The organism is Pseudomonas sp. 5C2, from assembly GCF_034314155.1.
Lineage (GTDB): Bacteria > Pseudomonadota > Gammaproteobacteria > Pseudomonadales > Pseudomonadaceae > Aquipseudomonas.
This window is the reverse complement of the sequence record NZ_JAVIWH010000002.1, coordinates 1-461,373: the sequence shown is the minus strand read 5'-3', so window position 1 is coordinate 461,373 and position 461,373 is coordinate 1. Positions and strand designations below refer to the sequence as shown.

The 461,373-nt window shown below is 57.1% G+C and carries 423 protein-coding genes, 9 tRNA genes, 6 pseudogenes and 1 riboswitch (1 of these 439 only partly in view); of the genes and pseudogenes, 152 read left to right on the top strand and 286 right to left on the bottom strand.

The window, feature by feature from the left end; genetic code table 11:
• The 59 genes from RGU44_RS02775 to RGU44_RS02485 all read right to left on the bottom strand — a co-directional run.
• Positions 1 to 830, bottom strand: partial view of a chemotaxis protein CheA gene (locus tag RGU44_RS02775; protein ID WP_322215491.1) — the beginning only. Its footprint begins 1,387 nt before the window's first position; only the first 830 of its 2,217 coding nucleotides appear in the window; it begins with the start codon at positions 828 to 830; its stop codon lies beyond the left edge, outside the window.
• A gap of 33 nt (positions 831 to 863) precedes the next feature.
• Entirely contained in the window at positions 864 to 1,652 is a 789-nt protein-coding gene (locus RGU44_RS02770; protein ID WP_322179986.1) for a protein phosphatase CheZ, read from the bottom strand.
• A 19-nt stretch (positions 1,653 to 1,671) separates the two neighbouring features.
• Positions 1,672 to 2,046 (bottom strand): chemotaxis response regulator CheY, encoded by a 375-nt coding sequence (locus RGU44_RS02765; protein WP_322179988.1) that lies wholly within the window; start codon positions 2,044 to 2,046, stop codon positions 1,672 to 1,674.
• A 263-nt stretch (positions 2,047 to 2,309) separates the two neighbouring features.
• Positions 2,310 to 3,050, bottom strand: a complete 741-nt coding sequence (fliA, locus tag RGU44_RS02760) for an RNA polymerase sigma factor FliA (RefSeq protein WP_322179990.1) — start codon at positions 3,048 to 3,050, stop codon at positions 2,310 to 2,312.
• Positions 3,047 to 3,880 carry a flagellar synthesis regulator FleN gene (fleN, locus tag RGU44_RS02755; protein ID WP_322179992.1) on the bottom strand — a complete coding sequence of 278 codons (834 nt, stop codon included), beginning with the start codon at positions 3,878 to 3,880 and terminating at the stop codon, positions 3,047 to 3,049. Before fleN ends, fliA begins: the two co-directional genes overlap by 4 nt.
• Before the next feature lie 111 nt (positions 3,881 to 3,991).
• Complete coding sequence (gene flhF, locus RGU44_RS02750) at positions 3,992 to 5,314, bottom strand: flagellar biosynthesis protein FlhF (protein ID WP_322179994.1); 1,323 nt, start codon at positions 5,312 to 5,314, stop codon at positions 3,992 to 3,994.
• Positions 5,315 to 5,325: 11 nt separating this feature from the next.
• Positions 5,326 to 7,455: a flagellar biosynthesis protein FlhA gene (gene flhA / locus RGU44_RS02745; protein WP_322179996.1), complete on the bottom strand. Its 2,130-nt coding sequence runs from the start codon at positions 7,453 to 7,455 to the stop codon at positions 5,326 to 5,328.
• 112 nt (positions 7,456 to 7,567) lie between these two features.
• On the bottom strand, positions 7,568 to 8,704 hold the full coding sequence (flhB, locus tag RGU44_RS02740) for a flagellar biosynthesis protein FlhB (RefSeq protein WP_322179998.1): 1,137 nt from the start codon (positions 8,702 to 8,704) through the stop codon (positions 7,568 to 7,570).
• A gap of 1 nt (position 8,705) precedes the next feature.
• Positions 8,706 to 9,491, bottom strand: coding sequence for a flagellar biosynthetic protein FliR (fliR, locus tag RGU44_RS02735; RefSeq protein WP_322215488.1), 786 nt, complete (start codon positions 9,489 to 9,491; stop codon positions 8,706 to 8,708).
• Between the two features lie 4 nt (positions 9,492 to 9,495).
• Positions 9,496 to 9,765: a flagellar biosynthesis protein FliQ gene (gene fliQ, locus RGU44_RS02730; protein WP_219060453.1), complete on the bottom strand. Its 270-nt coding sequence runs from the start codon at positions 9,763 to 9,765 to the stop codon at positions 9,496 to 9,498.
• 19 nt (positions 9,766 to 9,784) lie between these two features.
• Positions 9,785 to 10,543: a flagellar type III secretion system pore protein FliP gene (gene fliP / locus RGU44_RS02725; RefSeq protein WP_322180000.1), complete on the bottom strand. Its 759-nt coding sequence runs from the start codon at positions 10,541 to 10,543 to the stop codon at positions 9,785 to 9,787.
• The gene (gene fliO / locus RGU44_RS02720; RefSeq protein WP_322180002.1) at positions 10,543 to 10,986 is read right to left on the bottom strand and encodes a flagellar biosynthetic protein FliO; all 444 of its coding nucleotides are present in this window, start codon (positions 10,984 to 10,986) and stop codon (positions 10,543 to 10,545) included. Before fliO ends, fliP begins: the two co-directional genes overlap by 1 nt.
• A complete protein-coding gene (gene fliN, locus RGU44_RS02715) occupies positions 10,987 to 11,451 on the bottom strand; it encodes a flagellar motor switch protein FliN (RefSeq protein ID WP_322180004.1) in 465 nt (154 codons plus the stop codon).
• Between the two features lie 63 nt (positions 11,452 to 11,514).
• A complete protein-coding gene (gene fliM / locus RGU44_RS02710; RefSeq protein WP_322180006.1) occupies positions 11,515 to 12,483 on the bottom strand; it encodes a flagellar motor switch protein FliM in 969 nt (322 codons plus the stop codon).
• 9 nt (positions 12,484 to 12,492) lie between these two features.
• Positions 12,493 to 12,987, bottom strand: coding sequence for a flagellar basal body-associated protein FliL (gene fliL, locus RGU44_RS02705; RefSeq protein WP_219060448.1), 495 nt, complete (start codon positions 12,985 to 12,987; stop codon positions 12,493 to 12,495).
• A 210-nt stretch (positions 12,988 to 13,197) separates the two neighbouring features.
• Complete coding sequence (locus tag RGU44_RS02700; RefSeq protein WP_322215485.1) at positions 13,198 to 14,607, bottom strand: flagellar hook-length control protein FliK; 1,410 nt, start codon at positions 14,605 to 14,607, stop codon at positions 13,198 to 13,200.
• Between the two features lie 65 nt (positions 14,608 to 14,672).
• The gene (locus RGU44_RS02695) at positions 14,673 to 14,987 is read right to left on the bottom strand and encodes an Hpt domain-containing protein (RefSeq protein ID WP_407074674.1); all 315 of its coding nucleotides are present in this window, start codon (positions 14,985 to 14,987) and stop codon (positions 14,673 to 14,675) included.
• Between the two features lie 81 nt (positions 14,988 to 15,068).
• Positions 15,069 to 16,775: a fused response regulator/phosphatase gene (locus RGU44_RS02690; protein WP_322180014.1), complete on the bottom strand. Its 1,707-nt coding sequence runs from the start codon at positions 16,773 to 16,775 to the stop codon at positions 15,069 to 15,071.
• Positions 16,776 to 16,778: 3 nt separating this feature from the next.
• Positions 16,779 to 17,084, bottom strand: a complete 306-nt coding sequence (locus RGU44_RS02685; RefSeq protein ID WP_322180016.1) for an STAS domain-containing protein — start codon at positions 17,082 to 17,084, stop codon at positions 16,779 to 16,781.
• Between the two features lie 91 nt (positions 17,085 to 17,175).
• On the bottom strand, positions 17,176 to 17,625 hold the full coding sequence (gene fliJ / locus RGU44_RS02680) for a flagellar export protein FliJ (protein ID WP_322180018.1): 450 nt from the start codon (positions 17,623 to 17,625) through the stop codon (positions 17,176 to 17,178).
• Positions 17,626 to 17,631: 6 nt separating this feature from the next.
• Positions 17,632 to 18,990, bottom strand: a complete 1,359-nt coding sequence (fliI, locus tag RGU44_RS02675) for a flagellar protein export ATPase FliI (protein WP_322182752.1) — start codon at positions 18,988 to 18,990, stop codon at positions 17,632 to 17,634.
• Entirely contained in the window at positions 18,980 to 19,816 is an 837-nt protein-coding gene (gene fliH, locus RGU44_RS02670; RefSeq protein WP_322215483.1) for a flagellar assembly protein FliH, read from the bottom strand. Before fliH ends, fliI begins: the two co-directional genes overlap by 11 nt.
• 10 nt (positions 19,817 to 19,826) lie before the next feature.
• A complete protein-coding gene (gene fliG, locus RGU44_RS02665; protein ID WP_322180023.1) occupies positions 19,827 to 20,846 on the bottom strand; it encodes a flagellar motor switch protein FliG in 1,020 nt (339 codons plus the stop codon).
• Positions 20,839 to 22,623 (bottom strand): flagellar basal-body MS-ring/collar protein FliF, encoded by a 1,785-nt coding sequence (gene fliF, locus RGU44_RS02660; protein ID WP_322215481.1) that lies wholly within the window; start codon positions 22,621 to 22,623, stop codon positions 20,839 to 20,841. The genes fliG and fliF overlap by 8 nt, the downstream gene beginning before the upstream one ends.
• Positions 22,624 to 22,637: 14 nt before the next feature.
• Positions 22,638 to 22,964: a flagellar hook-basal body complex protein FliE gene (gene fliE / locus RGU44_RS02655; RefSeq protein WP_322180027.1), complete on the bottom strand. Its 327-nt coding sequence runs from the start codon at positions 22,962 to 22,964 to the stop codon at positions 22,638 to 22,640.
• 188 nt (positions 22,965 to 23,152) lie between these two features.
• Complete coding sequence (locus tag RGU44_RS02650) at positions 23,153 to 24,598, bottom strand: sigma-54 dependent transcriptional regulator (protein ID WP_322215477.1); 1,446 nt, start codon at positions 24,596 to 24,598, stop codon at positions 23,153 to 23,155.
• The gene (locus tag RGU44_RS02645) at positions 24,598 to 25,794 is read right to left on the bottom strand and encodes a sensor histidine kinase (protein WP_322180032.1); all 1,197 of its coding nucleotides are present in this window, start codon (positions 25,792 to 25,794) and stop codon (positions 24,598 to 24,600) included. Before RGU44_RS02645 ends, RGU44_RS02650 begins: the two co-directional genes overlap by 1 nt.
• Before the next feature lie 139 nt (positions 25,795 to 25,933).
• On the bottom strand, positions 25,934 to 27,409 hold the full coding sequence (gene fleQ / locus RGU44_RS02640; protein ID WP_322180034.1) for a transcriptional regulator FleQ: 1,476 nt from the start codon (positions 27,407 to 27,409) through the stop codon (positions 25,934 to 25,936).
• 172 nt (positions 27,410 to 27,581) lie between these two features.
• Positions 27,582 to 27,878, bottom strand: coding sequence for a flagellar protein FliT (gene fliT / locus RGU44_RS02635; protein WP_322180036.1), 297 nt, complete (start codon positions 27,876 to 27,878; stop codon positions 27,582 to 27,584).
• Positions 27,879 to 27,901: 23 nt separating this feature from the next.
• The gene (fliS, locus tag RGU44_RS02630) at positions 27,902 to 28,285 is read right to left on the bottom strand and encodes a flagellar export chaperone FliS (protein ID WP_322180038.1); all 384 of its coding nucleotides are present in this window, start codon (positions 28,283 to 28,285) and stop codon (positions 27,902 to 27,904) included.
• A gap of 128 nt (positions 28,286 to 28,413) precedes the next feature.
• Complete coding sequence (fliD, locus tag RGU44_RS02625; RefSeq protein WP_322215474.1) at positions 28,414 to 29,829, bottom strand: flagellar filament capping protein FliD; 1,416 nt, start codon at positions 29,827 to 29,829, stop codon at positions 28,414 to 28,416.
• An 81-nt stretch (positions 29,830 to 29,910) separates the two neighbouring features.
• Positions 29,911 to 30,261, bottom strand: a complete 351-nt coding sequence (locus tag RGU44_RS02620) for a flagellar protein FlaG (protein ID WP_322180042.1) — start codon at positions 30,259 to 30,261, stop codon at positions 29,911 to 29,913.
• Positions 30,262 to 30,334: 73 nt separating this feature from the next.
• Positions 30,335 to 31,183 (bottom strand): flagellin domain-containing protein, encoded by an 849-nt coding sequence (locus RGU44_RS02615; RefSeq protein ID WP_322180044.1) that lies wholly within the window; start codon positions 31,181 to 31,183, stop codon positions 30,335 to 30,337.
• 288 nt (positions 31,184 to 31,471) lie between these two features.
• Complete coding sequence (locus RGU44_RS02610) at positions 31,472 to 32,629, bottom strand: flagellin (protein ID WP_322215471.1); 1,158 nt, start codon at positions 32,627 to 32,629, stop codon at positions 31,472 to 31,474.
• Between the two features lie 388 nt (positions 32,630 to 33,017).
• Positions 33,018 to 33,278: a hypothetical protein gene (locus RGU44_RS02605; RefSeq protein ID WP_322180048.1), complete on the bottom strand. Its 261-nt coding sequence runs from the start codon at positions 33,276 to 33,278 to the stop codon at positions 33,018 to 33,020.
• A complete protein-coding gene (locus RGU44_RS02600; protein WP_322215469.1) occupies positions 33,275 to 34,567 on the bottom strand; it encodes a motility associated factor glycosyltransferase family protein in 1,293 nt (430 codons plus the stop codon). Before RGU44_RS02600 ends, RGU44_RS02605 begins: the two co-directional genes overlap by 4 nt.
• Before the next feature lie 81 nt (positions 34,568 to 34,648).
• Positions 34,649 to 35,575 (bottom strand): ketoacyl-ACP synthase III, encoded by a 927-nt coding sequence (locus tag RGU44_RS02595; protein ID WP_322215466.1) that lies wholly within the window; start codon positions 35,573 to 35,575, stop codon positions 34,649 to 34,651.
• A 228-nt stretch (positions 35,576 to 35,803) separates the two neighbouring features.
• Complete coding sequence (gene pseI, locus RGU44_RS02590) at positions 35,804 to 36,856, bottom strand: pseudaminic acid synthase (protein ID WP_322180054.1); 1,053 nt, start codon at positions 36,854 to 36,856, stop codon at positions 35,804 to 35,806.
• Positions 36,849 to 38,357, bottom strand: coding sequence for a UDP-2,4-diacetamido-2,4,6-trideoxy-beta-L-altropyranose hydrolase (gene pseG / locus RGU44_RS02585; RefSeq protein WP_322215463.1), 1,509 nt, complete (start codon positions 38,355 to 38,357; stop codon positions 36,849 to 36,851). The genes pseI and pseG overlap by 8 nt, the downstream gene beginning before the upstream one ends.
• Positions 38,354 to 39,064 carry a pseudaminic acid cytidylyltransferase gene (gene pseF, locus RGU44_RS02580; RefSeq protein ID WP_322180059.1) on the bottom strand — a complete coding sequence of 237 codons (711 nt, stop codon included), beginning with the start codon at positions 39,062 to 39,064 and terminating at the stop codon, positions 38,354 to 38,356. Before pseF ends, pseG begins: the two co-directional genes overlap by 4 nt.
• Positions 39,061 to 39,681 carry a pseudaminic acid biosynthesis-associated methylase gene (locus tag RGU44_RS02575; RefSeq protein ID WP_322215461.1) on the bottom strand — a complete coding sequence of 207 codons (621 nt, stop codon included), beginning with the start codon at positions 39,679 to 39,681 and terminating at the stop codon, positions 39,061 to 39,063. The genes pseF and RGU44_RS02575 overlap by 4 nt, the downstream gene beginning before the upstream one ends.
• Positions 39,682 to 39,718: 37 nt before the next feature.
• Positions 39,719 to 40,888, bottom strand: a complete 1,170-nt coding sequence (pseC, locus tag RGU44_RS02570; RefSeq protein ID WP_322215458.1) for a UDP-4-amino-4,6-dideoxy-N-acetyl-beta-L-altrosamine transaminase — start codon at positions 40,886 to 40,888, stop codon at positions 39,719 to 39,721.
• Positions 40,885 to 41,886 carry a UDP-N-acetylglucosamine 4,6-dehydratase (inverting) gene (gene pseB, locus RGU44_RS02565; RefSeq protein ID WP_322180066.1) on the bottom strand — a complete coding sequence of 334 codons (1,002 nt, stop codon included), beginning with the start codon at positions 41,884 to 41,886 and terminating at the stop codon, positions 40,885 to 40,887. The genes pseC and pseB overlap by 4 nt, the downstream gene beginning before the upstream one ends.
• Before the next feature lie 29 nt (positions 41,887 to 41,915).
• Positions 41,916 to 44,846: a TIGR00180 family glycosyltransferase gene (locus tag RGU44_RS02560; protein ID WP_322215456.1), complete on the bottom strand. Its 2,931-nt coding sequence runs from the start codon at positions 44,844 to 44,846 to the stop codon at positions 41,916 to 41,918.
• A 55-nt stretch (positions 44,847 to 44,901) separates the two neighbouring features.
• Complete coding sequence (locus tag RGU44_RS02555) at positions 44,902 to 45,630, bottom strand: cephalosporin hydroxylase family protein (protein WP_322180070.1); 729 nt, start codon at positions 45,628 to 45,630, stop codon at positions 44,902 to 44,904.
• A gap of 29 nt (positions 45,631 to 45,659) precedes the next feature.
• Positions 45,660 to 46,325, bottom strand: a complete 666-nt coding sequence (locus RGU44_RS02550; RefSeq protein ID WP_322215454.1) for an acetyltransferase — start codon at positions 46,323 to 46,325, stop codon at positions 45,660 to 45,662.
• Complete coding sequence (locus RGU44_RS02545; RefSeq protein WP_322215452.1) at positions 46,322 to 47,449, bottom strand: DegT/DnrJ/EryC1/StrS family aminotransferase; 1,128 nt, start codon at positions 47,447 to 47,449, stop codon at positions 46,322 to 46,324. Before RGU44_RS02545 ends, RGU44_RS02550 begins: the two co-directional genes overlap by 4 nt.
• Entirely contained in the window at positions 47,446 to 48,672 is a 1,227-nt protein-coding gene (locus RGU44_RS02540) for a class I SAM-dependent methyltransferase (RefSeq protein ID WP_322180076.1), read from the bottom strand. Before RGU44_RS02540 ends, RGU44_RS02545 begins: the two co-directional genes overlap by 4 nt.
• On the bottom strand, positions 48,669 to 49,229 hold the full coding sequence (locus tag RGU44_RS02535) for a dTDP-4-dehydrorhamnose 3,5-epimerase (protein WP_322180078.1): 561 nt from the start codon (positions 49,227 to 49,229) through the stop codon (positions 48,669 to 48,671). The genes RGU44_RS02540 and RGU44_RS02535 overlap by 4 nt, the downstream gene beginning before the upstream one ends.
• A complete protein-coding gene (rfbG, locus tag RGU44_RS02530; protein ID WP_322180081.1) occupies positions 49,226 to 50,308 on the bottom strand; it encodes a CDP-glucose 4,6-dehydratase in 1,083 nt (360 codons plus the stop codon). The genes RGU44_RS02535 and rfbG overlap by 4 nt, the downstream gene beginning before the upstream one ends.
• Positions 50,290 to 51,063, bottom strand: a complete 774-nt coding sequence (gene rfbF / locus RGU44_RS02525) for a glucose-1-phosphate cytidylyltransferase (RefSeq protein ID WP_322180083.1) — start codon at positions 51,061 to 51,063, stop codon at positions 50,290 to 50,292. The genes rfbG and rfbF overlap by 19 nt, the downstream gene beginning before the upstream one ends.
• A gap of 214 nt (positions 51,064 to 51,277) precedes the next feature.
• Entirely contained in the window at positions 51,278 to 54,865 is a 3,588-nt protein-coding gene (locus tag RGU44_RS02520) for a glycosyltransferase (RefSeq protein WP_322215449.1), read from the bottom strand.
• Between the two features lie 116 nt (positions 54,866 to 54,981).
• Complete coding sequence (locus RGU44_RS02515; protein WP_322215447.1) at positions 54,982 to 56,574, bottom strand: flagellar hook-associated protein 3; 1,593 nt, start codon at positions 56,572 to 56,574, stop codon at positions 54,982 to 54,984.
• 13 nt (positions 56,575 to 56,587) lie between these two features.
• A complete protein-coding gene (flgK, locus tag RGU44_RS02510) occupies positions 56,588 to 58,630 on the bottom strand; it encodes a flagellar hook-associated protein FlgK (RefSeq protein ID WP_322215444.1) in 2,043 nt (680 codons plus the stop codon).
• 10 nt (positions 58,631 to 58,640) lie between these two features.
• Positions 58,641 to 59,936: a flagellar assembly peptidoglycan hydrolase FlgJ gene (gene flgJ / locus RGU44_RS02505; protein WP_322215442.1), complete on the bottom strand. Its 1,296-nt coding sequence runs from the start codon at positions 59,934 to 59,936 to the stop codon at positions 58,641 to 58,643.
• 10 nt (positions 59,937 to 59,946) lie between these two features.
• Positions 59,947 to 61,056 (bottom strand): flagellar basal body P-ring protein FlgI, encoded by a 1,110-nt coding sequence (locus RGU44_RS02500; RefSeq protein ID WP_219060415.1) that lies wholly within the window; start codon positions 61,054 to 61,056, stop codon positions 59,947 to 59,949.
• 13 nt (positions 61,057 to 61,069) lie between these two features.
• On the bottom strand, positions 61,070 to 61,783 hold the full coding sequence (gene flgH, locus RGU44_RS02495) for a flagellar basal body L-ring protein FlgH (RefSeq protein ID WP_322180094.1): 714 nt from the start codon (positions 61,781 to 61,783) through the stop codon (positions 61,070 to 61,072).
• Between the two features lie 93 nt (positions 61,784 to 61,876).
• Entirely contained in the window at positions 61,877 to 62,665 is a 789-nt protein-coding gene (gene flgG, locus RGU44_RS02490) for a flagellar basal-body rod protein FlgG (protein ID WP_219060413.1), read from the bottom strand.
• 46 nt (positions 62,666 to 62,711) lie between these two features.
• On the bottom strand, positions 62,712 to 63,452 hold the full coding sequence (locus RGU44_RS02485) for a flagellar basal body rod protein FlgF (protein ID WP_322180096.1): 741 nt from the start codon (positions 63,450 to 63,452) through the stop codon (positions 62,712 to 62,714).
• A 293-nt stretch (positions 63,453 to 63,745) separates the two neighbouring features.
• Here RGU44_RS02485 and RGU44_RS02480 point away from each other — a divergent pair, with 293 nt between their 5' ends.
• Positions 63,746 to 63,955, top strand: coding sequence for a hypothetical protein (locus RGU44_RS02480; RefSeq protein WP_322180098.1), 210 nt, complete (start codon positions 63,746 to 63,748; stop codon positions 63,953 to 63,955).
• A 39-nt stretch (positions 63,956 to 63,994) separates the two neighbouring features.
• Here RGU44_RS02480 and RGU44_RS02475 read toward each other — a convergent pair.
• From RGU44_RS02475 to RGU44_RS02445, 7 genes and pseudogenes are all read right to left on the bottom strand, one after another.
• Positions 63,995 to 65,805, bottom strand: a pseudogene (locus tag RGU44_RS02475) (flagellar hook-basal body complex protein).
• Positions 65,806 to 66,134: 329 nt separating this feature from the next.
• Positions 66,135 to 67,454 carry a flagellar hook protein FlgE gene (gene flgE, locus RGU44_RS02470; protein WP_322180100.1) on the bottom strand — a complete coding sequence of 440 codons (1,320 nt, stop codon included), beginning with the start codon at positions 67,452 to 67,454 and terminating at the stop codon, positions 66,135 to 66,137.
• Positions 67,455 to 67,482: 28 nt separating this feature from the next.
• On the bottom strand, positions 67,483 to 68,181 hold the full coding sequence (locus RGU44_RS02465) for a flagellar hook assembly protein FlgD (protein WP_322215440.1): 699 nt from the start codon (positions 68,179 to 68,181) through the stop codon (positions 67,483 to 67,485).
• A gap of 15 nt (positions 68,182 to 68,196) precedes the next feature.
• Positions 68,197 to 68,640 (bottom strand): flagellar basal body rod protein FlgC, encoded by a 444-nt coding sequence (gene flgC / locus RGU44_RS02460; RefSeq protein WP_322180104.1) that lies wholly within the window; start codon positions 68,638 to 68,640, stop codon positions 68,197 to 68,199.
• A gap of 3 nt (positions 68,641 to 68,643) precedes the next feature.
• The gene (gene flgB, locus RGU44_RS02455) at positions 68,644 to 69,051 is read right to left on the bottom strand and encodes a flagellar basal body rod protein FlgB (protein WP_322180106.1); all 408 of its coding nucleotides are present in this window, start codon (positions 69,049 to 69,051) and stop codon (positions 68,644 to 68,646) included.
• A 266-nt stretch (positions 69,052 to 69,317) separates the two neighbouring features.
• On the bottom strand, positions 69,318 to 70,145 hold the full coding sequence (gene cheR / locus RGU44_RS02450) for a protein-glutamate O-methyltransferase CheR (RefSeq protein WP_322180108.1): 828 nt from the start codon (positions 70,143 to 70,145) through the stop codon (positions 69,318 to 69,320).
• A gap of 54 nt (positions 70,146 to 70,199) precedes the next feature.
• Positions 70,200 to 71,129, bottom strand: coding sequence for a chemotaxis protein CheV (locus RGU44_RS02445; RefSeq protein ID WP_322180110.1), 930 nt, complete (start codon positions 71,127 to 71,129; stop codon positions 70,200 to 70,202).
• Between the two features lie 79 nt (positions 71,130 to 71,208).
• Here RGU44_RS02445 and flgA point away from each other — a divergent pair, with 79 nt between their 5' ends.
• From flgA to RGU44_RS02425, 4 genes are all read left to right on the top strand, one after another.
• On the top strand, positions 71,209 to 71,970 hold the full coding sequence (gene flgA, locus RGU44_RS02440; protein ID WP_322182756.1) for a flagellar basal body P-ring formation chaperone FlgA: 762 nt from the start codon (positions 71,209 to 71,211) through the stop codon (positions 71,968 to 71,970).
• A 142-nt stretch (positions 71,971 to 72,112) separates the two neighbouring features.
• Entirely contained in the window at positions 72,113 to 72,436 is a 324-nt protein-coding gene (flgM, locus tag RGU44_RS02435; RefSeq protein ID WP_322180112.1) for a flagellar biosynthesis anti-sigma factor FlgM, read from the top strand.
• Between the two features lie 49 nt (positions 72,437 to 72,485).
• Entirely contained in the window at positions 72,486 to 72,953 is a 468-nt protein-coding gene (locus RGU44_RS02430; protein ID WP_322180114.1) for a flagellar protein FlgN, read from the top strand.
• 84 nt (positions 72,954 to 73,037) lie between these two features.
• Entirely contained in the window at positions 73,038 to 73,787 is a 750-nt protein-coding gene (locus tag RGU44_RS02425) for a flagellar brake protein (RefSeq protein ID WP_322180116.1), read from the top strand.
• Positions 73,788 to 73,895: 108 nt separating this feature from the next.
• Here RGU44_RS02425 and RGU44_RS02420 read toward each other — a convergent pair whose 3' ends face one another.
• The 5 genes and pseudogenes from RGU44_RS02420 to RGU44_RS02395 all read right to left on the bottom strand — a co-directional run bounded on the left by RGU44_RS02420 (position 73,896) and on the right by RGU44_RS02395 (position 78,809).
• Complete coding sequence (locus tag RGU44_RS02420) at positions 73,896 to 75,254, bottom strand: MFS transporter (RefSeq protein WP_322180118.1); 1,359 nt, start codon at positions 75,252 to 75,254, stop codon at positions 73,896 to 73,898.
• Between the two features lie 81 nt (positions 75,255 to 75,335).
• Positions 75,336 to 75,991, bottom strand: a pseudogene (locus tag RGU44_RS24865) (hypothetical protein).
• A 244-nt stretch (positions 75,992 to 76,235) separates the two neighbouring features.
• On the bottom strand, positions 76,236 to 77,147 hold the full coding sequence (locus RGU44_RS02405) for a class I SAM-dependent methyltransferase (protein ID WP_322180122.1): 912 nt from the start codon (positions 77,145 to 77,147) through the stop codon (positions 76,236 to 76,238).
• A gap of 76 nt (positions 77,148 to 77,223) precedes the next feature.
• A complete protein-coding gene (locus RGU44_RS02400; RefSeq protein ID WP_322180124.1) occupies positions 77,224 to 77,946 on the bottom strand; it encodes a TylF/MycF/NovP-related O-methyltransferase in 723 nt (240 codons plus the stop codon).
• On the bottom strand, positions 77,943 to 78,809 hold the full coding sequence (locus RGU44_RS02395) for a hypothetical protein (protein WP_322215435.1): 867 nt from the start codon (positions 78,807 to 78,809) through the stop codon (positions 77,943 to 77,945). Before RGU44_RS02395 ends, RGU44_RS02400 begins: the two co-directional genes overlap by 4 nt.
• Positions 78,810 to 79,442: 633 nt before the next feature.
• On the opposite strand from RGU44_RS02395, the gene RGU44_RS02390 reads away from it, so the two are divergent.
• The 11 genes and pseudogenes from RGU44_RS02390 to RGU44_RS02340 all read left to right on the top strand — a co-directional run.
• On the top strand, positions 79,443 to 80,474 hold the full coding sequence (locus RGU44_RS02390) for a glycosyltransferase (protein WP_322180129.1): 1,032 nt from the start codon (positions 79,443 to 79,445) through the stop codon (positions 80,472 to 80,474).
• Positions 80,474 to 81,598, top strand: coding sequence for an FAD-dependent oxidoreductase (locus RGU44_RS02385; RefSeq protein WP_322180131.1), 1,125 nt, complete (start codon positions 80,474 to 80,476; stop codon positions 81,596 to 81,598). The genes RGU44_RS02390 and RGU44_RS02385 overlap by 1 nt, the downstream gene beginning before the upstream one ends.
• Positions 81,582 to 83,072: a hypothetical protein gene (locus RGU44_RS02380; RefSeq protein WP_322215433.1), complete on the top strand. Its 1,491-nt coding sequence runs from the start codon at positions 81,582 to 81,584 to the stop codon at positions 83,070 to 83,072. The genes RGU44_RS02385 and RGU44_RS02380 overlap by 17 nt, the downstream gene beginning before the upstream one ends.
• The gene (locus RGU44_RS02375; RefSeq protein ID WP_322215431.1) at positions 83,065 to 83,868 is read left to right on the top strand and encodes a pyridine nucleotide transhydrogenase; all 804 of its coding nucleotides are present in this window, start codon (positions 83,065 to 83,067) and stop codon (positions 83,866 to 83,868) included. The genes RGU44_RS02380 and RGU44_RS02375 overlap by 8 nt, the downstream gene beginning before the upstream one ends.
• Positions 83,865 to 84,701 carry a sugar phosphate isomerase/epimerase family protein gene (locus RGU44_RS02370; protein ID WP_322180137.1) on the top strand — a complete coding sequence of 279 codons (837 nt, stop codon included), beginning with the start codon at positions 83,865 to 83,867 and terminating at the stop codon, positions 84,699 to 84,701. The genes RGU44_RS02375 and RGU44_RS02370 overlap by 4 nt, the downstream gene beginning before the upstream one ends.
• A complete protein-coding gene (locus RGU44_RS02365) occupies positions 84,698 to 85,054 on the top strand; it encodes an EamA family transporter (RefSeq protein WP_322180139.1) in 357 nt (118 codons plus the stop codon). The genes RGU44_RS02370 and RGU44_RS02365 overlap by 4 nt, the downstream gene beginning before the upstream one ends.
• A 14-nt stretch (positions 85,055 to 85,068) precedes the next feature.
• Positions 85,069 to 85,875: a glycosyltransferase family 2 protein gene (locus tag RGU44_RS02360; protein ID WP_322215429.1), complete on the top strand. Its 807-nt coding sequence runs from the start codon at positions 85,069 to 85,071 to the stop codon at positions 85,873 to 85,875.
• A 176-nt stretch (positions 85,876 to 86,051) separates the two neighbouring features.
• The gene (locus tag RGU44_RS02355) at positions 86,052 to 87,119 is read left to right on the top strand and encodes a diguanylate cyclase (protein WP_322180143.1); all 1,068 of its coding nucleotides are present in this window, start codon (positions 86,052 to 86,054) and stop codon (positions 87,117 to 87,119) included.
• 170 nt (positions 87,120 to 87,289) lie between these two features.
• A complete protein-coding gene (locus RGU44_RS02350; protein WP_322180145.1) occupies positions 87,290 to 87,643 on the top strand; it encodes a hypothetical protein in 354 nt (117 codons plus the stop codon).
• A gap of 116 nt (positions 87,644 to 87,759) precedes the next feature.
• A complete protein-coding gene (locus RGU44_RS02345; protein WP_322215426.1) occupies positions 87,760 to 88,089 on the top strand; it encodes a DUF6388 family protein in 330 nt (109 codons plus the stop codon).
• A gap of 79 nt (positions 88,090 to 88,168) precedes the next feature.
• Positions 88,169 to 88,288, top strand: a pseudogene (locus RGU44_RS02340) (methyl-accepting chemotaxis protein); the annotation flags it as partial.
• 46 nt (positions 88,289 to 88,334) lie between these two features.
• Here RGU44_RS02340 and RGU44_RS02335 read toward each other — a convergent pair.
• Together RGU44_RS02335 and RGU44_RS02330 are read right to left on the bottom strand one after the other, a co-directional pair.
• Positions 88,335 to 89,831 (bottom strand): succinate CoA transferase, encoded by a 1,497-nt coding sequence (locus tag RGU44_RS02335; protein ID WP_322215424.1) that lies wholly within the window; start codon positions 89,829 to 89,831, stop codon positions 88,335 to 88,337.
• A 231-nt stretch (positions 89,832 to 90,062) separates the two neighbouring features.
• Positions 90,063 to 91,841, bottom strand: a complete 1,779-nt coding sequence (locus RGU44_RS02330) for an acyl-CoA dehydrogenase (protein ID WP_322180151.1) — start codon at positions 91,839 to 91,841, stop codon at positions 90,063 to 90,065.
• 606 nt (positions 91,842 to 92,447) lie between these two features.
• Here RGU44_RS02330 and RGU44_RS02325 point away from each other — a divergent pair.
• From RGU44_RS02325 to RGU44_RS02305, 5 genes are all read left to right on the top strand, one after another.
• Positions 92,448 to 93,467, top strand: a complete 1,020-nt coding sequence (locus tag RGU44_RS02325; RefSeq protein ID WP_322180154.1) for an AraC family transcriptional regulator — start codon at positions 92,448 to 92,450, stop codon at positions 93,465 to 93,467.
• A 199-nt stretch (positions 93,468 to 93,666) separates the two neighbouring features.
• Positions 93,667 to 94,344, top strand: coding sequence for a GntR family transcriptional regulator (locus tag RGU44_RS02320; RefSeq protein ID WP_322180156.1), 678 nt, complete (start codon positions 93,667 to 93,669; stop codon positions 94,342 to 94,344).
• A gap of 84 nt (positions 94,345 to 94,428) precedes the next feature.
• Complete coding sequence (locus RGU44_RS02315; protein ID WP_322180158.1) at positions 94,429 to 95,163, top strand: SDR family oxidoreductase; 735 nt, start codon at positions 94,429 to 94,431, stop codon at positions 95,161 to 95,163.
• The gene (locus RGU44_RS02310; protein ID WP_322215422.1) at positions 95,156 to 96,220 is read left to right on the top strand and encodes a phosphotransferase; all 1,065 of its coding nucleotides are present in this window, start codon (positions 95,156 to 95,158) and stop codon (positions 96,218 to 96,220) included. The genes RGU44_RS02315 and RGU44_RS02310 overlap by 8 nt, the downstream gene beginning before the upstream one ends.
• Complete coding sequence (locus RGU44_RS02305; RefSeq protein ID WP_322180162.1) at positions 96,217 to 97,482, top strand: aspartate aminotransferase family protein; 1,266 nt, start codon at positions 96,217 to 96,219, stop codon at positions 97,480 to 97,482. Before RGU44_RS02310 ends, RGU44_RS02305 begins: the two co-directional genes overlap by 4 nt.
• 253 nt (positions 97,483 to 97,735) lie before the next feature.
• On the opposite strand, the gene RGU44_RS02300 is transcribed toward RGU44_RS02305, so the two are convergent.
• A tRNA-Arg gene (locus RGU44_RS02300) sits at positions 97,736 to 97,812 on the bottom strand.
• 324 nt (positions 97,813 to 98,136) lie between these two features.
• Here RGU44_RS02300 and RGU44_RS02295 point away from each other — a divergent pair.
• From RGU44_RS02295 to RGU44_RS02285, 3 genes are all read left to right on the top strand, one after another.
• A complete protein-coding gene (locus tag RGU44_RS02295; RefSeq protein WP_322180164.1) occupies positions 98,137 to 98,379 on the top strand; it encodes a hypothetical protein in 243 nt (80 codons plus the stop codon).
• A gap of 41 nt (positions 98,380 to 98,420) precedes the next feature.
• The gene (locus RGU44_RS02290; RefSeq protein WP_219060380.1) at positions 98,421 to 98,606 is read left to right on the top strand and encodes a PA3371 family protein; all 186 of its coding nucleotides are present in this window, start codon (positions 98,421 to 98,423) and stop codon (positions 98,604 to 98,606) included.
• Positions 98,607 to 99,061: 455 nt separating this feature from the next.
• Complete coding sequence (locus tag RGU44_RS02285) at positions 99,062 to 99,391, top strand: Arc family DNA-binding protein (RefSeq protein ID WP_322180166.1); 330 nt, start codon at positions 99,062 to 99,064, stop codon at positions 99,389 to 99,391.
• Positions 99,392 to 99,521: 130 nt separating this feature from the next.
• On the opposite strand, the gene mgtE is transcribed toward RGU44_RS02285, so the two are convergent.
• The gene (mgtE, locus tag RGU44_RS02280; RefSeq protein WP_322215420.1) at positions 99,522 to 100,964 is read right to left on the bottom strand and encodes a magnesium transporter; all 1,443 of its coding nucleotides are present in this window, start codon (positions 100,962 to 100,964) and stop codon (positions 99,522 to 99,524) included.
• A gap of 309 nt (positions 100,965 to 101,273) precedes the next feature.
• On the opposite strand from mgtE, the gene RGU44_RS02275 reads away from it, so the two are divergent.
• Positions 101,274 to 101,801, top strand: coding sequence for a cell envelope protein SmpA (locus RGU44_RS02275; RefSeq protein WP_407074657.1), 528 nt, complete (start codon positions 101,274 to 101,276; stop codon positions 101,799 to 101,801).
• Between the two features lie 19 nt (positions 101,802 to 101,820).
• On the opposite strand, the gene RGU44_RS02270 is transcribed toward RGU44_RS02275, so the two are convergent.
• The 7 genes from RGU44_RS02270 to ltaE all read right to left on the bottom strand — a co-directional run bounded on the left by RGU44_RS02270 (position 101,821) and on the right by ltaE (position 107,781).
• Positions 101,821 to 101,897: transfer RNA gene (locus tag RGU44_RS02270), tRNA-Arg, on the bottom strand.
• A gap of 73 nt (positions 101,898 to 101,970) precedes the next feature.
• Positions 101,971 to 102,047 (bottom strand) — tRNA-Arg (locus tag RGU44_RS02265).
• A gap of 107 nt (positions 102,048 to 102,154) precedes the next feature.
• Positions 102,155 to 102,245: transfer RNA gene (locus RGU44_RS02260), tRNA-Ser, on the bottom strand.
• Between the two features lie 62 nt (positions 102,246 to 102,307).
• On the bottom strand, positions 102,308 to 102,496 hold the full coding sequence (gene csrA / locus RGU44_RS02255; RefSeq protein WP_020290522.1) for a carbon storage regulator CsrA: 189 nt from the start codon (positions 102,494 to 102,496) through the stop codon (positions 102,308 to 102,310).
• 183 nt (positions 102,497 to 102,679) lie between these two features.
• Entirely contained in the window at positions 102,680 to 103,915 is a 1,236-nt protein-coding gene (locus RGU44_RS02250; RefSeq protein WP_322180171.1) for an aspartate kinase, read from the bottom strand.
• 96 nt (positions 103,916 to 104,011) lie between these two features.
• Positions 104,012 to 106,630 carry an alanine--tRNA ligase gene (gene alaS, locus RGU44_RS02245; RefSeq protein ID WP_322215417.1) on the bottom strand — a complete coding sequence of 873 codons (2,619 nt, stop codon included), beginning with the start codon at positions 106,628 to 106,630 and terminating at the stop codon, positions 104,012 to 104,014.
• Between the two features lie 146 nt (positions 106,631 to 106,776).
• Entirely contained in the window at positions 106,777 to 107,781 is a 1,005-nt protein-coding gene (ltaE, locus tag RGU44_RS02240) for a low-specificity L-threonine aldolase (RefSeq protein ID WP_322215414.1), read from the bottom strand.
• Positions 107,782 to 107,997: 216 nt separating this feature from the next.
• Positions 107,998 to 108,167, top strand: a riboswitch (FMN riboswitch).
• A 130-nt stretch (positions 108,168 to 108,297) separates the two neighbouring features.
• Here ltaE and RGU44_RS02235 point away from each other — a divergent pair.
• Positions 108,298 to 108,810, top strand: coding sequence for a 6,7-dimethyl-8-ribityllumazine synthase (locus RGU44_RS02235; protein ID WP_322215412.1), 513 nt, complete (start codon positions 108,298 to 108,300; stop codon positions 108,808 to 108,810).
• A gap of 93 nt (positions 108,811 to 108,903) precedes the next feature.
• Here RGU44_RS02235 and astE read toward each other — a convergent pair whose 3' ends face one another.
• From astE to acs, 14 genes are all read right to left on the bottom strand, one after another.
• Entirely contained in the window at positions 108,904 to 109,914 is a 1,011-nt protein-coding gene (gene astE, locus RGU44_RS02230; protein WP_322180180.1) for a succinylglutamate desuccinylase, read from the bottom strand.
• Between the two features lie 33 nt (positions 109,915 to 109,947).
• Positions 109,948 to 110,235, bottom strand: coding sequence for a topoisomerase II (locus tag RGU44_RS02225; RefSeq protein ID WP_219064507.1), 288 nt, complete (start codon positions 110,233 to 110,235; stop codon positions 109,948 to 109,950).
• Between the two features lie 56 nt (positions 110,236 to 110,291).
• Positions 110,292 to 111,638 (bottom strand): N-succinylarginine dihydrolase, encoded by a 1,347-nt coding sequence (gene astB / locus RGU44_RS02220; protein ID WP_322215410.1) that lies wholly within the window; start codon positions 111,636 to 111,638, stop codon positions 110,292 to 110,294.
• A 230-nt stretch (positions 111,639 to 111,868) separates the two neighbouring features.
• Positions 111,869 to 113,338, bottom strand: a complete 1,470-nt coding sequence (gene astD / locus RGU44_RS02215) for a succinylglutamate-semialdehyde dehydrogenase (RefSeq protein ID WP_322182760.1) — start codon at positions 113,336 to 113,338, stop codon at positions 111,869 to 111,871.
• Positions 113,335 to 114,360, bottom strand: a complete 1,026-nt coding sequence (astA, locus tag RGU44_RS02210) for an arginine N-succinyltransferase (protein WP_322180184.1) — start codon at positions 114,358 to 114,360, stop codon at positions 113,335 to 113,337. Before astA ends, astD begins: the two co-directional genes overlap by 4 nt.
• Positions 114,361 to 114,440: 80 nt before the next feature.
• Positions 114,441 to 115,457: an arginine/ornithine succinyltransferase subunit alpha gene (aruF, locus tag RGU44_RS02205; protein ID WP_322180187.1), complete on the bottom strand. Its 1,017-nt coding sequence runs from the start codon at positions 115,455 to 115,457 to the stop codon at positions 114,441 to 114,443.
• Between the two features lie 152 nt (positions 115,458 to 115,609).
• Positions 115,610 to 116,830, bottom strand: coding sequence for an aspartate aminotransferase family protein (locus tag RGU44_RS02200; protein WP_322180190.1), 1,221 nt, complete (start codon positions 116,828 to 116,830; stop codon positions 115,610 to 115,612).
• A 279-nt stretch (positions 116,831 to 117,109) separates the two neighbouring features.
• Complete coding sequence (gene argR / locus RGU44_RS02195) at positions 117,110 to 118,090, bottom strand: transcriptional regulator ArgR (RefSeq protein ID WP_322180192.1); 981 nt, start codon at positions 118,088 to 118,090, stop codon at positions 117,110 to 117,112.
• A gap of 140 nt (positions 118,091 to 118,230) precedes the next feature.
• Positions 118,231 to 118,995, bottom strand: a complete 765-nt coding sequence (locus RGU44_RS02190; RefSeq protein WP_322180194.1) for an ABC transporter ATP-binding protein — start codon at positions 118,993 to 118,995, stop codon at positions 118,231 to 118,233.
• A gap of 26 nt (positions 118,996 to 119,021) precedes the next feature.
• On the bottom strand, positions 119,022 to 120,134 hold the full coding sequence (locus tag RGU44_RS02185; RefSeq protein ID WP_322215407.1) for a succinylglutamate desuccinylase/aspartoacylase family protein: 1,113 nt from the start codon (positions 120,132 to 120,134) through the stop codon (positions 119,022 to 119,024).
• Positions 120,135 to 120,137: 3 nt separating this feature from the next.
• Complete coding sequence (locus tag RGU44_RS02180) at positions 120,138 to 120,836, bottom strand: ABC transporter permease (protein ID WP_322180199.1); 699 nt, start codon at positions 120,834 to 120,836, stop codon at positions 120,138 to 120,140.
• Complete coding sequence (locus tag RGU44_RS02175) at positions 120,833 to 121,522, bottom strand: ABC transporter permease (protein ID WP_322180201.1); 690 nt, start codon at positions 121,520 to 121,522, stop codon at positions 120,833 to 120,835. Before RGU44_RS02175 ends, RGU44_RS02180 begins: the two co-directional genes overlap by 4 nt.
• A 96-nt stretch (positions 121,523 to 121,618) precedes the next feature.
• A complete protein-coding gene (locus RGU44_RS02170; RefSeq protein ID WP_322180203.1) occupies positions 121,619 to 122,395 on the bottom strand; it encodes an ABC transporter substrate-binding protein in 777 nt (258 codons plus the stop codon).
• 620 nt (positions 122,396 to 123,015) lie between these two features.
• Positions 123,016 to 124,971, bottom strand: coding sequence for an acetate--CoA ligase (gene acs, locus RGU44_RS02165; RefSeq protein ID WP_322180205.1), 1,956 nt, complete (start codon positions 124,969 to 124,971; stop codon positions 123,016 to 123,018).
• A gap of 407 nt (positions 124,972 to 125,378) precedes the next feature.
• On the opposite strand from acs, the gene RGU44_RS02160 reads away from it, so the two are divergent.
• Positions 125,379 to 125,645 (top strand): DUF2790 domain-containing protein, encoded by a 267-nt coding sequence (locus RGU44_RS02160; RefSeq protein ID WP_322180207.1) that lies wholly within the window; start codon positions 125,379 to 125,381, stop codon positions 125,643 to 125,645.
• A gap of 236 nt (positions 125,646 to 125,881) precedes the next feature.
• On the opposite strand, the gene RGU44_RS02155 is transcribed toward RGU44_RS02160, so the two are convergent.
• The gene (locus RGU44_RS02155) at positions 125,882 to 127,432 is read right to left on the bottom strand and encodes a sigma-54-dependent transcriptional regulator (RefSeq protein ID WP_322215405.1); all 1,551 of its coding nucleotides are present in this window, start codon (positions 127,430 to 127,432) and stop codon (positions 125,882 to 125,884) included.
• 267 nt (positions 127,433 to 127,699) lie between these two features.
• On the opposite strand from RGU44_RS02155, the gene phhA reads away from it, so the two are divergent.
• The 6 genes from phhA to RGU44_RS02125 all read left to right on the top strand — a co-directional run bounded on the left by phhA (position 127,700) and on the right by RGU44_RS02125 (position 132,108).
• Positions 127,700 to 128,491 carry a phenylalanine 4-monooxygenase gene (phhA, locus tag RGU44_RS02150; protein ID WP_322180211.1) on the top strand — a complete coding sequence of 264 codons (792 nt, stop codon included), beginning with the start codon at positions 127,700 to 127,702 and terminating at the stop codon, positions 128,489 to 128,491.
• Positions 128,492 to 128,505: 14 nt separating this feature from the next.
• Entirely contained in the window at positions 128,506 to 128,862 is a 357-nt protein-coding gene (locus RGU44_RS02145; RefSeq protein ID WP_219064522.1) for a 4a-hydroxytetrahydrobiopterin dehydratase, read from the top strand.
• The gene (locus RGU44_RS02140) at positions 128,862 to 130,052 is read left to right on the top strand and encodes an amino acid aminotransferase (RefSeq protein ID WP_322215403.1); all 1,191 of its coding nucleotides are present in this window, start codon (positions 128,862 to 128,864) and stop codon (positions 130,050 to 130,052) included. The genes RGU44_RS02145 and RGU44_RS02140 overlap by 1 nt, the downstream gene beginning before the upstream one ends.
• Positions 130,053 to 130,157: 105 nt before the next feature.
• Complete coding sequence (locus tag RGU44_RS02135; protein ID WP_322180217.1) at positions 130,158 to 130,415, top strand: hypothetical protein; 258 nt, start codon at positions 130,158 to 130,160, stop codon at positions 130,413 to 130,415.
• Between the two features lie 146 nt (positions 130,416 to 130,561).
• On the top strand, positions 130,562 to 130,750 hold the full coding sequence (locus RGU44_RS02130; protein ID WP_322215401.1) for a hypothetical protein: 189 nt from the start codon (positions 130,562 to 130,564) through the stop codon (positions 130,748 to 130,750).
• A gap of 149 nt (positions 130,751 to 130,899) precedes the next feature.
• Positions 130,900 to 132,108: an MFS transporter gene (locus tag RGU44_RS02125; RefSeq protein WP_322180220.1), complete on the top strand. Its 1,209-nt coding sequence runs from the start codon at positions 130,900 to 130,902 to the stop codon at positions 132,106 to 132,108.
• Here RGU44_RS02125 and arfB read toward each other — a convergent pair.
• The 7 genes from arfB to RGU44_RS02090 all read right to left on the bottom strand — a co-directional run bounded on the left by arfB (position 132,105) and on the right by RGU44_RS02090 (position 139,132).
• Positions 132,105 to 132,572, bottom strand: a complete 468-nt coding sequence (arfB, locus tag RGU44_RS02120; RefSeq protein ID WP_322215399.1) for an alternative ribosome rescue aminoacyl-tRNA hydrolase ArfB — start codon at positions 132,570 to 132,572, stop codon at positions 132,105 to 132,107. The genes RGU44_RS02125 and arfB overlap by 4 nt on opposite strands.
• 7 nt (positions 132,573 to 132,579) lie before the next feature.
• A complete protein-coding gene (locus tag RGU44_RS02115) occupies positions 132,580 to 133,989 on the bottom strand; it encodes an amino acid permease (protein WP_322180224.1) in 1,410 nt (469 codons plus the stop codon).
• 270 nt (positions 133,990 to 134,259) lie between these two features.
• On the bottom strand, positions 134,260 to 135,669 hold the full coding sequence (rluB, locus tag RGU44_RS02110) for a 23S rRNA pseudouridine(2605) synthase RluB (protein WP_322180226.1): 1,410 nt from the start codon (positions 135,667 to 135,669) through the stop codon (positions 134,260 to 134,262).
• Between the two features lie 291 nt (positions 135,670 to 135,960).
• Entirely contained in the window at positions 135,961 to 136,734 is a 774-nt protein-coding gene (scpB, locus tag RGU44_RS02105; RefSeq protein WP_322215396.1) for an SMC-Scp complex subunit ScpB, read from the bottom strand.
• A 75-nt stretch (positions 136,735 to 136,809) separates the two neighbouring features.
• The gene (locus RGU44_RS02100) at positions 136,810 to 137,508 is read right to left on the bottom strand and encodes a ScpA family protein (protein ID WP_322217730.1); all 699 of its coding nucleotides are present in this window, start codon (positions 137,506 to 137,508) and stop codon (positions 136,810 to 136,812) included.
• Positions 137,509 to 137,628: 120 nt separating this feature from the next.
• Complete coding sequence (locus RGU44_RS02095; RefSeq protein WP_322180230.1) at positions 137,629 to 138,258, bottom strand: L-threonylcarbamoyladenylate synthase; 630 nt, start codon at positions 138,256 to 138,258, stop codon at positions 137,629 to 137,631.
• Between the two features lie 13 nt (positions 138,259 to 138,271).
• Positions 138,272 to 139,132 carry a PHP domain-containing protein gene (locus RGU44_RS02090; RefSeq protein WP_322180232.1) on the bottom strand — a complete coding sequence of 287 codons (861 nt, stop codon included), beginning with the start codon at positions 139,130 to 139,132 and terminating at the stop codon, positions 138,272 to 138,274.
• A 66-nt stretch (positions 139,133 to 139,198) separates the two neighbouring features.
• Between RGU44_RS02090 and RGU44_RS02085 the strand changes: the two genes are divergently transcribed.
• The 9 genes and pseudogenes from RGU44_RS02085 to RGU44_RS02045 all read left to right on the top strand — a co-directional run bounded on the left by RGU44_RS02085 (position 139,199) and on the right by RGU44_RS02045 (position 146,980).
• Positions 139,199 to 139,795, top strand: a complete 597-nt coding sequence (locus RGU44_RS02085; RefSeq protein ID WP_322180234.1) for a septation protein A — start codon at positions 139,199 to 139,201, stop codon at positions 139,793 to 139,795.
• A gap of 2 nt (positions 139,796 to 139,797) precedes the next feature.
• Complete coding sequence (locus RGU44_RS02080; RefSeq protein WP_219064536.1) at positions 139,798 to 140,097, top strand: YciI family protein; 300 nt, start codon at positions 139,798 to 139,800, stop codon at positions 140,095 to 140,097.
• 124 nt (positions 140,098 to 140,221) lie between these two features.
• Positions 140,222 to 140,635: a translation initiation factor 2 gene (locus tag RGU44_RS02075; RefSeq protein WP_322215394.1), complete on the top strand. Its 414-nt coding sequence runs from the start codon at positions 140,222 to 140,224 to the stop codon at positions 140,633 to 140,635.
• 7 nt (positions 140,636 to 140,642) lie between these two features.
• Entirely contained in the window at positions 140,643 to 141,320 is a 678-nt protein-coding gene (locus RGU44_RS02070; protein WP_219064538.1) for a response regulator transcription factor, read from the top strand.
• A gap of 132 nt (positions 141,321 to 141,452) precedes the next feature.
• Entirely contained in the window at positions 141,453 to 141,872 is a 420-nt protein-coding gene (locus tag RGU44_RS02065; protein WP_219064539.1) for an LTXXQ domain protein, read from the top strand.
• Between the two features lie 69 nt (positions 141,873 to 141,941).
• Positions 141,942 to 143,279, top strand: a complete 1,338-nt coding sequence (locus RGU44_RS02060) for a HAMP domain-containing sensor histidine kinase (protein ID WP_322215392.1) — start codon at positions 141,942 to 141,944, stop codon at positions 143,277 to 143,279.
• A gap of 364 nt (positions 143,280 to 143,643) precedes the next feature.
• A pseudogene (locus tag RGU44_RS02055) lies at positions 143,644 to 143,874 on the top strand (DUF3304 domain-containing protein); the annotation flags it as partial.
• Positions 143,859 to 144,413 (top strand): DUF3304 domain-containing protein, encoded by a 555-nt coding sequence (locus RGU44_RS02050; protein ID WP_322215390.1) that lies wholly within the window; start codon positions 143,859 to 143,861, stop codon positions 144,411 to 144,413. The pseudogene RGU44_RS02055 and the gene RGU44_RS02050, both read left to right, overlap by 16 nt.
• Positions 144,398 to 146,980 (top strand): DUF2235 domain-containing protein, encoded by a 2,583-nt coding sequence (locus RGU44_RS02045; protein WP_322215388.1) that lies wholly within the window; start codon positions 144,398 to 144,400, stop codon positions 146,978 to 146,980. Before RGU44_RS02050 ends, RGU44_RS02045 begins: the two co-directional genes overlap by 16 nt.
• 64 nt (positions 146,981 to 147,044) lie before the next feature.
• Here the strand turns inward: RGU44_RS02045 and RGU44_RS02040 are convergent, their stop codons facing one another.
• Complete coding sequence (locus RGU44_RS02040) at positions 147,045 to 147,605, bottom strand: nitroreductase family protein (protein ID WP_219064195.1); 561 nt, start codon at positions 147,603 to 147,605, stop codon at positions 147,045 to 147,047.
• Between the two features lie 178 nt (positions 147,606 to 147,783).
• On the opposite strand from RGU44_RS02040, the gene RGU44_RS02035 reads away from it, so the two are divergent.
• Positions 147,784 to 149,226 (top strand): TrkH family potassium uptake protein, encoded by a 1,443-nt coding sequence (locus RGU44_RS02035; RefSeq protein WP_322215386.1) that lies wholly within the window; start codon positions 147,784 to 147,786, stop codon positions 149,224 to 149,226.
• Positions 149,227 to 149,228: 2 nt separating this feature from the next.
• On the opposite strand, the gene RGU44_RS02030 is transcribed toward RGU44_RS02035, so the two are convergent.
• On the bottom strand, positions 149,229 to 150,230 hold the full coding sequence (locus RGU44_RS02030) for an AraC family transcriptional regulator (RefSeq protein ID WP_322180256.1): 1,002 nt from the start codon (positions 150,228 to 150,230) through the stop codon (positions 149,229 to 149,231).
• Between the two features lie 134 nt (positions 150,231 to 150,364).
• Here RGU44_RS02030 and RGU44_RS02025 point away from each other — a divergent pair, with 134 nt between their 5' ends.
• Together RGU44_RS02025 and RGU44_RS02020 are read left to right on the top strand one after the other, a co-directional pair.
• On the top strand, positions 150,365 to 150,676 hold the full coding sequence (locus RGU44_RS02025; protein WP_322215384.1) for a DUF962 domain-containing protein: 312 nt from the start codon (positions 150,365 to 150,367) through the stop codon (positions 150,674 to 150,676).
• A 124-nt stretch (positions 150,677 to 150,800) separates the two neighbouring features.
• The gene (locus RGU44_RS02020) at positions 150,801 to 151,394 is read left to right on the top strand and encodes an HD domain-containing protein (protein WP_322180260.1); all 594 of its coding nucleotides are present in this window, start codon (positions 150,801 to 150,803) and stop codon (positions 151,392 to 151,394) included.
• A 14-nt stretch (positions 151,395 to 151,408) separates the two neighbouring features.
• Here the strand turns inward: RGU44_RS02020 and RGU44_RS02015 are convergent, their stop codons facing one another.
• Complete coding sequence (locus tag RGU44_RS02015; protein WP_322215382.1) at positions 151,409 to 152,254, bottom strand: UDP-2,3-diacylglucosamine diphosphatase; 846 nt, start codon at positions 152,252 to 152,254, stop codon at positions 151,409 to 151,411.
• Between the two features lie 175 nt (positions 152,255 to 152,429).
• Here RGU44_RS02015 and RGU44_RS02010 point away from each other — a divergent pair, with 175 nt between their 5' ends.
• Entirely contained in the window at positions 152,430 to 153,320 is an 891-nt protein-coding gene (locus RGU44_RS02010; RefSeq protein WP_322180264.1) for a DMT family transporter, read from the top strand.
• A 4-nt stretch (positions 153,321 to 153,324) separates the two neighbouring features.
• On the opposite strand, the gene RGU44_RS02005 is transcribed toward RGU44_RS02010, so the two are convergent.
• The 4 genes from RGU44_RS02005 to recQ form a co-directional block, all read right to left on the bottom strand.
• A complete protein-coding gene (locus tag RGU44_RS02005; RefSeq protein ID WP_322215379.1) occupies positions 153,325 to 153,615 on the bottom strand; it encodes a SelT/SelW/SelH family protein in 291 nt (96 codons plus the stop codon).
• An 85-nt stretch (positions 153,616 to 153,700) separates the two neighbouring features.
• Entirely contained in the window at positions 153,701 to 155,854 is a 2,154-nt protein-coding gene (locus RGU44_RS02000; protein WP_322215376.1) for a FimV/HubP family polar landmark protein, read from the bottom strand.
• 152 nt (positions 155,855 to 156,006) lie between these two features.
• Positions 156,007 to 156,441: a MarR family transcriptional regulator gene (locus RGU44_RS01995; protein ID WP_322180270.1), complete on the bottom strand. Its 435-nt coding sequence runs from the start codon at positions 156,439 to 156,441 to the stop codon at positions 156,007 to 156,009.
• A 120-nt stretch (positions 156,442 to 156,561) separates the two neighbouring features.
• Complete coding sequence (recQ, locus tag RGU44_RS01990) at positions 156,562 to 158,691, bottom strand: DNA helicase RecQ (RefSeq protein ID WP_322180272.1); 2,130 nt, start codon at positions 158,689 to 158,691, stop codon at positions 156,562 to 156,564.
• A gap of 222 nt (positions 158,692 to 158,913) precedes the next feature.
• On the opposite strand from recQ, the gene RGU44_RS01985 reads away from it, so the two are divergent.
• A complete protein-coding gene (locus tag RGU44_RS01985) occupies positions 158,914 to 159,501 on the top strand; it encodes a YecA family protein (protein ID WP_219064205.1) in 588 nt (195 codons plus the stop codon).
• A gap of 214 nt (positions 159,502 to 159,715) precedes the next feature.
• Here RGU44_RS01985 and RGU44_RS01980 read toward each other — a convergent pair whose 3' ends face one another.
• Both RGU44_RS01980 and pap read right to left on the bottom strand, forming a co-directional pair.
• The gene (locus RGU44_RS01980) at positions 159,716 to 160,900 is read right to left on the bottom strand and encodes a thiolase family protein (protein ID WP_322215373.1); all 1,185 of its coding nucleotides are present in this window, start codon (positions 160,898 to 160,900) and stop codon (positions 159,716 to 159,718) included.
• A 103-nt stretch (positions 160,901 to 161,003) separates the two neighbouring features.
• A complete protein-coding gene (gene pap / locus RGU44_RS01975) occupies positions 161,004 to 162,503 on the bottom strand; it encodes a polyphosphate:AMP phosphotransferase (protein ID WP_322180277.1) in 1,500 nt (499 codons plus the stop codon).
• Positions 162,504 to 162,685: 182 nt separating this feature from the next.
• Between pap and mnmC the strand changes: the two genes are divergently transcribed.
• On the top strand, positions 162,686 to 164,665 hold the full coding sequence (gene mnmC / locus RGU44_RS01970) for a bifunctional tRNA (5-methylaminomethyl-2-thiouridine)(34)-methyltransferase MnmD/FAD-dependent 5-carboxymethylaminomethyl-2-thiouridine(34) oxidoreductase MnmC (protein WP_322215370.1): 1,980 nt from the start codon (positions 162,686 to 162,688) through the stop codon (positions 164,663 to 164,665).
• A 106-nt stretch (positions 164,666 to 164,771) separates the two neighbouring features.
• On the opposite strand, the gene aceK is transcribed toward mnmC, so the two are convergent.
• Positions 164,772 to 166,505 (bottom strand): bifunctional isocitrate dehydrogenase kinase/phosphatase, encoded by a 1,734-nt coding sequence (aceK, locus tag RGU44_RS01965; RefSeq protein WP_322215367.1) that lies wholly within the window; start codon positions 166,503 to 166,505, stop codon positions 164,772 to 164,774.
• Positions 166,506 to 166,645: 140 nt separating this feature from the next.
• Here aceK and RGU44_RS01960 point away from each other — a divergent pair, with 140 nt between their 5' ends.
• The gene (locus RGU44_RS01960; protein WP_322215365.1) at positions 166,646 to 167,554 is read left to right on the top strand and encodes a DMT family transporter; all 909 of its coding nucleotides are present in this window, start codon (positions 166,646 to 166,648) and stop codon (positions 167,552 to 167,554) included.
• Between the two features lie 44 nt (positions 167,555 to 167,598).
• Here the strand turns inward: RGU44_RS01960 and RGU44_RS01955 are convergent, their stop codons facing one another.
• Together RGU44_RS01955 and cysK are read right to left on the bottom strand one after the other, a co-directional pair.
• Positions 167,599 to 168,537: an aspartyl/asparaginyl beta-hydroxylase domain-containing protein gene (locus RGU44_RS01955; RefSeq protein WP_322215362.1), complete on the bottom strand. Its 939-nt coding sequence runs from the start codon at positions 168,535 to 168,537 to the stop codon at positions 167,599 to 167,601.
• 192 nt (positions 168,538 to 168,729) lie between these two features.
• Positions 168,730 to 169,704 carry a cysteine synthase A gene (cysK, locus tag RGU44_RS01950; RefSeq protein WP_322180288.1) on the bottom strand — a complete coding sequence of 325 codons (975 nt, stop codon included), beginning with the start codon at positions 169,702 to 169,704 and terminating at the stop codon, positions 168,730 to 168,732.
• Positions 169,705 to 169,829: 125 nt separating this feature from the next.
• On the opposite strand from cysK, the gene RGU44_RS01945 reads away from it, so the two are divergent.
• The 3 genes from RGU44_RS01945 (at position 169,830) to RGU44_RS01935 (ending at position 173,148) form a co-directional block, all read left to right on the top strand.
• Positions 169,830 to 170,900, top strand: coding sequence for a DUF748 domain-containing protein (locus tag RGU44_RS01945; protein ID WP_322180290.1), 1,071 nt, complete (start codon positions 169,830 to 169,832; stop codon positions 170,898 to 170,900).
• A gap of 202 nt (positions 170,901 to 171,102) precedes the next feature.
• The gene (locus tag RGU44_RS01940) at positions 171,103 to 171,948 is read left to right on the top strand and encodes an AAA family ATPase (protein ID WP_219064215.1); all 846 of its coding nucleotides are present in this window, start codon (positions 171,103 to 171,105) and stop codon (positions 171,946 to 171,948) included.
• Between the two features lie 21 nt (positions 171,949 to 171,969).
• Positions 171,970 to 173,148, top strand: a complete 1,179-nt coding sequence (locus tag RGU44_RS01935; RefSeq protein WP_322180293.1) for a VWA domain-containing protein — start codon at positions 171,970 to 171,972, stop codon at positions 173,146 to 173,148.
• Between the two features lie 46 nt (positions 173,149 to 173,194).
• Here RGU44_RS01935 and RGU44_RS01930 read toward each other — a convergent pair whose 3' ends face one another.
• The 6 genes from RGU44_RS01930 to RGU44_RS01905 all read right to left on the bottom strand — a co-directional run bounded on the left by RGU44_RS01930 (position 173,195) and on the right by RGU44_RS01905 (position 177,630).
• Complete coding sequence (locus tag RGU44_RS01930) at positions 173,195 to 174,115, bottom strand: biotin-dependent carboxyltransferase family protein (protein ID WP_322215359.1); 921 nt, start codon at positions 174,113 to 174,115, stop codon at positions 173,195 to 173,197.
• Positions 174,112 to 174,816 (bottom strand): 5-oxoprolinase subunit PxpB, encoded by a 705-nt coding sequence (pxpB, locus tag RGU44_RS01925; RefSeq protein WP_322180297.1) that lies wholly within the window; start codon positions 174,814 to 174,816, stop codon positions 174,112 to 174,114. The genes RGU44_RS01930 and pxpB overlap by 4 nt, the downstream gene beginning before the upstream one ends.
• Complete coding sequence (locus tag RGU44_RS01920) at positions 174,813 to 175,565, bottom strand: 5-oxoprolinase subunit PxpA (RefSeq protein ID WP_322215356.1); 753 nt, start codon at positions 175,563 to 175,565, stop codon at positions 174,813 to 174,815. Before RGU44_RS01920 ends, pxpB begins: the two co-directional genes overlap by 4 nt.
• A gap of 174 nt (positions 175,566 to 175,739) precedes the next feature.
• Positions 175,740 to 176,264 (bottom strand): DUF2937 family protein, encoded by a 525-nt coding sequence (locus RGU44_RS01915; protein WP_322180301.1) that lies wholly within the window; start codon positions 176,262 to 176,264, stop codon positions 175,740 to 175,742.
• Positions 176,265 to 176,277: 13 nt separating this feature from the next.
• Positions 176,278 to 177,051 carry a class II glutamine amidotransferase gene (locus RGU44_RS01910; protein WP_322215353.1) on the bottom strand — a complete coding sequence of 258 codons (774 nt, stop codon included), beginning with the start codon at positions 177,049 to 177,051 and terminating at the stop codon, positions 176,278 to 176,280.
• Positions 177,052 to 177,135: 84 nt separating this feature from the next.
• Positions 177,136 to 177,630, bottom strand: a complete 495-nt coding sequence (locus RGU44_RS01905) for an MFS transporter (protein ID WP_322215351.1) — start codon at positions 177,628 to 177,630, stop codon at positions 177,136 to 177,138.
• Between the two features lie 153 nt (positions 177,631 to 177,783).
• Here RGU44_RS01905 and RGU44_RS01900 point away from each other — a divergent pair, with 153 nt between their 5' ends.
• Both RGU44_RS01900 and RGU44_RS01895 read left to right on the top strand, forming a co-directional pair.
• Positions 177,784 to 179,859, top strand: a complete 2,076-nt coding sequence (locus tag RGU44_RS01900) for a S9 family peptidase (RefSeq protein ID WP_322180307.1) — start codon at positions 177,784 to 177,786, stop codon at positions 179,857 to 179,859.
• A 78-nt stretch (positions 179,860 to 179,937) separates the two neighbouring features.
• The gene (locus tag RGU44_RS01895; protein ID WP_322180308.1) at positions 179,938 to 180,411 is read left to right on the top strand and encodes a cyclic nucleotide-binding domain-containing protein; all 474 of its coding nucleotides are present in this window, start codon (positions 179,938 to 179,940) and stop codon (positions 180,409 to 180,411) included.
• Positions 180,412 to 180,414: 3 nt separating this feature from the next.
• Here RGU44_RS01895 and RGU44_RS01890 read toward each other — a convergent pair whose 3' ends face one another.
• On the bottom strand, positions 180,415 to 180,723 hold the full coding sequence (locus tag RGU44_RS01890; RefSeq protein WP_322215349.1) for a hypothetical protein: 309 nt from the start codon (positions 180,721 to 180,723) through the stop codon (positions 180,415 to 180,417).
• Between the two features lie 97 nt (positions 180,724 to 180,820).
• On the opposite strand from RGU44_RS01890, the gene RGU44_RS01885 reads away from it, so the two are divergent.
• From RGU44_RS01885 to RGU44_RS01870, 4 genes are all read left to right on the top strand, one after another.
• Positions 180,821 to 181,507: a spermidine synthase gene (locus RGU44_RS01885; protein WP_219064226.1), complete on the top strand. Its 687-nt coding sequence runs from the start codon at positions 180,821 to 180,823 to the stop codon at positions 181,505 to 181,507.
• A gap of 58 nt (positions 181,508 to 181,565) precedes the next feature.
• Positions 181,566 to 181,940 carry a YajD family HNH nuclease gene (locus tag RGU44_RS01880; RefSeq protein WP_219064227.1) on the top strand — a complete coding sequence of 125 codons (375 nt, stop codon included), beginning with the start codon at positions 181,566 to 181,568 and terminating at the stop codon, positions 181,938 to 181,940.
• Positions 181,941 to 182,029: 89 nt separating this feature from the next.
• Positions 182,030 to 182,497, top strand: a complete 468-nt coding sequence (locus RGU44_RS01875) for an RNA methyltransferase (protein WP_219064228.1) — start codon at positions 182,030 to 182,032, stop codon at positions 182,495 to 182,497.
• A 99-nt stretch (positions 182,498 to 182,596) separates the two neighbouring features.
• A complete protein-coding gene (locus RGU44_RS01870) occupies positions 182,597 to 182,974 on the top strand; it encodes a DUF2892 domain-containing protein (RefSeq protein WP_322215347.1) in 378 nt (125 codons plus the stop codon).
• Positions 182,975 to 183,079: 105 nt separating this feature from the next.
• Here RGU44_RS01870 and RGU44_RS01865 read toward each other — a convergent pair whose 3' ends face one another.
• Positions 183,080 to 184,297: a hypothetical protein gene (locus RGU44_RS01865; protein ID WP_322182764.1), complete on the bottom strand. Its 1,218-nt coding sequence runs from the start codon at positions 184,295 to 184,297 to the stop codon at positions 183,080 to 183,082.
• A gap of 80 nt (positions 184,298 to 184,377) precedes the next feature.
• Positions 184,378 to 184,827 carry a YcgN family cysteine cluster protein gene (locus RGU44_RS01860; protein ID WP_219064230.1) on the bottom strand — a complete coding sequence of 150 codons (450 nt, stop codon included), beginning with the start codon at positions 184,825 to 184,827 and terminating at the stop codon, positions 184,378 to 184,380.
• A gap of 239 nt (positions 184,828 to 185,066) precedes the next feature.
• Between RGU44_RS01860 and RGU44_RS01855 the strand changes: the two genes are divergently transcribed.
• Positions 185,067 to 185,660 (top strand): nitroreductase family protein, encoded by a 594-nt coding sequence (locus RGU44_RS01855; RefSeq protein WP_322180315.1) that lies wholly within the window; start codon positions 185,067 to 185,069, stop codon positions 185,658 to 185,660.
• 70 nt (positions 185,661 to 185,730) lie between these two features.
• Here RGU44_RS01855 and RGU44_RS01850 read toward each other — a convergent pair whose 3' ends face one another.
• The 6 genes from RGU44_RS01850 to RGU44_RS01825 form a co-directional block, all read right to left on the bottom strand.
• Positions 185,731 to 186,663 (bottom strand): D-2-hydroxyacid dehydrogenase, encoded by a 933-nt coding sequence (locus RGU44_RS01850; protein ID WP_322180317.1) that lies wholly within the window; start codon positions 186,661 to 186,663, stop codon positions 185,731 to 185,733.
• A gap of 112 nt (positions 186,664 to 186,775) precedes the next feature.
• Positions 186,776 to 187,069 carry a YcgL domain-containing protein gene (locus tag RGU44_RS01845; protein WP_219064233.1) on the bottom strand — a complete coding sequence of 98 codons (294 nt, stop codon included), beginning with the start codon at positions 187,067 to 187,069 and terminating at the stop codon, positions 186,776 to 186,778.
• On the bottom strand, positions 187,066 to 188,199 hold the full coding sequence (gene rnd / locus RGU44_RS01840) for a ribonuclease D (RefSeq protein WP_322180320.1): 1,134 nt from the start codon (positions 188,197 to 188,199) through the stop codon (positions 187,066 to 187,068). The genes RGU44_RS01845 and rnd overlap by 4 nt, the downstream gene beginning before the upstream one ends.
• Positions 188,200 to 188,328: 129 nt before the next feature.
• Positions 188,329 to 189,021 (bottom strand): class I SAM-dependent methyltransferase, encoded by a 693-nt coding sequence (locus RGU44_RS01835; RefSeq protein WP_322180322.1) that lies wholly within the window; start codon positions 189,019 to 189,021, stop codon positions 188,329 to 188,331.
• Positions 189,022 to 189,094: 73 nt separating this feature from the next.
• Entirely contained in the window at positions 189,095 to 190,744 is a 1,650-nt protein-coding gene (locus tag RGU44_RS01830) for a phosphoethanolamine--lipid A transferase (RefSeq protein WP_322182766.1), read from the bottom strand.
• A 207-nt stretch (positions 190,745 to 190,951) separates the two neighbouring features.
• Positions 190,952 to 192,319, bottom strand: coding sequence for a glutamine synthetase family protein (locus RGU44_RS01825; protein ID WP_322215344.1), 1,368 nt, complete (start codon positions 192,317 to 192,319; stop codon positions 190,952 to 190,954).
• Between the two features lie 522 nt (positions 192,320 to 192,841).
• On the opposite strand from RGU44_RS01825, the gene RGU44_RS01820 reads away from it, so the two are divergent.
• Entirely contained in the window at positions 192,842 to 193,183 is a 342-nt protein-coding gene (locus RGU44_RS01820) for an FKBP-type peptidyl-prolyl cis-trans isomerase (protein ID WP_322180326.1), read from the top strand.
• A 487-nt stretch (positions 193,184 to 193,670) separates the two neighbouring features.
• A complete protein-coding gene (locus tag RGU44_RS01815) occupies positions 193,671 to 194,963 on the top strand; it encodes a putative porin (RefSeq protein ID WP_322180328.1) in 1,293 nt (430 codons plus the stop codon).
• Positions 194,964 to 195,124: 161 nt separating this feature from the next.
• On the opposite strand, the gene RGU44_RS01810 is transcribed toward RGU44_RS01815, so the two are convergent.
• Positions 195,125 to 196,747, bottom strand: a complete 1,623-nt coding sequence (locus RGU44_RS01810) for a GMC family oxidoreductase (protein WP_322180330.1) — start codon at positions 196,745 to 196,747, stop codon at positions 195,125 to 195,127.
• A 128-nt stretch (positions 196,748 to 196,875) separates the two neighbouring features.
• Entirely contained in the window at positions 196,876 to 198,564 is a 1,689-nt protein-coding gene (locus tag RGU44_RS01805) for an NAD-dependent malic enzyme (RefSeq protein WP_322180331.1), read from the bottom strand.
• A gap of 503 nt (positions 198,565 to 199,067) precedes the next feature.
• On the opposite strand from RGU44_RS01805, the gene RGU44_RS01800 reads away from it, so the two are divergent.
• Entirely contained in the window at positions 199,068 to 199,349 is a 282-nt protein-coding gene (locus RGU44_RS01800) for a hypothetical protein (protein WP_219064245.1), read from the top strand.
• A gap of 230 nt (positions 199,350 to 199,579) precedes the next feature.
• A complete protein-coding gene (locus RGU44_RS01795; RefSeq protein WP_322215342.1) occupies positions 199,580 to 199,828 on the top strand; it encodes a hypothetical protein in 249 nt (82 codons plus the stop codon).
• Between the two features lie 57 nt (positions 199,829 to 199,885).
• On the opposite strand, the gene RGU44_RS01790 is transcribed toward RGU44_RS01795, so the two are convergent.
• Complete coding sequence (locus RGU44_RS01790) at positions 199,886 to 200,131, bottom strand: hypothetical protein (RefSeq protein ID WP_322180335.1); 246 nt, start codon at positions 200,129 to 200,131, stop codon at positions 199,886 to 199,888.
• A gap of 751 nt (positions 200,132 to 200,882) precedes the next feature.
• On the opposite strand from RGU44_RS01790, the gene RGU44_RS01785 reads away from it, so the two are divergent.
• Positions 200,883 to 201,755, top strand: coding sequence for an undecaprenyl-diphosphate phosphatase (locus RGU44_RS01785; protein ID WP_322180337.1), 873 nt, complete (start codon positions 200,883 to 200,885; stop codon positions 201,753 to 201,755).
• A gap of 152 nt (positions 201,756 to 201,907) precedes the next feature.
• Here RGU44_RS01785 and RGU44_RS01780 read toward each other — a convergent pair.
• The 5 genes from RGU44_RS01780 to dapA all read right to left on the bottom strand — a co-directional run bounded on the left by RGU44_RS01780 (position 201,908) and on the right by dapA (position 205,621).
• Positions 201,908 to 201,997, bottom strand: a tRNA-Ser gene (locus tag RGU44_RS01780).
• Positions 201,998 to 202,090: 93 nt separating this feature from the next.
• Entirely contained in the window at positions 202,091 to 202,801 is a 711-nt protein-coding gene (purC, locus tag RGU44_RS01775) for a phosphoribosylaminoimidazolesuccinocarboxamide synthase (protein ID WP_219064249.1), read from the bottom strand.
• Positions 202,802 to 202,850: 49 nt separating this feature from the next.
• Positions 202,851 to 203,609, bottom strand: coding sequence for an MBL fold metallo-hydrolase (locus tag RGU44_RS01770; protein ID WP_322180339.1), 759 nt, complete (start codon positions 203,607 to 203,609; stop codon positions 202,851 to 202,853).
• Entirely contained in the window at positions 203,610 to 204,725 is a 1,116-nt protein-coding gene (gene bamC, locus RGU44_RS01765; protein WP_322215340.1) for an outer membrane protein assembly factor BamC, read from the bottom strand.
• 17 nt (positions 204,726 to 204,742) lie between these two features.
• Positions 204,743 to 205,621 (bottom strand): 4-hydroxy-tetrahydrodipicolinate synthase, encoded by an 879-nt coding sequence (gene dapA / locus RGU44_RS01760; RefSeq protein ID WP_322180343.1) that lies wholly within the window; start codon positions 205,619 to 205,621, stop codon positions 204,743 to 204,745.
• Between the two features lie 326 nt (positions 205,622 to 205,947).
• Between dapA and RGU44_RS01755 the strand changes: the two genes are divergently transcribed.
• Entirely contained in the window at positions 205,948 to 206,511 is a 564-nt protein-coding gene (locus RGU44_RS01755; RefSeq protein WP_322180345.1) for a glycine cleavage system protein R, read from the top strand.
• A 10-nt stretch (positions 206,512 to 206,521) separates the two neighbouring features.
• Positions 206,522 to 206,995, top strand: a complete 474-nt coding sequence (locus RGU44_RS01750; RefSeq protein WP_322180347.1) for a peroxiredoxin — start codon at positions 206,522 to 206,524, stop codon at positions 206,993 to 206,995.
• Positions 206,996 to 207,062: 67 nt separating this feature from the next.
• Here the strand turns inward: RGU44_RS01750 and RGU44_RS01745 are convergent, their stop codons facing one another.
• Together RGU44_RS01745 and RGU44_RS01740 are read right to left on the bottom strand one after the other, a co-directional pair.
• Positions 207,063 to 208,133, bottom strand: a complete 1,071-nt coding sequence (locus tag RGU44_RS01745; RefSeq protein ID WP_322215338.1) for an AI-2E family transporter — start codon at positions 208,131 to 208,133, stop codon at positions 207,063 to 207,065.
• A 66-nt stretch (positions 208,134 to 208,199) separates the two neighbouring features.
• Positions 208,200 to 208,451 carry a sulfurtransferase TusA family protein gene (locus tag RGU44_RS01740; RefSeq protein WP_322180351.1) on the bottom strand — a complete coding sequence of 84 codons (252 nt, stop codon included), beginning with the start codon at positions 208,449 to 208,451 and terminating at the stop codon, positions 208,200 to 208,202.
• Positions 208,452 to 208,604: 153 nt separating this feature from the next.
• Between RGU44_RS01740 and RGU44_RS01735 the strand changes: the two genes are divergently transcribed.
• On the top strand, positions 208,605 to 210,038 hold the full coding sequence (locus RGU44_RS01735) for a M48 family metalloprotease (RefSeq protein WP_322180353.1): 1,434 nt from the start codon (positions 208,605 to 208,607) through the stop codon (positions 210,036 to 210,038).
• A gap of 80 nt (positions 210,039 to 210,118) precedes the next feature.
• Here the strand turns inward: RGU44_RS01735 and nadA are convergent, their stop codons facing one another.
• The 17 genes from nadA to RGU44_RS01650 all read right to left on the bottom strand — a co-directional run bounded on the left by nadA (position 210,119) and on the right by RGU44_RS01650 (position 224,178).
• Positions 210,119 to 211,177 carry a quinolinate synthase NadA gene (nadA, locus tag RGU44_RS01730; RefSeq protein WP_322215334.1) on the bottom strand — a complete coding sequence of 353 codons (1,059 nt, stop codon included), beginning with the start codon at positions 211,175 to 211,177 and terminating at the stop codon, positions 210,119 to 210,121.
• Between the two features lie 126 nt (positions 211,178 to 211,303).
• A tRNA-Lys gene (locus RGU44_RS01725) sits at positions 211,304 to 211,379 on the bottom strand.
• Between the two features lie 58 nt (positions 211,380 to 211,437).
• Positions 211,438 to 212,112, bottom strand: a complete 675-nt coding sequence (gene queC / locus RGU44_RS01720) for a 7-cyano-7-deazaguanine synthase QueC (RefSeq protein WP_322217727.1) — start codon at positions 212,110 to 212,112, stop codon at positions 211,438 to 211,440.
• A gap of 16 nt (positions 212,113 to 212,128) precedes the next feature.
• Positions 212,129 to 212,776, bottom strand: coding sequence for a 7-carboxy-7-deazaguanine synthase QueE (queE, locus tag RGU44_RS01715; protein WP_322180359.1), 648 nt, complete (start codon positions 212,774 to 212,776; stop codon positions 212,129 to 212,131).
• 190 nt (positions 212,777 to 212,966) lie between these two features.
• The gene (gene ybgF / locus RGU44_RS01710; protein ID WP_322215332.1) at positions 212,967 to 213,794 is read right to left on the bottom strand and encodes a tol-pal system protein YbgF; all 828 of its coding nucleotides are present in this window, start codon (positions 213,792 to 213,794) and stop codon (positions 212,967 to 212,969) included.
• A gap of 6 nt (positions 213,795 to 213,800) precedes the next feature.
• Entirely contained in the window at positions 213,801 to 214,301 is a 501-nt protein-coding gene (gene pal / locus RGU44_RS01705; protein ID WP_322180361.1) for a peptidoglycan-associated lipoprotein Pal, read from the bottom strand.
• Between the two features lie 52 nt (positions 214,302 to 214,353).
• Positions 214,354 to 215,604: a Tol-Pal system beta propeller repeat protein TolB gene (gene tolB / locus RGU44_RS01700; RefSeq protein ID WP_322180362.1), complete on the bottom strand. Its 1,251-nt coding sequence runs from the start codon at positions 215,602 to 215,604 to the stop codon at positions 214,354 to 214,356.
• A 47-nt stretch (positions 215,605 to 215,651) separates the two neighbouring features.
• Positions 215,652 to 216,743, bottom strand: coding sequence for a cell envelope integrity protein TolA (tolA, locus tag RGU44_RS01695; RefSeq protein ID WP_322215330.1), 1,092 nt, complete (start codon positions 216,741 to 216,743; stop codon positions 215,652 to 215,654).
• A complete protein-coding gene (gene tolR, locus RGU44_RS01690; protein ID WP_219064274.1) occupies positions 216,743 to 217,198 on the bottom strand; it encodes a protein TolR in 456 nt (151 codons plus the stop codon). The genes tolA and tolR overlap by 1 nt, the downstream gene beginning before the upstream one ends.
• A 23-nt stretch (positions 217,199 to 217,221) precedes the next feature.
• Positions 217,222 to 217,917 (bottom strand): protein TolQ, encoded by a 696-nt coding sequence (tolQ, locus tag RGU44_RS01685; protein ID WP_219064264.1) that lies wholly within the window; start codon positions 217,915 to 217,917, stop codon positions 217,222 to 217,224.
• Positions 217,907 to 218,374 carry a tol-pal system-associated acyl-CoA thioesterase gene (gene ybgC, locus RGU44_RS01680; RefSeq protein WP_322180381.1) on the bottom strand — a complete coding sequence of 156 codons (468 nt, stop codon included), beginning with the start codon at positions 218,372 to 218,374 and terminating at the stop codon, positions 217,907 to 217,909. The genes tolQ and ybgC overlap by 11 nt, the downstream gene beginning before the upstream one ends.
• Before the next feature lie 140 nt (positions 218,375 to 218,514).
• Positions 218,515 to 219,570, bottom strand: coding sequence for a Holliday junction branch migration DNA helicase RuvB (gene ruvB, locus RGU44_RS01675; protein ID WP_322180382.1), 1,056 nt, complete (start codon positions 219,568 to 219,570; stop codon positions 218,515 to 218,517).
• Positions 219,571 to 220,179 carry a Holliday junction branch migration protein RuvA gene (ruvA, locus tag RGU44_RS01670; RefSeq protein ID WP_322180383.1) on the bottom strand — a complete coding sequence of 203 codons (609 nt, stop codon included), beginning with the start codon at positions 220,177 to 220,179 and terminating at the stop codon, positions 219,571 to 219,573.
• Between the two features lie 115 nt (positions 220,180 to 220,294).
• Positions 220,295 to 220,819, bottom strand: a complete 525-nt coding sequence (gene ruvC, locus RGU44_RS01665; protein WP_219064268.1) for a crossover junction endodeoxyribonuclease RuvC — start codon at positions 220,817 to 220,819, stop codon at positions 220,295 to 220,297.
• A 128-nt stretch (positions 220,820 to 220,947) separates the two neighbouring features.
• A complete protein-coding gene (locus RGU44_RS01660) occupies positions 220,948 to 221,694 on the bottom strand; it encodes a YebC/PmpR family DNA-binding transcriptional regulator (protein ID WP_322180385.1) in 747 nt (248 codons plus the stop codon).
• 123 nt (positions 221,695 to 221,817) lie between these two features.
• The gene (aspS, locus tag RGU44_RS01655; RefSeq protein ID WP_322180387.1) at positions 221,818 to 223,593 is read right to left on the bottom strand and encodes an aspartate--tRNA ligase; all 1,776 of its coding nucleotides are present in this window, start codon (positions 223,591 to 223,593) and stop codon (positions 221,818 to 221,820) included.
• Positions 223,594 to 223,830: 237 nt separating this feature from the next.
• Positions 223,831 to 224,178, bottom strand: coding sequence for a ribbon-helix-helix domain-containing protein (locus RGU44_RS01650; protein ID WP_322180389.1), 348 nt, complete (start codon positions 224,176 to 224,178; stop codon positions 223,831 to 223,833).
• A 1,156-nt stretch (positions 224,179 to 225,334) separates the two neighbouring features.
• Between RGU44_RS01650 and RGU44_RS01645 the strand changes: the two genes are divergently transcribed.
• Positions 225,335 to 225,940 (top strand): cold-shock protein, encoded by a 606-nt coding sequence (locus RGU44_RS01645; protein WP_219061295.1) that lies wholly within the window; start codon positions 225,335 to 225,337, stop codon positions 225,938 to 225,940.
• A 74-nt stretch (positions 225,941 to 226,014) separates the two neighbouring features.
• Here RGU44_RS01645 and RGU44_RS01640 read toward each other — a convergent pair whose 3' ends face one another.
• Together RGU44_RS01640 and RGU44_RS01635 are read right to left on the bottom strand one after the other, a co-directional pair.
• The gene (locus RGU44_RS01640; RefSeq protein WP_219061294.1) at positions 226,015 to 226,221 is read right to left on the bottom strand and encodes a SlyX family protein; all 207 of its coding nucleotides are present in this window, start codon (positions 226,219 to 226,221) and stop codon (positions 226,015 to 226,017) included.
• Complete coding sequence (locus RGU44_RS01635) at positions 226,218 to 226,649, bottom strand: HIT domain-containing protein (protein ID WP_322182771.1); 432 nt, start codon at positions 226,647 to 226,649, stop codon at positions 226,218 to 226,220. The genes RGU44_RS01640 and RGU44_RS01635 overlap by 4 nt, the downstream gene beginning before the upstream one ends.
• A gap of 990 nt (positions 226,650 to 227,639) precedes the next feature.
• On the opposite strand from RGU44_RS01635, the gene RGU44_RS01630 reads away from it, so the two are divergent.
• From RGU44_RS01630 to RGU44_RS01620, 3 genes are all read left to right on the top strand, one after another.
• Positions 227,640 to 228,980: an OprD family porin gene (locus tag RGU44_RS01630; RefSeq protein WP_322180393.1), complete on the top strand. Its 1,341-nt coding sequence runs from the start codon at positions 227,640 to 227,642 to the stop codon at positions 228,978 to 228,980.
• A 187-nt stretch (positions 228,981 to 229,167) separates the two neighbouring features.
• On the top strand, positions 229,168 to 230,883 hold the full coding sequence (locus RGU44_RS01625; RefSeq protein WP_322180395.1) for a proline--tRNA ligase: 1,716 nt from the start codon (positions 229,168 to 229,170) through the stop codon (positions 230,881 to 230,883).
• A gap of 87 nt (positions 230,884 to 230,970) precedes the next feature.
• The gene (locus tag RGU44_RS01620; RefSeq protein ID WP_322180397.1) at positions 230,971 to 231,927 is read left to right on the top strand and encodes a hypothetical protein; all 957 of its coding nucleotides are present in this window, start codon (positions 230,971 to 230,973) and stop codon (positions 231,925 to 231,927) included.
• Here the strand turns inward: RGU44_RS01620 and dinB are convergent.
• Complete coding sequence (gene dinB / locus RGU44_RS01615) at positions 231,924 to 232,985, bottom strand: DNA polymerase IV (protein WP_322180400.1); 1,062 nt, start codon at positions 232,983 to 232,985, stop codon at positions 231,924 to 231,926. The genes RGU44_RS01620 and dinB overlap by 4 nt on opposite strands.
• Before the next feature lie 249 nt (positions 232,986 to 233,234).
• Between dinB and RGU44_RS01610 the strand changes: the two genes are divergently transcribed.
• The 4 genes and pseudogenes from RGU44_RS01610 to RGU44_RS01595 all read left to right on the top strand — a co-directional run bounded on the left by RGU44_RS01610 (position 233,235) and on the right by RGU44_RS01595 (position 237,829).
• Positions 233,235 to 233,311: transfer RNA gene (locus RGU44_RS01610), tRNA-Met, on the top strand.
• Positions 233,312 to 233,564: 253 nt separating this feature from the next.
• A tRNA-Met gene (locus RGU44_RS01605) sits at positions 233,565 to 233,641 on the top strand.
• Between the two features lie 257 nt (positions 233,642 to 233,898).
• Positions 233,899 to 236,540: pseudogene (mprF, locus tag RGU44_RS01600) on the top strand (bifunctional lysylphosphatidylglycerol flippase/synthetase MprF).
• Complete coding sequence (locus tag RGU44_RS01595) at positions 236,540 to 237,829, top strand: virulence factor family protein (protein WP_322180404.1); 1,290 nt, start codon at positions 236,540 to 236,542, stop codon at positions 237,827 to 237,829. Before mprF ends, RGU44_RS01595 begins: the two are co-directional and overlap by 1 nt.
• Positions 237,830 to 237,920: 91 nt before the next feature.
• Here RGU44_RS01595 and RGU44_RS01590 read toward each other — a convergent pair whose 3' ends face one another.
• On the bottom strand, positions 237,921 to 239,819 hold the full coding sequence (locus RGU44_RS01590) for a potassium transporter Kup (protein ID WP_322180406.1): 1,899 nt from the start codon (positions 239,817 to 239,819) through the stop codon (positions 237,921 to 237,923).
• Positions 239,820 to 240,088: 269 nt separating this feature from the next.
• On the opposite strand from RGU44_RS01590, the gene rimO reads away from it, so the two are divergent.
• The 5 genes from rimO (at position 240,089) to RGU44_RS01565 (ending at position 248,308) form a co-directional block, all read left to right on the top strand.
• Complete coding sequence (rimO, locus tag RGU44_RS01585; RefSeq protein ID WP_322180408.1) at positions 240,089 to 241,426, top strand: 30S ribosomal protein S12 methylthiotransferase RimO; 1,338 nt, start codon at positions 240,089 to 240,091, stop codon at positions 241,424 to 241,426.
• Positions 241,427 to 241,584: 158 nt separating this feature from the next.
• Positions 241,585 to 242,457 (top strand): DUF4123 domain-containing protein, encoded by an 873-nt coding sequence (locus tag RGU44_RS01580; RefSeq protein WP_322180410.1) that lies wholly within the window; start codon positions 241,585 to 241,587, stop codon positions 242,455 to 242,457.
• Complete coding sequence (locus RGU44_RS01575; RefSeq protein WP_322215327.1) at positions 242,454 to 245,990, top strand: toxin VasX; 3,537 nt, start codon at positions 242,454 to 242,456, stop codon at positions 245,988 to 245,990. The genes RGU44_RS01580 and RGU44_RS01575 overlap by 4 nt, the downstream gene beginning before the upstream one ends.
• Before the next feature lie 334 nt (positions 245,991 to 246,324).
• Entirely contained in the window at positions 246,325 to 247,179 is an 855-nt protein-coding gene (locus tag RGU44_RS01570) for a hypothetical protein (protein ID WP_322215325.1), read from the top strand.
• Between the two features lie 337 nt (positions 247,180 to 247,516).
• Positions 247,517 to 248,308, top strand: coding sequence for a hypothetical protein (locus RGU44_RS01565; protein WP_322215323.1), 792 nt, complete (start codon positions 247,517 to 247,519; stop codon positions 248,306 to 248,308).
• A gap of 36 nt (positions 248,309 to 248,344) precedes the next feature.
• On the opposite strand, the gene RGU44_RS01560 is transcribed toward RGU44_RS01565, so the two are convergent.
• Complete coding sequence (locus RGU44_RS01560) at positions 248,345 to 250,417, bottom strand: type VI secretion system Vgr family protein (protein WP_322215321.1); 2,073 nt, start codon at positions 250,415 to 250,417, stop codon at positions 248,345 to 248,347.
• A 299-nt stretch (positions 250,418 to 250,716) separates the two neighbouring features.
• On the opposite strand from RGU44_RS01560, the pseudogene RGU44_RS01555 reads away from it, so the two are divergent.
• Positions 250,717 to 251,173, top strand: a pseudogene (locus tag RGU44_RS01555) (GNAT family N-acetyltransferase).
• A 28-nt stretch (positions 251,174 to 251,201) separates the two neighbouring features.
• Here RGU44_RS01555 and RGU44_RS01550 read toward each other — a convergent pair.
• Positions 251,202 to 252,197 (bottom strand): alpha/beta hydrolase, encoded by a 996-nt coding sequence (locus RGU44_RS01550; protein WP_322215318.1) that lies wholly within the window; start codon positions 252,195 to 252,197, stop codon positions 251,202 to 251,204.
• Between the two features lie 194 nt (positions 252,198 to 252,391).
• Between RGU44_RS01550 and RGU44_RS01545 the strand changes: the two genes are divergently transcribed.
• The 3 genes from RGU44_RS01545 (at position 252,392) to tsaA (ending at position 254,399) form a co-directional block, all read left to right on the top strand.
• Positions 252,392 to 253,102: an rRNA pseudouridine synthase gene (locus RGU44_RS01545; protein ID WP_322215316.1), complete on the top strand. Its 711-nt coding sequence runs from the start codon at positions 252,392 to 252,394 to the stop codon at positions 253,100 to 253,102.
• Positions 253,103 to 253,182: 80 nt separating this feature from the next.
• Positions 253,183 to 253,647, top strand: coding sequence for a DUF1456 family protein (locus RGU44_RS01540; protein ID WP_322215314.1), 465 nt, complete (start codon positions 253,183 to 253,185; stop codon positions 253,645 to 253,647).
• A 53-nt stretch (positions 253,648 to 253,700) separates the two neighbouring features.
• Positions 253,701 to 254,399: a tRNA (N6-threonylcarbamoyladenosine(37)-N6)-methyltransferase TrmO gene (gene tsaA / locus RGU44_RS01535; RefSeq protein WP_322215312.1), complete on the top strand. Its 699-nt coding sequence runs from the start codon at positions 253,701 to 253,703 to the stop codon at positions 254,397 to 254,399.
• A 74-nt stretch (positions 254,400 to 254,473) separates the two neighbouring features.
• Here tsaA and fpr read toward each other — a convergent pair whose 3' ends face one another.
• On the bottom strand, positions 254,474 to 255,253 hold the full coding sequence (fpr, locus tag RGU44_RS01530) for a ferredoxin-NADP reductase (protein ID WP_219061275.1): 780 nt from the start codon (positions 255,251 to 255,253) through the stop codon (positions 254,474 to 254,476).
• A 121-nt stretch (positions 255,254 to 255,374) separates the two neighbouring features.
• On the opposite strand from fpr, the gene RGU44_RS01525 reads away from it, so the two are divergent.
• On the top strand, positions 255,375 to 256,301 hold the full coding sequence (locus RGU44_RS01525) for a LysR family transcriptional regulator (RefSeq protein ID WP_322180426.1): 927 nt from the start codon (positions 255,375 to 255,377) through the stop codon (positions 256,299 to 256,301).
• 23 nt (positions 256,302 to 256,324) lie between these two features.
• On the opposite strand, the gene RGU44_RS01520 is transcribed toward RGU44_RS01525, so the two are convergent.
• Both RGU44_RS01520 and erdR read right to left on the bottom strand, forming a co-directional pair.
• Positions 256,325 to 256,690 (bottom strand): diacylglycerol kinase, encoded by a 366-nt coding sequence (locus tag RGU44_RS01520; protein WP_322180428.1) that lies wholly within the window; start codon positions 256,688 to 256,690, stop codon positions 256,325 to 256,327.
• An 84-nt stretch (positions 256,691 to 256,774) separates the two neighbouring features.
• Positions 256,775 to 257,422 carry a response regulator transcription factor ErdR gene (gene erdR / locus RGU44_RS01515; protein ID WP_219061272.1) on the bottom strand — a complete coding sequence of 216 codons (648 nt, stop codon included), beginning with the start codon at positions 257,420 to 257,422 and terminating at the stop codon, positions 256,775 to 256,777.
• Between the two features lie 223 nt (positions 257,423 to 257,645).
• Here erdR and RGU44_RS01510 point away from each other — a divergent pair, with 223 nt between their 5' ends.
• Entirely contained in the window at positions 257,646 to 258,542 is an 897-nt protein-coding gene (locus RGU44_RS01510) for a DMT family transporter (RefSeq protein ID WP_322215310.1), read from the top strand.
• Here the strand turns inward: RGU44_RS01510 and RGU44_RS01505 are convergent.
• Complete coding sequence (locus tag RGU44_RS01505) at positions 258,537 to 259,247, bottom strand: tRNA-uridine aminocarboxypropyltransferase (RefSeq protein WP_322180433.1); 711 nt, start codon at positions 259,245 to 259,247, stop codon at positions 258,537 to 258,539. The two genes, RGU44_RS01510 and RGU44_RS01505, sit on opposite strands and share 6 nt — an antisense overlap.
• Positions 259,248 to 259,501: 254 nt before the next feature.
• Here RGU44_RS01505 and RGU44_RS01500 point away from each other — a divergent pair, with 254 nt between their 5' ends.
• Both RGU44_RS01500 and RGU44_RS01495 read left to right on the top strand, forming a co-directional pair.
• Positions 259,502 to 259,912, top strand: a complete 411-nt coding sequence (locus RGU44_RS01500; RefSeq protein ID WP_322180435.1) for a quorum-sensing-regulated virulence factor family protein — start codon at positions 259,502 to 259,504, stop codon at positions 259,910 to 259,912.
• A 300-nt stretch (positions 259,913 to 260,212) separates the two neighbouring features.
• Entirely contained in the window at positions 260,213 to 261,331 is a 1,119-nt protein-coding gene (locus RGU44_RS01495) for an LOG family protein (RefSeq protein WP_322180437.1), read from the top strand.
• Positions 261,332 to 261,373: 42 nt separating this feature from the next.
• Here the strand turns inward: RGU44_RS01495 and recX are convergent, their stop codons facing one another.
• From recX to RGU44_RS01480, 3 genes are all read right to left on the bottom strand, one after another.
• Positions 261,374 to 261,841, bottom strand: coding sequence for a recombination regulator RecX (recX, locus tag RGU44_RS01490; RefSeq protein WP_322180439.1), 468 nt, complete (start codon positions 261,839 to 261,841; stop codon positions 261,374 to 261,376).
• Positions 261,842 to 261,849: 8 nt separating this feature from the next.
• On the bottom strand, positions 261,850 to 262,941 hold the full coding sequence (recA, locus tag RGU44_RS01485; RefSeq protein ID WP_322180441.1) for a recombinase RecA: 1,092 nt from the start codon (positions 262,939 to 262,941) through the stop codon (positions 261,850 to 261,852).
• An 85-nt stretch (positions 262,942 to 263,026) separates the two neighbouring features.
• Positions 263,027 to 263,527: a CinA family protein gene (locus RGU44_RS01480; protein ID WP_322180443.1), complete on the bottom strand. Its 501-nt coding sequence runs from the start codon at positions 263,525 to 263,527 to the stop codon at positions 263,027 to 263,029.
• A 501-nt stretch (positions 263,528 to 264,028) separates the two neighbouring features.
• On the opposite strand from RGU44_RS01480, the gene mutS reads away from it, so the two are divergent.
• Positions 264,029 to 266,596 carry a DNA mismatch repair protein MutS gene (mutS, locus tag RGU44_RS01475; RefSeq protein ID WP_322182773.1) on the top strand — a complete coding sequence of 856 codons (2,568 nt, stop codon included), beginning with the start codon at positions 264,029 to 264,031 and terminating at the stop codon, positions 266,594 to 266,596.
• Between the two features lie 237 nt (positions 266,597 to 266,833).
• Complete coding sequence (fdxA, locus tag RGU44_RS01470; protein ID WP_322180445.1) at positions 266,834 to 267,157, top strand: ferredoxin FdxA; 324 nt, start codon at positions 266,834 to 266,836, stop codon at positions 267,155 to 267,157.
• Positions 267,158 to 267,751: 594 nt separating this feature from the next.
• Here the strand turns inward: fdxA and rpoS are convergent.
• The 8 genes from rpoS to RGU44_RS01430 all read right to left on the bottom strand — a co-directional run bounded on the left by rpoS (position 267,752) and on the right by RGU44_RS01430 (position 274,856).
• Positions 267,752 to 268,756 carry an RNA polymerase sigma factor RpoS gene (gene rpoS, locus RGU44_RS01465; protein ID WP_219061263.1) on the bottom strand — a complete coding sequence of 335 codons (1,005 nt, stop codon included), beginning with the start codon at positions 268,754 to 268,756 and terminating at the stop codon, positions 267,752 to 267,754.
• A 106-nt stretch (positions 268,757 to 268,862) separates the two neighbouring features.
• Entirely contained in the window at positions 268,863 to 269,708 is an 846-nt protein-coding gene (locus tag RGU44_RS01460; protein ID WP_322180448.1) for a peptidoglycan DD-metalloendopeptidase family protein, read from the bottom strand.
• A 186-nt stretch (positions 269,709 to 269,894) separates the two neighbouring features.
• Complete coding sequence (locus RGU44_RS01455; protein WP_322182776.1) at positions 269,895 to 270,530, bottom strand: protein-L-isoaspartate(D-aspartate) O-methyltransferase; 636 nt, start codon at positions 270,528 to 270,530, stop codon at positions 269,895 to 269,897.
• A 41-nt stretch (positions 270,531 to 270,571) separates the two neighbouring features.
• The gene (gene surE, locus RGU44_RS01450; RefSeq protein WP_322215306.1) at positions 270,572 to 271,321 is read right to left on the bottom strand and encodes a 5'/3'-nucleotidase SurE; all 750 of its coding nucleotides are present in this window, start codon (positions 271,319 to 271,321) and stop codon (positions 270,572 to 270,574) included.
• On the bottom strand, positions 271,309 to 272,367 hold the full coding sequence (gene truD / locus RGU44_RS01445; RefSeq protein WP_322180453.1) for a tRNA pseudouridine(13) synthase TruD: 1,059 nt from the start codon (positions 272,365 to 272,367) through the stop codon (positions 271,309 to 271,311). The genes surE and truD overlap by 13 nt, the downstream gene beginning before the upstream one ends.
• Complete coding sequence (ispF, locus tag RGU44_RS01440; protein ID WP_219061259.1) at positions 272,364 to 272,837, bottom strand: 2-C-methyl-D-erythritol 2,4-cyclodiphosphate synthase; 474 nt, start codon at positions 272,835 to 272,837, stop codon at positions 272,364 to 272,366. The genes truD and ispF overlap by 4 nt, the downstream gene beginning before the upstream one ends.
• Before the next feature lie 52 nt (positions 272,838 to 272,889).
• Complete coding sequence (gene fghA, locus RGU44_RS01435; RefSeq protein WP_322215303.1) at positions 272,890 to 273,735, bottom strand: S-formylglutathione hydrolase; 846 nt, start codon at positions 273,733 to 273,735, stop codon at positions 272,890 to 272,892.
• Positions 273,736 to 273,743: 8 nt separating this feature from the next.
• The gene (locus RGU44_RS01430) at positions 273,744 to 274,856 is read right to left on the bottom strand and encodes an S-(hydroxymethyl)glutathione dehydrogenase/class III alcohol dehydrogenase (protein WP_322215301.1); all 1,113 of its coding nucleotides are present in this window, start codon (positions 274,854 to 274,856) and stop codon (positions 273,744 to 273,746) included.
• 105 nt (positions 274,857 to 274,961) lie between these two features.
• Here RGU44_RS01430 and RGU44_RS01425 point away from each other — a divergent pair, with 105 nt between their 5' ends.
• On the top strand, positions 274,962 to 275,858 hold the full coding sequence (locus RGU44_RS01425) for a LysR substrate-binding domain-containing protein (RefSeq protein WP_322180458.1): 897 nt from the start codon (positions 274,962 to 274,964) through the stop codon (positions 275,856 to 275,858).
• 16 nt (positions 275,859 to 275,874) lie between these two features.
• On the opposite strand, the gene ispD is transcribed toward RGU44_RS01425, so the two are convergent.
• From ispD to rpsB, 23 genes are all read right to left on the bottom strand, one after another.
• Entirely contained in the window at positions 275,875 to 276,582 is a 708-nt protein-coding gene (ispD, locus tag RGU44_RS01420; protein ID WP_322180460.1) for a 2-C-methyl-D-erythritol 4-phosphate cytidylyltransferase, read from the bottom strand.
• Positions 276,579 to 276,857, bottom strand: a complete 279-nt coding sequence (gene ftsB / locus RGU44_RS01415; RefSeq protein ID WP_219061254.1) for a cell division protein FtsB — start codon at positions 276,855 to 276,857, stop codon at positions 276,579 to 276,581. Before ftsB ends, ispD begins: the two co-directional genes overlap by 4 nt.
• A gap of 165 nt (positions 276,858 to 277,022) precedes the next feature.
• Positions 277,023 to 278,312: a phosphopyruvate hydratase gene (eno, locus tag RGU44_RS01410; protein WP_322180463.1), complete on the bottom strand. Its 1,290-nt coding sequence runs from the start codon at positions 278,310 to 278,312 to the stop codon at positions 277,023 to 277,025.
• A 153-nt stretch (positions 278,313 to 278,465) separates the two neighbouring features.
• Entirely contained in the window at positions 278,466 to 279,311 is an 846-nt protein-coding gene (gene kdsA, locus RGU44_RS01405; protein WP_322180465.1) for a 3-deoxy-8-phosphooctulonate synthase, read from the bottom strand.
• A gap of 5 nt (positions 279,312 to 279,316) precedes the next feature.
• The gene (locus RGU44_RS01400) at positions 279,317 to 280,948 is read right to left on the bottom strand and encodes a CTP synthase (protein WP_322180467.1); all 1,632 of its coding nucleotides are present in this window, start codon (positions 280,946 to 280,948) and stop codon (positions 279,317 to 279,319) included.
• A 268-nt stretch (positions 280,949 to 281,216) separates the two neighbouring features.
• Positions 281,217 to 282,554 (bottom strand): tRNA lysidine(34) synthetase TilS, encoded by a 1,338-nt coding sequence (gene tilS, locus RGU44_RS01395; RefSeq protein WP_322215299.1) that lies wholly within the window; start codon positions 282,552 to 282,554, stop codon positions 281,217 to 281,219.
• An 81-nt stretch (positions 282,555 to 282,635) separates the two neighbouring features.
• The gene (locus tag RGU44_RS01390) at positions 282,636 to 283,583 is read right to left on the bottom strand and encodes an acetyl-CoA carboxylase carboxyltransferase subunit alpha (protein ID WP_322180471.1); all 948 of its coding nucleotides are present in this window, start codon (positions 283,581 to 283,583) and stop codon (positions 282,636 to 282,638) included.
• Positions 283,584 to 283,719: 136 nt separating this feature from the next.
• Entirely contained in the window at positions 283,720 to 287,241 is a 3,522-nt protein-coding gene (gene dnaE, locus RGU44_RS01385) for a DNA polymerase III subunit alpha (protein WP_322180473.1), read from the bottom strand.
• A 99-nt stretch (positions 287,242 to 287,340) separates the two neighbouring features.
• Positions 287,341 to 287,949, bottom strand: a complete 609-nt coding sequence (gene rnhB, locus RGU44_RS01380; protein ID WP_219061247.1) for a ribonuclease HII — start codon at positions 287,947 to 287,949, stop codon at positions 287,341 to 287,343.
• Between the two features lie 11 nt (positions 287,950 to 287,960).
• Entirely contained in the window at positions 287,961 to 289,100 is a 1,140-nt protein-coding gene (gene lpxB, locus RGU44_RS01375; protein ID WP_322215296.1) for a lipid-A-disaccharide synthase, read from the bottom strand.
• Complete coding sequence (lpxA, locus tag RGU44_RS01370) at positions 289,100 to 289,876, bottom strand: acyl-ACP--UDP-N-acetylglucosamine O-acyltransferase (RefSeq protein ID WP_219061245.1); 777 nt, start codon at positions 289,874 to 289,876, stop codon at positions 289,100 to 289,102. The genes lpxB and lpxA overlap by 1 nt, the downstream gene beginning before the upstream one ends.
• Positions 289,873 to 290,313 carry a 3-hydroxyacyl-ACP dehydratase FabZ gene (gene fabZ / locus RGU44_RS01365; RefSeq protein WP_322215294.1) on the bottom strand — a complete coding sequence of 147 codons (441 nt, stop codon included), beginning with the start codon at positions 290,311 to 290,313 and terminating at the stop codon, positions 289,873 to 289,875. The genes lpxA and fabZ overlap by 4 nt, the downstream gene beginning before the upstream one ends.
• Positions 290,314 to 290,426: 113 nt before the next feature.
• The gene (gene lpxD / locus RGU44_RS01360) at positions 290,427 to 291,482 is read right to left on the bottom strand and encodes a UDP-3-O-(3-hydroxymyristoyl)glucosamine N-acyltransferase (protein ID WP_322215292.1); all 1,056 of its coding nucleotides are present in this window, start codon (positions 291,480 to 291,482) and stop codon (positions 290,427 to 290,429) included.
• Between the two features lie 2 nt (positions 291,483 to 291,484).
• Positions 291,485 to 291,988: an OmpH family outer membrane protein gene (locus RGU44_RS01355; RefSeq protein ID WP_322180482.1), complete on the bottom strand. Its 504-nt coding sequence runs from the start codon at positions 291,986 to 291,988 to the stop codon at positions 291,485 to 291,487.
• Positions 291,989 to 292,033: 45 nt separating this feature from the next.
• Positions 292,034 to 294,406, bottom strand: a complete 2,373-nt coding sequence (gene bamA / locus RGU44_RS01350; protein ID WP_322180484.1) for an outer membrane protein assembly factor BamA — start codon at positions 294,404 to 294,406, stop codon at positions 292,034 to 292,036.
• Positions 294,407 to 294,480: 74 nt separating this feature from the next.
• Complete coding sequence (rseP, locus tag RGU44_RS01345) at positions 294,481 to 295,833, bottom strand: sigma E protease regulator RseP (RefSeq protein WP_322215288.1); 1,353 nt, start codon at positions 295,831 to 295,833, stop codon at positions 294,481 to 294,483.
• A 92-nt stretch (positions 295,834 to 295,925) separates the two neighbouring features.
• Positions 295,926 to 297,116, bottom strand: coding sequence for a 1-deoxy-D-xylulose-5-phosphate reductoisomerase (gene ispC / locus RGU44_RS01340; protein WP_322180488.1), 1,191 nt, complete (start codon positions 297,114 to 297,116; stop codon positions 295,926 to 295,928).
• Positions 297,113 to 297,928 carry a phosphatidate cytidylyltransferase gene (locus tag RGU44_RS01335; protein WP_322180490.1) on the bottom strand — a complete coding sequence of 272 codons (816 nt, stop codon included), beginning with the start codon at positions 297,926 to 297,928 and terminating at the stop codon, positions 297,113 to 297,115. Before RGU44_RS01335 ends, ispC begins: the two co-directional genes overlap by 4 nt.
• Positions 297,928 to 298,683 carry a polyprenyl diphosphate synthase gene (gene uppS, locus RGU44_RS01330; RefSeq protein WP_322180491.1) on the bottom strand — a complete coding sequence of 252 codons (756 nt, stop codon included), beginning with the start codon at positions 298,681 to 298,683 and terminating at the stop codon, positions 297,928 to 297,930. The genes RGU44_RS01335 and uppS overlap by 1 nt, the downstream gene beginning before the upstream one ends.
• Positions 298,684 to 298,698: 15 nt before the next feature.
• The gene (gene frr / locus RGU44_RS01325; RefSeq protein WP_322180492.1) at positions 298,699 to 299,256 is read right to left on the bottom strand and encodes a ribosome recycling factor; all 558 of its coding nucleotides are present in this window, start codon (positions 299,254 to 299,256) and stop codon (positions 298,699 to 298,701) included.
• Positions 299,253 to 299,996, bottom strand: a complete 744-nt coding sequence (pyrH, locus tag RGU44_RS01320; RefSeq protein WP_322180494.1) for a UMP kinase — start codon at positions 299,994 to 299,996, stop codon at positions 299,253 to 299,255. The genes frr and pyrH overlap by 4 nt, the downstream gene beginning before the upstream one ends.
• A 203-nt stretch (positions 299,997 to 300,199) precedes the next feature.
• Positions 300,200 to 301,069, bottom strand: coding sequence for a translation elongation factor Ts (gene tsf / locus RGU44_RS01315; RefSeq protein WP_322180496.1), 870 nt, complete (start codon positions 301,067 to 301,069; stop codon positions 300,200 to 300,202).
• Between the two features lie 185 nt (positions 301,070 to 301,254).
• Positions 301,255 to 301,998, bottom strand: a complete 744-nt coding sequence (gene rpsB, locus RGU44_RS01310) for a 30S ribosomal protein S2 (RefSeq protein WP_219061233.1) — start codon at positions 301,996 to 301,998, stop codon at positions 301,255 to 301,257.
• Between the two features lie 320 nt (positions 301,999 to 302,318).
• On the opposite strand from rpsB, the gene map reads away from it, so the two are divergent.
• The 4 genes from map to RGU44_RS01290 all read left to right on the top strand — a co-directional run bounded on the left by map (position 302,319) and on the right by RGU44_RS01290 (position 308,013).
• Complete coding sequence (map, locus tag RGU44_RS01305; protein ID WP_322180498.1) at positions 302,319 to 303,116, top strand: type I methionyl aminopeptidase; 798 nt, start codon at positions 302,319 to 302,321, stop codon at positions 303,114 to 303,116.
• Positions 303,117 to 303,163: 47 nt separating this feature from the next.
• Positions 303,164 to 305,863, top strand: a complete 2,700-nt coding sequence (locus tag RGU44_RS01300; RefSeq protein WP_322180500.1) for a [protein-PII] uridylyltransferase — start codon at positions 303,164 to 303,166, stop codon at positions 305,861 to 305,863.
• Positions 305,864 to 305,951: 88 nt separating this feature from the next.
• Positions 305,952 to 307,145 carry a succinyldiaminopimelate transaminase gene (gene dapC / locus RGU44_RS01295; protein WP_322180502.1) on the top strand — a complete coding sequence of 398 codons (1,194 nt, stop codon included), beginning with the start codon at positions 305,952 to 305,954 and terminating at the stop codon, positions 307,143 to 307,145.
• A 118-nt stretch (positions 307,146 to 307,263) separates the two neighbouring features.
• Complete coding sequence (locus RGU44_RS01290; RefSeq protein WP_322180504.1) at positions 307,264 to 308,013, top strand: M12 family metallopeptidase; 750 nt, start codon at positions 307,264 to 307,266, stop codon at positions 308,011 to 308,013.
• An 8-nt stretch (positions 308,014 to 308,021) separates the two neighbouring features.
• Here the strand turns inward: RGU44_RS01290 and RGU44_RS01285 are convergent, their stop codons facing one another.
• Positions 308,022 to 309,668 (bottom strand): Na+/H+ antiporter, encoded by a 1,647-nt coding sequence (locus RGU44_RS01285; protein ID WP_322180507.1) that lies wholly within the window; start codon positions 309,666 to 309,668, stop codon positions 308,022 to 308,024.
• Between the two features lie 738 nt (positions 309,669 to 310,406).
• Between RGU44_RS01285 and arnB the strand changes: the two genes are divergently transcribed.
• The 9 genes from arnB to RGU44_RS01240 all read left to right on the top strand — a co-directional run bounded on the left by arnB (position 310,407) and on the right by RGU44_RS01240 (position 320,941).
• Positions 310,407 to 311,555, top strand: coding sequence for a UDP-4-amino-4-deoxy-L-arabinose aminotransferase (arnB, locus tag RGU44_RS01280; RefSeq protein ID WP_322180509.1), 1,149 nt, complete (start codon positions 310,407 to 310,409; stop codon positions 311,553 to 311,555).
• On the top strand, positions 311,552 to 312,568 hold the full coding sequence (arnC, locus tag RGU44_RS01275; RefSeq protein ID WP_322178223.1) for an undecaprenyl-phosphate 4-deoxy-4-formamido-L-arabinose transferase: 1,017 nt from the start codon (positions 311,552 to 311,554) through the stop codon (positions 312,566 to 312,568). The genes arnB and arnC overlap by 4 nt, the downstream gene beginning before the upstream one ends.
• Positions 312,565 to 314,556 (top strand): bifunctional UDP-4-amino-4-deoxy-L-arabinose formyltransferase/UDP-glucuronic acid oxidase ArnA, encoded by a 1,992-nt coding sequence (gene arnA / locus RGU44_RS01270; protein ID WP_322215284.1) that lies wholly within the window; start codon positions 312,565 to 312,567, stop codon positions 314,554 to 314,556. Before arnC ends, arnA begins: the two co-directional genes overlap by 4 nt.
• A complete protein-coding gene (gene arnD, locus RGU44_RS01265) occupies positions 314,556 to 315,440 on the top strand; it encodes a 4-deoxy-4-formamido-L-arabinose-phosphoundecaprenol deformylase (RefSeq protein ID WP_322178221.1) in 885 nt (294 codons plus the stop codon). Before arnA ends, arnD begins: the two co-directional genes overlap by 1 nt.
• Positions 315,437 to 317,083 (top strand): lipid IV(A) 4-amino-4-deoxy-L-arabinosyltransferase, encoded by a 1,647-nt coding sequence (arnT, locus tag RGU44_RS01260; RefSeq protein ID WP_322178220.1) that lies wholly within the window; start codon positions 315,437 to 315,439, stop codon positions 317,081 to 317,083. Before arnD ends, arnT begins: the two co-directional genes overlap by 4 nt.
• Positions 317,080 to 317,424 (top strand): 4-amino-4-deoxy-L-arabinose-phosphoundecaprenol flippase subunit ArnE, encoded by a 345-nt coding sequence (gene arnE / locus RGU44_RS01255; RefSeq protein WP_322178219.1) that lies wholly within the window; start codon positions 317,080 to 317,082, stop codon positions 317,422 to 317,424. The genes arnT and arnE overlap by 4 nt, the downstream gene beginning before the upstream one ends.
• Positions 317,421 to 317,834 carry a 4-amino-4-deoxy-L-arabinose-phosphoundecaprenol flippase subunit ArnF gene (arnF, locus tag RGU44_RS01250; protein WP_322178218.1) on the top strand — a complete coding sequence of 138 codons (414 nt, stop codon included), beginning with the start codon at positions 317,421 to 317,423 and terminating at the stop codon, positions 317,832 to 317,834. The genes arnE and arnF overlap by 4 nt, the downstream gene beginning before the upstream one ends.
• Entirely contained in the window at positions 317,831 to 319,207 is a 1,377-nt protein-coding gene (locus tag RGU44_RS01245; RefSeq protein ID WP_322215282.1) for a UDP-glucose/GDP-mannose dehydrogenase family protein, read from the top strand. The genes arnF and RGU44_RS01245 overlap by 4 nt, the downstream gene beginning before the upstream one ends.
• Before the next feature lie 156 nt (positions 319,208 to 319,363).
• Complete coding sequence (locus RGU44_RS01240; RefSeq protein WP_322215278.1) at positions 319,364 to 320,941, top strand: ArnT family glycosyltransferase; 1,578 nt, start codon at positions 319,364 to 319,366, stop codon at positions 320,939 to 320,941.
• Between the two features lie 39 nt (positions 320,942 to 320,980).
• Here the strand turns inward: RGU44_RS01240 and RGU44_RS01235 are convergent, their stop codons facing one another.
• Positions 320,981 to 322,444 (bottom strand): ArnT family glycosyltransferase, encoded by a 1,464-nt coding sequence (locus tag RGU44_RS01235; RefSeq protein WP_322215276.1) that lies wholly within the window; start codon positions 322,442 to 322,444, stop codon positions 320,981 to 320,983.
• Positions 322,445 to 322,681: 237 nt separating this feature from the next.
• On the opposite strand from RGU44_RS01235, the gene RGU44_RS01230 reads away from it, so the two are divergent.
• From RGU44_RS01230 to RGU44_RS01215, 4 genes are all read left to right on the top strand, one after another.
• A complete protein-coding gene (locus RGU44_RS01230; RefSeq protein WP_322215274.1) occupies positions 322,682 to 323,053 on the top strand; it encodes an ArsC family reductase in 372 nt (123 codons plus the stop codon).
• Between the two features lie 60 nt (positions 323,054 to 323,113).
• Entirely contained in the window at positions 323,114 to 324,148 is a 1,035-nt protein-coding gene (gene dapD / locus RGU44_RS01225; protein ID WP_322178213.1) for a 2,3,4,5-tetrahydropyridine-2,6-dicarboxylate N-succinyltransferase, read from the top strand.
• Between the two features lie 66 nt (positions 324,149 to 324,214).
• On the top strand, positions 324,215 to 325,420 hold the full coding sequence (locus RGU44_RS01220) for a cysteine desulfurase (protein WP_322215271.1): 1,206 nt from the start codon (positions 324,215 to 324,217) through the stop codon (positions 325,418 to 325,420).
• Complete coding sequence (locus tag RGU44_RS01215; RefSeq protein ID WP_322178211.1) at positions 325,417 to 325,830, top strand: SufE family protein; 414 nt, start codon at positions 325,417 to 325,419, stop codon at positions 325,828 to 325,830. The genes RGU44_RS01220 and RGU44_RS01215 overlap by 4 nt, the downstream gene beginning before the upstream one ends.
• On the opposite strand, the gene tcdA is transcribed toward RGU44_RS01215, so the two are convergent.
• Positions 325,806 to 326,636, bottom strand: a complete 831-nt coding sequence (tcdA, locus tag RGU44_RS01210; protein ID WP_322178210.1) for a tRNA cyclic N6-threonylcarbamoyladenosine(37) synthase TcdA — start codon at positions 326,634 to 326,636, stop codon at positions 325,806 to 325,808. The genes RGU44_RS01215 and tcdA overlap by 25 nt on opposite strands.
• 299 nt (positions 326,637 to 326,935) lie before the next feature.
• On the opposite strand from tcdA, the gene RGU44_RS01205 reads away from it, so the two are divergent.
• From RGU44_RS01205 to RGU44_RS01190, 4 genes are all read left to right on the top strand, one after another.
• Positions 326,936 to 329,524 (top strand): glycosyltransferase, encoded by a 2,589-nt coding sequence (locus tag RGU44_RS01205; protein ID WP_322178209.1) that lies wholly within the window; start codon positions 326,936 to 326,938, stop codon positions 329,522 to 329,524.
• Positions 329,525 to 329,624: 100 nt separating this feature from the next.
• A complete protein-coding gene (gene dapE, locus RGU44_RS01200) occupies positions 329,625 to 330,776 on the top strand; it encodes a succinyl-diaminopimelate desuccinylase (protein WP_322178208.1) in 1,152 nt (383 codons plus the stop codon).
• The gene (locus RGU44_RS01195) at positions 330,776 to 331,585 is read left to right on the top strand and encodes a putative RNA methyltransferase (RefSeq protein ID WP_322183061.1); all 810 of its coding nucleotides are present in this window, start codon (positions 330,776 to 330,778) and stop codon (positions 331,583 to 331,585) included. The genes dapE and RGU44_RS01195 overlap by 1 nt, the downstream gene beginning before the upstream one ends.
• A 96-nt stretch (positions 331,586 to 331,681) precedes the next feature.
• Positions 331,682 to 332,059 (top strand): hypothetical protein, encoded by a 378-nt coding sequence (locus tag RGU44_RS01190; RefSeq protein WP_322215270.1) that lies wholly within the window; start codon positions 331,682 to 331,684, stop codon positions 332,057 to 332,059.
• A gap of 140 nt (positions 332,060 to 332,199) precedes the next feature.
• Here the strand turns inward: RGU44_RS01190 and RGU44_RS01185 are convergent, their stop codons facing one another.
• A complete protein-coding gene (locus RGU44_RS01185; protein ID WP_322215268.1) occupies positions 332,200 to 332,409 on the bottom strand; it encodes a cold shock domain-containing protein in 210 nt (69 codons plus the stop codon).
• 165 nt (positions 332,410 to 332,574) lie between these two features.
• Between RGU44_RS01185 and plsB the strand changes: the two genes are divergently transcribed.
• From plsB to RGU44_RS01170, 3 genes are all read left to right on the top strand, one after another.
• A complete protein-coding gene (plsB, locus tag RGU44_RS01180) occupies positions 332,575 to 335,067 on the top strand; it encodes a glycerol-3-phosphate 1-O-acyltransferase PlsB (protein ID WP_322215264.1) in 2,493 nt (830 codons plus the stop codon).
• Between the two features lie 62 nt (positions 335,068 to 335,129).
• Complete coding sequence (locus RGU44_RS01175; protein ID WP_322178204.1) at positions 335,130 to 335,528, top strand: YbaY family lipoprotein; 399 nt, start codon at positions 335,130 to 335,132, stop codon at positions 335,526 to 335,528.
• Between the two features lie 70 nt (positions 335,529 to 335,598).
• The gene (locus RGU44_RS01170; RefSeq protein ID WP_322178203.1) at positions 335,599 to 336,288 is read left to right on the top strand and encodes a DUF4197 domain-containing protein; all 690 of its coding nucleotides are present in this window, start codon (positions 335,599 to 335,601) and stop codon (positions 336,286 to 336,288) included.
• On the opposite strand, the gene RGU44_RS01165 is transcribed toward RGU44_RS01170, so the two are convergent.
• Entirely contained in the window at positions 336,289 to 339,363 is a 3,075-nt protein-coding gene (locus RGU44_RS01165) for an efflux RND transporter permease subunit (protein ID WP_322178202.1), read from the bottom strand.
• A gap of 6 nt (positions 339,364 to 339,369) precedes the next feature.
• Positions 339,370 to 340,470: an efflux RND transporter periplasmic adaptor subunit gene (locus tag RGU44_RS01160; RefSeq protein ID WP_322215262.1), complete on the bottom strand. Its 1,101-nt coding sequence runs from the start codon at positions 340,468 to 340,470 to the stop codon at positions 339,370 to 339,372.
• A gap of 92 nt (positions 340,471 to 340,562) precedes the next feature.
• On the opposite strand from RGU44_RS01160, the gene RGU44_RS01155 reads away from it, so the two are divergent.
• Complete coding sequence (locus RGU44_RS01155) at positions 340,563 to 341,213, top strand: TetR/AcrR family transcriptional regulator (protein ID WP_322178200.1); 651 nt, start codon at positions 340,563 to 340,565, stop codon at positions 341,211 to 341,213.
• A gap of 57 nt (positions 341,214 to 341,270) precedes the next feature.
• On the opposite strand, the gene RGU44_RS01150 is transcribed toward RGU44_RS01155, so the two are convergent.
• Positions 341,271 to 342,053 carry a class I SAM-dependent methyltransferase gene (locus RGU44_RS01150; RefSeq protein WP_322178199.1) on the bottom strand — a complete coding sequence of 261 codons (783 nt, stop codon included), beginning with the start codon at positions 342,051 to 342,053 and terminating at the stop codon, positions 341,271 to 341,273.
• Between the two features lie 98 nt (positions 342,054 to 342,151).
• Here RGU44_RS01150 and RGU44_RS01145 point away from each other — a divergent pair, with 98 nt between their 5' ends.
• Positions 342,152 to 342,772 (top strand): energy transducer TonB, encoded by a 621-nt coding sequence (locus RGU44_RS01145; protein ID WP_322215259.1) that lies wholly within the window; start codon positions 342,152 to 342,154, stop codon positions 342,770 to 342,772.
• Positions 342,773 to 342,787: 15 nt separating this feature from the next.
• On the opposite strand, the gene RGU44_RS01140 is transcribed toward RGU44_RS01145, so the two are convergent.
• The 6 genes from RGU44_RS01140 to ppc form a co-directional block, all read right to left on the bottom strand.
• Positions 342,788 to 343,618: an isocitrate lyase/phosphoenolpyruvate mutase family protein gene (locus RGU44_RS01140; protein WP_322178197.1), complete on the bottom strand. Its 831-nt coding sequence runs from the start codon at positions 343,616 to 343,618 to the stop codon at positions 342,788 to 342,790.
• A gap of 47 nt (positions 343,619 to 343,665) precedes the next feature.
• Positions 343,666 to 344,535, bottom strand: a complete 870-nt coding sequence (locus tag RGU44_RS01135) for a DUF72 domain-containing protein (protein ID WP_322178196.1) — start codon at positions 344,533 to 344,535, stop codon at positions 343,666 to 343,668.
• Positions 344,532 to 344,834, bottom strand: a complete 303-nt coding sequence (locus RGU44_RS01130) for a hypothetical protein (RefSeq protein ID WP_219061199.1) — start codon at positions 344,832 to 344,834, stop codon at positions 344,532 to 344,534. Before RGU44_RS01130 ends, RGU44_RS01135 begins: the two co-directional genes overlap by 4 nt.
• A gap of 151 nt (positions 344,835 to 344,985) precedes the next feature.
• The gene (gene tsaB / locus RGU44_RS01125) at positions 344,986 to 345,666 is read right to left on the bottom strand and encodes a tRNA (adenosine(37)-N6)-threonylcarbamoyltransferase complex dimerization subunit type 1 TsaB (RefSeq protein ID WP_322215257.1); all 681 of its coding nucleotides are present in this window, start codon (positions 345,664 to 345,666) and stop codon (positions 344,986 to 344,988) included.
• Positions 345,667 to 345,752: 86 nt separating this feature from the next.
• A complete protein-coding gene (adk, locus tag RGU44_RS01120) occupies positions 345,753 to 346,400 on the bottom strand; it encodes an adenylate kinase (RefSeq protein ID WP_322178194.1) in 648 nt (215 codons plus the stop codon).
• 285 nt (positions 346,401 to 346,685) lie between these two features.
• On the bottom strand, positions 346,686 to 349,322 hold the full coding sequence (ppc, locus tag RGU44_RS01115; protein ID WP_322215255.1) for a phosphoenolpyruvate carboxylase: 2,637 nt from the start codon (positions 349,320 to 349,322) through the stop codon (positions 346,686 to 346,688).
• 249 nt (positions 349,323 to 349,571) lie between these two features.
• Here ppc and RGU44_RS01110 point away from each other — a divergent pair, with 249 nt between their 5' ends.
• The 3 genes from RGU44_RS01110 (at position 349,572) to RGU44_RS01100 (ending at position 351,470) form a co-directional block, all read left to right on the top strand.
• Positions 349,572 to 349,916 carry a pilin assembly protein gene (locus RGU44_RS01110; protein WP_322178192.1) on the top strand — a complete coding sequence of 115 codons (345 nt, stop codon included), beginning with the start codon at positions 349,572 to 349,574 and terminating at the stop codon, positions 349,914 to 349,916.
• A gap of 284 nt (positions 349,917 to 350,200) precedes the next feature.
• A complete protein-coding gene (locus tag RGU44_RS01105) occupies positions 350,201 to 350,614 on the top strand; it encodes a DUF4398 domain-containing protein (RefSeq protein WP_322215252.1) in 414 nt (137 codons plus the stop codon).
• A gap of 70 nt (positions 350,615 to 350,684) precedes the next feature.
• Positions 350,685 to 351,470: an OmpA family protein gene (locus RGU44_RS01100; RefSeq protein ID WP_322215249.1), complete on the top strand. Its 786-nt coding sequence runs from the start codon at positions 350,685 to 350,687 to the stop codon at positions 351,468 to 351,470.
• A 116-nt stretch (positions 351,471 to 351,586) separates the two neighbouring features.
• On the opposite strand, the gene RGU44_RS01095 is transcribed toward RGU44_RS01100, so the two are convergent.
• From RGU44_RS01095 to RGU44_RS01025, 15 genes are all read right to left on the bottom strand, one after another.
• Positions 351,587 to 351,916, bottom strand: coding sequence for a hypothetical protein (locus tag RGU44_RS01095; protein WP_322178189.1), 330 nt, complete (start codon positions 351,914 to 351,916; stop codon positions 351,587 to 351,589).
• Complete coding sequence (locus RGU44_RS01090) at positions 351,913 to 352,848, bottom strand: alpha/beta hydrolase (RefSeq protein WP_322178188.1); 936 nt, start codon at positions 352,846 to 352,848, stop codon at positions 351,913 to 351,915. The genes RGU44_RS01095 and RGU44_RS01090 overlap by 4 nt, the downstream gene beginning before the upstream one ends.
• Before the next feature lie 44 nt (positions 352,849 to 352,892).
• On the bottom strand, positions 352,893 to 354,170 hold the full coding sequence (locus RGU44_RS01085; protein WP_322178187.1) for a flavohemoglobin expression-modulating QEGLA motif protein: 1,278 nt from the start codon (positions 354,168 to 354,170) through the stop codon (positions 352,893 to 352,895).
• Positions 354,171 to 354,202: 32 nt separating this feature from the next.
• Positions 354,203 to 354,748: a hypothetical protein gene (locus RGU44_RS01080; protein WP_322178186.1), complete on the bottom strand. Its 546-nt coding sequence runs from the start codon at positions 354,746 to 354,748 to the stop codon at positions 354,203 to 354,205.
• A 25-nt stretch (positions 354,749 to 354,773) separates the two neighbouring features.
• Positions 354,774 to 355,505: a TetR family transcriptional regulator gene (locus RGU44_RS01075; RefSeq protein WP_322215248.1), complete on the bottom strand. Its 732-nt coding sequence runs from the start codon at positions 355,503 to 355,505 to the stop codon at positions 354,774 to 354,776.
• A 184-nt stretch (positions 355,506 to 355,689) separates the two neighbouring features.
• The gene (gene lysS / locus RGU44_RS01070) at positions 355,690 to 357,192 is read right to left on the bottom strand and encodes a lysine--tRNA ligase (protein ID WP_219061188.1); all 1,503 of its coding nucleotides are present in this window, start codon (positions 357,190 to 357,192) and stop codon (positions 355,690 to 355,692) included.
• An 84-nt stretch (positions 357,193 to 357,276) separates the two neighbouring features.
• Positions 357,277 to 358,372 (bottom strand): peptide chain release factor 2 gene (gene prfB / locus RGU44_RS01065; RefSeq protein WP_322178184.1). Its coding sequence is split into 2 segments (ribosomal slippage): positions 357,277 to 358,299 and positions 358,301 to 358,372, totalling 1,095 coding nucleotides; the frame shifts between segments, so codons are not numbered across the junction.
• 133 nt (positions 358,373 to 358,505) lie between these two features.
• Complete coding sequence (locus tag RGU44_RS01060; RefSeq protein ID WP_322215247.1) at positions 358,506 to 359,519, bottom strand: PleD family two-component system response regulator; 1,014 nt, start codon at positions 359,517 to 359,519, stop codon at positions 358,506 to 358,508.
• A 48-nt stretch (positions 359,520 to 359,567) separates the two neighbouring features.
• Positions 359,568 to 360,575, bottom strand: a complete 1,008-nt coding sequence (locus tag RGU44_RS01055; RefSeq protein ID WP_322178182.1) for a chemotaxis response regulator protein-glutamate methylesterase — start codon at positions 360,573 to 360,575, stop codon at positions 359,568 to 359,570.
• Positions 360,572 to 362,920 carry a hybrid sensor histidine kinase/response regulator gene (locus tag RGU44_RS01050; protein WP_322215246.1) on the bottom strand — a complete coding sequence of 783 codons (2,349 nt, stop codon included), beginning with the start codon at positions 362,918 to 362,920 and terminating at the stop codon, positions 360,572 to 360,574. Before RGU44_RS01050 ends, RGU44_RS01055 begins: the two co-directional genes overlap by 4 nt.
• On the bottom strand, positions 362,917 to 363,606 hold the full coding sequence (locus tag RGU44_RS01045) for a chemotaxis protein CheW (RefSeq protein ID WP_322215245.1): 690 nt from the start codon (positions 363,604 to 363,606) through the stop codon (positions 362,917 to 362,919). Before RGU44_RS01045 ends, RGU44_RS01050 begins: the two co-directional genes overlap by 4 nt.
• Entirely contained in the window at positions 363,603 to 364,904 is a 1,302-nt protein-coding gene (locus tag RGU44_RS01040; RefSeq protein WP_322215243.1) for a protein-glutamate O-methyltransferase CheR, read from the bottom strand. Before RGU44_RS01040 ends, RGU44_RS01045 begins: the two co-directional genes overlap by 4 nt.
• Positions 364,901 to 365,437 (bottom strand): chemotaxis protein CheW, encoded by a 537-nt coding sequence (locus RGU44_RS01035; protein ID WP_322215241.1) that lies wholly within the window; start codon positions 365,435 to 365,437, stop codon positions 364,901 to 364,903. Before RGU44_RS01035 ends, RGU44_RS01040 begins: the two co-directional genes overlap by 4 nt.
• A 9-nt stretch (positions 365,438 to 365,446) precedes the next feature.
• A complete protein-coding gene (locus RGU44_RS01030) occupies positions 365,447 to 367,069 on the bottom strand; it encodes a methyl-accepting chemotaxis protein (RefSeq protein WP_322215239.1) in 1,623 nt (540 codons plus the stop codon).
• Positions 367,070 to 367,209: 140 nt separating this feature from the next.
• Complete coding sequence (locus RGU44_RS01025; protein WP_322215236.1) at positions 367,210 to 367,959, bottom strand: tellurite resistance TerB family protein; 750 nt, start codon at positions 367,957 to 367,959, stop codon at positions 367,210 to 367,212.
• A 196-nt stretch (positions 367,960 to 368,155) separates the two neighbouring features.
• Between RGU44_RS01025 and RGU44_RS01020 the strand changes: the two genes are divergently transcribed.
• The 8 genes from RGU44_RS01020 to RGU44_RS00985 all read left to right on the top strand — a co-directional run bounded on the left by RGU44_RS01020 (position 368,156) and on the right by RGU44_RS00985 (position 378,062).
• Positions 368,156 to 369,070: a LysR family transcriptional regulator gene (locus RGU44_RS01020; protein ID WP_322178175.1), complete on the top strand. Its 915-nt coding sequence runs from the start codon at positions 368,156 to 368,158 to the stop codon at positions 369,068 to 369,070.
• Between the two features lie 135 nt (positions 369,071 to 369,205).
• Positions 369,206 to 370,669: a gamma-aminobutyraldehyde dehydrogenase gene (locus tag RGU44_RS01015; RefSeq protein ID WP_322217724.1), complete on the top strand. Its 1,464-nt coding sequence runs from the start codon at positions 369,206 to 369,208 to the stop codon at positions 370,667 to 370,669.
• Between the two features lie 118 nt (positions 370,670 to 370,787).
• Positions 370,788 to 371,939: a putative ABC transporter substrate-binding protein YdcS gene (gene ydcS / locus RGU44_RS01010; RefSeq protein ID WP_322178173.1), complete on the top strand. Its 1,152-nt coding sequence runs from the start codon at positions 370,788 to 370,790 to the stop codon at positions 371,937 to 371,939.
• 143 nt (positions 371,940 to 372,082) lie between these two features.
• The gene (locus RGU44_RS01005) at positions 372,083 to 373,123 is read left to right on the top strand and encodes an ABC transporter ATP-binding protein (RefSeq protein ID WP_322178172.1); all 1,041 of its coding nucleotides are present in this window, start codon (positions 372,083 to 372,085) and stop codon (positions 373,121 to 373,123) included.
• Positions 373,124 to 373,125: 2 nt separating this feature from the next.
• The gene (locus RGU44_RS01000; RefSeq protein WP_322178171.1) at positions 373,126 to 374,076 is read left to right on the top strand and encodes an ABC transporter permease; all 951 of its coding nucleotides are present in this window, start codon (positions 373,126 to 373,128) and stop codon (positions 374,074 to 374,076) included.
• 7 nt (positions 374,077 to 374,083) lie between these two features.
• Entirely contained in the window at positions 374,084 to 374,893 is an 810-nt protein-coding gene (locus RGU44_RS00995) for an ABC transporter permease (RefSeq protein ID WP_374028615.1), read from the top strand.
• Between the two features lie 118 nt (positions 374,894 to 375,011).
• On the top strand, positions 375,012 to 376,436 hold the full coding sequence (locus tag RGU44_RS00990) for a gamma-aminobutyraldehyde dehydrogenase (protein ID WP_322215234.1): 1,425 nt from the start codon (positions 375,012 to 375,014) through the stop codon (positions 376,434 to 376,436).
• Between the two features lie 147 nt (positions 376,437 to 376,583).
• Positions 376,584 to 378,062: an APC family permease gene (locus tag RGU44_RS00985; protein ID WP_322178169.1), complete on the top strand. Its 1,479-nt coding sequence runs from the start codon at positions 376,584 to 376,586 to the stop codon at positions 378,060 to 378,062.
• A gap of 95 nt (positions 378,063 to 378,157) precedes the next feature.
• On the opposite strand, the gene RGU44_RS00980 is transcribed toward RGU44_RS00985, so the two are convergent.
• The 3 genes from RGU44_RS00980 to RGU44_RS00970 form a co-directional block, all read right to left on the bottom strand.
• Positions 378,158 to 379,264 (bottom strand): NADH:flavin oxidoreductase/NADH oxidase, encoded by a 1,107-nt coding sequence (locus RGU44_RS00980; RefSeq protein ID WP_322215232.1) that lies wholly within the window; start codon positions 379,262 to 379,264, stop codon positions 378,158 to 378,160.
• Positions 379,265 to 379,376: 112 nt separating this feature from the next.
• Positions 379,377 to 381,092, bottom strand: a complete 1,716-nt coding sequence (recJ, locus tag RGU44_RS00975) for a single-stranded-DNA-specific exonuclease RecJ (protein WP_322178167.1) — start codon at positions 381,090 to 381,092, stop codon at positions 379,377 to 379,379.
• A gap of 60 nt (positions 381,093 to 381,152) precedes the next feature.
• Positions 381,153 to 381,695, bottom strand: coding sequence for a YaeQ family protein (locus RGU44_RS00970; RefSeq protein WP_322215230.1), 543 nt, complete (start codon positions 381,693 to 381,695; stop codon positions 381,153 to 381,155).
• Between the two features lie 190 nt (positions 381,696 to 381,885).
• Between RGU44_RS00970 and RGU44_RS00965 the strand changes: the two genes are divergently transcribed.
• Both RGU44_RS00965 and RGU44_RS00960 read left to right on the top strand, forming a co-directional pair.
• The gene (locus tag RGU44_RS00965) at positions 381,886 to 383,085 is read left to right on the top strand and encodes a CaiB/BaiF CoA-transferase family protein (RefSeq protein WP_322215229.1); all 1,200 of its coding nucleotides are present in this window, start codon (positions 381,886 to 381,888) and stop codon (positions 383,083 to 383,085) included.
• A gap of 42 nt (positions 383,086 to 383,127) precedes the next feature.
• Positions 383,128 to 384,012 carry a TIGR02285 family protein gene (locus RGU44_RS00960; RefSeq protein WP_407074669.1) on the top strand — a complete coding sequence of 295 codons (885 nt, stop codon included), beginning with the start codon at positions 383,128 to 383,130 and terminating at the stop codon, positions 384,010 to 384,012.
• A gap of 185 nt (positions 384,013 to 384,197) precedes the next feature.
• On the opposite strand, the gene RGU44_RS00955 is transcribed toward RGU44_RS00960, so the two are convergent.
• The gene (locus RGU44_RS00955; RefSeq protein WP_322178163.1) at positions 384,198 to 384,491 is read right to left on the bottom strand and encodes a DUF3509 domain-containing protein; all 294 of its coding nucleotides are present in this window, start codon (positions 384,489 to 384,491) and stop codon (positions 384,198 to 384,200) included.
• 265 nt (positions 384,492 to 384,756) lie between these two features.
• On the opposite strand from RGU44_RS00955, the gene RGU44_RS00950 reads away from it, so the two are divergent.
• On the top strand, positions 384,757 to 385,419 hold the full coding sequence (locus RGU44_RS00950; protein ID WP_322178162.1) for a response regulator transcription factor: 663 nt from the start codon (positions 384,757 to 384,759) through the stop codon (positions 385,417 to 385,419).
• Here RGU44_RS00950 and RGU44_RS00945 read toward each other — a convergent pair.
• From RGU44_RS00945 to ffh, 11 genes are all read right to left on the bottom strand, one after another.
• A complete protein-coding gene (locus RGU44_RS00945; RefSeq protein ID WP_322183059.1) occupies positions 385,384 to 386,643 on the bottom strand; it encodes an EAL domain-containing response regulator in 1,260 nt (419 codons plus the stop codon). The two genes, RGU44_RS00950 and RGU44_RS00945, sit on opposite strands and share 36 nt — an antisense overlap.
• Positions 386,644 to 386,729: 86 nt before the next feature.
• A complete protein-coding gene (locus RGU44_RS00940) occupies positions 386,730 to 390,314 on the bottom strand; it encodes a transporter substrate-binding domain-containing protein (protein WP_416194612.1) in 3,585 nt (1,194 codons plus the stop codon).
• A gap of 128 nt (positions 390,315 to 390,442) precedes the next feature.
• Positions 390,443 to 391,867, bottom strand: coding sequence for a threonine synthase (thrC, locus tag RGU44_RS00935; protein ID WP_322178161.1), 1,425 nt, complete (start codon positions 391,865 to 391,867; stop codon positions 390,443 to 390,445).
• A gap of 46 nt (positions 391,868 to 391,913) precedes the next feature.
• The gene (locus tag RGU44_RS00930) at positions 391,914 to 393,218 is read right to left on the bottom strand and encodes a homoserine dehydrogenase (RefSeq protein ID WP_322178160.1); all 1,305 of its coding nucleotides are present in this window, start codon (positions 393,216 to 393,218) and stop codon (positions 391,914 to 391,916) included.
• A gap of 139 nt (positions 393,219 to 393,357) precedes the next feature.
• A complete protein-coding gene (locus RGU44_RS00925; protein WP_322183055.1) occupies positions 393,358 to 394,098 on the bottom strand; it encodes a DsbC family protein in 741 nt (246 codons plus the stop codon).
• A 166-nt stretch (positions 394,099 to 394,264) separates the two neighbouring features.
• On the bottom strand, positions 394,265 to 395,161 hold the full coding sequence (xerD, locus tag RGU44_RS00920; protein ID WP_322178159.1) for a site-specific tyrosine recombinase XerD: 897 nt from the start codon (positions 395,159 to 395,161) through the stop codon (positions 394,265 to 394,267).
• Between the two features lie 144 nt (positions 395,162 to 395,305).
• On the bottom strand, positions 395,306 to 395,656 hold the full coding sequence (gene rplS / locus RGU44_RS00915) for a 50S ribosomal protein L19 (RefSeq protein ID WP_296248607.1): 351 nt from the start codon (positions 395,654 to 395,656) through the stop codon (positions 395,306 to 395,308).
• Between the two features lie 43 nt (positions 395,657 to 395,699).
• Complete coding sequence (gene trmD, locus RGU44_RS00910; protein WP_322178158.1) at positions 395,700 to 396,452, bottom strand: tRNA (guanosine(37)-N1)-methyltransferase TrmD; 753 nt, start codon at positions 396,450 to 396,452, stop codon at positions 395,700 to 395,702.
• Between the two features lie 5 nt (positions 396,453 to 396,457).
• Positions 396,458 to 396,994 (bottom strand): ribosome maturation factor RimM, encoded by a 537-nt coding sequence (gene rimM / locus RGU44_RS00905; RefSeq protein ID WP_219061159.1) that lies wholly within the window; start codon positions 396,992 to 396,994, stop codon positions 396,458 to 396,460.
• 5 nt (positions 396,995 to 396,999) lie between these two features.
• On the bottom strand, positions 397,000 to 397,251 hold the full coding sequence (rpsP, locus tag RGU44_RS00900; protein ID WP_219061317.1) for a 30S ribosomal protein S16: 252 nt from the start codon (positions 397,249 to 397,251) through the stop codon (positions 397,000 to 397,002).
• Between the two features lie 250 nt (positions 397,252 to 397,501).
• Positions 397,502 to 398,878 (bottom strand): signal recognition particle protein, encoded by a 1,377-nt coding sequence (gene ffh, locus RGU44_RS00895; RefSeq protein WP_322178157.1) that lies wholly within the window; start codon positions 398,876 to 398,878, stop codon positions 397,502 to 397,504.
• 234 nt (positions 398,879 to 399,112) lie between these two features.
• Here ffh and RGU44_RS00890 point away from each other — a divergent pair, with 234 nt between their 5' ends.
• From RGU44_RS00890 to RGU44_RS00880, 3 genes are all read left to right on the top strand, one after another.
• Positions 399,113 to 399,925 carry a cytochrome C assembly family protein gene (locus RGU44_RS00890; RefSeq protein WP_322178156.1) on the top strand — a complete coding sequence of 271 codons (813 nt, stop codon included), beginning with the start codon at positions 399,113 to 399,115 and terminating at the stop codon, positions 399,923 to 399,925.
• Positions 399,926 to 399,937: 12 nt separating this feature from the next.
• The gene (locus RGU44_RS00885; protein ID WP_322215227.1) at positions 399,938 to 401,185 is read left to right on the top strand and encodes an HlyC/CorC family transporter; all 1,248 of its coding nucleotides are present in this window, start codon (positions 399,938 to 399,940) and stop codon (positions 401,183 to 401,185) included.
• Positions 401,186 to 401,288: 103 nt separating this feature from the next.
• Positions 401,289 to 402,608, top strand: a complete 1,320-nt coding sequence (locus tag RGU44_RS00880; protein WP_322215225.1) for an MFS transporter — start codon at positions 401,289 to 401,291, stop codon at positions 402,606 to 402,608.
• A gap of 48 nt (positions 402,609 to 402,656) precedes the next feature.
• On the opposite strand, the gene purT is transcribed toward RGU44_RS00880, so the two are convergent.
• The 4 genes from purT to RGU44_RS00860 form a co-directional block, all read right to left on the bottom strand.
• The gene (gene purT, locus RGU44_RS00875; protein WP_322178153.1) at positions 402,657 to 403,838 is read right to left on the bottom strand and encodes a formate-dependent phosphoribosylglycinamide formyltransferase; all 1,182 of its coding nucleotides are present in this window, start codon (positions 403,836 to 403,838) and stop codon (positions 402,657 to 402,659) included.
• Between the two features lie 131 nt (positions 403,839 to 403,969).
• Positions 403,970 to 404,185, bottom strand: coding sequence for a DUF1289 domain-containing protein (locus tag RGU44_RS00870; RefSeq protein WP_322183053.1), 216 nt, complete (start codon positions 404,183 to 404,185; stop codon positions 403,970 to 403,972).
• Complete coding sequence (locus RGU44_RS00865; RefSeq protein ID WP_322178152.1) at positions 404,182 to 404,706, bottom strand: gamma carbonic anhydrase family protein; 525 nt, start codon at positions 404,704 to 404,706, stop codon at positions 404,182 to 404,184. The genes RGU44_RS00870 and RGU44_RS00865 overlap by 4 nt, the downstream gene beginning before the upstream one ends.
• A 37-nt stretch (positions 404,707 to 404,743) precedes the next feature.
• Positions 404,744 to 405,343, bottom strand: coding sequence for a CoA pyrophosphatase (locus RGU44_RS00860; RefSeq protein WP_322178151.1), 600 nt, complete (start codon positions 405,341 to 405,343; stop codon positions 404,744 to 404,746).
• 169 nt (positions 405,344 to 405,512) lie between these two features.
• On the opposite strand from RGU44_RS00860, the gene RGU44_RS00855 reads away from it, so the two are divergent.
• Both RGU44_RS00855 and RGU44_RS00850 read left to right on the top strand, forming a co-directional pair.
• The gene (locus RGU44_RS00855) at positions 405,513 to 406,064 is read left to right on the top strand and encodes an NUDIX hydrolase (RefSeq protein ID WP_322178150.1); all 552 of its coding nucleotides are present in this window, start codon (positions 405,513 to 405,515) and stop codon (positions 406,062 to 406,064) included.
• A 58-nt stretch (positions 406,065 to 406,122) separates the two neighbouring features.
• The gene (locus tag RGU44_RS00850) at positions 406,123 to 406,686 is read left to right on the top strand and encodes a L,D-transpeptidase family protein (protein ID WP_322178149.1); all 564 of its coding nucleotides are present in this window, start codon (positions 406,123 to 406,125) and stop codon (positions 406,684 to 406,686) included.
• 152 nt (positions 406,687 to 406,838) lie between these two features.
• Here RGU44_RS00850 and RGU44_RS00845 read toward each other — a convergent pair whose 3' ends face one another.
• Positions 406,839 to 407,150 carry a YqfO family protein gene (locus RGU44_RS00845; protein WP_322183052.1) on the bottom strand — a complete coding sequence of 104 codons (312 nt, stop codon included), beginning with the start codon at positions 407,148 to 407,150 and terminating at the stop codon, positions 406,839 to 406,841.
• Positions 407,151 to 407,167: 17 nt separating this feature from the next.
• Positions 407,168 to 411,064: a phosphoribosylformylglycinamidine synthase gene (gene purL / locus RGU44_RS00840; RefSeq protein ID WP_322215224.1), complete on the bottom strand. Its 3,897-nt coding sequence runs from the start codon at positions 411,062 to 411,064 to the stop codon at positions 407,168 to 407,170.
• Between the two features lie 190 nt (positions 411,065 to 411,254).
• On the opposite strand from purL, the gene mltF reads away from it, so the two are divergent.
• On the top strand, positions 411,255 to 412,715 hold the full coding sequence (mltF, locus tag RGU44_RS00835; protein ID WP_322178147.1) for a membrane-bound lytic murein transglycosylase MltF: 1,461 nt from the start codon (positions 411,255 to 411,257) through the stop codon (positions 412,713 to 412,715).
• Between the two features lie 31 nt (positions 412,716 to 412,746).
• Here mltF and tadA read toward each other — a convergent pair whose 3' ends face one another.
• The 6 genes from tadA to RGU44_RS00805 form a co-directional block, all read right to left on the bottom strand.
• Positions 412,747 to 413,229, bottom strand: coding sequence for a tRNA adenosine(34) deaminase TadA (gene tadA, locus RGU44_RS00830; RefSeq protein ID WP_322215223.1), 483 nt, complete (start codon positions 413,227 to 413,229; stop codon positions 412,747 to 412,749).
• On the bottom strand, positions 413,229 to 414,602 hold the full coding sequence (locus tag RGU44_RS00825; RefSeq protein WP_322215221.1) for a multicopper oxidase family protein: 1,374 nt from the start codon (positions 414,600 to 414,602) through the stop codon (positions 413,229 to 413,231). The genes tadA and RGU44_RS00825 overlap by 1 nt, the downstream gene beginning before the upstream one ends.
• 174 nt (positions 414,603 to 414,776) lie before the next feature.
• Positions 414,777 to 416,354 carry a glutamine-hydrolyzing GMP synthase gene (gene guaA, locus RGU44_RS00820; protein ID WP_322178144.1) on the bottom strand — a complete coding sequence of 526 codons (1,578 nt, stop codon included), beginning with the start codon at positions 416,352 to 416,354 and terminating at the stop codon, positions 414,777 to 414,779.
• Positions 416,355 to 416,435: 81 nt separating this feature from the next.
• Positions 416,436 to 417,905, bottom strand: a complete 1,470-nt coding sequence (gene guaB, locus RGU44_RS00815; protein ID WP_219061145.1) for an IMP dehydrogenase — start codon at positions 417,903 to 417,905, stop codon at positions 416,436 to 416,438.
• An 84-nt stretch (positions 417,906 to 417,989) separates the two neighbouring features.
• Complete coding sequence (locus tag RGU44_RS00810; protein WP_322178143.1) at positions 417,990 to 418,547, bottom strand: sugar ABC transporter ATPase; 558 nt, start codon at positions 418,545 to 418,547, stop codon at positions 417,990 to 417,992.
• 68 nt (positions 418,548 to 418,615) lie between these two features.
• Positions 418,616 to 419,395 carry a sulfite exporter TauE/SafE family protein gene (locus RGU44_RS00805; RefSeq protein WP_322215220.1) on the bottom strand — a complete coding sequence of 260 codons (780 nt, stop codon included), beginning with the start codon at positions 419,393 to 419,395 and terminating at the stop codon, positions 418,616 to 418,618.
• Between the two features lie 114 nt (positions 419,396 to 419,509).
• Here RGU44_RS00805 and xseA point away from each other — a divergent pair, with 114 nt between their 5' ends.
• The 3 genes from xseA to leuA all read left to right on the top strand — a co-directional run bounded on the left by xseA (position 419,510) and on the right by leuA (position 423,714).
• Positions 419,510 to 420,889, top strand: coding sequence for an exodeoxyribonuclease VII large subunit (gene xseA, locus RGU44_RS00800; RefSeq protein WP_322217719.1), 1,380 nt, complete (start codon positions 419,510 to 419,512; stop codon positions 420,887 to 420,889).
• 7 nt (positions 420,890 to 420,896) lie between these two features.
• Entirely contained in the window at positions 420,897 to 421,739 is an 843-nt protein-coding gene (locus RGU44_RS00795) for a peptidoglycan DD-metalloendopeptidase family protein (protein WP_322178141.1), read from the top strand.
• Between the two features lie 304 nt (positions 421,740 to 422,043).
• On the top strand, positions 422,044 to 423,714 hold the full coding sequence (gene leuA, locus RGU44_RS00790; protein WP_322178140.1) for a 2-isopropylmalate synthase: 1,671 nt from the start codon (positions 422,044 to 422,046) through the stop codon (positions 423,712 to 423,714).
• A 261-nt stretch (positions 423,715 to 423,975) separates the two neighbouring features.
• Here leuA and RGU44_RS00785 read toward each other — a convergent pair whose 3' ends face one another.
• The 21 genes from RGU44_RS00785 to trmJ all read right to left on the bottom strand — a co-directional run bounded on the left by RGU44_RS00785 (position 423,976) and on the right by trmJ (position 442,641).
• Entirely contained in the window at positions 423,976 to 424,767 is a 792-nt protein-coding gene (locus RGU44_RS00785; protein WP_322215219.1) for an amidohydrolase, read from the bottom strand.
• The gene (locus tag RGU44_RS00780; protein ID WP_322178138.1) at positions 424,755 to 425,903 is read right to left on the bottom strand and encodes a pyridoxal phosphate-dependent aminotransferase; all 1,149 of its coding nucleotides are present in this window, start codon (positions 425,901 to 425,903) and stop codon (positions 424,755 to 424,757) included. Before RGU44_RS00780 ends, RGU44_RS00785 begins: the two co-directional genes overlap by 13 nt.
• A 120-nt stretch (positions 425,904 to 426,023) precedes the next feature.
• Positions 426,024 to 427,487 carry a ribosome biogenesis GTPase Der gene (der, locus tag RGU44_RS00775; protein ID WP_219061138.1) on the bottom strand — a complete coding sequence of 488 codons (1,464 nt, stop codon included), beginning with the start codon at positions 427,485 to 427,487 and terminating at the stop codon, positions 426,024 to 426,026.
• Between the two features lie 159 nt (positions 427,488 to 427,646).
• The gene (gene bamB, locus RGU44_RS00770; protein ID WP_322178137.1) at positions 427,647 to 428,798 is read right to left on the bottom strand and encodes an outer membrane protein assembly factor BamB; all 1,152 of its coding nucleotides are present in this window, start codon (positions 428,796 to 428,798) and stop codon (positions 427,647 to 427,649) included.
• Complete coding sequence (locus tag RGU44_RS00765) at positions 428,791 to 429,432, bottom strand: tetratricopeptide repeat protein (protein WP_322215218.1); 642 nt, start codon at positions 429,430 to 429,432, stop codon at positions 428,791 to 428,793. Before RGU44_RS00765 ends, bamB begins: the two co-directional genes overlap by 8 nt.
• A 39-nt stretch (positions 429,433 to 429,471) precedes the next feature.
• The gene (gene hisS, locus RGU44_RS00760; protein WP_322215216.1) at positions 429,472 to 430,761 is read right to left on the bottom strand and encodes a histidine--tRNA ligase; all 1,290 of its coding nucleotides are present in this window, start codon (positions 430,759 to 430,761) and stop codon (positions 429,472 to 429,474) included.
• Positions 430,762 to 430,793: 32 nt separating this feature from the next.
• Positions 430,794 to 431,903: a flavodoxin-dependent (E)-4-hydroxy-3-methylbut-2-enyl-diphosphate synthase gene (gene ispG / locus RGU44_RS00755; RefSeq protein ID WP_219061135.1), complete on the bottom strand. Its 1,110-nt coding sequence runs from the start codon at positions 431,901 to 431,903 to the stop codon at positions 430,794 to 430,796.
• A 3-nt stretch (positions 431,904 to 431,906) separates the two neighbouring features.
• The gene (locus tag RGU44_RS00750) at positions 431,907 to 432,902 is read right to left on the bottom strand and encodes a RodZ family helix-turn-helix domain-containing protein (protein ID WP_322215214.1); all 996 of its coding nucleotides are present in this window, start codon (positions 432,900 to 432,902) and stop codon (positions 431,907 to 431,909) included.
• Positions 432,902 to 433,660: a type IV pilus biogenesis/stability protein PilW gene (gene pilW / locus RGU44_RS00745; protein ID WP_322178134.1), complete on the bottom strand. Its 759-nt coding sequence runs from the start codon at positions 433,658 to 433,660 to the stop codon at positions 432,902 to 432,904. Before pilW ends, RGU44_RS00750 begins: the two co-directional genes overlap by 1 nt.
• Before the next feature lie 14 nt (positions 433,661 to 433,674).
• Positions 433,675 to 434,823 (bottom strand): 23S rRNA (adenine(2503)-C(2))-methyltransferase RlmN, encoded by a 1,149-nt coding sequence (gene rlmN / locus RGU44_RS00740; protein WP_322178133.1) that lies wholly within the window; start codon positions 434,821 to 434,823, stop codon positions 433,675 to 433,677.
• Between the two features lie 23 nt (positions 434,824 to 434,846).
• Complete coding sequence (gene ndk / locus RGU44_RS00735; RefSeq protein ID WP_219061131.1) at positions 434,847 to 435,278, bottom strand: nucleoside-diphosphate kinase; 432 nt, start codon at positions 435,276 to 435,278, stop codon at positions 434,847 to 434,849.
• An 88-nt stretch (positions 435,279 to 435,366) separates the two neighbouring features.
• Positions 435,367 to 435,567, bottom strand: a complete 201-nt coding sequence (gene iscX / locus RGU44_RS00730) for a Fe-S cluster assembly protein IscX (protein WP_219061130.1) — start codon at positions 435,565 to 435,567, stop codon at positions 435,367 to 435,369.
• A 14-nt stretch (positions 435,568 to 435,581) separates the two neighbouring features.
• Entirely contained in the window at positions 435,582 to 435,923 is a 342-nt protein-coding gene (gene fdx, locus RGU44_RS00725; protein WP_219061129.1) for an ISC system 2Fe-2S type ferredoxin, read from the bottom strand.
• 3 nt (positions 435,924 to 435,926) lie between these two features.
• Entirely contained in the window at positions 435,927 to 437,789 is a 1,863-nt protein-coding gene (gene hscA / locus RGU44_RS00720) for a Fe-S protein assembly chaperone HscA (RefSeq protein WP_322215212.1), read from the bottom strand.
• 42 nt (positions 437,790 to 437,831) lie between these two features.
• On the bottom strand, positions 437,832 to 438,353 hold the full coding sequence (gene hscB / locus RGU44_RS00715) for a co-chaperone HscB (protein ID WP_322178131.1): 522 nt from the start codon (positions 438,351 to 438,353) through the stop codon (positions 437,832 to 437,834).
• A gap of 8 nt (positions 438,354 to 438,361) precedes the next feature.
• Entirely contained in the window at positions 438,362 to 438,685 is a 324-nt protein-coding gene (iscA, locus tag RGU44_RS00710; protein ID WP_322178130.1) for an iron-sulfur cluster assembly protein IscA, read from the bottom strand.
• A 44-nt stretch (positions 438,686 to 438,729) separates the two neighbouring features.
• A complete protein-coding gene (gene iscU, locus RGU44_RS00705; protein ID WP_219061125.1) occupies positions 438,730 to 439,116 on the bottom strand; it encodes a Fe-S cluster assembly scaffold IscU in 387 nt (128 codons plus the stop codon).
• A 47-nt stretch (positions 439,117 to 439,163) separates the two neighbouring features.
• Complete coding sequence (locus RGU44_RS00700; RefSeq protein ID WP_322215210.1) at positions 439,164 to 440,378, bottom strand: IscS subfamily cysteine desulfurase; 1,215 nt, start codon at positions 440,376 to 440,378, stop codon at positions 439,164 to 439,166.
• Between the two features lie 44 nt (positions 440,379 to 440,422).
• Positions 440,423 to 440,914 carry a Fe-S cluster assembly transcriptional regulator IscR gene (gene iscR / locus RGU44_RS00695; protein WP_322178128.1) on the bottom strand — a complete coding sequence of 164 codons (492 nt, stop codon included), beginning with the start codon at positions 440,912 to 440,914 and terminating at the stop codon, positions 440,423 to 440,425.
• Positions 440,915 to 441,091: 177 nt separating this feature from the next.
• The gene (gene cysE, locus RGU44_RS00690) at positions 441,092 to 441,868 is read right to left on the bottom strand and encodes a serine O-acetyltransferase (protein ID WP_322215208.1); all 777 of its coding nucleotides are present in this window, start codon (positions 441,866 to 441,868) and stop codon (positions 441,092 to 441,094) included.
• A complete protein-coding gene (gene trmJ / locus RGU44_RS00685; protein ID WP_322178126.1) occupies positions 441,868 to 442,641 on the bottom strand; it encodes a tRNA (cytosine(32)/uridine(32)-2'-O)-methyltransferase TrmJ in 774 nt (257 codons plus the stop codon). Before trmJ ends, cysE begins: the two co-directional genes overlap by 1 nt.
• A 143-nt stretch (positions 442,642 to 442,784) precedes the next feature.
• Here trmJ and suhB point away from each other — a divergent pair, with 143 nt between their 5' ends.
• Positions 442,785 to 443,600, top strand: coding sequence for an inositol-phosphate phosphatase (gene suhB / locus RGU44_RS00680; protein WP_322178125.1), 816 nt, complete (start codon positions 442,785 to 442,787; stop codon positions 443,598 to 443,600).
• Positions 443,601 to 443,707: 107 nt separating this feature from the next.
• On the opposite strand, the gene RGU44_RS00675 is transcribed toward suhB, so the two are convergent.
• From RGU44_RS00675 to queA, 6 genes are all read right to left on the bottom strand, one after another.
• The gene (locus RGU44_RS00675) at positions 443,708 to 444,250 is read right to left on the bottom strand and encodes a glycine zipper 2TM domain-containing protein (RefSeq protein WP_219061119.1); all 543 of its coding nucleotides are present in this window, start codon (positions 444,248 to 444,250) and stop codon (positions 443,708 to 443,710) included.
• A gap of 121 nt (positions 444,251 to 444,371) precedes the next feature.
• Positions 444,372 to 445,283 carry a protein translocase subunit SecF gene (gene secF, locus RGU44_RS00670; RefSeq protein ID WP_322178124.1) on the bottom strand — a complete coding sequence of 304 codons (912 nt, stop codon included), beginning with the start codon at positions 445,281 to 445,283 and terminating at the stop codon, positions 444,372 to 444,374.
• Positions 445,284 to 445,292: 9 nt separating this feature from the next.
• Positions 445,293 to 447,161 (bottom strand): protein translocase subunit SecD, encoded by a 1,869-nt coding sequence (gene secD, locus RGU44_RS00665; RefSeq protein WP_322178123.1) that lies wholly within the window; start codon positions 447,159 to 447,161, stop codon positions 445,293 to 445,295.
• Between the two features lie 63 nt (positions 447,162 to 447,224).
• Positions 447,225 to 447,560, bottom strand: coding sequence for a preprotein translocase subunit YajC (gene yajC / locus RGU44_RS00660; protein WP_219061116.1), 336 nt, complete (start codon positions 447,558 to 447,560; stop codon positions 447,225 to 447,227).
• A gap of 53 nt (positions 447,561 to 447,613) precedes the next feature.
• The gene (tgt, locus tag RGU44_RS00655; RefSeq protein WP_219061312.1) at positions 447,614 to 448,729 is read right to left on the bottom strand and encodes a tRNA guanosine(34) transglycosylase Tgt; all 1,116 of its coding nucleotides are present in this window, start codon (positions 448,727 to 448,729) and stop codon (positions 447,614 to 447,616) included.
• Positions 448,730 to 448,743: 14 nt separating this feature from the next.
• Positions 448,744 to 449,808, bottom strand: a complete 1,065-nt coding sequence (queA, locus tag RGU44_RS00650; RefSeq protein WP_322215206.1) for a tRNA preQ1(34) S-adenosylmethionine ribosyltransferase-isomerase QueA — start codon at positions 449,806 to 449,808, stop codon at positions 448,744 to 448,746.
• Between the two features lie 108 nt (positions 449,809 to 449,916).
• On the opposite strand from queA, the gene RGU44_RS00645 reads away from it, so the two are divergent.
• The 11 genes from RGU44_RS00645 (at position 449,917) to RGU44_RS00595 (ending at position 459,004) form a co-directional block, all read left to right on the top strand.
• Positions 449,917 to 450,001 (top strand) — tRNA-Leu (locus RGU44_RS00645).
• 164 nt (positions 450,002 to 450,165) lie between these two features.
• Positions 450,166 to 451,407 (top strand): tyrosine-type recombinase/integrase, encoded by a 1,242-nt coding sequence (locus RGU44_RS00640; protein WP_322215205.1) that lies wholly within the window; start codon positions 450,166 to 450,168, stop codon positions 451,405 to 451,407.
• A gap of 283 nt (positions 451,408 to 451,690) precedes the next feature.
• Positions 451,691 to 452,536: a hypothetical protein gene (locus tag RGU44_RS00635; RefSeq protein WP_322215203.1), complete on the top strand. Its 846-nt coding sequence runs from the start codon at positions 451,691 to 451,693 to the stop codon at positions 452,534 to 452,536.
• Between the two features lie 92 nt (positions 452,537 to 452,628).
• Positions 452,629 to 452,910: a helix-turn-helix transcriptional regulator gene (locus tag RGU44_RS00630; RefSeq protein WP_322215202.1), complete on the top strand. Its 282-nt coding sequence runs from the start codon at positions 452,629 to 452,631 to the stop codon at positions 452,908 to 452,910.
• Positions 452,907 to 453,512 (top strand): hypothetical protein, encoded by a 606-nt coding sequence (locus RGU44_RS00625; protein WP_322215201.1) that lies wholly within the window; start codon positions 452,907 to 452,909, stop codon positions 453,510 to 453,512. The genes RGU44_RS00630 and RGU44_RS00625 overlap by 4 nt, the downstream gene beginning before the upstream one ends.
• Complete coding sequence (locus RGU44_RS00620) at positions 453,509 to 453,850, top strand: hypothetical protein (protein WP_322215200.1); 342 nt, start codon at positions 453,509 to 453,511, stop codon at positions 453,848 to 453,850. The genes RGU44_RS00625 and RGU44_RS00620 overlap by 4 nt, the downstream gene beginning before the upstream one ends.
• Before the next feature lie 529 nt (positions 453,851 to 454,379).
• Entirely contained in the window at positions 454,380 to 454,661 is a 282-nt protein-coding gene (locus tag RGU44_RS00615; protein ID WP_322215199.1) for a hypothetical protein, read from the top strand.
• Positions 454,658 to 454,939: a DUF3077 domain-containing protein gene (locus RGU44_RS00610; protein WP_322215198.1), complete on the top strand. Its 282-nt coding sequence runs from the start codon at positions 454,658 to 454,660 to the stop codon at positions 454,937 to 454,939. The genes RGU44_RS00615 and RGU44_RS00610 overlap by 4 nt, the downstream gene beginning before the upstream one ends.
• The gene (locus RGU44_RS00605) at positions 454,936 to 457,824 is read left to right on the top strand and encodes a DUF927 domain-containing protein (RefSeq protein WP_322215196.1); all 2,889 of its coding nucleotides are present in this window, start codon (positions 454,936 to 454,938) and stop codon (positions 457,822 to 457,824) included. The genes RGU44_RS00610 and RGU44_RS00605 overlap by 4 nt, the downstream gene beginning before the upstream one ends.
• A gap of 87 nt (positions 457,825 to 457,911) precedes the next feature.
• Positions 457,912 to 458,754 (top strand): chromosome segregation protein SMC, encoded by an 843-nt coding sequence (locus tag RGU44_RS00600; RefSeq protein WP_322215195.1) that lies wholly within the window; start codon positions 457,912 to 457,914, stop codon positions 458,752 to 458,754.
• Between the two features lie 64 nt (positions 458,755 to 458,818).
• Positions 458,819 to 459,004, top strand: a complete 186-nt coding sequence (locus RGU44_RS00595) for a hypothetical protein (protein ID WP_322215193.1) — start codon at positions 458,819 to 458,821, stop codon at positions 459,002 to 459,004.
• A gap of 379 nt (positions 459,005 to 459,383) precedes the next feature.
• On the opposite strand, the gene RGU44_RS00590 is transcribed toward RGU44_RS00595, so the two are convergent.
• Positions 459,384 to 460,205: a HEPN domain-containing protein gene (locus RGU44_RS00590; protein WP_322215191.1), complete on the bottom strand. Its 822-nt coding sequence runs from the start codon at positions 460,203 to 460,205 to the stop codon at positions 459,384 to 459,386.
• Positions 460,205 to 460,795 carry a hypothetical protein gene (locus tag RGU44_RS00585; RefSeq protein ID WP_322215190.1) on the bottom strand — a complete coding sequence of 197 codons (591 nt, stop codon included), beginning with the start codon at positions 460,793 to 460,795 and terminating at the stop codon, positions 460,205 to 460,207. The genes RGU44_RS00590 and RGU44_RS00585 overlap by 1 nt, the downstream gene beginning before the upstream one ends.
• Positions 460,796 to 461,373 lie beyond the last annotated feature (578 nt).

Here is a 461,373-nt window from a genome sequence, read left to right as displayed (position 1 = left end):
GCAGCACTGACAGGCGCCTTGGCGACGGCCACTGGAGCCAGTACCCCAGACTCCAGAGCATCGGCTACGAACGAGCCTTTTCCGTGCAACTGATCGAGCAGTGCTTCGAACTCGTCGTCGGTGATCTCATTGCTCGCTGACGCGGTCGCCACAGGCGCAGCCTGAACAGGCACGGCATCGGCGGCGAACTGGCCTTTCCCGTGCAACTGATCGAGCAGCGATTCAAATTCAGCATCACTGATCTCGTCGCTGGCATTGGGGTCAATAGCAGGCATCGCAACTACTGCTGCGGGGGCCGCAGCTGAAGCGGCCGCTTGCGCCTTGACGGCGTTGAGCGAATCGAGCAACTGCTCGAATTCGTTATCGGTGATGTCGCCTGCGGCCTCAGCAGGTGGCTCTTCGACGCTGGCGGGCGCTGCCGCAGCGATCTCATCGGCAGACGCTGGCGCTGCCAAACGTGCTAATGCAGCCAGCAATTCGGGCGTGGCCGGGGTCACGGTAGTGCGCTCACGCACTTCAGTGAACATACCGTTGACCGCATCCAATGCTTCAAGGACCACGTCCATCAACTCCGAGTCGACGCGACGCTCACCCTTGCGCAGGATGTCGAAGACGTTCTCGGCGATGTGGCAGCACTCCACCAGCTCATGGAGCTGGAGGAAGCCGGCGCCCCCTTTTACAGTGTGAAAACCGCGAAAAATTGCATTAAGCAAGTCCGCATCATCAGGTCGGCTTTCCAGCTCGACCAGCTGCTCGGACAATAGCTCGAGAATCTCGCCGGCCTCTACCAGAAAATCCTGAAGGATTTCTTCATCGGCGCCGAAGCTCATTGGGGTGCTCCCTAAAATTAACCATCAACCGACCTAGAAGCCCAGGCTGGATAGCAGATCGTCAACATCATCCTGTCCGGACACAACGTCATCACGCTTATCGGCATGAATCTGCGGACCTTCACCCTGAGACAGATGTTTTTCTTGTTCTTTTTCTACGCGTATCGATTGATGGTCATGTTCGATCCCGGCAAAACGATCGACCTGACTGGCCATCAGTACCAGTTTGAGCAGGTTGCTTTCGACTTCCGTGACCAACTGGGTCACGCGCTTGATGACCTGACCGGTAAGGTCCTGATAATCCTGAGCCAGCAAAATATCGTTGAGGTGGCCCGACACTTCCCGGGTTTCCTTTTCGCTGCGCGTCAAAAAACCATCGACACGCCGAGCCAGCTCACGAAATTCTTCGGCGCCGATTTCGCGACGCATGAAGCGTCCCCAATCGACACTCAAAGCAGCAGCCTCAGTGCCAAGCCCACCCACCAGCGGTGTACTGAGCTCCACCAGATCCATCGTGCGGTTGGCCGCTGCCTCGGTCAGCCTGACCACATAGGACAGCCGCTCGGTAGCATCATTGATCTGCGAGACTTCCTCGGCTTGCGGCGTGTTCGGGTCAATCTGAAAATTGACGATGGCACTGTGCAGTTCGCGAGTAAGTTTGCCGACTTCCTGATACAGGCCGCTGTCGCGGGCCTTATTAAGCTCATTGATCAGTTGCGCAGCGTCTCCGAACCGGCCCTTTTCAAGGCTATCGACCAACTCGTGTGCGTGTTTTTTCAGGGTCGACTCAAAGTCGCCCGATGACGAATCTGTGTGCTCCATAGAGCCCTCGCGGCAAACATCAGCTATTGACGCGCTCGAAGATCTTTTCGATCTTTTCTTTCAGCACTTGAGCCGTGAAGGGCTTGACCACGTAACCGTTCACACCGGCCTGAGCAGCTTCGATGATCTGATCACGCTTGGCTTCAGCCGTTACCATCAACACCGGTAGATGCTTGAGGCGTTCATCTGCACGCACATGGCGTAACAGATCGATGCCGGACATGCCAGGCATGTTCCAGTCAGTCACCAAAAAATCGAAGCTCCCGCTTTGCAGCATCGGCAGCGCGGTAACCCCGTCATCCGCCTCAGCCGTATTGGTAAACCCCAAGTCACGCAACAGGTTTTTTATGATCCGCCGCATCGTTGAGAAGTCATCAACGATGAGGATTTTCATGTTCTTGTTCAATTCGACCTCCAAGCAGTCTTTAACGCATTCAGCACCTGAATACGCTGTTCAATCAAAAACCGGCGCAGCACACAACGGCTGCACGAAAACGACGACGAGCTTGGTAAATCAACAGGTCGGGAAACGGGCACAGCAGGTCTTACAGGACCCTGGCTGACCGGCTCCTGCCTAGTCCTATTTTCTTCGCACGCAACGCTTTGCACAGCCAGCCTGCAGATAGCGCGAAACCACCAAGGGCCACGCACTGCCTGTCAACGCGCTCGCCATTCCCCCAAACGCCCTCGCAAACGAGCTGCGCACTGGCTGTGTAACTGGCTGACCCGCGACTCGCTGACCCCCAATACCTCACCAATTTCCTTAAGGTTCAGCTCCTCGTCGTAGTACAGCGCCAATACCAGTCGCTCGCGCTCTGGCAAATTGGCTATCGCATCTGCTAACGCAGCCTGGAAGCGTTCATCTTCCAGATCGCGCGACGGCTCAAGGTGAGCGCTTGCGCCATCCTCGTGCAGCCCTTCATGTTCGCCGTCCTGCAACAGATCGTCGAAACTGAATAGCCGACTGCCCAAGGTGTCATTCAAAATCCCGTAATAATCATCGAGACTCAATTGGAGTTCGGCCGCAACCTCGTGATCTTTAGCGTCACGACCGGTTTTAGCTTCAATTGCCCGAATTGCGTCACTGACCATGCGTGTATTGCGATGCACAGAACGCGGGGCCCAATCACCCTTGCGCACCTCATCGAGCATGGCGCCACGAATACGAATCCCGGCATAGGTCTCGAAACTCGCACCCTTGGTGGCGTCGTATTTAGTCGAGACTTCCAACAAACCAATCATGCCAGCCTGGATCAGGTCTTCGACCTGCACACTGGCTGGCAACCGCGCCAGCAGGTGATAAGCAATGCGTTTAACCAGCGGCGCATAACGCTCGATCAGCTCGTACTGGGAGTCTTTTGACACCTTGCTGTACATGCGATAGCCGCTGGCTGTCATAGCACCGGTCCTGCACTCGCTGGATGTACGAGCCGCTCAACGAAAAATTCCAGATGCCCGCGCGGGTTGGCCGGCAACGGCCAAGTGTCAACTTTCTGTGCGATAGCTTTGAACGCCAGGGAGCACTTGGAACGCGGGAACGCTTCATATACGGCGCGCTGCTTCTGCACGGCTTTACGTACACATTCGTCATAAGGCACGGCGCCGACGTATTGTAGGGCGACATCCAGGAAGCGGTCAGTGACCTTGGTCAACTTGGCGAACAGATTGCGGCCTTCCTGAGGGCTTTGTGCCATGTTGGCAAGCACCCGGAAGCGGTTCATCCCGTAATCGCGGTTGAGCAGTTTGATCAGCGCGTAAGCATCGGTGATCGAGGTCGGCTCATCACACACCACCAGCAATACTTCCTGGGCCGCGCGCACGAAGCTGACGACCGATTCACCGATGCCCGCAGCCGTGTCGATCACCAGTACATCGAGGTTATCGCCGATGTCGCTGAAGGCCTGGATCAGACCGGCATGTTGTGCTGCCGTCAGGTGAACCATGCTTTGGGTGCCGGACGCAGCCGGCACGATACGAATCCCGCCCGGCCCCTGAAGCAGCACATCGCGAAGCTCGCAGCGTCCTTCGATAACGTCGGCGAGGGTGCGTTTGGGGGTCAAGCCGAGTAACACATCGACATTAGCCAGACCCAGGTCGGCATCCAGCAGCATGACGCGCCGACCGAGCTCAGCCAGAGCCAGTGATAAGTTCACTGACACGTTGGTCTTGCCGACGCCACCTTTGCCACCGGTCACCGCGATAACCTGTACGGGATGCATGCTGCCCATGTTATTTCTTTACCTTGTGTTGCTTAGACCGAGGCCACATTACTGACTGCAAGTTCGTTGAGAGAACAAAGCAAGGCAGACCATGATGTAGGTACATTCCAGTGTCTTGCTTTACCCAACCCTTTTGTTCGGGCTGTGATAAAGATCCGCGAACATATCCGCCATAGCTTCCTCGCTCGGCTCTTCCTGCATTTGCACACTGACCGCTCGACTCACCAATTGGTGCCGGCGCGGCAAGTGCAAATCATCCGGTATCCGTGGCCCATCCGTCAGATAGGCCACCGGTAATTCATGACTGATTGCCAGGCTTAACACTTCACCCAAGCTGGCGGTTTCATCCAGTTTGGTGAGAATGCAGCCGGCTAGACCGCAACGTTTGTAGCTGTGGTATGCCGCGGTCAGAACCTGTTTCTGGCTGGTTGTTGCCAGCACCAGATAATTACGCGCCTTGATACCACGACCTGCGAGGCTTTCCAGTTGCAGGCGCAGTGCTGGATCGCTTGCCTGCAGGCCGGCGGTGTCGATCAAGACCACGCGCTTGCGTACCAATGGCTCCAACGCCTGACCAAGCGACTGGCCCGGGTCGATATGAGTGACCGGCACATTGAGAATACGGCCCAGGGTTTTCAGCTGTTCCTGGGCGCCAATCCGATAGCTATCCATGCTCACCAGTGCAATATTTTGTGGACCATATTTCAAGACATACCGTGCTGCCAGTTTCGCCAGCGTCGTGGTCTTGCCCATCCCTGCCGGACCGACCATGGCGATCACGCCGCCCTCCTCCAGAGGTTCGACGTCGGGCGTCACGATCATCCGCGCCAAGTGGGCCAGTAACATGCGCCACGCCTGACGGGGTTCTTCAATATCGGTGATCATCGCCAACAGGTCCCGCGACAACGGACCCGACAGACCAATGCGTTGCAGGCGACGCCACAGGTTGGCTTGCTGCGGACGGCTGCCTTGCAGTTGATTCCAGGCCAACGAACCGAGTTGCACTTCGAGCAGTTCGCGCAGACCGTTCAACTCAAAACGCATGGACTCATAAGCATGCTGCCCAGCGACGGGCTCAACGGCAGTGGCCGGAGCGGCTGGACGCGGCGGCTCGCTGAAGGTCGGCTCAATGTGCGAGTCGCCAGCGGTCAACGGCAGGCCGGAATAAAGCTGGCGATTGATCGATGAATCGCTATCGCCACGGGTGCCGAGCTCAGCCTGAGCAGAGACGATGCGAGATTGGGTTTTGCGCAGTTCGTCTTCGAGTTCAATGTTCGGCACACGCGGTGCCAGCGCGGAAAGTTTGTAATCCAGGGCAGCAGTCAGCTCTACACCACCGGCAATCCGCCGGTTGCCAATGATGGCGGCATCAGCGCCCAATTCATCACGGACCAATTTCATGGCTTGACGCATGTCGGCGGCGAAAAAACGCTTAACTTGCATGACTCACTACCTCAGCCGTTGGGCCCGACAGTCGCGACGATTGTGACTTGCTTATTGTCAGGAATTTCCTGATACGCCAGAACATGCATGTTCGGTACAGCCAACCGTCCAAATCGTGACAGCATGGCGCGAACCGGGCCTGCGACTAACAAAATCACTGGCTGCCCCTGCATTTCCTGGCGCTGAGCAGCATCAATCAACGAACGCTGGAGCTTTTCAGCCATGCTCGGCTCGAGAAGAACGCCCTCTTCCTGACCCTGACCAGCCTTCTGAAGACTATTTAGCAATATTTGTTCCAATCTTGGCTCAAGGGTAATGACAGGCAGCTCCGGCTCAGCCCCTACAATGCTTTGGACGATAGCGCGACACAGTCCGACGCGCACCGCTGCGACCAGCGCGGCAGTATCTTGACTCCGAGGTGCAGCGTTAGCGATGGCTTCGGCAATGCTGCGGATATCCCTGACAGGGACGTGTTCAGCCAGCAACGCCTGCAACACCTTGAGCAATGCCGAGAGCGAAAGAACACCTGGTACCAGCTCTTCGGCCAGTTTGGGCGAGCTTTTGGCCAATAACTGCATCAATTGCTGCACTTCTTCATGGCCAATCAGCTCATGAGAATGCTTGTACAGAATCTGATTGAGGTGAGTCGCCACCACTGTGCTGGCATCCACCACGGTGTAACCGAGCGATTGCGCCTGACTGCGCAGGCTGACTTCGATCCACACTGCCTCCAGACCGAACGCTGGGTCCTTGGCGGTGATCCCGTTGAGCGTACCAAAGACCTGACCCGGATTGATCGCCAGTTCGCGATCAGGGTAAATCTCGGCCTCAGCCAGGGTGACGCCCATCAGTGTCAGACGATAGGCGCTGGGCGCCAGATCAAGGTTGTCGCGGATATGCACGGTCGGCATCAAAAAGCCCAACTCTTGGGAAAGCTTTTTACGCACGCCCTTGATCCGTGCCAGGAGCTGACCGCCTTGATTGCGATCCACCAACGGAATCAAGCGGTAGCCTACTTCCAGGCCGATCATGTCGATGGCTGTGACATCATCCCAACCCAGTTCTTTCGAGTCCTGAGCTCGCGTTGGCGAAGGCAAGAGATCCTGCTGGCGCTGGACCTCTTGCAACGCATTGACCTTGACCATGCTCTGCTTTTTCCAAAGCAGATAAGCAACTCCAGCGGCCACCAGCCCCAGACTGATAAAGGACAAGTGGGGCATGCCCGGCACTAACCCCATGACTATCATCAAGCCCGCGGCCACCGCCAGCGCCTTGGGCGAGGCGAACATCTGCCGATTGATCTGTTTGCCCATCTCTTCCGAGCCGGACGCACGGGTCACCATGATTGCCGCGGCGGTGGACAGCAGCAGTGATGGCAATTGCGCCACCAAACCGTCACCAATGGTCAACAGCGCGTAAACCTTGCCGGCATCGGCAAAGGACATGTTGTGCTGGAAAATACCGACAGCCACGCCGCCAATCAGGTTGATGAACAAAATCAGCAGCCCGGCAATCGCATCGCCGCGCACGAATTTACTGGCGCCGTCCATCGAACCGTAGAACTCGGCTTCCTGGGCGACTTCCAGTCGACGATGTTTTGCCTGGGGCTGATCGATCAGGCCTGCGTTGAGGTCTGCGTCGATAGCCATCTGCTTGCCGGGCATCGCGTCGAGGGTAAAGCGGGCACTTACTTCGGAAATCCGCCCGGCACCCTTGGTCACAACAACAAAGTTGATGATCATCAAAATCGCGAAAACTACGATACCCACCACGTAATTACCGCCGATCACCACCTCACCAAAGGCCTGGATCACCTTACCGGCGGCAGCGTGACCGTCTTGACCGTGAAGCATGACCACCCGGGTCGACGCCACGTTCAGCGCCAGCCGCAACAACGTGGCAACCAGCAAAATGGTGGGGAATACAGAGAAGTCCAGTGGCCGCAGGGCGTACACGCAAACCAGCAGGACGACGATCGACAGCGCGATGTTGAACGTGAAAAACACATCGAGCAGGAATGGCGGCATCGGCAACATCATCATTGCCAACATGACCAACAGCAGCAACGGTACACCCAGCTGCCCACGACCCAGGCCCAGCAGGTTGCTGCGTGCAGCGTTGATTAATTGAGAGCGATCCACCAATTCTTTTCCTGCCTGCTAAATCAAACTTTTGACGCCATCAAGCGACGTAGCAAGGTCAGTGCAAGAAGCTTTCCAACTATGGGTTTGTTGCGCAAACTTGTACGCAGGCTCATGAATCACGTCGCAAATCGCCTGGGATAGGCATATCGCCCAATGGGTCCGGGCGCTTGCCCTTGCCTGCGCGATGCTGGCGGATTTGATAGACGTATGCCAATACCTGCGCTACTGCGAGGTACAGGCCAGCAGGAATTTCCTGATCCAGATCGGTGGAGTAATAAATCGAACGCGCCAAAGCCGGTGATTCAAGGAGGAGTATGTTGTGCTCGGCGCCGATTTCCCGAATCTTCAACGCCAGAAAATCACTGCCCTTGGCCAGCAACATCGGCGCCCCACCTTGCTCTGGATCATATTTGAGCGCCACGGCAAAGTGCGTCGGGTTGGTGATGATCACGTCGGCATCAGGGATCTTCGCCATCATTCGTCGCTGTGACATTTCACGCTGCAACTGACGAATCCGCTGTTTGACCTCTGGCCGCCCATCACTGTCTCGGTGCTCGTCACGCACCTCCTGCTTCGTCATCAACAGCTTTTTATGGCTTTCCCAGAGCTGAAACGGTACATCCACCGCAGCGATAATGATCAACCCACACGCCATCCATAACGCACTCCAGCCCACCACCTGCACACTGTGGACGATCGCCAACTCCAATGGCTCATGGGCGATGGAGACCAGATCCCCCCGGTCCTTGGACAGCACCACCAACGCCACCATCAGGATGATGAAAAACTTGGCAAACGCTTTGACCAGCTCGACCAATGCCTGAACGGAAAACATGCGCTTGATCCCGGAAAGCGGATTCATTCGACTGAACTTGGGCACCATCGTGTCAGTAGAAAACAGCCAGCCTCCCAGCGAGATGGGGCCGATGAGCGCCGCCAGAACCATGATCAGCATCAGCGGCTGGATGGCAACCAGCGCCGCTTTGCCGGCGTTGAGAAAATACAGGCCCATATAATGGTCATCCATGATCACTTCACGCGAAAGCGTGAAATTGACCCGCATCAACCCGAGCATCATTTCCGCCAGCTGGCCACCAAACGCCAGCAATCCGCCTGCACCCGCCATCATGATGACCAGTGTATTCAGTTCTTTGGAGCGGGCCGTCTCACCCTTGTCACGCGATTCCTTGAGCCGTTTGGACGTGGGGTCTTCTGTTTTGTCCTGGCCATTCTCGTTCTCAGCCATCTCAGCGGGCCCTGACCAGACTGCGTAGCAACTGCAAGGCTTCCACCGCCAGCGGTTGATACTGATTGAGAATATCGCCGAGAGTGATCCACAGAATCACCATGCCCAGCACCAACGTAAGCGGAAAGCCAATTGAGAAGATATTCAACTGCGGCGCAGCACGCGTCATGACCCCAAATGCAACGTTCACCACCAGCAACGCAGTAACGGCCGGCAAGACCAGCAGCAAGCCGGCACCCAATACCCAGCCCATACGACCAACCAGTTCCCAAATGTGCGTGAGATCCAGCCCACTGCCGACAGGCAACGTGGTAAAGCTCTCCACCAGTACTTCGAAGACCACCAAATGGCCATTCATAGCCAGAAACAGCAAGGTCACCAGCATGGTAAAAAACTGCCCGACCACCGCCACTGATACACCGTTGGTCGGGTCAACCATCGACGCGAAGCTCATGCCCATTTGCGTCGCAACAATCTGCCCGGCGATAACGAACGCCTGAAAAAACAATTGCAGGGACAAGCCCAGCATTGCACCGATGATGATCTGCTCACCAATCAGCAGTAGCGCGCTCAGATCCAGCGCATGGACCTCGGGAATCGGCGGCAGACCGGGGGCAATCACGACGGTAATCGCCACCGAGAAATACAGACGCACACGCTTTGGCACCAGCGTCGTGCCAAAGACCGGCATGGTCATCAGGACCGCCGCGACCCGGAACAACGGCAGCATGAAACTCGCTACCCACGTCCCGATCTGCGCGTCAGTCAGGGCAAGCACGGAGGGCACGTTGCTAACCGATCAACTGCGGAATACTGCCGTACAGCGACAGGATGTACTCCATGAACACCCGAACCAGCCAGGGCCCCACGACGATCAGGGTGATCAGCATCACCAATAGACGAGGCAGAAAGCTCAACGTCTGCTCGTTAATCTGCGTCGCAGCCTGAAACATGGCGACCAACAACCCCACGATCAGACTGGGCACCACCAGTATGGCGACCATCATCGTGGTCAACCATAACGCCTCGCGAAACAGGTCGACAGCGACTTCAGGCGTCATTGCGCACGCTCCCCGTCAGTCATGGCGAGACCCCGCCAAAGCTGCTCGCCAGGGTGCCGATGATCAGGGCCCAACCGTCCACCAGTACAAACAGCATGATCTTGAACGGCAGAGAGATAATCAGCGGCGACAGCATCATCATGCCCATCGCCATCAATACACTGGCAACCACCAGGTCGATAATCAGGAACGGGATGAAGATCATGAACCCGATCTGGAACGCGGTTTTAAGTTCCGAGGTCACGAATGCCGGAACCAGGATCGTCAGCGGCGCCTGATCAGGACTGGAAATATCGGTGCGTTTGGAGAGTCGCATGAACAAATCCAGATCGCTCTGTCGAGTCTGCGCCAGCATAAAGTCCTTGATGGGCACCTCAGCCTTGAGCACTGCGTCCTGCGCGGTAAGTTTTTCACTCAGATAGGGCTGCAATGCATCCTGGTTCACCCGGTCAAACACGGGCGCCATAATGAACATCGTCAAGAACAGCGCCATGCCGGTGAGTATCTGGTTCGACGGCGTCTGCTGCAAACCCAGGGCCTGACGCAAAATCGAAAAAACGATGATGATCCGGGTAAAGCTGGTCATCAGCATGACGAATGCAGGGATGAAACTCAGCGCCGTCATGATCAACAGGATCTGCAGGCTGACCGAATATTCCTGTTGACCGTTGGCACCGCTGGACAATGTGATCGCAGGTATCGACAGTGGATCAGCCGCGAATACCAAGGGCGCCGCCAGCACCAGCAGCAACGTCAAGATTATGCGCAACGCACCCATTACTTCTTATCCTTATAATCCTTGCCCAGCAGCTCCATCAGACGCTGGGCAAACTCCGGTGTTGCCTGCGAAGCGGCGGGCACTTGTAGCGGCTCTTTGAGCACATGCAAGGGCGTGATGCGTCCCGGCGTAATCCCGAGCAAAATCTGCTCGCTACCCACTTGCACCAGCACCAGCCGGTCTCGCGGACCCAGTGCGCGCGAACCCAGCAGCTCGATGAGTTGGCCGTTGCGCGGGCCGGCACCCTGCGCTCGGCGTAGCAGCCAGGCCAACCCGAAGATCAGGCCAATCACCAGCAACAGACCCAATACCAATTGCATCAATTGACCGCCCACCCCACCGCCCAGCGCACTGCTGACTTGCGGCGCAGCAGCCTGCACGGCAGGCTCCGCAGCCATCGCGCTTAAAGGCAAGACGAGCATCACACCGAGGAGCCTATTCATTCAACGCAACTTCTTGATGCGTTCACTTGGGCTGATAACGTCAGTCAGACGAATGCCGAACTTTTCGTTGACCACAACCACTTCACCGTGAGCAATCAGCGTGCCGTTGACCAGCACGTCCAGCGGTTCTCCAGCCAACCGGTCGAGTTCGATCACCGAACCCTGGTTAAGCTGTAACAGGTTGCGAATATTGATATCAGTACTGCCCACTTCCATGGAAATCGATACCGGAATATCCAGAATCACATCCAGGTTTGGACCCTCCAGGGTCACGGCCGCATTGTTCTTCGGCACGCTGCCAAACTCTTCCATTTGCAAGCGACTGGCAGAGGAGTTACCGGTATCGGCTGAAAGCAGAGCGTCGATGTCATCCTGGCTGGCATCGCCAGATTCACCCAGCGCGGCTGCCCATTCATCGGCCAATGCCTGATCTTCAGCAGACGTTATTTCGTTTTCATCAGCCATCAGTTGTCCTCGGCGGGCATTGATTCGTTAACACATCACATTTATTCACGCTGACGGCAAAGGTCAGCGACGTTCAATTGGTTCGATAACTTGCAGCGCCAGATGCCCCTTGTGGGAGCCCAGCTTGACCTTGAACGACGGCACGCCATTGGCACGCATGATCAGCTCTTCAGGCAATTCCACTGGAATCACGTCACCCGGCTGCATGTGCAGAATGTCGCGCAGGCGCAATTGACGGCGAGCGACGACGGCACTCAGTGGCACAGCGACATCCAGCAGGTCCTCGCGCAAGGCTTTGCTCCAACGCTCATCCTGGTCATCCAGGTCGGACTGGAAACCGGCATCGAGCATTTCGCGTACCGGCTCAATCATCGAGTAAGGCATGGTCACGTGCAGGTCGCCGCCACCGCCGTCGAGCTCGATATGGAACGTCGAGACTACAACCGCTTCGCTGGGGCCGACGATGTTGGCCATGGCCGGGTTCACTTCAGAGTTGATGTACTCGAAGCTCACTTCCATGATCGCCTGCCAGGCTTCTTTCAAATCGATGAATGCTTGCTCGAGCACCATGCGCACCACGCGCAATTCGGTTGGCGTGAACTCACGACCCTCGATCTTGGCGTGCCGCCCGTCACCACCGAAAAAGTTGTCCACCAGCTTGAACACCAGCTTGGCGTCCAGAATGAACAACGCAGTGCCGCGCAACGGCTTCATCTTGACCAGATTGAGACTGGTCGGTACGTACAGTGAGTGCACGTACTCACCAAATTTCATGACCTGCACACCGCCCACCGCCACATCCGCAGAACGGCGCAACATGTTGAACATACTGATACGGGTATACCGGGCGAAACGCTCGTTGATCATCTCCAGGGTCGGCATCCGCCCTCGGACGATGCGATCCTGACTGGTCAGGTCATAACTTTTGACGCTGCCGGGTTCGGCAACGCTTTCGGTCTGGACCAGACCATCGTCGACACCGTGCAACAGGGCATCGATCTCATCCTGGGACAGCAGGTCTTGCACGGCCATGTCGTGGTCCTACTGCAATACGAAGTTAGTAAAAAGCAATTGTTCAACCACCACCTTGCCAACCTCTTTCTGCGCCACTTCCTGAACGCTGGCGGTGGCCTTCTGACGCAGCATTTCCTGACCGATTGGCGTTGCCAAAGAGTCGAAAGTCTGCCCAGAGAAGAGCATGACCAGGTTGTTGCGGATAACCGGCATATGAACTTTCAGCGCATCCAGATCACCCTGATTACGTGCCAGCAGGGTGATACTGACCTGCATATAACGCTGACGACCGTTCTGGTTGAAATTGACCACAAAGGCCGGTGTCATAGGCTCGAAAATCGCAGGAGCCTTGACGTTGCTGGCCGCTACGGCTGGCTCAGGTTTACTTTGGGACGAGTGCAAAAAGAACCAAGTGGCGCCAACCGACAAGCCGATCGCAAGCAACAATGCCACGACGATAATGATAATGAGCTTGAGTTTGCCTTTCGCTGCGGGGTCTTTTACTGCTTCGGTCTTCGCCATGCCAATAATCCGTCACTATTCGGGGGTTCACCAATGCGTGACAGAGGCAGAGCAAGTGTTATGCCAGATGTGTGACCGGATCGGCGGAGGGGGTTTATTCTGTAGGCGCGATCTCACTCACGAAGGGCTTGAGGCGGCGTGTCGGGCACACCGCCATCACGGCTGAACGCACGGTCGCAAGCCCGCGCCTACCAATAGCGTGTTACAGCATCAAGCGTAGTAATCCACTTCGCTGGAGCCGATGATTTGCATAGGCTGACTGGCAGCCTGCACCACATCATGAATGGACCCGTCATCGAGGCCATTGACTGGATCAGTGCCACCACTCCTCGCGCCGCCACTTCGCTGCCCCTGGCTAGCCTGCTGCTGGTCCTGCCCCTGCCCATTCCAGCCACGGGACTGGTCAGACACATTGACGTCAACCTGGCCCAGTCCCTGCTGAGTAAACGAATCGCGCAGCTTGGACATCTGCGCCTCCAGCGCATCGCGCACACCGACATGGGCACTCATGAACGTAACCTGGGTTTGCTGGTCAGGTGCCATGTTGACGCGGATATTCAGGCGACCCAGCTCCGCCGGCTCCAGCTGAATATCTGCTGACTTCAAGTTCTGACTCGACATATACATGACGCGATCCACGACCCCCTCACTCCAACCGCTCTGATGCATGGCCAATGGCTGGGCCAACGACAAAGGCGAAGCTGCTTCCGCCGCCTTGGGCTGTACTGCCTGACTCAGGGCGGCTAGGCGATTGGCAAAATCATCGACCCGAGTGTCACTGGCCGGAGCTTTGACATTGCTCAAACCGTCTTCAATAAGACCTTTAAAAGCCTTATCGCCCCCCTCAGTACCTGCGCCACCCGCGGACGGTTGATCCGTGATGACCGTCAAGTTATTGGCAATGGCCTGCAAGGGGTCCGCATCGGCTTGAGCGGGAGATGCTTTCGCGACACTCGGAGCAGAGGTAGACGCGGTGGGCACTGACACTGAGCCTGACGCCTTGGCGCTCTGCTCCAGCGCCATTTGCACGGCAGGCAACCCTGCCAGAGGGTCAGTCGCAGGGTCGAAACCAGCACCAGTGCCAGTGCCAACAGGAACAGGAACAGCCGACTGCTGCGTGGCTACCGCTGCACTCACGGCTACCGGCACGACCTGAGGTTCAACGGCCGGAGCGACCGGCACCACAGACTCGGCAGCCGGCTGGACGACCAGCGCCTGCAAGGCCGCCGGATCCAGGGTCGGATCAACGGGGGCAACGTCGCTTAGCGCCGGGTCGGTCGTCTTATCCTTCGGCATATCCTTACCCGTAGCATCCGCTTTTCCGCTGACGCTATCGGCAGGCAAGGATTTGCCGCTATCGGCAACCGCCGAGGTGGAAGCGGCAGATTTATCGCTCACCGCTTGCTTGCCGTTACCTGCATCGGGCTTGTCGTGGACCGCTTTTGTACGGGTGTCATTGCTCACAACAGGCTTGGGCTGGGCATGTTTGGCAAACACTCGAGCAAAGCTGGAAGTGTCTTCCTTGCCCGTCTCAGCAGGTTTTGCCGCACTACTGGCGACAGCTGGCTGGGATTTGGCTACGGCGGCAGCCTGGAGAAGCGGGTGAGTGGCAAGGGGCATGTCAGTCTCCGTACGGGCACAATTGCCAAGTCACCAAGCAAGGGACGGGCCAGCTTCGGCTTATCTCAGCCTTGACCGATAAAACGCTGACGTTCAACGCTGAACAAACGCCGGACCGTGATGAATTCAACGTCGATTTTCCTGAGCAACTCATCGACTCCGGTCAGCTCATTGCACTGAGCACGCTCTTCGAGCTGCTGGCACAGCTCAGCCAACCGAGTAGCCCCCATGTTGCCACTGCTGCCCTTGAGACTATGAGCAGCCATGCCCAGCGCCGGCAAACCAGATGCCTGCGCAGCAAGGGCATGGTGCAACTGCACCAGGCGCTGTTCGGAGTCTTTAAGAAACGTGTCGAGCAAGATGGGGTATTCGGCCTCCATCACTTCTTGCAAGCCGCCCAGCACACGGTAATCCAAATGAGTCACTGACACTTGTTCGCTCCTTGATCAAGAATCATTGGATTATGCCAGAGCCCCCCAGGAAAATTCCACGCACGCGGTACGTCCGTCCTGCGACCAATAGGAATGCTCACTCAATTCACGTATCAAGTTGAGGCCTCGCCCTGATAACTCATGAGTCTGCGCCGACAGCGCCAGAACACGATCGACGTCGAATCCAGCACCACTGTCTTCAACGCGTATCGTCAAATGACCACCCTGCCCGCGCGGCACAATCTGCAAATGCAGGCGCACATAACCCTCTTCAAGACTCGCCAAGTGCTCATTGCGCTCCCGGTAGTACTGGGCAAAACCAAGAGCATCGCGCTTTAGTTCCGAGTCGAGACCCAGCACGCCATGCTCCAGGGCGTTGGTGTACAGCTCGGAGAGCACGCTGTACAACGGCCCGCTCAGACTGCGCAGACCATGCACCTCCATCAGCAGCTGCAACAAGTAAGGCAAAGGATTGAAACGCTTGAGCGTCGTGGCGCGATACTCGAAGCTCGCCGACCAGTCCAGCGGGCTGGACTCACCACTGTCCGAATATGTCACCGACGGAGACCCCAGCAGGGCCGGGGCGATCAGGCTGATTTCGACCATGCTTACATCATCCCGCGCCTGCCCTCGAAAGCCGTCCAGGGCACGCTGAATCTCATTGATCAGTTCGTCCGGCTGGCGATTGGCGGCGAACACCGCCTGTAATCGCTCGACACCAAACAATTGATCATCGTTGTCACTGGTGTCGAGTACGCCGTCGGACAACAGGAAAATCCGGTCACCCAAGGCCAGCGGGTGCACTTCGGTCTTGTAATCGAAGCGAGCCGGGTCGAGCACACCCAATGGCAAATGCCGCGACACCAGCGGCGTTCGCTCCCCACTGGCAACGTGATGCAGATAACCATCAGGCAGACCACCGTTCCACACTTCCACTTGCTGCAAGCTGAAGTTCACGCTCAGCAAAGTCGCGCAGCAAAACATGTCCACGGGCAAAATGCGTTTGAGCTTCGCATTCATTTCCCGCAAGGTTTGGGTCAGGCCGTACCCCTTGGCGGTCATGCCGTAAAACACTTCAGCCAAGGGCATCGCCCCTACAGCCGCAGGCAAACCATGGCCGGTAAAGTCACCCAATAAAACGTGCATGTTGCCGGCAGGCGTGTACGCAGCCAACAATAGATCGCCGTTGAATAAGGCATAGGGCGATTGCAGGTAGCGAATGTTCGGCGCACTCAGGCAGCCGGAATGCGCCACCTGATCAAATACTGCTTTGGCTACCCGCTGTTCATTAAGCAAATAGCCATGATGCCTGGCGATTTGGTCACGTTGTTCCAAGACCGTTTCCTGCAACCGTCGCAAGCGCTCCATGGCATTGATCTTCGCGGTGAGGATCGCCTCGCTGTAGGGCTTGGCGAGAAAATCGTCGCCCCCTGCGTCAAGGCATCGAACCAACGCCTCGCTTTCGCTCAGAGAGGTGAGAAAAATGATGGGCACCAGCGCTTCGCCTGCCACCTGTTTGATTCGGCGCGCGGCCTCAAAACCGTCCATCACCGGCATCAAAGCATCCATCAGCACCAACTGCGGACGCTCTTTTTCAAACAACGCCAACGCTTCCAGGCCATTGCTGGCGCTGAGCACTGTATGGCCCTGGCGACGGACGATGGTCGTGAGTAGCAAGCGATCACTGGCATTGTCGTCAGCAATAAGCACGCACAGGCTTTCGGGCAGGGTTAGCACACGTCAGCCGATCTGAAACAGTTTTGAGAAATTGGAGATGGTCAGGATGGTGTTCACGTCGGCGTTGCAGTTGATCAGATGGATCTTCGCATCGTCACCGCCGGCATGGTCACGCAGCAGTAACAGCATGCCAAGCGCGGAACTGTCCAGATAACTCGTGCCCTTTAGATCGACAACGAAGCGCCGAGGAGTGCCGGCAGCGTTCTCGTAGGCACCGCGAAAATCTTGATGCGCGGCGAAATCAAAACGCCCTTCGATGAAAATGGTCAGTTCTTGCCCGTCGTGGGAGAGCTCGGTGTTTACGGACATTGGAGGCTTCCTTGGGTTAACACAGACACGGTGTGAAAGATTTAGCATTCTGCTGCGCCAACAGCAACCCGAATGAATTCAATTACCTGCATTAAAATTGATCGTGGCGGGGTAAGCGCTGGGAAAGTTCGTCGAGAAGCTTTTGTTCGCGCTTGTCTTCAAGCTGCCGCGCTTCATCAATGTAGCGCTGAACCAGCTTGCGCAGACCCTCGACCCGCGCATAACACTGCTGCCAGGCACCCCGAGCCTTGTCGAGATTTTCCTGATGCCAGGCAAGGCTCTTCTGTTGCTGGGCCACAGCAGTTTCCAGCTGATTGAGAAAGCTTTGATAATTTATCAGCCACTGCCCCGACACCCCGCGACCGCCTTTGTCGATCCACTGCAACTGATACTCATGGCGAAAACGCTCGAGTTCGGCCAGCTTGGTCTCAGCCAGACTGACCTGTCCCTGGAAGTGCCCCAGGCGCTGAGCCGCTGCGCGCTCTGCCTTTTCGGCCATGTCCACCACCGGCGCCAGGCGTACCGCTCGACTTGAGGCCATGGCTTATCAGCCGCCTGCTGCGGGATTGAACACTGCGGCGAGGCGCGCCTTACTCTCCTGCAGGCTCTCGTTGTCATTGAGCCCTTGGCGCAGGTAGCGCACCAATGTCGGCTGCAAGGCGATCGCCATGTCGGTTTCCCGATCACCACCGGCCACGTAAGCACCAACGCTGATCAAGTCGCGACTCTGCTGGTAGCGCGACCACAATTGTTTGAAATGCTGAGCCTGCCCCATGTGTTCAGGACTGACCACCGAAGGCATGACCCGACTGATGGACGCTTCGATATCGATAGCCGGGTAATGTCCCTCTTCGGCCAGACGCCGGGACAACACGATATGCCCATCGAGCACACCCCGCGCGGCATCGGCAATCGGGTCCTGCTGATCGTCGCCTTCAGAAAGCACGGTATAGAACGCAGTAATCGAGCCGCCCCCGGCCTCGGCGTTACCGGCGCGCTCCACCAGCTTGGGCAACTTGGCAAACACTGACGGTGGATACCCCTTGGTGGCGGGCGGCTCGCCAATGGCCAAAGCGATTTCCCGCTGAGCCTGAGCAAATCGAGTCAACGAATCCATGAGCAACAGGACGTTTTTACCCTTGTCGCGAAAGTATTCGGCAATGCGCGTGCAATACATGGCCGCCCGCATCCGCATCAAGGGCGCATCATCGGCGGGTGAAGCCACCACCACCGAGCGTTTCAGCCCCTCTTCGCCGAGGATATGCTCGATGAATTCCTTGACCTCTCGCCCCCGTTCGCCGATCAGGCCAACCACGATAATGTCGGCTTCGGTGAAGCGCGTCATCATCCCGAGCAGCACGCTCTTGCCCACACCGGTACCGGCGAACAGACCGAGACGCTGACCACGGCCAACGGTCAATAGCCCATTGATACTGCGAATACCCACATCCAGAGGCTGGCTGATCGGATTGCGCTTGAGCGGGTTGATCGTCGGGCCATCCATTGGCACCCAGTCTTCGGCTTTCATTCCACCTTTGCCATCGAGCGCGCGTCCGGCGCCATCGAGGACCCGACCCAGCATTCCCATACCCATCGGCAAGCGACCGGTATCGGCCAGCGGCACAACCCGAGCACCCGGTGCGATACCGGCAACACTGCCCACCGGCATCAGGAATATCTTGGACCCGGAAAACCCCATCACCTCGGCTTCGACTTGCATCGGGTGATAGCTATCATCGTTGATCACCAGACACCGACTGCCCATCGCAGCCCGCAAGCCTTCGGCTTCCAGGGTCAAACCGACCATACGCAACAAACGACCTTCCACCACCGGCTGGCCTGCCAGCTCGATGGCGTCGACGTAGGAACCCAGACGCTTGCCGAAGCTGGTCCGGTCAAGGCGCATCGGGGCCTGCTTTTTCAGGAGAGGCGTCATCTGCGTCATCTGCAATGACCGGGGCGTCGACGACTGTACCCAGATCGAGGCTCATGTCCGCAGGCGCAGGGTGCAGAGCCTGATCGTGCAACTGATCGAACATTTTCGCCAATGCTTGAGAAATTCGAGTTTCGATGGTCGCATCGATTCGACTGTGCTCGGTTTCGACCCGGCAACCACCCGCCTGAAGGGTATCGTCTTCGACGATGCGCCAGGTTTCTTCATGGCGTTCACGCAGGGCTTTGACCTGAGCGAAGTCCTGAGGGTTGATGAAGATGCGTACATTCTGCGCGCCCATAGGCAACAACTTCAAAGCGTCACGCAATACCTGACCGATACGACTAGAGTCAGTGGTCAACTCGCGCTGAATGACTTGCCGGGTAATGTGCCCTACCAGTTCGATCAGCGATTTTTCAATCTGCGTGTCCTGCTCGGCGATAGGCTCGAACAGATGGACCATCAATTGCTCAAGGCTCGCAAGCTTGGCGCTCAAGGCTACGTCAGCCTCTTGCCGGACCTTGAGCTGAGTGCTGTGAAAACCCTCTTTCTCACCCGTGGCAAAACCTTCGTTGTAGGCTTCCTGACGAATGCCTTCCAGCTCTTCAAGGGTCAGCGGCTGGACTTCGTCCAGAGGTACTTCTTCCATCTCCGCCGGCTCGACCTCAACCGGTTCAGGCTCTGGCTCTAACAGCGCTTCACTGTGCGGGTCGAAACTAGGCAACGACCAGACATCAAAGCCGCCGACATCCTTGGCCCGGATCAGATCACTGGGCGGCTCTTTGTTGGAGCTAAACATGTAGTGATCCTCAGATCATCTCTTCGCCGCCCTTGCCACCGAGAACGATTTCTCCGGCTTCGGCCATACGGCGAGCAATAGTGAGGATTTCTTTCTGCGCGGTTTCCACATCGCTGACGCGCACCGGGCCTTTGGCCTCGAGATCGTCGCGCAACAATTCGGCAGCACGTTTGGACATGTTCTTGAAGATTTTCTCCTTGATTGCTTCGTCGGAGCCTTTAAGCGCCAACACCAGCACATCAGAAGACACTTCGCGCAGCAACGCCTGGATACCCCGGTCGTCGACATCGGAAAGGTTGTTGAAAACGAACATGAGGTCTTCGATCTGACCGGACAGGTCCCCGTCGACTTCGCGGATCGAGTCCATCAACTGGCCTTCGATGGAGCTGTCGAGGAAGTTCATGATATCGGCCGCACGCTTGATGCCGCCCAAGGTGGTGCGCGCTGTATTGGAGTTGCCGGAGAACTGCTTTTCCAGAATCTGGTTCAGCTCTTTCAATGCCGCCGGCTGCACGGTGTTGAGCGAGGAGACACGCAGAATGATATCCAGACGTACCTTGTGATCGAAATGACCGAGCACTTCGCCAGCCTGATCCGGGTCCAGATAAGCCACAACGATGGCCTGAATTTGCGGGTGCTCATAGCGGATCACGTCAGCAACCGCACGAGGCTCCATCCATTTCAGGCTGTCCAGACCACTGGTATTGCCCCCCAGCAAGATCCGGTCGATGAGGCCGTTGGCCTTGTCTTCGCCCAAGGCCTGGGTCAGCATTTTGCGGATATAACCGTCGGAGCCGACGCCGAGACTGGTCTGGTCGCCGACGATCTCGACGAACTCACTCATCACCTGCTCGACTTCCTCACGGTGCACATTGCGCATTTGCGCCATGGCGACACCGACCCGCTGAACCTCTTTAGGCCCCATGTGCCGAAGCACCTGAGCGGCATCGGTTTCACCGAGGGAGAGCAAGAGAATTGCAGCCTTGTCGACCTTGGTCATCTTGGCGGTAAGCGCTCGATTGTCACTCATCTGCGTTAATCCACTCTTTCACGACCTGAGCCACACGACCTGGGTCTTCAGCCACCAGGCTCTTGATTGCATTCAACTGTGCGTCATAACCCTCGCTCGGGCTAGGCAGCAAAATACTTTGCGGACCGCCAAGGCTGACGCGGTCATTGGACAGTTCACCACCCAGACCACCCATGCCACCGAGCTCGGCATCGCCGTCGACGCCAACCAGCTGCCGGTTCTTGCCACTGGTGATGTTGTTGAGTACCGGCCGCAGAACACCAAATACCAGTACCAGGATGAACAACACACCCAGCACTTGTTTGACGATGTCCCAGAACCACGGATGGGAATAGAACGGAATATCAGGGATCACTTCGCCACGATCGGTGGAGAATGGCACGTTTACCACACTGACGCTGTCGCCGCGACTGGCGTTGAAACCAACAGCGTCCTGCACCAGCCGGGTAAAGCGCGCCAATTCGTCGGCATTCCATGGCGTAAGGCTGGTCTCGCCTGTCTTGGGATCGACTTTGACCCGATCATCCACGACCACCGCCACAGACAAGCGATTCACCCGACCCTGCTGCTGCTTGGTGTGACTGATGGAACGGTCCAGCTCAAAGTTCTTGGTCGACTGCTTACGCTTGTCCGCTGGATAAGGTGCCAGCATCGGCTGACCGGTCGCTGGGTCCATGATCTGCTGACCATTTGCGTCGAGCAGCGGTTGACCTGGCTGTATGGAACCTGAGGCAGCTGCACCCGCGCCCGCCTGCTGAGGCGCACTGGCTGGACCGGGCGGCTGATTACTCAACGCACCCGGAACGCCCTGCGGACCGCCACCGGAGGAACGCTGTTCGTCGACCGACTGCTCGCTGCGCAACGCAGGTTGATCGGGGTTGAAGCTTTCCGCTGTCGACTCAACGGCGCTGAAGTCCACATCGGCCGAGACTTCGGCCTTGTAGCGATCATTGCCCAGAATCGGTTGCAGGATGTTCTGTACACGCTGAGTGAGCATGTTTTCCATACGGCGACTGTAGTCAAACTGCTTGCCAGCCATGGTCAATTCGGAGTTTTCACTCTGATCGGACAACAGCGTGCCCTTCTGGTCGACCACGGTAATCTGCGACTTGCTCAGTTCGGGAACAGCCGTTGCCACCAGGTTGATAATCGCCATGACCTGACCCGGCTCCAATGAGCGGCCAGCGTACAATTCGATCAGTACCGAAGCGCTCGGTTTACGCTCGTCACGCACGAACACCGAACTTTTCGGGATCGCCAGATGCACACGTGCACCCTTGACGTTATTGAGGCTGGAGATGGTCCGGGCAAGCTCGCCTTCAAGCCCGCGACGATAGCGCGTGGCTTCTATGAACTGGCTGGTACCCAGGCCCTGGTCCTTGTCGAGAATTTCGAAGCCGATGTTGCCGTCGCCTGGCGCTACACCCGCGCCCGCCAATTTGATCCGCGCACGCTGCAAATCATCAGCCTTGACCAGCAACGCGCCAGAATTTGGTTCGACGGTATAAGGGATGTCCGCGGCCGCCAACGTATCCATGACCTGTTTGGCGTCCATACCGGCCAGACTGCCGTACAGCGGCCGATAATCAGGCTGCTGGGACCAGAGCACCACGGCAAAACCAATAGCAACACTCGCTGCCAGACCGACCATAAGGCCAACCTGACGCAACATGGTCATCTCGGAGAGATTTTCCAGAAAGGACAAACCAAACAGCTGCGGCTTACCTTGAGGGGCACCCGATTTGGCCGGAACGTTATCGGTGACTGCTTCAGCCATGACTCAATACGTCCTTAAACCGGCATCTGCATGATGTCTTGATACGCTTGAACCAGTTTATTGCGGACCTGGGTCAACGCCTGGAACGAAACGCTCGCTTTTTGCGAGGAGATCATCACGTCAGTGAGGTCCACACCGCTTTTGCCGATTTCAAACGCATTCGACAATTGATTAGAGGCCTGCTGGGTATCGTTGACCTTGTTGACGGCCTGGCCAAGCATATCGGCAAAGCTGCTGGCGCCGATTTCCGGGGTGCTTATTGCTTTTGGCGTAGCCATGGCGTCCATTTGCATGGAGCGCATGTCCAACATCAAGCGATTAAATTCAACACCTTGGCTCATGACGTCTCTCTCACTAAAGGCCGCAGATTTTTGACACTCGTTAAGCGGCTACACATGGCAAAGCAACAACAGTGCCAGCCAGGTGATGGCCTTTAGCCGCAACTTGCATTCAAATGGTATGAAGTCTCCAGGAACACGCGCCAGCCTGCGAATAGTTTGATGCGGTGCGCCTTATACACCACACGGCATCAAGTAGCGAATAGAGACGCTTCAACATCCATCCCCGCATCGCGCATCTGCGCCAGCTTGTAACGCAAGGTCCGGGGGCTGATACCCAAGCGTTCCGCCGCTTCTTTGCGACGGCCGCGCTCAGCGCGTAGGGTGTCGATGATTATCTGAAACTCACGACGCCGCAAGTCATCACCCAAGGCCCCGGCGGACTCTCCGACCTGATTATGTGATGCCGCACCATCGGCTGAAGGCACTGACACTGAAGGCATCGGTGTTGAAGCAACAACCTGCGGCTGCGTCGGAACACCTAACGCCGGCACTGGCGAAGCCGCTACCGGGCCAGACAAACAGAAGTCCTGTGCCTGAATCACCCCTCCCTGCTGCAGGATCAATGCCCGCTGAATCGCGTTATCCAGCTCGCGAACATTGCCTGGCCATGGGTAGCCGATCAGACAGGCTTGCGCGTCCGCCGACAATCGTACGGCGGCATGCTTCATTTTATTGACGTGTTTGGACAGCAACCGTTCGGCCAGCGGCAGAATATCGGCAGTTCGCTCACGCAGTGGTCGCCAAGCCAACGGAAACACCGAAATCCGGTAATAAAGATCTTCGCGAAAACGTCCTGCAGCTACTTCTGCGGCCAGATCGCGGTTGGTGGTTGCCAGCACACGAATATCCAAGATGATGGGTTTACGCCCACCCACACGCTCCACTTCCCTTTCCTGAAGCACGCGCAGCAATTTGGCTTGCAGACCGAGGGGCATTTCAGAAATCTCATCCAGCAGAATGGTGCCGCCATCTGCCTGCTCAAACTTGCCCGCCTGCGCCGCGATGGCGCCGGTGAACGATCCTTTCTCATGACCGAACAACGTCGCTTCAAGCATGTTGTCCGGGATCGCCGCGCAATTGATCGCAATAAACGGCTTGTTAGCCCGAGTAGACTGCTGGTGAATAAAACGCGCCAACACTTCCTTGCCCGTACCGGACTCACCGGAAATCAGCACCGTCGAATCACTCCTGGCCACTCGACCGGCCAAATCCAGCAATTGTGCGCTGGCCGGCTCGAAGGCTACCGGCCCCTCACTGTCAGCAGGTCCGGGACGACCCAGTGCGTGCCGCGCTACCAACTCCATAAATGCTTTGGGCTCGAAAGGCTTGACCAGATAATCCGCCGCGCCCTGACGCATCGCATCTACCGCACGCTCGACCGCGCCGTGCGCAGTCATCAACAGTACAGGTAATTGCGCATAACGGCTGCGCAACACGCTCAACAATTGATGACCATCCATGCCCGGCATGTTGACGTCACTCACCACCAGACCGAAGGACTCTTCAGCCACGGCCTCAAGCGCCTCTTCAGCCGAACCGACGGCACGGAAGTCGTGCCCGGCCAACATCAAGGTCTCACCCAGCGCCTCGCGCAGTGAAGGATCATCCTCGACCAGCAACACCTTGATCGCCATCAGTTCACTCCCGCGTCACAAGCTTCCGGAATCAAAGGCAGAGTGACAATCGCGCACGTGCCGCGACCCGGACGAGAACGAAATTGCAGCTGCCCCTGGTGTGCACGGGTGACTGCGCCGACCACCGCCAACCCCAACCCGGTGCCGGTGGACTTGGTGGTAAAGAAAGGCTCGCCGATGCGCGCCAGTGCCGAGGCGTCGATCCCGCTGCCGTTGTCACTGATGCATAAGCGCAGCGTGTTATCGCGACTGTAGAGATGGATTTTCAAGCGCGTTTTTCCAGCGCTGGCCTGCACCGCGTTTTCAATCAAATTAAGCAGCGCCCCCACCAGCGTGTCTCTATTGCACAGCAACGCGCCTTCGCGACTGTCGCACTGCCAACGTACCGATAGACCCTGCACGTGGGTTTGCGCCGCCGCCTGCAAGGCCTGAAACAACAGATCGGGCGCAATACGATCGGTCATCGGCAACTCGCCACGTGCGAAGACCAGCATGTCGCGCACCTGATGTTCGAGCTCGTGCAAACGCTCTTTCAAGCGTCCGGCAAAACGTTGCTGAGTCGCCACCGGCAGCTCCTGCTCAGCCAAATGGCTGGCATAGATCAAGGCTGCGGACAGCGGCGTACGAATCTGATGAGCCAGCGAGGTGACCATTCTCCCCAGGGAGGATAGACGCTCGTGACGGGCTAGCTGCCCCTGCAGATGACGGGTTTCGGTCAAGTCGTTAAGCAGCACTAGCTGACCCGGCTCCGCGTCCAGTGAACGCGTTGCGATGGACAGACGTCGTCCATCCTTGAGAGACACTTCGTGACCATCATCTTCGCGCGGCGCGAAACACCGACTGATCACTTGTCGCCAAAGCATGCCCAGCAGTGGCTCACCTAACAGGTCGCATGCTGCAGGGTTGGCCTCACGCACCACGCCCTGACCGTCCATGACAATGACGCCGCCGGGCAACAGCATGAGCAAGTTTTGCAGGCGATTAGCCAGACGCTCTTTTTCCGCCAATTCCTGCATTCGCTGAGCACTGACGACCGCCAACTCCCCCTTGAGCTCCGTCACCCGCGCTTCGAGCAAGCTGTAGGAGTCACTCAACTGACTCGACATCTGATCGAACCGCGAGAACGCCTGCTCAAGCCCCGTCCGGCTTTCCGGCTCGAGGGACGGCTGCGCTTCGTAAGAAAGGGCAGAAGACATCTGGGCAGCCTGGGGCATAGTGGTCTCTCGCATGGCGAACCGTCATTAAACGGTATGTAGCAAGAGATATAGCAATACCCGTGCCGAAAAAAAACCCCTGACTTATCAGGGGTTTGATTATTCGAGAAGAGAAGAAGCGTCAATCCTCCGCCTGTTCTTCCCCATCACGACGGCTCATGCCGTATTTACGCATTTTTTCCACCAGGGTTGTACGACGAATACGCAGACGCTCAGCCGCGCGCGCCACAATGCCGCCTGCATCGTCCAATGCCTGCTGAATCAGGCCCTGCTCCAACCCTCCCAGATAGTCCTTGAGGTCAAGACCTTCAGGTGGCAACAAGGCGCCGGAAGCGAAGTTGGGCGTATGTCCATTAATAGCGACCCGCTCTTCCAGGTCAGTGCGAAAGCTATCAACCAGTTGCTCGTCTTCATCGTCAACGTAACGGAATTTTTTCGGCAACTCGATGACGCCGATCACCCCGTAGGGATGCATGATCGCCATGCGCTCGACCAGATTGGCCAGTTCGCGAACATTGCCCGGCCAGGCGTGACGACAAAGCGACATGATGGCCGCCGAGTTGAAACGGATCGAGCCACGTTTTTCGTGCTCCATGCGCGAAATCAATTCGTTCATCAGCAACGGAATGTCTTCGACACGCTCGCGCAGCGGGGCCATCTCGATCGGGAATACATTCAAACGGTAATACAGGTCTTCACGGAACGTACCGATCTCGATCATGTGCTCGAGATTCTTGTGCGTCGCTGCAATGATTCGCACATCGACGCTCTGGGTTTTGTTGCTGCCGACCCGCTCGAAGGTGCGCTCCTGCAGCACACGCAACAGCTTGACCTGCATAGGCAGCGGCATGTCGCCGATTTCGTCGAGGAACAAGGTGCCGCCATTGGCCAGCTCAAAGCGCCCGGCACGACTGGTGATCGCCCCGGTAAACGCGCCCTTCTCATGACCGAACAGTTCGCTTTCCAGCAACTCGGCAGGTATGGCTCCACAGTTGACAGGTACGAACGGCGCATCACGACGCTTGGAGTGATAGTGCAGATTGCGCGCAACCACTTCCTTGCCAGTACCGGACTCACCGAGGATCAGCACACTGGCATCGGTGTCGGCAACCTGCTGCATCATTTGCCGAACATGCTGAATCGCGCGACTGGTACCCACCAGACTGCGAAACAGGTTCGGCTCACGATGACGACCACGCTCACGGGCATGATCGTACATTTCACGATAAACCTGAGCACGGTGCAGGGAATCGAGCAGTTTGCTGTAGCTGGGCGGCATTTCCAGAGACGAGAGCACACGACGGCGCAAGTCCTCTGGCAGGTCAGTGGAAGAAAATTCTCCCATTAACATGACGGGAAGGAACTCATCCCAGGCGGCGATGGTCTTAAGCAGTCCTTGAAGAGTACCTGGAGCGCTCACTTCGCCCACCAGCACGCAAAGCACTTCTCGGGTAGAGGTCAGAGAACCGACGACCTGCTGCCAATCAAGGCTTGAGCAGGACAAATTTTCTTCGCCAAGAAAATTTAAAATGACCGCCATATCCCGGCGGCGCAGGCTATCGTCATCAATCAGCAAAATCTTGATTTCACGCCACATGCAATAGCAACTTCCCTAGTCAAACTCAATGCCCATGAAATGGGGGCAAGCTTGGCGTCTACGACCCATTTGGCGATTTAGACGTCAGAAAATAGTAAACCGCACTAGTTAAGTCAAAAATCCGCGCACAGTCAAATTTATGGCGAATTTCTTTTTTTCGATCAACTGAGTGTCAACCGAACAGATGGTAAACCTTTGCCGCGTTTTTCGCTTGCCGGATCTGCGTCATCTCGTCGACTATTGCTTGGCGCTCATCAGTAGCGACCTCAATCAGCTGTCGATACACCCCTAACAGGCGTTCAAGATTGCTTCTCACTTCGGTTTCGTTTAGCGGAGCCTCGCTGATCACATCGTCAACACAAGCGCGGCAAGCTAGATCCAGCTGCCCAATAGCTTCCCAGTCACGCTCAGCCAATGCACCGACCAACGCTTCACGGGTTTCTTCGATACGCTGCAATACAGCACTCATGGTGATCTCCTCGAAACAGCAGGCTATAGGGTCGCGATGCCATCCCAGCCATCCTTGACCGTACGCAGCAAATCGCTGACTTCGTCGAGGATTTTCGGGTCGCTCTTGATGTTGGCTTCCGCCAGACGCTTCATCATGTAAACGTAGAGATTGTCTAGATTCCCCAGAGCAGCTGCCGATTTCTCCAGGTCAAGACCTTCGCGCAGACCACCCACGATGCCAATGGCCTTGCCGATCAGGATGCCCTTGTTAGGAATGTCCTTACGCTCCATCGCACCCCTGGCTTGAGCAATGCGGTCCAGACCGCCTTCCATCAGCATTTGCACGAGGCGGTGGGGACTGGCTTCGGAAGTCTGGGCTTGCGCACCAATCTTCTGATACTGCCGAAGAGCTAACATCGGATTCATGTTCTACCTCATCAAAACTCAAGAGTTCGTATACCCAAGGTATCGACACAACGTCACAAAACTTTAGGCCAGATGCCAAAAGCCCGACTGCGTTAAACGCAGCCGGGCTTTCGGTGCCGAGACAGTAATTAGCCCGTCTTCGATGCGCTCAACGAAGTGAAGTATGACGTGATACTGGTCGAAGTCGCCTTCATCTGCCCCACCAAAAGGTCCATCGCGTTGTATTTGGCTGTCAACGCGGCGGTCATATTGGTCACCCGCAGATCCAGTGCGGCCTGCTGGGTGGTGAGGGCATTCTTCTGCGTGGTCAAACTGCTCGAACGCGTATCAAGAATACCACCCGTCTGAGTATAAGGCGTAAGGACCGCACCCATCCGCGCCAGCAATCCGTTGGTACTCGTGGTACCGCTGAACAACTGCTGAACCTGCCCGCCCAGACTCTTGCTGGTCATCGCTGTCGTGAACTTGGTGCTATCAAAGGTCAGCGTACCGGCCTTCTGGTCCGTCTGGATACCCAACTGTGAAAGCACCGACAACTGACTGCCAGGACCAGGCGTAACCAATTGGTCACGCAAAGACGCCAGCAATGTCCTTGGCAGAGAATCACCGGTCATAGCAGCCGCTACCGTGAGATTACCCTTGCTGTCTGCGGTGGCCTTAGTCAAGGAGGTAATGGTCTTGACCACTGTGTTGTAGGCATCAACAAAGGTCTGCAACGAGGTTTTCAAGCCATCGGTATTGGTTGCAACCGTCACCGTCGAGCTGCCAGCGGCAACCAATGTCATGCTCAAACCACTGATTGCCTTGCTCACCGTGTTGGACGAGCTCTTGACCGCCAGCCCATCAATGGTGAGATTTGCATCCAATGCCTGACTGCCTATATAGCCAGCACTACCAGGAGTTGCTGAATTGAGCGCAGTATTCGCGGGTATAACCAACCCCGCAACGCTACTGGTGGTGGTGATATCCGAGCCAGCACCGGTGGTTGTAGAACCAAATACCAGACGCGAGGCCCCCGTGCTGTCCGTCACGATGTTGGCGCTGACGCCACTGGTGGCTGTCTGGGTGTTGACCAAATCACGAACCGACTGCAGCGTCGAGTTCGCCGGGATAGTGAAGCTGGTCGCAGTGGTATTTTGAGTGATAGTCAAGTTACCACTCGGAATAGCACTGGTAGCCCCTCCAGAGAAAGAGGCAGTCGCAACTTTGGAGCTGGTGGCCAGATTCTGAACAACAATATTGTAACTGCCATTGACCGCCGTATTGTCCGAGGTCGCACCAAGGGTTGCCGGGGTAGACGAAGTCGCCGCAAAACCCGAAAAAGCCGGGTTTGTGGCGCTGCCAAGATTGGTCAACGCCGTCTGATAGGCAGTCAGAGCGCTTTTCAGCGAACCCACTCCAGAAATCTTGGACGTCGCGAGGGTCGTCTGACTGTTGATCTGCGTCTGCTTGGCCGACTTGTCGGCATTGACCAATGCGGTGACGATAGAACCGATATCAAGGCCAGAGCCAAGGCCTGTACTGGGGACAATTGGACTTGCCATGTGCATCTCCTTTCAGTTTTTCGTCGGTCTTTTGACCACTACAACGAATAAAAGAACATACAGACACTATTCATGCCAGCATCAAGCTTTTGCGTTGAACAACACGCTGCTTGCATTACTTAAGTTATCTGCCAATTTCAGCGCCTCCTCCGAGGGAATCTGCCTGACCACCTCACCCGTTTCACTGGCGATTACTTTTACCACAACCTTGCCGGACGTTTCGTCAATCGAAAACTCCAGATTGCGCTTGACCGATTGAACGAATTTTTCAATCTCCTGCACTGCCGCTTTCAACTTTTTCGAATCAGAGTCTTTACTCGCGGTCACTTCTGCCACGCTATCGACCAGAGGCGTCCCAGCCGACTTATTAGCAGCACCGCTCAGCGGTGTCACCGCCGGGTAAGACAAGTTCAGCTTGACGCTCATATCCATGTCCATCACCTCCTAAAGTAAAAAAGCGGGAGAGCACGACACGCGCACCCTCCCGCCAAAACTCATTCCAAAATTACTGAAGCAGTTTCAGTACAGCGGAAGGCAGCTGGTTGGCCTGAGCCAAAACAGCGGTCGAAGCTTGTTGCAGGGTTTGGCTCTTGGTCAACTGAGCAGTTTCAGCAGCGAAGTCGGTATCTTGTACGCGACCTTGTGCAGCCGTGACGTTTTCAGTGATGTTCTGCAAGTTGGAAATGGTGCTGGTCAGACGGTTCTGCGAAGCACCCAGGTTTGCGCGAGTTGCGCCGATTTGAGCGATGGCAGCATCAATTGCAGTGATTGCGTTATCGATGTTGGTACCAACAGTGGCGCTGGTACCGGTCAGCGCAACAGTAGCGCTGGCTACGGAAAGGCTGGCGGCGTCGAACTTGCTGCTCAGAACCAGGTCGATGTGGTTAGCAGTACCGGTGTTGGAACCCACTTGCAGGGTCATGGTACCGGCAGAACCGTCGAGCAGGTTCTTGCCGTTCAAGTTGGTGCTGGCAGAGATACGAGTCAGTTCGTCAGACATCTGAGCGAATTCTGAGTTAGTTGCGGTCTGGTCAGCGGTACCGTTGGTGCCGTTACGTGCCTGAACAGCCAGTTCACGCATACGTTGCAGAATGTTGGTAGATTCTTGCAGCGCGCCTTCAGCAGTCTGAGCCATCGAGATACCGTCGTTGGCGTTTTTCACTGCCACGGTCTGACCACGAATCTGGCTGCTCATACGGGTAGCAATCTGCAGGCCGGCAGCGTCGTCTTTAGCGCTGTTGATTTTCAGGCCGGAAGACAGGCGAGTCATGGATTGAGAAAGAGAACTCGCTGCGTTGTTCAAGTTTTTCTGAACAGCCAGGGATGTAACGTTGGTGTTTACGCCTAAAGTCATGATGAGTTCCTCAATGGTTGGGTACTGCGGCTTCCGGCCCTGGCAACCGCCGGGTGTGGCCTAGAGAACCTTCGTAATAGTTATCGTCGAGATAGCAAGGAGCTTGAGGGCTTTTTAAAAAAATATTGCCACTACTCTGACATCCCTACAGCTGTCGGGGGCTGCAGAGCATCTCACTCACTCTATTCAACGACCTACAACCTCACACCACCCCGACATCTCCAACCGTTTTGAGGCCTGGCATCCTTGACCGGATACCAGGATTCGACATGCGCCCGAAGGCATTCTTTATTGCAGAAGTTTAAGAACTGCGGCCGGTAGCTGGTTGGCTTGAGCCAAGACGGCCGTCGACGCTTGTTGCAGCGTTTGCTGCTTGGTCAGCTCGGCTGTTTCCGAGGCGAAATCGACGTCTTCGATTTGGCCGCGCGCAGCCGTGGTGTTCTTTACCATGTTGTTGAGGTTGGAAATGGTGCTGGCGAAGCGGTTTTGCTTGGCGCCCAGATTGGAACGAGCGGCATCAATGGTTTCCAGAGCCTTGTCGATGGATACAATAGTTGCCTCGATGTTGTCGGCAATGGCTTGATCGTTGAGCGGTTTGCTCTTTTTATCCAGTTCGGTTGCGTCCTTTAAAACTGTCGTCGCACCATCGGCTTCCGTTTTTGCGGTAGCCACAACGGCTTGTTGAGCCGTGTAGGCAGCAGGATCAGTAACCGCATCAATCGCACCCAGCGCAGCTTCAGCAGCAGCCAGTGCTGTATTTTTCTGTAGAGCATCATCGGTCATCTTTTCCGTCACATTGACAGGCAATAGATTTCGACTTCCGCTCCCATCAATCGCAAGCGCCGTGTACTCGCCCTTCACAACCGCTACGGAGCCGGTTGTCTTATCGTCGCCCGGTACAGCCGCAGCGCTTTTAGCCGCTACAAACAACGATTCGGCAGAGAAATCGTCCGAGAGCGACAGGCTGATCTCCTCGGTTCTCCCTACGTTGGCGCCCACATGAAACGTCATCGTCCCGGCGCTGCCATCCAGCAGCTTCAAACCACCACCAAACGTGGTGCTCTTCGAAAGACGGGTCAGTTCTTGAACCGACTGATTGAATTCGGAATTGAGTGCATCCCGCTCCTTTTGACTGTTGTCGCCGTTTTTTGATTGAATCGCCAGTTCTCGCATCCGCTGCAGGTTGTTGGTCGATTCCTGCAATGCCCCCTCCGCAGTTTGCGCAATGGAAATTGCATTGCCCGCATTTCTGGCCGCAACCGTCATCCCTTTAATCTGGGTCGTCAGGCGACTCGCGATTTGCATGCCGGCGGCATCGTCCTTGGCGCTGTTAATCCTTAAGCCTGAAGACAAACGCGCCATTGATGTGCTGACGGCATCGGAAGAGCGGTTCAGATTTCGCTGAACCGACAACGAAGCGACATTGGTATTTACGGTTAAAGTCATCGTGAAATTCCTCACAAAAAAAAGATTGCTGGCTTCCAAAAACGGGCTGCATCCGGCACGCCCTGAAAACCTACAAAATGTTTATCGGAAAAATTACAAGTGGCTTTAACTGGCTTTTTAAGACTGTTTGGGAATTACAACTATTAAATACCAGACATTTGTAGGGTATTTTGGTTATAAGCGTGGATTTTTAAAGGTTTAATTTTTTACGGATTTTTTTGCAAAAAAAGATGAAAAAAAAATCGAAAAGCCTCCTCCTCACACATTTTCCGAGCGGGGATAAGAGAAAAATTCGTGACGTATCTAGAACGGGGTCGTGACGGGGAGTCGAGAAAGGAACACATCCATGCAGAAGCGTCGGCGGGGCAACCTGAACGCGCTCGAACTACTATTCGCGCTCGAGTAACGCCACCAACTCATACTCTAGATAGTCAGCCAACCCCAACCAGTCCAGCCCTTCCTGGCAGGCCAGCATCGGCGGCAGTAGCTGCAACCATTGTTGTTGCGCTGCTGGCGAGCCCCGACTTAACAGACTCTGCGCGTGATCGAACACATCGACCATAGTCAAGGCCGCCTCGACATTACGCCCAAGACGAAACAGCCCGGCACACTGCCGACAGTCGATGACACACTGTGCACGGGGGCTCATTGCACAAACTCCAGGTTAAAGGCCGTACCGGCGATCATCGCACCTGCCCGACTACTGTTAAGAAAGCGCACCTCTGGATGCCCGGCAATGTAACGTTCCAGCTCGCCCAGATAGCGACGAAAATTGAGCTGCGTCTTGACTCGTTGTCCATGACCATCAAGCACCCAGTGCCTGGCGAGGTTAACGCCAGGCCCTAGATCACCGTCATTCCAGCCCGCGTGGGTCTTGTTCATCGGGAAAGCAAAATCAGCGCCGAACAAGGTGATTCTCGCTGCGCCCATTTTCACCGCCAAGTCTACCGCCGGATGAAGCACGCTGCCGCCGACGTACAACTGCGCTTTGGCAATTTGCTGGCGCAGCGCGGCATAGATCGGGCTGGCGGAATAGCCGGCATAGCGCAGGCCCTTCCAGGCCACGAGCACCTGCGGATCACTCATTGGCATATACACCAAGGGGATACTGTCGGAGTCCGACGGCGGCAAGTGCCGAGCCGTGATCCCCTTATCGATGCTCACCACCAAGTCCGGTTTGATGCCGTGCTCAATTAACGGCCGGTAAGCCGTATCGACACTGATAAACAGAGGCCGCTGCACCTGCTCACGAATAGCCAGAAGCTTTTCGAAGTGCTGCTCCAGGCTCGGCCCCGTACCAATCACATAGACTTCCTGCCCCGCCTGCGAGCCGAACAGCTCAGCGATATCACGGTCACTGCGCAACAGCTCGAGGCTGTCCTGCAAGCGCTGGAGAATCTGCGGAGATTGCGGATCGAACTCGCGATTATTGAAGCTCAGGTGCACTTCGCTGACCAGTCGATCACGAATCCTGGCATTAAACTCATCCGCTAATTCCAACTCGGACGGCAGCGCAAAGAACGGTAACTGGATCTCGCGGCAATCGGCGGCATAACTCAGTTCGACCCGTGGATCACTGAGCCAGGGCGTTTGGTCAAGGAGGCTGAGGACCAAAGCAAACAACCCACCGTTGAGAATGTGCACCTGCAACCGTCGTAGCTCGGGATTTTCCAGCAAGACCTGCTGCAAATCGCCCAGCCCCGTACCGTACACATGCAGCATCGGACTCTCAGGTGGCAGAGTGGCGGCTTGCAGGCGGGCTTCAGCAGTGCGGTCATGGCGACTGGTCAACTGAATGCCGGCAATCCTCAGGGTTGAACCCAACCCTTCCACCAGTTCGACCTGCAATGATTCGCTATCTTCGGCCAACAACCGGGAGAACACCTCCGGCCAGCGCGCCTGTAGCACCTCGGCATTTTGCTGAAAGCTCTCGCTCATGCTGCCTCACTCAAAACGTGCGCAAAAAAATAGCGCTCAAGGTTAACTCACCTGAAGCGCTATTTTTAGAAGCTTATGCAATCACGAGCGATGAATGATCGCCGAGCCCCAGGACAAGCCAACACCAAAGCCACTCAACGCAACCCGATTCCAATCGCTGTCGAGCACGTGTTTTTCCAGCAACAAAGGAATGCTCGAAGAAACGGTATTACCGGTTTCCAGCATGTCCTTGAGAAACTTCTCCGGATCACCTTCAAAACGCCGGGCTACAGCATCGACAATCGCAGCACTGCCCTGGTGAATACAGAAGGCGTCGATATCGTCCGAATGCAAGCCAGACTCATCCAGCAACTCGTGCAGGTGCGCGGGCACTTTGAGCAGCGCGAAGTTGAAGACCTGACGGCCATTCATGAAAAACACGCCGCTACTGACCTTCAGGTGCGGTGCGCCAGAACCGTCAGTGCCAAATTTGGCCTTGCCCAGCTGCCAGTCAGCCCCCTCGCCCATCCACGTGGCTGTCGCAGCATCGCCAAACAGCATCGTGGTATTGCGATCTTCGGGGTCGACAATTTTCGAGTACGGGTCGCAGGTCACCAGCAGGCCGTTCTTCAGCCCTGCGGCGTCCATGAAGCCCTTGAGCGCATACAGGCCGTAGACGTAGCCCGAGCACCCAAGGGAGATATCGAACGCGGCCACATGGGTCGACAAGCCGAGCTTGTCCTGAACGATGGCGGAGGTGTGGGGCAAGGCCTCTTCGTCGCCGTTCTGGGTGACGACGATCAGCACGTCGATGGATTCGCGCTTGAGGTCGGGATTCTTGGCGAACAAGGCATTGACGGCCTCGACGCACAGGTCAGACGTTTCTTGCCCGGCGTCTTTGCGCGGCAGGAAAGCAGAACCGATCTTGCCCAGAATGAACTCTTCATCCTTGGCGAACTTAGCACCTTGTGCGTAGTTATCGACGCCGGCTACGGGCACGTAACTCGCTATGCTTTTTATGCCAATCATTATGGCTTCCCAATAATAAACAGCTGAATATCACCGTTCTCTGCAATCGAGAGCGCTGGCCAACAGAGATTTCCTGTCGTCCACAAGGAGCGACAGCGAAGGGAATAAGTGGCTATCGCCAGGCCAATAAAGAGCCAAGCGCCATCATTCCCTATTAATACAATACAGTGAAGATGCGCGTTATGACTCGCAGGTCACGCTATTTTGCCGAATCAGCCACAGAAGCTGTTATTCGACCAATGACCAGTCCAGGGGTGTACCCCGTTTCAAGGCCTGTCCCGCACGTCGCCCGATGAGCGCATCGCGGTGTTTTGGGGCCAATCCAAAGCCCGGACGGATTGCTCTCAGGTTGTCAGCACTGAAGACTTCACCGGCGACCATATCCTGAGTCACATACAGTGATCGACGATAGACCAGTGACGCGCGCTCGGCCTCTGTGACGCCATAATGCACGTGCCCCATGGCCTGCCAGGCACGTTCGGTTTCAATGACCAGGCTAGCCATTTCAGCCGGTTCCAGGGAAAAGCTCGCATCTACCCCGCCAGCGGCTCGATCCAGAGTGAAATGTTTTTCGATCACTGTCGCCCCGAGCGCTACGGCTGCCACGGAAACGCCAACGCCCATGGAATGATCGGACAATCCTACCTCGCAACCAAACAAATCGCGCAAATGCGGGATGGTGCGCACATGGCTGTTTTCTGGCGAGGCCGGGTAAGTACTGGTGCACTTGAGCAACACCAAGTCCTTGCACCCGGCAGCACGAGCAGCGCGAACCGTCTCGTCCAGTTCGGCGATGCTCGCCATGCCGGTCGAGATAATCAACGGCTTGCCGGTCGACGCGACCCGGCGAATCAACGGTAAATCGGTATTTTCGAAACTGGCGATTTTGTAAGCCGGCACATCCAGGCTTTCAAGAAAATCCACCGAACTGTCATCGAATGGCGTCGAAAATGCCAGCATCCCCAGCGCTTTGGCCCGGGCAAAAATCGGCGCGTGCCACTCCCAGGGTGTGTGGGCTTTCTCGTACAACGCGTAGAGGGACGACCCCGCCCACAGACTATTGGGGTCCTTGATAAAAAACTCGCCGTGCTCAAGGTCCAGGGTCATGGTATCGGCGGTGTAGGTTTGCAGTTTCAAGGCGTGAGCACCGGCCTTGGCCGCCGCCTCGACAATCTGTAGCGCGACCTCAAGCGACTGGTTATGGTTGCCGCTCATTTCGGCGATGATGAACGGCGCGGTATCGGCACCAATCGAACGCGAGCCTATCTTGAAACTAGTCATTGGCATGATCCTTTAAAACGCGCTCGAAACGGCAGGCACTCTGCTGGTAGCCCGCATCGCGAAACAGGTTGATCGACGCCTGGTTGGCCGGCAGCACCTGAGCATCGATCACTCGTAGTTGCGGCCAGTGACGCGTGATGAATCGCTCCCCTCCGGCCAGTAGCGCCCTGCCCCAGCCCAGACCGAATCGCCCTTCGAACAGGTAAATCGATACTTCAGCCCTTGTATCCAGCCTGTCATAGCGCAGCACGCCCACCGGGCCGTCGACCGTTTCTGCAACCAACAGCAGGCGTTGGTCATTCACGAGGGTGGCAGCCAACCAGGTCAGATGACCGGCCCAATCAATGGCGTGCGATTCCACCGACCAGCGCCGGACCTCTTCAGCGTTGCGCCCATCGAACAGCAGACGTGCGTCGTCTATCGTCGCCGGGCGCAATTGCAGCACCTCACCGGCCAGGGCCGCTGCCACACGGCGTGCGCCACAGCCATCGACCAGCTGGCGAGAGCGCTTGGCAAAACTCCGACGCAACCCCTGATTGGCCAACAACACACTGATCGATTGACGCAATGACTCAACAGAAACCTGGTCACGCGGCCCCAGGTACAGGTGCGCACCGACTTCAGCCAAACGTTCAGCGTTGGCCTGTTGATTGGCCGCCACCGCGATACAGATCGTTGGCAGTCCCAAGGCGGCACGCTCCCAACTGGTGCCGCCGCCCGCGCCGACAAACAGATCGGCATGCGCCATCAGCTCAGCGAACTGGTCCGTGTGGGTTTGCAATCGCCAGGTGGAACGCCCTGAGGCCAGTGCCTGCATCCGCGTCCACTCGGGGTTACCGGTGCCCGCGATAAAGTCGACTTCCAACCCGTCTAGTTCACTCAACGCCAACATCGCCTTCCAGGTTTCCCCGGCGGCATCGAAGCCGCCGAAATTCACCAGAACCCGACGCGCCAGGGCCTGAATCGGCACCGGGTCGCGCTTGAACTCATCCCGAATCATGGCAAAACGTGGGCCGAACAACGTTCGGCACTCGGGTCCCACCCACGGTGCATAAGCGCTCGGCGTGCCGCTGAAGTTCTGGTCGAGCAACAGATCAACAGCGTGACGGCGGTTGGCCAGATCATCGATTGCTGCGATCCGTGGTGCCCATTGTCGGGCGGCGGTCTGCCAATGATGATCGAGGCCATAGTGATCGACGATGATCCAGTCGAACGCATCCTCTACCGTCAGCAACTGCTGCAGTGCCGCAATGTCCGCCTGCCAAGGCAACGCAGCTTCGATGTCTTGCCCTGCATTGGCTTGCTCAGCGTACGTCGCAGGTAACCCATAAGCGCGCCATCCCTGAGTCGCGAGATGCTCGAGCAAATGCCCAGGCAATAAGCGACAGGCAAAAGCCACGTCATGTCCGCCGTCGCGCAATACCTTGGCCAAGGTCAGGCACCGCGCAATATGGCCGCTGCCTATAGCGTGCGAGGCATCCGCCCGGATCAGCACTCTCACGACTCCAGCTCTCCACCCGCCAGCAACGCTGCGTAGAGGTACTCGGCGCGGGTCCAGTCCTCTTCGCTGTCGATATCCTGGACCAGATGCCGGGGCAAGATCACCGGCAAACTCTGATCCGAAAACAATACATCACCCCGCAACCATGCCTCGGTGCGCCCCCAATAGAACTGTCCGGCGTCCTGATAGGCCACGGGCAGGTCCTGGGATCGGGTTTCCCGGTACTGCGGATACAGCGGTTGCAGGGCGCCCTGCTCATTCAGACTCAGCGCACGCTGCACGGCAAAGCCAAAACCGCACACGGAAAAGGCAAAGGATTTCCCCGGGTTCTGCTCGAGAGCCGTCAAGCCTTCGCGCAGGTAGCGCCCTTGCAGCAAAGGTGCTGTGGCATAGATACAACAAGCGTAATCGAAGCAGTGCCCCTGCTCCTGCAGTGTCGCCAGCCCATGCATGATCACCGCCGCCGTACCGGTGAAGTCATCGGCCAGTTGCGCCGGGCGCATGAAGGGTACCCATGCACCGTGGGCCCTGGCGATCGCAGCGATTTCTTCATCGTCGGTACTGACCACAACCTGATCGAACAGGCCGCTCCGTAGCGCAGCCAGAATCGACCAGACAATCATCGGCTGGCCGTTGAACAGCTTGAGATTCTTGCGCGGGATCCGTTTACTGCCACCCCGCGCCGGGATGATTGCTACCGCTGTCACAGGCGCTTTTCCAATAGAAACCAGTTGATATCGTCGGTCGGGAACTGCGGATCGCGGTGATAGCTGAACCCATAGTCGAGCAGGTGCAGATCACTGTAGCGATCGAGCATTTCCCCGGCAAAATCACGCTTGAACAACTTGCCGTTGTTACCGCGATAGGACACCTCTACCGGCACCGGGTTGTAGTACTCGCAAATCAGGATATAGCGTTGACTCAGTTGGTACAGCTGAGCGTAAGCCGCAGGCAGCAGTTCAGGCGCGAGGTGAATCAGTACGCCTTTGCTCAGGGTCAACTGGAAAGTCCGATCATGTGGATAGTCGAACAACGAACCATGCCAGACGTCCGCAACCCCCAGCGCTTGCGCATAGGCCTGAGCCTGAGCATTGATCTCGACCCCCTGAAGCACACATGTTGGCAATAGCTGATGCAAAGCTTGCAGGTTATTGCCCGTGTTGGTGCCCAACTCCAACAGACTCTCTAGCCGTGAGGTTCGCGCCAGCGCTTTGGCAAACAACGCCAGGTTGGCTGCGATCAGCGGCTGCCCCTGATTGCGTCCCGCGTATTGGTCACCGAACTCGCCCCGCCAGAACTGCTCTTGCTCACTTAATTCACGCATGCACTACTCTCATCAACGGATCGCGGCAAGAAGGCACTTAGCCAAGCAGGCTACGCAACTGCTCGATCACATAGTCTTGTTGCTCGTCTGTCAGGTCCGGGAACAGCGGCAAGGTGACCGCCTCGTCGAAATAACGCTCGGCCTCTGGATAATCGCCATCTGTGAATCCTGACTCGCGGTAGTAAGGCTGTAGATGCACCGGAATATAGTGCAGGTTCACACCGATCCCTGCAGCTCTCAAAGCATCGAAAAGGTCTCGTTGGCTAAGTTTTACTTGATCAAACCGCACACGCACCACATACAGATGCCAAGCCGATTCGGCGCCTGCCTGTGCAGTGGGTAACACCAACGGAAGTTCAGCCAACAGTCGCTCATAACGCGCGGCCAATTGGCGCCGCCTCGCGATAAAACCGTCGAGCCTGGCCAACTGCGAAAGGCCCAATGCAGCGTGCAGGTCGGTCATTCGATAATTGAAGCCCAACTCCAGTTGCTGGTAGTACCAAAGCCCTTGGCTGGGTACCGACATCTGCGACGGATCGCTGGTAATGCCATGGCTGCGCAACCGACGCAAACGTTCGGCAAGCTCTGGCCGATTGGTCAGGACCATACCGCCTTCACCCGAGGTAATAATTTTCACTGGATGAAAACTGAAGACCGTCATCGTTGCATACGCGCCACAACCCACTGGGCGTCCGTCATAGGACGCCCCGACCGCGTGCGCCGCGTCTTCGATCAAGGTGAATGCGTAACGTTCAGCGAGCCCGGCAATGGCTTGCATGTCGCAGCTCTGACCAGAGAATGCCACCGCCACCACCACCTTCGGCAGTTTTCCGACGCGCTCGGCGGCTTCGAGTTTTTGCGCCAGCAAGTCGGCGTCGAGGTTCCAGGTATGCGGATCGATGTCAACGAAGTCCACATCGGCGCCGCAGTAGCGTCCGCAGTTGGCGGAGGCAACGAAAGTATTAGGCGTGGTCCACAGCCGATCACCGGGGCCCAATCCTGCCGCCAGACAGGCGATATGCAACGCTGCCGTGGCATTGCACACCGCAACCGCGAAATCCGCCTGACAGCGCTCAGCCATTGCCGATTCAAAGCGCTCGATGGTTGGGCCCTGGGTCAGCCACGGGGACTTGAGAACCTCAACCACCGCGTCGATATCCGCCTGGTCGATGCTCTGTCGCCCGTATGGAATCGAGTATGGAATCATGAATGCAGCTCAGCGTGCAGATCCGCGATCTGACCCACGCTCAAAAACTCTGGATTGGTATCGGAACGATACTCAAAGGTTTCGTCTACTTGAGCACCACACTCACCGAGGCCATTGACGGCATAGTCGACGTCGACGTTGGTAAACCGGATCGAGGGCTGGATGGTGTAGTGATCGGAGAACTCCAGGGTCATTCGCGCATCGTCGAGCGGCACCATCAACTCATGGAGTTTTTCACCGGGACGAATCCCGACATTTTTGTGCGGTAGATGCTCGGCCATGCCCACGGCCAGATCGATAATCCGGATCGACGGAATCTTCGGCACAAACACCTCGCCGCCGTGCATGCGCGCAAAGCTGTCGAGCACGAACTGCACACCATGATCCAGGGTGATCCAGAACCGCGTCATGCGCACGTCAGTGATCGGCAACTCCCGCGCACCGTCGCTAATCAATTTACTGAAGAACGGCACTACCGAACCTCGAGAACCCGCCACATTGCCATACCGCACCACAGCGAAACGCGTTGGCTGGTCACCGGCAATGTTATTCGCCGCAACGAACAACTTGTCCGACAGCAGCTTGGTTGCGCCATACAAGTTGATCGGGCTGGCCGCCTTGTCGGTGGACAAGGCGATAACCTTTTTCACCCCATTGTCGATGGCCGCAGCAATAATATTTTCCGCGCCGTTGACGTTGGTGCGGATGCATTCGGTCGGGTTGTACTCGGCGGCCGGCACCTGCTTCAAGGCTGCCGCATGCACCACATAATCGATCCCGCGCATGGCCAGACGCAGCCGCTCGGCATCGCGCACATCCCCCAGAAAATAACGCATACACGGCGCGTTGAACGTCTGTTGCATCTCGTATTGCTTGAGCTCGTCGCGGGAGAACACCACGACACGCTTGGGCTGATACTGCTCAAGCAAACGGCGGATAAAGTTGCGACCGAACGAGCCGGTGCCACCCGAGATAAAAATTGATTTGCCGTTAAACATGCCGTGAGTCCTTTTCCTGTCGACCAGACTTAAGCAAGCAACTGCGCCCAGTTCACACTGGTCGGGCTGCCAAGGGTAAAGCCCTTGCCGGTCAAAGCGAGGTTCTTGTTGTACGCCAAATCGTGCTGGAACGGTCCTGCCCACTTGTCGCGCAGAGCCTCAAGGGCGACTGGCAACGTTGGCAGGGTGCCTGGGTGAATTACTTGCACCTGCGGCGTCCAGACCGTCAGGTAGCCGGCCTGGGCGATTTTCAAGCACAGATCGACATCACTGAAGGCCTCGGAGAAGCGCTCTTCGTCCAGACCGCCAACGGTTTCATACAGTTCTTTACGGACCATCAGGCACGCAGCGGAGACCGCCGAGTAGTTTTGCTCAAGCACCAGACGATGCAAATAACCATTGGCTTTCACAGGTTCGCCGACAAACGCCGAGCCGGCCGCGTCATGCATGCCAAGAATAAGCCCGGCCTGAGTCACATTACCCTCACGATCAACCAGCTTTGGCCCTACCACGCCGACTTCCGGACGCTGCGCCTGATTGAGCAACGTCTCGATCCAGTTCGGGTTGACCACCTCGCTGTCGACCGCCAGCAAGATCAGGTATTCACCCTGCGCCTGCTGACAGGCTGCATTGTAAAGCGCGGACGTACTGAGGCTTTGCTTGGATCGCAACACCCGCACCTTGCCGGTTTTTTGCTCCTGGGCGTCAAGCCAGGCCGAGACCGCCGAGGATTGACTGTGGTTGTCGGCGATCAGCACTTCATAGCGCAGGTAGCGTGTTCTTTGCAGGACGCTGTCCAGACAACGTTCCAGCAGTGGGAGGTTGTCCTGACTCGGCACGATGATCGACACCAGCGGACGCTCAGTGTGGCGATAATCAATCTGCCAGGTACCGGGCGTCGCCGAACTGATTTGCGCCTTATAACCACGGTTCGCAAGATGCCGAATCAACGCCAGGCGCTCATGGGGATTTTCCTCTAGAACCGGCGCCTGGCAGATGAGTAACGGCTCATCCAGATGAGCCAGCCAGGCCATACCGCCTTGCTCAATCATCCGCAGCAGCAAATCAAATTCAAGTGCCTTACTGAAGTCCGCTGAGTAACCACCCGCTTCCACCAGTACATCGCGACGGATCAGCCAGTGTCGTGCCATCAGCGTCGGCAGGCTTTGCAACAAGTCGAGGTTGAAGCCTGGGCGGAACACATCGATCAGTGCGCCGTTGGGCTGTCGGTGAATTTCATCCGCAGCCACCGCGCGGCATTCGGGGGCCGCCAGCAGTTCCAGGCTGGCGCGCAACAAACCGCTGGCAGTGAACTGGTCTCCTGCCTCAGCCAGAAGCATCCAGTCGCAGGACGATTGGCGAGCCACTTGATTCAGCTTGTCTATGTAGTTGCCTGCGGTGACCTTGACAAAGTGCAGGACGTTTTGCGCAGTGGTAGCAGACTGCGGCTCACCGGTGGTGAACACCACAATCTTGAATTTTTTGCAGTATCCCTCTAACAGACTGTCGAGGGTAACTTGCAGTTTTTCGACGTTATTATCGAGGTCCAGTAACAAAATACCGAACTGCGGACCTCCTTCATGGACCGCCAGATGCCCTGTAATCGACTCCAGTTCTTCGGCATTCGGACGTCGCGCTTCCAACCACTTGAGCAAGCGACCCGAGAGCATATTGTCGAATGTTTGACGGTAGTCAGAAGGCGATACTGCATCCAGGCGCTGAGCCCAGTCGAGCATCAGTTGGGCCTCATCCTGCTCACCAATATTTTCAAGCTGTTGCGCCAGCTGCTTGACCACTCGCATATTGAACGGATTGCAGTCCTGCGCCTGCCACAGACGATCGACAATGCTCTCGGCGATATCATTGTTGTGAGGTCGCAGCAAATCTTCTTGCCGAGTCCATACGCCTTCAAGCGCCTGAAGCTGTACACGGCCAGCCGGCATGGCGTGGAGCAAAAACTCGAACCGGGTCAACTGATCGAAAAACGCCTGGTTGTAGAACGGCATTTCCACATATTGCTTGGGCCCGAAACGTCGCACCGGCTCCGCATGAGCGGCTGTCCATGTGGACTCGAAAATCAGCTCGGCCGCCAACGCATTGCCCGTACGCAAACTGGCGGTCATCGCCGCAAAACTCTCGAGCGCAAACTGCTTCGCCTGCTCATGGTCGAGGTCTTTGATGCCCGTGGGCAGCGATGCTAGGAATTCAGCAAACGCCTCGCGCTCGGCCACTGATTTGGAGTCGGTATAACAGAGTGAGGTATACACCTCAGTGTTATGGTCGGAATGAATGTAATTGATCTCACGCACAACATACGGAATCGGCAGAATCCGCGCCTTGGCGCGTGCCAGCATGTAGTACACGTGGCCGACTTCCTGCCACTGAAAGATAGTGCCTTCCGGCATGACGGCATACCAGTCGCGCAACAGTGCAGTGCGGTGAACGGCATAGAAAGGCGGGATGTACTGGCCCATGTAGTCAAGCACACGGTCCTGAGCGCGTTCGGACGAGTAGTCTTCACAGACCTTTTTGTCACGTCGGTAATAGCTCACGCTATTGGCCAGGGTCAGGTACATCAGGCAATAGCCGTGACACATCCCATAGTCCTGGTTCGCCTCCAGAAACGCTACCGAATCGCAGAGCGCGTCATGCACGATGAAATCATCGTCCGCAGCGAACACCATGTAAGGCGTGGTCACTTGCTCGACGCCGTAGGCCAGTTTGGTCTGAATCCCCCAGTAGCCGAACTGTGGAAGACGCCGATAGTCGACCGACGCTAAATGCCCTGCTATCCCCTCGGATGGCTGGATTGACGAGTCCAGTACCAGAATCTTGCAAGGCAGCGAGCTGTAAAACTGCACAGCTCTGCGCAAAAAGGCCGGCCGGTTGTGGGTAATCAGCACCACTGTCAGCAGCTCACTCAGAGGTAACGCGTGTTCAGAACCATACTTGCCTTGCATAACTTTCCCCACACCCGGCGAATCGCAAAAAAATACTCAACGATGATGTTGCGGCTTAACCAACCCGTCGCAGATAACCATCCGGCGCGACGGTGATCAGCAATTTGCTGTGGATCGCGGAATCGATCTCGAAATCGCGATTTTCTTTCAAATAAGCCCAGACTGCAGTTTTCGGGTTATCGCCTTTGCCCCACGGACGATCTGGAAAGGCGTCTTCGGGCATATCTTCGACCACAGTGTCCATGACCACGCAATAGCTGCCGACCGAAACCAGCGGCGCGTATAGACGCAGTTCCTCAAGAACATGTTCGTGGGTGTGGTTGGAGTCGAGCACTACCAAGACTTTCTTACCGGCGATGCGCGCCCGCACTTGATCGACAATCGTCGGATCGATACTAGACCCCTGGATCATATGAATCCGATGGCTCATCGGATGCGCTTCAATCGCCTCACGGTTGTGCTGGCGGATATCGATATCGACACCCACCACTTCACCGTGTCCGATCAATTCAAGCATCGATGCATAAAACACCAGGGAGCCGCCGTGGGCGATTCCGGTTTCAATAATTACATCAGGCCGCTGCGACCAAATGATTTCCTGCATGGCGATCATATCCTGGGGAAATTGAATGATCGGCCGCCCCATCCAGCTGAAGTTGTAGGTGTACTTGTGTTTTGCCGTCGTACCTACCCAGCCCAGAGAAGTGGCTTGAAGCTCTTTGTCCTGCTCCAGTCCTTCGATATTTTGTTTTACTTCTTCACGAAACAACTCATGAGGATTCATAGGAAACTCTCCGAAAAATAGGGGCGGCTTTACTTGAAAACCCGGCCATCCTGATAGGAAACAGCATTCGACCTGATGATTCTGGCGGGATTACCCACCACCACTGCATAGTCAGGAACGTCTTGGGTGACGACCGCCCCGGCGCCAATAGTGACCCAACGACCAATGCGCAAACGGGGCAAAATGGTCGCATTGATACCGATGAAGGCACCGTCTCCGATCTCGACACAGCCGGCGATACAGACCCCAGGCGCCATGAACACTGAATGACCAATCCGGCCTTCATGCCCAATCACGCTTCCTGCACTGATACTGGTGTTGTCACCCAACGCGACGTCGGCCTGCATGATCACGCCCTCCTGCAGATAACAGCCAACGCCCATTCGGACCATCATCAGATCAATGCCAGGATGCACAAAGTTACCCAATGTTCCGCCGGCCTCGACGATCTGGCAGGTTGTCTCGTAGCGAAGCTCGGTAGAGCCGGTAATCAGGTTGACGAACAGGGTGTCCGACCCCTTCAGATCGGCCACACGATCAGTACCACCAACCACTGGAACACCAAAAAAATCAGCGCCCTGTTTGGCCGGATTATTGTCCAGAAACAAAAACTCGACGTTCGGGTTCGCGCGCTGCACCGAACGAATCATGCGTACGGCCTCAGGATTCGCCGCACCCAACAAGTAAATATTCACAGCAGCCCCAGCCCCCTGCTTGCGCAGACAGCGCGAACCACCGCAATGACCCGCTGCTGATCCGAGTCAGTCATATCGTGATAGCTCGGCAGATTGATCGCACGCTCCGACAGTGAAAAAGCCACCGGCGTATCGACATCCATCGCGCTGAACATCGGCAGCGACGACAATGGCCAGAAGAACACTCGCGCGTCGATATCAGCGGTTCTGAAAGCCTCGATCAAGGTGTCGCGAGTAATCCCGGTGCTCTCTTCAAACACCAACGTCGGCATCCAGTAGCCGTTGCGTGAGTGATCCGGCTGCGGGTTCATTGAAATACCCGGAATCTCCAGCAGAGCACTGGCGTAGTTGGCGAATATGGCGCGCTTGCGCTCAATCAGATCGTTGACCCGTTCAATCTGAGCACAGCCGATGGCGGCCTGCAGGTTGCTCATCTTGTATTTAAATCCAATGAAATCTGGCCAGAACTGACGCGTACTGCCGTTCACCCGACCATGATTGGACAAGGTCAGAACCCGCTCGTACACGGATCTGTCCGACGTCACAAACATACCGCCTTCACCGGTGGTGAGGGTCTTGGTGCCGTGAAAGGAGAACGCCCCAAAAGTCCCCAGCGAACCGGCAGGCTTGGCGCGCCACTGGGAACCGATAGCTTCGGCGGCATCTTCGATCACTGCAATGCCGAACTCGCGGCCGATCGCCAGTAACGCGTCCATGTCGCACAGATTGCCGTAGAGATGCACCGCGACAATGGCTTTGGTACGAGGGGTGATGGCTTGCCGGACTTTTTCCGGATCCAGGCACCAACTGTCCGGCGATACGTCGACAAACACTGGGGTAGCGCCAAGGTAGGTAATCGGCGCCGCAGAAGCGATCCAGTTGGTGTTGCCCAGAATCACTTCATCGCCCGACCCGATCTCGAGTGCCGCCATCCCCATGTGCAAGGCACCGGTGCAGCTTGAAGTTGCTATGGCGTAAGGCACGCCCATATGCTCGGCAAAGGCCTTCTCGAAACGGGTGATGTATTCATAGCAGCGCTCGCCCCAACCGTTCTGTACTGCATCCAGTACATAGGATGCTTCCAGCTCACCCACACTCGGTTTGGTGTAATGAATTCTGCTCATCGGTAGCTCAACTCCGGAACCGCAACGACAAAACGACCACCCCACGTGCTAACGCAGGCGTACTGCTGAGTGATTTCATCCAGCAGATTCCATGGCAACACCAATACGTAATCCGGTTTTTCTTTCTCGATATGATCGGGAGAGACCACAGGAATGCGACTGCCCGGCAAGAACTTGCCCTGCTTATGCGGGTTGGCATCCGCGACCCAGGCCAGCAGATCAGGTTTGACCCCGGCATAGTTGAGCAAGGTATTGCCTTTGGCAGCGGCACCATAGCCGACCACGCGCTTGCCTTCGGCTTTGGCCTGCAACAGGAAGCGCAGCAGTTCATGCTTGATGCGTTCGGCGGCCGGAGCCAGCGTTGCGTAGAACCCGGGGGTTTTCACCCCGGCGATCAGCTCGACATCCAGCACATGCTGCACGGCCGGTTGCAGCGCACGGCGCACGCCATCAGCGCGCTGGACGAAGACCCGCAGCGAGCCGCCATGGGTCGGCAGTTCGCTGACATCGAAGACTTCCAGGCCATTGCGTTCGCACAAACGCTGCACGGCCGTCAGCGACAGATAAGAATAATGCTCGTGGTAGAGGGTATCGAACTGAGCCCCCGCCATCAGCGTCAGCAGGTGCGGGAACTCGAAGGTTGCGACACCGGTGGACTTCAACAACGTAGCAAAGCCGCTCAGGAAGTCATTGATGTCCGGGACATGCGCCAACACATTGTTGGCCGCCATCAGGTCCGCCGCCCAGCCCTCTTCAAGCAAATGCAAGGCGGTCTCTCGACCAAAGAACAGCTCGCGAATCTCCAGCCCCTTTTCCCGCGCTGCCTGAGCCGTGCTGTGGGTCGGCTCGACGCCGAGGCAGGCGATGCCGCGTTTGGCCACGTATTGCAGCAGGTAACCGTCGTTGGCGGCGATTTCCACCACCCGACTGTCAGTCGTCAGGCCAAAGCGCTCGACCATCTCCGCGACATAGCGCTCGGCATGAGCCAGCCAGGTGCTGGAATAGGAACTGAAGTAGGCATAGTCGGCGTCGAACAGGCTGTCGGCGCGGGTGTAGTCCTCGGTCTGGACCAGCCAGCACTCCTGACACACCTGCACCTTCAACGGCACCCATTGCTCGGACTGCTCCAGTTGCTCGGCCCGCAAGTACGCATTGGAGGGCGGCGACGTGCCGAGATCAATCAGCGACAAGGTCAATGGGGTGCCGCAACCTCGGCAGTTCATAGACGCACTCCAACGAACTGAGGATCGAGCAAGGGATGCGAGGCATCCCGTGCTGACAGATTTTTGACAACCAACGGCCAGGCTATCGCCAGCCGGGGGTCTAGTACTGAAAGACCGCCCTCGTGATCCGGGGCATAGTCGGCACTGTGCAGATAGAGCAGCTCGGCATCGTCGGTCAGGGTCTGAAAACCATGGGCAAAACCTGCCGGAATCAGCAGGCTACGACCATCCCCTGCGCACAAATGCTCGGCATGCCAGTTCAGGAACGTCTCGGAATCCGGCCGCAGATCCACCGCTACATCCCAGACTTCGCCCCGCAGGCAGGTAATCAGTTTGGCTTCCGGCTGTTCGGCTTTTTGATAATGCAGGCCGCGCACACTGCCCCGCTCGCGGGTGCAAGAATGGTTGATTTGACGAATATGAAACGACTGACCGAAGGCACTCAAACCACCTTCACAGAACAGCCGGGCGAAGTGCCCACGCTGATCCTCATGGCGCTTGTGCTGCACGTTGAACAGTCCGGTCAACGGTAGCGGGGTTAACAAAAACTCACTCACAACTGCCCCCGATACAGGTTCAGCTGAGCGAGCGTTACTTCACGCATGTCCTCGCCATTCTTCCAGGCCAAGTGCCAATCCAGCGTCTGCTCCAGGCATTGCTGCAATGACCAGCGCGGCTGCCACGCCAACAACTGACGGGCGCGGCTGCTGTCCAGACGTAACAAGCCGGCCTCGTGAAAATCGCTTGGTTCAATACGCAGCCCCGGCGCTTGCGGCCAGCGCTTGGCAAGCAGCTCAACCACCTCGCCGACACTGCACATATCGCTTTCACCGGGTCCGAAGTTCCATGCACCGGAGAACTGCGGGCCTTGTTCGTACAGGCCAGCGGCCAATTGCAGGTAGCCCGCCAATGGCTCCAGCGCATGCTGCCAGGGGCGAACAGCCTGTGGATAGCGCAGAGTCACCGGTTCACCAGCCGACCAGGCCTTGAGCACATCAGGGATCAAACGCTCGGGAGCGAAATCGCCACCACCGAGTACGTTACCGGCGCGCGCCGTGGCCAGTGCCAAACCGTGTTCGGCATAACGTTCGGCCGGAAAGAATGAGGCCACATACGATTGTGCGAGCAACTCGCAGCAGGCCTTGCTGCTGCTGTAGGGATCATGTCCGCCGAGGGGCTCGTTTTCACGATACGGCCACAGCCATTCCTGGTTGGCGTAGACCTTGTCGGTCGTCACCAGTACGCAAGCACGCACCCCACCGATCTGGCGAATCGCTTCCAGCAGGTTGAGGGTGCCCATGACATTGCTTGAATAGGTGCCAAGCGGGTCGCGATAGCCTTCACGCACCAGCGGTTGCGCCGCAAGATGCAGGACAATCTCGGGCTGGACCTCTGCGATCAGTTCAAGTAAGGCGCCGAGATCGCGCAAGTCACCGCGCTGATCATTGATGCCTTCAGTGACCCGAGCCAGTTCGAACAAGCTCGGCTCGGTCGAAGGATCAAGGGCAAAACCACTGACCTCGGCACCGAGGCTTTTCAACCACAGCGTCAACCAACTGCCCTTGAAACCGGTGTGACCCGTCAGCAGAACCCGCTTGCCGCGCCAGAATTCCAGATTCAGTCCCATTGCTTCCATGGGGCCTCCCCACTTTGCCACAGACTTTCAAGATAATTCTTGTCGCGCAGGGTATCCATCGGGTGCCAGAAACCATCGTGCTGGAACGCCGTCAATTGCCCTCGCTCGGCCAGACCGATCAAGGGCTCTGATTCCCAGACCGTCTCATCGCTGTTAATCAGGGATAAAACCTTGGGCGACAACACAAAGAAGCCGCCATTGATCCAACCACCGTCGCCACGGGGTTTTTCGGTGAACCCGCTGACCAGATTGCCCTCGCGCTCCAGCGCGCCATAACGACCCGGCGGCTGCACTGCCGTGACGGTGGCCAATTTGCCGTGGGAAAGATGGAAGTCCACCAGTTCGCCAATATTCAGATCGGAAACACCATCGCCATAGGTGAAGCAGAACGCCTCTTCATTTTCCACGTAACGGCTGGCCCGCAGCAAACGGCCGCCGGTCATGGTGTCCTCACCGGTGTCGATCAGTGTCACCCGCCAGGGTTCGCTATAGTTCTGATGAACGTCCATGCGGTTGTTACACATGTCGAAGGTAACGTCGGAAGTATGCAGGAAGTAGTTGGCGAAAAAGTCCTTGATCGCGTAGCCCTTGTAGCCGAGACAGATCACGAAGTCGTGAATTCCGTGAGCGGAATACTGCTTCATGATGTGCCAGAGAATTGGCTTGCCGCCGATCTCAATCATCGGTTTGGGCTTCAGGTGCGACTCTTCGCTAATGCGCGTGCCCAGGCCACCCGCCAAAATAACTGCCTTCATCTTGTCCCCTTTTATTCGTCACAGGGCTCAGCCAAGCTTTTACGGGCTTTGCAGGCCTTCTGTATAAAACCTTCAACGCCGCTCATGGCTCTTCTGGCAACGCCGGAAATGCATGTTTTATGACGATATACGGGGGACCTGCAGGAAACGCGCCAGCTCGGATTGCCCGAGCTGGCAGTTTACTGACTCAAAACAGCACTTAAATCCCTGGAGTTTAATCCGCCAACCAACCATTTTCCCAATACCGCAAGTTGTCCCCGCGCAGCATGTAATCGCGCAGTACCGTCTCACGCAGCTCATCACCCATACGGTAGCTGGCATCAGGGTCGGCCAGGTGCATGCGAATGGCCTGCAGCCATTCCTCTGTGCTGTTGCCGATGACCCGAGTACACGGCAGGTAACCTCGATAGGCGGCGGTGTCGGTGCACACCACCGGATAACCGCAAGCGCCATACTCCAGCAAGCGCAGGTTGCTTTTGCAGTCGTTGAAAATATGGAATTCCAGAGGCGCCAGGGCCAGGTCCAGATTCAGGCTGGCCAGCTTGGCCGGGTAGACACGCATATCGATCACCCCATGGAATTCGTGCAGATAAGGCCGCAACGCTTCCGGGCACATACCGAAAAACACCCAATCCACTTCATTGGCCAGCTCGCGAACAACCTCGGCAATGATCTCCAGATCCCCCGAGTGACTGGTGCCACCCCCCCAGCCTACCCGAGGTTTTTTTGACGTCCGGCGCTGGCTGGACAACCCGGCCCACAAATCCGGCGCCAGCATATTCGGCACGACCCGAATGTCGTGGTGCATGTCCGACAGGGCATTGGCCAGAGGCTGGGTCGAGACCACGACCCGATCACACAGGCCGATACCGCGCCGAACCAGACGCTCCATATCCGCACCGCCAGGCATATTACGAATGTGCGAATTTTTATGCGGAACGCTGATGACATAGTCATCCAGTTCGAAAATACGTAGCGCACGGGAGTAAGTTTTAAGGCTGATGATTTCGCTGATCGGCCCTTCGCTGTAGCGCCCTTGCAAAATGATAACGTCAGGCGACTGGCGTTCTACCTCTACGATTGATGGCATGTCATAGCTGATCCGCCCGACCGCCCTGCCCGCCGCCTGCAACTCGATAAGTGGCTGGGTCACACGATAATGCCCAATTGCCGAAGCATTGATTGGCAAGGCAAGGACATTGGGTAACTGGCGATTGGAAAAAGGGTTCCACCCCGTATTCAAACCGGGCTCCAGGCTAAAGCTTGAATTATTGAGGGCCAGGTTCGGGTTATACGCCGGATCCTTGGCAATAATCGGTAGCCAGCGCAGGTAGAACTTCTCCTGTTCCTTGGCCCGTCGCTCCTCGATAGTGACATCCCCCGCCGCAACAGGACGCGCGCCCAACGCCAGCTGGGCATGGGGCGTCCAAACGACTAAATAGTCCTTTTGGCGCACCCGCAAGCACAGATCCACCGCACTGAAAGTTTGCGCGAAGCTCACCTCATCCAGCCCGCCCACGGCGTCGAATACCTGCTTACGCACCATCAGACAATCGCCATCGACAGCGCTCAAATCGTGAGCGACTTGCAAGCGTTGCATGTAGCCAGCAGCATGCAGGGGCTCCCCGAAGAACGGGACCCCGGCCGGACCTTGAAGGCCGAGAATCAGACCCGCATGCACCACACAGCCATCAGGATTGAATAGCTTGGCACCCACCACCCCGACTTCCGGACGCTGCGCATGGTTGAGCAAAGCATCCAGCCAGTCCGCATTAGTGATCACCGCATAAGGGCTGAGCATCAGCAGGTATTCACCGCGTGCCTGCTGCGCTGCAAAGTTACGGATCGCCGCTACGTTGGCCTCCAGCGGATAGTCCAAGACACGCAACCTGTCGCTGCCCAACTGCGCCATGCTAGCCAGCCAGGCGCGGGCCTCGGCACCGTCACTGGCATTATCAACGATCAACAGCTCATATTCGCTGTAGGCCGTTTTTTCCAGCAGACTTTCCACACAGCGCTGCAGCACCGCCAGCTGATCCTTGCTAGAGATGATAATCGACACCAGCGGCCGTCTGGCGTGAAGGTAATCGACCCGATTGAGCAATGGCAGACTGCCGGGCCGAACTTCGTGAGCAATGCCCATACGCTGCAGATGCGCCGCCAGCACCAGAGGGTTTTGCTCGACCACTTCAGGCAAAGACAGCCACTGGGAAAGGGCGAACGGCGATTCCAGCATAATTTCGGCGATATGCTCTATGGCCTGAGGACCGTCATTCTCAATCAGACGCCAGAGCAGATCGTGTACACCAAGTTCGCCATAGAGCGGATTGAAGCCACCCAACTCGAGAAAGCGCTGGCGCTGGAAGGCTAAATTCCGCCCCACGTAGGGGTAGCTGCGCAGCAAGTCCAGGTTGAAATCAGGTTTGAACACCGGCTCGGCTGACTCGCCCTCACGCAAGGCACCCTCGTCGCTATAGACGCACAGCGCGCCTGGGGACATGGCAATGCGTTCGGCCAGCACCAGCAACGCCGGCTCTACCAGACGATCCCCGGCACGCAGCAAATAGAACCAGTGCGCGCCTTCGAGTTGCGGCAGGAGCTCATTGAGTTGCTGCTGCCAGTTGTCCTGCAGTGGCAAACTGAAGACCCGTTCATCAAGCGAGGCCTCAGTACGAGCGCTGGACAACACCAACACCAGCTCCGGAGGATAGAGCTGCCCGGCAAGGCTCTCCAGGGTGACATCAAGGCCGGCACTGCTGGCCTGCTCATCGATAACAACCGCAACAATTTTCGGCTGCTGCGGCCAGGCGGCAAGGGTGTCCGGCAGTAATTTGCGCTGTGGTTCAGAAAGCGTACGGCACACCAGCCATTGCGCGTAAAGCTCGGCAAAGCTCTCGCTGGCGACGCCCACCTTCCACGACAAGGTGGATTGTTTGCTGCCCAACATCCGGTTCAGCGCCAATTCTTCCCAGTCTCGCGACAAGTCGCCCGCTTGCTTCAACGGCACATAACGAACCCAACCCTTGGCCGGTGCTGGCTCACCGCTACGCGCCTCAAGCATTTGTACCAGCCACTGCATTTCGGTCGCAGCCGCATCTCTCATCGGCTGCTGCCGACTCAGACGGCCCGGGTATAGGCGCTCGACACTCAAAATCAGGTTCAGCGAAACCATGTTTCCGCGACGCAACAGGCAAATGTACAACGCGAAATCGAGCATAGCGGCAAAACCATGGCCGGACTGAGTCAAGGCCGGCAAAAACTCCAAAACATCAAGACGACGCAGAAGGGCACTGCTGAAGCCACCCAGAAAGTTGAGGGGGAATGTCTCGAAAATCGACAGTAAATCCTCCCCCTTGAACAACCCATCGGTGGGCGCCAGCGGTGAGTTCTCCAGGCGTGGAGGCAGTTGAATATCGTCGGCATCCCAGAACAACCGCTGGGCCAACACCAAGTTGACATCCGCGTGTTCGATGAACACTTGCGCCTGACGTTCAATGCTCGCTGGAAACAGCTGATCATCGTCACACAGAAACTTGATGAACTCGCCGCGCGCCTCTCCCAGGCCAGCCTGTAGGTTGCCGACAAACCCCAAATGCTGCGGATTTCGCACGTAGCGCAAAGAGACGGTAGGGCTTCCCTCCAATGACTCGACGATACCCTCGATCTCATCACCGCAGCTGTCGTCACAGACAATGATTTCCAGGTTGCCGTAGCTTTGGTTCAAAGCGCTGACTAATGCTTTTTTAAAAAAACGCGGGTTGAAAGCAGGGATGACAATACTGACGAGAGGAACTGGATTCACGGCGCAGACTCACGAGCGGCGGGCGCCCACTCAGTCGAGTGAGCCCCATGAACCGCTAAAGAACGGTTATCGCTCGGTGGTTGTAGCGACGGATTCGCTACCTTCCGGGCAGACGTTTAAATTTTGCTGAACAGGTTCAATTGGGAGACCTGGGTAAAGACCAATTGCAAAGCCTGCAACATGGTTTTCTGCATCGTCAGACGGGCGATAGCGTCTACCGGGTCGGAAGCAGTGATCGCCGACTGATTCGTGGAATTGGATGCCTGCAGGCTGTCATTCGTGACGCCTTGACTAGTCGCCGCGTTTTGACGCGCGCCACCGGAGCTAATCGCCGTACTTATCTGCTCGGTGCCACTGGTCAGGTTGCCCAACGCAGAATCCAGTGCACCGCTCAATTTCTGCATGGCAGCCGGGTTGCCGTCGGCTGGCGTGTTCAGCGCAGTAATCACTGACGTCAGCGTGTTCAGAATATTCTGAGTCTGATGGGTATTGGCCTGGACCACGAATTGATCGCCTGCCGCTGGCGTGCCACTCAGCGTGAAGTTGACGCCGGACGCATTTGCAGTAGAGCCGCTCAAACTACCGCTGGAAACCGGCGTACTGCTGGCGGTAATGGGTGATGCATAGAGATCATAGTTAGTAGCGCTGCTGAACTTGAGAATCGCCCCGCCCGCTGGAAAACTGTTGTTATACGCAGTCATGTCCGAGGCTGTAGTACCCACTGATGCAGCAGTAATTGTTGCGGCAGAAGGATTACCAGCGCTACGCGACGTACTGATACTGCTCGGCGTAGAAGCCAACTGGAAGCTGTGCCCCGCAACAGCAGCATCTGCGGTGGCGGTGGTTGCCCGTTCAGCATCCGTCAGGTTGATGTTCAAATTCAAATTGACGCCGCGAAAACTGACAGTCTGATCCGAAGCATTGGCCGAACTGAATGCACCCGCCTGACTGGCTTCAGTCGTCACATCATTGCCTGCTCCATCAATGATTTTCAGCTGCGAGCTACTGAGAAACGACACGGTGTAGGGCTGACCACCCACAAACTTGGAATTGTAGGTTGTATTGGACCCCACAATGCCACCCGACAAAGCAACCTTGCCATCGTTCACAGCAGGCGACGTCAGACTGCTCGACGTGCGCGTGGTATTGATCGCCTGCTCGAAAGCATCCCAGCCCGTGGTATTGCTCGCCATAGAGAGCCCGTCGCCGATGGCCAGGTTTACCGAGGTCTGATCACCGCTATAGCTGTAGGTACCGTCACTGTTCAACGCATACGGTGGCGTCGTGGACTTGGAGCCGGAGAATAAATACTGGCCGTTGGCGTCCTGACTGCCCATCAACCCCACTATCTGAGCCTTGAGCTGAGTCAGTTCAGCAGCGTTGGCTTTACGGTCGGCATCTGTAAACGTCCCGTTACCCGCCTTGATCACCAATTCCTTGGCAGTCTGCAACGCATCAGTGATGCTGCTCAGCGCCGTTTCGGCCTGGGTCATATTGGAATTTACGGTGCTAATGTTGGTCTTGTACTGGTCGAGCATCGAGCTTTGCTGCGCGAGCTGAAGCACACGTGCCGCACCGACAGGATCATCGCCAGCGGTATTGAGCTTGACCTGACTGGAAACCTCATTACCGGTCGTGATCACGTTGTTGTAAGTACGCTGGTAGTTCGTAGCGCTGGCTTCGTAAAACTGGGCAGTGGAAATACGCATGGATTACGACTCCTTAAAGACTGTTGATCAGCGTGCTGAAAATGGTCTGCGCAGCTTTGATAATCTGCGAAGAGGCGGTGTAGTACTGCTGATACTTGACCAGGTTGGCAGCCTCCTCATCAAGGTTCACCCCAGAAACTCCATCTCGTGCGCTTTTGGCCTGAGTCAGGATTGCCGTGGTCGCAGAGCTATCGCTTTTGGCCTGACTGGCTTGCGCCCCCACATTCTCAATGAGCTTGCCATAGGCCCCGGACAGGCTCATTCCGTTATTGGCTGAAGAAACATCCACCGTCTGCTTGGTCTGCAACGCTAACGCTGCCAGGGCGTTGCGGTTATCCGCAGAACCAGCACCTGTAAGGCTGATGCTATAAGCATCGTTCGAGCTCGGCGAGCCCGCCACTGTCATCTCGAATTTGTAGGCCTGAGCTGCGCCGGAGGAATCGGTATACCCCACTGACAAACTCAGCGTATTACTCTGTCCAGGCACGATGGAGCCAGTAACGGCAGTGCCCGAGGCATCAAGCACCGGCTGCCCCTTGGCGTCGAGTAACCGATAGCTTTGAGCGCCGCCGCTGACTGCCCCGAAAACCAGTTTGACCGGCGTCGAATCCTTCAAGGCCGTGCGCAGGTCCGAGCTGGTGGTTGAATTGTAGATATCCAGACTGGTTGTCAGCACGGGCTGGGTGATCGTGCCTGAACCCATATTGCTGGCGCTGGCTGTCGCGGTCAGCGGCGCAGCAGCGGCAATGGTCTTGGCATCACTCATCACGGTCGCGATACCTGCCGCCGCATTACGAGTCGGGGTGAGTTTGAAGCTATCACCCGCGCTCACGCCACCGCCATTGAGCGACAGCGAAAAGCCGTCGATGACCGGAGGCGGAGTAGTGCTGAGGTCATAGGACCCCACACTTGAACCATCAGGCAGGCGCTTGACGTTGTAGCCGGTGCTGCTGGTGAAGGTGACTTGGTAGTCGTTCGCCGTCAGTTTGCCAGTATTGGCAATGGTCACGTCGAGGTTGCCCGACCCGGCGCTGTTGCCTGACGAGGCAAGGCTGCGCTGATTGATCTGATCAGCACCATTGATGCTGTTGAACAGATTGGAACCAAACTCGCCGTTGCTGTCGATACCCTGGTTCAGCTGACTGTTGACCTGGTCTGAAACGACCAACGCCACACGCCCCAACTCGTTGGCCGCCGGTGTCAGCACATCGCTACGGTAACGCAGCAGACCACCGATGGTGCCGCCGGTCACGACCGACGTCACATCAGAACTGGTCTGTGAGTAGTTCACTTTCAACGTGTATTGCGTAGCGTCGCTCGTGCCGGGCCCTGCAGACAAGGTATTGGCGGTCGTGCCACTGACCAGCGACTGGCCAGTACCGATGTACACATCGTAACTGCCGTTATTACTCACCACTTTCGCGCCAACCAGCACGTTCAGCTGACGTACTGACTCGTTGCGAGCATCAAGCAGACTATTGGGTGTTGCCCCGCTGGCTGAGGCCTGAGTGATCTGCTGGTTCAAGTGCGCAATCGACGACGAAAGCGTATTGACCTGACCCGCCAGACTGGTCAGCTGGCTATTGATCGATGAGTTTTGTGCGGCCAATTGCGTAGAAATCGAATTGAACCGGGCACTGAGCGCGGTGGCTGTAGTTAAAAACTGTGCTCGTGCACTGGAGTCGGTTGCGGTCGTCGAGACGCCCTGCAACTGAGTGAAAAAAGTGGACAGCACGGTCGAGATCCCGGTGCTACTGTCAGACAGCAACGTATCAGTCGAACTGGCCTGCCCCAGGAAAGCCGTAGCGTCTGAGTTGAGCGCGGTACTGGATTGCAACTGGCTGTCGAGGTAACTGTTGTAGATGCGGCGCACATCGGACAGCGTCGTCCCGGTACCGATAAAACCAACACCGACGTTCTGCGAGGCCGAAGCAACGGTCATCGTCTGCTGACGAGAATAACCTGCGGTATCGACGTTGGCAGTGTTGTTACCGATCGTGTTGATCGCCGCACTACTAGCAGTCAGCCCTGAGAGCCCAATTGAAATCAGTGACATGATTCAAGCCTTATAAAGTCGTGGAAGAGCTCACTACCGCGTAGTTTTGGTAGCTCTTCATCTGCTTGGCAATTTGCGAAATCTTGCTGGCGTAGTCCGGGTCCGTGGCGTAACCGGCCTTTTGCAGCTCTTTCACAAACTGTTCCGGGTTATCGGCAGACTTCAGCACACCTTGATAGCGATTGTTGCTCTGCAGCAGGGTGACCAAGTCATGGAAGCTGTCGGAGTAGGAGTCGTAAGAACGGAAGTCCGCCGTCTCCTTGACCATCTTCCCATCACGAAACTCACTGGTGATGGCCCGCGCTTCCGGGCCCTGCCAGTTACCTTGCGCTTTGATGCCAAACAGGTTGTGACTGCTGCTGCCGTCCTGCTGACGCATGACCGATTTGCCCCAACCGGTTTCCAGGGCCGCCTGAGCCACCAACACAGTTGGGTCGACACCAATGCGAGCAGCAGCATCCTTGGCCAGCGGCAACATGGTCGCAACAAAGTCGTCAGCGTTACTGAACGCTTTACCCCCCGGCGCCAGCGGTGGCTGAGCTATTGTGCGACCCTGCGCGCGGGCCGCCAGGGAAAGGTTCGGGTCCTGAGTCCAATCGCCGTTCCCGGCGAATGTAGCGCTGTCGCCAGCAGCACCCGGTGCCGTAATTCGATTTTTCACACTGCTTTCGCTTGCAGCCGTGGTGGCCGGGACAATGCCAGCGAGTAAACGGTCAGCAAGCTTGCTTGGCAACGACAGTCGGCGCTGGTTGAGCTTTGCCATATCATTGCGCTCGACACCGCTGACCGAAGCAGCAGCGGCAGTCGCCGCATGCGACCGATCCACCGCAACCGACCGCGTGGCCCACAGCGGTCGCTGAGCGATATTGGTCGCCAAGGCGGTACTGTTCTGATCCGACCCCGTCGAAGCCGGGCTCCTGTTGAGCGACGTAGTAGCTGTCAGATTGCCAGCCGCAGGTTCAGAGGGATGAGCGCCCTTGGTTTTAGACAGCTGTCGCATCAACACATCCTGCAAGCCGATACCGCGACCCTGCTTGGACAAGCTCACTGACAACTGCTGGTCATACATGTCCTGGTAATGCCGAGTAGCCGCCGTATTCATCGGGTTGTCCTTGGCCATCACCTCGTTGGCAGAGCGCATGGACTTGAGCATCTGACTGACGAACAGCGACTCGAACTCCTGGGCAACCTTTTTCAGGTTCGTGTCGCTATTCTTGTCCCCCGTTTTCAGGGCGTTCAGACGATTCAGGTCGGTATAAGCGCCTGAGTCGCTAGCCGACGACACTCCGCTTTTCGGCATGTCCATACTCAGCTCCTCAGATGACGATCAGGTCGGCTTGCAGCGCGCCGGCCTGCTTCAGGGCTTCGAGAATCGCCATCAAGTCACCTGGCGCTGCGCCGACCTGATTGACCGCTCGCACGATCTCATCCAGCGTGGTGCCTGGGCCGAACTTGAACATCGGGTGCAGCTCTTGCGCCGCGTTGATCCGCGAACGCGGGACCACAGCCGTTTGCCCGCCAGACAACGCACCCGGCTGGCTGACAATCGGGTCTTCGGTGATAGTCACGGTCAGGCTGCCGTGAGTCACGGCTGCCGGTGAAACCTTGACGTTCTGGCCAATCACGATGGTGCCAGTACGCGAGTTGATGATGACCTTGGCCGCCGCCTGACCCGGATCAATCTCCAGGTTCTCGAGAATCGACAAGTAGTCGACCCGCTGACTCGGATCCAGTGGCGCAGTCACCCGCACCGATCCACCATCCAGCGCTTTAGCCACGCCAGGGCCGAGCATGTCGTTGATTTTGTCGACTACGCGCTTGGCAGTAGTGAAGTCGGATCGGTTGAGGTTCAAGGTCAGGCTGTTGCCCTGGTTGAATCCACTCGGCACCGAACGCTCGACTGAAGCACCACCCGGAATACGCCCGGACGAAGGAACATTGACCGTAATCTTCGAGCCGTCGCGGCCCTCGGCGTCGAAACCGCCGACCACCAAATTGCCTTGGGCGATAGCGTAGACGTTGCCATCGATACCTTTCATGGGGGTCATCAACAGGCTGCCGCCGCGCAAGCTTTTCGAGTTACCGATGGACGATACGGTGATGTCGACCATCTGACCTGGCTTGGCGAATGGCGGCAGATCAGCATATATCGCCACTGCTGCGACGTTTTTCAGCTGTACGGTGCCCGAGCCACTCGGCACCTTGATACCGAACTGGGCCAGCATGTTGTTGAACGTCTGCAGCGTGAACGGGGTCTGCGTGGTCTGGTCGCCGGTACCGTTGAGACCGACCACCAGGCCGTAGCCAATCAATTGGTTGGTCCGAACGCCGGAAATGCTGGCAATGTCCTTCAAACGCTCGGCATGAACACCGAGTGTCGTGGATAACAGCAGTACCGCAGCCATCAGTTGCTTGAACGTATGCATGTCTATCCCGCGATCAGAAAGGGAACAACGGGCTGAGGAAGAACCGATCGAACCACCCCGGTTGACTGGTATCGGCGAACGAACCGGTACCCGAATATGTAATGCGTGCATCGGCCACTCGAGTCGACGACACCGTGTTATCGGTGGCGATATCGTCAGCACGAATCAAGCCAGCGATGCGCACCAGTTCATCGCCCGTGTTAAGGGTCAACCATTTCTCGCCGCGAACCGCGAGGATACCGTTGGGCAGGACGTCAGCCACCGTCACCGTCACCGAACCGGTCAGGCTATTGCTTTGGGCTGCCTTGCCATCACCCTTGGTGGTGCGTGCGCCGTTATAGCCAGCGTTGATGCTCAGATCGCCGCTGCCCATCGGGTTATTGGTGGTCATCCCGCCACCGAACAACGACGTCAGACCAATGCTGTTAGTGCTGTTTTTGGTCAGACCGGAACTGGCCGCCTTGCTCGCTGCAGTTTTCTCGGAAAGCGTGATGGTGATGATGTCGCCGACCCGATAAGCCTTGCGATCGTCATACAGGTTTTGCTCAAACCCAGCCTGATAAATCGAACCGTTGTTCGCGGCAGCAGCCAGCGGCGTGCGCGGCAACACCGGCGCGTAATAAGGGTCATTGGGCTTGGCCACGGGCGCGACGCAGCCCGCCAGAAGAGCGATTCCGCAGAGCGAAGCGATCAGCGCGGAAAGCCGCAGAACAAGAAGCCGTTTCATGACACTTAAAACCTCGCGGTGTAGCAGGTGCCGACCGGGCACCCCGTCCAATTGATCAGGTGTATCGACAGGTCGAACAGGCCTATCAGAGCCTTACAGATTTTGCGTCACGTACTGCAGCATCTGGTCAGCGGTGGAGATCACTTTGGAGTTCATCTCGTAAGCGCGCTGAGTGGTGATCATGTTGACCATTTCCTCGACGGTGCTCACGTTGGAGGCTTCCAGGGTGTTCTGCTGTGTCGTACCAAAACCGTTCAGCCCCGGCGTACCCACCTGTGGAGCGCCGCTTGAAGCCGTTTCCAGGAACAGGTTGCTACCCACTGATTGCAGACCTGACGGGTTGACGAAGTCAGCGGTTTGCAAGTTACCAATCACCTGGGAGGTGGCATTGGCGCCTGCCAGGGTCACAGACACCGTGCCGTCCTGGCCCACGGTGAACGTCTGGGCCTGGGCCGGGACGACAATCGCTGGCTCCAGGGCGTAACCATTGGCGGTCACGATCTGGCCGTTGCTGTTCAGGTGGAACGTACCATCACGGCTGTAGGCCACCGTGCCATCGGGCTGCATGATCTGGAAAAAGCCGCGACCATTAACTGCCAGATCGAGCGGCTGATCAGTCGTTTGCAGGCTACCAGCCGAAAAGTTTTTCTGCGTCCCGACAATACGCACACCGGTACCCAACTGCAGACCAGATGGCAGTTCGCTGTCCTGGGTCGACTGAGCGCCTGGTTGACGTTTGATCTGATAGAGCAAGTCCTGGAACTCGGCACGATCACGCTTGAAACCTGTGGTCGATACGTTCGCCAGGTTGTTGGAGATCGTCGTCAGGTTTATGTCCTGAGCGGCCAGACCGGTCTTGCTTACATAAAGTGCCGGAAGCATTCTTTCTCTCCTCGAGCGCCTGATTATCGGCGCAAGCTGTCAATGTTTAGCTAATCTGCAAGACCCGAGCCATCGACTCGTCGTTTGTTTCAGCGGTCTTCATCATTTTGATGTGTAATTCAAATTGACGGGACAGCGTCAGCACCGATGTCATTTCCTCAACGGCATTGACGTTGCTCGCTTGCAGAAATCCCGACTCGACCTGGACGGTGCCGTCAGCACCGGCAGCCTTGCCGTCCTTGGTGTGGATCAGGCCATCGGCACCTTTCTCCATGTTTTTCATGTCAGGCTTAACCAGTTTGATTCGGTCCACCTGCGCCATCACCTTTGGACCTTCACCCATTGAACGAACGCTGATGGTGCCATCGGCACCGACCTCAATTTGTTGCTGGGGTGGCACGGCAATCGGCCCACCATTGCCCATGACCGGCAAACCATTGCCAGCCCGCAAAATACCAAGAGCATCGACATTCAGACTGGCGGAGCGCGTGTAAGCCTCACCACCGTCTGCGGTCTGTACAGCGATCCAGCCATCCCCTTTCACGGCAACATCCAGATCCCGCCCCGTGTCGACCATGGCACCGCCCGAAAAATCAGTCCCCGGACGCTCACTCATGGCATAGGCACGCGAAGGCATGACCTCCCCAAACACGGGGATTGAGCGCGCCTGTTCAAGGTCACGCTGAAAACCGTTGGTCGAGACGTTCGCCAGGTTGTTCGCATGAGCCTTCTGTGCGATAGCGTTCTCGGACGCACCGCTCATTGCCACGTAAAGCAACTTGTCCACAGTCTTTCCTCCCCTGACAGACGTTTGCCGCCTGTAGCTGTTTTAAAAACGTTGTAGCAATATTCGAACCAACTAATCTTTCACCACACAACATCTTGATTTTCCAGCGTTAACGGAGGAAAACTCGAAAACAGAGAGCGCCGCTCGGGCATACGCGGCGGCGGACTGCCGCATTTGGCCAAATGATGGGGATATTGCCGTCAGAAAACCCTCACCGAGGGAGAAAACAACAAAAGCGGGATAAAAAATGTGTTCGTCGCGATACCATTTGATTGGTACCCAACGAGGTTTATATGCCCCTTCAAACCCGCTTGATTCTTTTACTTGTGACCAGCCTGATCCTCATCCCGATCCAGGCCCAAGCCGCCACCGCGCCCTGGTACAAATGGCAAGGCGCGACACGGATTATTTGCAAGCAGTGGGTCAATCCCAAATCGGCATTCAAGCTGATTGGCGGCCCCTACAGAGATGCGAGTTGCCGATATCCAGGACGCCCTGGCTAAAGGCACCAAGGGACACCGCGCTAGCAGACATGCCTGGAATCATGTCGCCTGAATCAGCGTTTGCATCAGCGTCGCTTCTGTAGACAAGGCTTTTGAATTGGCCTGATAGGCAACCTGCGCCTGGATCAGTTCCACAAGCTCGTTGGTCAATTCGACGTTGGAGCCCTCAAGCGCACCCGAGACAATGCTGCCCAACGTACCGGCTTTTGGCGCATCGAGATTAGCAATGCCTGAGGCGTTCGTTTCCCGCCAGTGGGTGTGACTGTCCGGCTGCAAACCTTGCTCATTGGCAAAGCTGGCGAGCGTGACCTGGCCGATTTTCTTATGCAGCCCGTTCGTGAAGCCCGCACTCAGAACGCCATTCATATCGATGCTGATGTTGTTGATATTGCCTGCAGCATGCCCGTCCTGCTGAGCTGAAACGCGCGCAGACTCTGCGTTATGCTGGCTGAGTCTGTTCAAGTCAATGGCAATGCCACCCGAACTGCTCCGGGCACCGTTGGATACCCATTTTTCGTTACGGGTTCCCCCATCAATCACCTTGGCAGGCACCCACCCCTCAAGGGTCAATGTCCGGTTTGCCACCGCAAGACCTTGACTGCCGGTCATTGACTGAACCGACCCGTAGGAATCGAAGATTATCTGTGCCGAGACTGGATCGGCTTTCTCCGGGTTCGCCGGGTTTCGACCGTTGACGAGAACATGCATTTTCCAGCTGTTCGTATCATCCTTGACGAAGTATTGAGTCATCTCATGCTTGTTACCCAGGCTGTCGTAAACCGAGGTCGCAAACGACTTGTTAAACGTCGTGACATCGTTAGGGTCGAACATTGGAACACGCCGCGCCATCACGACGTCGCCCTCGTCAATTCCATTGATTGCACCGTCGTCTAACGAAAGCACAATCGATCCGTCGTTAGAGGCTGGACTGGCAGCCCAAATACCATTGAGTTGCTGAGCGGGCTTCCAGCCGTTCAGGGTGAACTCTGTGTCGGATGTTTTTTTGATATGCTCACCCTCGCCCGCCGATGACAGGCTGCCATCCGGTTTTTTTGTAATCATACCTTCAGCGGTGTGGTCGCTGTGTGATCCACCGGATTACGCCCATCTATTAGCGTGTACATAGCCCATTGATCCGCATCGGTTTTAACGAAGTATTGCTTAAGTTCATGCTCCACTGGAGGAATGGCTGGCTGGGCCTGAATAAGCACTGTCTCATTCCCCTGCGCATCCTTGACCCTGACCTCCGCAACCGCGTCTACCCCTTTATCCTTAACCATTCTGCTGATCACTTTCGAATAGGTACCTGGATCATCCGGATTAAAAATCGGAAGTGCCGAGAGTGCGGATTGAGATGAGTCCAGGTTCATTGTTTCGAGAACTTCAGTGGTGGCCTTGGGCACCATATTAGAGGTATCGATCTTCAGGTCGGTCCGCCCCCCATTAACGGCATCACCTTTAGCGTTTACACCATAGCCTTGCAAGCGGTTGCCTTCGTTATCAACGATATAATCGTTCTTGTCCATTTTGAACGCGCCAGCGCGGGTATAGCTCAGCGCTCCGTTATCGCTTACCACGAAAAAGCCTTTACCCTGTATACGCATGTCCAGAACCCCGCCCGAACTGGCATCAACACCACCCTGACTGAAATTTTGCGAGACATTAGCCAGACGAACACCGTCACCGACTGCGTTGTGACCATTACCCAGTTGCGCGCTCAAATACAGTGCCGCAAATTCCGCACGGGATGATTTGAAACCATGAGTCCCAACGTTAGCGATGTTGTTGCCGGCGACCTCAAGTCTTTTATGGGCAGCGTGCAGCCCACTCACGGAAACATTGAATGACATAAACACTCCTGTGCCGTATTGAACGACGCTCTCGTTAATGCATTTTTTCGCAGTAAAACTTTGCAATACTTAAACTTCAGTACCACCCGTTTCTTTCTGCGTTTTTATTCTCGCATTATCGAAAGTAGGAATTTTCTACATATGCAGTAGGAATCAGCTATAACTTTTACTTCTTAACCTTGGCGCAACTATCTACTTGAATCGCGCTCAAGGCGTGACGGCAAACTTCTATATCTTCTGGATAACCAATGACAGAAATACCAAATCGCGCCCAACAAAAAGCCCCTTCAAGAAGGGGCTTCGTTCGACACTGCATCACTGCATATTTATCACGCCATCTGGATGATGGTCTGCATGATGGTGCTTTGAGTCGAAATGGTTTTCGCGTTTGCCTGATAGTTGCTTTGCGCCTTGATCAAGTCGACCAATTCACTGGTCAGATTGACGTTAGAGTCTTCCAGCGCTTCACCCGTGAGACTGCCAAGTGTGCCTGACTCCGGCACTCCCGTGACCGGAACCCCAGACGCATAGGTTTCACGCCAGCTAGTACCGCCTGCCGGAGACAAACCCTGAACGTTGGCGAAGTTGGTCAACGACACTTGTCCAATGACCTTGGACTGACCGTTGGTGTAGGTGGCGAACAGGTTGCCGGTAGGGTCTACCGACATGGCCGACAACTGACCGGTTGCATAGCCGTCCTGAGTCTTGGTGATCGCGCCCGAGACCGAGTTGGTCTGAGTGGTCGCGAGCATGTCCAGCTTGACACCGCCAGTCTTGGCCGAAGCGCCGTTGCCTGCCCAGACGCCTGTGGTACCCACTTGCGCAGCCGGCACCCAGTTGTTCAGGGTAAAAGTGCCGTCAGCATTGACAGCCAGGTTACCCGTTGTAGCCAGCGCAGTAGTATCCAGCGAGCCGTCAGATTTGAAGGTCAGGTTCATCGAGTCAGCCACTACCGGCGTGGTCGCCGGGCTCGATGCATTGCGACCGTCGACCAGCGTGTACATCGTCCAGGCATTGGTACCCGTCTTGGCGAAGTACTGACTCATGGAGTGCTCGTTGCCCTGACTGTCGTAGAGCGGCGTACTGAACGTGTTGGTGTAGCTGTTCACGTCATTTGGGTCGAACGGCGTGACAGTCGGAAGTTTCGATGAAGAATTCAGATTGGACGCAATGGTGACGGTACCTGTCGGGCTAGGTGCCAGATTCGACGAGTCGATTTTAAGATCGGTCAATACACCGTTCACGACATTGCCTGCCGCATTAACACCGTAGCCCTGCAGCTTGTTGCCGGAAGCGTCGACGACATTACCACTCTTGTCCGGGTAGAACGCACCGGCACGGGTATAGAGTTTTTCGCCGTGATTGCTGACCATGAAGAAGCCGTTGCCGTTAATAGCCAAATCAAGGCTGCGGCCGGTGCCGGTGGTCAAAGTACCTTGCGTGAATTGCTGGGACACGGCGGCCGTGGTGACACCGCTACCCGCAGTGGTACCACCGGAAGTACCGCGAATCGAAGCAGCGTACTGGTCCTGGAACTCGGTACGGGACGATTTAAAACCCGTGGTCGCAACGTTGGCAATGTTGTTGCCGGTAACGTCGAGACTTTTGTTTGCCGCATAGAGCCCACTGAGGCCGATATTGAATGACATGCTCAACTCCTTTGCCGTCTAGTCGGCTCTATATTCCGATTGTTTGCACTTTGGACAAACCAACACTGCTGCCGCCTGCCAGGTTGAGCGTCATTTCCGCACCACTGACACCCATCGTCACACTGTTGACGGTGGCTGGCAGATAGGTGCTCAAGGCAGTAGCCGTACCATTGGCAGTACCTGTGGCGACGACGCTGTAAGTACCTGACGCCGCAGTCGTGCCATCGCTGTTCTGACCGTTCCAGGTAAAGCTGGTAGTACCCGCCGCCTGCGCACCAAGATCGATGGTGTCGACCAGGTTCCCACTCGCGTCGGAGATTTTGACCGTGGTCGACGAGTTCGACGCCGGGACGACCACTGAACCGGTCAGGCCCTTCGTGGTATCGACCACTGCCGAACCGCTGCTGACGATCACCGAACGCCCAACCAGAGAGGACGCCTGCAAGGCTTGGGACGACTGATAAGTACTGGCAATCGTATCAACCGTACTGCTCAGGTTCTGCATGCTCTCAAGGCTGCTGAACTGAGCCAACTGAGAAACGAACTGCGTGTTGTCCTGCGGACTGAGAGGGTCTTGGTTCTTCATCTGCGTAACCAGCAGTTGCAGGAATGCATCTTTGCCCAGTGAGGCAGTCCCCGTTTTGCTGGTGGTGCCTGTGTTGCTTGAGCTTGCCGTTTTCTGAAGCTGATCCAGAACCGACTGACCGACGCTGCTAGTAGTTGTCATCGACTGCGCCTCTTATCACTGACCCAGGGTCAGGACCTTCTGCATCATGGTTTTGGCGGTATTCATAATGTCCGCATTGGTCTGAAACGAGCGGCTGGCCGAGATCATGTCGGCCATCTCCGAAACAACATTGACGTTGGGGTAGTAGACATAACCGTTCTTGTCAGCCGACGGATGCGTTGGCTCATAACGTGCCTCGAGGTTGCTCGGATCTTCGATGATCCCGCTGACCTGAACACCCTGACCCGCTTCGTCCTGACTGCCGAACAGCGAACCACTGTCGCCGCTGCCCTGCCCCTGAAGCACGGTCGCAAACACGGGGTGACGGGTGCGGTAGGTTTGATCCATGCTCGACGAGACTGTTTCGGCGTTGGCAATGTTACTGGCCACGGTGTTCAGGCGCGTGGTCTGAGCACTCATGCCACTGCCGGCAATGTTAAAAACACTTGCAAGGGACATGAATTACTCTCCACGAAGGGCTGACACCAGCCCTTTGAATTTGCTGTTGAGCAGGGTGAAACTGGCCTGGAAGCCTACGGCGTTCTGTGCGTAGCTGGCCTGTTCAACCTGCGTATCGACGGTATTCTGGTCAAGCGAAGGTTGGCTAGGTGTGCGATACAGCAGCGCGCCGTCGCCACCGCTCAGACCCTCGGCGTCGATGTGCCGACTGTTGGTCGTTTTAAGGCCAAACGCGCCATTCTTGGTTTTATCGCTTTGCGCTGCGAGCACGGCCGAGAACTCAAGATCTCGCGCCTTATAGTTCGGCGTGTCGGCGTTGGCGATGTTGTTGGCCAAGACCTCTGCACGCTGAGCGCGAAAGCCAAGGGCTTGCTCATGGATGCCTAGCGCTTTATCGAAGCTGATGCTCATGTCGGGAAACCTTTAGCGGCTGACCTGAATTTCGTATCAGTCACAAAGCAATCAGCGTGCCAGCTTCGCCAGCGCCATAAATCAAGGGTTTGCGAGCTATCCTGGGGCGGCAACGACAGAAAAGCGGCAAGGCATTTCCGCTATAAAGGGATAAAGCGGCAAGCACAGCGCCGTTTTCTTGCCATTGCCGCTTCCTCCCAGAAGAGCCGCAACGGTTTAGCTGATGTAAAAAAAGAGACCCTAAGGTCTCTTTTTTAGCGCAGCGATCACTTCGCCTGGTAAATGATCCCAGGACTGCACTGAACCATCTGATAATGCTCAGGCAAACCATTCAGCGCTTCCGATGCCCCGAGAAACAGGTAGCCACCGGGCTTAAGCGTACTGTGGATACGCAACAGAATGTCCTTCTTCACCTCCGCCGAGAAATAGATCAGCACGTTGCGGCAAAAAACGATGTCGAATTTCCCCAGGCTTGCATAACTGTCGAGCAGGTTGAAAGAGCGAAACTCGACCCGGCTCTTGATGGGCGCCTTGATTGCCCAACGCCCCGCTTCTTTGGGATCGAAAAAACGCTGCAGACGCTCTTGGGATAGCCCTCGACCCAACGCCAGACTGTCGTATTCGCCCGTCTTGCAGTTGTTCAACATCAACCCCGAAAGATCGGTAGCGATGATCTGCACGCCCTGTTTTAGCTGACCGAGGTTGCTACGCTCGAACTCGTCGATCGTCATCGATAACGAGTACGGTTCCTGGCCTGAAGAACACGCCGCCGACCAGATACGCAGGCGCTGGTTCGGGCTGGCCTTGATCGCCTCTGGAAGCACTTTGTTCTTCATGACTTCGAACGGATAGGTGTCGCGAAACCAGAGCGTTTCGTTGGTGGTCATTGCATCCACGACCTGCTCGCGCAGACCACTGCGAGGCTGAGCCTGGATTCGCTGAATCAACTCCCCCAGCGACTTGATGCCTTGCTGGTCCATGAGTTTGTTGAGACGGCTTGAGACCAGATACTGTTTATTCTCTCCGAGCAAAATGCCACAGGCTTTTTCCAGGAAGACCCGGAACTGTTCGAAATCCAAATTACCTGTAGACAAAGAAACCGCCTCTTACAATCTTGCGTCCAGCCAAAGGGCGGCGCCCTTTGGCGATTATTTCACCGCGTTGATCCGATCAACTACCCGAGCGGCAAGCTCATCAGGCCGGAACTTGGCAAGAAAATCATCGGCACCGACTTTCTTGACCATCGCCTGGTTGAACACTCCCGACAAGGAAGTATGCAGGATGATGTGTATTTTTTGCATGCGCGGATCGTTGCGGATTGCCGAAGTCAAGGTATACCCATCCATCTCGGGCATTTCGATGTCTGAAATCATCATCAAAAATTCCTCTTCAGGCTTCTTGCCCTCTTCGACCATGCGTAGCAGGTAATCCAGCGCCTGACGACCGTCATTCAAGGCTACCACCTCGACCCCGACTGTCTGCAGACAGCGTGTCACCTGCTTACGCGCAACCGACGAATCGTCGACGGTCAGCACTCGAAGGGTCAGCGCTTTGGCCTGTGTTTCTTCATCGACAACACCGACCGAAATACTTTCCGAAGTCGGCGCTACTTCCGCGAGGATTTTCTCCACATCAATGATTTCGACCAACTGGTTATCGACTCGGGTCACTGCGGTCAGATAATGATCGCGTCCCGTTCCCTTGGGCGGCGGATGGATCTCCTCCCAGTTCATGTTGACGATGCGCTCCACCGAATGCACCAGAAAACCCTGAATTTTGGTGTTGTACTCGGTAATGATAACGAAGGTGTCATTCACACCCCGCTCCAATGCCTTCGCGCCTGTTGCCATCCCCAGATCGATGATCGGAATGGTCGCCCCACGAATATTTGCAACGCCACGCACCACTGGGTTGGACTTGGGCATCACGGTCAGTTTAGGGCATTGCAGCACCTCCCTGACCTTGAACACATTAATCCCGTAGAGCTGCTGGCCGTTGAGACGGAACAACAACAACTCAAGACGGTTCTGCCCCACCAGCTGCGTGCGCTGGTTCACCGAATCCATTACTCCAGCCATGCCCTTACTCCTGAATCAAAGCTTCGAACCCATAATTGCCAAAATGACTAAGCGGCACGGGCCTTGCTTTTTAACTGTTATGAATGCAAAAACGACATTTTCCCGACGCATGGCATCTGGCTACGGCAGCTTACGCTGCACTGTGGCCGTTTTGTGGCTTTTTAGTGGCGGCCAATTCGCACAGAGCGAGCCTTTGAGCCTTTCTGATCAACTTATCGGCGTGACCCAAGGGTTTCTTGAATTCTCCATAGAGGATTATCTGGCAACGACCCAAACCGAAGGCCGCTACCAAATTCAGGTCAACCAGCTCGATCCGCGCATGACACTGACACAGTGCGACAAGGAATTGACAGCGAGCCTCGAAAGTCCTGCTCAGCCTCTAGGACGTGTGACCGTCAAGGTTCGTTGCGAAGGATCATTACCCTGGACGGTATACGTACCGGCCCAGGTACATTTATTTCGTCAAGTCGTGATCGTCAAACGCCCGCTCAAGCGTGGCGGCATCATAGGCGAAGACGACGTATCCCTGAGCGAGCGCGATATCAGCCAGATGCCTCAGGGATATATCACGTCGCTTGACGAGGCGATCGGGCAGAAAATGACCCGACAAATGGTCAATGGGCAGATCATTACCCCGCTGCAGATGGAACAGGCAGAAGTGATACGCAAGGGCGATCAAGTTGTGATCATTGCCAAGAGCGGTACACTGCTGGTCCGCATGCCTGGCGAGGCATTGTCCGATGGAGGCTTGGGTGAACAGATCAGGGTACGGAACCTGAACTCGAAACGGGTGATCAAAGCGCGTGTAACAGCACCTGGGCAAGTTGAAGTGACCTTGTGATCGCTGGCGGGATGGCGCGGAGTTTCCTAAACTGACAGTCTGTGTCAGTGAGCGTTTTTATCGACTTCAATAACGCACCTAAAGTTTTCTTGTGTTTGGCCGAAAACATGGCAAGCGTCCAAACACCTAGAGGTTCTCAACCATGGTCATCGACTTTAGTCGTTTAAACAGCTCCCCCTCCGTGTCGACGAGTTCGCGTACCGGCAATGTCAAGGAGACCGGCAATGCCGCAACCTCCGCCAGCGCGAAAGCCACCACCGAAGCGGTCACCACGTCGAGTGGGGAAGCCGTGCATCTTAGTAACGAGGCTCAACAGTTGCAGACTATTAGCGACAAGCTGCGCGGTCAGCCCGTTGTCAACAGTGCCCGTGTGGCCGAGTTGAAACAGGCCGTTGCCGATGGCAGCTATACGGTCGACAGCGGTCGCGTAGCCAGCAAGCTGCTTAATTTCGAAGCCCAGCGCTAGCCGAAGGCCTGCGCCAGGGCTTTTGGACGCCTAAAACCCAGAGCATGCAATGCACGATACGACTCTATTGCAACTGATTACCGACGATATTGCACCGGCCCAACAGCTGTTGGAACTATTGCAAGCCGAATCCTTGGCGCTGCATGGTCGGGATATGTTCTTACTCGAAAATATTCTTGCGCAGAAACAGTCGCTGGTAATCATGCTTGAGCAGCATGGCCGCAAACGCAGCCAGATTCTTGCCAGCCTGAATCTGAGGCCCGATCGCCAAGGCCTTGAGGAACTGGCGAGTCATTCATCGATCGGTGAAGAGTTGCTCAGCCAAGGTGACGTACTCAGCGCCCTGATGAGCGACTGTCGGGCCAGCAACGAGCTCAATGGTCACTCGATCAAGCTTCAGCAGGCCTCCACGGCCCATCAGATGAGAATTATTACCGGCGGTGAAACGCCAATGTTATATGACAGCCGTGGGTCGACATCCAGCGTCCATAAGCCACGCCCGCTGAGCCAAGCGTAATTTTACTGTATCAAGGCACCCAACATGCTGGCAAAATGCCCCTCGATTACGTGCTGTCGTATTTTGCCTGGAGATGGATGAACCGTGTTCAATGCCTTAAGCGCGGAAGATGATCCGCAGCCACCAAAGGTACTCACCACACCTTTGGAAATTGCCGCAAATCTGCGGTTACTGCTAGACAGCCATGACCCCCTGATCATTACCTTTCATGAGCGCAGTCAGCGCTTTCAAAGCTACCTGATCGAGGTCAATCGCGACGGCAATGGGATTGCCCTCGACGAAATGATCCCTCGCGACGGCGAGCGTTTCTTGACCAGCGGCGAACCGTTTCGCATCGAAGGCTTTCATGACGGTGTTCGGATTGCGTGGGAATGCGAAGAGACGCTGACCATTGACGATCATGACGGTCATCGCTGCTATCGTGGCTCCATGCCGACAGAAGTGGTTTATCACCAGCGCCGCAACGCCTTTCGCGCAGCACTGAAATTGGCTCAACTGGTCAACGTTGAAATCAATGGCGACAAAATCAAGTCGGCGCTGAACGGCAAGCTCCTGGATATCTCTGCCACGGGCTGCAAATTGCGGTTTGAAGGTGATATTTCCGAGCAACTGCAACTGGGCCAAGTGTACGAACGCTTTGTTGCAGGCCTGCCTTTTGGCAACATGAGCACGCCTGTCGAGTTGCGTTACCTGCATTTCGAAGAAAGAATCAACATCACGTTCGCCGGTGTGCGCTTCCACAACATGAGCGGCCTGGTACAGCGCCAGGTTGAGCGATTCGTTTACCAGCTGCAGCGAGAAGCGCGGCGCTTCGATAAAGACGACGACTTCTGATCAGTATTTGCAGTATCAGCGATTGCGGTGAATAACCGCCGCAATCGCGCTATCCGAATACCGCTTCTCCCCCCGCAGCTCAATCACTCAATTGCGCAATCTCCGCTATCAAACAGGCTTGTCAGCGCTCTCTTCTGTAGAAGCCGTCGACTGCGATTCCGCTTGCCGCTCGCCTTCGGTTTCAGCCCCTTCTTGCGGTTCGACTGCTGTCTGCATCTGCTCCTGAACCACCTGTTCATCGACACGTGGGTCCAACGCGACCACCAACGGTGAGCTGGACATGCTGTCCGGCATCGCAACGTGTTGCAACGGCGCGTCCTCGACCTGGTGCAGATTGGTCACCGCCTTAGGCCGGATGCGCCAGACCAGAATCACGGCAGCAAAACAGACGAAAGCGTAGAGCATGTTGCTGCCGAACATCTTCATCAGTACGCCCGCAGCCAACGGGCCGATGCTGGCACCAATACCGTAGGTCATCAGCAACATGGCGGTCAGCGACACACGGCGCTCACCTTCAACGTGGTCATTGGAAAAGGCCACGGCCAACGGATAAAGACAAAACTGCATCAAAGATGCGAAGAAGCCGACCCCGAACAACACTTCCACAGGCACCTGCGGCATGACCGCCAAGGGAAAAGCCAACAAGGCCAGCGCGCCGGCAAAAATCCGAATCAACAAGGCACGGTCATAGCGATCCGATAAGGCGCCGAGCGGCCATTGCACTAACAGCCCCGCAAGAATGCAGCTACCCATGAACAAACCCACCGCCTCGGTAGACAAACCCTGCTGGGAGGCATACAGCGGCGCCAGACCATAGAACGAGCCGATGATCAGCCCTGCCCCCAATACGGTGCTCAACGATTGCGGCACCCGCTTAAGGAAAAAACGGGGTTCCAGCGGCGCCGGGTGCATGGGCGCCGGGTGAATACTGCGGGTCATCGCCACCGGCACAAGGCAAAGGGCAAAGCACAGCGCGACCAGCATCAGCAACTCGGGGCCCAAAGACGGGTGAATAACCAGAATCAGCTGACCCAGCACCAAGCCAAGGTAAGACGCGATCATGTAACCGCTAAACACAATGCCGCGTTGCTTGGCGTGTGCCTGCTCGTTCAGCCAGCTTTCGATGACCATGTACTGACACATCATCCCCAGGCCCACGATGACCCGCAGGAACAGCCACGCAGGCAACCAGTCGACCAGACCGTGCCCCAACACCGCAGCACCAACAATACCTGCGCACGTGGCGTAGGCGCGAATGTGCCCGACCCTGCTAATCAGCCGGTGACCGATCTTGCCGCCCAGTACCAGACCGAAGTAGTTGGCCGCCATTAAAGCGCCGACCCACAGACTATCGACTTGGTCGGCCGCCAGGCGCAAAGCAAGATAGGTACTTAACAGACCCGAGCCGATGAGCATCATCAGCGAGGCAAAATAAAGCGCTCGAAAGGACTTCCAGATTTGACGCATCGACGTTCCAGGCTTTCCACATAAAAGAAGAAGAGCAAAAGAATGGAGTCATCCAGACGGAAGAGTCCAAAACCAACGTTTCTAAGCCTGAGCAGCCAGCACGCGCCTTTCCCAGGGAGTAATTTCATCAAAAAAAGCTGGTCAGTTCCATACTCTTCGAAGCGATGTAGCCTTCGATGAACTCTTTACCAAACAGCTCCTTCGCCAATTGGCTACGCCTCAGACGCTCCAGAGCGGCATGCAAGGTACACGGCAATGACAATTCATCCGGCACTTGAATCTCACCCTGAATCGGCGCCGGTGGCTCCAACTCATGTTCAATACCATAAAGACCGGTGGCAAGGCTCGCGGCGATGGCAAGATAAGGGTTGGCGTCCGCACCAGGCAGCCGATTCTCCACCCTTCTGGCGACCGGCGCACTCGCCGGAATACGCAAGCCAGCAGCGCGGTTGTCGTAAGACCAGCAGGCATTATTGGGCGATGATCGCCTTGAGCTAACCACGCATCGAGAGACGAAAACCCTCCCCCGCCAGCTCATCCGCATCGCAAATTGTCAGCGCACGCGGGTGCTCACTTCAGGGCAAACGGTGAATCTGGGTCGGATCGGCAATCAGCGCCAGATCGCCGTCATCGCTACCGTAGAATCGCGCCGGCGGATAGCCGCCTATGATGCATTGCAACAACACGCCACGCGCAAGCTGCAAACGCCGCCCTTCGAGGAAACCCTCAGCGGTCATCACCCTGCCACGTGACACACCTTTCAAATCCGGCGTTACGCACTCAATCTCATCAATGCCCGTCAATCGCTCCGCAAGGGAACGGTGGTCATTAATTGTCATGATTCTAAATCCTTTATTGTTGTACAAGCCGTCCACCGGCAACCTGTACAAAATACGCATCACCCGTTCAAAATTTCAAGCGCGACGACAAAAATCCTTTTCCCATCAAAATCGTTAGAAACCGCAGCGCGTGCAGACGCAATCAGAGCACCGTATTGACGTACGGCGCTTTGGTCAGCGACAGGAAGTCTTTCCTGTAACCCTCGTTTTCCGGATCCAACGTCAGGGCCTGACGCAAAAACTCGATGCCCTCATGGGTGTAACCCAACTCGCAGCTTAGAAGCGAAGCCAGATAGAGCTTTTCCGAATCAAAAAAATTGAAGGACAACGAAACCTTGATCGCGCGGAGTGCATCGGCCAGTTTGCCTTCATTCACCAACTGATTAAATGACTCACTGAAGGCTGCGCCGTCTTGCCACACCGCACCGATAAGTCCGTCGAACTTTCTCAGCACAACCGTGTGCCCGTTACCGACCTTCGAGTCTGTCTCCTCGACACATTCGATGAGCCAGCTTCCTAATTCATTCCTGTTCAGGAAATTGATCGCCCGAATCATGCTCTGCAAGGAAAAAACCTGGTAATGCCCTCGCCAGTTCTCCTTTGGCATGATCGCCATGTCGAGCCCCTTCTCGTAGTCATCGACCATCTGCTCGACCGTTATCAATGGCCTCGTTGAGTCGTAAAGGGTTGCCGTACGCTTAGGAAAAATGCAGAAAAAAACACCGCCGTTCTTTAAAACCCGCGAGGACTCTATATAAGCCGCAAAGACGTTAGGAACATGCTCAATGACATGAGAACTGATGAGGTAGTCAAAGGTCCCATCACCAGCGGCTATCGACTGAAAATCGCCCAATAGATCAACGCTCTCCACTTCGCCGGATGTACGCATCTGCTCGTGATGATAGGCATTGAAATCGTCCATATCCTGAGGATACAAAAACAACCTGCCATCGCAGGGAGCCACCTTCAGGCAGTCTGGCAGATCGAAAGGGTTATGTGATGCTGCCCCCAACTCGACGCCAGTGCCTACACAGTATTGGGTGGCTAACGCCATGGTTCGTAGTTTCATCATGCCCCTATAACGTACAGAATCACCGATGACGCGAGTTCACTCGCAGTGTTGACGCCGGTCAGACGCGGAAATAACCTACCGTCGAATCGAACGGCAAGCGCTTGAGTTCAATTTTGTTCAGGTCCACGCACTCACGCAACGCGCTGGTTTCACCAGGGAAGTTGCGGTATGCAACTTCATCCAGAACGACGATCGCGCCTTTAGGCATGTAAGGCAAAAAGGTTTGCAGCGCGACTTTGGTCGACGAATAGAGATCGGTATCAAGAATCAGCATCGCCACCACCAGATCCGGGCGTGTTTTGACGAAAGCGGGCACGGTGTCAAGGATGTCACCTTTGACAATCTCGCAACGCGGAATCCGATTGACCGGACGCACCAGATCGTTGGCATCGATCATGTCCTGAATCAGGGTCTCGTCAGTATCCGAGAACATAGCATCGTTGATATCAGTGGGATCTTCTTTAGCGTCGATACCGGTGAAGCCAGAGAACGTATCGAAGCCGATGATCGAGCGGTTGATCGCATAAGGTTCGAGAATCATCGACAACTGCATGTACAGCATCAAGGAATTACCCTTGTAGACACCGCATTCGATAATGGCGCCGGGCACATCCTGAACCATTTTGAACAACTCGATGCGTGACAACGCTGCCGTGACCGTAATCCGATCTGCAAACACGAATGGCGCATCAGCGACGTATTTGGCGTCAACACGGTTGAGTACGCCCGCGCGTTTTTCGTTGTACTCGGTTTCAGCTGCGGTAAGGCGACGCTTGGTCATTGGTTGGTTCCTTGGAAATGCGAAAAGTCGCTGACATGGAAAAAATCTTTATACCCGGCTTCTGTGTCTGCGACTCCGCTGTCGACGTTGACAGCACCACGCTGACCAAGAAGATCAGCGATGTGCACCAGGCGAAAATCAATGCTGAAACGGGTCTGTTCAGTATAGTTAGGCACCGTGCCGTGCAGGTGCGATCCCGAAAAAGTCAGAATCTCGCCAGCATTGGCGGCAATCCGGATTTCCGAAGCCGTTGAAATATCTTCAAGCGGAACGGGGTGAACGCGTAACTCTTCAATCACGTTTTCCTGAGCCAAAGGACGCTGCACGTTGATCCAGTCAGACAGACTCCAGTCCGCAGAGGAGTTTTTCACCGGCACTGAAAAATAGGCTGGATTGATCATCATCGTCTGGTCCGGTTGAATCGTGTAAACCGGCATCCAGGTATTGATCTGACAGTCGACACTGCCATACCACTTATCACGATGCGGTTTGTAGGCATAACTGACGCCAGCATGCAGATAGTCATAGTGAGGGACGACCCGAATTCGCGGAACGTCAAAAAGAAACTCACCAGGGTTTGCACCAATTTCCAGGACGAAATTGCGGATCATTTCTTTAACTTCAATACAGTTAGTGAACTGGCCCTTGAGCTTCGTCACCAACCCGATGAACTCTTGCACCGGCATCATCGTGTGCAACGCTTGGTGACGGGTCTCGCCGTCGAACGCCGCAGTGATACTTTCCCGGGCAAACGCGCAGAGGTCCTTAGGAGCATTCAGATCAGTATTCAGGAAAATATCGCCTGCATAGATCGCGTTCCTGAAATCATTCTTCTTCTGAAGCTGGTTGATATACAAATTCACGGTTTCCGCTCCTGAATCCTGGACTGACCTGATTATCGGCAGGTCGGGCCCAAACTGAAGGGACATTATGCGGGTTTGGCTGCGGCCCCGGACAGAGAGCCCGGAGGTAAAACTGGCAAAATGTATACACAAAAAACCGTCAGTCGCGGCTCAGCGAGAGGGTAATTGTGCCATTGCCGCCTACCCACCGCCACGCGAGCCTGGTTTCAACATTTCAAGCCTTTTTTCAGCGTTCGCCTAGCGAAGTGCCGGTCTCTGGTCTAGCCTGCCTCAGTAGCATAACGCCATGAAAAAGTGCAGCGCTCACGCGTTGGTACCTTTTTGTTTTCTGGATTGGACAACATCTAGCAAGCAGTCAGGGGTACTTTTTTATGACTATTTTGACCTTCCGGCCCCCCTTCATATTAAGCACTTCATCTCGACAATCTCCTGCTGTGCTTCGACTCATTCCAGACATCTGGCATAACCTTCGTCTGCCGTCAGCCCTTGCGGTAACTCTAACTTTCAAGACTGGCCAATGTGCCGGCATAGAGAGTGCCCCGCCCAACGACATTGATTCGATCCCGTTTAAGTGCTGCGTACGTCGTTTCAAGCAGCGCTCAAGGGTTCTTGACGTTTTAAAGGGGATTTAAAATGGCATTTTTCCCCTGTTTTTTGTCGGTGGTTTTCGTTGTCCGCAACGAGTCTGAGCGCATTGAAAGCATTCTGTTTGAGGCAACCTCGGTGATTGCCTCCATCGTCAGTGATTATGAGTTGATCATTGTTGACAATGCGTCGAACGATGACAGCATTTCCGTCATGAAGCGCCTGACGGGCGAAGATGGATTTGCCAATCTGCAGGTCTATGCACTGACCAAGGAGGTGGATGTCGACACCGCTTCATGGGTCGGGCTGGAGAATGCACTGGGTGACTTTGTAGCCGTCATTGATCCGATGATAGACGACATCAATTTTTTACCGCAAATGCTCAAAAAAGCCATTGGCGGCGCTGATGTGGTTTTTGTCAGTAACGAGCAAAAGCCTGTGCAAAGCCTTGCCTATCGGGTTGCTTTTGCCGTATTCCACATGCTCTACCACTGGTTCAATGGCATCCATCTCGCCAAAGAAGCGCCGCAGTACCGCATCCTTAGCAAAAGAGTGATCAACTTCATTCTTCAGCATCCCAAGCCAGCGATGACCTATCGCCATCTGCCCGCTACGGGTGGGTTTGCGCGCGCACACCTCAGCTACAGCTATAGCGCGTCACCCACATTCCAGCGCCGCAAACGTCTGGGAGACAGTATCGACCGTGGCATACGCCTGCTGGTGTCGACCACGCGCGCGCCGATGCGCCTTGTGACAGCACTCTCCTTGTTTGGCGCTATCGTCAACCTTATTTACTGCGGCTATGTGGTCGGCATCGGTTTTTTTAAAACCGACGTCGCGCCTGGCTGGATCAGCCTTTCGCTGCAACAGTCGGGCATGTTCTTTCTGATATCACTCGTGCTTCTGGTGCTCGGCGAATACATCCTGAACATGGCCAGCTTCTCGAATGAAGGTCCGCTCTACCATGTGGCCCAAGAGTTCACCAGCGCTCGCATGACGCGACTCGACAAACTGAATATCGAAGAGGTGTCGTCACCCCCCGCCAATACGACAAACTTGGCCCGGGGGGAAATGTCCTGATGCCAAGTGTCGACCCTAACTACGATGCGGTTATTATTGGCGGTGGGTTTTATGGCTCGGCCATCGCGGTCTACCTAGCGAAGCAGCGAGGCCTCAAGCGCATCATGCTGATAGAGCGTGAGCCCGCGCTAATGATGCGCGCCTCGTATAACAATCAGGCCCGCGTGCACAATGGCTATCACTACCCTCGCTGTTTCACGACAGCGTATCGCAGCCGGATAAACCTGCCCAAGTTCGTACGCGACTGGCCCGAAGCGGTAACACAGGATTTCACCAAACTCTACGCCATTGCCCGCCACAACTCGAAGGTCACGGCAAAACAGTTTGAGCGATTTTGCCGTGACATTGGAGCCAAGGTTCAGCCGGCAGCCCCTGCGTTGCGAGCCTTGTTTGAACCACGCCTCATTGAAAATGTGTTCCTGGTCGAAGAGTACGCTTTCAACTCCACCAAACTGGCACGTTGGGCTGAACGCGAGCTAGCAGAGTGCGGTGTGCAGATCTGCTACAAGACCCGAGCAACGGAGATTTCGAAAGGACCAGATGCAACACTGCAAGTCATCACAGAAACCGAGGACAGCGCCCAAGCTTCAATCTCCTGCCGTTATGTATTCAATTGCACCTACAGCGGCACCAATCAATTCAGGGGTGATTTCCCAGGAGTGCAAACGGGTCTGAAACAAGAGATCACCGAAATGGCCCTGATGCAGATGCCTGCACCTCTCGATGGTTTGGGGATTACCGTGATGGACGGCCCTTTCTTTTCGATGATGCCATTTCCCGCCCGCGGGCTGCATACGCTCTCCCACGTCCGCTTCACCCCGCACCTGCACTGGACCGATCAGCAAGGGATCGATCCCTACAAAAAACTCGAGCACCACGAACGTGCAACTCGTGTGGATCGTATGGTCAGGGACGTGGGCCGGTATGTCCCGGCTGTACTCAAGGCTAAGCATGTCGACTCATTGTTCGAAGTCAAAACGGTGCTTGTGAAAAATGAAGGCGATGACGGGAGACCCATTCTTTTTGAGAAGCACGCCGCGTTGCCCGGCTGTTATTCCGTGCTGGGGGGAAAAATTGACAATATTTATGATGTGCTGGAGAAGATGAATGAAGAAGTATTTTGATCTACCCACACTGTGCACGGGCATTGCCTTACTTTTTTTGGTGAGCATATTTTTATCGTTAGCGTCCCGCTCGGTATGGATTGATGAAGCCATGCTTCTGAAGAACATCATAGAGGTCAATACACTGAGTGGCTTTATTAGACCACTGCCCTATTACGATCAAGCAGAACCGGTACCGGCTTCATTTTTCTTTAAGGCGGCGATGGCAATTTTCCACTATGACATCAAACCCCTCAGGCTGTCGGTACTGGCCGCGTCGGTATTAATGATCTTGCCCGTCTGTCTCCTGTTCAAGAAATATAAGTGGGGTCTTTTTGTTTTCCTGGTGGCGATCATCGGAAATACGTTTTCTTCCGGCTTTCACGTGACAGAGCTAAAATATTACTTCCTTGAAGTCAGCGGGAGTTTTCTGGCCATCTTTGCGATATGGGAGGCTGAAGAAAATAAAAATATTTTTTGGACTCTCTTAATTGCGGCAATCATCAGCCTCATCGGGTTTTCCACGCTTATCGTTTCAGGGGGACTGCTAGGCTATGCGTTTCTCTGGTGCCTGGCGAACAGAGAATTCCCCCGACGCAGCGCAACAATAGTTGCCTTTTTGTGCGCGGCCGCGTGCGTGGCTTTCTCATACCTCTACATGAAACACCTTACCATCTATCAGTTGAGTAACTACGCTGAGTACGGGGGAGGTAAATCTCTTTTAGTGTCAATGAAATCGTTGGGTGGCGCGATACTGGGGGCCTACGGAAAAGCCCTGTTAATCACGTCCTGCCTGTCGAGCATCGCACTGTTCGCCTTCAATAACAGAGGGTTTATTTTCAGGTTGAATTTATTTTTTTTTGCGCTGGTGTGTGTTGTCGTGGCAGGCAGAGTTTTTGGTTTTTATCCCGCCACCTACCCCCGACATGTGATTTGGCTGGTCCCCTTTAGTCTGGTTATTTCCAGCTGCGCGATTCTTGAGTTCACATCAAGCCAAGCCAAAACTTTCAAAGTATTGGGTTGGATTCTGTTCGTTGTCCTGGCACTCCAGGCAGGCAAAGCGTGTTACAAGAATCTCACAGGGGAGAATTATGAATACACGGCCAACAATAGCCTGTACGAGTACCTTGCGAAAATGGAGCCCAGCAATATTCTAGTTTACCCGGATGCTCAACCGTCTCTTGAATATTATTTACAGTTGGATGACCGGCTAAAAAAACACCACTATACCCGTGTACTGGATGAAACGACTCAGACCCGAGACCCGGCCATGGAAATGCCAACGTTCTTCTCAATGATCCGGACGTTATTTGAACTCAGGCCCGCCGGTGAGTTTTACTTATTACTGTCGCACCTTGATCGCCAGGACGACGACAAGGGAATTACCGCAGTGATTGAAACTGAAATCAAAAAATTTGACTGTCAGTACACCTCAGTTCTGCATGTTCACAATGCCGAGTTGCTCCGTATGCATTGCCGGGTGGATCATGAATAACATGAATAATTGTTTGATTGGGTTTAGTGGGTTTGTAGGGTCTACGATTGCAAAGCAGACTGCCTTTGAGTCAGTTTATCGATCAACCACTATAGGTCACATTGAAGGCCACTCGTTTAATACCGTTGTCTGCGCAGGCGCCCCCGCTCAAAAGTGGATTGCCAACCGTGAACCTGAAGCGGATCGGCAGAAAATCGAGGGGCTGATCGCCCACCTGAAAACCATTCAGTGCAACACCTTCATTTTGATCAGCACGGTCGATGTCTTCAGTACCGTCATGGGTGTCGATGAGGATACCCCTGTCGATGAGTCAGGCCTGCACGCCTATGGCCTGCATCGCCGGCTGCTGGAGACGTTTGTCGAAAGCCACTTCCCCAATCATTTAATCGTCCGTCTGCCTGGGCTAGTTGGACCCGGCTTACGCAAGAATGTCATCTTCGATTTTTTGAATGACAACAATCTTCAGGCCATCGATAGTCGCGGTGTCTTCCAGTTTTACCCAATGGTCAACCTCTGGTATGACATCCAAACCGCACTGAACGCCCGCTTGAGGTTGGTTCACCTCACTGCAGAGCCGATCAGCGTAGCGGATGTTTCGCAACTGGGTTTCGGCAGGTCGTTCTCGAATGCCTTGGCTAACCCGGCAGCGGCCTACGACATGCAGACCAAACACGCTCATGTATTTGGAGCAGCCGGGCGCTATCAGTACAGCGCCCGTGAAACGGTACAGGCGGTCAGGGCCTACGCTCAGTCCGAGCCGCTCACTATAAAAATCGATGAGGGAGCGAAAATATGAGGTTGGCTATTTCCAATATTGCTTGGGATGCCGCGGAAGATGAAGCCATCGCCACGCTCCTTCAGCGCTTTGCTATTGATGCGATCGATGTTGCACCCGGCAAGTATTTTCCTGTTCCCGCCAACGCTACGGATGAGCAGATTACTCAGGTCAAAGGCTGGTGGGCCGAGCGTGGCATCGACATCACCGGGATGCAGGCGCTGTTGTTCGGTACTACGGGGCTCAATGTATTTGGGTCAGCCCAAAGCCAGTCCGCACTGTTGAAACACTTGGCCGCCGTGTGCCGCATCGGCTCGGGTCTGGGCGCCACACGGCTGGTTTTTGGCTCACCAAAGAATCGTGATCGCACCGGGCTCGATGACCAGGAAACACTGGATGTGGCGGTGCCGTTCTTCAGACAACTGGGGGACATCGCTCAGGCCTATGGTGTAACAATCTGCCTTGAACCCAATCCCACCTGTTATGGCGCCAACTTCATGACCACCAGCGCTGAAACGGCCTTGGTGGTGACGCAGGTCGATCATCCCACCATCAAGATGCAACTGGACACCGGCGCGCTGGCCATCAATGGCGAAGATCCTTGTCTGGTGCTGCAAAACTGCGCATCTCTTATCGGGCATGTGCATGCCAGCGAGCCCGATCTGCTACCTCTGGGGGATGGCAGCACTGATCATGGGCTGATGGTGAGGGCCCTGGAGCGCTATCTGCCCAACCCTGTTGTGACCATCGAGATGCTCGCGACCAAGGATGAACCGCATGCTGTGTCGATTGAGCGAGCACTGAACGTGGCGATCCAGCATTACCGCAAACATCGCGTGGAGGGCCGCGTATGAAGTGGCTCATCCTGCTTGTCGGGATTCTCTCCAATGCTTCCGCCAGTGTTCTGGTGAAGATGGCCATGATGCCGCCGCGCAAGTTTCCGTCCCTCGGCGACCCTCTGGGCGCGCTGAGTAATTGGCCATTCTGGCTAGGTCTCGGGCTGTATGGCGGCGCCTTTTTACTGTATGCCGCAGCGTTGGCCCGCCTCCCTTTAAATGTGGCGCACCCGGTGCTGACCGCTGGGGCAGTAGCGACCGTGGCGTTGTCTTCGGTGCTAATTTTTCGTGAACCCTTCCACTGGACGACAGGGGCTGGGATCGTACTGGTAATTGCTGGCGTAGCGCTGATTACAGCGCGCGTTGCTTGATGGTAAACACAATGATGCCAACCGATATAACGCCTGACGGGCGTAAGACCTGGCAAGTGCCCTCCTTTCAAACCCCGCTATGGCTCGGCCGCCAGCACCCTTGGTGCATGGTGATTCCGGTCATCAATGAAGGTGAACGGATCAAGAGCCTGTTGGCCAGGATGGCGGCCCTCAACATTCAAGACACTGCCGACATCATAATCGTTGATGGCGGAACCACAGATGGCTCGCTTGAGCTGCACGCGCTACAGCAGGTAGGGGTGCGAGGGCTGCTGCTCAAAACCGCTCCGGGAAAGTTAAGCGCTCAACTGCGTTGCGCTTACGCCTTTGCACTCGATCAGGGCTATGAGGGCATCGTCACGATTGACGGTAACGACAAGGACGATCCTGAAGCCATACCTCGCTTCATCGACGCGCTCAAGCAAGGCGTGGACTTCGTCCAGGCGTCCCGTTTTGTCTCGGGAGGCGTCGCAGAGAACACCCCTAAATCGCGAGACTTCGCGATCCGCTTTATCCATGCGCCAATGCTGAGTCTGTCTTCCGGTTTTAAATGGACAGACACCACCCAGGGTTTCCGTGCCTACAGCCGCAAACTGCTGTTGGACCCGAAGGTGGCGATATTCCGCGATGTGTTCATGACCTACGAACTACTCGCTTACCTCTCCTACCGCGCACCGAAACTGGGTTATCGCTGTGTCGAGCTACCGACCGTCAGGCGCTATCCAAAAGGCGAAGTACCGACAAAGATCAGCAGCGTCAAGGGCAACCTGTCAGTGCTTGAGGTGCTGTTTCGGGCCTGTTTTGGAGTTTACAACCCGTAGGCTGTAATCCGTACAGCTTATGGGCCACCAGAAGCATTCCCGCCGCAAACAATGGCATTTTGATATACAACTCGACAAGTCTGTTAAGTTATCGAACGTGCATAAATTTTCATGCTCGATTTGGCCAGCGCTTGAGCGAGGTCGTAGCTGCATAATCTCGATGTATGGATACAGTAATGACGAGTTCATTCGGAGCAAGGAACAGGAGCCAGGCCTTCGCAAAACGCGCATTGATGCCTCGTGCGATAGGGCTGGCCGCTGGTTTTTTCTGCGTCGCCGGGGTCTTTTGGGAGCAAGGTCGTCCGCCTTTCATATGGGCACTGCTCATCACTTTTTGCTTCGTTTGGCCGTGGATAGCCTTCGTACTGGCACGATCCGCCGAGCATCCCGCGGATATCGAACGGCGCAGTGTCCTGCTTGACTCAGCTTTTTCCGCGTTTTGGGTCGCCGCCATAGGGTTCAACTTGCTCCCCAGCGTGGTGATGCTCTCGATGCTGGCAATGAACAACGTTGCTACAGGCGGAATGGCCTTTGTATTACGCGGCTGGCTGGCCAAAATGGCGGGAATCGCTGTCTCCGTCGCAATGTTCGGCTTAAGTTTTTCACTTTATAGCAGTCCCTTAGTGGTCTATTCGTCGATGCCGATGATCATCATCCAGCCACTGGTCATCGGTTGGACGTTATACCGGCTGGCGCTTCGGCTAGGGCAGAACCGTAAAGTGTTGCGTGAGCTGAGTGAGACCGACAGCCTGACAGGTCTCTATAACCGTCGTTACTGGAACGCGCTGCTCGAAAACGAATATAAACGCTGCGGATATGGCGTCTCGAATGGCTGTCTAGCACTCGTAGACCTGGATCATTTCAAGCAGATTAACGACACGCATGGCCACCTTGTTGGGGATGAAGTCCTGCGACACGTAGCTTCCGCGCTCAGGTCTAACCTGCGTTCAACTGATATTGTCGCGAGATTCGGTGGGGATGAGTTTTGTGTGTTCCTGCCTGATACCGACAGGGCGACCGCCTTTCAGGTGCTTGACAGGGTGAGGGTAGAGATCGCTGACGCTGTGTTCGGTCAAAAACAGACGGCCATTGCGACCTTAAGCATCGGTCTAACCGCATTCGACAATCCAATGTTGTTCAATGAATGGTTCAAACAAGCGGATTTGGCACTGTACGAAGCAAAAGCGCGTGGACGCAACCAAGTCGCTTGTTTCGACGGTGACTCGATGCGCGCGAGTGCCTGACACGACTGCAGTGCTACCAGCATCCGCGCAGGAAGACGGGCCCCTGAAGTTCAGCGTACGCAAACAACCATCGACCATGGCCTGCCAGTACTCCTCCCCATCCGGGTGCTGCTCTCGAACAAATAGCCAGCGGCCCTTACGCTCTTCATGCAGCCGGCTAGCGCACTGATTTGATAACGGAAAACCACGGCAAGGAAAAGCAGCGACTAAAATCAAGGGGGCCGAGCACTTCAAAACAGATGATGGCCAATGGTTACAACACACTTTTTTGCCAAGGCGGCTTTATGAGAAAACTACAAAAAAATAGCTCGATGGAAAGCGATCTTGGTGATGTAGCTGACAATCTAAAGCAGACGATGAGTCAGCTTTCAGATTGTTCAACGCAGCTGATCGAAGGCGGCAATGAACAAGCCTCTCAGTTGATCGGGAAAGTAATTCTGTCGCTTCAAGAAGATGAATGCATGCTTCGCAGGTACACGGACAGTTTAAAAACCGGAAGGCTCGGACGAAGATCGGACGATTAAAGGTCTTCATGGCATTCAACACGGCAACGCAAGACATGCCGCCCGACCAGACCAGGGCGGCATAGAGGATGAGTTGATCGACCACAACGATACCCACAGCCGTTTAAGGACTTTGCATGATCCAAACTGAACAGCCGCACCAAATAGCACTGGATAAATTTCTTGCGGAGCACCCTGCCCTCCGCGAAGAGTTGGACAACCTGAATCCGCTCGAGGCCCAGGCCTCCTGCGTGCCGTTGGCACAATACCGCGATGAGCGACTGCACCAGGCGTTTGAGGCCGAGGCTGAGCGCTTGGGCTTCTTTGCCTGGGAACTGACCCTGCAATTGACGGCGGCGTCCCCTGAGGAATTTGAGGCGCAACGGATTGAGGTGCACAAGGAAGTTGCCGAGATGGCGGGCATGGAGTGGGCGGAGTATTGCGAGATGCACGGCCTGAAGGCTTGAGTGCCTGAAAGATTTGGTGTCCAGGGCAGGTTCGTGTTGCGTGGACGGCGCCAATGCCTATCCACCCGAAGACGTGCGCGGCGAGCAGGGACATGAATTTTCCGTGGTGACCGACGAAGTGCGCAACCTGGCGATGCGCACTTGGGAGTCGGCTCAGCAGATCCAAACCATGCTCAAAAACCACTCGCTCAGGGGCCGGCGAGGACCTTGAGCGGGTGGTTGTTCGAGACGCAGACTTCGGCTCGCTAGTGGGCCGCCAGCATGCTGCCCGTTTCGTTCAAGCGGATATGCCAGCTCAATGCTTGATTGAGGTCGTGAGGGGTATGCCCGCCTAGACGACAGGCGGCGGTGAAGTAATCATTGAGTGCCTCGCGGTAGTCCGGGTGTACACAGTGATCGATGATGATTCGCGCTCGCTCCCGAGGCGCAAGGCCCCGTAAGTCAGCTAGCCCTTGTTCGGTTACAAGAATGTCGATGTCATGCTCTGTGTGGTCGACGTGGCTGACCATGGGCACTACGCGCGAGATGTTCCCGTCCTTGGCAATTGATTTAGTCACGAATATCGATAGGTGGGCGTTGCGGGCAAAATCCCCCGAGCCGCCAATACCGTTCATCATGTGTGTACCGCCGACGTGGGTGGAGTTGACGTTGCCATACAGGTCGAACTCCAGCGCGGTGTTGATTGCAATGATCCCCAGGCGCCGGATTACTTCCGGGTGGTTGGTGATTTCCTGTGGGCGCAAGACCAGGCGCTCGGCGTATTTTTCCAGGTTCTTGAAGACCCGCTCGCCACAGGCGCCAGAGAGGGTGATGGAGCACCCCGAGGCGAATTTCAGCTTGCCGGCATCCATCAGGTCAAAGGTGGAATCCTGCAACACCTCGGAGTACTGCACCAGGTCGTTGAACGGGGCGTCGATCAAGCCGCACATCACCGCGTTGGCGATGGAACCCACCCCCACTTGCAGCGGTGCCAGGTTTCTCGTCAGACGCCCCATTTCCACCTCGATCTCGAAAAACCGCACCAAATGATTGGCAATGGCCTGTGTGTCGTTGTCAGGCGGCAACATGGGAACGGCCGCCTCGGGTGTGTTGCAGATGACGATGGCGGCGATGCGTGACGGGTCGATCTCGATGGCATGGCTGCCAATGCGGTTGTTTGATTGGAGGACGGGGATCGGGCCACGGTGAGGGCGATTCTGGGGTTGGTAGATATCATGCAGCCCTTCGAAATGAGGGCTGCTCGCCAGGTTGAGTTCGATGATGATCTGTTTGGCGGCCAGTGCCAGGGTGGCCGAGTTGCCCACTGACGAGGTGGGCACGATATGCCCCTGTTCGGTGATGCACACCGCCTCGATAACTGCGATATCCGGGGTCGGCAGGTAGCCATCGCGCAACTGCTCGACCACTTCCGAGAGGTGCTGGTCGATAAACATCACCTTGCCTTCGTTGATGGCCTTGCGCAGCACAGCGTCGCCCTGAAACGGCATGCGTCGGGCCAACAGACCCGCTTCGGCCATCATCCCGTCCAGACCACGGCCAAGGCTGGCGCCGGTGATCAGGTTGATTTTCAGCGGGTCGTGCCTGGCCTGCTCGATCAAGGCCAGGGGGACTGCCTTGGCGTCTCCGGCACCGCCAAAACCACTGATGCCGATGGTCATGCCGTCTTTAATGAGCAGGGCGGCCTGTGTTGCACTCATGATTTTGTCGTGCAAGGAAGCCAGCCGGATACGCGCAGCGTGCATGGAAAAAACCTCGAATGTAGGGAATAGCAGGCGGGGCACCGGACATCTGCCGTTCAACCGGTACTCGCGCCCATACCGGGCAGTGCCTCTGAGAAGCACTGCTCGTCGGATTGTTCGTTAGTCTGGGCACAAGCAGAGGCCGAGACGATCAAGGCGGACGACGACGTTTAAACGTTGTCGCCACGGCTCATGGTGCGGGCCATCACGTGGGTCAATCAGGCCCGCGCAGGCTCAAAACTGCTCATCGTCCAGCGCCATGATGCTTTTGCTGCCACTGCTAATCGCCGCCAGCAGGGCGTGCACGCGAGGCAGCAGTTGCTCGGCATAGAAGTCGGCAGTGATCCGCTTGGCGTCCAGGAACTGCGGGTCGCCGTTGCCCGAGTCCAGCAGGGCTTGGGCTCTGAGTGCCGAGCGGGCCATCAACCAGCCCCCGCATAGGTAGCCGAACAGCATCATGAAATTGACGCTGATGCTGCCCGCCAGGTGGGCGTCGTTTTTGGCATTGTCGAGGAGCACGCGCAGAGCGGCGCGGCCAGCGCACAAGGCATCGTCCAGTGCCTCGGCCTGGTGGGCCAGAGTGGCCGAGCCTTGCAGCAGGGCGACGGTTTCACCGATTTCGTCCAGCAAACGGGTGAGCAGTTCGCCCTGATTGAGCAGAGTTTTGCGCCCAACCAGGTCCAGTGCCTGGATGCCAGTGGTGCCTTCATAAATGGTCAGGATACGGGCGTCACGGTAGTGCTGGGCTGCGCCGGTTTCTTCGATAAACCCCATGCCGCCGTGAATTTGCACACCGAGCGAGGTCACCTCTTGCGCCATTTCTGTCAGCCACCCCTTAACGATGGGTGTGAGCAGGTCGACGCGACCTTGATGAACCTGCGCGGCGTCGGCGTCATGCGCGTGGGCAGTGCGGTCCACTTCGGCAGCGGCCACCAACGCCAGGGCCCGCATCGCCTCGATGGACGATTTCATCTGAAGCAACATGCGACGGACATCGGGAAAATGGATGATCGAGAAGCGGCTGCCGTCCTTACGCGTCCCTTGCAGGCGATCTTTTGCGTACTGACGCGCCTGCTGGTAAGCCCGTTCCGAGATGGCCAGCCCTTGCAGGCCAACGCTTTGCCGGGCGTGGTTCATCATGGTGAACATGCAGGCCAGCCCTTGGTGCGGTTCGCCCACCAGATAACCGATGGCCCCGCCGTTGTCGCCAAAGCTCATGACGCAGGTCGGGCTGCCGTGGATGCCCAGTTTATGTTCCAGGGAAATGCAGCGGGCATCGTTGCGTGCGCCGGGCTTGCCTTGAGCATCCAGCAGGAATTTAGGCACCACGAACAGGGAAATCCCTTTGACACCGGCCGGTGCATCCGGCAGCCGGGCCAGTACCAGATGGACAACGTTGTCCGTCATCTGGTGGTCGCCCCAGGTGATAAAGATTTTTTGCCCGCTGATGAGGTAGTGATCACCCTGAGGGATGGCTCGGCTCTTGATGGCGGCCAAATCCGAACCTGCATCGGGTTCGGTGAGGTTCATGGTGCCGGTCCATTCGCCGCTGACCAGTTTGGACAGGTAAGCCTCGCGTAGGGCGGGCGAGCCATGGTGCGCGATCGCTTCAATCGAGCCTTGGGTCAGCATCGGACAGAGGGCGAAGGCCATATTGGCCGAGTGCCAGATTTCACTGACGGCGGTGCCTATCACGTTGGGGAGGTTTTGGCCGCCCCAGGCTTCGGCTGCAGTCAATGAAGGCCAGCCGCCAGCCTGGAATTGGCGGTAGGCGTCGGCGAACCCTGGAGCTTCCTGCACGCCTTGCTCATTCAGGCGCGCGCCTTGGGTGTCGCCAATCCGATTGAGTGGTGCCAATACCCCGGAGCCCAGACGACCGGCTTCGGCCAGAATCGCGGACACCAGCTCATCGTTGATATCGTCCAGATGAGCCGACGCGCACAAGGCTTCAAATTCGACCAGTTCTTTGAGGACGAACGTGGTGTCGCGGTAGGGGTGGGCGTAATCACTCATTATGTTTCCTCTCTAAAACGATGCGTTAGGCAGGCCGCCTGTGTCAGCCACAGGGGGGCATAACGGGCGATGTTCGGTATCGGCCTGAGTCACGTCAGGCCTTGGCTAACAGCACCCGGTAATCGACTAAATTGGCCATATTCGCGGACCTCTTGCTTCAACCGTTACGCACTAGGTGGCGCTGGCAATGACCACTGCGTCGCAGGTGCAATTGCGCTCATCGGTGCCGGACTTGCCCGGGAACCGGTGCGGCGGTTGGCGCGTATCGGGAAGGCTGTGCGTCGTGCGGGCGTACGTACGCCCTACAACGGTGGCGCGCCCATTCGTTTAGCGTGCGGTTTTTCAGGCGGGATGCGCCTGTTCCGGGTGCCGTCACGTTCTGGTGGACGGTAACCGCGTCTGCTACTTGCACGTGCACGGACGGGCTTCCTTGGAGAGTCAGGCAATAACAGCGTTCTGGCCGGGTCAGACAAGCGTCTGCAGGTGGCGGCTAGCTTCTATCGGGAGGCCCCTTGGCGACAATAACGAAACCAGTCTAAAAATAGACATTAACGGACAGCGCTTAGGCGATAAACTGACCGCACATGCTGCAGGAATCTGCCTCCGATGGGCATCGAACGCTATTCAATCTCTATCCATTTCGCCCGAATGTTGATGAATGCCGGCCACCGTCTTCACCTCGACGAAGCGGTGCTGCTCAAGGAGGCGGGCCTTAACCGGCGCATGCTGGAAAATGCCCATCTGCGGATCACGCCTGACCAATTCAGCCGCCTGATGCGGGCCGTCTGGCGCCTGGCCGACGACGAGTTTCTTGGCATGGGCTCGCAACGCTGTCCACAGGGTGTCTTTGCCATCATGGCCAAGCAGGTCGTTCATTCGCACAACCTGCATTCGGTGTATTACAAGCTCAGCCACTTCTACAACGTGGTCAATGACTCCCTGCATCTGTCGCTCGACATCGTCGGCGATGAGGCGATTTTTTCGATGGCGCTCAAGGACCCGGCTAAAGACCCGGATTACTTGTTGAGAGGTTTCCTGTTGCTGCTGTGGCATCGGTTTCCCAGCTGGTTGGTTGGCCAGCGGATTCCCCTGAAATATGTCGCGTTTGACCATCCTGCGCCCAAACACCTGACCGAATACCGCTTGATGTTTCCTTGTCCGGCAATGTTCGACCAGGCCGTGACCTGCCTGGTATTCGATGCCGCGATACTCACGGCACCGTTGGTGCAAACGCCCGAGACCCTCGGCCATCACTTGAAACGGGCACCGGTCGACTGGTTCACTCGCCCGGCCTACTACCCGGTTTATACACGGCGGGTGTTGGATCATCTGGAGCGTTCCGAAGACCTGGCTGAGGCAACCACTCAGAGTGCCGCCCTTGAGTTGCACCTCACGGAGAGAACGCTGAGGCGAAAACTCGCAGCCGAAGGCAGCCAATTTCAACGACTCAAGGACGGAGTGCGTCGCGACATGGCGATCCACTACTTGAGCCAGACGTCGATGTCGATCAGCCTCATCTCCCAAATGCTGGGTTTTTCTGAGCCGTCCGCGTTCACCCGAGCGTTTCGGCAATGGACCGGGGAGTTGCCCAAAACCTACAGAGACGTCGCGCGCCAAAAGAAATAGCCCACAGTATCTTTTCGGACGGTTCAGGGGGCTTCGCGTTCTGTGGGTCTGAATCGATCGCGTGGGTGACCAAGGACGAAATCGAGTCGATGTTACCCAGCCAGTTGCGCACCGTTATCGCTACGCCAATTTCCGCAAAAGGCTTAATGCATCATGTTGTATAGTCTTTGGCCAAACAGCTCCATGCATTCGGTGATTCATGTCTTACCCCTTCGACGCTATCACTCACACTTATCTGGGCAGCAACGTTTACTCCAAACTGCGCAACGCGCTGATCACAGGCGGCCTCAAGCCTGACGATCGACTACGCATCCGGGAGCTGGCCAGTCAGTTGGGAACAAGCGTCACACCCGTGCGAGACGCCATTCTGCAACTGGCGAAAGAGAAAGCTCTGGTGCTCAAGACCCCCAAAGACATCCGAGTACCGGTGCTCGACAGTGCGGCCTATCTGGAAATCCGCACACTGCGGCTGAATCTTGAAGGCCTTGGTGCCGAAACCGCCGCGCGGCTTGCAACCTCAAACGACCTTAAGCGCATCGACGCCAACATTCAGCTCAACCTCGAAGCCATCAACAATAGCGACCTTCCTGAAGCGCTACGCCTGAATAGCGAGTTTCACTTTTTGATCGCGGAAGCTGCACGCATGCCTTTGCTGCGTAGCTATCTGGACAGTCTGTGGATGCGCGCAGGACCGTTGATCGCTCAGGCGTACGTGCATTTCTCCCTGACCATGGCCATCGAACACCATGTCGAAGTACTCAATGCCCTGCGTCAGCAGGATGCGGCAGCCGCCAAACACGCAATCCAGGCAGACATTCTCGACGGCAATCAAAAAATGCTGGAGTTCATAGCCGTCAACCAGGAAGCGGCTTCCTGACGAAACTTTCTCTCATGCCCCTATTGACTAGTTGCACGCCTAAAAACATGATGCATCAAACTTCAATTACGAAGGACCGTGCTCATGAGCGAGAAAAAAAAGCTACTGTTAACCGGCGCCAGCCGCGGCATTGGTCATGCGACGGTCAAGCATTTCAATGCGGCTGGGTGGGAAGTATTCACCGCTTCCCGGCAAAACTGGGTCGCTGAATGCCCTTGGACGGAAGGCTTGCTCAATCATATCCATCTGGATCTGGAGGACATCGACAGCGTCAGCGCCAGCCTGGCGACCATTAAGGAAAAACTGGGGGGACGCCTTGATGCCTTGGTGGACAACGCTGGCATATCGCCAAAAGGTCCGGAAGGCGGCCGACTCGGCGTGCTGGAAACCGATTACGCCACGTGGTTGAAGGTGTTCAATGTCAATCTGTTCTCCACCGCGTTACTGGCTCGCGGCCTGTTCGATGAATTAAAAGCCGCTCAGGGCAGCATCATCAACGTCACGTCCATTGCGGGATCCAAAGTACATCCTTTCGCCGGTGTCGCTTACGCGACCTCCAAAGCTGCGCTCTCGGCCCTGACTCGGGAAATGGCCTATGATTTCGGCCCGCACGGGGTGCGGGTCAACGCCATTGCCCCCGGCGAAATCGACACCGCCATCCTGTCTCCGGGCACCACCGACATCGTCGAGCGACTGGTGCCCATGAATCGCCTGGGCAAACCGGAGGAAGTGGCCTCGCTGATCTATTTCCTCTGCACCAGCGGCGCTTCTTACGTGAACGGAGCGGAAATTCACGTCAATGGTGGTCAGCATGTCTGAGGCGGTCATGGACAAGGGGGGCTGCACCGACCTGATGACGACGCAGGCGCCGACGGTGGATCTTGCCACGGTGCAGGAGATAGCTGATCGGGTATACGGCCTCAAGGGCACGCTAAAGCTACTGAATGGCGAACGCGACACCAACTTTCTCATACAGTCCAGGCAAGGCGCCTTCGTCCTGAAATTCATCAACCCAGCCGAAGATCCCAATGTCATCAGCTTCCAGACCCAGGCGTTGCTGCACATTGAGCGGCACGGCGCGCACCTGCCGGTTCCGCGTGTTCTGCCAGCACGCAATGGTGAGGTTGAACCGAAAGTGCTGGTGAGCGAGCAGCCACTGACACTGCGCACCGTCAGCTACCTGGACGGTATTTCGCAGAATCTTGGCCAACCCAGCGTTGCACTGATGCACGAACTCGGTACCTCCCTGGCCGAAGTCAACCTGGCCCTCAAGGACTTCCAGCACCCGGCCGCCCATCGCAACCTGCTCTGGGATGTCGGCCACGCCGAACGCGTCAGGCCTTATCTGGATTACCTGGAAGCCGATCAACTGCCGTTGGTTTCCACGTTGCTGGACCGCTACGCGACCTGCGTAAAACCGCGTCTGGCCACGCTCCGTGCGCAGGTGATCCACAACGACCTGAACCCGCACAACGTCATGCTCGACTGCGAAACCGCCAGCCGCGTTGCGGCCATCATCGACTTCGGCGACGCTCTGCACGCCCCGCTAATCAACGAACTGGGGACGGCTCTCTCATACCAGTTCGACGCTGACGCCACCGACCCACTGTGGCAGATCAAGGCCTTTGTCGCCGCCTACGACGCAAGGATCCCGTTGCAGCGCGAGGAGCTGGCTGTACTCGGCGAACTGATGGCCATGCGCATGGCCATGGCAATCACCATCGCCCGGTGGCGCGCCTGCCTGTATCCGGAAAACCGCACCTATGTGCTACGCAACCTGCGCACCAGCTGGCGCAATTTGCAATGCCTCACCGCTATGCCCGAAGGGCTGCTGACCCAAAGCCTGATCAATGCCTGCACCCCGGAGGTGCCATGAGTTCGCCCACCACCGCTGAATTGCTCGCCCGTCGCCAACGCGCACTGGGCGCCAGCTATCGATTGTTTTATGAGGAACCCTTCGCGCCGGTGCGGGGTGAAGGCGTGTGGCTGTATGACAAAGACAACACCGCCTACCTGGATGCCTATAACAACGTGGCGTCCATCGGTCACTGCCACCCTGCTGTGGTCGCAGCCATTGCCGAGCAAAGCGCCCTGCTCAATACCCACACACGCTATCTGCACCCATCGATCGTGGATTACGCCGAAGATCTGCTCAGCGAGTTTCCTCCACTACTCGATAACATGACCATGACCTGCACCGGCAGCGAAGCCAATGACCTGGCGTTGCGCATCGCGCGCTGCCACAGCGGTGGAACGGGCATCATTGTCACCCGCTGGGCCTACCACGGCGTGACCAGCGCCTTGGCTGAGGTCTCGCCATCACTGGCCACCGGCCTCCCCACCGCCAGCCATGTACGCTTGGTCGATGCTCCGGATTCCTACCGCCGATCCGCCGATTTCCTTGGCGACGTGAAAGCTGCGCTGCAAGATATGCACGCTCACGGCATCAAGCCTGCGGCGTTGCTGGTCGACAGCATTTTCTCCAGTGACGGGGTGTTCAGCCCCGCGAACGGCGAACTGGCCGCTGCCGCGCAATGCGTGCGAGACGCCGGCGGACTGTATATCGCCGATGAAGTCCAGCCGGGGTTTGGTCGCACCGGAGGGCAACGCTGGGGGTTTGCCCGCGACTCGGTAACCCCGGACCTGGTCACGCTCGGCAAACCCATGGGCAACGGCCATCCGGTTGCCGCCGTGGTCGGGCGCTCGGCGCTATTCGATCAATTCGGTCGCCAGCAGCGTTATTTCAATACGTACGGCGGTAATCCGGTGTCCTGCAAGGCTGCGCATGCGGTGCTGCGCGTGCTGCGCGAAGAAGACCTGCAAGCCAATGCCCGCGATGTCGGCGGCTATCTCAAGGAGGGGTTGCGCAAACTGGCCGAGCGCCATGAAGTCATTGGCGATGTACGCGGCGAGGGCCTGTTCATCGGCGTTGAACTGGTTGTTGACCGCCAGGCGCAAACCCCGGCGACAACCGCCGCCGCCGCGGTCGTCAACGGCATGCGCCGCCGTCAGGTGTTGATCAGCTCGACCGGTCCCATGGCCAACATCCTCAAGATTCGCCCACCCTTGGTATTTGCCCGCGAGCATGCGGATCTGCTGCTCAAGCGCCTGGATGCAACCTTGAACGACCTGCGCTGAACGTCACTCATTACCGGCGCCGACTTGGCTGAGCCAGCATCGGCCCCCGCAGCAGGTCCTGATATGGGGTAATCCGTCATCCATTCAGGCGTCCAGGCACACTGCTGGGCGCCAGCTGCGCACATTCACCCCAATACTCCCAATCCAAGACAGGCAGCGATAAGGGGGGGTGAGCAATGCAGAGGACATTTCGAATGCAGTGACCGAAAGCGGTGAACTGCAACAGCTGAAAATGAGAGAGTGGCAGGTTATATGGTGTCCCAGGGCAGGTTCGAACTGCCAGCCTTCCCCTTAGGAGGGGGATGCTCTATCCAATTGAGCTACTGAGACACGAGTGCTGGAGCACAGGAAAGGCACCAGCAAGGACGGCGTGCATGTTAACGGCACTGCATGACTTTGTCATGTCGTCCTTGGCTTTTTAAGCTGTAGTACTGCGCTGACGAGACGGTTCTGGATGACGCCCCCCTTTGCAATCATGCAAATTGCACTACTGCAAAAGGCCATCATTGCAAAGTGCAAGACGCACGCGCACCAATACAAGCATAACCTATTGATTTTTATCATATTTTGTATGATTTCCATTTGGCACAGAGCATGCAACTAGCTACTCATACAGGAAACCCCTGTAAAAAGTTTCAGGTGGAGGTACTTAATATGAACATTGCCCTTTCATTCCTCAATGCCGCTGCCCTCGTCGCGCTGGTGACATTTCAGTTTCAAGGCAACAGCAGCGACGATGAACAGATCAGTGCTCAGGTACAGACACACCACCTTATGCAACAGGCTTCGCATTTCGCAGTGATGACCGACCAGTCCTCAAACAGAGCTATGCTCACCAATGACAGCAATGACGCCATGCCGCTGTCGTTTGATCGTTCCGAACGTTGGGTTTTTTAGTCGCCCGATTTTTTCCGGTATCAATCCCTACGAGAACTGCCATGTCAAAATCCGCACTGTCATTTCTGGTTCTGGCATTGATGGCAATCGTCATCGATATGCTACTTCCGCTGGATGCGAATGCCATGAGCTCTTTGCTTAAAATCGCCAGTGGCCTGTTTATCGTGCTTTTCATTGTGGCGCTGGTCGTCGGCCGAAAAATCAAATTCGACCCGCTGCTGCGCTAACCCTCTTGCCTCTCTGCATCCCTCTGTAAAGGCAAGGAGGCAGCCGCTACCCTAAGGATCATTTGACCCGCGCGCAGGCTCAGAAACATCTCCCCCCCTCTTCATTTGCTTGATTTACCCGTAGCCCCTGGAAAATCGATCAAACCGCTCTACGCTCATGAGAAGCCTGTCGCGCACAACACGACGCCCGAATCGGCCAAAAACAGGACTTTCGGAGCGTCGGCAGCACGAATACTTTGCAAAGCAGCCCGCAATTCTGATAATTGGTACTGGCTAATCGCCTTTACCAAGCTCAATATTTGTCACATAATTGGCGCCAAGGAACTGGCAAAAGTCGGGCATGATGCTGACCTCTTTGACATTCAGGTTGAACATTTGCCCAAAAAGGCTGTCACAACATGACATCTTGCGGCCAATTGCTAAAACCGCTCCCTCTGAACTAACCGGTTAAATATATGAGCCCTATGAAACAGGCTACTTATTCCAGCCGCACGGCTGACAAGTTCGTAGTACGACTACCTGATGGCATGCGTGACCGCGTGTATGAGGTTGCCAAAAATCATCACCGCAGCATGAACTCCGAGATCATTGCTCGCCTTGAGCAGAGCTTGATTCAAGAAGGCGCGCTGGGCGACGAGCCAAGCCTGCGTCTCGACAGCCCGGAACTGTCCTTGCATGAGCGCGAATTACTGCAGCGCTTCCGTCAACTTTCTCATCGCCAGCAAAACGCACTTGTTTCGCTGATTGCTCACGATACGGACAACGCTGCCGACGACGAGTCCTGACAGCGAGATCAAGATATTCAGGCCAGCATTTAGCTGGCTTTTTTATCGATATTTTTATTATCGGATCGTTGTAGCACCTCTTTTTCAAGCTAAAAAAAACCGCCTTCCGGCGGTTTTTTATTAGTCGTATTCAAAGCAAGAAGACCGTCGCCAACCCCAGAAAGATAAAGAACCCTCCGCTGTCCGTCACCGCAGTAATCATCACACTCGCCCCCATGGCCGGATCTCGCCCCAGACGCGTCAGCGTCATCGGGATCAGAACCCCCATCAGCGCCGCAAGCAACAGATTGAGCGTCATGGCGGAGGTCATGACCACGCCCAGCGACCAACTACCGTACAGCAAGTAAGCCACCACCCCAATAACGCCACCCCATATCACGCCATTGATCAGCCCGACCGCCAGTTCTTTGCGCATCAGGCGCGATGTATTACCGGTACTGACCTGGTCCAGCGCCATGGCCCGGACGATCATGGTAATGGTTTGATTACCGGAGTTACCGCCGATCCCGGCAACGATCGGCATCAACGCCGCCAGCGCTACCAGTTTTTCGATCGAGCCCTCAAACAAACCGATGACACGCGAAGCGATAAAGGCAGTGATCAAATTGATCGCCAGCCAGGCCCAACGGTTGCGCAAGGACTTCCAGACGGAGGCGAAGATGTCTTCTTCTTCACGCAAACCCGCCATGTTGAGGACTTCGTTTTCACTTTCTTCTCGGATCAGGTCGACCATTTCATCAATGGTCAGACGCCCGATCAGCTTGCCATTCTTGTCCACCACCGGCGCGGAAATAAGGTCATAACGCTCAAAGGCTTGAGCTGCGTCGTAGGCATCTTCATCCGGATGAAAACTCACCGGATCGCTGGCCATCACCGCAGCCACCTGCTTATCGGGATCGTTGACCAACAGACGCTTGATCGGCAGCACACCCTTGAGCACACCGTCGTAATCAACCACGAACAGTTTATCGGTATGCCCAGGCAACTCTTTGAGGCGACGCAGATAACGCAATACTACTTCAAGGCTGACATCCTCACGGATCGTCACCATCTCGAAGTCCATCAGCGCACCGACCTGCTCCTCGTCGTAAGACAAAGCAGACCGTACGCGCTCACGCTGCTGGCTATCGAGAGACTCCATGAGCTCATGAACAACGTCACGCGGCAATTCAGGTGCAAGGTCGGCCAGTTCGTCGGCATCCATCTCTCTGGCAGCCGCCAGGAGCTCATGATCGTCCATGTCGGCGATCAGTGTTTCACGGACAGAATCGGAAACTTCAAGAAGGATATCGCCGTCGCGCTCGGCTTTTACCAACTGCCAGACAGTCAGACGCTCTGCGAGAGGCAAGGCTTCGAGGATGTAAGCGACGTCGGCGGAGTGAAGGTCATCGAGTTTGCGTTGCAACTCGACGAGGTTCTGCCGGTGAACGAGGTTTTCTACGCGGTCATGATGCTGACCTTCCTGACGGTGAGTCAGGTCTTCGACCACCCGCTGACGATGCAGCAGCTCAACGACTTGAGCGAGGCGATCTTGCAGGCTTTCTTGTGTTTTTTTTACTTCTATTTCGGTCATAGGCGAACTCCACCCCCAGCAGCGGAGCACGCCCGGGAGATCAATCAGTCAATTCATGATTGGTAAAACGTAATTCAGGGTAACTACTGGGTAAGTCCATGGAAGTATTCCACAAGCCCCGACGGGGCTGACGGGCGCAATGATACACCGCTTGAAAGCACCACACGCTACAAAACCTAGGCAAGAACAAGCGCTCGCGCGACAAAATTGAATCAATACATGTACGACGTTACATCTCGAGAAGAAAGTACGCACTCTGCCAAATAAGCATGGGCTAGCCTTGAATACAGCCGTCACGGAGGACGCTGAATGCCCGCCACTGCTCGAACGACCCTCTTGCTCACCCTGCTCTACTTTCCCCTGCCAACGCTGGCCACAACCGTTCAACGCTGCGAAGACGCCCAAGGGAATATCACCTTCACGTACCAGGGCTGCCCTAGCGGTCACAGCACGCACCTGCAAAGCACCTACAACGCACCACCAGGCAACGTAGTCCATCTGCTGCCTGAATCTACGCCTTCCTCAAGACAGGTCTTGGCGCCGCCGGACAATCGCCGAGCACACAAAGAACTGGTAGTTGTCGGCCAGAGAGACGACGGGTGCGAAAATCAAGTGAGTGGCGAACAACGGCGGCGGGCGATCATCAATCAGCGAGTCCGTGCAGGCATGAGTTTTCGGGACGTAGAAAGCTCACTGGGCAAGCCGGATAAAATAGCCGAAAGAAACGGAGAGACCCGTTATCACTACAACGAAAAGAAGGGCCGCAGCAATCAGGTTGTATTCGACGAGAACGGATGCGTAAAGGGCAAACGTCAGAAAGCAAAAAGCCCGCATTAAATGCGGGCTTTTTGGTGTTTGGTGCACTCGACAGGATTCGAACCTGTGACCGCTCGGTTCGTAGCCGAGTACTCTATCCAGCTGAGCTACGAGTGCAATTGGCGTTTGATAAACCAGACCACCGCTGGTTGAAGCAAGTTGCTTACATCACTGCAAACAACCCTTTAAATGGTGCACTCGACAGGATTCGAACCTGTGACCGCTCGGTTCGTAGCCGAGTACTCTATCCAGCTGAGCTACGAGTGCATTTGTTGCCGCGCATTATAGATCGTTTAATCATTTGGTCAAGCACTTTTACGAGTAAATTCAAACACTTACCGCTCAAGCCAGATTACAACGCCCTACATAAATAATGGCGGAGAGGGGGGGATTCGAACCCCCGACACCCTTTTGAGGTGTACTCCCTTAGCAGGGGAGCGCCTTCGGCCACTCGGCCACCTCTCCGCAACACGGGGCGTATAATAACCGCCTTTTCCCCGTTTGCAAAGCCAAAAATTCAATAAAAATTAATGGCTTGGTTCCTGGTCCTTCTCTTTCTTGATGCGCAGGTAAATTTCCTCACGGTGAACAGCCACCTCTTTGGGGGCATTGACACCGATTCGTACTTGATTACCTTTAACGCCGAGCACGGTCACTGTGATTTCACCATCACCAATGATCAGGCTTTCTGCGCACCGACGAGTCAGAATCAACATACTTTTCTCCTCACGCACTACTTTCAGGGACAACAGTCTGCAAAGCTAAAACAGCATTGGCCTACAACAAAATGAGCAATAGACCTACACCTGAGTATTGACTAGCGCAAAGAAAAGAACAGCCTTCCTACGCAGATCAAAAAAACGAAAGGCGCGGATAAACCGCGCCTTTCGGGCAACGCATCACTCGCCCTGTCGGGCCGGAGCGTCCAATTCAAAAGCGGTGTGCAACGCACGCACTGCCAGCTCCAGGTATTTCTCTTCGATAACCACAGACACCTTGATTTCAGACGTCGAAATCATCTGGATATTAATGCTTTCCTTGGCCAGCGATTCGAACATACGGCTGGCGACACCCGCGTGCGAACGCATGCCCACACCCACGATCGACACCTTGGCAATCTTGGTATCACCGACAACCTCACGAGCGCCAATTTCACGCGCCGTGTTTTCCAGCACCAGCAAGGCTGCCTGATAGTCGTTGCGATGCACGGTGAACGTGAAGTCGGTGGTGTTATCGTGCGCGACATTCTGCACGATCATGTCCACTTCAATGTTCGCGCCACTGATAGGGCCCAGAATCTTGAAGGCCACCCCTGGGTTATCCGGCACGCCACGGATGGTCAGCTTGGCTTCATCACGGTTGAAGGCGATACCGGAAATGATCGGCTGTTCCATGGATTCCTCTTCATCAATGGTAATGAGGGTGCCCGGACCCTCCTGAAAACTGTGCAGAACGCGCAGTGGAACGTTGTACTTGCCAGCAAACTCGACCGCACGGATCTGCAGCACCTTTGAACCGAGGCTGGCCATTTCCAGCATCTCTTCAAAAGTGATTTTGTCCAGACGCTGAGCCTGCGACACCACACGCGGGTCGGTGGTGTAAACGCCATCGACGTCGGTATAAATCTGGCATTCGTCAGCTTTCAACGCAGCCGCCAGGGCCACGCCGGTCGTGTCCGAACCACCGCGACCGAGGGTGGTGATATTGCCGTGCTCATCGACACCCTGGAAACCGGCGACAACGACTACCCTGCCCGCCTTCAGATCGGCACGAATCTTCTGATCGTCGATTTGAAGGATACGCGCCTTGTTGTGTGCGCTGTCGGTCAGGATACGTACCTGATTGCCGGTGTAGGACACCGCTGGCACGCCACGCTTGATCAAGGCCATGGCCAACAGGGCAATGGTCACTTGCTCGCCCGTGGACACAATCACATCCAGCTCACGCGGAACCGGTTGATCGCTGATCTGCTTGGCCAATCCGATCAGGCGATTGGTCTCGCCACTCATGGCTGACAACACAACCACCAGCTCGACGCCTGCATCGTGGAACTTTTTAACCTTGTCGGCCACCTGCTCGATTCGCTCGACAGAGCCAACGGAGGTGCCTCCAAATTTCTGTACGATCAAAGCCATCTCAAAGCAGCCTCAGCCCGTGAAGGGCGCCCATTAAACATTCAAACCCATCAAAGCGCCAAAGCCTGCCGTCAGGCGGCAGGCCTGGTGGACGATTTAAACACCCTGCTCGACAAAGGGTACGGTCAACGCCAGCGCTGCATCCAGTGCACCGGCATCAACACCACCACCCTGAGCCATATCAGGACGACCACCGCCTTTACCGCCTACGGCAGCGGCCGCTTGCTTCATCAAATCACCGGCTTTGAGTTGGCCAGTCAGGTCCTTGGTTACGCCTGCAACCAGTACGACCTTATCTTCATGGACACTGCCGAGCAGGATCACTGCGCGGCCGAGCTTGTTCTTCAACTGATCAACCAGCGCCAACAGGGCTTTACCATCCTGACCGTCAAGGCGCACGGCGAGGACTTTTACCCCTTTGACATCCAGCGCAGAGGACGACAGATCATCGCCCGCAGCACTGGCCGCCTTGGCCTGCAATTGTTCGAGTTGTTTTTCCAACTGGCGGTTACGCTCCAGTACAGCCGAGAGCTTGTCCAGCACGTTGTCGCGACTGCCCTTGATCAGCGTCGCGGCTTCCTTGAGTGTGTCTTCCGCCGCGTTGAGGTAGGCCAGCGCCGCAGCGCCAGTGACCGCTTCGATACGTCGAACGCCTGCTGCAACGCCACCTTCACTGATGATTTTCATCAGCGCGATGTCGCCGGTGCGATTGGCGTGAATACCACCACACAGCTCGACCGAGAAATCGCCACCCATGCTCAGTACGCGCACGTTGTCGCCGTACTTCTCGCCAAACAGCGCCATGGCACCTTTCTTCTTGGCAGTCTCGATATCGGTTTCTTCGGTTTCGACCGGGGAGTTCTTGCGCACTTCACGGTTTACGATGTCTTCCAGAGCTTTCAACTGCTCCGGTTTGATCGCTTCAAAGTGGCTGAAGTCAAAACGCAGGCGCTGACTGTCGACCAGCGACCCTTTCTGCTGTACATGCTCACCGAGTACCTGACGCAACGCGGCGTGCAGCAAGTGCGTCGCCGAGTGGTTCAGGGATGTGGCGTGGCGAACCTCGGCATCGACCTCTGCATTGAGTTCGACACCCACTTTAAGACTGCCTGCAGCCTGGACGCCGTGGTGCAGGAAAGCGCCGCCGGTTTTGGTGGTGTCACGTACGTCGAAACGCACGGCACCCGCCGACAGATAACCGCAGTCGCCAATCTGACCACCGGATTCGGCATAGAACGGCGTCTGATCGAGGATCACAACGCCCTCTTCGCCTTCGCTCAATTGCTCGACCGCCTGGCCGTCTTTATACAGCGCAATCACCTTGGCGACAGCGCGAGTAGCGGTATAACCGATGAAGCGCGTGGGCTCATCAACCTTGACCAGGCTGTTGTAGTCCATACCAAACGAACTGGCCGAACGAGCGCGCACGCGCTGGGCGTCCATTTCGCGCTCAAAACCTTCCTCATCAAGGGTCAGGTTACGTTCGCGGGCGATGTCGCCGGTCAGGTCCATCGGGAAACCGTAGGTGTCATACAGCTTGAACACCACATCACCCGGCACCACGCTGCCTTTGAGTTCAGCCAGATCCTGCTCGAGGATCTTCAGACCCTGCTCCAGGGTCTTGGCGAATTGCTCTTCTTCAGCCTTGAGCACGCGCTCGATGTGCGCTTGCTGCTCGGTCAATTCCGGGAAAGCGCTGCCCATTTCCGCGACCAGAGCGCCAACGATCTGATAGAAGAAGCTGCCTGTGGCGCCCAACTTGTTGCCATGGCGGCAGGCGCGACGAATGATCCGGCGCAGCACATAACCGCGGCCCTCGTTGGACGGCAGCACACCGTCGGCGATCAGGAAGCCGCAAGAACGGATGTGGTCTGCCACGACTTTGAGCGAAGGCTGCATGTCGTTGCTGCAACCGATGGCCTTGGCTGAAGCGACCAGCAGGTTCTGGAACAGGTCGATCTCGTAGTTCGAATGCACGTGCTGCAGCACGGCACTGATCCGCTCCAGGCCCATGCCGGTGTCCACCGACGGCGCTGGCAACGGATGCAGCACGCCATCGGCAGTGCGGTTGAACTGCATGAACACGTTGTTCCAGATCTCGATATAACGGTCACCGTCTTCTTCCGGCGAGCCCGGTGGGCCACCCCAGATGTCGGCGCCGTGATCGTAGAAAATCTCGGTGCACGGACCGCAAGGGCCGGTATCGCCCATGGTCCAGAAGTTATCGGAGGCGTACGGCGCGCCTTTGTTGTCGCAGATACGCACCATGTGCTCGACCGGTACCCCGATTTCCTTGGTCCAGATATCGTAAGCTTCGTCATCGCTGGCGTAGACCGTGACCCAAAGCTTTTCCTTGGGCAGGTTCAACACACCGGTCAGGAAGGTCCAGGCGTAGGTGATGGCATCGCGCTTGAAATAATCACCAAAGCTGAAGTTACCCAGCATTTCGAAGAACGTGTGGTGACGAGCGGTATAGCCGACGTTTTCCAGGTCGTTGTGCTTACCACCGGCACGCACGCATTTCTGGCTACTGACCGCACGGGTGTAGGCGCGCTTTTCCTGACCCAGGAAGCAATCCTTGAACTGGTTCATCCCCGCGTTGGTAAACAGCAGGGTGGGGTCATTGCCCGGAATCAAAGAGCTGGAGGCTACACGGGTGTGACCTTGCTCTTCGAAGAAGCGAAGGAAGGCTTCACGGATTTCTGCGCTTTTCATAGATTCTTCCACGGAGACGGCGGCCAGAGGCAAGTGCAAAGTGTTAAACGAGGGTGCGACTTGCAAAGGGCCGCATTATATAGGCGTTGCGCCGTCGGTACAGCGTGTTTGTACGATAGAAACAAGCAATTGGATCGTCGGCAACATCACCCTTTAGCGAACTCGGCAAATGCTGCCACGACCTGTTCGATCTGAATACGCGATACATCCAGGTGCGTGACCATCCGCAAGCGCGCTGCGGCACTGAGCTTGATGCCCCGTTCAGCGCAAAAACCCTTGAGCGCTTCAGCCCGATCATCGACCTGCACGTACACCATGTTGGTCTGTACCGGTTCGACCTGATAACCCAGCCTACGCAAGCCTTCGGCCAGAAATTGGGCATTGGCATGGTCATCGGCCAATCGCTCGACGTGGTGCTCCAACGCATACAGCCCGGCAGCAGCGAGAATCCCGGCCTGACGCATGCCGCCCCCGACCATCTTGCGCAAACGACGGGCCTTGCCAATCAGCTCGGTCGTGCCGCACAACACTGAGCCGACCGGGGCACCCAAGCCTTTGGACAGGCACACCGAGACAGAATCAAAGTACTGGGTGATTTCTTTGGCATCAACCCCCAGCTTCACCGCCGCGTTGTACACGCGCGCGCCGTCCAGGTGCAAGGCCAGACCCTGCTCATCACACAAGGCTCGAGCGGCAGCCAGGTACGACAGAGGTAAAACCTTGCCCTGCATGGTGTCTTCCAGTGCCAGAAGTCGGGTACGGGCGAAATGGAAATCATCAGGCTTGATCGCAGCCAACACCTGATTCAAATCCAGCGAACCATCCGCCTGGACGTCAAGCGGTTGCGGCTGAATCGAGCCCAATACCGCGGCCCCGCCGCCTTCATATTTATAGGTATGCGCTTGTTGGCCGACGATGTATTCATCGCCGCGCCCACAATGAGCCATCAAACCGAGCAGATTGCTCATGGTACCGCTGGGTACAAACAGACCCGCCGCAAACCCGAGCTGGCCGGCCAGATGCGCCTCGAGACGGTTCACAGTCGGATCCTCGCCATACACGTCATCGCCCAACGGCGCACGCGACATGGCGTCGAGCATTCCAGCCGTGGGCTGGGTCACGGTGTCACTGCGCAGATCAATTACCGTCACGATAGAGCTCCATGAGATGTTCAAAACCCGGACAGTGAACGCAAGAACAGTCCTGCGATCACTCATTACTGAGGCCATTGAGTACTTTATTCAAGGTCACACTTCATGAACCGACCACTTCGATATAAGAAAAAGTCAGGACACCCTGACTAAAGTGTCCATGCATACTCGAGAAAACTATGATAAAAAATGCGCGCCGGCAGAAGATGCTGTCGGCAACGTTCTCAGGGCGGGGTGTGATTCCCCACCGGCGGTAATAACGCAAAATGCGTTTAGCCCGCGAGCGCTTGTGGTGCAGGATGCTTCGGCTCCCGCCCTGACAAGGTCAGCAGACCCGGTGTGATTCCGGGGCCGACGGTCATAGTCCGGATGAAGAGAGAACGGGATTGGCACCAAAGGGCCGTATCGTGCGCATCGCCATGAACACTTTTGCATTCTGGCCATGATCTCGACGTACCCTTGAATCCCATTCGATCCAAAGCGCCCTGTTTTTTTTATAAACAGGAGTCAGAACAGATGCAACTCACCTCAATCGATAGCAAAAGCAAAAGCCACCCTAACGAGCGCATCGCTTTTATCCAGGCCTGCTGGCACAAGGATATTGTCGATCAGAGTCGTAATGGTTTTGTCGCTGAAATGGCAAACCATGGCTACGCCGAGAGCGATATCGATTTCTTCGAAGTCGGCGGCGCGTTTGAAATCCCTTTGCACGCCAAGCTGCTGGCCAAAACCGGACGTTACTCAGGCATTGTCGCGGCCGGCCTGGTGGTCGACGGCGGTCTTTATCGCCATGAGTTCGTCGCTCAATCGGTTGTCAGTGCGTTGATGCAAGTGCAGCTGGAAACGGAAATCCCGGTATTTTCCGTGGTCCTCACGCCGCATAACTTTCATGCCGGTGACGAACACCAAAAGTTCTTCTTCGAGCATTTCGTGCTGAAAGGCGCAGAAGCTGCAAAAACCTGTGCTGACACCGTGAACAAGTTGCGCAGCTTGCGTCGCACCGAGCCGCAACAGCGCGTCGCGGTTTAATCAGCAGCGCTTCGCGCAACAAACTGGGTCTAGGTAGCTGACTTGTCTGCGAAAGGCGGGGTCGCAAACAAGTCAGTTACAGATCCTTTGGCTTCAAGCCAATTCTTCGCCGTTACTGGGCACAATCAGAATGCCAGCGCGCAAGCCGTTCTTGACCTTGGGGTTAGGGAAGATGATACGTGCGCCCTGTTCTTCAACGACCCAGCGGGTATCGGCCAAGTCATTGGCCAATAGAAAGCCTTGGTCCAGTTCCGAAAAGTTCTCGATGTCCGCAGGCAAGTTCAGCTTGAACGCATCGCTGTGCTTGATGATTTCACGGGCCACGCTGAATAGCTGCAAACCGTTGAGTGGCTGATCGTCAAACGCTGGTTCCGTGCCTTCGATCATGTGTTTGAGACGCTTTTCGAGTAACTGTAGATTGACCTGTTGGTTTTCCCCGAACGGCCGCGCCTTACCCAATTCCAGGGTAAAGGACTCAGCACCTAACTTGTCGTAGGTGTAAGAACTGAAGACGATAGATGCCTTGTTTTGCAGCAACACTGCCTCCATCCCCGCCGCCTGCAAGCGCGCCAGTTCAAGGCGCGAGCGCTGACGACCTTCCTTCCACGGATACAGCGCGAATTGCTCGATCTTCGAACCACGAATGGCTGTGTGCAGGTCGTAATGCAACCGATAACGATCCGGCAGACTGAAGAAACTGGCCGCCAGACGCTCCAGCTCGCAGGCCCGTAAAGCCTCGAAGCCGCTGGTCTGTTCATGGCGTCCGTTGAACAACCGGTTCACATCCTGCTCGATATAACGCTCCCCGCGACGCATGGCCACGGGGTTGCCGAACAGGAACAAAATACGTGCCCGCGGTTTCAGATCGCCGCGTGCGATGTCACGAATCAATTGGTCCAACAGCTCGATAGGCGCGGTTTCGTTGCCGTGAATCCCGGCGGACAACAGCAAGTCCATGCCATTGTCCCGGGCTGCAGGCGGACGGACTTCAAGCGCCCCTTCGCTCATCCAGCGCATACGCACGCCTTCGACAGTCAGTTGAGTCTTTTCCGCTGGTTCATGACCAGCCAGGGTCAGTTCAAGCAGCTTGCCGAGAGCGAGCATACGTCGTGCTCCTTATTGAGCGGGCGTGGTATTTCAGTGATCGTGGGCGCAGTCAGGACCGTGAACGTGCTCTTCATCACCGACGTCTGCCGGTTCCATTTCCAGTTGCAGGCTGACCAGGTTGGTCGCCAAAGGACGTAACAGCAGGTTAGCGTATTCGGCGTCACCCTCTTCAACATCGACGCCAATCAGCAACTGACCACGGCCATCGTGCTGAATCCACAGCTCTTTGCCTTGCCACATGACCGCAACACGGGTGCAAGAGGTCTCCAGCTGGGTGCCGTCGGTGTCTTCAAGGATCAACTGCAGGGTGTCGCTCATAATCGGGTGCTCTTTAGAGAGGGAAATCGCGCGCCCCTCTTCAAGGGCGCGTACTTTCAATTGATTTGGAAGGGATAAACCGAGCCCAGTTTAAGGATTTTCGTCAGTTCATCCAGTGCCGCACGGCATTCAAGCAACAATCCGGGATCGGTCAGGTCGGTTTCGCTCATTCGATCGCGGTAGTGCTTCTCGACCCACTGGGTCAGCGTGTCGTACAAGGGCGCCGTCATGATAACCCCTGGATTGACTGCCGCCAGCTCGGTTTCGTTGAGTGCGACCCGCAGCCGCAGGCACGCCGGACCACCGCCATTCTGCATGCTTTGCTTGAGATCGAAGACTTTCACTTCAGTGATCGGGCCATCGTCAGCGATCAATCGCTGCAAATACTGCCAGACGCGCTCGTTGCCTCGGCACTCTTCCGGGACGATGAGCAGCATTGAGCCATCGGCACGGGACAACAACTGGCTGTTGAACAGATAGGAACGCACCGCGTCTTCGACCGCGACTTCAGCACGTGGTACGCAGATCGCACGGAAGCGCCCGCCGCGTCGCCCCAGCTTGTCGTGAATTTCAGCCAACATGTGTTCGGTATTGAGGAATGCATCTTCGTGATAGAACAGCAGCTCACCGTTGCCCACTGCGATCACGTCGTTGTGGAATACCCCTTGATCGATAACCGCCGGGTTTTGCTGGGCGAAGACCACACCGTCTTCGCTCAGACCGTGCAAGCGCGCAACAGCCTGCGAAGCTTCCAGGGTTTGCCGCGCCGGGTACTTCTGCGGCGCCGGGTAACGGGTGTCGAATGCACTGCGCCCAAACACAAAAAACTCAACGCCCGCTTGGCCATAGTCGTGGCAAAAACGAGTGTGGTTGGCGGCGCCTTCATCGCCAAATTGCGCCACAGCAGGTAACGCCGCGTGGTGGGCAAAGTGCTGCTGATCAGCGAACATCGCCGTTAATACGCGGGTGGTAGTCGGGTGTTCGATGCTGCGGTGGTACTTGCAATTGAGGTTGGCCGCAGTGAAATGCACCCGACCATCAGCCGTGTCGGCGCTCGGGCTGACCGTGGCAGCGTTAGCCACCCACATACTTGATGCCGAGCAACTGGCGACCAACAACGGCATGGCGTCTTTGGCGGCTTGCTGGATCACTTGCGCGTCGCTGCCACTGAAACCCAAAGAGCGCAGTGCAGCCACATCCGGGCGCTCCTGCGGGGCCAGCACGCCTTGGGTGAAGCCCATTTCCATCAGGGCCTTCATCTTCGCCAGACCTTGCAACGCCGCTTCCCTTGGATTGGAAAACTGCTGACTGTTGCTCTGGGACGCGACGTTGCCGTAGGACAAACCGCCATAGTTATGGGTCGGACCCACTAAACCGTCAAAGTTGACTTCATATGATTTCATCGGCGAGGCTCCATGGATCTGTTGTTATTGGCGTAAGTTCCGGGATTTCTGTAGGAGATTTGCTCCATCTCCGACGCCGCGCTGTCGCGCAGCAAGCTCGATCAACTGCAGGAGCTGACTTGTCTGCGATAAGGTCGGAACGACCTTCCAGCGATAGTGCATTCACTATTTTTGCTAGCGTTCCGCACTAGATCGCAGCGGGACGCGTAGTTACGAGTCAGCTCCTACGGTTATGAGAGACGTATCCCCGGTGTCAACGCTGCCGGCAAACTGATACGAGGCGCTTCCAGCGAAGCCACCGGGTACGCGCAATAGTCGGCCGCGTAATACGCACTGGCGCGATGGTTACCCGAAGCCCCCACGCCACCGAACGGCGCACTGCTGGCAGCGCCGGTCAATTGCTTGTTCCAGTTGACGATACCGGCACGGCTCTCCAGCCAGAACTGCTCATAACGCGCTTCAGAGTCCGACAACAAACCCGCAGCCAACCCGTATTGGGTGGCATTGGCTTGCGCAATGGCCGCATCAAAATCAGCATAGCGGATCACTTGCAGCAGCGGCCCGAACAGCTCCTCATCGGGGCGATCAGCGACATCGCTGACATCCAGAATCCCTGGCGTCAGCAAGGCTGACTGCGCCTGTGGCTGGGTCATTTCCAACAACGCCACGGCGCCATTGGCCAGCAGATGTTCCTGAGCGTCGAGCAAAGCACGCGCAGCCCCCAAAGAAATCACCGAACCCATGAAGGGTGCTGGTTGCTGATCGAACGCGCCGACTTCAATCGTGGCGGTGACGGCTACCAGACGCGCAAGCAAGGCATCGCCCCACTCGCCTTCAGGCACCAGCAAACGGCGGGCACAGGTACAACGCTGTCCGGCGGAGATGAACGCCGACTGAATCACGGTGTAGACCGCCGCATCGAGGTCTTCGACCTGATCGACAATCAGCGGGTTATTACCGCCCATTTCCAGGGCCAGTATCTTGTCCGGGCGCCCGGCGAATTGTTGGTGCAACAGGTTACCGGTACGGCTGGACCCGGTGAAAAACAAACCGTCGATCCCAGGATTGGCCGCCAACGCAACGCCCGTTTCCCGCGCACCTTGCAAAAGGTTCAATACACCCGCTGGCAACCCGGCCTCAATCCAGCACTTGACCGTCAACTCAGCGACTTTGGGTGTCAGCTCGCTGGGTTTGAACAGTACGGCGTTGCCCGCCAGCAGCGCCGGAACGATATGCCCGTTCGGCAAATGCCCCGGAAAGTTGTAGGGACCAAAGACTGCTACCACGCCGTGAGGCTTATGGCGCAGCACAGCGGTGGCGTCGCCCAACGGGCTGCTCTTCTCGCCGGTGCGCTCACGGTAGCTCTGCACCGAAATAGCGATTTTATTGATCATGCTGGTAACTTCGGTGGCCGACTCCCAGAGCGGCTTACCGGTTTCTTCACCGATGCAATGGGACAGTTCGTCCGCATGGGTTTTCAGGCTCGCGGCAAACGCTTCCAGCACCGCGATTCGCTCGTCCAGTGAGCGCTTGGCCCAGGCTGGAAATGCCTGACGCGCAGCCCGCACAGCCTCATCGACTTGAGCGGCCGTTGCGCCCTGCCCGGTCCACACCACGTGCTGAGTGACGGGATTCAACGACTCAAAACGCTCGCCCTGCCCGGCTTGCCAGGCACCCGCGATATAAAGCGTACTCATCAGATAGCCTCCCTTGCAGCGGATAAAGGCACCGCACGAACTTGATCGCCTGCGCTCAATTGCAGGCGCTTTGCGGTCAGAGGGTCGACGACCAATGTGCCAGCAGCTAACCGTGCAGGCGCGGCGGTGATGCGACAGTCTTCGCGCTTGCGGTTGTGAATCAGGAATGGCGTGGCGTCATCGCCCGGCGTACCGACAGACAGCACCAACGCCTGGCTATCGTGCACGGCACGGATCTTCGAGGTTTCGCATTCCACAGCAGGGCCGGCGTCGAAAATATCGACATAGCCCTGATAGCTGAAGCCTTCGCTTTTCAGCATTGCCAGCGCAGGCTCGGTGTCGGGATGTACACGACCAATGATGTTGCGTGCCTCTTCGGAGAGGAAGCAGGTGTACAGCGGGAACTTGGGCATCAGCTCGGCGATGAACGCCTTATTACCCACGCCCGTCAGGTAATCAGCCTGGCTAAATTCCATCTTGAAGAAGTGCCGACCCAGGCTTTCCCAGAACGGTGAATGTCCCGCTGCGTCGGACATGCCACGCATTTCAGCGATGATCTTGTTGCCGAATAATTTCGGGAATTCGGCAATGAACAGCAATCGCGCCTTGGCCAACAAGCGACCGTTAAGGCCGGTGCGGGCGTCGCTGCGCAAGAACAGTGAGCACAGCTCGGAGTTTCCGGTCAGGTCGTTGGCCAGAAACAGCGTCGGAATTTCACGATAGATCTTCAATTCCTGAGACGCGCTGACCGTCAGGCCAACACGGTAGTTGTACCAGGGCTCACGCAGACCCACAGCACCTGCGATGGCAGAAATCCCCACCACCTGACCGTCATCGTCTTCGAGGACGAACAGATAGTCCGCGTCGGCACGCTCGGCCTCGCCGCGAAAGGTTTTCTCGGCCCAGCCGACCCGATGCGCCAGGCGCTCTTCATTGGCTGGCAGCGTCGTCAGGCCTGGACCTGTGGTGCGCGCCAGCTCGATCAGCTTCGGTAAGTCGCTGCTGCGTACGGGACGAACGATCATGCTATCTCCTCAACCGGACGCCCTTGGGAGCCCGCGAATCTCGCTAAACCTGCAAACCAGACACTGAATGGCCGGATCTGTTAAACCGCAACAATGCGTACGCTGGCACCTTCGCCGACGCCCAGGGCCTCGGCAGCTTCCAGACTCAAGTTCACCGGTTTTCCCGGCGCCCAATCGAGTTCCAGGAGCACGGCGCGGTAGTCCTGCAACTGGCCATTGGCAACCAGATACAGTCGTCCACCCTTGCCCATTTCACCCATTTTCACGGGCACCACTCGGCTCTGGGCAATCGAACGAATGCCGGATACTCGCGCATGCAAAGTCGGGCCACCGTCGAAGATGTCGATGTAGTGATCGGTCTCGAAACCTTCGCGCATCAGGATGTCGAAAGTAATCTGTGCGCGCGGGTGAACCTGGCCCATGGCCTCTTGCGCGGCATCGGGTAGCAGCGGTACGTAGATGGGGTAATGCGGCATCAGTTCGGCGAGGAATGTCCGGCTTTTCAGGCCGCACAGGCGCTCGGCCTCGGCATAGTTCAGGTCAAAGAAGTTGCGCCCGATGGCATCCCAGAATGGCGAGTCGCCATGTTCATCGCTGTAGCCAACGATTTCCGTCACCACCGAATCGGCAAAACGCTCCGGGTGGCTGGCGACAAACAGCAGTCGTCCACGAGAGTTGAGTTCCGACCAGTTTGTACCGACCAACTCAGGCACCACATAGAAACTGGTCAGCAGGCTGTTGCCGGTCAGGTCGTGACACTGCGACAGCACATGAATCTTGTTATGGATCTTCAGTTCACGCGACGCATGAACGAAGGTCTCATTTCGGAAACTGTAGAAAGGCTCGGAATACCCCGCCGAAGCGACGATCCCCGAACAGCCGACCAGCCGCCCGGTTTCGCTGTCTTCTAGGACAAAGAAATAGCTCTCTTCGCCGTTGAAGCTGACTTCAGCAGCAAACGATGCTTCCGAAGCCGCGATTTTGTCAGTCAAACGACCGGCATCATCCGGCAGGGAAGTGACACCAATCGGGCTGTCTGCAGCCAGACGCTGTACTTCGCCCAGATCAGCCATTTGCGCGGGGCGCATCACCAGCATGGTGTCACTCCTTACCAGAAAAACAGGCCGACATCAGTCAGCGCAGAAAAAATTACCGCGTGGCCTACAAAAGCCCACCCAGTACGAGAAAGAAGCCCGGTGCCGGCCTTTATGGCCAACGCCGGGGTACAGCATTGTGTATCAACCGTTCATCAAGCCTGAGTCAAGGTGGCGATGGCACGCTCGAAACGGTCCAGCCCTTCGTCGATATCGGCTTCGGTCACCACCAGACTCGGTGCGAAACGGACAACATCGGGGCCGGCTTGCAGGACCATCACGCCTTCTTTTTCAGCGGCGTTGAAGAAGTCTTTGGCCTTGCCTTTCCAGGCATCGCTGAGGACGCAACCGAGCAGCAGACCCAGGCCACGCACCTGAGTGAATACGCCGTATTGCTCACCGATGGCTTCAAGACGGGTCTTGAACAGTTCGCGCTTGGCTTTCACGCCCGCCAGGGTTTCCGGGGTGTTGACGATATCGATCACCGCTTCGGCCACCGCACACGCCAGCGGGTTGCCGCCATAGGTGGTGCCGTGGGTGCCGACGGTCAAGTGCTTAGCCAGCGCTTCGGTGGTGAGCATCGCGGCAATCGGGAAACCGCCGCCCAGGCTCTTGGCGCTGGTGAGGATGTCCGGGGTCACGTCGTAGTGCATGTAGGCGAACAGTTCACCTGTGCGGCCCATGCCGGTCTGCACTTCATCGAACACCAGCAGTGCATTGTGTTCGTCACACAGCTGGCGAGCGCCTTGCAGGTACGCCAATTCGGCAGGAATTACGCCACTTTCGCCCTGAACCGGCTCCAGTACCACGGCACAGGTCTTGTCGGAAATGGCTGCTTTCAATGCATCCAGATCGTTGTACGGAACGTGGGTAATCCCCGTAATTTTCGGACCGAAGCCATCGGAATACTTGGACTGGCCGCCCACGTTCACGGTGAACAACGTGCGACCGTGGAAGCTGTTGATCGCGGCAATGATTTCGTATTTTTCCGTGCCGTACAGGTCAAATGCTACTCGGCGCGCCAGCTTGAAAGCCGCTTCGTTGGCTTCGGCACCCGAGTTACAGAAGAACGCACGATCAGCGAACGTGGCATCAACCAGCTTCTTCGCCATACGCAAAGCGGGTTCGTTGGTGAATACGTTAGAGACATGCCACAGCTTATTGGCTTGCTCGGTCAAGGCGCTGACCAACGCCGGGTGGGCATGGCCAAGCACATTCACGGCGATCCCGCCGGTAAAATCGACCAGTTCGCGGCCCGATTGATCCCATACTCGGGAACCCGCACCGCGCACAGGGATAAAACCCGCAGGCGCGTAGTTAGGGACCATCACTTGGTCGAAATCGGTGCGTTGCACCTGAGCATGCTCAACGGACATCGGAGTCTCCTGAAGAGGAACGCCTGCCTGAAACTGGCAAGCGATGGGAGGATTGTAAGGACTGATTTCGGTCTGGCCTTGCCGCCAAGCGACAACTTGTTACAACGCCAAACCGTGTTTTTCCGTGGCTTTCGGCAATGCGACATATAGCGTCGGAAAAAAGCAGTTTAAACGTTTTAGTGGTGTGTCTGACATGCCGCCTTCGCGAATGAATCCCCGCAGGATATCTACGCAACGTGTGGGAGCTAATTCATTCGCGAAGGGGCCATCAGCAACAAATCACCCGCGCTCGGAAGGCACCGATGACAACTCGAACGGGCTACTGCTGCGGCGCTGGTTGCGGTCTTCGCGCGGGGTGGCGCCGAAGAAGTTGCGGTAGGCGCTGGAAAAATGCGGTCCTGATGAAAAACCGCAGGACAAGCCGATCTGGATGATCGACTTACTGGTCTGCATCAGCATCTGTCGTGCCTTGTTCAGGCGCAGCTCCAGGTAATACTGGCTTGGGACACGATTGAGGTACTGCTTGAAGATCCGCTCCAATTGCCGACGTGAAACACACACGTGTTGGGCTATCTCGTCAGTGGTCAACGGCTCTTCTATATTGGCTTCCATCAGCAGCACAGCCTGAGTCAGCTTCGGATGGCTGGAGCCCAAACGGTTTTGCAGCGGAATACGCTGACGCTCGCCACCCTCACGGATGCGCTCTACCACCAGTTCTTCCGACACAGCGCCCGCCAGCTCGGCGCCATGATCACGCGCCAGCACCGCCAACAGCAGATCAAGCACCGAAAGACCGCCACACGCGGTCAGACGATCACGGTCCCAGTCGAACAGATGACTGGTGGCGATCACTTTCGGAAAACGCTCGGCAAAATCATCCTGCCAACGCCAGTGCACCGCAGCACGATAACCGTCGAGCAGACCGAGCTGGGCCAGTGGATAAACACCGGCGGATAAACCACCGATCACACACCCGGCACGCACCAATTGTTTGAGCGCACTGCTCAACACCGACGTCATTTGCGCCGGCGGCTCATCGGCCAGCAGAAACAGCTTCTGACAACCTTCCAGACGCCCGGCCCAAGGCTCGCCGGGCAATTGCCAGGCGCCTTCGACCGGCGGCTCAGCTTGCAAGAACAATAATTCGTAAAGCACTTCTGGATGGACGCGCTGTGCAACACGCAAGGCTTCCTCGGCCAGCGCCAGCGTCATGGCTTTAGTGCTGGGCCAAATCAGGAAACCAATTCGATGGGCAATCATGGCGTACAGTCCGAAACGTTTCGCGGTTGTGGGTCGAGCATCAGTGCGCTCGATCTTTATTAAGGTGAAACCAGGTCATGAATCAAGAGGGCCGAATCATGACCTGTTTTGGTGCGTAAGGCATCGTTAAAACGTTTAGATTATTTCAGACTGCCGGACAAGAATTGCTGAAGCCGTTCAGACTGCGGGTTGACCAATACTTCACGAGGATCGCCCTGCTCTTCCACCACACCCTGGTGCAAAAAGATCAACTGGTTCGACACTTCACGAGCAAAGCCCATTTCATGGGTAACCACCACCATGGTCCGGCCTTCCTGTGCCAGCGCCTGCATCACCTTGAGTACATCGCCTACCAGTTCCGGGTCAAGCGCAGAAGTCGGCTCATCGAACAGCATGACCTCCGGCTCCATCGCCAATGCACGGGCAATCGCAACACGCTGCTGCTCCCCGCCGGACATATGCCCTGGGTAAGCGTTCTTGCGGTGCGAGACACCCACCTTGGCCAGGTAGTGCTCAGCCTTTTCCAGCGCGTCCTTTTTCGACATGCCGAGCACATGGATCGGTGCTTCGATGATGTTTTCCAGGGCCGTCATGTGTGACCAGAGATTGAAGTGCTGGAACACCATCGACAGGCGCGAACGCATGCGCTGCAGCTGCTTGGGGTCAGCGGCCTTCAGGGCGCCATCCTTGCTTGCCACCAGCTTCAGCTCTTCGTTGTTCAGCAGGATTTTGCCTGCATGGGGCTGTTCGAGCAGATTGATGCAGCGCAGAAAGGTGCTTTTACCCGAGCCACTGGAGCCGATGATGCTGATCACGTCCCCAGCCTTGGCCGTCAGGGAAACACCCTTGAGCACTTCATGACTGCCATAGCGTTTATGCAGGTCTTGGACTTCCAGTTTGTTCATGCTTTCGGTTCTCACAAAACAGTCAGTCAGTCGCTGAGCAGGCGCCCGTGGCGGAGCGGTGTACGCCCTGCCACTTTGGCCAGCCAGAAACCAGGTTGGGCGTAACGTAGCCGTTCAGTTGCATACAGCACGCCGGACGTGCCGGCACACACCGTACTGACCCGATCGGACAAGGGATCGATGACTTCGAACAACGGTTCGCCGACGTCAACCCATACGCCTGCGCGGCGCAAATAAGTCACTACGCCGGGATGGGGCGCAAAGTGCAGGTACGTGCCTTCGAACGGCATCCCTTCGCACGCCTCGTATGCAGGTTGCGACCAGTCACCGCCGATAAAACCCTGCTCGGCAAGGAACGCCAGAATGCCTTCGGCGTGTGCCTGAGCCTCATCCCTGCCGGTGTCGGCTTGCCCGCCCAATTCAAGGGTCGTGGCCAGACACGCCAACAATATCTGCGCCTCAGGAAAAATCTGTGACAGACGCAACCATGGCAGCGAACACGCTTCATCAAAGGAGCTGCCGCCAGACTCCTCCGCCAGCAAGGCGACGCTCACGTTCAAGTGCGCCGACAGCGACCGCCACTGCGGCCAGTGCTGCGGCAAGGCATACATATGCAGCGCCGCTTCGGCGTCGCAATGCAGGTCCAGCACCACATCGGCGGTACAGGCATGGCTCAGGAGTAAACGCTGCAGCCCCTGCAACTCGCTGCCCGGCGCCGGTAACGCGTCCAGAACGAAGGTCATTGCCTGACGGATCAGGCGGGTATTGGCATGCGGATCATCGCCCAACTGGCCTTTCAGCAGCTCGGCCACCGACGCGCCCAGTTCGGGAAAATCACGGTTGAAATTCTTGCCGCTGCCAAACTCGAAACGTCCTTGATGAGCACCTTGTAGCAACTGCCCCAGGCCAATGGGATTGGCCACTGGCACCAACTCGATGACACCCTTGAGCATCCCTTGCTCTTCGAGTTGCATCAGGCGTTTTTTCAGCTCCCAGGCTGTGCGCATGCCCGGCAATTCATCGGCGTGCAGGCTGGCCTGAATATAGGCCTTGCGCTCGCCGCTACCGAATCGGAACACGCTCAACTGACGCTCGGTGCCGAGGCTGCTCCACGGCAATGAATGATCGATACGTTGCATGGTTCAGGCCCTGCGTGGGGCTAGGTAGCCCAGCCAGCGACGTTCGGCCATCTTGAACAGTCGCACGAGAATAAAGGTCAGACACAGGTAGAACGCGCCGGCGGTGATGTAAGCCTCGAACGGCAAGTAGTATTGAGCGTTGACCGTACGCGCCGCGCCAGTGATGTCAATCAAGGTCACGATGGACGCCAGACTGGTGGTCTGCAGCATCATGATCACTTCATTGCTGTACTGCGGCAGCGCCCGGCGCAAAGCTGAGGGCAGCAGAATCCGCCGGTACATTTTCGAGCGCGACATGCCCATGGCCTTGGCCGCTTCGATCTCGCCAGCCGGTGTCGACCTTAAGCTGCCGGCAATGATTTCGGCGGTGTAGGCGCTGGTATTGATCGCGAAAGCCAGGCAGGCGCAAAACGTCGCACTGGACAGCCATGGCCAGAAGACACTGTCGCGCACGGCCTGAAACTGAGCCAGCCCGTAGTAGATCAAAAACAGTTGTACCAGCATCGGCGTGCCGCGAATCACGTAGGTGTACAGCCAGGCAGGCATGTTGACCCACTGCTGTTTCGACACGCGCATCAGGCCCAACGGCAAAGCGACGAGCAGACCGAATACCAGGGAAATGGCCAGTAACTTGAGGGTGATCAGCAGACCACCGAAGTACAGCGGCAAGCTTTCCCAAATGACGTTGTAGTCGAAGATCATAGATCAGCCGCCCTTACGCCTACCGAGTAGCGCTTCTCAAGATAACGCAGGGCGAGTAACGAAACGCTGGTGATCACCAGGTACATCGCCGCCACTGCCAGGAAGAAAGTAAAGGGTTCGCGGGTAGCATCTGCTGCCTGCTTGGCCTTGAACATCATGTCTTGCAGACCGACCACGGAAATCAGCGCAGTGGCCTTGGTCAGTACCAGCCAGTTATTGGTAAACCCGGGGATCGCCAGGCGAATCATCTGTGGCACCAGAATCCGGAAGAACACTTTGAAGCTGCTCATGCCGTACGCCATGCCCGCCTCAGCCTGGCCCTTGGATATAGCCATGAACGCACCCCGAAAGGTCTCCGACAGGTACGCACCGAAGATGAAACCCAGCGTACCGATACCGGCCAGCAGCGGGTTCAGGTCAATGTAGTCGTCATGACCGAGTAACGGTGCAATACGGTTGAGCAGAGCCTGGCCGCCATAGAAAATCAGCAGGATCAAGACCAGGTCCGGAATCCCGCGAATTACCGTGGAGTACAGGTCACCCAACCAGGCCAGCCAGCGCACCGGCGACAAACGCAATGCCACGCCAATCAAACCGAGGACGATCGCCAGGGCCATAGACGACAAGGCGAGCTGCAGCGTCAGCCATGCGCCATCGAGGATGACAGCCCCGTAGCCTTTCAACATGATTCAGGTCCTCAAGCATGAGAATGAAAAATGGCGCCAACCAGACAAGTGCAGAGCCACTGCTGCTAGCGCCATTGCGAGTGTTACGCGATGTACTTACTCGCCGTAGATATCAAAATTGAAGTATTTGTCCTGAATCTGCTTGTACTTGCCGTTGGCACGAATCGCAGCGATGGCCGCGTTGATCTTGTCCAGATCAGCCTTGTCGCCCTTACGCACAGCGATACCGATGCCGTCGCCGAAGTATTTGGTGTCGGTGAACGCAGGGCCCGCAAAGGCATACCCCTTGCCTGCGTCGGTATTGAGGAAACCGTCTTGCAGCAAGGTCGCGTCAGCCAGGGTGCCATCAAGGCGGCCAGCGGCGACGTCCAGGTAGATTTCATTCTGCGAGCCGTACGGCTTGATCTCGGCGCCCAGAGGCTCGAGTACTTCCTTGGCGAAACGGTCATGAATCGAACCGCGTTGTACGCCGATTTTCTTGCCTTTCAACTCAGCGAGATTTGCGCTGATGACGGTGCCGTCTTTCATGACCAGACGTGCAGGCGTGTTGTAGTACTTATTGGTGAAATCAACCGACTTCTTGCGATCTTCAGTGATGGACATCGAGGACAGGATGGCGTCGATCTTGCGCACTTTAAGCGCCGGGATCAGACCATCGAACTCCTGCTCGACCCACGTGCACTTGACCTTCATTTCTTCACACAGGGCATTGCCGATGTCGTAATCGAAACCAACGATGCTGCCGTCCGGGGCTTTGGAGGCAAAGGGAGGGTACGCAGCCTCGATACCGATTTTGAATGGTTTTTCATCAGCGAACGTCGGCTGTGCCAACACGGACAGCGCCAAGGCGCCGAGAAGCATGAGTTTCTTCATTATTAGGACTCCGTCGGTTTAGGGCGACAAATGGCAGAGTGAGCGATGGCCCAATATGCGAAGGGTCAGCATGGATAGCGACGCCGAGCCGGTCGTGTCGGACCTTTCACACGAAAAGTCACACGAAAAGCCTTTAGCGATTGATTGGCATTTTAACGACAGGCCCGAAGTCGATATTTCTTCAATGCGACAACTAGTTATAGAAGCACCGAGAAAGCAGACCCGAAATATTGACAGGCCTTGCAGATTATGCAAAGCCAAAAGACATAGAACCGATCTATATTGCAAATTGCGGGCCTATTATTGGCAAAGGCTTCTATTCCGGCAAGTCTGGCGTATCGACTTGTTTTCAGGGTGCTGGAAATTGCACCCGAATCCTGCGGGGCGTTCCTCTCGGCCCCGAAAGAGAGCAGGCGGTTACACATTTGGTTACCTGGCTGCGCGCCGGTAACAAAGAAGAGGTACCGGTGGTGAAGCCGATATATATCTCTTTCCGAGTTTGGATTTGTGGGAACAAATGTATTCTCGAATGGCTTTGCGCAACGCGCTCGGGCACCCAATAGCGCACACAAAAACGCCCCGCCAGGTTTACACCGGGCGGGGCGTTTCTCAGCCTGGGATCAGGCGGCATTCATAGTCTTGTGCTCATTGATCAACTGCTGCACGACACTCGGATCAGCCAGGGTAGAGATATCACCCAAGCCGTCGTATTCCCCAGTGGCAATCTTGCGCAAGATACGGCGCATGATTTTGCCAGAACGAGTCTTGGGCAACCCTGGCGCAAACTGGATGAAATCCGGCGAAGCGATCGGACCGATTTCCTTGCGCACCCAGTTTCTCAACTCCAGGCGCAGTGCTTCGCTTGGCTCTTCGCCGCCATTGAGGGTGACGTAGACATAAATACCCTGCCCCTTAAGGTCATGCGGTACGCCGACCACAGCGGCTTCGGCGACTTTCGAGTGGGCAACCATCGCACTTTCGATTTCAGCGGTACCCATGCGGTGCCCGGAAACATTGAGCACATCATCCACGCGCCCAGTGATCCAGTAGTAGCCGTCTTCGTCACGACGTGCGCCGTCACCCGTAAAGTACATGCCACGAAAAGTCTTGAAGTACGTATCGACGAAACGATCATGATCACCGTACAACGTGCGCGCCTGACCCGGCCAGGAGTCTAAGATGACCAGGTTACCTTCAGCCGCACCTTCGATCAGGTTACCCAGATTATCCACAAGCCCCGGCACAACGCCGAAGAATGGTCGTGCCGCCGAACCCGGCTTGAGCGCGTGCGCGCCTGGCAGCGGGCTCATCAACGTGCCACCGGTTTCGGTCTGCCACCACGTGTCGACAATCGGGCAGCGGCCCTTGCCGACGGTGTTGTAGTACCACGTCCAGGCTTCCGGGTTAATCGGCTCACCGACCGAACCGAGCAGGCGCAGGCTTGAACCGTCCGCGTCTTTCACTGCCGCCTGACCTTCGGCCATCATGGCGCGAATGGCAGTCGGTGCGGTGTAGAGGATATTGACCTTGTGCTTGTCGATGATCTTCGACACACGCGTAATGTCCGGGTAGTTCGGCACCCCTTCGAACAACAACGTGGTCGCGCCATTGGCCAGTGGGCCGTAGACAATATAAGTGTGCCCAGTGACCCAGCCCACGTCGGCGGTGCACCAATAAACTTCACCTGGCCTGTAGTCGAATACACGCTCATGGGTCAGCGCGGCATACAACAGATATCCCCCCGTAGTGTGCTGAACGCCTTTGGGTTTGCCGGTGGAGCCCGAGGTATAAAGAATGAACAGCGCCTCTTCGGCACCCATTTCTTTGGGCGCGCAATGGCTGGACGCAACCTTCATCAGGTCTTCGTACCAAATGTCGCGATGCTGGTGCCAAGCGATGTCGCCGCCCGTGCGCTTGCAGACAATAATCTTCTGCACGCTGGCGGTTTCCGGATTGGTCAGCGCCAGGTCGACGTTAGCTTTCAACGCCGTGCGTTTGCCGCCACGCAGACCTTCGTCTGCGGTAATGACGACTTTCGATTTGCAATCAATGATCCGCCCGGCCAGCGCTTCGGGCGAGAAGCCACCGAACACGACTGAGTGGATTGCGCCGATCCGGGTACAGGCCAACATGGCGACCACAGCTTCGGGGATCATCGGCATATAAATAGTGACTACATCGCCGCGGTGCACATCCTGGCCGCGCAATGCGTTGGCGAACTTGCAGACTTCTTCGTGCAGCTCGCGATAGGTAATGTTGCGGTGTTCGGAAGGATCGTCGCCTTCCCAGATGATTGCGATCTGATCGCCGCGCTCGGCCAAATGGCGGTCCAGACAGTTATAGGAAACGTTCAACGTACCATCGGCGAACCATTTAATATCGACATGATGGTCATCGAAGGAGGTCTGTTTGACCGTGGTGAAAGGCTGAATCCAATCCAGGCGCTGGGCCTGCTCCCGCCAGAAGCCATCAGGATTGACCACCGACTGCTGATACATGGCCTTGTAGGTTGCCTCATCGGTCAGCGTTGTAGCCGCAACCTCTGGACGCACAGGATAGACGGAAGCCGCACTCATCGTTGTTACCTCGGTGGATAGTTGTTGTTTTATGATCCCGTTGTATCTTCCCTGCCCCATTCAGGCCATTCGACGATGGTCTTACCGGTCGCAAGCAAGCCTACTACTATAGACCCCTACTCTCCTGCGATGATATGCCACGCCTCTCCGCGACGATCTGTCGCGCCACCGATGATGGATGCCGTCATTTTTCGTGCCTCGATTGTTACAGGTTTCATCAATAGTCTTTATCAAAACACTTCATATATGAACCCACCCGACAGGCCTATAATTTATCTCGCCAACCGGCAAACGATTAACACGTAACAGCCCCCACAACGGCATGTTAATCAACGTGTAAACTTAGTGACACGCCTGGCTCCATAAGAGCCAGGCACTCCCTCACGACAGCAATAAGGACATTAGAAATGAAAGTTGCATTGATGGTCATGGCCCTGAGTAGTTTTAGCGTTGCTGTGATGGCGGCCGAAACAACCGCCGTGGCAGTCAACTCGACGTCTCCCGTGGAGGAATACACGTACGCCACTCATCTGGACATCGCCAAAGTCGTTTCGATGAGCGACATCCCGAACGTCTGCGAGGTCGTTCCCGCGCGTATGACGTACGAAGACTCGAAAGGTGTAGAGCACGTGCTTGAGTATCGCGTCATGGGTAACGGTTGTATTGATGGTTGATTCATCTGCACACTGCCCTCAGCTACCACGTCAACGCCTCTTGGAGCAATCCAATGTGGCGTTGACTGCATTTAGAATGCCCGTTTATTCAATCGACGTCTGATAGACATTTTTTGAGGCGTACCATTAACGTTTCCCACCGACATGCACGGTAAGTTTATTCGTACAGTGACTAATGCTCTTATTACTAAATAGGCACCAGGTTTTATAGCGTTTCACGCTTGCCCTGTTCATGTTTATTTATCCACGTGATATTCACGCAACTTGTTGGCGATGGTCGTGTGCGATACACCTAAACGCTTACCCAGCTGCCGGCTACTTGGGTATTCCGAATGGAGGCGTTCCAACACCGCTTTTTCGAAACGCCCGACGATTTCATCCAGCCCCCCTTCCAACGAAAAATCCCCCAATGGCTGGCGCATACCGTAGTCCGGAAGTCGTATATGTTCGGCGCGGACGATACCGTCTTCGCACAGAGAAACTGCCTGAAACAGGACGTTTTCCAGCTGCCGCACATTACCGGGCCAACGGTAATGGCTCAAACGCTCCATGGCGGCGGGCGCCAGTTTGGGCAAAGGACAGCCAATCTGCCGGCTTGCCTGATCAAGAAAGTAGTCAACCAGCAGGGGTAAACCGTCCAGACATTCGCGAAGCGGCGGGATGTGCAGCGATAGCACGTTGAGCCGATGGTAAAGATCTTGGCGAAACTCACCTCTGGCGCACAATTCAGACAGATCAACCTGCGTCGCACACATCACCCGCACATCCAAGTAAACCTCTTCATCGCTGCCGACCCGGCGGAAGCAGCCATTTTGCAGGAAGCGCAGCAGCTTGACCTGCAGGCGTGAACTCATCTCGCCGACACCATCAAGGAACAGCGTGCCGCCTGCGGTCAGCTCCAGCAACCCCAGCTTGCCTTCGGCCCGCGCACCTTCAAATGCGCCGGGGCCATAACCAAACAGCTCGGTTTCGGCCATGGATTCCGGGAGTCCAGCGCAATTGAGCGCCATCAACGGCGATTGCCCACGCGGACTGGCGAGGTGGCAGGCCCGCGCCAACAACTCTTTACCCGTCCCCGTTTCGCCTTCAATCAGCAACGGAGCGTCCAGGGGGGCCATGCGTCGAGCCTCGCGGACAACAGCGGCCATGACCCTGGAACTCTGAAAAATACTGTCGAAGCCGCGCAGTTCTTGTTTGCGCACCTGGTAAATCCGCTCGCCGACCCGATCTGCGCGGTGCAGGGTCAACACTGCACCGGCCATGGCTTCGCTGTCATCGTGCTCCGATTGCAACGGCGCGATATCGGCAAGAAACACATCACCCTTGACCTTGACCCGCAGCCCGTTGATTCGTGATTTGTTGGTGCGAACCAGTGCCGGCAAATCGAAATCTTCGGCGTAGCGCGACAATGCAATACCCGGCACTTCATCGACCCGCACACCCAGCAGCTGCGCCGCCGCGCGGTTAGCCGCGACGATGGAGCCGCGCATGTCGATAGACAACACGGGGAACTCCAGCGCGCCCAGCAGTGCATTAAGCTCCATGTGCCGACGTTCGCTGGGCATCAACCCGACGCGCTTCACTCCAAACACACCGCCAATTGCCTCGAACTTGGGACGCATCGCCTGAAATTGCAGATTGATCAGGTTTGGGCAATGCAGATAAATCGCGTTGCCATGCTCGCCGCCCACTTCACCACGCGCCACGTTGACCCCGTACTCGACCAACAGATTAAGGATGTCGCGAAGGATGCCGATGCGGTTTTGACAGTGCACTTTGATACGCATGAACGGTTCAATCCTGTCTGTCGGGCTGATATTTTTCAGTGTGCCTAAATTATCCGTAACGATTATCTGACAGCAAGCGTGCAAATCACATCATTCCGACGCAAGGATTACGGCGCAGCTGCGATTTCGTAAACTTATCGTTACGAAAAGCAGTCTATTCTTTAAGGCATACCCTATTCCACCTGCTGTCAGGACGAATCGTTTGCGTTATCTCTAGAGCCATAACAGCTCCTTATAACAACAACGAATTGCCCTCAGGAGAGCAACATGACGCAAACGCATTACGTCGCTCGCGAGCCCGACGCGAAAGGCTTTATCGACTACCCACCTGCCGAGCATATGGTGTGGAATACCCTGATCACTCGACAACTGAAGGTGATCGAAGGCCGCGCCTGTCAGGAGTACCTTGAAGGGATCGAACAACTCGGACTGCCCCTTGATCGCATCCCGCAATTGGGTGAAATCAATAAAGTCCTCGGCACGGCCACGGGCTGGCAAGTCACTCGCGTCCCGGCCCTGATTCCGTTCCAGACCTTCTTCGAATTGTTGGCCAATAGACAGTTCCCGGTGGCAACGTTCATTCGCAGCGAAGCGGAACTGGACTATCTGCAAGAGCCGGACATTTTTCACGAGATTTTCGGTCACTGTCCGCTGCTGACCAACCCGTGGTTCGCCGAGTTCACCCACACCTATGGCAAGCTCGGCCTGAGTGCTACCAAAGAACAGCGCGTCTACCTTGCGCGCCTGTACTGGATGACCATCGAGTTCGGCCTGGTCGACACGCCGCAAGGCCGTCGAATCTATGGTGGCGGCATTCTGTCTTCACCCAAAGAAACGGTTTACAGCCTGTCGTCCGCGCCGGAACATCAGGCGTTCGATCCACTGGATGCAATGCGCACCCCGTATCGGATCGATATCCTTCAGCCCTTGTATTTTGTCCTGCCAAACCTGAAACGACTGTTCGACCTGGCCCACGAAGACATCATGGGCATGGTCCAGCAAGGCATGCAGCTAGGTCTGCACGCACCGAAGTTCCCACCCAAACCCAAAGCTGCCTGATCAGGAACCCATTTATGAGCACTCTTAACCAAGCCCATTGCGTAGCCTGCCGCGCCGATGCCCCACACGTCAGCGATGAAGAATTGCCGATTCTGATCAAGCAGATCCCGGACTGGAACATCGAAGTACGCGACAGCGTGATGCAGCTGGAAAAAGTCTTCCTGTTCAAGAATTTCAAGTTCGCGCTTGCGTTCACCAACGCTGTCGGCGAAATTGCCGAAGCCGAGGGTCATCACCCTGGCTTGCTCACCGAATGGGGCAAAGTGACCGTGACCTGGTGGAGCCACTCGATCAAAGGGCTGCACCGTAACGATTTTATTATGGCCGCGCGTACTGACGAAGTGGCCAAAAGCGCCGAGGGCCGCAAGTAATGCATTTCAACGACATCCAGCGAGTGCCCGGTGACCCGATTCTCGGATTGATCGACGCTTACGCGGCTGATCCGAACCCGAACAAATTCGACCTTGGCGTCGGCGTCTATAAAGATGCATTGGGCCTGACCCCGATCCTGCGCTCGGTCAAGCTGGCCGAGCAGCGCTTGCTGGACACCCAAACCACCAAAACCTACATCGGCGGTCATGGCGAGCCTCGCTTTGGCGCGCTGATCAGCGAGTTGGTGCTGGGCAAGGATTCGCCGTTACTGGAAAGCAAGCGCGTCGGCGCGACCCAGACGCCAGGCGGTACCGGCGCCCTGCGTCTGTGTGCTGACTTTATCGCTGACTGCTTGCCCGGGCGCGGTATCTGGCTGAGCGACCCGACCTGGCCAATCCATGAAACCATCTTCGCCAAAGCCGGGCTTATGGTCAGTCATTACCCGTACGTGGGCAGCGATAATCGCCTTAACGTCGAGGGGATGCTCGCCACCTTGAATCAGGTGCCACGTGGTGACGTCGTGCTGCTGCATGCCTGCTGCCACAACCCCACCGGCTTCGATCTGTCCCACGACGATTGGCGGCAGGTGCTGGACATCGTGCGCAGTCGCGATCTGCTGCCATTGATAGATTTCGCGTACCAGGGTTTTGGCGACAGTCTGGAGCAAGATGCCTGGGCAGTGCGTCTGTTCGCGGAGGCTTTGCCCGAGTTACTGATCACCAGCTCCTGCTCGAAAAACTTCGGCCTGTACCGCGAACGTACTGGCGCCCTGCTGGTGTGTGCCAGTACTGCGGACAAACTGCTGGATGTACGCAGTCAGCTTTCTTCAATTGCGCGAAACCTGTGGTCGAACCCGCCAGATCATGGCGCAGCCATCGTTGCCGAAATCCTCGGCGATCCCGAGCTGAAGAGCCTGTGGGCCGATGAAGTGGAAGAGATGCGCGGACGTATTGCGCAACTGCGCGCAGGCTTGGTCGAAGCGTTGACCCCACTGGGCCTGGGAGAGCGTTTCGCCCATATCGGCGTGCAACGCGGCATGTTCTCCTACACCGGCCTGAATGATGATCAGGTTGCGCGATTACGCCATGAACACAGCGTCTATCTGGTCAGTGCCGGGCGCGCCAATATCGCGGGGATTGATGCCTCGCGCCTGGATCTACTGGCCCAAGCCATCGCTGCCGTTTGCTAAAACCGATCACTTGCCGCGTCAAACATCGCGCCCTATAGGGGCGCGACTGCGTTGTGCCGTTATGGTTCGCCACTCATCGTGCCGTGTGTCTTTAAGTGACAAAAGGTGGTCATAAAAAACCTGTTTGTCATTTCCAGTGCTGTATCCTGCCCAAGCTTTTTAAAAGCACTGATCTTTCCAGCAACCTTCAATCAGATCTTGCGCGGAGCGACGACGATGCATGAAATCCCGAACTTTCCTTTCCCAAGCCTGCCAAAACCTGAGCAGATCCCCTCAGCGCACCAAGAGCCAAACAAAAAAACCGAGTTGAAGGCCAGCCCTGCCAAAACTGAAGACAGCCGCAACGTCAAACACAGACACTGACGGCGACTTTTCCAGGCCGTATACCAAACCCGTGTTCTTTACCTGGTTTCATACGGCCTGTTATACCTGCCACACCCGCTGCAGATAGCGTCCCCAAACAAGACCACGCCCAAGCAAAACAGCCTTAAACAACAGTGGAACCTGCCATGACCGACCTCACCGACACCCACGCCAGCGTCGTAATGGGCACCACTGAGAAGATGATCGACATCTGGAGTCGCCTCAACGCCGAAAAAAAGGCGGCGCTGCTCAAGCGTTTCGGCACCCAGGAAAATGCGCTGGCAGCCTTGGTCGCTTCGCAATTGCTCGCACCCGCCAGTGACACCGCGTTATAAGCACGTTATTTCAACATTTTCCCTTCTCCCTCCCCTGCATCGCCTCAACCGCCGCTATCATAAGCAGCCTTCAGCGCGCCTCAAGCTGAAACGATTTTTCCGCTACACCTTGAGCATTTTCAACGCTGTCGCAACCGTGGATTTTACCCATGCAAGACACCCCGTCTGCTGCCTCACAACGACCTATGGCCGTTACGCTGCAGGTCGTTTCTATCGTCCTGTTCACGTTTATCGGTTATCTGAATATCGGCATTCCCCTCGCTGTCCTCCCCGGCTACGTGCACAGTGATTTAGGGTTTGGCGCCGTGGCCGCGGGCCTGGTGATCAGCGTGCAATACCTGGCCACGCTGCTTAGTCGCCCCTATGCAAGCCGCATCATCGACAACCTTGGCAGCAAAAAAGCCGTGCTTTACGGCTTGGCGGGATGTGGTTTCAGCGGCGTGTTCATGCTGCTCTCGGCCTGGCTGCAAAGCATGCCGATACTCAGCCTGATCAGCCTGCTGATCGGTCGACTGGTGTTAGGCAGCGCGGAAAGTCTGGTGGGCTCAGGCTCGATTGGCTGGGGCATCGGCCGGGTCGGTGCGCAAAACACCGCCAAAGTCATTTCCTGGAACGGCATCGCCAGTTATGGCGCGCTTGCGATAGGCGCCCCCATGGGCGTGCTGCTGGTCCAGCAGCTCGGCTTATGGAGCATGGGCGTGAGTATCATCCTGCTCGCCGGTATCGGTTTCGCGCTGGCGTGGCCCAAGCAAGCCGCACCCATTGTTCATGGCGAGCGCATGCCCTTTCTGCATGTACTGGGCCGAGTGCTGCCTCACGGCACGGGGCTGGCGCTCGGTTCGATTGGTTTTGGCACCATCGCCACCTTCATCACCCTCTATTACGCAAGCCATAGCTGGCCGAACGCAGTGCTATGCCTGAGCCTGTTCGGCGCTTGCTTCATCGGCGCACGGTTACTGTTCGGTAACTTGATCAACCGCCTGGGTGGCTTTCGGGTGGCAATTGCCTGCCTGTCGGTGGAAAGCATTGGCCTGCTGTTGCTGTGGCTCGCGCCCACACCAACATTGGCGCTGGCCGGGGCCGCACTCACCGGTTTTGGCTTCTCGCTGGTGTTCCCGGCGCTGGGTGTCGAGGCTGTGAATCTGGTACCGGCCTCTAGCCGAGGGGCGGCGGTGGGCGCGTACTCACTGTTCATCGACCTCTCACTGGGTATTACCGGCCCCGTTGCTGGAGCGATTGCCGCTGGCTTTGGCTTTGCTTCGATCTTTCTGTTTGCCGCGCTGGCGGCCATGACCGGCCTGCTGCTCAGTGTCTACCTGTACCGACAGGCGAAGCCGATGCGGGATTACACGGTTTAGATTTTTGCTGCTGAGGAGATCGCCTTCGCGAAGGGCGTGATGCGGTCCTGCCTAGAAATCCACCTTGCCGCGCCCGGCCTTGATGCCGCCACGCTGGCTTTTGCTTTCAAGACGACGCTTTTTCGAGCCCAGGGTGGGCTTGGTTGGACGCCGTTTTTTTCGACCTTGGCCGCATTGATGATCAACTCGCTCAGGCGTTCCAGTGCGTCGGCACGGTTCTGCTCCTGAGTGCGGTATTGCTGGGCCTTGATGACGATCACGCCGTCGCCGGTGATACGGCTGTCGCGCAACGCCAGCAACCGCTCCTTATAAAACGGCGGCAACGACGATGCATTGATATCGAAACGCAAGTGCACTGCGCTCGACACCTTGTTGACGTTCTGCCCACCCGCGCCTTGAGCGCGGATAGCAGTCAACTCGATTTCGGCATCAGGCAGATGCACCGCGTTGGAAATCACCAGCATAGAAGCACTACGTCAACACCTTCAGGCTAGCCGCATCACTGCGCTTGTTTTTGACGTTGTAACAAACCCACATCACCAGCAACCAGACCGGTATTGCGTAAACCGACACCTGAATGCCTGGAATCAACAACATGATGCCGAGGATGAACACCACGAAAGCCAGGCACAGGTAATTGCCGTACGGATACCACAACGCCTTGAACAGCGGCGTCTGGTGCGTACTTATCATGTGTTGGCGGAACTTCAGGTGAGAGTAACTGATCATCGCCCAGTTGATCACAAGCGTGGCCACCACCAGCGACATCAGCAGTTCCAGCGCATTTTGCGGGACCAGATAGTTGAGCACCACTGCAACGAAGGTCACCAACGCCGACACCGCAATCGCCCGAACCGGCACACCACGCTTATCGACCTGCGCCAACGCTTTAGGTGCGTCGCCCTGCTCCGCCATGCCTAACAACATCCGGCTGTTGCAATAGGTGCCACTGTTATAGACCGACAAGGCGGCGGTCAACACCACGAAGTTGAGGATGTGAGCCGCCGTGTTGCTGCCCAGCATCGAGAACACTTGCACGAACGGGCTGCCGCTGTAGGCATCGCCGGATGCATTGAGGCTCGCAAGCAGGCTGTCCCACGGGGTCAACGAAAGCAGTACGACCAAAGCGCCGATGTAGAAAATCAGGATCCGGTAGATTACTTGATTGATTGCCTTGGGGATCACGGTTTTCGGTTGGTCGGCTTCTGCTGCGGTGAAACCGAGCATTTCCAGACCACCAAAAGAAAACATGATGATCGCCAATGCCATCACCAGACCTTTGACCCCATTGGGGAAGAAGCCACCGTGTTCCCACAGGTTACTCACTGCTGCTTGCGGGCCGCCGTTGCCGCTGACCAACAGGTAGCTGCCGAGGGCGATCATGCCGACAATGGCCACGACCTTGATGATGGCGAACCAGAACTCGGCTTCCCCGAACACCTTGACGTTGGCCAGGTTGACCGCGTTGATCATCACAAAGAACACGGCGGCCGAGGCCCAGGTCGGAATCTCTGGCCACCAGTAATGCACGTACTTGCCGACCGCCGTCAGCTCCGACATGCCGACCAAAATATAAAGCACCCAGCAGTTCCAGCCGGAGAGGAAGCCCGCAAAGCCACCCCAGTACTTGTGAGCAAAATGGCTGAAGGAACCGGCCACTGGCTCTTCGACGATCATTTCGCCAAGCTGGCGCATGATCATAAAGGCGATGAAACCGCAGATTGCGTAACCGAGAATCATCGACGGACCGGCCGATTTGAGTACGCCTGCCGAGCCGAGGAACAAGCCTGTGCCGATAGCGCCGCCCAGCGCGATCAACTGGATATGGCGGTTTTTAAGGCCGCGCTTCAGCTCGCCCGAATGTGAGTTTTGTTCACTCATTGATAGTCACCTGATTGTTATTGTCTGTGACGGAACCGAATCCACCGCGCTCATGACGCAGCGGAGTGCAACAAGGCGGATAGCCCTGAATGTGTTGGATGCGCAGTTACGCCGTTGAATCACAGAAAAAACGCGAGGTAGTGTACACCGCCGAAGTGACCCAGGCTTACTGGAAAGCTACTCGGTCGGTCAGCTATCGAGGGTAAGCGACAATCATCAAACAAAAAAAAGCCAATCTTTCGATTGGCTTTTTTTATTCACCGCACGCGATTACTGCGGCTTGCGACGACCAAAGCCAGGACGCTGACCAGAGCCTGCCGGCGGACCATTGCGCTTGCCCGAAGGCTTGCCATTGTCCACCAGAACAATGCCAGGGCGTTGCTGTTTAGGCTTGCCCGGACGCTTGCTCACATCACTAGGACGCTCGGCCACTGGCGTGCCACGGCTGTCGGAACGACCGGCAGCAGGGCGCGGAGTGCGTGGCGAATCGCCACGCGGTGCACGAGGAGAACGCTCGACAGAATCGCTGCGCGGAGTACGCGGAGCACTGTCACCGTCTTCACGCGGCTTGCGCGCTGGGCGATCAGCACCTTCGCTACGGCCACGCAACGGACGGTTAGCAGAGTCGGTACGCCCGGTAGCAGGACGTGGACCACGGCTCGACGAATCCGAACGCGGCCCTGCAGGACGCTGATCGCGACCCGTAGAATCCGCACGCGGACGATCACGTTCGCTGCCAGTCACCTGTGGTTGACGGGCTGGACGCTCGCCTGCCGGAGCCGGGTTGGCCGGACGCAACGTACGTACGCGCTCGCCTTTGCCCAGTGGGCGGGACGATTGACGCTGCAAACGTTCCATTTTGTCTTTGACCTTGGCGTTCATCTGCGGCTGAGCCACAGGCGTCAGGCCGACTTCGGCGCTGAGAACGTCGACTTCGTACTGGCTCATTTCGCGCCAGCGGCCCATCGGCAGGTCGGAGTTGAGGAACACTGGTCCGTAACGCACGCGCTTCAAGCGGCTGACCACCAGCCCTTGGGATTCCCACAGGCGACGCACTTCGCGGTTACGACCTTCCATCACCACGCAGTGATACCAGTGGTTGAAACCTTCACCGCCTGGCGCTTGCTTGATATCGGTGAAGCGTGCGGGACCGTCTTCCAGCACCACGCCGGTTTTCAGACGCAGCAGCATGTCGTCATCGACTTCGCCACGCACACGAACAGCGTATTCGCGGTCCATTTCAAACGACGGGTGCATCAAGCGGTTGGCCAACTCACCATCAGTGGTGAACATCAGCAAGCCGGTGGTATTGATGTCCAGACGACCAATGTTGACCCAGCGGCCTTCTTTAGGGCGCGGCAGGCGATCAAACACGGTCGGACGACCTTCTGGGTCGTCACGGGTGCAGATTTCACCGTCTGGTTTGTTGTAGAGAATGACGCGGCGTACCGATTCGGCGGTTTCTTCGCGCTTGATCACGCGACCGTCGATGGCGATGGCATCGTGCAAATCTACGCGCTGACCAAGGGTCGCGTCTTTGCCATTGACCTTGATTCGGCCTTGGCTGATCCAGGCTTCTACGTCACGGCGAGAACCTACGCCAATGCGCGCCAGAACCTTTTGCAGTTTTTCGCCTGCAGGACCGATTTCCTGGCTGTCTTGCTTGTCTTGTACACTCATCTGGGCACCTCCCGGTGTGTCGATAACAGATCGTACTGAGAAATGGCGCGACCTGGTTGCTAAAATCTGATGACTTGAAGCCGTGCCTGATGACGAGGATAAATCGCCAAAAGGGCGCGAATCATACGCTCAAGGCGCGCGCTACGCATCAGAGACTCGTACAAATGCAGCGCCTTACTTCTTTTTCCGCCGACCGGTGGCGTTTAACCGGATCAATCGCAACACCGACTCTGCCAACACCGAGCGTTTATCGACCTTGCAGACGCTGATGCAAGACAGCCACGAGGATAATTATTTATCTTCAGGCACATCACGCTCATCTGCCTCAGGCTCAATCTCCTCACGCAACAAATCATCAAAGTCGGTCTTGAGACCCAGCTCCATCGAGTCGAGCTCGACCAGCAAGCTGCGGAAGCTGGTTTCATCACGCGGCGGCTCTGGCTCGGCGTCGGGGTCAAGGCTGGCATCGGCCAGGGCTTGCAGGCTGGCCGGAACCGGGGCGTCATCGAAATCGAGAATCGGCTCAGGCTCCAGTTCCCGCAGATCGGCCAGTGGCGGCAGGTCGTCGAGGTTTTTAAGGTTGAAGTGATCAAGAAACGCTTTGGTGGTGGCGAACATTGCCGGTTTTCCGGGCACATCACGGTAGCCGACGATTCTGATCCACTCGCGCTCCAGCAGGGTTTTGACGATATGGCTGTTGACCGCCACCCCACGCACATCTTCGATCTCGCCCCGCGTGATAGGTTGGCGATAGGCAATCAGCGCCATGGTTTCCAGCATCGCCCGGGAATAACGCTGCGGCCGCTCTTCCCAGAGCCGTCCGACCCATGGCGAAAACCGCTCACGGATCTGCAAGCGATACCCAGAAGCCACTTCCTTGAGCTCGAAAGCCCGGCCTTCGCAAGATTTTCCCAGCAATTGCAGGGCTTTCTTGAATACCGGAGGCTCGGGACGCTCGCCCTCCTCGAACAGCTCGAACAGGCGTTCCAGCGACACAGGTTTACCGGAGGCCAGCAGAAAAGCTTCGAGCAGGGGGGCCAGCTCGCGCGGGTCGTTCAAATTCATCGTTTGGCTCTTTATCAGGCTCGCCGCGCTTCAGTCGTGCGCGTCTTTTATTTATTCAGCTATTCAGCTAAACCGCTATTCGACTCTCGCCCGGACATGGATCGCCGCAAAGGGTTCGTTCTGCACCAACTCGACCAAGGACTCCTTGACCAGTTCCAGAACCGCCATAAAAGTCACCACAACGCCCAAGCGCCCCTCTTCGGCCGTAAACAGCTCGGAGAACGGTACAAACCCGCCGCCCTTGAGGCGTTCAAGCACATCGCTCATGCGCTCCCGGGTCGACAGCATTTCGCGACTGACTTGGTGGCTTTCAAACATGTCGCCCCGGTGCAGGACTTCAGCCATGGACATCAACAGTTCTTCCAGACTGACATCCGGCAGCAACCGGCGCGCACGCGCTTCGGGAGCATCCAGCCTGGGCACTACCACATCACGCCCTACCCGGCTCAAGCCATCGATACCTTCGGCGGCGGCTTTGAAACGCTCGTACTCTTGCAGACGACGGATCAACTCAGCGCGTGGGTCGTCTTCTTCCTGTTCAATCTCAGCCGAGCGCGGTAACAGCATCCGCGATTTGATTTCGGCGAGCATGGCGGCCATCACCAGATACTCGGCCGCCAGCTCCAGGCGCACGGTTTTCATCAATTCGACATAACCCATGTACTGACGAGTGATTTCCGCCACGGGAATATCGAGGATATTAATGTTCTGTTTACGAATCAGGTACAGCAACAAGTCCAGCGGACCTTCGAACGCGTCGAGAAAGACTTCCAGCGCATCCGGCGGGATGTACAGGTCCAGCGGCATGTGCATGACCGCTTGACCATAGACCATGGCGAACGGCAGCTCCTGCTGGGCATCCGCCTGGCTATCAACCGCCTCGGCCACTGCCATCTAAGGCTGACCCCCAAACGGTCGCGGATCGCCACAGCCCACCCGTATCACTTGCGGCTCGCCATCAGCCAGATTGATCACAGTGGAAGCCGAAATACCGCCGATGCCGCCATCAATGATCAGATCGACCTGATGCTCTAATACCTGACGCATCTCATACGGATCACTCAAGGGCACGGTTTCGCCCGGCATGATCAGGCTCACGCTCATCAGCGGCTCGCCCAGTTCCTCAAGCAGCGCCTGAGCAATGGGGTGGTTTGGCACGCGCAGGCCGATGGTCCGGCGCTTGGGGTGCAGGATCAACCGCGGGACTTCACGCGTGGCGTTGAGAATAAAGGTGTAAGGCCCGGGCGTATGGTTCCGGAGCGCGCGGAACGCCGCAGTGTCGACCTTGGCGTAGGTCCCCAGTTGAGACAGATCGCAACACAACAGGGTGAAGTTGTGTTTGTCGTCCAGTTGACGCAAGCGGCGGATGCGCTCAATGGCGTTTTTGTCACCGATCTGGCAACCCAAGGCGTAGGACGAATCCGTCGGATACACCACCAGGCCACCGGCCTTGATAATCTCCACAGCCTGTTTTATCAGACGTGCCTGCGGGTTTTCCGGATGGACCTGGAAAAATTGACTCACGGTATCTTCCTGTTCAGACGGCAGTAGGCTGGTCATGTTTGAATCGACACCAAAGTGGCGGAAGATCCTCCGGTAACGGGCGATAAACGCCAATTTCGGACCAAGCGCCAGGAGCATGAAAATCACTGCCGGCAGTTACCAGCAGACCGAACTCACGAGCCAGAATGGCCAGACTACCCACCTGCTCCGCAGGTTGCAGACCATTAACCACCTCGATAGCGTGGCCGCCAGCCTCAATGTAGGCGGCGATCAGCTTACGACGTTTACTGCGGGTGAAATCATAATGCCAAGGGTGCGCCAGACTGACCCAGGCCCCGGACTCGCGTAAGGTCGCGACGGTTTCTTCCAGGGTTGGCCAATGCTGTTTGACGTCGCCCAGCTTGCCAGCGCCCAACCATTTGCGAAATGCCTCAGCGCGATCTTTGACAAAACCGGCACTCACCATGAAGTCAGCGAAGTGTGGTCGAGCCGGAGCATTACCGCTGTCACCCAGCGCTTGCTGGATCGCACGAGCACCTTCCAGGGCCCCTGGCATACCTTTGATCGCTAATTTTCGGCTTATTTCTTCGGCACGCAACCAGCGTCCATGGTGTAAACGGTCAATGGCATCGACCAATGCAGGGGCTTTCATATCAAAACCGTAGCCCAGAATGTGGACAGTTGCCCCACCCCAGGTACAAGATAATTCCACCCCGTTGACCAGCTGCATATCCAACGCAAGCGCCGCAGCACGGGCCTCTTCGAGGCCTTCAAGGGTATCGTGATCAGTAAGGGCCAGGACCCGCACTCCGTTTTCATAAGCACGCGCAACCAGGACCGCGGGCGCGAGGGCGCCATCGGAAGCGGTGCTGTGGCAGTGCAGGTCAACATTCATAGGAGGCGCTTTCGCTGTCATTGATGTTTGTTATTATGCCGCCACATCCTGCTTCTGGCTGCCATTGTGAAACAATTCATCGACTTCATCCCGCTGCTCCTGTTTTTCATCGTCTACAAGATCGAACCCCGCGCCGTCGACATTCTGGACCACAGCTTCATGGTAGGCGGAATTTTCAGCGCTACCGCGATGCTGATCATCAGCTCGCTCGTGGTCTACGGTATTTTGTTCATCACCCAGCGCAAACTGGAAAAAAGCCAATGGCTGACCCTGATCGCCTGCCTGGTGTTCGGCAGCCTGACCTTGGCTTTCCATAGCGAAGCCGTTCTTAAATGGAAGGCGCCAGTGGTCAACTGGCTGTTCGCCCTGGCATTCGCAGGCAGTCACTTCATCGGTGACCGCCCATTGATCCAGCGCATCATGGGCCATGCATTGACTCTGCCCCAGCCGATCTGGACCCGACTGAACATCGCCTGGGTCTTCTTCTTCCTGTTCTGCGGTGCGGCCAATCTGTATGTGGCCTTCACCTATCAGGAGTTCTGGGTAGATTTCAAAGTCTTCGGCAGCCTGGGCATGACCTTGCTGTTTCTGGTTGGCCAAGGGATATTCCTGGCCCGCCACATGCACGACGCGGACCCTTCCACTCCTAAAACCAAGGACTGACCATGCTTTACGCCATCATTGCTACAGACGTCGCCAATTCGCTCGAAAAACGCCTGGCTGCGCGGCCTGATCACCTGGCGCGGCTCGTCGCGCTCAAGGATGAAGGTCGAATGGTGTTGGCAGGTCCGAACCCGGCCATCGACAGCAACGACCCCGGCGCTGCGGGTTTCACCGGCAGCCTGATCGTCGCCGAGTTTGAATCCCTGAGCGCCGCACAGGCCTGGGCCGACGCCGATCCGTTCGTTGCAGCCGGTGTATACGCCAACGTACTGGTCAAGCCGTTCAGACAAACCCTGCCGTAACAGGCTTGCGCAGGCGCCGCGCGCAATCATCGCGGCGCTTGCCGGTTACCCTTTTCGCCTGTTCACTATTCTCGATAACCTGCCGACAACCTGCTGAACACTCAACAAAAATATAGGAGTTCAGATGCGTTCAGGTCCGTTGTGTCTGCTGTTGACCGTGCTAACCCTTGGAGTTACGGCCCAGGCTGACGAGTTATCCGGTACCAACAACAGTGCCAAGCTTCTATTGCCGAGCGCCAGCAGCCAGGTTACCGAGTTGCAACAGCGTCTAAAAGAAAGCGAGCACCAGCGCGAAGAGTTGAGTAAGCAAATACAGAGTGTCGACACCGAACGCGAAAGCCTGCAATTCAGTCGCTTGCGCGTGGAGAACCAACGCCTCAAGTTGCAACTCAAAGAAGCACAGTCCGTCTTGCCTCCACGCATGTTTACGGATGAGCAACAATGGTTCGTCGCCGGGGGTGGAGTTGCGATGATTGCCCTACTCTGCGGTATCTTTGCCAGTGGCTGGCGTAGACAGCGTCGCCAGTGGCTGAATTGAGTGAATCATGAGCGAACTGTTATTAATTGATGATGATCAGGAGCTCTGCGAGCTTCTGAGCAGTTGGCTGAGTCAGGAAGGCTTTCAGGTGCAGGCTTGCCACGACGGCCATAGCGCCAGACGCGCATTGGCTCAATCGCAACCCGCAGCCGTCGTGCTGGATGTGATGTTGCCCGATGGCAGCGGCCTGGAACTGCTCAAGCAACTGCGTAACGATCACCCCGACTTGCCCGTGCTGATGCTGTCGGCCCGGGGTGAACCGCTGGACCGGATCCTCGGCCTGGAACTGGGCGCCGACGATTACCTGGCCAAACCCTGCGATCCTCGGGAGTTGACGGCACGCCTGCGCGCTGTTTTGCGCCGTAGCCATCCACCGGCAGTGTCCAGCCAGCTCGAACTCGGCGACTTATGCTTCAGCCCCGTGCGCGGCGTAGTGATTATCGATGAGCATGAGTTCACGCTGACCGTCTCCGAAAGCCGTCTGCTCGAGGCCCTCCTGCGCCAACCCGGCGAACCGCTGGACAAGCAAGAGCTGGCGCAACTGGCACTGGGTCGCAAATTGACGCTTTATGATCGAAGCCTGGACATGCACATCAGCAACCTGCGCAAAAAGATCGGGCCTCATGCCGACGGCCGTCCACGGATCGTTGCGCTGCGCAGTCGCGGTTATTACTACAGCGTCTAGGGCCTGCTTCTGTCAGTTTCAGGCCAGAAGCTCTTTACTCAAGCTTTACCGAGTATTGACCGCCGCTGACCTTGATCTCCCTACACTGGCCTCAACCGGCAACGAGCCGGATTAGAGACAAGGAGATACACCATGCGCAAGACTTTAATCGCCCTGCTGTTCGCCGCTTCATTGCCTGCTATCGCGATGGCCGCGCCGCCAGAAGGCGGCATGGGTCATGGCGGCCCTGGCATGCATGGTCACAGCCCGTACAGCGAGCTGAACCTGACCCCGGACCAGCGCCAACAGATCGGCCGAATCATGTTTGAGCAAAAACGTAGCCGTGATGAAATCACCCAGCGTTATCTGCAAATGCTGCCGCCAGCACAGCAGAAAAGCATGCAGGATGAGATAGACGCCAAGCATACAAAGGCCCAAAGCGACGTCCGCGCACTGCTGAAACCTGATCAGCAAAAACAATTCGACGTGATACAGCAAAAAGAAGCTCAACGTCGTGCCGAGCATGCCGAGTTCCAGACCTGGAAAGCCCAGAAAGCTCAGCAAGCCCAATAACGGCGAACCGACTCCTTACCCGCCCGATACGCTCACGCGTGTCGGGCTTTTATCGTTTGAGGTATTCACGTGCGTTCATTGTTCTGGCGAATCCTGGCCAGTTTCTGGTTAGCCATCGCCTTGGTTGCAGGCCTGTCTATTTTGCTCGGGCATATGCTCAATCAAGATGCATGGATCCTCAGTCGCCATCCGGGCCTCGCCAACCTGGCGCAGAACTGGACCGAACTCTACGAAAACCAGGGTGAAGACGCCGCACAGGACTACCTGCAACAGAGTAAACGGCGCTATCACATTGACGTTCAGGTCCTCAACGAAAGCGGTGAGCCCCTGGTACGCGGGACGTTTCCACCCCGTGCGGCGGCATTTGAAGCGCGCCAACACAACGATCCCCGCCAATTACCGTGGCGTCGCCTGACCACCGAATACACCAGCCCGAAAACGGCTGAAACGTATTTGCTGATCTACCGGATTCCGCACCCGGAACTTGACGCCTGGCACCGCGAAAGCCTGCTTTGGCCTCTCAGCGCCCTGGGCATTGCTTTGGTGGTGCTGACGTTGTTCAGCCTGCTGGTGACGCTGTCCATCACCCGCCCACTCAGCCGTCTGCGCAGTGCCGTGGATGACTTGGGGCAAACCACCTATCAACAGAACAGCCTGGCGCAGTTGGCCAATCGCCGTGACGAGTTCGGCGTGCTGGCCACCGACTTCAACCGCATGGGCGCGCGCCTGCAGAGCCTGATCAGCAGCCAGCGTCAGTTACTGCGCGATGTGTCCCACGAACTGCGCTCACCGCTCGCACGGCTGCGCATCGCATTGGCGCTGGCCGAACGTGCCGAACCGGCTGAGCGCGAGAAGCTCTGGCCGCGTCTGGCCCGCGAATGTGATCGGCTGGAAGCATTGATCGGCGAGATTCTCGTGCTGGCACGCCTGGACGCGGATTTTGGCACCGCCGAGCCCGTCGATCTGGACGCGATGCTGCACCACTTACAAAGCGATACCCGGCTCAACGCCCCCGAACAGGAGGTGCGGGTTTGGGTACAAGACGGTGTTGAGTTGCAAGGCTGGCCCGACATGCTCGAACGGGCGCTGGATAATCTGTTGCGCAATGCCCTGCGCTTCAACCCGGCAGGCCAAGCCATTGACTTGAAAGCCCAGTGCGAGGGAGGGCGATTGCTGATCAGCGTACGTGACCATGGCCCCGGAGTGGCATCGGAACACCTGTCTCAGCTAGGTGAACCGTTCTTCCGCGCACCCGGCCAAACTGCGCCGGGCCACGGCCTGGGGCTGGCTATCGCCAAGCGTGCAGCCGAACGGCACGGTGGCTACCTGACCCTGACCAATCATCCCCAAGGCGGGTTCGTTGCCACTTTGGACCTACCGTTGGAGCCCGTTATCCCTGGTGCCTGAGCGCATGCCTTCGAGTAAGTTCGCAGGTCTTGGGCTGAATACCGATTCACTGTAGGTGCTGCCGAAGGCTGCGACAAGCCAGGGTCGATATCGGATGCCAGGGCACATTGTATTGTTTCCATTTCATTCACACTAAGGCCCCGCTCCCCCCAAAACCGCCGTTCTCACGAACGGCGGTTTTTTTATGAGTCAACATTTCAGACCTTTCCCGCAACACGACGCGGATTTGGCCTACAGACGCTAAAAAACCTTTCGCCGAACATACCTTGGACAACTCTCCTTACAAAAGGCAGGACGTCGGAATGCCAGCGTTAGCTCATCAGCCAAGCTTTAGCCTGACCACCGCCAGGCTTGGACGGAATCCTTTTCATCTAATGCTTGGCGAGAGCGGATGAAAGAGCACCGCACTAAATACACCCGCCATCGAGCTGTTGTGAAGGTGGCGCCGTATGAAGAACTCGGCGTCATCGATGTTCATTTCTTACCCTGCAACAAAGTTGCCGTTTCGGCTGTCGCCGTTACTCCCGGTCAAGCCGGTTATCCCTTCAACTACCCCTCCAAAATGGAAGAGCCTGCCGTATGTCCCGCACCTTAAAAGCTGGCGCCCCACGCCGAAGGCCAGCGCTTTGGGCGGCTGCGCTCGCCTGCCTTGCGCTGCAAGCCTGCAGCAAATCACTGCCCGACCGACTGGGCGCGCCTATCGAGGGCTACAGCCATACCTCGGCGGCGATCAACTACTTCATGGTCAACGGCAATGGCGGGCCGAACATCGGCCCTTACGGCGGGGGCGGCAAGCAGAACTGCTGCGTGAGCCTGCCCCGCAAGTGGCACCCCGGCCTGACCGTGGTGGTCGAGTGGGAGAAGGATCCGACGCCGCACGCCTACGGCAAATGGCCTGAACCCATGTTTTCTGATGCATGGCACGCCCGAATGAAGAAAGAGAAGCTCAACAACACCCGCCATCGCGCCGTCGTGGAGGTGGCGCCGTATGAAGAACTCGGCGTCATCGATGTTCATTTCTTGCCCTGCAACCAGGTTGCCGTTTCGGCTGTCGCGGTTACGCCCGGCCAAGCCGGTTATCCCTTCAACTACCCGTCCAGAATGGAAGAGCCCTCGGTATGTCCAACACTTTGAATTCAGGCTCTCAACGCCCGGCCCCGGCGCCTTTAACGCCGACCCCGCCGTTCCCCAAAGAGGGGCTGCTGCCGCGCACGTCCGAGGATGTGGGGCTTAACTACCGCACACAATTTCGGCCCGAGCTTCTGGCCGGCTATGCGGCTGAACGCGCCGCCGAGGCGGCGGGTGAAACCTATACCGGCCCGCCGTGCATGAATGTGCTGAACATCTCCCTGTGTTTCGACGGCACCAACAACCACGAACCTTCAGACAAACTCGGTCAGCCCCCGAGCACCAGCAACGTGGCACGGCTTTACCACGCCAGCGTCGGTGCCGACTCAGACGCAGAGCAGAGCCGGGCGAATACCAACGGGTTTTACGCCTATTACATGCAAGGGGTCGGCACCGAGTTCAAGGAAATCGGCGAGTTCGAACCACGAGATTTGGGGCTGATCGGCGCGGTCGGCGGCGAGAACCGGATCAATTGGGGTATTACGCGCCTGCTGGATGCGGTGGGCCGGGCTTGCGGTGAACCACGTCTCAAGCCTTCAGACGCCTTCGAACTGGTGCAAAAAATGGGCACCTCGTTCACTGAAGAGATGCTCGGCGCGACGTTGCTCAAGAGCGGTGACAGCCTTCGGCGCGAGGCCTTACAGGCGCCGTTGCTGGCCCTGCAAAAAAAGGTCGACTTCGTGCATGTGCGCAAGACCCAACCCAGAATCATCGGCCTGCGCCTGTACGTGTATGGGTTTTCCCGGGGCGCCGCCGAAGCCCGGGCCTTTGCCACCTGGCTGGAGAGCCTGACCCAGGTCGAAATCGAGGGTGAAACCTGTTACCTGTTTGCTGGCCTACCGATCTGCATTGCCTTCCTGGGCCTGTTCGACACCGTGGCCTCCACCGGCATGGCCTACGCGATGCCGTTCGCCGAGGGCCATATGGGGTGGGCCGATGACTCCATGCGCCTGTCGGACTCGGAGAAGTTTTTGGAGCGCTGCGTGCATCTGGTCGCCGCCCATGAGCAACGCACCTGTTTCCCGGTGGACTCGATCCGGCGCAAGAACGACCCCGATGACCCGAGTGGCCCTTCAACCTACCGCGCCAATACGGTCGAATACCTGTACCCCGGCATGCACTCCGATGTCGGTGGTGGATATCCGCCGGGCGATCAGGGCAAGTCGCTGGGCGGTCCTCAGGACGTGATGTCACAACTTCCGTTGCACCATATGTACGCCGAGGCCTATGCCGTGGGTGCTCCGTTACAGGCGTCTTCGATTGCACTCAGTGAAGAGCAAAAAGAAAAGTGGCCTTGGCTGGAAATGGACAGAGGAACCGCTGAAGCCTTCGCCGTCTCCAAAACCCTCACCCTCCGCTTCAACACCTGGCTCGCCCACCACAAAACCGGCCCGCTGGAAGGCGCCTTGGCCGGTGAGCAGGCGCTGCTGACGGGGTGGCGGATCAATCGTTATGGCAGCTATCACTTCAGGACAACCTCCGCCTACCAGCATGTCAACGGCAAGGACATGACCCAGGAGGAATGGGATGCCCTTAAAGCGCTGCATGAGCGACAACTGGCCGAGAACAAGGCCAACCATGAGGGCCAACCGCTCAAGGAGTTGTCAGGCAGCACGCTGGCAACGCATCAGGAGTATCGGGCGCTCAAACAGGGTTATGAACAACGCGTCGGCGCGGCACAACCCATCGACTTTAATACCCATAAAGCCTTTGAACCCACGCTCGATCAGCGCCAGATGGACAGGGCCATGACCGAGTTCGGTCGCGACTATGACCCGAGCAACTGGTCGCTGGCGTTGGCCGGTGACGCCATCAGTTGGGCGACCATTCCTCATCTGCTGTTCGGGGGGTTGATATACCTGACCAACGAGCAGGATGAAGCCCAGGAATACCGTGACCTGCGCACCTCTGGTAACCAGGCTTACCTGGCGCTCTATGACTTAAAAACCGCCGAGCCCCTGACCGACACCGCTCGCACGCTCACCGACTTTTTCGACGAGCAGGTCCACGATTCACGCGCCTGGTTCATGAACTCAACGGCCTTGGGCGAGCGCGAAGTGTTCAGTGATTACTTCCGCTACCGCTGCATCTTTTTCGACACCGAATCCAACAAGTCCCTGTCGCCGGTGGCGAGGGCCGGGCAAGTGATTGGGGTGGGTATTGCGGTGGCCAGTGTCGGTTTGAGCATCAAGCGCCACGACCCGCGTTATCTGGTGGGTCTGCTGATTCCATCGCTGGGCATCCCCGTGTTTCGCGGCAAGGTGGGCTTTCCGCAAGTCAGCGCGTTTGATTCTGTCACGGGCATCGCCCTGCCGATGCTGGACAATCTCGACAACATTCGGGCGTTCAGCAAAGACCCTGGCGATATGCTGAAAATGGTGAAGGCCTTGCCCACACCGCCGCCCCTCAGCGCAGAAACCGCGACCACGCCTGAGTTGCAAAAACTGCTCAAGGCCACGGAAGCGGCGAAGGCGTTGGCGAAGGTTAAGGACCTGCTCGACACGTTGCCTGACGAGTCGAAGATGGGGTTGCTGGATCAAGTGAAAGGGGCGTTGGGCAGTGCAGGCGGCTGAGCCGCCTCTGGCTTCGATCTACTGCAAAAGCAACTGTCTTCACCCTGCCGAGTTTTAGGCCGGCTCAGCCCTGCCACTCACTGACAAAGTCAGCCGTGTCCAGCTTCGGTGCGGTGCGGGGGGGATGTTGTGGGGTGCCCAGGTAAAGGAACGCAACAACCTCCTCGTCCGCCTCCAACCCCAAACCCTTGGCGACCTGGGCCGAATACGACAACTCCCCTGTACGCCACACGGCACCGACGCCCAGCGCAAATGCCGCAAGCAATACCGCGTGGGCGGCGCAACCAGCGGTGATCCGTTGTTCTTGCTTGGGCACTTTGAGGTGATCCTGCAGTTTGGCAATCACCACCACCACCAACGGCGCACGCATAGGCCCCTGACGCACCTTGTCCAATGCTTGCGGTGTCGCCTCGGCATCGCTCTGTTGCAACGCTTGCACCAGCAACTCGCCCATCTGCTCGCGCGCTTTACCTTCGACCGTCAGGAAGCGGAATGGCCGCAGCTGACCGTGATCAGGTGCACGCAGGGCAGCGCTGAACAATATCTCCCGTTGTGCCGCGTCCGGTGCCGGGTCGATCAACCGGGGTACCGATACACGATTGAGCAAAGCGTCGAGCGCCTCCATTGAGCTGTCTCCTTTTAAAAATGATGGGCCATTCTAGGATGTGTTCACCCTCAATAACGAGCGCGCCGACCCTTTAATTACAATCAGCACTTACAACTGGTAACAAAAGCGTATCGACTTATAAAGCCTCGACCGCAGGTAGAATGGCGCCTTTCCACTCCCAAGTCAGAACCACTGCATGGCGTTGCCGACCCTTCGTATTATCGGTTTCATTATCGGCATTTTCCTGATCACCCTGGCTATCGCCATGCTGACACTGGTGATTTTCGACCACACCAGCGATATCCGCTCCTTTCTCTGGGCGAGTCTGATTACGTTCGTTGTAGGCCTGGCATTGGTCATCCCTGGGCGTCCCGAGCACATTCATCTGCGCCCACGGGACATGTACCTGCTGACGGTGTCCAGCTGGGTTGTCGTCTGCATTTTCGCGGCGCTGCCGTTTTTGCTGTCCCAGCACATGAGCTATACCGATTCGTTTTTCGAAAGCATGTCCGGGATTACCGCCACCGGGTCCACCGTAATGAGCGGGCTGGACAGCATGTCGCCAGGGATTCTGATCTGGCGCTCGCTACTGCACTGGCTCGGCGGTATCGGTTTTATCGGCATGGCGGTGGCGATCCTGCCACTGTTGCGCATCGGGGGCATGCGCCTGTTCCAGACGGAATCCTCCGACCGCTCGGAGAAGGTCATGCCGCGCTCTCATATGGTGGCCAAGTACATTCTGCTGACCTATGTCGGCATCACTAGCCTGGGCAGCCTAGCCTTCTGGGCGGCAGGCATGAGCCTGTTCGATGCGATCAACCATGCCATGTCAGCGATCTCCACCGGCGGCTTCTCCACCTCCGATCAATCACTGGCGAAATGGCAACAACCCGCCGTGCATTGGGTCGCGATTGTAGTGATGATCCTCGGCAGCTTGCCCTTTGCCCTGTACGTGGCGACCTTGCGCGGCAATCGACGGGCATTGTTCAAGGACGAACAAGTGCGCGGGCTGCTCGGTTTTCTGCTGGTGACCTGGCTGGTGCTCGGCACCTGGTATTGGGCAACCACCAGCATGCATTGGCTGGATGCCCTGCGTCATGTGGCGTTGAACGTGACATCGGTCATGACCACCACTGGGTTCGCCCTGGGCGATTACAGCCTGTGGGGCAACTTCGCATTGATGCTGTTTTTCTATCTGGGTTTCGTGGGGGGTTGTTCAGGGTCGACGGCGGGCGGGATCAAGATTTTCCGTTTTCAGGTCGCTTATATCCTGCTCAGAGCCAACCTCAATCAATTGATCCACCCCCGTGCGGTGATCAAGCAGAAGTACAACGGCCACCGCCTGGACGAAGAAATTGTCCGCTCGATCCTGACCTTTTCGTTCTTCTTCGCAATCACCATTTGCGTGATTGCGCTGCTCCTGTCGCTGTTGGGCGTGGACTGGATGACCGCCCTGACCGGTGCGGCCAGTACGGTCTCCGGCGTTGGTCCGGGGCTGGGCGAAATCATTGGCCCGGCGGGTAACTTCGCCGGGCTGCCGGATGCGGCCAAATGGATTCTATCGCTGGGCATGCTGCTCGGCCGACTGGAAATCATCACCGTGCTGGTCCTCTGCGTTCCAGCGTTCTGGCGGCACTGAGATCACATCCGCGCGCGATATTCCCCCGGAGTCTCATCAAACCAACGACGGAAGGCGCGGAAGAAATTGCTGGGGTCGGCAAACCCCAACAGGTAGGCGATTTCCAGCAAGGTCATGTTCGGCTGCGTCAGGTATTGCTCGGCCAACTCACGGCGGGTGACGTCGAGCAAAACCTGAAAACTGGTGCCCTCTTCCTGCAAGCGACGCTGCAACGTGCGCTGGGACAGGTGCAGGGTTTGCGCGACCGTCTCACGCTTTGGCTCGCCCTGAGGCAATAACCGGCACAGCACCTGACGGGCCTGATGGGTGACGCGGCTTTCCGAGAAGCGCGCCAGGTATTCCCCGGCAAAACGATCATGCAACTGCGCCATGGCTTCATTGGCGGTCGGCAGCGGCGCTTCCATATCCGCGCGCTCGAACACCAGGGCGTCATAGGGCGCGTTGAACGTCATCGGCGCATGAAAGGCTTTTTTATAGGGCTCCAGGTCCTTGGGCTGATCGCCCTGAATCAACACCTCGCGCGGCTGCAACGTCCTGCCGGTCAACCAACCACAGAAGGTCAAGGCCGAGGCCAGTGATGCTTCGGCGCTTTGCCGGGTCGGTGGCAGATGATCGCCATGCACGGTCAGGATCAGTGCGTAACCTTCGGGCAGCAGACGAAAGCTCAAGTCGGCACTTTCAGCGATAATCCGCTGATAACGCACCAACCGCATAAAGCCCTCCTTGAGGGTCTGGCTGGACATCAACGCATAGCCGGCAACGTTGAAGGACGCCGGACGCACGACTTTGGCCATGTTCAAACCAATCGCCGGGTTGCCTGAAAGCTCCACTGCTCGCTGCCACAGCCGTGTCATGGAGTCCTGAGGGAAGCGCGCATCGGGATTGTCCAGATCGGCATAATCAAGCCCCAGTTCCTTAAAGAGCAAACGACAATCGAGACCATCCAGTTCCAATGACTTGACGATACCCATCGCCCAACTTGCAGAAGTCGTTCTTTCGCTCATGGCAGTTTCTTTCAAGATAAGCCACGTCCTGCGGCTACTGGCACAAGGATACTATTCTGGTGCTTAATGTCACTGGCCGGATGAATCAGCCACTTTACACTCAGCCCCTAAAACAAGAACCGAAGGTACACGTCGTGACAACCACCCAGTCGTTCACACGTTTCGCTGATTTCTACCCCTACTACTTGTCGGAGCACAGCAACAGCACCTGTCGCCGACTGCACTTCATCGGCACCACGCTGGTGATTTTTATCGCGGCCTTCGCGATGGGCAGCGCCCGCTGGCAGTTGTTATGGGCAGTACCCATTGCGGGTTACAGCTTTGCCTGGGTCGGGCATTTCTTTTTCGAAAAGAATCGCCCCGCCACGTTCAAGCATCCGTTTTATAGCCTGTTGGGCGACTTCGTCATGTACCGCGATATGGTGATGGGCAAAGTGCCTTTCTAGAAAACTTCACCCTGAATGGCACTCGGCGCGCAGGGCCAGCAATGCGTCTTTCACGGTCACTGCCGAAATCCCCACGCAGCATAGACTGGGTCTTTGTTTACCCATAACAAAGACAGGACCGTCGATGAACACTCAGGCCCGCTTTACCCATATGAAGGAAGGTACTCAGGAGGATTGGGCGATCATTGCCCAGGACTTCAGCGCCTATGCCAAGCAGTTGCCGGGGCGAATTCTGACCCATCTTCGGCTGCTCGACGGTGACTTCGGTGGCTTTCCCGTTGATCGCCTGACCCACTCCCTGCAAACCGCCACACGTGCCTGTCACGACGGTCGCGACGAGGAGTACATCGTCTGCGCCCTGCTCCACGATATCGGCGACACACTGGGGTCCTATAACCACGCGGACATCGCAGCGGCCATTCTCAAGCCTTTCGTCAGCGAGGAAAACCTGTGGATGGTGGAAAAACACGGGATATTCCAGGGCTACTACTTTTTTCATCACCTGGGCATGGACCGCATGCTGCGCGAGCAATTCCGGGCGCATCCGCAGTATCAGCAAACCATCGAATTCTGCGCAAAATACGATGCCGCAGCGTTCGACCCTGCATACAACACGTTGCCATTGAGCTTCTTCGAGCCCATGTTGGAACGGGTTTTTACCCACCCGAAACGCTCGATCTATCAATCGGCCATAGAACAAGATCTTTCATCGTCCTGATGGCCAGGCTGGCTTTAAACAACCGGTTCGCTGACCCGTCCCTCGTCTTCCTCGACCCGCTTCTGCCGGACTGGAACCCGCGCCTCGCGCAGATGAGCGTCGGCCAGCCGGAACAATTCGATAGAGCCGTCTAAATGCTCAATCAGCGCAGTGCAGGATTCGACCCAATCGCCACAATTGAGGTACTCCACCTCGCCGACGTTGCGGATTTCAGCGTGATGAATATGCCCGCAGACCACCCCGTCAAAGCCACGCTTTACGCACTCGTGAGCGATGGCTTCTTCGAAGTCACTGATGAAACTGACCGCCGTTTTGACCTTGTGCTTGAGGTACGCCGACAGCGACCAATAGCCGTAGCCATAACGCGCACGCCAGTGGTTCAGCCAGCGATTAAGGGTCAAGGTCAATTCATAGGCCGAATCACCGAGAAAGGCCAACCAGCGGTGGTAGCGCGTAATCACGTCGAACTGATCGCCATGCACCACCAGCAGACGACGACCATCAGCCGTGACGTGCTCGGCCTCGTCCACCAATCGGATATTGCCCAGGATCAGCGTCGAGTAACGCCGCAGGAATTCGTCGTGGTTGCCGGTGACATAAATCACTTCGGTGCCGCGCTTGCTCATGGTCAATAGACGGCGAATCACATTGGTGTGCGCCTGAGGCCAATACATGCCACCGCGCAGCTTCCAGCCATCGATGATGTCGCCGACCAGGTACACCTTGTCAGCGTGATACTGCTTGAGAAAGTTCGACAGATGCTCAGCCTGGCAATCACGTGTGCCGAGGTGTACATCTGAGATCCACAAGGTTCTCACCCGTTGCTTGCGACTGGGTTTAGCGAGCTGAGCACTGCTCATGGACAACCTCCGGCAGGGTTTTAGCGAGCTTGCCCGGCGCTGGTTAATCGGAGATGACATTGGCGTGGCGATTGGATGACAAATGACCCAAAAACGGCAACAGACAACGGTCAGGCATGCGCTCTACACTTAGCGGTCATCCCCGCACCGTAAAAGCTGACTGATAAGGACTGCAATGAATCACCGTTCTGCGCTTGGCGCCCTGCATATTGGCGCCCTGATGTTCGGCCTGACCGGGGTATTCGGCAAACTGGCCGCCGCCTCGCCCTCGATCATCGTGTTCGGCCGCGCAGCTTTTGCAGTGATCGCCCTGGGCTTTTTCGCCCGTTTCGCCAGCAATACCGCCTGGCAATCACTGCGCGGCAGTGATTGGCGTCGACTGGTTCTGGGTGGGTTACTGCTGGCCGGGCATTGGGTGAGCTTTTTCATCTCCGTGAAAGTTGCCGGCGTGGCCATCGCGACACTGGGCTTTGCCAGCTTCCCGGCCTTTACCGTGATCCTCGAAGGGCTGATTTTCCGCGAGCGGATTCGCAGCAATGAAATCATCCTGGTACTACTGGTCAGCATCGGGCTGGTGTTGGTCACCCCGGATTTCGACCTCGCCAGTCAGGCCACTCTCGGCCTGCTGTGGTCCGTATTGTCCGGTTTACTGTTCTCACTGTTGTCTCTGACCAACCGCGCCAGCTCCGGGCGAATTCCGGCCGTACAGGCGGCGCTGTGTCAAAATCTGGTGGTCGCGGCGTGCCTGTTGCCTGCCGCGGCACCGGGGCTGAGCAGCGTCACGCCCCTCGACTGGCTGTGGATAAGTCTGCTTGGGGTGTTCTGTACAGGTGTGGCGCATAGTTTGTTCGTCGCCAGCCTGGCGGTAATAAAAGCGCGCACCGCCGCGATGGTCTTTGCCCTTGAGCCGGTATACGGCATCACCTTCGCCTGGTTGCTGTTCGCCGAGCAGCCCACGGTGCGAATGTTGTTGGGTGGCGCACTGATCATCGTCGCGATCGTGGTCTCGAGCCGGCTGGGATCTAAAACAATCGAGCACAAAGCCGACGCCGCTTCAGCCCACTGAATGCTTACGCCTGCGGATGATCGTTATGCCCCAGGTCGCGCTGCGGGTCGATCTGGTCACGCACTCGCTGCTTGAGTACCTTGGCTTCAGGGAACCCGCCATCAGCCTTGCGCTCCCAGATCTGCACACCATTGCACGTGATTCGAAACGCCCCACCGGTCGCAGGCTCCAGCGAGACCTTGCCCAGATCGTCGGAAAACGTGCTGAGCAACTCTTGAGCGAGCCACGCGGCCCGCAGAAGCCATTGGCATTGGGTGCAATAGGTGATGACGATTTCGGGTTTGACGGCAGACATATCCTGACTCTCATTCCTCAAGGGTTGGCGTTAAAAGGCGCTTTATCTGAGTATGGGACCAATCTGCCCGCAACCACCCCCTCAATCAGCTTATTCCCGCCAACAAATCCCGAGCAGTCTGCTGCTGGTTATCGTCGGTTTCGTTGATCACTTCCAGCAGCAGCTCACGTGCACTCTGCAGATCACCGTCATCAATCAACACTTGAGCCTGGTTGATTTTACTCAGAGGCTCCTCGGTCAGGTCGAGCATATCGAAGCCCGCCGAATCATCCATGAAGCCTTCAAGAAACGCATCATCCAGACTGTCGCTGTTGGCCTGAAGAATAGGCTCCGGCTCTGAGAAGTCGCTGAGGAACTGCTCATCAGGCATTTCGAAGACTTCCGGCAACTCTGTGAGGTTGGACGCGAAATCCAGGTCCGCCGTCAGCGGTTGTTCCGGCTGGCCTTTGCTGCGTGCGGCTGGCGTAGTTTCGAAGGGGTCGACCAAATCCCAATCGGCGTCCATTGACAGATCTTCCAGGTTCAATTGGAATTCATCGGCAGGCTGCGTGCTCAAGGAAGAGGCAACAGGTTCATTGACGACAACTTCAGGCAGCACCGGCTCTGACGAAGGCAGCGGGATGGTCACCAACGCGGGTGACGGTGTCGCGAACAACTGGGGATGCTGCGCGCGTATTTCCTGCAATTTGTCCGCACTAAGCCCCTGCTCGAGCGCCGCTTGCTCCTCGCGGGCAAAACCGTCGGCGTCGCCCTGCTGGGCCAGTAACTCAAGAATTCTCAGGCGCAGATCCGTGCGCTGCGGCTGTGTCTGCAGTGCGTCACGCAAAATACCCAGCGCCTCACTGATCCGGCCGTAAGCGATATAAATGCTCGCACCGTCCATGGCATCGGTGGCAGTACCAGCCAACCGTTGGGTACCAGGCGCCGGAACCGCAACCACCGGAGCTGTAGGTGGAACGACCACAGAAGACTTTTCAACCATGGGCACAGCGGCCGTCATCGTGGGTCTCGGCGCAGGCGTGTCGACGATATTCTGCACCGGCAGGGCGTTTATCAACCGTTTGCGCCGTACGGAATAAGCCAGTACCAGCAATAACAGCAGCACCAACACTGCACCCGACAACAGCAGCATGTTGCCGGATGATTCCTCCGCTGGCGCCTCGGTTACTGGCGGGGCGGGCACCGCCGTTGGCGTCACGGCAACAGCTGGCACAACGGGGGTGACCGTTTTGGTTGTGGATAACTTTAGTTCAGCCAGGGCGGCATTCAGTTCGGTGAGTTGCTTGTCTTTACCCGAAATCTGCCCCTCAAGCGCTTGCATCTGTCCTTTCAGGTCGCCCACGGTTTTGGTCAGTTGCTGGTTCTCGATAACGGTGCTGGCCAGTTGCTCAGCGTTTTGCTGCAACCCATTCGCAGAAGCTGCTGCTTCACTTGCCGCCGAAGGGGGTGGCGTAGTTTGAGTGGCCGCCGCGACCGAAGGCGCCACCGTCGAACGCGGCAGGACCGCACTGTCTGGCAGCAGCAGGCTCTGTCCGACGTTCAACCGAGTGCTGTTACCGTTGGGAAACGCCTGGGGATTGAGCGCCGCGATACCTCGGGCCAGCTCACTGGCGGAAGTTTTGCTGCCCGGCCCTTGCAGACGCCTGGCAATCGTTCCGAGGTTATCGCCGCTGGCAACTGTGTAGCGATTACCCTGCACCGCTTGCGGCGGCGCGACAGGCATACGTGATTCACCACCGCTCTGTAAAGAAGGATCGGCCCGCCTGGAGCGCGACGCGGCTGCACCTATCGCCGAGTCAGGCGGATCGAGCAACACCGTATAAGCATGCAGCACGTCGCCATTAGGGCGAACCAGACGCACCAGAAAGTTAAGGTAAGGCTCAGTGACTGCCCTTCTCGACTCCACATGCACCACGCCATGATTGCCATGGACGATGGGGGTAAAGTGCAGATCGTTAAAAAAGAACAGACGTTCGATGCCAGCCCGGCTGAAGGCTTCCGGCGAAGCAAGACTCGCCACAATGTCATCCGCGCTCAGGCCTGCGGTTTCTACCAATTCGATATCGGCATTGAACGGCTGATTCAACGCCGAATGCAGGGTGATCTCTCCAAGCCCCAACGCTGGGGCCAGTGCCGAATAAAACAGTGATGTTGCGGCCGCAGCCACACACCATTGACGAACGACCTGCCGCAACGGGCGATCGACGCGCGTTAACGCGGCCTGAGAACTCTTCAGCATGAAAATCCTTATAAAAACCAAAGCAGGCTTCTCAGCACATTCGCTGTCACACGCAGATAGCGCAAGTATGGGGGCAAATCGGGCCTGATGCTCGCACGCTTTCACCAATGCTTAAAGGGGTAAAAGCGCTTGAGCCACTGAATACCGGGTGTTCAGGATTTTTCCAGGTTCGCCAGGATCCGTGCGTGTACCCGCATGCAGATTCTCAGCTCGTCCTCGTCGATGCCGACGAAAAGTTCATGACGCAGCGCGGTGGCGATTGTCTCGATTTTGTCGATCAGCGGCCGCGCCGTTGCACATAGAACGATTTTTTTAGCCCGCCGATCTTCAACCACCGCCTGACGCAGAACCAGCCCCTGAGCTTCCAGACTGTCGAGCAAACGCGCAAGGGTCGGCCCTTCGACGCCAACACTCTGCGCCAACTCACGTTGCGTCGGTGCTTCTTCGAAGCGCGCAAGGTGCAACAGCACCAGCCAGCGCGCCTGCGACAGGCCCAGGTCAGCGAGGCGCCGGTCCAACTCGGCTCGCCAGCCACGTGACATCTGCGCCAATTGCATGCCGAAGCGGTGTTGATCAGTTAAAGGCATAGGAAACTCATGATTAAAGGCTTGTACTAATTATTAGTCAGCTAACCATGATGCCCGCACCGAGGCAAGTGTCACCCACTGTAACCAATCGTCGCAGGGGGGTATAAAACCTCAGGAAAATCAGACCTCGAACTCGGACTGCAGCGCCGCGCGCACGCAATACAGCACGCCGTCTGGCACGCGACCGGCGAATTGTGCGGCAACGGCTGCAACCGCGGGCAACTCTCCTTCGCCATCAAGGAACGCATCCTGAATTTCACTGAGCACGTCTTCAGGCAAATCCAGCGCTTGCTCCAGTGATAATTGCTGCTTGCCGATGGCCTCCGCGAGCATCGTGTAGACATTCTTTTCGGTGCACTGCAACTGACCGGCGATCTGCGCCGGCGTCATCCCGGCGCGGGCCAGGCTGATCAATTCGTGACGCACGTCAGCCACAACCCTTGGCGCCTCGGCTGTACCGCCGAGAACCTCGAGGAACGCCTCACCATAACGCTCCAGCTTGCGCGCACCGACGCCACTGACCTGGGCCATTTCCGGCAACGATCCGGGCTTGCTGCGCAACATCTCGAGCAGGGTCGAGTCGGGAAAAATGACATAAGGCGGCACCCCATGCTCTTCGGCCAATTTGCGCCGCAGGGCGCGCAAGGCCTCCCACTGTTCGCGCTCTTCGCCACGGACCAATTGACTGGCCGGGCTGCCCGAACCGCTTTTCGGGGTCGTTTGCGGTTTCAAATCACGACGTAGCTCAAGCGTGACTTCGCCGCGCAAGAGGGGCCGGCAGGTATCACTCAACCGCAGGCCGCCGTAGCCTTCCAAGTCGATATCAGCCAGGCCGCGCGCCACCAACTGGCGGAACAGCGAGCGCCACTCGCCTTCGGTACGCGCCTTGCCGACGCCGAAAACCGCCAGATGTTGGTGGCCAAAGCTCTTCACTTTATCGTTGTCGCGACCCAGCAGCACATCCACCAGATGGCCGACGCCATAACGCTGGCCGGTGCGATAAATCGCCGACAGTGCCTGACGCGCAGGCTCGGTGGCGTCCCAGGTCTGCACGCCGTCGACACAGTTGTCGCAATGACCGCACGGGTTAGGCATGTCTTCGTCGAAGTAGGCCAGCAGCGTCTGTCGACGGCAGCGGGTCTCTTCACAAAGCGACAACATGGCGTCGAGTTTGTGTTGCTCAAGGCGCTTGTGTCGCTCGTCGCCTTCGGAGTTTTGCAGCATCTGCTTGAGCATCAATACGTCTTGCAGCCCGTAGGCCATCCAGGCATCGGCGGGCAGGCCATCACGGCCGGAGCGCCCCGTCTCCTGGTAGTACGCCTCCAACGACTTGGGCAAGTCCATATGGGCGACGAACCGCACGTTGGGTTTGTCGATGCCCATACCGAAAGCGATGGTCGCGACCATGATCAGGCCTTCCTCATTGAGGAAGCGCTTCTGGTTGAAGGCACGTGTCTCGTTAGGCAGCCCGGCGTGGTATGGCAAAGCCGGATAGCCGTTGTCACACAGAAAAGCGGCGACTTCATCGACCTTTTTGCGGGACAGACAATAAACAATGCCTGCATCGCTGCGCCGCTCGGAAAGGAATGCCAGCAGCTGTTTGCGCGGCTGCTCCTTGGGCACGATGCGATAAAAGATGTTGGGGCGGTCGAAACTGGAGAGGAAGCGCTCGGCGTTCTGTAGATGCAGGCGCTCGACGATCTCTTCACGGGTGCGTTTATCGGCCGTGGCGGTCAGGGCGATACGCGGCACATCGGGGAACAACTCGGCAAGTTGCCCCAGTTTCAAGTATTCAGGACGGAAATCATGCCCCCACTGTGACACGCAGTGCGCTTCGTCGATGGCAAACAGGGCGATTTTCAGGTTCTGCAGGAAGGCCAGCATCCGTGGCTGAACCAGGCGCTCGGGCGCCAGATAGAGCATCTTGATCTCGCCCAACCGAATTCGGTTTGCCAGATCCCGCTGTTGCTCTGCGCTCAGTGTGGAGTTCAACGCGGCCGCCGACACACCCAGTTCTTCCAGGGTCGCAACCTGATCGTCCATCAAGGCAATCAGCGGTGAAACTACCACTGCCAAGCCTTCGCGCAGCAGGCCCGGGACCTGGAAGCACAAGGACTTGCCGCCACCGGTGGGCATCAACACCAAGGCATCGCCGCCATTGGCAACACGCTCAATAATGGCACCTTGGCGACCACGAAAGCTGTCGTAACCAAAGATGTCTTTAAGTACGCGTTGAGCCTGTTCGAGCATAAAAACCCCAAAATATTGCAGAAGCGACCCTGCTACAGCCTGTCGCAATCGCTATTGGCATCGCAAAGCGCGGCATTATACCCGAGGGGTTCCAGGCAAAGCACAAAGGCGATACCGGCGGTCGATATAAAAGACATAACAGCTTCTAAGCGCCTCTGTACTGGCGCGCAGGCCTTACACAGCCTAGAATTCAGCATTGTTTATTCCCAAGGTAGCCCGTCAATGTCCTTCGCTGAGCAACTACACCGCCTGCAAGCCTTCCTCGATGCCGATGAGCTGCATGACGAAGCGCTGGACTATGTGGCCGCCCACGGCTACCTGACCGCGCTGTCGATCTGTGCCGAAACGGTCCCTGAGCGTGAGTGGATCGATACGCTGTTCTCTGAGCCGCCGCATTACACCAGTGATGCCCAGCGCGAAGAAATCGAAGCCACGCTGATCCAGCTGCAGGCGCACATCGCCCGCCAACTGGCATCCGACGAAGAGTTCGAATTGCCGTGTGATCTGGACCTCGGTGACGAGCCGGATGACTCCGACCTCCGCGGCTGGTGCATCGGCTTCATGGAAGGCGTGTTCCTGCGCGAAAACGCATGGTTCGAAAGCGCCGAAGACGAAGTCAGCGAAATGCTCCTGCCGATCATGGTCGGTTCGGGTCTGTTCGACGAACAACCAGAATTTGCCGACATCGCTCAGGACGCCAATCTGATGGATGACATGATTGTGCAGATCCCGGAAGCACTGACCGCGCTGTACCTGCTCCTGCAGGCGCCAGACGAGAAGCCAGCGATTCTCAAGCCTCGCCACCACTGAGTCCACGCCTACGGCACAAGGCCCGAGACGCACAAGCAAACACTGCTTGTGCGTCGCGCACTTCAAGACTCTGGCTGGCTAGTGTGGCGCTGATGACGGCCCATGTCCTGCGGCACAGGCTTTAGGCGTTCCATCAGAGATGATGCACCCACAAAGGTCGCAAATACCCTGTGGGTGCACATTCACTCGCGAAGACGATCTATCCGCCAGCGCTCTATTTGAACGTTTCAAACAACCCAGTCGCCCCCATCCCACCTCCGACACACATGGTCACGATGCCGTAGCGCAGATTGCGCCGTTGCAGTTCACGGACCAAATGGCCGACCTGGCGCGAGCCGGTCATGCCGAACGGGTGGCCGATGGAGATCGAACCGCCGCTGAGGTTGTATTTGGCGTTGTCGATTCCCAGACGATCACGCGCATACAGACACTGCGACGCAAAGGCTTCATTGAGTTCCCAAAGGTCGATGTCGGCCACTTGCAAGCCTTTAGCCTTGAGCAATTTGGGCACCGAGAACACCGGGCCAATCCCCATCTCGTCCGGCTCGCAACCCGCCACCGTGAAACCACGGAAAAACGCACGCGGTTTGAGGCCCAGTTCCAGGGCTTTTTCCAGGCTCATCACCAACGTCATCGAAGCCCCGTCGGACAACTGCGACGAGTTGCCAGCGGTTACCGAACCGTCTTCTGCGAACACCGGCTTCAGGCCCGCCAGGCTTTCCCGCGTGGTGTCCGGACGATTGCAGTCGTCACGATCAACGATGCCTTCAACCAGGCTAATCGCACCGGTATTTTTGTCCTCGACGCGGTAGGTCACGGCCATCGGCACGATTTCATCGTCGAACAGCCCAGCAGCTTGGGCGGCTGCGGTGCGGTGCTGACTTTGCAAGGCGTAGATATCTTGCTGCTCGCGGCTGACATGGTAGCGGCGCGCGACGATTTCGGCAGTCTGACCCATGGGAAAGTAAATCCCCGGCACCTGTTCCTTAAGCAATGGATTGATCAGGTTGTCGGTGTTGATGCTTTTCATCGTCAGGCTGATCGATTCGACACCACCGGCAACAATGATCTCGCTGCAACCGGAGGCGATCTGGTTGGCTGCGATTGCAATGGCCTGCAAGCCCGATGAGCAGTAGCGGTTGAGGGTCATGCCAGGGACTTGGATACCCAGCTTGGACAGCACCGCCACATTGCGCCCGATGTTGTAGCCCTGCGCACCTTCGTTGGAGCCGGCACCGACGATACAGTCCTCGACCAACGCCGGGTCCAGGCCATTGCGCGTCAACAGTGCGTTGACGCAATGGGCTGCCATGTCATCGGGACGGGTCTGGTTGAACTTGCCGCGAAACGACTTGGCCAATCCCGTCCGCACGCTATCGACAATCACCACTTCACGCATGACACACCTCCACTCTTATTGTTGATGAGAAGGCATTGAGCATAGGGCCAGATAATCCTTGTCCGCGATGATCATTCACTGGCTGTATGGAAAATCATGGTGGTTACTTAGACTTTGTGTCCTTTTCAAAAGCGGCTTCCAGCGCGTTATTGATCGTGCGTAACACCTTCACCCGCGCCCAGCGTTTGTCATTGGCCTCAACCAGGGTCCACGGCGCGATTTCAGTGCTGGTACGATCAACCATGTCGCCCACAGCCGCGCGATAGTCCGGCCATCTCTGACGGTTGCGCCAGTCGTCCTCGGTGATTTTGAAGCGTTTGAACGGAATCTGTTCCCGCGCCTCAAAACGCTCCAGTTGAGTCAGCTCATCAATGGCCAGCCAGAACTTGACTACCACAGTGCCGGCATCGGTCAGCTGTTCTTCGAAATCGTTGATCTCGCTGTACGCCCGGAGCCAATCTGCCGAGCTGCAAAAACCCTCAACGCGCTCTACCAGCACCCGGCCATACCATGACCTGTCGAACACGGTAAATTTGCCACGTGGCGGCATGTGCCGCCAGAAGCGCCAGAGATAAGGCTGTGCACGCTCGTCCTCGGTGGGCGCGGCAATCGGCACAATATTGTACTGACGCGGGTCCAGCGCCGCCGCGACCCGCCGGATGGCGCCGCCTTTGCCTGCGGCATCATTGCCTTCGAATACCGCTACCAGCGAGTGCCGCTTCATACGTTTATCACGCACGTTGCCCGCCAGGCGCGCCTGCTCGGTAATCAATTGTTCTTCGTAATCTTCTTTTTCCAGATGCTGAGTCATGTCGAGACTGTTCAGCAGGCTGAGGTCATCAATATTGGTCGGCAGTGGGCCAATGGTCAGCGGACCTTGAGCGGGTCTTTTATTGGCCAAGGCGGCCTGTAGCCCTTCGAGCAACAGGCGCCCGACGGTCAGGCTGCGATAATGCGGATCCACGCCTTCGATGACATGCCAAGGGGCATAATCATGGCTGGTACGACGCAGCACACGCTCACCGTAGCGAACAAATTTGTCGTAGGTTTTCGATTGTTGCCAGTCCAGCGGACTAATGCGCCAGCTGTGCAAAGGGTCATCCACAAGCAACTTGAGCCGAGCCTTCATCTGCTTCTTGGACAGGTGAAACCAGAACTTGAAAATCAGTGCGCCCTCATCACAGAGCATTCTCTCCAGACGTTCAGCCCCATTGATTGCCTGATCGAGCACGGCATCCTTGAAGTGGCCATGCACCCGCCCCTGAATCATCTGGCTGTACCAATTGCCAAAGAAAATCCCCATACGCCCCTTCGCCGGCAAATGCCGCCAATAGCGCCACGCGGGTGGTCGAGCCAGTTCTTCGTCAGTCTGCTGATCGAACGTACGCACCTCGATCAGCCGTGGGTCCATCCATTCATTGAGCAGCTTAATCGTCTCGCCCTTGCCCGCGCCTTCGACGCCGTTGATCAATACAATCACCGGAAAACGCGCCTGCTGCTTGAGTTCGAATTGCGCGTCGAGCAACGCCTCACGCAGCGCCGGCACCTCGGCGTCGTAAGTTTCTTTGTCAATGGCGTGACCGATTTCGGCGGATTCGAACATGCACAGCTCCCCTTCAAGATCGTCAAGACTAACGGATCGCATCAATCAATGCTGGGTAAGACAGCCATTCGTTGCGATGGGTCAATTGAACAGGCTTCAGGGACCCGCTTCTACCCCTTTGCGCCCTCACCGGTTCGCTGATTGCGTTAATATACCGCGCTCCTGCTGCCGCCGAGCCGACCATGACCTTCACATCCCACGCCCAGATCGACTGGGACGAACAGGGAAATCCTCATTCGCGGGAATTTTCGGATGTCTATTTCTCCACCCAATCCGGTCTAGACGAAACACGCCATGTCTTTCTGAAACAGAACGATCTGACAAACCGGTTTGCGGCGCTGGCGGCAGGCGAGCGCCTGGTTATCGGGGAAACCGGCTTCGGCACCGGTTTGAATTTTCTTTGCGCCTGGCAGCTGTTTGCCGAGCATGCTGTTGCCGGCGCTCGCCTGCATTTCGTTAGCGTCGAGAAGTTTCCACTGAGCCGCTGCGACCTGCAACGTGCCCTCGCCTTGTGGCCGGAGCTGGCCACCTGTGCCGGGCAACTGCTCGATCAGTACATCGCCGTGCATGACGGTTTTCAGCGCTTGGTGTTCGACGGCGGTCGCGTGACCTTGACCCTGTTGATCGGCGACGCTTTAGACATGTTGCCGCAGCTGGATGGGCAGATTGATGCGTGGTTCCTCGACGGTTTTGCTCCAGCAAAAAATCCGGAAATGTGGACGCCCGAACTGTTCGCCGAACTGGCACGGCTAGCGGCGCCGGGTTCGACCATCAGCACCTTCACCAGTACCGGATGGGTACGTCGCGCGCTGAACGCCGCAGGCTTCAAAATGCGCCGCACGCCGGGTATCGGGCATAAATGGGAGGTGCTGCGCGGGGCGTTTGTCGGTTGGCCGGAAGACGTGCCCAGGCCTGCAGTCGTCAAGCCCTGGTTTGCCCGCCCGGCACCGATCACCACTCAGCGCAAAGCGTTGGTAATCGGCGCTGGCCTGGCCGGTTGCGCAACAGCTGCCAGCCTCGCTGCGCGGGGTTGGCAGGTCAGCCTGATGGAACGCCACGGCGATCTGGCGCAGGAAGCTTCGGGCAACCCGCAAGGGGTGCTGTACTTGAAGCTTTCTGCCCACGGCACGGCGTTGTCGCAGCTGATTTTGAGCGGCTTTGGTTACACCCGCCGCCACCTGGAATACCTGCAACGGGGCACCGACTGGGACGGCTGCGGCGTGTTGCAACTGGCCTTCAATGACAAGGAAGCCGAGCGCCAGACGCAGTTGGCGCACGCGTTCCCCCCCGAACTCTTACACGTACTGGATCAGCCAACCGCCGAAGCCCGAGCCGGTACTGCACTGTCTTGCGGTGGTTTATTTTTCCCCGAGGGAGGCTGGGTACATCCGCCCGCGCTGTGCCAGTTTCAGGCCACGCACCCCAATATTCAGCTGTTGGCACATCACGACGTACTGGAACTGCGTCGTAGCGGCGAACAGTGGCAGGCCTGGGATGGAGAGCGATTGCTCGACGAGGCTCCGGTGGTGATATTGGCCGGCGCTGCAGAGGTCAAGCGCTTCCCGGCCAGCGCTGAATTACCCCTCAAGCGTATTCGTGGGCAGATCACCCGGCTTGCCCAGACCCCGGCAAGCGAAGCCTTGAGCACCGTGGTCTGCGCCGAAGGTTATGTGGCGCCCGCCCGGCTGGGCGAACACACGTTAGGGGCGAGCTTCGACTTCAAAAGCGATGACCTGACGCCGACCACTGCCGAGCACCAGAGCAATCTCGAACTCTTGCAAGAAATCTCCGAAGACTTGCTCAAGCGGCTGGGCGCAGACGCGTTGGAACCTGAGTACCTGCAAGGGCGAGCCGCATTCCGTTGCACCAGCCCGGACTACCTGCCCATCGTCGGCCCGCTGGCGGATAAGCAGCGTTTTCTGGAAGCTTACGCGGCGCTGGGCAAAGACGCCCGACAAGTGCCGGATACCGTTTGCCCTTGGCTCGACGGCCTGTACATCAACAGTGGTCACGGCTCTCGTGGGCTGATCACCGCGCCACTGTCAGGCGAATTGCTCGCGGCCTGGCTGGACAACGAACCCCTGCCGTTGCCCCGTAGCATTGCCGAAGCCTGCCATCCCAACCGTTTCGCGTTGAGGGCGTTGATTCGGGGAAAGATATAAACACGGGATGACTGGCGTCAGTGCCCTGCTGACTAGCCATCAATCTTCATGCGACGGGCGCTGACGGCTCATGTCGACGCAGTCAGCGCACTGCCGCGCTGAAAACTCAGGCCAGCGTCTCATCCATGCGCCCTTTGCGCCGGTAGGGAAAGACATCAATGACCTTGCCCGCCCGAATCGCGTCTTGCAGGCTTTTCCAGTAATCAGCGTCATACAACTCACCGTGGAGCTCATTGAACAGCCGACGCTGGCCCATGTCGGCAAACAGAAACGGTGGAAACTCCTCAGGGAAAATATCCAGCGGAGCAATGGAATACCAAGGCTCCGAGGACATTTCATCTTCGGGCGTACGGGGCGCCGGGATGTGGCGGAAATTGGCTTCGGTGAGGTAACAAATTTCGTCGTAATCGTAGAACACCACCCGGCCGTGACGGGTCACGCCAAAGTTCTTCAGCAGCATATCGCCGGGGAAAATATTCGACGCAGCCAACTGCTTGATCGCCAACCCATAATCGTCCAGTGCTTCGCGCACCTGGGCTTCGTTGGCGTTTTCCAGATAGAGGTTCAACGGCGTCATACGCCGCTCGGTCCAGCAGTGATGGATCAGGACGGTGTCGCCTTCGACTTCAACGGTCGACGCCGCCACATCCAGCAGTTCGGCGAGGCACTCAGGATCAAACTTGCTCAACGGAAAACGGAAATCGGCGAACTCCTGGGTATCGGCCATGCGCCCTACCCGGTCGACGCTTTTTACCAGACGGTATTTTTCGATTACCGTGGCACGGTCGACGTTTTTCGACGGCGCGAAGCGGTCCTTGATGATCTTGAACACCGTATTGAAACCCGGCAGGGTAAACACGCTCATGACCATGCCGCGCACACCGGGCGCCATGATAAAGCGGTCGTCGGTAGTGGCCAGATGGTTGATCAGGGCGCGGTAGAACTCGGACTTGCCATGTTTGTAAAACCCGATCGAGGTGTACAGCTCGGCGATGTGCTTGCCAGGCAAAATACGCTTGAGAAAGCCGATAAACTCTGCGGGCACCGGCACGTCGACCATGAAGTACGAGCGTGTGAACGAGAAGATGATCGACACATCAGCTTCATCGGTAATCAGCGCATCAATCTGGATACCTCGGCCTTCACGGTGCAGCAGGGGTATTACCAGCGGCCATTGCTCGTCTTGGGTAAAAATGCGCCCGACCAGATACGCCCCTTTGTTGCGGTACAGAATCGACGAGAACAGCTCCACGCTGAGCGCCGGGTCCTTGCACACCCAATCGGGCAGGTTTTCCCGCAATTGCCCTTCAAGCCGTTGCAGATCACCCGGCAAATCGGCAAACGGCACATCGAACTTATACTCGGCAAAAATCTGTTTGAGCATGCTCGACAGCTCGCCCTGGGGCCGATAAACGCGGGTTTGAGCCGCCTTGTCGTGGCGGCGCAAAGACGGACGCGTGGTGTGGACGAACATGCAGCCGTCGCTGATCAGGTCATGACTGAACAGGCCACAGAAAATCGAGTTGAACCAGGTTTCCGCCAGCTCATCGTCAAACCGTACATCGATCAGGTTGATATACGCGTTTTTGACCAGCGGCCAGCAGCTCACATCCAACAGGCCCTGGGCGTCGAACGTACCGTGCAAACGCTCGGTCACTTCGCTGACTTTCTCTTCGTATAGGTTGATCCGCGCTGCCGATGCTCGCTGAGCTTCCTGCCATAACGCTTGTTCGAAGCGCGCCTGAGCACCATCGGCAATCTGCCGAAAATGCTCTCGATAATCATCAAAACCGTCAAGAATCATTTGGGCGATATCGGCGGCTGGCCATTGCTGCGGCATAAACAGATCTCGTCAGGAATTCGGAAGCCCGAGCTTAGCCAGTGGACAGGCATAGGAGAAGCGTATTTTTCCGCTCTCGGTTGCGCTCAGCCCGCCGCCCCAGCGACACTCTCGCCCCGACCACCGGCCTGGAGCTGGATTTGAGACCCGCCGACACCCTGCGTTTATTAGCACTCGCCGCCATCTGGGGCGCCAGCTTCCTGTTCATGCGGATCATCGCACCCGTGCTCGGCACCGTACCGACGGCGTTTTTTCGCGTATCCATTGCCGCTGGCGGCTTGCTGGTGATCCTCTGGCTGATGCGGATTGATTGGGATTTTCGCGGCAAATTCAAAATCTGCCTACTGCTGGGGATGATCAACTCCGGGCTGCCCGCGACCTTGTATTCATTAGCCGCTCAAGTATTACCCGCCGGTTATTCATCGATTTTCAACGCAACGACGCCGCTGATGGGCGTATTGATTGGTGGGTTGTTCTTCAGCCAAAAACTGTCCCCGGTGAAAATCGCGGGGGTGTTTCTCGGCTTGTTCGGTGTCGGCATCCTGACCCGTGCGGGGCCCGTGGCTTTCAATCGGGAGCTGCTGACCGGCGCTCTGGCCTGTTTGCTGGCAACGACAAGCTACGGCTTCGCCGGCTTCCTCGCTCACCGCTGGCTCGATCAGCAAGGTGGGCTCGACCCAAGGCTCGCCACCGTCGGCAGCATGCTCGGCGCCACGCTGTTATTGCTGCCGCTATTCGGCTACAGCGTCATCAGCCATCCACCCGCCAGTTGGGGCGGGAGCAGCGTGTGGCTGTCGTTACTCGGACTGGGACTGGTGTGCACCGCGTTCGCCTACATCCTGTTCTTTCGGCTGCTTAGCGACATTGGCCCGCTCAGTTCGATGACCGTGACCTTAATGATCCCGCCCTTCGGCGTACTGTGGGGCGCACTGTTTCTCGATGAACCGCTGTCGTGGGCTCATCTGTATGGCGGCGTATTGATTGCGGTAGCGCTGTGGCTGGTGCTGAAGCCTGTCGCAATGGCGAAGGCTTCAGCAGGTGAGCATTAACCTGCGTCAGGCGTGCGAAACACAAACACCCGTCCGACGTTGTATCAGCCGAACAGCCAATAGCCGAGCAAGGTCAGAACGATCACCGCCAATACCGGACGCATGACACGGTAGGCCTTGGGGTGACGACGCTTGAACTGTTTGACGCTGGAGCTCATGCCATTGCTAAAACGCTTGCTGTAGGCATACGCCTGGTTAATCCCGCCGACACGTTCATCATCTGTGTTCTGCGGCGCCGTGGCATGCCCCAAGACTCTGCTGACCCAACGATTGATGCGGGTCATGAGCCGAGAGCGCAGAGGGCGTTCGACATCACAGAACAGAATCACACGGGTGGTTTCGGTCTGGTTCTTGACCCAATGCACGTAGGTTTCATCGAACATCACATCTTCGCCATCGCGCCAGGCATACGCCTGTCCATCGACGTAAATGCGGCAATCATCCGAGTTTGGCGTCGACAGCCCCAAGTGATAACGCAGCGAGCCGGCAAACGGGTCGCGATGGGGATTGAGGTGGCTATCACCTGGCAAGAGCGCGAACATCGCGCCCTTCACGTTGGGAATGCTATTCACCAGTTCGACGGTCTTGGGGCACAACAGCACAGCCGACGGCAAAGCGGTGTCGTACCACTTGAGGTAGAAGCGCTTCCAGCCTTTTTTGAAGAACGAACCGAAACCGGCGTCGTTGTCCTTCTCGGCAGCGCGGATATATCCCTCGTCGAACAAGTGCATGGCTTCTTCGCGAATGACTTGCCAGTTGTCCTTGAGCACGTCCATCTCAGGAAATTTGGTGCGGTCCAGATAAGGCTTCGAAGGCACGCCGGAGAACAGATACATCAAGGCGTTATAGGGGGCAAACAACGCGGAATGGTTGACGAACTGGCGGAGCAATGGCAGTTGCGCTTTACCCCGCAGATGCACATACAACGTGCTTCCTACGAAAAGCATCAAAATCGAGGCTTTGGCGGCGAAAGAAAAGGTCATGAAACTCTCCTTGAAAATGGACAACTAATTGCACGCCGCGGCACTGTTTTAATTATCTGATACTGAAAGCGGCTGTTCGGGGAACAACCGCTCACGCATTCCGTCTTTGCAAAATGCGCGCACAGCGGGTTGGAAGCCGGCCATCATAAGCCTTCACGGGCCGGGTACAAAGCGACCTAAGACCAAAATGGGCTACTGCTGATTTTCCTGATCAGTAAACAGATCACTGAACAACATGCTCGACAGGTAACGCTCACCGGAGTCGGGCAGGATCACGACAATGGTTTTACCCTGCATTTCCGGGGTTTCGGCCATGCGTACCGCTGCGGCCATCGCTGCACCGCATGAAATACCACACAAAATCCCCTCTTCGCGCATCAGGCGCAACGCCATGGCCTTGGACTCTTCATCGCTGACCAGTTCGACCCGATCAATGATCGACAAGTCGAGATTCCTGGGTATGAAACCGGCACCGATCCCCTGAATCTTGTGCGGAGCAGGTTTGATTTCTTCACCAGCCAGCGTCTGGGTGATGATCGGCGAACCTATGGGCTCGACCGCCACCGACAGAATCGGCTTGCCCGCCGTGTGTTTGATATAACGCGAAATCCCGGTAATCGTGCCACCGGTACCCACACCCGCCACTAGCACATCAATGGCACCGTCGGTATCGTTCCAGATCTCCGGACCCGTGGTCTTCTCATGGATCGCCGGGTTGGCCGGGTTATCGAACTGTGAGGGCATGAAATGGAGGGCCGGATTGCTGGCGACCAGTTCTTCGGCTTTTTCGATGGCGCCTTTCATACCCTTGGCAGGTTCGGTCAGCACCAACTCGGCGCCCAATGCCTTAAGCACCTTGCGCCGTTCGATGCTCATCGACGCAGGCATGGTCAACACCAGCTTGTAACCCCGGGCCGCCGCCACAAAAGCCAAACCGATCCCGGTATTGCCTGAAGTCGGCTCGACGATGGTCATGCCCGGCTTGAGCTTACCGCTGCTTTCAGCGTCCCAGATCATGCTGGCGCCGATTCGGCATTTCACCGAATATCCGGGGTTGCGCCCTTCAATCTTGGCCAGGATAGTGACCCCGCGCGGTGCGATACGGTTGATCTGCACCAATGGCGTGTTACCGATGGAATGGGCATTGTCAGCGTAGATGCGGCTCATGGCGGTATCCTTTGCACGTGCTTGAAAAAATCAAAGCGTATGCCGCCAGCAGGGGTGCGTCCAGTCGTAGCGAACGGATGCCGTGCCAGACAGTCAACAGCTCTACTGAACAGGACACCCTCAACATGAAACGTCGCTATAGCTGGCCACTTTGGACCGTTGCGGGAATCGTGGTCGTGCTGATTGCCGCAGACATCGCCCTGCCCTATCTGGTGCGTCACTATTTGAACGACAAGCTCGCCAATATGGGCGACTACCGTGGCCAGGTCACCGACGTCGATCTGGCCCTGTGGCGTGGAGCGTATCGAATCAATGGGCTGAGTATCGTCAAGGTGCAAGGCAAGGTGCCCGTGCCATTCGTCAATGCGCCGGTCATCGACCTGGCGGTGAGCTGGCATTCGTTATGGTATGACCGTGCCGTGGTGGCCCAGGTGGTCTTCATCAAACCCGAGCTGAACTTCGTCGACGGCGGCACCAACAAACAGGCTTCGCAGACCGGTCAAGGCACCGACTGGCGCGCCCAATTGAACAAGCTGTTGCCTATCACTCTCAACGAAGTACGTATAGATGACGGGCGCATCACCTTCAATAATTTCAACTCGACGCCGAACGTGAAGATCGAAGCCGATCACGTGAACGCCAGCCTGTTCAACCTGACCAATATCGCCGACGAAAAAGGCATGCACGAAGCCCGATTTGAGGGCAAAGCCCTGTTACCCGGGAACGCACCGCTGGAAACCTCGGCCACATTCGATCCATTCAGTAACTTTGAAGACTTCGACTTCCGCCTCCGTTCGATCGGGATAGAACTTAAAAGCCTCAACGACTTCGCTTCGGCCTACGGCAAATTCGACTTCAATGCCGGCAGCGGTGACGTGGTGATCGAAGCCCAGGCCAACAAGGGCAAGCTCAGCGGTTATATCAAACCGCTGCTGCGCGATGTCGAGGTGTTCAACTGGCAGCAGGATGTCGAGAACCAGAACAAAAGCTTCTTCCGCTCGATCTGGGAGGCAGTGGTCGGCACCAGCGAAACCGTCTTGAAGAACCAAAGCAAAAACCAATTCGCCACCCGCGTAGAACTCAGTGGCAGCGTGCACCAACAAGACATCAGCGGCTTTCAGGCATTCCTGCAGATCCTGCGCAACGCCTTCATTCAGGCGTTCAACACCCGCTATGACAACAGCAAAACACAGTAGCCAAGGTGGATTGGTGCTTTTTTCAACGGGGACAGGACTTAAACAATGGCTGATCTAATCTTGACCCAGTCAAATCGTGACGCGCCATTCAGAGACTGAATGGCGCCTCTGCGTTCACAGTCGCCCGGCCTGCGCGGTATAGTCGGCACATTAAGTACCTTTTTTTGCGCCGTTTCAGGCGATACCGTTCGAGGATTTTTAGATGAAGTTCGAAGGCACCAGCGCATACGTCGCCACTGACGACCTGAAGCTCGCGGTCAACGCTGCTATCACTCTGGAGCGGCCACTGCTGGTCAAAGGCGAGCCTGGCACCGGCAAAACCATGTTGGCCGAACAACTGGCCGAATCCTTCGGCGCCCGGTTGATTACCTGGCACATCAAATCCACCACCAAAGCGCATCAGGGCCTGTACGAGTACGACGCCGTCAGCCGTTTGCGTGATTCGCAGTTGGGTGTGGATAAAGTCCACGACGTACGTAACTACCTGAAGAAGGGCAAGCTATGGGAAGCCTTCGAGGCCGAAGAGCGGGTCATCCTGCTGATCGATGAGATCGACAAGGCCGACATCGAGTTCCCTAACGACCTGTTGCAAGAACTCGACAAGATGGAGTTCTATGTTTACGAGATAGATGAAACGATCAAAGCGAAAGTACGCCCGATCATCATCATTACATCGAACAACGAAAAAGAACTGCCTGACGCCTTCCTGCGTCGTTGCTTCTTTCACTACATCGCCTTCCCGGACCGCGTCACCCTGCAAAAGATTGTCGATGTGCATTACCCGAACATCAAAAAGGATCTGGTCAGCGAAGCCCTCGATGTGTTCTTCGACGTGCGTAAAGTCCCCGGACTGAAGAAAAAACCGTCCACATCGGAACTGGTCGACTGGCTGAAACTGCTGATGGCCGACAACATCGGCGAAGCGGTGCTGCGCGAACGCGATCCCACCAAGGCCATCCCGCCGCTGGCCGGAGCCCTGGTCAAGAACGAGCAGGACGTGCAATTGCTTGAGCGCTTGGCGTTCATGAGCCGTCGCGGCAACCGCTAAGCACGAATAAGGGCGATCACCATGCTGCTCAACCTGTTCAATGAAATGCGTGCAGCCAAGGTGCCGGTGTCTGTGCGCGAGCTGCTCGATCTGATCAATGCGCTGAAACAGCGGGTGACCTTCGCTGACATGGACGAGTTCTACTTTCTCGCCCGCACTATTCTGGTCAAGGATGAACGCCACTTCGACAAGTTCGACCGGGCGTTCGGCGCCTACTTCAACGGCTTGGAAAAGCTCGATGATCATCTCCAGGCACTGATCCCTGAAGACTGGCTGCGCAAGGAGTTCGAACGCTCCTTGACCGACGAAGAACGCGCGCAGATCCAGACCCTGGGTGGCTTGGACAAGCTGATCGAAGAATTCAAGAAACGCCTCGAAGAGCAAAAAGAACGCCACGCGGGCGGCAACAAGTGGATTGGCACTGGCGGCACCAGCCCATTTGGCTCAGGCGGTTTCAACCCGGAAGGTATCCGCGTAGGTGATGCCGGCAAGCGTCAAGGCAAAGCGGTCAAGGTCTGGGACCAGCGCGAGTACCGGAACCTCGACGATCAGGTCGAGTTGGGCACGCGCAACATCAAGATTGCGCTGCGCCGTTTGCGTAAATTCGCCCGTCAAGGCGCCGCTGAAGAGCTCGACATCGACGGCACAATCGACCACACCGCCCGTGATGCGGGCCTGCTGAACATTCAGATGCGCCCGGAACGGCGCAACACCATCAAGTTGTTGCTGCTGTTCGACATCGGTGGCTCGATGGATGCTCACGTCAAAACCTGCGAAGAGTTGTTCTCGGCGTGCAAGACCGAGTTCAAACACCTGGAGTATTTCTACTTCCACAACTTCATTTATGAATCGGTGTGGAAGAACAACCTGCGCCGTAGCGCGGAGCGCACTGCCACCCAGGACTTGCTGAACAAATACGGTGCCGATTACAAAGTGATCTTTATCGGCGACGCGGCCATGGCGCCCTACGAAATCACCCAGGCGGGTGGCAGCGTAGAGCACTGGAACGAAGAGCCGGGTTATCGGTGGATGCAGCGCTTCAAGGAAAAATACAAGAAGCTCATCTGGATCAACCCCTACCCCAAAGACACCTGGAACTACACCGCCTCGACCAACATCGTGCGCGATCTGATTGACGATCAGATGTTTCCGCTAACCTTGCGTGGGCTGGAAGAAGGGATGCGGTTTTTGGCGAAATAGCTGCCTGATCCATGGCCTCTTCGCGAAGAGGCCATTAGTTTCACCCTCAACCCTGAAAACGCTGCACATACTCCATATGCTGCTGATGCGCTGCTGTCTGCACAATCGGCTTGAGACTGACAGGTGCGCCCGGCAGGCATTGGGCCAGTCGGGCCAATGCCAACGGGGTCAACGCCCCAAGTCTTGGGTACCCGCCAATGGTTTGCCGGTCATTGAGCAGCACAATCGGTTGCCCGTCCGGCGGCACCTGAATCGCGCCCAGCGGGATGCCTTCGGAGATCAGCGGCGCGCCCTGATAAACCAGTTCCGGTCCCAATAAACGAATGCCCATCCTGTCGGCACGGCTGTCGAGGATCCACTCGCTGTTGAAGGCATCGAACAGGCTCAAGCCGCTGAACTGGCCAATTTGTGCGCCGAGCACAACGTCCAATGAACTGTTCAGGTTGAGATCGGGGGTCAAATGATCCGGCAGAGCATTCAGGACGAACGCCGAACCGGCGTAAGACAGGTGATCCCCTTTGGCCAGTGCTTTGCCCATTCCATCCAGCCCGCCCAGTTCTTCACGCACGACCGTAGCGCAACTGCCGAGCACCGATGGCGCATCGAAGCCTCCGGGAGCCGCGAGATAAGCCCGCGCACCCAGGATCGGTTGGGTAAAGCGTAAACGCTCACCCTTGCGCATGAAAAAACTGCGCCAGGGTGCCAGCGGCCGACTGCCCAGCAACGCGCCGAGATCGGCACCCGCCAGCGCCAGGCAGCAATCCTGTTCGGCGAGCAGGGTCAAGCCGCCCAGCGTCACCTCGATCACCGCCGCGTCCAGCTGATTGCCCAGCAGGTTGTTCGCCCAGGACATCGAGACCCAATCCGCCGCCCCGCCTTGGGTCACGCCCAAATGACGAACACCAAAGCGTCCGGCATCCTGCAGCAGGCACAACGGGGTGCTGGCTTCGATCAATAAGGCGCTCATGCCTGCACCTCCAACGGCGTGTCATCGCCGCCCAGGCGCACGAATTCGGCATGATCGACGGGGGTAAAGCACACGCGGTCACCCGGTTGCATCAAGCTGTAACCCTCGCGTTGGCGGTCGAACAATTTGCTGGGAGTACGGCCGATCAGGTTCCAGCCACCCGGCGACACCACGGGGTAAGCGGCGGTCTGACGCTCGGCGATGCCCACGCTACCGGCAGCCACACGCTTACGCGGTGTGTTCAGGCGTGGCGCGGCAAGGATTTCTTCGACCAGCCCCATAAACGCGAACCCAGGCGCGAACCCCAGGGCAAACACCTGATAGTCGCGCTCACTGTGATGCGCAATGACCTCGCTGATGCTCAAACCGCTGCGCCTGGCCAGCAACGTCAGTTCCGGGCCGACGCTCAGGTCATACCAGACCGGTAACACATGGCGTTTGCCGATGGCCTGCGGATCAGGCGCCAGATCGGCCAGCGCCTGATGAATCAATTCCCGAGCCTGATCCGGACTCAACCGGGTCAGGTCGTAATGGACCATCAAGGTGGTGTAGGACGGCACCAGATCAATCAAGTGGCTGGCGAAGCGTTCACGCAAACGCGCACTGGCAGCCAGCATCCACGGCATATTCGCTTCGTCGATGGCATCGAACAGACGCACCATCAAACAATCGATGGCCACCACTTCTATGCGCAACGTCATGACGCTGATTGCTCACCCAACGCCCGGCGGATGCGCTGTACGGCACTCACCGAACTGGCGTTATCGCCATGCACACACAGGGTATCGGCCTTCAAGTGCAGTTCGCTGCCATCGCTGGCACGCAAGGGGTCACCACGGGACAGCGTGAGGGCCTGGCCGATGATGACTTCAGGGTCATGGTGCACGGCGCCCGGTAGTTGCCGTGACACCAGGCGCCCGGCGCTGTCGTAGGCGCGGTCGGCAAAGGCTTCGAACCACAACTGCACGCCGAATTCATCACCCAGCGCTTGCGCAGCACTGTTGTCGCGAGTGGCCATCAGCATCAGCGGTAATTGCGCGTCGTAGCGGGCGATGGCCTGGATCACGGCACGCAACTGCTCGGGGCTGGCCATCATGTCGTTGTATATCGCACCATGAGGTTTGACGTAGCGAACGCGGCCACCTTGTACCCGGCAAATGCCGTCCAGCGCACCGATCTGATAGTGCAGCAAGTCCTGGATTTCAGCCGGGGTACAGACCATTGAGCGCCGACCAAAGCCCACCAGATCCGGGTACGCCGGGTGGGCACCGATCATGACGTCATGGGCCAAGGCCAGGCTCACCGTTTTTCGCATGATCCCAGGGTCTCCGGCATGGAAGCCGCAGGCGATATTGGCGCAATCAATAAACGGCATCACTTCAGCGTCGAGACCCATGGTCCACGCGCCGTAGCTCTCACCCATATCGCAATTCAATAACAGGCGGCCCATAGGGAATGTCCTGTGTGCGTTGAAGTTTTGAGGAACTGGCCTCTGTAGAGCACATTTTTGAGTGTAATCGGACAGGGCGTCCAACGAATAAAACCAAGGTGTAGGGATAAGAAAAAGTGATGGAGCTTGTCAGGCAGGCCTTCGCTGCCTGACAAGCCGATGACGCAGAAGGGTTTAGCGCAGATCCCGATTCAGTAACGGCTTGCGTCGTCCGCCATTGATCACCCAGCCGATCAGCAGGAAGAAGCTCTCCACCACCAGCGCCAGCAGCAAGGCGCAGACGATGCCCCAGGCGATGACCTCCGGGACCAGCAGGACTTGGTACGTGTAGGCATTGAAGGTTTCCCGACGAATGTCCGGATTGGCGGCAGAGACCACATGCCAGGCCTTGGCATACCAAGGGCCCTGCAAGGCCTGCCACTCGCGGTCGAGCAACTGATTGCGGGTCAGCAATAGGTTGAGGCTGTCGGCATCACTGCGAAACACCGGGTCTTCACTGCTACGGTAATGCGCGACCAACGCCTGTAAATCGCCCTTGAAGAAGCGTTCGGCAGTGTCGGAGTAGCCTTTGAGGCTTTGCTGCGCCTCGATCAAGTGCGCTTCCACGCGCTTGCTGTAATCGCTGATGAATCCCGGAATTTGCACACCGAGCAACAGACCCACCGTGAACAATACCAATCGCAGATAGCTTCGCAGCATAGGTCCCTCTCTTTCAGGTTCGGCCCTGGATTACGCACTCGCCGCGGCGCCAAAGGCTCCATTCCCCTGGCTCGTAACGCGTCCAGGTCTCGTTTTCGGTCAACGGCTCGGTGGCAATCACCGTCACCACGTCATTGGGGGTGGTTTCTGCCTGAAAATCGACGATCACATCGACATCTTTCAGGCGAGCCGGGCCGAACGGCGCACGCCGAGTGATGTGCGCCAGCTTGCTCGAACAGAAACAGAACAGCCAGTCGCCATCACTCAGCAGGCAATTGAATACGCCTTTACTGCGATACTCGGCACACGCTTCGACCAACGAAGGCAGCAGCTGCTCGATCTCGACCGGCTCGGGAAAGGCTTCACGGACCCGGTTGAGCAGATCACAGAAGGCCGACTCGCTGTCGGTATCACCTACCGGCCGGTAGAACGTTGCGCGTGGATTGAGTTGCGCCAACTGACCGTTATGGGCGAAGCACCAGTTACGGCCCCACAATTCACGGACGAAGGGATGGGTGTTGGATAAGCAGACCTTGCCGACATTGGCCTGACGGATATGACCAATGACCACTTCGCTTTTGATGGGGTAGCGCTGCACCAACAGCGCGACTTCCGACTCACTGCTCGCGGCCGGGTCCTGGAACAGGCGCAGGCCACGGCCTTCGTAAAAGGCGATGCCCCAGCCATCCCGATGCGGACCTGTACGTCCACCCCGTTGTATCAGCCCGGTGAAGCTGAACACGATATCGGTCGGTACGTTGGCGCTCATGCCCAGTAATTCACACATGCTTAAACTCTCGCTTCAATACGTTCAGCAATACAGGTCGCGCCGGCCTCAAGGCGAGGCGCATTTGCCAACGAAGCGGAAGTTCTACAGGCGCGGTTCAACCCGTATACGGCTGCTGACGCTGCTGCCGGGAGCCGCTGCGGGTTTACGTCCATAACGATCACCGTCAACCGGAGCAAAGGGTTCGTCATCGTCGCTCTGCGCAGGCGTTGACGGCTCGGTCCCGGCCTGAGGCTGACGGGCTGTGCGGCGCTTTTCCAGCGGCCAGCGCACCAGCACAAAAAGAAGGTAAAGGCCAAAGGCGATCATGGCGTACATGGCCAGATCCGACACCGCTCGCCAGACGTTGTTGCCAACCTTGAAGGCCAGATCCAGCGCGGTGATTGCGACTGCCGGGGCGAATTTTTCCTTCACCGGGTCGATGATGGTCGGACTGAACAGCAAAACCGCACCCAGGACCCGCAGCGGCTCGCGCAGCCAGCGCCACATCCACCCAGTCAGCTTGAACCACACCCACAGGCAGCCCAGCGCAGCAAAAGCGTAAAGGCCCCAAGCAGTTAGATAATCGTTCTCGGTCATGACGTTCGTGGTAAGCCAGGCAAAGAGGCGCTTATGATAACGGCTTTTCGCTGACCCGGCCTCCCTGGTGTCAGTAATCGGTTGCCACCCAGCGGCAATCCTCGGCTGAATCAAGGTCTTTCACGGCCCGATTATTTTTATAGAGAGCCCCGCATGCCTTCATCCGCCACCCGCCCCACCGCGCCGATCGCTCGTAAAGACACGGGTTCCGACCCTTATGCGTGGTTGCACAACCGCGACGCCGAAGAGGTTCTGGACTACCTCAAAGCCGAGAACGATTACCTGCACGCGCAATTGGCCGACCAGGATGCCCTGCGCGAAACCCTGTTCCAGGAGATCAAGAGCCGCATTCTCGAAACCGATCTGTCGCTGCCCTCTCCATGGGGACCGTTTTTGTATTACACGCGCACCACCGAGGGCGACGAATACGCACGGCACTACCGCTGCCCGCGTCCGACGGACGACTCTCTGTTTATTGATGAACAGCAACAACAATTGTTACTTGACCCCAACGTGCTGGCCGCTGGCGGTTTTTTCTCGATGGGCGCGTTCAGCATCAGCCCCGACCATCAGCGCCTGGCCTACAGCCTCGACACCAACGGCGAAGAGGTCTATCAGCTCTACGTCAAAGAACTGAGCAGCGGCCAGGTCACCCATCTTCCCTTCGAGGATTGCGATGGCAGCATGACCTGGGCCAACGACAGCCAGACACTGTTCTTTGGCGAACTGGATGATACCCATCGCCCGCACAAACTCTATCGCCATCACCTGGGCAAGGACTCGGCGGACCTGGTTTTCAACGAACCGGACGGGCGCTTTTTCCTCAATTGCTACCGCACCAGTTCCGAGCGGCAGTTGGTACTGTTACTCAGCAGCAAAACCACCAGCGAGGCCTGGGTGCTGGACGCGGAAAAGCCCGATCAGGCGTTTATCTGCCTGGCGCCGCGCGTCGAAGGTCATGAGTACTTCCCGGACCACGGCCAAATCGATGGTGCATGGAGCTGGCTGATCCGCAGCAACCAAAGCGGTATCAACTTCGCCCTGTATCAGGCGGCTGAAAAAGCCAGCGGCGCACCCTCCCGTGAAGACTGGCAAACCCTGATCGCTCATCGCGACACGGTGATGCTTGAAGGGTTGAGCCTCAATGCCAAAGGCATGAGCCTGAGTTTGCGCGAAGGCGGTCTGCCGATCATTGAAGTGCATCCCCAAGGTCTTCCGTCTTATCGCGTGCAATTGCCCGATGCCGCGTACAGCCTGTATGTGCAGGACACGCTGGAGTTCAAGAGCGAAACGATTCGCCTGCGTTATCAATCGCTCAATCGCCCGTCGCAGGTGCGCCAATTGACGCTGGCCACGGGTGAGCAGGTGGTGCTCAAGGAAACCCCGGTGTTAGGCCCGTTCGACCCCGACGCCTACGTCAGCCAACGCCTGTGGGCAACTGCGGCCGATGGCACGCAGGTGCCGATCAGCCTGGTGGTCAAGCGAGAACTTCAGGGCAGCTCGACGCCCCTGTACCTCTATGGATACGGCGCTTATGGCGAAAGCCTGGATCCGTGGTTCTCCCATGCGCGCTTGAGCCTGCTTGATCGCGGCATCGCGTTCGCCATTGCCCACGTGCGCGGTGGCGGCGAATTGGGCGAAGCCTGGTATCGCGACGGCAAGCAAGAACACAAGCAAAACACCTTCGGCGACTTCATTGCCTGCGCCGAACATTTGATCGACAACGGCCTGACCACAGCCGGGCAATTAATCATCAGTGGCGGCAGCGCGGGTGGTTTGTTGATCGGCGCGGTGCTTAATCAGCGCCCGGAGTTGTTCAAGGTGGCGATTGCCGAAGTACCGTTTGTCGATGTGCTGAACACCATGCTCGATCCAGACTTGCCGCTGACCGTCACAGAATACGACGAATGGGGTAACCCGGAGCAAGCAGACGTGTATGAGCGCATCAAGGGTTACGCGCCGTATGAAAATGTCAGCGCCCAACCTTACCCGGCGACCCTGGTGATTGCCGGTTACAACGACACCCGCGTGCAATATTGGGAAGCGGCCAAGTGGGTGGCAAAATTGCGCGCCAACAAGACCGACGACAACCTGTTGCTGCTCAGGACCGAACTGGGTGCAGGACACGGAGGTATGAGCGGTCGTTATCAAGGGCTGCGCGACGTGGCGCTGGAATACGCGTTTGTTTTAAAAGTACTGCACTTGACCGAGGGAACTCCCAGCGTTTGATGGGTCTTAGAAGTGGGTCTGCGTCGCAGGCCCTTTCCATCGCCCCCCTTCTCCAACCAAAAAAAAGACTGTCGAGCCATGTCAGAACCCACCTCCCTGAACAATGAAATCCGCGACATGCTGATGGACTGCGGTCTGTTCAATACCTTGCTACCTGCCGACTTTCAGGCGGCAGCGGGCTATTTCAGTATCAGCACCATCGAGCAAGGTCAGGATATATTTAAGGAAGGCGATGCTGGCAGTTTCATGTGCATCATCCATTCCGGCAGGGTCTCGGTGCGCAAACTCAACAGTGATGGGCAATCGATCGAGATCGCCAACCTGCGTAAAGGTCGCGCGTTCGGCGAAATGGCGGTGCTTGACGGTGAGCGCCGCTCAGCCAGTTGCTTCGCGGCCACCCCTTGCTGCTTGCTGAATATGGGCAAGGACTCGCTGGATAAAATGCTCAACGACGCACCCAAAATTGCCGCAAAAATCATTCGCGCGATTGCCGTCGCATTGTCCAAACGCCTGCGCATGGTCGACGGACAACTGCTTGCGCAGCAGGTCTGATCGCTACAAACTTTTTTGCGTGCTGTCTTTTTGCGACGAGTCTTCCGGGTGCTTGCCGTTTTGCTCAAGACCCGGCAGCGGCTGGTCCTTGGGCGGGCGCGGCATTTCTATTTTTGGCAGCAACGGCGCATTGCCGTCGTTCCCACCTGCTCGGGGGATGCTGGGCGGCATCACCTGCGGATAGGGCGTCGGCGTTGCTGTACCCGGCGAACCGGGGGCCGGTGTCGTGGGAACAGGTTGCAGATTGTCTGCACAAACGGCAGTTACCGAGAGCGTCGCCAGGACAATCGCCGTTAGAATAGAGCGCTTCATCAATGGCCTCCGATGCCAAGCAATTTTCGTCAGGCTCAGGCTACTCCTTGCGCGACAAAGTTGCCCTCTCAAAAAGCTGTCTTTCAATGAGTTCTCAATGAAACGTTTCGTTCTGCTCGACACCACTCCGATTCCCGATAACGGCGGTGCCCTGTGCCTGTTCGAGTACGGTGAAGATTTCGTGATAAAAATTCAGGGCGGCGATGGCGGCCAGTTGATGAACACGCGCATGCACGGCTCCGAAGACGCGCTCGCCGAAATCCCCTGTAAAAAAGTCACCCATCGTGTGCTTCCACGGGTATTGATTGGCGGATTGGGCATGGGTTTCACCTTGGCCTCTGCGCTCAAGCACCTGGGCAAAAACGCTGAAGTCGTGGTCGCCGAGCTGGTGCCTGGCGTGGTCGAGTGGAATCGTGGGCCGCTGGGCGAAAAGTCGGGCAATCCATTGCTCGATCCACGGGCCAAAATTGTCGTTCAGGATGTCGCTCAGGTACTCAAAAGCGAGCCCCAGGGCTTCGACGCAATCATGCTCGACGTTGATAACGGCCCTGAAGGGCTGACGCAGAAGTCCAACAGCTGGCTCTATTCGTCTGGCGGCCTTAGCGCCTGCGCCCAGGCGCTAAGGCCTAAAGGCATCCTGGCGGTCTGGTCGGCCAGCGCCGACCAGAAGTTTTCCGACAAGCTGCGTAAAGCCGGTTTCAAGGCTGAAGAGGTGCAGGTGTTCGCCCACGGTAACAAGGGCACCCGGCACACTATCTGGATCGCGGAAAAACTCAAAGGCTGATCACGCAGCAAAGCGCTAGACTTGCATCCATTACCGATCAGTAAAACAGGTGAAACCCATGAGTTCGGCCAACCCACCCTCCCACACCGCCAAGCTGGACCGCATTCTGGCCGATAACCAGCGCGACCGTGAGATGGGTTATCGCGACAAAGCGTTAAAGATGTACCCCCATGTTTGCGGACGTTGTGCTCGTGAATTCGCAGGCAAGCGCCTGAGCGAATTGACCGTGCACCACCGCGATCACAACCACGACAACAACCCCCAGGATGGCTCCAACTGGGAGCTGCTGTGCCTGTACTGCCACGACAATGAACACTCGCGGTACACCGATCAGCAGTATTTCTCCGAAGGCTCGACCAGCAGTCCGAAGATTGCCAAAGCCACCCACAACCCCTTCGCCGCCTTGGCGGGGTTGATGAAGAAAGACGAGTAGCCTGTAAACGATGATCGTGCCCTACCCTCTGCGTGGGAACGATCATCTATGCCGTATAATCGCCAGCTTTCCTTCAAGAGCACCGGCACGTGGCGAATAAACGGTACAGCTGCATTGGTTTGTATAACCCAAAATCCCCGGAAAACGTCGGTTCGGTGATGCGTGCGGCTGGTTGCTACGGCGTGGCTTCGGTGTTCTACACCGGCAAACGCTATGAGCGTGCCCGTGATTTCATCACCGACACCAAAAAAGTCCATCAAGACATTCCGCTGATCGGCATCGACGATCTGAAGAAAATCCTGCCTCTAGGCTGCGTGCCGGTCGCCGTGGAACTGGTCGAGGGTGCCCGCTCGCTGCCTGAATACACGCACCCGGATCGCGCTATCTACATCTTCGGCCCTGAAGACGGGACGCTGGATAAAAGCATCCGTGACTGGTGCGAAGACGTCGTGTACATCCCCACCACAGGCTGCATGAACCTGGCTGCCACCGTCAATGTCGTGCTGTATGACCGCATGGCCAAAGGCAACAACACCCGGTCCGGCCCCAAGTTCTGAATCCACCCGGCGACCGATGACGCCCCTCCCGATTGAACAGTTGTGTCCGGGGGCAGTCAGCTTTAATGAACTCACCTCATCTCATCATGGAGAACGATCATGAGCGATATCCCAGGCAGCGAACGCATTGACTCCGCTCCTTTCGAGACTCAGCCCCAGCAAAACGTGCAAGGCTGGGAGCGCGCGGCCTCTTTGGCGGGTGGCGTACTGATGATGGGTAAAGGTCTGCGCCGTGGCGGCTTTTTGGGTCTGGTCCAGTTGGCCGTTGGCGGCGCGGTGCTGGCGCGCGGGATCACCGGGCACTGCGCGGCAAAAAGCCTGATCGAACAGAGCCGCAGCGACATGAACAAGGCCCGTTCACGTATCGAACGCGTCGGCGCAAAGCTGAGCCAGCTGAAAACCAATGCTGAGGTTGCGACTGAAGCGGCGGCGGTGACCGGCAATGATTCGTTGAAGCGTTCGAAAGCCGGGGTCTGATTCAACCCTTGCTGCGCCGGACTTGCCGCTTTCGCGAATGAATTCGCTCCCTCGGAGCGCCTGCTCTGGTGGAGCGAGTTTATGTGCGAAGAGCGCGCAACGCGTCTACTGCAACAACCCGCTCGCCAACACCGTGGATGGCCCACCGATCACGCTTTCACTGAGCTGGATGAATTCTTTGGTACTCACGGTATCGAGGCGCATCAAGCCCTGACTGACGTTATCCAGCGACTTCTCGTTGCGGGTCTGCTGGCGAATTTCGCGGTCCAGTTCCTGCAATAGCAACACGGCCCGAGCAACAGCCGCCGCGCTGATCCGCTCACCGCGCAGGGTCGTCACCTTGCGGCTGACCTTGGTCATATTCGCTTGTACGGTTTGATACCGCTCTTCGCTCATGCCCCCGGCTCGGCGCATCAACTCAATGGCGTAATACTCGGCCAAGCCATCGCCGATCCATTCGCTGCGCGGGTTGCCATTGATTCGGCTAAACACATGAACCAATTCGCGCACCAACGGGCTGGTCCCGCTTTCGCTGACCACCGGCCGGGCGCTGTTGAGGTAAATGGAGTTATTACCCGCCGTCGCCCCGCGCCACATCGGGTCAGCAGCTCCCACCACTAACAGCTTGAGCGGATTACGCGGAAACACCGCTTGCAGCTGCGGCCACACGAATGTCAGCATCGTCAATACGTCCATTCGGCGCATGCCTTGGCCCTGCGGGGCGGTCACCGTGACATCGGTTTCGCCCAAGCGGGTGCGACGGCTGCCAAGGGTACCGGCCAACATCCATCCTGTGGGGCGATCAAACAGCCGCGAAATATTGTCGATCCGAAAGCGATTTTTGCCAATGCGTGGCCAAGCGGTTTCCACACTGACCCAGCCGCTAGGCAGTTCGAACTCAAGGCGTGAGACCAGCTGGGTACCGTCCTGCTGATCAAGTCGGGCCGGAGGCACCAGATCCTCGCCGCGCATCAACGCCCAGGCTGGGGTCATCCGTGTGTCGAAACTCACGACCTTGCTTGAAGCCAGGCTTGCAGGCGTGTGTGCATGGCTGATGCGCACGCGATAAGTCAGGCTTGCCTTGCCACTGGCCGGCCGCCAAACCCCGCGTTGACTACCCACCGTTTGCCCGGCATTGGGCCGCCACTCGCCGTCAGCCTTGAAAGCACTGTAGTCACCCTTGTTACCCAAATCGAAATCAAGACTGCGCACCGCCTCTCCCTTCGACAGGGTCAGGCGCACTTCAGCCTGATCGCTCTGGGGCAGTAGTTTGACGTAGTAATCCAGATCAACATTCTTCGCCGCCAGCAACGGCGTGCTCATCAGCAAAGTCAGCAACAACAGCAAGGACAACGGCAGTGGATAACGCACAGGCTTACGACTCCTTGTTGAACATGACGACGTCAGCCTGCACGGAAAATCAGGTGTTCTTCCCAATCGTCTTCGGACACGCTGTTCTCGCTGAGCATGCGCCCGGACTGAGAGATACGCTCATGGTGGACCGCGTCGCGATCACCGCACACCAAATGGTGCCAGAGCGGCAGATCCTTGCCTTCACTGACCAAGCGGTAGCCGCAGGTCGGTGGTAGCCATTTGAATTCATCGGCCTGGCCTGGCGTCAATTGAATGCAGTCCGGCACTGACGCACGACGGTTGCTGTAATCGGTGCATTGGCAGGTTTTCAGGTCCAGCAACTTGCAGGCGATGCGCGTGTAATAGACGCTGTTGTCCTCTTCATCTTCGAGTTTTTGCAGACAGCACAGACCGCAGCCATCACACAGCGACTCCCACTCGTCTTGATCGAGTTGCTCGAGGGTTTTGCGTATCCAGAAAGGTTCGACTTTAGCGGCCATGGGTTTGGGCAATCAGCATCAAAGAATGAAAGGCCGCCAGTCTAGTGGCACAAGAGACGCGGGCCAAGCGTTGGCGACTGTCGGTAAGGCCGGACTTGTCAGATGTCGACCGGCAAAGTACTTTTATCAGCCTGATTTCGACGATGCCTGCCGTCCACGGCCCATCTCGCCACGCCCGGCAAGGCCTGATGAACGCTCTGCTGAGTTGTCTATTCCTTTGTCATTTAGCCAGGATATTCATGAGCATTAATCCCCGCATCGCCGATTATCCGATCGACCCACAATTTACCGATCGTTGGTCGCCACGCGCCTTTACCGGCGAGGCCATTCCCGAGGAAACCCTGCTGAGCTTTTTTGAAGCCGCACGCTGGGCGCCGTCGGCCTATAACTCGCAGCCGTGGCGCTTCTTATATGCTCGCCGTGACACACCTAACTGGGAGCGCTTCCTCGGCTTGCTCAATGAATTCAACCGCGGTTGGGCACAGCATGCATCGGCACTGGTGATTGTGATCTCGAAAACCACCTTTACTGCGCCCGGCGCCACGGAAGAAACCCCAGCCCTGTGGCACACCTTCGACACCGGTTCAGCCTGGGGCCACCTCGCCCTGCAAGCCAGCCTGAGCGGCTGGCACACGCATGGCATGGCCGGCTTCGATCAGGAACTGACCCGCAAAGAATTGAAAATCCCTGAGGGTTATGCCCTGCACGCAGCGGTTGCGATTGGCAAACTCGGCGACAAATCGACCCTGGCGGAATACCTGCAAGCCCGGGAAACACCAAGCCCGCGTCGTCCGCTGTCGGAACTGACAGCCGAAGGCGATTTCAGCCTGTAAACCGATTGCACATATGCGTGCAGGCTGTGTGAGAGCGAATAGATTCGCTCTCACACAATTGCGCAGCGCCCTAATAACCTCTGGAAAAGTCCACTTCTCCGCGCAACGCTTCTCCCGCCTGAAATGCCCGCACGTTATCGACAAACAGCTGGACCATCGCCGCAGGCGAAGTAGGCGCCGAGCTATGTCCTGTCAATAACAGGCCCCAGGCCGTCCAGAATGGATGACGTTGCGGCAATGGCTCCTGACGACAGACATCGATCACCGCGCCCGCCAAGTGTCCTTCCTTCAACGCTTCGACCAAGTCCGCATCAACCACCGCCACACCCCGCCCGACGTTGATAAACACGCCCGTCGGCTTGAATTTTGCGAACAGTTTCGCGTCGAACAGGTCGTGGGTTTCCGGGGTGTTTGGCAGCAGGTTGATGACGTAATCCACTTCGCCGACCAGGCGATCCAGATCCGTCAGAGCGCCCACTTCAACGAACGGTGCCTGGGTACGCGGTGCAGAGGCAATGCCATACAGCTCTACGCCGAACGGCAGCAGGAACTGCGCCACGCTCTGGCCGATATCGCCAGCACCGACAATCAACGCCTTGCGCCCGGCCAGGCTCTGGCTCAATCGGTTATCCCATTTGCGCTCGACCTGGCTAACCAGCCGCGCCAGCACTTCACGCTCATGGCCCAGCATGTAAGTCAGCACAAACTCGGCCATGACCTGGCCGAAGACGCCCACGGCACGGGTCAACCGGTATTCCCGGGGCAGACCTTCAGCCAGTAATGGGGTGATCCCGGCCCACGTCGATTGCAGCCACTGCGGGGTATGCCCCTGGCGCAACAGGGTGGCCAGCAGGTCCGGTTGCCCCAGCCAGACCGGGCAGTCTGCGGCCATTCGAGACAGCTCGGCCGAATCGCCGGTGCTCATGACTTCCAGGTCGGGTGCAATCTGGCCCAGCAATTGGGTGTAAAGGGGGTAATCGTGTTCAGCAATCAGAACGCGCATGGCTCAAAACCTTTAAAAACAAAACATGCGTCTATCGACGGGGGCAGCCCCCATCGATATCAGTCGCACTCAAGAAGCAGTCCACTGCGCCGACGTGTCGGACGAGGGCTCTTTACAGAGGATCGTTACGGCGCAGCAGCTCTTCGGGAAGGTGCTCGATGTACTCGTCTTCTGCTGGCGGCATTTGCAGGTGATAGCCCTGCTTGTCGAGATTCTCAAGCACTTGATTGATGTCCTCGCGGGACAGCTTGCGCTCGGGGCTAAGCACCAGATCGAACGTATGGGTCGGCGGCCCGAAAGCGATCAGCAAGTCTGCGGGCACCTTTTTGAGCGCATCGCTTTTGAGCACGTACAGGTACATCTCGTTTTTACGCGGGCTTCTATAAATGGAGCAAATACGTTTCAAGGCTGTTCTCCAGCAGAGGCAAGGCTGTCGAGCAGCGCTTGGCCCATCAGTTCGCGGCGCCAGCCACGCAGCGAATCAGGCAATTGATAGGGACCATTGGGATAGCCACTTTTCAGCAACGCTTCCAGGGTCTTTTTGCGCAGCATCAGTTCAGGGGCCATGTTCAGCCTCTCAGCTTGTTGCTGGCCGATAACACGCAACGTCTTCAGAACCGCTGCAGCTTCGATAGGCAATGGCTCAGGCAACGCTTGAGGCCACTGATCAGGAGGCAGGCTGGCGGATTTCTTGATCAGGTCGATCAGAAACTCACCGTCCTGTCGCACGGTTTTGGGATGCATATCTTCAATTTTTGCCAGCGCAGAAAGGTTGTCCGGCTGCGTTTTGGCCAAGGGCCACAGTGAGTGCTCGCGGATAACCCGATTGCGCGGCAAGTTGCGGGCCCGCGCCTCACGTTCGCGCCAGGCACACAACTCGCGCAACACCGCCAGCTGCGAGCGGGACAACTTCCACGCCAGCTTGGCTTCGCGGTAAAGCTCGTCGGGATCGGTTTCGCGGCGCAGATTGGCGACCAACTCCGCACCGTCATCAAGCAACCAGGCGTGTTTCTCTTCGGACAGCTTGGGCTGCAGGATGCTGTAGACCTCAGCCAGATGCACTGCATCTTCCGCAGCGTAGCTGATCTGAGTCTCGGACAACGGACGCTGCAACCAGTCGGAACGGGTTTCGCCCTTGGGCAAGTCGATCCCCAGCACTTCCTGAACCAGACGTGAATACCCCATGGAAAACCCGAGATTCAAGTACGCAGCAGCCAACTGCGTGTCGAACAGCGGCGCAGGCAGACTGCCGGTCAGACGCAGGAGTACTTCCAGGTCTTCACTGCAGGCGTGGACCACTTTTATCACGGAGGGGTTTTCGAGCAGCGCGCACATTGGCCGCCAGTCGTTGATCAGCAACGGATCGATCAGGTAGGCGCGAGCACCATCACCGATCTGCAGCAACGCGGCAATCGGGTAAAAAGTATCGACCCGCATGAATTCGGTATCGAGGGCGACAAAGGGCAGTGACTGCCATTCGCGGCAATGTTGGGCGAGGCTGGCGTCGTCGCGAATCCAGTGAATATCAATGGCCACACGGCTCTCCCTTGAAGAATGGCGCGCAGTATATATCGCCCTCACCGGTTACCGCGCATCTGCACTGCAAGTCTTGAATAACTTCCTGCAATCCTGCGATGAAAACCCGACCGATGACCGGGTTGAAACTTATGATTTACGCAACACATAAACCCGCCACATCGCATAGCCGGGCAGAACATCATGATGGCCGAGGATCTGGAAACCAGCCTGTTCGAATTCAGCTTCTATAGCGGCCCGGCTTACGACAAAGCGATTCATCTTCGAGGCTATCGGTTCAGCGCTCGCGCGACCGCGCTCTAAACGCTTGCGCCGCCAGGCCTTGATGTTGCCATCCACCCACAAGGACACAATGACGGTGTCACGGGTCACCCTGTGGAATTCACGCAGGATTGCCGAGCGCTGATCACTATCAGCGACATGATGAAACAGACGCATACAGAAAATGCAGTCCACCGCATTGGCTGACAGGTCGATAGAGAGCGGCGATGTCTGAAAGGTCTTGATCCGTTTAAGCTTTTCAGCTGGAAAACTGGCCTCGGCAACGGCAAGCATTTCCAAGGAGGGGTCCGCTGCCAGGACCACCCGATTGGTATGTTCGGTCAGTACCGGCCAGAAACGGCCTGCACCCGTGGGCAGAGCCAGAACCAACCCAGGGTCGCCAGCCACCTTCAAGGCGTGCCTGGCCAATTGCTCATCACGCCAATGGCCAAGTTGTCCTGAAAACCCAAGAGGATGTTTTTTCAGAGAGTGCCGAGCGAGTTCATGCTCGCGCCGCCTGGAAAATTCACGATCAATGGGTGGGGGTGGTTGCGCAGACATGGCCAGCAGACTCTTTATAAATGATCAGCAGATAAACGGCCAAAAGCCAAAACCAAAGGTATCCATTACAACGCTACTGACTGGCCAGCACACCGTCTGTCATCACCCCACGACAGCCCGCGAACATATCGAGGCTGGGGTCGTAGACGGTGCTGTCGACCTGCAACAAGCCGAGCATGGAGTGAAACAGGTTGTCTTGACTCAAGGGCGCATTTCGCTGTTGCTGCACACAGTTCGCATTGAGCGAAAACGCGTGTTGATACGCCTCAGAAAACCAGGCCACCATCGGCACATGTTTCTGTTGGTCCGGCGCCAGCAGATAGGGCGTGCCGTGCAGGTACAAGTTGTACTCGCCCAATGACTCGCCGTGATCGGACATATACAGCATGGCGGTATCCACCTTGCCCTGATTGCTGCGCAGGGTATCGATCAAGCTGGCCAAGACATGGTCGGTGTACAACAAGGTGTTGTCGTAACCGTTAACGATGCTTTCACGACTGCAATTATTCAGGGCGTTGCTTTCGCATACCGGCGTGAATTTTTCAAACGCCTTAGGGTAGCGTTTGAAATACTCGGGACCGTGACTGCCCATTTGATGGAGCACCAGGACCGTGTCCTGATCCAGGTTATCAATAAAATGCTGCAGCCCCTGCAGAAGGATTTCGTCGCGGCATTCGTTATTGGCACACAGCACCGGGTCCTGGAGCTTGCTCACGTCCTGGACGGTGACTCGATCACAGGTACCTTTGCAGCCTGACTGGTTGTCGCGCCAGACAACGTTCAGCCCTGCATGCTTGAGCACATCAAGAACGCCCTCTTGATTCTTGGCCTTGCTGGCGCTGTAGTCCTTGCGCGCCATGTTGGAAAACATGCAGGGCACCGACACAGCTGTCTCGGTCCCGCAAGAATGTACGTCGCTGAAAGCGATCACACCCTTCTCTTTCTGAAGCTGCGGTGTTGTATCGCGGTTGTAGCCAAGGATCCCGAAATTCTCGGCTCGCGCACTCTCCCCCACCACCAGTACTGTCAATGATTTTCGGGTGTGCAGGTCCCAGCCGGTTGACCGTTTGGCATCTTCGCCAATTTTCACGAACGGGCGTTGTGCCGAAACGACCTGCTCACGCAAGTACCCCACCGATGCACCGATATAATTGCTCGGCACCACCATCAAGCGCAGTTCGTGATGATTGCGAAACAAGGAAGACAAGCCCTGATAGTTCGCCATCGCGACCACACCGATCAGCCCGGTGCAGGCCACGGTGACCAAGGCTTTACTGATCAGATCATGGTGCCAGCGACGGTAGTTGATCGTGGTTTTCCAGAGTATCAAAGAAGGCACGATACCCAACAATACGATATACACAGCCATCTTCACCGAGAGCAAGTCACGCACTTCAGTGGCATTGGTTTCAGCAAAATTCCGCAACATCCCAGTGTCGATCATGACGCCGTACTGGCTCATGAAATAAGCCACGCTGGAACTGACCAAAAACAAGAATATCAAGACGGGCTTTAATACACGTTTGAACGCCAAAAACGTCAATACAATATTAAAAATGCAGAGCACCATGACGCCGAAGGCAACGCGCATGGCGATGCCTTCCCAGTCCGCAGCCGTGATTGCAAAAAGGTGCAGCCACAGGGTTACGTTGAACCCGAACAGCAAAAAACAGCTGGCAATCAGGGTGACAAGCTCAGGGCGTACAGCTTTGACGTTCAGAATGAGGCCTGCTTGATCAAAATAAAAAATACGCCGAAACAAACCTGATCACTGGCCACCTCCGACGTGAAAAATATTAATCAATCAAGCATCAATTTTTTGTGAAAAGGATGCGAGCGAAGGGTTCAGGATGGTTTCTTTTCCTGTAGGAAAACAAACCATGGCAGGCCAGAACCTTCCTTCACCATGCCTGTTGGCTACATTGCCTGCCTAAGCCTGATGTAAATACCAGCGCCAATCCTGTTCACCTACTTCACCCATGAACTGCCGATACTCGGCGTGTTTGACGGCAAGATAGACCTGCAGAAACTTGCTGCCAAATACATCTCGTGCCCAGCCAGAGGCTTCCAGCGCACGTAAAGTCGTCAGCCAGTCTGTCGGCAATAATTGCGCGGCCTGCGAATAACCATTGCCTTCGACCGGTGCGCCGGGGTCCAGTTGCTGGCGGATACCCAAATGAATACCCGCCAGAATCGCGGCCGCTGCCAGATAGGGATTGGCATCGGCACCGCAGATACGGTGCTCGATATGGCGGGTGTATGCTGGACCGCCCGGTACGCGCAGGCTGACCGTGCGATTGTCTACCCCCCAGGTCGCCGACAACGGTGCGTAGCTGTTGGTCTGGAATCGACGATAAGAGTTGGCGTTCGGACAGAACAGCAATAACGAATCAAGCAGCGTCGTGAGCATCCCGCCCACGGCGTGGCGCAACAGTGGCGTGCCGTCAGCGGCCTCGCTGGCGAACAGATTGTTACCCTGTTCGTCCGCGAGACTGACATGCATGTGCATGCCGGTGCCGGCCAGGTCATCGAACGGCTTGGCCATGAAGCAGGCAATCATTCCGTGCTTGTGCGCGATGCCTTTGACCAATCGCTTGTAGCGGACTGCTTCGTCCATTGCCTGCAACGCATCGGCACGGTGCTCAAGGGTGATCTCTACTTGTCCCGGCGCATATTCGGAGATCGCTGTGCGCGCCGGAATCCCTTGCAACTTGCAGGCACTATAAAGATCGGCGAGAAACGGCTCAATCTGTTCCAGTTCACGCAAGCCGTACACCTGAGTCGCCACAGGCCGGCCGCCATCCACATCCCGGTGCGGCTGCGGACGGCCATTGCTGTCGCGTTGGCGATCAAGCAGATAAAACTCAAGCTCCGCCGCCATCACCGGGTAATACCCGTCAGCCTTGAGCCCATCGATAACCTTGACCAACAGGCGGCGCGGGTCCGCTACCGATGCCGGCATACCTTGTTCCGGGTGCATGCTGACCTGCACCGCCGCCGTGGGAATCTGCCTCCAGGGCATGCGCTGCAGACTGCCGGACACCGGATAAGCGCGGCAATCGATATCGCCCACATCCCAGACCAGCCCGGAGTTTTCAACGTCTTCACCATTGATGGTCAGGCCAAGAGTCGTGCTTGGCAACGGCCGGCCGCTTTCATACACCGCGAGTAATTCATCACGGTGCAGCAACTTGCCGCGAGGTACGCCGTTGTTGTCGAGGATGAACAGTTCGAACATCTCGATATCGGGATTCAGCTCAAGAAAACTCAGGGCTTCTTGCAGGGGAGCAAAACTCATGGCGATTCACTTTTTCTTCCAGGCACGCGCTCGGGCGCTTGCCGGTTGGTAAACACACACGTTGCCGCACGCTAAAAAACGTCAGGCAAATGCGAATGAAGGTTTAACCAGAAAAAGAGCCATCCGGTGGACGCGCATGGCGACAATGCCACAACGCCCAAAAGTCCAACTCGGAAGGGAGCGCGCAGGTACCTTGCACCGACATTGGCCGGGGGTGTTGAGACGGAACGCAGGTCACGGCTGTACCAGCCAAAAGTCCGTGCCTGATCCCTCCGTTCAACCCATCCATAAAAAATGCCGCCGACAATAGATGTGTTGCAGCGTCACACAGCGCTATAGGTCATTCAATCCAGTTTTAACAATGCTTGGTTACCTGAGGACTAAACATTCACCCTCTCCACCCTCATCAAATGCCCTACAGGACAAGTTCACTTTGATGGGGCAACGTCGTGGGCTACGATCACGCTTCCTGAACAGACGTTGATAGCGTTTCAGCGTTTGTCGAATGAACGAGAGTACGTGATGAGCAGCGAATTACAGGTCGTGGACATTCAACCCGGTGACGGCAAGGCAGTGGTCAAAGGTGCCCTGATCACCACCCAATACAACGGTTTTCTGGAGGACGGAACCACGTTCGACTCCTCCTATGATCGCGGCAAGCCTTTCCAGTGCGTCATCGGAACCGGACGCGTGATCAAAGGCTGGGATCAAGGACTAATGGGCATGAAAGTCGGCGGTAAGCGCAAACTCTTTGTGCCGGCCCACCTCGCCTACGGCGAAAGGCAGGTCGGCGCCCACATCAAGCCGAACTCAAACCTGATTTTCGACATTGAGTTGCTGGAAGTGCTGACGCGGGATGATTAATGACGCGACGTTCAGATCATTGCCAGCCGCTCGACGCAGGGTTGCACCTCTTATGGATTTGCAGACGGAAACCACCCAGTCCGTAAAGCAAATGATCGCCACTCTGCGCGGGACGTTGCTGTGGGTGAGCGCCTGACCCGCTTTGCTGAGCAGATCAGCGGCGACTCCCGCAATATCTGCAGATCACGATTGATCGAGTGAACCGCGACACCAATGTGTTCAGCCGCATCAAAACCCGAAAATGCGGAACGCCGCCTGGGCGTAATTGCGACTCTCGTCTATATCACCAACGGCTCTAGATCAAGCCTTTTCGGTCAAAAGCTGTGTCACCTATCTGCTATAACCCTGCCACTTCTCTGTAATGATCTCCGGTAATACTGGCGCCAGTTTTTTGAACAAGGGGTTACCGCCCCACATGGCGCGAGCGGAAAGCGCCAGCTTTTCCTGAGGAGACGTATGTCACCTCATCATAAATTTGGAGATCATTATGCGTTTTGTTTCTACACGAATTGCAGCGGGACTTTGTGGTGGCATGGTGTTGGCCATGAGCGTTCCAGCCAGTGCCGCAGTCGATGCAAAACTGCTCGAAATGCTCAAGGCCAATGGTTCCATCTCGCCCGCACAGTATGCTGAGCTGCAAGCCGAGCTGAGTAAAGATCAACAAGCCCAGCAACAGGCTGTCTCCCAACAGGTCAAGAAAGAAGACCTGAGCGCGTTCGAGAAAAAAGTGGCTTGGGCTTCCAAGACCCAGTTCAAGGGCGATGTCCGTGTGCGCCAAGAGACCGTCAAGATCGACGGCGAATCCAACAACGGCGCCGACAAAAACCGCCAACGCATCCGGGCCCGCTTGGGTGCTTACAGTGAAATCAACCCGCAGGTTGACACCGGCATCCGTATTGCCACTGGTGGCGGAGATGATGCTCGCTCCACCAACCAAGACCTGAATGGCTACTTCGACAAGAAACAAATCTGGTTGGACCAGGCCTATATCGACTTCCACCCCAAGGCTGTGGAAAACCTTCACCTGATCGGCGGCAAAATGGTCCAACCATGGGTGAGCATGGGCGATGTCATCTGGGATAGCGACATCAACCCAGAAGGTTTGGCGGCCACTTATAAATACCCGCTTGGCGGCAAAACTGAGCTGTTCGGCAGTGCTGGTTACTACACGCTCAAAGACAACGTCGATGGCGAGGGCGTACAGTTCAGTCACGACCTGCGCCTGTACGCAGGCCAACTCGGTGCACGCTTTGCACCGACCGACAACCTCAAGGTCACCTTGGGCGGTAGCCTCTATACCTATGACAACGGCAGCGACAGTCGCTGCCCGACCACCGGCGCGGTAACCACGCCTTGCGCACTGGCAGTCAACGGCAACTCCACCAGCGACTTCCGACTGTACGAAGGCTTCGGTCAGATCGACATCAGCGGCCTGCCAGTACCGCTCACCCTTTATGGACAATATGTTCTCAACAACGGGACCAGCAGTGACCAGGACACCGCCTGGCTGACAGGCTTCAAGACACGCCTGTATGTCTTCAACCTCGATTACAACTACCGCGATGTTCAGCGCAACGCCGTGGTCGGAGCCTTCACCGACTCCGACTTCGCCAACGGCACCACCGGTTCGCGTGGGCACAAGTTCAAGGTGGGTTACGACATCGACAAGAACTTCGCAGTCGGCGCCACTTACTACATGGCTGACGCAGATTACGCCAGCCGCACCCAGACCGACGCCAAAACCAACACCCTGCAGTTGGATGTGGAAGCTAAGTTCTAAAGCCTGATCTCTCGTTGTGATTGGAACGCTGAAGTCATTCAGCGTTTTCCCTACAGGCTGGCGCTGGCGCGTTGATCCCCTCTCATCCGTCGGTTGCGCCATTCGCGCCAGCCTGCCTTTCAATCTCCCTTTTTGTTCGGCCTGGCGCGGGCGTTGCACCTTTACCCTGCTCTGATCGCGGCCCCATCAGCAAGAATCATCTCGGCAGCCTTCTCGGCGATCATCAGGGTCGGCGAACAGGTATTGCCTGACACAATCGTCGGCATGATCGACGCATCTACCACGCGCAAGCCACTGATACCCCGTACCCGCAGACGCTCATCGACAACAGCATCACTGCCCTGCCCCATCTTGCAGGTGCCGACAGGATGAAAAATCGTCGTGCCAATGCTACTGGCGGCCTGACGCAGTTGTTCTTCGCTTTGCAGATTCGCGCCAGGCAGATACTCCACCGGCTGAAAACTCGCCAATGCGGGCGCAGCGACAATCCGCCGGGTCAGGCGTATCGCATCGGCCGCCACATGGAGGTCGGCTTCATGGCTTAAGTAGTTCGGGCAAATCGAAGGCGGCTCATCCACAAGAGCAGAACGAATTTCGACCGTCCCGCGACTCAGGGGTCGCAGATTGCAGACTGAAGCAGTGAACGCGGCAAAACTGTGCAACGGCTCACCGAAGCGCTCCAGCGATAACGGTTGCACATGATATTCAAGGTTGGCCGAGCGCTGCTCAGGGTCCGAGCGGGCGAAGGCGCCCAATTGGCTTGGCGCCATGGCCAACGGACCGCTGCGATTGATCGCGTAACGCAGGCCCATGTTGATCTTGCCCCAAAGGCTGCCAACCATCTGATTGAGGGTCTTACCGTTACTGATCTGATAGATCAACCGCAGTTGAAGATGGTCCTGCAGATTGCTCCCTACGCCTGGCAGCTCATGACGCACACCGATACCGAGCTTCTCAAGCAAGGGTCTCGGGCCGATGCCGGATCGCTGCAACAACGTCGGCGAACCAATGGCCCCGCAGCACAGAATGATCTCTCGGCGAGCGCGCAAGTGTTGCTCGCACTGCTGAACATGCGCAACAACGGCACTCGCGCGGCCATTTTCGAATTCGATACGTGACGCTTCCACGCCTGTGAGGACTGTCAGATTCTTGCGCTGCGCAATAGGCCGCAAAAATGCCTTGGACGCATTCCAGCGTACGCCGCGCCGCTGATTGACCTGAAAGTAACTGCAACCTTCATTGTCGCCGCCGTTAAAGTCGTCGATAGACTCGATGCCAGTCTGCGCTGCGGCCTGGCGAAAGGCATCAAGAATGCCCCATGACAGCCGTTGCGGCTCCACCCGCCATTCACCCCCCGCGCCATGCATGGCAGAGTCGCCGGCGTAGTGATTTTCTGAGCGTTTGAATAACGGCAATACCTCTTTCCAACCCCAGCCCACATTGCCTTGAGCCGCCCAGTCATCATAGTCATGGGCCTGGCCGCGCATATAGATCATGCCGTTGATGGATGAACTGCCGCCCAGCACTTTGCCCCGGGGGTAGTTGAGCGAACGACCATTAAGCCCGGGCTCGGCTTCAGTTTTGAAGCACCAGTCCGTACGTGGGTTGCCGATGCAGTAGAGATAGCCGACCGGGATATGAATCCAGGGGTAATTGTCCAGCCCGCCGGCTTCGAGCAACAGCACGCGGTGTGCAGGGTTTTGCGAAAGCCGATTGGCCAGCAAGCAGCCCGCAGGTCCGGCGCCCACAATCACATAGTCATACGGCTCACTCGTCGCTTGCATGCAGCCCTCGCTGGTCTTCTTATTGTTTTGTTGTCCGAGGCCATCCTATGCTTTCTTCAAGAAAACGAAAGGCCGCTGCAAGTTGCCTTGCAGCGGCCTTTATCAACGGTTTTTAAGCCGGGTGACGATCAAACCGACTTGCGGCGATAGTCCCGGTAGTTAGGCATCCAGAAGTTGCGCTCGATAGCCGCAAGCAACATGTCTTCTGAGGTTTCCAGCGCCACGCCATCAGCTTGAGCTTGCTTGGCAACTGCCAAGGCAATTTTCCTGCTGACTGCCTGGATATCCTTGATCGGTGGCAGTACTGCATCACCCAGCCCCGTCACCATTGGCGAGCACTCCGCCAAAGCGTTGGACGCGGCCATCAACATCTTATCGGTGATTCTCGAGGCCTTGCTTGCGATGACGCCCAAGCCAATCCCCGGAAAAATGTAAGAGTTGTTGCATTGAGCAATATGGACCGTGCGGCCATTGATCGATACCGGAGCAAACGGGCTGCCGGTGGCGACCAAGGCATTACCATCGGTCCAGCGCAGGATTTCCTCCGGTGTGGCCTCGACTTTGGAGGTTGGGTTGGACATCGGCATCACCAACGGCTTGGCGCAATGCTTGTGCATTTCGCGGATTACCTGCTCGGTAAACAAGCCCCGCTGGCCCGACACACCAATCATGACGGTGGCATTGGCGTGGCTGACAACATCGAGCAATTGCGGGAATGCCTCGTCGCCTGCCCAGCCTGCTACATCCTCGGTTTTCTGTGCCAGGCGCTGTTGAAATTCCAGCAGGCCAGTCATGTTCTCGGTCAGCAAGCCATAACGGTCGACCATGAAAATGCGCTTGCGTGCTTCGCTCTCACTCAGCCCTTGTATCTGCATCGCTGCAATGATGTGTTCGGCAATGCCACAGCCTGCCGAACCGGCACCGACAAACACCACCACCTGCTCTCCAAGGGTCTCGCCTTTGGCTTTACAGGCCGCGAGTAACGTACCCACCGCGACCGAAGCGGTGCCTTGAATGTCATCGTTGAAGCAGCACAATTGGTCCCTGTACTTATTCAGCAATGGCATCGCATTCGATTGGGCAAAGTCTTCGAACTGCAGTAGCACGTCAGGCCAGCGACGCTGCACCGCCTCAATGAACATCGCGACGAACTCTTCGTACTCCTGACCGGTTACACGCTCATGGCGCCAGCCCATGTACATCGGGTCGTCCAGCAACTCGCGGTTGTTGGTGCCAACGTCGAGCACAATCGGCAACGTGTAGGCCGGGCTGATCCCACCGCACGCGGTGTAGAGCGACAACTTACCAATCGGGATGCCCATACCGCCAATGCCCTGGTCGCCCAGGCCGAGAATTCGCTCACTGTCGGTGACGACGATGATCTTGATCTGATCCTTGGTCGCGCTGCGCAGAATGTCGTCAATACGGTCGCGCTCCGGGTACGAGACAAACAGCCCCCGATGGGTGCGATAGATTTTCGAGAACTCCTGACACGCTTGACCAACCGTCGGTGTGTAGATGATCGGCAGCATTTCATCCAGGTGCGAGTCGAGCAGACGGAAGAACAACGTCTCGTTGTTGTCCTGAATCGAGCGCAGGTAAATGTGCTTGTCGAGGTCGCTGGCGCATTGGTTGTATTGGCTGAAAACCCGAGCCACTTGCTCTTCTATCGTCTCCACGTTCTGCGGCAGCAGCCCGATCAAGTTGAACTCGACCCTCTCCTGCGGCGTGAAAGCACTGCCCTTGTTCAGCAGCGGCATCTCCAGCAGGGAAGGTCCAGCGTAGGAAATATATAAAGGACGCGAGGTTTTGCTCATTTTCAGTGATCGCCTTTTTCTGTTTACTCTGAAATTTCGATACGGAACCAAGACGGACAGCCGGAGCCTGACGGCTCTCTATTCAACCCGCCTCAGCAATCTCAAGGGACGAGATTGCGCTGCCTATCTTACTCGCGGTCGAGCCATTGCAGCAGGGTGATCATCGTACAACTTGATGACATTGGAGATGGCACCCGCAACGGCAAGGTCGCCGATGCTCGAATCGACTACGGTGGTCCATCAAACAGTAGTCTTTTATACGCGGCACTGTCAGCCAGGCAGCGCGAAAAGTGCGCGCTAGAGCGGCAAAAACCGCCTATCGCAGAGAGGGTAATAACCGTTCAATTTTGTTTAATTCAGTGTAAAAATAGTGACTCATCGGGCGTCGCTTAGGAGCGAGTTGTCGTCTTTTACCAGGAAGATTCAACGGGTGGAATTTTTCGCCCAACGAAGGGTTTAACCCAAGTTAGAACGCCCTTCGAGATTGAAAAAAGGAGCTCAGAATGATTCACGATAAATTCAAGAAAGTCACCGGTGTCAGCTGGGAAGAAGCAGCAACAAGGAGCAACCAACTTTTCTTTGAAGCGGATCAACTTGATAATCATGCGTATTCGCTTCTAAAGAAAGAAACGCTGAATCCAGACGTCTGGAACGAATTTTCAACTGCAAAAAGAAGGGCCGAAAAAAAATACGTCGAAGCTCGCGTAGAGTGGCAACGCATTAAAAGCATTCTCGGTTCTATCAATAAGCCCGCTGGGAAATCTGCCAGGCAATCGGTGCATTAAAGGCATTCAGAGTGGAAAGGTTTAACGGGGCTGCACGCCGCACGTCACCTTTCCGCTAAAGACATTTTCAGGCCGGCACGGGGATGTGTCGGCCTCGCTTGATTATCCAACGCCAACGCCCCTCTCTCAGGTCAGGCTGCACGGGTTGCAGGTGTTCTCTACTGTCGCCAGAGCAGGCAACGACATTTTCGACGCAAACAGCCGTCGTCAATCTCAATGGAGAAGCCAGCATGTCCAGCAATCTGCCCAACGACCCCACCCTCGCCCTGCTCAACCAACTCAATCAAAACATCACCGCCCTCGGTTCTGCCGTGAATGAGATCCGCGCATGGATTGATCAGCATGGATCGACAGAGGTGTCGGCAGCCATCATGACGCAGCTCGCCGTGATTGAGGGAAACGCTGGCTTCATCGCCGCCGCCATGGCCGATCTGCAAGCCAGGCGCGAACCGGAAGACGAAATCGACCCGGAAGACTGAAGCTTGTCACGCGATGCCGCATCAGTGCCGACTAAACGTAGTGACGGGTCGACAGACCTAAAGCCGGTCTGCCTGATCAATCATATTGGTCGCCAATTTGATGCCTTGTTTTTTTGCGTCTTCAAAGCTCTTGTAAAGCGCTTTTTCATGAAGATTATGAATATTGTCCTCGGCGTATTTCACAGTAATACGAAGCCCTTTCGGGACTGGATCGCCTGGGTCGCCCCACTCGAAATCAATCATCGCGTCCCTGCCGTTTGGATGGACGTAATTAATCGAGTGCGGCCTGTCTACGAATGCCATTTCGCTCTCCCTGATCGTCGGTGATGTGCTCAACCTTAATCATTAGCCCACAAACTCGAATCACGCCAACCGGCAAGTGACATCCTCACCGGGCGCAATCGTGCGGCGTTGCCAGGAGGAAGGGAAGGAAGGAGTAAAAGAGATCAATGAGTCCAATGCCCGCGTACTGGAACAGCAGTTGGCCAAATGCGCAGCAATTTACCCTCGGGTCGGCATTCGGGCCCATTGATCATCACCCAACTCAATGTTGGATTGTTTCCATTTAGATAAATGGAGGTTGCTCGCCCGCCTACCACCCTGTTTCCTACCAGCTAGTTCAAGATGGGGCCGGGCAGGTATATTTTTAACAAAACACGTTTTAAGGGTCTAGTAACCTTTCGTCCTACCTTTATGAACGTAGGTCATATACAGCCTTAGGGCTGTCAGTGGGTGACTGCGCCCGCTCCCGTGCGAGAAAAACTCATTATTTTTTACCGGAGAGTCGCGTAAAATCTCAGCTAGACTCCGCCTGCTGGAGGAAGTCGTCGCCCTCTAAAACGCGCTTTCGCTGGCGCTCCGGGCTAACAATAATCATCTCAGCTGCAGGTAGAGAACCCTTTAAAAAAAACCTATCATTCCAGCTCACAGTCACCATAAACGACCGCCGTACATAGCGGCTCAGCTCAGGATCCTTTGTCCACTACCGAGATTTTCCGAGCGTCGCTTGGTGTTTTCCGGAGAGTGGAGAAACCTTACTCTTTAGGAAAAAACTTTGACAAACGTCTGCTCCAGCGGCCTTGATATCGGCTTTGCTTCTCTGGATTACATGCAAATTGGCATCCTGGGCATCATTCAAGGCATCACCGAGTTATTACCCGTTTCATCCACTGCTCACATGCGAATCGTACCGGCCCTTCTCGGCTGGCCGGATCCCGGTTCGGCGTTTTCCGCCGCCATGCAATTGGCCGCACTGGCTGCGGTAGTCAGCTATTTCTGGCGTGACGTACGGGAAGTCGTCACTGGAAGCATCGGTGCCGTGCAACGACGTGACTTCAGCAACCAGTCATTCAAGCTGGCAGTTGCCATTGTGCTTGCGACCATCCCTATTGGCATCGCAGGCCTTGCCTTGTCCTCGACACTCAATGCGTGCGACTCACCATTAAGAGGCTTGATGGTGATTGGTATCTCATGCGTTGTGATGGCCGTTTTGCTGGCTGCGGCCGAACTCAGCTGCCGTCATCGCCGCACAGTGGGAGAGATGCGCCTGCGGGACGCATTAATCGTTGGCATTGCACAGGTTGGCGCGCTGATACCCGGTGTTTCCCGCTCAGGTTCAACACTCACCGCTGCGCTTTTCCTTAATTTCAAACGCGAAGAAGCCGCGCGCTTCTCATTCCTGCTTGGGCTGCCCGCTATCGCGCTGGCCGGGCTGAAAGAGCTGTGGGTGCTGTTTCATGCGCATATTCCGGCCGAAGCGTGGTCTCACCTGATTTTCGGCCTGGTGATCGCCAGCGTGTCGGCATTTTGCGCCATCTGGGGCCTGATGAAGTTTCTGGAAAAATTCTCTACTTGGCCCTTCGTTATTTACCGGGCAGCACTGGGTATCTTCCTGATTGTCGCGGTCAGCACCGGCTTTCTGAGCTAAATAACCTTTAAACGCCAATAGAGCCCAGCCCTGAGCTGCATCTCGAAAACCAGGGCGGGCGTCCAACTAAATGGGGTTACCCCATGAGTTCGACAGAAACGAAAAAGCCCCTGTAATCTTTACGATTACAGGGGCTTTGTCTTATTCAATAATGGCGGAGAGATAGGGATTCGAACCCTAGGTACTGTCGCCAGTACAACGGATTTCGAATCCGTCCCATTCGGCCACTCTGGCATCTCTCCAACGGCGCGCATCATAACAGCTCAGGTGCAGAAGGCGAACCCCCTGCGAGGGAAATTTTCGCGTGCTATCAGGCGCTTGCGTAACTTTTTACGTTAAAGCGGTACGCCGAGGCGTTTTGCGACTTCTTCGTAGGCTTCGATAACGTCACCGAGGCCCTGGCGGAAGCGGTCTTTGTCCATTTTCTTGCGGGTTTCTTTGTCCCACAGACGGCAACCGTCCGGGCTGAATTCATCGCCGAGGACGATCTGGCCGTGGAATACGCCGAATTCGAGTTTGAAGTCGACCAGCAGCAGGCCAGCGTCGTCGAACAGCTTGCTCAGGACTTCATTGACCTTCAGGGACAGCTCTTTCATCCGAACCAGTTGTTCGGCGGTGCCCCAACCGAAAGCCACTACGTGGGATTCGTTGATGAACGGATCGCCCTTCGCGTCGTCCTTGAGGAACAGTTCGAAGGTGTAAGGGTTGAGCTTGGTACCCTCTTCGATGCCCAGGCGTTTGACCAGGCTACCGGCGGCGTAGTTACGCACGACGCATTCGACCGGGATCATCTCGAGTTTTTTGACCAGGCATTCGTTATCGCCCAGCAGCTTGTCGAATTGGGTTGGGATACCCGCCTCTTCGAGCTTTTGCATGATGAAGGCGTTGAACTTGTTGTTCACCATGCCTTTGCGATCGAGCTGTTCAATACGCTTGCCGTCGAACGCCGAGGTGTCGTTGCGAAACAGCAGGATCAAGCGGTCTGCGTCGTCGGTGGTGTACACCGATTTGGCTTTGCCGCGGTAGAGTTCTTCACGTTTTTCCATGATGGGCTCCGCTTGCTAAAGTAGTTGGGCCAGGCGCCCGTTTGGGACACTAGGCGATATATCGCCAGTCGAGCCCTGAATCTTGATCGGCCACTTGCAGCCAGTCCGGATCGCACCCAAGGGTGTCGACAAAACATTGCCGGGCCAGCTGCGGCAGGTTGTTCTTGCTGCTGAGATGGGCCAGCACCAGGTGCTGTAAATCCTGCCATCCCAATTCGCTCACCAGGTTGGCGGCCTGATGATTGTTCAAATGTCCCAGTTCGCCGCCGACCCGTTCTTTCAAAAAATACGGGTAACGACCTCTGGCCAGCATATCGCGGCAGTGGTTGGCTTCGATCATCAAAGCGTCCAGGCCGTGATAACTCTGTAGCACCGAGGCGCAGTAAGAGCCAAGGTCGGTCAGCAGACCAAATCGACGCTGACCGTTACTGAACACAAACTGCGTCGGCTCAAGTGCGTCGTGGGCAACCGACACCACATTGATGTGCAACGCCCCCAGCTGCAAGCCCTGACCGCCTGACAGAAACCCTGCGGCTTCTACAGGTTTACGCATCCCGCGAAGGGTGCCAGTGCTGAGGTACACCGGTAAATTGTAGCGCCGCGACAGCAAACCCACGCCATGCACATGATCGGCATGTTCGTGGGTCACCAGAATGGCACTCAACTGATGGGGACTAACACCCAGACGAGCCAGACGTCGCTCGGTTTCTCGCAAGGAGAAGCCGCAATCCACCAGCACATATGTGTCGTTACTCGCTACCAGCGTGCCGTTCCCTCGGCTGCCGCTGCCTAGAACAGCAAAGCGCACTTAACCGAGGTTATCTTGAATGACACCCAATATGCGGCGCGCTACATCGGCAGGCGCTACGGTACTGATGTTCTTCTCGACAGTAACCTGCACGTTGTCACCCACTTTGCTCAAGCGGACCTGATAACGCTCGGCACGGGCTTCGATTTCTTCCTTCGCCGGTTTGCTACCTAACAGGCGACCAAAGAAACCAGGCTCGTTTTCAGGCTTCTGTGCCTTCTCTGCCAGGTTGATGTAGTAAAGACCCAGACTACGGTTGATGTCTTCCACACGCCACTCGCCATGATCCAGCGCACGGCCGACACTCGACCATGCACGGTCCAGATCGGCACCGAGGTTGAGTACCGGGTTACCGCTGCCGTCTACGCTCAACGCCACGCGGTTCGGCGTATCAAAGTCACGTGCGGCCAGCAGGGAAATAGAGCCACCCTTCGCGGCGCTACGGCTCATGCTGGCAAGCATGTCATCGGTCAGAGCAGAATCGAGGCCCAGATTGGTGGTACGCGCCGGAAAATCTGTATTGGCAGTGCTGCCGGCAGGACGATCAACGCTTACGACGTAGATTTCACTGGTATTGCGCTGCACGCCTGGCTCGATACGAACACGTACACGCGTTTCCGAATCGGTGGACGCACCGCCGGCAGTCAGGCGCTTGGCCATCGTGGCGGAAAGTTCGTCGATACGCTGCCAGGTGGTGTTGAATTCACCCGTCTGCGGACGATCTTCGGCAATGCGGAAACCGTTGTCTTCGAAATACTGATGCGCTACCGGCCAGACTTCGGCAGGCGCACGCTGAGCCAGAATCCAGCGAGAGTCACCGCTTTTTTGCAGGCTGAAATCGCTGGAATCGGCAGCAACAGACAATGCCTGCGGACGAGGGACTACATATTCGCCCTTGGCAGTGTCGTCAGCCACGTTACGCGGAATCGGCAGCAGTGGGTCCAGACGCTTGGCGGCGGCGAGATCAGGTGGCAATTGCATGGGCGCCGTTTGGGACGCCTCCAGATAATCACTGCCGCGATCACGGAAGTAACCATCTTGACCCCACAGCCAACCGCAACCGCTGGTGCTGGAGATAATCAAGGCAAGTGCAGAAAGTCCGGCCATTCGCTTCATTGCGTAATACTTCCTCATTAAACCAATACGCCGGACTGGCGCAGGGCCTGACGCAGCGGTTCGTGGCAAGGCTCGCTGAGCCAGGTGAGCGGCAGACGAATACCGTCTGGTATCAAGCCCATCTCATGCAGCGCCCATTTCACGGGAATAGGGTTGGACTCAATAAACAGGGTTTTATTGAGCGGCATCAGTTTTTCGTGAATCGCCCGCGCCGTGACTGCATCGCCACGCATGGCCGCCGCACACAGATCACTCATGGCACGCGGAGCCACGTTAGCGGTCACCGAGATATTGCCTTTACCGCCCAACAACATCAGTTCGACCGCCGTGGCGTCATCACCGGAGTACACCAGAAAGTCGCTGCTGACGCGTGCAAGGATGTCTTTGGCGCGCTGCAGATCGCCTGTGGCTTCCTTGATGCCGATGATGTTCGGCACTGTGGACAAGCGCACGGCGGTGTCCGCCAGCATGTCGCACGCCGTACGGCCTGGGACGTTGTAAAGGATCTGCGGGATGTCGACCGCTTCGGCGATGAACTTGAAGTGCTGATACAGCCCTTCTTGCGTCGGTTTATTGTAATAAGGCGTTACCAGCAGGCACGCGTCGGCGCCAGCGTTTTTCGCATTATTGGTCAGCTCGACCGCTTCGCGAGTGGAGTTCGCGCCTGTACCCGCTATGACCGGGATACGCCCTGCAACCTGGGCTACCACGCGACGAATCACTTCGATGTGCTCGCTGACGTCGAGTGTGGCCGACTCACCAGTGGTGCCGACCGCCACAATGGCGTTGGTGCCCTCTTGCAGGTGGAAGTCCACCAGTTTGCTCAGGCTGTCCCAGTCGAGACGACCATTTGCATCCATGGGTGTGACCAGTGCCACCATACTGCCCGCAATCATGCAACCGCTCCTGCCGGAAAAAGAGAGCGGTAATGGTACTGGCGCTATCAGCCTTGTACAAGCGAAGTACCATGCTACGAGCATTCCCCTGAGCGATGCTTTTCGCTACCCTTCTGTCTTTGGTCGGTACTGGTCACCTGCGAAGCGCATTCAATCAGTCGATTTTGCCGCCAGAACCCATGCTCCAGCGTGGTCGCAACCCCCCATGGCTTAGCCATGAGGGCAAGCAGCGTCGGGGCTCGGGTCGAGGTTAGGGGCGAAGAGGCTGTCGAATCGGCCGTGCAAGCCAACGTATGTACTGACCGCTCATCGCTTAGGAATGTTGCATGTCGTCCATCCCCACAGTTCGCGAACAATTCCTTGTCATCAGTGCCCTTGGCGCAAACCCAATGGAGCTGACCAACGTGCTGTGCCGCGCCAGTCATGAAAACCGCTGCTCAGTGGTGAGTTCACGTCTGACTCGTCACGGCGAATGCAGCGCGCTGATTCTTCAGGTTTCAGGCAACTGGGATGCATTGGCTCGCCTGGAAACGACCCTGTCCAGCCTGTCGAAGAAACACGCCTTCACCGTCAGCGTCGTGCGTAGCGCCAGCCTCGAAACCCGTCCTGAGGCCCTGCCTTATGTGGCTTACGTCAGCTCGGTCTATCGCCCGGATATCATTAATGAGCTTTGCCAGTTTTTCATCGACCATAACGTCGAACTGGAAAATCTCATCTGCGATACGTATCAGGCGCCTCAGACAGGCGGCACCATGCTCAATGCGACCTTCACCGTCACATTGCCTGCCGGTATCCAGATCAGCTGGTTGCGTGATCAGTTCCTCGATTTCGCCGATGCATTGAATCTCGATGCGCTGATCGAACCTTGGCGCCCACAAGCTCCCATGTAAGGAAACACTAATGGCCGTCGCCCTAGACCAACCTGTCGCCGACTTTCAGGCGCAGGCCACCAGCGGACAGACCATCAGTCTGGCCGGGCTCAAGGGCCAGCAGGTGGTGATTTATTTTTACCCCAAAGACAGTACGCCGGGCTGCACCACAGAGGGTCAGGGGTTTCGTGATCAGCACGCCGCGTTCGAAGCGGCCAACACCGTGGTGTTCGGCGTCTCACGCGACAGCTTGAAATCTCATGAGAACTTCAAGCTCAAGCAGGCGTTCTCGTTCGAATTGATTTCGGACAAGGACGAAACCCTGTGCCGACTGTTCGATGTGATCAAACTGAAAAAACTCTACGGCAAAGAATACCTTGGTGTAGATCGCAGTACGTTTTTGATCGACAAAGACGGCGTACTACGCCAAGAGTGGCGCGGCGTGAAAGTACCTGGCCATGTAGCTGCGGTGCTTGAACAAGCCCAACGGTTGAATAACAGCTGATTGCCGCAGAAGACATTCGCTGCCAGCACACATTGAAGTAGCTTGCAGCGAAAGCGTCACCGCCCCCTTACAACAGCGGCGACACAGTAGGCTCTTTGCGCGGCCAGGCATCGATCACAGCCTTGAACAGGGTAGCCAGCGGAATCGCAAAGAACACGCCCCAGAAGCCCCACAGCCCGCCAAACAGCAACACGGCGCAGATGATCGCGACCGGGTGCAGATTGACCGCCTCGGAAAACAGCAGCGGCACCAGCACATTGCCATCAAGCGTCTGGATCACGCCGTAGGCCGTCATCAGGTAAATGAACTGATCACTCCAACCCCATTGGAACAAGGCGATTAACGCGACCGGTACTGTAACCACCACCGCACCGACATAGGGCACCACCACCGACACACCCACCAACATCGCCAACAAGGCCGCATAATTGAGCCCCAGCGCGACGAACGCTATGTACGTGACACCTCCGCAGACGAATATCTCGATCACCTTGCCGCGAATGTAATTGGCGATCTGCCTGTTCATTTCCTGAGCCACTCGGGTAATGAGGGCCCGTTCACGCGGCAGATAACCACGAAACCAGCTTCCGATCATGTTGCGATCTTTGAGGAAGAAGAACACCAGGATCGGCACCAATACCAGGTAGATCATGATGTTGACCAACAAAGGCAGGCTAGAAAGCGAGAATGTCAGCGCCCACTGACCGAACTTGCCGATTTCACCGCGCGCAACCTCGATAGCCTGGAGCACCTGTTCATCCGAGACCAGATAAGGATAACGCTCTGGCAGCAACAGCAGCAGCGATTGCCACTTGGCGAGCATGCCCGGCAACTCATTGAACAGGGTGATCAATTGATGCCAGAGCAACGGCACCAACACCAACAAAAACACCAGCAGCACGCCCATGAACAACGCGAATACCAGCCCGACAGCGAACAGTTCCGGCACGCGCAGACGCACCAGAAAGTTGACCACGCCCTGCATCAGAAATGCCAGCACCATCCCCGCCAACACCGGCGCAAGCATGCCGCCGAGCGTCAGAACGGCCGTGAACGCCACAAATAACAATACCGCCAACACCACAGCCTCCTCATCGGAGAAGTAGCGCTGCATCCAGTCGCGTAGCACTTTGAACATCAAGAATCCTTCAGGCAGTCATCATGGGTAACAATCAATCGCACAACGATTTGACTGCGGGAATCATCAGGCTTTACGTAACCAGTAGCGATAAACCCCGACTTCAACCTCCTCGCGGAGCAAGGTATGGCCTGCAAGCCGGGCAAAAGTTCGGAAATCGCGCTGAGAACCGGCATCAGTCGCGGTGACTTTAAGGATCGCGCCACTGGCCAGGCGATTAAGCTCCAGCTTGGCCTTGAGCAGCGGCAGCGGACAATTCAGCCCACTGGCGTCGAGTTCAGCGTCACAGGCCTCGGGCCGCTCTACAGCGTCAGACATTGTTTCTCTCCAGACAGGCACATCGGATCGCGTTATGGCCGTCAAATAACGACGACGGATGTTTCGTACACAATTGCAAGAATACCCCACTCTGGTCAGCAAGCCATTGAGCCAGCTACAGTAAGGGTTCTTTGATTGCCTAGAGCTCTGTGCATGAAATTTTTGCGCCCTACCTTGTTGACGCTCGCGTGCCTGCTCGCCTCGCCGAGTTTCGCCGACGACCTGCCGTCACTCGGCGACGCCAGCTCTGCCATCGTCTCTCCACAACAAGAACATCAACTGGGCCGCGCATGGCTGAGCCTGCTGCGCGGCCAGGTCCCGCAACTGTCCGACCCACAGCTTAAGGATTTCGTCGAGACAACGGTCTATCGACTCGCCGAAACCAGTCAACTGCAGGATCGACGCCTGGAATTCATCCTGATCAATAGTCGGGAGCTGAACGCATTTGCCGCGCCAGGCGGAATTGTCGGGGTCAACGGCGGATTATTCCTCAATGCCCAGTCCGAAGCCGAGTATGCTGCGGTACTGGCCCACGAACTGGCTCACTTGTCTCAACGGCACTTCGCTCGCGGCATCGAAGCACAACAACACATGCAGGTTCCTGTCCTTGCCGCCATGCTCGCAGGGATTGTTATCGCAGCCGCAGGCGCGGGTGACGCAGGCATCGCAACGATCATGGGCTCGCAGGCGGCAGCAATCCAGGAGCAGCAGCGCTTCTCGCGGCAAAACGAGCAAGAGGCCGACCGCATCGGCATCATCAATCTGCAAAAGGCCGGTTATGACCCTCGCGCGATGCCGAGCATGTTCGAACGACTGATGCGACAGTACCGCTTCGATGCCAAACCGCCCGAATTTCTGCTGACTCACCCGGTCACAGAATCGCGTATTGCCGACACCCGCAACCGTGCCGAACAGGAAAAAACCGGCGGCAAAGAAGACAGCCTTCGCTATCAACTGATGCGAGCGCGCGTTGCGCTTTTCTATGAAGAGACGCCAGGGATCGCTGCAAAACGTTTCCGCGCCCAGCTCGACGAAAATCCAAAATCCGAGGCCGCACGCTACGGCCTGGCGATTGCCCAGATCAAAGCAGGCCAACTCAACGAGGCGCGGGAAAATCTCAAGCCGCTATTGGCTAAAGACCCGAACGACATTACCTACAACCTGGCGCAGATTGATCTGGACGTCACAAATAATCGAATGGCCGACGCCAAACAGCGGGCTGACCGGATGCTGGCGCTGTACCAGGACAATTATCCGCTGAATCAGGTTCACGTTGATTTGCTGCTCAAGCAAAACCACCCTGCCGATGCCGGAAAAGCGCTTGAAGTGTTATTGAAGGCGCGCCCTGCTGACCCTGACATCTGGAACCTCGTTGCAGACACACGCGGCCTGTCCGGCGACATGGTTGGCTCGAGCCAGGCACGCGCAGAATTTTTCGCACTGACTGGCGATTACAAGCAGGCCCTGCAGCAACTGGAGTTCGCCAAGCGTCGCTCGAACAACAACTTCCAGCTAGCGTCGCGCATCGACGCCCGGCAGAAGGAGTTGATCGAACAGGAGCGGATGCTCAAGGAAATGATGAACTAGGTACGATTTTCTGCCCGATTCAAAAAGCCCGACTCAATGGTCGGGCTTTTTTTTGCACTCTGACTTGTCCTGACTCAGGATCAGGCATTACCAGACAGCTTCAAGCGTGCTGCATGCGTGAAGTCCAGCATGCGCTGCAGAGGCTTCAAGGCACGCGGAATCAATGCGGGGTCGACGAAAACCTCGTTAGAGCCTTCGCGGAGACACTGCAAGGTGCGCTCAAGGGTGTTCATCGCCATCCAGGGGCAATGCGCGCAACTGCGGCACGCAGCACCCTCACCGGCCGTTGGCGCTTCGACAAAAACTTTGTCGGGGCACAACTGCTGCATCTTGTAGAAAATGCCGCGATCAGTCGCAACGATAAACATTTTGTTCGGCAACGTTTGCGCGGCTTTGATCAACTGGCTTGTCGAACCGACGGCATCAGCCAAATCGATCACGGCCTCCGGCGATTCGGGGTGGACCAAAATCGCGGCCTCCGGATACAGCGCTTTCATGTCGGCCAGCTGCTTGGATTTGAACTCTTCGTGAACGATGCAAGCACCGTCCCATAGCAGCATGTCGGCACCGGTTTCCCGTTGAATATAACGCCCCAGATGCTTGTCTGGCGCCCAAATGATCTTTTCGCCGTTATCCATCAGGCTTTCGACAACTTCCAACGCACAACTCGAGGTCACTACCCAGTCTGCACGGGCTTTGACCGCAGCCGACGTATTGGCATACACCACCACAGTGCGCTCGGGGTGCTGATCGCAGAACGCCGAGAACTCATCGACCGGGCAACCCAGGTCCAGGGAGCACGTAGCTTCCAGCGTCGGCATCAGCACACGCTTTTCCGGATTGAGGATTTTTGCCGTCTCGCCCATGAAGCGCACACCTGCGACCAGCACGGTTTTCGCCGAATGCTGGTTACTGAAACGCGCCATCTCCAGCGAGTCGGACACGCAGCCGCCGGTCTCTTCAGCCAGAGCCTGGATAACGGGGTCACAGTAGTAGTGGGCAACCAGCACCGCGTCTTGCGCTTTCAACTCGGCAGCAATCGCGGCACGGTAAAAAGCCTCTTCTTCAACGCTCAGTACTTTCGGCTGCTTGGCATCTAGATGGGCCTGGACCAGAAGCCGTTCTGAAATCTGCGTCATGTTCGCTGGACCTCAATGCGCTTGTGCGCGGATATCGAGTGTACACCTGAAAAAGACGCAAAAAAAAAGCCGGAAATCCTCATTTTCATGGGCCTTCCAGCTTTATAAATACGTCGACATAAAAAATGGTGGGTCGTGTGGGATTCGAACCTACGACCAATTGGTTAAAAGCCAACTGCTCTACCAACTGAGCTAACGACCCGACGTGGTGCGTATATTACTGATTTCTATGATTAATTCAACACCTATCTGAATTTAAATCAAAAATAACGCGTTGGGTCGGTTACACCAGCCGCTACAAAGCCCTCTGCGCGCAGGCGGCAGCTGTCACATTTGCCGCATGCACGGCCCTGATCATCGGCCTGATAGCAGGAAACAGTGAGCCCGTAATCGACGCCCAGACGCATGCCAGCCTTGACGATGTCGGCCTTGCTCAAGTTTTGCAGTGGCGCTCGAATAGTGAAGCCCTGCCCTTCCACGCCCGCCTTGGTTGCTAAATTGGCCAGGCGCTCAAATGCTTCGATAAACTCGGGACGGCAGTCTGGATAACCGGAATAATCCACTGCGTTGACGCCGATAAAGATATCCCGCGCGCCCAACACTTCAGCCCAACCGAGTGCCAGCGAAAGAAAAACCGTATTACGTGCTGGCACGTAAGTCACCGGGATACCTTCGCCAGGGGATTCAGGCACGGCGATGGAGCTGTCCGTCAACGCGGACCCCCCGATACCGTTCAGATCAAGACCGACAACCTTGTGCTCAACCACACCCAGATCGCGAGCGACGCGCGCTGCTGCATCCAGCTCGGCACGGTGACGCTGACCGTAGTCGAAACTCATGGTGTAGCAGGTGTAGCCATCAGCAAGCGCCACCGCTACCACGGTGGCCGAGTCCAGGCCACCGGACAATAGAATTACTGCTCTTTTCTCAGTCATCTGTAATTCACTCATATCAGCGTCCCGGCTCATCGTCCCAGAGGAGTTTATGCAGCTGCATTTGCAAGCGTACCGGCAGGTTGTCCGCCACGATCCAGTCAGCCAGGTCCCGCGCTTTCAACTCATGATGGCTCGGAGAGAACAATACCTCGCCGGCTCGCCGGTCCAGGCCGTACTGAATCAGCTTGGACACCGCCCAGTCGTAGTCTTCTCGGGAACAGAGCACAAACTTGACCTGATCGTTGGGCGTCAACAGCTCGATGTTCTCATAACGATTGCGCCCGACCTCTTTGGAGCCCGGTGTTTTCAGATCGACAACACGACTGACACGCGGATCGACCGCCGAGATATCCAGAGCGCCACTGGTTTCCAGTGACACTTCATAGCCGGCGTCACACAGACGCTTGAGCAGAGGGATTGCATTGGGCTGGGCCAAGGGTTCACCACCCGTCACGCATACATAGCGCGGACGGTAAGCGGCTACTTGTTCGAGGATCGCATCGAGGGTCTGAATGCTGCCGCCACTGAACGCGTAGGCGCTGTCGCAATACTGACAACGCAACGGGCAGCCAGTAAGACGCACAAAAACAGTGGGCAAGCCCGCAGTGCGCGTTTCACCCTGCAGCGAGTAAAAAACTTCGGTGATTCGTAATGTGTCTTGCATATGAGCCACGGGCGTAACAGCTAAACAGGCCGTCCGCCTCCGTTAGGCACTTCAAGGAACCTGCATGCGCATGATTCAGGGAAGCGAATGTATTGCCGGAATTTCGGGTGCGGAATTCTAACAAGAAAGCCGCGACAAGCGCGGCTTTCTTTAACAGAACAGGTGTCAGTGACCTCTGACGATACGCATATCACATGCGTTGCAGATCCCGCTGAGCCAACTGTGCAGCCGACGTACCCGGATATTGGGAGACAACCTGCTGCAAAATGCCTTTTACCTTATCGGTATGACCGAGACGACGCTCAACATCTGCAAGCTTATAGAGCGAGTCCGGGACTTTGGCATGCTTGGGGTACAGCTGACTGACCTTGGCGAAGGCTTGACCGGCACCTTGCAGATCACCTTTGGCCAAGTTCACTTCGCCCAACCAGTACTGGGCGTTGCCCGCATATTGGCTGTTCGGGTATTTGCGCAGGAAAGCCGCGAACGCCTGACTGGCTTTGTCGAAATCCTTGGCCTTGATCAGATCGAAGGCAGCGTCGTAATAGACCTTTTCCTTCGCCGGATCACCCGGTTCCGCATTTGCCGCAGGAGCCTGACTTGCAGGCGCCGCAGGCGTACCACCGGCATTTATATCGCCGCTGGCTTGAGAATTATTGGTAGCTGCTGCGGGCGCACCGCCAGCTCCAGCTCCAGCGCTAATGCGCTGATCGAGTTCCTGATAACGCTCCAGTGCTTCCTGCTTCATGCGCTGGATATCGTTTTGCTGAACCTCGACAGTACCGCGCAACCGCGCGATTTCGTCCTGCATTTGTTGCAACTGCATGAACAGCTGACCCTGTGCCGAGGCAGGGGCCGTAACCCCTCCCCCGGCATAGGCGCCGGACGTGCCATAACCCGCTGGCGGATAACTGCTGCTACCAGAGCCAGAATTGTCATCTACCACAGGAACCGCACCCCACGCAAAAAGCGGAAGGGTGAGAGTCAAAACGGCTAAAGCACGACGGCACGTTCGCATGTCAAATTACTTACGCAGTTCGACGCGACGGTTTTGAGCCCAGGACTGCTCGTCGTTGCCGGTAGCAACTGGACGCTCTTCGCCATAGGAAACCAATTCCAGCTGAGCTGGGGAAACACCTTGCAGTACCAGGTAACGCTGAACGGCTTTCGCACGACGCTCGCCCAGTGCCATGTTGTACTCACGAGTACCACGTTCGTCGGTGTTGCCTTCCAGAACGACGCGAGCGCCATTGGCTTTCAGGTCTTTAGCGTGAACATCCAGAGCGCGCATGGCTTCTGGCTTCAGGTCCGAGCTATCGTATTCGAAGTAGAAGGTGGTGATTGCGCGCAGAGCAGCTTCTTCGCTCAGGCTGCCATCAACAGCGCCAGTGTTAGCGCCGTAACCAGCGTTTGGATCTACAGCAGCGCCTGTACCGGCATTATCGCCGCCTTTGGACGAGCAACCTACAGCTACAGCCATGGCCAGAGCCAGCGCAGCAAATTTACCAAACTTCAGCATTTCCATCTTGAAACTCCTAATGAACCCCAGTGTGTTAAGTAAAACGTGTAGCGCCGCGTCAGTTCAGGTAAGGGGACCAGGAAGGTTCTCTGACTTCGCCTTGAGCGGTAGGAAGCGGGAGCCTTACGCGTCCATTAATGGACACGAGCATCAAGACTCCCCGGCCCTGCTGGCGGGTGGCGTAGATTACCATGGTGCCGTTGGGTGCGACAGTAGGCGACTCATCAAGGTTGCTATCTGTGAGGATTTTTACTGTACCGCGCTGCAAATCCTGCACTGCTACCTTGAAGTTTGTGAAGCCATCCTGACGATGAATCATTACCAACGTCTTTTCATCGGCCGACAGTTTAGGGTTGGCGTTGTAGTTACCTATAAAGGTCACACGCTCGGCACCGCCGCCGTTGATGCTGGTTTTGTATACCTGTGGCTTGCCACCACGGTCGGACGTGAAGTAGATCGTCGAACCATCCTTGCCGAAGAACGGTTCGGTGTCGATCGCCCCGTCATTGGTCACGCGACTCAATTGACGCGAGGCCAGGTTCATCACGTAAATTTCCGGGTTGCCGTCTTTGGAAAGCACGAACGCCAACTTGCTACCGTCCGGAGACCACGCAGGCGCGCCATTGAGGCCTTCGAAGTTGGTGATTTGTTCACGGCGACCCGTATCGATATGCTGGACGAAAATACGCGGACGCTTCTGTTCGAACGACACATAGGCGATACGCTTGCCATCTGGAGCGAAACGCGGCGACAGAATCGGTTCACGCGACTGCAACAGAGTCACTGCCCGCGCACCGTCATAATCCGAACGCTGCAGAGTGAAGCGCGTATTGTTTTCGGAGAAACGCTCGGCGGTGACGTACAGCATGCGCGTCGAGAAAGCACCCTTGATACCGGTGAGTTTCTCGAACGACTGGTCGGCGATGAAGTGCGCCATGTCGCGCAACTGATCGGTCGTGCCAGAGACGTTACCCGTCAACACTTGCTGCTCGGTCGCGACATTGAACAGTGCGTACTGGATCTGCAGACGACCGCCCGCAGGAACGATGCTGCCTACCATCAAGTACTGCGCACCGAGCGCCTTCCAATCGCGATAGATGACCTCGCTGGCCGAGGTCGGCAAGCTGATCATGTTCTGCTTTGGAATCGGTGAGTAATAGCCCGAGTTACGCAGGTCATTGCTGATGATTTCCGACATGTCCTCGGGCAAGACGTTACCGCCCTGCCAGCCAAAAGGCACAACGGCAATCGGAGTGGCACGGTCACTACCACTGGTGACCATGATGTTCTTTTCTTCTGCAGCGACCATTCCCGCTGCACAGCAAAGAACGACAAGCAGTCCTCGAAGGATGTTAATCACGGAGCTAGATCCTCTGGTGTGAATGTCATCTTGAATGAGCGATAGGGTTGGAAATCGGCTGGCTTCATACCCTGCATTTCGGTCAAACGACCAATGTTTTTAACAGCAGCCACGGCCGAACTGTCGTAAGACGCATCGCCACTGGACTTGGAAACACTGACCGATGTCACCGTACCATCCGGCAACATATTGATCTGCAGCACCACTTTCATGCCCTTGCGCGCCGACGGTGGGCGAGCCCAGCTTTCAGCAGCACGCGCACGAATCAGATCATCAAAGCTGCCCGCAGTTTCATCGCCCTGTTCATCTGCCAACGCCTGCTGCCGTTCCGTTTTATCGGAGAGCAATTCAGCCAAGGCTTGCGCCTTCTTGTCTTCAGCAGATTTACGCGCGGCTTCTGTTGCCTTTTTGGCAGCATCGGCAGTCGCTTTTTTCTTGGCGTCGTCGGTGGCTTTTTTCTTCGCGTCGTCAGCGGCTTTTTTCTTAGCGTCTTCCGCGACTTTCTTCTTCGCGTCATCGGCAGCCTGCTTCTTGGCTTCTTCAGCCGCGGCTTTCTTCGCGTCTTCTTCGGCCTTTTTCTTCGCGTCTTCTTCGGCTTTCTTCTTGGCTATATCAGCCAATTTTTTTTCTTCGACCTTTTTAGCATCAGCGGTCTTTTTGGCTTCGTCAGCTTTCTTGGCATCATCGGCTTTCTTGGCCTCATCAGCCTTCTGCTCTGCTTTCTGCGCGTCCTCAGCCTTTTTCTCTTCGGCTTTTTGAGCCGCCTCTTCTTTCTTTTGTTCCGCAGCTTTTACAGCTTCCTGTTTTAGCTGCTCGATTTTTTTCGTTTCCAGTTGCTCGACTTCAGTTTGCCGGGCAGCCGTTTTCTTCGCCTCACCGGCAATTTTCTGATTGGTCTGGGTCGTTGCCTGGCTTTTAGACTTCAACTGATACAGGGTCGCCTGAACGATAGGCCTGGCTTCCGGCAGATCCGGGGTCATGGCAAAGCTGACAAAGAGCATGCCAAATATCAGGATGTGCAGGGCCACAGCCCAGACGCTGGGCCAGAAGTAGCTTTCCGAGGCGGACGGCTCTCGCTGTTGGTGCATCAGGGCGCCTCGGTAATCAAGCCAACATTACCGACCCCTGCTTTCTGCAGCCCGCCCATTGCGCCCATTACAGAGCCATAATCAACGGTTTTGTCACCACGGATAAAGACCTGGGTCTGCTTGCCGCTTTCACGACCGGCGCTGATGATTTTGGTCACCGCGCTGGTCATCTGGGGCAACGTCATGGCTTTGTCCATCTGTTTATCGGTATCGACTTCACTGCCAAGGTTCCAGTAATAGGTCTTGTCAGCCTTGATCGAAATAGTCAGAACCTGAGTGTTGTTGTCCTGCGGCAAGGCCTCACTGGAGACTTTGGGCAGGTCGACTTTCACGCCCTGATTGAGCATCGGCGCGGTGACCATGAAAATGACCAGCAACACCAACATCACGTCGATGTAAGGCACCACGTTCATTTCGGCAACCGGCTTGCGGCGTTTGCGGCGAACTCGAGCGATTAAAGCCATTGGGAATTACCTGCTCACTCTTCGCTGGTGTGCACTTTACGGTGCAGGATCGCCTGGAACTCATCGGCGAACGTGTAGTAACGGCTGATCAACAGTTCACCGCGAGCGGCAAAACGGTTGTAGGCGATTACTGCCGGGATAGCGGCGAATAGACCAATAGCGGTTGCGACCAGGGCTTCGGAAATACCCGGTGCAACAGTCGCCAGGGTGGCTTGCTGGACGGTCGCCAGACCACGGAAGGAGTTCATGATCCCCCATACTGTACCGAACAAACCGATGTAGGGGCTGGTGGAGCCGACAGTCGCAAGAAAGGGCAGGCCCTGCTCCAGCTTCTCTTCCTCACGGGAAATGGCCACGCGCATGGCTCGAGCCACGCCTTCCATGACCGCATCAGGATCGACACCTGGCTGCTGACGCAGACGGGAGAACTCCTTGAAACCGGCGCGAAAGATTTGCTCAACGCCTGAGTCAGGGTCTGGATTGCTCCCGGCCTGACGGTAGAGTTTGGACAGATCAATACCCGACCAGAAACGCTCTTCAAAGCTCTCCAGTGCACGACGAGCTGCGCGCAGCATATTGCCGCGCTGAAAAATCACGACCCACGAGGTGATTGAGGCACCCACCAGGATCAGCATGACCAACTGAACAACGATGCTGGCATTGCTGACCATACTCCACATGGAGGAATGGTCGACGACGTTAGCTTCCACGCTTTATCTCCTGCTCTAAATGTGTACCCGCGCCGCTCTGGCCGGCAAAGGCCGCACGCAAAGCTTCGGGAATGGCCCGGGGTTTCAAACTATCGGCGCGTACACACGCCACCAGAAACTGCCCCTCGCAGAGCAGTGTTTCATCCGCAGCCCGCCTGACCTGCTGCCGAAATCGCAGGCTGGCGCGGTTCAATTCAATGACGTCAGCGCTTATCAATAGCTCGTCGTCCAATCGCGCCGGCTTGTGATAGCGCGCCTCGCTGGAATGCACGACGAACAACAAGTTCTCCCCTGCAAGCTCCGACTGAGCAAAGCCCAACTCCCGCAGTCGCTCGGTTCGAGCCCGCTCCATGAACTTCAAATAGTTGACGTAGTAAACGATGCCGCCAGCATCGGTGTCCTCGTAATAAACGCGACAGCGATGTGCGAACGACTGAACCCCGTTTTGCGCGCGCATACTCTAGTGCTTACTCCTCAGGTTGCCAATCCGCCAGGCGACTGTTTTTCATTGTTTTTCAGCTAATTGCCGACCAGAACCGCACATCAGCCTGTCAGACCACCAAAACCCCGAATAAATCGGTGCCTTCATAGTTTTAATTATTCGCCCCCTTCGTCGACAAAATCGCTGGCGACTGGCATGTCCCCCATCCGTGACGGGATGTTCAAACCAAAGTGCAGGTAGGCGTGCCGGGTAACGACACGTCCACGAGGGGTACGCATGATATAGCCTTGCTGGATCAAATAGGGCTCGAGTACGTCTTCAATTGTGTGCCGTTCTTCACTGATCGCTGCAGCGAGGCTGTCGACACCCACCGGGCCGCCATCGAACTTCTCGATCATCGTCAGCAATAGACGTCGATCCTGGTGGTCGAAACCACGCTCATCGATATCCAGCAGGTTCAGCGCCAGATCGGCAATCGGCTTGGTGATATGACCGGTGGCACGCACTTCTGCGAAGTCACGCACACGACGCAGCAAGCGGTTGGCGATACGCGGCGTACCCCGAGCACGACGGGCAATCTCAAAGGCACCCTCGGGCTCGATAGGCAGCCCCAAAATACCGGCAGAGCGCATGACGATGGTCGCCAGATCAGCAGTGTTATAGAACTCCAGACGCTGAACAATGCCGAAGCGATCACGCAGCGGGTTGGTCAACATGCCCGCACGCGTGGTGGCCCCCACCAGCGTAAACGGTGGCAAATCGAGCTTGATCGAACGCGCAGCAGGACCTTCGCCGATCATGATGTCGAGCTGAAAATCTTCCATCGCCGGGTACAACACTTCTTCGACAATGGGCGAGAGCCGATGAATCTCGTCGATGAACAGCACATCGTTGGGCTCGAGATTGGTCAATATCGCCGCCAAATCACCGGGACGCTCAAGCACCGGCCCCGAGGTACTCTTGATGGAGACCGACATCTCCTGGGCAATAATATGCGCCAGAGTGGTCTTGCCCAGACCCGGCGGGCCGAAAATCAAGGTGTGATCCAACGCTTCGCTACGTCCACGCGCAGCCTGGATGAACAACTCCATTTGCTCGCGCACGGTGGGCTGGCCAATGTAATCGGCCAGGCTTAATGGACGGATTGCACGATCCAGCTGCTCATCACGATCACGGCCTGTGGAGGTTATCAAACGGTCAGCGTCGAGCACTTAAGCCATTCCTTTCAAAGCACGTCGAATCAGATCTTCACTGCTCAAATCTTTTTCCTTGATCGCAGATACCGCCTTGCTGGCTTCCTGAGGTTTGTAACCCAGGGAAATCAGCGCACTGACCGCATCGGCTTCGGCCGTCGCCACCAGTGGCTCGGCGTTAGGCCCGTTTGAAACCAGGGTAAAGGTGCCCGGCAAGGATTCCCACGCTTTGAAACGATCCTTGAGCTCGACCAGCAAACGCTCGGCGGTTTTCTTGCCGACGCCCGGAATCCGGGTCAAGGCCGAGGTGTCCTGAGCCTGAACGCAGCGAACCAGCTCATCCACTTCCAAGCCGGACATCAGCGCCAATGCCAGTTTCGGACCGACACCATTGAGGCGAATCAGCTCACGAAACAGTTCACGCTCGCGCTTTTCGAAGAAACCGTAAAGCAGGTGCGCGTCCTCACGAACCACCAGATGGGTGTGCAAGGTCACCGGTTCGCCAACATGGGGCAGCCGATACAGAGTCGTCATGGGCACTTCCAGCTCATAGCCGACGCCGTTGACATCCAGTACCAGGTGCGGCGGATGTTTTTCAGCCAAAAAGCCGCGTAACCGTCCAATCACGTATCAGATCCTTTCTCGTGGCCCGTCATAAGCATGACGTTGGCACAAATAATGGTCGCAATCATTACAGGAGTGAGAAGACCTGCAAGCTAAAAAGTTTGAGCCGATGATGCTATCAGAGACGCAGCCGCCCGCCGCGACTGCGTGCGGTATTCAAGCCGTGCGGTATCAGGCTCGAACGCGTATGTGCATGACACAGTGCGATAGCCAGGGCGTCGGAGGCGTCGATCTGAGGTTTCGTCGTCAGTTTGAGCAAATGCATGACCATCATCATTACCTGCTCTTTATTGGCGCCACCGGTCCCGGCCACCGCCTGCTTGACCTGGGTCGCGGTGTACTCGGCGATCTCCAGACTCTCTTCAGCACCGGCAACAATGGCCGCGCCACGCGCCTGACCCAGCTTGAGCGCGGAATCGGCGTTACGCGCCATAAACACTTTCTCGATACCCATGGTCACGGGACCGTACGTCTGAATGACCTCACGTACACCGCGATACACAATCTGCAAACGCTCGTGCAGCAGACCGCTGCCGGTGCGAATACAGCCCGAGGCCACGTACACACAGCCGCGACCGGTGTCCCGCACCACGCCATAGCCGGTGATTCGCGAACCGGGGTCGATACCAAGAATAAGAGTCATAACGCCTGCAGCTTAATAAGTGACGCACACAATTGAACGCAGCATAAAGGCAGAAGCCGGAGGCCGATAGCGCGTGAGTATCACGGCTTCGTACCTCCGGCCTCAAATCCAGAACTGACAGGCACCTATCAGCCGAGCTGTTCCATGACCTCGTCCGGAATTTCCGCATTGGAATAGACGTTTTGCACGTCATCCAGGTCCTCGAGCATGTCGATCAGCTTGAGTACCTTTTCAGCCGTTTCCAGATCGAGTACAGCGCTGGTCGTCGGCAACATGACGATTTCCGCGTCGAGTGCCTTGAAACCGGCAGCCTCCAGCGCATTCCGCACGGCATAGAACCCCGAGAAGGAAGTGAACACATCAATGGAGCCATCCTCATGGGTGACCACATCATCGGCATCCGCTTCCATCGCGGCTTCCATAAGCGCGTCTTCATCAACGCCAGGCGCGAATGAAATCTGCCCTTTACGATCAAACAGATAAGCCACCGAACCATCAGTGCCCAGGTTGCCGCCGCATTTTGTGAACGCGTGGCGAACAGCTGCGGCAGTGCGGTTGCGATTGTCAGTCATGGTTTCGACCATGACGGCCACACCACCCGGACCATAGCCTTCGTAACCGAGCTCTTCGACATCATCACCTTCGGCAGCGCCAGCACCTCGCGCCACGGCACGATCGATCGTGTCGCGCGTCATGTTCGCACCAAGCGCCTTGTCCAATGCCAGACGCAGACGCGGGTTCGACCCCGGATCACCCCCACCTTGACGGGCAGCGACAGTCAGTTCGCGAATCCACTTGGTGAAAATCTTGCCTTTCTTGGCATCCTGACGCTCTTTGCGGTGCTTGATGTTCGCCCACTTAGAATGACCTGCCATAACTCGCTCCGAATTCTTTTTGAAACACACTCACCTTTCGCCCAATGAACACGAGCAAAAAGCTTCAACAAAATCAGGACCCGACCCAGGGCGCATCATCAAGATGATGCGCCCTGCTCAGCGTCATTCAGCCTTGGGCTGCTCGCGCAAACGGATGTGCAGCTCGCGCAATGCCTTGGCATCAACCACGCCTGGGGCCTGGGTCATGACATCGGCAGCGCTCTGGGTTTTCGGGAACGCGATCACTTCACGGATCGATTGAGCGCCGGTCATCAACATCACCAGACGGTCCAGACCGAAAGCCAAACCACCGTGCGGTGGCGCGCCGAACTTCAGAGCGTCGAGCAGGAAGCCGAACTTCTCTTGCTGTTCGTCTGCTTCGATACCCAGCAGACGGAAGACCGCTTGCTGCATCTCCTTGCGGTGGATACGGATTGACCCCCCGCCCAACTCGGTACCGTTAAGGACCATGTCGTAAGCACGGGACAATGCCGTAGCCGGGTTGGCCTCAAGCTCTTCAGGGCTGCATTTGGGTGCAGTGAACGGGTGATGCAGCGCGCTGAAGCTGCCGTCATCGTTCTCTTCGAACATCGGGAAGTCGACAACCCACATCGGTGCCCACTCGCACGTGTGCAGCTTCAGGTCGTTACCGACCTTGATCCGCAATGCGCCCAAGGCTTCACTGACGATCTTGGATTTGTCTGCGCCGAAGAACACGATGTCGCCATCGACGGCACCCACACGGTCCAGAATCACCTTGAGGTTTTCCTCAGGGATGAACTTGACGATTGGAGACTGCAGGCCTTCGGCGCCCTTGGCGCGCTCGTTGACCTTGATGTAAGCCAGGCCTTTAGCGCCGTAGATGCTGACGAACTTGGTGTATTCGTCGATCTGACTGCGCGGCATGCTCGCGGCACCCGGTACACGCAGGGCTGCGACACGACCTTTAGGATCGTTGGCTGGACCGCTGAACACCTTGAACTCTACGGCGTTGAGCTGATCGGCAACATCGACCAGTTCCAGCGGGTTACGCAGGTCCGGCTTGTCGGAGCCATAACGACGCATGGCTTCTGCGAACGTCATGTGCGGAAAGTCGCCGAACTCCAGGTCCAGCACTTCCTTGAACAGCTGACGAATCATCTTCTCGGTGATACCGATGATGTCTGCTTCATTCAGGAAGCTGGTCTCGATGTCGATCTGGGTGAATTCCGGCTGGCGGTCAGCACGCAGGTCTTCATCGCGGAAGCACTTGGCGATCTGGTAGTAACGATCGAAGCCAGCGACCATCAGCAACTGCTTGAATAGCTGCGGGGATTGCGGCAAGGCAAAGAAACTGCCTGGGTGGGTACGACTCGGTACCAGATAGTCGCGAGCGCCTTCCGGTGTAGCACGGGTAAGGATCGGCGTCTCGACATCGAGAAAGCCGTTTTCATCCAGATAGCGACGGATGCTGGTGGTGATGCGCGAACGCAAGCGCAGCTTTTCCGCCATTTCCGGACGACGCAGATCGATGAAGCGATAACGCAGGCGCGTTTCTTCACCAACGTCGGAGAACTCGTTCAGCGGGAACGGCGGTGTTTCCGACTCGTTCAGCACTTCGAGCTCATAGCCCAGCACTTCGATACCGCCGGACGCCATGTTCGCATTAACTGCGCCAGCAGGACGTGCGCGCACCTTACCGGTGATCTTGACCACGTATTCGCTGCGCACGCGGTCGGCGGCAGCAAAGGTGTCAGCGCGATCAGGGTCGAACACCACCTGAGCCAAGCCTTCACGATCACGGATATCGAGGAAAATGACCCCGCCATGATCACGACGACGGTGGACCCATCCGCAAAGGGTAATTTCCTGACCTTCCAGGCTCTCGTTCAGTTGGCCGCAATAATGGCTGCGCATCATGATGGTGTTTTCACTTCTCGTAATTCGAAATTCGGTGGAGCTCTCGCCCTTCGCTTGCGCTCAATAGTGCAAGAACCTTGGCGTGCAGTTCAACCCGTCCGGCCTGCGCCACGTAGTAAGGCGGGGGATTATATAGGGTTAATGGACACTGTGCAGCCGCCCGACCTGATCACGTCAACATATGTGCCTTCCACCTGACGAGAGCCCTGCCTGCAGCCCATGATCGCCCGGACAAGGTCACGCCAGGACCGAGGAAAGCGCTGTCGCATCGTTTTTTTGCAAATGAGCGACGCACACCACGCGAATCAGCCCGCTGAAATTTTTCACACCGCCATGGCGTAGATGCACTTCTCGATCAACATAAGACAGGACTGCATTGACCGAGCAACTGTTGGAGCGGGCAATATCAGCCAAAATACCCCAGTACACTTCCTCCAGGCGCAAACATGTCGCCAACCCATTTAAGCGAACCGACCTCGAATGAGGACGCGCAAGGTTCATATTAAAATCCTCAACAAAGGGATCGTCTTGTATTTTTCCATAGCGGCCAGGATCTTGTAGCATACGCCCACTGCGTCGAATCATTACAGCCTCCTTCACGTGCCGTCCATCTAATGCACATAAGCTGGACATCAATAAATATAAGAACCACCTTTATGTAAAGCCAATTAAATATTTCTGACCAGCAGAACAAACACACCAAGCCTGTAGGACATTGCTGCATTTCAGTGAGGATTATCGAGCGCAGCTAACTCGCCAATCGCCCCCCTGTACGACGGCCCCCTTAACTATTCCATTCGTTGACTGCCCCCCGGAAAACAGGATAAGCAGCTATTTTTATGCACTCGATCATATAGAATATAACTCATTGAAAACAAAGGAATAATTTCGAAAAAAGCTGTCGTATCCAGATGATTTACTGGAAGAGAACGCAGACGAGCAACAAAGAAATGACGAGCAAACCACGCCAGTAACGCAAGCAGCGCAATTTGCAAACCACCATTATTTAATGTCAAGTAGCGAGCCAAGCATTCCTGCGACGCGCTCATGGGCTAACGAGCACTAAGCCACTACGTAAACGGCCAACTCACTATTCACTTTATCGACCCGCTGAAAGGTGCTCAACACTATTGACTGCACCGCCCTTTCAAATACCATGCACAGGAGACTTAACACCGAAACTCCGATACACCAATAAACGTTACGGGCTTTAAAATGAATCACATACGCTTCTGACAGTGAACAAGAAAGACTGTCCATAATCGACTGACGATCTTCTTCGCCGCTATCGATATCGACGACCATGCCCCCTTTTTTTTACAGAAGGGTTCTACCAACCCGATGCAGGACTGCGCTACAAAGAGAATCCGCAAACCCCGACAAATTGTTGCAGAAAGGGTGGCGTCACAGGCAAACCGACGAACAGCAGTCTCGCTTTCTGGAGCGAACCGGCTGCCATCCAGCACGATCCTGATGGCGACCGCTCTAAACCAGGTATCGGCACGCAAACCACCGCCCCACATCAAACCACCTGAGCATCAGGACCCAAGCAGCGCTAAGCGGTTGATTTGAGTAGCCCTCGGCTTTGCTGTTAAATAGACGCGTGTCGCTACTGACGTGCCGCTTGGCTGTAGCACATAGGCTGACTCGCCGTTCGTGCATTACGCCTCCTATTATTCAGAAGCGTACCGGGCGCAATCAGCTATTTCCTCGTGATCCGTCTTAATGTGAGTTTATTAAAATGTTGAAAATCGTCCACTTGCTAACAGGCGCAGCAGCCCTGCTCCTTTCCTTCATCCCTAGCCTGCGTAGTGAAGCCCTGTCTTCTTACCTCCTGCAACCCGATGCGCTTTACCTGGCGCTTTTCGGCTTGCTCAACCTGTTACTTGCCCCCGTAATCCCTTACTGGAACAGAGGCCCTCGTCATCAACTGCAAAATCTGGTCAGCGGTCTTCTCGTGCTTGCCGTCATCCTTCAAACCTTGACCCTGCTTGTTCCACTGCAAACCATTGCTGGCCAACCGGCGATCATTGTCAGCCTGATCAGTGTCCTTATTGCAGTGCTGCTGCATTTGGCCGTCAGCTTCTATCAATCGTCACCTTCGCCTGCGGCACAAAGCCACGACATGACCAACCGCGATACCGGGACCGTCAAGTGGTTCAACACCTCCAAAGGGTTTGGCTTCATTTCCCGCGACTCCGGCGATGATATTTTCGTCCACTTCCGCGCTATTCGGGGCGAAGGCCATCGCGTACTGGTCGAAGGCCAGCGCGTCGAGTTCTCAGTGATGAATCGCGATAAAGGCCTGCAAGCCGAAGACGTAATTGCGGCACTACCACGCCGCTAAAATCTCTCCCGCCCCAAAAAAAGAAAACCCGCCTCTCTTTACGAGATCGCGGGTTTTTTATCGACCAGAAAAAATCAGTAATGCGGAGGGGGCGCCTCCTCCTCGAACGTATCGAACTGATTGCCGGCTTCTTCCTGACGCTTAAGCAGTGCAGCCATCTGCAACTGCAAGCGCTCGACCACACGCTGCTGAGTGACCAGGACATCATTGAGCGACTGAATCGTGTCGTCCTGGAAGGCCAATCGACTTTCCAACTCGTTAATACGCTGCTCAAGGCTCATGCGTGTTCCTCCTCGAAATGGAAATTGTCTGTCAATACCGACTGTAGACGATCGCGGAGGTCGGACAGTTGTTGGCTAGTATAAGGCTGTGCCGGATGCTTACCCCAAATAGGCGCGGGCCACGCTGCATCTTTCTGATAACGAACGATAACGTGCATATGTAGCTGGCTAACGATATTCCCCAATGCCGCGACATTCAGCTTGTCTGCATTGAATGCATCACTGAGTGCTTGCGAGAGCGCAGTAGTCTCCTGCCACAGTTGCAACTGATCCGCCGCGTTCAGCTGGAACAATTCACTGATGCCCGCACGACGCGGCACAAGAATGAACCATGGGTAATTCGAATCATTGGATAGCAGCAAACGACACAAGGGGAAATCGCCAAGGGGCACAGTATCTTGCGCAAGACGCGGATCTAAAACGAACACCGCAAAACTCCTGATCAACTGGTTGGTTTTTAACTCGACGCCCCGAACCGCGGAGTCATCCAGCAATACCTCGCAGGATACGCGGGAATGTGTAGTCATTCACTGTCCACCCTCAACCTGGACACACTGAGCCACCGACCAAAAACCCTGACAGACATCCGCAGGGCATGCGCAGCTGCCATCTGCACTGATTTGGCACACCGCGTCCCTCGCGGCAACGCCTGATACCGCTCCTTGAATGTAGATCAGTTTCCAACCAGGCAGCCCAAAAAATGCTGCCTGGTCATTTTTCGGCAACAAAAGGACAGCGAAACTGCCGTGCCTAATACCTTATAGTCGACCTCAAGGACCTGACATCAAGCACACTCGTAACACAGTGCACCAAAAAGACTCACTTTTCCTTTCAACCAGTACCAGCCATCCTGAATCTACCCAGCCCGCCAGACTGACCGGTAACGCTTCTTAGGTCCTCAGCGGATTCTCAAGCAATTCTCAGGTTTTTTTCCTGAAAAAAAATAGATTAAAAACCATATAAATCAATTACTTAGAAAAATATAGCGCTAAAAAATGATGTTTTGTGAAAAAAATGTCATCGTTTTTGATCTTTGTGCACGGTTGTTGCTTTGTTACACACCAGAGTCCGCCGATGTGCTTACTACCCAGCAGACACATCCGGAGATGAATAAAACGGCAGCGCATTATCCAGGGAGTGTTTGAGCGGCTGTGCATAGACTGTTTTCACCTATGCTTAAGCCCTCAAAAATAACGCCGTAGTTGTGGGGTTTGATAACAGGAGCTACACAATTGCGACATGGACAACCTACATTTGCGACACCACCGTAAAGATGCCGAAAGGATAGGTTTGTAACTATCGCCAACATGGTCAGCGTGATATAAATTTGCGCCGACACAAAAAGAAAGAGCCTCCCAGATAAAAAAACAGGTGGGATGGCGGCAACTTTTCTTAAAAAACCAAAGGAGCAAATCACGATGAGAGTGATGAAGTGGAGCGCAATCGCACTGGCCGTAACTGCGGGCAGCACCCAATTGGCAACGGCTGCAGCCTTCGTCAGTGATCAGGCCGATACCAAGGGCTTTGTACAAGACAGCACGCTGAATCTGCTGCTTCGTAACTACTACTACAATCGTAACAAGACCGATGGTGGGGTAGACGACAAAGACTGGACCCAAGGTTTACACGGTGTTTTCAACTCGGGCTTCACTCAGGGTACTGTCGGCTTCGGTGTTGATGCCTTTGGCTACCTCGGCCTGAAGCTTGACGGCTCAGACAAGTATGCCGGTTCGGGCAACCTGCAACTCGAGCATAATGCCGATGGTTCTATTAAAGGCAACGAAAGCAGCTACGGCAAATCCGGTGCGGCGCTTAAAGTCCGTATTTCCAAGACAGAGCTGAAAGTCGGTGACATGCAGCCGACCACTAGCCCGGTCTTCGCGGTGGGTGGCTCTCGCCTCCTGCCACAAACTGCTACCGGCTTCCTATTGCAGAGCAGCGAAATCAAAGGTCTTGACGTTGAAGCGGGCCATTTCACCTCCGCGACCAGCCAGGACACGACCAAGCATGATGGCGATCTTTATGCCACTTATGCTGGTGTCACAGCAAAATCGGCAGATTTCGTCGGCGGCAAATACGCCATCACCGACAGCCTGAGCGCTTCGCTTTATGCAGCTAAACTGCAAGACATCTGGAACCAGTACTACGCTAACGTGAACTACGTTATGCCTATCGCTGACACGCAATCCTTGGCGTGGGATTTCAACATCTACCGCACCACTGATGCAGGCGCCAAGAAAGCAGGCGACATTAGCAACACCGCTTTCTCCCTGGCAGCAGCGTATTCGTTCCTGACCGCACATACCCTGACCCTCAGCTTCCAGAAGGTCAACGGCGACACCCCATTCGACTACATCGGTGTGGGTGACAACAACCGCGGTGGCGACTCGATATTCCTCGCCAACTCTGTTCAATACTCCGACTTTAACGCACCTGGCGAAAGATCGTGGCAAGCTCGCTACGACCTGAACATGGCGTCCTACGGCGTACCGGGCCTGAGCTTCATGACCCGTTACGTTGCCGGCAGCCACATTGACGGGACGAACACTCCATCGAACAGCACCTATACCGACCTGTACGGTAAAGACGGTAGCCACCACGAGACCAACCTGGAAGCCAAGTACGTAGTACAAACTGGCCCAGCCAAAGACCTGTCCTTCCGTCTTCGTCAAGCTTGGCACACTGCCAACGCTGCAGAAGGCGAAGGCGATGTCCAAGAGTTCCGCCTGATCGTCGACTACCCGATTTCGGTTCTGTAACCGCAGTCAGCGTTTCGTAATCGAAAAAACCCGGCCCAGGCCGGGTTTTTTTACGTCGTTTTTTCAGGCAACCTTTTTTAACCAGGCAGAACACCTTCCGTTGTGCCGGCCTTACCCTGTACGCAACGAGATCCCCCCCGTACAATGCGAGGTCATTTCTAGCCTCAGCAACCGACAACGGCCTACCATGCGTACCAGTCAATATTTGCTCGCCACACAGAAAGAAACCCCTTCCGATGCAGTGGTCGTCAGCCACCAGCTGATGCTGCGTGCCGGCATGATCCGCAAACTCGCTTCCGGCCTTTATACCTGGCTCCCCATGGGCTTGCGGGTTTTGCGCAAGGTCGAAGCTGTCGTTCGTGAAGAGATGAACGCTGCTGGTGCGCTCGAAGTATTGATGCCGGGCATCCAGCCTGCAGAGTTGTGGCAGGAATCAGGGCGCTGGGAACAGTACGGCCCAGAATTGCTGCGCATGAAAGATCGACATAACCGTGAATTCTGTGCGGGCCCGACCCACGAAGAAGTCATCACCGATCTGGCACGCAACGAGCTCAACAGCTATAAGCAGCTGCCGATCAACCTGTACCAGATCCAGACCAAATTCCGCGATGAGACCCGCCCACGCTTTGGCGTGATGCGTGGCCGTGAATTCATCATGAAAGACGCGTACTCCTTCCATGTCGACCAGGTTTCGCTTCAGGCTACCTACGACCGGATGCATCAGGCGTACTGCAACGTATTCACCCGCCTGGGCCTGAACTTCCGCCCGGTCGAAGCCGATAACGGCTCCATCGGCGGCGCGGGCTCTCATGAGTTTCACGTGCTGGCCGAGTCTGGCGAAGACGACATCGCATTCAGCGACAGCTCCGATTACGCTGCAAACATTGAAAAAGCCGAGGCCGTTCCACGCGAACAGTCACGCCAGGCACCCACTGAAGAACTGCGCCTGATCGACACACCACACGCCAAGACCATCGCGCAACTGGTAGAAGGCTTCAACCTGCCGATTGAAAAGACCATCAAAACTCTGGTGGTCCACGCAGCTGAAGAAGGCAAATTGATCGCGCTGATCATTCGTGGCGATCACGAACTCAACGAAATCAAGGCCGCCAACCTGCCTCAGGTCGCCAGCCCGCTAGTCATGGCATCCGAATCCGAACTGCGTGACGCCATTGGCGCTGGCGCAGGCTCGCTTGGCCCGTTGAATCTACCGCTGCCTTGCATCATCGACCGCTCCGTCGAACTGATGAGCGACTTTGGCATCGGCGCCAACATCGACGACAAGCACTACTTTGGCGTCAACTGGGAGCGCGATCTACCGGTTCCCGCCGTGGCCGACCTGCGCAACGTGGTGGCTGGCGACCCAAGCCCGGACGGCAAGGGCACGCTGGAAATCAAACGCGGTATTGAAGTCGGGCATATTTTCCAGCTGGGCACCAAGTACAGCGAAGCCTTGAAGTGCCAGGTGCTTGGCGAAAACGGCAAACCTGTAACCCTGACCATGGGCTGTTATGGCATTGGTGTTTCTCGCGTGGTGGCAGCTGCCATTGAGCAGAACAACGATGAAAACGGGATCATCTGGAACGATGCCCTGGCACCTTTTCAGATTGCCCTGGTGCCATTGCGCTATGAAACCGAGGCAGTGCGCGAAGCAACCGACACGCTGTACGCCGAACTGACCGCAGCTGGCTTTGAGGTGCTGCTGGATGATCGCGACAAAAAAACCAGTCCCGGCAACAAGTTCGCAGACATGGAGCTGATCGGTATTCCGCACCGCATCGTGGTCAGCGACCGCGGCCTGGCAGAAGGTAACCTTGAGTACAAGAGCCGTACTGAAGCCCAGGCGCAAGCCTTGCCTGTGGCCGACGCCCTGTCCTTTCTTCAAGCCCGCATCCGCCGCTGAGTCCGGGACGCGCACGTGAAAGCGTGCGCGCCCTCGCCATCGACGCATGACAAGGCAAGACCCGCACTTTCCGTATCAAGAGATCACATGCTCAAGCGAAATACCTTAAGCCTCGGTAGTGCCGCACTGTGCGGCACCCTGCTTGTCAGCGGTTGTGCCAACCACCTGTCACCACACAGCGAGCACGAAGAGCGCGTCGAGCGCAAATTGCTCAATCACAGCCTGCAAGTCGATATCGGTGAGCCCAAGATGCTTGAGCTTCCGCAACGTCGCGTGCGGATTCATGATCAGAAGACGTTCGAAGTCACCGAATTCGAAGTCACCCGCAACTATGATCGCTACACCCCTTACCAACCTTGGCGCGAGACCTATGAAATCCCGCTGGGTGCAGTTGCAGTGGTGGGCGGTATAGGCGCCAATATTCTCAACGTGGTCATGCTTGGGCGCTTACCGGACAGCATGACCAAAGACTGGATCAGTTACGGCTTTGCCGGACTCAATCCATTCATGAACATGCCGTCCCTTGGCAGGGCGCAGCAGAACCTTTCCAGTATTGATGAGGCTCAGCACGACAAGCGGATTGAGTATTCCAGCTTGCCCTGGAGCGAACGCCCGGTCGAGGTCAAGGCAGGCGCGCAAACTTACGATCTGACAACTGATCACAACGGGGTACTGCGCCTGAACCTGCTCGACAGCCCTTTTGCCGAACAGGAAATCAATCACATCACCCGCTTGCAGATCAGTGTCGCGGATGATCAAGACAATGTACGCGTCAGTGCTACCCTGCCGATCAGCAATTCATTGCGCGGCAAATTGCGCGAAGCTCACGCATTGATCTACGACGACCTGGAAGATGACGAAGTCAGCCAATGGGTACACCGGGTCAAACGTCTCTCAGAACTGGGACTCGAAGAAGAAGCCAGCGAGCTGGAACAAAGCCTGATCGAACTGACGCGCAATGACCCCGAACTGCAACAGCAATTTCTTAAATCGCTGACCAAAGACGCCGGGCGCCTGGTGGCCGATCCAGGGCCGAACAGCTAGCGCGTAAACAGCTCCAACTGCTCATGACCACCACGTAGATCCTGCAGACGCACGCCGATACCCAATAAGCGCACCGGCTTATCACCTCGAGCGAATGCCTGGGTCAGCAGCTGTTCAAAACCATCCAGATCACGCCCCGCGCCTGATTGCTCGAGGGTAGTTTGAGTGAAGTCATGAAACTTCACTTTGACGAAAGGCTTACCCGCTCTGTAGCTGTCGTCCACGCGCGCCATTCGCCCAGCGAGCGTCGCGAGTAACTCCGGCAGTTTTTCCAGACAGCTGGCCAGATCGGGCAAATCCGTATCGTAGGTGTTTTCGACACTTACCGACTGACGCCGACTGTCGTTCTGCACCGGCCGATCATCAATCCCGCGCGCCAGACTCCACAGCCGCTCACCAAACGTACCGAATTCTCGCACCAAGGCCAATTTGTTCCAATCGCGCAGATCCGTGCAGGTGGTGATACCAAGTCGGCCCAGCTTGCCCGCAGTTACCTTGCCGACGCCATGCAACTTGCTCACCGGCAATGTGGCGACGAACGCTTCTACTTGATCCGGGGTAATCACAAACAAACCGTTGGGTTTTTTCCAGTCACTGGCAATTTTTGCGAGGAATTTGTTTGGGGCCACCCCGGCTGACACGGTGATATGCAGTTGATTGGAGACACGACGACGGATGTCCTGAGCAATTCGGGTCGCACTTCCCGAGAAATAGTTGCTATCCGAAACATCCAGAAAAGCCTCATCCAACGACAGAGGCTCGATCAGATCGGTGTAATCGCGAAAAATGGTCTGGATTTCACGGGAAGCCTCTTTATAAGCTTCCATGCGCGGCTTGACGATGGTCAGGTCGGGGCACAGCGTCAAAGCATGCCTGGACGACATGGCCGAGCGCACGCCATAGGCCCGCGCCTCATAGTTGCAGGTGGCTATCACTCCGCGCCGGTCCGCCGAGCCGCCTACCGCCAGCGGCTTGGCAGCAAGACGCGGATCGTCGCGCATTTCGATGGCGGCGTAGAAGCAGTCACAGTCGACGTGGATGATTTTGCGCTGCGTCATGAGGTGCGGTTATGAATGCTGTGGGCTGCGCAGTATCTCACCCACGCTGAAATGTGGCACTCACGATACCGAAAGCAATGTACGAAAGGCCTGAGAAAATGACCAAAATAGCCCTATCAGGTCCGCGCTACGCGCCCTCAAGCCGATTCGTGCACTCAATTAGCATCGCTAAGCGATTGAAGGAAAAGAATTTTTCTGAAATTAACAATTGACAGCCCGGCGTTCCACTGTAGAATGCCGACACACAGACGCGGGATGGAGCAGTCTGGTAGCTCGTCGGGCTCATAACCCGAAGGTCGTCGGTTCAAATCCGGCTCCCGCAACCAAACATCAAAAAAGGCTACTCGGAAGAGTGGCCTTTTTTGTGCCTGCGATTTCATCACATCCAACCTTGCCCCTCCCCCTTCGCTGTGGAGCAGTCAGGAATAGACGGATGAGACATGAAGGACGCCCCATCAGGAAAACCCTTTGCGCACCGAACACTTAACCGATCCGACAAGCTATTTACGCTTATTTGTCGCTCATACCGCATTAACGGTTGACACCCCACCGTTCCACTGTAGAATGCCGCCACACAGACGCGGGATGGAGCAGTCTGGTAGCTCGTCGGGCTCATAACCCGAAGGTCGTCGGTTCAAATCCGGCTCCCGCAACCAAATATCAAAAAAGGCTGCTCGAAAGAGTGGCCTTTTTTGTGTCTGACCGAAAAGCATCGGAACAGTGGTCAGAAATGCTTGTCAGAATTGTCGATCCAGAGGATAGGTGTCTATCGGCTAAACAGCCGGCTGAAACGAATCCGCTACATTCGCCCTGTAGACTGTGACACGCTAATATCTCGAAATATTTTCTGCGTAGGGATTGGTAACTTGTCTGTATACCTCCATCCTGTCGCGCACGATCCAAGGAGTGATTGATGCGCGCCAATTCGTCCGATTCCAATGAACCTGTCACCGCCACTCAACCGATTGCGCCGACTCGTTTGCACTGGTTGGAACTGCTGAGCAAATATCGCCAACCCTTGGGCCTTGCGGTAACGTTGCTCCTGTTCTCTATTGCACTGATCGCCTGTCGTCATCTGTTGAGTGAGCTGGACCTCTACGCCCTGCACGATTCGCTGCTGAGCGTTCCGCTGCCCGCATTAGCCGGCGCCTTGGTCGCGACTGTCGTTGGCTTTGTGGTACTACTGGGCTATGAGTGGTCGGCCAGTCGTTACGCCAATGTTCAACTCCCTGCTCGTACGCTGGTCCTCGGCGGCTTTACCGCGTTTGCGATTGGTAACGCAGTAGGGCTGTCGCTGCTGTCTGGCGGGTCGGTTCGTTACCGGCTTTACGCTCGCCATGGTCTGGGCGCTGTAGAAGTCGCGCGCATGACCTTATTTGCCAGCCTTTCATTGGGCTGCGCCCTGCCCCCGCTTGCCGCCTTGGCGACCTTGAGCAATCTGCCGGCTGCTTCCGTTGCCCTGCATTTGCACACGTCAGTGCTTGCGTCGGTGGCCGTGACAATTCTCGCACTCAGTGCATTGTTAGCGGTGGGCATCTACCGCCGCCGTCTGCCCGAACAACCGATCCCGCATAACCTGCTGGTCCGTGCGGGGCGTCGCACTCTTCGTCTGCCCGGCCTGAACCTGACGTTGATGCAATTGGTTATCACTGCGCTGGACGTAGGCGCTGCAGCCATCGTGCTCTATTTGCTATTGCCCGACGCCCCCCCTTTGGTGCCTTCTTGCTGGTTTACCTGCTTGCTCTGGCTGCAGGCGTGCTCAGCCATGTGCCAGGTGGTGTAGGCGTGTTCGAGGCGATTTTACTCGCCGCCTTTGCCGACCAACTGGGCGCTGCACCCTTGGCAGCCGCCTTGCTGCTTTATCGCCTGATTTATGTGGTCCTGCCGTTATTGCTGGCGTGCGTGGCATTGCTGGTCACCGAAGCCCAACGCGTTTTGCCGACCCGCAAAGCTATACGCGTTGCTTCGGGTCTGGCTGCGCCGATCCTGGCGTTGCTGGTGTTTCTGTCGGGTGTGGTCCTGTTGTTTTCCGGTGCCACGCCTGAAATCGATACGCGCTTGAAACACGTTGGCTTTTTAATCCCACATCGCCTGATTGATGCCTCGCACTTCGGCGCCAGTTTGATTGGCGTATTGTGCTTGTTGCTGGCCCAAGGTCTGCGCCGGCGTCTATCGGCGGCGTGGATGCTGACGACGGTGTTACTCGTGGTCGGCGCAGTGCTGTCTCTGCTCAAGGGCTTCGACTGGGAAGAGGCCAGTCTGCTGACCCTGACCGCCGGGCTGCTGGGGATCTTCCGGCATTCGTTCTATCGGCCCAGCCGCTTGCTTGAGTTGCCATTCTCGCCGCTGTATCTGGTGGCCAGCACGTGCGTGCTGGGAGCGTCGATCTGGTTGCTCTTGTTCGCCTATCAGGACGTACCGTACAACCATCAGCTCTGGTGGCAATTCACCCTCAACTCCGATGCCCCGCGGGCCTTGCGTTCAGCCTTGGGCAGCGCGGTATTGCTGGTGATCGTTTCACTGACCTGGCTATTGCGTACCGCACGTCCGGTCATTACCTTGCCCAATGCCGAAGAACTGGGCAAAGCCGCCGAGATCGTGAATGCTTCCGATCAGCCCGATGGCGGCCTTGTACTGACCGGTGACAAAGCAATACTGCTACACCCTAGTGGCAAGGCCTTCTTGATGTACGCACGTCGTGGCCGAAGCCTGGTGGCCTTGTATGACCCGATTGGCCCAACACAGCAACGCGCAGAGCTGATCTGGCAATTCCGCGACCTGTGTGACATCCATCATGCTCGCCCGGTGTTCTACCAGGTGCGCGCGGAGAATCTGCCGTTCTACATGGACATCGGCTTGACTGCGATCAAACTGGGCGAAGAAGCACGGGTCGACCTGAAGCGCTTTGACATCGACGCCAAAGGCAAGGAAATGAAAGACCTGCGCTATACCTGGAACCGCGGTGGGCGGGATGGCCTGTCGCTGGAGATCTATGAGGTTGGTCAGGCGCCGCTGGACGAACTGAAGGTGATTTCAGATGCTTGGCTTACCGGTAAAAATGTCCGAGAGAAAGGCTTCTCCCTGGGCCGCTTCAGCCCGCAATACTTGCAACATTTCCGCATAGCGATCATCCATTTCGAAGGCAAGCCTGTAGCGTTCGCCAACCTGCTGGAAACATCTCGACATGAACTGGCCAGCCTGGATTTGATGCGCTCTCACCCCGACGCACCCAAACTGACCATGGAATTCATGATGATCGGCTTGATTCTGCACTATAAAGAGCACGGTTATGGACGCTTCAGCCTGGGCATGGTGCCACTTTCCGGCCTGCAGCCGCGACGCGGCGCACCCTTGACTCAGCGTCTCGGTTCTATGGTATTCCGCCGTGGCGAGCAACTGTATAACTTCCAAGGCTTGCGCCGCTTCAAAGACAAGTTCCAGCCTGACTGGGAACCCCGTTATATGGCCGTGCCCGCCGGACTTGATCCGCTCGTGGCGCTGGCTGACACTGCCGCCCTGATTGCAGGCGGCCTGACCGGATTGGTGAAACGCTGATGATTCAACGCTACTGGCGATTTTTGCTCGCAGCCCTGATTGTTCTAGCACTGGTACTTGGCTTTTGGTTGTGGAATCGCCCTGAGCCTGAAGCAAGTCTCGAACACCTGACACTCGAGAATGGGGCAGCCCTGACCCGGGTCTTGCCCGGCACTAGCGCTAACGCTTACGTTGCCTTGGCCGTCCTGGCGGATGAAGGCCTGACGGACAAGCAACTGCTGGCACTGAGTCAGGACGCCGACGCCGAAATCGTGCAGGTAACCCTGCCCAAGGACAACTGCGCCCTACAGCAGCAAACCCTCAACGCAGGCATAGAAAAGCTCAACGACGCACCCACACTGGTCGCGGGTATCGGCCCAGGCGCAACCCTGGCCTGGCGCTGGCTGGCGGGACAAACCAACGACAAGGCTCAAGCGATCTCGGTAGGCTTCTCTCTTGAGCCACCTGGCTGCAATGACGCGCTGCCAAAAACCGCCGCACATGGACACTGGCTGGTTGCCTGGAACGACGGCCCGGATGATGCCGCTGCAACCTTCGTTCGTGATCAACCTAATGCCGAGAACAGCATCAGCGACTACGACATCCACCTGCCACAGGTACTCAACAGTCAACTTCGCCACCAATTGGTCGCCGATGACAATGACGGCGGCCTGAACATTCCCGTGGTGGAGGTGCCCGCCGGACAGACGACTGACACCGTGACATTGTTCCTTTCTGGGGACGGTGGCTGGCGCGACCTGGACCGTGACGTGGCAGGTGAAATGGCCAAAATCGGCTACCCGGTAGTCGGTATCGACACCTTGCGTTACTACTGGCAGCACAAGTCTCCCGAGCAAAGTGCTCTGGACCTCGCCGAATTGATGGCGCACTACCGGCAGAAATGGGGCACCAAGCGCTTCGTGCTGACCGGCTATTCGTTCGGTGCCGATGTGCTGCCGGCGATCTATAACCGCTTGGCCCCTGATGAGCAAAAGCGCGTCGACGCTATCATCTTGCTGGCATTCGCGCGCAGCGGCAGCTTCGAGATCATGGTCGAGGGTTGGCTGGGGACCGCAGGCAAAGAGGCACCCACGGGGCCCGAGATGGCTAAGCTACCCGCTGATAAAGTGCTGTGCGTTTATGGTGCTGAAGAGGATGCCGAGAGCGGTTGCACCGAAACTACCGCCGTTGGCGAAAAGCTCAAGTTGCCGGGCGGGCACCACTTCGATGAAAACTACCCGGCCTTGGCCAGGCGCATGATCGATGCCATTGAGAAGCGCCAAGGGAAAACCTCAGCCAAACAAGGCTGACCCACACTGCCTTCGCGCCACACCAACAAAAAGTCCCCGCAGCTTTGCAGCTCGGGGACTTTTTTTGTTTCTGCACCTTACATGTCTACCCTTACATCTCTACCTGGGTGCCCAACTCAATCACCCTGTTGAACGGTAGATTGAAGAAGCGCAGATTACTGTTGGCATTCTTGAGCATGAAAGAGAACAGCCCTTCGCGCCAACGCGCCATACCTTCCAGCTTGGAAGCGATGACTGTTTCACGGCTGAGGAAGTACGTGGTGCGCATCGGGCTGAAGTCCAGCTCATCCAGATGGCACAGCTTCAGCGCAGCTGGCACATCCGGTTCGTCGATGAAACCAAAATGCAGGATCACCCGGAAGAACCCCTCTCCGTAAGCTTCGACCTCAAAGCGCCGGCTCGCGGGAACGCGTGGTGAGTCCTCGTAAACTACCGTCAGCAACACCACTTGCTCGTGCAACACCTGGTTGTGCAGCAGGTTATGCAACAGAGCATGCGGCACCGCATCGGCGCGCGCAGTGAGAAATACTGCCGTACCCTGCACGCGATGCGGCGGTTGTACACGAATACTGCTGATAAAGATCGGCAGCGGCAGCCCCCCCTCATCGATCCGATCCACCAGCAACTGTTTACCGCGCTTCCAGGTGGTCATCATGATGAACAAAGCAATCCCCGCCAAAACCGGGAATGCACCGCCCTGCACTATCTTCGGCACGTTAGCCGCAAAGAACAGCCCGTCGACCAGCAAGAAGCAAAGCAGTACCGGTACGGCCAACAACGGCGGCCATTTCCACAGTAGCAACACCACCGCAGCCACCAGTATCGTGGTAATCAGCATCGTCCCGGTCACGGCAACCCCGTAAGCGGAGGCCAGCGCACTGGAAGATTCGAAACCCAGCACTAGCAAGATCACACCCACCATCAGCGACCAGTTCACCGCGCCGATATAAATCTGCCCCTGGGCAGAGCTGGAGGTGTGCTGAATGTGCATGCGCGGGATGTAACCCAACTGGATCGCCTGCAACGTCATGGAGAAAGCCCCGGAAATTACCGCTTGCGAAGCGATCACCGTGGCCAGGGTTGACAGAACGACCAGCGGAATCAGCGCCCAACTGGGTGCCAGCAGATAGAACGGGTTACGCGCGGCTTCAGGATTGTCGAGCAGTAGCGCGCCTTGACCAAAATAGTTCAGCACCAGCGCCGGCAGCACCAGAATGAACCAGGCGCGGGCGATTGGCTTGCGACCGAAATGGCCCATATCGGCATAAAGCGCTTCGGCACCAGTCAGTGACAACACCACAGCACCGAGAATTGTCACGCCGATGCCCGGATGGACGACAAAGAAGCGCACGCCCCACGCAGGGTTCAGTGCGTTGAGCACCTCGGGATGCTGCATGATCCCGTTGATCCCCAACGCAGCCAGTACCAGAAACCAGATGACCATCACCGGACCGAACAGAATGCCAATCCGCGCGGTACCGTGCCGCTGAATCAGAAACAGCCCTACCAGCACGATCAGCGACAGGGGCACGACCCAATGTTCGACACCCTTGAACGCCAGCTCCAGGCCTTCCACCGCCGAGAGCACGGAGATGGCCGGGGTGATCATGCTGTCGCCATAAAATAGCGCCGCACCAAACAGACCGAAGACCACCAACGCACCGCGCAATCTGGGGTACGGCGAGGAGGCCCGCCGCGCCAGCGCGGTCAATGCCATGATCCCACCCTCGCCCTGATTGTCGGCCCGCAAGATGAACAGCACGTATTTAAGCGAAACAACCCAAATCAGCGACCAGAAGATCAGCGCCAGAATGCCGAGCACCCCGTCGTGGTCGACCTTTACCCCATACCCCCCAGAGAACACAGTTTGGAGGGTATACAGCGGACTGGTGCCAATATCGCCGTAAACCACACCGACAGCTGCGATCAGCAGGCCCAAAGGCTTTGCCGGATGGCGCTCTGCATCTGCCTGACTAATTGCCTGACCCATTAACCACTCCCACAACCATGACCTGGACTCCAAAAGCACGACACTGCGCCAGAGTGAGCCCCGTTTTAACAGATACCGATTAACACCATTGATGCGATTGAGCGTAACGCCGCGAAGCATAGCGCAGCACTCGTCGTAATTCTCTGCATAAAGCTGGTCAATCTACGGTCCCGCCGCTAGAATTGCGCACTTTTTGATCAGCGGCGTACCAAACGCCCAGTCGGCACCCCAGCCATTTGCCCGGGCGCCACCCAATACCGAGGTTCGCTATGTCCACCGTCACCACGCCGTCTGCCCCAAAGGTTGGCTTCGTTTCCCTGGGTTGCCCCAAAGCTCTGGTCGATTCTGAGCGCATCCTCACCCAACTGCGCATGGAAGGCTATGAAATCGTGGCTACTTACCAGGACGCCGACGTCGTGGTGGTCAACACCTGCGGCTTTATCGACACTGCCAAGGCCGAATCCCTGGAAGTGATCGGTGAAGCCCTCGCTGAAAACGGCAAGGTTATCGTTACCGGCTGCATGGGCGTAGAAGAAAGCGCGATCCGCCTGGTTCACCCTAGCGTGCTGGCCGTTACCGGCCCGCAACAGTATGAACAAGTGGTCAACGCCGTTCATGACGCCGTGCCGCCAAACCTCGATCACAACCCGCTGATCGATCTGGTGCCACCTCAAGGCATCAAGCTGACGCCTCGCCACTATGCCTACCTGAAGATTTCCGAAGGCTGCAACCACAGCTGCAGCTTCTGCATCATCCCGTCGATGCGCGGCAAGTTGGTCAGCCGTCCGGTCGGCGATGTGCTCGACGAAGCTCAGCGTCTGGTCAAGGCCGGGGTCAAAGAACTGTTGGTGATCTCCCAGGACACCAGCGCTTATGGCGTCGACATCAAATACCGCACCGGTTTCTGGAACGGACAGCCGGTCAAGACACGCATGACCGAGTTGTGCGAAGCCCTCAGCACCCTCGGGGTCTGGGTCCGCCTGCACTACGTCTACCCGTACCCGCACGTTGATGAATTGATTCCGCTGATGGCCGCCGGGAAAATCCTGCCGTACCTGGATATCCCCTTCCAGCACGCCAGCCCGAAAATCCTCAAGGCGATGAAACGCCCAGCCTTCGAAGACAAGACCCTGGCGCGAATCAAGAACTGGCGCGAAATCTGCCCGGATCTGATCATTCGTTCGACCTTCATCGTCGGCTTCCCTGGTGAAACCGAAGAAGACTTCCAATACCTGCTCGAATGGCTGACCGAAGCCCAACTCGACCGAGTGGGTTGCTTCCAGTACTCCCCGGTCGAAGGCGCACCGGCCAACGCCCTGGGCGATCACGTCCCGGACGAGATCAAACAGGACCGTTGGGACCGCTTCATGGCTCACCAGCAAGCCATCAGCGCAGCCCGCTTGCAATTGAAAGTCGGCAAAGAGATTGAAGTGCTGATTGATGAAATCGACGAAAACGGTGGCGCCGTAGGTCGTTGCTTCTTCGACGCCCCTGAAATCGACGGCAACGTCTTTATCGACAGTGACCAGGACCTCAAGCCGGGTGACAAGGTCTTGTGCCGAGTAACAGACGCTGACGAATACGACCTGTGGGCTGAAACGGTTTAAATCAGCCTGTCGCTCGAAAAAAGCCCTGCCCTTCAACTGGCAGGGCTTTTTTGCAACTTAGGGAAAAGTCTTACCTCCTCCCACGCCCTCCGCCGACATAACCCGCGCTCTATTCCCGTCATAGTCGTCGCTTTCGAGAAACGCGAAGGATTGTGCGAATGGGATCGGCCACTGCTAAACGGATCGCACTGCCAGAAGATTTCCCCTGGCAACAAAGCGTCGGCCTGCTGCTTGATGCGGTACAGGTCGAGAAGCTTTTGCCGCGTCTATTCGAGTGGGCCGAGACTCCAAGGGTAGACGTACTTTATCTCACCACTCGGCTTGCCGAGTTTAGAGACCTATCCCCTTGTCTTGTCCGCCTGAAAGGTGCGGGCGACCCTGCACTGGCGCAGTTCCTGGAAAATGTCGATCAGCTGTGGGGCTTCCTGCTCGTCAGCGATGAGCCTTGGGAGCAAGTGGTTGCGCATCTGCGCTGGTTGACCGTCATTGAGCATCCGTCCGGGCAAGAAATGCTGCTGCGCATGGCCTACCCGCCGGTGGCAGATGCCCTGTTTGGAACGGAATATCCAGACTCCATGCTGTTCGGTCCCTGCCAGCATATCTTCACCGCAGACCTTGCGCGTAGCGGCTGGCATCGCTACATCCGCCCCGGCGAAATGCCGCCCCCGAAACACGATGCGCCCTACCGGTTTAACGAAAAGCAATGGGACAGTCTCGACGACGCCAGCTTTCGCAAACGGGTGACCGAACTCTCCCGGCACATGAAGCACTACTTCCCTGACTACCAGGCTGAGTTAACGGATCAGCAGTATCGGGAGCATCTGCAGGCGTTGGCGCGCCGTGCTGTCGAGCACGGTTTTGACTGTGAAAAAGAACTGTACCTGTACGCCAATGCCCATGGCTTTGTGGACGAACAAGGGCTACGGAAAGACCCCGACATCGTCAGCCTTTTAGACCCTAAATCCAGTTTACCCAAGGCCCAGCGCATCGAACGCATTGCTGATCTGGCCCAGAAAAGGTGCCTGCCATGACCGATTTCATGACCCCTCGCGGTCATCTGGCCAATCTGGTCGCCCAAGCCAAAAGCGCCACGCCCTTCGGCGAAGTCGGGGTTTGCCCACTCATGCAAACAACCATTCACCTGCTGCCGGTACGTTACGGCCTGGTTGAAGACGGTCTCGATCCGAGCGCTGATCTGGCGATGCCTTACACGCTGCAAAGCCGCCCCTTGGGTCTACGCATGTTGCGTGACGGTTATCTGTACGTGATCGACAGCGCCACCGGCCTGAACGAGTACAGCATCAAGCAGGGGTCATTGGAACACTGGCTGTTCGACGGCAAGGAGGTCAAAGAGGATCACCGGACCCTCGCCCTGGGCGATCCTCCCGAAATGATCTTCTCCAAGAGCAGCGTCCTGCATGTCGCCTACTCGGAGGTGCAGTGGACCGTCGCCAAGTGCCGGCAGGTGCTCGATAGCGCCACCGAGCGCGAGCACTTCATGCAGTGCATCGACCTTGCGCCGGTCAACAGCGAACACATCGTCGCGCCGCTGCTGCATGAGCGGCACGCGAAGAAATGGCTGGCCGAGGTGGTGCAGGATCACGATGCCCCTCATCAAGGCCTTACCCCGGAAGAAAACATTCCGTATCTGTGGGAACACCCACCGCTGTTTCGTCAGACCTTGATCGAGGAGCTGACCAGCCAGGTCAGCGATGATCACAAAAGCGACTTCCTGTTCCTCGCCGTGCGCGACGATATCGGCGTGATGCGCGACCTGGCGAACTATCAGGACAAGGTGGTGGGCTGGATCGATGACTGGGCCCGCAGCGGTCAGGAAGCGGGCCACACGGAGCGTGATTACTTGCTGGGCTGCTACATCGAATCGCTGAGCCAGATCAGTGCCGCCCACCTCAGCAAGATGGCCGAGAGCACCGATGACCCTGCGCTCAAGGCGTTATTGCTTGATCTGGAAAAGCTGCCCGAACCCCAGCGTGGGGAGACACGGCAGGCATTGCTAGAGGTGCTGAGTCTTGATCCTGTTGCCAATCCGCTGCCAGACGCTTCCGATTCGGATCTGCCAGCCGACCTCAAGGCACAGCTAAAAAACATCCAGGCCAGACCTGCGCGAACTTATGGCTACATGGTCAACGAACTGAAAAAAACCGTCGAGCTGTATTACCTCAAGCAAAATCTCGCCACCGCCGACCCCGACTTTGTCGCCACCCACTGGCAAACCCTGGTCAAACTGCACCGAGAACAAGATAAGCGGCTAAGAGACCTGCTGTACGGCGCCCGCTGGGGCCAGCGCGGAATCAACGACCTGATCGACCGTCCGCGCATGGACGCTTTTCTTAAGGCGCAACGCCCCAAGCTCGCGCATTGGAACACCCTGCTTGATCGCATCACCCACGACCGACTGGAGATGCTCACCCTCAACCGTTTCCACCGCGCCGCCTGGTATTACGACACCAACGATCTGGAGCAGATCGATCACGCCTTGCTCACCCAATACGACTGCTTGAAAGACCTGTGCCGCAGTGACACTGCCTACGACACCATTGTTGCCTGGCTGAACCGCAACCCGCAGCAGAGCCGCGCACTGTTTTTTACCTTGCCGCTGAGCGTACAGACCGAACTGGCCGCGCAATTCGCCTTGTTCACCAATGCGGGCTGGGGACTGCTTAAAAGCGCGCCGGAGTGGATCGAGAAGCTGAAAACGCTGTTTGCCGGCCACCTGCCGGACATCGAGACCCTGCCCCACCCCACGCAAGTCAATGCCACCGCCGCCTGGGGCACCCTCGCCCCCGCCGTGCAGTGGGGCGTGCAACAAGGGCTGCACGACTTCATGCAGGCCTTGGACAAAGGCCAGATGCCGGACATCGAGGCACTGTTTCGGTACCTGCCCAAGACCTTCGGGGTTTCGTTGCTCGACGCGGCCCGGCGCGAGAAGGTCAGCTTTCAAATAGCAGATGCCGACGACCTGAAAGCCCTGGGTGAGACGGTCAAGGAGGTGCAGGCGAAACGTAGATACCTGCGTTCCCTGAACAACAATGCCCGTCGCTATCGTGCGGAAAAAGATCACTGGCTGGCTCAAGAGCTGGAAAACCAGCGGCCTGAGACTCAACAGAAACTTAACGTTCTGGAAGAGCGACTGGCCCGGATGTTGAGCCCGATTCGTGAACTACCAGAGGGCACGGTTCATCTGCAAACAGCGACGGCCGGCACGCCGGGGTTAGCGTTGGTGTTTCCTCCAGAGCAGCAGGCGCAGGTACGGTCGCTGCTGGATAACTATCGGCAGGGGGTGAGGGTTGCGCCTACAGCAGGACTATTAGGGGATGGGGCTGGGCTGTTGGTGTTTGCGGTGCAGTTGGTGAATTTTGTGCAGGTGTGGAAAGAGGTAATGGCTGAACCCGAACAAAAAAGGGACACCGGGCTATTATGGGGTCCATTTTTCACTACCGCCGCAGCAGGGTTTGGGGCCGCCCAAGGGATTGCCGATACAGCACTTAGCGCGCAGGTGGCGGTGTTGAGTAAGAACATAAAAGTAGCCGAGTTGAAAGGCGTGCACGTCCAATTGGGAAAGTTGCATCTTGGCTTGGGCCTTGCTGGCTACTTCGTCGGAACGCTAGCCGCAGCAATGAGCCTGAAGAGCACTACTAGCAATTGGCTAAATGCTGCACGCGAAGGCAACGGTGCAGCACAAGCGGGTGCCACTCTAAGCATGGCGGGCAATAGCGGCTTTTTACTAAGCAACGCTTATGGTTTTGGTGAAACATTGATGGCGGGTAAAAACGTCCTATCCGTTGCATCTCAAACCGAAGCCCGTCTGGCAGCTTGGGCCGTAGCGGGCACACGTCTGTCCACAGTGTTTTTCCGCGTCAATATGGCCGGGATTTTGTTCACCGCTCTGGAACTGTCGGGCACTTGGTTTTACAACCGCTATAACCTCAGTCGCCATGATCAATGGTTGCAGACTACTCCCTGGAGCCGAAGCGCGGATCGACGTTTGTCGCTGGCGTTAAGCGAGTACCAAAAGAGTCTGCACGTTCAGGTCAAAGCCCCAAAAATCGAAGTGCGGCCCGAGCAACCCGATAATCAGGGCACCCTGTCTGCGACGCGAATAGTGCTGCACCTGTCCACCACCTCCAGTGCCGATTTGATAAGACCTTTTGGCAACAGCAAAGCCAAAACCGTGCTCCGGATAGGCGGCTATGAAGTACGGACCCACACCACGCGCGTCAAACCCGTCGAGCGCTGGACTGTCGCGACTGACGCATTGATCCAAAAACTGCAGATCAAACAAGCAACACCTCTGGTTCTGGAGTTTGAGGCGCCCAGTCGCGAGTATCGCCCAACCGCCACCGAGCGCGACGAGTTGGTGGTCACCGTTGAACTCGGAGACTTTAGCCCCGAAGATGGCGTTTACTTGCTCAACGTTTATCAATTCCGCGTACCTCTCGACGGCCACGGCGGTGAAATCTTCGACAAAAATCTCGAACCTCAAGGGGATAAATGCACTTTTTACCTGATTGATCCCCTCCTCCTGCAGCAGGAGGACGACTGATATGGCTGCGCTCCTTAACGCGCAGCCACCGATCAGCCGTGAACCATATGCAGGGATGATCGAAAACTTCCCCAGCGGCCAGGTTATTTATCTGGCCCCCGTTCCATTGCCTACCGATATGCCGGCTCAGGACTATGGAAATGCAGTGAGTTCGATAAGTGACACCTATATGGATTTTGGGCTGGGATTACCGACTACATTTAGTTGGCAACTAATTGTGGGGGGACCATTTTCATGCTTTGTTATGGTCGCCTTCTTGGCTCCAATGATCTTTGGTCTAATGGGATTATTCCTAGGAGAGAATCTAAAAAGTTCTGTTGATTTTGCATTGGGTATGATCCCATCTGGCTTGCAAATCGGCGCGTGGGGCGGCGGCCTCGCTCTAGCCCTCGGCATAATCATCTCCCTCAACCACCTCGCCAAATACGAAACCCTGGTCCCCACCCGCTTCAACCGCCAGCGCCGTGAAGTCTGCTTCGTCCCGGCCGGTCAAACCGAACCGATCTTCGTTCCTTGGGAATCACTCTCCGCGCGGGTCGTCCAGGCCAGAGGTGTCACCCAATACGGCCTGAACATCCAGTACGCCATGGGCCTCGGCTTTTACCACCCGCCTCACGATCAGCAATACACCCTGGAGTTTCACTGCGCCGGTTTTGAGTTGGCCATCTGCAACTGGGAGGCGATTCGCGCGTACATGGAGTATGAGGTCCACACGCTCAAGGACATTCAGGACCCTCTCGACCTGCAAGGCCCCGACGATCCGCCACATGAAGGGCTGCACACGTTCTACAACGCCCGCGAACGCATGCGCCGTCGGCGTAAAGCAGGGGAAGTGGGCTGGGGTTATCCGTTCTGGTGGTACCTGTACCACGTCATGACCCTCTGGACCTTGCCCAATCACCTCACCGAATGGGAAATCCGCCGCATCAAAAGCATGGGTCGCGCCGCCGTGCCCGAGGCGATGCAGGCATGGTCCGCTCCACTGCCGGAAGCTGAGTGGGTCAAGCCCAGCGAGAAGTTGCAACGCATGAGCAAAATGGTCATGGACCTGCGCCAGCAAGAGCCGCAAGTCTCGTTGATTCAACACTTCGTTGAAGTGCAGATTGCTGAAGCGAAACGAGAGAGTCAAGAAGAGGACGGCGATGACGCCCTGATCGATCCTCTCCAACTGCCGCAGCAGGACGACTGATATGGCTAAGCCGCCCCTTAACGCGCCGCCACCGATTAGCCGTGAACCGTATGCCGGGATGATAGAAAACTTCCCCAGTGGTCAGGTTATTTATCTGGCCCCCGTTCCTTTACCTACCAACAGGCCGGCTCAGGACTATGGACATGCGGTAGGTGAAGTCAATAACAGCCATATGGACTTTGGGTCAGGAATGCCGGCGGTATTTGGCTGGCACATAACATTAGGTGTTCCTTTGGGCATTTTTTTTATGACGGCTTTCTTGGCGCCAATGATCTTTGGCCTGATGGGATTATTCTTAGATGAGGACCTAAAAAGTTCTGTCGATTTTGCATTGGGTATGATTCCATCTGGCTTGCAAATTGGCGCGTGGGGCGGTGGCGCCATCCTCGCCCTCGGCATCATCATCTCCCTCAACCACCTCGCCAAATACGAAACCCTCGTCCCCACCCGCTTCAACCGCCAACGCCGTGAAGTCTGTTTCGTCCCCGCAGGCCAAACTGAACCGATCTTCGTCCCTTGGGAATCACTCTCGGCGTGGGTCGTCCAGGCCAGAGGTGTCACCCAATATGGCCTGAACATCCAGTACGCCATGGGCCTCGGTTTTTACCATCCGCCTCACGATCAGCAGTACACCCTGGAGTTTCACTGTGCCGGTTTTGAGTTGGCCATCTGCAACTGGGAGGCGATTCGCGCGTACATGGAGTACGAAGTCCACACGCTCAAGGAAATTCAGGACCCGCTCGATCTGCAAGGCCCCAACGATCCGCCGCATGAGGGGCTGCACACGTTCTACAACGCTCGCGAACGCATGCGCCGTCGGCGCAAGGCGGGCGAAGTCGGCTGGGGTTATCCGTTCTGGTGGTACCTGTACCACGTCATGACCCTCTGGACCCTGCCCAACCATCTCACCGAATGGGAAATCCGCCGCATCAAAAGCATGGGCCGCGCCGCCGTGCCCGAGGCGATGCAGGCATGGTCCGCTCCGTTGCCAGAGGCTGAATGGGCCAAACCCAGCGAGAAGCTGCAGCGCATGAGCAAAATGGTCATGGACCTGCGCCAACAAGAGCCGCAGGTCTCGTTGATTCAGCATTTCGTTGAAGTGCAGATCGCTGAAGCAAAACAGAAGTAAGGGCTAAAAATCAGCGGTGAAACGCCGCTTGTCACCTTAAACGCTCTTCGGGACCGGCGTGTTCATCTCGCACAACGGGCACGTCAGCTGTCCACTGAGGATTTTTTCGACTTGCCCCTGCGATGCAGCAACGCTGCCGGCAACCAGGGGCTGAACCTGCCCCGGCATCAATGGTATCGCCGCTATTCCCGGCACTGGCACCCCGCCCAACACGATCGGCACGCTGCTGAAAATCCCGGCAGGGCTGATGAGGATGTGTTGACCACCCGCTTTCAACGTAAGGCTGACGCCAGCATCAATGACGAGGTTAACGCCGGATTTGAGGTGCACCTCGAATCCGGCTTCTTTCACCAACACCTGACCCACACGGGTGTGGCTGCTGCCTGCCACCTGCAGGTGATCGCCCGCCAGCAACTGAACCTTGCGCTCGCCGGTGAGGGTCCGGTGTTCCTCACTTTTGAGTACCGAGGTACTGTTGCCCTTGATGGTTTCCAGACGCTGACCGCCAATTTCAGTCCGGCTGTCGTTCTGGATCAACTGTTCCAAGTCGCGCTGGGCACGCAGGTAGACCCGTTCCGCCCCGCTCTTGTCGTCAAAATGAACTTCGTTGAAACCGGTACTTGCACTGGAACTCCGGCTGCGAAAGATGCTTTTGGTCTTGTTCTCAGGCAGTCCATACGCAACGGGGTTCAGGTTATTGGGCAAACAGCCGACGATAACCGGCCTGTCGGCGTCCCCTTCCAAGTAGGAAACCAGCACCTCCATGCCCACTCGGGGAATGGTGACGGCGCCATACCCATCGCCTGCCCAACTGGACGCAACCCGCACCCAGCAACTGGTTGTTTCATCGTCCTGTTCGCTGCGGTCCCAGTGGAATTTGACTTTGACCCGACCGAATGTGTCGCAGTAGATTTCTTCATTCACAGGACCGGTGACCCTGGCGGTCTGGGTGCTGTGGATTCGCGGTTTCGGGTGCTCCAGCGCCGGACGGAACTGGACCGCTTCCGCAATGGCGGTGAAGGTGTTGCGGTACCCCTGAACGATGCGCCCGTCTTCAACCGGGCTGCTGTCGGCCAGTTCTTCGAGCACCTGCGGCTGTCTTGCTTCATGCTGTACAAAAACCAGCACCCAGTGGGTTTCGGGGTCGTAATCCGGCACCAGGTGCACGCGCGATCCACTGCGTAAAAGCGGCGCATCACTCTCACCATCCGCCAGGCGAAACCCGGTTTGATGGCGCTCAAGCGCACGCTTGGATAAAACGTCACCGCGCCGCCGCTCTTCGAAATTCCCGGGGTAGACGTAATCCTCCAGGTAGGGACCGTATTTGGGGACTTCGCCGCTCTCCCATTGCGCCTGGGTTCGCAGGGGATTTTGCAGGCTCTGCAGCGGGATATGGGTCTGTTTGAAGTCATGGTCGCGCAGGGCGACATGATTGGTTTGGGCGGTAAGACGTACGCCAAAGGCCTTGACCACCGGACCTTCGGCCACCAGGCCGCTGGCCGGTTTGAACGGCAACACCTGCGGAGATTGCTGCGGGAATCGGGTTTCATCGTCGGCAAAGATCAGGCAATGACTGTCTGGCGTGTGCTCAAACCGATAGAAAATCCCCTCTTCTTCGCATAACCGGCTGAGAAAGTGCAGGTCCGACTCGTCGTACTGCACGCAGTAGTCGCGCGGCGCCACGCTCCCCGTGATGCGGTCGAACGATGCATCGGTGCCCTTCAGCATGCGATGCCCTTTCAGCACCTCAAGAATGATCTCCGGCACGGTCATTTTCTGGAACGAACGGCGATGGCTCGAATGTTCCAGAAAAGCCAGATAAGGCGCCAGCACCAGATGGTAATGGGTGAACGCCCCGCCTGTTTTGCCTTTGCGGATCGCATAAATATGACCGTGCAACCCCTGCCCTTGCGCCCCGAATCTCAGGTAGGCCGCTTTATGCAGCAAGCCGTCCAACGCGTGGGATGAGCGCCTGCTCACCAGTTCGATGTTGATTTCATAGGATCGGCTCAGCGCCTCGGTCCCGTGAAAACTCAACACCTGCAAGTCAGTTTGCTGCTGCCCGTTGATGTCCAGAGAGAGCTTCGGGGTAAGGCCGGGATGAGACATGCGCGCATCTTCGTGTTGGAAGGGGCACGCAGTGTCATTGAAAACAGACTCAGCGAATGCCAGTCACACTGCAAGGAACACGTAAGACTCTTCCCGATATCGAGTGGGCTTGATCCGACACCGTCGAAACCTGTCAGGAAAACGTGGCAGACTCGACAATCAGAGCCCCTACAAAAAATCACCAACAAGCTGTTTTTTTTCTATTAGATTTAATCAACACAAGATCACACTTCAAAAAAATCGACATTAAAAAGCTGCCGAGTCACGGACCGACACTTTTGCCTAAGGAGACAGGTTGTATGCGCAGTCATTCGGTCATTCATACGCCACGACAGAGTGATTACCCGGAGCTCGCCCGCATCTGGGAAGACTCGGTGCGGGCCACCCATGATTTCTTGCCCAGCTCCTATATCTCTATGCTCAAGAGCATGGTGCTCAATCAGTATCTGGATGCGGTGATGCTGATTTGCAGCAAAGACACTCGGCAACGAATCACCGGTTTCGCCGGAATTGCCGCGGGCAAGGTCGAAATGCTGTTCATCGATCCTGAGCACCGCGGCCAAGGACTGGGCAAGTTGCTGCTCGCTCATGCTATTGAGCACTTCCACGCCGATCAACTGGACGTCAACGAGCAAAACCTTCAAGCGCTGGGGTTCTACCTCAAGCAGGGGTTTGAGGTAATCGGTCGTTCGGAGGTGGATGGCATGGGTCATGCCTTACCCGTTACTGCACATGCGACTGAGCAGGCCCCATTGAATGAAGCCTGCGCTGCATGCCATCACGATCAGTCAAGCAAACTGTCAATCAGGGCCTTGTTGAAGTGCTCTGGGTCCTGGATTTGTGGCGCATGCCCCAGCGTGTCGAACTCAAACAGCGTTGCATGAGGAATGCGCTTGGCCACGGCCTTGCCTAGTTCGGGATAGTTACCCAATGTCTTGCGCAATGCTTCGGAGGCCAGGTCTTTGGCGATGGCGGTGTTGTCCTTTTGCCCGATCATTAACAGGGTGGGCATTTTCAGGCGTTCGAACGCGTAGAACACCGGCTGATTGAAAATCATCTCGTAGGTCTGTGCCGAGGCGCGGACCACCTCGTCACGCCCCTTGCCGTTGTACATGCCCGCTTGCATATCGACCCAATGATCGAACTCCGGGCGCCATTGGTTGGCGTAATAAGTCGCCTGCTGGTATTTGCGGATGCTGTCGGCATTGGTTTTCAAGTCGCGCGCATACCATTGCTCGAACGTGAGAGCAGGCACGCCTTTGGCTTTCCAGTCCTCAAGACCGATGGGGTTGACCAAGACCAGTTGGTCGACCTGTTGCGGGTACATCAATGCAAAACGGGTAGCCAACATACCGCCCATGGAATGCCCGAGCACAATGACGTGGTCTATGCCCAGATGGGTGAGCAGCGCGTTGGTGTTCTGCGCCAATTGCTCGAACGTATAGCGGTAATGTTCAGGTTTACTCGACCGACAGAAACCGATCTGATCAGGCGCAACTACCCGGTACCCCGCGTCGCTCAACGGTTTGATTGTCCCTCCCCAGGTCGCGCCACAAAAATTCTTGCCGTGCAGCAGCACAACGGTGCGCCCATTGGACGTATGGGACGGTTTGATGTCCATGTAGCCCATCTGTATCTGTTCACCCTGAGACTCAAAAGCAAAATTCTGTGCTGGATAGGGATACTCGAAACCTTGCAATTGCGGGCCGTAGGACGGCGTTTCAGCAGCGAACAACGGCAAGCTGACGCTCATTATCAATGCGGCAAGCCATTTGGACATAAACCAGACTCCAGGGAACACGCTTTAGCCAATCAGGACCAGGCGTCACCCGCGATGGGTTCCTGGATGGCCTTTCGCTAACGAAAAAGCACAGAACGACCACCTATCTTGAAGGCATTTTCAATGTGGCCGCGATTAACACTGCGTGCGCGGGTACAATAGCCGTCTTTCCCCTTAAGTAACGGCTCTTTGTCATGACAGACCCCATTCGCCTTTCCAAACGCCTTGTCGAGCTGGTCGGCTGCTCCCGCCGGGAGGCTGAACTGTTTATCGAAGGCGGTTGGGTCACGGTTGACGGTGAAGTCATTGAAGAACCGCAGTTCAAAGTCGATAACCAGAAAATCGAGCTCGACCCCGAGGCAAAAGCAACAGCTCCGGAATCAGTGACCATTCTCTTGCATCAACCGGCGAACATCGACGCCGAAAGCGCGCTGCAACTGATCACCCCCGGCACCTTGTCCGAAGAGCATCGGTACGGTAAGCGCCCCCTAAAAGGGCACTTCATGCGCCTGTCGCCCATTTCGACCCTGCAAGCCAACGCCAGCGGGTTGATGGTCTTCAGTCAAGACTGGAAAATACTGCGCAAGTTGACCGACGATCGCAGCAAGATCGAACAGGAATACGTGGTCGAGATCGAAGGAACCATGGCAGCCCATGGCCTCAATCGCCTCAACCACGGCCTGACTTACAAGGGCAAGGAACTACCGGCAGTAAAAGCCAGCTGGCAGAACGAAAACCGCCTGCGCTTCGCCATGAAGAACCCCCAGCCCGGCGTCATTGCCCAACTGTGTGAAAGCGTCGGCCTCAAGGTCGTGTCCCTTCGACGCATCCGCATCGGCGGTGTGTCCATGGGCAAGCTGCCAGAAGGCCAATGGCGCTACCTGTCCGGCAAGGAAAAATTCTAAGCCGGCTTGCACCCTCACATTTCAGCGTCGCACAGGCTTCCCGTGCGACGTTCACATCAGACTTATCAGGACCGTAAACCATGATGAACAACGACGTACTGCGTAGCGTTCGCTACATGCTCGATATCAGCGATGGCAAAGTCGTGGAGATCATCAAGCTGGGTGGCCTGGACGTGTCCAAGGACGACGTGATCGCCTTCATGAAAAAGGACGAGGAAGAAGAAGGCTATCTGAATTGCAGCGATGAAGTCATGGCGCATTTTCTCGATGGCCTGGTGATCTTCAAGCGCGGCAAGGACGACAGCCGCGCCCCGCAAAAAATCGAAGTGCCGGTGACCAACAACACCGTGCTGAAAAAACTGCGGGTTGCTTTCGAACTCAAGGAAGACGACATGCACGCCATTCTCAAGGCGGCCGAGTTTCCGGTGTCCAAGCCTGAGCTGAGCGCGCTGTTCCGCAAGTTCGGCCACAGCAACTACCGGACCTGCGGCGACCAGCTGCTGCGCAACTTCCTCAAGGGCCTGACGCTACGCATTCGCGCCTGAGTCCCCTGCTTCAAAACGGATGACCCGACGGACCTCGACCCAAGATCATGACCATGACTTACAACGTCTCCCCCGTCGGCTTCATGCGCTCCTGCTTCAAGGAAAAATTCGCCATCCCCCGGCAGCCTCAACTGGCTCCCGCTGCGCGTGGCGTCCTGGAGTTGGTGGCACCCTTCGACCATGCCGACGCCGTGCAAGGGCTTGAGCAGGTCAGCCATATCTGGCTACTTTTTCTTTTCCATCAGACTCTGGAAGAAAAGCCGCGCCTGAAGGTTCGCCCGCCGCGCCTCGGAGGCAACCAGACCATGGGCGTGTTCGCGACGCGTGCGACTCATCGCCCTAACGGCATTGGTCAGTCGGTGGTGAAGCTGGAGAAGGTAGAGCCTGGGCGCCTTTGGGTCTCGGGCATCGACTTGCTGGACGGCACTCCGGTGCTGGACATCAAACCGTATGTGCCCTACGCCGATAGCGTCGAGGGCGCCACAAACACCATTGCCAGTGCCGCGCCGAAGTTGATTCCAGTGCAATGGGAAGGCAGCGCGTTGCTTCAGGCCCGTGAACACGCGCAACGTCTGAATGAGCCATTGGTCGAGCTGATTGAGCAATGTCTGGCGCAGGATCCACGCCCGGCTTACCAGGTACCGACACCAGAGCGCCGCTACGGCACACAGCTCTGGGATCTTGATGTGCGCTGGCATTACCCGCAAAACGGGCTGATACGCGTGCTTGAGGTCGTGCCTGCGACACAGTGAAGCAACATGCCGCAAAAGAAAAAACCCGCTCGGCCATTGACTGCCGAAGCGGGTTTTTTCTGAATCGGCTGACCTTACTTCTCGACGAAGGCGCGCTCGATCAGGTAATCGCCAGGCTCACGCATGCGCGGGGACACCTTCAAGCCAAAGCTGTTGAGAACTTCACTGGTCTCATCGAGCATGCTCGGGCTGCCACACAGCATTGCACGATCATCCTCAGGGTTGATCGGCGGCAGACCGATGTCCCTGAACAGCTTGCCGCTGCGCATCAGGTCGGTCAGGCGGCCCTGATTCTCGAACGGCTCACGCGTCACGGTTGGGTAATAAATCAGCTTTTCACGCAATGCTTCACCAAAAAACTCATTCTGCGGCAAGTGCTCAGTGATGAACTCGTGGTAGGCAACCTCGTTCACGTAACGTACGCCGTGGCAGAGAATGACCTTCTCGAAGCGCTCATACGTTTCCGGGTCCTGAATGACGCTCATGAACGGCGCCAGCCCCGTTCCTGTGCTGAGCAGATACAGGTGCTTGCCCGGCTTGAGATCGTCCAGCACCAGAGTGCCGGTCGGTTTCTTGCTGATGATGATCTCGTCGCCTTCCTTCAAATGCTGCAACTGCGACGTCAGGGGACCATCAGGCACCTTGATGCTGAAGAATTCCAGATGCTCTTCCCAGTTCGGGCTGGCGATCGAGTAAGCGCGCATGAGCGGGCGCCCGTTCGGCTGCTGAAGACCGATCATGACGAACTGACCGTTCTCGAAGCGCAAACCTGGATCACGGGTGCACTTGAAACTAAAGAGGGTGTCGTTCCAGTGATGGACGCTCAGGACACGCTCGTGATTCATGTTGCTCATGTACGGGGGCTCCGGAAAATTTCGCTCGCGCTGACTCTGAGCGCTATTGCGCGTCATTCTAGTGGCAAGCACAATATCTGTTAAATGAATTATTAAGATATGGATTATCGGTTATATAGATATGCGATTTACTCTGCGTCAACTTCAAGTCTTCGTCGCCGTCGCTCAGCAGGAAAGCGTCTCGCGCGCTGCCGGGCTTTTGTCACTCTCGCAATCAGCGGCCAGCACCTCTATCACTGAGCTGGAGCGTCAATCCAGCTGCCAATTATTTGATCGCGCCGGCAAACGCTTGAGCCTGAACGCAACGGGCCGCCAGCTACTGCCACAAGCGGTAGCGCTGCTGGATCAGGCCAAGGAGATCGAGGACCTGTTCAATGGCAAATCCGGCTTCGGTTCATTGGCAGTCGGCGCCACGCTCACCATTGGCAATTATTTGGCCACGCTCTTGATCGGCAGTTTCATGCAGCGCCATCCCGAGAGCCAAGTGAAGCTGAGCGTGCAAAACACAGCGAATATTGTGCAGCAGGTTGCCCATTACGAAATTGATCTAGGTCTGATCGAGGGTGATTGTACCCATCCCGACATCGAAGTTCAGACGTGGGTCGAAGACGAACTGGTGGTTTTCTGCGCCCCGCAGCACCCTCTGGCTAAACGCGGACACGCCACCCTGGAGGAACTGACCCAGGAAGCCTGGATCCTCAGGGAGCAAGGTTCAGGCACCCGCCTGACTTTCGATCAAGCCATGCGCCACCACCGCAACGCCCTGAATGTGCGTTTAGAGCTGGAACACACCGAAGCTATCAAGCGAGCAGTCGAGTCTGGTTTGGGTATTGGCTGTATTTCTCGTCTGGCACTGCGCGATGCCATCCGCCGCGGTAGCCTAGTGGCGGTGGAAACCCCGGAGCTGGACCTGTCGCGGCAGTTCTATTTCATCTGGCACAAGCAGAAGTACCAGACCTCTGCCATGCGCGAATTTCTCGACCTGTGTCGCGCATTCACCGCAGGGGTTCAGCGTAGCGACGAAATAGTGCTGCCGAGTATTGCCTGAGCCATCCAGCTATCCGCGAACCATCAACCCAGCAGAATCACACCCCACACCAGGCCGATCATACCCAACGCAATGAATTGCGCCGCGCTGCCCATGTCCTTGGCGTTTTTCGACAATGGGTGCAAATCCAGCGAAATCCGGTCAATGGCCGCCTCAACAGCGGAGTTGAGCAACTCAACAATCAGCGCCAGCAGGCATACGGCAATCAGAACCGCACGCTCACCCCGACTGACATTGAACATGAAGGCCAGAGGTATCAGGATCACGTTGAGGAGCACCAACTGACGAAATGCAGCTTCACCTGTGTAGGCGGCACGCAAACCATCAAACGAATAGCCGGTAGCGTTGAAGATACGTTTCAGGCCTGTTTGGCCTTTAAAGGGCGACATAGATGGGTAACTGCGTAAAAAAGACAAGGAAGGCTAATTTAACAAAAGTCAAAAAAGCGTGAGCATCCGGGCCGAATACAGCATTTAGTTGGCCGGAATTGATTCCATTTGCTGCAAGAGCAAAGCAGCCTGTGTGCGAGTGCGAACATTGAGTTTGCGAAAAATCGCCGTGACATGAGCCTTGATCGTGGCTTCCGAAACACTGAGTTCGTAGGCGATCTGCTTGTTCAGCAACCCCTCGCAGACCATGGTCAATACCCGGAACTGCTGGGGAGTGAGACTCGCCAGACCTGCACTGGCAGCCTTGGCTTCAGCCGAAACGCTGATGGCTTCATTGACTTGCGGCGGCCACCAGACATCGCCATCAAGCACCGTACGTACGGCCTGCTGAATGGTCTCAAGAGAACTGGACTTGGGAATAAAGCCACTGGCGCCAAACTCGCGCGAGCGAACCACGATGGATGCCTCTTCTTGCGCCGACACCATCACCACCGGGATTTGCGGGTACTGTCCGCGCAACAGGACCAGGCCAGAAAATCCGTAAGCGCCAGGCATGTTCAAGTCCAGCAACACCAAGTCCCAATCTGCCTTATCGGTCAGACAGCTTTCAAGCTCGGCAATGCTTTCGGCTTCAACTAACTTAGCCTCAGGACCCAACCCCAGACTCAAGGCCTGACGCAGTGCACTGCGAAACAAAGGGTGGTCATCAGCAATCAGGATTTCGTATGTCATTTATCAATGATCCTGTTTAGGTGAGCACTAATGGATTCAGCGCTCACGAAGGCATCCATCGATGCCAGCAAACTCACGGTACCAACACGGTACGTTCAACGCCAAGACTTACAAAAACCAGCGTTCAAGCGTTATTTCGGTGACAAGGATGACGAGCGAAGTCGGGGTGGTCAAGTTCAACGCTTTACGGCAAAGTCTGCACCCTCCCAACTAGAGCGTCATCATGCGAAAACAAGCCCTGCGGGCCGACCTGTTAATGCTGATCACCGCAATGATCTGGGGCTCCGGCTTTGTCGCGCAAACTTCAGGCATGGACCATATTGGGCCATATCTCTATACAGGCCTGCGCTTCGCCCTTGGCTCGTTATGCTTGTTGCCCCTGCTGCTCCTCCGTCGCTCCGGCGCTGCAAAGCCCGAGCCTCTAATGACGCGCGGCCTACTGCTCGGTGGCATTGTGATGGGGCTGGCATTGTGCACAGGCATCAACCTGCAACAAGTCGGCCTACTGTTTACCAGCGTGACCAACGCCGGATTCATCACCGGTCTTTATGTCATTGTAGTTCCGCTCCTGGGCCTGCTGCTGGGCCACAAGACCGGAACAGGCACCTGGCTTGGCGCAGGGCTGGCAGTGGCGGGCATGTTCCTGCTCAGTGTCGGGGACAATTTCCACGTCGCCTCAGGTGATTGGTTGCAATTGATCGGGGCCTTTGTCTGGGGCGGACATGTAATCCTGGTCGGCGTTTTTGCCAGCCGCCACGACGCGATCCGCCTCGCGTTCCTGCAATTTCTGACCTGCTCGGTCATCAGCCTGATCCTGGCGCTGATTTTCGAAGACATACAGTTGCAGTCGATCATCGCCGCCGGCCCTGCCCTGCTGTACGGCGGCGTGGTTGCCGTGGGGATCGGTTATACCCTGCAAGTCGTTGCACAAAAAGATGCTATCGCCTCCCATGCGGCGATTATTCTTTCCCTCGAAGCCGTCTTTGCCGCCATTGCTGGTGCGCTACTGCTGGGAGAGTCGCTGCACCCGAAGGGCTACCTCGGTTGCGCGCTGATGCTTGCGGGTATGCTGCTAGCACAGTTGTGGCCAAAAAAACCTGAGCCGGTAATGGCCCTATAAAAAAGCCTTGAGATGAGTATGCGACGCATCGTCGAGGTCGACCGGAAGCTGATGTTTGGCTGCCAGATAGTGTGCGGTGAAGACATCCAGATACGCGTCCAGCACGCCACCGGCGGTGTTGTCCTCGGCCAGTTCAAGGCACAGCGCCGCCACTTCAGCGGTGCAAAAATGATCATCACGCTTTGAGCGACGCAGTCGATAGCGGGAAATCTGTTCCGGCTCCAGGCTGAGCACAGGAAAATGATCCAGATACGGGCTCTTGCGAAACATCTTGCGTGCCTCGCTCCAGGTTGCGTCCAGCAGAATAAAAAGCGGGCGCTTGCCTTCTTCTAGCTTCACCTCGGTGACCACACGTTCGCTGGCGACAAACTCGCCGGGGAACACGATATAGGGTTGCCACTGTGGATCATTGAGCAATGCCGGTAATTCGGCATCGACTTCAGTCCGCGACCAACCGTACGCATGAGTTTCTTCGATGACATCGGCAATCAACCAGCCCGTATTGGTCGGTTTCAGCGGCTCGACGTCATACATCAACAGACACATGGCTGATTTGGCCGCCACCTTCGGACGCCAGGCGCACAGGCAATAGCTGAAAATCACCCGGCACCCCGGGCAACGCTCAGCCCTTGAGCCTCGAGCAGTAAAAGGCTTGATACTACGCGCCAGGCGTTGGGCTCGCAGCCGGGAAACGGCATGACTCATTGCGGATGACGCCGACAAATACAAAGTATCGACACAGCAGGATCTCGGCAGATAGAAAGTCGAAGCAGTTTATCAGAGGCCGATGTCGCGCCCTTTGTTTCCTTGCCCTTTGTTTACTTTATACTGCACGACCATTCGAGCCTGCCCAGGCAAACACGCTCTGCGTGTGATCGGTTTTGTCGTTACCGACCCCGGCAGTGAACGCACTTTCAAGTCGCTGGTCCAACGGCCAGTCACTGAATCAGGAGAGTTTCATGCTGCGCCTTATCGTCCCCTCCCTCTCGCTTTTGCTGGCAGTACCGTTCTGCGCCGAAGCGGCCTCCAAGCAGGATTTCGAACTGAGCAAAATGCTGGAAAAAGTTGCTATGGAAAGCAGCGTCGGCACACCGCGGGCGATCAATGAAGACATTCTGGATCAGGGTTACACGGTTGAAGGAAAGGTCTTGATCAATCACCTTAGCGTGCGCGAAAGCCACGCCATGAAGATGCGCAGCAACCCGGACGCAGTTCGCAGCCAATTGGGCGACAGCGTTTGCCACAACACCGGTTACCGTCAACTCATGGCCAAGGGCGCACTGCTCAAGTATGAGTTCACCGAATACAAAACCAACCGCCCGGTTGCGACCCAGGCTTTCAAAGCCGCTGATTGCGCGGTGAAGAAATAGTATCGGTAAAAAATTTCATACGGCGACAAGCAGGGTCTATACATTTAAAAGGCTTTTAAATTTTCAGGGCAAAAAGGGGGTTGCCCGTACTGTTACGTAGTACCCATGTTTTTCTTTTAACCCAAGGACATAAGCAGAATCAGTATGGATCACTCGGTAACGATATCCGTGCGAAACTGGCGCTCCAAAGCCAGCTGTAATGCTCGGGCAAATGTCTGGGCAGCCAGCGACACACGATGTGTCGCGGTCGTGTCGATCATGTCGGCACGATCAGTGGTTCTGCAGAAGGAGAAAGTCTGAATGCCTTATGAACCGAATGATTTTTTGTCTCGACACTTCCAGAGCAATGGTTTCGACCTCACCAGCAAGGTTGAAGAACATATCGGCCTGGTTGCTCCCAACAGCCCCAATCTACCGCTCTACCGCGACATGATGTTGACTGTTCTGCGCATGGCGCAGGACGACCGCAATCGCTGGAACGCCAAGATAACCCTGCAAGCATTGCGTGAACTTGAGCACGCCTTCCGGATACTGGAACAATTCAAGAGCCGTCGTAAAGTCACCGTGTTCGGCTCGGCTCGTACACCTGTAGAACATCCGCTGTATGCCTTGGCACGGGAAGTAGGCGCCGCCTTGGCGCGCTCCGACCTGATGGTGATTACTGGTGCCGGTGGCGGCATTATGGCCGCAGCACACGAAGGAGCGGGGCTCGACCATAGCCTGGGCTTCAATATCACCCTGCCTTTCGAGCAGCATGCAAATCCCACCGTTGAAGGCACTGACAACCTGCTGCCTTTCCACTTCTTCTTTATCCGCAAATTGTTCTTCGTTAAAGAAGCGAATGGACTGGTGCTATGCCCTGGCGGTTTCGGCACGCTGGATGAAGCGCTGGAAGTCTTGACGCTGATTCAGACTGGCAAAAGCCCACTTGTGCCTGTCGTTTTACTCGACACACCCGGTGGCAGCTTCTGGCAAGAGGCGCTTAATTTCATCAGCCATCAACTGGAGGCCAATCATTACATTTTGCCAAGCGACATGAAGTTGCTGCGACTGGTTTACAGCGCGGAAGAAGCGGTCGATGAAATCAACCAGTTCTACAACAACTTCCATTCCACCCGGTGGCTGAAAAGTCTGTTTGTGATTCGGATGAATCACCCGCTCAACCAGCAGTCACTCGACTACATACAAGAGGCGTTTGCCGACTTGCGGCTGAGTGACACCTTCCATCAGCATATGTACATGGGTGAAGAGCACGACGAACCGCAGTTCAGCCACCTTGTGCGACTGGTGTTTAACTTTAATGGAAGAAACCAGGGTCGCCTGCGCGAACTGGTCGATTACATCAACAAACCGGAAAGCTGGGCCAAAACCCCTCCTCAGCAACAAACCCGTGTACGTGAACCGCTAAAGGTCACGTAAGGGGTCCTGCCCCGGGCAAGCTCAGCGGCTTGTCCACTTCGCTCAGTCATCCGCACCCCGGCCGCTCAACAAGCGGCCGATCATGTCCAGCGGATAACCCCGATAGCTAAGGAAACGTCCCTGCTTCGCACGCTCGCGAGCGTCCACCGGTAGCTTCCCGGCAAACTTGCGTCGCCAGGTTTCTTCCAGCTGAGCCTGCCAGTCGAAGCCACTCTCGCGTAATGCCTGCTCTATATCTGCTCGTGGCAAGCCACGCTGCCCAAGCTCTTCACGGATGCGCAAAGGCCCTTGACCCGAGCGAGCACGGTAAGAAACGAAGCTTTCGAGGTATCTCGACTCGGACAACAACCCTTCTTCCGTAAGCCGGTCAAGGGCAGGTTCGATCAATTCAGGAGGGGCGCCGCGCTGACGCAACTTGCGCGCCAGCTCGACTCGACCGTGCTCGCGACGTGCGAGCAGGTCCATTGCAGTACGCCTTACGGCGACAGGCGTATCAAGCACCGCTGTCATAGGCTGTATCAGATATCGACGTCGGTTTCGGCCAGATCAGCAGCAGCCATTTTGGCACCTTTAACAGGTAATGCCTTGGTGTCGGCGGCAGGCGATGCCTTGGTATCGGCAGTCGGAGTCAGCAGCTTTTCACGAATCAGCTTCTCGAGGTTCGCACCAATTTCCGGATTATCCGCCAGGAACTTGGCCGAGTTGGCTTTGCCCTGACCAATCTTGCTGCCCTGATAGCTGTACCAGGCACCGGATTTCTCTACAAAACCGTGAAGTACAGCCAGATCAATGATCTCGCCGTTCAGGTAAATACCCTTGCCGTAGAGAATCTGGAACTCAGCCTGACGAAACGGCGGAGCTACTTTGTTCTTGACGACTTTGACGCGGGTTTCGCTGCCTACAACTTCATCACCTTCTTTCACCGCGCCAGTACGGCGGATGTCCAGACGGACCGAAGCATAGAACTTGAGCGCATTACCGCCCGTGGTGGTTTCCGGGCTACCGAACATCACACCAATCTTCATACGGATCTGGTTGATGAAGATGACCAGGCAGTTGGCGTTCTTGATGTTACCGGTGATTTTACGCAACGCCTGTGACATCAGACGGGCCTGAAGGCCTACGTGCATGTCACCCATTTCGCCTTCGATTTCAGCTTTCGGAACCAGGGCTGCTACGGAGTCGATCACAATAACGTCGACGGCGTTGGAGCGCACCAGCATGTCGGTGATTTCCAGCGCTTGCTCACCGGTATCGGGTTGCGACACCAGCAGGTCGTCAACATTGACGCCAAGCTTGCCTGCGTATTCTGGATCGAGCGCGTGCTCAGCATCGACGAATGCACAGGTAGCACCCAGCTTTTGGGCTTGAGCGATAACCGAAAGCGTCAGCGTGGTTTTACCCGAGGACTCCGGACCGTAGATTTCAACGATTCGGCCTCGTGGCAAGCCACCGATACCGAGGGCGATATCCAACCCGAGTGAGCCGGTAGAAATAGAAGGAATCGCCTGGCGGTCATGATCCCCCATGCGCATAACGGCACCTTTGCCGAATTGACGCTCGATCTGACCCAAGGCCGCAGCCAAGGCTTTCTTCTTGTTCTCGTCCATTGAAGTCCTCACGTAATCAATAAGGCCTGACGGCCACAACACCTGTATAAGTAGACAGTATTATTCCACAGGGTGGAGCGCTCGCCTACCCCCGTTTTAGTATTTCTCCAGCCGCGAGCTGTATCAGCCCCTCTAGCGCGGCCTTTACCGTTTGTCGGCGGACCTGATCACGGTCACCGTCAAACTGTCTGCGCTCGGAAACGAGCTGCTGTCCCGCGCCCCATGCAAGCCATACCGTCCCTACCGGCTTGTCCGCCGAGCCACCATCAGGCCCGGCAACGCCACTGACCGCGACAGCAAACTGTGCCCCGCTTTTTTCCTGTGCGCCCGACACCATGGCCTCGACCACTTCGCGGCTGACCGCTCCCACCGAACCGAACAGTTCGGCTGGCACGTTCAACTGACGGGTCTTTTGCGCGTTCGAATAGGTGACATAACCGGCCTCGAACCAGGTAGAGCTGCCGGGTATACGGGTAATCGCCTCGGCAATCCCTCCCCCCGTGCAGGATTCAGCGGTGGTTACTTGCGCCTTCAACGATTGCAGATGCTTGCCGAGTACAGCCGCAAGCTGGGTAATATCATCCACGACCTTCTCCGATTTTCAGCACGTCAGACGAGACACCGTACACGAGCTTTTTATACGTGCAAGGACAGAAGCATTCGACCACTCCGCCCCTTGGATCACGCGCGATTGAATGGCTACCGACCTCTCTTGACCGGTTTTTTAACGGTTTCAATCATTGTTTCTCTGGGGCGCTTTTTTGCCTCGTCGACAGAGATGAAGCGACCATTGACTGCATCTCGACCACGTTTATTCGACATAAGAACATCCTTGTTCCTGCTGTTCTCTGGAATGAAACAGCTTGAATGCAAGCGTAGCCATCTCTGCGCAATAGCCCATCGCAAAGTCGTAACCAGGCTTTTCGCCAGGCTCCACTCTGCGAGGCAAGATCGTGCGTGTTAACCTTGCGCCCATTGTAAAAACAGACGGGCACAGGACTTCATCCACGTCGATGAGCTCCGCAAGGCGCCCGACATCTGGCCCACACTTTTGACGAATTCGCCTAAAAAACCGATGAATAAAGCATTGACTGACCTGTCTTCCCACACCCCGATGATGCAGCAATATTGGCGGTTGAAAAATCAACACCCTGATCAGTTGATGTTCTATCGCATGGGCGACTTTTACGAAATTTTCTACGAAGACGCCAAAAAAGCCTCCAAGCTGCTGGATATCACGTTGACTGCGCGCGGCCAGTCGGCGGGACAGGCGATCCCTATGTGTGGGATTCCTTACCATGCGGCCGAAGGCTATCTCGCGAAGCTGGTGAAGCTCGGCGAGTCGGTAGTGATCTGCGAACAGGTCGGCGATCCCGCGACCAGTAAAGGCCCGGTGGACCGTCAGGTCGTGCGAATCATTACACCCGGCACGGTCAGCGACGAAGCGCTACTCGACGAACGCAGGGACAACCTGATTGCTGCGGTATTGGGCGATGAACGCCTGTTTGGCCTCGCTGTTCTGGACATCACCAGTGGCAATTTCAGTGTTCTTGAAATCAAGGGCTGGGAAAACCTGCTGGCGGAGCTGGAGCGCATCAATCCAGTCGAGCTGATGATCCCCGATGATTGGCCACAGGGCTTGCCCGCCGAGAAGCGACGAGGGACCCGGCGTCGTGCGCCGTGGGACTTCGAGCGCGATTCGGCGTTTAAAAGCCTGTGCCAGCAATTTTCTACCCAGGACCTCAAAGGCTTTGGTTGCGAGAACCTGACACTGGCTATCGGAGCCGCAGGTTGTCTGCTCGGTTATGCCAAAGAAACCCAGCGCACCGCTCTCCCGCATTTGCGCAGCCTGCGCCATGAACGTCTGGATGATACGGTCGTACTCGATGGCGCCAGTCGACGCAACCTGGAGCTGGACACCAATCTGGCAGGCGGACGCGAAAACACTCTGCAATCGGTCATGGACCGCTGCCAGACCGCCATGGGCAGTCGCCTGCTGACACGCTGGCTGAATCGCCCGTTACGTGACTTGAGCGTGCTGCAAGCCCGACAAAGCTCGATCACATGCCTGCTCGAACGTTACCGCTTTGAACACCTGCAGCCGCAGTTGAAGGAAATTGGCGATATCGAGCGGATTCTCGCCCGGATTGGCCTGCGCAACGCACGCCCGCGTGATCTGGCCCGCCTGCGCGACGCCCTGGCGGCATTGCCCGAGCTACAACGAGCAATGACTGATTTGGAAGCACCGCACCTCCAGCAACTGGCGCTGACGACCAGCACCTACCCGGAATTAGCGGACCTGCTGCAAAGAGCTGTCATCGACAACCCGCCTGCAGTCATTCGTGATGGCGGCGTGTTGAAAACCGGCTACGACGCCGAGCTCGACGACCTGCAATCGCTCAGCGAAAACGCCGGACAGTTTCTGATTGATCTGGAAGCCCGAGAAAAAGCCCGCACGGGGCTGGCCAACCTCAAGGTCGGCTACAACCGGATTCACGGCTACTTTATCGAGCTGCCAAGCAAGCAAGCCGAGCAGGCGCCCGCCGACTATATCCGACGCCAGACGCTCAAAGGCGCCGAGCGCTTCATCACCCCTGAGTTGAAGGCGTTCGAAGACAAGGCGCTGTCAGCCAAGAGCCGCGCACTGGCTCGCGAAAAGATGCTCTACGAAGCGTTGCTCGAAGACCTGATCGGTCATTTGGCGCCCTTGCAAGACACGGCTGCGGCATTGGCTGAACTGGACGTACTGAGCAACCTGGCTGAGCGCGCGCTGAACCTTGACCTGAACTGCCCACGCTTCGTCGATGAGCCGTGCATGCGCATCGAACAAGGCCGGCACCCGGTTGTCGAGCAAGTGTTGACCAGTCCATTCGTCGCCAACGATCTGGCGCTTGATGACAACACTCGAATGCTGGTGATCACCGGACCGAACATGGGCGGTAAGTCGACATACATGCGCCAGACCGCCCTGATCGTTTTGCTGGCTCACATCGGCAGCTTCGTACCTGCAGCCAGTTGCGAGCTGTCGTTGGTGGATCGGATCTTTACCCGGATCGGTTCCAGCGACGACCTGGCAGGCGGCCGTTCTACCTTTATGGTGGAAATGAGCGAAACCGCGAACATTCTGCATAACGCGACCGACCGCAGCCTGGTATTGATGGATGAAGTCGGCCGTGGCACCAGCACATTCGACGGATTATCACTGGCGTGGGCTGCGGCAGAATGTCTCGCCCAGTTACGCGCCTATACGCTGTTCGCCACCCACTATTTCGAGCTGACTGTACTCCCGGAAAGCGAGCCGCTGGTTGCAAACGTGCATCTGAACGCCACGGAGCACAATGAACGAATCGTCTTCCTGCATCGTGTCTTGCCCGGACCTGCCAGCCAAAGCTATGGCCTGGCAGTCGCCCAGCTGGCGGGGGTTCCAGCCAAGGTCATACTGCGCGCAAAGGAACACTTGCAGCGTCTGGAAACAACGAGCCTGCCCCATGAGGCGCCCCGATCAGTCCCTGGCAAACCATCGACCCCACAGCAAAGCGATATGTTCGCCAGCCTTCCGCACCCGGTACTCGAAGAGTTGTCAAAAACCAAAGTAGACGACCTGACACCGCGCCAAGCGCTAGAGTTATTGTATGTCTTGCAGACGCGCATCTAACGGCAATCGCTGCAAGCTGTTAGAATCCCGCGCGGCTTGGGATGCTGCGGGTTTTTAGCCTGACTCCGCAGATTATCCGAGCCGCGTGAAAGCGAACGAACCACGGTAGGGCAAGGCGCGATGCCGTATAAGCGCCTTGCCACTGAATGTATTGGTTTCACACGGCCTGGGAAGTTCCCGAACTTAGCAGCCCTGCTGGAAGGGCTCAGCTACCGCCGCCTGAGGAGATAATTAGAAATGACCTTCGTCGTCACCGACAACTGCATCAAGTGCAAGTACACCGACTGCGTAGAAGTGTGTCCGGTGGACTGCTTCTACGAAGGCCCGAATTTCCTGGTGATTCACCCGGATGAGTGCATCGATTGTGCGCTTTGCGAGCCTGAGTGCCCGGCACAGGCAATCTTCTCGGAAGATGAAGTGCCTGAGGATATGCAGGTATTTATCCAGTTGAACGTAGAGTTAGCGGAAATCTGGCCGAATATCACCGAGAAGAAAGAAGGCCTGCCCGATGCTGAAGAGTGGGATGGCGTCAAAGACAAGCTCAAAGATCTAGAGCGCTAAGTCGTATTCCTCTTACAAAAGGCCCCTCCGGGGCCTTTTGTATTTTAAGTCTTTAAACAGGGTCCGCCCAACGGGCCCTGCTGCGCCGGCAGTTTTCCGCAGGCAAAAAAAAGGGCGGTATGACCCGCCCATATTGTCCTTAATCCCTGTAATCCCTTTCATCATCCTGATGAATCGCATCCTGCGATGTCCTTGACTGTCATCCTTAACGGCCTGTGTCTATCCCTGGACACAGTTCTTATCTTAGTGATTTCACCGCCAGGAGCAACCGTTAAAAGTTTTCAAAAAGAGTCCTGGCCGACCAGTCATTAAAATTAAATATCATTTAAAATCAACAAACTACACAAATAATAATAAAACAAAGACAATATCGCCCCCTTAAACTTACGATCACTTACACCACGCGTAAGCAAAGGCTTACATAAAAAACGCCCTATTGCTCGTCGCGCTAAACGTATGAAAGGCATCATCTAATAAATCATGGAACACCCGCAGCCACTTATCCACCTCGCGAATATAAAAACACCCCGACCCAGTCGAGGTGTTTTTATAAATCGGTCGCACAACGTCGCACACACTTGAGTCCATGCACTGCTATTGAAACAGAGACTCGCTCGACAGACCGTTCTTTTCAAGAATTTCACGTAAGCGCTTGAGGCCCTCGACCTGAATTTGCCTGACCCTTTCGCGGGTCAAACCAATTTCCAGACCTACGTCTTCCAAGGTACTGCTTTCGTGCCCTCGCAAGCCGAAACGCCTTATTACCACCTCTCGCTGCTTATCGGTAAGCTCGGAAAGCCACTGATCGATACTCTGGGAAAGATCATCGTCCTGCAGCAATTCACACGGGTCTGTAGGGCGATCATCGGTCAGCGTATCGAGCAAAGTCTTGTCAGAATCTGGACCGAGGGAAACGTCTACGGAGGACACCCGTTCATTGAGCCCAAGCATGCGTTTGACCTCGCCAACCGGCTTTTCGAGCAGGTTGGCGATTTCTTCAGGAGAGGGTTCGTGATCAAGTTTCTGGGTCAATTCACGAGCAGCACGCAAGTAAACGTTAAGCTCTTTGACCACATGAATGGGCAACCTGATCGTACGGGTCTGATTCATGATGGCACGCTCAATGGTCTGGCGAATCCACCATGTCGCGTAAGTTGAGAAGCGGAAACCGCGTTCAGGATCGAATTTCTCGACCGCCCGGATCAGGCCCAGGTTGCCCTCTTCGATCAGGTCAAGCAATGAGAGTCCACGATTGACGTAGCGTCGGGCAATTTTTACCACCAGCCGCAGATTGCTTTCGATCATGCGTTTGCGCCCTGCCGGATCACCGCTCTGCGACAAACGCGCAAAGTGGACTTCTTCTTCCGGCGAAAGCAGAGGAGAGAAACCAATTTCATTCAGATACAACTGAGTGGCGTCGAGCGCCCGGGTGTAGTCGATGTACTTGTGTTGCTTGAGCGTTGTGGAGTGTTTGGCTTTGGCGCGGGCAGGAGTTACAGCAGTTTCCTTGCTCGAAACCTTGTCCAGAACGATGCCGGGTTCCATAAGGAGCACCTCATCGTCGATGTCAAACTCCGGCGCTTCTTTGCTGAGAGCCATTATTATAGTCCTTTGGTGAGTTCGACCTCAAGCCCTAGCGGCGCCTAACTTCCATGGCAACGCTTGAGCCTGTCCCCTCTACGCCAGGAAACAGGCTGGTAACCGATCAACGACGTGGCAGGAATTCCAGAGGATCTACAGGTTTACCTTGACGGCGAATCTCAAAATGCAGTTTCACCCGGTCAGTCCCCGTTGACCCCATTTCAGCAATTGTCTGTCCGACCTTGACCTGCTGCCCCTCCCGAACCAACAGCCTACGGTTATGTCCGTAAGCACTGACGTAGGTGTCGCTGTGTTTGATGATTACTAACTCGCCGTAGCCCCGCAAGCCACTCCCGGCGTACACCACCGAACCATCAGACGCAGCCAAAACAGGCTGTCCCAAATCCCCAGCGATATCAATTCCTTTATTCAAACTACCGTTTGAAGAAAATTTACCTATCAAAATGCCATTAGATGGCCACGCCCAACCCGCGGGTGAACGTCCTACAGCCTGTATCGGCGTTGTCGCAGGAGTCCCGGCAGGAGCAGGAACGATTACCGGGACAACCCCGATAGGGCGAGAGATCACTGTCGTTTTGATCGAACCGGAAGGGGCTACATCGGATGTGGAAGCGACTGACGTCGGCGCGGAACTTGACCGGCCATCAAAGCGAATTGTCTGCCCCGGGTGGATGGTATAGGGAGCAGGAATCTGATTGCGTTCGGCCAGCGCTTTCCAGTCCCAACCGTAACGAAATGCAATAGAGAACAGGGTATCGCTACGCCGCACCACGTACTGCCCGGTCGTAACCGCCTGCCGTTGGGGCGCCGTCTTGTTACGATCGACAACCCTCACCCCTCCAGAAGGCGTGCTGGAGCAGCCGGCCAGAAATATACCGAGGGCAATGCCAATCACCAGGCGCTGAAAGCTTGCTATGGACATACACTGTCGAATGACTGTGAGACTCACCCGCCACTCCCTTTACTGGTGACTGAATTTAAGTTGCCTATTGTGCCGTAATAACGGCTGGCAGCTAATACTTAACTGGTTACAAAACCGTGCGTTACAGCACTTATTCAAGATACTGCGTTAACCTGCTCGTCGGCTATAGGACCTTGATGACCGGACAGAATTCATTACGGGCCGTAACAAGCCTCACGCCAGTGGCCCATTGAGCAAGGGCACGAATCGCACCGCGCCCAGCACATGACGGGAAAAACCATTCTCCTCGCGGATGATCAACATCAATTGCTGGACCTCGCCTGAGCCGACCGGAATGACCAGGCGTCCACCCGGCGCCAATTGATCAAGCAAGGCCTGCGGAACATCGGTCGCCACTGCAGTCACTATGATGCCGTTGTAAGGCGCCAGAGCAGGCCAGCCTTCCCAGCCATCGCCCCAGCGAAAGACCACATTGCGCAGATTCAGCTCGACCAGTCGCTCCTTGGCGCGGTCCTGCAAAACCTTGATGCGCTCCACCGAAAAAACCCGCTCCACCAGTTGCGCCAGGACTGCGGTCTGATAACCCGAGCCGGTGCCTATCTCCAGCACCTTGTCCAGAGGACCGGCTTCCAGTAGCAGCTCGCTCATTCGCGCAACCATGTATGGCTGGGAAATGGTCTGGTTATGGCCAATCGGTAATGCGGTGTCTTCGTAGGCACGGTGTGCCAGCGCCTCATCAACGAACAAATGCCGTGGCGTTCGCCGGATCACTTCCAGCACCTGAGCGTTGGACAGGCCTTCTTCGTACAAACGTTGAATCAAACGCTCGCGGGTGCGTTGGGAGGTCATCCCGATCCCGCGTCGTAACAGATCATCTTGCTCGCGCGACATCAACCGAGCCCCTCTAGCCAGCCGTTGAGGCTGCTGAAACCGTCCTGATAGGTTCGGTCCAGCTGCAGCGGGGTGATCGACACGTATCCTTGCATGACCGCGTGAAAATCGGTCCCTGGTCCGCCGTCTTCAACATCGCCTGCCGCTGCAATCCAATAGCCGACCTTGCCACGCGGATCGACAACCTTGACCGGAGCAGCCGCGCGGGCGCGATGCCCCAGGCGGGTCAGTTGAATACCGCGGATATGCTCAAGCGGAAGGTTCGGGATGTTGACGTTTAGCACCGTGCGCGGCGGCAGGTCGAGCTGTTCATGGGCTTCGACCAGCATGCGGGCAAAGTGCGCGGCCGTCGGCAGGTTGTCTACCAGACGCGATAACAATGAGAACGCAAACGACGGGCGCTTGAGAAATCGCCCCTCCAGCGCGGCGGCCACCGTGCCGGAATACAGCACATCATCGCCGAGGTTGGCCCCCAGATTGATGCCCGAGACAACCATGTCCGGCTGCAGATCAAGAAGCCCGTTGAGCCCAAGATGCACGCAATCGGTTGGCGTACCGTTCAGGCTGATGAAGCCGTTGGCCAACGTGTGGGCGTGAAGCGGGCGATCAAGCGTCAGAGAGCTGCTTGCACCGCTTTTGTCTTGATCAGGGGCAATGACCACGCACTCCCCATAGCCCGCCAACGCTGCATGAAGCGCAGCCAAACCCGGTGTCGTAACCCCATCATCGTTAGAAATCAGAATGCGCATGAGCTGTCCGTCTGCCCCACCGCCACCAGATCGACGAGTTCACGCACCAATACGGTGGCGAAGCATCCGGCCGGAAGGACGAATTCTAATTGCAGAATGTCAGGCTCGGGATAATGCCACGTCAATCCACCAATGGGCAGCCGCAGGATACGACGTTCATGTTCCATGCCTGCTTTGATCAGCCAATCGCGCAACGCGGGTTCGCGATCAGCGACGGCTTGTTCAAGCATGCCCGTGACGCCGGTCGCAGGCGAATCACCCTCGCCCCACTGCGGCCCGGTCGGGTGCAGGTCAAGAATAGCCAGACGAGGATCGCTGCATTCAGCCTCGCCAGCAGGGAAAAAGCTGCGACTATCAGTGAACGCCAGCAGATCGCCCACTTGCGCCCGCTGCCAACTGCCATCCGCCACTCGCGCCGCCAACACCTGATTGAACAGATAGCTGCGAGCCGTCGACAACAGCCGCGAACGCACATTGCGTTGTTCCGGCAATGCCTGGCGCGATGCGTACTCACGGGCTTCGCCCAGATTACCGCCCTGCCAACCGAAGCGCTGGGCACCAAAATAATTGGGGATGCCGTGGCTGGCGATCAATTCGAGGCGCGCCTGCAAGGCCACGTGATCCGCCTGCAACTGGGTCAGGCGCAAGGTAAAGCCATTGGCCGCGTGAGCGCCGCGATTCAGTTTGCGTTTATGACGGCCAATCTTCAGGATTTTCAGGGTATCGTCCTGAGCCGCTGACAGATCAGGGTCAGCCTTGCCCGGCAAGTGCAAGCTGAACCACTGTCGCGTCAACGCCTGACGATCCTTCAAGCCCGCATAACTGACGGTTCGCAACGGCACACCGGCAGCACGCGCCAGGCGGCGGGCCGCTTCTTCAGTGTTCAGGCCTCGCTTCTCGACCCATAGCCACAGATGCTCACCGTCGCCGGACAACGGAATATCCAGGACTTCATCGACCTGGAAATCTTCGGCCGTGGCTTTGAGTACCGCAGTACCCAAGGCGTCACCGTAGGCGCGCGGGCCAAGCAATTCGAGTTCCGTCATGCCGAGAGCAACAAGGCGACAGCATGAACCGCGATGCCTTCTTCACGGCCAACGAAGCCAAGTTTTTCAGTGGTGGTAGCTTTTACGTTCACTTGATCCAACTCGACGTGAAGATCCGCGGCAATCAGCGCGCGCATCGATTCGATATGCGGGGCCATTTTCGGTGCCTGGGCAACAATGGTGGCGTCGATGTTGCCGACTTTCCAGCCTTTGTTATTGACCAATGTGACCACGTGACGCAACAAGGCGCGACTGTCTGCGCCCTTGAATTGCGGGTCCGTGTCCGGGAAATGCCTGCCGATATCCCCCAACGCGGCCGCGCCGAGCAAGGCATCGCTGAGTGCATGCAGCAGCACGTCGCCATCGGAATGGGCGAGCAGCCCGAAGCCGTGCGCGATCCGCACGCCACCCAAGGTGATGAAATCGCCTTCAGCGAAACGGTGCACATCGTAGCCGTGGCCAATACGCATAAAAAAACGCCCCGAAAAAGTCAGGGCGTGATTCTACCTACTTTGTCGAACATTAGCCGCTTAGAGCGACCCCATGATGACGTAAGTGATCTTCGATAAAGCTCGCGATGAAGAAATAGCTGTGGTCGTAACCGGGCTGCATACGCAAGGTGAGTGGATGCCGAGCAGATTTTGCCGCCTGCACCAGCGCCTCAGGCATAAGCTGATTGGCGAGGAAATCATCACGATCACCCTGATCGACGAGGATCGGCAATTTTTCCGAAGCCTCGGCGATCAACACACTCGCATCCCATTCGCGCCAGCGCGAACGCTCATCCCCAAGGTAACGGGAAAAAGCCTTCTGGCCCCATGGGCAGTCCATCGGATTGCTGATCGGCGAAAAAGCTGACACTGATTGATAGCGCCCCGGATTACGCAAAGCGCACACCAATGCCCCGTGTCCACCCATGGAGTGACCACTGATTCCACGCCGGTCCGAGGCCGGAAAATGCGCCTCGACCAGTACCGGCAGCTCGTTCACCACATAGTCATGCATGCGGTAGTTCTTCGCCCATGGTTGCTGGGTGGCGTTCAGATAAAAGCCGGCACCCAGCCCAAAATCCCATGCACCATCCGGATCACCCGGTACATCCGGCCCGCGCGGGCTGGTGTCGGGGGCGACGATAATCAAACCCAGCTCGGCCGCGATCCTTTGTGCCCCTGCCTTATGCATGAAATTTTCATCGGTACAGGTCAATCCAGACAGCCAGTACACCACCGGCAATTTACCGCCCTGCTCCGCTTGCGGTGGCAGGTAAACGGCAAACACCATGTCGCAGCCGAGCACATCGGAGTGATGCTTGTAACGCTTGTGCCAGCCACCGAAGCTTTTCTGGCAGGACAGGTTTTCCAGGCTCATGACAGACCTCAGAAATGGATGACGGTGCGAATGCTCTTGCCTTCATGCATCAGCTCGAAAGCCTTATTGATGTCTTCCAGGCCCATGGTGTGGGTGATGAAAGTATCCAACGGGATTTCGCCCTTCTGTGCCATGTCGACATAGCTCGGCAATTCAGTGCGACCCCGTACACCGCCAAACGCCGAGCCGCGCCAGACGCGCCCGGTGACCAGTTGGAAAGGTCGGGTTGAAATTTCCTGACCGGCGCCAGCCACGCCAATGATCACCGACTCACCCCAACCTTTGTGGCAGCACTCAAGCGCCGCACGCATGAGTTGCACGTTGCCGATGCACTCGAAGGAGAAATCCACACCGCCGTCAGTGAGATCAACGATCACGTCCTGAATCGGGCGATCGTAATCCTTAGGGTTGATGCAGTCGGTAGCGCCCAGTTGTTTGGCGATTTCAAACTTGGAGGGATTGATGTCGATGGCGATGATGCGCCCGGCCTTGGCCTTGACCGCGCCAATCACCGCTGACAAACCGATCCCACCCAGACCAAAGATCGCCACGGTGTCGCCCGGTTTGACTTTCGCGGTGTTCAGTACCGCACCAATCCCGGTAGTGACGCCGCAACCGAGCAGGCAGACTTTTTCCAGCGGCGCGTCTTTGGATATTTTCGCGACCGATATTTCCGGTAATACGGTGTATTCGGAGAAGGTCGAGGTGCCCATGTAATGGAAAATCGTCTGGCCTTTATAAGAGAAGCGCGACGTACCATCCGGCATCAAACCTTTGCCCTGAGTGGCGCGAATGGCTTGGCACAGGTTGGTCTTGCCCGACAGGCAGAATTTGCATTTACGGCATTCCGGGGTGTACAGCGGGATCACATGATCACCGACTGCAACTGAGGTCACGCCTTCGCCGACTGCTTCGACGATTGCACCACCTTCATGACCGAGGATCGAAGGGAAGATGCCTTCCGGGTCAGCGCCAGACAAGGTGTAGGCATCGGTGTGACACACACCGGAAGCGACGACCCGCAGCAGCACTTCACCGGCCTTGGGCATCGCGACATCGACTTCAACGATTTCGAGCGGTTTCTTGGCTTCAAAGGCAACGGCAGCACGTGACTTGATCATCAATCTTCTCCGACGAAGTAAAAACAAGCCTGAGAGTGTAAAGCAGTGCTGATTAAGGAATAATCGGGCTAAAAGCAAAACATTATTGCTGTACAGGGACAATCGATGTACGCCAATCGCTGGGAAGGGCTGGATGAGTTTGTGGCGGTGGCTGAATGCGGGCAGTTCACCGCTGCGGCAGAACGCTTGGGCGTTTCGTCATCACACATCAGCCGACAGATCGCCAGGCTCGAAGAGCGCCTGCAAACCCGGCTGCTGTATCGCAGCACCCGACGCGTAGCCTTGACCGAAGCCGGGCAGACATTTCTTCAGCACTGTCAGCGCCTGCAAGATGGGCGCGAAGAAGCACTGCGCGCGATAGGCGACCTCACCAGCGAACCTAAAGGCCTGCTGCGCATGACCTGCGCCGTGGCGTATGGAGAACGCTTCATTACACCGCTAGTGACCGGCTTCATGATGCTGTATCCACAATTGCGCGTGGATATCGAGCTGAGCAACCGCACGCTGGACCTGGTGCATGAAGGCCTCGATCTGGCGATTCGCCTGGGTCGTCTGCAAGACTCAAGACTGATTGCTACCCGCTTGGCGCCTCGGCGCATGTACCTGTGCGCATCGCCCTCTTACCTTGAGCGTTATGGGCGACCGCACAGCCTGTCGGAATTGAACCGTCACAACTGCTTGATCGGTAGTAGCGACACGTGGCAACTGCAGCAAAATGGTCGGGAATTCTCGCAACGGGTTCAAGGCAACTGGCGCTGCAACAGCGGGCAGGCCGTGCTTGACGCGGCGCTGCAGGGGATCGGATTGTGTCAGTTGCCGGACTACTACGTGCTTGAACACCTGAACAGTGGCGCGTTGATTTCGCTGCTGGACGCTCATCAACCCCCCAACACGGCGGTCTGGGCACTTTATCCACAGCAACGGCATCTGTCGCCCAAGGTGCGCAAGTTGGTCGAGCATTTGAAAGCCGGGTTGGCGCTGTGTAAAGAGTATCGCGATTAAAGCGACTTCGCCGGGCTCAACCTTTGAAGTCTCGACGCTGACGCAGCCATTCTAGGTCTTCGGGGCGCGTCACCTTGATGTTGTCTGAACGCCCCTCGATCAGCCTGGGAGACTGACCTGCCCATTCGATGGCGGAGGCTTCATCGGTGATACTGACATCCGATACCAGACTGTCAGCCAAGGCACGGTGCAGTGCGCCGAGGCGGAACATCTGCGGCGTATAGGCCTGCCAGATCAAGCTGCGATCAACAGTTTCAGTGACGCGCCCATTACTGTCCGCACGCTTGAGTGTGTCGCGAGCCGGAACGGCCAACAGACCACCGACAGGATCGTCAGCCAATTCGTACAGCAGCGTGTCCAAGTCTCCGCGCGATAGATTCGGACGAGCCGCATCGTGAACCAGCACCCAGTCATCGTCATGAGCGCCTTGCGCGTGGAGATGCAACAGCGCATTGAGCACTGAGTCTGCCCGCTCCCGCCCGCCCGCCACGCGCTGGATCCGCGAGTCAGCAGAGCATGCCAGGGTCGGCCAATAGGGATCATCCACAGCCAGGCTGATCACCAGTCCCTTGAGTTGGGGGTGATCGAGAAAACAATTAAGGCTGTGTTCGAGAATAGTGAGTCCGCCCAGTTGCAGGTACTGCTTGGGCCGGTCAGCCGCCATGCGAGCGCCAACGCCCGCGGCAGGAATCACTGCCCAGAAGGCAGGTAGAACAGATGTCATTGGGCCAACTGATAAAGGGTTTCGCCGTCCTTGACCATGCCCAATTCGTGACGCGCCCGCTCTTCAACGGTCTCCAGGCCTTTTTTCAGCTCAAGCACTTCCGCATCAAGAACCCGGTTGCGTTCCAGTAGCGTATCGTTTTCAGCATGCTGATCAGCGATTTGCTGGGTCAGACTGGCCACTTGCGCCAGGCTTCCGTTGCCCACCCAAAGGCGATACTGCAGGCCGGCCAGCAGCAGAAGCAAGATGAGGAACAACCAGTTAGGACTGCGCATTGAATATTCAGGTACTCAGTGGAAAAGACAGCGATGCCGACACGTTGGAAATCGAGCGAGGGCATTGAGCCCGGCAAAACCAGGCTCAATCACTCATGCGCTGGCAGAATCGTCAGCTATGCCGACTTTTCTTACAGCGCCCGTTGTCTTTTTACCATCTCCAGCTCAGCCGCGAAACTCACCACGACCGTTGTATACAGCCTTGGCGCCCAATTGCTCTTCGATACGCAGCAGTTGGTTGTACTTGGCGATGCGATCAGAACGGCTCAGAGAACCGGTTTTGATCTGACCTGCGGCCGTACCGACAGCCAGATCGGCAATGGTCGAGTCCTCGGTTTCGCCGGAGCGGTGCGAGATGACAGCCGTATAACCCGCTGCCTTGGCCATCTGAATGGCTTCCAGGGTTTCGGTCAGGGTGCCGATCTGGTTGAACTTGATCAAGATCGAGTTGCCGATCTTTTTATCGATGCCTTCTTTGAGAATCTTGGTGTTGGTCACAAACAGGTCGTCGCCAACCAATTGCACTTTCTCACCCAGTTTGTCGGTCAGAACTTTCCAGCCAGCCCAATCGGACTCGTCCATGCCATCTTCGATGGAGATGATCGGATAACGGCTGACAAGACCGGCCAGGTAATCAGCGAAACCCGCCGAGTCGAACTTCTGACCTTCGCCAGCCAGATCGTATTTGCCGTCTTCGTAGAATTCGCTGGCCGCGCAGTCCAGCGCCAGGGTCACGTCGGTGCCTAGCGCGTAACCGGCGTTGGCCACCGCTTCAGCGATAGCACCCAAGGCGTCTTCGTTCGAAGCCAGGTTCGGTGCGAAACCGCCTTCATCGCCGACAGCAGTGTTCAAGCCACGGGCTTTGAGCACAGCTTTCAGATGATGGAAAATTTCGGTGCCCATGCGCAGCGCTTCGGAGAAGGTCTTGGCGCCAACCGGCTGCACCATGAACTCCTGGATATCGATGTTGTTATCGGCATGCTCGCCACCGTTGATGATGTTCATCATCGGCACCGGCATTGAGTACACACCCGGCGTGCCGTTGAGGTTGGCGATGTGCGCGTACAGCGGCAGATCCTGATCCTGAGCGGCAGCTTTGGCTGCGGCCAGCGACACAGCCAGGATCGCATTAGCGCCCAGGCTGGCTTTGTTTTCGGTCCCGTCCAGGGCGATCATGGCACGGTCCAGCGCTTGCTGGTCCAGCGGATCCTTGCCCAGCAACAGGCTGCGGATCGGGCCATTGATGTTAGCTACAGCCTTGAGAACACCTTTGCCAAGGTAACGACCCTTGTCGCCATCACGCAGCTCGAGCGCCTCACGCGAGCCAGTGGAAGCACCGGACGGCGCGCAGGCACTGCCGATGATACCGTTATCGAGGAGCACATCTGCTTCCACGGTGGGATTGCCACGGGAGTCGAGAACTTCACGACCTTTGATGTCGACGATTTTTGCCATTGTTGTAAACACTCCAAGATTGACGAAAGCGACACAGCTGAGGGAATCAATTATCGCCGTCAGGCGTTGTGCAGCGGGCAGGTCTGACGAGGATAAGCCTCTGGCCCGTGGGCCAGAGAAATACCGAGCGGCACTTTACCGGAGAAACCGGTTTTACGCGGTCTCTACCGTCGGAAAACTTTTCACAAGTTCATCCAGTGCCTTGAGCTGAGCCAGGAATGGCTCGAGCTTGTCCAGACGCAAGGCGCAAGGACCATCGCATTTTGCGTTATCCGGATCCGGATGCGCTTCGAGGAACAACCCGGCCAGACTCTGGCTGAGACCGGCCTTGGCCAGATCGAGGACCTGAGCCCGACGACCACCAGCAGAATCGGAGCGACCACCTGGCATTTGCAAGGCATGAGTCACGTCGAAGAATACCGGATACTCGAACTGCTTCATGATGCCGAAGCCGAGCATGTCCACGACCAGGTTGTTGTAACCGAAGCTGGAACCACGCTCGCACAGAATCAATTGATCATTCCCGGCTTCTTCGCACTTGGCCAGGATATGTTTCATTTCCTGAGGGGCGAGAAACTGGGCTTTCTTGATGTTGATCACCGCACCGGTCTTGGCCATTGCCACGACCAGATCGGTCTGCCGCGATAAAAACGCCGGCAATTGGATGATGTCGCAAACCTCAGCCACTACCGCAGCTTGCTCAGGTTCGTGCACATCCGTGATCAGCGGTACACCAAAGGTCTTTTTGATCTCTTCAAAAATCCGCATGCCCTCTTCCAGGCCTGGGCCACGGTAAGAGGTCACGGACGAACGATTGGCCTTGTCGAAACTGGCCTTGAACACGTAAGGGATACCGAGCTTTTCGGTGACCCTTACGTACTCTTCGCAGACCTGCATGGCCATGTCCCGCGATTCCAGCACGTTCATGCCACCAAACAAGACAAACGGCTTGTCGTTGGCAATCTCGATCGCGCCTACACGGATGATCTTTTGCGCCATAAAAGTCAGGCCTTCTTCTGATGTTGCGTCAAAGCCGCCTTGACGAAACCGCTGAACAACGGGTGACCGTCGCGCGGTGTCGAGGTGAACTCAGGGTGGAACTGACAGGCGACGAACCAAGGATGATCCGGCGCTTCGATCACTTCGACCAAAGCACCGTCACCGGACCGACCGGTCACTTTCAGGCCCGCTTCGACCAGGCTTGGCAGCAGCTTGTTGTTCACTTCATAACGATGGCGATGACGCTCGACGATCACGTCTTTAGCATAGCAATCGCGCACCAGCGAACCAGGCTCCAACTGGCAATCCTGCGCGCCAAGACGCATGGTGCCGCCGAGGTCGGATGTTTCAGTGCGGGTTTCAACGGCACCGGTGGCATCTTCCCACTCGGTGATCAGACCCACGACCGGATGGCCACTGGCGCGATCGAACTCGGTAGAGTTGGCGTCTTTCCAGCCCAACACGTTGCGCGCGAACTCGATAACCGCTACTTGCATGCCCAAACAGATACCCAAATAAGGGATCTTGTTCTCGCGAGCGAATTTTACAGCAGTGATCTTGCCTTCAACGCCACGCAAACCAAACCCGCCCGGAACCAGAATCGCGTCGACACCTTCGAGCAAGGCAGTGCCCTGATTCTCGATGTCTTCGGAGTCGATGTAGCGCAGGTTGACCTTGGTGCGATTGGAAATACCGGCATGGCTCATCGCTTCAATCAACGATTTGTAGGCGTCGAGCAGCTCCATGTACTTGCCGACCATGGCGATGGTGACTTCATGCTCAGGGTTGAGCTTGGCGTCGACCACTTGTTCCCACTCGGACAAATCAGCACTGCCGCATTGCAGACCGAAACGCTCAACGACGAAATCATCAAGCCCTTGAGCGTGGAGCATGCCCGGAATCTTGTAGATGGTGTCGGCGTCTTCCAGCGAGATGACTGCGCGCTCTTCAACGTTGGTGAACAACGCAATCTTGCGCCGCGAGGCAATATCCACGTGATGATCCGAGCGGCAGATCAATACGTCTGGCTGCAAACCGATGGAGCGCAGTTCTTTGACCGAATGCTGAGTCGGCTTGGTCTTGGTTTCGCCAGCAGTGGCGATATAAGGCACCAGCGTCAGGTGCATCAACATCGCACGCTTGGCGCCGACCTCGATGCGTAACTGGCGGATAGCCTCAAGGAACGGTTGCGATTCGATGTCACCGACGGTGCCACCGATCTCGACCATGGCGACGTCAGCATCGCCAGCGCCCTTGATGATCCGGCGTTTGATTTCGTCGGTGATGTGCGGAATCACCTGGATGGTCGCGCCCAGATAATCACCACGGCGCTCTTTGCGCAGGACGTGTTCGTACACACGCCCCGTGGTGAAGTTGTTGTTCTGGGTCATGGTGGTGCGGATGAACCGCTCGTAGTGGCCCAGGTCCAGGTCGGTTTCGGCGCCGTCATGAGTGACGAACACTTCACCGTGCTGGAATGGGCTCATGGTGCCCGGGTCCACGTTTATATAGGGGTCAAGCTTGAGCATGGTGACCTTAAGTCCCCGCGCCTCCAGGATGGCCGCCAGTGAAGCAGAGGCAATGCCTTTCCCCAATGAAGAAACAACACCGCCCGTGACGAAGATGTAGCGCGTCATGAAAAACCCTAGAAGTCTGCGTTAAAGCGGTCAGAGCCGCCGGGGAGAGCGAAGGAAGGCCGAAGCCCCCAATTACCAATTAATTTCACAGTGCACTCCTGAAAATTGCTGCGTTGGGACCGGCAGACTGAAAAAGCTCGCCTGTTGCTCGCTACATTTTTGAGAATCGCCCAGCAAAAACTGCCTGGTAATCGGCAACTTCCGTCGATTCAGAAGAATCCACAGAAGCTGTATCAAGAAGGGAGCGTAGTCTACCGGAAACGGCCTTTCAGCTCAAACTTTGGTCGTTCGTCGGCGCATGCCAGCGCAATCGCCAGTCGCCATGGGCTGTTCCGTCCAATTCTGGCAGGTTGGCAACCGCCAATAACTGCTCACCGCGATACACCAGCGGCAATCGGCCACGGGCAAACACCGGCAAACCACTCTCGTTGAGCAAGCGCTTGAGGTCTCGATGCCCTCGCCCCGGCAGATGCATGAGCTCACCGCCTTGGCGATAACGCACCTGCAACTCGCCGCCCAAAACCCCATTGTCAAACTCAAGCCAGCCATTGCCCGGCAAACTCAATGCCTCCCGAGGATCTGCCCAGACGATCGAGGCGTCTGGCTGCTGCAACCATGCACCCGACAGCCACCAGATACGCCCCTCGGCGCGGTGTAGCTCACCGTCGGCAAGACGCCAGATCGGTCGAGCCTCGCGGCCGGCGTCACGCAAACTGTCCCAACCGACCCAATGTTCGCTGTCCGGCAGGCGCGTCAAAGGCGCTAGCCAATGGCGCAATGCGTTGCGTTGGCGTGCCGGAGAAAGGGCTTTTAGAGGGTCGAGCGCCAACGACGACAAACCCAGCCAAGGGAAGGGTGCATCGGTACCCGCCCGCACCAGGTCCTGGTCGGCCAATTCGTCGAGCAGCCCTTGCGCCTCCGCCAGATGCGCAGCGGTTCGCGCCATGTTCGCGGCAGCTTGAGGCCAGCGCTCGGTCAGTGAGGGCAGAATGAGCTGACGCAGGTAATTTCGGGAAAACCTACTGTCTTTATTGCTGGGGTCTTCGACCCAGCTCAATCCCCGTTCGCGGGCATACATCTCCAGCATTGCGCGCGAGACGTCGAGCAAAGGCCGCAACAACTGCCCTCTTCCCAGCGCGCGCTGTTCAGACATCGCAGCAAGACCCCGCACACCCGCCCCGCGCAGCAGACGAAACAGCAGGGTTTCGGCCTGATCATCGCGATGCTGGGCGGTCAACAGCACCTCGCCTGGCGCCAGCGCCTGACTGAACGCCGTATAACGCGCCTCACGAGCCGCACGCTCGATACTGGCGCCAGGCTCAACCTGCACAGCCATCACCTGCAGCTGCACACCCAAGGCCCGACACACCTGAGCACAATGCTCGGGCCACACATCTGCCGCAGCCTGAAGGCCGTGATGGATATAAATCGCAGATAAGGGCGGCAATGCTTCGCGGGTAGCGAGATCAGCCAGAAGGTGCAGCAGAACGGAGGAGTCCAGACCGCCGGAAAACGCGATGCGCCAAGCCGAAGCATTGCGCCAAGGCTCGAGAGTGCGAAGCAACCTGGAGCGCAGATCGTTATTGCAGTGCTTGAACGTAGTCATGGACGACAGCCGCTGTGCGCCTGATTGCGGATAAGCCCTTTCCTGCAAAGGAGCGGGCTTATCCGCGAATGCAATCTTGACTCAGAGACCGTAGCTCATCAGGCGCTCATAACGGCGCGCCAGCAACGCTTCGGTATCGAACTTCTTGAGCATCGCCAATTGGCTGCTTAATTCCTGACGGATCGAAGCCGCAGCCATCGCCGGGTCGCGATGGGCGCCGCCCAACGGTTCGCCGATGACTTTATCAACGATACCCAAACCTTTGAGACGGTCAGCGGTAATGCCCATTGCGTCAGCAGCATCAGGGGCTTTTTCGGCAGTTTTCCACAGAATCGATGCGCAACCTTCCGGCGAAATAACCGCGTAGGTCGAATACTGGAGCATGTTCAATTGATCGCAAACGCCGATGGCCAGCGCACCGCCAGAACCACCCTCGCCGATAACCGTGGCAATGATCGGAGTTTTCAAGCGAGACATGACGCGCAGGTTCCAGGCAATCGCTTCGCTCTGGTTACGCTCTTCGGCATCGATACCCGGGTAGGCGCCCGGTGTGTCGATGAAGGTCAGAATCGGCATTTTGAAGCGCTCGGCCATTTCCATCAGACGACAGGCTTTACGATAGCCTTCAGGACGTGGCATGCCGAAGTTGCGGCGAACTTTCTCGCGCACTTCACGGCCTTTCTGGTGACCGATCACCATCACTGGCTGGTCTTCCAGACGCGCAATGCCGCCGACGATGGCCGCATCGTCGGAAAAGTGCCGATCACCGTGCAGTTCGTCGAATTCGGTGAAGATGTGCGAGATGTAGTCCAGGGTATAAGGACGACGCGGGTGACGCGCCATCCGCGCAATCTGCCAGCTGGTCAGGTTGCCAAAAATGTTTTCGGTGAGCGTGTTGCTCTTTTCTTGCAGACGAGAGATTTCGTCGCCGATATTCAGCGAGTTGTCATTACCGACCAAGCGCAGCTCTTCGATCTTGGCTTGCAGGTCAGCGATCGGCTGTTCGAAATCAAGAAAATTCGGGTTCATAGGCATCCGTCTTGGGTCGACGGCCAAGAGGCCGGCCGGTTGATCCGTTAACGCCTTACCTTACGGGAACAGGCGTATTCAGGTCGAGATTAAAAATTATGGTTGAACGCAGGCTGGATTAACAGGCCCCGTGCTATCAACGGTATTGCAGGAAGACGTTCTCACGCCCGAACTGGTCACGCAGTGCTTGAATCAAGCTGTCCGCCGGATCGATTCGCCACCCCTCGCCAAACTGCAGCAAAGCCTTGGCATCCACCCCGGTGTAGTCCACGGTAATAGGACACGCACCGCGATGCCGCTTGCACAAATCGCCCAACCACCGCAGCCGATCGCCCTTGAGCGCATCGGCATGCACCTTCAAGCGCAGGCTTTCAGCGAGATTGGTTCGCGCATCTTCCAGGCTCATTACCCGTTTAGCACGCAAACGCAGGCCGCCGGAGAAGTCATCATTGCTGACCTCGCCTTCGACCACCACCATCGCATCGGTCTGCAACAGCGACTGTGCCGAATGAAAAGCCTCGGCAAACAGTGAGGCCTCAATTCGTCCAGAGCGGTCATCGAGGGTGATAAAGCCCATCTTATCGCCCTTTTTGTTCTTCATGACGCGCAACGCAATGATCATACCGGCTACCGTCTGCGTGTCTCGCGCCGGCTTCAGATCGATGATGCGCTGACGAGCGAAACGGCGAATTTCGCCTTCATATTCGTCGATAGGGTGCCCGGTGAGGTACAAACCCAGGGTTTCTTTCTCACCACGTAAACGCTCTTTAAGGCTCAGCTCTTTGGCCTTGCGATGGTTCGCGTAGACGTCGGCGTCTTCTTCGACGAACAAGCCGCCAAAAAGATCGGAGTGACCGCTGTCATGACTGCGAGCGGTCTGCTCTGCGGCCTGAATCGCCTCTTCCAGCGCAGCAAGCAGTACCGAGCGATTGCGGTCGATGTTGGCTTGATAGGCTTTCGGCTCGATTTCAAAATAGGGGCCCAGGCGATCCAGCGCACCGCTGCGGATCAAGCCATCGAGGGTCCGTTTGTTGATGCGTTTGAGGTCGACACGCGCGCAAAAGTCGAACAAATCCTTGAACGGCCCGGCCAAGCGCGACTCGGTAATGGCTTCTACCGGTCCTTCGCCGACACCCTTGATGGCGCCGAGGCCATAAAGAATCCGACCGTCCTCACTCACGGTGAACTTGTATTCGGAGGTGTTCACGTCCGGCGCATCAAGGCGCAACTTCATGTTGCGCACTTCTTCGATCAAGGTCACGACCTTGTCGGTGTTGTGCATGTCCGCCGACAGTACCGCCGCCATGAAAGGTGCCGGGTAGTGAGTTTTCAGCCAGGCGGTCTGATACGACACCAGACCATAAGCCGCAGAGTGGGATTTATTGAAACCATAACCAGCGAATTTTTCCACCAGGTCGAAAATGTTACCGGACAGGTCCGGGTCAATATTGTTGTTGGTACAGCCTTCAATGAAACCGCCACGCTGCTTGGCCATTTCTTCGGGTTTTTTCTTACCCATGGCCCGACGCAGCATGTCCGCACCACCGAGGGTGTAACCGGCCATGACCTGAGCGATCTGCATCACCTGTTCTTGATACAGGATGATGCCGTAGGTCGGTGCCAATACCGGCTTAAGGCCTTCGTACTGATAATCGATGTGCGGATAGGACAGTTCGGCGCGACCGTGCTTCCGGTTGATAAAGTCGTCCACCATGCCCGATTGCAGCGGGCCCGGACGGAACAATGCCACCAACGCGATCAAGTCCTCCAGACAGTCGGGCTTGAGCTTTTTGATCAGCTCTTTCATGCCGCGCGACTCAAGCTGGAACACGGCGGTGGTTTCGGCTTTTTGCAGCAGGCTGTAGGTCGCCTTGTCGTCCAGCGGGATAAAGGCGATATCCAGCGGCGCTTCGTCAACCTTGGCGCGCTCACGATTGATGGTCTTGAGCGCCCAATCAATGATGGTCAGGGTCCGCAGGCCGAGGAAGTCGAACTTCACCAGCCCCGCCGCCTCGACGTCATCTTTATCGAACTGGGTCACCAGGCCATCGCCCGCTTCATCGCAGTAGATGGGCGAGAAGTCGGTCAGTTTGGTCGGAGCGATCACCACGCCGCCGGCATGCTTGCCGACGTTACGCACGATACCCTCGAGCTTGCGGGCCATCTCCCAGATTTCCGCCGCCTCTTCATCGACCTTGAGGAAGTCGCGCAGGATTTCTTCCTGCTCGTAGGCTTTCTCCAACGTCATGCCGACTTCGAACGGAATCATTTTCGACAGTCGATCAGCCAGGCCGTAGGACTTGCCTTGAACCCTGGCAACGTCCCGCACCACGGCCTTGGCCGCCATTGAACCGAAGGTAATGATCTGGCTGACCGCGTTACGACCATATTTCTCGGCCACGTACTCGATAACGCGGTCGCGGCCGTCCATGCAGAAGTCAACGTCGAAGTCGGGCATGGAGACCCGTTCCGGATTAAGGAACCGTTCGAACAGCAGGTCGTATTCCAGCGGGTCGAGATCGGTGATCTTCTGCACGTAAGCCACTAGCGAACCAGCACCCGACCCACGGCCAGGACCCACCGGCACGCCATTGGCTTTGGCCCACTGGATGAAGTCCATCACGATCAGGAAGTAACCGGGGAAGCCCATCTGGATGATGATATCCAGCTCGAAATTCAACCGATCGACATAGACCTGACGCTTGGCCTCGTAATCCTCGGTCGTGTCCTTGGGCATCAGGACCGACAGGCGCTCCTCCAGACCATCGAAAGATACTTTGCGAAAGTATTCATCGATGGTCATGCCGTCAGGAATCGGAAAGTTGGGCAAGAAGTGAGTACCCAGCTTCACATCAATGTTGCAGCGTTTGGCGATTTCGACCGTGTTTTCCAGCGCCTCGGGCAGGTCGCTGAACAGTTCGGCCATTTGCGCCGCGCTTTTCAGGTACTGCTGATCGCTGTAGTTATGCGAGCGACGCGGATCATCCAGCGCCCGGCCTTCACCGATGCAAACCCGCGTTTCGTGGGCCTCGAAATCTTCCTGCTTGATAAAGCGAACATCGTTGGTCGCCACCAGCGGTGCGCCAAGACGATCAGCCAGGGCAACGGCAGCGTGCAGGTGCTCTTCGTCATTAGGGCGGTTGGTGCGCTGCACTTCCAGATAGAAACGGTCAGGAAAAACCGCCATCCATTCACGCAGTAACTGATCCGCCTCATCCGGATTACCGCCGAGCAGGGCCATGCCGATTTCGCCCTCTTTAGCCGCCGACAGTGCGATCAAGCCTTCGTTGGCCTCAGCAACCCATTCCCGCTCGACAATCACCTGGCCATTGCGCTGGCCTTCGATGAAGCCACGAGAAATCAGCTCAGTCAGATTGCGGTAGCCCTTGGCATTCATCACCAACAGGCTGATCCGGCTCAGCGCAGCATCTTCGTCCTTGTTCGACAGCCACAGGTCGGCACCACAAATAGGCTTGATACCCCCGCCCATGGCGGCCTTGTAGAACTTGACCAGCGAACACATGTTGTTCTGATCGGTCACGGCAACAGCCGGCATACCCATGCTGGCCAAGGTCTTGATCAACGGTTTGACCCGGACCAGACCATCGACCAGAGAATATTCAGTGTGCAGGCGTAGATGAACGAAAGAAGCCGGCATGTTGATCCTATAGCGCGAAATACAAAAAAACCAAGGCCCGGAGTGTACCGGGCCTTGGTCAAAACATCAGCCCAGTGAGACTGTCGTGAGCGGAATTTGCTACAGCAGCTCGCGGGCTTCGTACGCGGCCCGCACCGGGGCAAACGAACGCCTGTGAATAGGTGTCGGGCCGAGACGCGCCAGCGCTTCCAGATGAACGGGGGTTGGATAACCCTTGTGGCCGCCGATGCCATAACCCGGATAAATCAGCTCGAACGCCGCCATTTCGCGGTCCCGACTGACTTTCGCCAGAATCGACGCCGCGGCGATTGCCGGAACTTTGGCATCACCTTGAATCACCGGCGCGCTGGGCACGGACAATTGCGGGCAGCGATTACCATCGATCAGCGCCAGTTTTGGGGTAATGGTCAGCCCCTCGACCGCGCGTTTCATGGCCAACATGGTTGCGTGAAGAATATTCAACTCGTCGATTTCTTCCACTTCAGCCCGGGCGATGTACCAGCACAGAGCCTTTTCGCAGATCTCGTCGTAGAGTTTCTCGCGGCGAGCCGGGGTGAGCTTTTTTGAATCGTTGAGGCCGAGGATCGGGCGGCGTGGATCGAGGATGACGGCAGCCGTCACCACAGCGCCACAAAGAGGGCCGCGACCGACTTCGTCGACGCCGGCAACCAGGTCTTCCACCAGATTGAAGTCCAAACCCATTTGCATTTATTGCGAACTCACTGTGAAGGCGACTGACCCAACAGGCCAAGCACTGCATCGGCGGCCTGATTGGAGGCGTCGCGGCGCAAGATCCGGTGAATGGCATCGAAACCTGCAGTCTGCGCTTCGCCGCCATCGAGCAGCGGCAACAGCGTTTGCGCAAGGGTCTCGGCGGTTGCTGCGTCCTGCAACAATTCCGGGACCAGCAAACGCTGGGCGAGCAGATTAGGCAAAGAAACGTAAGGGCTTTTCACCAGACGCTTGAGTATCCAGAAGGTAATCGGTGCCAAGCGGTAGGCAACGACCATGGGACGTTTGTACAGCAGCGCTTCAAGTGTCGCCGTGCCGGATGCGATCAACACCGCATCGCACGCCGCCAGTGCCAGGTGAGAGCCGCCGTCGAGCAGCAGCACCGGCACGTCGCGCCCTTGCAACAGTTGCTCGATCTGCGCACGCCGCTCCGGGCTGGCGCAGGGCAGCACGAAGCGAATACCAGGACGCAAGGCCATCAGACGTTCCGCGGCATCGAAGAACAGGCCTCCGAGGCGCCCTACTTCGCCACCTCGACTTCCGGGCATTAGCGCAACCAGCGGGCCGGCAGCCAAACCCAGTTGAGCTCGCGCCGCAGCGCGATCAGCTTCAAGAGGGATGGTGTCAGCCAAGGGATGACCGACAAACCGCACCGGTACGCCCTTCTCTTCGTAGAACCGAGCTTCAAAGGGCAGCAGCGTCAGCATCAGGTCGCAGCCTTCGCGAATTTTCAGCACGCGCTTTTGCCGCCAGGCCCATACCGACGGACTGACGTAATGCACCGTCTTGATTCCAGCGCGCCGTAGCTTGAGTTCGATATTGAGCGTGAAGTCCGGGGCATCGATACCGATGAAGACGTCAGGCTTTTCGCCGAGAAACGTTTGAACAAGCTGCTTGCGCTTGGCTAACAACTCTTTGAGCCGACCCAGCACCTCGACCAGCCCCATGACCGCCAGACGCTCCATCGGGAAGTAGGAAACCATGCCTTCGGCCTGCATCAGCGGACCGCCGACACCGATAAACTCGACAGAGGGATGACGAATCTTGAGCGCTCGCATCAAACCCGCACCCAGGATATCGCCTGACGCTTCGCCTGCTACAAGCGCGATTCGCAGTGGCCTGATCATTAACGCGTGATGCCGCGGGTCGAAGCCTGAATCGACTCGAGGAACACGGCGACTTCAGGGAACAACGCAGCTGGTTCGGCGAGCTCGGCAATGGCTTGATCGACGGTCAGTCCCTGCCGATAGACGACTTTGTACGCACGACGTAGCGCGTGAATGGTCTCTTCGCTGAACCCACGACGGCGCATGCCCTCGAAGTTCATGCTACGAGCTTCAGCCGGGTTACCAAAAACGGTGACGAACGCTGGCACATCCTTGCCAATTGCAGTGCCCATGCCTGAAAAGCTGTGAGCGCCAATATGGCAAAACTGATGCACCAGTGTGAAGCCGGAGAGGATCGCCCAATCATTGACGTGCACATGTCCGGCCAACGCGGTGTTGTTGACCAGAATGCAATGATTGCCGATCACGCTGTCGTGACCGATGTGGGCGTAGGCCATGATCAGGTTATGGTCACCCAGGGTCGTTTCCGCACGATCCTGAATCGTCCCGCGATGGATGGTCACACCCTCACGAATAACGTTGTGATCACCGATCACCAGACGCGTCTCTTCGCCTTTGTACTTGAGATCGGGCGTGTCCTCGCCTACCGATGAAAACTGGTAAATGCGGTTGTGCTTACCGATCTTCGTTGGGCCCCTGAGAATTACATGCGGCCCAACGACTGTACCCTCGCCAATTTCCACACCAGGTCCGACGATCGACCAAGGGCCGACCTCTACATTGTCGGCCAGGATGGCCGTCGGATCGATGATTGCGCGAGGGTCAATCAAACTCATAGTTTACGTTCCGCGCAGATAATTTCTGCGGAACACACTGGCTTGCCGTCGACCGAAGCCTGGCACTCGAATTTCCAGATCTGACGCTTGCAGCTGATGAATTTAGCTTCAAGTATCAACTGATCACCCGGCAGCACCGGCTGACGAAAGCGCAGTTTGTCTGAACCTACAAAGTAGTAAAGCGTGCCTTCGGATGGCTTCACGTCCAGTATTTTAAAACCGAGGATACCAGCGGCCTGGGCCATCGCTTCAATGATCAGAACGCCCGGCATGATTGGGTGCTGAGGAAAGTGACCGTTGAAGAAAGGCTCATTAATGCTGACATTCTTGTACGCACGAATGCTTTTGCTCTCGACATTCAGCTCCATCACACGATCCACCAACAAGAATGGGTAGCGGTGAGGCAGGTATTCGCGAATCTCGTTGATGTCCATCATTTCGGGGGGGAAGCCTGTAGTAAAGAGTGGGAGTACGCGACTGAGGCGCAGCACTCCTGTTGCAAATCAAGGAGGCAGTCTATTGGCTGTGCACGCTTGATATCAAAAGAGCATCAGCCATCAGATGACTCATTACCGCCTGAGGTCACGGCTTCAACAACCTTTTCCAACTGTTGCAGGCGCCGCGCCATGTCATCCAACTGACGAATACGCGCCGCGCTTTTGCGCCATTCCGCAGCGGGCTGCATCGCAGTCCCCGAAGAATAGGCACCGCGCTCGGTAATCGAGCGGGTCACCATGGTCATACCTGTGACAAAAACTCCATCACACACTTCTATATGACCAACCATGCCGACACCGCCAGCGATGGTGCAATGCTTGCCAATCTTGGTACTGCCCGAGATACCGACACACGCCGCCATCGCGGTGTGATCGCCGACCTGCACGTTGTGCGCGATCTGAATCTGGTTATCCAGTTTGACGCCGTTGCCGATCAACGTGTCGGCTAACGCACCGCGGTCGACGGCCGTATTGACGCCGATTTCCACGTCGTCACCGATCAGAACACCCCCAATCTGCGCGATTTTCTGCCAAATCCCTTTTTCATTGGCGAAACCGAAACCTTCACCGCCGAGCACGGCTCCCGACTGAATCACAACGCGCTTACCAATGCGTACATCGTGATAAAGCGTGACCCGCGGGGCCAGCCAGCCACCTTCGCCAATTTCACAACGAGCGCCGATAAAGCAATGGGCCCCCACTGTGACCCCGGCCGCGATGCAGGCACCGCTTTCGATAACGGCAAAAGCGCCCACGCTGGCAGTGGCATCAACCTGGGCGTCCGCCGCAACCACTGCAGACGGATGCACCCCAGGCAGAGCCTTGGGCTTGGGGTCGAAAAAATGGGAAATCTTCGCGTACGCCAGATAAGGATCAGCCACTAATAACGCATCACCGGCAAAACTCTCCGCATCCGCTGGCTTCAGCAGCACGGCTGCAGCATGACTATCGGCGAGGAACCTGCGGTACTGCGGATTGGCCAGAAAACTCAACTGAGCAGGGCCGGCCTCTTGCAAAGTGGCCAGCCCGGTAATCTCTTTATCCGCGGCGCCACGTAACGTGGCGCCGAGGAACTCAGCCAGTTGGCCGAGTTTAATGGTCGCAGTCATGATTACTTCAGCTGATTCATGCGCTCAATCACTTGGCGAGTGACGTCGTACTGAGGTTTGACATCAATGACAGCGCCGCGCTCGAATACCAGGTCATACGCGCCTTTCTTGATCACTTCTTCTACAGCCTGATCAAGTTTTGGCTTCAACTGCTTGAGCATTTCACGGTCGGCAACCGCTTTGGCTTCATTCAGCTCCTTGGACTGGAACTGGAAGTCACGAGCCTTTTGCTTGAATTCAAGCTCAAGACGCTCACGCTCAGGTTGCGCCATCTTGTCGCCACCGCTGACCAGACGATCCTGAATACCCTTGGCACTGCTTTCAAGAGTTTTGAGCTTGGTCAATTGTGGGCCGAATTTTTTCTCGGCATCCACGGCATATTTCTTTGCCGCGTCTGATTCGAGCAGTGCCATTTGATAGTTCAGCACTGCAATTTTCATTTCAGCAAATGCTGGAGTCGCTATCAAGGCCGTGGCCAAGATAACCAGCTGAGTCAACTTACGCACGATGCACTCCTACAAAATCCGTTGTCGTTATCGGTGATCAGACGATTAGAAGGTCTGACCGAGAGAGAATTGGAATATTTGGGTTTCCGCATTGTCCGGTTTTTTGACCGGCATAGCCACGGCAAAACTCAACGGGCCCAGTGCCGTAACCCACGTCACGCCGACGCCCACAGAACTCGCCAATCCAGAAAGGTCGATATTACTGCACGTGACCTTGTTGCCACTTAACGTGAGTTTGCTGGAGTCACAATTGCTGTCGAATACGTTGCCGACGTCCCAGAACACAGAGGTCCGCAGTGAGCGTTGATCTTTGATGAATGGCAGTGGGAACATCAGTTCTACACCACCCTGGATCAGTACGTTACCACCGAACGGCAGCGGATTCTGATCCGGATCTGCCAATGTGCCTGGGTTAACACCCGTACTCGGGGTGCTACGCGGGCCCAAGGTGCTGTCCTTGAAACCACGAACCGAGTTGAAACCGCCAGCATAGTAGTTCTCGTAGAACGGCAGGCCCGAGGTTGACCCATAACCATCGCCATAACCCAACTCTGTGTGCAGACGCAGGGTGTAATTATCGGTTAGCGGGTGGAAATACTGACCACGGTAATCAAGCTTGAAGAACGACAGGTCGCTGCCCGGCGTAGTGGTTTCCAATACCAGGCTCTGGGAATGCCCACGCGTGGCGAGCACACCTTTGTTCAACGTTGACTCGGACCAACCCGCCGAAGCCTTGAAGTTGAGGTACTTATCGCCCTGCGCATTAACGAAGTTGAAAATCTCGTCGACTGTGTAAACGCCGGTCTTGATTTGGTCCTCCTGCACGGTAAGGCCGAAGGTCAAACGTGAGGTTTCATTGATCGGGTAACCGACGCTCACGCCCGCACCCAAGCTGTCTACGGCATAACTGGCTACAGAAACGTTAAGGTTTTTGTAGTCAGTGGTACGGTAGAACGCGTTGTAACCTAGGCTCACGCCATCCGCAGTCCAGTAGGGGTCGACAAAGCCAAAGTTGTATCGGCTCTGGTATTGGCTGCGAGTCAGACCAATGCTGACCTTGTTACCGGTACCCAGGAAGTTGTTCTGGCTGATCGAGCCGCCGAGAATAAGGCCCGCGCTCTGGGCGAAACCAACGCTGGCAGTGATCGAACCGGACGCTTGTTCTTCAACGGCGTAATTGACGTCAACCTGATCGTCGGTGCCCGGAACCGCAGGCGTTTCGACGTTCACTTCTTTGAAGAAGCCGAGACGTTCAAGACGGGTTTTCGATTGATCGATCAGATAAGTCGAAGCCCATCCGCCTTCCATCTGACGCATTTCACGACGCAGCACTTCATCGGCAGACTTGGTGTTGCCACGGAAGTTGATGCGGTTGACGTAAGCACGCTTGCCCGGATCGACCACAAAGGTGATGTCGACTGTGTGATCTTCATTGTTCGGGGTCGGAACGCCGTTGACGTTGGCGAAGGTATAGCCTTCGTTACCCAGGCGACGAGTGATCAGCTCTGACGTAGTGGTCATGACTTTGCGCGAGAACACTTGACCCGGCTTGACCAGCAACAGGGCCTTGACCTGGTCTTCGGGTACTTTCAAATCGCCGCTCAGCTTGACCGACTTGACGCTGTACTTCTCGCCTTCATTCACGTTGACCGTGATGTAGACGTTTTTCTTGTCAGGCGTGATCGATACCTGAGTCGAGGCTATATCCATGTTGATATAGCCGCGATCGAGGTAGTAAGAACGCAGACGTTCAAGGTCGCCGGAGAGTTTTTCCCGGGCGTACTTGTCGTCGTTCTTGAAGAATGACAGCCAGTTGGTGGTCTTGAGCTCGAACAGACCGATCAGGTCTTCATCAGGAAAGACGCTGTTACCCACCACGTTGATGTGCTGGATAGCGGCAACCGTGCCTTCATTGATGTTGATCTTCAGACCGACGCGGTTCCGCGGCTGCGGCACAACCTCGGTGGCGACCTCAGCCGAATAACGACCTTGGGCAACGTATTGACGTTGCAGCTCGTTACGCACGCCTTCAAGGGTCGCACGCTGAAAGATCTCACCTTCAGCCAGACCTGACTGCTTGAGCCCCTTCATCAGGTCTTCGGTACTGATCGCCTTGTTGCCTTCAATGTCGATACTGGCAACAGAAGGCCGTTCGACTACAGTAATGACCAGGACATTGCCATCGCGGCCGAGCTGGATATCTTGAAAGAACCCGGTTTTGAACAGCGCACGAGTGGCATCCACCAGGCGACGATCATCCGCAGACTCGCCGACATTCAACGGCAAGGCACCAAAGACGCTGCCTGCGGATACCCGCTGGAGGCCATTGACACGGATATCGGAGATAGTGAAGGACTCAGCGTGAACTTCGGCGATCATCAGTACGGCAAGAACCGCAGTTAGCAGCAGACGTTTCATGAAGTCCTTTCTTATTCCAACTGGCAATAAACAAATTGCCGCAAAATGCGACAAATTCGCAATTCAGCGAAGCTTTACAGTCGACCCAGATCGTTGATCAAGGCAAGCAACATCACCCCAACCACTAAGCTAATACCGATCTGAATCCCCCAACCTTGCACCCGATCCGATAGCGGACGACCCCGCGCCCACTCAATCAGGTAGAACAACAGATGCCCCCCATCCAATACTGGAATGGGCAACAAATTGAGAACACCCAGGCTAATACTCAGATAAGCGAGGAAATTCAGGAAGTCACCTACCCCTGACTGTGCAGAAGCGCCCGCCACTTTAGCAATGGTTATCGGTCCGCTCAAGTTTTTTACAGAGAGCTCGCCGAACAACATTTTCTTGAGCGAATCAAAGGTCAGCACACTCATGGTCCAAGTGCGCCTCGCGCCCTCTCCCACAGCGGCCAGAGGCCCGAAGCTAACCTCTCGTAACATCTCAGGTGGCCAATCGACACCTTTGACTCCGGCCCCCAGATAACCGGTCGCCGTTTTTCCCTCACCTCGCACCGCCAGCGTCAACGGCACATCAAGCTGAGCACCCTCACGTTCGATACGCAAAGAAATTTTTGCATCGGGTCGAAGGCGGACAGCGTCAACAACCTGCTGCCAATCACTCAACGCTTGACCGTCGAGCGCCACAAGCCGATCGCCGGCCTTCAGGCCTGCAGCTTGCGCCGGGCCTTTCGGATCAAGCTCCGCCAGCACCGGCGACAAGGCCGGACGCCATGGGCGAATCCCCAGCGAGCGTATCGGATCGGGCTCGTCAGCACCTTTGAGCCACTTATCCAGCGCCAGCTCACGAGGAGAATCGACGGCCGAGCCCTGATCACGCACGCTGAGAGCGACGGTACCGCTCTCGCCCAGACGCCGCACCAGTTGCAAATTCACTGCCGCCCAGCCCGATGTAGGCTCGCCGTCGACAGCGACAATCTCTTGCCCTGCGCTCAATCCACCCTTGTCGGCGATGCTGCCTGGCTCAACCGTGCCAATTACAGGACGCACCTGCTGACTGCCGAGCATTGCCAGGAACCAGAAAAAAACGATAGCCAGCAAGAAATTGGCAACCGGACCGGCAATCACGATTGCAATACGTTGATACACGGTCTTACGGTTAAAGGCCTGATCCAGCTGATCGGCTGGCACCTCGCCTTCCCGCTCGTCGAGCATCTTAACGTAACCACCCAATGGAATGGCTGCGATAACGTACTCAGTGCCTTTTCGATCATGCCAGCGAAGCAGCGGCATACCGAAACCCACCGAGAAACGCAAAACCTTGACGCCACAACGCCGAGCCACCCAAAAGTGGCCAAATTCGTGAAAGGTCACCAGCACACCCAATGCCACCAAGGTGCCGACAATCATATAGAGCGCGCTCATCAACTTTCTCCGGGTACCTGCCTTGTACAGTGTGAAAGCCGTGTATGGGTTTCACACCACCACAATCGCCTGCGCCGTCTAATCTACCGCCGTTACCGCCCGTTGCGACCGAGCCATTGCTCAGCCAAACCGCGCGCTTTTGAATCTATCTCGAATACCGCATCGAGCTCCTCTACCGCAACGACGGGCTCAAGATTCAAAACCTCATCAATGATACTCGCGATCTCCGGATAGCGGATGCGCCGCTCAAGAAACGCTGCAACGGCAACCTCATTGGCAGCGTTGAGCATCGCTGGCGCGCTGTTACCCGCCTCCGCTGCCTGCCGTGCCAGACGCAGGCATGGAAACCGCTGCTCATCCGGGGCCTGGAAATCCAGGCGCGCAATACTGAACAGGTCCAGCGGCGCAACACCCGAATCAATCCGATTCGGCCAGGCCAGCGCATGAGCAATCGGCGTACGCATATCCGGGTTACCAAGCTGAGCCAACACCGAACCATCCACATAGTCAACCATGGAGTGGATCACACTCTGCGGATGAATAACCACTTCAACCTGATCGGGCCGCGCATCGAACAGCCAGCAGGCTTCGATCAATTCGAGCCCTTTGTTCATCATGCTGGCGGAGTCTACAGAAATCTTGCGCCCCATTGACCAATTAGGATGGGCGCACGCCTGTTCTGGAGAGACATACATCAATTCAGACAAGGGCGTTTCACGAAACGGACCGCCTGAAGCGGTCAACAGAATACGGCGCACGCCGACCGAACCCAAGCCACCGGCATAGTCATTGGGCAAGCACTGGAAGATCGCGTTGTGCTCGCTGTCGATCGGCAGCAGTACGGCACCGCTACGCTGCACAGCCTGCATGAACAACGCACCGGACATCACCAGCGCTTCTTTGTTGGCCAGCAGCACCTTCTTGCCCGCCTCGACAGCTGCCAGGGTAGGACGAAGCCCTGCTCCACCGACGATCGCCGCCAATACGGTATCGACCTGAGGATGAGCCGAGACCTCGCACAAACCGCGCTCACCTACCAGAACCCGTGTATCAAGGCCGGCAGCCGCCAGATCATCTTGCAGACCGCGAGCGAGATCAATGTCGGGCACCACGGCAAACCGGGGTGAGTGGCGCACACACAGCGCCAACAACTCTTTCAAGCGACTGAATCCGGTGAGCGCAAAAACCTGATACCGCTCAGGGTGACGAGCGATGACGTCAAGCGTGCTCAGTCCAACGGAGCCAGTAGCGCCCAGGACCGTTATTTGTTGAGGCTTACTCACAGCGTCCCCCAACTGGCAGCCCAGAGCAGTACCGCAAAAACGGGGATGGCAGCAGTCAAACTGTCTATGCGATCCAGCACGCCACCATGACCCGGCAGTAGACTACTGCTGTCCTTGATGCCGGCCTGACGCTTGAACATGCTTTCAGTCAAATCACCGACGACCGAGATCAATACTACGCTTGCGGCGCCCAGCAAGCCCATAAGGAGTTGCGAGCCAGACCAGCCGCGAACCATTCCGACAATCGCGGTGATCAGCAGACTGGCGATCAAACCACCGAACACACCCTCCCAGCTCTTGCCTGGACTGACCCTGGGCGCAAGCTTGCGCTTGCCAAAAGCCTTCCCGGAGAAATAAGCGCCGATATCGGCACCCCAAACCAACACCATGACCGCAAGGATCAACCCATTACCCAGAGGCCATTGCTTGATCAGAACCAATCCCTGCCATGCGGGTAATAGAACCAACAGACCGATGATCAACTTGCAGGCAGCGCCAGACCAGTAAGCACTGGTATCCGGGTAGGTCAGCACCAGGATGGTTGCCACCAGCCACCACAGCACTGCAGCACCTAAAACCCAAAGCGCCAGACCTGGCAGCAAGTGCAGCAACAGCAGCAAGACGGCGATTAGCGCAGCATAGGCAACCCGTGCAGGCCGGGCAGCAAAACCCGCCAGACGTGCCCACTCCCAACCCCCCAAAGTCACCACTACGCCAATAAACAGGGCAAAACTTGCACCTTCGAGCAGAAAAAAACCGCATAAGGCAATCGGCAGCAGGATCAGTGCGGTGATGATTCGTTGTTTCAGCATTAAGCCCGGGCTCCAGCTTCTACCTGTTCGCTCGTTTTACCGAAGCGGCGTTGGCGGGAAGCGAAATCTGCCAGCGCAGTGCGCATGGCGTCGTGTTTGAAGTCCGGCCAGAAAAGGTCGGAAAAGTACAGCTCGGCGTAGGCGAGCTGCCAGAGCAAGAAGTTACTGACACGATGTTCGCCGCCGGTACGAATACACAAGTCCGGTAATGGCTGATCACCCGTTGCCAGACACGTCTGCAACAACTCAGGAGTGATTTCCTCCGGACGCAGACGCCCGGCCTGAACCTCGCGAGCCAGATGCTGGGCAGCCTGGGCAATATCCCATTGTCCGCCGTAGTTAGCCGCAATCTGCAGCACAAAACGACCGGGGCCGGCAGTCCGCTCTTCAGCTTCACGCATGGCAGCCTGCAGCTCAGGATGAAACCGTGAACGGTCACCAATGATCCGCAAGCTGATCGCGTTATCGTTCAAACGCCGGGTCTCACGGCGCAGAGCCGTGAAAAACAACTCCATCAAAGCACCGACTTCCTCAGCCGGGCGCTGCCAGTTCTCACTGGAGAAAGCGAACAGGGTCAACACCTCGACCTTCGCTTCAGCGCACACCTCAATGACCGCACGAACAGCATCCACGCCTGCTTTATGCCCGGCGACACCGGGCAAAAGACGCTTTTTCGCCCAGCGATTATTACCATCCATGATGATTGCGACATGGCGCGGCACCGATGACGGTGCCGCCTGCTTGGTCTTATCCATAAACGCCCAGGCCCTTTATACAGCCATCAGATCCGCTTCTTTTTGCTTCACTGCCGTTTCGATATCCGCCACGAACTTATCCGTCAGCTTCTGAATATCATCGGCAGCGCGACGCTCTTCGTCTTCGCTGATTTCTTTCTCTTTGATCAGATCCTTGAACTGGCTCAACGCATCGCGACGGATGTTACGAACAGCCACCCGAGCATCTTCCGCAGCATCACGAGCTTGTTTTGTGAAGCCCTTACGGGTCTCTTCAGTCAAAGCCGGCATCGAGATCAGAAGCAGCTCGCCCAGGTTCGTCGGGTTGAAGCCCAGCCCGGCACTCTGAATAGCCTTGTCGACGGCTCCGAGCATATTGCGCTCGAATGCCACGACCTGCAGGGTGCGCGAGTCCTTGACGGTCACGTTCGCAACCTGATTCAGAGGGGTATCGGAGCCATAATAAGGCACCATCACACCGCCCAGAATGCTGGGATGAGCCTGACCAGTACGAATTCGGCTGAATGCGTGAGCCAGGGACTCCAGGGTTTTCTGCATACGCGTTTGAGCGTCTTTCTTGATTTCGTTGATCATTGCTCGCCTTCCTCGATCAGGGTTCCTTCAGCGCCACCATGTACGATATTCAGCAGGGCGCCGGGCTTGTTCATGTTAAATACGCGCAGCGGCATTTTATGATCGCGGCACAGACAGATAGCGGTCAGATCCATCACACCCAACTTGCGATCCAGAACTTCATCGTACGTCAGATGATCGAACTTCTCGGCATTTGGGTCTTTGAATGGATCTGCGGTGTACACACCATCGACCTTGGTCGCTTTGAGCACTACGTCGGCATCGATTTCGATCCCTCGCAGACAAGCGGCCGAATCGGTGGTGAAGAACGGGTTGCCAGTGCCTGCGGCGAAAATCACCACATCCTTGGCGTTGAGATGACGCATGGCTTTGCGACGATCGTAATGATCGGTCACGCCCACCATGGAAATGGCCGACATCACGATAGCCGAAATGTTAGCTCGTTCCAGCGCATCACGCATGGCCAGAGCGTTCATCACAGTGGCCAGCATGCCCATATGATCGCCTGTCACCCGATCCATACCGGCAGCACTCAAGGCCGCCCCACGGAATAGATTGCCACCACCAATAACCAGCCCGACCTGAACCCCGATACCGACCAACTGACCAACTTCAAGGGCCATGCGATCCAGGACTTTCGGGTCAATGCCGAACTCTTCGGAGCCCATCAGGGCCTCGCCGCTAAGCTTGAGTAGAATGCGTTTATAGCGAGCCTGATAACCACTGCCCTGCTGAGCCATTGCGAATCTCTCCTGCGGCGTTTAAAAAAATTCTGTGCGAGCTGTTTTCAGCCTGCGATTACTCTAGCTGACGGTACGACACCGTCAGGGGATGCAGCCTTGTAAGCCACTTCCCCAAGGAAAACAAATTCCTTTTACCTATTTGACGAAGAGGCCGCTCGCGTGAGCGGGCAGCCTCTTCGGGGCGACAGTGTGAAACCGTCTTATTGCTTGCTTGCAGCCACTTGTGCGGCAACTTCTTCAGCGAAGTTGTCGACTGGTTTCTCGATGCCTTCGCCTACTTGGAAGCGAGTGAAGGAAACGATTTCAGCGCCGGCTTTCTTGGCCAGTTCACCGACCTTGATTTCCGGGTTTTTGACGAACGCTTGTTCGACCAGACTTGCTTCAGCCAGGAACTTCTGAATGCGACCGCCAACCATTTTCTCAACGATTTCGGCTGGCTTGCCTTTGATCTTGTCTTCGTTGAGGCTCATGAACACGGCTTTTTCGCGTTCTACAGCTTCTGCGGAAACTTCCGAAGGCAGCAGGAACTCAGGGTTGCTGGCAGCAACGTGCATAGCGATGTCTTTGGCCAGGTCAGCGTCACCGCCTTTCAGGACAACAACAACACCGATCTTGTTACCGTGCAGGTAAGCATTGACCACGTCGCCTTCAACCCGAGCCAGACGGCGGATGTTGACGTTTTCGCCAACTTTCGCGATCAGAGCTTCACGGGCCAATTCCTGAGCGACGATCAGCGGAGCTGCGTCAGTCAGTTTTTCAGCAAATGCTTTTTCAAGGCTGTTGTTCACGAATTCTTTGAAGTCGTCCTGCAGGGCCAGGAAGTCGGTCTGCGAGTTGACTTCGAGGATCACTGCACTTTTGCCATCTTCGGCAACTTTGACAGCAATGGCGCCTTCAGCAGCAACGTTGCCTGCTTTCTTGGCGGCTTTGATGGCACCAGAGGCGCGCATATCGTCGATTGCTTTTTCGATGTCGCCGTCAGCCTTGGTCAAGGCCTTTTTGCAATCCATCATGCCTTCGCCAGTGCGCTCACGCAGTTCTTTGACCAACGCTGCAGTAATTTCTGCCATTTCAAATTCCTCTTGGATAGGTCTTAAAACCATTCCACCCGACCGAACGGGCGTTCAAATTCTTGAAAACCGCTGCTGGCTGCGGCACATGACTGCAAGGCGGCGCCAACATATGGTTTCCGAGGGGGCAAAAAGGGGGCCAGGCCCCCTTTTTGCGTACCGAGTAAACGCTAGGCGTTTGCTACTCAGCCTTCAACGACTGCGGCAGCTGGAGCTTCTTCGACGAACACGTCGGTGCCGCCGTTAGCGTTGTTGCGGCCACGGATAACAGCGTCAGCCATCGAACCCATGTACAACTGGATGGCGCGAATGGCGTCATCGTTGCCTGGGATGATGTAATCAACGCCTTCCGGGCTGCTGTTGGTATCGACTACGCCGATAACCGGGATACCCAGCTTGTTAGCTTCGGTGATCGCGATGCGCTCGTGATCAACGTCTATAACGAACAGTGCGTCAGGAAGACCGCCCATGTCCTTGATACCACCCAGGCTACGATCCAGCTTTTCCAGATCGCGAGTGCGCATCAGCGCCTCTTTCTTGGTCAGCTTGGTGAATGTGCCGTCTTCTGCCTGAATTTCAAGCTCGCGCAGACGCTTGATGGAGGCACGGATGGTTTTGAAGTTGGTCAGCATGCCGCCCAACCAGCGGTGATCGACGTAAGGCGAGCCGCAACGTGCAGCTTCTTCAGCGACGATTTTGCCAGCGGAACGCTTGGTGCCAACAAACAGAATCTTGTTTTTGCCCGAAGCCAGTTTTTCAACGAAAGCCAGAGCTTCGTTGAACATAGGCAAGGTTTTTTCAAGGTTGATGATGTGAATCTTGTTACGTGCGCCGAAAATGTATTTACCCATTTTCGGGTTCCAGTAACGGGTTTGGTGACCGAAGTGGACACCGGCTTTCAGCATATCGCGCATGTTGACTTGGGACATGATAGTTCCTAGATAAGTCGGGTTAGGCCTCCACGTATCCCAATGACCAACCAACAGCTTCAAGCTGAGGGCACCCAGGTCATCGTGTCGACACGTGTGTGGGTTTAAGCTTCTGGGACATACCCAGGAAAGCGGCGCATTTTATACCATAAAAGGCCGGATAACGGAACACGAAATAAGCACCGCCGCAAACGTCCTTTTGCGCCGTACACGCGGGGCCACCTCGCGCATATATAAAGCGATGATCACCCGCAGCCTGACGGTCTGTTAGAATCGCGTTTTACGTGTTTAGCCGCGCCACACCGCGCCGAGAGAATTTTATGACTGTCACCATCAAAACCCCCGAGGATATCGAGAAAATGCGCATCGCCGGCCGTCTGGCTGCCGACGTGCTCGAAATGATCGGCGCTTACGTCAAGCCTGGCGTGACCACGGACGAGCTGGACCGTATATGCCATGACTTCATCGTCAATGAGCAGAAGGCGATTCCGGCCCCGCTGAACTACAAGGGCTTCCCCAAGTCGATCTGCACCTCGATCAACCACGTGGTGTGCCACGGCATTCCAAACGAGAAGCCGCTCAAGGATGGCGACGTCCTGAACATCGACGTCACGGTAATCAAGGATGGCTACCACGGCGATACCAGCAAAATGTTCCATGTTGGCAAAGTGCCAGAGTGGGCTGAGCGTCTGTCGAAAATCACGCAAGAGTGCATGTATAAAGGCATTGAGCTGGTTCGCCCAGGCGCTCGCCTTGGCGATATCGGCGAAGTGATCCAGAAACACGCCGAAAAGAATGGTTTTTCCGTGGTGCGCGAATACTGCGGTCACGGCATTGGCAAGGTCTTCCATGAAGAGCCGCAAGTACTGCACTATGGCCGTGCTGGCACAGGCATGGAGCTCAAGGAAGGCATGACCTTCACCATTGAGCCCATGATCAACCAAGGCCGTGCCGAAACCCGCTTGCTGGGCGATGGCTGGACCGCGATCACCAAGGATCGCAAGCTGTCTGCCCAGTGGGAACACACGATCCTGGTCACGGCAGACGGGTATGAAATTTTCACCCTGCGGAGCGACGACACTATTGCCCGCACATCGACAGTAAGCGCGTCGGTATAAACCACGTCGTTAAAGTCAGGCCTGATAGATAGAAGGAAAGCCGTTCAATGCCGCAGGTGGATCCAGAATTATTCGACCGCGGCCAGTTCCAGGCCGAACTGGCCTTGAAAGCGAGCCCCATTGCCGCTTTCAAGAAAGCCATTCGCCAGGCCCGCGAAGTGCTCGACGGACGTTTCCGCTCGGGTCGCGACATCCGGCGCCTGATCGAAGATCGTGCCTGGTTTGTCGATCACATCCTGCAGCAGGTGTGGGAACAGTTCGACTGGAGCGACGAGGCGGATATCGCCCTGCTGGCGGTTGGCGGCTATGGTCGCGGCGAGCTGCATCCTTATTCAGACATCGACCTGCTGATCCTGCTGGACAGCGCCGACCACGAGGTTTTTCGCGAGCCCATTGAGCGCTTTTTGACGTTGCTATGGGATATCGGCCTGGAAGTCGGCCAGAGTGTGCGCTCGGTCGATGAATGCGCACAGGAAGCCATCGCCGACCTGACAATCATCACCAACTTGATGGAAAGTCGTACGATTGCCGGCCCCGAACGCCTGCGCCAGCGCATGCTTGATGTCACTAGCCCCGCCAGGATGTGGCCGAGCAAAGAGTTTTTCCTGGCCAAGCGTGCAGAGCAGAAAGCCCGCCATCACAAGTACAACGACACCGAATACAACCTGGAACCCAACGTCAAAGGCTCTCCTGGTGGCTTGCGCGATATCCAGACCATTCTCTGGGTCGCCCGTCGCCAGTACGGCACCTTGAATCTGCACGCGCTGGCGGGCGAAGGTTTTCTGCTGGAAAGCGAAAACACTCTGCTCGCCTCATCCCAAGAGTTTTTGTGGAAGGTGCGCTACGCCTTGCACATGCTTGCCGGCCGATCGGAAGACCGCCTGCTGTTCGACCATCAAAGCAGCATCGCCCGCCTGCTCGGCTACGAAGACGGCGATGCGAAGCTAGCAATCGAACGCTTCATGCAAAAGTATTACCGCGTGGTCATGAGCATTGCCGAACTGAGTGATCTGATCATTCAGCACTTTGAAGAAGTCATTCTTTCAGAGGAAGGGAGCGGCACGACTCAGCCGATCAATTCGCGCTTCCAGCTGCATGATGGCTACATCGAAGCCTCCCACCCCAATGTTTTCAAGCGCACCCCCTTCGCGATACTGGAAGTTTTCGTGCTGATGGCTCAGCACCCGGAAATCAAGGGCGTTCGCGCCGACACGATTCGCTTGCTGCGCGAACATCGGCACCTGATCAACGACGAGTTCCGTAACGACATTCGCAACACCAGTCTCTTTATCGAGCTGTTCAAGTGCGAGTTCGGCATCCATCGCAATCTGCGCCGGATGAACCGTTACGGGATTCTGGGTCTGTACCTGCCGGAATTCGGCCATATCATCGGCCAGATGCAGCACGACCTGTTCCATATCTATACCGTCGACGCGCACACCCTGAACCTGATCAAGCACCTGCGTAAGCTGCAATACACTCAGACCTCAGACAAGTTTCCGCTGGCTAGCAAGATTATGGTCAAGCTGCCCAAGCCCGAACTGATCTACCTGGCAGGGCTGTATCACGATATTGGCAAAGGCCGCGGTGGCGACCACTCGGAACTGGGCGCTATCGATGCCGAAGTCTTTTGCCAACGCCATCAACTGCCGATCTGGGACACCCGCCTGATCGTATGGCTGGTGCAAAACCATTTGGTGATGTCGACCACCGCCCAGCGCAAGGACTTGTCCGACCCGCAGGTCATCCATGATTTCGCCCAGTTCGTTGGCGATGAAACCCACTTGGATTACCTCTACGTCCTGACCGTGGCCGATATCAACGCAACCAATCCAACGCTGTGGAACTCGTGGCGCGCCAGCTTGTTGCGCCAGCTGTACACCGAGACCAAACGCGCACTGCGTCGCGGCCTGGAGAACCCTGTCGACCGTGAAGAGCAGATTCGTCGTACGCAAAGTGCCGCGCTGGACATTCTCGTTCGCAGCGGTATCGACCCGGATGACGTCGAGCAACTATGGGCGCAGCTTGGGGATGATTATTTCCTGCGGCACACCGCTGGCGATGTGGCCTGGCACAGCGATGCAATCCTGCAGCAGCCTGCCGATGGCGGCCCGCTGGTGCTGATCAAGGAAACCACTCAGCGCGAGTTCGAGGGCGGCACTCAAATCTTCATCTACGCTCCCGACCAGCATGACTTCTTTGCCGTGACCGTGGCCGCCATGGATCAGCTCAACCTGAACATTCATGACGCCCGCGTCATCACCTCCAGCAGCCAGTTCACCCTCGACACCTACATCGTGCTCGATAACGATGGCGGCTCAATTGGCGACAACCCTGTACGGATCAAGCAAATCCGCGAAGGGCTGACCGAGGCCCTGCGCAACCCCGATGACTACCCGACCATCATCCAGCGCCGGGTACCCCGCCAGCTCAAGCATTTTGCCTTCGCGCCACAGGTCACGATCCACACCGACGCACAACGCCCGGTCACGATCCTGGAACTGAGCGCACCTGATCGCCCTGGCCTGCTGGCGCGAATCGGCAAAATCTTCCTGGAGTTCGACCTGTCATTGCAAAACGCGAAAATCGCCACGCTCGGCGAGCGGGTGGAGGACGTTTTTTTCATCACTGACGCGAACAATCAGCCGCTGTCCGATCCACAACTGTGCAGCCGACTTCAGGACGCTATCGTCGAGCAATTGAGCGTCAATCATGAGCCTCACGCAGAGATGCGCCTCAGTATCTGAATGACGCCATTGCAGGCCCACCTTTACGTTTCGACTCAACGGCGCCCGGCCCACTCCCGGGCGCCACGCTCACTGAGACCTACACCCCATGAATAACGCCTTGCAGCAGCTCCAGCCCTACCCTTTCGAAAAACTCCGCGCCTTACTTGGCAGCGTGACGCCCAATGCCGATAAACGCCCTGTCGCGCTGTCCATCGGCGAACCCAAGCACCGCTCGCCTGCGTTCGTCGCTGAAACGCTGGCCGCCAACCTCGATCAGATGGCGGTTTACCCGACTACGCTCGGCATCCCGGCGCTACGCGAAGCCATCACCGCCTGGTGTGAGCGCCGTTTTGACGTGCCCACCGGCTGGCTCGACCCGGCGCGTCATGTGTTACCGGTCAACGGGACTCGCGAAGCCTTGTTCGCCTTCACCCAGACCGTGGTCAACCGCAGCGACGACGCACTGGTAGTCAGCCCAAATCCGTTCTATCAAATCTATGAAGGCGCAGCCTTGCTGGCCGGCGCACAGCCCCATTACCTGCCCTGCCTGGCGGAAAATGGTTTTAACCCGGATTTCGATGCAGTGTCCGCAGACGTCTGGAAGCGCTGCCAGATCCTGTTCCTGTGCTCGCCCGGCAACCCAACTGGCGCACTGGTGCCACTGGAAACCCTGAAAAAGCTGATCGCCCTGGCTGATGAACATGATTTTGTGATCGCCGCCGACGAGTGCTACAGCGAGCTGTACTTTGACGAACAGACTCCGCCACCAGGCCTGCTGAGTGCATGCGTGGCGCTGGGGCGCAAAGACTTCAAACGTTGCGTGGTATTCCACAGCCTGTCCAAACGCTCGAACCTGCCCGGCTTGCGCTCAGGTTTTGTGGCCGGCGATGCCGACATCCTTAAAGCTTTTTTGCTCTATCGCACCTATCACGGTTGCGCCATGCCGGTTCAAACCCAGCTGGCGAGTATTGCCGCATGGAATGACGAAGAGCACGTACGCGCCAACCGAACGCTGTATCGGGAGAAGTTCGACGCCGTGCTGGAGATCCTCGCCCCGGTGCTCGACGTACAGCGTCCCGACGGTGGTTTTTATCTGTGGCCGAATGTCGGGACCGACGACACTGAGTTCTGCCGCGACCTGTATATAGCCGAGCATGTCACCGTGGTGCCGGGCTCCTACCTGTCCCGCGAAGTCGACGGTTTCAACCCCGGCGCCGGACGTGTACGCATGGCGCTGGTTGCACCTCTGGCCGAATGCGTCGAAGCGGCCACGCGTATTCGGGATTTCATCAAAGGCTGATCACGAAATCTGTAGCGGCCAACACACTGGCCGCTACAGCGAACCGCGATAACTATGTACAGCCTCGGTCAGCTCGCCACAGAGAACAATGAGACTCCGCCTACCCTGGAGTTTCACCATGAACGAACTACGACTCTGCAACGCCCGCCGCTTGAGGGACCAACAGGTTTCCTATGAGACCGCCATCGAAGAGAACCCTGACAATGCCGGGGTATCTGTTCCCGGCAGTCGCCGCAAGCGGGCCGTCGGGCATTTTTCCAGGTTCTGGGCCAATGGCCGCACCCTGAAAATCGGTTTTACCGATGAGGACCTGCCCGAACCCCACAAACAAGCCATTATTGCCGCTATCAACCAGTGGCAAGCCTCTGTAAACCTGACGTTCGAGTTTATTGATGGCCGGGAAAACACGCCGGGCTATGGTAAAGGTGACATCCGAATCACGACTGCCTCCAGCGCGAACTACACCCTGATCGGGACCGATGCCAAGGCCAACGACCCGTGGACTCCTACGATGGTGCTGGGTGTAAAACCATCGGACCCGAAGTTCCGATACACCATCATGCACGAGTTTGGCCATGCGCTGGGGGCCGAGCATGAACATCAGCACCCGGAAGCCGATATTCCTTGGGACGTGTCGAAGGTGTACGAACACTACGCGAAAGCCGGTCATTCCGCCGAAGAAGTCGATGAATCGGTGCTTCGCAAATTCGAATCAGACAAAACGACCTACACCGCTTACGACAAGCAGTCGATCATGCATTATCCGGTGCCTAACACCATTACGATCGGCGATTGGGAAGTGGGCCTCAATGCGATGATCAGCGATAAAGACAAAGCCTTCATGCGCAAGGCTTATCCAAAAAGATAAGTTGATGGCTATTTAACCGGCCCCAGATTCGCCTCACTCAGGTCCAACTCACCCAATATCTGACGCAGCGCGTCGTCGCCGATCCGGTGATGACGGCGCAGGCTATAGAGTTCCAGGCGCTGCGCGCGCAACGCGTGCAAACGCAGGCGTCGTTCCAGCTGGTCCATTTGCCAAGCCAGCGCCTGCGCTTCGGAGGTGTCGTTGAACACCTCGAGGTGATGGCGGTATTCGGACATGATCCGCGCTTTGACTTCCATCGCCAAAGCGGCTTGCGCAGCGTCGGGGATGACGCCGGTGTCGGCCAGGTCCTCAGCTTCCAGGGCGTGAATCGCCGCTTCAGCGGTATGCTTCCATGCCTCTCGAACCTCGCGTTTCATCGCGTGGTCCGGGCTTTTAGCGACACCGCGCAGCAACAATGGCAAAGCGATGCAGGCTGCAATCAATGACAGCAGGATGACGCCTGCGGCGATAAAGATCAGCAGATCACGCTCAGGAAAGTCTGCCCCGGCACTGATCAACAGCGGCACGGACATCACACCCGCCAGCGTCACGGCCCCTCGCACGCCACCCACGGTCAGCAGCCAGCCAGAGCGCGCCGTCAGCTCAAGCGATGATTCGCCGCGATCACCCCAGCGCCGCAAGCCGACCATCAGCCGCCAGACGCTCTGCACCCACACATAACGTAACGCCAACAACACCATAAAAATCGCCAATACATCTAGGCAACGCCACAACAGGGTTGGCCAGAGCGACACTTCATGACTGGCGACGGCCTTGATGATGTCCGGAAACTGCAGGCCCAGCAGCAGGAAAATCAAGCCATTGAAAGCAAACTCCAGCAGTGCCCAGACGCTACGATTAAGCAGCCGCGTACTGGTCTGTCGCGGCAGCAGATCCAGCCAGCTTTGCATCATACCGGCGGCCACGGCTGACAGAATCCCCGAAGCGCCCAAGCGTTCAGCCAATACATAGGCAGCGAAGGGCAGGAGCAACATGAACACTACATGGGTCGCAGGGTCATCCCAGCCCCGGGCAATCATCCAGCCACGCAAACGCCCCACCAGCCAGCTCAGCGCTACGCCGATGGCCAAGCCGCCACAGGCGACCAGGACAAATGTCAGGCTGGCGCTGGCCAGCGAGAACACGCCCGTCACCGCCGCCGCCAAAGCAAACTTGAAGGTCACCAGGCCGGAGGCATCATTCATCAAAGCCTCGCCTTGGAGCATATGCATAATTGGCGCGGGCAGCCGATCCTGAGCAATCGCCGACACCGCCACGGCATCGGTCGGCGACAGCACGGCCGCCAAGGCGAAGGCCACCGGCAAGGGGATGGTTGGTATCAGCCAATGGATAAAGAAACCGGCGCCCACCACCGTGAACAATACCAGCCCCACTGCCAAGGTAAGAATCGGCCCGCGAAAACGCCACAACTCGCGCTTGGGCATACGCCAACCATCCGAGAACAGCAGCGGTGGCAGAAACAAGAACAAAAACAGTTCAGGGTCGAGCGCGACATGCAAACCCAGCGTCGGCCAAGCCAGCAACGCCCCGGCAGCGATCTGCAACAGTGGCAACGGCAACGGAATCAACCGGGCCACCAACCGCGACACACCGACCAACATCAGCAAAATAAGGACGGTATAGGCTGTTTGCATAAAGCGGTTTTCCTCGTCGTCCACTAACAGTCAAATGCATGCACCCAGGCAATTGCATACCTTCAAACTGACACATTGACGCTCGACCCTTCCACACTGCCGCACTTAGAGAACGGTCAATTCAATGCTCTTGATTGCAAGAACAGGGTAATCGCTCTGTTTCGCATTCGCCGACCAAGGTAACGTAACGAGAACGATTATTCATTCGACCTAGAGCAGGCTTATTAACTGATTCGCACAGGATCGTAACAGGCCACCCCCGAAAATACTTTTTTGCCCACGTTAATGAACGACCTTAAGCAGACCGGCTGTATTCAACACATCCTAGGGCACGATGCAAAAATATTTGCCGCTGGATGGACAGTATTTGTTCAGGTTAGCTCCGCTATTGTAGGAAAGGTCTGACGGTACAGTCTGCGCGCGGACTCAGTACTCTACTGAACTAGCTTGACGCGCATACTGCTGTTGCACCTTTTCGCGTTAAGTTAAACTGTCTCGTGCGAATCGCCCTGCGCTCGCAGCTCCGCAAAACGGTCATGTAATAGAGTTCGCGCCATCCCGCTGAAGGTAAACGTAATTTTCACGATTCCTGAACTATGCTTTGCGCGAACAATTGTGTCGCGGCGCCGTTACCGACCCTGTCAGAGCGGCCCCGTATTTTCAAAGTAAACAGTATCTGTGGATATTGCAGACGGCTCGCTTCTTAAGCCGCAATGCTTTCCTGCGCTAGAGGATCCTATGAATCAAAGTTTCCTGCCCTTTTCCCGCCCGAGTATCGGTGACGAAGAAATTGCCGCCGTCGAGCAGGTTTTACGCTCCGGCTGGATTACCACAGGCCCGAAAAACCAGGAGCTTGAACAGCAATTTGCCGAACGCGTGGGCTGTCGTCACGCCGTCGCACTCTCGTCCGCCACCGGCGCGATGCATGTCACGTTGCTCGCCCTGGGCATTGGCCCTGGCGATGAGGTGATTACCCCGTCGCAAACCTGGGTGTCCACCGCCAACATGATCTGCCTGCTCGGCGCGACCCCGGTTTTCGTGGACGTCGACCGCGATACCCTGATGACTGACCTCGCCGCCATCGAAGCCGCCATCACCCCGCGTACCAAAGCCATCATCCCGGTGCATTACGCCGGGGCCGCCTTTGATCTGGACCCCCTCTACGCACTGGCCGAGCGTCACGGCATCATGGTGATCGAAGATGCCGCTCACGCAGCGGGCACCCTTTACCGGGGACGTGCGGTCGGCGCGCAAGGCACTGCCATTTTCTCGTTCCACGCGATCAAAAACATGACCTGCGCCGAAGGTGCGATGTTCGTCAGCGATGACGAGAACCTCGCCAACCGGGTCCGCATGCTCAAGTTTCACGGGCTCGGCGTGGACGCCTACGACCGCATGACCCATGGCCGCAAACCGCAGGCGATGGTCATTGAGCCAGGGTTCAAGTACAACCTGGCCGACATGAACGCCGCCATTGCCCTGGTGCAGCTCAAGCGCCTCGACGAGATCAATGCCAAGCGCGAGGTCCTGGCCCAGGCCTACCTCAAGCGCCTGGCAGACTTGCCGGTCCAGCCGCTTCTGCTGCCAAGCTATCCGCAGCAGCACGCCTGGCACCTGTTCATTCTGCGCATCGATGCCGAGCGCTGTGGCTTGGACCGCGAGGCGTTCATGAAAGGCTTGCAGGAGCAGAACATTGGCACCGGCATTCATTTTATCGCCACCCACCTGCACACCTATTACCGCAAGCAGTTCCCGTCGGTCCAGTTGCCCAACACCGAATGGAACTCGGCACGCCTGTGCTCGATCCCGCTGTTTCCCGACATGACCCTCGACGACGTCGAGCGCGTTGCGTGTGCTATTGAAACCACTCTGGAACGAAGCCTGTGAAACCTTATCCGATTCAGTGCGTTTCGATCGTCATCCCGGTCTACAACGAAGAGCAGAGCCTGCCTGAGTTGTTGCGCCGCACCGAAGCGGCCTGTGCACAGTTGCACCATGAATTCGAAATCGTTTTGGTCGACGACGGCAGCCGCGACAACTCTGCGCAAATCCTTCAGGACGCCTCGGAGCGTGAAGGCAGCTCCATTGTCGCGGTGATCCTCAATCGCAACTATGGCCAGCACGCGGCCATCATGGCCGGCTTCGAGCAATGCAAAGGCGATGTCGTCATCACTCTGGACGCCGACCTGCAAAACCCGCCGGAAGAAATTCCGCGCCTGGTTGCCCAGGCCGAGCTCGGCTACGACGTGGTGGGCACCGTGCGCAACAACCGTCAGGATTCAGCCTGGCGTCGTTGGCCGTCGCGCTTGATCAATCTGGCCGTGCAACGCTCCACCGGCGTGGCCATGAGCGACTATGGCTGCATGCTGCGGGCGTATCGACGCACGATCGTCGACGCCATGCTGGCCTGCCGCGAGCGCAGTACGTTCATCCCGATTCTGGCCAACAGCTTCGCCCGCCACACCACCGAGGTGCTCGTCCCGCACGCCGAGCGCGAACATGGTGATTCGAAATACAGCCCGATGCGCCTGATCAACCTGATGTTCGACTTGATCACCTGCATGACCACCACGCCCTTGCGCCTGCTGAGCATCCTCGGCTTCAGCATGGCCTTTCTCGGCGTGCTGTTCGCCGTGTTGCTCATCGGTTTGCGCCTGATTTTCGGCGCCACCTGGGCTGGCCACGGCACCTTTGTTTTGTTTGCTGTGCTGTTCGTGTTCACCGGCGGCCAGTTCATCGGCATGGGACTGTTGGGCGAATACCTGGGCCGCATGTACAGCGATGTCCGGGCCCGCCCGCGTTTTTTCATCGAAAAAGTGCTGCGCAGCCCGTCCGCGACGTCCGCTGTAAATGCTAACAGCTCACACCCGTCTTCATCTTCCACTCAGGTCACGTTATGAATCCTAAAGCTGTCGTCTTTGCCTATCACGATATTGGTTGTGCTGGCATCGAAGCCTTGCTCAACGCAGGCTATGAAATCGCTGCCGTGTTTACCCATGCCGACGACCCGAAGGAAAACACCTTCTACGGTTCCGTCGCGCAATTGTGTGCACGCAAAGGCATTCCGGTGCACGCCCCGGAAGATGCCAACCATCCTCTGTGGATTGAGCGGATCAGCAAACTCAACGTCGACTACCTGTTCTCCTTTTATTACCGCCATCTGCTGGGCGAGCAATTGCTGGCCTGCGCGAGCAAAGGCGCCTTCAACCTGCACGGCTCCCTGCTCCCGCATTATCGCGGCCGCGCCCCAGCCAACTGGGTCCTGGTGAATGGCGAAACCGAAACCGGCGTGACCCTGCACCGCATGGTCAAGCGCGCCGATGCCGGCGCTATCCTGGCTCAACAGCGTGTGGCCATCGAACGCTCCGACACCGCCCTGACCCTGCACACTAAGTTGCGCGACGCCGCTGCCAACTTGTTGCGCGACGCATTGCCGCTGCTGGCCCAGGGCAAGTTGACTGAAACCGCCCAGGACGACACCCAAGCGTCCTACTTCGGACGCCGCACCCCGGCCGATGGCCTGCTGGACTGGAAGCGCCCGGCCGAACAGCTGTTCAACCTGGTGCGCGCCGTGACCCAGCCTTACCCTGGTGCTTTCTGCCCGGTTGGCGAACACAAACTGATCGTCTGGAGCGCCGACGTCGTTGCCGGCAATGAAGGCATCGCCCCAGGCCGAGTGATCAGTTCCGATCCCCTGCGCATCGCCTGTGGCGAAGACTCCCTGGTGATCACCGCCGGTCAGCGTGGCGACGCCGGGCTGTACCTCAGCGGCCCGCAACTGGCCCGCGAACTGGGTCTGGTCGAAGGCTCGCGCATGGTCGGCAGCGAGTCGGCACGTGCCGTGCGTCGCACCCGTGTTCTGATCCTCGGCGTCAACGGCTTTATCGGTAACCACCTGTCCGAGCGCCTGCTGCAAGACGACCGCTACGAAATCTATGGCATGGACATCGGTTCCGACGCCATCGACCGCCTGCGCAGCCACCCGAACTTCCACTTCGTCGAAGGCGACATCAGCATCCACTCCGAGTGGATCGAATATCACATCAAAAAATGTGATGTCGTGCTGCCGCTGGTGGCCATCGCCACCCCGATCGAATACACCCGCAACCCGCTGCGCGTGTTCGAACTCGACTTCGAAGAAAACCTGAAGACCGTGCGTTACTGCGTGAAATACAACAAGCGCGTGATCTTCCCGTCAACCTCCGAAGTGTACGGGATGTGTACCGACCCGAATTTCGACGAAGACACCTCGAACCTCATCGTCGGCCCGATCAACAAGCAGCGCTGGATCTACTCGGTCTCCAAGCAATTGCTCGACCGGGTAATCTGGGCTTATGGTCAGAAAGGCCTGCGCTTCACCCTGTTCCGTCCGTTCAACTGGATGGGCCCACGCCTGGACCGTCTGGACTCGGCGCGGATCGGCAGCTCGCGTGCCATCACCCAACTGATCCTGCACCTGGTGGAAGGCACCCCGATTCGTCTGGTCGACGGCGGCGCACAAAAACGCTGCTTCACCGACGTGGCTGACGGCATCGAAGCCCTGGCACGCATCATCGAAGACCGCGATGACAAGTGCAACGGCCAGATCATCAACATCGGCAACCCGGACAACGAAGCCAGCATCCGCCAGCTGGGCGAAGAACTGCTGCGTCAGTTCGAAGCTCACCCACTGCGCTCGAACTTCCCTCCTTTCGCCGGTTTCCGTGACGTCGAAAGCCAGTCGTTCTATGGCACCGGCTACCAGGACGTGACCCACCGCAAGCCAAGCATCGATAACGCTCGCCGCCTGATCGACTGGACCCCAACCATCGAACTGAGCGAAACCATCGGCAAGACCCTCGACTTCTTCCTGCGTGAAGCAATGCTCGAAATCGCGGATAAACGCTAATGCAGGCAGGACTACGCATCGATGTAGACACCTATCGTGGCACCCGGGAGGGGGTGCCTCGGCTACTGGAAATGCTCGATGAGGCGCAGGTAAAAGCGACCTTTTTTTTCAGTGTGGGTCCGGACAACATGGGGCGCCATTTATGGCGTCTCTTCCGCCCCCAGTTCCTCTGGAAAATGCTGCGCTCACGTGCAGCCAGTCTTTATGGCTGGGACATTCTGGTGGCCGGGACCGCATGGCCGGGTAAACCCATCGGGCGTGATCTTGGCCATTTGATGCGGCAAACCCTGGATGCGGGTCATGAAGTCGGCCTGCACGCCTGGGATCACCATGGCTGGCAAGCCAATGCCGGACGATGGAGCGAAGCGGAGTTGATCGAGCAGATTCGCCGGGGCGTGGACTGTCTCAGCGATATCACCGGCCAGGCCGTTGAGTGTTCTGCTTCCGCCGGTTGGCGGGCCGATGAACGCATCGTTCAAGCTAAGGAATCATTCGGTTTTCGCTACAACAGTGACTGCCGAGGGCACAGTCTGTTTCGGCCAAGGTTGGGGGACGGCAGTCTGGGCACACCACAAATCCCGGTGGATTTACCCACTTTCGACGAGGTCGTCGGCCCGGATTTAAGTGCCAGCGATTTCAACGCATTCATTCTTGATCGATTCAACCCGACCGGACTAAATGTCTACACCATTCACGCAGAAGTAGAAGGGATTCTGATGGCTAACGACTTCCGTCAATTGCTGGCGCAGGCGCGTTTGCGAAATATTTTGTTCCAACCCCTTGGCGACTTGCTGCCAGCCGAGGCCAGCAGCCTGCCTGCTGGACAATTGGTGCGTGGCACACTGAGCGGCCGCGAGGGTTGGCTGGGAGTACAGCACGCATGATCCGGCGCTGGGCACTGCCCTTGCTGCTGCTTGCTTTTTGTCTGGCTTTTCTGCTCCCACTGGCCTCGCACGGCCTGTGGATTCCGGACGAAAGCCGCTACGCACAAATCAGCCAGGAAATACTCCTCAGCGGCAATTGGATTTCACCTCATTTCATGGGGTTGCGTTACTTTGAAAAGCCCATCGCCGGCTACTGGCTGATTGCAATCGGTCAGGCAGTATTCGGTGAGAATTTATTCGGTGTACGCATTGCCTCGGTGCTGAGCACTGGGCTCAGCGTTGTGCTGACCTATCTGATTGCAAAGCGCTTGTGGAACGATCCACGCAAAAGCTTTGCCTGCGCCCTGCTCTACATGAGTTTCGGTTTGATTGCTGGTCAGGCTGGCTATGCCAATCTCGACCCGCAATTCACCCTATGGGTGAACCTGAGCATGGTTGCGCTCTGGTTCGCCATCCACAGCACTGGCCGGGAACGACTGACCAGCTGGGTTTTACTCGGCTTGGCGTGCGGCATGGGGTTCATGACCAAAGGCTTCCTCGCCTGGCTGCTGCCCGCACTGATCGCACTGCCCTACATGCTCTGGCAAAAGCGCGTGCGTGAGTTGCTGAAATACGGGCCGCTGGCCATCGTCGTAGCGATTGTGGTGTGCTTGCCCTGGGCACTGGCAGTACAAACCCACGAACCCGACTTCTGGAGCTTTTTCTTCTGGCACGAGCACATCCGCCGCTTCGCCAGTGATGACGCTCAGCACTCTCAGCCTTGGTGGTTCTACCTGCCGATGCTGGTCGCTTCCAGCCTGCCTTGGGTTGCACTGCTGCCGACAACGTTCCTACAGGCGTGGCGAACCAAGCATCAGGCAAATACCGGCTTTCTGCTGCTCTGGATGCTGCTGCCACTGGCCTTTTTAAGCATGAGCAGAGGCAAACTGCCTACCTACCTCATGCCGTGCCTGATGCCGCTGGCATTGCTCATGGGTTACACGCTGATAGCTCAGATAGAGAAAGCCAAAAGCAGGACGATGCGTATCAATGGGCTGCTCAATCTGACGCTCGGCGTGATCGCCTTGCTCGCGTTGGTGTATGTGCAACTCAAACAACCGGTCTATGAAAACGAACCGCTGCACGTGTTATTGGTGGCCACCGCTCTGATCGGCTGGATAATTGCCAACGCCCTGCAAGCGATCAAACCCCTGCTCTACTGGGCCGCACCTGCGCTCGGCATTTGGCTGGTGGTCGCTCTGCTGCCAGCGGCCCTGCCCAACAGCCTGGTTTTCAACAAAACCCCCGACCTGTTCATCGCCCGCCACGCGCAGGAACTGGGTCAGGCACGGCATTTACTCAGCAACGATCTCGGCGCTGCCTCTGCCCTGGCGTGGCGTGTACAACGCCCCGATGTGGCGCTGTACAACACAATCGGCGAGCTCAAATATGGCCTGACCTACCCAGACGCCTCCGGTCGCACGGTCGGCCTTGAAGATGTCCAGCAATGGATAACTCTGGCTCGACGCGAAGGATCGGTAGGGGTCGTGATGCGGGTGAAAAGCGAAGACGAAGTGCATGAGGTCGACTTACTCCCCAAAGACGCCAAGCGTTATGAGGAAGGAAATATCGTGATACTGATCTTTTCGCAGTCACAACCATGACCCTACTTCTCTTGTTCGCGGCTAGCCTACTGAGCTGTTTCGGCCAGATTGCGCAAAAGTTTGCCGTGGAGAGCTGGCGCGGGCAAAGCCCCGGCATTCTTCTCGCTGCACGCTCTCTATGGCTATGGCTGGCGCTCGCCTGTCTCGGTTCTGGATTGTTGTTGTGGTTACTGGTTCTGCAACGGCTGGAAGTAGGTATTGCCTACCCGATGCTAAGCTTGAACTTCGTGCTTATCACCTTAGTGGCTCGATTCTTGTTCCACGAGCCCGTCGATAGCCGGCACTGGCTAGGTGTCGCATTGGTGATTGCGGGCGTGGTCCTGCTAGGACGGCAAACATGAGTCTGAAACGCGGTATCGCCTTGGCCATGGGCAGTGTTCTATTGGTTAGCACTGCACAACTCGGGATGCGCTGGAGCATGACACGCCTCCCATCCCCCACTCAGTGGCTCGAGGCGCTGGGCAGCGGCACTATTGACCCACTTGCCGCGGGTATTGTTATCGCCGCGATCCTTGCCTATGCCCTTTCCATGCTTTGCTGGCTTCTGGCTTTGCGAGACGTGCCACTAGCCCGAGCCTATTCACTGCTAAGTATCAGTTACGCGTTAGTCTATCTGCTCGCGGCCAGCCTACCGTTCTTCAACGAGCATTTCAGCGTATCAAAAACACTGGGGGTGACCTTGGTCATCCTGGGCGTCATTACGATCAATTCGCAACGAAATTCAGTAGTAAATTCTAGGAACTCCGTATGAAAATCAGCGTATTCGGTAGTGGTTATGTGGGCCTTGTACAAGCGACAGTTCTGGCTGAAGTCGGACATGATGTCATCTGCATGGACATCGACGAGAACAAGGTCAAGCAACTTCAACAGGGCCACGTCAGCATTTTCGAGCCTGGCCTTGCAGCCCTTGTAAGGGAAAACCTGGAAAGCAAGCGCCTGCATTTCACCAGTGATGAAAAGCTGGCCATCGAGCACGGTCAGGTGCTGTTCATCGCTGTCGGCACGCCTTCCAGCGATGACGGCTCAGCAGATCTCAGCGCTGTTTTCGCCGTAGGTGAGGCGGTTGCACGCCATCGCGTCGAACCGCTGATCCTCGTCGAAAAGTCCACAGTACCCGTGGGCACCGGCGACGCCCTGCGCATTCATACGGAAAAAGCATTGGCCGGACGCCCATTGGAGTTCGATATCGTCTCCAACCCCGAATTCCTTAAAGAGGGTTCGGCGGTCACCGACTGCCGTAAACCAGACCGCATTGTGATCGGTTGCGAACGTGAAGAAGTACGCGAGGTCATGCGCGATCTCTATGCACCGTTCAACCGCAACCACGACCGCATCATTTTCATGGATCTGCGTAGCGCCGAGCTGACCAAATACGCCGCCAACTGCATGCTGGCGACCAAGATCAGCTTTATCAACCAGATCGCCGAACTGGCCGAGCACCTCGGCGCCGATATCGAAGCCGTGCGTCTGGGGATCGGTGCAGACTCACGCATTGGTTATCACTTCATCTACCCTGGCGCCGGCTACGGCGGGTCGTGCTTCCCCAAAGACATGCGCGCCTTGATCCACAGCGCTCAAGAGGCGCATTGCTCAAGCGATCTGTTAGAGGCCGTGGAAGCCATCAACCAACGGCAGAAAACCAAGCTGTTCGAGCGTGTAAACGCCTTCTTTAAAGGTGACCTGAAGGGCAAAACCTTCGCGATCTGGGGCCTGGCATTCAAACCCAATACCGACGACATGCGCGATGCCCCTAGTCGCGTATTGATGGAAGCATTGTGGGAAGCTGGCGCGGATGTACGTGCCTATGACCCAGAAGCCATGCAGGAAACACAACGCATCTATGGCGATCACCCTCGTCTGGCCCTGATGGGTACACCAGAGTCAGCACTGAGCGGCGCCGATGCCTTGATCATCTGCACTGAATGGCAACAGTTCAAGGCTCCAGACTTCAAACTCATCCAGGAGCGTCTCAAAACACCGGTCATTTTTGACGGACGCAACCTCTACGACACCGAGAGAATGGCACGCAAGGGTTTCCACTACTTCCCAATGGGACGTGGCGATTCTCGCAACCTGCCGATCCCCCAGCAACAATGGAACGCCGACAGCAACACGCCCGAGTAACCTAGCGATCGGAGCCTGCCTTTAGCGGGCTCTGATCTCATGAATGACGAGTGTCTGTGAGCGCTCCTTTCGGGGGGATGCTCTGATGGTCTTATCTTTGTTTGGAGATTCACATTGGCATCCCTACCCTTGATAAGGCCCTCAACGGCGTCTTTGATGATCCTGCGCCAGCAATCTATCGGCCTGGGAGTTCTGGCACTGCTGCTGTTCATTGCAGGAGACTACCAGCAGGCCGCGATCGGTTTCGATTCACGCTTCATATTGTTTGCTGAAGAAATGTTGCGCCATGGCCCAGGTTTTTTCCCTACAACCTATGGCCAGCCTTATGCAGACTACTCTGCAACCTCTACATTTTTCATCTATCTGTTTTCCCTGCCTTTAGGGCGAGTGGTCAGCCTGACGGCCTGGTTGCCTACCGCCATCGCGTCAGCGGTGATGGTGTCGCTGATCTACCGCCTGATCGCTCCGTATTCGCGTCAGTGGGCTTTGCTTAGTATTGCCCTGCTCTTGCTGAGCAATAACTTCATTACTGAAACGCGTGCTGTGTCACTGGATCAGATGCTCGCGACAGTCGCCTTCGCCATCTTCTATCTGGGCTACGCAGCAGACCATTTCGAGGCGCCCAGGCGCATGGCTTTGATCCTGGCGTTACTGGTGCTGGGGTTCGCCATTCGCGGCCCGATAGGGTTAGTAGTACCGACGGGCATGCTGTGTAGCTATTACCTGTTGAATGGTCAGTGGCGGCGTTTTTTCACGTTTGGGTTAATGGCCCTCGCGATATTGGTAACGTGTATCGGAGTGCTGTTGCTGCTTGCCGACATCAGTGGTGGCTCGGCATTTATGCATGAAGTCGTGCGCATGCAATTCAGTTCACGCATGGATGGCTCGGAAGGATCGAGCAGCCCGCTGTACTATTTCACCAGCTCGGTTGGCAACTACGCGCTGGCATACCCGCTGGCCATTCTGGTGTTGGCCGTCACATTGATTGCAGGGCGCCAGCACAAGACTTCAGCGCTTCGACTGTTGCAGTTTTGCACCGCCGCCGGGCTGATCGTAATGATCGGACTGTCCATACCTCAGGCTAAAAAAGCACGCTACATGCTGCCGATGATACCGATGGCAGCGATTATCGCGGCTTATCCTTTTCAGGCAGTCGAAGGGCGTTTATTTGCCTGGTTGCGTGGCTTGACGCTGGGGATTTTGTTGCTGCTGCCGGGCTTGTTGATCGCTGGATTACTGGTGGCACGTCAGCGCTTTCCCGAACAGCTGGTGTCAATAAACGTGGTATTGACTGTACTGGTAGTGCTGCAGATCGCTGCATTGGCCCTGCTGTTCAAGCAGCAATGGCGAACTGTCGGCCTGGCAATCTGTGCAGTACTGGCGATGTGGTCGTGCTACATACTGGTCTTCGAACCCGTAGAACGTGAGCTTTACGACACCCGCAGTTTTACCTTGGCCGCACGTGATTTGATCCAGCGTGACCCGGCGCCTGTGGTTCTACATAGCATGGGTAAAGACGCGAAGGCCATCAAGTTCATGGTCAACATTCCCGAGGACCTGAAGCCGATATTCACTGATACACCTGAAGGCATCGAAGCGGTGCAGGGACCTGCCTGGCTGGTCATGGACAAGACCGATTACCAGGCACTGCAAAGCACTCGATTCGCGGCGCTCCAGCCCCTGCTGAGTGATCGATTCGACAAGAATGACTACGTGCTGTTGCACCTGCCGTAAGCTTTATCGAATGCGCCGTAGCGCATTCGATAAACCTGCTTATTGCCCGACGAAATAATAGTCGCGCTGGCCGATAGTGATTTTCTCCACCACCTTCAAGGGTGCAACAGGCTCGCTACGGCTTTCCATGATTGCGACATTGCCGGGCGTTGCGCTGAGAAACTGAGTCAACTCAGCCTCGGACTGCAATGCCTCAAGCCGGCTCTGGCTATAGAACACAGTGGCGCCAGCCAGCCGTTCGCTAGGTTTGAACAATACGACATGCTGCCCATTGGCTTGCAGAGCCTTGACCTGTGCAGTCAACGGCACAAAGGACTCGTTGCGGTCCGCACGTGGTGCCAGCCACAAAGCCGCTGCCAAGTAGCCCAAAATCACCGCGCCGAGGACCCCGAGCACCAACACGCGCCGATGGCGTAACAACCTGTCCGCAAAGGCCGAAGACGGAGCACGCTCCTGCAACCCCTTAAGCAACACCGCAGCATATTCAGCGGCAAGCACGGCCGCTGCGGGAGTGAGCGACATCAAATAGACCATGCGTTTGCTGGAGGCCAGGGTCAGCAAGATGAACTGTGCCACCAGCCACAGGCTGAAGAACAATAGGTAGCGATTACTCACCAAGGCTTTGCGAAAGTGCCAAAGGCCGAAATAGACCAGCAGGTTCCATGGCAGAAACGCTTGCGGCAGCTTGACCAGATAGTAATAAAACGGCTCAAAGTGCCCGGCGCCTTCGAATGAGCCACTGAAACGGCCTACGCTGTTGGCCCAGAGCACATCACCCAACATCTGCATGCCGCCACGCTGATACAACAGACCCAGCCATATCAGCAGCGGTATCAGACCCACCACAGTAAACAGCGCTGGACGCAACCAGCGCGAAACAGTGAGCCGTTTTTCAAGCACGCTCTCGGCGACCAGATAGGTAAAGATCACCACACCCGGCAACGCAAGACCCAGCACCCCCTTACTCAACGTAGCGATCATGATCCCGGATGCAAATAGCAGCCAGGAGCCAAGCGCAAAATGCCTTTGCTCGGCCTGTTGGCGGCTGGCATAAAAAAACGCCAGCAGCGCCAATGTGACACCAAGGCTAAGCAGTGCATCCTCACCGACCTGCCTGGAGTTACTCAAGTAGCTGGCCGTGGTGGCCATCAAGATCGCGGCGGCCCAAGCGATTGTCGCTGGCCGTCCGAGCTTGCGCAGCATGGCGTAAAGCAACATCAGACTGAACAGGCCAGCGAATGCCGATGCAAGTCGCACAGCCAACGGTGTCCCACCGAATAGTTTTATGGCGCTGGAGTCTAGCCACAGACTCAGAGGCGGTTTTTCCAGAAAGGGTTGTCCGTTGAGCTTGGGCACTATCCAGTCGTTATCGAGGTACATTTCCATAGCGATGCCCGCGACGCGAGGTTCAGCCGAGCCTTGCAATTGGTGATTACCCAATGCAAAGAAAAACAACAGACAACCCAGCACAAATAAAATAAAGGTGGGTAAAGGAGTACGCATTCAGTCACCAAAGGGGAAAGTAAATCCCAAAAAAAGCGGAGTCGTGTGCCAGAGTCGAAATACCTGCGAGTGGGTATCTCGCAGGTCCGAGGCGAAGGACGGAGAGCTTACCCGATCAAATATCGAAATTTCGTTAAGATCGCCAACTGATCCCGAAAGAGACAGCCGAAGCGCCAAATAGACGGACGTGGCATAATCACCCGTTGATTTTTTTGGACGGCGCGGGGAGTTTCGGGGATGGAAAATTCCTCCAATGAAAACAAGGGCTTACGCCTTTTCGGGATCAAGGCCTGCGACACCATGAAAAAAGCTCGCACCTGGCTCGATGAAAAAAACCTGAGCTACGATTTTCATGATTACAAAGCGGTAGGTATCGACCGTGAGCACCTGACTCAGTGGTGCAACGAACATGGTTGGCAGGTCGTTTTAAACCGGGCAGGGACTACCTTTCGCAAACTCGACGACGGACAAAAAGCCGATCTCGACCAAGCCAAGGCAATAGAACTGATGCTCGTGCAACCTTCGATGATCAAGCGTCCAGTGCTTGATCTCGGTGACAGAACCCTGATTGGCTTCAAGCCCGATCTGTATGCGGCGGCCTTCAAGTAAGCCAGAGCGCTACTGAAGCCCCCTTTTAATCAGTTAGAGAATTCAGTAAGAGGTATTTGCATGTCCACTACCCTGTTCAGCCTGGCGTTTGGTATCGGCACTCAGAACCGTCAAGGCGCGTGGCTGGAAGTCTTCTACGCACAGCCGTTGATCAATCCGTCGGCAGAAATCATTACAGCCATCGCACCCTTACTGGGTTACACCGGCGGTAATCAGGCCATCGCGTTCAATACCGATCAGGCTTCAAAACTGGCTGACGCGCTGAAATCCGTCGATGCTGGCCAAGCCGCCTTGCTGACCCGTCTGGCCGAAAGCCACAAGCCGCTGGTAGCAACCTTGCTGGCCGAAGACGCGGCACTGACCTCAACACCTGAGGCCTACCTGAAGTTGCATTTGCTGTCGCATCGACTGGTCAAACCTCACGGCCTGAGCCTGGCCGGGATTTTCCCTCTGCTGCCTAATGTCGCCTGGACCAGCCAAGGCGCTGTGGACCTGAGCGAACTGGCTGAGCATCAGCTGGAATCGCGTCTGAAAGGCGAGTTTCTGGAAGTGTTCTCCGTCGACAAATTCCCTAAAATGACCGACTACGTAGTGCCGAGCGGTGTGCGCATCGCTGACAGTGCACGCGTGCGTCTGGGCGCTTACATCGGCGAAGGCACCACGGTCATGCACGAAGGTTTCGTCAACTTCAACGGCGGCACCGAAGGCCCGGGCATGATCGAAGGTCGTGTCTCGGCGGGCGTATTCGTCGGCAAGGGTTCCGACCTGGGCGGCGGTTGCTCGACCATGGGCACGCTGTCGGGTGGCGGCAACATCGTCATCAAGGTCGGCGAAGGCTGCCTGATCGGTGCCAACGCAGGTATTGGCATTCCATTGGGTGATCGCAATACGGTGGAATCCGGACTGTACGTTACTGCCGGGACCAAAGTCGCGCTGCTCGACGAGAAAAACGCATTGGTGAAAGTGGTCAAGGCCCGCGACCTGGCAGGCCTTCCAGACTTGCTGTTCCGTCGTAACTCGCAGACCGGCGCCGTGGAATGCAAAACCCACAAGTCGGCCGTTGAACTGAACGCAACGCTGCACGCTCACAACTGATTGATCCCGCGTCGGCTTTTAGCGCTGCATACGTAGCGTTAAAAGCCGGCTATTGAGCTGAATAACATGCCCCTGCCCTCCCCCTGGCGCGCTGATTTTCCAGCCATCGCCGCACTGCAACGGCAAGGCCAGACCTATCTGGACAATGCCGCAACGACCCAAAAACCCCAGGCATTGATCGACGCGCTTAATCATTACTACGTCAATGGCGCGGCTAATGTGCACCGGGCACAGCATCTGCCGGGCGCCAACGCCACCCAGGCGTTCGAGAGCAGCCGCAGCAAGATTGCCCACTGGCTGAATGCGGGTGAGTCTGCACAGATCGTCTTCACCCACGGGGCAACATCAGCCCTGAATCTGTTGGCATATGGTCTGGAGCACGAGTGTGTTGCCGGTGATGAGATTGTCATCAGCGCGCTGGAGCATCACGCCAATCTGTTGCCTTGGCAGCAATTGGCGCACCGCTGCGATCTGAAGTTGATCATCTTGCCGCTCGACACCAACGGCCTGATTGATCTTGTGGCCGCCGCCGTACTGATCGGCCCCCGCACCCGTTTGCTGGCAGTCAGCCAGTTATCCAACGTGCTGGGCGCCTGGCAGCCACTGCCCGCGTTGCTGAGCATGGCCAAGTCCCATGGCGCATTGACGGTGGTGGACGGTGCCCAAGGCGTGGTCCATGGCCGGCATGACGTGCAAGCATTGGGCTGCGACTTCTATGTATTTTCCAGTCATAAACTGTATGGCCCCGAGGGTCTTGGCGTGCTGTATGGCCGCAATGAAGCGCTCGCGCGCCTGCATCATTGGCAGTTTGGTGGCGAGATGGTGCTGACCGCCGATTATCACACCGCCAGATTTCGCCCTGCGCCCTTGGGATTCGAAGCTGGTACACCGCCGATTGCCAGCGTGATAGGCCTCGGCGCGACCCTCGACTATCTGGCAAGCCTCGACCACATGGCCGTGGTTGCGCATGAAGCGGCTCTGCATCAATTGCTGCTGGACGGTTTGAACAGACGTGAAGGCATTTGCGTTCTGGGTGCTCCGCAATTGGCGCTGGTGAGTTTCGTCGTCGAAGGCGTGCACAACGCCGACCTGGCGCACTTGCTGACCGAACAGGGGATCGCTGTCCGCGCAGGGCATCATTGCGCCATGCCGTTACTCAAAAGCCTCGGCCTGCCAGGCGCAATCCGGGTGTCCTTGGCGCTGTACAACGACTCCGACGATCTCGAGCGCTTTTTCAGCGCGCTGGATCAAGCCTTGGAACTGCTGCGATGAGCCTGCCTGTCGACGCACAAACAGCCCTTGAAACCTTCAACCAATCCCACAGCTGGGAACAACGCGCACGTCTGCTGATGCAATGGGGCGAACGCCTGCCAGCCCTGAGTGACAACGAAAAAACCGAAGAACATCGCGTGCATGGCTGTGAAAGCCAGGTCTGGTTGCTCGGCAGCGTGACGGACGGCCACTGGCAGTTTCGCGCAGCCAGTGACGCACGCTTGATTCGGGGGCTGGTGGCCTTGCTGTTGGCGCGAGTCAACGGCCTCTCGGCTGAAGACTTGCAACAGGTGGATCTGCCGAACTGGTTCAATCAGTTGGGCCTGAGCCGACACCTCTCGCCCTCACGCAGCAACGGCTTGAACGCGGTGCTGCAGCGGATGCGTCAACTGGCCTCTGGCAGCGCCTGAACAGGCTTGGCGCGATCCGCCGGACGTCTCACGCCCGCGACAATCTTGTCCACCGCCTTGGTCGCCGCGACCATACCGAAGGTCGCGGTCACCATCATTACTGCACCAAACCCACCCGCGCAGTCCAGCTTGACCCCATCGCCAACGAAGCTTTTTTGCAGGCAAATGCTCCCGTCTGGCTTGGGATACCGCAACTGTTCGGTGGAAAACACACACGGCACGCTGTAGTGGCGAGTCACGGTGCGCGAGAACCCATAGTCACGGCGCAAGGTCGAGCGAACTTTGGAGGCCAGCGGATCGTTGAAGGTACGGTTGAGGTCGCAGACCTGAATCAGCGTCGGGTCAATCTGTCCGCCTGCGCCACCGGTGGTGATAATCTGGATTTTGCGCCGCTTGCACCAGGAGATCAGGGCGGCCTTGGCGTTGACACTGTCGATGCAGTCGAGCACGCAGTCGATATCAGGCGTGATGTATTGGGCCATGGTCTCGCGGGTCACGAAGTCAGCCACGGCATGCACCGTGCAATCGGGATTGATGGCGCGCAGGCGCTCGGCCATGACCTCGACCTTGGCCCGACCGATGGTGCCCTCCAATGCGTGCAACTGACGGTTGCTGTTGCTGACGCAGACGTCATCCAGATCGAACAGGGAGATTTCGCCGACACCGCAGCGGGCAATCGCTTCCGCCGCCCACGAGCCGACACCGCCGATCCCGACGACCGCCACATGGGCTGCGCGCAACCGCTCCAGGCCCTCGATGCCGTACAAACGGGCGACGCCAGCAAACCGCGGATCTTCTGTGTTCATGACCATTACCCCAAAAACCGGCGCGCATTATAGGTCGCTATGGGGCTCAGAGCATCTTTATCCTGATGAGCCGCCGTCGCGATCAACGTAACCCTGTATGCCTGACACTCTGTTGTATATTGCCTGCAAGACCCAGTATTTTGGACGACAAGACGACCTGCCAGCGAACTTAGTCGCGTGGCCGTTGACCAATAGCCAATCGGCTGGCTGTACAGCCCTATAAAGCCCAGAGTAGGATGCGCGCCGACCGGCGCTCGTCGGCTAATCCCTCGTTCCACCCTTTGGAACCAAAAGCATTTATGTCATCGCGTAGATTTGGACTCAATTTGGTGGTGGTCGTGGCAATTGCCGCGCTATTCACCGGTTTCTGGGCGCTGATCAATCGTCCGGTTACCGCTCCCGACTGGCCCGAGCAGATCTCCGGCTTTTCTTACTCACCTTTCCGTTCGGGACAAAACCCACAGGAAGGCATCTACCCGTCCGACGATGAAATGCGTCAGGACCTGGAGTTGATCAGTAAGCAGACCGACAGTATTCGGACTTACTCTGTCGACGGCTCGCTGGGGGACATCCCAAAGCTCGCTGAAGAGTTCGGTCTGCGAGTGACTCTGGGGATCTGGATCAGCCCCGACGAAGCGCGCAACGAGCGCGAGATTGTCCGAGCAATCGAGCTGGCCAACTCATCGCGCAGTGTGGTTCGCGTGGTGGTGGGCAACGAAGCCCTGTTCCGTCGCGAAATCACGGTCAAACAACTGAGCGTCCTGCTGGACCGGGTGCGTGCCGCCGTCAAAGTACCGGTGACCACCTCCGAGCAATGGCACATCTGGGAAAAATACCCGGAGTTGGGCAAGCACGTTGATTTGGTCGCTGCGCACATCCTCCCTTATTGGGAATTCATTCCAGTCGACAAAGCCGGTCAATTCGTACTTGATCGCGCCCGTGAACTGAAAAAAATATTCCCGAAAAAGCCGCTGCTGCTGTCGGAGGTTGGCTGGCCGAGCAATGGCCGTATGCGTGGCGGTGCCGAGGCAACTCAGGCGGATCAAGCCATTTACCTGCGTACGCTGGTCAATAAACTCAACCGCCAGGGCTACAACTACTTCGTGATCGAGGCCTTCGATCAGCCGTGGAAAGCCAGTGATGAAGGCTCGGTGGGCGCCTACTGGGGCGTGTATAACGCTGCGCGCCAGCAGAAATTTAACTTTGAAGGGCCGGTTGTCGCGATTCCGCAGTGGCGGGTTCTGGCGATTGGCTCCGTGGTGCTGGCGCTGCTGTCCCTGGCATTGCTCCTGATCGACGGTTCGGCGCTACGCCAGCGGGGTCGCACGTTCCTGACCTTTACCGCGTTCCTGTGTGGTTCGGTGCTGGTCTGGATCGGTTACGACTACAGTCAGCAATACAGCACCTGGTTCAGTCTGACCGTAGGCTTCTTGCTGGCACTTGGCGCCATGGGCGTGTTCATCGTCCTGTTGACCGAGGCCCACGAACTGGCTGAAGCGGTCTGGACCCACAAGCGACGCCGCGAATTCCTGCCCGTGGACACCGACAATGCGTATCGACCGAAAGTCTCGATACACGTGCCCTGCTACAACGAGCCACCGGAGATGGTCAAACAGACCCTGAATGCTCTGGCCGCTCTCGACTATCCGGACTTCGAAGTTCTGATCATCGACAACAACACCAAAGACCCGGCGGTCTGGGAACCGGTCAAGGCCCATTGTGAAATGCTCGGCCCGCGCTTCAAGTTCTTCCATGTCGCGCCACTGGCCGGTTTCAAAGGTGGTGCACTGAACTACCTAATCCCGCACACGGCGCCGGACGCTGAAGTGATTGCAGTGATCGACTCGGATTACTGCGTCGACCGCAACTGGCTCAAACACATGGTCCCGCACTTCGCCGACCCGAAAATCGCCGTGGTGCAGTCGCCGCAGGATTACCGCGACCAGAACGAAAGCACCTTCAAGAAGCTCTGCTACTCGGAATACAAAGGCTTCTTCTATATCGGCATGGTCACCCGTAACGACCGTGACGCGATCATTCAGCACGGCACCATGACCATGACCCGACGTTCGGTGCTTGAAGAACTGGGCTGGGCGGACTGGTGCATCTGTGAAGACGCCGAGCTGGGGCTGCGCATATTCGAGAAAGGGTATTCGGCCGCCTATTCGCACAACAGCTACGGCAAGGGTTTGATGCCGGACACCTTCATCGACTTCAAAAAGCAGCGTTTCCGTTGGGCGTATGGCGCGATTCAAATCATCAAGCGCCACACGTCGAGCCTGCTGCGCGGTAAAGATACCGAGCTGACCCGTGGGCAGCGCTATCACTTCCTCGCGGGCTGGTTGCCGTGGGTCGCCGATGGCATGAATATCTTCTTCACCGTCGGCGCGTTGCTGTGGTCGGCGGCGATGATCATCGTGCCTAACCGTGTCGATCCGCCGTTGTTGATTTTCGCGATCCCGCCATTGGCCCTGTTCGTGTTCAAGGTCGGTAAGATCATCTTCTTGTACCGCCGTGCAGTGGGGGTCAACCTCACGGACGCATTCTTTGCGGCGCTGGCGGGGCTCGCCTTGTCGCACACCATCGCCAAAGCGGTGCTCTACGGCTTCTTCACCACCAGCATCCCATTCTTCCGTACACCGAAGAACGCAGCCAGTCATGGTTTTCTGGTCGCCCTCTCGGAAGCTCGAGAAGAAGTTTTCATCATGCTGCTGCTGTGGGGCGCGGCCGCCGGTATCTGCCTGGTACAGGGCCTGCCGAGCGCCGACATGCGCTTCTGGGTGACCATGCTTCTGGTGCAATCGCTGCCGTACCTGGCGGCGCTGATCATGGCCTTCCTGTCTTCGCTGCCCAAGCCGGTAGCCGTGGCGGAACCCGCAACTGTTTGACCTGTTACTGCGTAACGTTAAACGGCGGCCTTTGGGTCGCCGTTTTGCTTTAAGATAAGCGCCTTTTCCGCGCCTAGAACCTTGTTACCGGAGTCCTTTCATGACGGCCCCAGCCGACCTTTCGCCCACTCTCCAACTCGCCTGCGACCTGATCCGTCGTCCATCGGTCACGCCGATCGACGCCGACTGCCAAGCGATGATGATGCAACGCCTGGGCGATGCCGGTTTCAAACTGGAACCCATGCGTATCGAGGATGTGGATAACTTCTGGGCCACCCATGGCAACCACGAAGGCCCGGTGCTGTGCTTCGCCGGGCACACTGACGTGGTGCCGACCGGCCCGCTTCAGGCCTGGCAGAACGATCCGTTCGACGCATTGATCGATGAGCATGGCATGCTGTGCGGACGTGGCGCGGCTGACATGAAAGGCAGCCTGGCGGCAATGCTGGTGGCGGCTGAACGCTTTGTCGGCGATCACCCGAACCATAAAGGCTCGGTGGCGTTCCTGATCACCAGCGACGAAGAAGGCCCTGCACACCACGGCACCAAGGCGGTGATCGAGCGACTGGCGGCACGTAAAGAGCGCCTGGACTGGTGCATCGTCGGCGAACCGTCGAGCACCACACTGGTGGGCGATATGGTCAAAAACGGCCGTCGCGGTTCATTGGGTGCAAAACTCACCGTGCGCGGGATCCAGGGCCATGTGGCCTACCCGCATCTGGCGAAGAACCCGATCCATCTGGCAGCACCGGCGTTGGCCGAACTGGCCGCCGAGCACTGGGATAACGGCAACGCCTTCTTCCCGCCGACCAGTTTTCAGATCTCCAACCTCAACTCAGGCACCGGCACGACCAACGTCATCCCCGGCGAGTTGTCGGCGATGTTCAACTTCCGCTTCTCCACCGAATCCACCGTCGAGGCCCTGCAGCAGCGGGTCGCCACCATCCTCGACAAGCATGGGCTGGACTGGCATGTGGAATGGGCCTTGTCCGGCCTGCCGTTCCTCACCGAACCCGGCGCGCTACTCGACGCAGTGTCCGCAAGCATCAAGGCCGTCACCGGGCGCGACACCCAGGCATCGACCAGCGGCGGCACCTCGGACGGGCGGTTTATCGCCACGATGGGCACGCAAGTCGTCGAACTGGGCCCGGTCAACGCCACGATCCATCAGGTCAATGAGCGCGTTCTGGCCAGCGATCTCGATGTCCTGACCGAAATTTACTACCAGACTCTGGTCGAATTGCTCGCATGATGCTGACTTGCCCGATTTGCGCAGCAGCGCTCAGCGCAGTTGATAACGGCGTGGTGTGCCCCCTTGGTCACCGCTTCGACCGTGCGCGCCAAGGCTATTTGAACCTGCTGCCGGTTCAACACAAAAACAGCCGCGACCCTGGCGACAATCAGGCCATGGTCGAGGCACGGCGCGACTTTCTCAATGCAGGCCATTATGCGCCGGTCGCCAAGCGCCTGGCGGAACTGGCCGCCGAACGCGCACCCGCTCGTTGGCTGGACATCGGTTGTGGCGAGGGTTATTACACCGCGCAAATCGCTGCGGCCCTGCCGGATGCGGATGGCTATGCGCTGGATATTTCCCGCGAAGCGGTCAAGCGTGCATGCCGGCGCGATCCAAAAATCACTTGGTTGATCGCCAGCATGGCCCGCGTGCCACTGCCCGACGACAGCTGCCAGTTCCTTGCCAGCGTGTTCAGCCCGCTGGACTGGCACGAAGCCAAACGCCTGCTGAGCACCGGCGGCGGCTTGATGCGCGTCGGCCCGACCAGCGAACACCTGATGGAGCTGCGTGAGCGGCTCTACGACGAAGTGCGTGAGTACGTCGATGACAAACACCTGATGCAAGTGCCCGCTGATATGCAGTTGCAGCACAGCGAGACCTTGCGCTTTACCCTGAGCCTGGTCGATGCTCAAGCCCGTGCCAACTTGCTGGCCATGACGCCCCACGGTTGGCGCGCCAGCGCCGAACGCCGGGCCAATGTCATTGAGCAGCCGGAGCCGTTCGAAGTGACGGTTTCGATGCGTTACGATTATTTCGTGCTTCAATAATCTGCGAATCCACACACACCGAATCGATGCTGCCTTGCCTGTGCGGGGCAGCCGAATGAATCCGCGAATGGATTTTCAATCAATTACGAGGCATCCATGCGCCAACCCGATATCGAGATTTACCTGAAAGACGCTGACGTCGACTACATGGCCATCGCTGCCTGGCTCAGCGCTGCGCTGGGCCCCTGCACCGCCTGGGTCAAGAAAGGTCAGACGTACAAATGCACAGCCGGTGACGTGACCGTGACCTGGTTGCCCAAGGCTGTCGGCAAATGGAACAGCTTGTTCCTGGAAAGCGACAAGACCCCATGGGACGACGACATCGCCTGCGCCCGCGCTGCCTTCACCGCACTGAACGTTGAAGTTCGCTGCGCACCGGGCACATGGATCGAGGAAGAGAGCGACGAAGCCGCCGACCGCTGGATTCGCATCAGTAGCGACGGCGAAGAAGAAATCGTCTGGCACACGAACTGAGCCTGACATCGCACAGTGCAGGAACTGGGGGGACGCCTGATTCTTGCCCGCGAAGGTCGCAACTCGGTGTGCCTGACAGACCGAGTTGCCTGGTTCGCAGACAAGTCAGCTCCTACAAGTCTGTGTGCAGACTGCTCACTTTATAGCCCCACGACATCCTCTGCCTGCCAGCCTTTCTGGCCTTCGACCAATCCGTATTCGACCTGCTGGCCCTCAGCCAGTGAACGATGCCCTTCCCCGCGGATGGCGCGGTAATGCACGAATACGTCCACGCCATCTCCGCGCTGGATGAAGCCATAACCCTTGGCATCGTTGAACCACTTCACACTGCCTGTTTCACGTGCTGACATTGGATCGTTACTCCTGTTTTTTATTATTTGACGGCCGAGTATAAGCCAGCATTAAAAACGGCGAAATCCACATAAACGGCGTCGTTTTTTGCCGATCTTCAGCAGATGCGGCACACTGTCGCCCCCGAGCAGCTGCTCGTTTCCCCCTTATTCAGCAGAAGCCGTATGACCCGCTCCCCGTTCCGCCGTCTTGTGTTTGGCACCCTGCGCCGACTGTTGTACCTCTGGGTTCGCTCGGAAACCATCAACCAGTCGTCCTTTACCCTCAACCTCGACCGCAGCCGCCCGGTGTTCTACGTCCTGCAATCACCCTCATTAAGCGACCTCGCGGTGGTCGATACCGAGTGCCGCAAAGCCGGGCTGCCGCGACCGATTCTGCCGGTAGCCGTGGGAAACCTGCTGGAGCCCGCGGCATTCTTCTACCTGACACCCGAGCCCGACTGGCTGGGCCGCCAGGACAAACGCGGCGCACCGCCCACCCTGGAGCGGCTGGTCAGTGCCATCAGCCAGAACGCCTCCGAAGATGCACAGATCATCCCGGTCAGTGTGTTCTGGGGTCAGTCGCCTGACAGTGAGTCGAGCCCCTGGAAGCTATTGTTCGCAGACAGCTGGGCGGTGACTGGGCGCTTGCGCCGGTTGGTCAGCATTCTGATTCTTGGCCGCAAGACCCGTGTGCAATTTTCCGCACCGATCCATCTGCGCGAACTGGTCCAAGAGAACAAGGGCCACGAACGCACCCTGCGAATGACCCAGCGCATTCTGCGGGTGCACTTTCGCAATCTGAAAACCGCCGTCATCGGCCCCGACCTGTCGCACCGCCGCAATCTGGTCAAGGGGCTGCTGGACGAGCCGCTGGTCAAGCAGGCCATCCTCGAAGAGGCCAAGCGCGAGAACATCCCCGAGAGCAAAGCCCAGGCAAATGCCCTGCGCTATGGCAACGAAATCGCTTCGGACTACACCTACTCGGCGATCCGCTTTCTCGAAGTGGTGCTGAGCTGGTTCTGGAACAAGATTTACGACGGCATCAAGGTCAGTCACATCGAAGGCGTGCAGGATGTCGCCCAGGGTCACGAAGTGATCTATGTCCCGTGCCACCGCAGCCATATCGATTATCTGCTGCTGTCCTACCTGCTGTTTCGAAATGGCCTGACACCGCCCCACGTCGCCGCGGGCATTAACCTGAACATGCCAGTGATCGGCGGCCTGCTGCGTCGCGGCGGCGCCTTTTTCATGCGCCGTACGTTCAAGGGCAACCCGCTGTACAGCGCCGTCTTCAATGAATACCTGCATACGCTGTTCACCAAGGGCTTCCCGGTCGAGTACTTCGTCGAAGGTGGCCGCTCGCGTACCGGGCGCATGCTGCAACCCAAAACCGGCATGCTGGCGATCACCTTGCGCAGCTTTTTGCGCAACTCACGGATGCCGATCGTTTTCGTTCCGGTGTACATCGGTTACGAGCGCGTGCTCGAAGGCCGCACCTACCTGGGCGAGCTGCGCGGTGCGGCTAAAAAGAAAGAGTCGATCTTCGATATTTTCAAAGTGATTGGCGCACTCAAGCAGCGCTTCGGCCAGGTGTCGGTCAACTTCGGCGAGCCAATCAAACTGGCTGAGTTCCTCGATCACGAACAACCGAATTGGCGCGAGCAAGCGCTGGGGCCGCAGTACCGCCCCGGCTGGCTGAACGAGACTACTCAGCGCCTCGGCGAGCGCGTGGCTCAAGGGCTGAACGAAGCGGCCGCGATCAACCCGGTCAATCTGGTGGCGCTGGCCTTGCTGTCCACCAATAAGCTGGCGCTGGACGATCAAGCCATGGCGCGGATTCTCGACCTGTACCTGACCCTGCTGCGTCGGGTGCCTTACTCGCCACACACCACGCTGCCCGAAGGTGACGGCAAGGCCTTGATCGAGTACGTAAAGGGCATGAACCTGTTGTCCGAGCAAAAGGATGCGTTAGGCAAAATCCTCTACTTGGATGAGCAGAACGCGGTCTTGATGACCTACTACCGCAACAACGTCTTGCACATCGTGGCCCTGCCCTCGCTGCTGGCGAGTTTCTTCCAGAGTTCGTCGCGGATGAGCCGTGAACAGATCCTGCGCTATGCCCGGGCACTGTACCCGTACCTGCAATCAGAGCTGTTCATTCGCTGGCCGCTGGAGGAGGTGGATGCGGTGATCGACCAGTGGCTCGAAGCCTTCGTCGAGCAAGGCCTGTTGCGCTTTGAAAATAACGTCTACCTGCGCCCGGCCCCGAGTTCGCGTCACTTCGTCCTGCTGACCCTGCTGTCACGGGTCATTGCCCAGACGCTGCAACGCTTCTATATGGCGATTTCATTGCTGCTCAACAGTGGCCAGAACAGTATCAGCGCCGAAGAACTGGAAGACTTGTGCACGGTCATGGCTCAGCGGCTGTCGATTTTGCATGGCCTCAACGCACCGGAGTTCTTCGACAAAAGCCTGTTCCGCCACTTCATCCAGACCTTGCTCGACCTCGGCGTCCTGCACAAAGACCCTGCGGGCAAGCTAAGCTACCACGAGCTTCTGGGCGAGTTGGCGGAAGGCGCGGCCAAGCGGGTTTTGCCCGCCGAGATCCGTTTGTCGATCCGCCAAGTGGCCCTGCATCGCAGCGAAGATGTAACAGAGGCTGACCCTGCCAGCTAAATCCTTTAAATTCCTGTCGATGGCGTGGGGCTTCTTCTGACGCCATCGATAAGGAGATTCCAATGAAAAACCTGGCACTTATCCTTCTGACCAGCCTGCTCGGCGCGTGCAGTATCTCGCAGCCATCCTCTCAAGCCAGCCTCGACGGGGAAGTTTTTTACCTGCAACGCATCGCCCTGCCGCCCACGGCGATCTTGAATGTCAGCCTACACGACGTGTCCAAGGCCGATGCTCCGGTGGTCGTGCTGGCCAGACAAAGTGGCCCGATCAAAGGCCAGGTGCCTTTGCCTTTCAGCCTGGAATACGATCCGAAACACGTACAGCAGGGCCACCGTTATTCGGTCAGCGCGCGCATTGAACTGGAGGGTAAACTCTTGTTTATCACTACCGCGCAGTATGTCGTACAGTTGGATGGCCAGGATCAGAAGCCGCTGCGCATTCGCCTGGATTCTGTTCAGTGATCCCTTGGCGCGGGCCTGTAAACCCGCGCCACCCTTTTATCAATCCGATCCCTTTGAAAAGGATGCTGCCATGCTCCGCCCTTCCGTCACCTTCGCTGGCCTGTGCGCAGGCCTGCTGCTGTCGACCAGCGTGTTTGCCCTGTCCCTGAGCGACCTGTCCCAGTCGGACGCCACTGGCGGTCTCAAGGATGCGTTGACCCAAGGCGCGCAGATTGCCGTCAAGCAGCTGGGCACGCCAGGCGGTTTCAGCAATAACAAGGATGTGCGCATTGAGTTGCCGGGCAGTCTCGGCAAGGTTGCGAAGAAGATGAAGCAGTTCGGCATGGGCGCGCAGGTCGATGAATTGGAGACCGCCATGAACCAGGCCGCCGAAGCCGCTGTACCGCAAGCCCAGGCGCTGCTGGTCGATGCCGTGAAGAAGATGAGCGTGGAGGATGCCAAGAGCATCCTCAGTGGCGGCAACGATTCAGCCACCCAATACCTGAGCAAGACCAGCCGCGAACAGATCCGCGTCAAATTCCTGCCCATCGTCAAACACGCCACCGATAAAGTGGGTGTCGCACAAAAATACAACGCGTTCGCCGCCCAGGCCGCCAGCCTGGGCGTCGTCGACACCAAAGACGCCAACATCGAAGGTTACGTGACCGAAAAGGCCCTCAATGGCCTGTTCGAAATGATCGGCAAACAAGAAGCCGCCCTCCGCCAAAACCCGGCAGGCGCCGCGACCAGTCTGGCGAAAAAGGTGTTTGGCGCGCTGTAATCAACGCGCCTGCAGCTCCACTTTCTTCACCCTGAACCACGCTGCATACAGCGCAGGCAGGAATAACAGGGTCAGTGCGGTCGCAACGATCAGACCGCCCATGATCGCCACGGCCATCGGGCCGAAAAACACGCTACGTGACAGCGGGATCATCGCCAGCACGGCCGCCAGTGCCGTGAGGACGATGGGCCGGAAACGCCGTACGGTGGCTTCGATGATCGCTTGCCATTGATCCAGCCCGGCGGCGATGTCCTGTTCGATCTGGTCCACCAGAATCACCGAGTTACGCATGATCATCCCCGACAAGGCGATGGTGCCGAGCATTGCGACGAAACCGAACGGCTGGTGAAAGACGATCAGAAACAAGGTCACGCCAATCAAACCCAGCGGTGCGGTGAGAAAGACCATGGCGGTGCGCGAGAAACTGCGCAATTGCAGCATCAGCAAGGTCAGGACCACCACGATAAACAACGGCACACCGGCCTTGACCGAGTTCTGTCCCCGCGCCGAGTCTTCGACCGTGCCCCCAACTTCCAGCAAATAGCCGTCTGGTAACTCGGCACGCACGCCGTCCAGTGTCGGCAGGATCTGCTGGACCAGGGTCGCAGGTTGTTCCTTGCCATAGATATCGGCGCGGATGGTCACGTTCGGCAGGCGATTGCGGTGCCAAATGATGCCCTCTTCGAAGCCGTACTCCAGGGTCGCGATCTGCGACAAGGCGACGCTGGTGCCGTTGCTGGTGGGGATCGCCAGGCTCGGCAGCGAGGCGAGATCCTTGCGCTCATGAGGGGTGCCCCGCAACAGAATCTCGATGAGCTCGTCCTCTTCGCGGTATTGGCTGACGCTGGAACCGGTCAACGAACTTTGCAGAAATCTCGACAGATCGGCAGTGCTCACCCCTAGCGCCCGCGCCCGATCCTGATCCACGTTGAGGTTCACAACCTTGCTCGGCTCCTCCCAGTCCAGATGGACGTTCGCCACGTGTGGATTCTCGCCAACCTTGACCGCGACTTTACGCGCCAGAGCGCGGACTTCCTCGATGTGTTCACCGGTCACGCGGAACTGCACCGGGTATCCCACCGGCGGCCCGTTCTCCAGGCGAGTCACCCGAGAGCGCAGGGTCGGAAATTGCTCGTTGAGGTTTTTGATCAGCCAGGTGCGCAGAACTTCCCGGTCTTCGATGGTTTTTGCCAGCACCACAAACTGCGCGAAACTGGCGGCGGGCAACTGTTGATCCAGCGGCAGGTAGAACCGTGGCGAACCAGTGCCGACGTAGGCCACGTAGTTATCAATGCCCGGATGATCCTTGAGCATCTGCTCCAGCCGGTTGACCTGCTCAGCCGTGTTGCTCAACGACGCGCCTTCGGCCAGCTTCAAATCGACCATCAGCTCCAGTCGCCCCGACGCCGGAAAAAACTGCTGCGGCACGAAACGGAACATCACCACCGAGAGCACGAACAGGCCAATGGTGAGTACCAGCACCGTTTTACGCCGCCGTACACACCAACCCACCATGCGCCGCACGCGTTGATAGAAGGGCGTACCGTAAGGGTCGGGTGCCCCCGCGCCATGTTTGGCAGCGTGGATCTTCGCCAGGTCCGGCAACAGCCGCTCGCCCAGATAGGGCACAAATACCACTGCTGCAACCCAGGACGCCAACAAGGCGATGGTCACCACCTGGAAGATCGAACGGGTGTATTCCCCGGTGCCTGATTGCGCCGTGGCAATCGGCAAGAAGCCCGCCGCCGTAATCAGCGTGCCGGTGAGCATCGGAAAAGCGGTGCTGGTCCAAGCGAAACTGGCAGCCTTGAGCCGGTCGTAACCCTGCTCCATCTTGATCGCCATCATCTCCACCGCGATGATCGCGTCGTCCACCAACAAGCCCAACGCCAGCACCAGCGCGCCGAGGGAAATCTTGTGCAAGCCAATCCCCAGGTAGTACATGCAGGCGAAGGTCATCGCCAGCACCAACGGAATCGCCAGGGCGACAACCATCCCGGTGCGCATGCCCAGGGAGAAAAAGCTCACCAGCAGCACGATGCCCAACGCCTCAGCCAGCACCTGCACAAACTCGCCGACCCCGGTTTTCACCGCTGCTGGCTGGTCCGACACTTTGCTCAGCTGCATGCCCGCAGGGAGGTTTTTCTGCACCCGGGCAAATTCGGTCTCAAGGGCACGCCCCAGTACCAGAATGTCGCCACCGTCTTTCATCGCCACGGCCAGGCCGATGGCGTCTTCACCCATATAACGCATGCGCGGCGCAGGCGGGTCGTTGAAGCCGCGAAAAACCTCTGCCACGTCGCTGATGCGGAACGTACGATCGCCCACTCGAATCGGGAAATTCTTGATCTCGTCCACCGACTGGAAGCGACCGGTTACCCGTAACTGAATGCGCTCACTGGGGGTCTCGAAAAAACCCGCTGCCGACACCGCGTTCTGCTCTTCAAGAACTTGCTGCACCGTCTGCAAGCGCAGCCCAAGGGTCGCCAGCTTCACGTTCGACAGCTCGATCCAGATTTTTTCGTCCTGCAACCCCAACAGTTCGATCTTGCCCACGTCTTTGACCCGCTGCAGCTGTATCTGCACGCGGTCGGCGTAGTCCTTGAGCACCGCGTAGTCAAAACCTTTGCCCGTCAGCGCATAGATATTGCCGAACGTAGTGCCGAACTCATCGTTGAAAAATGGCCCCTGTATGCCCTGTGGCAAGGTATGACGGATGTCGCTGATTTTTTTGCGGACCTGATACCAGAGATCGGGAATCTGCGCCGAGTGCATGGAGTCACGCGCCATGAACGTCACTTGGGACTCACCGGACCGTGAGAACGAGACAATGCGCTCGTACTCGCCGGTCTCCATCAGCTTCTTCTCAATGCGGTCGGTCACCTGCAGCGCAACTTCCTCGGCACTCGCGCCGGGCCAGTTGGTGCGGATGACCATCGCTTTGAAGGTAAATGGCGGATCTTCACTCTGACCAAGCTTGGTGTAGGAAACCGCGCCAACAATCGCCAGCAGTAACATCAGAAACAGGACAATCTGGCGGTTGCGCAGTGCCCACTCGGAAAGATTGAAACGCATCCGTGCCTACTCCTTCGCCGCCAGTTTCACTTCTCGATTACCGCGATCCACCGGCCGTACCTGCTCGCCCTCGTGCAGCACATGGACACCGGCTGCCACCACCCAATCCGTAGCTTTGAGGCCTTCGAGAACGGGCACGCTGTCCTGACCGTAGGCAGCGATTCGCACCGGAACGCGCTTGAGTGTGTTATCGGCATCGACCCGCCACACGTAGTTGACGCCGTTCTCGGCAGTCAGCGCTGACAACGGTACCGACAGGGCGACAGTGTGTTCGGTCTGGATAAATACGCGGGCGCTCTGTCCCAACTCGGCGGGCACTTTGCCCTCGGCAAAAGCGATGCGGGTGGCGAAGGTACGGGAACGCGGATCGGCAGAAGGCGACAACTCACGGATGCGGCCAGGAAAACGTTGACCGGGTTGCGTCCACAACTCGACAGTGACTGCCTGACCGGTTTTGAAACGCCCGAAATTTTGCTCTGGCAGACTGATCAGGACTTCGCGTTCGCCGTCGGCCGCCAGGGTAAACATGGTCTGCCCCGCCGCCACGACTTGCCCGACTTCGACCAGACGCCGAGCGATCACACCGTCTTGTGGCGCGCGCAGCACCGCGTAGCCGGCCTGATTATCAGCGACATTGAATTCGGCCTTGATCTGCTTGAGCCGAGCCTCACCGGCGCGAAACAGGTTCTCGGCATTGTCGAACTGAGACCGACTGACCAGTTGCCGATCCATCAACGTTTTGTAGCGATCACGCTCAGAGCGGACCAATTGCAAATTGGCTTCAGCGGCAGTCACCTGAGCGCGGGTCGCTTCCAGCTGCAGGCGCACATCCTGCGGGTCCAGCTCGGCCAGCGGCTGATTGGCCTTGACCCTCGCGCCCTCTTCTACCAGACGCCTGGTCACCTTGCCGGCGATACGAAACGCCAATTCCGGCTCGAACCGGGCGCGGACTTCACCGGGATAGCTGTCCATCGACTGCGATGAAGGCTGCGGCTGAACGACCATGGCCGGGCGCACGGTGGGCAGAACAGGTTCTTCATGACCACAGGCAGCCAGTAAAAACACCAGGCTGATCGGCAGGGTAAAGGACAAGGCATCGCGAAACATGGTGATGGACCTTTGGCAAAGGATGCTTTAATTATTGTACTGAAGCGTATAGTAAGAAATACCAAACTCACCAGTCCACTATTAAAACGACGATGCCTGACAATTCATTACTCCGTCCCCCATTAAGCGCTTCGGGCCCCGGCCGCCCAAAGGACTTGGCAAAGCGCCAAGCCATTCTTAACGCCGCGAAAAACCTGTTCGTGCGCAACGGTTACGCCAGTACCAGTATGGATGCCGTGGCCGCAGAAGCCGGGGTTTCCAAGCTGACGGTTTACAACCATTTCACCGATAAAGAGACGTTATTTTCCGCTGCGGTGGTGGCGCGCTGCGAGGAGCAACTGCCCGAGCTGTTTTTCGAAATACCCCATGGCATGCCTGTAGAGGCACTGCTGTTGAAGATTGGTCGGGGCTTTTACGCGTTGATCAACAGTCCTGACTCGTTGGCGCTGCATCGATTGATGGTCGCACCGGGCAGCCAGGACCCGAAGCTGTCGCAGATTTTTTTCGAGGCCGGCCCCCAGCGAATTCTGCTGGAGATGGAGCGCTTTCTGACCCAGATCGACAAAGCCGGGAGCCTGAGCATCGACAAACCAAACCTCGCTGCCGAGCACTTTCTGTGCCTGCTCAAGGGCGCATGCAATTTTCGCCTGCTGATCGGCTGCGGCGACCTGCCGGACGAGCACGACGCTGAAGCGCATGTTCAGGAAGTCGTGAGCTTGTTTATGCGGGCTTATCGGCCCTGACGATCATTTGTAGCCTTCAGCAGCTCCTGCGGACTACCGAAGGCAGCTAAGGCGATATCAGCCTTTTAGCGCCTTCTTCGGGTAGATGTCGTAGCGGCTGGACTTTCCATCCAGCGCATAACTCGGCTTTGGCCCGTCGATGCACGGCGCCTTGCGTGGGCGTTTGACCACGACCCGGTGAGTGGCGAGCGCCAGTGCAGCTTCCAGCAGCGCTGGCGCATCCATGTCATCGCCCACCAACGGCCGGAACAGGCGCATTTCCTTTTTCACCAACGCGGTTTTTTCCCGATGAGGAAACATCGGGTCAAGGTAGATCACTTGCGGTGGTTCGCCCTCCCAGGCGCGGATCAAGTCGATGGAGTTGCCGGTCAACAGACGCATCTGGGCGATGATCTGCCCCACTTCACGATCCCGCAGGCCACGGGCCAGGCCATCTTCAAGCAAGGCGGCGATGATCGGCTGACGCTCGATCAGGCTCACGTTGCACCCTAGGCTTGCCAGCACGAACGCGTCCTTGCCTAACCCCGCTGTCGCATCCAGCACTCGAGGGCGAACGCCGGGCTGGATGCCGACCGCTTTGGCGATCATTTGCCCACTGCCACCACCGAACAAGCGTCGATGAGCCACAGCCCCTTCGACAAAGTCCACTCGCACCGGGCCCGAAGAGTCGGCGCCTAGTTGCTGTAGCTGCAAACCATCGTCCGTCACTTGCAGGGCGAATTCTGCTTCGACGTCCTCTAACGGCAGGCCGAGACGTTGTGCCCAGTCCAGCGCCTGCGCGTGTCCGTTGCTTGTCAGGGTTTCAACCCGGATGCGGCTGCCCGTGTGTTGCTCACTCATGTGCCCATACGCTCAACTAATTTGTTAATGATCGGCAACATTGGCCGATAACAGGAGTATCCGGCATTTTGCCAGAGCCGGACGGTCAACTGAGCGCTATGTCTGATATTCAACCCTCACCGATAGGCTATTTGTCGCACGCAGGCGACTACAGCCTCCGCAATTCCCGAGCCTTGGGCGGCGTTACCCAGCTCTGGCAGGATGCGTTTGCCCGTGCGATGGCCGAGCAAATCGGCGATAACACCGAGGTTTCGACTGAGTTCAGCACCCTTGCAGCAAACGCCAGCGGCGAACCGCTGAGTGGCACTAACACCCTTGGGCAGATCGTCGATCAGCGCGACTGCGCGGTTGCCGACGTACAGCGTACCCCCCCAGAACATCTGCACCTGCCCATTGCCGAGTTTGAACTCGACCTGTTGGACAAGCCGGCCGAACCGTTCACTGTCGCAGACATGATCGCGCAGCAGCGGCAGCTGAATTTCGAAAGTGGCTGGGTCCGCCCACTGGTGCTCAACCCTCCTCAGGCGGATACACACCCTGGCCTCGGCCCCCAACCGCGTCCGTTGCACTTGCCCATCGCCGAACTCGAATGGGACCTGGCAGACAAGCCCGCCCTGCCCCTCGATCCAGAGACCATCACTGCTCAGCAACGTCATCTGGATTACGAGAACGGCTGGGCTCGGCCTATTATTCTGCAAAACCTGCGCATGGCTGCGTAACCACCGCGTCGAACACTACGCGCTGAACAGTGTATTCAATTGAGCGAACGGCAACGCCTGTTGGCCATAAGTGAAGGTGCCTTGCTGACTGATTTCTTGAGCCGCGCGATAAAAGCCGCCCAAGGCAGCCCTTGCCAAAGATGAGCCCACGCTGATCCGCTTGACCCCGCAAGCGCTCAAATCAGCAACCGAGAGCGTCACACCGCTCAGCCCCATTATTACGTTAACCGGCCTTGGCGCTACGGCGCGTACTACAGCGATGACTTCGTCGCGCGTACGCAGCCCCGGCGCGAATAGTACGTCCGCACCCGCCTCGGCGTAGGCTTCAATACGGCGTAAGGTATCCGCGAAGTTCAGACGGCCGTGCAGCAGGTTCTCGGCACGGGCGGTTAGCATGAAGGGGAAAGGTAAGCTGCGCGCTGCGGCAACGGCAGCTTTGACCCGTTCCACTGACAATTCGAAGGCGTAGATCGGGTTGTCGGCATGACCACTGGCATCTTCAATCGAGCCGCCAACGATACCTAATGCAGCGGCTTTCAGAATCGTATCAGCGCAGCCTTCGGGGCTGTCAGAGAAGCAGTTTTCCAAGTCCGCGGCCACTGGCAATGCCGTGGCGTTGACGATTGCGGCGACATTATCCATGGTCTCCTGCCGGCTGACCGCACCTTCTGCGTCGGCACGCCCCAGTGTGAATGCAAGACCCGCACTGGTCGTGGCTAACGCCTCGAAACCCAGCGAAGCGAGCAACTTGGCCGAGCCAGCATCCCAGGGATTGGGGATGACAAAAGCCCCCTCTCGTTCATGCAAGGACTTGAAACGTTGGGCGCGAAGTAACTGCGAATCCATTTGCACACTCCTTGGAGACTGACGGTTTATAGTCGAAACTGTCGACCTTACAGCAAGCCAAGTTGCTGCGCGACGGGCTCTCTTTGCAACGTCGCCAGTGGCGGTAATCCCGGCAGACGAGCCATCAATTGCTGGTGAAAACGCCGAGCAAGGTCTGGCGCCTGGAGGTTGTCGGGGGTGTGCAGGAACACATATGGCGTGCGCCCTTCTTCAATCCAGCCCGCTACTTTCTCCACCCACGGCACAAGAAACGGGTCGTTGGCCTGGAGCAATGGATGGCCGATAAAGCGCACCTGAGGGAATTGTGTCAGGGCAGCAGGGCGTGGAGGGACTTTGGGCTTTTTCGATTGCGCATGCAGCACGGCGGGATCGGTCGATACACAGCTGAATAGCGCACGGGGATCGAGGCAAATACGCTCCACACCCCGGTCCAGCAGTAATCGATTGAGCATCCGCTCTTCATCGCCCTTGGCAAAAAATGCCAAGTGACGGACCTCGACCGCGAGCGGTCGCTCAATAGCATCGATAAAGCTGACCAACTCAGCCAGACGCGCTGGCCCGAAGCTGGCGGGCAACTGCAGCCACAGGGGCGCGACCCTTTGGCCCAGCGGTGCGAGCAGCTGGATGAAGTCCTCAGCGGCATGCAGCTGTTGACGCAGGTCGCCGCCGTGGCTGATGTCGCGATGAAATTTGGCGGTGAAGCGAAAGGTTTCAGGCAGGCTTTGCGCCCAGCGTTGAACAATGACCGGCGAGGGCCGCGCATAAAACGTGGTATTGCCTTCAACGGCGTTGAACACCTGCGCGTACAGAGCCAGAAAATCGTTGGGCCGGGCACTTTCGGGGTACAGCGACTCACGCCAGGCGTTTTCACTCCAGGACGGGCAACCGAGGTAATACGGAAGTGGGTGAGAATTCAAACGTGAAGATCGAGGCCCAACACTTCCAGATCCCAATCGACAAAGCTGGCCGTGGTGAGATAACTGGCCAGCGCATAGGCGACGCGATTGCTGACGGAACGGGGGAATATCATGTCTTGCTGGCGAGCCGGGACGTTGCTCGTGGCTGAAGCTTGTGCGCGGGACGACTTGGCAGGCACTTTGGACGGAACTTCGATCTCGCTGTCCACTTCTTCGAAGGAACCCTCAACCGTCGCAGTGCCTTTGCGAGGCTTGCGCTTTATGGGGTAGGAGCGTGATGAGGGTCCGTCTATGCGCATTGATGCGTACTCGGCTTTTGATAATGGCAATCTAGCTGCACGGACGATACTTGGCAAATATCCGAACGATTACTAGACCACATATTGCTCAAAAGGTTCTAAAACGCCGATAAAGTGTCGCATTTGCATCAGTTACAGGTGACATAGGAACTCAGAGTGGTCGAGCTTTGGGTGTCGCCACTTTGTCACGCAGGTAAATCGGTTGCGCGTCATCGGCCACAATAGCTTCACCGCGCTGCCAGGCGAAGGTGGCCAGCGTCAGCAAATCCTGCGCATGGGGCAGCATTCCAGCATCCTGCCCTGCCTGCTTGACCGCGATCCGATCAGCGTAGCCCCAGCCAGTCCCTGCGCCAAACCAGTCGCCCGTCGAATCGACAGGTAAACCGGCGTGTTCCGGCGGCAACACTGCTTCGGCACCGACCAGACGCATTTCACCCGCTGTTTCACGGTAGCAGCCCCAATACACTTCATCCATGCGCGCATCGATGGCGGCAGCGACCTGTCGGGCACCGTGTTCACGGAAAGCGCGTTGCGCCAGTACCGCCAGGTTCGACACCGGTAACACTGGGCGCTCCAGGGCGAAAGCCAACCCCTGAACGACACCAATCGCGATCCGCACACCGGTAAACGCGCCGGGACCACGGCCGAAGGCAATGGCGTCGATGGCGGACAGGGCAATTCCCGCCTCGGCCAGCAGATCCTTGATCATCGGCAACAGGCGCTGGGCGTGCAGGCGCGGAATCACCTCGTAGTGACTCCACACCTTGCCATCGTGCAGCAAGGCGACAGAGCAGGCTTCAGTGGCGGTATCCAGGGCCAGCAAGGTGGTCATCGGTGTTTCCGTCATGATCAAAAAAGTGCAACAGTATAAACAACTACGGCCCGCAAGCGGGCCGTAGTTCATTCCCAAAAGCGCTATCAGCTCAAAGCAGCCAGCACCTTGGCGGTAATGCCTTCAACTGAACCAACGCCCTCGATATGGCTGCACTTGGGCTTGCCATTCGCAGCGCTGAGCTTCTGGTAGAAGGCCACCAGCGGTTTGGTTTGAGCGTGGTAGACCTCCAGACGATGACGCACGGTCGCTTCGACGTCGTCCTTGCGCTGAATCAGAGGTTCGCCGGTAACGTCGTCCATGCCTTCAACCTTTGGCGGGTTGTAGATCAGGTGATAAACGCGCCCGGAGCCTTCGTGAACACGACGACCGGAAATACGCTTGACGATTTCTTCGTCATCGACTGCGATTTCGACCACGTTGTCGATCTCCACGCCAGCTTCTACCAAGGCTTCTGCCTGGGGAATGGTGCGTGGAAAGCCATCAAACAGGACGCCATTGACGCAGTCAGGCTGAGCAATACGGTCCTTGATCAGGCCGATGATCAGGTCATCGGAGACCAGACCGCCGCTGTCCATGACGCTCTTGGCTTTCAAGCCTAATTCGGTACCGGCCTTGACTGCCGCGCGCAGCATGTCGCCAGTGGAAATTTGCGGGATACCAAATTTTTCGGTGATGAATTGTGCCTGAGTACCTTTACCGGCCCCGGGAGCTCCCAGCAGAATCACGCGCATCGATGTGCTCCTCAATTTTTATATGGATATTGTCAGACTCGCCTCATGGGGCCAATCTCAAAAAAGGGATTCAGCCGAAGATTGGCTAAAGGCTGATCAAGATACACAGCAGACTATCCCCACACAAGCTACCAAAAGTCGCAGCAACTCGTGGCGTACCGGCACACAAAAGTACCCCCGCCAAAAGTTGCGACGGGGTGCAACCTTATAAGGATGCGTCGCCAAAGGTCACTATCTTGCCACTTTATGACAGGCGCCGCCCACCCCGGGTAGCGCCCGACACCCTCAACCTGTGTTGCGCAATCCGGCAGCGATGCCCGCCACAGACACCAGTAACGCCTGTTCCAAAGGACTGTCCAAAGTCGCCTCTCGCTTGCGCGAACGGGCCAGAAGCTCGGCCTGAAGCAAATGCAGCGGGTCCAGATACGTGTTGCGCAGACTAATGAACTCCAGCGTTTCAGGGCTATGTGCAAGTAGGCGAGATTGGCCCGTGAGTCCCAGGACCGTGGTGCACGCCTGCGACAATAGGTCGCGCAAGTGCGCGCCTAAATGTTGCAGACGGGGCTCCACCAACCGTTCGTCATACATTCGGGCAATATCGCTGTCGGCTTTGGCCAGGACCATCTCCAACATATCGATTCGGGTACGAAAAAAAGGCCACTGCTCACGCATCTGAGCCAACAGGTCGCTCTCGCCACGCTCCAGCGCCTTACTCAGCGCCGCTTCCCAGCCGAGCCAGGCGGGCAGCATCAGGCGGGTCTGGGTCCAGGCGAAGATCCATGGGATCGCACGCAGACTCTCCACCCCACCTTCGCGGCGCTTGGCCGGGCGACTGCCCAACGGTAAGCGGCCTAATTCCTGCTCAGGGGTTGCCTGGCGGAAATACTCAACGAACTCAGGGTTCTCGCGCACCACCGCGCGGTATGCGCTGACGCCGTCAGCCGACAAGTGATCCATCATCTGCCGCCACGCAGGCTCTGGCATGGGCGGTGGCTGCAAGGTCGCTTCGAGCACCGCCGCCAGGTACAGGTTGAGGTTTTGCTCGGCAATGTCCGGCAAGCCGAACTTGAAGCGAATCATCTCGCCCTGCTCAGTGGTGCGGAAACGCCCGGCCACCGACCCCGGCGGTTGCGACAGAATCGCCGCATGCGCAGGACCCCCCCCACGCCCGACGGTACCGCCGCGACCATGGAACAAGAGCAATTCGACCTGTTGCTCGCGGCAGATCTCCACCAGGTTTTCCTGCGCCCGGTATTGCGCCCAGGCAGCCGCCGTAGTGCCGGCATCCTTGGCCGAGTCGGAATACCCGATCATCACTTCCTGCGGGCCATGCAGGCGCGAGCGATAGCCCGGCAGGCTGAGCAGGTGCTGGATCGCCGGACCCGCGTTATCCAGGTCGGCCAGGGTTTCGAACAACGGCGCCACACGCATCGGCCGTTGCAGCCCGGCCTCTTTGAGCAGCAGTTGGACCGCCAACACATCGGAGGCCGAGCCCGCCATCGAGATCACGTAGGAGCCCAATGAGGCTGCCGGTGCCGCCGCCACTTCCCGGCACGTGGCTAGGACCTCGGCGGTATCGGCAGCCGGTTTGAAGTGACTCGGCAACAGCGGCCGCCGGTTGTTCAGTTCGCGCAGGAGGAAGGCGATGCGGGTTTCTTCATCCCATTCCTCGTAACGACCGAGGCCCAGATAGTCGGTGATTTCAGTCATTGCCGCGCTGTGGCGACTGGCGTCCTGGCGCACATCCAGACGCACCAGAAACAGACCGAACGTGACGGCGCGCCGCAGGCAGTCCAGTAATGGACCGTCGGCAATCACGCCCATGCCGCACGCGTGCAGCGACTGAAAACACAGTTGCAGCGGCTCTAGCAGATCACGGTTGTTCTGCAGAATGTTATCGGGCGCCGGCTGCGTGACGGCCAGGGAAGATTGCGCCCAGTTACGGGTCGCTCGCAGGCGATCACGCAGTTGCTTGAGCACGGTTCGGTAGGGTTCGGCGCTATCACCCGCCGCCGCGCGTAACTCGGCGCTGGCCTGCTGCATAGAGAGTTCAGAGGCCAGTTGTTCGATGTCACGCAGGTAAAGGTCCGCAGCCATCCAGCGCGCCAGCAGCAAGACTTCGCGGGTGACCGCTGCGGTGACATTCGGGTTGCCGTCGCGATCACCGCCCATCCACGAGGCAAAACGGATCGGTGCGGCCTCCAGCGGCAAGTGCAGCCCGGTCGCGGCATGCAAAGCACGATCTGCCTTGCGCAAGTAATGGGGGATGGCATGCCACAGCGAGCGCTCAATCACCGCAAAGCCCCACTTCGCCTCATCGATGGGGGTCGGGCGTGTGCGGCGAATTTCTTCGGTGTACCAGCCTTCGGCGATCAATCGCTGCAAGCGCACTGTGATTTGTTCGCGCTCAGCGGCATTCAGGTCGCGATGATCAAGCGCCGCCAGCTGCTCGGCGATGGCGTCGTACTTTTGAATCAGCGTCCGTCGTGCGACTTCGGTCGGGTGAGCGGTCAACACCAGCTCGATTTCCAGCTTGCCCAACTGTCGAGCCAAGGCCTCGGGGCTATGCCCGGCTTTTTTCAGACGCTCAAGCAATTCAGGCAGTACGCGGGATTCAAAGGGCTGAGGCTGGGAATCATCGCGCCTGTGGATAAGTTGATATTGCTCGGCAATATTGGCCAGGTTCAAAAACTGGTTGAACGCCCTTGCCACCGGCAAAAGTTCATCCTCACTCAGCTCGTCCAGGCTTGAACTCAGCTGCTCGGTGCCCGCCGCCGAATCACGGCGCCCGGCTTTGGCCGCCTTGCGGATACGCTCGATCTTGTCGAGAAATTCAGCCCCGTGTTGCTCACGAATGGTGTTGCCCAACAGCTCACCCAACAGGTGAACATCCTCACGCAAACGTACATCGATATCAGCCATAAGCCCTTCTCTCCAGCGTTTCTGGACCGGTACTGCTCAGTCGTGACAGAAATCAGACTGAACAAGCGCGCAAAAATCTGATCTAGCAAGAGTGCACAGAGCAGCAAGCTCTGACAAGCGCGCAACCGTATGCTGTTGTTCTGTGGCTAACATTCTACGCAGATGGAGCTAATCTCAAGAATGAGCCACACAACGGCTTACTGCCCCGATTGCACCCGCCACAAGTGGGTTAATAACCCTGAGGTCCATATGAAAATCCGTGAACTCGCACAACACTGGGAACAGAATGCAAAGGGACGCCTGACCAATACCGGCTATGCGATTCATTTGGACGTCGAATCAGCCGCTCGCCTGGCTGCTATTTCCGAGATGTACCCCAAACGCCTTCCCGAAGAGTTGCTCGGCGAACTGATTGGTGCTGCACTCGAAGAGCTCGAAACCAGCTTCCCCTACGTGAAAGGCAACCATGTCGTGGCCACCGATGAAGAGGGTGATCCACTCTACGAAGACATTGGTCCTACCCCGCGCTTTCTCGCGCTGTCGCGACGTTATCTGCATGATCTGACCGAACAGGCCGACACGCAAAACCACTGATCGAAACATAGCTCCCATCCCTTCCTGACCCTCACATACCGGCTGCCTTTTGCGGCCGGCGTGCCTGCGCGCGCCCCCATGAGTCTCACGCTAGAGCCTCCGCAGAATGGATCCAAAAACATCATCCATTTAAAAACCTGACTGAACTATTCAAAAAACGAATAGGTCACAGCCAATAGCCATCACAGGAAAAGCCCTGGTAGCAGTTGGCATGGACACTGTTATTGCACACGCGTCAGGCACATGACTGTCATGGAAAATCAAGCGTTCTCAGGAGTTACCCAATGGAGTTGAACACCATGAAGATCAGCACTGCCTACACCTCGTTTAGCAACCTGCGCGGGTTGAAACTTGCTGCGCTGGCCCTCGGCAGCAGCTTGGTACTGGCCGGTTGTGCTGGCAATCCACCGACCGAGCAGTACGCCGTGACTCAATCGGCCGTGAACAGCGCCGTAAGTGCTGGCGGACCCGAGTTTGCCGCCGTGGAAATGAAATCGGCGCAGGACAAGCTCAAGCAAGCAGAAATGGCCATGCACGACAAAAAATACGACGAAGCCAAACGTTTGGCCGAACAGGCTGAATGGGACGCCCGCGTAGCTGAACGCAAGGCTCAAGCGGCTAAAGCCGAGAGAGCGGTCAAGGATGCCCATCAAGGCGTTGATGAATTACGTGAGGAAGGCATGCGTACCTCGCAATAAGCGCGGCCTCGCCCACTCCCTCGTGCATTCGTAATCACGTGCTTCGCAATTGATTTAAAGGACGAAAAAAATGACGCATAAACAACTGATGATCCCTGCCCTTCTGGCGCTCAGCGTTGGCCTGGCAGCCTGCTCTTCACAGCCAAACGTGAATCTTGAGCAAGCACGGACCAACTTCTCGGCCCTGCAAGCCAACCCGCAAGCCAGCAAAGTGGCTGCGCTGGAAACCAAGGACGCCAGCGATTGGCTGGATAAGGCTGACAAGGCCTACCAGAGCAAAGAAGACCAGAAGAGGGTCGATCAACTGGCTTACCTGACCAATCAGCGGGTCGAAGTCGCCAAGCAAACCATTAACCTGCGCACCGCCGAAGGCGATCTGAAAAACGCTGCCGGACAACGTGCCCAAGCGCGTCTGGATGCGCGCGATGCCCAGATCAAGCAACTGCAAGCCAGCCTGAACGCGAAGCAAACCGAGCGCGGGACCGTGGTGACATTCGGCGATGTGCTGTTCGACTTCAACAAGGCTGATTTGAAATCCAGCGGTCTGGTCGACATCAACAAGCTTGCCCAATTCCTTCAGGAAAATCCGGACCGCAAAGTGATTGTCGAAGGCTACACCGACAGCAGCGGTTCGGCGGCGTATAACCAGTCTTTGTCCGAGCGCCGTGCCAATTCGGTAAGAATGGCTCTGGTGAAAATGGGTGTCAGCCCTGAGCGCATCGTGGCCCAGGGTTATGGCAAGGAATACCCGGTTGCCGATAACACCAGCAACTCGGGTCGCGCACAGAACCGGCGTGTGGAAGTCACCATTTCCAACGATAACCAGCCTGTAGCTCCGCGTTCTTCGATGCATTAATCGACTGACGTAACCTAAAAAGCCCTGCCTGCGTTCATTCCGCAGGCGGGGCTTTTTAGTGCCTTACCCGATTCAGCGGTAAAGCTCGATCTGTACGTGTCGGTCGGGCGACGGCGTTACGGCTGCAACTGCTGCGGTGTTTCTTCGCCAGCGCAGCGCACAGCTTGTTTCTTACTGTTGATCAGCACGCCGCTGAGGCCTTTCTGCTCGGTGTTGAACAGCACCAGAACGCCGTCAATGCACTGCGCCACTTCGGCAGCAGGCTCCAGAGCAATTTTGTAATCCTCCCCGGGGATGGTCTTGAGCATGGTGAACTCGCTGAGCAACAGCGCGTCCTCAGGCTTGGCGAAATGCAGGTAGCCGTAGTACCAGAGGACACCGACAGTGCCCAGAATGGTGCAGATACCGGTGATGACCATGGGAATTGCGTTACGTTCTTCGCTCATTGCGGACTCTCTGAATGTTCAATTTCTGAATTCTGTTGTGCACGCAGCGCACCCGAGTGGCTGGGGTAATTCGGAACTTCGGCTAAACGCCGCAGGCCATTGAAGTGCTGCGGATCCTCCAGGTAGCGCACCATCACCTGACGCCACGTAGGGTCAGAGAATGTCTGCACATGCCCGCCACGCGTCAACTGCAGGACTCGTGGAGGGGGCGCAGCTTGATACAGACTGATGCCGTTGGAAAGGGGCACCATCGAATCATCCAGGCTCTGGAAAATCAGCAGCGGCGTTCCGCTCAGCAGTGGCAGGCCCCTGATCGCGCTGTCCGCGTCAGGAATCAGCCACGACAGCGGTGTTTGCAACGGCCAGGTCAACCATGAGGTGCTGAGGGTATACCGGGCAACATCGCGGTAGCTGGCCGGTGTTCCGTCAAGTATCAGCGCCTTGACCCGAGCGCGCTGTTGCGGATGTTCAGCCAGATAGTGCACCGCTATCGCACCACCGAGACTTTGCCCGAGCACCACCAGAGGCTTGCCTTGCACCTCGGGCGCGCGGTTCAACCAGGAAAACGCGGCGTCGACATCCTGATAGATCCCCTGCAGGCTCGGCTCGCCTTGCGACATGCCGTAACCGCGGTAGTCCAGCAGCAGCACCTGATAGCCCTCCTCCGGCAGCCACCAACTGCCACCCAGGTGCCAAGCCAGATTGCCGCCATTGCCATGCAAGTGCAGCACCGTGCCCTTGACCGGAACCCCGGCCTTGGCCGGCAGCCACCAGCCATGCAACCGGGTACCGTCAGCCGCCGTCAGGGTCACGTCGCGATAGGCCAGGTGGGCTCTATCAGGAGTAAACGGCTGGCCCGGCTCAGGGTAGAACAGTAAGGAACTGCAGCCGGTGAGGGTCAGGAGCAATGTGAGGATGCCCAATAACTTCACGCTTCAATTCCCTTTTGATGTGGTTGACTTGCTCGCCATGAGGCCTACAGGATGTTCGAGTAGTCAGCCTCAATCCGGTCCAGGCTCAAATGGTTGAGGAAGTTGGAGAAGCACATCCATGCGGACAAGGCGTTCATGTCCCGGAACTGTTCAGGCAGGTATTTCGGCGGCGTCACCAACCCTTCATCGACCAACTGGCGCAAGGCGCGCATGTCTTCCAGGGTGGTTTTGCCACAGAATAACAACGGTATCTGCTCAAGCTTGCCTTTGCGCACGGCCAACTGAATGTAGTTGTAAACCATGATGAAGCCCTTGAGGTAGGACAAGTCTTTCGTAAATGGCAGACCATCGGGCACCGAACCACGGAATACGCGACTAGCGTTGCCGTAGCTTTCGGACATGCCAAAGCCTTGCTCACGATAGAACTCGAAAACCTGCAAGAAATCAGCGCCCTCCTCGGCCATGTGGATGGCGCGAGTGCGGTTAGTCAGCTTACGCAAGCGGCTTGGGTATGAGGCGAAAGCAATCACTTCCATCAGAATCGCCAGGCCTTCCTGGGTCACCGTGGACGACGGCGGCCCCTTGGACAGGAACGTGCAGATCGGCTGATTCTGGCCATTGAGGGTCGTGCCGACATGCACCAGCCCTTCGTGCACTTCCAGCGCCCGCACGTCTCGCTCGTTAAACATCGCATCGGAGCGGATCTTGATGTAATCGGCACCGGCCGCCGCGTCGGCGACGATGCCATCGGATTCGAACACACGAATGGTCTCCTCCGCTTCACCAAACACCTTGTTCAAACGGGTTTGCAGCATACTCACCGCATCTTTGGCGGTGAGCGTTTTCGGCTCGTCCTTAAGGTCCCCGCGCCCGGCGATATTATTCAGGTAATCGGAGAGCATCAGGCCCAGATCCGCGAGCGTCGGGTCGCCCGCATGGAAGGCATCCGACGCAGCGCCATAAAGCTCTTGGGAAATCAGGCCGAAATCCGCTGTGCCACGCGCTTCAAGCATACGGATGACCATCCGGTACTCCTTGCACATGCGCCGCATGATCTGCCCGACCGGGTTGAACTGACCCAACTGGCGGGTGATGTCACGCTCGATGTTCTGGAATTCCAGCTTCACCGCGTTGGAGTCGAACGCCAGTGGCCGGTTGTCATAATAAGCGCGATCCACGGCGGGCATTTTCTTGCCCTTGGCCTCGAGAAAACCTTTGCGAATACTGTCGTCCCACTTCACCGCGTCAAGGACACGAATCGGTGTCTGAGCCACGACAATGCGGTCTGACAAGGCACGAATAATCTGCTGGTAATCGTCCACCCTGAACTCCTTGTTTGGTTAGGCGTGTCGCCCTACTTGGGCAAGCGCTGATACCGCGCCACTTCGAGAAAAACATCGGAGTTGGCCGGATCGTCGAGATAGGCAAATACCTGATCGAGAGGGCTGGTGATCAGCACGCCATCGCCCTTCTCGGTTTCCAGCGTTTCGCCAGCCAGGGTTTTCTGTTCGATCAGCTGATTGACCCGATCGACATCGAGGTTGTAGACCACCAGTTCATGGTTTTCGGTCAACTCGAAACCTGCAATGACGAAATTAGCACCGTATTTCTGCGGCAAACCCGCCGACAGGTACCAGCGACTGCCATGCCGAGACACGGTGAATGCGTATTCATCGCGGTGTTTGCGATCACCCGTGCGGTAGCTGACGGCCTGGTACTGATGGACGCCCGTGCGCGTGACTTCAAGTTCGAGCGCTTCACCCCAGGCGTTTTTGCTGGCCCATTTGCCAAGCATGGCTTTGGGTGCCGCATCGTTGGCGGGTATCGGGTCCTTGAAGGTCACCAGGCAGCCGCTCAATAACACGAACGACAAGGCAATGGCCACGCGCCAAGCTTTCATCGGGTTTTCCTGAACATACGCATATTCACTCGCAAACAGGTGTCGTGGTCCCCAACACCAGATGCAGGTGGCGGGTGAGGATGCCGAGCATTTCTTCGTCTGCGTGAGGCTGCGGGCCGTGGAGCAGGCCCTGATATTCCATCCGGCTGATTATCCCCGTCAACACTTGTGCATCCTGATGCGGTTGCGAAGACCCCATCACCTGGAGGAATTGACCTGTACCTTGCAGCAAAATCTCCTGATGTGCACTGACCAGCAGGGCCAGTCTCGGGTTGAGCAAGGCCTCATGGTGGAAGGCGTGCTCGGCGATCAGATGCTCGCGGCGCGTCATCAATTGGCGACGCACGTACTCCATGGTCATCAGGGCGATTTCATCGGCCAGGCGGGCTCGAGCGCCAGGGCTGCCATCGCTTCGGGCAACCATTTCACGCAGGATCACTTCGGTGTTTTCCCACAGCTTGGCCATGTAGGCCGCGCTGCGCTCGACGTATTGGGCAAAAGCATCGGTGAGCAGGTCATCGATGTCTTTGAAGTAATAGGTCGTGGCTGACAGGGGCACGCTGGCTTCGGCGGCCACCGCACGATGACGCACGGCTCGCACGCCATCGCGAACGACAATGCGCATGACCGCGTCGAGGATCTCCTGTCGGCGCTGCTCACTGCCCTGTCGAATGGCCTTGCGACCTTGATACTGAACACTCTGCGCTACGGCTGTGGCAACGCCAGCAGCCCCCTTTTGAGCGATCGCACGGTTCACAACAGGTTTTCCTTTTTGGTTGTAGCCTGGACGGACGCCTTCGCGGACACGTCCGCTCCTACAGAGATACTGCGGTCTACTGTGGGAGCAAGCTTGCCATTACGCGTCCCGCTGCGAATGGCTTCACGCGGGTTGTCTGACGAATACAAAAAAGCCGCCCTTGCGAGGCGGCTTCTTCACATTTTTACGCTTGTGGGCGCATGTGCGGGAACAGAATCACGTCACGAATCGACGGTGCATCGGTGAGTAGCATCACCAGCCGGTCGATGCCGATACCTTCACCGGCCGTTGGCGGCATGCCGTACTCCAGCGCACGCACGAAGTCAGCATCGTAATGCATGGCCTCATCGTCCCCTGAATCCTTGTCGCGAACCTGAGCCTGGAACCGCTCGGCCTGGTCTTCCGCGTCATTCAACTCGGAGTAGGCGTTGGCGATTTCGCGGCCACCGATGAACAGCTCAAAGCGGTCGGTGACGTTCGGGTTGTTATTGTTGCGACGTGCCAGCGGCGACACTTCGAACGGGTATTCGGTGATGAAGGTCGGTTGTTCCAGTTGGTGCTCGACCAGCTCTTCGAAAATCATGGTCTGCAACTTGCCCAGACCTTCGAAGCCTTTAACGGCAGCACCGGCTTTCTTGGCGATAGCACGCGCCTTGTCGATGTCTTCAAGGTCGGCCGCAGTGATGTCCGGGTTGTACTTGAGGATCGACGCGAACACCGAAATACGCTGGAACGGTTCGCCGAAATGGAACACTTTGCCCTGATAAGGCACGTCGGTACTGTTCAGAACCAGCTGTGCCAGCTCGCGGAACAACTCCTCGGTGAGGTCCATGTTGTCTTCGTAATCAGCGTATGCCTGATAGAACTCAAGCATGGTGAATTCGGGGTTGTGCCGAGTCGAAACGCCTTCGTTACGGAAGTTGCGGTTGATCTCGAATACACGCTCGAACCCGCCCACCACCAGACGTTTGAGGAACAGCTCTGGCGCGATACGCAGGAACATGTCCAGGTCGAGTGCATTGTGATGCGTTTCGAAAGGCTTGGCCGCAGCACCACCCGGGATGGTCTGCAACATCGGCGTTTCCACTTCAAGGAAATCGCGCTGCATAAAGAAGCTGCGAATGTGCGCAATGACTTGCGAACGAACGCGGAAGGTGTGGCGTACTTCTTCGTTGACGATCAAGTCAACGTAGCGCTGACGATAGCGGGTTTCGGTATCGGTCAGGCCATGGTGCTTGTCCGGCAGCGGGCGCAGGGACTTGGTCAGCAGCCGCACGTTGGTCATTTCGACATACAGGTCGCCCTTGCCGGAACGCGCCAGGGTGCCTTCGGCGGCGATGATGTCACCAAGGTCCCAGGTTTTGACCGCCGCCAGGGTTTCTTCTGGCAACGTCTTGCGGTTGACATAGACCTGGATGCGACCCGTCATGTCCTGAATCACCATGAACGAGCCACGGTTGAGCATGAGGCGACCCGCGACCTTGACCGGAATCGCTGCAGCCAACAGCTCTTCCTTGGTCTTGTCGACATACTGCTTCTGCAAATCATTGCAGTAGCTGTCGCGGCGGAAGTCGTTGGGGAAGGCCTGGCCCTTGGCGCGCTCGGCAGCAAGCTTTTCCTTGCGCAGGGCGATCAGGCTGTTTTCTTCCTGTTGCAGGTCTTGCGGGTCGAGTTGTTGGTCGCTCATGTCTTAAATTTTCCATCGCAGGTTCGTTGCCCTCGCCATCAGGACGAGGGACTTGAATCGGGGCTGCTGTATCAGGGCTTGGGATTACAGCCCTTGCTTGAGGCTGGCCACAAGGTACTCATCGATATCGCCGTCGAGCACGTTGACGCAGTCGCTTCTTTCGATACCGGTACGCAGATCCTTGATCCGCGACTGGTCGAGCACATACGAGCGAATCTGATGACCCCAGCCGATATCCGACTTGGTGTCTTCCAGGGCCTGCGAAGCGGCATTGCGCTTCTGCACTTCCTGCTCATACAAGCGTGCCCGCAACATTTTCATCGCGGTGTCTTTGTTCGCGTGCTGGGAACGTTCGTTCTGGCAGCAGACCACCGTGTTGGACGGTATGTGCGTAATCCGTACCGCCGAGTCGGTGGTGTTAACGTGCTGACCACCGGCACCGGAGGAACGGTAGGTGTCGATTCGCAAGTCCGACGGGTTGATGTCGATTTCGATGTTGTCATCGATTTCCGGCGACACGAACACGGCCGAGAACGAGGTGTGGCGACGGTTGCCCGAGTCGAACGGGCTCTTGCGCACCAGGCGGTGCACACCGATCTCGGTGCGCAACCAACCAAAGGCGTATTCACCCTTGATGTGCAGAGTCGCGCCTTTGATCCCGGCGACTTCACCCGCGGACAATTCCATGATGGTGGCGTCGAAACCGCGTTTATCCGCCCAGCGCAGGTACATGCGCAGCAGGATGTTGGCCCAGTCCTGAGCCTCTGTACCGCCAGAGCCGGCCTGAATATCCAGATAAGCGTTGTTGGCGTCCATCTCGCCGCTGAACATCCGACGGAATTCCAGCTTCTCCAGCGACTCGCGCAAGCGCTCGACTTCAGCAGCCACGTCGTCCACGGCAGCCTGATCTTCTTCTTCGGCGGACATCAACAGCAGGTCTTTGGCGTCGACCAGGCCAGAGGACATTTCGTCCAGGGTGTCGACGATCTGCGCCAGCAAGGAACGCTCGCGGCCCAGGTTCTGTGCGTACTCGGGGTTGTTCCAGACAGCAGGATCTTCAAGCTCGCGATTGACTTCAGTCAGACGCTCATGCTTTTGATCGTAGTCAAAGATACCCCCGAATGGTTTCAGAACGCTCGGACAGGTCCTTGATGCTGTTTAGGATCGGGTTGATTTCCATGGTGGGCAGCACTCGTAGGCGAACTTTTGAAAGCCGACGAGTATAACTCACCACCGACCGCTAAGGCAGTCCATTGGGCAGGCCTTACGGGAGTTTCTGCGCTGCACGATTCCACCGCCGATGCCGCAACGGATCAGCTAACCCCCACCACCACCACCTGATTGCGTCCATTGTTCTTCGCGGAATATAAACCCTTGTCGGCGTCCATGATCAGTTGGCGACTGTTGGAGCCCGGTTGCGGGATCATGGTGGCTAAGCCGATGCTGATAGTCAGGATCGAGCCCGGCAAAGGGAAAATGTGCGGGATATTGAGGCCCTCCACGGTCTGGCGCAGCTTTTCGGCCAGCAGCCGCGCACCGCCTGGTGAGGTGGTTGGCAGCACCAGGGCAAACTCTTCCCCACCGTAACGCGCTGGCAGATCGGAAGATCGACCGCAACTCTCGCGAATCGCACTGGAGACCTGACGCAGTGCTTCGTCACCTTCGAGATGGCCAAAGTTGTCATTGAAGGCCTTGAAGTAGTCCACATCAATCATCAACAACGAGATCTGGCTTTGCTCACGCAGTGCCCGGCGCCACTCCAGCTCCAGGTACTCGTCGAAGTGCCGACGATTGGACAGGCCAGTCAAGCCGTCCGAGTTCATCAAGCGCTGTAACACCAGATTGGTATCGAGCAACTGCTGCTGACTGACGCGCAAGGCTCTATAGGCTTCATCACGCTGCAACAGAGTCATGTACGAGCGAGAGTGGTAACGAATGCGCGCCACCAACTCGATGGTGTCCGGCAGCTTGACCAGATAATCATTGGCACCGGCCGCGAAGGCCGCGCTTTTGATCAGCGGGTCTTCCTTGGTCGAGAGTACGATGATCGGAATATCGCGGGTCAGCGGGTTGTTGCGGTACTCACGCACCAGGGTCAGACCATCGAGGCCCGGCATGACCAGATCCTGCAAAATCACCGTCGGCCTGATCAAAATAGCCTGGGCAATCGCCTGATGCGGGTCGGCACAGAAGTGGAAATCGATGTTATCTTCGTTGGCCAGCCCACGGCGCACCGCTTCACCAATCATTGCCTGATCGTCGACCAACAGCACCATCGCCGAGTTCTCGTCGGTCTTCTTGAAACCATCTATTTGCAAATCATGCATGCCGGGGCTCCTGCTCTCTGACTGGTCGTGAACACGCCTGAAAAGTCATTAGCCGAACACCTCGATCAATCTGGGCGCAATTTTTTCCAGTGGCCGAATTTCGACAGCTGCATCGATCGCGGCAGCCGCCTTGGGCATGCCATACACAGCACAGCTGTGTTGATCCTGAGCGATGGTCAAAAACCCCTGCTGTCGCATCAACTTAAGCCCTTGAGCACCATCGCGCCCCATCCCCGTTAGCAACACACCCACCGCATCTCCACTCCAATAGCTGGCCACACTCTCGAAAAAAACGTCGATCGAGGGCCGATAAATTTCGTTTACGGGCTCGGCGGTGTACGCCAGACTACCGTTTTTCAATAAGCGAATATGGTGATTGGTGCCCGCCAGCAAGACTGTTCCCCGCTCTGGCGGCTCGCCGTCACGGGCCAGACGCACGGGCAAACCAGACGCACTGGCCAGCCACTCAGCCATCCCGGCGGCAAAAACCTGATCCACATGCTGAACCAGCACAACAGCCGCAGGAAATGACGCGGGCAGGCCCTTCAGGAGAACTTCCAGCGCTGCCGGGCCGCCCGCGGAAGAGCCGATGGCCACCAGACCCTGGCGCTGTACGCTCGCACGCAAAGGCGTGGCGACCGTGCGCACGCGACTGTCGCGCTGACCGATCAACCAGTCAATATTGAGGATCTTGCGCAATAGCGGGGCCGCTGCGTCCTTGGGATTCCCTGCGCCCAGGGCGGGCGTATCGACCACATCCAGCGCGCCGTACCCCATGGCTTCAAACACCCGATGGACATTCTGCTGTCGGTCCACGGTAACAATGACGATGGCACACGGTGTAGCGGCCATGATCTGTCGGGTCGCTTCGACGCCATCCATGACCGGCATGATCAGGTCCATCAGGATAAGGTCCGGCGTCAGCTGCGCACAGCGCTCGACGGCTTCGGCGCCATTGGCCGCGACCCAGACCACCTGATGCGCGGGCTCGAAAGCGATGGCCCGGCGCAGGGCCTCCACGGCCATGGGCATATCGTTGACGATAGCGATCTTCATCCCTGTGCACCTCCGATCAACTCCATCACGGCATCGAGCAAAGCGTCGTCATGAAAGCTGGCTTTAGCCAAGTAATAATCCGCACCGGCATCCAGACCTCGACGGCGATCTTCTTCTCGGTCCTTGTATGACACCACCATCACCGGCAGGGACTGCAAACGACTGTCCCGACGCAACAGGGTAACCAGCTCGATACCGTCCATGCGCGGCATGTCTATATCGGTGATCAGCAAGTCAAAGTCTTCGGCACGCAAGGCATTCCAGCCGTCCATGCCATCCACCGCCACCACCACTTCATACCCACGATTGAGCAGCAACTTGCGCTCCAGCTCACGCACCGTCAGCGAGTCATCGACCACCAACACCCGCTTGCGCGCTACGGCATCGGCTTGCTGGCCGCCCCGGCCGATGCGCTCCAGACGTCCGGTGTTGAGCAGTTTCTCCACCGAACGCAGCATATCGTCCACATCAATGATCAATACCGCCGAGCCATCGTCGAGCAAGGCCCCGGCTGAAATATCCTGGACCTTGCCCAGTCGCGGATCGAGGGGCAGCACCACCAGCGTGCGCTCACCGATAAAACGCTCGACCGCCACGCCATATACGGCATCCCGCTCACGAATGATCACGACCTTGAGCACGTCACCGACAGGCTGGCTTTGCGGGCGCTGAAGCAACTGGCTGGCGGCCACCAGTCCTACGGGACGGTCGTCGTACCAGAAATGCTGACGCCCCTCCAACTGCACGACTTCGCTGACCTGCACATCACGCATGCGTTCGATGTGCGCCAAGGGGAATGCATACGCCTCCCCACCGACGTCGACCACCAGACTGCGGACCACCGACAGGGTCAGTGGCACTGTCAGTTGGAAGCGGCTGCCCTGCCCTGCGCCCTGTTCGACTTCGATCGCCCCACGAAGTTGGCGGACCATATGCTGCACCGCGTCCAGGCCAACGCCACGCCCGGACACTTCGGTGACTTTGTCGCGCAGACTGAAGCCGGGCAGGAACAAAAAACTCAGCAGCTCATCTTCACTCAGTTGCTCAGCGGTTTCAGCGGGCGACAACTGGCGCTTGATGATGCTGCGACGCAGTTGATCGAGATCGACACCCGCGCCGTCGTCACTGACTTCCACCACCAACAGGCCGGCCTGATGGGACGCCCTGAGCCGGATGACGCCTTCTGCAGGCTTACCTGCCAGCAGCCGCTGCTCGGGCAATTCGATGCCATGATCCACCGCGTTGCGCAGCAAATGGGTCAAGGGCGCTTCAAGCTTTTCCAGCACGTCACGGTCAACCTGGGTCTTTTCGCCTTCGATTTCCAGGCGCACAGGCTTACCCAACTCGCGGCCCAGGTCGCGGACCATGCGCGCCTGACCGACCAGCACATCGGCAAAGGGGCGCATCCGACAGGCCAGTGCAGTGTCGTACATCAACTGCGCACGCTGGCTGGCCTGCCAACCGAACTCATCCAACTGAGAGGTCTGCTGGATCAGCATCGCCTGGGCTTCGGACAGCAAACGCCGGGCTTCTTCGAGTATTTCCAGGGCCTCGACGCTTGCGCCGGACTCTTTGAGGCTCACATCCAGACTGTCGAGGGTCCTCGCGCTTTTATTTTGCAGACGCTTGACCCGCTGCATTGTCGCCAGATACGGCTTGATCCGCTGAGTTTCGACCAGCGACTTACTCGACAAGTCGAGCAAGCTGTTCAGGCGATCGGCCGTCACCCGCAAGACGCGCTCACCGCCTTCAGCGATCCGTTGGTTTTGACGGGGCGCCTCAGCCACGACAGAAGCAAGGACAGAAACCGGGTCCGGCTCGGTGTACGGCGCAGGAGTATCAAGGCGCAGTGCAGCGGCCAATAAATCGACAGTGGTCATCTCGGGCATGGACAGAAGCGATTCAAGCGACGGCTGTGCAGACGTTGCCGACGCTGAATCGCCGGTGGCGGCACCTGGCGCCAGCAACGCGTTCATTTGCAGCACATACGCGTCGATATCCGCAGGGCTAACGCCCGTACTGCCTGGCGTGGCGATGCGCATCAGCAAGTCGGTACCCAGCAGCAAAGCATCGATATGCTCGGGCCGCAGGCGCAACCTGAATTCTTGGGCGCTGACCAGGCAATCTTCCATTACATGGGCCACGCTGACCCCGGCATCGACCCCGACAATCCGCGCCGCGCCCTTGAGCGAATGGGCGGCGCGCATGCAGGCTTCCAGGTGCTCTGCCTGCGCGGGATTGCGTTCCAGCGCCAGCAAGCCGGCACTGAGGACCTGGGTTTGTGCTTCGGCTTCCAGCGTGAACAACTCAAACAGCGAGGCATCGCGCATTTGTTCTGGGGTCATGTGAGGCTCCGGTTCACCGCCGACAGCAGTTGATCTTCATCGAGCAGGCGCAAACTGCGCGCTTTCCACTGCAGAACGCCCTGGGTAAATCTGGCATGGGTCTGATGACCCGCGTCGGATGCCGAGTCCAGTTCACGCTCATCCATGGCATGGATGCCATCGACCTCGTCCACCGGCACCACGACCGGGCCACCCTGAGCGGCGACGATCAGCATACGCGGCATGATCCGCGCCGAGGGCGTCACCACTGGCGAGTTGTCCAGGCCCAGCAACTCAACCAGCGACAGGCAGGCCACCAGCGCGCCCCGTACATTGGCGACGCCAAGCAACGCCCGCGAGCGTTGATGCGGCAGAGAATGAATGGCCTGCAACGGCGCCACTTCGACCAGACAGCGGGTGGGCAACCCGAGCCATTCTTCGCCCAGACGAAACACCAGGATCGAGCGGGTCTTGATCTCGCTGTGAGCCTCAAGGGTATGGCCCTGCACCCGATGTTCCTGGGCCAGGGAGTAGCGATCCAGCAGGCGCGTGGCGGCAGCTGAATACACCGAACAGTTACGGCAATGAATATGCTCGGCCAGCAATGGGCAAGAACGCTCGCCATGTATACCAATACGGTTCCAGCAATCGTCGATTACCTGAAGGTCTTGCTGGGTCAGGCTTGGTTCGCTCAGCTGGCCGCTCATCGATTACGTCCTTCCTTGCTCAGGCCACGGGCAGCCCGGTCCTGCAAACGGCGGGCACCTTCGGTATCGCCTTGAGAGGCCAGCAGAGTCGCCAACTGCGCCAATGCCTCGGAATGTTGTGGCTGCAGGTACAACGCTTTGCGATACAAACCCTGCGCCTCCGCCGTCTGGCCGCCGAGATCGCTGAGCAGTCCCAGCCAATAAAACACTTGGGCTACCGGCTCATATAGTTTCAGGTAGCGCTCGCAGGCCGCGCGCGCCTCGGCACTTTTACCCTCGTTGGCCAGGCTTGCGATGTTTGCCAGCAAGCTGGCGGCTTCATTGTCGAGGCCCCCTGCCGGAGTGGGTACAGCTCTGGCGCTTGCAAGGACCGGCGGGCTTGACGCAAACGATCGGGGGCTCGCCCGCAACGGCAGACTGGCCCGCGAACGAGTAAAGGTCGCTGGCACCGGGGTTGGAAGCGACAGGGGCACAACAGCAGCAGGCGGCACTTCGGCTTTTTCCGCGCAGCGGCTAAAAGCAAACGACTGCGCAATACCGATTGAACGCATGCCCAAACGCGCCAGCAGACTGCCCTCGGCCGGACCGATAAACAACACGCCTTCTTCGCGGGTCATGCGCTTGAGCACCTCGAAAACGCGTTGTTGGGTCGCCAGATCGAAATAGATCAACAGATTGCGGCAGAACACGAAGTCATAAGCGGGTCTCGCCGCCAACAACGTCGGATCAAGCACGTTACCCGTCTGAAAGTTGACCTGGTTACACACCCGTTCATTGAGTAAAAAACCATCGACCTCAGCACTGAAATACTGGTCACGAAAGGTTATTTGCTCACCGCGAAACGAGTTTCTGCCATAAATCGCCCGCGTTGCCCGCTCAATGGACAAGGGACTGATATCGATGCCATCGACCTGAAACTGTTGCGGGCAAATCCCGGCATCGAACAGGGCCATGGCAATCGAATAGGGTTCTTCGCCCGTGGAACAGGGCAGGCTGAGGATACGCAGCGGTCGCGAGCCCATCAGTTCCGCCAGTCGCGTCTGCGCCAGCTTGCCCAGGGTCGAAAACGATTCCGGGTAACGAAAGAACCAGGTCTCGGGGACAATCACCGCTTCGATCAGCGCTTGCTGCTCGCTGGCCGACGTCTGCAACAACTGCCAATAGCCGTCACTGTCCTGCGCGCTCGATGCGGCGCAACGCTGGCGCACGGCGCGCTCGATGATCGCTTCACCGACCGAGGCAACGTCCAGACCGATGCGGTCCTTGAGGAAGGAGAAGAAACGCGCGTCATTGCTCATGGCGCCTCCTCGAACAGCTCGATACTCAAGGGTTGGGCAGGATAAAGCAGCTCGCGCACCGAATCACTGAGCAGGTCCTGGACCCGAATCCATTGCAGCAACCCTTGTTTGTCCTCGCGGACAGGACCGAGGTAGGGTGACAGTCGATTATCCAGACCGTATTCCTTGAACTCGCGAGGCGGGCAACGCAGGGTATCGGTGGCCTGTTCCAGAATCAGGCCGAGCAACTGGCCGGATCGGTCAGCGTCCGGGCGATAGTGAACCAGGACCAGACGGGTACTGGTTCGAGTCTGTGCCGGGCGGCCAAAGGTGAGCGCACTGAGATCAATCACCGGCACCACCATGCCCCGGTACGCAAACACCCCAGCAACCCAATGCGGCGCCTGGGGGATGGGCCTGAGATGCAAACGCGGGAGTACTTCGGCGATTTCGACCGCCTCCAGGGCGTAACGCTCGTCACCTATGTGAAACAACAAAAACAGCTTGTTCTGCGGTAAAGCTGGGGCGCCACGCTTGGTTGAGTGCTCGATCATCGTCCGGTCTCAGACTTTGAAACGCGAGACGCCGCTGCGCAGCCCCACCGCCACCTGGCTCAGTTCATCAATGGCGAAACTGGCCTGACGCAACGACTCCACCGTCTGGCTGCTGGCATCACCCAGTTGCACCAGCGCCTGATTGATCTGTTCAGCACCGGTGGCTTGCGCCTGCATGCCTTCGTTAACCATCAGGACTCGCGGCGCCAAGGCCTGCACCTGATAGATGATCTGCGAAAGCTGCTCGCCGACCTGAGTCACTTCGAACATGCCACGACGGACTTCTTCGGAGAACTTGTCCATGCCCATCACGCCTGCGGACACGGCCGACTGAATCTCACGAACCATCTGCTCGATGTCGTACGTCGCCACGGCAGTCTGATCGGCCAAGCGACGTACTTCAGTCGCAACCACGGCAAAACCGCGCCCATACTCACCCGCTTTTTCCGCTTCGATGGCCGCGTTGAGCGACAAGAGGTTGGTCTGGTCGGCCACTTTGACGATGGTCACTACCACCTGATTGATGTTGCCGGCCTTCTCATTGAGGATCGCCAACTTGGCGTTGACCAGATCGGCAGCCCCCATGACCTGATGCATGGTCTCTTCCATACGCGCCAGGCCTTGCTGGCCGGAGCCTGCAAGGATCGAAGCCTGATCCGCGGCGGAGGTGACCTCGGTCATGGTGCGCACCAGATCACGGGACGTGGCGGCGATTTCTCTGGAGGTCGCACCGATTTCCGTGGTGGTGGCAGCCGTTTCGGTGGCCGTGGCCTGTTGCTGTCTGGAGGTCGCGGCGATCTCGGTCACCGAGGTGGTGACCTGTACCGACGAACGCTGGGCCTGTGAAACCAGGCCCGTCAACTCGGTCATCATGTCGTTGAAGCCAGTTTCGACTGCACCGAACTCATCTTTGCGGTCCAGGTCCAGGCGCTTGCTCAAGTCACCGGTGCGCATGACCTCGAGAATCTGCACGATGCGCTGCATCGGCGCCATGATTGCGCGCATTAACAGCAAGCCACAGCTCGCGGCAGCAGCCAGGGCGATCAGCAGGGAAATACCCATGCTGATTTTCGCGTCAGTCACCGAGACGCTAATTGATTCGGCCGCATGGTCAGCCAGTTTCTTGTTTTCGGTGATCAACGTATTGATAAGATCGCGACCCAGATTCCAGACAGGGGACAGCTGCGTGTTGAGCGCACTGCGGGCCTTGATAAAATCATTGGATTGATAAAGCGCGAGAACGTCATCGAGGGCTTTCCGATAAACCTCATGTTGCCTCTCAAATGCATCGAAGCGGACCTGGTCATCTGAGCTGAAAATGGTTTTCTTATAGTTGCTCACTTCGTTTTCTAGGATGGCTTCGTTAGCCTTGAACTGCTCAAGTTCAGCCGTCGTAAGCGGCCGACCTTCGTCTTCGCCGAGCAGCTTCAAGGTGACAACGTAACTAGTGCCCCATGCATTGCGGATGGTGGTGCTGTAATAAAGGCCCGGCAGAGCATCAGTGCGGACCTGCTCCTCGCTGGACTGAATAGAAAGCAGTCGGGAGTACGACACGACAACCATCAACAACATGATGGCGATGATCACAGCGAAACTCGCCAGAATCCGTTGGCGCAACGTCCAGTTCTTCACAGTCAGCCCTCAAGAGTTCAACACCGGCAGCATCCGCCGAGTTCAAGAAGTGGACCAACAGACGGCCCAAAGCAGGCTGAGTATAGCCCAGCCCCCTTAAGGCTAATACGGGTGTTTCCGACATACTTTCAGCTGGTTGCTCACCCTTTATCAGAAGCCTGCCGCACGTGCGCCTCAAGCTCTACCTTGAGTGCAGGGTCCAACCTGAGTTGGCGAGCAAGTTCGTCAAGATAGGCGCGCTCCATAAAGTGCTCCTCATCCACCAACATCACGCTGGCAATGTACATTTCGGCGGCCATTTCCGGCGTGTTCGCCGCTCGAGCGACTTCTGCCGGATCGAGAGGTTTGTTGAGTTCGGCCTGCAACCAATGCCGCAGCTCCTGATCGTTGGTCAGTTTGGTGAATTCACCCTCTATCAACTGACGCTCACGGTCATCAACATGGCCGTCCGCCTTGGCCGCAGCCACCAGTGCCCTGAGAATCGCCTGACTGTGCTCTTCGACCTGCGGCGCTGGCAGCCGGTCAATAGTTTGTGGCTCGGAGTGTGGGGCTGTGCCTTGATTGGCTTGCCAATTGCCATAGGCTTTGTAGGCCAAAACCCCCAGCGCCGCGAGACCACCGTAGGTCAGCGCCTTGCCGCCCACCTTGCGTGCGGTTTTATTACCCATCAGCAAACCCATCGCACCAGCCGCCAATGCTCCGCCGCCCGCACCGGACAGGAACCCACCCAACCCTCCGCCCGCCCCACCGAGCAAACCGCCTAACCCCCCTGAACCGCCCGCAGCGGGGGCGCTGTTATCGGAATGATTGCCCGTTCGTACGCCAGTTTTGTTCTGTAGCAGGTCCTGCCCGGACTTAAGCAGTTGATCGAGTAAGCCACGCGTATTCATGGGAAAGCCTCCAGAACTTGTCAGTCGTTTCGTGGCCAGCAGAGTAGAACGAAGTGTGTCCTGGCAGGTTTGAGGAGTGCTTCGAAATGTTGCATGGCCCTCCAGGCAGCGTCACTCGCTCAACTATCGTTTAAAAAGATATACACTCTGAAACATCTAAAAAACCAATCAACAACCTCGCCAGAGCTGCCCTCTCATGATGACGTTGCGCCAGATCCGTCACTTCATCGCGGTCGCGGAAACCGGTTCGATCTCGGCCGCCGCACAGGCGGTGTACATTTCCCAGTCCACGCTGACGTTGGCGATCCAGCAACTGGAACAGGAAATCGGCGTCACGCTGTTCAACCGCCATGCCAAAGGCATGAGCCTGACCCATCAGGGCCACCAGTTCCTGCGCCAGGCGCACTTGATCCTGGCCACGGTGGACAACGCCAAGCGCAGCCTGCAACAAAGCACCGACCAGGTAGCAGGCCAGTTGATTGTCGGCGTGACCAGCCTGGTGGCGGGCTATTACCTGGCGGACTTGTTGACTCGTTTTCAGCGTGCTTACCCCAACGTCGACATCCGCGTAATGGAAGACGAGCGCCCGTATATCGAGCATTTGCTGGTCAGCGGCGAGATTGATGTCGGGGTGTTGATCCTGTCCAACCTCGAAGACCGCTACGCCCTGCAAACCGAAGTACTCACCCACTCACCGCACCGGGTCTGGCTGCCTGCGCAGCACCCCCTGCTGGAACACGACAGCATTAACCTGGCAGACGTCGCTCGCGAGCCGTTAATTCAGCTCAATGTCGATGAAATGGACATGAATGCCCAGCGCATGTGGTCGCGAGCCGGCCTGCAACCGCACATCACACTGCGCACAGCTTCGACCGAAGCCGTCCGGAGCCTGGTGGCAGCCGGACTCGGGGTTTCCATCCAGCCAGACATGACCTATCGGCCCTGGTCGCTGGAGGGCGACATCATCGAAGCGCGCCCCTTGGCGGACCTCAGCCAGACCCTGGACGTAGGCCTAGCATGGCGCCGAGGCACGGCACGACCCGCGTTGGTCGACCCCTTTTTGAGCGTCGCCCGCGAGCAACCTCATACCGGGCGCAGGCTATCTATTTAATCGAACGCAGCTTTCAGTATTTAGCATTTGTCGACCTCTCGCCCGCGCACTAGTCTCTGTGGCTATAGATGGCCGGGCGCGCCAAGGAGCAAGCCCATGGACCCCACGGCCACAAAAAAAAAGAGAGCACCCAACATGCCCGGCGCGCACCCGACCCCATTGTTCACGGCACTGTTAATCGACGGTGAACTGGTCGCAGGCCAAGGTTTCGTCGAACCGATCCTCAATCCAGCCACCGGCGAAGTACTGACTCATATTGCCGAAGCCAGCATTGAACAAGTCGAATCCGCAATCCTCGCCGCCCACCGCGCCTTTGCCAGCTGGTCTCGAACCACACCGCAACAACGCTCGAACATCCTGCTGTCCATTGCCAACGTCATTGAAAAACAAGCCGATCAGCTCGCCCGCCTGGAATCGCTGAACTGCGGCAAGCCCCTGCACCTGGCGCGCCAGGATGACTTAAGCGCGACGGTCGACGTGTTCCGTTTTTTCGCTGGCGCCGTGCGCTGCCAGACAGGACAACTCTCCGGCGAATACCTGCCAGGCTACACCAGCATGGTTCGGCGTGACCCGATTGGCGTGGTGGCGTCCATCGCGCCGTGGAATTACCCGATCATGATGGCCGCCTGGAAAATCGCCCCGGCACTGGCGGCGGGCAACACGTTGGTGTTCAAACCGTCCGAACACACACCACTGTCGATCCTGGCGCTGGCCCCGGCGCTGGCTGAGCTGTTGCCGCGCGGGGTCATCAATATCATCTGCGGCGGCGGTGAAGGTGTCGGTAGCCATTTAGTCAGCCACCCGAAAGTACGCATGGTATCGCTGACCGGTGACATCGTTACCGGACAAAAAATCCTTCAGGCAGCCGCCAAAACCCTCAAACGCACGCACCTGGAACTGGGCGGCAAAGCCCCGGTCATCGTCTGCAACGACGCTGACATTCAGGCGGTGGTTGAGGGCGTGCGCACCTACGGCTACTACAACGCGGGGCAGGATTGCACGGCCGCGTGCCGAATCTACGCACAGACAGGCATTCATGATCGCTTGGTGGCCGAACTCGGCGCGGCGGTCAGCAGCCTGCGCTTTGCCGGCAAACGTGACGCCGACAATGAAATCGGTCCGCTGATCAGCACCCGCCAGCGTGATCGGGTCGCCAGCTTCGTCGAGCGTGCATTGGGCCAGCCACACATCGAGCGCATTACGGGCGCAGCGGTGCATTCCGGGGCAGGCTTCTACTATCAGCCGACCCTGCTCGCCGGCTGCAAACAAACCGACGAGATCGTCCAGCGCGAGGTGTTCGGTCCGGTCGTCACCGTGACCCGCTTCGATCAGCTTGAGCAAGCGGTGGACTGGGCCAACGACTCGGAATACGGCCTGGCGTCGTCGATCTGGACCCAGAATCTGGACAAGGCCATGCAAGTGGCCGCGCGCTTGCAGTACGGATGCACCTGGATCAATAGCCATTTCATGCTGGTCAGCGAAATGCCCCACGGCGGCCTCAAGCGCTCGGGTTATGGCAAGGATTTATCCAGCGACTCGTTGCAGGATTACAGCGTGGTGCGCCACATCATGGCGCGTCACGGGCAAGACTTGAGCTGAACAACGCTCAAGACGAATGACTGCACTACGCTTTACAGCACTCTAATAATCAGCCCGAAAAGGGCATGTCGTACCCGTTCAAAACTGCCCCGACCATAATTAAAGAAGAGGGAATCCCATGTCAGTGCTCAAGACCGCAGTACTCAGCGCTGTAGTCACCGGTATGTTCACCAGCTGCGGTGTCTCCGCGGCAGAGATGCTCAAAACCGTAGGCGACGGCGAGGGCCAGCTCGATATTGTCGCGTGGCCGGGCTACATCGAACGGGGTGAAAGCGACAAGGCATACGATTGGGTAACCGGCTTCGAGCAAGAGACCGGCTGCAAGGTCAGCGTCAAAACTGCCGCCACCTCCGATGAGATGGTCAGCTTGATGGCCAAGGGCGGTTATGACCTGGTGACGGCATCAGGCGATGCGTCGCTGCGACTGATCGTCGGCAAGCGGGTCCAGCCCATCAACACCGCGCTGATTCCGAACTGGAAGAACATCGACCCGCGCCTGGCGAACGGTCCTTGGTACGTGGTCAACAAACAAACCTACGGCACGCCTTATCAGTGGGGCCCGAACGTGCTGATGTACAACACCACTGTGTTCAAGGTCGCGCCCGTCAGCTGGAGCGTGGTATTCGAAGCGCAAAACCTGCCAGACGGCAAACCCAACAAAGGCCGTGTGCAGGCTTATGACGGCCCGATCTATATCGCAGATGCCGCGCTGTACCTGAAGTCGACCCAGCCTGAACTGGGGATTAAAAACCCGTATGAACTCAACGAAACCCAGTACAAGGCGGTCCTCGACCTACTGCGCAAACAACAGCCGTTGATCCACCGTTATTGGCACGACGCCACCGTCCAGATGAGTGACGTCAAGAACGAAGGCGTCGCGGCCTCCAGCTCATGGGGCTACATGGTCAACGGCCTCAAGGCTGACAAACAGCCTGTGGCCTCGACCATTCCAAAAGAAGGCGCTACCGGCTGGGCTGACACCACCATGCTCCACGCCGACGCTAAGCACCCGAACTGTGCCTACAAGTGGATGGACTGGTCGCTGCAACCTAAAGTCCAGGGCGACGTTGCCGCCTGGTTCGGTTCATTGCCAGCAGTACCCGCAGCGTGCAAGGCCAGCGAACTGCTGGGTGCCGAAGGGTGCGCGACCAATGGTTTCGACCAGTTCGACAAGATCGCTTTCTGGAAAACCCCGCAAGCTGAAGGCGGCAAGTTCGTGCCGTACAGCCGCTGGACCCAGGATTACATCGCGATCATGGGCGGTCGCTGAGTCCGTCTGAAGGTCCTGCGGACCTTACCGCAGGCAAACCATGCTCCTACAAAATCTGCGCTGTCCCTGTAGGAGCGGGCTTGCCCGCGAGCGACTGCAAAGCAGTCGCAAATGATTCACCCGCATTTTCGGAGCTACACACCATGACGCTTGCAGTCCAGTTCACCCACGTTTCCCGTCAGTTCGGCGAAGTGAAAGCCGTTGACCGGGTTTCCATTGATATTCAGGACGGTGAGTTCTTTTCCATGCTGGGCCCGTCGGGCTCGGGCAAAACTACCTGTCTGCGCTTGATTGCCGGTTTCGAGCAGCCGAGCGCAGGCTCAATCCGCATTCATGGCGAAGAGGCGGCAGGCCTGCCGCCCTATCAGCGTGATGTGAACACCGTGTTCCAGGACTATGCGTTGTTCCCGCACATGAACGTGCGGGACAACGTTGCCTATGGCTTGAAGGTCAAGGGCGTCGGTAAAGCCGAACGTCTCAAGCGTGCCGAGGAAGCCTTGGCCATGGTCGCGCTCAATGGCTACGGCGACCGCAAACCGGTGCAACTCTCCGGCGGCCAGCGTCAACGTGTTGCACTGGCACGCGCCTTGGTCAATCGGCCCCGCGTGCTGCTGCTCGATGAGCCGCTGGGCGCCCTCGATTTGAAGCTGCGCGAACAGATGCAAGGCGAGCTGAAGAAGCTCCAGCGCCAACTCGGCATCACCTTTATTTTCGTCACTCACGATCAGACCGAAGCCCTGTCCATGTCCGACCGCGTGGCGGTGTTCAACAAAGGGCGCATCGAGCAGGTCGATACCCCACGCAATCTGTACATGAAGCCGGCCACCACCTTTGTCGCCGAGTTCGTTGGCACCTCCAACGTATTGCACGGCGAGCTGGCCCTGCAATTGAGCGGCATCGCTCAACCGTTTTCGATTCGCCCGGAACACATCCGCTTTGCCGAAGGCCAGGTTGGCAGTCACGAGATCCAGGTCAGCGGCCTGCTGCACGATATTCAATATCAAGGCAGCGCCACCCGCTACGAACTCACCCTCGACAACGGCCAGACCCTGAATATCAGCCAGGCCAACAACCAGTGGCTGGACACCAGCACGCACTACCAGACCGGTCAGCGAATCACCGCACGCTGGGCCCGTGAGGCGATGATCACGCTGCACGAACCGGCCGCGGGCGAGGGTCTGTGACCATGAGCCAGGCCATCTCCCACCCGGCGACGCAGCCCGGACAATCGCCCTTGCGGCGCTTCTCCAACCTGCTCTATCGCCGCCCCAATCTCTACCTTGCGCTGCTACTGATCCCTCCACTGCTCTGGTTCGGCGCGGTCTATCTCGGTTCGCTGCTGACCCTGTTGTGGCAGGGCTTCTATACCTTCGACGACTTCACCATGGCAGTCACTCCTGAACTGACCCTGGCCAACTTCGCGGCCCTGTTCAGTCCGGCGAATTTCGACATCATCAAGCGCACCTTGGGCATGGCGGTGGCGGTGTCTATTGCCAGCGGCATCGTCGCGTTCCCTATCGCCTATTACATGGCGCGCTACACCACGGGCAAGACCAAGGCATTTTTCTACATCGCCGTGATGATGCCAATGTGGGCCAGCTACATCGTCAAGGCCTATGCCTGGACCCTGCTGTTGGCCAAAGGCGGCGTGGCGCAGTGGTTCGTTCAGCACATGGGGCTGGAACCGGTGTTGCAGTTCATCCTGGGTATTCCCGGCGTGGGCGGTAGCACCTTGTCGACCTCGCACCTGGGGCGCTTCATGGTCTTCGTCTACATCTGGCTGCCGTTCATGATCCTGCCAATCCAGGCGTCACTGGAGCGCTTGCCCCCGTCGTTGTTGCAAGCCTCCGCCGACCTTGGCGCCACGCCACGCCAGACCTTCATGAACGTGACGTTGCCGCTGTCGGTGCCAGGAATCGCTGCCGGTTCAATTTTCACCTTTTCCCTGACCTTGGGCGACTTCATCGTGCCGCAGCTGATCGGTCCACCCGGCTACTTCATCGGCAGCATGGTCTACGCCCAACAAGGCGCTATCGGCAACATGCCCATGGCCGCAGCCTTCACTCTGGTGCCCATCGTGCTGATCGCTGTTTATCTGTCCATTGTCAAACGACTGGGGGCCTTCGATGCGCTCTAAACCTTCGTTGCAGGGGGAAAAAGCCTCCCTTGGCCTGAAGCTGGCCGCATGGGGTGGGCTGGTGTTCCTGCACTTCCCGATTTTCATCATCTTCATGTACGCCTTCAACACCGAAGATGCCGCCTTCAGCTTCCCACCCCAGGGTTTCACCCTGAAGTGGTTCAGCGTGGCGTTCTCGCGCCCCGATGTGCTGGAGTCCATCAAGCTCTCGCTGGAGATCGCCTGCATCGCCACGTTGATCGCCATGGTCCTCGGCACGCTGGCATCCGCTGCGCTGTACCGACGGGATTTTTTCGGCAAGGACGGCATTTCGCTGATGCTGATTCTGCCCATCGCCCTGCCGGGGATCATCACCGGTATCGCCCTGCTCTCGGCCTTCAAGACCCTGGGAATCGAACCGGGGATGTTCACTATCATCGTCGGCCACGCGACCTTCTGCGTGGTGATTGTCTACAACAACGTCATCGCCCGCTTGCGCCGCACGTCCCACAGCCTGATCGAAGCGTCGATGGACCTGGGTGCAGACGGCTGGCAGACCTTCCGCTACATCATCATGCCCAACCTCGGTTCGGCATTGCTGGCCGGAGGGATGCTGGCGTTCGCCCTGTCGTTCGACGAAATCATCGTGACCACCTTTACCGCCGGCCATGAACGCACGTTGCCGATCTGGCTGCTCAACCAACTCAGTCGCCCACGCGACGTACCGGTGACCAACGTGGTCGCCATGCTGGTGATGCTGGTGACCATGCTGCCGATCCTCGGCGCCTATTACCTGACACGCGGCGGCGAGAGCGTGGCCGGCAGTGGCGGTAAATAAAGAACACCAACAATCCCCTGTAGGAGCTGCCGAAGGCTGCGATAAGGCCGGAACGGCCTTCGGCGGCTTCTACCGTTTTTTTGCTCGACGACAATAATTGCCTGAAGAGGAATCAACCATGCAAACAAAACTGTTGATCAATGGCCATCTCGTCGCTGGCGAAGGTCCCAGCCAGTCTGTCTTCAACCCAGCCTTGGGTCGGGTGTTGGTCGAAATCAACGAAGCCAGTGAAGCCCAGGTCGACGCCGCCGTGCGGTCTGCCGATGCGGCCTTTGAAAGCTGGTCACAGACCTCGCCCAAAGATCGCTCGCTGCTGTTGCTCAAACTGGCCGACGCCATTGAAGCCCATGGCGAAGAGCTGGCCAAACTGGAGTCGGACAACTGCGGCAAGCCTTACAGCGCCGCACTGAACGATGAAATCCCGGCGATTGCCGACGTATTTCGCTTCTTCGCGGGCGCCAGTCGCTGCATGAGTGGTTCAGCAGCCGGTGAATACCTGCCGGGCCACACCTCTATGATCCGTCGTGATCCTATCGGTGTCGTGGCGTCGATTGCGCCCTGGAACTACCCGCTGATGATGGTCGCCTGGAAAATCGCCCCGGCGCTGGCCGCTGGCAATACCGTGGTGCTCAAACCGTCCGAGCAAACACCACTGACCGCGTTGCGTCTGGTGGAGCTGGCGGCCGATATCTTCCCGGCCGGTGTACTCAATCTGGTGTTCGGTCGAGGGCAAACCGTCGGCAATCCGCTGGTGACCCATCCAAAAGTGCGCATGGTCTCGTTGACCGGCTCTATCGCCACGGGCTCGCACATCATTTCCAGCACCGCCGACAGCGTCAAACGCATGCACATGGAGCTGGGCGGCAAGGCACCGGTAATCATTTTCGATGATGCTGATATCGACGCTGCGGTCGAGGGCATTCGCACGTTCGGCTTCTACAACGCCGGCCAGGATTGCACCGCCGCGTGCCGGATCTATGCACAAAAAGGCATCTACGAAAAATTCGTTACCCGGCTGGGCGAAGCTGTCAGCACCATCAAGTACGGTTTGCAAGACGACCCGGAAACCGAGCTCGGTCCACTGATCACTGCACAGCATCGCGACCGCGTGGTGGGCTTCGTCGAACGCGCACTCGCTAAATCGCACATGCGCCTGATCACTGGCGGCAAGGTGGTTGAGGGCAACGGCTTCTTCTTCGAACCCACCGTGATTGCCGGTGCGAAACAGGATGATGAAATCGTCCGCCGCGAAGTGTTCGGCCCGGTGGTCTCGGTCACCCAGTTCGACGATGAGGCGCAAGTATTGGGTTGGGCCAACGACTCGGACTACGGTTTAGCCTCATCGGTCTGGACCCAAGACGTCGGACGCGCCCACAGGATGGCGGCGCGCTTGCAGTATGGCTGCACCTGGGTCAACACCCACTTCATGCTGGTCAGCGAAATGCCCCATGGCGGGCAGAAGCTCTCCGGGTATGGCAAAGACATGTCCATGTACGGGCTGGAGGATTACACCACCGTGCGCCATGTGATGTTCAAACACTGAGGGCGTTTCACGCGCTATCGCAGCCTTCGACGATTTCCGTTTCACCCGCAATCCAGATCAAAACAATAACGACCGAATCGGGTTGTGCAGTGAGTGCACAACCACGGTTTCGGACACACCAAATCTGCCGATTTTCTGGAGAAACATATGAGCGCAACCCCGCTAGCCGCCGCGCTGGACAGCGATGCAGAACAACTCCTCAAGTTGGGGTACACCTCCAACTTCAACCGCACCATGAGCCTGTGGGAGAACTTCGCCCTCGGCTTCACTTACCTGTCGCCCGTGGTGGGCGTCTACACCTTGTTTGGCCTGTGCCTGGCAGCAGGCGGTCCACCGATGTTCTGGGCTTACCTGTTAGTGGGCATGGGTCAGTTGTTGGTGTGCCTGATTTTCGGTGAAGTGGTTTCGCAGTTCCCGATTTCCGGCGGTGTGTACCCATGGGCTCGTCGCTTGGTGGGCAAGCGCTGGGCATGGATGGTTGGCTGGATCTATGCAATCGCCCTGTGCGTGACCATCGCCGCCGTTGCTGTGGGTGCCGGACCGTATCTGGCCGCCATGCTCGGTTTCGAGCCTAGCGCCAACACCAACATTGTCATCGCGCTGGTGCTGACCCTGTTTGCCACGCTGGTCAATCTCAGCGGCACCAAAGTGCTCGCGCGCATCGCCATGTTTGGTTTTCTCTGCGAACTGATCGGTGCGGTAATCGTCGGTCTGTATCTGCTGATCTTCGAGCGTCACCAACCGTTGAGTGTGCTGTTCAATACCTTCGACATCCGCATTGATGGCTCTTACATGCCGGCGTTCCTGACCGCGTCGCTGGCGGGGATGTTCCTGTACTACGGCTTCGAGGCCTGCGGTGATGTTGCCGAAGAAACGCCTAACCCGAGCAAGATGATCCCGCGCGCCATGCGCATGACCATCTATATCGGTGGCGCAGCAGCGATGTTCGCCTGCCTGGCGCTGATCCTCTCCGTACCGGACATGGCCGCAGTGATCAACGGCACCGACAAGGATCCGGTGACCACCATCCTCAGCAACGCCTTTGGCGTCAATGGCTCGAAAGTGGTGATGGCCGTGGTGATGGTGTCCTTCGTCTCCTGCGTCATCAGCTTGCAAGCCGCCGCCAGCCGCCTGCTTTATGCCTACGCACGGGATGAAATGATCATCGGCAGCACTGTGCTGAAACGCCTGTCACCCAACACTCAGGTGCCAGTTGCAGCGTTGTTCGTTGCTGGCGTACTGCCCGCTTTGATCATCTGCCTGGGCTTTGTGTTGCAGGATGCGGTCGCCACCATCGTCAGCTTCGCCGCCATCGGTATCTACCTGGCGTTCCAGATGATTGTCATGGCCGCCCTCTTCGCCCGCGCACGCGGCTGGAAGCCAAGCGGTCAATTCAGCCTCGGTAAATGGGGCCTGCCCATTAACCTTGGCGCGTTGATCTACGGGGTGTTGGCCATCATCAACATGGCCTGGCCTCGTACCCCGGATGCCGCCTGGTACATCAACTACGCCATGGTCCTGACCACCGCCATTGTCATTGGCCTGGGCTTGATCTACATGTGGCTGGGTAAACCGTACGACCACGGTACGGCGCCCGCTGGGGATGCCTGGAAAGTCAGGAAGTAAAAGCCTTTGATCTGAGAATGCCCACGCTCTGCGTGGGCATTTCGTCTGGGCGTCTTCGCGAATAGGTTCGCCCCCGGTGGGCGGAGTGCTCGACCTCACTCGCGCAAATCGGACTCATGGATCGGTTGATCACGATGAGTCGCGCGTTGATATTGCGCGGGCCAGGTGGCTTTGCGTCCGCCCAAGTCATCGTCAGCGTGCAGGGGCCAGTACGGATCACGCAGCAGTTCGCGGGCGAGCAGGATCAAGTCAGCTTGCCCGGTACGCAGGATGTGCTCGGCCTGGGCCGGTTCTGTGATCATGCCGACGGTGCCGGTAGCAATCCCCGACTCCTTGCGCACCCGCTCGGCGAACCGAGTCTGGTAACCGGGGCCGACTGGAATTTCTGCATTGGCAGACGTGCCGCCCGACGACACGTCGATCAAGTCCACGCCTATGTTTTTCAAGCGTCGCGCCAGCTCAACGGTTTCGTCCGGATTCCAGCCGTCTTCGACCCAGTCAGTGGCAGAGACACGTACGAACAATGGCAGTTCTTCGGGCCAAATGGCGCGTACCGCCTCGGTGACTTGCAGGGTTAGGCGAATGCGATTTTCAAACGTGCCGCCATATTGATCGCGACGCTGATTGCTCAACGGCGACAGGAACTGATGCAACAGATAGCCGTGAGCGGCGTGAATCTCGACCACTTTGAAACCCGCCGTCAGCGCGCGCTGCGCCGCGTCGACGAACGCCTGAATCACCTCCTGGATCTGGTGCTCATCCAGTTGTACTGGCGCCGTGTGTTTGGGGTCGAATGCGATAGGCGAAGGCCCGACTGGTGTCCAGCCACCCTCACTTAATGGCACGCTGCCCTGCTTGCCCAACCAGGGTCGCCAAGTGCTGGCCTTCCGACCGGCATGCGCCAGCTGGATACCGGCAACCGCACCTTGAGCCGTGATGAAACGGGTGATGCGTTGCAAAGGCTCGATCTGTTCGTCGTTCCACAACCCCAAATCTTCGGGAGTGATGCGCCCGTCTTTGGTGACGGCGGTGGCCTCGGTGAATACCAGCCCGGCACCGCCGACGGCGCGGCTACCGAGATGAACCAGATGCCAGTCGTTGGCCAGGCCATCGACACAGGAGTACTGACACATCGGCGACACCGCGATGCGATTGAGCAGGGTCAGTTGACGCAGGGTAAAGGGTTCAAGCAGCAGGCTCATGGGGACCTCTCAAATTGACAATCGGGTTCCAGATTCTGTGTGGCATGTTTCTGTACAACAATGCCTAGAGCCTAGTCGACAACTCAAGAGAGATCAGGGTTCCTGCAGCAAATCAACGCGCAGCGATATGCGCCACCATCAACTGTACGGTTTCGTTGCCACGAAATTCGTTGAGGTCCAGTTTGTACGCCAGTTCGACCCAGCGAATGGTCGGGTTCGGCCAGATCTCGCGGTCGACGCTGAAGGCGATGCCATCGAGTTTCAGCGAGCCGCATTCGCTTTTCAGTACCATCTTCAGATGACGCTCGCCAACGATGCGTTGTTCTACCAACTGAAACACGCCATGGAACAACGGTTCAGGGAAATGTTGCCCCCAGGGACCCGCGTTGCGCAGCGCCCGGGCCAGTTCCAGATGAAACTCTTCCACGGCCAGCGTGCCATCCGACAGCAGGCGCCCGGTCAGGTCGTCTTCACACAGTTGGCGACGCACTTCCGCGTCAAAGGCTTCGGCAAACGCCGGGAAGTTCGCTTCAGGCAACGACAGGCCAGCGGCCATCGCATGCCCTCCAAACTTGCTGATCAGTTCCGGATGTTTGGCCGCCACGGCATCCAGCGCATCGCGGATATGAAACCCCGGCACTGAACGCGCCGAACCTTTGAGTACGCCCTCCCCGGCGCTGGCGAAGGCGATGGTCGGACGGTGATAACGCTCTTTCAGGCGTGAAGCGAGAATCCCGATCACCCCTTGGTGCCAATCCGCCTCGAACAGGCACAAGCCGAACGGCATCGATTCCAGTGGCAAGTCCTTGAGCTGGGCCAGTGCTTCACGCTGCATGCCCTGCTCGATGGATTTGCGGTCCTGGTTCAACTCGTCGAGTTGCACCGCCATTTCACGGGCCAGGGTTTCGTCTTCACACAGCAGGCATTCGATGCCAAGGCTCATGTCATCCAGACGACCGGCAGCATTCAAACGTGGCCCAATGATAAACCCGAGGTCGGTCGAGGTAATGCGCGCAGGTTCACGGCGCGCGACATCGAGAATCGCCTTGAGCCCCGGTCGCGCCCGACCTGCACGGATGCGCAGCAGGCCTTGATGGACCAGGATGCGATTGTTGGCGTCCAGCGGCACCACATCGGCGACGCTGCCCAGTGCAACCAGATCGAGCAGCTCACCGAGGTTCGGTTGCACCCGCTGGTTGGCCTCGAACCAACCGGTATCACGCAACCGTGCGCGCAATGCCATCAACACGTAGAAAATCACCCCGACGCCGGCCAGGGCCTTGCTGGGGAATTCGCAACCGGGCTGATTCGGGTTGACGATGGCATCGGCTGCCGGCAGTTCATGGCCGGGCAAGTGGTGGTCAGTGACCAGTACCTGCAAGCCCGCAGCCTTGGCCGCCGCCACACCGTCGACGCTGGAAATACCGTTATCCACAGTGATCAGCAATTGCGGCTCTCGCTGCAAGGCGACGGCGACAATTTCCGGGGTCAGGCCATAACCATATTCGAAACGGTTCGGCACCAGATAATCGACATGCGCGGCACCGAGCAGTCGCAACCCCAGCACGCCCACAGTGCTGGCGGTCGCACCGTCCGCATCGAAGTCGCCGACGATCAGGATGCGCTGACGCTCGTTCAACGCCGTGACCAACAGGTCCACCGCCGCATCGATCCCTTTGAGCTGCTGATAAGGAATCAGGCGGGTCAGACTTTTGTCCAGCTCGACCTCGGACAGCACGCCGCGCGCGGCATACAGACGCGTCAGCAAAGGCGGCAGGTCGCCGAGAAACGGCAAAGTGTCAGGCAACAGGCGAGGTTCGATGCGCATTCGGTTTCCGCTGGATTTCTTTGATTGGCGAGCTGGCAGAGCAATCAGTGGCGAGGCGTATCAGCCGCGCTCGCCGGTGAGCCATTGCAGCTGAACTTCGTGCTGACCACGGTCGTCGGTTACGAAAATCGTTCCTTCGCTGATCATCACGTCCCACTTGATAACGCGTGGCATGTCCTTGGCCAGGACTTCCAGAATGTCTTGCGGCACGGTGGCGATGTTAACGTTTTTCAGGTTTTTCGCGACCGGGATGACCTTGGTTTCCCAGACACGCAAGCTGCCGTAGGCCAACAGACTGGTGCGCTCGGTACGACGCGAGCACCATGTGATGCGATCAGCGTCGGGCTGGCCCACTTCGATCCAGTGCAACACGCGACCATCCAGGCTCTTTTCCCAGAGCGCGGGCTCGTCCACGTCCGACAAGCCACGGCCAAACGCCAGGTGCTCGCTATACCAGAAGGCATAAGCCAGCAAACGCACGGTCATGCGCTCTTCAGTTTCAGAGGGGTGGCGGGCGATCGTCTGTTTGACACTTTCATAGACGCTACGGTCGAGGTCGGTGAGATTGAGTTCGAATTTGTAGGTCGTGGACGGCTGGGCCATGAACGGGCTTCTAGATGCGGAGAAAGGCGCCAAGTCTAACCGATGCTGACCCATTGAACGACCGAACCGGCCTGATCTGCCCGGCGGTCGGGACAAATAAGCGCCTGATGCCAGACCAAGGTGCCGCCGGGGCAGAATCTGTCGCCAGAATCGAATAGGCTAAGGCCATTCGCTGCCCACAGGATGCCCCATGCCACTCACTGCCAAACCCCTTGCCGGTCTAAAAGTCATTGAACTGGGAACGTTGATTGCTGGCCCTTTCGCCTCGCGCATCTGCGCCGAGTTCGGTGCCGAGGTGATCAAAATCGAATCGCCGGACGGCGGCGATCCCCTGCGCAAGTGGCGCAAGCTGTACGAGGGGACTTCGCTGTGGTGGTTTGTTCAGTCGCGCAATAAAAAGTCGCTGACGCTCAACCTCAAGCATCCCGAGGGTTTGGCCATCCTCAAGCAGTTGCTGGGCGAGGCCGACATCCTCATCGAAAACTTTCGACCCGGCGTCCTGGAAAAGCTGGGCCTGGGGTGGGAAACCTTGCACGCACTGAACCCGAAACTGGTGATGGTGCGCCTGTCCGGTTTCGGCCAGACCGGACCGATGAAAGATCAGCCAGGGTTCGGCGCAGTCGGGGAATCCATGGGCGGGTTGCGCTATATCACCGGTTTCGAGGATCGGCCACCGGTACGCACCGGGATTTCAATCGGTGACTCGATTGCCGCGCTGTGGGGTGTGATCGGAGCGCTGATGGCGTTGCGTCACCGCGAAGTCAACGGCGGCCAGGGCCAAGTGGTAGATGTGGCGCTGTACGAAGCAATTTTCGCGATGATGGAAAGCATGGTCCCGGAGTTCGATGTGTTCGGGTTCATCCGTGAGCGCACCGGCAACATCATGCCCGGCATTACGCCCTCTTCGATTCACACCAGCGCCGACGGCAAGCACATACAGATTGGCGCCAATGGCGATGCGATCTTCAAACGGTTCATGCAGGTCATCGGGCGTGAGGACCTGGCCAATGATCCCGCGCTGGCCAGCAATGACGGGCGGGACAGCCGCCGTGATGAACTGTACGGCGTGATTGATCGCTGGGTCGGTTCGCTACCGTTGGAAACACTGTTGAGTGCACTGACCGAAGCTCAGGTGCCTGCCAGTCGTATTTACTCAGCTGAAGACATGTTCAGTGACCCGCAATTTCTCGCCCGGGAAATGTTTCTCCAGGCCAAATTACCCGATGGAAAATTGTTCAAAATGCCCGGCATCGTCCCCAAACTCTCGGAAACACCGGGGTCTGCAGACTGGGTCGGACCCGAGCTGGGGGCCCATAATGCCGAGCTACTGAAAGCTCTGGGTTATGACGCTGAACAGATTGTTCGTTTGCGCGAACAAGGCGTCATCTAAATGACGCTATAATTCAGGCACTTCCCGAGGATTCATCAGCGAATGTTCTATCGCTCCTTGCGGGCCGCCAAGCCCTGTTTAAAGCTCATGCTAGTCTTGGTATCGCTCATTGGCGTGCCGCGCACCAGCATGGCAAAAGACACATTGATCTGGTTACTGCGCGATCTACCGCCCTTGACGATTGCCTCAGGCCCGCAGCAGGGCCAAGGTTCGATTGATCGGCTGATGCCCCTATTGATCGCCCGCATGCCCGAGTTCGAACACCAGCTGTTGCGGGTCAATCGCGCCCGAGGCATGCAAATGCTTCATGAGCCTTCCCTCACTTGCGACCCGACGCTGCTCTGGACTCCAGAGCGAGCGAAAACCATCATTTTCTCGATCCCTACGTATGCAGTGGCCAGCAACGGCATCGTCATTCGTCGTGAAGACGCGAGTCGCTTCAGCCCCTTCATCGAAAACGGCCAGATCGACCTGGTGGCGTTACTGGCGAGCCAGACGATAAAGCTCGGGGTAGTGGCCGAACGCAGTTACGGCCCGGTGATCGATCAAATTGTTCATAGCGCGTCAGGCGCTGACGTCAGCGAGCATTACGGCAACGATGCGGTCGGCAGCCTGTTACAGATGGAGCGCCTGGGCCGCTTGCAAGCCTTTATCAGTTACTGGCCAGAAGCCCGTTACCAGGCACAGCACCAAAGCATCGACCCTGAAGAACTGGCGTTTTACCCGGTCAAAGGCACCGCCAAATATCAGTTCGCCCATGTCGGTTGTTCGAATACCGAGCGAGGCCGGGAGGCCATGGAGATCATCAACCGCGAAATGCGCGTGTTGCGCGAGAGCACACTTGTCGATCTCTACGCCGAGTGGCTCGACCCGTCGTCCCGCGTGGAATATCTGAAGGATGCCAAGGCGTTTTTCGATAAGCCCTGAGCCCACGGAAATACTGACGCGTGCCAAACTATAGACAAAAGAAACCCCGAGCAGCGGGGTAACTAACTCGGGGTCAAACCGTGGTCCCTCGGGACCAGTACGACAGGCAACAATCACCGGAGCACAATGCCTGAACCTGCCGTACTTAATATGAGGCCTGAATACGACTAAGGTTCCCCGATCAGTCAAATAAAATCCAGAACCGGTCTAAATGCCTGCGTTTGAACGTGGCGCATGGCCGCAATCACGCAGGGCTCGATGCGCCCCTCGGCCACCAACAGGTCCCGGTGAAAACCGTCGACCACATCTGTCAGTTGGCGCTTGTCGCAAAACTGCGCTACACACAGCGTGCGCTCGATCACAATCGCACCCGCCGGATTTTTCAGGGTCACCAGACGCTCACCCCGAGCACCTGCAGGGCCCAGCGTTGCCTGGTACGGCGTCAGGGCTTCACTTAGCAGTAAGCTGATATTTTCCATCTAGATCACCACTCAACAGTTTGAATGCAAAGGTGCTTATCAATGACCCCCGGCTTGAGGAAAAAGTTCGTGCGCCGTGAGCTGGGGATTGCCTGCAATCAGGAACCTTGAGCATGCCTGCTGAACATGACAGATAAAAAACAAACGGCTACCCCCCTCGCGACGGAGAGGTCAACCTGCAATACCCTATCAATACGCACAAAGAGCTGCCGATAACCTTCAAGGCAGGTCAATCCCATCTTGCCCATGCAAACGGAGCCTGACCGTGAGTAAGCCCTCTGATCGAACACTGCGCATCATCCTGGCGGACGATCACCCTATTTTCCTGATAGGGCTGCGGGTTGTGCTCGAACAGGGCGGCGACGCTCAGGTAGTGGCCGAGGCTGGCAGCCCGGTAGAACTCAATGAAGCGCTGAAAAGCCACGCGTGTGATGTGCTGGTGACCGATTTCATGATGCCTGTCGATCAACAGAACGATGGGCTGCGGTTACTGGAACGGATTCGACGTGATCATCCACAGTTGCCCATTGTGGTGGTCACCATGCTCAATAATGCAGGACTGTTTAGCTCGATCCTTGCATTGGGGGTCAATGCGCTGTTGAGCAAAGCCAGCCTGGCGGGCGAGTTGCCTGCCGCAATCCTGAGTATCCGGCAGAACAAACACTACATTGCGGACTCGGTAAAACAGGCTCTGCTCGAAGCCGGTGATTACGGTTCTGACGCCCTGGTATCCCACGGGCAGCTCTCACCCAAGGAACAGGAAGTCCTGCGTTTACTGGCGGCCGGGCGCTCGGTTGGGGAAATCGCTGCGCAAATTAACCGAAGCAAAAAAACGGTCAGCACTCAAAAAGTCAGCGCCATGCGCAAGCTGGGCCTGGCCAACGACGCGTCGTTATTCATTTATCTGCAAGAGCATGGGCTGACCTGAAGTCGGACCCGTACGCTCCGCCATCCAGCTCAGTAGAGCGGCCTCGCTCATGGGACGTGCAATGAAATAACCCTGCACTGCGGGCTTGCCCAACGCCTGCAGGGCTCGATAGTCATCGGCGGTTTCAACACCTTCGACCACCACGTTCATCGCCATCTGTCTCGCCATAGTCAAAGCACCGGCGACCACCGCCGACTTGCGTGCGTCTTCGGCCATGCCCCGTACGAATTCGGAAGGGATCTTCAGTTCAGAGAAGGGCAATTGCAGCAAACGCTCAATATTTGAAGCGCCCGTACCAAAGTCGTCGATGGATAATTTGCACCCTTGCAGGCGCAAACGCATCAAGCTTTCCAGTTGCCAGGACGGCGTATTCAGTACCGAGCTCTCGACGACTTCCAGAGTCAGCACCTCTGGTGGCAGGCCGAAACGCGCCAGCAGCGCCAGGATTTCCTGGGCAAAATCGACGTGTTCGAGCATCACCGGCGCGATATTCACGGCCACGGGCAAGGCTTCCCCACGCGCCTGTAATACCTCGGAGGACAATTTCAACGCCAGCTCCAGCATGCGCCAGGTCAGCGGCGCAATCAGGCCCGCATGTTCCAGTGCGGCCATGAACTGGCCGGGCACCAACAGGCCGTACTGCGGGTGCTGCCAACGGACCAGCGCCTCAACGCCCAGCAACTTCCCCTCCAGGCTGACCTTGGGCTGGTAGTGGGCGATCCACTGTTCGGATACTCGGGTATCGCCGATGTGTTGACCCGGGGCTATCGGATACAGCGCTTCCAGTGACAATGACTCCGACACCTGCAACAACGGTAAGGGCGCGGTATCGTGCTCGATGCCCTCGCTGTAAACCTCCAGCAATTTGCATAGCGCCGTTGCCGACGCGGGCTTTGGCAGGCTACCCAGCACCCAGAGCCCCTGCTGTCGTGCCAGATATGCTGCGCCGTCACGCACGCTGGTGTCGGTGCTGCTGAGAATGATCACCGCTCGGGCCTGCCGGGTTTCGGCCAGATACCGGATCATTTCGAGCCCGTCCGGGCCGTCCATCTGCAAGTCGCAGATGGCGATATCGACGCTGCCCCGATTGGCCAACGATTGTTGCGCCGCTGCGACGCCGTCAGCCGCCAGGACGTTGAAGACTTGATTGGCATTGAGCATCTGGTGCAGCGCCATCAGTTGAAACGGATTGTCTTCAAGGATCAGAACGTTAAGAGAGTTCACAGTCATGCCTCGCGGGCCGGAGCGGTTTTAGCCAAAAGTGATCTGTACTTTAAAGGCCCCCGCATCTGTACCCCATAGGACAAGTCCTAAACAGGCGGTACCGGCAAGTGCTGCTGAATGTCGACGCGAAGCTGCCCGATAGCGTCGTCCAGCTTCTGCCACTCCTCGACCAGCGTTACGCTGGATTGCACGCGCACGCTAGCGTCGAGGCTGGCACAGGCCTTCGCCAGCGGCACCGCGTCGATCAGACACGCGGCGCCCTTCAAACGGTGCAGTGAAGCGCTCAGGGCCTTCCAGTCCTGTGCGCTCACCGCTGGCTGCAAAACACCCCATTCCTGTTCCAGGTTTTTCCACAGTTCCAAAAGCAACAGCTGCATCTGCTCATCGTTGGCCCGGGTCATTTGCCGCAAGGACTGGATATCAAACGATTGTGCGGGCGCAATATCGGCGAGCAATTGTGCCAGTTGCTCCAGAGGCACTGGCTTGATCAGAAGCCGGTCCATGCCTGCCTGCTCACAGCGCTGGCGTTCATCACTCATGGCATTGGCGGTGCAACCGATGACCGGACAAGGCCGCAGTTGCTCCAGAGCTTCGATCCGTCGAATGTTTTCGGTCAGGGTATAACCGCTCATGCCTGGCATATTGCAGTCAGTGATAACCCCGTCGAAGTCACCCTCACGCCAGAGCGCCAAGGCCGACTCCGCGCTGTGGGTGGACACCACTTCATGCCCGAGAAACTCAAGCTGTTGAGTCAGTACTAGACGGTTGGCCGACAGATCATCGACGATCAGCAACTGCAACGAACGGCTGACAGCTCGCTGCTGAAGGGGCTCTGGGCCTTTGCTCGACGCTTGGGCGCGGGCCAGCTCCAGCTCAACGGTGACCAGTGTTCCGGCCCCCGGCTCGCTCTCAAGGCCGATCTGCCCGCCCATCAATTCCACCAGTTGCCTGCAAATACTCAACCCCAGGCCGGTGCCGCCATATTCGGCTGCAGTATCGCCGCTGGCCTGAGAAAACGGCTGGAACAACAGGCTCTGCTGCTGCGCACTGATGCCGACACCGCTGTCCTTGACGCTGATCTGCAAGCAGGGCCGGTGCTGATCCGCCCCGGTCACGCTGACGCGCATAAGCACCGCGCCTTCGCGGGTGAATTTCAAGGCGTTGCCGAGCAGGTTGTGCAATACCTGACGCAGGCGCAACGGATCAAGCCAGTAGTCACCCTCGGCCTGTTCGGCGAACTCCAGCCGCAGGTCTAGGCCCTTCTCCGACGCCTTGGCCTCGAACAGTTTGCAAATACCTTCAAAGAACGGTCGCAACGGGGTTGTGACCAGCGTCAATTGCATACTCCCGAATTCGATCTTGGCCAGGTCCAGGCTGTCGCCGATCAGGGCGATCAATTCCTGTGCGGACTGGTACGCAACGTTTAGCCCCTCGGACGGCAGCGTGCCCTGACGTAAAGCCTGTTCGCGCTCAAGTTCAAGCAGACCGATGATGGCGCCCATCGGCGTGCGGATTTCATGGCTCATGGTTGCCAGGAAAGCGCTTTTGGCGACATTGGCCAGCTCGGCCTCCTGCCGCGCCTGGTCGAGCTGGGCTTCCAGTTGCTTGCGTTCGGTGATGTCTATCCAGCCACCCAGCAAGCCCTGCAACTGGCCATCGGCCCGGTAAAAGGGCACGGTCCACTGATAGGCCTCAATCAACCGGCCAAAGAGCTCCATCTGCCGGTCAGCGAACACCGGCTGCCGGGTTTCCAGGAGTTTCAGGTAATCGGCATGCATCTGTTCGGCGCTCGGACGAGGGATCAAATCCACATCGATCAAGCGCCGGCCACTCATCTGTTCAAAACTGATCCCGAAGCTTTCCTCATAACTGCGGTTGCACGAAATCAACCGGCCATTGAGGTCCCGCACATAAATCGGGTTGGGGATACCGTCGAGCAAGGCATGCTTGAACGCCAACTGATCACTGAGCTGTTCCTCTGCCCTGAGCCGCTGGCGAATCTGCACCTTCAGGCGACTGCTCCAGACCAGCGAGACCAGGCCCAGCATCAGTGCGACTGCAAGTGTCCAATAAACCCACGGCGGGATGCGTTGCCAGAGCGTGGGTTGAGGGATGACCGCACCCAGCCACTTCAGGCGGATAGCCCGTAACTCGCCCACGGGAAATTCTTCCAGGGCCTTGTTCAGGATGCTCAACAGCTCCGGTTGAGTCTCGACCACTGAAAAACGATCAGGTGACCATTGCCCCTCAACACTACGACCGACTTTCAGCACCCCCGGCGGGAACAGATAGGCCCCTGCCTCATTCTGGATGGTTGCATCGGCCTGACCGTCTTCGACCAACTGACGGGCTTGCTCGTAGGTCTTGACCGATCGAAGCTTGATGTCTGGATGACTGCGCCGGATAAAGTCTTCCAGCGCATGTTTGGCGGGCAGCGCCAGAACCCGTCCCGACAGATCATTCAGGGTCAGCGGCGACGGGTCCTTGCTGCGCACGACGAAAACCCAGGCATTACCACCATACGAGTAGGTGAAGCCGAGGAACTTCTTGCGTTCAGCGTTCTCCCCCAAGGTCGTATTCATGTCGGCCTGACCGGTGCGCAGCAAGTGCATGGTTTCTTCCGTCGAAGACGATTCCTTGTGCACGAACTGCAGGCCGGTCATGCGCGAAATACGCGCCAGCACGTCCACATTCAGGCCAACCCACTGGCCGTTCTTGTCTTGGTACAAGTACGGCGGATGTTGGCCAGAAGCCACCGTGACACGCGGATGTTTGCGGACCCAGCCTTGCTCGGCGGTCGTCAACTTGATGCGTTGCCGGGCGATGTCCGAGCCAAGGCCCGTGGTCCAGCGCACGACTACCTCGCGCCTGACCGACGGGTCGATACGCTTGAGCGCACGGTCAATCATCGAAAGCAGGGTCCCGTCTTCTTTGCGAGTGGCGAACGAGAACCCAACCGGCGGCAGTGCGCTTTCGGATTTGATCTGTAACCCCAGATAGGGGCGCAAGGCACTGTAGGAGCGCACGATGACCTCGTTGCCGATAAATGCATCGACTTCACCTTGGCTCAAGGCCTCAAGAGCACTGTAGAGATTAGGCGCGAGGATAATTTCGCTGTCGGGATAAACCGCATGGACCACCCGCGCATCGGCGTAGCCATCGAGCAATACCACTTTTTTACCCTTCAGCCCGGACGGCAGGGTCACGTCACTCCCGCGTCCGACGATCACCGAGCGGTCGGGCATGTAGTCGGCGGAAAACGCCAATTCCTTCACGCCTCGCTCGAAGCCATTGGCACTGGTAAGAATATCGATGGTGTCGTTACGCAGGGCGAGAATGGCCTCTTCGCGTCGGGCGAAACCTACTACTTGCATGGGCACCGACAGCGTGCTGCCAATTAGGCTCAGGTAGTCGGCGCTAATGCCCTGATAGCGATTGCGATCACTGGTGATGTCGATCGGCTCGTAATCGGCAATCGAGATGCCCACGCGAAGGGGGCGATGCTGATCGAGCCATTGTTGATCCTGAGGTTCCAGGAGCATGGGCGGCAGGCTTACAAAGGGTGCCACCAGACTGAAAGGCAAACTTTGCGCAGCGGGCGCGGCCTGACTCAGGAATAACAGCATCCACAGCAAGGCTGTGTGCAAAACGCTTTTGTTTGTGGCACTCATACCGTGCCTGCTGACTTTCTTCACCGCAGTCTTCCCGTCCGTAGGGATCCAAAACCCCCGGAGTGTGGCACGCAAAAACAAAAAAGCCCGCCAAATGGCGGGCCTGATCTTGTTACACAACGATACCGTCAGAGCGGTTTGCCGCGATTACCGTGCAGGCTGACGAAGGCCTGTATGGCTTTAAGGTCATTTGGCAGAACGGTGCACTTCTCGTTTCGCTCAAACAAATCAGCCAAATGTGCAGGCAGCTCAAGGGCTTTTCCTACACCGGCTTTCTCCACTGCATCCGGGAACTTGACCGGATGCGCGGTCCCCAGAATCACCATCGGCGTATCCAGGCTGCGACGGCAATCGCGGGCGGCCTTGACCCCAATGGCGGTGTGCGGATCGAGCACTTCGCCCGTCTGCGCGAAGACTTCGGCGATGGTCTCGCAGGTCTGCTCATCGCTGACTGCCAGAGAATCGAACAGCTTGCGGGTTTCGGTCCAGCGATCTTCATCGACGCTAAACGTACCGGTCTGCTTGAAGGTGTCCATCAAGCCAGCGATGGCGGCGCCATTGCGCCCATGCATATCGAACAGCAAACGCTCGAAGTTCGACGACACCATGATGTCCATGGACGGCGACAGGGTCGCGTGCAGGGTTTCCTTGGAGTACTGATTGCCGCTCATGAAGCGGTGCAGAATGTCATTGCGGTTGGTGGCGACAATCAGCTGGCTGATCGGCAAGCCCATGTTGCGCGCCAGGTAACCGGCGAAAATATCGCCGAAGTTACCGGTTGGAACCGAGAACGCAACCGAACGCGCCGGCCCGCCGAGCTGCAGGGCCGCATGAAAGTAGTACACGATCTGAGCCATGATCCGCGCCCAGTTGATCGAGTTGACCGCAACCAGACGCGTGCCCTTGAGAAAGTCCTGATCGGCGAAGCTGTCTTTGACCATCTCCTGGCAGTCATCGAAGTTGCCTTCGACGGCAATGTTGTGGATGTTCTCACCGAAGATGGTAGTCATCTGCCGACGCTGAACTTCCGAGACACGATTGTTCGGATGCAGGATGAAGATGTCGACGTTGTCGCAACGACGGCAGCCTTCGATGGCGGCCGAGCCCGTATCACCGGAGGTCGCGCCCAGAATCACTACGCGTTCGCCACGCTTGGCCAACACATAATCGAGCAGACGCCCAAGCAGTTGCAGGGCGAAGTCCTTGAAGGCCAGGGTGGGACCATGGAACAACTCAAGCACCCACTCATTGCCATTCAACGGGCGCAGCGGCGCAATGCCACTGTGGGCGAATACGCCCCCCTCTCCCGACGAATAGGTTTCTTCCAGAATCTTTTTGAAGTCGGCATCCGGGATGCTGCCGGTGACGAAGGGGCGCATGACCCGGAACGCCAACTCGTGATACGGCAGACCCGCCCAGGAGGCGATTTCTTCCAGGGTAAAGCGCGGCAGGTTTTCCGGCACATACAGGCCGCCATCACTGGCAAGACCCGCGAGCAGCACGTCTTCGAAGTTCAGGGCTGGCGCTTGGCCGCGGGTACTGATGTAACGCATGATTGTTCCTCTCTAAAACAAGAGCTGCTTGATTCGATAGCCGCGGTTAGTTCAGCTGTTCAACACGAATACGCACCACGCTGCCGACCACATCCTGCAAGGCTTCAAGGGCTGTGATCGCGTCGTTCATACGTTGTTCGAGGACGCTGTGAGTCAGCAGAATCATCGGTACCAGACCGTCCTGTTCTTCGACTTCTTTCTGCATGATCGATTCGATATTGATCCCGCGCTCGGACAGAATGCTCGCCACTTGCGCCAGAACACCCGGGTGATCCTTGGCCTGAATCCGCAAGTAGTAAGCGCTTTCGCAGGCTTCGATCGGCAGAATCGGGTGGTCGGACAACGAGTCTGGCTGGAAGGCCAGGTGCGGAACACGGTTCTCTGGATCCGAGGTCATGGCACGAACCACGTCGATCAGATCGGCGACCACTGAGGACGCTGTAGGCTCCATGCCGGCACCCGCACCGTAGAACAGGGTCGAACCCGCGGCATCACCATTGACCATCACTGCGTTCATCACGCCATTGACGTTGGCGATCAGGCGATCGGACGGGATCAAGGTCGGGTGAACCCGCAGCTCGATGCCCGCAGCCGTGCGACGTGCCACGCCCAGGTGCTTGATACGGTAGCCCAACGCTTCGGCGTAGTTCACGTCAGCAGTGGTCAGCTTGGTGATGCCTTCGGTGTAGGCCTTGTCGAACTGCAGCGGGATGCCAAAGGCAATCGACGCAAGAATGGTCAGTTTGTGCGCAGCATCGATACCTTCGACGTCGAAAGTCGGATCGGCTTCGGCGTAACCCAGAGCCTGGGCTTCGGCCAGCACGTCAGCAAAGGTACGGCCCTTTTCGCGCATCTCGGTGAGGATGAAGTTGCCGGTGCCGTTGATAATCCCGGCGACCCAGTTGATGCGGTTGGCCGACAGGCCTTCACGGATCGCCTTGATCACTGGAATGCCACCGGCGACAGCGGCTTCGAACGCAACGATCACCCCCTTCTCACGGGCTTTGGCGAAGATTTCGTTACCGTGCACGGCGATCAGTGCCTTGTTGGCAGTGACAACATGCTTGCCGTTCTCGATGGCCAGCAGGACCAGATCGCGGGCAACGGTGTAGCCACCGATCAGCTCGATGACGATATCGATTTCAGGGTTGGTCGCGACGGCAAAAACGTCGTGGGTAATGGGGGTACCGGTAATCTGGCAGAGGGGATTTGGCGTACGCATGGCAATTTGCGCTACTTCGATTTCACGGCCGGCGCGGCGGGAAATCTCCTCGGCGTTACGCTGAAGTACGTTGAAGGTACCGCCACCGACAGTACCCAGCCCACAGATGCCTACTTTGACCGGTTTCACTATGAAGTCCCCATAAAACGGCCGACGCGAGGCCGGCCGTGGAAAACAGCCACCTGCTGTGAGGTGGCTCGCTGTTTAATAAAGCGACGGTAAACCCGCGGCTCCATGATCGTCAAAAGCTAACCCTGGCGAAACAGGATTATTGGGCGCTCAATGCCAGCTTGGCCACTTGTTTGGCCGGCTGATAGCCCGGAATCACCTGACCGTCCGCCAGCACGATGGCTGGCGTGCCATTGACACCAATCGATTGCCCTATGGCAAATTGCCCGGACACTGGGTTGGCGCATTTCGGTGCTTCGATATTCTTGCCGGTGACCATGCGGTCCATGGCGCCTTTGCGGTCCTTGGAGCACCAGACCGCCTGCAGTTGCTCATCGCCCGGCGAACCCAGGCCCTGACGCGGGAAGGCAACGTAGCGCACTTCAATCCCCATACGGTTCAGCTCGGGGACTTCAGCGTGCAGCTTGTGGCAATACGGGCAGGTGGTATCCGTAAACACGGTGATGTGCGATTTGGTTTCGCCGATGGCCGGATAGACCACCATGTCACCGGTAGGAATGCCGTTGATGGTTTTCGAAATGGCCAAGCGTTCGGTCTTCTCGGTCAGGTTGACCGGTTTACCGTCCTTGATCTGAAACAGATACCCCTGCATCACGAACTGGCCGTCAGCGCTGGCATACAGCACGCGACCGCCTTTGAGTTTGACTTCATACAGACCGCTCAGCGGGCTACTGGCGATGCTGTCGACTGGCAGCTCGAGCTGCAGCGTTTCAAGGGCCTTGCGGATGGCTTTATCGGCGGCATCATCCGCCTGAGCGAACATACTGAGCGTACTGGCCAACGCAATAACTGCGGCGGCGAAAATCCGGGTCACGCGCATGGGGACTCCTTGAACGGTGGACAGATGGGCGCTGCTGAAAACGGCGGTCATGGGGGACCGCAGGCGTTTTAGTGCTGCCCAATTTTCGAAACCGGCAAAGCCTATCACATAAGGGCTGTCAGGCCGACTGAGAGTGACGCAGGACACCTCCCGGCAGGCCTGGAAATCAGCCACGAGGGTGATGCTTTGCATGTATTTCCTGCAATCTTGCGCGGGCTACATGAGTGTATATCTGCGTCGTGGACAAATCACTGTGCCCCAACAACATCTGCACCACTCGCAGGTCAGCGCCGTGATTGAGCAGGTGGGTAGCGAAGGCATGGCGCAAGGTATGCGGCGAAAGGGACTTGCCGATTCCGGCGACCTTGGCCTGGTGCTTGATACGATGCCAGAACGTCTGGCGGGTCATCTGCTCACCGCGCTGACTTGGGAACAGCACGTCACTGGGCCGTCCGTTCAGCAGCTCCCACCGCGCATCACGCATGTAGCGTTCGATCCAGACAATCGCCTCCTCCCCCATCGGCACCAGTCGTTCCTTGCTGCCCTTGCCCATGACCCGCACGACGCCTTGGCGCAAGTTGACTTGCTCAAGGGTCAAGCTGATCAGTTCAGTGACGCGCAAGCCGCAGGCGTACAGCACCTCAAGCATCGCCCGATCACGCTGACCGATGGCCTCGCCAAGATCCGGCGCGGCCAACAGCGCCTCAACGTCGGCCTCGGACAATGACTTAGGTAAGGGTCTGCCCAGTTGCGGCATGTCCACTTGAAGGGTCGGATCGACCAGGATCAACTTTTCCCGCAGCAAAAACCGATAAAACCCGCGCAGGCCGGACAGAAAGCGCGCTGTCGAACGAGGCTTGTACGCTTTGTCCAGGCGCCAGGCCAGGTGATCGAGAATCAGCTCCCGACCCGCGCTACTCAATTCAACATCTTGCTCCTGCAACCAGCCATTGAACAAAGCCAGATCGCTGCGATAAGCCTCGCGGGTGTTATCCGACAGGCCTTTCTCCAGCCATAACGCGTCGAGAAAACGGTCAATCAGCGGGTGATCAATAGCAGGCATGATATTCGGGGCTTCTGTAATAAAGTCGGTGGCAGTGTTCCACACCGGGTCATGGCGCGGCGAGCGTTGCCCGATGGAGATTAAAAACCGGGCAACAAAAAAGCAGCCCTTAGGCTGCTTTTTTTTGCATCGGAAAGACTGAACTTAAGACAGTTTTTCTTTGATGCGAGCTGCTTTACCGGACAGGTCACGCAGGTAGTACAGTTTGGCTTTGCGAACGTCACCGCGACGTTTCACAGCCATGCTGTCGATTTGCGGGCTGTAAGTCTGGAAAGTACGCTCTACGCCAACACCGTTGGAGATTTTACGAACAGTGAAAGCACTGTTCACACCACGGTTACGCTTGGCAATCACAACGCCTTCGAACGCTTGCAGACGCGAACGGTCGCCTTCCTTCACTTTCACCTGAACGACAACAGTGTCGCCCGGGGCAAAGGGAGGGATCTCTTTAGTCATCTGCTCAGCTTCGAGTTGCAGAATGATTTTGTTAGTCATGCTGTGCTCCTAAGGTAGATCATCAGGATCTACCATCGATACGTTAACTATCGTCCCGCTCGCGGAGATACTCCGCCAGCAGCTTCTTCTCTTCTCCAGAAAGCGAGCGGCTTTCCAGAAGATCGGCGCGTCGTTCATAGGTCCGCCCAAGGGACTGCTGTAAACGCCAACGCCGGATGTGCGCGTGATTGCCACTTAGCAACACGTCGGGAACACGCTGATCCGCATACACCTCCGGTCGGGTGTAATGCGGGCAATCCAGCAGACCATCCGTGAAGGAATCTTCCTCCGCGGAGTCCGCATGCCCTAAAGCTCCAGGCAGCAGCCGCGTAACCGCGTCTATCAGGACCATCGCCGGCAGCTCGCCACCGGAAAGTACATAGTCACCAATCGACCACTCTTCATCGACATGAGCTTCAATGAAACGCTCGTCAATGCCTTCATAACGACCCGCGATGAGGATAAATGCTTCCCCTAGCGCCAGTTCGCGTACCGCCGACTGAGTCAGTTGGCGGCCTTGTGGCGACAGGTAAATAACCTTCGCCGCATCCCCTGCTGCCTGCCTGGCCTGAACCAGAGCGTCTTCAAGAGGCTTGATCTTCATCACCATGCCCGGACCACCGCCAAATGGGCGATCATCCACAGTGTGATGTCGATCTGTGGTGTAGTCCCGCGGATTCCAACAAGTCAGCTGTAAAAGCCCTTGTTTCACCGCACGGCTGGTAATGCCGTAGTCGCTGATGGCGGAAAACATCTCGGGGAACAGACTGATCACTTCTACGCGTAGGCTAGCCATGTCGCTTAGAAGTCCGCATCCCAATCCACCTTCATCTCGCCAGCACCCAGGTCGACTGCCAACACGCATTGCTCTGTATAGGGCAACAAGCGTTCGCGATCATCCAGACTGCCTGCACAAGGCTTGACCACCATTACATCGTTCGAGCCAGTTTCCAGAAGGTGATCGATTTTCCCGAGCAATTGCCCTAGGTGGTCGATGACCTTAAGACCCTCCAGCTGGTACCAGTAGTACTCGCCGTCGGTCAGATCAGGGAACAGGTTGCGCGGCACGCAGACCTCAAAACCGGACAGAAGACGAGCTTCCTCACGGTCATCGAGACCTTTGAGCTTTACGACCAGGAACTTGTTTTGCAAGCGTCCGCTGACCAGCTCTACCTGTCGCACATCGCCTTCGCGCCGAAGCGTCCAGGTCTTGTAATCCAACAGGTTTCCAATCGGATCAGTAAAGGAATAAACCTTCACTTCGCCGCGAACGCCATGAATAGAATAAATCTTGCCGATAACGATCAAATCTTCGGCTACTGCAGGCGTCGCGTTCATATTGCTCAGGCCGCAGCCTTAGCATTTTCCTTCAACAACTGAGCAACACGCTCAGAAGGTTGTGCACCAACGCTCAACCAGTAAGTCACGCGTTCTTCGTTCACGGACAAACGGACTTCTTGACCACGGGCAACCGGGTTGAAGAAACCAACTTGTTCTTTGTGTGAACCATCGCGCGGGTTGCGGCTGTCGGTCACGGTGAGGTGGTAAAACGGGCGCTTTTTGGAGCCGCCAAGGGCGAGACGGATGGTTAGCATGTGGACATCGTTCCTGTAGTCGGTGCTGCAAATCTTAAGATGCACAGCGGGCATAGGTGCCCGAAAGGCCGCATATTCTAAGGAATATCCGGACATTTGCAAATGTCTTTTTCCGGCGCCTATCGGCATGCCATCCAGATCTGCTATGGAGCCGCTGCGAACAGCGGCTTATCAACCCTGCAAAAAGCAAGGTTACTGGAGGTCACCCTCCGTGTAGGGATGCGCGAAAAGAGTCTCCCGCGCTATGCAATCACATCTTCGGCATGCCGCCGCCGGGCAACATTCCGCCCATGCCGCGCATCATTTTTGCCATACCGCCTTTGGCGGAGAATTTTTTCATCATCTTCTGCATCTGCTTGTGCTGCTTGATCAGACGCCCGATATCCTGCACCTGAGTGCCTGAACCCATGGAGATCCGGCGCTTGCGCGAACCGCTGATCAGGTCCGGGTCACGGCGTTCGGCCGGGGTCATCGAGTTGATGATGGCTTCCATCTGCTTGAATTGCTTTTCAGCGGCGTTCTGAGCATTGCCCATCTGCGCCAGATTCACCCCGCCCATGTTCGGCAGCTTGTCCATGAGCCCGCCAAGGCCGCCCATGTTTTTCATTTGTTGCAACTGATCGCGGAAGTCTTCGAGGTCGAAGCCTTTGCCCTTCTTCAGTTTTTTCGCCAGTTTATCGGCTTTGTCTTTGTCGAGAGTCTGTTCGGCCTGTTCGATCAGGCTCAGCACATCGCCCATACCGAGGATGCGCGAGGCGATCCGGTCCGGGTGGAACGGTTCGAGGGCGTCGCTTTTCTCGCCCATACCGATGAACTTGATCGGTTTGCCGGTGATCGCACGCACCGACAGCGCCGCGCCGCCACGAGCATCACCATCGACTTTGGTGAGGATCACACCGGTCAACGGCAACGCATCGCCAAAGGCCTTGGCGGTATTGGCCGCATCCTGACCGGTCATGGCGTCAACCACGAACAGCGTTTCAGCTGGCTTGGTTGCCGCGTGCAACGCCTGGATCTCGCCCATCATCTCGACATCGATGTGCAAGCGACCGGCGGTATCGACGATCACCACGTCGATGAATTTGAGCGTGGCCTCTTTGATGGCCGCCAGCGCGATCTCTACCGGCTTCTGGCTGATATCGGACGGAAAGAACGTCACGCCGATGTCGTTGGCCAGGGTTTCCAACTGCTTGATGGCCGCAGGACGATAAACGTCCACCGAGACCACCATCACGCTTTTCTTTCTGCGCTCTTTGAGAAAGCGCGCCAGCTTGCCGGCGGTGGTGGTTTTACCCGCGCCCTGCAAGCCCGCCATCAAGACCACGGCCGGTGGTGTGACGTTGAGGACCAGATCTTCGTTGGCCGCCCCCATCAACTCTTCGAGTTCGGCCTGGACGATCTTCACGAACGCCTGGCCCGGCGTCAGGCTGCGCGACACCTCGGTACCGACAGCGCGGTCCTTGACCTTATTGACGAAGTCTTTAACCACCGGCAAGGCAACGTCGGCTTCAAGCAAAGCCATGCGCACTTCACGCAGGGTGTCTTTGATATTGTCCTCGGTCAGCTTCGCCTTGCCGGTAACATGGCGAAGCGTCTGCGAGAGGCGGTCTGTAAGGTTTTCAAACATGCGCGATCCTTTCAGGCTCTAGTTGAACCCCGGTTGGTGCGGTCCGGCTCGTGGTGGCCCGTTGTTGAAAACAACGGCTAAAAACAGTGTTCGACGAGCCTGCGACTTGAGCAGGTGACGGATTATAGCGAAGACTCTGCTGGACGGACACCATCGAGTCTGCTTCTGTAGTCTTTCGTGAAATGTCGGTTCTATGCCAAACTCAGCGTCTTTCGGGCTTGCCTAACAGGATTTATGCTTCCCTTGTCACCCAGCTTGCTTCCCAGTCTCGCCGCCGCCTGCTTATATGCCGCTGCGACCCTTTATCAAAGCATCCGCCTGCGCCAAGGTGCAAAGGTGGATAAACGTCTACTTTGCCTGCTCGGCGGCTTCGCTGTAATCGCTCACGGGCTCAGTCTTTACACCCAGCTGATTACACCCGTCGGCCTGGGCCTGGACTTTTTCAGTGCCGCGAGCCTGATCGCGGTCGCTGTTATTGCCCTGACCATGCTCGCCTGTGCGCGAATACCCGTGGAGAACCTGCTGGTGCTGCTGTTCCCGCTCGGGCTGGCGACGGTGCTGCTAGCACAGTTCGCGCCCACCGGTACGGTCCAGCCCATCGATGAAGCACCGGGCATTCTGGCCCACATTCTGCTGTCGATCCTGGCATACGGCATGTTCACCATCGCGGTGTTTCAGGCCTTGCTGGTACTGGTGCAAGATCACCAACTCAAACACAAACGTCCGTCCGGACTGATCAAGAACTTCCCGCCACTGCAAACCATGGAAAGTCTGCTGTTTGGTTTCCTCTGGGCAGGATGGGGCCTGCTCTCGCTGTCACTGATCTCGGGCTGGCTGTTTGTCGAAAATCTGTTCGCCCAGCACTTGGTGCACAAAACACTCCTCGCCTGCCTGGCCTGGGTGGTTTTCAGCGTGCTGCTGTGGGGACGCAACCGTCTCGGCTGGCGCGGACACAAGGCAATTCGCTGGACCCTAGGCGGTTTCTGCCTGCTGATGCTGGCGTATTTCGGCAGCAAGCTGGTACGCGAATTCATTCTGCACATCTGACGGGCGTTGATCATGAATAACCTGCCCATCGGCCCGATGTTTGGTGTATTGACCCTGCTGATTCTTTGGTCCGGCCTGCTCACTGCGGTAGACGCCGCACACCAGTACCTCAAGGCTGTGCGTCCGAACGGTCGCGCTACTGACACCTCCATGCCCAAACTGGCGTTTGAGCTGGGCAGCCTGATCCTGAGCAATACCCTGATCAAAGTACTGATCACCATCATCAGCATGCTGTTGGCGCTGCACTTCTGGTACAACAACGGGCCTACGCTGGCGTGGATCGGCGTCAGCAGTGTGCTGTTGATCTTTGCCGAATTCATACCGCGCACCCTGGCGGCACGTTACCCGGAAGCGATATTGATGCTGGGTAACAGCACTCTGCGCTTGCCCATGAAGCTACTCTCTCCCTTGGCCTGGCTGTTCTCCGCCATCGCCTGCACGCTACTGCGACCCTTCGGTATCCGCGACAAACCGAACGCCCGCAAAAAGGACAATGAAGTACCGCTGACGGTCTTGCTCCATGACGGCCAGCAGGATAACCAGCCCAGCCGCTCACATGTACTATCGGGCATTCACGCGCTGGACAGCATTACCGTGAACGACATTCTGGTACCGCGTAGCGAAGTCGACGGCATCAATCTGGATGACCCGATCCAGCGCATCATCGAACAACTGATCATCTCCCGCCATACGCGGCTGCCGGTGTACCACAACGATATCAACCAAGTGGAAGGTGTACTCAATACACGCCAGATCAGCCATTTGCTGCCGCATGCCGACCTGACCAAAGAAGACCTGATCGAGGCTTGCTACGATCCTTATTTCGTCCCGGAAAGCACCCCGCTGCAACTGCAACTGCTGAATTTTCACAAGCAACAGCGCCGCCTGGGCGTGGTCGTCGACGAGTACGGCGAAGTGCTTGGCATTGTCAGCCTGGAAGACATCCTTGAAGAAATCGTCGGTGAGTTTGAAAACGAACAGAGCTTCGACAATCCGCATATCCACCCGCAAACCGACGGTCGCCTGGTGATTGATGGCGCTGCGTCGATTCGCGAATTGAACAAAAGTCTCGGCTGGCACTTGCCTTCCGATGGCCCAAAAACCCTCAATGGCCTGGTCACCGAAGCACTGGAAACCATTCCAGACAGCTCGGTATGCGTGAAAATCGGGCCATACCGTCTGGAAATTCTCGAAACCGAAGACAATCGGGTCACCCGAGTCCTGATGTGGCAGAACAGCAGCACTCGCGCCGCCGTTTAAGCGCTTCCCGATCACGCCGACTGTTCACCGCCGCACCCGAAAAAGCGCCACTCGCTGAACCTTGGCGACATCATAAAAACAAAAATCCAACAGGGACATTCGGATGACCAATAGCACCACTTTCGAGCACGATGCCGCAGCGACCAAACCGGCCAACTCGGTCCGGCGCGTGGCCGTTGCCAGCTTCATTGGCACCGCCATCGAGTTCTACGATTTTTACGTGTACGCCACAGCTGCCGCGCTGGTCATCGGCCCGGTATTCTTCCCGCAGACGTCGGGCACCGCACAAATGATGTCGGCGTTTCTGACCTTCGGCATCGCCTTTCTTGCGCGGCCGCTGGGCTCGGCCTTATTCGGCCATTTTGGCGACCGTGTCGGCCGCAAATCGACATTGGTGGCCTCGCTCTTGCTGATGGGCATCTGCACCACCCTGATTGGCGTGCTGCCGGGCTATGCCACGATTGGCGCCTGGGCCCCGATTCTGTTGTGCGTATTGCGTTTCGGCCAAGGGCTGGGGCTGGGCGGCGAATGGGGCGGCGCGGCATTGCTCGCTACCGAAAACGCCCCCAAGGGCAAGCGCGCCTGGTTTGGCATGTTCCCGCAACTGGGTCCATCGATTGGGTTCCTGGCGGCTAACGGGTTGTTCCTGACCCTGGCCATGACGCTGAATGACGAACAGTTCCGCTCCTGGGGCTGGCGCGTTCCGTTTTTGCTCAGCGCGTTACTGGTGATGGTCGGCCTGTACGTAAGGCTCAAGCTTGAGGAAACGCCGATCTTCGCCAACGCCATCGCCCGACACGAGCGGGTCAAGATGCCCTTGGCGGAACTCCTTAGCCAATACTGGCGCCCTATGCTGCTGGGCGCGGCATCAATGGTGGTGTGCTACGCGCTGTTCTATATCTCGACTGTGTTCTCCCTGAGCTACGGCGTATCGACCCTCGGTTACAGTCGCGAGACGTTCCTTGGCCTGCTGTGCTTTGCCGTACTGTTCATGGCCGCAGCCACACCCCTGGCGGCCTGGGCCAGCGACCGTTTCGGGCGCAAACCGGTGCTGATCATTGGCGGTGTGCTGGCGATCCTGTCTGGCTTCACCATGGAACCCTTGCTGACTTACGGCACTACATGGGCCGTTGCGCTGTTCCTTTGCATCGAACTGTTCCTGATGGGCGTGACCTTCGCCCCAATGGGCGCGATGCTGCCTGAACTGTTTCCGACGCGTGTGCGTTATACCGGCGCATCTGCGGCGTACAACCTGGGCGGTATCGTGGGGGCGTCAGTGGCGCCCTTCTTCGCCCAGAAACTGGTGGCGATGGGCGGCTTGAGCTGGGTTGGCGGGTATGTGTCGGCAGCAGCTTTGCTCAGCTTGATCGCTGTGCTATGCCTGAAAGAGACGCGGGAAAACGATCTGGACCGAATTGCCTGACGCACAGCGTCAGGCAATTCGCAGTTGCAGTTGCAGTTGCAGTTGCAGTTATAGCTGAACCTTCACCGCTTTGGACGCACGCGTCGCTTTGGCGCGGGCGGCTTCGATGGTCTCGTCGCGAGCCAGGGCCACACCCATGCGCCGCTGACCATTGACTTCCGGTTTGCCGAACAGGCGTAACGCGGTGTCGGGCTCGCTCAAGGCAGCACCCAGGTTGGCGAAACTGGTTTGCGTGGATTTGCCTTCCACCAGAATCACTGCCGAAGCCGAGGGTCCGAACTGACGGATCAAGGGGATAGGCAGGCCGAGGATCGCCCGCGCATGCAGCGCGAACTGCGACAGGTCCTGAGAGATCAGGGTCACCAGACCGGTGTCATGTGGACGCGGAGAGACTTCGCTGAACCAGACCTGATCACCCTTGATGAACAACTCGACGCCAAACAGACCACGGCCACCCAAGGCCTCGGTCACGGCGCGTGCAACCCGCTCGGACTCAGCCAAAGCAACCGGGCTCATGACCTGCGGCTGCCAGGATTCCTGATAGTCGCCCTTCTCCTGACGATGCCCGACCGGCGCACAGAAGGTAGTGCCGCCAATATGGCGCACGGTCAGCAGGGTGATTTCGTAATCGAAATCGATGAACCCCTCGATGATTACACGACCCTTACCGGCACGGCCGCCTTCCTGCGCGTAATCCCAGGCACCTTGCACGTCGTCAGTGCTTTTGAGCAGGCTTTGGCCTTTACCCGATGAACTCATCACCGGCTTGACCACACACGGGAAACCGAGGTTCTCAACCGCCTGACGGTAGTCTTCAAAGGTGTCGGCGAAATGATACGGCGAAGTAGGCAGATCCAGTTCTTCAGCGGCCAGACGACGAATGCCTTCGCGGTTCATCGTCAACAGAGCTGCCCGGGCAGTGGGGATCACGGTAAAACCTTCGGACTCCAGCTCGACCAGGGTCGCGGTCGCAATGGCTTCGATTTCCGGGACGATATAATGCGGCTTCTCGGCCTCGATCACTGCGCGCAAGGCGGCACCGTCGAGCATGTTGATTACATGACTACGATGCGCGACCTGCATGGCTGGCGCGTTGGCATAACGGTCAACAGCGATCACTTCGACGCCCAGGCGTTGCAGTTCGATCACCACCTCCTTGCCAAGCTCGCCGCAACCGCAGAGCAATACGCGCGTCGCGGTAGGCGACAGTGGCGTTCCGATTTGAGTCATCTCAGGTCCTCGTGGAGCAGATCATCGAGCCAGCCCGCCATTGGTGGGCGACTCATGGGGAGAAGAAAGGCGCGCAATTTACCACGAAGCCGATCACTTGGGCCTCGTCCCGAAAAAGTGAGGCGCCAGAATCAAGGAGTGGTTTTCACACCCACCGTCCACAGCATGCCACTGTCCCGCGCTCGCTCATGACAGCGTCCAAGCACCACGCGGCGCTCAGTATTGTCCATGCGACTCCAGCGGGTAATTTCCTCAACGGTGCGCTGGCAGCCCAGACAGATGTCCGCCTCGTCCAGCGCGCAAATATTCACACACGGCGAAGCAACCGGTCGCTCGACACTCATCAGTCTTCCTGCGGGGCCAGATCACGCGCATAGCGCTGGGCGTTGTGCACGTAATGCGCAGCACTGGCTTCAAGCATTTTTTTCTGCGCGTCCGTCAGTTCACGCACCACTTTGCCGGGCGAGCCCATGACCAGTGAGCCGTCGGGGATCTCCTTGCCCTCGCCAATCAGCGAGTTGGCGCCGATGATGCAATAGTTGCCGATCTTGGCACCGTTAAGGATGACCGAATTGATGCCGATCAAGCTGCAATCGCCCACGGTGCAGCCATGCAGCATGACGTTATGGCCGATGGTGACATTTTTGCCGATGATCAGCGGCGACCCCATGTCGGTGTGCATCACCGTGCCATCTTGTACGTTGCTGTTCTCACCGATATGGATCAGCTCGTTGTCGCCACGCAATACGGCGCCAAACCAAACGCTGGCACCGGCTTCGAGCTTGACCTTGCCAATCAGGGTGGCAGTAGGCGCAACCCAGCTTTGCGGATGAGTGTCGACATGGGAATCTCCCAAGCGATATTTCATAGTGGTTTCCTCATGGCCCGCAGGCCGTGGGTAAGTATCAAATATTGATAAAACGCTCAGGCGGCGTGTGCAGGCTGATGTCGGCGTCGTACAGCACATTGACCAGTTCGACGATCATGATCGCTGTCAGACCCCATATTTTGAATTCACCGAAACGATAGCTGGGCACATACCAACTACGACCCTGGTAATCGATACGGTGAGTATGCTCACGCGGGTCCTCGCGAAAGAACGCCAGAGGCACGCTGAAGACAGCCGCAATCTCGGCATCGTTGGCCTGGTATTCGACAAAGTCAGGGATGATGCCTACGTAAGGCGTGACCCTGATTCCGTGCAAAGAGATCAACGGACTGAGCGGGCCGATCACCTCGACCAGACCAGGCGGCAGACCGATTTCTTCCTCGGCCTCACGCAAGGCCGTAAAAATCAGGTCCGGGTCTTCGGGATCACGCCGCCCACCAGGGAAGGCGACTTCGCCGCCATGGGTCGAAAGCCCGCTGGCGCGCAGGGTCAGGATCAACTCCGGCTCATCACTCCGAGTGATGGGCACTAGGACAGCGGCCTCGGGGAAACGTCGATCCGTTTCCAGAGTACGCGGCGTATGACTGCTTACACGGCGAAGTAGCTCGTCCAGCATGGGAAATCTCGATCTGTTGCCTAACTGGCATAATGCACCAAAGCGGCGATACGCCCAACCCCTTGTAGGACAACCCGGCAACTGATTGGACCTGCTTGTGTAAGCTCAGCTTGCCGACCCCGGTGCGGCACGCCAAGATAGCGACTGATTTCAGGAATCGACGTTCAGCATGAAATTCTGCAGCCAGTGCGGCAACCCGGTCATTCAGCGCATCCCCGAAGGCGATAGCCGCTTACGTTACGTCTGCGAGCATTGCCAGACCGTCCATTATCAGAACCCTAATATCGTCGCCGGGAGCCTGCCAATCTGGGGCTCGCAGGTGCTTCTATGCCGTCGCGCCATCGAGCCGCGCATGGGGTACTGGACCTTACCAGCCGGTTTCATGGAAAACGGGGAAACGGTCGAACAGGCCGCCCGCCGCGAAACGGCGGAAGAAGCCTGCGCCACGCTGCGCAACCTGAGCCTGTACATGCTGGTCGATGTACCGCACATCAGTCAGGTACACGTGTTTTATCGCGCCGAGCTGGTAGATCTGGAGTTTGCCGCCGGGGTAGAGAGCCTGGAGGTGCGGCTTTTCGACGAGGCTGACATTCCATGGTCCGAGCTGGCTTTCATGACGGTAAAACGTACCTTAGAATGCTTCTTTGCCGACCGGATCCAGCAGGTCTACCCAGTGCGAACTGAGTCTCTGGCACCGTTGCAGCAGATAAAAAAGACCTAATTACTCCGCGGGCAGCGCGTGTAGCGCTGCCCATACATTGCTCAGGGATACCGTTTCGATGCGTTGGTTGCTTGCCCTTTTATGTAGTTGCGTCGTTCCGCTGTCTCAAGCTGCATTCACCGAAACCAGACTGCCCAAGGGCAGTGAACAGAGGTTCATTGGTGGAGCAGTCATCAACACGCACAGCATCGCTGCTCAAAACATCGATAAAATACTGATTCTGAAATCGGCACATCAACTGCAGTTGATCAGCGACGGCGCGGCGCTCAAGACCTACCGCATTTCGCTGGGTAAAGTGCCCAAGGGGCAAAAGCTTCGAGAAGGCGACAAGCGCACCCCGGAAGGTCTTTACTGGCTGGACTGGCGCAAGGTCAGCGACAGTTACAACCTGTCGATGCATATCTCCTACCCGAACATCAGCGACTCGGCGCGCGCCCGACGCGATGGCGTCAGCCCGGGCAGCATGATCATGATCCACGGCACGCCGGTCAACGATGATTACCCGGAGTGGTATTTCCAGACCCTGGACTGGACCGACGGCTGCATCGCCATGAAAAATACCGACATGCGCGAGCTCTGGGATCTGGTCAAAGACGGCACCATGGTCGAGATCCGCCCCTGACTATTCTGATTGACGCGGCGTCCTCCCTGATACCTCCCGGCTCAGTACTCCGCCATTCTGTAGGCACTGCAGGACCGCTTTGTACTCCATCGCAGCCCGGTCAGCGCCTACTGTCTGCCGGCCAGAGGCAACATGAATCTGGTCCGGCTGATTCAGAAATCCGCCAGCTTCCATACTTCGTAAGCTGGCGTTTCATAGGGATGGCTCTGCTTTAGAGCCATCACTGCCTGAGCGATCAACTCGTCAGCCACTACCAACTCGACCTTCCATTCCTCCACCTGCTCGATCTCGCCTGCCTGCCCAATAAACGGCTGACTGCCGTCCAGCGGGCGAAACTGGCCTTGACCCAGCACCTGCCATGAGCAGTTGTCGTAAGCCCCGATTCGCCCGGCACCTGCGGCGAATACGGCACTCTTGACCACCTCTACATGGCTCGGTGGAACGAAGAAGCTGAGCTTGTACATGGCTCGACCGTTGTCTGTCAGTTCACCCATACCCGCGCATTACGGAACATGCGCATCCAGGCGCCGTCTTCATCCCACTCTTCCGGACACCAGGAGTTCTGTACGGCACGGAACACACGCTCAGGGTGCGGCATCATGATGGTGACGCGACCGTCACGGCTGGTGAGACCCGTAATCCCGCGCGGCGAACCGTTCGGGTTGGCAGGGTAGGTTTCGGTGACCTTGCCATGGTTGTCGACAAACCGCATGGCTACACATCCGGACACATCAGCTTCGAGCAACGCGTTTTCGTTGCGGAACTCAGCCAGACCCTCACCGTGAGCAATGGCGATCGGCATGCGCGAACCGGCCATACCCTGTAGGAAGATCGACGCTGATTCCTGAACCTGAACCATCGCTACCCGTGCTTCGAACTGCTCAGAGCGGTTGCGCACGAAGTGAGGCCAGAACTCGCTGCCTGGAACCAGTTCGCGAAGGTTGGACAACATCTGGCAACCGTTACACACGCCAAGGGTGAAGCTGTCCTGACGCTCGAAGAAGTTCTGGAAAGCATCCCGCGCGCGACTGTTGAACAGGGCCGACTTGGCCCAGCCTTCGCCCGCGCCGAGCACGTCGCCGTAGGAGAAACCACCGCAGGCCACCAGACCTTTGAACTCATTCAGATCAACGCTACCGGCAAGAATATCGCTCATGTGTACGTCGATGGCGTTGAAGCCGGCGCGATCGAACGCCGCCGCCATCTCGACCTGACCGTTGACGCCCTGCTCACGCAGAACCGCCACTTGCGGACGAATGCCTTTCTTGATGTACGGCGCGCTGATGTTTTCGTTCACATCGAAGCCCAGCTTGATACTCAGGCCAGGGTTGTCTTCTTCAAGCAGTACGTCGAACTCTTGCTCGGCGCATTCGACGTTGTCACGCAGACGCTGGATTTGATAACTGGTCTCGGCCCACTGACGTTGCAGCGAACGACGTTGACCGGCAAACACCGGATCACCGTTGAAGCTGACCGCCACTTCATCGTTGTTCACCGGCTGACCGATGACCGCGACGCAATCCTGAAGCCCGGCCGCGCTGAACTGCGCAAGCACCACCGGCGTATCATCCTGGTGAACCTGAATCACTGCGCCCAGCTCTTCGTTGAACAGGATGGCTGCCAGTTCGGCGGAGGTTTCTGCCAGGCTGTCCAGGTACAGGTTCAAACCGCAGTGGCCGGCGAAGGCCATTTCCAGAGTGGTAACCAACAGACCACCGTCGGAACGGTCGTGATAAGCCAGCAAGTGGCCGTCAGCATTCAGACCCTGGATCACAGCGAAGAACGCCTTGAGGTCTTCAGCATCATCCACGTCGGGTGCGACACGACCCAACTTGCCGTGAACCTGGGCGAGAATCGAGGCGCCCATGCGGTTCTGACCACGACCCAGATCAATCAGGATCAGATCGGTTTCGCCCTTGTCCATGCGCAGCTCTGGCGTCAGGGTCTGGCGGATGTCGACCACCGGGGCAAAGCCGGTCACGATCAACGACAGCGGCGACGTCACGCTCTTCTCGGTGCCGTCATCGCGCCACTGGGTTTTCATGGACATTGAGTCCTTGCCCACCGGGATGGTGATGCCCAGTTCAGGGCACAACTCCATGCCAACCGCTTTCACTGTGTCATACAAACGGGCGTCTTCACCGGGGTGACCGGCAGCGGACATCCAGTTGGCCGACAGTTTGATGTCGGAAATTTTCGCAATGCGTGAAGCGACGATGTTGGTCAGGGTCTCGCCAATCGCCATACGCCCGGACGCCGGAGCGTCCAGCAGCGCCAGCGGCGTACGCTCGCCCATGGCCATGGCTTCACCGGTGTTCACATCGAAACTGGTAGCAGTCACGGCACAGTCGGCCACGGGCACTTGCCACGGACCTACCATTTGATCGCGAGCAACCAGACCGGTGATGGTCCGGTCGCCGATGGTGATCAGGAAGCTTTTGCTGGCGACGGCCGGGTGATGCAAAACGCGCTGCACACACTCGTCGATATCCAGGGTGCTCGGGTCGAAATCATCGCCCAGTTCGCTTTCGCGAGTCGCCGAACGGTGCATGCGCGGCGCCTTGCCCAGCAGCACTTCCAGCGGCATGTCCACCGGGCTGTTGCCGAAGTGGCTGTCGGTCACCGTCAGTTGCGGCTCGGCAGTGGCTTCACCGACGACGGCAAACGGGCAACGCTCACGTTCGCAAATGGCTTTGAAGCGCTCGAAATCCGCAGCGCCAACCGCCATCACATAACGTTCTTGTGATTCGTTGCTCCAGATTTCCAGCGGGGCCATGCCCGGCTCGTCATTTGGAATGTTGCGCAGCTCGAAACGACCGCCTCGTCCGCCATCGTTGACCAGTTCAGGGAAGGCATTGGACAGACCGCCCGCGCCGACGTCATGGATAAAGCTGATCGGGTTTTGATCGCCCAACTGCCAGCAACGGTCGATCACTTCCTGACAGCGACGCTCCATTTCAGGGTTTTCACGCTGAACCGAAGCAAAATCCAGATCCGCCGAGCTGGTGCCGGTCGCCATCGATGACGCTGCACCGCCACCCAGACCAATCAACATGGCCGGACCACCGAGCACGATCAGCTTGGAGCCGACAGTGATCTCGGCTTTCTGTACGTGTTCATCACGGATGTTGCCCATACCGCCAGCCAGCATGATCGGCTTGTGGTAACCACGGACTTCATCGCCGTGCGGGGTGCTGATCGATTGTTCGAAGGTGCGGAAGTAACCGGTCAGGGCCGGACGCCCAAATTCGTTGTTGAACGCCGCGCCGCCCAGCGGGCCTTCAAGCATGATGTCCAGCGCCGTCACGATGCGCTCGGGTTTGCCGTAAGGCACTTCCCACGGCTGTTCAAAACCGGGAATCAGCAGGTTCGACACGGTAAAACCGGTCAGGCCGGCTTTTGGCTTGGCGCCGCGACCGGTCGCACCCTCGTCACGAATCTCGCCGCCGGAGCCGGTAGAGGCACCCGGGAACGGAGCAATCGCGGTTGGGTGGTTGTGGGTCTCGACCTTCATCAAGATGTGCACCGGCTCCTGCACCGCGCCGTACTGACGGGTTTCAGGGTTCGGGAAGAAACGACCCGCCACAGGGCCTTCGATGACCGCAGCGTTGTCCTTATAGGCAGAGAGGACACCTTCGCCATGCATCTGGAAAGTGTTCTTGATCATGCCGAACAGGCTTTTTTCCTGGTTCTGGCCGTCGATATCCCAGCTGGCATTGAAGATTTTGTGGCGGCAATGCTCAGAGTTGGCCTGGGCGAACATCATCAATTCGATGTCATGGGGATTGCGCCCCAATGTCTCGAAGCTGGTCACCAAATAATCGATTTCATCATCGGCCAGGGCCAGGCCCAGCTCGATGTTGGCTTTTTCCAGCGCCACGCGACCGCCACCCAGAACATCGATGGCCGTCAGCGGCTTGGGTTCGGCATGGCGGAACAGACTGGCGGCCTGTTCCAGCGTGCCCAACACCAGCTGCGTCATGCGGTCATGCAGAGCGCCAGCAATCAGCTCGGCCTCGACGTCGCTGAACTGGCCTTCTACATAGAAAGCGATACCGCGCTCAAGGCGCTGAATTTTTGCCAGACCGCAGTTGCGGGCAATATCGCTGGCCTTGCTCGACCAGGGTGAGATAGTGCCAAAACGCGGCAACACCAGAAACAGCCGGCCGCTCGGCTCTTGAACCGGCACACTCGGGCCGTATTTCAGAAGGCGGGCAAGGACCTGCTGTTCTTCATCGGTCAGAACGCCAGTGACCTCAGCGAAGTGGGCGAATTCAGCGTACAAGCCACTGACAGCTGAAACTTTTTGTTTCAGCTGCTCAAGTAATTTGCTGTGGCGGAAGGCAGAAAGGGCAGGAGCACCGCGCAGGATCAACATCTTCGGGACAGCCTCGGGAAGGGGTGTGCTTTGAGGCCATACATTCTAGCCTAAACCGCCCCTTTCAGCACCCAGAACGGTGGTTTCCAGCATCGCCTGATGTCGGTGACCCGAGAACGACTCCGCTCTATCAGACAAGGCCCTCACTGTCGAGATATGGCGGTCGGGGTCCTTTGAGTATACTGCACCTATGTTTTCCCAATCCGCTTTCCGCCCGCGCTGTGCCAAATGGCTCATCGCAACCGGACTCTTCCTAATGCTCGGCGCCTGTGTTGATAAACCCAACACACTGGAGCGAGTCAAGGAGGACGGCATTCTGCGCGTGGTCACTCGTAACAGCCCGGCCACTTATTTCCAGGATCGCAACGGTGAAACCGGTTTCGAATACGAGCTGGTCAAGCGCTTCGCCAAGGATCTTGGGGTCGAACTGAAGATCGAAACCGCCGACAATCTTGATGATTTATTCGATCAGTTGCAGAAGCCCGGAGGCCCAGTGCTGGCTGCTGCGGGCCTGGTCGCTACCGACACACGCAAGCTGCAAGCCCGTTTTTCCCATCCGTACCTGCAAGTCACCCCCCAGATCATCTACCGCAACGGCCAGTCGCGCCCGACCGACGCTGGCGATTTGATCGGAAAGAAGATCATGGTGCTCAAGGGCAGCAGCCATGCCGAACAGCTGGCCGCACTGAAACTGAAAATGCCGACACTGGAGTACGAAGAGTCCGACGCAGTGGAAGTGGTCGATCTGCTGCGCATGGTGGATGAGGGCCAAATTGACCTGACCCTGGTCGACTCCAATGAATTGGCAATGAATCAGGTGTACTTCCCGAACGTGCGCGTTGCCTTCGACCTGGGCGATAGCCGTGATCAGCGCTGGGCCGTCGCGCTGGGCGAAGACAACAGCCTGCTGAACGAGATCAACAACTTCCTCGACAAAGTCGAGAAGAACGGCACGCTACAGCGCTTGAAAGATCGCTATTACGGGCATGTCGACGTCCTTGGATACATGGGGGCCTACACCTTCGCCCAACACCTTCAGCAGCGTTTGCCGCACTATGAAAAACATTTCCGGTCGGCAGGCAAGGAAGAGCAGGTGGATTGGCGATTGCTGGCTGCCATCGGTTATCAGGAATCGTTATGGCAGCCCAGCGTCACGTCAAAAACCGGCGTACGGGGTTTGATGATGCTGACCCAAAACACGGCGCAGGCCATGGGTGTGTCCAACCGGTTGGATGCCAAGCAAAGCATCGACGGCGGCTCAAAGTACTTTGCCTACATGAAGGATCAGTTGGACGACAAGATTCAGGAACCTGACCGTACATGGTTAGCACTTGCGGCCTATAACGTCGGTAGCGGTCATCTGGACGATGCGCGCAAATTGGCCGAGAACGAAGGCCTGAATCCAAATAAATGGCTGGACGTAAAAAAAATGTTACCGCGTCTAGCGCAAAAAAAATGGTTCAGCAAAACCCGTTACGGTTATGCCCGAGGCGGCGAACCCGTGCACTTTGTCGCCAACATCCGTCGCTATTACGACATCCTCACATGGGTCACCCAGCCGCAGCTTGAAGGCAGTCAGGTCGCCGACGGCAACCTGCATGTGCCGGGCGTGGACAAGACCAAACCGACTGAAGAAAACCCGACGCTTTAAGCGTCGGCTCAGGCCTATCGCGCCAGCGAACTCAACTCTTCGCCCGGCGCATCTTGAAGAACTCACTCAGCATCCTCCCGCATTCCTCCGCCAGCACCCCCCCTTCGAACAACACCCGATGGTTGAGAAAGGCCTGACTGAAAAACTGCCCCTGACTCTGAACAATACCGGCCTTGGGTTCGAGCGCACCGTACACCACACGAGCGATGCGTGAATGCACAATCAGGCCCGCGCACATGCTGCACGGTTCGAGGGTGACGTAGAGGGTGCTGCCCGGTAGCCGATAATTACTGAGCGCCTGAGCTGCGGAGCGAATGGCGACCATCTCGGCGTGGGCGCTGGGGTCGCTGCCGCTGATAGGGCAATTGAACCCGCGTCCGAAAATTTCGCCGTTCTGCACCACTATTGCGCCCACGGGCACTTCACCCAAGGCTGCGCCCTGCGAGGCCAGCGCCATTGCCTCACGCATGAAATGTTGATCCTGACTGCGATCAATAATCTGCGACTGCCTCATCAGGACACCTCTATTGCGGCCATTAGCCCGGTTTCCATGTGGTCGATCACATGGCAGTGGAACATCCACACGCCCGGATTATCGGCTACCAGCGCGACACGTGCCCGCTCGTTTTTACCGAGCAGGTAGGTGTCGGTGAAGTACGGAATGATCGTCCTGCGGTTCGACCCGATGACCTTGAAACTCATGCCGTGCAAGTGGATCGGGTGCTGATACTGGGTCATGTTCTTCAACTCGAAGATGTAGCTTCTACCCTTTTGCAGCTTGGCGATGGGCCGGTCGGCGCAGGTCTTGTCGGTGATATCCCATGCCTTGCCATTGATCTGCCACAAGCTCGGTGGTGCACCATTGTCGACATTCACCGACACGGAGCCCACCCATTCGAAATTGAAGTTGAGCTTCTCGGCGCTAGCCATGTCAGGTTCGGAAACCGGATTGACCGGCAACGCCGGAGGCCATTCGCCAGCTGCGTCGCTGTTGGCAACCGAACGAAAGGTTCCCAGACGTACCGGACCATTGCGCAGCGAAATCTCTTCACCCGCCGCTGGCGCCTTGATCGCCAGACAAATGCGCATGCCCGGCCCCAGCCAATATTCCTTACCCAACGGCCGTGGCTTGACCGGATTACCGTCCAGCGCGTAGATCTGCGCCTCGACACCGGGCATGTTCAGGCGATAAGTCAGGGTATTGTCGAGATTGAGTAGCCTGACCCGGACAATCTGCCCGGCAGGCAAGTCAATGACGGCCTGCGGCACGCCATTAATAGTCGATAATCGCCCCGCCGTACCGCCGCGCGCGGCTTCACGAGGCACACTGAAAGCGGTGAACGCCCCCTCTTCGTCAACATGCCAGCTTTTCAGGCTCAGGGTCCGCTCATGCAGGAAACCGGTCGGCTCACGCTCTTCGACGATCAACGGCCCGACCAGCCCGCGACCCAACTCTTCACTGCTATTCACATGTGGGTGATACCAGTAGCTGCCAGCGTCCGGCACGCGAAACCTGTAATCGAAATACTCCCCCGGCAACACAGGCAGCTGCGAAACGTACGGCACGCCGTCCATTTCCAGCGGCAAACGGATCCCGTGCCAGTGAATCGTGGTCGGCACCAGCAGCTTGTTGATGAACCGTACTCGCAGCCACTCGCCCTGACGCACCCGCAACTCAGTGCCCGGCGCAGAGCCACCGAATGCCCAGGCCGGCGTCTGATGGCCAGACACCAGCTCCAGATCCAATGGCGCGGCAATCAGCTCGTAGTCGTGGCCCGCCTCGGAATTCCTGCGCCCCAGCCAATAGCGCGAAGCGCCACCTGCGCCCAAACCAACCACGGCAAGACCGGCCAGACCTCCGAGTATTTGTCGACGGGTAAAGGACATAAGCGCAAGCACCTCAAGAATAAAACAGAGCGGAGCCGGATGGCCCGCACACACCTGAGAACAGATGCCAAGGGCGAATACGATACACCTGCATTTGAAAAAAAATAAGGGCAGCCTAGGCTGCCCTTATAGATTGAATCATTTCAGCGCTGCAAAGCTGCCGCCGCGATCAGATCATTCCCACTCAATAGTCGCTGGCGGCTTGCTCGACACGTCGTACGTGACGCGGGAGATGCCTTCGATTTCATTGATGATGCGGCCGCTGACGGTTTCCAGCAGCTCGTAAGGCAGGTGCGCCCAACGTGCGGTCATGAAGTCGACGGTTTCCACTGCACGCAGGGCGACAACCCAAGCGTAACGACGGGCATCGCCCACCACACCGACCGATTTAACCGGCTGGAACACCACGAATGCCTGGCTGACCTTGTGATACCAGTCAGCCTTGCGCAGCTCTTCGATGAAAATGTGGTCAGCGCGACGCAACAGGTCGGCGTATTCCCTTTTCACTTCACCGAGAATCCGTACACCGAGACCCGGGCCCGGGAATGGGTGACGGTAAACCATGTCGTACGGCAGGCCGAGTTCGAGACCCAGGCGGCGGACTTCATCCTTGAACAGTTCGCGCAACGGCTCGACCAGTTTCAGGTTCATCTCGTCCGGCAAGCCACCCACGTTGTGGTGCGACTTGATCACATGAGCCTTGCCGCTTTTCGCGCCAGCCGACTCGATCACGTCCGGGTAGATGGTGCCCTGAGCCAGGTACTTGATGTTGTCCAGCTTGCAGGATTCGGCATCGAACACATCGATGAAGGTACGACCGATGATTTTGCGCTTCTTCTCTGGATCGCTTTCGCCCGCCAGATTATCGAGGAACTGATCGGCAGCGTTGGCGCGGATCACTTTGACACCCATGTTCTCGGCGAACATGGCCATCACTTGCTCGCCTTCGTGCAGACGCAGCAGGCCGTTGTCGACGAATACGCAGGTCAGTTGATCGCCGATGGCTTTGTGCAGCAATGCCGCAACCACCGAAGAATCGACACCGCCGGACAGACCGAGCAGCACGTTATCGGTGCCAACCAGGGCACGGACATGCGCGATGGCGTCTTCAGCGATGTGCGACGGCGTCCACAACGCTTCGCAGCCGCAGATGTCGAGAATGAAGCGCGACAGGATGCGACCGCCCTGCTTGGTATGGGTTACTTCCGGGTGGAACTGCACACCGTAGTAGCCGCGCGAGTCGTCGGCCATGCCGGCAATCGAGCAACTCGGGGTGCTTGCCAGCACGTGAAAGCCTTCAGGGATTTCAGTCACTTTGTCGCCGTGGCTCATCCACACGTCAAGGCCGTAAAGACCGTCTGGATCAACGTGATCTTCAATACCATCGAGGAGGCGGCTCTTGCCAACCACATCGACTCGGGCGTAACCGAATTCGCGCAGCTCGGAACCTTCCACCCGACCGCCCAGCTGTTCAGCCATGGTCTGCATGCCGTAGCAAATTCCGAAAACTGGCACGTTCAGGTCAAACACGGCCTTTGGCGCACGCGGGCTATCAGCTTCGTGTACGGACTCAGGGCCACCGGCGAGAATGATCCCGCGTGGGTTGAATGCGCGAATCGCTTCGTCGTCCATGTCGAACGGATGCAGCTCGCAATACACGCCGATCTCACGCACGCGGCGGGCAATCAGTTGGGTGTACTGGGAACCGAAGTCGAGGATCAGGATGCGGTGGGCGTGAATGTCGAGGGCCATGACTCATTCTCTCGGTGGAATTCGGAAACAACACGGGGCTGCTAGCAGCCCCGATTATTTAGATGACACTGGATAGCGCTTTTAACCTACGCGGTAGTTCGGCGCTTCTTTGGTGATCTGCACGTCGTGGACGTGGGACTCAGCCATGCCGGCACCGGTGATACGCACGAATTCTGGCTTGGTGCGCATCTCTTCGATCGTGGCGCTGCCGGTGTAACCCATGGATGAACGCAGGCCGCCCATCAATTGGTGAACGATAGCGCTCAGCGAGCCTTTGTAAGCGACCCGGCCTTCGATGCCTTCCGGCACCAGCTTCTCGGCACCCTCGGAAGAGTCCTGGAAGTAACGGTCAGATGAGCCCTGCGCCTGAGACATCGCACCCAACGAACCCATACCGCGGTAAGCCTTGTAGGAGCGACCCTGGAACAGTTCGATTTCACCTGGCGCCTCTTCGGTACCGGCAAACATCGAGCCCATCATCACGCAGGAAGCACCGGCCACGATGGCTTTGGACAGGTCACCCGAATAACGGATGCCGCCATCGGCGATCAACGGAACGCCCGTGCCTTCAAGGGCCGCGGCGACGTTGGCGATGGCGCTGATTTGCGGCACGCCGACACCGGCAACGATGCGCGTGGTGCAGATGGAGCCAGGACCGATACCGACCTTGACCGCATCGGCACCCGCTTCAGCCAACGCCTTGGCAGCAGCGCCGGTAGCGATGTTGCCGCCGATGACCTGCACTTCAGGGAAATTCTGTTTGACCCAACGGACGCGATCGATCACGCCCTTGGAGTGGCCGTGAGCGGTGTCGACCACCACCACGTCAACGCCGGCGGAAACCAGGGCTGCAACGCGTTCGGCAGTGTCCTTGCCGGTACCAACCGCAGCGCCGACACGCAGACGACCTTGATCGTCCTTGCTCGCCAATGGGTAGGCCTTGGCTTTTTCGATGTCCTTGACGGTCATCATGCCCTTGAGCGCGAACTTGTCGTCGACGATCAGGACTTTTTCCAGACGATGCCTGTGCAGCAGCTCACGCACTTCGTTCTTGTCGGCGCCTTCACGAACAGTGACGAGACGCTCTTTAGGCGTCATCACTTCCCGAACAGGAACATCCAGACGGTTTTCGAAGCGCACATCCCGAGACGTCACGATGCCGACCAGGTCGCCATTGTGCATCACCGGTACGCCGGAAATATTGTGCAGATGCGTCAGTTCGAACAGATCACGTACCGTGGCATCTGCCTCGATGGTAATGGGGTCCTTGACTACACCGGCTTCGAACTTCTTGACCTTACGCACTTCGGCAGCTTGCTGCTCGATGGTCATGTTCTTGTGGATAATACCGATACCACCTTCCTGAGCCATGGCAATTGCCAGACGGGCTTCAGTCACGGTATCCATCGCGGCAGAGACCAGCGGAATATTAAGCTCGATGCCACGTGTCAAACGTGTCTTCAAACTAACTTCGTTAGGAAGCACCTCGGAATAACCGGGCACTAGGAGAATGTCGTCGAAGGTTAGAGCTTCTTGGCTGATACGCAGCATCGCGGGGGCTCCCGAGCGGGAAATTGGAAGCGCGCCATTATACCCATACGGACCTGCCTGCTCAATGTAAACCTCAGCCTATTATCAATCAGCGTCCAAATGCACGTTGACTAACGAAACCGGACGATCCAGACGCTCGGCGAATTCATCGAGAAAGCTCTGCTTGAACGAGGCGTCCAGCCAGTTATTGAAGATAAAACCCAGGTTGGAAAAACCGCAGGCTTGCAGGAACAGAAAGCCATTGATGTCGTCTTCATGCCCGCATTCCGGGCAGATGAAGTTATCGGTGTGCCCCGGCATCCACTCTTCCAGACTGTCGAACAGTGCTTCACCCACTTCTTTTCTGCATTCAGGGCAGCCAGCCTCTTCAGCGAAATCGGTCAGCGGAGTAAAGATACAACGCTTGGTGACGATCTCCAGACCGTTGATCGCTTGCCCGAATGGCAGGGCATCAGGATTCTCGACGACATCACGGGCACCGGGCGCAACGGCATAGGCCATCTTGCTGAAACTGCGGCCGCAGGTGGTCAATTCTTGCTCGATGATGTTCTTGTTCATCAGCCAGCGCAGGATCAGCCGGGCTCGGGCCTCGTGAGCCGGAAAGTCGGAAATCTGCGGGACGATGATGCTCTGGGTATTCATGGATGACGCCTATTGCTGCTACTTAATAAGGCAGCTTAATCCCCCCCCCTTTCAGGTCAAGTGCTGGCTCATGTGGAGAGGTAGCGACCGATCAATGCAATACCACTGGCCAGCACCAGCCACGTGACCAGACGCACAAAGGCCTCACGCGACAATTTCATGATCAGTGAGCGGCCAATCCACGAACCCACGACCATCGCCGGAAACAAACACGCGGCCAGCATCAGCAACGGCATTTCGGCGTACACCCCCGCCAGCATAAACAGGCTCAACCGGACGATGGTGCTGCAACTGATCAACACGGCCTGGGTCGCCCGCGCCTGCACCTTGGAAGGCAAACGGCTGTTAAGGTAAATCGCGTAAAGAAAGCCACCACTGCCAAATAGCGCACCGAACAGGCCGCCAATGGTGCCCATCGGTATCGCCCAGCCCGCCGCGAGCTGTGTCGGACGAACTTTTACCCCTAGGCTATAAAGCGCGTAAGCGGTAATGAACAATCCCATCAGCAACAGCAAGACATCGGATTTAAGGTTGAGCAGAAACACCACGCCCAAGGTGCAGCCCACCGCCATGCAGGGCAGCAGGCGCAGGAGCTCAGCCTTGACCACCGATCGGCGCGAAGGCAGCAGATTGCCGAACGCAGCGATGAAATCCAGCAATACCAACAACGGAATGATCCGCGACAACGCCATGAAATTGATCAGCACCGGTCCAGCAACCAACGCCGTACCAAACCCGGCGATACCAAATACGATGTACGCGCCTATCACGCCCAGCTCGATCAGCACCCAGTCGAGGGGCGTGAACGCCAATTGATTGAACAACCCGGTTAAATCGGCAAAGGTCATCGAGATTCATCCATGAAGTTATCCGTGCCGACTGTAACCAGCGAGCGGTATGCTCGACTAGATAAAACCACCACTACCTATCCTATATAAAGGCATGCCTTTATCATGCTCGCCATGATCAAAGACCCCTTCGCAAGACTCGGCCTCGACCGGGAAGTCCTCACCGTCAGCCAGCTCAACGGCCGCGCACGCGTGCTGCTGGAGGATGTGTTCAGTAATATCTGGGTTGAAGGCGAAATCTCCAATCTGTCCCGCCCGGCGTCCGGCCATGTGTATTTCACCCTCAAGGACAGTGGCGCCCAAGTGCGTTGCGCACTGTTCCGGCAAAGCGCCGCACGGGTTCGTCAGGTGTTGAAAGACGGTCTGGCGGTGAAAGTGCGCGGCAAAGTTTCGCTGTTCGAAGGCCGTGGCGACTATCAGCTGATCCTCGACACCGTCGAACCCGCAGGTGAAGGTGCCCTGCGTCTGGCCTTCGATGCACTGAAAGACAAACTCAGCGTCGAAGGCCTGTTCAGCGCCGAACGCAAAGTGCCGTTGCCTTTGCATCCGCGTCGCATCGGCATCATCAGCTCGCCTACCGGCGCAGTGATTCGCGACATCATCAGCGTGTTCCGCCGTCGTGCACCGCAGGTGCAACTAACGTTGATCCCTACCGCAGTACAAGGTCGTGATGCTATCGCGCAAATTGTCCGCGCCTTGAAACTGGCCGACTCTCGAGGTTTTGATGCCTTGATCCTGGCCCGTGGCGGCGGCTCGCTGGAAGACTTGTGGTGCTTCAACGAAGAAGCGGTGGCCCGGGCAATCGATGCCTGTGTGACGCCGATTGTCAGCGCGGTCGGGCATGAGACCGACGTCTCGATCAGCGATTTCGTGGCCGACGTGCGGGCACCGACGCCATCGGCTGCGGCAGAGCTGCTCGCACCGGACGCCAGTGACCTGCATCGACGGGTCGATAACCTGAAGCGGCGGTTAGTCACCCGCATCCAGGATCGCTTGATGCGCGAGCGCCTGCGCCTGGAAGGCATTTCCCGACGCTTGCGTCATCCTGGCGAGCGCCTGCGCCAGCAAGCACAACGCCTGGACGATCTGGACATGCGCCTGCGTCGCGCCTTCGAACAGCACACGCAAAAACGCGCTGCGCGTCTGGCCCATCTGCAGGCCCGCCTCGCCGCCCAGCATCCAGGTCGTACCCTTGCGCTGTTGAAACAACGGCTGGACAGCTTGTCCCAACGCTTGCCTCGAGCGATTCGCGAGATCCTCAAGACCCGACGTCTGCAGCTGCAAAGCCACATGCAGACGCTGCACGTGGTCAGCCCGCTGGCAACGCTGAGCCGTGGCTACAGCATCCTGCTCGATGAACGTGGTCATGCGATTCGTAGCGCGGAACAAACCCATAACGGCCAGCGTTTGAAAGCCCGGCTTGGCGAAGGTGAATTGCAGGTGCGCGTCGAAGACAACCATCTGGCGCCTGTCACCCTCTCTCTTCTGGATTGATCTATTGATGCTGCGTTTTATTGCGCCACTATTTGCACTGTGTCTTGCCCTGCCCGCCCATGCCAGCAACGACAGTTACATCGCCCGCCTGCTGAACAAGCCGGTACCGGGCGGTGTTGCGGTCGTCGATCTGGGTACCAGCGCTCAGGCGCCGCAAGCCAGTTATCAAGGCAGGCCGGTGTTGGTGGTCAAAGAACAGGATGCGCGCTGGCTGGCGATTGTGGGTGTGCCGTTGACGATCAAGCCCGGCAGCCAACAGATCACCGCCAAAACCGCGAATGGCACACGCACCCTGAACTTCACCGTCGGCAACAAGCAATACCCAGAACAACGCATCACCCTGAAAAACCAGCGCCAGGTCAATCCCAACCCCGCCGACCTGAAACGTATCGATGGCGAACTGGCCGAGCAGATTCGCGCTTACCGCAGCTTCACGCCGGGGACGCCGAGCAACCTGCTGCTGGACAAGCCGGTGAGTGGTCCCCTTTCGAGCAAGTTCGGCGTTCGCCGTTTCTTTAATGGCGAGGAACGCAATCCCCACGCAGGTCTGGATTTCGCTGTACCGGCGGGCACCCCGATCAAATCGCCAGCCGCTGGCAAGGTGATCCTGATCGGCAATTACTTCTTTAACGGCAATACCGTGTTCGTCGACCACGGCCAGGGTTTCATCAGCATGTTCTGCCACATGTCGAAAATCGACGTGAAGGTTGGTCAGGCAGTAAGCCGTGGTGGCGTGGTAGGCAGAGTCGGCTCAACCGGCCGCGCCACCGGGCCGCATATGCATTGGAACGTCAGCCTGAACGATGCACGGGTTGATCCAGCAATTTTTATTGGTGCATTTCAACCCTGAGTTGCGCCCCCGTGGAAGACCGCGCAATTTGCGCGGTCTTTTACTTAAGATTCAGCCATAAAAACCTGTCAAAACGCTAAATCAGATGATTTATATCAATTTTTATCGAGTGCTTGCCAACTTTCACCCCAATGGTTACGGTTGACGGCATGAAAACCTCACACACCCTCATTCTATTGCGCCAACATCGCTGCCTTTGCCTGGTCAGTGCACGACTGCCAAGCTAGATCGCGGTGCCTCGCCCCTTTCTTTCGTTTCAACGGTAGGCCGCCTCTATCCGGCCAGCACAATAAGGATTTTTCCCATGGCAATGCTCAACGATCCCTCGACCAAGTACCGCGCGTTTCCAACCATTGACCTGCCTGACCGTACCTGGCCTTCAAAGACCATCACAACAGCGCCGATCTGGTGCAGCTCTGACCTTCGCGACGGCAACCAATCGCTGATCGAGCCGATGGATGCGGTCAAGAAACTGCGTTTCTGGAAGACCCTGGTCAGCGTCGGCGTCAAAGAAATCGAAGCGTCGTTCCCGGCCGCCTCGCAAACCGACTTTGACTTCGTCCGTACTCTGATTGAAGGCAACCACATCCCGGATGACACCACCATTCAGGTGCTGACCCAGGGTCGTGAAGACTTGATCGCGCGCACGTTCGAATCCCTGCGCGGGGCAAAGAAAGCCATTGTTCACCTGTATAACGCGACCTCGCCTTCGTTCCGCCGCATCGTCTTCAACCAAGACAAAGCCGGCGTGAAAGAGATCGCGGTCAGCGCAGCCAAGCTGTTCGTCAAGTTCGCAGCCCAGCAGCCTGAAACCCAGTGGACGTTCGAATATTCGCCGGAGACTTTCAGCGCGACCGAACTCGAGTTCGCCAAGGAAGTGTGCGACGCGGTCATCGAGGTCTGGAACCCGACACCTGAGCACAAAGTCATCCTCAACCTGCCAGCAACCGTTGAAGTGGCTACGCCAAACATATACGCCGACCAGATCGAGTGGTTTGGCCGCAATATCAATCGCCGTGACAGCGTGCTGATCAGCCTGCATACCCACAACGACCGTGGTACCGGGGTTGCGGCCACTGAGCTGGGCTTGATGGCTGGCGCCGATCGCGTTGAAGGTTGCCTGTTCGGTAACGGCGAGCGCACCGGTAACGTCGATCTGGTCACCGTGGCACTCAACCTCTATACCCAGGGCATCAACCCTCAGTTGGACTTCTCTGACATCGACGGCGTGCGCAAAGTCGTTGAGGAGTGCAACCAGATTCCGGTTCACCCACGCCATCCGTATGTGGGCGATCTGGTGCACACCGCGTTCTCCGGCTCGCACCAGGACGCCATCCGCAAAGGTTTCAGCCAGCAAAAGCCTGATGCGTTGTGGGAAGTGCCTTACCTGCCAATCGACCCGGCCGATATCGGTCGCAGTTACGAGGCGGTGATTCGGGTCAACAGCCAATCCGGCAAAGGCGGCATCGCTTACCTGCTGGAACAGGAATATGGCATCTGCCTGCCACGCCGGATGCAGATCGAGTTCAGCCAGGTAGTTCAGGGTGAAACCGATCGTCTGGGCCTGGAAATGAGCGCGCAGCAGATTTACAGCTTGCTGCACCGCGAATACCTGCAAGCCAACGTGCCGTACGCCCTGCTCAGCCATAAGCTGCAGGAAGAAAACGGCAACAGCTCAGTGGATGCCGAAGTCCATTGCGATGGCGAGACCCAGCACTGGCGTGGCAAGGGCAAAGGCGCTCTGGAAGCACTGGTCGCCAGCCTGCCGGACTCCGTGGAAATCATGGACTACAGCGAACACGCCATTGGCGCCGGGACCACGGCCAAGGCAGCGGCTTACATCGAACTGCGAGTGAACGGTGATCGTGCGGTCCACGGTGTTGGCATTGATGAGAACATCACCACTGCCAGCTTCCGCGCACTGTTCAGTGCACTGAATCGCTCATTGAGCCAGGCCCAAGCCAAAGCGGCTTGATCTGAACGCCTGAAACAAAAAACGGCCCCGAAGCGAACGCTTCGGGGCCGTTTTTGTGTCTGCTTCCCGCATTTCCTGTGAGAGATGTCGCCCCGCCTGCAACGCCGCGCTATCGCGCAGTTCAAACTGTAAGAGCAACTGTCTGCGAAGACCATTCAACGAGGCCTGTCAGACACACCGCGTTGCGACTTTCACAGACAAGTCAGCTCCTGCGGGGATCAGCGTTTGGCTGGAAACCGCATCAAATAAAAACATTATTATTCAATGCAGCTCGAAAGTGTCCGCATCCAGATTCGCCGGAAAGCGTTTGCGGTAGGCGGCCAGGTCGGCAGCGCTCAGGCAGACCTGAAACACCCCATCGGCCTCACCGGCGCTAAACAGGCTTTCACCCTGAAAGTCGAAAACGTGGCTATCACCCGTGTAAGTAAAGCCCTTACCGTCGGTGCCGACTCGATTGACTGCGGCGACGTAGCAGAGATTTTCGATGGCGCGGGCCGGTAGCAGGCGATTCCAGTGCAGACGTCGTGCGCCGGGCCAGTTGGCGACATACAGCAGCAGATCAGTGTCTTGCGCATCACGGCTCCAGACCGGGAAACGCAGGTCGTAGCAAATCAGTGGCCGAATCCGCCAGCCTTTCAATTCAAACTGAACCTGACGCTCACCCGGAGTGAAGTGGTTGTGCTCGCCCGCCATGCGAAACAGATGGCGCTTGTCGTAATGCAACAGCTCACCGTCTGGGCGCGCCCATAGCAGGCGATTGCGATGGCTGCCGTCAGCAGCCTGAACGATCAGGCTGCCCGTCACGACCGCATCCAGTCGCTTGGCCTGGGCCAGCATCCACTTGGCGGTGGAGCCATTTTCCGGCTCGGACAGGGTTTCGGACTGCATCGAGAAGCCGGTGGTGAACATCTCTGGCAGGATAATCAGGTCCGCGCCCCGAGCCTGATCCAGCAACAGCTCGAAATGCTCATGGTTGGCCTCGCGGTCATGCCACACCAGAGTGGTCTGGACCAACGCTATATTGAGATTGGGCAGTTCGCTTAAATCGCGCATAGTTTTTCCGCTGCCTGACGCAACGTCTCCTCGCGTTTGGCAAAGCACAAGCGAATCAGGCGTTGCCCTGATGGTGGGCTTTGGTAGAAGACCGAGATAGGAATAGAAGCCACACCATGCTCGCGGGTCATCCACAGCGACATATCGACGTCATTCAAGTCCGGACGAATGTTCGAGTAATCCACCAGCTGAAAATAGGTGCCCGCTACGCGGCTGAAGTTAAAGCGTGAGGGTTCAAGCTGGTCGCAGAACAGATCGCGCTTGGCCTGATAGAACGCGGGCAGCTCCTCGACATGCTCAGGATGCTCGGCCATGAAGTCAGCCAAGGCGTATTGCAGCGGCGTTACGCCACAGAAGCTCACGTACTGGTGGATCTTGCGCAACTCGGCAGTCAAGGCCGGAGGCGCGACCACATAACCGGTTTTCCAACCGGTAACGTGATAGGTCTTGCCGAACGAACTGACCACGAACGCCCGCTGGTACAGTTCTTCATGGGCCAGCACGCTGGCGTGCGGCACGCCGTCAAACACCAGGTGCTCGTACACTTCATCGCTGACCAGATAAATATCGCGATTGGCGATCAACGCCGCCAACCGATCGAGCTCATCGCGGGTGATCAACGCGCCGCTCGGGTTGTGCGGGCTGTTGAGGATGATCATCCGCGTGCGCGGGGTCAGGGCTTCACCGAGCTTCTGCCAATCAATGGCGAAATCGTCCAAACCGAGCTGCACATGCACGCAGCGACCGCCAGCCAGCTCGACCGAAGGTTCATAGCTGTCGTAGCACGGGTCGAACACGATCACTTCGTCGCCGGGCTGAATCACCGTCTGGATCGCGCAAAAAATGGCCTGGGTCGCGCCGGGGGTGATGGTGACTTCAGTGTCGGCATCCACCTGACGGCCATAGCTACGGGCAATTTTGGCCGCCACTTGCTGGCGCAGGGCAGGCAAGCCGGTCATCGGCGCGTATTGGTTGTGGCCATCAGCGATGTGCCGGCTCACAGCATCTCGAAGCGCTTGCGGGCCGTCGAAATCCGGAAAACCTTGGGACAGGTTAATTGCACCGGTCTGCGCGGCAAGCTGGGACATCACGGTAAAAATGGTCGTGCCGACATTCGGCAGCTTACTGATGATCATGGGCCATTCCCTTGCTTACACCCGGCTCTACGGCGGCACGGGAAACAAACAGGATAGCCCATACCACGCGCATAAAAAAAGGCGCCATTGGCGCCCTTTTCAAGAATATCCGTTACCGGATCAACGCTTATCTTTGCGTTTTTTGTCAGCTTTCTTGTGGTGAGACATCATTCGACGCTTCTTGTTGACCTGACGGTCTGTCAGCGTGTTCTTGTTGCCTTCGTATGGGTTCTCCCCGCCTTTGAACTCGATCCGGATTGGCGTACCGACCAGCTTCAACACGCGGCGGTAGGTGTTTTCCAGATAACGGACATAGGACTTGGGTACTTTCTCGACTTGGTTGCCGTGAATCACGATCAACGGCGGGTTAGCACCGCCCAAGTGAGCATAGCGAAGCTTGATGCGGCGGCTGCCAACCATCGGCGGTGCATGTTCACTGACCGCGTCTTCAAGAATCTGAGTCAGGCGGTTAGTCGGCCAGCGGGTGACTGCGGACTTGAACGAGTTCTGAACCGATTGGTAGAGGTTACCCACACCCGTGCCATGCAAGGCCGAGATGAAGTGGATATCGGCGAAGTCGACGAAGAACAAGCGACGTTGCAGCTCGATCTTCACGAACTCGCGCTCGCTCGGATCCATGCCATCCCACTTGTTCAATGCGATAACCAGCGCACGACCGGATTCCAGGACAAAGCCCAGCAGGTTGAGGTCGTGATCGACCACGCCTTCGCGGGCGTCCATCACGAAGATCACCACGTTGGCGTCTTTGATCGCCTGCAGGGTTTTCACCACCGAGAACTTTTCGACTTCCTCGTGGACCTTGCCGCGCTTGCGCACACCCGCGGTGTCGATCAGCGTGTACTTCTCGTCGTTACGCTCGAAGGGAATGTAGATGCTGTCACGGGTGGTGCCAGGCTCGTCATAGACGATAACCCGGTCTTCACCGAGCATGCGGTTGACCAACGTCGATTTGCCAACGTTCGGACGGCCGATGATCGCGATCTTGATCCCGTCTTTTTCACTAGGACCTGGAATGCGCTTGGCTTCCTGGCCTTCGGCGACATCTTCGGCCTCAATCTCTTCTTCAGGGTCTTTCGGGAATTCGCTGAGGGCGATTTCCAGCATCTGAGTGATGCCACGACCGTGAGCACCAGCAACCGGGATCGCATCACCCATACCCAACGGGCTGAATTCAGCGCGGGCCATTTCAGGATCGATGTTGTCGACCTTGTTGGCTACCACGTAGGAACGCTTGCCACGCTTGCGCAAGTGCTCGCCGATCATTTGGTCAGCAGCCGTGAAACCGGCACGGGCATCTACCAGGAACAACACAACATCGGCTTCTTCGATGGCCAGCAGCGACTGCTCGGCCATCTTTTCGTCCATGCCGTGTTCATCACCAGAGATACCGCCGGTGTCGATCAGAATGTAGGAACGCCCTTGCCACTTTGCCTCACCGTACTGGCGATCACGGGTCAGACCGGACAAATCGCCGACAATAGCGTCGCGAGTCCTGGTCAGGCGGTTGAATAAGGTGGACTTGCCGACGTTCGGTCGACCCACCAGGGCGATTACGGGAACCATGCGGCTCTCCACTTCGTTATTTCAGAAAATACAAAAGCCGCTGCATGGCAGCGGCCGGAGTTCGGAGCGGCACCAGAAGTGCCGCAGGCCTTGCCGGGGCAAGGCTGCAAGAGGCCCTATGTTTCAAACATAGAGAGCGGCCTCACGCGTAGACAACCATTACTTGATCTTCAGGGCTTCCAGCTTGCCGCTGTTGCCAAACACATAAATCGTGTCGCCAACAACCAACGGACGGGCACGCAGGCCATCGCCGTCAATTTTCTCACGACCAACGAAACGGCCATCGACCTGGCTCAGCAGGTGCAGATAGCCTTCCATATCGCCGACCGCTACGTAGCTGGAAAACACTTCCGGCGCACCCAGCTGGCGACGAGCCAATGCATCGTTGCTCCAAAGCGCTGTCGAGGAGCGCTCATCGACGCCTTCGACAGTGCCACTGGCCAGACTCACGTAGACGCTGCCAAAACCTTGGGCGACACCGGCATAGCTTGACGCATCACGCTGCCAAAGCACACGACCGCTCTCTACATCCAGACCGGCGACACGACCCTGATAGGTGGCGACATACAACGTACTGCCAGACAACAGCAGACCACCGTCGATATCGACAACACGATCCAGTTCCGAGCGACCTTGTGGAATAGCAACGCGTTGCTCCCAGATCGGCACGCCGTTCGAGGTATTCAATGCAATGACTTTACCCGTCGACAGACCGGCCAAGGCAAGGTGGCTGGTCACGATCGGCGCGCCAGTACCGCGCAATGTCAGGACCGCAGGGGTGCTTTCGTAGATCCAGCGCTGGTTGCCGGTGGCAGCATCGAAGCCGAACACACGGTCATCCTGCGTCTGAACCACGACCACGTCACCGTTGGTCGCAGGCGGTGCCAGCACTTCACTGGTCACGCGAGCGCGCCACTTTTCTTCGCCGGTGGCAGCGTCAAGAACGATGACTGCGCCTTTGAGCGTACCGACCATCACCAGACCGGAGCCTACGCCAACGGCACCGGAAACAGGCAGTTCAAGGTCCTTCTTCCAGATCACGTCGCCCGTCGTGCGATCCAGAGACATCACAATACCGGTGACGTCCGCAGCGAAGATATTCTCACCTTCGACAGCTGGAACCAACATGCTGTAGTTCTTGCCCTGGCCATCACCGATGGAGCGACTCCATTGCTTTTGCAGAACCACTTCTTCTTTGAAGTCGGTCAGCTCGGCCGGTGGTAATTCCTTTTTGCTGTTGCTACTGCAACCCGCGGCCAATATGGCCAGGGCCAGCAATGCTGCATGTTTCCAACGCATCACGTCACGCATCCCCTTTCGCCAAGTCGTCGAGTTTCATTTGTAAGCCACCCACTGCCGCTTCTTCAGACAGCGCGGATTTGGCTTTTTGATAGGCCGCATGCGCCTCGTCGGCACGGCCCAGCTGTACCAGCAGGTCGCCCTTGAGTTCTTCACGGCTGGCCAGGAATGCTTTGTCGGCATCACCGTCGAGCAGTTTCAGTGCTTCGTCAGTCTTGTTCTGAGCAGCCAACACCCGAGCCAGACGCTGACGCGCAATTTCACCCAGCGTGTCGTTGAACGGCTTGGCGGTAATGGCGTTGAGTTCAGCGGCAGCATCATCGAGCTTGCCGGTATCAACCGCCACTTTAGCCACGAACAGGCTGCCGTATTGAGCGTAAGCCGAGCCACCGAATTCGCTTTTCAATTTGCCCGCGATATCCGCGACCCGTGCCGTGTCAGGCTGACCGCTCGGGGTCAAGGCCGTTTCCAGCAATTGCTGATAGAGCATCGAGGCGCCTTGCGACTGGTTACCCTGATATCTGTGCCAGGCTTGCCAGCCAAATACCACGATCAACGCCAGCAAACCGCCAGTAACCAGGGGTTTGCCGTTGCGTTGCCACCAGTCCTTCATCACGGCCAGTTCTTCATCTTCGGTACGCGACACCCCAATACTCCTATTCGCTAAAACGGCTGTTTATCAGCTTCAACCCTGCACAACGCAGGCGGCCAGGTGCTCAGACAGAGCATCCCAGGCAATATTTTGTTGTTCGCCCTGGCCACGCAGGGGTTTGAAACCTACCACTTGCTGGGCCAGTTCATCGTCGCCCAGGATCAGCGCGTACAGTGCACCGCTCTTGTCGGCTTTTTTGAACTGGCTTTTAAAACTGCCAGCGCCGGCATTGACCTGCAGACGCAGGTTCGGCAACTGGTCACGCAAACGTTCGGTCAGGGTCAATGCAGCCAGTTCGGCAGCTTCACCGAAGGCACACAGATAGACGTCGACCTGACGCGAGATCTCTTCCGGGATTTGCTCCAGGGTTTCCAGCAGCAGGACCAAACGCTCGATGCCCATGGCAAAACCGACGCCGCTCGTAGGCTTGCCGCCCATTTGCTCGACCAGGCCATCATAACGACCACCGGCACACACAGTGCCTTGGGAGCCCAACTGATCGGTGACCCATTCGAAAACGGTTTTGCTGTAGTAATCGAGCCCGCGCACCAGCTTGGGATTGATCACATACGGAATACCGGCTGCGTCCAGACGTGCCTTGAGCCCGTCGAAGTGGATGCGCGATTCGTCGTCGAGGTAATCCGCCAGCTTCGGCGCGTCCACCAGAACGGCCTGGGTTTCAGGGCTCTTGGTGTCGAGAACGCGAAGTGGGTTGGTTTTCAGACGACGCTGGCTGTCTTCGTCAAGTTCGCTCAGGCGTGCCGACAGAAACTCGACCAGCGCCTCGCGATAACGCCCGCGCGCTTCGCTGGTGCCCAGGCTGTTGAGCTCAAGTTTGACCGCGCCGCGAATGCCCAGAAGGCCCCATAGACGCCAGGTCAGAACAATCAGCTCGGCATCGATGTCCGGACCATCAAGATTGAAGACTTCCACACCGATCTGATGAAACTGACGATAACGGCCTTTCTGTGGCCGCTCGTGGCGGAACATAGGGCCGATGTACCAAAGCTTCTGAACCTGGCCGCCACCGGTAATACCGTGTTCAAGCACTGCACGCACACATGCCGCGGTGCCTTCAGGGCGCAGGGTCAGAGAGTCGCCGTTGCGATCGGCAAAGGTGTACATCTCTTTTTCGACGATGTCAGTCACTTCACCGATAGAGCGCTTGAACAGCTCGGTGAACTCAACGATTGGCATACGAATCTGGCGATAACCGTAGTTATCCAGCAGACGCGACACCGTGCCCTCGAAATAGCGCCACAGGGGCGTCTGGTCGGGCAGGATGTCGTTCATGCCACGAATGGCTTGCAGAGACTTACTCACGAAAAATCCTTAGCGAAATCTGTATTGGCCTATCAACCGCGCGCGATGAGCGCTGCGTCGGCTTCGACCTTTTCGGCCGCTCTCTGACGGATCAAGCGTTCAAGCTCATCCACCAGATTGTCATTGGTCAGCTTCTGCGCTGGCTTGCCGTCGATGTAAATCAGGTTAGGCGTTCCCCCAGTGAGGCCGATATGCGCCTCCTTGGCTTCGCCAGGACCGTTGACCACACAACCGATCACCGCGACATCCAGCGGTACCAACAAGTCTTCAAGGCGCACTTCCAGTTCGTTCATGGTCTTGACCACATCGAAGTTCTGCCGGGAACAGCTCGGGCAGGCAATGAAGTTAATGCCACGGGAACGAAGGTGCAGCGATTTGAGAATGTCGTATCCGACTTTCACCTCTTCGACCGGGTCAGCAGCCAACGAGATGCGGATAGTATCGCCAATCCCCTCGGCAAGCAGCATACCGAGGCCAACAGCTGATTTTACCGTGCCTGAACGCAGGCCACCGGCTTCGGTAATGCCCAGGTGCAACGGCTGAATGATTTGCTTGGCGAGCAAGCGATAGGCTTCCACCGCCATGAACACGTCGCTGGCTTTGACACTTACCTTGAAATCCTGGAAATCCAGACGATCCAGATGCTCGACATGCCGCAACGCGGACTCGACCAGCGCGGCCGGTGTCGGCTCGCCATATTTTTTCTGCAGGTCTTTTTCCAGCGACCCCGCGTTGACCCCGATACGGATCGAAATCCCACGGTCACGGGCGGCACTCACCACCGCGCGCACACGGTCTTCGCGGCCGATGTTGCCCGGGTTGATCCGCAGGCAGTCAACGCCCAGCTCGGCGACGCGCAATGCAATTTTGTAGTCGAAGTGGATGTCGGCAACCAAGGGGACCTTGACCAATTGCTTGATCCGGCCAAACGCCTCGGCAGCATCCATGTCCGGAACCGAAATCCGCACGATATCGACGCCAGCAGCTTCCAGACGATTGATCTGCGCAACCGTGGCCGCGACATCGTTGGTGTCGCTGTTGGTCATGCTCTGCACCGCGATGGGCGCATCACCGCCCACCGGGACGGAGCCGACCCAAATTTTACGAGATTCGCGACGTTTGATCGGTGATTCGCCGTGCATGACTTATTGCCCTAGCTTCAGGCGAGCGGTTTCGCCACTGGTAAAAGGTGCCATGTCCACAGGCTGGCCGTTATAGCTCACTTGAACACCGCGAGCAAAGCCCAGGCGTAACGTAAGCGGCGGCTTGCCGGTGACATCCAGATTCTCGCCCTTGCGCTTCACACCGCTGAGTAACACTTTGCCGTTGGCATCGGTCACTTGCGTCCAGCAATCGGAGACGTATTGCAGCTTGATGTGACCAGAACCCGCTACCACAGCTGCAGGGTCCGCTTGTGTCGTAACAGGCGTTACTGCAACGGTCGATGGCGCCACTGGTGTCATCGGAGTTGTGCGCACCGGCACCGCAGGCGGTGTAACCGGGACGTTGGCCGAAGGCGTGCCAACGGCCGGAGCGGACGGAGCAGCAGGCGTCGTCGCTGCGGTTTCAGCCGCGGGCTCACCTGCGGCGAGAGGTAACGACGTCCCTTGAGACTCGGTCACGGCTTGATCTTCAGGTTCATCCAGAGGATGAATCTGGGTCGTGCCATCAGCACTTTCGACTTCGACGTGCTCAAGGCTGATCCCTGTCGACTCTTTGCCGCGCATCGACGTCTGATCCTGCCACCAGAAGAAACCGGCACCGACCAGAACCACGAGCAACAGCAAGCTGACAATGCGCAAAATATTGTGCGACAGCCGCACCGGCTCTTCAATGCGACCCAGGCTGTGCACACTACTGCCATGGGCATCGGTGCCGGTGTATTGATCGAACTGCTGAACCAACGCACTTTGATCGAGCCCAAGAAGTTTCGCGTAGGCACGGATATAGCCCCGGGCGAAGGTATGCCCAGGCAACTTTTCAAAATCGCCAGTTTCAAGGTTGCCCAAGGACGCGACGGTGAGGTTCAGCCTCGAGGCCACATCAGGCAGCGACCAGTTTTTGCTCTCTCGGCCCTGACGCAAGGTCTCGCCAGGGTTCACGCGAGTGGCTGCTACAACTTCGGGATGCGCCGCTTTCATCATTGCTCCGACAGGTATTGCTGATATTCCGGGCTACCGGGATAGAGTCTTTTTAGTTGCAGCCCAAAACTGGCTGCTTTATCGCGATCATCGTAGATTTTTGCCAACCGCGTACCGAGTAATAGACTACGTGCATTTTGATCGCTCAGTTGGCTAAAACGGTCGTAATACTCACGCGAGGGCACATAATGCCTGTCTTCGAACGACAACTCAGCCATTTCCAGCAATGCGCGTGGCTGTTGGCGATCCAGACGCAGGGCTTTGGTGAAGTAGCCGGTGGCTTCGTCACGCTGATTGAGCCTCAGTGCGGTCATCCCCAAACTCTCGAAAACCCGTGAACGTTCCGGGTAGAGGGTATCAGCGGCGGCCTGTTGAAAACGCTCGTAAGCTTCTTTGTAACGCTTTTGCTCGTACAGGAAACTGCCGTAATTATTCAGGATTCGCGCATCGTTGGAACGCGCCGAAAGTGCCTTGAGGTATTGCTTGTCCGCCAGCTCCGGCTCCATTTCAGCCTGAAAGATCAATGCCAGCGCAGCATTCGCGTCAGGATCGGAGCTGTCCAGGTCGAGGGCTTTTTTCAAAGGAACCTTGGCGCGCTCGGTGGAACCCTGCTGCAGATAACCAAGCCCCAGCTGCACGTACGCGGCGCGCGCCTGGTCACGACCCTTGCTGGTGCTCATCGGATCGACACTGCCCGACGAAACGCAGCCAGCCAGCACGTTGACGAAACACAGCAATAGCGCGGCGCGCAGGGTCATAGAGGTCCTCTCAGTCAGGTTCGAGTCGTAGCGCTTTGGGCCTGGTCGGCCTCGGCACTCAACTCGCGCACAGCAATATAACGCTCACTGCGTCGAGTGCGATCCAGAACCTGGCCAACCAACTGACCGCATGCTGCATCGATATCTTCGCCGCGCGTGGTGCGCACAGTGACGTTGTAACCGGCCTGATGCAACTGATCCTGAAAACGACGGATCGCGTTATTGCTTGGGCGCTCGTAACCCGAGTGAGGAAACGGGTTGAACGGGATCAGGTTGATCTTGCAAGGCGTGTCCTTGAGCAGCTCAGCCATTTCGACCGCGTGCTCGACCTTGTCGTTGATGTCTTTGAGCAACGTGTACTCAACGGTCAGTACGCGTTTTTCGCCCAGGGTCGACATATAACGCTGGCAGGATTCGAGCAGGACCTTGAGCGGGTACTTCTTGTTGATCGGTACCAATTGGTTGCGCAGTGCATCGTTGGGTGCATGCAGCGACAATGCCAGTGAGACGTCGATGTGCTTGGACAGCTCGTCGATCATCGGTACCACGCCCGAGGTGGACAGCGTCACCCGGCGCTTGGAAATGCCATAGCCCAGGTCATCCATCATCAGATGCATGGCGGCTACTACGTTATCGAAGTTCAGCAGCGGCTCACCCATGCCCATCATCACCACGTTGGTGATGGCACGGTCGACGGTTGCCGGGACGCTGCCAAAGGATTTGTTGGCAATCCACACCTGACCGATCACTTCGGCGGCGGTGAGGTTGCTATTGAAACCTTGTTTGCCGGTGGAGCAAAAACTGCAATCCAGGGCACAACCCGCCTGGGACGAAACGCACAACGTGCCGCGTTTGCCTTGAGGGATGTAAACGGTCTCGACACAGCTGCCGGACGCCACACGCACCACCCATTTACGGGTGCCATCGGTGGAGATGTCCTCGCTGACCACTTCAGGACCGCGAATTTCAGCGCAGACCTTGAGCTTTTCGCGCAAGGCCTTGCTGACATTCGTCATGGCGTCGAAATCATCGACGCCAAGGTGGTGAATCCACTTCATCACCTGACCGGCACGGAAACGCTTCTCCCCGATCGAGTCGAAGAACTTCTCCATTTCCGGTTGAGTCAGACCCAACAGGTTTGTTTTGCCAGTCGATGTTGTCATGTTTTCACCCTCACTCAATGGCCTTAGGCCTTACGAGCGGTTACTTCGGTAGCGGCGAAGAAGTAAGCGATTTCACGTGCAGCAGCAGCTTCGGAATCGGAACCGTGTACAGCGTTGGCGTCGATGGAATCAGCGAAATCAGCACGGATGGTGCCAGCAGCTGCTTCTTTAGGGTTGGTAGCGCCCATCAGTTCGCGGTTTTTAGCGATGGCGTTTTCGCCTTCCAGAACCTGAACCACAACCGGGCCAGAGATCATGAACGCAACCAGGTCGCCGAAGAAACCACGAGCGCTGTGCTCAGCGTAGAAACCTTCAGCTTCAGCCTTGGACAGCTGCTTCATTTTCGAAGCAACGACTTGCAGGCCGGCTTTTTCAAAACGAGTGACGATCTCGCCGATTACGTTTTTTGCAACGGCGTCAGGCTTGATGATGGAGAAAGTACGTTGAACAGCCATGGTGTAACTCCAGAAACGGTAATTTTCGAAAAATTAAACCCGCGAATTATACGCGGGTTCTTTGGTATTGCCTAACCTGCAGCGCGGCTCAGTCGAGCTCTTCGATCCAGAGAGCCTGAATGGCCTCCAGAACCTTTTCGCCACTGCGATCCGGCGCATCGTCGAACTCGGGCAATTCCATCACCCATTTACGCAGATCGACGAAGTTAAGCGATCTTGGATCAACATCCGGCTTGCTTTCAGCCAGCTGGATTGCGATTTCCTGCACATCAACCCATTTCAGACTCATAAGAACCCCTTGAATCAGTGCGGCGCTTCAGCCGCATGGTTGATCGTGTATTTAGGTATTTCGATGGTCAGGTCTTCATTGCCGACAATCGCCTGGCAGGACAAGCGCGATTGCGCCTCCAGCCCCCAGGCCTTGTCGAGCAAATCCTCCTCCAGTTCGTCAGCCTCATTCAGCGAGTCAAAGCCCTCACGAATGATGCAATGACACGTGGTGCAGGCGCAGACGCCGCCACAGGCGCTCTCGATCTCGATATGGTTATCATGGGCCACGTCGAGAATGGAGGTACCGGGCGCGACCTCGACAACCAGACCTTCCGGGCACAGCACGGCATGTGGCAGAAAAATGATCTGCGGCATCAGTTATCCCTCAATTTCATTCAGGTTGCGTCCCGCCAGCGCGGCTTTCACCGTCGAATCCAGGCGTCGGGCAGCAAATGCATCGGTCACCTGCGACAGACGCTTGGTCTGCAGCTCGATGGCAGGACCATCAGTGCCCTGCATCAATTCACTCAATTCTTTCATCTGCAACTCGATCACCATCCGCTCTTCAGCGTCGAGCAAGCGCTCACCGTCCACATCCAGCGCACCCTGCACCGCTTCGAGCAGACGCTGGGCGTCGACTTGCTGTTCGCGCAGTACACGAGCGACTTTGTCATCACTGGCGTGCTGGAACGAGTCCTTGAGCATGCGGGAAATTTCGCCGTCGGTCAGGCCATAGGATGGCTTGACTTGGATACTCGACTCGATACCCGAACCCAGCTCACGGGCCGCAACGTTGAGCAAGCCATCCGCATCGACTTGGAACGTGACGCGAATTTTCGCGGCGCCAGCAACCATCGGTGGTATGCCTCGCAGCTCGAACCTAGCCAGGGAGCGGCAATCGCTGATCAGTTCCCGCTCGCCCTGCAGCACATGAATCATCATGGCTGACTGGCCGTCTTTATAGGTGGTGAAATCCTGAGCGCGAGCGACGGGAATGGTGGTGTTTCGTGGAATCACCTTCTCCATCAACCCACCCATGGTTTCCAAACCCAGAGACAGCGGAATCACATCAAGCAGCAACAGCTCTTCACCGTCACGCTTGTTGCCTGCCAGCGTATCAGCCTGGATCGCAGCGCCAATGGCCACCACTTGATCCGGATCGATCTTGGTCAGTGGTTGACGACCGAACAGTTCGGCGACAGCTTCTCGCACTCGCGGCACACGGGTCGAACCGCCGACCATGACCACGGCCTCAACTTCTTCAATCTCGATGCCGGCATCGCGTACCGCGCGCCGACAGGCTTTAAGGCTGCGCGCTAGCATGGGCTCAAGCAGAGCATCGAAAGCTTGCCGGGTCAGCACAGAATGCCAATCGCCATGCACGACTTCGACCGAATCGACTTCAGTCAACGCTTCTTTGGCCGCGCAAGCGGTTTGCAGCAGGCTGCGCTGCGCAGACGGATCGAGGTCGGCAGAAAGACCGGCTTCGCTCACGATCCAACTGGCGATCGCATGATCGAAGTCATCACCACCCAGTGCCGTATCGCCACCGGTTGCCAAAACTTCAAAAACGCCGCCTGTCAGACGCAATATGGAAATATCGAACGTACCGCCGCCCAGGTCATAAATAGCAACCACGCCTTCAGCGTGTTGATCCAGACCATAAGCCACCGCCGCAGCGGTAGGCTCATTGAGCAAACGCAGAACGTTAAGACCCGCCAACCGAGCCGCATCTTTGGTGGCCTGACGCTGGGCGTCGTCGAAATAGGCCGGAACGGTAATCACCGCCCCCACCAACTCGCCGCCCAAGGACTCTTCAGCACGCTGACGCAGAACCTTGAGAATTTCAGCCGACACCTGCACCGGACTTTTCGGCCCTTGAATGGTGTCGATGAACGGCATGTGAGACTCGCCGTCAACAAATCGGTAAGGCAGTTGCTCACCGAGCTGTTTGACGTCGGACAGGCCACGCCCCATCAGTCGTTTGACTGACAATACGGTGTTGAACGGATCAATAGCGGCGGCGCTTTTGGCGCTCTGCCCTACTTCGACCCGATCAGCGTGGTAGCGAACGACGGACGGCAAGATGACCTGCCCTTCGCCATCGGCCAGCGGCTCGGAAAGTCCACTGCGCAATGCAGCGACCAGCGAATTGGTAGTGCCCAAGTCGATCCCAACCGCCAGACGGCGCTGATGTGGTTGGGGACTTTGGCCGGGTTCGGCGATCTGCAGTAGGGCCATACTTATCGAAATTCACAGGCGTGCGGCCAGGGCAGCACGGGGTTAATCGTCGAGGCGCTCTTCAAGCTGGCGCACTTCGTAGGTGAGCTTGTCGAGGAACTGCATACGTCGCATCAGCCGTTCGGCCAATTCACGTTGCGCAGCATCATCCCAACAGGCAGCGAAGCTTTCGTTCAGTTCATCCTGAGCGACTTTGAGCCGGCGCTTGAATACCGCAACACCCGCCAGGTCGGCATCCTCCTGCAAATCCTCAAGCTCTTCACGCCATTGCATCTGCTGCATGAGGAACTCGGGGTCTTGCACGGTAACTTCCAACGGCAACTCGTTACCCCCCAGCGTCAACAAATAACGCGCCCGTTTGGGAGCGTTCTTGAGCGTCTGGTAGGCCTCGTTGAGACTGGCAGTGTGTTCTAGCGCCAGCCGCTGCTCACGCTCGGAAGCATCAGCAAAACGGTCTGGATGTACGCCGCGCGCCAACTCACGGTAGCGCGTCGCCAACTGATCGAGATCCAAACGGAAACTTGGCTTGAGCTCGAATAAGGCGAAATGACAAGGAATACCCACGATCAGCCTCAGATATTGAAGCTTTCGCCGCAGCCACATTCACCGCGCGCGTTCGGGTTGTTGAACTTGAAGCCTTCGTTCAACCCTTCCTTGACGAAATCGAGCTCTGTACCGTCGAGGTAGACCATGCTTTTCGGATCGATGATCACTTTGACGCCGTGCAACTCGAACACCGTGTCTTCGCTGCCCGCCTCATCGACGAACTCCAGCACGTAGGCCAGACCGGAACAGCCCGTGGTGCGAACACCTAGGCGAACACCGTCACCTTTGCCGCGACCTTCGAGGGAGCGACGTACGTGTTGAGCAGCAGCTTCTGTCATGCTGATAGCCATCGAAACTCCTTACTTGAATCAAGCTTCGTTAAAAAAGGCTCTGTTCAGAGCAAGCCTTTCTTTTGCTTGTAATCGCGAACAGCCGCCTTGATAGCGTCTTCTGCGAGTACCGAGCAGTGGATCTTCACTGGAGGCAACGCCAGCTCTTCAGCCAGTTGAGTGTTCTTGATGGTCTCTGCTTCATCCAGAGTCTTGCCTTTCATCCACTCGGTCGCCAGGGAGCTGGAGGCGATAGCCGAACCGCAACCGTAGGTCTTGAACTTGGCGTCTTCGATGATGCCGTGTTCGTTGACCTTGATTTGCAGGCGCATTACGTCGCCGCATGCCGGCGCGCCGACCATACCGGTGCCAACATCAGGATCTTCCGCGTCCATCTTGCCGACGTTACGCGGGTTTTCGTAGTGGTCAATGACCTTTTCGCTGTATGCCATGGTGCTAATCCTCTCTCATCAGGTAGCCGCTCTTGCAGGCGACTTAATTAGTGCGCAGCCCACTCGATCTTGGAGATATCGATACCGTCTTTGTACATATCCCACAGCGGCGACAAAGCGCGCAGCTTGGTAACGGCCTCGCAGACTTTCTGCGCGGCGTAATCGATTTCTTCTTCGGTGGTGAAACGGCCGAAGGTGAAGCGAATCGAGCTGTGCGCCAATTCATCGTTGCGGCCCAGGGCGCGCAGGACGTAGGACGGCTCCAGCGAAGCCGAGGTACAAGCGGAACCGGACGAAACCGCCAGATCCTTGAGCGCCATGATCAACGACTCGCCTTCGACGTAGTTGAAGCTCAGGTTCAGGTTGTGCGGTACACGGAAAATCATGCTGCCGTTGATGTACAGCTCTTCCAGACCTTCAACCTGCTTGAGGAAGCGAGCGCTCAGGGCCTTGATGCGTACGTTTTCAGACGCCATGTCTTCTTTGGCAACACGGAACGCTTCGCCCATACCAACGATCTGGTGAGTCGCCAATGTCCCCGAACGCATGCCACGCTCATGTCCGCCACCGTGCATGGTCGCTTCAATGCGAACGCGCGGTTTGCGGCTCACGTAGAGCGCACCAATACCTTTAGGACCATAGGTTTTGTGGGCCGAGAAAGACATCAGGTCAACCTTGAGGTTGGCCAGGTCGATCTCGACTTTACCTGTGGACTGGGCCGCATCGACGTGGAACAACACACCACGCGAACGGGTCAGTTCACCGATGGCTGCGATGTCGTTGATAGTGCCGATTTCGTTGTTGACATGCATGATCGAGACCAGAATGGTGTCTTCGCGCAAAGCCGCTTCAACCATTGCAGGCGTGATCAGACCGTCTTCACCAGGCTCGATATACGTCACTTCGAAACCTTCACGCTCCAATTGGCGCATGGTGTCCAGGACCGCTTTGTGTTCGATCTTGTTGGTGATCAGGTGCTTACCCTTGCTGGCGTAAAAATGCGCAGCGCCTTTGATCGCAAGGTTGTCGGACTCGGTAGCACCAGAGGTCCAGACGATTTCACGCGGATCAGCGTTCACCAGATCAGCGACCTGACGGCGAGCGTTCTCCACTGCCTCTTCAGCTTTCCAGCCAAAGACGTGGGAACGCGATGCCGGGTTACCGAAGTTTCCGTCAACCAGCAGGCATTCACTCATTTTCTGCGCGACGCGCGGATCGACCGGGGTAGTCGCGGAGTAATCGAGGTAAATCGGCAATTTCATTGAATATCTCCTATCAGGCAGGCGCGCCGCGCATTCATCTGCGTTCATTCGACGGCGGACGTTTCAATCTTATCCAGCTGGGGCGTTCTGCATGTATTTCGACGCAAATCCTGGCGCTGAGCGACCTCTTGTACCTCACGGCGAGTTACAAGGTCAGCCAGGCTTATACCGCTAAGAAAATCGTGAATCTGCGAACTCAGGTCACACCACAAGTGGTGAGTCAGGCAGGTATCGCCCGCATGGCAATCACCCAGACCCTGGCAACGTGTTGCATCGACCGACTCGTTGACCGCGTCGATCACCTGCGCGACCTGAATGCCCTGCATGTCACGGGCCAGTTGGTAACCACCACCAGGCCCCCGCACGCTCGACACCAGATTACTGCGACGCAGCTTGGCGAACAGTTGCTCGAGATAAGACAGGGAGATGCCTTGCCGCTCGGAGATATCGGCCAGAGACACTGGCCCGTGCTGCGCATGTAATGCCAGGTCAAGCATGGCGGTTACAGCGTATCGGCCTTTTGTAGTCAGTCGCATGGCATGTACCACGGAGGTTCGGAATGAGTGCGAGTATGCTATTCCCGAGTATTTAAGTCAACTATAAGACCGAGTAAATCAGTCGGGATTACCCGCAAACAACGGCGACATCATAACAAACGCCGGGGTGCATTGGCACACCCCTTAGGTCTAGTACCGGCGAGTCCGGCCCACCCGTCAGCCGGCCTTGGTTTCGCCGCCGTCTTTCACGCAATCAAACACCTCGTCGCGCAACGCTGGCAGCTCTTTGGCGCAGTAATCACTGCCCAACGCGTTAAGCGCGCCACACATACCTTCCAGCCTGGCATCGACCGCTTGCAGATGGTCGAGCAGCTGACCGATCGCCCGCGCCACCGGATCAGGCATATCTTCGCTGACCCCATAGGCATCGAAACCGAGCTTTTCGGCGATGGCTTTACGTTTGGCTTCCACGTCGTCGTCGGACTTTATGATGATCCGCCCTGGAATACCCACGACAGTGGCACCGGCCGGCACCGCCTTGGTGACCACCGCATTGGAGCCAACCTTGGCACCCGCACCGACCGTGAACGGCCCCAACACCTTGGCACCCGCCCCGACAACCACGCCCGACTCGAGTGTCGGATGGCGCTTGCCTTTATTCCAGCTGGTTCCACCCAGGGTGACACCCTGATAGAGCGTCACGTCGTCGCCGATTTCCGCGGTTTCGCCGATCACGATGCCCATTCCGTGATCGATGAAGAAGCGCCGCCCAATCGTTGCTCCCGGATGAATCTCAATGCCGGTCAACCAGCGACCGAAATTGGACACCACGCGCGCCAGCCACTTCCAGTCAAGGGTCCACAGGTAATGCGACACACGATGCAGCCAGATTGCGTGCATGCCGGGATAGCAGGTCAGCACCTCAAAGGCGTTGCGCGCAGCCGGATCGCGATGGAACACACTTTGAATATCTTCTCGCAAACGCTCGAACATCATTGATCCTTCAGTTTATGAGGCTCGCCGCGCGCCACTTTCTGCGTCTCGGTAAGAATGCCCCGCAAAATATTCATCTCTGACCGGTACACCGCGCGACGACCGAACAGGCGACGCAAGCGTGCCATCAGGTGACGCGGGTTTTCCGTGTCGAGAAAACCGATATCGACCAGCGTGGACTGGAGATGGCCGTAAAACAGCTCCATCTCATCCATGGTGACTTCTTCCACACTGCGCGCAGAGGCCACTTCGACCTTTTCGACCTTGGTCGGCTGCCCTTGCGCTGCGAGCCAGGACATCCGTACCTCATAGGCCAGCACCTGCACCGCTGCCGCCAGATTGAGCGAACTGAACTCAGGGTCCGAGGGGATGTGGATGTGATAGTGACATCGCTGCAGCTCTTCGTTGGTCAGGCCGGCATATTCACGACCGAACACCAGCGCCACTTCCGCGCCCTGCGCCGCCTGCTCGGACGCCATCACCCCACACTCACGCGGATCAAGCAGCGGCCAGGGGATTCGCCGATCACGCGCACTGGTGCCCAGCACCAGATTGCAGCCGACCAGCGCGTCTTCCAGGGTCGCGACGACCTGCGCGTTTTCCAGGATATCGCTTGCGCCAGAGGCCCGCGCATCAGCCTCATGGTTAGGGAAAACCAGTGGATCGACCAGCACCAGGCGTGAAAGCCCCATGTTTTTCATGGCACGAGCAGCTCCACCGATATTACCGGGGTGACTGGTACCGACCAGGACAACACGAATATTTTGCAGCAATGCAAGTTCTCACAGACGGGAGAAAGGGGAGCAAATCTTACAGAACCACCCCCATTAACGCTATGGACGCTATGCAGGCTGGAAATAATTGATGCTACGCCCTACAATGTTCGGCTTTCTTTAACGACCTAGGTGAAACGTCCATGCAGCCCATGCTGAATATCGCGCTGCGCGCCGCCCGCAGCGCCAGTGAATTGATTTTCCGCTCCATCGAGCGCTTGGATACCATCAAGGTCGACGAAAAAGACGCGAAGGATTACGTCACTGAAATCGATCGGGCTGCCGAGCACAACATCATTGCCGCCCTGCGCAAAGCTTATCCGACCCACGGCATCCTTGGCGAAGAAAGCGGCATGCACGAAGGCAGCGGCGAAGGCACAGAATACCTGTGGATCATCGACCCGCTTGATGGCACCACCAACTTCGTACGCGGTGTTCCACACTTCGCTGTCAGCATCGCCTGCAAATACCGCGGCCGTCTTGAACATGCCGTGGTTCTCGACCCGGTCCGTCAGGAAGAATTCACCGCCAGCCGTGGCCGTGGTGCCGCGCTTAACGGTCGCCGTCTGCGCGTAAGCCAGCGTAAAAGCCTCGAAGGCGCCCTGCTGGGTACCGGCTTTCCGTTCCGCGAAGGGCAAATGGACAACCTGGAAAACTACCTGGGCATGTTCCGCAGCCTGGTCGGTCAGACCGCCGGCATTCGCCGTGCAGGCGCCGCCAGCCTCGACCTCGCCTATGTAGCTGCCGGTCGTTTCGATGCGTACTGGGAGTCGGGCCTGTCCGAGTGGGACATGGCCGCGGGCGCACTACTGATTCAAGAAGCTGGCGGCCTGGTGAGCGATTTCACCGGCGGTCACGAGTTCCTTGAAAAAGGTCATATCGTTGCAGGCAACACCAAGTGCTTCAAAGCGGTACTGACCTCGATCGCACCGCACCTGCCGGCCTCGCTGAAGCGCTAAGCCTCAGGGTCGACAATAAAAACCGGCGTTCGCCGGTTTTTTTATGCCCCGCACAAACAAAAAAAGCACCCGAAGGTGCTTTTCTTTGATGCCGATTCTGACGCGTCTTACTGAGCGCCTTGACCCAATACCAGCTGACCTTCTTTGTTGACCGGAATCTGGTTACCCGGATCACGGTCCATACGCACCTGACCGACCTTGTCGTTCAGTTTGTATTTCACGTCATAACCCACGACCTTGTCGCTGATGTCATTGACCGTATTGCAGCGGGTCTGAGTCGTGGTGTATGTATCTCTGTTCTGCATACCTTCCTGAACTTTGTTGCCCGCGTAACCACCGCCCACCGCACCGGCGACCGTCGCGATTTTTTTGCCGTTACCGCCACCCACCTGATTGCCAAGCAAGCCACCGGCCACGGCACCCAGCACGCTACCCATGATCTGATGCTGATCCTTGACGGGCGCCTGACGGGTGACCGCTACGTCTTTGCACACTTCACGCGGGGTCTTGACCTGCTCCTTGATGGGTTGCACACCCAACACCTCTGCATACTCAGGGCCGCTTTTCACCAAGTTATACGTGGCGACAGCACCGCCAGCGGTCACGCCGACAGCCCCCAACACCGCACCAATTAGCAACGACTTGTTCACTTGAACCTCCTGGTAACCTCGCGCGAAATTTCCCACGCTACTCCCAGCCTTGGAGTACGAAAAAGGGCGTGAGTTCAACACTCACGCCCTTCTGGGTCCAAACCGGTAAAGCATTCAGGCTTTACGGACGCTCATCAACCTTGTCAGCCACAACAGGAGGAATCAGATCCTCAGTGCTCAGGTTCAGCCAGATCAACACCACGTTAGCGATGTAGATGGAGGAGTAAGTACCCGCCAGTACACCAATGAACAATGCGACGGAGAACCCGTGCAGGCTGTCGCCACCGAAAACCCACAACGCCACGATTGCCAGCAAGGTGGAAATCGAGGTCGCCATGGTCCGCAACAGGGTTTGCGTAGTGGAGATGTTGATGTTTTCAATCAACGACGCCTTGCGCAGTATCCGGAAGTTTTCCCGGACCCGGTCGAAGACCACAATCGTATCGTTCAACGAGTAACCGATGATCGCCAACACAGCCGCAAGCACCGTGAGGTCAAAGGTCACCTGGAAGAACGACAGGATCCCGATGGTGACGATCACGTCGTGAATCAGGGAGACGATTGCACCGACCGCGAATTTCCACTGGAAGCGAAAGGCCAGGTAAATCAATACCCCGCCCAGCGCCATCAGCATGCCGAGGCCGCCCTGATCGCGCAGTTCTTCACCGACTTGCGGGCCAACGAACTCGACGCGCTTGACGGTGACCGGGTTATCCGCGCCGCCTTTGCGCAAGGCTTCCGCAACCTGAGTACCCAACTGCGGATCTTCGCCCGGCATACGCACCAGCAAATCGGTGGTAGCACCGAAGCTCTGCACAACGGCATCGTGGTAACCGGCAGTAACCAGTTCCTCACGCACCTTACCAAGATCAGCCGGATGCTCGTAAGTCAGCTCGATGAGCGTACCGCCGGTGAAGTCCAGACCGTAGTTAAGCCCTTTGTGGAAGCAGCTAAACAACGCCAGCGCGGTAAGGAACATGGTAAAGGCGAACGCAACATTGCGAACGCCCATAAAGTTAATCGTACGTAACATGGCAGCCCCTTAAATCCACAACTTCTTGAAGTCACGTCCGCCGAAGATCAGGTTGACCATTGCGCGGGTCACCATGATGGCCGTGAACATCGAGGTAAAGATCCCGAGCGACATGGTCACCGCAAAGCCTTTGACAGGGCCTGTGCCCATCGCAAAGAGAATGCCGCCGACCAACAGTGTTGTCAGGTTGGCGTCGAGGATCGCGGTGAATGCCCGGCCGAAGCCTTCATTGATTGCCCGCTGCACCGTCATGCCCGCAGCGATCTCTTCACGTATCCGCGAGAAGATCAGTACGTTGGCGTCGACCGCCATACCCATCGTCAGAACGATACCGGCGATACCCGGCAGGGTCAGCGTTGCACCCAGCAAGGACATCAGTGCCAGCAGCATGACCATGTTCACGGCCAGTGCGACGGTGGCGATGACGCCGAAGAAACGGTAGATCGCCATGATGAACAGCGACACAAACAACATGCCCCACAGCGATGCATCGATACCCTTGGTGATGTTGTCAGCACCCAGGCTCGGACCGATGGTACGTTCTTCAGCGAAGTACATCGGCGCAGCCAGACCACCGGCACGCAACAGCAGCGCAAGCTCGGACGCCTCACCCTGACCGTTCAGGCCAGTGATACGGAACTGGCTACCCAGCGGCGACTGGATGGTCGCCAGGCTGATGATCTTCTTCTCTTCCTTGAAGGTCTGGACCGGCACGTCTTTCTCGACACCGTTGACCATCTGCTTGACGTAGGTCGTCGTCGGCTTCTGCTCGATGAAGATCACCGCCATGCTGCGACCCACGTTACTGCGAGTCGAACGACTCATCAGCTCGCCACCATGACCATCCAGACGGATGTTCACTTGCGGACGACCGTGTTCGTCGAAGCCGGCCTTGGCATCGGTCACCTGGTCACCCGTGATGATCAGCCCACGCTCGACCGGTGCCGCAGGACGACCGCCCTCACGAAACTCGAACATCTCGGTAGTGGCTTTCGAATCTTCAGGACCTGCGCCTAGACGGAACTCCAGGTTGGCAGTCTTGCCCAGAATACGCTTGGCTTCAGCGGTGTCCTGCACGCCCGGCAGCTCAACCACGATACGGTTGGCGCCCTGACGCTGAACCAAAGGCTCGGCGACACCCAGTTCGTTGACTCGGTTACGTACCGTGGTCAAGTTCTGCTTGATTGAGTATTCACGAATCTCGGCCAGCTTGGCCGGAGTCATCGCCAGACGCAGCACGGACAAACCGCCGCGCTCGCTGGTGGTCACGTCAAAATCGTTGAAGCTCTTGCGGATCAGGGTACGCGCTTGTTCGCGAGAGTCTGCATCGCTGAAACCAAGCTGGATACCACCGTCGAGTTGCGGCAGGCTGCGATAACGCACACGCTCTTTACGCAACAGGGATTTGACTTCGCCTTCATACACCTTAAGGCGCGCATCCAGAGCCTTATCCATGTCCACTTCCAGCAGGAAGTGCACACCACCGGACAAGTCCAGACCCATCTTCATCGGGCTTGCACCAATGCTGCGCAACCACTTCGGCGTGGTCGGAGCCAGGTTCAACGCAACGACATAGTCGTCACCCAAAGCCTTGCGCACGACGTCCTTCGCTGGCAACTGGTCTTCTTGCTTGGTCAGACGCAACAAACCGCCCTTGCCCTTCTCGGCCAGGGTGGAGCCTTTGACCGTAATGCCCGCATCGGTAAGCGCTCGGCTCACACGATCCAGGTCAGCCTGGTTCACCTGCAACGCAGTGCTTGCGCCACTGATTTGAATGGCCGGATCGTCAGGGTAGAGATTGGGTGCGGAATAAATAAAACCGACCACCAGCACCGCCAGGATCAGTACGTATTTCCACAGAGGGTATTTGTTCAGCATCACGCCGCCCGCTTATAACGCGGGGCGCCTTGCGCGCCCCGTCGATTGGTAAAAGACTGAAACTTAGATCGCTTTCAAGGTGCCCTTAGGCAGCGTGGCAGCGATAGCGGCCTTTTGGATTTTCAGTTCAACGGTGTCAGACACTTCGATGACCACGAAGTCGTCGGTCACTTTGTTGATCTTGCCCGCAATACCACCGGAAGTGACAACTTCGTCACCTTTTTGCAGGTTGCCCAGCAGGTTTTTCTGTTCTTTCGCGCGCTTGGCCTGTGGACGCCAGATCATCAGATAGAAGATGACCAGGAAGCCGACCAGGAAAATCCATTCAAAGCCCGAACCAGCAGGACCGGCGGCAGGTGCAGCAGCGTCCGCGAAAGCGGTAGGGATAAAAAAGCTCATTTAGCACTCCAATTGCAAAATTTTGTTAAGAGGGTAGAAAACTCAGTACTCAATCAATCCAAAGGCGGCGTTGGAAGCCCGCGTTTGGCATAGAAGGCATCGACAAAGGCGGCCAATGTACCTTGTTGAATAGACTCGCGCAAACCAGCCATAAGCACTTGGTAATGCCGCAAATTGTGAATGGTATTGAGCATGCTCCCCAGCATTTCCCCGCACTTATCCAGATGATGCAGATACGCACGCGAGAAGTTCTTGCAGGTATAGCAATCGCAGGTCGGATCCAGTGACGAATCGTCATGACGATGGAACGCGTTACGGATTTTCAACACACCCGTATCAATGAACAAATGGCCGTTGCGCGCGTTGCGGGTTGGCATCACGCAATCGAACATATCGATACCGCGGCGCACACCTTCAACCAGATCTTCTGGCTTGCCCACGCCCATCAAGTAACGAGGTTTGTCAGCCGGCATCATGCCCGGCAAGTAGTCCAGCACCTTGATCATCTCGTGCTTGGGCTCACCGACCGACAGACCGCCGATAGCCAGACCGTCGAAACCGATCTGATCCAGGCCTTCCAGCGAGCGCATGCGCAAATCCTGGTGCATGCCGCCCTGAACGATACCAAACAGCGCCGCCGTGTTTTCGCCGTGGGCGATTTTCGAGCGTTTGGCCCAACGTAACGACAGCTCCATGGAGACCCGCGCAACGTCTTCATCAGCCGGGTATGGCGTGCACTCGTCGAAAATCATCACGATGTCAGAGCCCAGATCACGCTGAACCTGCATCGACTCTTCCGGCCCCATGAACACCTTGGCGCCATCGACCGGAGAGGCGAAGGTCACTCCCTCCTCCTTGATTTTGCGCATGGCGCCCAGGCTGAACACCTGAAAACCACCGGAGTCAGTGAGAATCGGCCCGCTCCACTGCATGAAATCGTGCAGGTCGCCGTGACGCTTGATCACTTCAGTCCCGGGACGCAGCCACAAGTGGAACGTATTACCGAGGATGATCTGCGCGCCAGTCGCTTCGATATCCCGAGGTAGCATGCCTTTGACCGTGCCGTAAGTACCGACCGGCATGAAAGCAGGGGTTTCGACCACACCCCGAGGAAAGGTCAAACGACCGCGACGTGCTTTGCCGTCAGTGGCCAGCAACTCGAAAGACATACGACTGGTGTTGCTCATGCGTGATCCTCTGGGGCCGATTCCTTGGGAGCTGTCGGCGCGGGATTGCGGGTGATGAACATTGCATCACCGTAACTGAAGAAGCGGTACCCATGCTCCACTGCCGCCGCATAGGCAGCCATGGTTTCGGGGTAACCGGCGAACGCCGAAACCAGCATCAACAGCGTGGATTCAGGCAAATGAAAGTTGGTCACCAGGGCATCGACCACATGGAACGGACGCCCGGGAAAAATAAAGATATCGGTGTCACCACTGAACGCCTTGAGCTGACCGTCGCGCGCCGCACTCTCCAGCGAGCGCACGCTGGTGGTGCCCACGGCAATCACTCGACCGCCCCGCGCACGGCACGCCGCCACGGCATCGACAACGTCCTGACTGACTTCCAGCCACTCATTGTGCATATGGTGATCTTCGAGCAGCTCAACGCGTACCGGCTGGAACGTACCCGCACCGACATGCAGGGTCACGAAAGCCGTTGAAACGCCCTTCTGCGCAATCGCATCGAGCAGCGCCTGATCGAAATGCAGCCCCGCAGTCGGCGCGGCAACCGCCCCGGCGCGCTCGGCATATACCGTCTGATAACGCTCACGGTCGGCGCTGTCATCGGGACGGTCTATATAAGGAGGCAACGGCATATGGCCGACCCGCTCCAGCAACGGCAACACCTCTTCGGCAAAACGCAGCTCGAACAGGGTGTCATGACGGACCACCATCTCCGCCTCACCGCCGCCATCGATCAGGATCATCGTGCCCGGCTTGGGGGACTTGCTCGAACGCACATGGGCCAATACCCGATGGCTGTCGAGCACACGCTCAACCAGAATCTCCAGCTTGCCGCCGGAAGCCTTCTGCCCGAACAGGCGCGCCGGGATCACCCGGGTATTGTTGAACACCATCAAGTCGCCGGGGCGCAAATGCTCCAGCAAATCGGTGAATTGACGGTGCGCCAGTGCGCCGCTAACCCCATCCAGGGTCAACAAGCGGCTGCCACAACGCTCGGCCAAAGGATGGCGAGCAATCAAAGAATCAGGGAGCTCGAAGGTAAAGTCAGCAACACGCATGATGGGGTTCGTCTAGCAGGGCCGGAAAGTTTAGCGGAAATAATGAACATTCACCACGAAACATGATTGACCAACGGTAATCTCATCTCTATACTCCGCGCCCATCAAGCCCTGATGGCGGAATCGGTAGACGCGGCGGATTCAAAATCCGTTTTCGAAAGGAGTGGGAGTTCGAGTCTCCCTCGGGGCACCATATAGCAGTATCTGAAAGTCTCTACCAGGCTTTCAGACCCAGAGAAACCGGCCACTTGGCCGGTTTTTTTGTGCCTGTCTATCTACCCCTGTCTCTCCCTATACGTTGTATCCCTGTATCCCTGCTTGTATCCTGAGAAAAATACCGAACTTTGGGATACAAGGATGAAGCGTTCCGATATCAAGCGCCGCCCCCTGGCTGACACAACGCTGGCGGGGCTGGAACCTGAGACAAAGGAATATCGGGAGCTGGATGGAAGCGGCCTCTATTTCCGGGTCAAGCCTGACGGTGGCAAATCCTGGCAGCTCCGATACAAACGTCCGGCGGGCAATTGGGCTTGGATGGGGCTCGGGGGTTATCCAGAGGTCAGTGGCGCACTGGCACGGGATAAAGCTGCCGATCTACGCAAAGTAGTCAGCAGCGGTGCCGACCCCCTAGAACAAAAGCGATCCGCAAAAGCTGCTATCGATGCGGCCAAAACCCGAACCTTCCGCGCGGCTGCTGACGCCTGGCTCAAGGCGAAAGAAGAAAAAGGCCTCGCCCCTTCCACCCTCAACAAAATCCGCACCTACCTCGACAAGGACATTCTCCCGGCACTAGGAGATAAGCCTCTCGACGAAATCACCCGTACCGATTGCGCAGAACTCCAGGCATCCATCGAAGCCCGAGACGCACACAACGTGGCGGAAAAGTGCCGCACCTGGATAAACCAGATCTTCGGGCGAGCCATCGGCTTAGGTCTCACTGAAAACGATCCGGGCAGCCGCCTTCGCGATATTGCAGCCCAAGCCCCTAAAACTCAGCAGCATCCACATTTGCTGGAGCCTGAACTGGGTGAATTCCTTCACGCACTCAAAAACACCCCGAGCAGGCTGACAGCCCGCACGGCTGCATGGCTATGTGTATGGACGGCATCACGACCTGGCATGGTCCGCTTGGCTGAATGGAAGGAATTCGACCTTGAAAAAGCCGTTTGGACCTCGCCAGCCGCCAAGATGAAGATGCGCCGGGATTTTGCATGCCCCCTTCCCCACCAAGCGGTTACAGCACTGAAGGAACTGCACTGTTTAACCGGGCGCAGTCGCTGGCTCTTCCCAGGGGTCGGAGCCAAAAATCCGACCATCAGCGAAAACACGATCAACAAGGTCTTCGCTACCATCGGCTACAAAGGCCGACTAGTTGGACACGGGACTCGGCACACCGCGAGCACATTGCTTCGAGAACACGGCTGGCCGAAAGAACACGTCGAAGCGCAGCTTGCTCACAAAGAGGAAGGTATTTCAGGGGTGTACAACAAGGCTCAATACTTTGAGCAACGAGTGACAATGATGCAGTGGTATGCCGACCGTCTTGACGGGCTGGCAATTGGCAATGTAGTGCAAGGCCAGTTTGGAAAAGTGGTATGAGATCGCTTATCCATCCCCCCTCCAAAAACAGTGTTACGCGTGTTACTGGTGTAAAACGCAGCACCAACCCCTTGAATACATTGAGCTTTACGCCTGTAACACGTTTGAGAGCGGTGGCATACACGCCGTGTAACGCTACACATCCGTGTAACGCCAAAAGCGCATCACTACCACTGCTGGCTAACCATTTCCGTCGTGTGCGAAAACGCTCGGAACGCTGGCTGTGCCGCAGAAACACAGGGCGCGGGATGGCTCGAGGCAAATTGGCACAGAGATCGTTCACGTGACAGTGATCCATATTCAAGAATCCTGCGAATACCCTAAACTCTCAGCAGGCCTGATCGAATTTCTCGCTGCCCAACCGCTCTACGCGCTCTGTCGCGAGCAGATTATGAGTGCCTGCCACCTGATTGATCAGTGTTGCCTACGCATTAAAACGGACGATATCAATAGCGACCTAAACACCCTGTGCATCCAGACAACCAGGCACGAAGAGGTTATTTTTCAGTACGCCTCGACTGATGTTTCTGCACGTCTGGCTGATTGGGTTCGGCAATACGGCGCCTGCCCATCCGTCACAGACGATCAGGCACATGCGGCCTACATCATGGCCTGTGCGGTGAAAGCACTGGAGGTTCTCAGCGACTGGATGCGCATTGCGGAGCAAGACGCTTGGTCGCACACGACAGAGAAACCGGATTGGCCTTGGGATCTTTACTGCGAGTTTGTGGAAATTCAGGTCAAGCCGGATGAGCGTATCGAGGCGCTTGAACAGTACGTGATGTATCTGGAACCGATCGCCTCCCTGCCATCGTTACAGGACGACGAGTTGCGACCCATTGCCGTAAAAACGATCAAGAACGCGGTTAGGCGAAAAGGTGGCGTGCTCAGCGGCAAGGATCGAAACGAGGAAATCAGTGATCGTGACGCCGCTATCGTCAACCAAGCACGGAGTTTGCTGAAGAAAGGCATGTCGCATCGGAATGTCACAACGTCGGTGCATTGCTGGCTTGAAAGAGAAATAGCGAAGCCCACAAAACAACGCCCCGAATGGATTCCCCTCGAAACGGAAAAAGCACTAACCCGCAAACAGGTGAACTCCATACTGAAACGCTACTGGGTGGTGTAAACCAGAAATTTCAAATGGAAGTGAACTGCTCACCGCATTTCAACACCTAGATCATTGCTCTCGTCAGTCCAAACCAATCGAGAGCAATACCTATGAACACCAATGTCACCGAACTCTCCCGCAAACCTGCCACGCCCATCCCTTCGCTTTTCGACGCTGCCTCAACCCTGATTCGCATGCGCGAAGTCGAGGGTATCGTCGGCATGAAACGCTCCACCATCTACAAACTCATGCAGCGCCCCGAGTGCGGCTTCCCACAGCCGGTCAAGTTGAGCACGAGTACCGCACGAGGCGCGCCGGTCGCGTGGGTGCTGGCCGAAGTTCAAGCTTGGGCAAGGGGCCGCATTGAAGCCCGTGACCAGGTGGCCGCATGAGACGCAGCCACTGCTCGTTCAAAGGGCCTTTTCTCGATTCCTACAGCGTCGGATTCCGTCTCTATCGACCTGATGCAATCAACTGGCGGCACCGCACCATCGCGGGAGTGAGCTGGAATGGGGAAGAACAAGAAGCCTTCTTTTTCAACCCTGATGGCCTGGCCCTTCCGCTTAAGCCCAATTCTTGGGAATTGCCTGAACTTCTCCGCAAAAACGCAGTACGCCGGGAGCTTTCCAGCATCCACGGTATGGGTCATTTCGCAATGAAAGAAGGCCGCCGCGCCGCGCTGAAATCGCTTGGTTTGACCGACTGGGTGACTTACTGGCTGGTCGATCAATCGGCTGGTTACGCGAACGATCCGACGGTGTGGCGACACATCACTGAGCAGGATCTTGCGGAGGAAAAGACCGCTAGCGAACGCCTGCACCGTGAAATGCGCATGACCTCCGATCTGACCAGCTATGTGGATGACTGCCTGGCACAGCGGCGCGATTTGCTCGCGGTAGAACACCGCCGACGGTGCGTCGAGGACAGCAAAATCCTGGCTTGGCTCAAAGGCGAAACGCCGCCACTGTTTGCCAACGTGCAGGAGGCGGCATGACCCCAACCTTCCTTCCCCACCAAGCATTGGATCTCGTCGGTGCACTTGAAGCGTCTCTGCCTTCTACCGCTGAGATCAAAGGTCACCAGCGCTTGCTTGCCCTCCGCGATCAGGCGATCTCGGCCGGTGCTCAGGTGCTGATTGTGCTGTGGCAAAACCTGGAGTGGACGCTGTTAGCGGTTCAGCCGCCATCAGACGTGGTGATTAGCGACGCTCGCGAGCTGATTCCAAACCTGCTGCGCAATCCCGGAGCGCTACAGCAGATGCGGCAAAGGGCTCGCCAAGGGAACCACTTGCAATGGCTCACTCTCGCCCGCCCCGTCACGACCCAGCACTAACGAAAACGCCCCCGGGAGCGATCCGGAGGCGTTGAGGTAAATCTACATGCCCACACAATTTATGCTGCATCGGAAAATTGCACAAGCTTTCTGCACGGTTGCGCTTTCCAAAATGGGACGTTACTCTTTGGTCGTCGCTGCAAATTCAGTGACCGGGTTTGGCGACCCGAGCTTAAGAAGGCGCACAGGCGCCACCATCTCGATTGCAGGCGCTTTTTTTGTGCCCGCATTCCTGCTTTATGGCGGCTGTGCGCGGGAGACCTTCGGGTCTGCCGGGTTCCTTCTTACCCGGTTCGCCAACCTGCGCACAGCTGCCACCCCAATTCGTTTGGCGACGATTAGTGGCAGCTTCTACTTAAGAAGGAGCTCCACCCATGCACGCCCTCAATCCGTCCAAAATTCGCGCTGCTGCACACCGTGCAATGGCTCTCGCCGCTTTACACGCCAACTCCAGCCTCGCTACACGCCTTGCCCGCTACAACTCTCATATGAGCAGGGCCCGCAACTTAGAGTCAGCGGGAAGCGCCAAATGAAACAGACCCTGCAATGCTCAACCCCCGAAGACATTTTCACGCTGGTCGACGTCGAAGCTGGTGTGCCAATCGACGCCATTACCTGTGCCATCAGTCGAGCGGACGCCGTCCTGTTGCTGCTCGAAGAGCTTTTTGAGGACGACAAGCCCAGCCTTTCGAGCCACGTCATCGCCTCTGTGCTTTGGGACGTACGAGGCACTTTAGGCCTGATTCAGAAGTTGGCGGTTCACGCAGACCGCACCTCTACCCCCATCAACGCGGTGAGGGGGATGCAATGAAAAACAATCCTCAAATTTCCACTGTCGGCAAAACATCGTTCGGGTCTTACAACGCTGAAAATGCGTCGCTGTTTTCAATCAAGGCGGGGGTATCGATTGAGGACGCACTTGAACAAGCGTCCTGCTTACTTGGCTGCGTGAGAGACCTGACTGTCATCGACACGATAGACAGTGACGCCAGCGTTCGAGTCTGGTCGGCCCATTACCTAGGTGAAATGGCAAAGGCAATCATTGATGACGTGGCGACGAGCCTGAACCATTTGAGGGCTCGCCCATGACACGCAAGGCAAACGAAACAGCCAAGCGTCCGAGCTTTGCCGAAGTAAAACGCGCCTCCATGCATGCCATTGATCAAGTACTCGCTCGGTGGCTTCCGGGGGGGAAGCGCGTCGATGGCGGCAAGGAGTACACCGCACCAAATCCAACCCGTACCGACAAGCGTGCAGGCTCGCTCAAGGTCAATTTGGCTAAAGGCACCTGGGCGGATTTTGCCACTAGTGACAAAGGCGGCGATCTGATCGATCTGGTGCGTTATCTAGAAGGCGGCACCGACGTTGAGGCCTGCAATTTGCTGGCGGATCTGCTGCAGGTTTCCGCCGGTGCGGCTCAATCAAAACCGGCGTCGAGCGCAAGCCAAACGCCGGAATGGATCGCCGTTCAGCCGATCCCGGCCGAGGCCATGAACAAGTGCCCGACCAAGCACCGGCAACACGGAGTGCCGTCCAAGGTCTGGATTTATCGCGACTCTCAAGGCCAACCGGTCATGGCGCTTTATCGCTTCGACTTGGGGCCGGATGAAGACGGCAAGCCGAAAAAGGTATTCGCACCGTTGACCTGGTGCAAACGCGCCGACGGTCAAACGCCGCAATGGCGCTGGCAAGGTCTGCCTGAGCCGCGCCCTCTCCTTCGCCTGAATGAGTTGTCACAACGGCCAGATGCCCCGGTCGTACTCTGCGAAGGTGAAAAGGCGGCGGACGCCGCAGCTGAGCTGATGCCCGAATACGTGGCCACCTGCTGGCCGAACGGCTCAAACTCTTGGCACAAGGCAGATCTGACACCGCTCAAAGGTCGGTCGGTAATCCTGTGGCCAGACAACGATGTCAGCGGCAAGAACTGCATGGAAGCCGTCGCAGAGAAACTGGAGGACATCGGCGCCGCTTCGGTGCGGGTGATCGCGCTGGATGTCTTCAAACGCAAGCCCACATTCAAGAATGACAAACAGGCCTTCGCCAAAGGGGGTCAATGGGACGACGGAGACGACGCGGCCGATGCACAAGCCAAAGGCTGGTCAGCAGCGCACTTCGCAGAGCTGGAACGTAACGGCAAATTGTTCGGTGTTGCACCGGAGACGGCACCGGTCGAACAACCCAAGGCGAAGCCAACGGCCAAGCGTGCGACGAAATCGAAAAGCGATTTGCTGCACGGTGGTTTTCGCCTGACGCCAGAAGGCGTGTTTTATTCCGGCGATGATGGTGAAGCACGTCCGGTGTGCTCCCCTTTAGAGATCCTGGCGCGCACCCGAGATGCGCAGGGTCATAACTGGGGTTTGCTGGTCGAGTTCGACGATCCGGACGGGGCCAAAAAGCGCTGGAACATACCGGCGCGGACCATGACCGGCGACTTCGGTAAGGACGTACTCGGCCCACTAGTGGACATGGGCTTGCGTCTGGCCGGTAGTCGCTCCGGACGCAATGCGCGCAATGACTTGCAGAGTTACCTTGGCGGCTTCGACAGCGCCCAACGCGCACGACTGGTCACCCGTTTGGGCTGGCACGGCAACGCCTTCCTGTTGCCTGAGCAGCAAGTCGGCTCGCATGGGGAACACCTGCACTTCTATGAGGCCGGCGCACAGCTTCCCCCCATCAGCGAAGCCGGCACCCTGGAGCAATGGCAAGAACAAATCGGCGCGCTGTGCATTGGTAACCACCGCTTAGCCTTTGTGGCCAGCGTCGCGTTTGCCGGTCCGCTGTTGCACATGCTTGGCCATGAGTCGGGCGGCTTTCACCTCTACGGTGACAGCTCGGGCGGCAAGACTACCCACCTACAAGTCGCTGCCTCGATCTATGGCGGGCCGCGTTTGGTGCGTTCATGGCGCTCGACGGATAACGCCCTGGAGTCCATAGCCGCCGCGCATTCGGACGGGCTGCTGGTACTGGATGAAATCGGCATGTGTGACCCACGCATTATTGGCGAGACGGTGTACATGCTCGGCAACGGTACAGGAAAGGCGCGCGCCAATGATCGAGGACAAGCGGGCCGACAGGTTCAGGAGTGGCGCTTGCTGTTTCTGTCGACCGGCGAGAAGACCTTGGCGCAGCACATGGCCGAGGCCAACAAGGAGCTGAAAGCCGGCATGGAGGTACGCATGCTGGCGGTGCCGGCGGACGCCAGCAAAGGCCTAGGCATGTTCGACGTGTTGAGCGGGTTTGATGATGCGGCCGCCCTCTCCGATGCGCTCAAGGCACGGGTGGCCAAGTACTACGGCACACCACTCACCGCGTTCCTGTCGGCCCTCTGTGAGCCGGGCAAGATACGCGGCTGGTCAGCCATCCTGCGTCATACCTTGGACGGATTTATCGCCAAGTCATTACCCGCCTCGGCGAGTGGTCAAGCGCACCGCGCAGCTGCCCGATTCGGTCTGGCCGCTGCGGCCGGGGAGCTGGCCACCGCGCTGGGAATTACCGGTTGGCCAGACGGAACAGCTACTACCGCAGCCCGGGTATGCCTGAGCGCCTGGATGGCTGAGCGCGGCGGCGCCGGTAACTTGGAAGGTGACGCCATCCTTGCTCGGCTTCGACAGGTCATTGAGCGTTTTGGCGAAAGCCGCTTCACCCGCTGGGAGTCGGCTGCAGCAAAGATTGATGAGCACGGCCCGCGCACCATCGACCGGTTGGGCTTTCGCAAGACGATGGAGCACGGCCTGGGTGACGCGTTGCACACCACCAACACCTACTACGTGCTGCCTGAGGCGTGGCGCTCCGAAGTGTTCAAGGGCATGAACATCAATGCCGTGAACAAGGAGCTGATACGCCGTGGCGTCCTTGAGCCCGGGCCGGATGGCAAAGCCTCCTGCGCCGTTCGTTTGCCCGGTCTAGGTACTCAGCGTTGCTACGTGGTGAAGACCGTACCGGGAACGGATGAAAGCGAGGCACAGGCCGCCTGACGCTGAGCCTACTGACCGAGGTAAAGCCGGCTCAAGCGGGCCTCGCCAGCCACTCCGAACCCCAACCCAATAATCAGGACACAACTCATGAACCGAATTGAACAACTGAAAGACGCACGCGCGAAATTGGCTATTGAAATGGAAGCCATCAAAAGGGAACTACCACCTTTTGAGGCTGCGCTTCAAAGCGAGGACGCCATCAACCAAGGCCGCGAGAGCGACGTCAGACATGAAATCAGCAGTCGAAAAATAAAGATCGACTCGATCGGTCACCAGATTTTCAGACTGGATCAAAAGCTGGACCTCCTGGAGACGCTGGCCAACCAAGAAAGCTTAATGGAGGGCTACATTGCCGACATGGCGAACTGGATGGCGGATGAGCTGGAGCTCAACGCTAAACGGCACAGCCTGACCACTCGCCTGGAGGAAATTCGCCAGCAAACGCAGGAAGAGATGGCCAGCGCACGGCAGGCTGAGACCCTGGCGGCCTCCGCTTATGCACGGGCCGTGGCCTGGGGTGACGTCGAAGGCGAAAAAGCAGCCAGCATAGACGCTCAGAAAGCGGCGAAAAACCTCACTACCGCGACCGAACATCATCGCCGCCAGCTACTGATCATCACCGCCTTGGAGCAAGAGCTGGCCACCGTTGACCGACACATTAGCGAGGCTCAGGTAGAACACCAAAAAATTGAGGACACCGCCTTGCGACTGGCCCACAACGCCCTGGAGGAAAGGTGGAATGAAGCCGCCCAAGCGCTGCTTGATGTGGGAGGTAAGCTTTACGCTGCAGCCAACCTGATTGGCCGCGACCCAGTGTCCTTGTTCAAGCTCGACATCCCTGAGCAGGGTGAAAACTCGGGCAGTTGGAGGTGGCGCGACCTGGTAGACCGTGGCAGCCAGCATCGCACGCGCGATCTGCTCGCGATGTAACAGCCGTTTACCCTGAAACAGCCTGCTTTCGCGGGCTGTTTAAATCACTCCAAGGATCGAAGCCATGAACGCTGCGACACAAAACAGCTCACCCATATCCGAAACGCTTAGAGCGAGAAAAGCCCACCTGACCGCCCTACTCAAGATCGTGGATACCAAATTCGGAAAAAGCACAGCGATGCAGAAGCTCACCATTACTGCAATCAAGGCAGAAATGGGGCTAATCGAAGATCAGCTAAAAAAACGGTGATGTAGATAAGCGGAAGCTAGCGAAGGCTTCCGTTGCACTCAAACTCGACATACAGAATCCGGCCAGAAGCAGCCAGTGACATATATCTAGGAAACAGGCACGCCTAAGGTTGTTCATTGCAGCACATCCGCATTGTTCTCTGACTATTTGGGTGACGCCTCGCATTCACGAATCAAACAAAAGTGTTCGAGTTCTGGCACTGGTCACCCAGCGAGCTTTTTTTCTCTTACATTTGGTTTAGACGAAGATTTTTCAGTAATCGTCTCCCCGAGGTGCCATATTACCTCGCCGGCCTGCTTCCAGAGCTGGTGCCCCCCCGTAAATGATCGAGCAGGGTTGGAGCCAGTGCTATTGAGACAAGAAAAGTTACCACTCAAAGCTATTCCTGAGCTACAACGTCTAAACTCGGCGACCCAGACTTACAAATAGAACCCGCCATCAAAATCGAAAGAGCGTACTGCAAAAGTTCGACCTTGGCTTTCCGCATCTCAAGATCTGAGACGTCATCCGCGTTATCAAAATCAGCTCCATGTGCAACCGAATGGCGCCTTTGATTGATCTGTTCGATAAACTCCTCCCAAAGTGTCCTCCCTTTAGGACTACGCTTGTCAAAGTCTAGTTCCTCAAAACTTACAACGTAAGGATAATTTTCCGCCGCCAGGACAACAGAGGCTTTCAGTTCTACATTTTTCTCTTTTATCTCTGAGATCGACATCGCAAAAACATCATCAACCTTGGAGTCATGTAGATAACCAAAAACATTTGAAACCCCAAAGTTTTCAAATACAGTATCCAACATACTTGCTGAAGGATTTTTGTTCCTAGGAAACAAAAAAGGTTCAGGTGATATTTTGCAATCAAATTCATCAAGCTTCAGTATCAACGCATCCAATTTCTTATAGTATGCCTTAGGATCCTTATCTGAGGCAGTCCCAAGGTATTTACTACAATATGTCCTTTTAATAGCAACTGGAAAATTAATAAATGAACCACTCCTATTTAAGTCACTCACCACGCACTTCGCCAAATCTTTAACAAAGCCTTCTAAGTGGGCAACTATGAGTATGCTTGCCGAGCGACAAATCGCGTTGTAGAATGTGAAATCATCATCCTTAATAGCTTTTGCCTTATCGATGATAACATCAACTTCTTTCCATCGACCCTCCAAGCTAAAGATATACTCCTGTAAGAAAGTAGACATTATACAATGAGCTCCTGAGCTTTTCGTATTCTATTGTTAAGCTTTGATACATCATTAACACTACCTTCAACGGCCTCAAAAAAAACAGGGTCGGCGAACAACTTAATTAAATCATTATAACTTGGAATATTTTTTATTTCAGGTTTGGAAAAAGCACAGGCTATCGCGTCAAACACTGCCGCATTGAAGGAAGACATTAGAACAAAATCTTGCCCGTCCGGTTTTTTATATTTGGCGAATGGCTTACTTCCAAAGTGCTCCTTTACTAATCTCATTGTCCTAACAAAGTTTTCCTTCATTTCCTTCAACATAACAGCGTCATACTTATTAAACTCTACCATCTTATTAGTTAAGAACTTCTTAAATTGCCCCTTGTATTCTAAATACCCGTTACTATGGCTTATTGCAAAAAACCTGAGAACCAGCTCTTCATCTTCCATTTTTTTAATGCGAGTAGAATCCGGATCTAAATTTGCCACTTCAGCAAATATTGGATTTTTCGCAAGCTCTTTAATAAGATCTTTAAATGGACCTCTGCATGTCGCATTTCTTAGCTCTTGCGCTTCAAGCTTTACCGATCCGCTATTCAATCTTTCAAAAATATCAAATTTAACTTGAGTATCTACAGTGGAGTCAATTCCTGCTTAGCATGGTAACCACCCACTCAGCCTCCCTTCTGCCTCAAAGTAGGGCAAATCACATGTTGGAGGGAATATGGGCCGTCTGGACGGAACTTCAGGCTGAGTGCATGCTAACTACTAAAAAAAATTCCTGCTAAGCATGATCCGGCCTTTGCATACTACGACAGAATTTTGCCACTAAACTCCATCTTTCAAACTGTCATCAGTCATCCTCCATTGAATGCCACTAAACATTCTACTGATTCGTTTCTTGCTGCTCAATATCAGACTTCAGTAAACTTGAGAGAGGGGAGGCAGAAAGTGAGCGCGCGCACACACACTCACCCACCCTCTGTTATTGAAAAAGAAGGGGGGGGGGGGGGGGGGGGGGGGGGGGGGGGGGGGGGGGGGGGGGGGGGGGGGGGCGGGGGGGGGGGGGGGGGGGGGGGGGGGGGGGGGGGGGGGGGGGGGGGGGGGGGGGGGGGGGGGGGGGGGGGGGGGGGGGGGGGGGGGGGCGCGCGCGCGCGCGCGCACACGCACGCGCGCGC

Bases quoted from the DNA above. Each gene is read 5' to 3' on its own strand.
- RGU44_RS02355 (WP_322180143.1), top strand. From the start codon at position 86,052: ATGACGAGTTCATTCGGAGCAAGGAACAGGAGCCAGGCCTTCGCAAAA.
- RGU44_RS00625 (WP_322215201.1), top strand. From the start codon at position 452,907: ATGAGACGCAGCCACTGCTCGTTCAAAGGGCCTTTTCTCGATTCCTAC.
- rpsP (WP_219061317.1), bottom strand. From the start codon at position 397,251: ATGCTAACCATCCGTCTCGCCCTTGGCGGCTCCAAAAAGCGCCCGTTT.
- arnF (WP_322178218.1), top strand. From the start codon at position 317,421: ATGAGTCTGAAACGCGGTATCGCCTTGGCCATGGGCAGTGTTCTATTG.
- trmD (WP_322178158.1), bottom strand. From the start codon at position 396,452: ATGGCTAGCCTACGCGTAGAAGTGATCAGTCTGTTCCCCGAGATGTTT.
- RGU44_RS01915 (WP_322180301.1), bottom strand. From the start codon at position 176,264: ATGCTGCGAAGCTATCTGCGATTGGTATTGTTCACGGTGGGTCTGTTG.
- RGU44_RS02320 (WP_322180156.1), top strand. From the start codon at position 93,667: ATGTCTTACCCCTTCGACGCTATCACTCACACTTATCTGGGCAGCAAC.
- RGU44_RS02545 (WP_322215452.1), bottom strand. From the start codon at position 47,449: ATGAGCAGAATTCATTACACCAAACCGAGTGTGGGTGAGCTGGAAGCA.
- RGU44_RS01815 (WP_322180328.1), top strand. From the start codon at position 193,671: ATGCGTTTTGTTTCTACACGAATTGCAGCGGGACTTTGTGGTGGCATG.
- RGU44_RS02080 (WP_219064536.1), top strand. From the start codon at position 139,798: ATGCTTTACGCCATCATTGCTACAGACGTCGCCAATTCGCTCGAAAAA.
- hscA (WP_322215212.1), bottom strand. From the start codon at position 437,789: ATGGCCCTACTGCAGATCGCCGAACCCGGCCAAAGTCCCCAACCACAT.
- RGU44_RS02595 (WP_322215466.1), bottom strand. From the start codon at position 35,575: ATGATTGGCATAAAAAGCATAGCGAGTTACGTGCCCGTAGCCGGCGTC.
- RGU44_RS01865 (WP_322182764.1), bottom strand. From the start codon at position 184,297: ATGAGCACGCCGTTGCTGGCGGCGAAGAATGTTGATCTGGATTACTAC.
- iscX (WP_219061130.1), bottom strand. From the start codon at position 435,567: ATGAGTCTGAAATGGGTTGATGTGCAGGAAATCGCAATCCAGCTGGCT.
- guaB (WP_219061145.1), bottom strand. From the start codon at position 417,905: ATGCTGCGTATCAGCCAAGAAGCTCTAACCTTCGACGACATTCTCCTA.
- RGU44_RS02155 (WP_322215405.1), bottom strand. From the start codon at position 127,432: ATGCGTATCAAAGTGCACTGTCAAAACCGCATCGGCATCCTTCGCGAC.
- RGU44_RS01110 (WP_322178192.1), top strand. From the start codon at position 349,572: ATGAAAATCCGTGAACTCGCACAACACTGGGAACAGAATGCAAAGGGA.
- RGU44_RS00850 (WP_322178149.1), top strand. From the start codon at position 406,123: ATGCGTTGGTTGCTTGCCCTTTTATGTAGTTGCGTCGTTCCGCTGTCT.
- rlmN (WP_322178133.1), bottom strand. From the start codon at position 434,823: ATGACAACATCGACTGGCAAAACAAACCTGTTGGGTCTGACTCAACCG.
- iscU (WP_219061125.1), bottom strand. From the start codon at position 439,116: ATGGCATACAGCGAAAAGGTCATTGACCACTACGAAAACCCGCGTAAC.
- fleQ (WP_322180034.1), bottom strand. From the start codon at position 27,409: ATGTGGCGTGAAATCAAGATTTTGCTGATTGATGACGATAGCCTGCGC.
- RGU44_RS01165 (WP_322178202.1), bottom strand. From the start codon at position 339,363: ATGCGTTTCAATCTTTCCGAGTGGGCACTGCGCAACCGCCAGATTGTC.
- astE (WP_322180180.1), bottom strand. From the start codon at position 109,914: ATGCTCGCTCTCGGCAAGCTGCTTGAACTGACCCTGGCTGGTCATGAA.
- ispD (WP_322180460.1), bottom strand. From the start codon at position 276,582: ATGACATCTGTTCTACCTGCCTTCTGGGCAGTGATTCCTGCCGCGGGC.
- surE (WP_322215306.1), bottom strand. From the start codon at position 271,321: ATGCGCATTCTGATTTCTAACGATGATGGGGTTACGACACCGGGTTTG.
- pyrH (WP_322180494.1), bottom strand. From the start codon at position 299,996: ATGGCTCAGCAGGGCAGTGGTTATCAGGCTCGCTATAAACGCATTCTA.
- RGU44_RS00865 (WP_322178152.1), bottom strand. From the start codon at position 404,706: ATGAAATATCGCTTGGGAGATTCCCATGTCGACACTCATCCGCAAAGC.
- RGU44_RS00990 (WP_322215234.1), top strand. From the start codon at position 375,012: ATGCAAACAAAACTGTTGATCAATGGCCATCTCGTCGCTGGCGAAGGT.
- fliH (WP_322215483.1), bottom strand. From the start codon at position 19,816: ATGTTTAGCTCCAACAAAGAGCCGCCCAGTGATCTGATCCGGGCCAAG.
- flgC (WP_322180104.1), bottom strand. From the start codon at position 68,640: ATGTCCCTTGCAAGTGTTTTTAACATTGCCGGCAGTGGCATGAGTGCT.
- fliP (WP_322180000.1), bottom strand. From the start codon at position 10,543: ATGGGTGCGTTGCGCATAATCTTGACGTTGCTGCTGGTGCTGGCGGCG.
- suhB (WP_322178125.1), top strand. From the start codon at position 442,785: ATGCAGCCCATGCTGAATATCGCGCTGCGCGCCGCCCGCAGCGCCAGT.
- RGU44_RS01545 (WP_322215316.1), top strand. From the start codon at position 252,392: ATGACAGACCCCATTCGCCTTTCCAAACGCCTTGTCGAGCTGGTCGGC.
- RGU44_RS02070 (WP_219064538.1), top strand. From the start codon at position 140,643: ATGAGCGAACTGTTATTAATTGATGATGATCAGGAGCTCTGCGAGCTT.
- RGU44_RS01645 (WP_219061295.1), top strand. From the start codon at position 225,335: ATGTTGAAAATCGTCCACTTGCTAACAGGCGCAGCAGCCCTGCTCCTT.
- RGU44_RS02030 (WP_322180256.1), bottom strand. From the start codon at position 150,230: ATGAGCGAAAGAACGACTTCTGCAAGTTGGGCGATGGGTATCGTCAAG.
- erdR (WP_219061272.1), bottom strand. From the start codon at position 257,422: ATGACATACGAAATCCTGATTGCTGATGACCACCCTTTGTTTCGCAGT.
- fliJ (WP_322180018.1), bottom strand. From the start codon at position 17,625: ATGGCCTCAAGTCGAGCGGTACGCCTGGCGCCGGTGGTGGACATGGCC.
- fliD (WP_322215474.1), bottom strand. From the start codon at position 29,829: ATGGCAAGTCCAATTGTCCCCAGTACAGGCCTTGGCTCTGGCCTTGAT.
- RGU44_RS01520 (WP_322180428.1), bottom strand. From the start codon at position 256,690: ATGTCGCCCTTTAAAGGCCAAACAGGCCTGAAACGTATCTTCAACGCT.
- queE (WP_322180359.1), bottom strand. From the start codon at position 212,776: ATGCAAGACACATTACGAATCACCGAAGTTTTTTACTCGCTGCAGGGT.
- RGU44_RS01170 (WP_322178203.1), top strand. From the start codon at position 335,599: ATGCTCCGCCCTTCCGTCACCTTCGCTGGCCTGTGCGCAGGCCTGCTG.
- yajC (WP_219061116.1), bottom strand. From the start codon at position 447,560: ATGAGCTTTTTTATCCCTACCGCTTTCGCGGACGCTGCTGCACCTGCC.
- phhA (WP_322180211.1), top strand. From the start codon at position 127,700: ATGACGCAAACGCATTACGTCGCTCGCGAGCCCGACGCGAAAGGCTTT.
- RGU44_RS00810 (WP_322178143.1), bottom strand. From the start codon at position 418,547: ATGAATACCCAGAGCATCATCGTCCCGCAGATTTCCGACTTTCCGGCT.
- flhF (WP_322179994.1), bottom strand. From the start codon at position 5,314: ATGCAAGTTAAGCGTTTTTTCGCCGCCGACATGCGTCAAGCCATGAAA.
- RGU44_RS02445 (WP_322180110.1), bottom strand. From the start codon at position 71,129: ATGGCTGGAGTAATGGATTCGGTGAACCAGCGCACGCAGCTGGTGGGG.
- pseB (WP_322180066.1), bottom strand. From the start codon at position 41,886: ATGTTTAACGGCAAATCAATTTTTATCTCGGGTGGCACCGGCTCGTTC.
- RGU44_RS01500 (WP_322180435.1), top strand. From the start codon at position 259,502: ATGCTGCGCCTTATCGTCCCCTCCCTCTCGCTTTTGCTGGCAGTACCG.
- RGU44_RS01980 (WP_322215373.1), bottom strand. From the start codon at position 160,900: ATGCGTGAAGTGGTGATTGTCGATAGCGTGCGGACGGGATTGGCCAAG.
- ispG (WP_219061135.1), bottom strand. From the start codon at position 431,903: ATGCACGGCGAATCACCGATCAAACGTCGCGAATCTCGTAAAATTTGG.
- flgM (WP_322180112.1), top strand. From the start codon at position 72,113: ATGGTCATCGACTTTAGTCGTTTAAACAGCTCCCCCTCCGTGTCGACG.
- RGU44_RS01885 (WP_219064226.1), top strand. From the start codon at position 180,821: ATGAAACGTTTCGTTCTGCTCGACACCACTCCGATTCCCGATAACGGC.
- RGU44_RS01790 (WP_322180335.1), bottom strand. From the start codon at position 200,131: ATGGCATTCGTAGACAGGCCGCACTCGATTAATTACGTCCATCCAAAC.
- RGU44_RS01650 (WP_322180389.1), bottom strand. From the start codon at position 224,178: ATGATTCGACGCAGTGGGCGTATGCTACAAGATCCTGGCCGCTATGGA.
- flgB (WP_322180106.1), bottom strand. From the start codon at position 69,051: ATGAGCATCAGCTTCGATAAAGCGCTAGGCATCCATGAGCAAGCCCTT.
- RGU44_RS01505 (WP_322180433.1), bottom strand. From the start codon at position 259,247: ATGAGTCATGCCGTTTCCCGGCTGCGAGCCCAACGCCTGGCGCGTAGT.
- dapA (WP_322180343.1), bottom strand. From the start codon at position 205,621: ATGATTGCGGGCAGTATGGTGGCACTGGTCACACCCATGGATGCAAAT.
- RGU44_RS01495 (WP_322180437.1), top strand. From the start codon at position 260,213: ATGCCTTATGAACCGAATGATTTTTTGTCTCGACACTTCCAGAGCAAT.
- RGU44_RS01100 (WP_322215249.1), top strand. From the start codon at position 350,685: ATGACGCATAAACAACTGATGATCCCTGCCCTTCTGGCGCTCAGCGTT.
- RGU44_RS02700 (WP_322215485.1), bottom strand. From the start codon at position 14,607: ATGCCCCTTGCCACTCACCCGCTTCTCCAGGCTGCCGCCGTAGCCAAA.
- RGU44_RS01560 (WP_322215321.1), bottom strand. From the start codon at position 250,417: ATGTCTCATCCCGGCCTTACCCCGAAGCTCTCTCTGGACATCAACGGG.
- RGU44_RS01940 (WP_219064215.1), top strand. From the start codon at position 171,103: ATGAAGTTCGAAGGCACCAGCGCATACGTCGCCACTGACGACCTGAAG.
- RGU44_RS01185 (WP_322215268.1), bottom strand. From the start codon at position 332,409: ATGTCAGCACGTGAAACAGGCAGTGTGAAGTGGTTCAACGATGCCAAG.
- RGU44_RS01300 (WP_322180500.1), top strand. From the start codon at position 303,164: ATGCCGCAGGTGGATCCAGAATTATTCGACCGCGGCCAGTTCCAGGCC.
- RGU44_RS00590 (WP_322215191.1), bottom strand. From the start codon at position 460,205: ATGTCTACTTTCTTACAGGAGTATATCTTTAGCTTGGAGGGTCGATGG.
- RGU44_RS01920 (WP_322215356.1), bottom strand. From the start codon at position 175,565: ATGGGCCGCCTGTTATTGAATTGCGATATGGGTGAGAGCTACGGCGCG.
- fghA (WP_322215303.1), bottom strand. From the start codon at position 273,735: ATGAGCCTGGAAAACCTGTCCTGCCAGAAAAGCTTCGGTGGCTGGCAC.
- RGU44_RS01060 (WP_322215247.1), bottom strand. From the start codon at position 359,519: ATGCATGATTTGCAAATAGATGGTTTCAAGAAGACCGACGAGAACTCG.
- tsaA (WP_322215312.1), top strand. From the start codon at position 253,701: ATGACTTACAACGTCTCCCCCGTCGGCTTCATGCGCTCCTGCTTCAAG.
- fliL (WP_219060448.1), bottom strand. From the start codon at position 12,987: ATGGCGAAGACCGAAGCAGTAAAAGACCCCGCAGCGAAAGGCAAACTC.
- flgH (WP_322180094.1), bottom strand. From the start codon at position 61,783: ATGAAACGGCTTCTTGTTCTGCGGCTTTCCGCGCTGATCGCTTCGCTC.
- fliE (WP_322180027.1), bottom strand. From the start codon at position 22,964: ATGAGCCAAGGTGTTGAATTTAATCGCTTGATGTTGGACATGCGCTCC.
- map (WP_322180498.1), top strand. From the start codon at position 302,319: ATGACTGTCACCATCAAAACCCCCGAGGATATCGAGAAAATGCGCATC.
- dapE (WP_322178208.1), top strand. From the start codon at position 329,625: ATGACGGCCCCAGCCGACCTTTCGCCCACTCTCCAACTCGCCTGCGAC.
- recJ (WP_322178167.1), bottom strand. From the start codon at position 381,092: ATGCGCATCGAACCTCGCCTGTTGCCTGACACTTTGCCGTTTCTCGGC.
- RGU44_RS01795 (WP_322215342.1), top strand. From the start codon at position 199,580: ATGTCCAGCAATCTGCCCAACGACCCCACCCTCGCCCTGCTCAACCAA.
- RGU44_RS01900 (WP_322180307.1), top strand. From the start codon at position 177,784: ATGCCTTCATCCGCCACCCGCCCCACCGCGCCGATCGCTCGTAAAGAC.
- xseA (WP_322217719.1), top strand. From the start codon at position 419,510: ATGATCAAAGACCCCTTCGCAAGACTCGGCCTCGACCGGGAAGTCCTC.
- RGU44_RS01025 (WP_322215236.1), bottom strand. From the start codon at position 367,959: ATGAATACGCGTGGCTTACTCGATCAACTGCTTAAGTCCGGGCAGGAC.
- fleN (WP_322179992.1), bottom strand. From the start codon at position 3,880: ATGGGCAGCATGCATCCCGTACAGGTTATCGCGGTGACCGGTGGCAAA.
- RGU44_RS01000 (WP_322178171.1), top strand. From the start codon at position 373,126: ATGAGCCAGGCCATCTCCCACCCGGCGACGCAGCCCGGACAATCGCCC.
- RGU44_RS02575 (WP_322215461.1), bottom strand. From the start codon at position 39,681: ATGCGTGAATTAAGTGAGCAAGAGCAGTTCTGGCGGGGCGAGTTCGGT.
- lpxD (WP_322215292.1), bottom strand. From the start codon at position 291,482: ATGACTGCGACCATTAAACTCGGCCAACTGGCTGAGTTCCTCGGCGCC.
- RGU44_RS02310 (WP_322215422.1), top strand. From the start codon at position 95,156: ATGTCTGAGGCGGTCATGGACAAGGGGGGCTGCACCGACCTGATGACG.
- dapD (WP_322178213.1), top strand. From the start codon at position 323,114: ATGTCCACTACCCTGTTCAGCCTGGCGTTTGGTATCGGCACTCAGAAC.
- acs (WP_322180205.1), bottom strand. From the start codon at position 124,971: ATGAGTGCGGCTTCCGTCTATCCTGTGCGTCCAGAGGTTGCGGCTACA.
- tolA (WP_322215330.1), bottom strand. From the start codon at position 216,743: ATGCACCAACAGCGAGAGCCGTCCGCCTCGGAAAGCTACTTCTGGCCC.
- RGU44_RS01930 (WP_322215359.1), bottom strand. From the start codon at position 174,115: ATGAGCGCCTTATTGATCGAAGCCAGCACCCCGTTGTGCCTGCTGCAG.
- pseC (WP_322215458.1), bottom strand. From the start codon at position 40,888: ATGATTCCATACTCGATTCCATACGGGCGACAGAGCATCGACCAGGCG.
- lpxB (WP_322215296.1), bottom strand. From the start codon at position 289,100: ATGATCAGGCCACTGCGAATCGCGCTTGTAGCAGGCGAAGCGTCAGGC.
- RGU44_RS02375 (WP_322215431.1), top strand. From the start codon at position 83,065: ATGAATAACATGAATAATTGTTTGATTGGGTTTAGTGGGTTTGTAGGG.
- RGU44_RS02140 (WP_322215403.1), top strand. From the start codon at position 128,862: ATGCATTTCAACGACATCCAGCGAGTGCCCGGTGACCCGATTCTCGGA.
- RGU44_RS02125 (WP_322180220.1), top strand. From the start codon at position 130,900: ATGCAAGACACCCCGTCTGCTGCCTCACAACGACCTATGGCCGTTACG.
- RGU44_RS01955 (WP_322215362.1), bottom strand. From the start codon at position 168,537: ATGACCTTTTCTTTCGCCGCCAAAGCCTCGATTTTGATGCTTTTCGTA.
- RGU44_RS02330 (WP_322180151.1), bottom strand. From the start codon at position 91,841: ATGAGTGATTACGCCCACCCCTACCGCGACACCACGTTCGTCCTCAAA.
- rfbF (WP_322180083.1), bottom strand. From the start codon at position 51,063: ATGAAGGCAGTTATTTTGGCGGGTGGCCTGGGCACGCGCATTAGCGAA.
- RGU44_RS01020 (WP_322178175.1), top strand. From the start codon at position 368,156: ATGATGACGTTGCGCCAGATCCGTCACTTCATCGCGGTCGCGGAAACC.
- RGU44_RS01870 (WP_322215347.1), top strand. From the start codon at position 182,597: ATGAGCGATATCCCAGGCAGCGAACGCATTGACTCCGCTCCTTTCGAG.
- bamB (WP_322178137.1), bottom strand. From the start codon at position 428,798: ATGCGTGACGTGATGCGTTGGAAACATGCAGCATTGCTGGCCCTGGCC.
- RGU44_RS02345 (WP_322215426.1), top strand. From the start codon at position 87,760: ATGATCCAAACTGAACAGCCGCACCAAATAGCACTGGATAAATTTCTT.
- tolB (WP_322180362.1), bottom strand. From the start codon at position 215,604: ATGGTCGCTGCAGAAGAAAAGAACATCATGGTCACCAGTGGTAGTGAC.
- RGU44_RS02145 (WP_219064522.1), top strand. From the start codon at position 128,506: ATGAGCACTCTTAACCAAGCCCATTGCGTAGCCTGCCGCGCCGATGCC.
- RGU44_RS01140 (WP_322178197.1), bottom strand. From the start codon at position 343,618: ATGGATTCGCAGTTACTTCGCGCCCAACGTTTCAAGTCCTTGCATGAA.
- RGU44_RS01850 (WP_322180317.1), bottom strand. From the start codon at position 186,663: ATGCGCGTTCTGATTGCTGAACACGATTACCCCCTTTACACCCAATTG.
- RGU44_RS01390 (WP_322180471.1), bottom strand. From the start codon at position 283,583: ATGAACCCGAATTTTCTTGATTTCGAACAGCCGATCGCTGACCTGCAA.
- RGU44_RS01230 (WP_322215274.1), top strand. From the start codon at position 322,682: ATGGAAAATTCCTCCAATGAAAACAAGGGCTTACGCCTTTTCGGGATC.
- RGU44_RS01820 (WP_322180326.1), top strand. From the start codon at position 192,842: ATGAGCAGCGAATTACAGGTCGTGGACATTCAACCCGGTGACGGCAAG.
- RGU44_RS02770 (WP_322179986.1), bottom strand. From the start codon at position 1,652: ATGGAGCACACAGATTCGTCATCGGGCGACTTTGAGTCGACCCTGAAA.
- mltF (WP_322178147.1), top strand. From the start codon at position 411,255: ATGTTTTCCCAATCCGCTTTCCGCCCGCGCTGTGCCAAATGGCTCATC.
- RGU44_RS01240 (WP_322215278.1), top strand. From the start codon at position 319,364: ATGATCCTGCGCCAGCAATCTATCGGCCTGGGAGTTCTGGCACTGCTG.
- leuA (WP_322178140.1), top strand. From the start codon at position 422,044: ATGGCAATGCTCAACGATCCCTCGACCAAGTACCGCGCGTTTCCAACC.
- bamC (WP_322215340.1), bottom strand. From the start codon at position 204,725: ATGAAGCGAATGGCCGGACTTTCTGCACTTGCCTTGATTATCTCCAGC.
- lpxA (WP_219061245.1), bottom strand. From the start codon at position 289,876: ATGAGTTTGATTGACCCTCGCGCAATCATCGATCCGACGGCCATCCTG.
- secF (WP_322178124.1), bottom strand. From the start codon at position 445,283: ATGTTACGTACGATTAACTTTATGGGCGTTCGCAATGTTGCGTTCGCC.
- RGU44_RS01455 (WP_322182776.1), bottom strand. From the start codon at position 270,530: ATGACCTCCCAACGCACCCGCGAGCGTTTGATTCAACGTTTGTACGAA.
- RGU44_RS02685 (WP_322180016.1), bottom strand. From the start codon at position 17,084: ATGTCCGTAAACACCGAGCTCTCCCACGACGGGCAAGAACTGACCATT.
- RGU44_RS01080 (WP_322178186.1), bottom strand. From the start codon at position 354,748: ATGAAAGCTTGGCGCGTGGCCATTGCCTTGTCGTTCGTGTTATTGAGC.
- rimO (WP_322180408.1), top strand. From the start codon at position 240,089: ATGTCCACCGTCACCACGCCGTCTGCCCCAAAGGTTGGCTTCGTTTCC.
- RGU44_RS01400 (WP_322180467.1), bottom strand. From the start codon at position 280,948: ATGACGCGCTACATCTTCGTCACGGGCGGTGTTGTTTCTTCATTGGGG.
- RGU44_RS02290 (WP_219060380.1), top strand. From the start codon at position 98,421: ATGTCAAAATCCGCACTGTCATTTCTGGTTCTGGCATTGATGGCAATC.
- RGU44_RS02765 (WP_322179988.1), bottom strand. From the start codon at position 2,046: ATGAAAATCCTCATCGTTGATGACTTCTCAACGATGCGGCGGATCATA.
- RGU44_RS01805 (WP_322180331.1), bottom strand. From the start codon at position 198,564: ATGAGCAAAACCTCGCGTCCTTTATATATTTCCTACGCTGGACCTTCC.
- ffh (WP_322178157.1), bottom strand. From the start codon at position 398,878: ATGTTTGAAAACCTTACAGACCGCCTCTCGCAGACGCTTCGCCATGTT.
- RGU44_RS01880 (WP_219064227.1), top strand. From the start codon at position 181,566: ATGAGTTCGGCCAACCCACCCTCCCACACCGCCAAGCTGGACCGCATT.
- recQ (WP_322180272.1), bottom strand. From the start codon at position 158,691: ATGCTCGAACAGGCTCAACGCGTACTTAAAGACATCTTTGGTTACGAC.
- RGU44_RS01810 (WP_322180330.1), bottom strand. From the start codon at position 196,747: ATGCAAGCGACGAGTGAGCCGTATGACTATGTGATTGTGGGCGCCGGA.
- RGU44_RS02075 (WP_322215394.1), top strand. From the start codon at position 140,222: ATGCGTTCAGGTCCGTTGTGTCTGCTGTTGACCGTGCTAACCCTTGGA.
- RGU44_RS02605 (WP_322180048.1), bottom strand. From the start codon at position 33,278: ATGAGCCCCCGTGCACAGTGTGTCATCGACTGTCGGCAGTGTGCCGGG.
- RGU44_RS02400 (WP_322180124.1), bottom strand. From the start codon at position 77,946: ATGACCAAGCGTCGCCTTACCGCAGCTGAAACCGAGTACAACGAAAAA.
- queC (WP_322217727.1), bottom strand. From the start codon at position 212,112: ATGACTGAGAAAAGAGCAGTAATTCTATTGTCCGGTGGCCTGGACTCG.
- RGU44_RS01040 (WP_322215243.1), bottom strand. From the start codon at position 364,904: ATGAGCAATGACGCGCGTTTCTTCTCCTTCCTCAAGGACCGCATCGGT.
- RGU44_RS01130 (WP_219061199.1), bottom strand. From the start codon at position 344,834: ATGCGCATAGACGGACCCTCATCACGCTCCTACCCCATAAAGCGCAAG.
- RGU44_RS02225 (WP_219064507.1), bottom strand. From the start codon at position 110,235: ATGAGCGACACCCTGCAGTTGATCCTTGAAGACACCGACGGCACCCAG.
- RGU44_RS00795 (WP_322178141.1), top strand. From the start codon at position 420,897: ATGCTGCGTTTTATTGCGCCACTATTTGCACTGTGTCTTGCCCTGCCC.
- RGU44_RS02600 (WP_322215469.1), bottom strand. From the start codon at position 34,567: ATGAGCGAGAGCTTTCAGCAAAATGCCGAGGTGCTACAGGCGCGCTGG.
- fliS (WP_322180038.1), bottom strand. From the start codon at position 28,285: ATGAATCCGATGTTAGCTCTTCGGCAGTATCAGAAGATTGGTGCGCAA.
- eno (WP_322180463.1), bottom strand. From the start codon at position 278,312: ATGGCAAAAATCGTCGACATCAAAGGTCGTGAAGTTCTCGACTCCCGT.
- RGU44_RS02235 (WP_322215412.1), top strand. From the start codon at position 108,298: ATGCAACTCACCTCAATCGATAGCAAAAGCAAAAGCCACCCTAACGAG.
- RGU44_RS02500 (WP_219060415.1), bottom strand. From the start codon at position 61,056: ATGCATACGTTCAAGCAACTGATGGCTGCGGTACTGCTGTTATCCACG.
- fdx (WP_219061129.1), bottom strand. From the start codon at position 435,923: ATGCCGCAGATCATTTTTCTGCCACATGCCGTGCTGTGCCCGGAAGGT.
- RGU44_RS02200 (WP_322180190.1), bottom strand. From the start codon at position 116,830: ATGTCCGTTGAGCATGCTCAGGTGCAACGCACCGATTTCGACCAAGTG.
- dapC (WP_322180502.1), top strand. From the start codon at position 305,952: ATGAATAACGCCTTGCAGCAGCTCCAGCCCTACCCTTTCGAAAAACTC.
- rseP (WP_322215288.1), bottom strand. From the start codon at position 295,833: ATGAGCGCGCTCTATATGATTGTCGGCACCTTGGTGGCATTGGGTGTG.
- fliG (WP_322180023.1), bottom strand. From the start codon at position 20,846: ATGAGTGACAATCGAGCGCTTACCGCCAAGATGACCAAGGTCGACAAG.
- RGU44_RS00805 (WP_322215220.1), bottom strand. From the start codon at position 419,395: ATGACCTTTGCCGATTTAACCGGGTTGTTCAATCAATTGGCGTTCACG.
- pxpB (WP_322180297.1), bottom strand. From the start codon at position 174,816: ATGACGTTGCGCATAGAAGTGGTGGCCATCGATTGTTTGATGGTGCGT.
- uppS (WP_322180491.1), bottom strand. From the start codon at position 298,683: ATGGATAAGACCAAGCAGGCGGCACCGTCATCGGTGCCGCGCCATGTC.
- RGU44_RS00880 (WP_322215225.1), top strand. From the start codon at position 401,289: ATGACCAATAGCACCACTTTCGAGCACGATGCCGCAGCGACCAAACCG.
- RGU44_RS02515 (WP_322215447.1), bottom strand. From the start codon at position 56,574: ATGCGTATTTCCACTGCCCAGTTTTACGAAGCCAGCGCTACGAACTAC.
- RGU44_RS02480 (WP_322180098.1), top strand. From the start codon at position 63,746: ATGCCCCTTCAAACCCGCTTGATTCTTTTACTTGTGACCAGCCTGATC.
- RGU44_RS02285 (WP_322180166.1), top strand. From the start codon at position 99,062: ATGAGCCCTATGAAACAGGCTACTTATTCCAGCCGCACGGCTGACAAG.
- RGU44_RS02555 (WP_322180070.1), bottom strand. From the start codon at position 45,630: ATGAATCCTCATGAGTTGTTTCGTGAAGAAGTAAAACAAAATATCGAA.
- RGU44_RS02325 (WP_322180154.1), top strand. From the start codon at position 92,448: ATGGGCATCGAACGCTATTCAATCTCTATCCATTTCGCCCGAATGTTG.
- ruvC (WP_219064268.1), bottom strand. From the start codon at position 220,819: ATGACTCTTATTCTTGGTATCGACCCCGGTTCGCGAATCACCGGCTAT.
- RGU44_RS02045 (WP_322215388.1), top strand. From the start codon at position 144,398: ATGTCCAACACTTTGAATTCAGGCTCTCAACGCCCGGCCCCGGCGCCT.
- RGU44_RS02295 (WP_322180164.1), top strand. From the start codon at position 98,137: ATGAACATTGCCCTTTCATTCCTCAATGCCGCTGCCCTCGTCGCGCTG.
- kdsA (WP_322180465.1), bottom strand. From the start codon at position 279,311: ATGGCGCAAAAGATCATCCGTGTAGGCGCGATCGAGATTGCCAACGAC.
- RGU44_RS02615 (WP_322180044.1), bottom strand. From the start codon at position 31,183: ATGACTTTAGGCGTAAACACCAACGTTACATCCCTGGCTGTTCAGAAA.
- argR (WP_322180192.1), bottom strand. From the start codon at position 118,090: ATGATTGCCCATCGAATTGGTTTCCTGATTTGGCCCAGCACTAAAGCC.
- RGU44_RS01335 (WP_322180490.1), bottom strand. From the start codon at position 297,928: ATGCTGAAACAACGAATCATCACCGCACTGATCCTGCTGCCGATTGCC.
- tsf (WP_322180496.1), bottom strand. From the start codon at position 301,069: ATGGCAGAAATTACTGCAGCGTTGGTCAAAGAACTGCGTGAGCGCACT.
- purC (WP_219064249.1), bottom strand. From the start codon at position 202,801: ATGGAAAAACGTGAAGAACTCTACCGCGGCAAAGCCAAATCGGTGTAC.
- RGU44_RS01055 (WP_322178182.1), bottom strand. From the start codon at position 360,575: ATGAAGATCGCTATCGTCAACGATATGCCCATGGCCGTGGAGGCCCTG.
- lysS (WP_219061188.1), bottom strand. From the start codon at position 357,192: ATGAGCGACCAACAACTCGACCCGCAAGACCTGCAACAGGAAGAAAAC.
- dinB (WP_322180400.1), bottom strand. From the start codon at position 232,985: ATGACGCAGCGCAAAATCATCCACGTCGACTGTGACTGCTTCTACGCC.
- fliI (WP_322182752.1), bottom strand. From the start codon at position 18,990: ATGCGCCTTGACCGGACCAGCTTCGGCAAGCGTCTGGGTTCCTACGTC.
- aspS (WP_322180387.1), bottom strand. From the start codon at position 223,593: ATGATGCGCAGCCATTATTGCGGCCAACTGAACGAGAGCCTGGAAGGT.
- RGU44_RS02000 (WP_322215376.1), bottom strand. From the start codon at position 155,854: ATGCTGAAGAGTTCTCAGGCCGCGTTAACGCGCGTCGATCGCCCGTTG.
- truD (WP_322180453.1), bottom strand. From the start codon at position 272,367: ATGACGGAACTCGAATTGCTTGGCCCGCGCGCCTACGGTGACGCCTTG.
- pal (WP_322180361.1), bottom strand. From the start codon at position 214,301: ATGGAAATGCTGAAGTTTGGTAAATTTGCTGCGCTGGCTCTGGCCATG.
- frr (WP_322180492.1), bottom strand. From the start codon at position 299,256: ATGATCAACGAAATCAAGAAAGACGCTCAAACGCGTATGCAGAAAACC.
- flgG (WP_219060413.1), bottom strand. From the start codon at position 62,665: ATGCTTCCGGCACTTTATGTAAGCAAGACCGGTCTGGCCGCTCAGGAC.
- RGU44_RS00640 (WP_322215205.1), top strand. From the start codon at position 450,166: ATGAAGCGTTCCGATATCAAGCGCCGCCCCCTGGCTGACACAACGCTG.
- RGU44_RS01755 (WP_322180345.1), top strand. From the start codon at position 205,948: ATGTCGTCCATCCCCACAGTTCGCGAACAATTCCTTGTCATCAGTGCC.
- RGU44_RS01045 (WP_322215245.1), bottom strand. From the start codon at position 363,606: ATGAGCGGCCAGCTGAGCGAACCAAGCCTGACCCAGCAAGACCTTCAG.
- ftsB (WP_219061254.1), bottom strand. From the start codon at position 276,857: ATGCGCAGTCCTAACTGGTTGTTCCTCATCTTGCTTCTGCTGCTGGCC.
- purT (WP_322178153.1), bottom strand. From the start codon at position 403,838: ATGACTCAAATCGGAACGCCACTGTCGCCTACCGCGACGCGCGTATTG.
- alaS (WP_322215417.1), bottom strand. From the start codon at position 106,630: ATGAAAAGCGCAGAAATCCGTGAAGCCTTCCTTCGCTTCTTCGAAGAG.
- RGU44_RS01525 (WP_322180426.1), top strand. From the start codon at position 255,375: ATGCGATTTACTCTGCGTCAACTTCAAGTCTTCGTCGCCGTCGCTCAG.
- xerD (WP_322178159.1), bottom strand. From the start codon at position 395,161: ATGCCTGCTATTGATCACCCGCTGATTGACCGTTTTCTCGACGCGTTA.
- RGU44_RS01935 (WP_322180293.1), top strand. From the start codon at position 171,970: ATGCTGCTCAACCTGTTCAATGAAATGCGTGCAGCCAAGGTGCCGGTG.
- RGU44_RS02540 (WP_322180076.1), bottom strand. From the start codon at position 48,672: ATGAACTGCCGAGGTTGCGGCACCCCATTGACCTTGTCGCTGATTGAT.
- RGU44_RS00600 (WP_322215195.1), top strand. From the start codon at position 457,912: ATGAACCGAATTGAACAACTGAAAGACGCACGCGCGAAATTGGCTATT.
- RGU44_RS01425 (WP_322180458.1), top strand. From the start codon at position 274,962: ATGTACGCCAATCGCTGGGAAGGGCTGGATGAGTTTGTGGCGGTGGCT.
- RGU44_RS02390 (WP_322180129.1), top strand. From the start codon at position 79,443: ATGGCATTTTTCCCCTGTTTTTTGTCGGTGGTTTTCGTTGTCCGCAAC.
- RGU44_RS01595 (WP_322180404.1), top strand. From the start codon at position 236,540: ATGATTCAACGCTACTGGCGATTTTTGCTCGCAGCCCTGATTGTTCTA.
- ppc (WP_322215255.1), bottom strand. From the start codon at position 349,322: ATGGCTGATATCGATGTACGTTTGCGTGAGGATGTTCACCTGTTGGGT.
- RGU44_RS01745 (WP_322215338.1), bottom strand. From the start codon at position 208,133: ATGTTCAAAGTGCTACGCGACTGGATGCAGCGCTACTTCTCCGATGAG.
- arnD (WP_322178221.1), top strand. From the start codon at position 314,556: ATGCAGGCAGGACTACGCATCGATGTAGACACCTATCGTGGCACCCGG.
- RGU44_RS01625 (WP_322180395.1), top strand. From the start codon at position 229,168: ATGCGTACCAGTCAATATTTGCTCGCCACACAGAAAGAAACCCCTTCC.
- RGU44_RS02015 (WP_322215382.1), bottom strand. From the start codon at position 152,254: ATGAGCAGTGCTCAGCTCGCTAAACCCAGTCGCAAGCAACGGGTGAGA.
- RGU44_RS02040 (WP_219064195.1), bottom strand. From the start codon at position 147,605: ATGGAGGCGCTCGACGCTTTGCTCAATCGTGTATCGGTACCCCGGTTG.
- flgK (WP_322215444.1), bottom strand. From the start codon at position 58,630: ATGTCACTGATTTCAATTGGGCTCTCAGGGCTGACTGCTAGTAGTGCG.
- RGU44_RS01825 (WP_322215344.1), bottom strand. From the start codon at position 192,319: ATGAGTTTTGCTCCCCTGCAAGAAGCCCTGAGTTTTCTTGAGCTGAAT.
- arnB (WP_322180509.1), top strand. From the start codon at position 310,407: ATGAATCAAAGTTTCCTGCCCTTTTCCCGCCCGAGTATCGGTGACGAA.
- RGU44_RS00620 (WP_322215200.1), top strand. From the start codon at position 453,509: ATGACCCCAACCTTCCTTCCCCACCAAGCATTGGATCTCGTCGGTGCA.
- RGU44_RS01160 (WP_322215262.1), bottom strand. From the start codon at position 340,470: ATGTTTCGCGATGCCTTGTCCTTTACCCTGCCGATCAGCCTGGTGTTT.
- RGU44_RS01895 (WP_322180308.1), top strand. From the start codon at position 179,938: ATGTCAGAACCCACCTCCCTGAACAATGAAATCCGCGACATGCTGATG.
- RGU44_RS02380 (WP_322215433.1), top strand. From the start codon at position 81,582: ATGAAGAAGTATTTTGATCTACCCACACTGTGCACGGGCATTGCCTTA.
- RGU44_RS01290 (WP_322180504.1), top strand. From the start codon at position 307,264: ATGAACGAACTACGACTCTGCAACGCCCGCCGCTTGAGGGACCAACAG.
- ybgF (WP_322215332.1), bottom strand. From the start codon at position 213,794: ATGCGAACGTGCCGTCGTGCTTTAGCCGTTTTGACTCTCACCCTTCCG.
- RGU44_RS02695 (WP_407074674.1), bottom strand. From the start codon at position 14,987: ATGGAGGCCGAATACCCCATCTTGCTCGACACGTTTCTTAAAGACTCC.
- RGU44_RS01215 (WP_322178211.1), top strand. From the start codon at position 325,417: ATGAGCCTGCCTGTCGACGCACAAACAGCCCTTGAAACCTTCAACCAA.
- RGU44_RS01750 (WP_322180347.1), top strand. From the start codon at position 206,522: ATGGCCGTCGCCCTAGACCAACCTGTCGCCGACTTTCAGGCGCAGGCC.
- bamA (WP_322180484.1), bottom strand. From the start codon at position 294,406: ATGAAACGTCTGCTGCTAACTGCGGTTCTTGCCGTACTGATGATCGCC.
- RGU44_RS02365 (WP_322180139.1), top strand. From the start codon at position 84,698: ATGAAGTGGCTCATCCTGCTTGTCGGGATTCTCTCCAATGCTTCCGCC.
- RGU44_RS02065 (WP_219064539.1), top strand. From the start codon at position 141,453: ATGCGCAAGACTTTAATCGCCCTGCTGTTCGCCGCTTCATTGCCTGCT.
- fpr (WP_219061275.1), bottom strand. From the start codon at position 255,253: ATGAGCAACATGAATCACGAGCGTGTCCTGAGCGTCCATCACTGGAAC.
- thrC (WP_322178161.1), bottom strand. From the start codon at position 391,867: ATGCGTTACATCAGTACCCGCGGCCAAGCGCCAGCCCTGAACTTCGAA.
- RGU44_RS00845 (WP_322183052.1), bottom strand. From the start codon at position 407,150: ATGTACAAGCTCAGCTTCTTCGTTCCACCGAGCCATGTAGAGGTGGTC.
- secD (WP_322178123.1), bottom strand. From the start codon at position 447,161: ATGCTGAACAAATACCCTCTGTGGAAATACGTACTGATCCTGGCGGTG.
- aceK (WP_322215367.1), bottom strand. From the start codon at position 166,505: ATGCCGCAGCAATGGCCAGCCGCCGATATCGCCCAAATGATTCTTGAC.
- RGU44_RS02175 (WP_322180201.1), bottom strand. From the start codon at position 121,522: ATGTTGAAAGGCTACGGGGCTGTCATCCTCGATGGCGCATGGCTGACG.
- RGU44_RS02130 (WP_322215401.1), top strand. From the start codon at position 130,562: ATGACCGACCTCACCGACACCCACGCCAGCGTCGTAATGGGCACCACT.
- RGU44_RS00630 (WP_322215202.1), top strand. From the start codon at position 452,629: ATGAACACCAATGTCACCGAACTCTCCCGCAAACCTGCCACGCCCATC.
- RGU44_RS01095 (WP_322178189.1), bottom strand. From the start codon at position 351,916: ATGAGCGAAGAACGTAACGCAATTCCCATGGTCATCACCGGTATCTGC.
- RGU44_RS01565 (WP_322215323.1), top strand. From the start codon at position 247,517: ATGATTCCATCTGGCTTGCAAATTGGCGCGTGGGGCGGTGGCGCCATC.
- pap (WP_322180277.1), bottom strand. From the start codon at position 162,503: ATGTTCGAATCCGCCGAAATCGGTCACGCCATTGACAAAGAAACTTAC.
- RGU44_RS01145 (WP_322215259.1), top strand. From the start codon at position 342,152: ATGTCTGATATTCAACCCTCACCGATAGGCTATTTGTCGCACGCAGGC.
- tgt (WP_219061312.1), bottom strand. From the start codon at position 448,729: ATGTCTTTCGAGTTGCTGGCCACTGACGGCAAAGCACGTCGCGGTCGT.
- RGU44_RS00985 (WP_322178169.1), top strand. From the start codon at position 376,584: ATGAGCGCAACCCCGCTAGCCGCCGCGCTGGACAGCGATGCAGAACAA.
- fliA (WP_322179990.1), bottom strand. From the start codon at position 3,050: ATGACAGCCAGCGGCTATCGCATGTACAGCAAGGTGTCAAAAGACTCC.
- iscA (WP_322178130.1), bottom strand. From the start codon at position 438,685: ATGGCTATCAGCATGACAGAAGCTGCTGCTCAACACGTACGTCGCTCC.
- RGU44_RS02405 (WP_322180122.1), bottom strand. From the start codon at position 77,147: ATGGCGTTAGCCACCCAATACTGTGTAGGCACTGGCGTCGAGTTGGGG.
- RGU44_RS01910 (WP_322215353.1), bottom strand. From the start codon at position 177,051: ATGTGTGAATTACTGGGCATGAGCGCCAACGTACCGACCGATATCGTG.
- RGU44_RS00940 (WP_416194612.1), bottom strand. From the start codon at position 390,314: ATGAGTGCCACAAACAAAAGCGTTTTGCACACAGCCTTGCTGTGGATG.
- RGU44_RS02275 (WP_407074657.1), top strand. From the start codon at position 101,274: ATGCCCGCCACTGCTCGAACGACCCTCTTGCTCACCCTGCTCTACTTT.
- RGU44_RS01540 (WP_322215314.1), top strand. From the start codon at position 253,183: ATGATGAACAACGACGTACTGCGTAGCGTTCGCTACATGCTCGATATC.
- RGU44_RS01220 (WP_322215271.1), top strand. From the start codon at position 324,215: ATGCCCCTGCCCTCCCCCTGGCGCGCTGATTTTCCAGCCATCGCCGCA.
- RGU44_RS02645 (WP_322180032.1), bottom strand. From the start codon at position 25,794: ATGTCTTCTGCCCTTTCTTACGAAGCGCAGCCGTCCCTCGAGCCGGAA.
- dnaE (WP_322180473.1), bottom strand. From the start codon at position 287,241: ATGCCGGCTTCTTTCGTTCATCTACGCCTGCACACTGAATATTCTCTG.
- RGU44_RS01195 (WP_322183061.1), top strand. From the start codon at position 330,776: ATGCTGACTTGCCCGATTTGCGCAGCAGCGCTCAGCGCAGTTGATAAC.
- tadA (WP_322215223.1), bottom strand. From the start codon at position 413,229: ATGAGGCAGTCGCAGATTATTGATCGCAGTCAGGATCAACATTTCATG.
- RGU44_RS01015 (WP_322217724.1), top strand. From the start codon at position 369,206: ATGCCCGGCGCGCACCCGACCCCATTGTTCACGGCACTGTTAATCGAC.
- RGU44_RS00860 (WP_322178151.1), bottom strand. From the start codon at position 405,343: ATGCTGGACGAGCTACTTCGCCGTGTAAGCAGTCATACGCCGCGTACT.
- pilW (WP_322178134.1), bottom strand. From the start codon at position 433,660: ATGACCCTGCGCGCCGCGCTATTGCTGTGTTTCGTCAACGTGCTGGCT.
- aruF (WP_322180187.1), bottom strand. From the start codon at position 115,457: ATGCTGGTGATGCGCCCCGCGCAAATGGCTGATCTGGGCGAAGTACAG.
- RGU44_RS01800 (WP_219064245.1), top strand. From the start codon at position 199,068: ATGATTCACGATAAATTCAAGAAAGTCACCGGTGTCAGCTGGGAAGAA.
- cysK (WP_322180288.1), bottom strand. From the start codon at position 169,704: ATGAGCCGCATCTACGCTGACAATGCCCATTCCATCGGTAACACGCCA.
- flgJ (WP_322215442.1), bottom strand. From the start codon at position 59,936: ATGGACATGCCGAAAAGCGGAGTGTCGTCGGCTAGCGACTCAGGCGCT.
- RGU44_RS01550 (WP_322215318.1), bottom strand. From the start codon at position 252,197: ATGTCCAAATGGCTTGCCGCATTGATAATGAGCGTCAGCTTGCCGTTG.
- tilS (WP_322215299.1), bottom strand. From the start codon at position 282,554: ATGACTACGTTCAAGCACTGCAATAACGATCTGCGCTCCAGGTTGCTT.
- RGU44_RS02250 (WP_322180171.1), bottom strand. From the start codon at position 103,915: ATGGCTTTGATCGTACAGAAATTTGGAGGCACCTCCGTTGGCTCTGTC.
- RGU44_RS00825 (WP_322215221.1), bottom strand. From the start codon at position 414,602: ATGTCCTTTACCCGTCGACAAATACTCGGAGGTCTGGCCGGTCTTGCC.
- RGU44_RS00615 (WP_322215199.1), top strand. From the start codon at position 454,380: ATGAAACAGACCCTGCAATGCTCAACCCCCGAAGACATTTTCACGCTG.
- RGU44_RS01510 (WP_322215310.1), top strand. From the start codon at position 257,646: ATGCGAAAACAAGCCCTGCGGGCCGACCTGTTAATGCTGATCACCGCA.
- RGU44_RS01150 (WP_322178199.1), bottom strand. From the start codon at position 342,053: ATGAGTGAGCAACACACGGGCAGCCGCATCCGGGTTGAAACCCTGACA.
- RGU44_RS02420 (WP_322180118.1), bottom strand. From the start codon at position 75,254: ATGCGTCAAATCTGGAAGTCCTTTCGAGCGCTTTATTTTGCCTCGCTG.
- rimM (WP_219061159.1), bottom strand. From the start codon at position 396,994: ATGAACGCGACGCCTGCAGTAGCCGAAGATTTGATCGTTATCGGCAAG.
- RGU44_RS01430 (WP_322215301.1), bottom strand. From the start codon at position 274,856: ATGATCAAGTCACGTGCTGCCGTTGCCTTTGAAGCCAAGAAACCGCTC.
- RGU44_RS02010 (WP_322180264.1), top strand. From the start codon at position 152,430: ATGAATCACCGTTCTGCGCTTGGCGCCCTGCATATTGGCGCCCTGATG.
- RGU44_RS01740 (WP_322180351.1), bottom strand. From the start codon at position 208,451: ATGTCTGACGCTGTAGAGCGGCCCGAGGCCTGTGACGCTGAACTCGAC.
- rpsB (WP_219061233.1), bottom strand. From the start codon at position 301,998: ATGTCCCAAGTCAACATGCGCGATATGCTGAAAGCCGGTGTCCACTTC.
- fliT (WP_322180036.1), bottom strand. From the start codon at position 27,878: ATGAGTGCTGTATTGCAGCGTATCGAAGAAACCCGTGAAGCGTTGGTC.
- RGU44_RS02050 (WP_322215390.1), top strand. From the start codon at position 143,859: ATGTCCCGCACCTTAAAAGCTGGCGCCCCACGCCGAAGGCCAGCGCTT.
- rluB (WP_322180226.1), bottom strand. From the start codon at position 135,669: ATGAGTGTACAAGACAAGCAAGACAGCCAGGAAATCGGTCCTGCAGGC.
- RGU44_RS00595 (WP_322215193.1), top strand. From the start codon at position 458,819: ATGAACGCTGCGACACAAAACAGCTCACCCATATCCGAAACGCTTAGA.
- purL (WP_322215224.1), bottom strand. From the start codon at position 411,064: ATGTTGATCCTGCGCGGTGCTCCTGCCCTTTCTGCCTTCCGCCACAGC.
- RGU44_RS00750 (WP_322215214.1), bottom strand. From the start codon at position 432,902: ATGAAAGCGGCGCATCCCGAAGTTGTAGCAGCCACTCGCGTGAACCCT.
- RGU44_RS00955 (WP_322178163.1), bottom strand. From the start codon at position 384,491: ATGGAAAATATCAGCTTACTGCTAAGTGAAGCCCTGACGCCGTACCAG.
- tcdA (WP_322178210.1), bottom strand. From the start codon at position 326,636: ATGAACACAGAAGATCCGCGGTTTGCTGGCGTCGCCCGTTTGTACGGC.
- RGU44_RS00885 (WP_322215227.1), top strand. From the start codon at position 399,938: ATGAATAACCTGCCCATCGGCCCGATGTTTGGTGTATTGACCCTGCTG.
- scpB (WP_322215396.1), bottom strand. From the start codon at position 136,734: ATGAATTTGAACGACCCGCGCGAGCTGGCCCCCCTGCTCGAAGCTTTT.
- recX (WP_322180439.1), bottom strand. From the start codon at position 261,841: ATGACAGCGGTGCTTGATACGCCTGTCGCCGTAAGGCGTACTGCAATG.
- RGU44_RS02370 (WP_322180137.1), top strand. From the start codon at position 83,865: ATGAGGTTGGCTATTTCCAATATTGCTTGGGATGCCGCGGAAGATGAA.
- der (WP_219061138.1), bottom strand. From the start codon at position 427,487: ATGGTTCCCGTAATCGCCCTGGTGGGTCGACCGAACGTCGGCAAGTCC.
- ybgC (WP_322180381.1), bottom strand. From the start codon at position 218,374: ATGCGCGCGCAAAACGGGGTTCAGTCGTTCGCACATCGCTGTCGCGTT.
- arnE (WP_322178219.1), top strand. From the start codon at position 317,080: ATGACCCTACTTCTCTTGTTCGCGGCTAGCCTACTGAGCTGTTTCGGC.
- RGU44_RS02160 (WP_322180207.1), top strand. From the start codon at position 125,379: ATGAAAGTTGCATTGATGGTCATGGCCCTGAGTAGTTTTAGCGTTGCT.
- RGU44_RS01245 (WP_322215282.1), top strand. From the start codon at position 317,831: ATGAAAATCAGCGTATTCGGTAGTGGTTATGTGGGCCTTGTACAAGCG.
- rpoS (WP_219061263.1), bottom strand. From the start codon at position 268,756: ATGGCTCTCAGCAAAGAAGCGCCGGAGTTTGACATCGACGATGAGGTG.
- RGU44_RS01190 (WP_322215270.1), top strand. From the start codon at position 331,682: ATGCGCCAACCCGATATCGAGATTTACCTGAAAGACGCTGACGTCGAC.
- astA (WP_322180184.1), bottom strand. From the start codon at position 114,360: ATGATCGTTCGTCCCGTACGCAGCAGCGACTTACCGAAGCTGATCGAG.
- RGU44_RS01995 (WP_322180270.1), bottom strand. From the start codon at position 156,441: ATGCCTTTAACTGATCAACACCGCTTCGGCATGCAATTGGCGCAGATG.
- fdxA (WP_322180445.1), top strand. From the start codon at position 266,834: ATGACCTTCGTCGTCACCGACAACTGCATCAAGTGCAAGTACACCGAC.
- RGU44_RS01235 (WP_322215276.1), bottom strand. From the start codon at position 322,444: ATGCGTACTCCTTTACCCACCTTTATTTTATTTGTGCTGGGTTGTCTG.
- RGU44_RS01890 (WP_322215349.1), bottom strand. From the start codon at position 180,723: ATGAAGCGCTCTATTCTAACGGCGATTGTCCTGGCGACGCTCTCGGTA.
- recA (WP_322180441.1), bottom strand. From the start codon at position 262,941: ATGGACGAGAACAAGAAGAAAGCCTTGGCTGCGGCCTTGGGTCAGATC.
- RGU44_RS02335 (WP_322215424.1), bottom strand. From the start codon at position 89,831: ATGCACGCTGCGCGTATCCGGCTGGCTTCCTTGCACGACAAAATCATG.
- RGU44_RS02560 (WP_322215456.1), bottom strand. From the start codon at position 44,846: ATGCAAGGCAAGTATGGTTCTGAACACGCGTTACCTCTGAGTGAGCTG.
- RGU44_RS02315 (WP_322180158.1), top strand. From the start codon at position 94,429: ATGAGCGAGAAAAAAAAGCTACTGTTAACCGGCGCCAGCCGCGGCATT.
- RGU44_RS02035 (WP_322215386.1), top strand. From the start codon at position 147,784: ATGGCGTTGCCGACCCTTCGTATTATCGGTTTCATTATCGGCATTTTC.
- guaA (WP_322178144.1), bottom strand. From the start codon at position 416,354: ATGGCCCTCGACATTCACGCCCACCGCATCCTGATCCTCGACTTCGGT.
- RGU44_RS02020 (WP_322180260.1), top strand. From the start codon at position 150,801: ATGAACACTCAGGCCCGCTTTACCCATATGAAGGAAGGTACTCAGGAG.
- tsaB (WP_322215257.1), bottom strand. From the start codon at position 345,666: ATGACCACCTTGCTGGCCCTGGATACCGCCACTGAAGCCTGCTCTGTC.
- RGU44_RS02115 (WP_322180224.1), bottom strand. From the start codon at position 133,989: ATGAGTGAACAAAACTCACATTCGGGCGAGCTGAAGCGCGGCCTTAAA.
- RGU44_RS01835 (WP_322180322.1), bottom strand. From the start codon at position 189,021: ATGTCTGCGCAACCACCCCCACCCATTGATCGTGAATTTTCCAGGCGG.
- RGU44_RS01575 (WP_322215327.1), top strand. From the start codon at position 242,454: ATGACCGATTTCATGACCCCTCGCGGTCATCTGGCCAATCTGGTCGCC.
- RGU44_RS01285 (WP_322180507.1), bottom strand. From the start codon at position 309,668: ATGCAAACAGCCTATACCGTCCTTATTTTGCTGATGTTGGTCGGTGTG.
- RGU44_RS00925 (WP_322183055.1), bottom strand. From the start codon at position 394,098: ATGCGCGTGACCCGGATTTTCGCCGCCGCAGTTATTGCGTTGGCCAGT.
- RGU44_RS01630 (WP_322180393.1), top strand. From the start codon at position 227,640: ATGAGAGTGATGAAGTGGAGCGCAATCGCACTGGCCGTAACTGCGGGC.
- arfB (WP_322215399.1), bottom strand. From the start codon at position 132,572: ATGCTGGTGATTTCCAACGCGGTGCATCTGCCTGATGCCGAAATCGAG.
- flgA (WP_322182756.1), top strand. From the start codon at position 71,209: ATGAATGCAAAAACGACATTTTCCCGACGCATGGCATCTGGCTACGGC.
- RGU44_RS02385 (WP_322180131.1), top strand. From the start codon at position 80,474: ATGCCAAGTGTCGACCCTAACTACGATGCGGTTATTATTGGCGGTGGG.
- fabZ (WP_322215294.1), bottom strand. From the start codon at position 290,313: ATGATGGACATCAACGAGATTCGCGAATACCTGCCTCACCGCTACCCA.
- cysE (WP_322215208.1), bottom strand. From the start codon at position 441,868: ATGTTCGAGCGTTTGCGAGAAGATATTCAAAGTGTGTTCCATCGCGAT.
- RGU44_RS01105 (WP_322215252.1), top strand. From the start codon at position 350,201: ATGGAGTTGAACACCATGAAGATCAGCACTGCCTACACCTCGTTTAGC.
- RGU44_RS01035 (WP_322215241.1), bottom strand. From the start codon at position 365,437: ATGATCGAGCACTCAACCAAGCGTGGCGCCCCAGCTTTACCGCAGAAC.
- queA (WP_322215206.1), bottom strand. From the start codon at position 449,808: ATGCGTGTTGCTGACTTTACCTTCGAGCTCCCTGATTCTTTGATTGCT.
- RGU44_RS01570 (WP_322215325.1), top strand. From the start codon at position 246,325: ATGATCCCATCTGGCTTGCAAATCGGCGCGTGGGGCGGCGGCCTCGCT.
- adk (WP_322178194.1), bottom strand. From the start codon at position 346,400: ATGCGCGTGATTCTGCTGGGAGCTCCCGGGGCCGGTAAAGGTACTCAG.
- RGU44_RS01945 (WP_322180290.1), top strand. From the start codon at position 169,830: ATGAAACGTCGCTATAGCTGGCCACTTTGGACCGTTGCGGGAATCGTG.
- mnmC (WP_322215370.1), top strand. From the start codon at position 162,686: ATGACCTTCACATCCCACGCCCAGATCGACTGGGACGAACAGGGAAAT.
- RGU44_RS00700 (WP_322215210.1), bottom strand. From the start codon at position 440,378: ATGAAATTGCCGATTTACCTCGATTACTCCGCGACTACCCCGGTCGAT.
- arnA (WP_322215284.1), top strand. From the start codon at position 312,565: ATGAATCCTAAAGCTGTCGTCTTTGCCTATCACGATATTGGTTGTGCT.
- RGU44_RS02430 (WP_322180114.1), top strand. From the start codon at position 72,486: ATGCACGATACGACTCTATTGCAACTGATTACCGACGATATTGCACCG.
- RGU44_RS02185 (WP_322215407.1), bottom strand. From the start codon at position 120,134: ATGCAACGTATCGATCATTCATTGCCGTGGAGCAGCCTCGGCACCGAG.
- RGU44_RS01735 (WP_322180353.1), top strand. From the start codon at position 208,605: ATGAAATTTTTGCGCCCTACCTTGTTGACGCTCGCGTGCCTGCTCGCC.
- RGU44_RS02650 (WP_322215477.1), bottom strand. From the start codon at position 24,598: ATGGCGATCAAGGTGTTGCTGGTCGAGGATGATCCTTCACTGCGCGAG.
- ndk (WP_219061131.1), bottom strand. From the start codon at position 435,278: ATGGCTGTTCAACGTACTTTCTCCATCATCAAGCCTGACGCCGTTGCA.
- RGU44_RS01985 (WP_219064205.1), top strand. From the start codon at position 158,914: ATGTCCTTCGCTGAGCAACTACACCGCCTGCAAGCCTTCCTCGATGCC.
- fliM (WP_322180006.1), bottom strand. From the start codon at position 12,483: ATGGCCGTGCAAGACCTGCTGTCCCAGGATGAGATCGATGCCCTGTTG.
- plsB (WP_322215264.1), top strand. From the start codon at position 332,575: ATGACCCGCTCCCCGTTCCGCCGTCTTGTGTTTGGCACCCTGCGCCGA.
- rplS (WP_296248607.1), bottom strand. From the start codon at position 395,656: ATGACTAACAAAATCATTCTGCAACTCGAAGCTGAGCAGATGACTAAA.
- RGU44_RS02190 (WP_322180194.1), bottom strand. From the start codon at position 118,995: ATGAACAAACTGGAAGTCCAAGACCTGCATAAACGCTATGGCAGTCAT.
- fliN (WP_322180004.1), bottom strand. From the start codon at position 11,451: ATGGCTGATGAAAACGAAATAACGTCTGCTGAAGATCAGGCATTGGCC.
- RGU44_RS01620 (WP_322180397.1), top strand. From the start codon at position 230,971: ATGCTCAAGCGAAATACCTTAAGCCTCGGTAGTGCCGCACTGTGCGGC.
- RGU44_RS01855 (WP_322180315.1), top strand. From the start codon at position 185,067: ATGAGCATTAATCCCCGCATCGCCGATTATCCGATCGACCCACAATTT.
- RGU44_RS01590 (WP_322180406.1), bottom strand. From the start codon at position 239,819: ATGGGTCAGGCAATTAGTCAGGCAGATGCAGAGCGCCATCCGGCAAAG.
- RGU44_RS00855 (WP_322178150.1), top strand. From the start codon at position 405,513: ATGAAATTCTGCAGCCAGTGCGGCAACCCGGTCATTCAGCGCATCCCC.
- ispF (WP_219061259.1), bottom strand. From the start codon at position 272,837: ATGCGTATTGGCCACGGCTACGATGTGCACCGTTTCGCTGAAGGCGAT.
- astB (WP_322215410.1), bottom strand. From the start codon at position 111,638: ATGAAATCATATGAAGTCAACTTTGACGGTTTAGTGGGTCCGACCCAT.
- RGU44_RS02305 (WP_322180162.1), top strand. From the start codon at position 96,217: ATGAGTTCGCCCACCACCGCTGAATTGCTCGCCCGTCGCCAACGCGCA.
- rnhB (WP_219061247.1), bottom strand. From the start codon at position 287,949: ATGCAAATGGGTTTGGACTTCAATCTGGTGGAAGACCTGGTTGCCGGC.
- RGU44_RS02465 (WP_322215440.1), bottom strand. From the start codon at position 68,181: ATGACAACTACTAGCAGCGTCGGTCAGTCGGTTCTGGATCAGCTTCAG.
- nadA (WP_322215334.1), bottom strand. From the start codon at position 211,177: ATGACGCAGATTTCAGAACGGCTTCTGGTCCAGGCCCATCTAGATGCC.
- RGU44_RS00965 (WP_322215229.1), top strand. From the start codon at position 381,886: ATGCCACTCACTGCCAAACCCCTTGCCGGTCTAAAAGTCATTGAACTG.
- RGU44_RS00890 (WP_322178156.1), top strand. From the start codon at position 399,113: ATGCTTCCCTTGTCACCCAGCTTGCTTCCCAGTCTCGCCGCCGCCTGC.
- RGU44_RS00960 (WP_407074669.1), top strand. From the start codon at position 383,128: ATGTTCTATCGCTCCTTGCGGGCCGCCAAGCCCTGTTTAAAGCTCATG.
- RGU44_RS00605 (WP_322215196.1), top strand. From the start codon at position 454,936: ATGACACGCAAGGCAAACGAAACAGCCAAGCGTCCGAGCTTTGCCGAA.
- RGU44_RS00780 (WP_322178138.1), bottom strand. From the start codon at position 425,903: ATGATCATCAGTAAGCTGCCGAATGTCGGCACGACCATTTTTACCGTG.
- arnT (WP_322178220.1), top strand. From the start codon at position 315,437: ATGATCCGGCGCTGGGCACTGCCCTTGCTGCTGCTTGCTTTTTGTCTG.
- RGU44_RS02620 (WP_322180042.1), bottom strand. From the start codon at position 30,261: ATGGATATGAGCGTCAAGCTGAACTTGTCTTACCCGGCGGTGACACCG.
- iscR (WP_322178128.1), bottom strand. From the start codon at position 440,914: ATGCGACTGACTACAAAAGGCCGATACGCTGTAACCGCCATGCTTGAC.
- RGU44_RS02180 (WP_322180199.1), bottom strand. From the start codon at position 120,836: ATGATCTTCGACTACAACGTCATTTGGGAAAGCTTGCCGCTGTACTTC.
- RGU44_RS01050 (WP_322215246.1), bottom strand. From the start codon at position 362,920: ATGACCCCAGAACAAATGCGCGATGCCTCGCTGTTTGAGTTGTTCACG.
- fliQ (WP_219060453.1), bottom strand. From the start codon at position 9,765: ATGACGCCTGAAGTCGCTGTCGACCTGTTTCGCGAGGCGTTATGGTTG.
- pseI (WP_322180054.1), bottom strand. From the start codon at position 36,856: ATGACTAGTTTCAAGATAGGCTCGCGTTCGATTGGTGCCGATACCGCG.
- fliO (WP_322180002.1), bottom strand. From the start codon at position 10,986: ATGAATAGGCTCCTCGGTGTGATGCTCGTCTTGCCTTTAAGCGCGATG.
- flgE (WP_322180100.1), bottom strand. From the start codon at position 67,454: ATGTCATTCAATATCGGCCTCAGTGGGCTCTATGCGGCAAACAAAAGT.
- RGU44_RS01640 (WP_219061294.1), bottom strand. From the start codon at position 226,221: ATGAGCCTTGAGCAGCGTATTAACGAGTTGGAAAGTCGATTGGCCTTC.
- ydcS (WP_322178173.1), top strand. From the start codon at position 370,788: ATGTCAGTGCTCAAGACCGCAGTACTCAGCGCTGTAGTCACCGGTATG.
- RGU44_RS02610 (WP_322215471.1), bottom strand. From the start codon at position 32,629: ATGACTTTAACCGTAAATACCAATGTCGCTTCGTTGTCGGTTCAGCGA.
- RGU44_RS01155 (WP_322178200.1), top strand. From the start codon at position 340,563: ATGCCTGACAATTCATTACTCCGTCCCCCATTAAGCGCTTCGGGCCCC.
- RGU44_RS02170 (WP_322180203.1), bottom strand. From the start codon at position 122,395: ATGAAGAAACTCATGCTTCTCGGCGCCTTGGCGCTGTCCGTGTTGGCA.
- RGU44_RS00970 (WP_322215230.1), bottom strand. From the start codon at position 381,695: ATGGCCCAGCCGTCCACGACCTACAAATTCGAACTCAATCTCACCGAC.
- fliF (WP_322215481.1), bottom strand. From the start codon at position 22,623: ATGGCTGAAGCAGTCACCGATAACGTTCCGGCCAAATCGGGTGCCCCT.
- mgtE (WP_322215420.1), bottom strand. From the start codon at position 100,964: ATGACCGAAATAGAAGTAAAAAAAACACAAGAAAGCCTGCAAGATCGC.
- RGU44_RS01175 (WP_322178204.1), top strand. From the start codon at position 335,130: ATGAAAAACCTGGCACTTATCCTTCTGACCAGCCTGCTCGGCGCGTGC.
- RGU44_RS00610 (WP_322215198.1), top strand. From the start codon at position 454,658: ATGAAAAACAATCCTCAAATTTCCACTGTCGGCAAAACATCGTTCGGG.
- RGU44_RS01905 (WP_322215351.1), bottom strand. From the start codon at position 177,630: ATGACCGAGAACGATTATCTAACTGCTTGGGGCCTTTACGCTTTTGCT.
- rfbG (WP_322180081.1), bottom strand. From the start codon at position 50,308: ATGGAAGCAATGGGACTGAATCTGGAATTCTGGCGCGGCAAGCGGGTT.
- RGU44_RS01860 (WP_219064230.1), bottom strand. From the start codon at position 184,827: ATGGCCGCTAAAGTCGAACCTTTCTGGATACGCAAAACCCTCGAGCAA.
- RGU44_RS02360 (WP_322215429.1), top strand. From the start codon at position 85,069: ATGCCAACCGATATAACGCCTGACGGGCGTAAGACCTGGCAAGTGCCC.
- RGU44_RS01205 (WP_322178209.1), top strand. From the start codon at position 326,936: ATGTCATCGCGTAGATTTGGACTCAATTTGGTGGTGGTCGTGGCAATT.
- RGU44_RS02005 (WP_322215379.1), bottom strand. From the start codon at position 153,615: ATGTCTGCCGTCAAACCCGAAATCGTCATCACCTATTGCACCCAATGC.
- RGU44_RS00785 (WP_322215219.1), bottom strand. From the start codon at position 424,767: ATGCGCGATTTAAGCGAACTGCCCAATCTCAATATAGCGTTGGTCCAG.
- RGU44_RS01580 (WP_322180410.1), top strand. From the start codon at position 241,585: ATGGGATCGGCCACTGCTAAACGGATCGCACTGCCAGAAGATTTCCCC.
- flhB (WP_322179998.1), bottom strand. From the start codon at position 8,704: ATGGCTGAGAACGAGAATGGCCAGGACAAAACAGAAGACCCCACGTCC.
- RGU44_RS01005 (WP_322178172.1), top strand. From the start codon at position 372,083: ATGACGCTTGCAGTCCAGTTCACCCACGTTTCCCGTCAGTTCGGCGAA.
- RGU44_RS00980 (WP_322215232.1), bottom strand. From the start codon at position 379,264: ATGAGCCTGCTGCTTGAACCCTTTACCCTGCGTCAACTGACCCTGCTC.
- csrA (WP_020290522.1), bottom strand. From the start codon at position 102,496: ATGTTGATTCTGACTCGTCGGTGCGCAGAAAGCCTGATCATTGGTGAT.
- RGU44_RS01660 (WP_322180385.1), bottom strand. From the start codon at position 221,694: ATGGCAGGTCATTCTAAGTGGGCGAACATCAAGCACCGCAAAGAGCGT.
- RGU44_RS02090 (WP_322180232.1), bottom strand. From the start codon at position 139,132: ATGAATGTTGACCTGCACTGCCACAGCACCGCTTCCGATGGCGCCCTC.